The organism is Verrucosispora sp. CNZ293 (assembly GCF_002754655.1).
This window is the reverse complement of record NZ_PEFR01000001.1, coordinates 2,627,304-3,088,676: the sequence shown is the minus strand read 5'-3', so window position 1 is coordinate 3,088,676 and position 461,373 is coordinate 2,627,304. Positions and strand designations below refer to the sequence as shown.

The window sequence follows — 461,373 nt, the reverse complement described above, 5'->3', positions numbered from 1 at the left end:
ACGACTTCGGTGACTGGTGGGAGCACGATCTGCTGGTGGAGGACGCCTTCACCGCCGAGGCGGACGAACGCTATCCGAGCTGCCTGGACGGGGAGCGGGCCTGCCCACCGGAGGACGTCGGCGGCCCGCAGGGTTACCTGGTGCTGCTCGCCGCGCTGGCCGAGCCGGATCATCCGGAGCATCGGACGATGCGGGAATGGGTGGGTGCCGGGTTCGATCCGGCGGCCTTCGACGCCGGTCGGGTCGACACTCTGCTGCGTCGCCTCTGCTGACTGTCGTACCCGGCCCGGAATTGCTTGCAAGCGCGCAATCTATCTGCGGTTTCCGATTGTTTGCCGGGTCAAACGAGCTGCGTGGTAACGATCTGGGATCGCTCCCACTGGACTATTGACACTCCCGACACCTGCCGGCAATCTCATGGGAGCGTTCCCAAGAGGCGTGGATCACATACCCGCGCTCCTGGGCGCCGACGCCGACTGACCGAGTCGGTGCCGGCAGGCGCTGCGGCACCCCCCACCACAGACATAGCAGCCTCACCATCGAAAGAGGGGTCAGGATGAGCCTCACCACGCGGCGTTCCCGCATGGCGGCAGCCACCCTGGCCGCGATCACCGCCATCGGCGGGCTCGCGGCCTGCGGCAATGACGACGACACGCCGGCCGAGGGCGAGAAGCCCGAGAAGCTGGTCGTCGACACCTTCGGCGAAATGGGTTACGACGAGCTCGTCAAGCAGTACGAGCAGCAGACCGGCATCAAGGTCGAGCTGCGCAAGACCGCCCAGCTCGGCGAGTACCGGCCGAAGCTGGTCCGTTACCTCGCCACCGGCAAGGGCGCGGCTGACGTGACCGCCCTGGAAGAGGGCATCCTCAACGAGTTCAAGGCCAACCCGCGCAACTGGGCTGACCTGACTCCGCTGGTGTCGTCCGAGATCGCCGACGACTACCTGCCCTGGAAGTGGGAGCTGGGCAAGGCGCCGGACGGTCGGCTGATCGGTCTGCCGACCGACGTCGGCAGCCTCGCCGTCTGCTACCGCAAGGATCTGTTCGAGGCGGCCGGCCTGCCCACCGAGCGGGACGCTGTCTCGGCTCTCTGGCCGGACTGGAACGGCTTCCACCAGACTGGCCAGAAGTACAAGCAGGCCAGCGGCAAGGCGTTCGTCGACTCGATCACCGCCGTCTCCAACGGCGTGCTGTTCCAGCAGGGCACCGACCTGTTCTACGACAAGGAAAACAACATCATCGCGGACTCCAGCCCCGCGGTGAAGGCCGCCTGGGACACCGCGACCTCGATGGTCGACATCTCCGCCAAGGCGTCCACCTGGTCGCCGGAGTGGTCCGGTGGCTTCAAGCAGGGCACCTTCGCGGCCACCTTCTGCCCGTCCTGGATGCTCGGCATCGTCGCGGACAACTCCGGTGAGGCCAACAAGGGCAAGTGGGACGTGGCGGCCGTGCCCGGTGGCGGCGGCAACTGGGGCGGCTCGTGGCTGTCCGTTCCGGAGCAGAGCAAGTACCCGGAGGAGGCGGCGAAGCTCGCCGAGTTCCTGACCAACGCCACCAGCCAGGTGGAGGCATTCAAGGCCAAGGGCCCGCTGCCCACCAACCTGGAGGCGCTGAAGAACGAGGCCTTCCTCAGCTACACCAACGAGTACTTCAGCAACGCGCCGACCGGCAAGATCTTCGGCGAGAGCGTCGCCAAGATCCAGCCGATCCACCTGGGCCCGAAGCACCAGGCGGTGAAGGAGAACGCGTTCGAGCCGGCGATGCGGGCGTTCGAGAACGGGCAGGCCAGCAAGGATGCGGCCTGGGAGCAGTTCACGAATGACGCGAAGACTCAGGGTGTCTTCTGAGTGATTCCCTTCCGGTGGCGTTCGGGACTACCCGGACGCCACCGGTCGGTCCCCACCGCGCAGCATCCTGCGCGAGGGCCCCCGGGCCTCGCTGGAAAAGGAAATTCGCATGAGCCTGTCGGCCACGACGGCACCGCCGTCGCCAGCAGCACCACCCCCCGACGCCCCCTCCCGACGCCGCCGGGGATACCTCTTCAACCGCCTGGATCTCAAGTACTCCCCGTACCTCTACATCGCGCCGTTCTTCCTGATCTTCGGGGCTTTCGGGTTGTACCCGATGCTGCGCACCGCCTGGATGTCGCTGCACGACTGGGACATGATCGGCGAGCACACCTTCATCGGGTTCGACAACTACACCGAGCTGATCAAGGACGACTACTTCTGGAACGCGCTGGTCAACACGTTCGGCATCTTCGCCCTGTCGACCATCCCGCAGTTGCTGATGGCGCTCTTCCTGGCGAACCTGCTCAACCAGACCCTGCTGCGCGCCAAGACCTTTTTCCGGATGGCCATCTTCGTGCCGAACGTGGTTTCGGTGGCCGCCGTCGCGATCGTCTTCGGCATGCTGTTCCAGCGCGACTTCGGCCTGTTCAACTGGCTGCTCAGCTTCGTCGGGGTGGACCAGATCGACTGGCGCGCGCAGGAGTGGAGTTCGTGGACCGCGATCGCCACGATGGTCAACTGGCGGTGGACCGGCTACAACACCCTGATCCTGCTCGCCGGCATGCAGGCCATCCCGAAGGACCTGTACGAGGCGGCCGCGATCGACGGGGCCAGCCCGTGGCGGCAGTTCTGGCAGATCACCCTGCCGATGCTCAAGCCCACCTTCATCTTCGTGGTCATCCTCTCCACGATCGGCGGCATGCAGCTCTTCACCGAGCCGCTGCTCTTCGGCAACGGCAGCATCATCGGCGGCAACCAGCGGGAGTTCCAGACGCTGGCCATGTACATGTACGAGAAGGGCATCTACAACCTGAGTACCGCAGGTTACGGAGCCGCGGTCGCCTGGGCGATCTTCATGATCATCGTCTTCGTGTCGCTGATCAACTTCGTACTCGTCCGCCGCGCGTCCAAGTGAGGACAGATCGATGACCTCGGCTTCAAAGCGCCTGTGGCGCACCAGTCCACTCACCTACATGGCGCTCGTCCTGGCGGCGCTGCTGTCGATCTACCCCTTCTACTACATGATCGTGATCGGCACCCGCAGCCTGGAGTCGATCAACGACGTGCCACCGCCGATGACCCCCGCCGGCGCGTTCGGTGACAACTTCGGGCGGGTGCTCGACAACGACGCGGCCAACTTCCTCAAGGGCCTGATGAACTCGATCATCGTCTCGTCGGTGGTCACCGTGTCGGTGGTGCTCACCGGCTCGCTCGCCGGCTTCGCCTTCGCGAAGCTGCGCTTCCGCGGTCGCAACGTGCTGCTGCTGGCGATCATCGTCACCATGATGATCCCGACCCAGATGGGCCTCATCCCGCTCTGGAGCATGATGCAGACGCTGGGGTGGTACGACACCCTCTACGCGGTGACCGTGCCGTTCCTGGTCAGCGCCTTCGGTGTGTTCATGATGCGGCAGTACGCCAGCCAGGCGATCTCCGACGAGCTGATCGAGGCCGGTCGGGTCGACGGTGCCAGTACGTTCCGGATCTACTGGAACATCGTGCTGCCGGCGCTGCGGCCGGCGGCCGGCGTGCTCGGTCTGCTCACCTTCATGGAGACCTGGAACTCCTTCCTCTGGCCGTACGCGATCCTCTCTCCGGAGAACCCGACCCTGCAGGTCTCGCTCTCCTTCCTGTCGTACGCCTACTACACGGACTACTCCCAGGTCTTCGCCGCCACGGCGGTCGGCACCATCCCGCTGGTGCTCGTCTTCGTTCTCTTCGGCCGCCAGATCATCGGCGGGATCATGGAAGGTGCAGTCAAGTCGTGAGCAACCCCGCCACCCCGCCCGCTGTCGGCGTCCTCGACGAGCGTCCGCCGCTGACCTTCCCGCCCGGCTTCCTCTGGGGCGCGGCGACCGCCGCGTACCAGATCGAGGGCGCGGCGAACGAGGGCGGCCGGACCGCGTCGATCTGGGACACCTTCAGCCACACCGAGGGCCGGACGGTCGCCGGGCACACCGGCGATGTCGCCTGCGACCACTACCACCGGCTCAGTGACGACGTCCGGCTGATGGCCGAGCTGGGGTTGAAGTCGTACCGCTTCTCGGTCTCCTGGCCCCGGGTGCAGCCGGGCGGGTCGGGCCCGGTGAACCGCGAAGGGCTCGACTTCTACCAGCGGCTGGTCGACGAGCTGATGGCCAACGGGATCGAGCCCTGGCTCACCCTCTACCACTGGGACCTGCCGCAGGAGTTGGAGGACGGCGGCGGCTGGCCGGCCCGGGACACTGCCGCCCGGTTCGCCGACTACGCCCTGCTGATGGCCGACGCGCTCGGTGACCGGGTGAAGTACTGGACGACCCTCAACGAGCCCTGGTGCTCGGCCTTCCTCGGCTACGGCTCCGGGGTGCACGCCCCGGGCCGTTCCGACGGGGCCGACGCGGTCCGTGCCGGACACCACCTGATGCTCGGGCACGGGCTCGCCGTGCAGGCGTTGCGTACGGCGGTGCCGGGAGCGCAGCTCGGGGTGACAGTCAACCTGTATCCGGTCACCCCGGCCAGCGACGCGCCGGGGGACGTCGACGCGGCCCGGCGGATCGACGGGTTGGCCAACCGGTTCTTCCTCGACCCGATCCTGCGCGGCGCGTACCCCGACGACCTGGTCGCCGACCTGGCGAAGGTGACCGACCTCAGCCACGTGCATGACGGCGACCTGGCCACCATCGCCACGCCGCTGGACGTGGTGGGGGTCAACTACTACAGCCGGCACGTGGTGGCCGGGCCGGTCCCCGGTGAGCAGCCGGAAGCCTACTGGCGGGCCCAGGCCTGCTGGCCGGGCAGCGAGGACGTCCGGTTCGTCACCCGCGGCGTGCCGGTGACCGACATGGGGTGGGAGATCGACGCCCCCGGTCTGGTGGAGACGCTGCGTCGGGTGCACGAGGAGTACACGGACCTTCCGCTCTACGTCACCGAGAACGGGTCGGCCTTCGTCGACGAGGTGGTCGACGGTCAGGTCGATGACGTCGACCGGCTGGCCTACTTCGACGCCCACCTGCGCGCCTCGCACGAGGCGATCAGCGCGGGCGTGCCCCTGCGGGGATACTTCGCCTGGTCGCTGATGGATAATTTCGAGTGGGCCTGGGGCTACACGAAGCGGTTCGGCATGATCTACGTCGACTACGACAAGCAGACGCGCATCCCCAAGTCCAGTGCCAGGTGGTACGCGGAGGTGATCCGACGCAACGGTCTGGCCGCACAATAGGGCGACGGCCAGCCAGTAACGGGCGGCCCGGCACCAACGCTGGTGAAGGTGCCGGGGCCGCCTGATGTCGGAGGAGCAGACGATGACAACGCAGCGCACCCGGTCGCTCGGGCGGCCGACGCTCGACGCGGTCGCCGCCCGCGCCGGAGTTGGCCGCGGCACGGTCTCCCGCGTGGTCAACGGCTCTCCGCAGGTGAGTCCGGAGGCCCGGGCCGCCGTGCAGCAGGCCATCGCCGAGCTGGGGTACGTACCGAACCGTGCCGCCCGGGCACTTGTCACCCAACGGACCGACTCGGTGGCCCTGGTGGTCAGCGAGTCCGGTGAGCGGATCTTCGCCGAGCCGTTCTTCGCCGGCATCGTCCGGGGGATCAGCTCAGCCCTGCTGGAGACACCGTTGCAGCTGTGGCTGGCCATGGCCCAGTCGCCGCTGGAGCGGGAACGGGTCGAGCACCACCTGACCAACCAGCACGTCGACGGGGTGCTGCTGCTCTCGCTGCACGACGACGATCCACTGCCCACCCTGCTGGAAGAGCGTGACCTGCCCACCGTGCTCGGCGGGCGGCCCGCGCGGATGTTGCACCCCGAGGCGCAGCCCGTCTCGTTCGTCGACGTGGACAACGCCGGTGGGGCACGGCAGGCCGTCGAGTACCTCGCCGACCGGGGTCGGCGGCGTATCGCCACCATCGCCGGCCCGCAGGACATGGGCGCCGGCCTGGCCCGGTTGTCCGGCTACCGGGACGCGGTCCGCACCGCCGGGTTCGGCGTCGACCCCGACCTGATCGCGTACGGCGACTTCAGCGAGGAGAGCGGGGCGACGGCCATGCGGAAACTGCTGGAGCGCTGCCCCGACCTGGACGCCGTGTTCGTGGCCGCCGACCTGATGGCTTTCGGGGCCATGCGGACGCTGCGTGAGGCCGGCTGCCGGGTACCGCAGGACGTGGCCGTGGTCGGCTTCGGCGACGAGCCGATCGCCCGACAGGCCAACCCGCCGCTGACGTCGGTCTTCCAGCCCGTGGAGGAGATGGGCCGGCAGATGGCCCGGCTACTGGTCGCCCGGATCCGCGGCGACGAGATCCCCGCCCCACACGTCGTCCTGGACACCCAGTTCGTGGAGCGCGCCTCCGCCTGACCCCGCGCCGCCCACGGCCTGCCCGTTACCGAGCTTTGCCTCCGCGTCCAGCACGTCCTTCTCGTCGCGCTGACAGCTCCGTGACGCTCGCGGCCTGGCCCCCGGGCTGAACCGACGTTACTCCCCGTGCATCTGACGCTGGGTGACTAACCACTGCGGCCCCGGGGGCACTTGATGGGATGGGGTTCGGGGCGGGTTCAGGTTCGGGTGCTCCAGCGGCGGAGCTCGCGCTTGGCGAGGCTGTTGCGGTGCACCTCGTCGGGGCCGTCGGCGAGGCGCAGTGTGCGGGCCTGGGCCCAGAGCTGGGCGAGGGGGGTGTCCTGGCTGACTCCGGCCGCCCCGTACGCCTGGATGGCCTTGTCGATGACCCACTCGGCCATCGCGGGGGTGGCGATTTTGATGGCCTGGATCTCGGTGTGCGCACCCTTGTTGCCGACGGTGTCCATCAGCCAGGCCGTCTTGAGCACCAGTAGCCGGGCCTGTTCGATGCGGACCCGGGCCTCGGCGATCCACTCGCGTACCACGCCCTGCTCGGCGAGGGGGCGGCCGAAGGCGACCCGCTCGACGGCCCGGCGGCAGAGCAGTTCCAACGCTCGCTCGGCCGCGCCGATCAGGCGCATGCAGTGGTGGATGCGGCCGGGGCCGAGCCGGGCCTGGGCGATGGCGAAACCGGTGCCCTCGGCGCCGACCAAGTTCTCCGCCGGCACGCGTACGCCCTCGAAGTCGATCTCGGCGTGGCCGCCGTGCGAGGCGTCGCTGTAGCCGAAGACCCGCATGCCCCGACGGACCGTGACCCCGGGGGTGTCGCGGGGGACCAGGATCATGCTCTGCTGGCGGTGCCGGTCGGCACTCGGGTCGGTCTTGCCCATCACGATGAGGATCGCGCAGGCCGGGTCCATCGCGCCGGAGGACCACCACTTGCGGCCGTCGATGACGTAGTGGTCACCGTCGCGGCGGATCGACGTGGCGATGTTCGTCGCGTCGGAGGAGGCCACGTCGGGCTCGGTCATGCAGAACGCGGAGCGGATCTCGCCGGCCAGCAGCGGGGTGAGCCAGCGTTCCTGTTGCGCGGGGGAGCCGAACTCGGCGAGCAGCTCCATGTTGCCGGTGTCCGGTGCGGCGCAGTTCAGCGCCTCCGGGGCGAGGTGCGGGCTGCGCCCGGTCAGCTCGGCCAGCGGGGCGTACTGGAGGTTGGTCAGCCCGGCACCGTGGCGTGGATCGGGCAGGAAGAGGTTCCACAGGCCGCGCCGGCGGGCCTCGGCCTTCAGCTCGGCCAGTACGGCAGGGCGGGCCCACGGGTCACCGGCGGCGGCCACCTGGGCGGCGTGCACCGGCTCGGCCGGGTACACGTGTTGCTCCAGGAAATCGGTCAGCTCCACGCGAAGCTGCTCGGTCCGGGCGTCGTACGCGAAGTCCATCAGGCCTCCTTCACCGCGGTGAGTCCGTGTGCCACAAGCGGGGCGACGAGGCCGCCGATGGTGTCGAAGCCCTCGCCCAGGGTCTGGCCGAGGGTGTGCCGGTAGTGGATGCCCTCACAGATGACTGCGAGTTTGAAGCAGCCCAGCGCGATGTGCCAGTGCAGGGGACCGACGTCGACGTCGCTGCGGCCGGCGTACCTGTCGATCAGCTCGGCGCCGCTGGGGAAGCCGGCGCGCGGGCCGAGGCCGTCGGCGACCGGGTTGCCGTCGGAGACCTCGCTGCCGCCGAGCACGTCCCAGTACGTCAGCAACAGGCCGAGGTCGGTCAGCGGGTCGCCGAGGGTGGCCATCTCCCAGTCCAGCACCGCCGTCACGGTCACCGGTTCCACGGTGGCGAGCAGGTTGTCCAGCCGGAAGTCGCCGTGCACGATCCGGCCCGCGTTGGCACCCTCGGGTGCGGTGGCGGCGAGCCTGTCGCGCAGCTCGTCGATGCCCGGCAGCGGCCGGCTCCGGGAGCGGTCGAGCTGCCCGGACCAGCGACGGACCTGCCGGGCCAGGAAACCCTCCGGACGGCCGAAGTCGGCCAGGCCGACAGCTGCCGGCTCGACCGTGTGCAGCGCCGCCAGGGTGTCCATCATCGCCGTGGCCAACCCGTGCCGCTCCGCGCTGGTGAGCTGGTCGGTCCGGGAGCGGCTGCGGAAGACCTCGCCCGGCACCCGTTCCATCAGGTAGAACGGCGCGCCCAGCACGTCCGGCTCCGGGCAGAGCAGCAGGGCGCCGGGCACCGGGACGTCAGTCGGGGCGAGCGCGGAGATGACCCGGAACTCCCGGGACATGTCGTGCGCGGTGGCCAGCACGTGCCCGAGCGGTGGGCGGCGCAGCACCACCTCCCGGTCGCCGGCCTGCACCAGGTAGGTCAGGTTCGACCTGCCACCGGCGATCAGCTCGGCCCGTAACGGCCCGGTGGCCAGGTCCGGGCGGTGCGCCGCGAGGTACCCACCGAGCCGGTCCAGATCCAGACCGGCGGGCGAGCCGGCGGTCGGTTCGGTCATCCGGACAGTTCATGGCAGCTCCGACGGGTTGTCAAGGTCAGGTTTGACCCTCGGGACATGCCGCCGCAACAGGGACGAAATGGTCAACTGCCAGGCTGGGACCAGCCTGCCGGCCGGTGTGCCGGCCCGCCGAGCGGAGGGGTTTGAAATGTTGCTGCGCGTTCGGGTCACCCTGCCGGACCGTCCAGGCACGCTCGGTCAGGTGGCGCGCACCCTCGGCGTGTCGGGGGCGGACATCGTCCAGGTGGTCGTACTGGAACGCCTCGGCGGGCGGGCGGTCGACGACTTCACGGTGGTGTGGCCGGGCGCCGCGCGGGTGGAGCGGCTGCTGGCCGGCCTGGCGGCGATCCCCGGCGTACGGGTGGACGGGGTCTGGCGGGCGATCGGCGCGCCCACCACCACCGGCCAGGACGCCGAGCTGCTGGCCCAGGTCGCGGCCAACCCGGCCGACGGGCTGGCCACCCTTGTCGACGCGGTACCCGGCCTGCTCGCCGCCGACTGGTCCGTCGCCGCGATGGTGCCGGTCGACTGGGCGTCCCGCACCGGAGGTGGCGGCGCGACAGTGGGGCACGCCAGTTGGCGTACCCCGGTGCCGCCGAAGCTGCCGGAGGTGACCCCGCTGCGCGCCCGGGCGATGACCGCCCCCGACGGCGGCCACTTCGCGGTCGCGCCGTTCGGTCGGGCCGGGCTGGTTCTGGTGGTGTCCCGTGAGCACAGCGAGACCCTCACGCCGGCCGCCTTCCACTCCACCGAGGTGGACCGGCTGGCCCAACTGGTCCGTGCCTGCGCGGTGATCCTCGGCGACCGGCTCGACCTGGTGGCCGCTCCACCGGTCAGCGCCAACCCCTGACCGGGAGCTGTGACGTAGACCGCAGGGCCGGTCGCGGCTGGACATGGTGAGGCAACCGGCAGGCAACAGCCGCGGACGACTGTGGCACGGGAAGGGAGGCAACGATGACGCTGTGGCGGATCCGAGCCACCGTGGACGACCGGCCGGGCTACCTGTCGGTGCTCACGGCGAGCCTCGCGTTGCGTGGAGTCAACATCCTCACCGTGCAGGTGCACACCACCGAGCGCGGTGCCGTCGACGACTTCCTCGTCGACGCGCCGGACACCCTCGACGAGGCGGGACTGCTGGCCGCCGTCGAACGCGGACGGGGTCGGGACTGCTGGGTGGCGCGTAGCGAGGCGCGCGGCCTGGCCGACCAGCCGACCCGGGTGCTCGGGCTGGCGACCCGGCTGGTGCACGACCCGGACGCGACAGGCGAGGTGCTGCGGGCTCTGCTCGGTGCCGACGAGGTGACCTGGCGGGCCGCGGCGGTACCGGCCCGACCGGGAATCGACGGGACGACGATGCTGCTGGCCGACCCGAACGGTGGGTCGTACGCCCTGCGCCGGGTCGCGCCGAGCTTCACCCCGGCCGAGTACGCCCGGGCTCAGGCGTTGCTCGAACTGGGGGCGACGGCGGCCCGCCGTAGCGCCGAGCAGGTCACAGTGGTCCTGCCGGACGGTGCCGAGCTGACCGTGCGCCCGGCCGTGGCCGACGACCTGACGGCCGTGGTCGAGTTGCACGAGGCCTGCTCGGTGCGCAGCCGGCAGCGCCGTTACCTGGGGGCGGGTCTACCCTCCCCGGCCCGACTGCGTCGGCTCCTGGAGCCGGCCCGCGGGCTGACCCTGGTCGCCGCGACGACCGGCTCCGACGGGGCGGCGGAGTCGGTCGTCGCGATGGCGAACCTGCTCGCCGAAGGCGACGAGGCCGAGCTGGCGTTGTTGGTACGCGACGACTGGCAGCGCCGTGGGCTGGGCTCGACCCTGCTGCGTCGGCTGACCCGGCAGGCGGAGTCGGCCGGTTACGCGGCGATGGTGGCGCACGTCCAGGGGGACAACACGCCGATGCTGCGTACGCTGCGCCGGCTGTCCCGGCCGACCACTGTCGAGCGGGACGGCCCTCTGCTGACCCTGACCGTGCCGGTCGCCGCCGAGGCACCGGCACGGGCGAAGAGCGCCGGCTGACGGCTCGAACGACCGACCTCCGGTGCGGAGGCCGGTGAGGTGGGCAGGACTCCCGGTGCGGGGGTCCTGCCCACCGCGTGCTTGCCGACCGTGGGTGGGTCAGATGTTCGGGGGGAGCGCGGTGCGGTCCTGGAAGTTGCCGTAGAGCTGGTCGTCGTCGCCCACCGTGACCGCCTGGACCAGCAGGTCACCGCCGACGAAGGCACCCTTCCAGGAGGCGCCCCGACCACCGAACGGCTCCTGGCGGTCACCCCGGGAACGGGGCTTGTTGATGCCCACCTTGAAGGCTTGCAGGTCGACCGCCAGCTTCGCCGCCTCGTCGGTGTCGTCGCAGGCGAGGGAGGCCACGAGTGCGCCGTTGGAGGCGTTCATCTGGGCCAGCAGCTCGTCGGTGGTGTCCACCACGACGATGGTGTCGACCGGGCCGAACGGCTCGGCGTGCATCAACCGGGACCGGCCGGGCGGGGCGAGCAGCACCGATGGCGCGACATACGCCGAGGTGTCCTGCCCGGGCAGGAACGGCGCGCCGTCGAGCTTGCCCCGGTACAACGGGACGGCACCGCCGCGTACCGCCTCGTCGACCTTGCGGCGCAACTCGTCGGCCTTGGCGGCGCTGATCAACGGACCGAAGTCCAGCTCCGGCAACGGGTCGCCGGCACGCCAGCTGTCCTCGACCGCGAGCGGGTGCCCGAACCTGACCGAGCGGACGACCGGCAGGTACATGTCGAGGAACTCGTCGACCAGGTCCCGCTGGACCACGAACCGGGGGTACGCGGTGCAGCGCTGCTTGCCGTACTCGAAGCCCTTCTTCAGGTGGGCGGCGAGCAGGTCCCACTGGGAGAAGTTCCAGATGCCCCAGGCGTTGAGACCCTCCTGCTCGATGAAGTGGCGCTTGTGGGAGTCGAGCAGCGCGGCGGCCACCTTGCCCCCGTTGGAGCGGCCACCCACGAACGCCACCGCACCGATCTCCGGTGCCCGGACCAGTACCTCGGACAACGCCTCGCCGCTGCCGGAGAGCAGGGTGGCGGGCAGCCCGGCGCGGTGCATCAAAGCGTGCGCCACGGTCAGGCAGACCGCGCCGCCCTGGGACGGCGTCTTGGCGATGACCGCGTTGCCGGCGAGCAACTGCACCAGCTCGGCGTGCACCAGCACGCTCATCGGGTAGTTCCAGGAGGCGATGTTGCTGACCGGGCCGGGCAGCGGGGTACGGCCGTCGGCGAGCATCCGGTCGATCTCGTCGACGTACCAGCGCACCCCGTCGAGCGCGCGGTCCACGTCGGCGCAGGCCAGTCGCCACGGCTTGCCGATCTCCCAGACCAGCAGCAGGGCCAGCAGGTCGCGCTGCCCGGTGAGGGCGTCCAGGGCCTCGGTGACCCGCGACTTGCGTTCGGTCAGCGGGGTGTCGGCCCAGCTGGCGTGGGCCGCCGCGGCGTGGGCGACGGCGTCGTGGGCGGTCGCCGCGTCCAGCCGCGGCACGTTGACGAGCACGCTGTTGTCGACCGGGGTACGCGTCGGCGTCGGCGCTCCACCGGTGCGCCACTCGCCGCTGACCAGGTTCCGCAGTGTGGTGATGCCGCCGGCCGGGCTGTCGAACGCTTCACCGGTGACGGCCACCGCCCGGGCGAGGGTGTCGGGCCAGGAGGTTCCGTCGGCGAGTCGTAGAGCCATCGCGATCTCCTCAGGTGGGCGGGAGCGGCCGTCGACGGGTGCCGCCAGGTGTCGCGTACTGTCGCGCGCGGCCCAGCGCGACGGCAACAGCACGTTCCGTATCGCAGGACATCCGATGACTGTCAGTCCTCAGTGGAGGTTCTGGGCATGCTTCGGCCGACCGCATCCACCTGCGGTTTTCCCGACCAATGATTGAGATCATTCGATGGTGTGATGATTCCCCCTTTGTTACTGGCGAGTACGGTCGCGATCCTCCGGCGGTATCACCGGATACCACGAGAACGGCCGCCGGCGGGATGCCGGCGGCCGTTCTCGGATGGCGTTGTCAGCTGGTGAAGGTGATCCCGTCACGACGGCGTCGCAGTGCGACAAGGGCGACGCCGCCACCGATCAGGCCGACGCCGACCAGGGCCATTGTCGTCGCCGCCGCACCGGTGACCGGCAGATTGCCGTCGTCACCACCACCACCACCGCCACCGCCGGTGCCGTCCGACGGAACCGGCGACTCCGGGGCCGTCGGCGTCGGCGACTGCGGGACGGTGGGCGTCGGAGAGGGTGACTCCGGCGTGGTCGGCGTCGGCGTGGGCGACTCCGGGCTGGTAGGCGTCGGCGTCGGCGACTGCGGGCTGGTGGGCGTGGGGGTCGGCGACTCCGGCGTCGGCTGGCCGGCGCAGGTGTGGCTGAGGTTGAAGCGGTCGCCCTGGCCGCTGATCGTGGCGCTACCGTCCACAAGCGTCCACCCGGCCGGGGTGAACAGGTAGGCGTGGATGACGCGGCCGGCGTTACCGGCGGGGTGGAGCGCGTCGGGGTAGGCGTCGGCGGCGTCCGGCACTGTGACGTTCACCGTGCCGGAGCCGTTGTCGAAGGTCAGCGTCAGGCTCTCGAAGCCGCCCACGGAAGGGCCGCCGGGTAGGACGAAGTGCCAACCGTCGTGGTCGGCGGGGCGGTCGGCGAACCTGGTGTCCGCGCACTGCTGCTGGAAGTCGGCCGCGATGGAACCCCGGTGGGCCGAGTGGAGCGGTACGGTGCTGCTCGCCCAGGCCGGGGTGGCGAGGAAGATGAGGGCCGCGGCAGCGGCGCCAGAAAGGGCCGTGCGCGCCACGTGCCGACGCTGTGGCATGGGAATTCCTCCGGATCTCCGCGTAATGACGGCACATGCTTGCATCCGGACCGCCGTTCCTGATCTCAGGCGAACGGCCTGACCTGGGCGGATCTGAGGCCACGATGCGTCCGCGAGGATGCCTCACGGGCCGTTTCAGCGCGTGTCGGTGTAACGCAGAACGGCTTCCCGACGCCCGGTGTCGCCATCGGGCGGGCTTCCCAACCGCCGGTGCTCGGATTACATTGTCAGCTATCCATGGGAGCGCTCCCGGTCCTGTTGGAGCCACCTCGCCACCACCACCGCCGGCACCCGTCCACACCGACGCGGCCACGCGTCCGGTCGATGCCGTCGGGCACGCATCGACAGGAGCAGTCGTATGCATCAACCTTCCCGGTCGGGCCGCTTCCGCGGTGATCGACCGCTGCCGGATCAACCGTGGCCGCATCGCCGTGCCGACCAGCCCTGGCCCCGCCGGATGCTGGCCGCCGTCAGCGCGCTCGCCGCCGGCCTCGCGCTCGCGGCAGGGGTACCCGCGACCGGTGCCGCCGCCGCACCCACCGACGGGGCCGTGGCCGCCGCCGCGCCGGCCTTCAACTACGCCGAGGCGCTCCAGAAGTCGCTGCTGTTCTACGAGGCGCAGCAGTCAGGTGAGCTGCCGGAGTGGAACCGCGTCTCGTGGCGCGGCGACTCGGCGCTGCGCGACGGCTCGGATGTCGGGCTCGACCTCACCGGCGGCTGGTACGACGCCGGTGACCACGTGAAGTTCGGTTTCCCGATGGCGTTCAGCGCCACCATGCTGGCCTGGGGCGCGGTCGAGTACCGGGCCGGGTACGCCGCGTCGGGGCAGCTCACCCACCTGCTGAACAACCTGCGCTACGTCAACGACTACTTCGTCAAGGCGCACCCGTCGCCGAACGTCCTCTACGGACAGGTCGGCAACGGGGACGCCGACCACAAGTGGTGGGGACCGGCCGAGGTGATGCCGATGGCGCGGCCCGCGTACAAGATCGACGCGAGTTGTGGCGGTGCGGACCTGGCGGGGGAGACCGCCGCCGCGATGGCCGCCTCCTCCATGGTCTTCCGGCCTACCGACGCCGCCTACGCCGACAAGCTGCTGACCCACGCGAAGCAGCTCTACACCTTCGCCGACACGGTGCGGAAGAACTACCACGAGTGCATCACCGACGCGACGAGCTTCTACCGCTCCTGGAGCGGCTACCAGGACGAGCTGGTCTGGGGCGCGATCTGGTTGTACCGGGCCACCGGTGACGCCGCGTACCTGGCCAAGGCGGAGAGCGAGTACGACAAGCTCGGCACCGAGCCGCAGACCACCACCCGCTCCTACAAGTGGACAGTCGCCTGGGACAACAAGCAGTTCGGGGCGTACGTGCTGCTGGCCAACCTGACCGGCAAGCAGAAGTACGTCGACGACGCCAACCGGTGGCTGGACTTCTGGACCGTCGGCGTCAACGGCGAGCGGGTCCGGTACTCGCCGGGCGGGATGGCGGTGCTCGACTCGTGGGGCGCGCTGCGCTACGCCGCGAACACCTCGTTCGCGGCGCTCGTCTACAGCGACAAGATCACCGACGCGACGCGCAAGGCGCGCTACCACGACTTCGCCGTCCGGCAGATCAACTACGCGCTCGGCGACAACCCGCGCAACTCCAGCTACGTGATCGGGTTCGGCGCCAACCCGCCGAAGAACCCCCACCACCGCACCGCGCACGGCTCCTGGTGGGACAGCATGACCGTGCCCACCGAGACCCGGCACACCCTGTACGGGGCGCTTGTCGGCGGGCCGTCCTCGCCGAACGACGCGTACACCGACAACCGGTCGGACTACGTGATGAACGAGGTCGCCACCGACTACAACGCCGGCTTCACCTCCGCGCTGGCCCGGCTGTCGCAGGAGTACGGCGGCACCCCGCTGGCCAACTTCCCGGTCCCCGAGCAGCCCGACATCGACGAGCTGACAGTGGAAACCACTGTGATGCAGAACGAGACCCGGTCCACCGGCATCAAGGCGATCGTCTACAACAAGTCGGCCTTCCCGGCGCGGGCACTCACCGACGCCAAGTTCCGCTACTACTTCCGAGCCCCTGGTCTGGGCCTGGAGCCGATTGTGGTCACGCCCGGCTACACCCAGGGTTGCCCGGCGCCCACGACCGCCAGGAACGTCAGCGGTGATCTCTTTTACGTCGAGGTCGACTGCACCGGACACACCATCGCCCCGCCGGCCAGTCGCAGCACCGGATGGAGGTGCAGTTCAAGATCGGAGTGCGGGAGGGCGTCGCCTGGGATCCGAGCGACGACCCGTCGTTCCAGGCCACCGCCGGCCCGAACCGCAACGTGCCGCTCTACGTCGGTGGCGTGCGGGTGTGGGGCGAGGACCCCGCGTCCAGCAGTGACACCACGCCACCTACCACTCCCGGCACGCCGGTGGCGACCTCGGTCACCTCCCGCTCGGTGAATCTGACCTGGGCAGCGTCCACCGACGCGGGCAGCGGGATCGACGTCTACATCGTCAACACCCACGTGGTCGGCAGCGACACCTACAGCTGGTACCCCTCCAGCACGAACTCGCTGGTGCTCAACGTGTCCCCGGCGCGCACCTACGAGATCACCGTGCAGGCCCGGGACAAGGCCGGCAACACCTCGACCGCGTCGCCGAAGCTGACCGTGACCGTCCCGGCGGTCGATGACGGTGACACAGTGCCGCCCAGCGCGCCGGGTTCGTTGACGGCGTCGGCGATCACCACGACCGGTGCCACGCTGAGTTGGGCCCCGTCGACCGACAACGTGGGTGTGACCGGGTACCGGATCTACCGGGGGCCGGCGCTGGGTGACGTGCTTGTCGCCACGGTCACCGGGACCACGTACGCGGTGACCGGCCTGCAACCCGAGAGCACGTACTCGTTCTACGTGGTCGCGATCGACGCGGCCGGCAACGCCTCGTCGCCGTCGGAACGGGTGACGGTGACCACCTCGGCGCCGCTGCCCACCTCGCCCTGCCGGGTCACCTACGGCAGCAACGACTGGAGCACCGGCTTCACCGCCAACATCACCATCACCAACACCGGCACCACCGCGATCAACGGTTGGACCCTGGCGTTCAGCTTCCCGAACGCCGGGCAGCGGGTCGGTCAGGGCTGGTCGGCCACCTACGCCCAGACCGGCGCGGCGGTGACCGCCACCAACCTGTCGTACAACGGCAACCTGGCAGCGGGCGCGTCGGTAGGCATCGGCTTCAACGGCACCCACACCGGCAGCAACCCGAAGCCCACCGCGTTCACGCTCAACGGCGCCACCTGCACCATCGGCTGAGATTCACCGGCTGCGGCCGGTTGCCAGGCCGGGGGCCCGCCCCCGGCCTGGCGCGGCATCGGGTCTGGTGTGATGCCGTGCCGGTCGCAGTGGCCGGCACACGCCACTGCGGACACTGTCGAGCTGAACCGTCTGCGCTATCACAGGATGCGCCGCGCGGCCCGGTGCCGCCTCGGGTCCGTGGCCCTTCCGAGCACCGGGCCCGGGCCAGCCCGGACGGGCCGACGGTGCGGTGGTTGCGGTGGATCGATGTGGCCGGATGGTTGACTCGTCCGCGCCATCAGCTCGACAGCGTCCAACCACAGGTAGTGCTCCGGCGTCGGGACTAGCGCAGGTCGTCGGCGAGCAGGTCCATCAGTAGGCCGTCGTGCCAGCGGCCGTCCTCGCCACGTTCGTAGCGGCGCATCACCCCGACGGTCCGGAAACCCACCTTCGCGTACGCCCGGATGGCTGCGGTGTTCGCCGCCGCCGGGTCGATGGTGAAGCGGTGGTGGCCGTGGACGTCGATCAGGTGGCGGATCAGGACCCGGATGGCGTCCCCGGCGAGCCCGGCGCCGCGCACCGACGGGTCGAGGAAGATGTCGATGCCGGCGTGCCGGTAGTCCGGGTCGTCCTCGGCGTGCCACTGGATCGCGCCGATCACCCGGCCGTCGTGCTCGATGGCGTACACCCGGAGGCCCTCCTCGGCGAGGTCCTCCTCGACGGCGGCGACCAGGTCGTCGCCGCCCCGCCACCAGCGACGTACCTCGGGCTCGGCGCGGATCCCGGCCAGGGCGGGTACGTCGGCGGCCGTCGCCGGTCGTAGGGTCACCGCCTTGCCGTGCAGCATCCGCTCAACTCCGAAGTTCGCCGTGCTCGACGCAGATCGCCGACCAGCCGACCGGCAGCACCTGCACCTTCATCCGACGCCGGCACCTGGCGCAGTATCGGGGCGGCTCCAGGGCCCGGGCCGCCGCACACTCCTCGTGTACGCCGGCCGCCGCCGCCTCGCCGCACCTGTCGCACCAGGTCTGAGCTGCCACAGCCACCGTCACAAGGTCGCCGACAGCGCCTTGACCGGCATCTTCAGCTCGTCGAGGAGCTTGAGGTCGTCGGTGGCCGGTCGACCGAGAGTGGTCAGGTAGTTGCCGACGATCACGGCGTTGATGCCGCCGAGCAGCCCGTCGCGGGTACCGAGATCTCCCAGGGTGATCTCCCGGCCGCCCGCGTACCGCAGGATGGTGCGTGGCATGGCCAGCCGGAAGGCGGCGATGGCCCGCAGCGCGTCCTTGCCCTCCACCACCGGGCGGTCACCCAGCGGCGTGCCGGGCCGGGGGTTGAGGAAGTTCAGCGGCACCTCGTGCGGATCCAGTTCGGCGAGCTGCGCGGCGAACTCGGCCCGCTGCTCGACCGTCTCGCCGAGCCCGAGGATGCCGCCGCAGCAGACCTCCATGCCGGATTCGCGGACCATCCGCAGGGTCTCCCAGCGCTCCTCCCAGGAGTGGGTGGTGACCACGTTCGGGAAGTACGAGCGGCAGGTCTCCAGGTTGTGGTTGTAGCGGTGCACGCCCATGTCGACAAGCTCGTCTACCTGCTCCTGGCTGAGCATGCCGAGCGAGGCGGCGACCTGGATGTCGAGCTCGGCCTTGATCGCGGCGACACCCTCCCGCATCTGCTTCATCAGCCGGGCGTCCGGACCGCGTACGGCGGCCACGATGCAGAACTCCGTCGCCCCGGTCGCGGCGGTCTGCTTCGCCGCCTGCACCAGCGACGGAATGTCCAGCCAGACCGACCGCACCGGCGAGGTGAACAGGCCGGACTGGGAACAGAAGTGGCAGTCCTCCGGGCAGCCGCCGGTCTTCAGCGACACGATGCCCTCGACCTCCACCTCCGGGCCGCACCAGCGCATCCGCACGTCGTGGGCGAGCTGGAGCAGGGCGGACAGGTGCTCGTCGGGCAGGTTCAGCACGGCGAGGACACCGGCCTCATCGAGACCGACGCCGTTGTGCAGCACCTGGTCCCGGGCCTGGTCGAGGATCTCTGGCATGGCACGTACCCTACAAGGCCCCTTCGCGGGCGGTAAACGAGCGCGGACGGTGGGCCCGGAGCCGCGCCGGCGTGGTGCGGCGAGCCGTGCCACGCCACGCCGGGGCAGGCGCGGCGGGTGGTAACTTCGCCCGGCGGAAGCGCCTGACGGGCGGGAACCGGCGGGGAAGGGACGTGGCGGTGGCGGACTGGCTGGCGGCACTTGACCGCCGCGCCGAGCTGCGGGCGAAGGCGGGGCTGACCCGGCGGCTGCACCCGCGTACCGCCGCCGACCGAGTGGTCGACCTGGCCGGCAACGACTACCTGGGCCTGGCCGCGCATCCCGAGGTGATCGCCGCCGCGGCGCGGTCCCTCGCCGCGTACGGGCTGGGTGCGACGGGATCGAGGCTGGTCCGGGGCTCCACCGACGCCCACCACTCGTTGGAGGAGACGCTCGCCGACTGGCTCGGCACCGACCGGGCGCTCGTCTTCTCCTCCGGGTACCTGGCCAACCTGGGCGCCATCCGCGCGCTGGTGCGTCCCCGTACGCTGCTGATCTCCGACGCGCACAATCACGCCTCACTCATCGACGGCTGCCGGATCTCCGGTGCGGAGACCGTGGTGACCCCGCACGCCGACGTGGCTGCGGTCGCCGCCGCCCTGGCTGCTGCTCCGGGCCGCCCGGCGGTGGTGGTCACCGAGTCGGTCTTCTCCGTGGACGGGGATATCGCTCCGCTGGCACGGCTGCACGCCACCGCCCGCGAACACGGCGCGTTGCTGCTTGTCGACGACGCCCACGCGCTGGGCGTGATCGGCCCGGACGGGGCCGGCGCGGTCGCCGAGGCCGGGCTGACCGGCGCGCCCGACGTGGTGATCACCGCGACCCTGTCCAAGGCGCTCGGCGGGGCCGGTGGCCTGGTGGCGGGCCCGGCCGAGTTCGTCCGGCACCTGGTCGAGACCGCGCGGACCTTCATCTACGACACCGCCCTGCCGCCCGCGGTGGCGGCCGGGGTGCAGGCCGCCGTCGGGTTGGCCCGCTCCGGTGCCGGCCTGCGCGCCGAGCTGGTCGAGCGGTCGGCCCTCGCGGTCGACCGGCTGCGCGCCGCCGGCCTGGACGTCTCCGCTGCCGACGCCGCCGTCGTCTCGGTCACCGCACCGGGCCCGGAGGCGGCGACGACATGGGCCGCCGCCTGCCGGGACCGGGGGGTGGCGGTCGGCTGTTTCCGCCCGCCGTCAACCCCCGACAGCCGGTCGAGGCTGCGCCTGACGATCAGCGCCGGGGTGCCGCGAGCGGACTTCGAGCACGCCCTGGAGGTCATCGTGGAATGTGCGCCATGACGGATCAATGGCGCGGACCGGTGCTGGTCACCGGCACCGACACCGAGGTCGGCAAGACCGTGGTGACCGCGGCGATCACGGCCGCGGCGCAGGCGGCCGGTTTGCGGGTCGGGGTGGTCAAACCCGGCCAGACCGGTACGGCCACCGGCGATCCCGGTGACGTCGAGGTGGTCACCCGGCTGGCCGCCCCGATGACCGGGCGTACGCTGGCCAGCTTCCCGGACCCGCTCGCGCCGCTGGCCGCAGCCCGGGTGGCCGAGCTGCCACCGCTGGAGCTGTACAACGCGGTGGACGCCGTCCGGGAAGAGGCGGACAAGCACGACCTGGTGCTGATCGAGGGGGCCGGCGGGCTGCTCGTACCGATGGGGCTGCGTCCCTCGGGGGAGCCCTGGACGGTCGCCGACCTGGCCGTGTCGCTCGGCGCTCCGGCGGTGGTGGTGGCCCGTGCCGGTCTGGGCACCCTCAACCACACAGCGCTCACCCTGGAGGCCCTGGACCGGCGGGCGGTGCCGGCCGGCGTGGTGATCGGCGCCTGGCCGGCCGAGCCGGAGCTGGTGCACTGGGCAAACCTCAGCGACCTGCTGCCGAATCTGCTCGGCGCGCTGCCGGCCGGCGCCGGGTCGATGGACCCGGGCGTGTTCCGGCGCTCCGCGCCGGGCTGGCTCACCCCGGCCCTGTACGGCGTCCTCGACGACTGGCGCGCCTGGGCCGACGAGACCACCTGAGCCGACCCCGCCGACCTGCTGACTTTCGTCAGTGTCGACCCCGGCCGGGCGTGGGTAGCGTGACCGTCGTGCACAAGAGGTGGCGTGACCTGCTGCTCTGGGCGGTGCTGGCCGCGCCGTTCGGGTACGTCGGTGCCACTCCGCCACACTCCCGTGATGCCGTGGTGTCGCTGCTCATCGGCCTGGGCGGGGCCGGCGTCGCGGTCGCGGTGAGTCGGCGCCTGCCGCTTGTCGCCCTGCTCGTGGTGGTGCTCGGTACGCTGCTCGACGGCAACTTCGTCTTCGCCATCCCGGTGTTCAGCTACCTGGCCGGCCGACGCAGTTCACGTACGCTGCCGGTGGCCGCGGTCTTCGCACTGATCGCGGCCGGCGGCACGGTGCTCAATCTCGGGCTGCTCGGCACCGGCATGGCCACCTGGTTCCTGCTCGCCACGGTGCTGCTCTTCGCAGGCGTTTTTCCCTGGCTGATCGGCAGATACCGGCGGCAACAGGCCGAGCTTGTCGACGCCGGTCGCCGCTACGAGCAGGCCCGCGCGCACGAACGCCAGGGCGAGGCGGAACGGATCCGGTTGCGTGAGCGGGCCCGCATCGCGCGGGAGATGCACGACTCGCTCGGGCACGCGCTGAGCCTGATCGCGCTGCGTGCCGCCGCACTGGAACTCGCCGACGGCCTCGACTCCCGGCACCGCGCCGCCGCCGGTGAGCTGCGGGCCAGTGTGGCCGAGGCGACCGAGCGGCTGCACGGAATCATCGGGGTGCTTCGTGAGGAGAGCGCACCGGTCACCACCCGTCCCGCCGGGGAGGACATCGCCGACCTGGTCGACGGCGCGCGGGAGGCCGGCATGGCGGTGCGGCTGGAACTACGGAGCATGTCGCCGGATCCGCATGAGGCGCCGCCGGCCCTGCCCGAGTTGACGTCGCACGCCGCGTACGGGCTGGTCCGCGAGGCGCTGACGAACGCCGCCCGGTACGCACCCGGAGCCGAGGTGACTGTCAGTCTGGTCCGGCGGGGGGACGGTGTGGTGGTGGAGGTGGTCAACGAGTCACCGCCGGCCGGTCCGCTGCCGGGGCCGCCCGCCACCGGTTCCGGCCTGCTCGCCCTGGCCGAACGGGTCCGGCTCGCCGGTGGCTCGCTCACCGCCGGGGCATGCCCGCAGGGCGGCTTCGCCGTCCGAGCCCGGCTACCCGTATCCACCGCCGCCACCAACGCTGACGCCGCCTTCGCGGCCCGGCCCGACGTGATCGACCTGCCCGACGCGGCTCCGGCCGGCTCGGCTGCTGCCGCCGGCGGCAACCCGGTTGGCGCGGCAGCCCGCCGGCAGGTCCGGCGCAGCCTGCTGGTGGCGCTCGGCGCACCTGTCGGCCTCACGCTGGCACTGTCGCTGATCTACTACCCGGTCGCCACCGTCGGCACGGTGCTGGACCGGAGCACCTTTGAGGAACTGCCGGTGGGTGTCGCCCGGGGCGACCTGATCGGCCTGCCGCCCCGGCAGGTCGACCGGCCCGCCGGGGCCCGGCCGGACTGCGAGTACTACACCGATGGCAATTTCCCGTTGGCCCAACCGACGTGGCGGTTGTGCTTCGTCGACGGGCGGCTGGTCAGCAAGGAGCGGATGAACGAATGACGAGTGTCCCGTTGGCGCCGGTACGGGTGCTGTTGGCCGACGACGAAGTGATGATCCGGGCCGGGGTCCGGGCGATCCTGGCCACCGACCCGGCCATCGAGGTCGTCGCCGAGGCCGGCGACGGCCGGACGGCCGTGGAACTGGTCCGGGCCCACCGACCTCGGCTGGCCCTGTTGGACATCCGGATGCCGAAGCTGGACGGGCTCGCCGCCGCCGCCGAGATCCGCCGGTCGGTGCCGCAGACGGCCACCATCATGCTCACCACGTTCGGCGAGGACGACCATGTGGCGCGGGCACTGGGTCACGGAGCGAGCGGCTTCCTGCTCAAGTCCGGCGACCCGCGGGAACTGATCGCCGGGGTACACGCGGTAGCTGGTGGCGGCGCGTACCTGTCTCCGACGGTGGCCCGCCGGGTGATCGAACTGGGCGGCGACCGGGTCGCCCGTCGACCGCTGGCCGAGGATCGGCTGGCCGGACTGACCACCCGGGAGCGGGAGGTGCTGGCGCTGGTCGGGGCGGGACTGTCGAACGCCGAGATCGCCCGCCGGTTGTATCTGGTCGAGGGCACCGTGAAGACCTACCTGACCAGCATCTTCACTCGGCTTGAGGTGCGTAACCGGGTGCAGGCGGCGATCCTCGCGTACGAGGCGGGGCTGGTCGAACCGGTCGAGTAGGAACCAGCCCCGCCTGACCTCTCACGCGTCGCGTCTGCGCAGCGCCGCTCGGCCGGCCAGCAGTGCCACGGCGGCCCAGCCGGCGAGCAGCAGCAGCCCGACCACCGGTGGGTACGGTTGCCCGTCGCCGGCCAGGAGGTGTCTCCCGGCCTCGCCCGGAAAGGCGTCGGCGATCCGGTGCAGCGCGGTGATGTCCGGCTCGCGCAACGACAACGGCACGATCATCAGTACCGCGAGGAGCACCGTCACGGTCAGCACCGCGCTGCGCAGCACGGCGCCGAGGCCGAGCGCGAAGACACCGATCAACGCCAGGTAGGCCGCCAGGGCGACGACGTCGCGGAGGGTGCCGGCCGCCGGGGCGGCTCCCCATTCACCGAGCACCGGCGAAGCGACGAGTGCGCCGGCCCCGCCGAGCAGCAACCCGAGCCCGAAGGTCACGGCCGCCGTCACGACCGCCTTGGCCAGCAGTACCCGACCCCGCGACGGTGTGCACTGCAAGGTGGTCCGGATCGTCCCGGTGGTGAACTCGCTGGTGATCATCAGCAGGCCGAGGGCCAGCACGGCGTACTGGACCAGTTCCAGCGAATCGATCAGGACGGTCCCCACCGGGACCCCCCCGGCGTCGTCGCTCGGATCGTCGTTCGTGTTGCCGTTGGCGACGTAGATCGCCAGCTGCCCGGCGGTGGCGGCCATCAGCACCACCGCGGCGAGCATCGTCCACCAGGTGCTGCGGACCGTCCAGAGTTTGGTCCACTCCGCGCGGATCGTGGTCATGCCGCCGCACCTCCCGCGCCGGCCGCGAACTCGACGTGGTCGGCGGTCAGGGCCATGAAAGCCCGCTCCAGGGATGCCTCGTGCGTGGCCAACTCGTGCAGCGGCAGCCCGAGTTCGTACGCCAGCTCGCCGACCCGCTCGACGGTGCTGCCGGTGACGGTCAGCTCGCCCGTACCGCCGGACTCGACCACCGCACCGGCGGCGGTCAGCCGGTCGGTGAGGGCCGCCAGCCCGGCCGGTCGCGGGCTGCGGACCCGTACGGCGAGTCCGCTACCGGCGATCACCTGAGCGGTCGGCGCGTCGGCGATCAGCCGGCCCTGGCCGAGCACCACCAACCAGTCCGCGGTCTGCTGCATCTCGCTCATCAGGTGGCTGGAGATCAGCACGGTCCGGCCCTCGGCGGCCAGGGACCGGCTGAGCTGCCGGATCCAGCGCACCCCGTCCGGGTCGAGGCCGTTGACCGGTTCGTCGAACATCAGCACCGGCGGGTCGCCGAGCAGGGCACCGGCGATGCCGAGCCGCTGACCCATGCCGAGGGAGAGCGCGCGAGCCGGCTTCGCCGCCGCCCGGTCGTCAAGCCCGACGGTGGCGAGCACCTCGTCCACCCGGCGTTCGGGTATGCCGTTGCTGGCGGCCATCGCGGACAGGTGGGCCCGGCCGGAGCGGGCGGGATGCAGCGCCCGCGCGTCCAGCAGCGCACCGATCTCGTGCAGTGGCCGGCGCAGCTCGCGGTACGGCCGTCCGCCGATCAGCGCCTGGCCGGCGGTGGGCCGGTCCAGTCCCAGGATCAGCCGCATGGTGGTCGACTTGCCGGCGCCGTTCGGCCCGAGGAAGCCGGTGACCCGGCCGGGAGCGATGTCGACGGTCAGCTCGTCGACAGCAGTGGTCTCCCCGAACCGCTTGGTCAACGCACGTAACGTAATCATGTCCGGACGGTAGGTCCGCGACGGCCCGGCCCACCGTGCCCGAAAGGCACCACCCGGCACTGACTTTCGTCAACTCACGCCCGGTTCAGCGGCGGACGACGAAGGTGTCGGGCATCCGGAAGGTGAGATTGTCGGGACAGTGGGGCGGGCGCACCACGCGTACCCCGGTCAGCAGCGGTGCGGCCTCGCTCACCAGCGTGGTCGCTTCCATCCGGGCGAGTTGGTCGCCGACGCAGCGGTGCGCGCCCGCCCCGAAGGCCAGATGCCGGCGTGAGCCGCGCTGCCCTGGGCGGAACTCGTCAGGCCACTGCACGACCGCCGGATCGCGTCCGGCGCGGGCCAGCCACAGCACCACACTCGTGCCCGCCGGCACCACCGTCCCGCCCAGCGTGGTGTCCACGGCGGCGACCCGTCGCCAGGTGACGATCGGAGGTTCCAGCCGCAACCCCTCCTCGACCACGTCGGCGACGTTCACCGAGCCGTCGCGCAGCCCAGCGAGCACCGCCGGCTCTCCGGTGAGCCGGTGCAGCAGCAGGGTGAGGAACTGTGAGGTGGTTTCCTGCCCGGCGACCAGCAGGAAGAACAGCGCGCCGACGACCACGTCGGGCGGGTGCCCGGCGGTCCGCAGGGCTCCGGCCAGGCCGTCGCCGGTGGCCGCGAACTCCCGCAGCAGTCCGTGGAAGCGCCCCACCTCGGCGGCGAGCGCCTGCTGCCGGTCGGCGTCCAGCGGCGCCCAGAAGAGTTCCAGCGCCGCGCGGGCGAACTCCTTCACCGCAGCGACCGGCGCGTCGGGCAGATCGACCAGCCGGGCCAGGACCAGCAGCGGCAGGTCGGCGGAGAGTCCCGCGTGCAGGTCGACAGGCGCGCCGGTGTCGAGGGTGGCGGTCAGTTCGGTGACCCGCTGGCGGACCAGCGTGGCCAGCCAGTCGCGTTGGGCGGTTACCCGGATCGGGTGCAGCGCCTCGGCGACCAGGGCGCGGATTCCCGGGTGACTGACACCGCCGTTGTTGGCCAGGGTCGGTGGCAGCCGGAACCGGTGGGCGGCGAGCACCCGCAGCGCGGCCACCGGCATCGGGGTGACCGCGTCCAGCGCGTTGTCGGGTCGGAACGTGGCAGGGTCGGCGAGCACCTGGCGGACCAGGGCGTGCCGGGTCACCAGCAGGTGCTCGACGCCCACGTGGTCGGCGACCCGGGCCACGTCGGGCCAGCGGGTGACGCCACCACCGGCCCCGGTGCCTTCGGTCGCCGTCGGGGCCTGCTCCCAGCTGCGGAACAGCACGGCGTCACGCTAGTCGGCCGTCTCCGGGCGGCCGGCGCGCAACCGCCACACCGTGGTGCGCTTCACCTGGACGCTCTCCAGCGCCTCACTGACCGGCACGTCGTAGGAGGCGAGTTCGGCGAAGCGTTCCCGGGGCAGGAAGGCCCGTCCCGGGTCGCCGACCAGCACCGACGCCCCGGCCCGGGTGGCGCGCAGCAGGAACCGCACCACCCGGTTGGCCATCGCCCCGCTGTAGAAGACGTCGCCGGCGAGGATCACCTCCGCGTCACCCGCGTCGCCGTCGAGGATGTCGCCGAGTTCGGCGTCGACGCGTACCCCGTTCGCCTCGGCGTTGAGCGCGACGGCCGCGACGGCCAGCTCGTCGACCTCCACGGCGCGGACGGCGGCGGCACCCGCCCGGGCGGCGGCGATGGCCACCAGGCCGGAGCCGGAGGCCAGGTCGAGTACCCGGCGCCCGGCGACGACCTCCGGATGGTCGGTGACGTAGCGGGCCAGGCCCTGCCCGCCGGCCCAGGCGAAGGCCCAGAACGGTGGCGGCCTGTCGCTGCGGAACTCGCCCTCGGTCAGCTCCCACAGCCCGATCGGCTCATCCGCCTGGTGCAGCCGCACCTCGGGCACGAAGGCGACGGGCGCGAGCCGGGCGTGCAGCCGGACGAAAGCGGCGGAGAGCGTGGACATCAGGTGATTGTGCACCGAGTCACCGCGCCCGGCGTGTCGCGGGTGATCCGTTACCGGTTCAATACCGTACGTGAAAACGGGCATCTCGCTTCACGGTCCGTGCGAACACGCCCGTCTACCGGGTGGCGTCCCGCGCTCCTAGCGTTGCGAATGGAGGCGACCAACGGGAGGACGGATCGTGAAGAGGCTGTGGCGTCACACGCTACGGATCGGGGTGGCACTGGCATGTCTCACCGGGGTGGACCTTGCCATGGCTACGCCGGCGCATGCGGCGTTCGCCACCGAACTCGGCGGCCTGCCGGAGCAGTTCACCGCCGGTGGGCGGGTGGCGACGGTCTCCGCTGTGGTGTCCCGCTCCGACCAGGGTGACTGCATCAAGGTGCGCTGGTCGATGGTGCTGGGTGTGCAGGGGTTGCGACTGGACCAGGTGCGGGTGGACCGGATCGAGGAGACCGGCTCGTTCCCGGTGGAGGTGCGTGCCGAGGGTGATTCGGCCCGGCTGACCGACCGTCAGCTCGACCCGGGCACACTCTGCCCGGGGCGTACCGTGACCGCGCAGTACCGGATCGCGTTCGCCCGGGACGTCGACCGGGGACGGGTGAGTCTCGCCGCCGAGGCGTACGACCGGAACCTGCGGTTGCTGTCCCGCCAGACGGCGACCCGCGAGGTGGTGGGTCGCGGCGTGGAAGCTCGCCCCACCACCGCGGCACCGACCCCGTCGGAGGCACCGACGGTGGATCCGACGGAGGAGCCGGTCGAGGTGCCGACTGTCGATCCGACCGAGGAGGAGAGCGCTCCTGCCGACGACGCGGGATACGCGGGTGGGGCTGTCGATCCGCCGGCCGCCGACGCGGCCGGAAACCAGACAGGTAGCGGGCTCGGCCTGACCGAGGTGGCTTTCCTCCTCGGCGGTCTGCTGCTCTTCCTCGGGGTGGGCCTGCTGCTGCGGCTGCGGCAGCTGACTCGTGAGCCCGAGGCCGCGGTCGAGGCCGGCGGTCCGACGCCCGGAGGCTGGGAACGGCGGTCGGCCCCACGGAGCCGGTGGCGGACGGTGCCCCGCGACGGTGGTTACCTGAGTTGACCTGGGCCACGGTGGGGGCGGACCGGTCCGCCCCCACCGTGGCGCCGCGTCACGGTGCCCAGTCGGGGTCGCGGCCGAACGCGGCGAGGAGCCGGTCCTGTTCATCGGCCCCGGCGGGCAGTGTGACCTCGGGTTGGACGAGCCCGCCACGTCGGTAGTCCTCGACGTGACGGGAGTACCAGCGGGCCGCCTCGGCGACCGCGTCCACGTCCATCGTCGGGTCCGCGCCGATCGCCACCGCCAGGTCCCAGCCGTGTACGAGGTGTTCGGCCAGCAACTGGTGCAGGTACTCCTCGGCCGGGGTGGGGCCGGCCGACAGGTGCACCGCCCGGTCCAGGGCGCCCGGACTGGTGGCGGCGACCTCGGCCTGCGCCGCAGCCTCGCGGGCGGTCCCGATCGGGTCGGCGCCGAGCTGGTCGCCGTCGTAGCGGTCGCCGACCTGGTCCACGGTGCGCCCGGCGAGCAGCGGCACGCTCCAGCGTTCCTCGCTGACCACGTGGTTGACAAGTGTGCGGACGTCCCAGCCGGGGCAGGGGGTGGCGGCCGACCATTGGCCGGGGTGCACCTGTTCCACCCGGTCGGTGAACTCGGCCAGGCTGCGCCGGTAGGTCTTCAGCAGCTCCATGTCGCAGTTGTTCCCGAAGGGGGCGCGGGTAACCCGCCGGATTCGGTGGCGGGGGTAACCCTCGGCGGGCCCGCCGCCGTGCCGGCGGCGGCGCTGCCTACTCCAGCTGGGCTGGGTCAAGTCCCAGTTCGCGGGCGGTCACCAGGCGCACCCACTCGGCGAACTGCCGGCGGGAGATCACCCGGTCGTGCACCGCGAGCTGCACCGCCAGGCCGTCCATCACGGCGCTGATCCGCCAGGCGGCGCCGGCCGGGTCGGTGCAGACGAAAATGCCCTCCCGGACCCCGTCGGAGATCACCGTGGCGAGGTCCTGCCGCCAACGCAGGTCGAGCTTGCGGGAGACCTTCTCCAACTCGGGGGTACGCAGCGACTCCGCCCAGCCGTCGATCCACATGGACCAGGAGGTGGCCCGCCCGGCCGGGGTGTAGAGGCGCAGGATCCGGCGGAGCTTGGTCAGCGGTGGGGCGTTGGAGCGGGTCACCGCGTCGAGCCGGGCCAGATCCTGCTCGACGGCGTACGCGAAGGCCTGGGCGAGCAGCCGTTCCTTCGTGGCAAAGTGGTAGAAGACAAGCGCCTGGCTCACCCCGGCGGCCTGCGCCACGTCCGCGGTGCGGGTGTTCGCCAACCCGCGCTGCCCGATCACGTCACATGCGGTGCGCAGCAGGGCATCCAGGCGGATCTCGGCCGCACGTCTCGTCACGCCCGTCACCGTATCCGATCGAGGCGGATACGGCCGGTCACCAAACCCCTGTTGATCCGCCTTGCGACAGTCGGAAGCCGGACAGTTCCGGACTCGCCGGGACGGGAGCCCGATTTGGCATCCGTTCCGCCGCTCGGCTAGAGTTCTCATCCGTCACCGGGAATGCCCGGGGGCGTGCGGACGTAGCGCAGCTGGTAGCGCATCACCTTGCCAAGGTGAGGGTCGCGGGTTCGAATCCCGTCGTCCGCTCGGAGCTGCCGCCACGCGTGACGGGGGCAACCTCGGTGGGGTGGCCGAGAGGCGAGGCAACGGCCTGCAAAGCCGTGTACGCGGGTTCAAATCCCGTCCCCACCTCGGTAAGAACGGCAAGGGCGATTGGCGCAGTGGGAGCGCGCTTCCTTGACACGGAAGAGGTCACTGGTTCAAACCCAGTATCGCCCACCATAAGAACCAGCAGACAAGGCCCGTTACCGGAGATCCGGTAGCGGGCCTTTCGCGTGTCACCGTACGCCTGTCGCCCGACCCGGGGTTGACGCTGCTTTAGTCAGTGCTGGATAGTCAGTCCTGACTAAAGGAGGTGTGGTGGAGCGACGTCGGAGAGTGCCCAACCCGTTGGCCCTGGCCGTGCTGGCCTGGCTGCTGTGGGAGCCGATGCACCCCTACGAGTTGGGCCGCCGCCTCAAACAGACGGGCAAGGACCGGCACATCCGGTACACCCGCAGCTCGCTCTACATGGTCATCGAGCAACTCGACCGGGCCGGTTTCGTCACCGCGCAGGAGACGGTCCGGGACAGCGCCCGGCCCGAGCGCACGGTCTACGCGATCACCGAAGCGGGCCGACACGAGGTGCACGACTGGCTGCGTTCCCTGCTCGCCCAGCCGCGCGCGGAGTATCCGCACTTCGCCGTGGCGCTGTCACTGCTCAGCCTGCTCCCGCCCGACGAGGCGGTCGAGGTGCTGCGCCGCCGGTCGGCGGCGCTGGCCGGCCGGATCGAGGAGACCCGCACGACCATGGACGAGGCCCGCGCCGACGGCGTCGCGTGGATCTTCCTGGTCGAGGAGCAGTACGCGCTCGCGCTGCTGGAGGCGGAGCGCAGGTTCGTCACCGAGCTGATCGAGTCACTCAAACAGCCGGACTATGCGAAGTCCTGGCAGGAGACCATGGGGGGTCGGGTATGACAGCCGTCCGAACCGCGCTGGTGATCGGCGGCGGGATCGCCGGTCCGGTGACCGCGATGGCGCTGCGTCGCGCCGGCATCGAGGCCACCGTCCACGAGGCGTACCCGGCGGTGACCGAGGGGAGCGGGGTCACCCTGACCCTGGCGCCCAACGGGCTGGCCGCGTTGGACTGTGTCGGTGCGGAACAGGCCGTCGAGGGCGTCGGCCTGCCCATGCGACGGACCGTGGTCACCGACGGTCGCGGGGGCCGCATCGGTGCCTTCCCGCACGTGGCGGTGGAGCCGGTCACCCTCGGGCTGTGGCGCGACGACCTGGCCCGGGTGCTGCGCGAACAGGCCGAGGCCCAGGGCGTGCACTTCGCGTACGACAAGCGGCTCGTCGACGCCGAGCAGAGCGACGACGGGGTGCTCGCCCGATTCGCCGACGGTTCCACCGCCGGCGCCGACCTGCTGGTCGGCGCGGACGGCATCCGCTCCCGGGTGCGTACGCTCATCGACCCGCAGGCACCCGCGCCGCAGGTGCTGCCGCTGCTGAACCTCGGCGGGGCGGCCCGGTACGCGGTGCCCGACGCCGATCCGGAGGCCATGTACTTCGTCTTCGGCACCCGGGCCTTCTTCGGCTACTGGGTGCAGCCCGACGGTCGTACCGCCTGGTTCGCAAACGTCCCGGACCGCCGGCCCACCAGCTACGCCGAGGCGAGCCGCGTTCCGAGGCAGCAGTGGCTGCACCGGCTACGTGAGGCGTTCGCCGACGACGTGCCGGCCCGGCAGGTGCTCGCCCACACCGAACCGGACGACCTGGTGGCGATCGGATCGATCGAGAGCATGCCGTCGGTGCCGCACTGGCACGGCGGTCGGATGGTGCTTGTGGGTGACGCGGTGCACGCGCCGTCACCCAGTTCCGGTCAGGGTGCGTCGCTGGCCGTGGAGAGCGCTGTGCAGTTGGCCCGCTGCCTGCGGGACCACGCCGAACTGCCGGCCGCGTTCGACGCGTACGAGCGGCTGCGTCGCGGGCGGGTGGAGAAGGTCCTCCGGCGGGGCCGGCAGACCACCTCCACCAAGACCGTGGGGCCGGTCGGGAGACGGATGATGCGGCTCATGATGCCGCTGGCGTTGCGGACGTTCCTGAACCCGGAGCGGACCCTCGGCCCGGAGCAGCGCTACCGGATCGACTGGGACGCGCCGGTCACCACGGAACTGGCTGTCGGCTCCGCCTGAGCCGGCGCGTGGCGGTGGCGGCCACCCTCAGGTGACCGCCACCGCCCGCTGCCGGTCACAGTGGCGGTGCGATGTCCCGACGCTCCTCGACCCGGCGGTACTCCACCGGCTCCTCGGTGGTGGTGGCGACCGTCTGCCGACGGCGGCCCCAGACGAGCGTCGTCATGATCAGGCCGAGCACGCCGGCGGCCATCAGGATCCACCCGACCACGTCCAGGTCGAGCCCACCGATGCTGGCGTTGACCGCGAAGGTGAGGATGGCGCCGAGCGCCAACAGAAAGATGCTGGTGCCGATACCCACGACAGCCTCCTTTGTCCGGGGGGTGCGGTGTGCTGTCGAGGAAGGTCTGTACCCGGGGGATGAGCGGCGCAATCACCGGCGTCCCGGGGGGCGGCGCCACAGGCGATCTTGCCGTCGGGTACAGTAGGCCCGTTCCCGGCGCTTGACGGGAGCAGGCGGACGTAGCGCAGCTGGTAGCGCATCACCTTGCCAAGGTGAGGGTCGCGGGTTCGAATCCCGTCGTCCGCTCGCGGTTCGGCCACACCTGCGGGTGTCGCCGGTTCACCACGGGCGATTGGCGCAGTGGGAGCGCGCTTCCTTGACACGGAAGAGGTCACTGGTTCAAACCCAGTATCGCCCACCAGCATTGTGGTACATCGCCGGCAGCGCACACCCGCGCGGGCACCCGAATCAAGCCCGGAAGGTGCGCCGGTAGGTGTCCGGCGGTACGCCCACCGTGCGGTGGAAGTGTCGGCGCAACGTGGTCGCCGTGCCCATGCCGGCGGCCACCGCGATCGTGTCGATGCTGTCATCGGTGCCTTCCAGCAGTTCCTGCGCCCGCCGGATCCGCTGCGTCAGCAGCCACTGCAACGGCGTGGTGCCGGTTGCGGAGCGGAAGTGGCGGGTGAGCTGCCGGGAACTGAGGTTCGCCCGGCGGGCCAGATCCTCGACGGTGAGCGGCTGGTCGAGCCGGTGCATGACCCAGGGGAGCAGCGCGGTCAGCGGATGGCCGTCCTGGGCGGGCACCGGTGTGCTGACGAACTGGGCCTGGCCGCCGGCCCGGTGGGGTGGCACCACCAGGCGACGCGCGACCACGTTGGCGATCGCCGGGCCGTGATCGCGGCGGACCAGGTGCAGGCAGAGGTCCATGGCGGCGGCCTTGCCCGCCGAGGTGAGCACGCGACCGTTGTCGACGTAGAGCACGTCCGGGTCGACAGTCACCCGGGGATAGCGCGCGGCCAGGTCCGTGGTGTGGGCCCAGTGGGTGGTCGCCCGCAGCCCGTCGAGCAGGCCGGCGGCGGCGAGCACGAAGACGCCGGTGCACAGTGAAACCATCCGCGCACCCGACGCGTGGGCGGTGCGTACCGCCGCGACCAGGTCGCCGGGTGGGTCCTCGGTGACGTCTGCCAGGGCGGGCACGATCACCGTGTCGGCCTGCGCCAGCCGGTCGAGGCCGTGGTCCGGCTCCAGCAGAAACCGGCCGACCCGGACCGGGTGTGTGCCGCACACCCGGGCGTCGTACCAGGAGCCGGGCACGGCGTCCGGCGCGGAGCCGAAGACCTCGTAGGCAAGCGCCAGTTCGAAGTGGAGCATGCCGTCGGTGGCGGCGATCGCGACGGAGTGCGGGGCAGCGCTCATGTCGGGAATTGTATGGGTCGTGTCGTTCCAGACACTCGTGCCGCCGGACGAACCCCGACAGAGTGATGCCGGAGATCACTTCGAGCAGGGAGCAGGCATGGGATCGGGTGCAGAGGTGGCGGTGTTCGGCGCGTACGGACACACCGGCCGGTTCGTGGTCGATGAGTTGGGCGAGCGCGGGTACCTGCCGTTACTGGTCGGCCGCGACGAGGAGAAGCTGCGGGCGCTGGCGCGCACCCGACCGGGGCTGGAAGCGCGGCAGGCGTCGGTCGACGACCCGGCCTCCCTCGACCGCGCGTTGCGTGGCGCGACCGCTGTGATCAACTGTGCCGGGCCGTTCGCGTCGACCGCCGCCGCGCTGGTGGCGGCGGCGTTGCGCGCCGGCATCCCGTACGTCGACGTGGCGGCGGAGATCGAGGCGAACCTCGACACCTTCCGGCACTTCGCGGCGCCGGCCCGCGCCGCGGGCATCGTGGTGGTCCCCGCGATGGCCTTCTTCGGCGGACTCGGCGACCTGCTGGTGACCACGGTGATGGACGACTGGCCGGCGGCGGACGAGGTGCACGTCGCCTACGGTCTCAGCAACTGGCGGCCCACCGCCGGAACCCGCGCCTCGGGCTCGGTGTCGGCACAGCGGCGCGGTCACCGCCGGGTTCGCTACACCGGCGGAAAGCTGGAATACCACGACGACGCGCTGCCGACCCTGGAATGGCCCTTCCCGGCACCGCTCGGCCCGCGCCGCGTCATCGGAGACTTCACCATGGCCGACGTCGTCACCGTGCCCAGTCATCTGGCCGTCCCCCGGGTCCGCACCTACATGGCGTCCACGGCGGCGGCGGACCTGTCGGCTGCGGACACTTCGGCTCCGACGGTCGTCGACGGGCGCGGCCGGTCCGGGCAGACCTTCGTCGTCGACGTTCTCGTCCGTGCCGGCGGTACGTCGCGTCGTCTGGCGGCGACCGGTCAGGACATCTACGCGATAAGCGCGCCGCTCGCGGTGGAGGCCGTCGACCGCATCCTCACCGGCCGGACCAGGACCGTCGGTGTCGCGTCGGCGGGTGCGGCCTTCGACGCGCCGGACTTCCTCGCCGCCCTGTCCCCGGACCTGTCGCTGCACGTCCCGCGCGAATCCGCGCCGGCAGACTCCGGGCCGGGTCTGTCCCTGCTGCGGTGAGTGCGCGCCGGACGGGTGCCGTCAGCGCCCGTCCGCGCTGGCCGGCAGGGCGAAACGCCAACCGTCGGTGAGCAGAGCCGGAATGGCCCGGTCGACGGCGTCGACGGTCTGGCTGCGGTCGCCGCCGCCGTCGTGCAGCAGCACCACCGCGCCCGGTGCCACGCCCTCGATCAGGCGTCGCAGCAGCTCGTCGGTGCCGGGTGGCTCCCAGTCCGTCACGGCGAGCCGCCAACCCATCGGTCGCATCCCGAGCGCCGTCGCCACGCTCGGCGTCTGGCCCCAGGCGCCGTACGGCGCCCGGAAGTAGGGAACCCGGGCGTGCGGGACGGCGTGCCGGATGACCGCGTTGGTCTCCAGCAGGTCGGAGGCGATCCGGCCGGCGGTCCAGGAGGCCATGTCGTCGTGGTGCATGCTGTGGTTGCCGAGCGCGTGGCCGTCCGCGGCGATCCGCCGTACCAGGTCGGGGTGCTCGATGACGCGATCGCCCTGCACGAAAAAGACCGCCCGGACATGGTGGGCGGCCAGGATGTCGAGCAGGTGCGGGGTGTGTTCCGGGTGCGGTCCGTCGTCGAAGGTGAGGCACACGGCCCGCTCGGTGCCGATCACCTCGGTGGGCCGTACCGGCGGCGGTCCGGCGCCCGGCCCGGGCGCGGCACGCGGTGGACGCAGGGGCTGCGTGGTGGACGACATCGTTCGGACCTTCCGTTGGGTGGGCCGTGCGGGGCGATTGACGCCCCGCACGGCCCGCTGGTGGTGGATGGCTGGTCCGCCCGCCGTGACGGTCGTCAGCGGCGGGGCTTGGCTGCGATGCGGGGCAGGACGTACGGCGGGCCGGCGAGGATCAGGTCAGACTTGATCTCGTGGTAGGCCAGCTTGGGCTGGTAGTTCTCGTCCATGATGGTGGCCAGACCCTCCGGCGGGTCCTCGAACCACCCCGGCACCCAGGAGTGCTTGTCGCTGAAACCCCAGACGGTGTACGACAGGCAGCTGCGCACGGCCAGGCAGGCCTTCATCAGCACGCTGTGGTTGGCCGCCGACGCCTGCAACCTGGGGTTGATCTCCTCGGAGTTGCCGGCCTGGACAGCCTCGGTCATCTGGCTGCGGACGTCGACCTCGGTGAACGCGGTCGCCACCCCGAGCGAGGTGAACTTCTTCAGCGCCTCGGTCACCTGGAAGGTGCTGAAGTTGCCGTACTGGGTGCCGAGGTGGCCCTGGGCGCCGACACCGTCGATCGGTACGCCCTGGGCGCGCAGCCGCTTGACCATGTCGTAGACGAACTGGGTCTTGTCGTCGGCCGGGTTGCCGGAGCCGAACGCCTCGATGTTGTAGTCGTTGTAGAACAGCAGCGCCTTCGGGTCGGCGGCGCGGGCCCACCGGAACGCGTCAGCGAGGTAGCCGGGGCCGAGGTTCTGCGCCCAGAAGCCCTTGTAGTGCAGGGTCGGCGGGGTGTCCCAGGGGTCGCTCACCGCCTCGTTGACGACGTCCCACTGCCAGATCTTGCCCTTGTAACGCTTGACCACCGTGGTGATGTGCTTGCGCAGCAGGTCGCGCAGCTCCTGCTTGCTGATGGAGCCGTCGGCGACCCCTTCGGTCAGCCACTGCGGCAGCTGGTTGTGCCAGACGAGCACGTGACCCCGTACGCTCTGCCGGTTGCGCTTGGCGAACTCGACGAGCTGGTCGGCCGGGCCCCAGTTGTAGGTGCCGCGGGTGGGTTCGAGGCTCTCCCACTTCATGACGTTCTCGGCGGTGACCGAGACGAACTCGGACGCGGTGATCTCGCGGTACCGCGGGTCGGCGGTGTCGTTGAGGGCGTCCATACTGACAGCGGTGCCGATCTGCAGGCCGTGGCGCATGCCGAGGGCGCCCAGGGTCTGTGCGGTCGGGTCGTACGGTCGACCGGCGGTCGCCGGCACCATGTTCAACGTCGTCACGGTCGCGACGGCGACCGCGCCTACGGTCATCCACCGTCTCAACTTCATCTGCGTTCCTCTCGGTCTTCAATCGACAAATGTCGATCATGAAGTGCAGGTTCCGGGCCGGTGCTGAGCAGGTTGGCAGCGGTGAACGGTGCCGTGGCCGGACCGTCAGATGGTCGCGGAGGGCACCGATATTTTTCCGGATGTCGATCGGTAACTTGGCCGAAACGTTAGGCCCGTCGATGGCCGCAGTCAACCACGAAAACTTCCGGAAGTGGCCCGTGGGCACTGCTGGAACGTCCAGTTTCCAACCGGAAACTTCCGGATCCAGCTCCACTCCCGGGACGCCTGGTCAACCTCCCGACACGCCCGGGAAGCTGGCCGGGCCGGCTCGCTCCCGCGGGTTCCGTGACGGGGTCGAGCCGGCCCGGGGCAAGGGCCCGCCGGCAGCGGGTCGGTCGGCGGACGGCGGCACACCGTCGGCCGACCGGGTCAGTGTTCGAGATAGGTGGCGTGGTCGAAGTCGGCGAAGCGACCGTCACCGCCGATGTCCTGCACCCAGAGGCCGAGCAGGGCGCCGGTGAAGCCCCAGGCCGCCGGCTCGCCGTCGGTGATCCGGGCCGCGTGCTCGTCGGAGAGGATCGTCGCGTCCAGCTCCACCGGCAGTTGCCGCCAGCCGTCCCCCAGGTCGTACGCGAAGCGCAGGGCCGGACCGTCGAAGGTGACCCGCAGGCCCACCCGCAGTCGGCCGCCGGTGTCGACGGTCAGCTGCGGGTACGCGGTGCGGCGACCGCCGTCGCAGCTGAGCAGTTCCAGGACGGACCGGCCATCGTCGGCCCGGGTCAGGTAGAAGTGGTGCCAGTTCTCGGTGTTGTAGTAACCGGTGATGCCCGCCAGGTGCCGGTAGTCGCCCGGGTCGAACTCGACGACGGTCTCCAGCGAGCAGCGGACCGCACCCACGGGCCGCGCCACCAGGCTCGGCGTCTGCTTGCCGACCGGGGACTGGCCACCGTGTACGCGCAGGTGCGACGGGCGGGAACGCATGTCGATCCAGTCGTCCGTCGCCGGCCGGCGCAGCGTCGACCAGCCGGCGCCCAGCCGTGGGCCGTCGAAGTGGTCGGTGGCCGGCTCGTCGGGCCACGGGTGGGCCGGCAGGTCCGGGGCGGGGATCTCGTCGGCCGGAACCCGACCGGAGACGCACGGCCAACCCCCCGGCGACCAGTCGACCTTCTGCAGCGCGGTCTCCCGCCCCAGGACGCAGTTGCCGAGCGGCGTGTACGGCCGGGCCACCAGATGGGCCAGGTACCACTCGCCACGCTGGGTGCGGACCAGACTGCCGTGGCCGGCCTTCTGCAACGTCAGGTCCGGCCGGCCGACCGAGGTGAGCAGCGGTCCGGCCGGGTCCACCTCGTACGGTCCGAACAGGTCCCGCGACCGCGCCACAGTGACCTGGTGTTCCCAGCTGGTGCCGCCCTCGGCGGTGACCAGCCAGTACCAGCCGTCGTGCCGGTAGATGTGCGGTCCCTCGGTCAGCCCGACCTCGGTGCCGGTGAAGATGATCCGGGGTCGGCCGACCAGTTGCCCTCGGGCCGGGTCATACTGCTGAATCTCGATGCCGCCGAAGCGTTCGCGGCCCGGCCGCCAGTCGGCGCTCATCGCCAACAGCCAGGAGGTGCCGTCGTCGTCATGGAACAGCGCGGCGTCGAAGCCGTGCGAGTGCAGCCGCACCGGGTCCGACCACGGTCCCGTGATGGTCGGCGCGGTGGTGAGGAAGTTCTGCACGTCCCAGTACCCGCTGGCGAAGCTGGAGACGTCGCTGTAGACAAGGTGGAACAGTCCGTCGTGGTACGTCAGGTCGGGCGCCCAGATCCCGTTGGAGTCGCCGCAGCCGCGCAGGTCGAGCAGGCGGCGTTCGGTGATGATCCCGCCCAGTTCCCGCCAGTGGACGAGATCCTTCGAGTGGTGCACGCGGACGCCCGGGTACCACTCGAAGGTCGAGGTCGCCAGATAGTAGTCGTCGTCGACCCGGAGGATGGACGGGTCGGGGTGGAAGCCGGTGAGGACGGGGTTGCGGATCGACCGGGCGATAGCCACGTCTGCGATCTCGGTCGACATGTTCGACTCCTTCAGGTCACGATCCCGGTTTTTTCCCGGAAATACTCCGGAAGTGCCAAGATTGCGCTCACGGTATCGGCTTGCGTCGGCTCGCGACACCCCCTTGACCGGCGGCGCAAAGCCGTCGTAACGTGCCGGCCATCACATCGAAAATACCGGTATCGAAGCGAAACTTGCGATCCCGTTTTCATGACCGCCGCTGATCGCGGTGGTGCTCCCTGCGCGCATCACGCCTCCCGAAGGGATGAACCATGACATCGCACCTCTCCCGCCGGTCGTTGCTGGGGCTGGCCGGCGCGGGCGCCGGCGCGCTCCTGCTCGGCGCCTGTGGGGATGGGGACAGCGGCGCTTCCGCGAGCCCGCAGAAGATCAGATGGTGGCACGTCCAGGACGCCGAGCCGATGCTCAGCGTCTGGGCTGATCTGGCACGGCAGTACGAGAACGCGCACAACAACGTCACGGTCGAGGTGCAGCCGCTGGAGGTCGAGGCTTTCAAGACCAAGCTGAACGGCGCGGTCGAGGCGGCGATGCCCCCGGACCTGTTCCAGTCGTGGGGCGGCGGCGCGCTGCAGCAGCAGGTCGAGGCCGGCCTGGTCAAGGACATCACAAGCGAGGTCCAGGGATGGATCGGGCAGTTGCTGCCCGCCTCGTTGCAGCCGTACACGGTGAACGGCAAGATCTACGGAATCCCGTTCGACATCGGCATGGTCGGCTTCTGGTACAACCGGGACCACTTCGCCAAGGCCGGCATCGAGACGCCGCCGAAGACCTGGAGCGAACTGCTGGGGGCGGTAACCAAGCTCAAGGCCGTCAACATCGCCCCGATCGCGCTCGGCGGCAAGGACAAGTGGCCCGGGCACTACTACTGGGCGTACCTGGCGATGCGGATCGGCGGTCTGGAAGCGCTGCAGCGCGCGGCCGAGGACCGCAACTTCAACACTCCGGTCTTCATCGCCGCCGGCGAGCGGCTCCGGGAACTTGTCGACATGGAGCCCTTCCAGAAGGGCTACCTGCGTGCGGAGTACGGCTCCGACACCGGGCAGGCCGCCACGATGGGCAACGAGGACGCCGCCATGGAGCTGATGGGGCAGTGGGCACCGTCGGTGCAGGCGTCCTCCTCGACCAGCAAGCGTGGGCTCGGTGACCGTCTCGCCTTCTTCCCCTTCCCGGCGGTCGAGGATGGCAAGGGCTCGGTCACCGACGCGTTCGGGGGCGGTAACGGCTTCGTGGTCGGCCGCGACGCGCCGGCCGCCACTGTGGACTTCCTGCGGACGCTGCTGCAGGCGCGCAACCAGCGCCGGGCCGCCCAGACCGGTGCGGTGCTGCCCACCAACCAGGCCGCGGCCGGCGGGATCAAGGACCTGAACAACCAGGTCGTGGCGGCCAACCTGGGCATCGCCACCGGCTTCCAGCTCTATCTCGACCAGGCGTACCCGCCGGCGGTGGGTCAGCAGGTCAACGAGAGCGTGGCCCAGCTGATCGCCGGCACGAAGCAGCCGGACCAGATCGTCAAGGACATCACCCGGGTCGCGAAGAAGCAGTAGCGGGCGGCGCTCGGCCCGTGTCGGCGCCGAACGCCAGCTCGTCGGCGCCCCCGCCGGCAGTGCCAAGGGATGAGCGAGAAAGGAAGGGCGCATGGCTGCCAACGACAACCGGACAGTGACCATCGCGGCCATCGCCCGCCTGGCGGGGGTGTCGGTGCCGACGGTGTCCCGGGTGATCAATGGTCGTTCGGATGTGGCTCCGCAGACCCGTGAGCGGGTGGAGGAGTTGCTGACGCGGCATGGTTACCGGCGTCGGCCGCCGAGTATGCGGGCCAGTTCGGGGTTGGTGGACCTGGTCTTCAACGATCTGGACAGCCCGTGGGCGGTGGAGATCATCCGGGGTGTGGAGGATGTGGCGCACGCCGCGGGGGTGGGCACCGTGGTGTCGGCCATCCACCGGCGCTCCTCCTCGGCCAAACAGTGGCTGGACAACATCCGGACCCGGTCGACGGAGGGGGTCATCTTCGTGACCTCCACCCTCGAACCGCCGCAGCAGGCGGAGTTGCGCCGGTTGAACATCCCGGCCGTGATCGTCGATCCGGCCGGGGTGCCGGCTCAGGACGCGCCGACCATCGGCGCCACGAACTGGGCGGGCAGCCTCCGGGCGACGGAGTATCTGATCGGGCTGGGGCACCGGCGGATCGGGTTCATCGCCGGGCCGCCGCAGTTGATGTGCAGCCGGGCCCGGATGGACGGCTACCGGGCGGCCCTGGAAGCCGCCGGGATCCCGATCGACGACCGGTTGATCCAGGCGGGCAACTTCTACCACGAGGCCGGGTTCTCCGGTGGGGTGCGGTTGCTGGGGCTCACCGAGCCGCCGACCGCGATCTTCGCGTCAAGTGACCAGATGGCGTTGGGTGTGTACGAGGCGGTCCGGCAGCGGGGGCTGCGGATGCCTGACGACATCAGCGTGGTGGGCTTCGACGACCTGCCCGAGGTGCGGTGGTGCTCGCCGCCGTTGACCACGGTGCGGCAGCCGCTGGCCGAGATGGGCATGCTGGCGGCCCGGACGGTGTTGCGGCTGGCCCGAGGTGAGAAGGTGGAGAGCCCTCGGGTGGAGCTCGCCACCGAACTTGTCATCCGGGACAGCGCGGCCGCGCCGCAGGCAGATCGCGGGTCGTCGGAGTGAACTGCGCCAACTACCGATAGTCGAGTGAAATTTCCGGCACTAGGGTGTGGGCGGGCGGCTGGTTGCCCGCCCCGGCCGCCCCGGGCACGGTGCGGGCTGTCGCCGTACCGGTTGGTTGGGGAGTGCCGTGGTTGCCAGAGACACCCGGAAGATCACAATTTCCGCGATAGCGGACCTGGCGGGCGTGTCGGTGCCGACGGTGTCCCGGGTGATCAATGGTCGTTCGGATGTGGCTCCGCAGACCCGTGAGCGGGTGGAGGAGTTGCTGACGCGGCATGGTTACCGGCGTCGGCCGCCGAGTATGCGGGCCAGTTCGGGGTTGGTGGACCTGGTCTTCAACGATCTGGACAGCCCGTGGGCGGTGGAGATCATCCGGGGTGTGGAGGATGTGGCGCACGCCGCGGGGGTGGGCACCGTGGTGTCGGCCATCCACCGGCAGACCTCCTCCGCGGAGCAGTGGCTCGACGGCATGCGTCGCCGGGGCACCGAAGGCGTGATCTTCGTGACCTCGATGGTCGAGCCGCCCCTGCAGGCCGAGCTGCGCCGGTTGAGCATCCCGGTGGTGATCGTCGACGCCGACGGACTACCCGCCCGGGAGGCGACGACGATCGGTGCCACCAACTGGGCCGGGGGCCTGCGGGCGACGGAGTATCTGATCGGGCTGGGGCACCGGCGGATCGGGTTCATCGCCGGTCCGCCGCAGTTGATGTGCAGCCGGGCCCGGATGGACGGCTACCGGGCCGCTCTGGAAGCCGCCGGGGTGTCCTTCGACGAGGACCTGGTCTGCCCGGGCGACTTCTACCACGAGGCCGGCTTCAACGGCGGGGTGCGGTTGCTGGGGCTGCCCCAGCCGCCGACCGCGATCTTCGCGTCGAGTGACCAGATGGCGTTGGGCGTGTACGAGGCGGTCCGCCAGGCTGGCCTGCGCGTACCCGACGACATCAGCGTGGTGGGCTTCGACGACCTGCCCGAGGTGCGGTGGTGCTCGCCGCCGTTGACCACGGTGCGGCAGCCGCTGGCCGAGATGGGCATGCTGGCGGCCCGGACGGTGTTGCGGCTGGCCCGAGGCGAGCAGGTGGAGAGCCCCCGGGTGGAACTGGCCACCGAACTCGTCATCCGGGACAGCGCCGCCCCGGCCTGACCAAGGTATCGATATTTTTCCGGAAGTTGTTGACGCCGCATCCGGTGGGGCCGACGATAAGACTCGCCGTCCTTTCACCAAGGAACTGGCTGGTGGTGCCCGCCGTGCCCGCGGCACCGCCCAGCCGTGCCCGGCGGACGCCCACGCCGCCCGCCGGGCACGGCACCTACCCTTCGACCAGCCCGACCACAGGCCGTGACGGCTTCTGCTGTTGGCAGATCCGCTGACGGTGAACGGGCCGTCCCGAAGCCACCGGCACCATGCAGGGTGGGGAACATGAAGCTCCTCATGCTTGGCGGAACGGGATTCGTGGGTGGGGCGGTCGTCGCCGAGGCGGTCCACCGGGGCTGGGCGGTGACCACGTTCAACCGGGGGCGGCACGGGGCGCCCCCGGCTGACGTGCGGCGACTGGTGGGCGACCGCACGACCGCCAACGGGTTGGCCGCGCTCGCCGACGGGGAGTGGGATCTCGTCGTCGACACCTGGGACGGCGCGCCCAGCGCGGCGCAGGCGGCGGCGCGGATGCTGGCCGAGCGGATCGGACGCTACGTCTACGTCTCCAGCGGCTCCGTCTACGCCCAGCCGGTGCCGGCCGGCGTGACCGAGCAGGCTCCGCTTGTCGACGCCGCGCCGGACGTCAACGACGGTGACTACCCGACCCTCAAAGCTTGTGCCGAGCGGGCGCTACGCGCGGTCCTCGGCGATCGGGTGCTGCTCGCCCGGGCCGGTCTGATCCTCGGTCCCGGTGAGGACATCGGCCGACTGCCATGGTGGCTGCGCCGCGTGGCCCGGGGTGGTGACGTGCTCGCGCCCGGCCCCGTCGACCTGCCCGTGCAGTACGTCGACGCCCGCGACCTGGCGATCTTCCTCCTGGACGCCGCGGTCGCCGGCCGGGGTGGGGCGGTGAACGTGGTGAGTCGCCCCGGCCACACCACCATGGGGGAGCTGCTCGGCACCTGCGTCACGGCCACCGGAGCTGACGTCCGGCTACGCTGGGCCGACCCGGAGCAACTGCTCGCCGCAGGCGTGGAACCGTGGAACGATCTGCCGATCTGGGTCCCGTCGGGGCACGACTACCGGTGGATGCAGCAGATGGACGTCACCCGTGCGTACGCTGACGGGCTCAGCTGCCGCCCGGTGGCCGAGACCGTCGCCGACACCTGGGCGTGGTTGCGTCGGGTGGGCTCGGTGCCGGGGCGTGCCGGCCGGCCGGCCCGGGAGCCGGTCGGGCTGCACCCGGCCCGGGAGGCCCACCTGCTCGCGGCCCTGACCACTCACCACACGCCCCAGGTGTCACCCCGCTGACGGCCGGGCACCTCAGGCGAGGTGCACCGGCAGGTCCAGCACCTCGTCCACCGAGCGGCGGGGGGTGGGCTGGCCAGGCTGGCCGTACCCGATCCGCATCACCATCTGCGGCGTGCCGAACCGTCCCAGCGAGAGCCGGAGCTGCTCGCGGGCCGACGGCACCTCGATCGGTTGAGACAGCATCGACACGGACAGCCCGGCGTCGGTGGCGGTCAACAGCACCCGCTGCAACGCCTGGCCCGCGACCACCTGGTCGACAGCGGTGTTGCCGGCGGAGCCGAGCACCGCCACGAGCGGCTCCGGCTCGAAGTCGCGCCCGGGTGCCCGCTGGATGCCGCCGAAGCCGCGCGACGGGAGCAGGTCCTGCGGCTCGGCCTGGGGGCCGCCGGCGGTGGCCGGTACGCCGTCCGGCTCGTGTCCGGGGCGTACCCACGACTCGCGCTCCGCCCGGTAGGCGGGGTCGCGTTCGAGGACCCGGTGTGCGCCGCGCGCGATCTCGGCGAACGCGTTGACGGCGCTCACCCCGATCAGCAGCTCCAGCCAGCAGTGCTCGGCACGCGCCGCCTCAGCCAGCCGCCAGCGGGAGTCGGCCGGGACCGGGTCGGGCCAGAACGGGGCACGGTTGCTGAACCGGCGTGGAATGGCCGCGTAGAGGTTCTGCTCGGTGGGGCTGGGGCGACGCGGCAGGTCCGGTACCAGCCGGGCCAGCACGTCCGGTTCCGACGGGTACGGGCGCAGCCGTACCGTCGCCGGAGCACCGGCCACCGCCAGGGCGAGGCGCAGGTTGAACAGGGCCGCGCCGCCGGCGACGCGGGCACCCCAGCCGCTCGGGTCGGTGGCGGGCAGCCGCCGGGCCGGGTCGACACGTACCTCTATCCCGCCGACGCGCAGCCGGAACCGCCACGGCTGGACATTGTGCAGCGACGGTGCACGGACCGCGTCGGTGGCGGCGGCCCGTAGTTGTTCGACGGTGTAGCCGGTTTCCATAGTCGGGCCCCCTCGCGTTCGCCTGGTACACCCCCCACGGTGCGCCCCACCCACCCCCACCCAGCAGGGCCACACGTCCCAAACTCCCAGGCCCCCCGCCCCACCCCGCCCCCCACCGAAGCGTTGATCATGAAGTTGTTGTCGCGCCACGCCGGACCCAACGACAACAACTTCATGATCAACGGAGGTGGAGGGGTGGGGGAGCGGGGTGGGGGTGGGGTGGGGTGGGGGAGAGGGGACCTTTGGCCCGTGTGGGGGTGGGTGGGAGCGGGTAGAAAGGGGGGATGATCCGGGTGTTCCTGCTTGATGACCATGAGGTTGTCCGTCGTGGTCTCGCCGACCTGCTGCACGCCAGTGGCGACATCGAGGTGGTCGGTGAGTCCGGTTCCGCACCGGAGGCGGCCCGCCGGATTCCGGCGCTGCGGCCCGACGTGGCGATCCTCGACGCCCGGCTGCCCGACGGCAACGGCATCGACGTGTGCCGGGACGTGCGGGCCGTCGACTCGTCGATCAAGGGGCTGATCCTCACCTCGTACGAGGACGACGAGGCGCTGTTCGCGGCGATCATGGCCGGTGCCTCCGGGTACGTGCTCAAGCAGATCCGTGGCACCGACCTCGTCGACGCGGTGCGTCGGGTGGCGGCCGGCCAGTCGCTGCTCGATCCGGCGATCACCACCCGGGTGCTGGACCGCATCCGCAGCGGCGTGGAGCAACCCCGCGAGTTGCAGTCCCTCACCGAGCAGGAGCGGCGCATCCTGGAGTACGTCGCCGAGGGGCTTACCAACCGGGAGATCGCCAGCAAGATGTTCCTGGCCGAGAAGACGGTGAAGAACTACGTTTCCAGCGTGCTGGCCAAACTCGGTCTGGAACGGCGTACCCAGGCCGCGGTGCTGGCCACCCGCCTGCTCGGCAAGACCCACTGACCTAGCCGCCCGCCGGGCCCCGGCCCGCCGACCGGCCGGTCCCGCGCTGCGACCGACCCGTGCGGCTCAGTCCCGCTAAGGGACCGACCCGTGCGGCTCAGTCCCGGAGCGGGACCGACCAGCGCAGTTCGGTGCCGTGTGGTTCGGCTGCGCGTACCTCGAAGGTGCCGGCGTGCCGCTCGGCGCGTTCGCGCAGGTTCACCAGCCCGCCCCGGGCGGCGGCCGGGTCGCAGCCCACCCCGTTGTCGGTGACGATGACGGTGACCCGGGTGGCGTCGACGTGTACCGCCACCGAGACGGCGGTGGCCTCGGCGTGGCGTACCGCGTTGGACAGCGCCTCGCGGAGCACGGCGACGAGTTCGGGGCGGACCTCGTCCGGCACGGCGCTGTCGATCGGCCCGGTCAGCTCCAGCCTGGGGCGGAAGCCCAGCGACTCGGCGGCTGCCTCCACCGCCTCGCGGATCTCGGTGCGCAGCGCCGCGCTCATCGGGGTACGCAGCTCGAAGATGGTCCGGCGGATGTCCTTGATCGTGGTGTCCAGGTCGTCGACCGCGGCGTTGATCCGCTTGGCCACCTCCGGCCGCGAGGTCAGCGGCACCGAGCTCTGCAGTTGCAGGCCGGTGGCGAACAACCGTTGGATCACCACGTCGTGCAGGTCCCGGGCGATCCGCTCGCGGTCCTCCAGGACCACAAGCTGCTCGCGTTCCTCCTGGCCCCGGGCGCGTTCCATGGCCAGTGCGGCCTGACCGGCGAAGCTGCCCAGCAGGGTCACGTCGTCGTCGGTGGCACCGTCGTGGTCGGGGCGGTGCGCGATCACCAGTACCCCGTGCAGGGTGTCGGCGGTGGCCAACGGAGAGATCACCGCCGGCCCGGTGTGCAGCACCGCCGGCCATGGCGCGGCGTGGGCCAGATCCTCCACCGAGTCGTGTCGCCTCTGTGCCACCGGACCGGCGAAGCTGGTGTCGGCGGCCGGCAGCACCGTGCCGACAAGCGCGCGGGCCTGGGTGCCGACGCCGTCGACGACGTCTACCGTGAAGGTGTCCGCCTCCTCGTCGTAGAGCAGCACGAGGGCCAGTTCGGCCTCGGCGACCTCCCGGGCGCGGCGCGCCACCAGGGTCAGTGCGTCGGTGCGGCGTACCTCACCGAGCAGTAGCGAGGTGATCTCGGCGGTGGCGGCGAGCCAACGTTCCCGCCGGTGAGCCAGTGCGTACAACCGGGCGTTCTCGATGGCCACGCCGGCCGCCCCGGCGAGCGCCACGACGATTTCCTCGTCGTCCTCGGTGAACTCGGCACCACCCTGCTTCTCGGCGAGGTAGAGGTTGCCGAAGACCTGGTCGCGGATGCGGACCGGCACGCCGAGGAAGGTGTGCATCGGCGGATGGTGCGGCGGGAAGCCGTACGAGTTCGGATGCTTGGTGATGTCCGGCATCCGCACCGGTTTCGGTTCGTCGATGAGCAGGCCGAGCACCCCTCGGCCGTGCGGCAGGTCACCGATCTTCGCGTGCAGCTCCGGGGAGATGCCGTGGGTGATGAAGTCGTGCAGCATCCGGTCGGGACCGATCACCCCGAGCGCGCCGTAGCGGGCGCCGGCCAGGTCGCAGGCCGCCTGCACGATGCGCCGCAGGGTGCTGCGCAGATCCAGGTCGGTGCCGATGCCGACGACCGCGTCGAGCAGCGCCCGCAGCCGTTCCCGGCTGGTCATCACCTCGCCGACCCGATCCAGCATCTCCTGGAGCAGTTCGTCCAGGCGGACCCGGGACAGCGGGCTGAGGCCGAGCGACGGTGGCTCGTGCCGGGGGTTGGGTGTACCGACGGTCACCCGGCGATGCTAACCGGCGGCTGGCGACGTGGAAACGGGCCGAGGTCGGCGGGGCGCTGGCCGGGCAGCCCGCTAGGCGGCGTCGCCGGAGACCGCCGAGGTGTCCACCACCTGCTCACGGGGCAGTCGCGGGGTGTGCGGTGGGCCGGCGTGGGCCGGGTCGGCGACCCCCAGGCGCAGGACGAGGTACGGGTGGCCGAGCCCGGAGAGCACCTGGCGCAGGGTCTGCCGGGTGGCCGGCACCTCGACCACGCCGCTGAGGGGGACCATCGAGACACCGAGGCGGGTGGCGGTCAGCCAGGCGGCCGAAAGTGCCTCACCGGCGCGTAGCCAGTCGATCGGCTCGTCCTCGTCGCCGTAGAGCACCGCGTAGGACGCCGCCTGGTCGTGTCCCGGCCCGACCGGCAGGGTGCCGGGGCGACCGAAGTCCCGGCCCGGCACGGTGGTCTGTGCGGGCTGCTCCGGCAGCACCTCCGGGGTGAGCCCGGTGCCGCCCGCGCGGCTGGTCCAGTACTCCAGTTCCTCCCGCAGTCGCGAGTCCTCCGACTCGACCGTGGCGGCGCGCGAGGCGGAGGCCGCCAGTTGCAGCATCTGGTCGCGGTCGAGGATCTCCAGCCGGGCACCTTCCTGGCCGGCCGCCGACGCGATGGCGCTCAACGAGTCAGCGGAGATCTGCTCGTCGCTGACCGGCCGCCGGTCGGTGTGCCGCACCTGCATGCACTGCACCGACCGCATCGCGTCCGGGTCGGCACCGGTGGCCCGGGGCGCGGTGAGCCGGGCGAGCAGGTCGGGGTCGCCCGGCTCGGGCATCCGCTGCACGCTCGTCGCCCACCCTTCGGCGGCCAGTGCCAGCCGGGCGTGGTGCAGCGCCGCACCACAGCTGAGGGTCACCAGCTCGCCCTGTGGGTCGGTGGCCGCCAACCTGCTGTCGCGCACCATCCGCAGCTCCAACGCCTCGGGCAGCACCCGCCAGCGCCACGGCTGGCTGTTGTGCACCGACGGCGCGTGACCGGCCATCGCGGCGGCCTCCGCGAGGGCGGTGGTCAGCGGGCGGTGGGTAGCCGGCGTCTGGTGGCTCATCCTCACGACCTTTCGTCTCTGCCCATGGTGCCGCACCTCGGTACGGCTGTGGGCGCGGTCCGGTTCATCGTGCGCCATCGGCCGGCCGCCCGCACGATCCGCAGGTCCCGGTCGGACGGGACCTGTGACCCGCGTTCCGCCTCGGCAGCCCGACCCGGCTGAGACGATCCGCAGGTGGGGGCGGAGCGGTCGGTAGGGGACCGGGGCGCGGGCGAGTGCCTGCCGGAGCGGCCCGCGCGAGCCGAACCCGACCGGTCCGGCCAGCGGCGTCGCAACTGGTGGTTGTGGACCCCGCTGACCGGACTCGGGTTTCTGGTGCTGGCCGGTGCGGCGGCCCGACTGGCCGGATGGCCGGGCGTCGCCGACGCCCTGTGGGCGGGGGCCACCCTCGTCGCGTTGCTGCCGGCCGCCGCGTCGGTGCTGCGGGAACTGGTGCGGCGGCGGTTCGGCGTCGACGTGATCGCCGTGCTGGCGCTGGGCGGGGCGCTTGTGGTCGGGGAGTATCTGGCCGGCGCGGTGGTCGCGGTGATGCTGGGCACCGGGCGGACCCTTGAGGCGTACGCGCAGCGTCGGGCGACCCGCGATCTGCGGGCGCTGCTGGAGCGGGCACCACGCACCGCGCGACGGCGCACGGCCGACGGCGGCGTCGAGGTGGTGCCGGTGGACCGGGTGGCGGTCGGGGACCGGCTGCTTGTCGGCCCCGGTGACGTGGTCGCTGTCGACGGGGTCACCGAGGTCGCCGCGACGCTCGACGAGTCGGTGGTCACCGGGGAGTCCCGGCTCGTCGAGCGGGCGGCGGGGGCGCGGGTGGCCAGCGGTGTGGTCAACGCCGGGGCCGCGTTCGGGCTGCGGGCCGCGGAGAGCGCCGAGCGCAGCACGTACGCCGGGATCGTCCGGCTGGCCGAGGAGGCGACCGCCCGGAAGGCACCGACGGTCCGGCTGGCCGACCGGTACGCCGCCGCCTTCGTGCCGTTCACGCTGGTGCTGGCCGGGCTGGGCTGGGTGCTCTCGGGCGAGTTCCTCCGGGCGGTGGCGGTGCTGGTGGTGGCGACCCCGTGCCCGCTGTTGCTGGCCACGCCGATCGCCATCGTCTCCGGGTTGTCCCGGGTGGCCCGGCGTGGCGTGCTGGTCCGCGACGGCGGGTCGCTGGAGATCCTGGGCCGGGCGCGCACCCTGCTTGTCGACAAGACCGGCACGCTCACCGCCGGCCGACCCCGGGTCGCCGATGTCGTCGCGGCTCCCGGCGTCGACCCCGACGAGGTGCTGCGGTTGGCCGCCTCGGTGGAGCAGTTGTCCTCGCACGTGCTGGCGGCGGCGTTGGTGCGCTCCGCCGGTGAGCGGGGTCTGCGCCTGGTCACTCCGGCGGAGGTGACCGAGGAGCCGGGTCGGGGGGTGGGCGGGCGAGTGGCGGGCCGGCGGATCCGGGTCGGGCAGTTGCCCGGGGAGTTGCCGGGATGGGCCGAACAGGCCGGTCGTCGGGCCGGCGCGGCGGGACACTTGCTGGTCTGGGTGGCCGACGAGGCCGGACCGCTCGGCGCGGTCCTGCTGGAGGATCCGGTACGCCCCGACGCCCGCCGAACCGTCGATCGACTGCGTGCGGCGGGGCTCAGCCGGATCGTGATGGTCACCGGGGACCGGCCGGCGGCTGCCCAGCGGGTCGCCGACGCGGTGGGCGTCGACGACGTGCTGGCCCGGTGCACCCCGCAGGAGAAGGTGAACCGGGTCCGGGCCGAGGCGGAGCGGGCGGTCACCGTCATGGTCGGTGACGGGGTGAACGACGCGCCAGCGTTGGCGGAGGCGCATGTGGGTGTGGCGATGGGGGCCACCGGGGCGACCGCCTCGGCCGACGTGGCCGACGCCGTGCTCAGCGTGGACCGTCTCGATCCGCTGGCCGACGCGGTCGAGGTGGCCCGCTACGCCCGCCGGATCGCGGTGCAGAGCGCCACCGTGGGCATGGGGTTGGCGCTGCTCGCGATGGGTTTCGCGGCAGCGGGCCGGCTGCCGCCCGTGGCGGGTGCGTTCCTTCAGGAGGGAATCGACGTGCTGGTGATCCTCAACGCGTTGCGCGCGCTCCGCGGTGGGCCACGTGGGCCGGCCTGATGTCGGCCGGCCCACGTGTGCGCTCAGCGTTCCCGGACCACCGCCACCGCGCAGTGGGCGTGCTGGAGGAGTTGCTGGCTGACCGACCCGAGCAGCATTCCCCGCAGCCCGCCGCGTCCCCGCGTGCCGACGACGATCAGCTGCGCGTTGCGGCTGGCGTCGATGAGCAGCCCGGCCGGTGCGGCGGCGGCCGTCTCGACGGTCACCTCGACGTCGGGGAAAGTGTCCTGCCAGCGGTGCAGCGCTTCGTCCAACTCGGCGCGATGGTCGGCCAGCGCCGCGTCGCGGGCCTGCTCGCCGAGCAGGCCCCACTGGTCGCGACGAGGCTGCCAGGCCCGCACCACGTGCAGCGGTACCCGCCGTAGTGCGGCCTGTTCGAAGGCGAAACCGAGCGCCAGCAACGAGTGCTCCGAGCCGTCCACGCCTACTGCCACGTGCCCGGTCCGGTCGCCCTCGGTCGGCCGGCGCCGGACCACCACCACCGGGCAGTGCGCGTGCGCGGTGACCGACACGGCTGTCGAACCGGCGAGCAGACCGGCGAAGCCGCCGTGTCCGCGGCTGCCCAGCACCAGCAGGCCGGCCTGCGTCGAAGCCTCCTCCAGGATCAGGGCGGGTGGTCCGTCCAGTACCTCGCCGCGTACGTCCAGGCCGGGGTGGGCGGTGGCGGCGTCCGCCGCCGCCTTGCCGACCAGCTCCTCGACCTGCTGGCGGGCCTGCTCGTCGGGCCACATTCCGGGCGTCACACCCGGCCCGACCCAGCCGGCCACGGTGAGCCACTCGAAGACGTACGCCAGCCGGACCGGCCGGCCGTCACGGCGGGCCTGATCCAGCGCCCACTCCACCGCCGCTGCGGCGTCCGGCGAGCCGTCGTAGCCCACCAGGATCTCCCCGCCGTTCGCCGGCCCGGTGCTCTGCTCGCCCATCACGGGCACCTCCTCACGGGTTGGTCGGGTCGGTCTCGCGGACCCAGCGCCACTCGGCCACCTTCGGGTCGTCCTCGCCGAACCGGCGGGTGTAGTCGCGGGCCGCCTGGCGGGCGTCGGTCATCTCCTGCCGTAGGTGCGCGGCGCGGGCGGCCAGCCCCGGCACCCGGTCGATCACGTCGATCACCAGGTGGAAGCGGTCGAGGTCGTTGAGCATCACCATGTCGAACGGCGTGGTGGTGGTGCCCTCCTCCTTGTATCCGCGTACGTGGAGGTTGTCGTGGTTGGTCCGCCGATAGGTGAGCCGGTGGATGAGCCAGGGGTAGCCGTGGTACGCGAAGATGATCGGCTTGTCGCGGGTGAACAGCGTGTCGAACTCGGAGTCCGGCAGGCCGTGCGGGTGCTCGGCGGCCGGCTGGAGCCGCATCAGGTCGACGACGTTGATCACTCGTACCTTCAGTTCGGGCAGGTGCTGGTGCAGCAGGTCCGCCGCGGCGAGGGTCTCCAGCGTCGGTACGTCGCCGGCACAGGCGAGCACCACGTCCGGCTCGCTGTCCTCGTCGGTGCTGGCCCAGTCCCAGATGCCCACGCCGCGTCGGCAGTGCGCCACGGCCTCGTCCATGGTGAGCCAGTTCGGTGCGGGCTGCTTGCCGGCCACCACCACGTTTATGTAGTGCCGGCTGCGCAGGCAGTGGTCCATCGTGGAGAGCAGCGTGTTGGCGTCCGGCGGCAGGTAGACCCGTACCACCTCGGCCTTCTTGTTCATGATGTGGTCGATGAAGCCCGGGTCCTGGTGGGAGAAGCCGTTGTGGTCCTGCCGCCAGACGTGGCTGGACAGGAGGTAGTTCAGCGAGGCGACCGGCTGCCGCCAGGGAATGCCACGGGTGACCTTCAGCCACTTGGCGTGCTGGTTGACCATCGAGTCGACGATGTGGATGAACGCTTCGTAGCTGGTGAAGATGCCGTGCCGGCCGGTGAGCAGGTACCCCTCCAACCAGCCCTGGCACAGGTGCTCGGAGAGGACCTCCATCACCCGCCCGTCGGGGGAGAGGTGGTCGTCACCCTCGACGGTGCCGGCCACCCAGGCCCGGCCGGTCACCTCGAAGGCGGCCTGGAGCCGGTTGGAGGCGACCTCGTCCGGCCCGAACAGCCGGAACGTCTGCGGGTTGGCGCTGATCACGTCGCGGACCCACTTGCCGAGTTCGCCGGTGGCGCTGGTGACTGTTCCACCGGGTCGGGGTACCTCGACGGCGTAGTCGCGGAAGTCGGGCAGGACCAGATCGCGCAGCACCGAGCCGCCGTTGGTGACCGGGTTGGCGCTCATCCGCCGTGCTCCCTTGGGCGGCAGGTCGGCCAGCTCGGCGACGGGGGCGCCGGTGGCGTCGAACAGCTCCTGGGGACGGTAGCTGCGCAGCCACCGTTCCAACTCGGCCAGGTGTTCCGGGTTGGAACGGACCGCGGAGAGCGGCACCTGGTGGGCGCGGTAGGTGCCCTCGACCCGCTTGCCGTCCACATCGCGCGGCCCGGTCCAACCCTTCGGGGTACGCAGGACGATCATCGGCCAGCGTGGGCGCTCGACAGTCGCGCCGGAGCGGGCGTGGCGCTGGATCTCGGCGATCTCGTCAAGTGCCCGGTCCAGGGTGGCGGCCAAGGCCTGGTGCACCACCGCCGGATCGTCGCCGGCCACCACGTACGGCTGGTAGCCCTGACCCCGCATCAGGTCGAGCAGGTCGGACTCGGGGATGCGGTCCAGCACCGTCGGGTTGGCGATCTTGTATCCGTTGAGGTGCAGGATGGGCAGCACCGCGCCGTCGCGGGCGGGGTTGAGGAACACGTTGGACAGCCAGCTTCCGGCGAGTGGGCCGGTTTCCGCCTCGCCGTCCCCGATCACGCAGGCGACCAGCAGGTCGGGGTTGTCGAAGGCGGCGCCGTAGGCGTGACTGAGCGCGTACCCCAGCTCGCCGCCCTCGTGGATCGAGCCCGGCACCTCCGCCGCGACGTGGCTCGGGATGCCGCCGGGGAAGGAGAACTGGCGGAACAGCCGGGCCATGCCTGCCTCGTCGCGACCGATGTCGTGGTAGAGCTCGCTGTAGGTGCCTTCGAGCCAGGTGTTCGCGACTAGTGCCGGCCCGCCGTGCCCGGGCCCGGTGATGTAGATGGCGCTGAGGTCCCGGGCCACGATGGCCCGGTTCAGGTGGGCGTAGATCAGGTTCAGCCCGGGGGAGGTGCCCCAGTGCCCGAGCAGTCGGGGCTTGACGTGCTCGGGCGCCAGCGGTTCACGCAACAGGGGATTGTCCAGCAGGTAGATCTGCCCGACGGTGAGGTAGTTCGCCGCCCGCCAGTAGGCGTCCAGCCGGCGCAGTTCGTCATCGGTCAGGGGGCTTCGCAGGTCTACAGCGGTGTCCATACTGCTTGAGCCTCTCGCGGGTCGGTGAATCCTGCATCCGCAATCGCGCGGTTTCCTCTGTCAGCTTCGCCGAATCGGCGTTCCTGGATCAGGGCCGTTGGTCCCGCCGGCCCGGGTGTCACGACCCGTCACGGCCCGGTGCGGCGGTCACACCGCGAATCACGATCACCGGGGCCGGGGCGTGGTAGAGCAGCGACTGGCTGACCGCACCGAGCATGCCGCGCAACGGCTCCTCGCCCCGGGCGGCGACCACCACCAGCTGCGCCGAGCGGGCCTGGTCGACGAGCACCTCGTTGGGCTCGCCCCGGATGACGTGGCACTCGACGGCGGTGTCGGGATGGTTGGCCCGGTGGCGGGACACCGTCTCGCTGAGTCGTTCGGTGGCCTCCTCGACGATGCCGTCGGAGTCGACCACCCAGACCGCCAGCAACCGTGCCTGATGCCGGTTGGCGCAGGTGAGCGCCCAGTCCAGGGCGATCTCGCCGGAGGCTGAACCGTCGACCCCGACCAGGACCGGGCCGGCGGGTGGTGGTTCCCGTCGGGCGATCAGCACCGGGCACTCGGCGCGGGCGGCCACCTGCACAGCGGGACTGTCGGCCGGGATGCAGCGATCGCAGTGGGCCATGCCACCGTCGCCGACCACCACCATGAAGGCGGTGTCCGACCTGCGGACGAGGTTCGCCACCGCCGAGCCCTCGGCGATCTCGGCGGTCACCGGCACGTCCGGCTCGTCCTCGTTGACCACACGTGTCGCCTCGGCGAGCAACTGTTCGGCGTCGGCACGGGAACCGGAAACCGCTGGCGCGTCCATGGCGGCCCAGTTGAACGCGTGCAGGAGGTGCAGCCGGCGTCCGTGGGCGGCGGCGACCCGGGCGGCGAGGCGGGCCACCGGCAGGGCGTCCTCCGGACCGACGCCGACGAGCACCGGCGCGTCGCTGGCTGCGGCCACTCGACATCACCCCCGCAGCTGTGCCACCCGGCCTGCGTCTGAGGCTAGTCGCGGTGGTACGCCCCGCGGGCCGGATCGCGGCACGCCCGGGCTGTCGATGGTCCTGGTCGGTCACTGTCGAACTGAACCGGTCTGCGCCCGCACCGCCGTGGGCAGGATGGTGTCAACTCGGGTTGACGAACGCCGGGTGTCAATGTAGGTTGACGCCATGAGTCAGGCGACAGAACTCGCGGCTGCGGCCGGCAGCACCGACCCCCGGGTCGGCCTGCGTGCCGTCCGGGCCCTGCGCCGGCTGCTCGAACGGCTTGAGGTGGTCCAGGTCGACAACGCCCGGCGACAGGGCTGGTCGTGGCAGGAGATCGCCGATGCCCTCGAGGTCAGCCGGCAGGCGGTGCACAAGAAGCACGCCGGGCGACCGGCTGTCGAATCCTCCTGGGAGGCGTGATGTTCGAACGATTCACCGACCGTGCCCGCGCGGTCGTGCGGCAGGCCCGCGAGGAGGCGTGTGCCGAGGGTCAGCGGCCCGTCGGCACCGAGCACCTTCTGCTCGCCATCCTCGCCGATGAGGACGGCCTGGCCGTACGGGTGCTCCGCGACGCGGGCGTCACCGCCGACGACCTGCGCGCGCGGATCCGCCACCACACCCAGACCGGTGGCAGCGGCCTGGGCGAGGCCGACGCGGCGGCGCTACGCGAGATCGGCATCGACCTGTCCGCCATCGTCGCCCGGATCGAGGAGTCGTTCGGCCCGGACGCCCTCCGCGAGGCGATGCCGGCCCCGCGCCGCCGGTGGGGCTGGCGGCGGCCGACCGGCGGCCCGTTCTCCGCCAGCGCGAAAAAGGTGCTGGAGCTGTCCCTGCGCGAGGCGCTTCGGCTGCGTCACCGCCACATCGGCACCGAGCACATCCTGCTCGGCCTGCTGCGCGAGGGCAACGGGCTCGCCGCACTGGCACTCACCGAGTCCGGCGTCGACCTGAACGACGCACGCCACCGCGTCGAGCTCGCCCTGCGCACCACCGCCTAACACTCCCCGCCTGCCCCGCACCCCCGCACCCTTCTTCCGCGATCTTGCAGTTCTGGTCGTTGTTATGCGGCTCTTGTGGCGTATGCACCGACGAAAACTGCAAGATCGCCGGTGAGGGCTGGGTGCGGGGCGGCGGGGTGCCCCGGGGGTGGGTGGGTTAAACGTGGGGGCCGGTGTTGGCGGGGTGAATCGGGGCACAGCGGCGTCGGGTCGCTGAAGCCGGCGCGGTGCTGCACACTGGCGCCGTGGAAGCTGGACGGCAGGAAGGGCCGCTGCGGAGTGCGGTGGTGGTCAACCCGGTGAAGGTGACCGATCTCGACGCGCTGCGGCGGACCGTCGGTGACACGCTCGGCGCGGCCGGGTGGCCGGAACCGCTGTGGTTCGAGACCACCCCCGACGATCCTGGCCGGGGCCAGACCGAGAAGGCCCTCGCCGCCGGGGTCGACGTGGTCTTCGCCTGCGGTGGTGACGGCACGGTGATGGCCTGCGTCGACGCCCTCGTCGGCACCGGGGTGGCGCTGGCCGTGCTGCCCCAGGGCACCGGCAACCTGCTCGCGGCCAACCTGGGCCTCTCCGACGAACTGGCCGCCGGGCTGGCGGTGGCCGTCGAGCGCGGCCGGCGCCTGCTCGACGTCGGTGAGGTGGACGGGCAGCACTTCGCGGTGATGGCCGGCATGGGCTTCGACGCCCAGATGCTCGATGCCACGAGCGAGACGACGAAGCGGCGGATCGGCTGGCCCGCGTACGTGGTGGGGGCCGCGCGACACCTGCGGGACCGGCCGATGCGGGTGTGGATCCGGCTGGACGACCAGCCGCCGCTGCGCCGCCGCGCCCGTTCGGTGCTGATCGCCAACGTCGGCCGCCTCCAGGGCGGGGTCACCCTGCTCACCGAGGCGGAGCCCGACGACGGCTACCTCGACGTCGCCGTGCTCACTCCGCGTACGCTGCGGCACTGGCTCTCGCTCGGTTGGGCGGTGCTGCGCAAGCGTGACCGGGTGCCCCGGATGGAGGTGTACCGCGCCCGCCGAGTGGAGATAACAAGTAACCGGAATCAGCCTCGGGAGTTGGACGGCGACCTGATCGAACCGGGCCGCGAGCTGCGGGTGCAGATTCGGCGGCGGGCGTTGTGGCTGTGCGTACCGCGACCGGAGCAGGCGCCCGACCTGACCGAGGACGTCACGGCCGCCGCCGAGCGGGGTGAACGCCTGGTCGAGGAGGGCCGAGGTGAGCGCGAGGAGTGAGCTTGCGAGCCCCGCGGTCGGGAACGACGGGGCCGCTCGGTGAGCAGCACCAGGATCGTGCCGGAGACCCGGCTGATGTCCGACGAGCAGCTCTGTGCCGATCACGCCTGGCAGACACTGCGCCGGGAGGGCGGCTGGCACCTGTTGCGCGACGCCTTCACCCGGTTCCGTTTCGGCGACGGTTTCAGCCACTCCCGGGCCTTCGCCTTCCAGCTCTGCCTCGCCGTGGTGCCGTTCCTGATCGCCCTCACCGGTCTGATCTCCGAACTGGGCGTGGCCGAGGGCGGGGAGGTGGTCGCCGACACGGTGCTGGCGTTGACTCCCGGCACCAGTGACCAGATGGTCGCCGAACTGCTCGGTGGGGGCGATGAGGCGGGCGCCGAGCGGGTCGAGGAGACCGGCGAGGTGGCGCTGACCCTCGGCCTGCTCACCGGTCTGGTGGCGTTGACAAGCACCATGGCCCAGATCGAGCGGGGCGCCAACCGCATCTACGGTGTCGAACGGGACCGTCCGGCGCTGCGGAAGTACCTGCGGGCGGCGGTGCTCGCGGTGAGCGCCGGTCTTCCGGCGCTCGCCGGGTTCCTCATCCTGGTCGGCGGCGGGCCGATGGGCGACTCGGTGGAACGCCACTACGCCTGGGGTGATGCCGCCAGCACGGTGTGGGACGTGGTGCGGTGGCCGCTCAGCCTCGGCTTGACGGTGCTCGCTGTCGCGGTGCTGTTCCGGCACGCTCCCCGTCGCCGTCAGCCCGGGTTGTCGTGGTTGCTGTTCGGCGCCGGCATCGCCACCGCCCTGTGGTGGCTGGCCAGCCTGCTGCTCGCCGGCTACGTGCGGTTCAGCGAGGACTTCGGGCAGACCTACGGCGCGCTGGCCGGAATCATGGCGCTGCTGCTGTGGGCGAACCTCACCGGCATGGCGCTGTTCGGCGGGCTCTCCTTCGCGGCGCAACTGGAGGCTGTCCGCATCGGTGTGCAGGAGCCGGCCAAGCCCGACCTGTGGGAGCCGGACGCGCAGCGGGTCCCCATCCACGACACCGGCGAGATGACCGCACTCTGACCCACCCGGCCGCCGGCACACCGTCGGGTGTACCCGAGCGGCGTACCGGGTACAGCCGGTCGCCAGAAGCGAAGGAGGCTGCCGTGGGCGCGGTCAGGGACGTACTGCGACGACCCCTCGGGCACTTCACCGAACGTACGCTCGCCGGCTTGGCGCTCGTGCTCGGTGCCGGGGTGGGCTTCGGGTTGCTGCTGGTGCTGGTCCGCGTACGGTGGTCGCCGTTGTACGACGTGGACCACGGTGTCGCCGAGTGGCTCAACGAGCAGGTGGCACCGATCGGGCCGCTGGTGACGGTGCTCAACGCCATCACCGACCTCGGTGGACGGGCGGTGATCATCTGGTTGGTGACAGTCGCCGTGGTCGGGTTGCTGATCCGCCGGCAGGGGCGGCTCGCGGTGTTCCTGATCGCCTCCGGTGTGGGTGCGCTGATTCTCGATCCCTCGCTCAAGACGCTCGTCGACCGGTTGCGTCCCGAGGTGGACGTGCCGATCGGCGCGTACGCGGGACAGAGCTTCCCGAGCGGGCACGCCCTCGGGTCGATGGTGGCCTATGGCGCGTTGCTGCTGGTGTTCCTGCCGGCGATGGCCCCCCGCTGGCGTCGGGTCGCGATGGTCCTGACCGCCACGGTCGTCTTCCTGATCGGGTTCACCCGGGTCGCGCTCGGCGTGCACTTCCTCTCCGATGTGATTGGTGCCTGGCTGCTCGGCGCGGCCTGGCTGGGCGTCACCGGGTACGCCTTCCGGTTGTGGCGGTTGGAGCGGGGCCGGCCCGCGGTGCCGCTGTCCGAGGGGTTGGAGCCGGAGGCCGGGCACGAGGTGGCACTGGCACCGAACGAGGAGAAGTTGCTGCCGCACGCGCGGGCCGGCGTCGCCGAGATCATCGTCGGCTGGGTGCTGGTGTTCGGTGCCCTCTACGCCTTCGGCATGTTCGTCAGCTACCACGCCGACAACACCTTCCTGGCCCGCCTCGACGAGCGGGTGCCGCTCTGGTTCGCGGAGCGTCGGACCGCCTCGCTCGACGAGTTCAGTTGGTGGTGGAGCAAGTTCGGGGACACCCACGCCATCATGCTCATCTCGCTCGTCTTCTGCCCGCTGGTGCTGGCGATCTGGCGGCGCTGGCGGCCGGTGCTCTTCGTGGCGCTCACCATGTTCGGCGAGTTGACCCTCTTCCTGGCCAGCGCGGCGGCGGTGGACCGGCCGCGTCCGCCGGTGGAGAACCTGGACGGCCCGATGCCCACCTCGTCGTTCCCGTCCGGGCACATCGCCGCCACCCTCTGCGTGTGGGTGGCGATCGCCGTCATCGTCTTCGTCCGGACCGACAGGTGGTGGCGGTGGGTCTTCGTGGCGCTCGCCGTGGTGATGCCGGTCGGGGTGGCGGTCTCCCGGATGTACCGGGGCATGCACCATCCGACCGACTTCATGGGCGCGATCCTGCTCACCACGCTGTGGATCGGGCTGTTGTACTGGGTGATCCGCCCCAACGAGGACGTCCGGCAGGGCAACGAACCGGCCATCGAGTCCGAGGACGTGGACACCCTCGACGACGAGTTGGCCCGGGCCGGTCAGCCGGGCTGAGCCGGCCGTGCTGAGGGTGATGACCTGGAACATCCGGACCGGCGGTAGGGACCGCGGTGGTGCGGACCGGCGCGAGCTGGTGGCCCGGGTCATCGCCCGGCAGCGGCCGGACGTGCTCGCCGTTCAGGAACTGGGCGGTCTCGACGTCGACGGCTTCGCCGCCGGCGTCGGGCTCCGGCCGTACCTGGCCCGTTCCTGGCTGGGGCAGCCGGTCGCGCTGCTGGTGCGTCCGCCGTGGCCGGTGCTGGCCGCCGCGCCGGTACGCCGGCCGTTCCACCACGCGGCCCCACGCGTGGTGGTGGGCACCGACGCCGGTCCGCTGACTGTGCTCGGCACCCACCTCGATCCGTACTCAGGAACCCGCCGGCTGGTCGAGGCGGGGTGGGCGGGCGCCGCGCTGCGCCGCAGCCGGGACGGCCTGGCGCTGCTCGCCGGTGACCTCAACACCCTCGACCCGTACGGCGGGCACGCCGACCGGGTGGGCCAGCTGCCGCCCGCGTACCGTCGCCGGCACCTGCGCCGGGACGGGCGGACGGTGGAGACCCGCGCGGTGGCCCGGCTGCTCGCCGCCGGGCTGGTGGATCTCGGGATGAGTGCCGGACCCACGGTGCCGACCTCCCACGGTGGCGCGGAGTTCGCCGACATGCGCTTGGACTACCTGCTCGCCACCCCCGCGTTGGCCACCCGCCTCCGGCACGTAGGAGTGATCCGCGACCCCGACACCGAGCACGCCTCCGACCACTACCCCCTGCTCGCCGAGTTCGCCCTCACCCCGCCCCTGCCACGTTGATCAAGAGGTTCTGGTCTCCGACACGCCGACGTCGGAGACCAGAACCTCTTGGTCAACACTGAAGGGGAGTCACAGGAGCAGGTTGAGCAGGACTGTCAGGACGATCGAGGCGACGATGGAGAAGAGGATCATCAGGAGGCAGCCGACGCCGCCGCCGGCGGGGCGGATCTCCGTGTTACCGATGCGCATCGACTGTCACACCTTTCTGCTCACAGGTCGCGGAGTCGGGGCAGGAGTTCGTCCTGCGCCCAGTCCAGAAACATCGGCTGGCTGTCGCCGCCCACCTGAACCAGGGCCACGTGGGTGAAGCCGGCGTCGACGAACTTCTTGACCGCCGCCACGTGCTTGTCCACGTCGGGGCCGCAGGAGAGGCCGGCCGCCACGTCCTCCTCGCGCACGCTGCGGGTGGCCGCCTCGAAGGAGTCGGTGTCGGGCAGATCGGAGTTGACCTTCCAGCCCAGCCCGAACCAGCGGAACTGGTCGTGGGCGATTTTGCGGCACTCGGCCTCGTCCGGCCCGTAGCAGATGGCCACCTGCCCGTATCGGGGACGTCCGGCCCCGCCGGCCTGCTCGTACATGTCGACCAGGTGCGGCTCCGGATCGGTGGCGATCATGCCGTCGGCGTACTCGGCGGCCAGCGTCGCGGACTGCCGACCGGAGGCGGCCACCGCCATCGGCACGGGCGTGTCGGGCCGGTCCCACACGTAGGCGTCGGGCACGTCGAAGTGGTTGCCGGAGAAGGTCAACGTCTCGCCGTTGAGCAGCGGGCGGATGATCTGCAACGCCTCCTCGAACATCTCGTGCCGCTGCTGTACGTGCGGCCAGCCGCCCACGACATGCTCGTTGAGGTTCTCCCCGGCACCGAGGCCGAGGGTGAACCGGCCGTCGGAGAGCACCCCGAGCGTGGACGCCTTCTGCGCCACCACCGCCGGGTGGTAACGACGGATCGGGCAGGTCACGAAGGACATCAGCTTCGCGCGGGAGGTGGCGTGCGCGACCGCGCCCAAAACCGACCAGGCGTACGGTGAGTGGCCCTGTGACTCCAACCAGGGGTAGTAGTGGTCGGACATGACGAGGTGGTCGAAGCCGGCCGCCTCGGCCCGCACGGCATGGTCGACGAGTTCCTTCGGACCTGCCTGTTCACACATCAGGGTGTAGCCGATGTTGACCATTGACGTCTCCTTCCGGGCCGGGGTGGACCATTCCGGATACCCCGGCCCGGATCGGTCAACCCTGCTCGACGCTTGACGGTGCGCTCGGCGCACGCCTACCGTTGTCTGAACCGGTTCAGAGGCCGGCCTGGTGTGCATCCTGTGGTGGGGATGTCCGCCCCCGTGGCGGCTCGGTGTCTCCTGGGTCGTCACGGGTAGCCGGCTTACTGAACCGGTTGCTTTCGTTATCCCATCGGCATACGCTGATGCCTCGCCGGGTCTGAGCGCGGCTGTCGGGCTGCAGCCGCTCACCTGCCAGTCACCGCACCCCCTGGGCACGGGGGAGAAACTCCTGCGAGGAATGCATGAGAAAACTGTTCGCGGCTGTCGGCGCCGTCCTGCTGGCGACCGTCGCCGCAGTGTTCGCCTTCGGGCCCTCGGCCCACGCCGCCGCCGGCTTCACGGTCAGCAACGGGCGGCTCTACGACGCCAACGGCAACGAGTTCATCATGCGCGGGGTCAATCACGCGCACACCTGGTACCCGAACCAGACCAGTTCCTTCGCCGACGTCAAGGCCCTGGGCGCCAACTCCGTACGGGTCGTGCTCTCCAGTGGCGACAGGTGGACCCGTAACAGCGCCGCCGACGTGTCGAACGTGATCCAGCTCTGCAAGGCCAACCGGTTGATCTGTGTGCTGGAGGTGCACGACACCACCGGGTACGGCGAGCAGAGCGGGGCGATCACCCTGGACCGCGCCGTCAACTACTGGCTCAGCATCGCCAGCGCGTTGAACGGCCAGGAAGCGTACGCGATAGTCAACATCGGCAACGAGCCGTACGGCAACCAGAACTACTCGTCGTGGGCCACCGACACCGCAAACGCGATCCGGAGGCTGCGCACCGGCGGTCTGACGCACACCATCATGGTGGACGCCCCGAACTGGGGTCAGGACTGGTCCTTCACCATGCGGGACAACGCGCCCACCGTGTTCAACGCCGACCCGGCCGGCAACACGGTCTTCTCGATCCACATGTACGGCGTCTTCGACACCGCAGCCGAGGTCAGCGACTACCTGGGTCGTTTCCGCAGCCGGGGCCTGCCGATCGTGGTCGGCGAGTTCGGACACAACCACTCCGACGGCAACCCGGACGAGGACGCCATCCTGTCCTACACCCAGGCCAACGGCATCGGTTGGCTGGGCTGGTCGTGGAGCGGCAACAGCGGCGGCGTCGAGTACCTCGACATGGCCACCAACTTCAACCCGAACCAGCTGACCAGTTGGGGCCAGCGGCTGTTCAACGGCACCAACGGCATCCGGCAGACCTCGCGGCAGGCAAGCGTCTACGACTCGACCCCGCCGACCACTCCGCCGCCGTCGACCCCGCCCCCGTCCACCCCGCCCCCCTCGACTCCGCCGCCCTCGACGCCGCCCCCGTCCACCCCGCCGCCGGGTGCCGGATGCACGGCTACCTACTCGATCGGCGGACAGTGGCAGGGTGGTTTCCAGGGTGAGGTTCGGGTGACCGCCGGCGCCAGCGCCATCAACGGCTGGACGGTGCGCTGGACGTACGCCAACGGCCAGACGGTGACCCAGTCCTGGAACGCCACTGTCACCAGCAGCGGGTCCACGGTGACCGCCCGGAACGTCGACTACAACGGCCGTCTCGGCGCCGGGGCCAGCACCACCTTCGGCTTCCTCGGCAGTTGGAACGGCACCAACTCGGCTCCCACGGTGACCTGCACCGCAGGCTGAACCGGCAGCGACGGTGGCCGGGCCCGCGCGGGCCCGGCCACCACCGCATGTAGGTGAACCGTCCCGGCGGCCTGGCCCGTCCCGGCTGCCCTGGTCCGACCCGGCTGCCCTGGTCCGACCCGGCTGCCCTGGTCCGGCCCGGCTGCCGGCCGGCGGTCTCACGGGTCGCTGGTGCCCGGTGCCCTCCGGTCGAGGTGTAAATGGGGCTCAGTCGGAACTGCCTGGACCACGAGAATTCACCGATTGTGCAGGTGGGCCAATGACGGTGTCCGCCCATTTCACCAGTTCGGTGCATTCGGAGAGGTCGGCATGGTCACAGTCCAGAGCGTGGGAAATAATTGCCAACGATGCTTGTGAGTCGCTTATTCGCCGTCGTAGTACGTTTCGCTGCTGGGCCAACAGCCGGCGCCGTGCCGCCGGATCGTCCAGGTTGGTCAGCAGCGCCCGCAACTGACCGAGGGTGAACCCGGCCTCCTTCCCGAGCAGGATCAGGCTCACCTGGTCCAGGTGTTTTCGCTGGTAATGGCGGCGCCCGTTGGGTTGTCGCCCGGGCGTGAGCAGACCCATCGCCTCCCAGTGCCGGAGGACGTGTGGAGCCAGGCCGAACCTGCCGGCCAGCTCACCGATAGTCATCGGTCGGTCACCAGATCTTGACTTCATGTCAGCATTAACTTGCATCATTGTGATTGGCGTCAAGCCGCGGCGGCCGATTCCCGGAAAAGCGATGCAAGTCTTGACAAGTGGAGGCGTCAGTGCAGTTGTTGCGTCAAGCGGGTCATGCGAGGTTGCGGGCGGTATTGACCATGCTGGTCGTACTCGCCGCGGCAATCGGCGTCAACCTGGCGGCGTCGTCGCCGGCCAGTGCGGCGACCACGACCATCTGCAAGAGCTCCGGAGTGCCGGCGGGCTATGTGATCATCGCCGAGGGCTCGTCCAGCTCCTGCCCGTACGCGTACCCGAACACCTGGACCATCACCACCCCGTCCACCACCGGCAACACCACGGTCTGCAAGGTGTCGAGCATTCCGTCCGGCTACGTCATGATCAGTGAGGGCAGTTCCACCCAGTGCCCGTACTCGTGGCCGAACACGATGACGATCCGCATTCCGTCCACGAGCAGCACGACGGTGATCTGCAAGTCCTCGCCGCTGCCGACCGGATTCGTGATCACCGCTGAGGGCAGTTCCACGCAGTGCCCGTACTCCTGGCCCAACACGTACAGCATCCGGATCCCGGCGGCGTCCGGCACCACCGTCGTCTGCTCGATCTCGCCGGTGCCCGCAGGCTACGTGGTGGTCGGAACCGGCTCGTCCACCCAGTGTCCGTACGCCTGGCCGAACACCAAGTCGATCCGACGCGCCTGACCGGAGCGCGGTGTCGTAGGGCGCACTGAGCCTGGTTCAGACGGCGCACACGGTCCTGAGACACCGCACCGGCGCTACTCGCCGGGCGGCCCGAACCCGGGTCGTCCGGCGAGACGGCGCTAATCCGTACCGCATCGGCTTGTTTTTCAGCCACCTCACAGGCCCGCTCGATAGGGTGCCCTGGTCCGCGTCCGCTCCCACAATGGAGTTCGGGCACCAGACCCCGCAGGAGTACCGATGGTCTTCAAGAAGATGTTGAGCGCGTTGGGCGTGGGCGGTCCCAGTGTGGACACCGTCCTGGCCAACCCGAACACCAGGCCCGGGCTGGCCCTCGACGGTCAGGTCAACCTGCTCGGCGGGGACGCTCCGGCGAACATCGAACAGATCGCCATCGGCCTGGTCACCCGGGTCGAGATCGGTGAGCAGGCCGGCGTGATGGAGTTCCACCGTCAGGTGGTGAGCGGTCCGCTCCAACTCACCCCGAAGCAGGCGCTGTCCATCCCGTTCCAGCTGCCGCTGCCCTGGGAGACCCCGATCACCGCGGTGTACGGCCAGCGTCTGCACGGCATGTCGCTCGGGCTGCGGACCGAGCTGGCGATCGCCCGCGCGGTCGACAAGGGCGACCTGGACGAGATCAACGTGCACCCGCTCCCGGTGCAGGAACGCATCCTGGAAGCCTTCCTCCAACTCGGCTTCCGGTTCAAGAAGGCCGACCTGGAGCGCGGTCTGATCCACGGCGTGCAGCAGACGTTGCCGTTCTACCAGGAGATCGAGTTCTTCGCCGCGCCGCAGTACGCGCAGACCATCAACGAACTCGAACTGACTTTCGTCACCAACCCGCACGGCGTCGACGTGGTGCTGGAGTGCGACAAGCGCGGCGGCTTCCTGACCCCCGGTCACGACGTGTTCGGCCGCTACCAGGTGGCGCACACCGACGCGGAGCGCTCCGACTGGACGCAGGTGGTCGACGGCTGGTTGCAGGAGACGATCGGCCGCTTCGGTGCCATGCGTGCCCAGGCGTTCGGCCCGCAGGGTTACGGCGCGCAGAAGTTCGGCCACCCGCACCAGCGCCGCGGTGGTGTCGGCATGGGTGGCGTGGTGGCCGGCGCCGCGCTGGGAGCCGCCGGTGGCATGCTCGCCGGCCACATGATCGGTAACGCGTTCGAAGGTGCCGAGGAAGAGGTTGCCGATGCCGCCGGTGACTTCGGCGGCGACTTCGGCGGCGGTGACTTCGGCGGCTTCGAGGAGTTCTAGGCACGACGAGACGGTGGCCCTTCGGGAGAGATCCCGAAGGGCCACCGTGCGTACGCGGGCCGGTCACGGCCTCGCCTGCGGGGTCACCGCCCCCGCTTACGCTCCTCACCGGAGCGCTTCGGGCTACCGGCCTTGGCCAGACCACGGCTACCCAGGTAACCGAGGGTCAGCAGGGTGATGAAGAACCACGCCTGACCGGGGTTGTTCAGATTCAGACCGTAGTCGGTCGTGCCGCGCCAGAAGGCGGCGATGACCACAGCGGTGACGGCAGCCGCGTAGATCCAGAACTCAGTGGTCAGGAACGACTGCTTCGTCTCCGTACCCGGCGCCGGCATCTGCTCCCGGTGCCCGTCGTGCATCATCGGCATCTGACGGGTGGGTGCCTCCTGCATGGCCGCGCGGTTCTGCACGTCCTGCGCCGGGCGGTTCATCGGCCTGGTAGATGCAGCCTGCGTGCTCATCTGTCCTCCTCAGGATTGATGAGTCGTAACCTGCGACCCTCGCCCCGCTACCGCGTGTCGGCCACGGCACGGTTCGCGCACTTGGCGGGGGCACCCCGCGTCTACCCCTCGGGTCGGGGGCAGTAACGCCGGCCGGGCCACGATTACCGCCGTTCGCGCGGGCGACGCCTGGTGTGCCGCGTCGCCCGCGCGGCGGCTCACCGCAGGCCGCTGCGCACGGCCACGCTGACAAGCAGATCCGGGTCGTCGGTGATGATGCCGTCGACGCCGAGGTCGATCACCCGCTGCATCACCGCCGCGTCGTTGACGGTGTAGGGGATCACCTTCAGGCCGTACCGGGTCTGCAGGGTGCGTACGTCCGGTCCGTGGAAGTACGTCGGGTCCTGCCGGAGATACCAGTCCGGGTGGCTGACCGAACCCTGCGCCGGATCGTGCACCTGCCAGTTCGCCGACACTGTGGTGGCGCCGGCCGTTCGGGTGAGCTTGCCCAGGTCCCGGTACTTCCACCAGTCCAGTCCGGCGGTCCACGGGCTCTTGACCGACCGGTCGCCGTACACCGCGCGCAACGAGCACTCGTCGGCCAGCCCGGTGCACTCCGCCGGCCCGTACTGCCAGACCAGGGCCACCGTCTCGATGCGTCGATCGAGCTGCCGGGCGTAGGTGATGGTGCGCCAGTCGAAGGACTGGATGGTGACCCGGCTGGTCAGACCGGCTCGCTGCACGGCGGTGACCAGCTTGCGGGTGAAGCTGCGGTACGGCTCGGTGTCGTTCACCAACGGGCTGATCTTCGTCTCGACGTTCAACCGGATGTCGGTCCGGCCGCTCGCCTCGACCAGCGCGAAGACCTCCTCCAGGGTGGGGATCCGGGCCCCCGGCACGGGCACCTGGTCGGGCATGTCGACGGCGGTCCTCGTACCACAGTCGAGGGTCCTGAGCTGCGCGAGAGTCAGCCGGTGCACCAGCTTGCCCACGTAGGGGAACTGCGGGTCGCCGGGTCGCACCGGCGCGGTGTCGAGGCAGTGCGAGCCGTTGACCGTACGGTCGTGCAGCACGACGAGCCTCCCGTCGGCTGTCACGCCGGTGTCCAGTTCCAGGGTGGAGATCGCCGGGTTGGCCAGGGCGTTGGCGAAGGCGGGCAGGGTGTTCTCCGGTCGGGTGGCCCGTCCGCCACGGTGTGCCTGGATGTCGAACGGCGAGGCGTACGCCCGGGGCAGCCGGTAGCCGCGCTGGGTGAGCAGGGTCCGCAGCCGGTCCGGGTAGTCGGTGATGATGCCGTCCACCCCGTCGTCGATCAGCTTGGCCATGGTCGGCACGTCGTTCACCGTCCACGGGATCACCCGGATGCCGTTGCGGTGCGCGTGGGTCACCATCTCCCGGGTCACGTACGGCCGGTAGCCGGGGTCGGTGACTGTGCCGTTCTGCGGGAAGCCGTGCACCGGTGAGAACGCGGTGACGCCCAGGCTGCGGATCGCCCGGATCGGGTCGCCGCCGAAGTCGTCGATGTCCAGCCCTCCCAGCCACGGCGACGCGCCCGGTTGCCCGACCTGGAGGAAGTCGTAGTTGGTGAGCGCCACCAGCGGCAGGCGCGGTTCGACCTGACGCATCCGCCTGAGCGCGCCCCAGTCGAAGCTCTGGATGGTCACCTGCCGCAGCAGGCCGGCGGCCCGGATCTCCTTGGCGGTGACCTGGACGAACTGCTCCCGTGGCGCGGTCTCGCTCGGCGCTCCCGCCTCCACTTTGGTCTCGATGTTGAGCGTCACGTCGTCCGCCCGGTACCGCTTGACCAGGGCGAACACCTCGCTCAGCAGCGGCATCCGGGCGCCGGGCACGGCGAGTTGGCCGGGCCGGTCCGGCAGCGTACGCGAGCCGCAGTCGAGGGTGCGTACCTGCGCCAGGGACAACGTGTTCACGTACTTCCCGACGTACGGGAAGTCGGGGTCACCCGGGACGACCGGGGCGGTGTCGGCGCATTTCGTGGCGCTGACGCGCCGGTCGTGGGTGACCACGGCCCGCCCGTCCTCGGTGATCTGGACGTCCAGTTCGAGGGTGCTCACCCCGAGCTGGAGGGCGTTGCCGAACGACGCGAGGGTGCTCTCCACCCGCAGCCCGAGTCCACCCCGGTGGGCCTGTAGGTCGAAGTCCCGGTCTGGTCGTGGTCGTGCCGCGGCAGGCGCCGCCAGCATTGTCGTCACGATCGTCACGGCCAGGGCCGCGACGGCGGTACGGCGTACGGTGCGCACGCTGTCCTCTCCCTCCTGCGGGGATCTCCCGCCGAATCCGCTGCACAGCATCGGCAGTGGGCACGGCGGGCAGGCGAGCGCAGTGCGACGGCCCGGTGAACCGACGGTGCGGGTTTGCCGCGCCGGTCACCGGGCACGCACCGAGACCGACCCTTCTGCGAGGTGATGGATCGTGCGTGAGGACGAGATGCGACAGGACGCCGCCCGCCGGGCCGAGCAGCGGATCGCCGGCGGCGTGTACGGCGAAGGTGCCCTCGACGAGGTGACAGTGCCGCCGACCGATGTGGAGAGCCAGTTGCAGCGCGAGGACCCGGACGATCCGGCTGACGTGCCGATCGACCCGACAGTGCTGCGCGACGGCGGGCCGACGCGCGGTCAGGGCGCGATCACCACGACCGGCGGCACCGCCGGCCCGGCGAGCGTCCGCCGGGTGGCCCGCCAGCCGGAGCGCCACCGTGGCACTGTCGCCCCGACGACGACAGGCGACGCCACCACCGGCGGAATGACCACCCCGCCCGGCGGCCCCACCAGCGACCAGTCCACCCCCACCACCCACCAGGGCAACTTCGAATAACCCCACCCACCCGCTCGCCCACCCACCCACCCACCCACCTGGTCGATCATGAAGTTGTTGCCTGCCGTCGTCGGCGTGTCGGGCAATAACTTCATGATCAACAGGGCGGTGGGGGTGGGGCGTGGGGTCAGGGGTGGGTGGGGGTGGGGTGAGGGTGGTTAGGCGTTGGGTGGCGCGGGTCAGGGCTACGTAGAGGTCGCTGGGGCCTCGGGGGGACTCGGCGATGATGCGGTCGGGGTCGACCACGATCACCGAGTCGAACTCCAGGCCCTTGGCCTCGGCGACGGTAAGTACCACCACCCGGCTCTCCAGCTCCGGTTGTTCGCCGACGGCCGCCTCGGGCAGGGCCGCTGTCAGCGCGGTACCGAGGTCGTCGACCCGGCCGGTCGGGACGATCACCCCGAGCCGACCGTCGGTCAGCCCCGCCGCCTCGGCCCTGGCGACCGCCACCAGCTCCGCGGCGAGCGTCTCCGCCGGCACCGCGCGCTGCTGCGGCGCGAAACCGCTTGAGCGTACGGCGCGCGGCGGGCGGAGTGCCGGATCGATCTCGGCCAGTACGCCTGCGGCGACGTCCATGATCTCGGCGGGAGTGCGGTAGCTGACGGTCAGCTCGGTCAGCCGCCACCGGTCCGCCACGTACGGCGCCAGCGCCTCCGCCCATGACGGCGTGCCGGCCAGCGCGCCGGTCTGCGCCACGTCACCCACGATCGTCATCGAGCGGCTCGGGCAGCGGCGCATCAGCAGCCGCCAGGCCATCGGCGACAACTCCTGCGCCTCGTCGACGATGACGTGCCCGAACGCCCAACCACGGTCGGCCGCCGCGCGCTGGGCGGTGGTGAGCCGGTCCGCCTCCTCCTGCCGTTCCAGCAGCCGGTCGGCGTCGAGCAGGTCGGTCACGCCGAGGATCTCACCGCCCTCGGCCTCGTCCTCTACATCGATCGAGCGCGAACCCCGGGCGATCTCCAGCACGCCCTCCGCGTACTCGCGTTGCAGGGCACGGATCCGGTCCCGGCGGGCGGCGGCGGCCCGGTCGTCCTCGCCGAGCAGCTCCGCCGCCTCGTCGAGCAGGGGCACGTCCGCAGGTGTCCAGCCGCCCGGCTCGCGGTGCAGCGCGGCCCGCTCCCCGTCGCTGAGCATGGGGGCGGCGGCGTCGATGCGCTCGGGTGCGGCGTACAGGTCGGCGAGCAGCCGTTGCGGCGTGAGCACCGGCCACAGCTCGTCCAGCGTGGCCCGGACCTCCGGCTCCTCGCGCAGCTCGCGGCGGATCTCGGCGCGGTCGGCCTCTTCGAGCAGGTTCTCCCCACCCAGCGGGTCGGCGCCGATGCGTTCGGCGACCTGGTCGGCGAGCGCGTGGATGACCTCGATGTCGAAGACGGCGCGGGCCAGGTTGTGTGGCCGGCCGCTGCGTCGGGCCCGGTCGCGTGCCGCGTGCACGGTGGCCGGATCGAGGACGAGGACCTCCCGCTGCGGCAGCTCGATCTCCAGCGGCTCGTCGGGCACCCGCTGCCGATCGCGTACGGCGTTGGCCAGCACCTCGACCATGGTCAGGCGGCCCTTCAGGGCGGCGGTGGTGGCGGGCTCGGCCCGGTGGGCGCTGACCCCCGGGAAGAGATCGCCCTGGGTGCGCAGCAGCACGCCCGTCTCGGCCAGTGCGGGCAGCACCTGCGAGATGTAGCGCAGAAACGTCACGTTCGGGCCGACCAGCAGCACACCCCGGGTCGACAGCTCCCGCCGGTGGGTGTAGAGCAGGTACGCGGCCCGGTGCAGCGCCACAGCGGTCTTGCCGGTACCCGGCCCACCCTGCACCACGAGCACGCCTGGCAGGTCGGCCCGGATGATCCGGTCCTGCTCGGCCTGGATGGTCTCCACGATGTCGCGCATCCGGCCGGTCCGTCCGGCGTTGAGCGCGGCCAGCAGCGACGCCTCGCCGGTCAGCTCCTCGTGGGCGGTGGGGGAGGCGGTGGCCAGGTCGAGCACCTCGTCGTTGAGGCCGACCACCTTCCGTTGCCGGGTACGCAGGTGCCGACGTCGCCGGATGCCCTGCGGATTGGCGGCGGTGGCGAGGTAGAAGGCGCGGGCGGCCGGGGCACGCCAGTCCATCAGCAGCGGCTCGTAGTCACCCTCGGTGTCGAAGATGCCGATCCGGCCGATGTAGTGGCGCTTGTCCCCGTCGGTGTCCAGCCGGCCGAAGCAGAGGCCGTTCTCCACCGCCGAGAACTGCTCGACCTGGTCGGCGTACATGCGTACCGAGCTGTCCCGCTGTGAGCGGGCCTGCAACGTCCCCCCGGTCGACCGCAGTTGCTCGGTCAACCGCGTCGTCGCCTGGTCACGCAGGTCGTCGAGGCGCTGGTAAAGCATCGAGACGTACTCCTGCTCGCGGCCGATCTCGTCGTCGGACGGCGAACCGCCGGAGTGCCTTGACAATCCGTCTCCCGATTGGCTAGAATCTGCGTTCAGGACGGCTTTTATAAGCCGTTCTTTTTTGTGCCTGAACTGCTAAAGATAGCGCGCGTCGACGGTCAGCGGCGCTCGGTGCAGACCTCACCGGAACGGGCGACGGTGTCGGTGGACCAGGCGACCGCGACCGTGAAGCAGTAGTCGAGGCTGCGGTTGAGGCCGTAGACGACGAAGCTGTCGCTGCCCGCGGGCAGATCCGCGAAGGGACTCTGCGGCTGACCGTTTCGGCCGCCCGAGACGATCACCGGTCCCTCCGCGCCGGCCGGGTACGTCCACCGCAACGTCACACTGTCCCGGTTGTCGCGCAGCGACAGCCCGGTCGGCGCGGCACCGGGGGAGGCGGGCGGCGCGTCGCTGGCCGTGGCGGTGGCTGCCGGAGGTGCCGCGCCGCTCGGGTCACCGCTGGCCGCCGGTGGCGTCGGATCGCCGCCGCCGACCCGGGACACCCCGGCGATGACCGCCGCGGCCCCGAGCAGCACCACGAGGACTCCGGCCGCGACGATCAGCACCAGCCGGTTCGGCTGGGCGGCCGGCTCCGGTACGGCGGTACGGCGTACCGGCACCGGCAGCAGGCGCGACGGTGGTCCGGGGCGTTCCGGCTCGACCCGGCGCAGCCGGTACACCCCGGGAGCCTGCGGCGTGCCGGTCAGCCCGACCACGTTCGGCGGTACGGCGCCGCCCGCCGGGGGCGGCACCTCGGGATAGGGGTTCGGAGCGGGCTGTTCGGCCGCCGGCCCGGCCCACCAGTCCTCGGGCGGTCCGGCCGGGCCGTCGACCGGCTGCCGGGGCGTGGGCACAGGTGACGCGGCAGCGGTCCCCGAAGGACCGTTTGCCGGGTACCCGTGGCTCGGGTGGTAACCCTCCGCCGGGTGCTCCTCCCGGTCGCCGTGTTGTGCCGACCGCCACGGTTGATCGTCCTCCGCCGGCGTGGCCGCCCAGGACGGCTCGTCGTCCGACGTGGTGGCCCACCCCGGCGGCGACCCCGAGGCCGGCGTCGGGTCGTCCGGTGCCCAGGTCGGCGCGGCAGCGGCCCAGGTCGGCTCGTCCGGCGGCGGCTCCGGTGACGCTGCCGCCGGGGCGGGCGGCCAGGTGTCCTCGGGCAGGCGCGGGTGCGGCCAGGTCGGGGTGGGTGGGGTGTCGTCGGTGGACGGGGTACGGGCGGCCGGTACGACCGGCTCCGCCACACTGACCGGCGGGTTGTCGGCGCAGACGTGGGCGGGGTTCGCCGCCGCCCGGGCCAGCGCCGCGACCTGGGCGGCCAGCGGATCGTCCGCGGGGAGGTGCTGGCGGGCCAGTTCCCGGGCCAGGGCCAGGTTGTCCTGCGCCTCGGCGAACTGGCCGCAGTCGCGCTGCATCGAGCCGAGCCGGGCCAGCATCTTGATCCCGCTCGGATGCCCGTCGCCGTAGACCTCGCGGTGCAACTCCCACGCGTCCTGGAGCCGGTCACGGGCGACCTGGCACTGACCCCGGGCGTACTCCACGGTGGCCAGGTCGGCGTGGACGGCGAGGACCCGCAGCGACTCCGGCCCGTCCGACGCGGTCAGCTCGATGATCACTTCCTGGTACAGCCGCGCCGCCCGCGACCAACTGCCCACCCGGTGCAGTACCGCCGCCAGGGTGGCCGCGGCGGCCACCGTACGCGGATCGGAGCGGCCGTACAGGCGGGTGCTGGCGGCGTACGCGTAGGCGGCCCAGCCCCGCGCCGAGTGCGGCTCGCCGAGCGCGACAAGCACCCGCGCGTGCAGGCTGGCCGCGTCGGCCAACTCGGACGTGGCGTTGGTCGGGCTCGGGTCGGCGCCGGTCAGCGCGTCGGCGAGCAGCCGTTGGGCGCCGGCGAGATCGCCGGCGGAGACCAGGTCGTGCGCCTGATCAGTCAGTTCACCGAAGCCGGAGGGCACGCCCCATCGTGCTCATTCGACGACGTTTAGTACAAGACCCGCGCCGGAGTGGTTCGGTCAGGATCCGGTCACGCTCGCCTCAGGCGTTCGGCCAACACCTCGCTGATGCGGCGCAACTGCTCCACCTCCGTCGGGCTGAGGGCGTCGAACAGGTGCTGGCGTACCCCCTCGACGTGGCCGGGCGCGGCGGCGGCGAGTTTCGCGAACCCCTCGTCGGTGAGGTGGGCGATCTGGCCCCGCCGGTCGGTGGGGCAGTCCTCGCGACGCACCCAGCCCGCCGCCTCCAGGCGAGCCACCGCGTGCGAGAGCCGGCTGCGGGAGGAGCCGCTGGACTCGGCCAACTCGCTCATCCGCAGGCGACGCTCGGGCGCCTCGGAGAGCCGCACCATGATCTCGTAGTAGGCGTGCGGTATGCCCGCGTCGCGTTGCAGCTCGCGGTCGAGCGTGTCCATGAGCGCCCGGGAGGCGGTCAGGAACGCCCGCCAGGTGCGCTGTTCGTCCGGGTCCAGCCAGCGGGTCATGACCAGCATCATAGCGCAATAGTTGAACTCTCAACTAAAGCGGGCTACCGTTGGCGCATGGGAATCCATCGCCTCAACCACGCCGTCCTGTACGTCAGTGACCTCGACCGCAGCGTCGCGTTCTACCGCGACGTGCTGGGCTTCCGCCGGGTACCGATGACCCCGGAAGGCTTCCGGGGTGCCGCCTTCCTCCAGGCGCCCGGCTCCACGAACGACCACGACCTCGGCCTGTTCGAGGTCGGTTCGGGCGCCGGTCGGTCGACCGCTGGCCGGGCCACCGTCGGCCTCTACCACCTGGCCTGGGAGGTGGACACCCTCGACGAGCTGGCCACCACCGCCCGGCGGTTGACCGAGGCCGGCGCGCTTGTCGGCACCTCCGACCACGGCACCACGAAGAGCCTCTACGGCCAGGACCCGGACGGGCTGGAGTTCGAAGTGGTCTGGCTGGTCCCCGCCGACCGGCTCGACGACGCCGCCCTCGCCGCCCGGACCAGGATCGGCCGCCTCGACCTGCCCGCCGAGATCCAGCGCTACGGCGGGGACACCCGGGGCGGCGTCGGCATCTCGGTCCCGGTGTGACAGGCGTCGAGGCGGGCTGGCGCGGCCGGGTGCGGTAGAACGGCAGCATGCCGACCGAAGCCGTAGGGCACGCGCCGTTCCTCCGACACCTGGACAGGTGGGTGCCGGCTGCGCTGCGCCGCGCCCGTCGGGCCACCGTCGCCCTCGGGTACGACGGCGTTGACCCCAGCCTGGCCGAGCAGACCGTACGCCTGGCCGGTGAGCACGCCGCGCGGCTGCGCGGCTGCCGGCTCACCGTCCTGGTGCTCGCCGAGGGCACCGAGGCGCTGCCGGCCCGGCTCGGAGCCGCCGAGGCAGGGCTGCCGGCCGAGGTCGCCGTACACCTGATGCCCGGCCCGCCCGCCCGGCTGCCGGTGGCCCTGCGGGCTGCCGGAGCCGCGGGCGCGCCGGTGCTGTCCTACCTGGAGACCGACGACCCGGTGGCGCTGAGCGCCGCCGCGGCCGGCCGGGCCGCCGAGACCCTCGTCGTCGCCGGGGCGGCCACCGGCCTGCGCGTGGCGCTCATCGACGCCGGGTTCGCCCTGGCCACCGAGGTCGAGTTGGTCGACGTCGACCGGCGGATCGGCTTCGGCACCGGATCGGACCGCAGCCTGGAGGAGCTGAAGGAGATCCTGTGGGTCAGCGGGTCGCGGTTCCGCGACCCGGACGGTGCGCCGCTGACCCCCGCCGACCGGGTGGAGTCGGCACCGTTGGGTCGGGCCCTGCTGGCGGAACTGGACCGACGCGGCCCGCGCACCGTCACCGAGCTGCGCCGGTACGCGGTGACCGAGACCGCCTACCGGGCGGTGGACGCGGTGCGGGCGCTGTCCGACCTGCTCGACGCCGGCCGGGTGACCCGGACCCCGCCGGACGGTCGGCTCGGCGGCGACGTGCTCGTCACACCCGCTCGGTCAGGCGCTTGACCACGAGCGAGAAGCCGGTGGCGATCACCCCGATGCTGAACACCATCTGCGCGCAGACCAGCACCCGGGCGAGCTGCCCGTGGGCGTGCACGTCGCCGTAGCCGATCGTGGTGAGCGTGGACAGCGCGAAGTACAACGCGTCGACGCGGGTCTCCAGATTGACGAACTGTGCCGGCGCGACCCTGGCGATCACGTAGTCGGCGAGCGCGAAGGCGAGCAGACCGGCCATCAGCGCGAGGACGAGGTGCGTCATCGGGGGTGCGGCCCGCTCCCGCGTGGCGGCGACGATCTGGCGGCGTACCTGGCCGGTGACCAGCCAGGCCACCACGCCGAGAATCAGCAGCGTGAGCGCGATGCGCAGGCCGAGCCGGGTCGGGTCGGGATCGGACTCCACAGGCACGACGAAGTAGGTCGCGAAGAGCAGTACGCAGGCCAGCGAGGCCCGCCGACGCGTCAACCGATGGTCCGGTTTATGTTCCATGTGGAGATTGTCCGGCCCGCCGATGCGTGGTAGCTACGACCCGCCCGCGTCACCGGTCCCGGAAACAGCGCCGGGGCGCCGGGGATGCCGGCGCCCCGCTGAACGTGGGGATCTCAGGACTTGTCCTGCTTCCAGTGCAGCGGCCCCGGCAGGTCCACGCGGTGTGCCCGGGCCCGCGAGTTCCAGGACCAGCGACCGAGCTTGATGCTCCAGGACGAGAAGCCGTTCTGCGTGAAGTGCAGGATCAGCGGCCCGAACTTCTTGCGCTTACGCAACATCACACCCATTGTGGGCTCCCTTCGAGACTTCCCGAACGGGCAGGAACATGCCCGGAACGTCGATTCGTGAAACCTGATCGCACAATGGGGGACTGTGGACCGGATCGACCGTGGGCGCGGGGTGCCGTGAGCGGCAGGTCGTCCGGACGTCAGCGGGGTTCCCAGGCGTCCGGCAGGGTGGTCAGGCGACGGACGTGGGCGGGCAACCGGCCGTCGACCAGGTCGGCCAGGCTCACCTCGTCGACCACCCGGCGCAGCGCCGCGCGGACCGCGACCCAGAACTGCGGCAGGTGGGCGGCGACCCCTTCGTACTGTGTCTCCTCCGGACGCATCCCGCGTACGCCGGCCAACGGGCCCTCCGCCGCTCGCAGCACCGCGCCGACTGTCACCTCGCGGGGCGGCCGAGCCAGGGCGTAGCCGCCCTCCGCGCCACGCTGGGCCCGGACGATGCCGGCCCGACGCAGGTCGGCGAGGACCGCCTCCAGGAACTTCCGGGGCATGTCCTGCTCCGCGGCGATGGCCTGGGTGGACAGCAGCGACGGGTACGCGGCGGCGAGGCTCAACGCTGCCCGTACCGCATAGTCGCCGCGCGCGGAGATCTGCACCCCGCCATCATGCCCAATGCGTACCGGCCGGGGCCGCACCGGCCACCGCAACCACCCGGCCGGACCGCGGGTCACCGGCGCGACGCTGTCCCGTCCGACGGACGTCGAGGCGCGCCGCGCCGTCACGCCCGACGGACGTGGAGGCGCGCTTCGGCGGGTGGGCGCGGGCGCACCACCGGTGCCGGCGCGGGCCGCTCGCGGGCGGCCCGGAACGCGCCCGGGCTCATGCCGACCTCGCGGGTGAAGAACCGGCCGAAGTTCGTCGGCTCGGAGAAACCGAGCAGCCGGCCGATCCGGGCGATCGGCTCGTCGGTGGCCGCCAGCAACCGGCTGGCCTGGAGCGCGACCCGCTCGTCCACCACCTGCTTGGCGCTGCGGCCGGTGATCGCCAGGCAGGCCCGGGTGAGGGTACGCACCGAGCAGCCCAGCCGGTCGGCATAGTCCTCGACCCGGCGGGTGGCCTGATAACCGCGTTCCACCTCGCGGCACAGCCGCCGGAAGGTCTCCTCCTCCGGGCGCGACGTCCGTCCCGTACCGGACGGCAGCATGCTCAACCGCAGCAGCAGCACGCTCAGTTGATGGCGCAACAGGCTGCGGGCCGCCCGGGTGTCCTGGTGCCGGCTGGCGTCCACGGTCAGCTGGCTGACCTCGTTGATGATCGCGTCCTCGTCCTCGCCGGCGAGCTGGACCCAGTTGGGCACGTGGTCGGCGTCGACGTCGAGCCCGTGCAGCGCCTCCGGATGCCAGCGGACCACGGTGGCGTCCAGCTGGGGCAGGGCACAGCGCAGCACCTGGCCGGGACGGACCCGCAGCAGTGAGCCGGGCCGGCACGGCAGGGCACGGAAATCCACCTCGGCGAGCCCGTGACCACTCGTGGTCAACACGATCAACTCACGGTCCAGCAGCACCGGCCGTCGCCACCCCGAGTCGGGCGCGAGGTCACCGAGCGTGATCGTATCGATCTCGATCGGGCTGGTGGCGGCATCGGGCAGCGCCGTGGCGAGGTGACCGGGAGGGACCATCACCTGCGACGTTAGCCCGAGACCGGTCGGTACGCATCCCTCGCCACCCGGGTATCGCGGGCCGTCGGCACCGATGCGCGGATGCCCGCCGGGGTGGGGTTGTTCCCGATGCGGCAGGACGATTAGGTTACTGATGGGTAGTGACCTGGTCGTCGTGGCGCTCCGAGCGGTCCGTGGCGGCGGCCCCGACACCGGCTGCCCCAGGCCGGACACCGCAAGGGGATGACATGAAGGATCTGTTCTCCGTCGACGGCAAGACCGTCCTGGTCACCGGCGGCTCGCGGGGCATCGGCCTGATGATCGCCCGGGGTTTCGTCGCCGCCGGGGCGCACGTCATCATCTCGTCCCGTAAGGCCGAGGTCTGCGAGGCGGTGGCCAAGGAACTGGCCGCGCACGGCCGCTGCGAGGCGATCCCCGCCGACCTGGGCCGGGACGAGGGCGCGCAGCACCTCGCCGCGGCGGTCCGGGACCGGGTCGACAAGCTGGACGTCCTTGTCAACAACGCCGGAGCCACCTGGGGCGCGCCGCTGGAGAGCTACCCGGAGAGTGCGTTCGACAAGCTGTGGGCGGTGAACGTCAAGGCCGTCTTCCGGCTGACCACCGCGCTACTGCCGGCGCTGCGCGCGGCGGCAGGCCCCGACGACCCGGCGCGCGTGATCAACATCGGCTCCATCGACGGCATCCGGGTGCCGATGATGGAGGTGTACGCCTACTCGGCCACCAAGGCGGCGGTGCACATGCTGACCCGCAGCCTGGCCCACCAACTGGCCGGCGAGCAGATCACCGTGAACGCGATCGCCCCCGGGCCGTTCGAGAGCAAGATGATGGCGTTCGCGCTCGACGATCCCGGTTCCCGCTCCGCCATCGAGGCCCAGGTCCCGCTCGGCCGCATCGGCCGCCCCGAGGACATGGCCGGCACCGCCATCTACCTCGCCTCCCGCGCCGGCGCCTACCTCACCGGCGCAGTGATCCCCGTAGACGGCGGCCTAACCACCCACGGCTGACCCCCCGCCCCCCGCCCCGCGCCTCCCCGCCCGCCCTCATCCCGCGATCATGCAGTTGTGGCACCTGTTTCCTGCCGTTCGGCCACCTTTGTCAGGTGCCACAACTGCATGATCGACGAGGTGGCTGGTGGAGCGGGGAGAGATGGGTGGGGCCGCTCGGACTCGGCAGATCCGCGCGGCCCCGGTTGCTGTCTGTCAGCGACCGGCCAGGAGCCGGTTCACTGCGGTGTCGACGTCGAGGTGCTCGGCCTCCCGGCCGCGCGGAACGACGACGTAGGTCCGCCGCAGGAAGCGCACCAGCACGCTGCGCGGCACCTCGAACAGGGCGTTGCCGTCCGGCGACGACAGCGCCAGCGCGACGAAGTCGCCGCGCGGGGTGGCCCAGGGCCAGACCCGTACGTCCCCGATGCCCGCCGGCTCGTCCAGTCCGGTGACCAGCAGTTCGCGGGCGAAGGACCAGCTCACCGCCTCGCCGCCTGCCGATTCGGCATGGAACAGGACATGGACCGCATACGGGTCAGCAGGGTCGTAGCGCAGACTGGCGCGCACCGGCAAAGCGGTGGCGTCAGGTGCGACGAGCCTTAGCGACGTCTCGACCTCTACGGTCGTCGGTCGGATGACACTCATGAACGTTCTCCCCCCGGCACCGCTGCGGAACGCGCGTGTCCCGCTTTTCCCATACTCAGCCGCTACTCCTGGCTACGCTCCGCCATGCGCTGACTTCACCCAGTGGTGGGAAGGGGGTCGGAAGGGCCTCGTGAATGTGAAAATTCATGTAGGATTTCCGGTTCTGCCCAGTGGGTTCATCCTGCCCGGCATCGGGTTTGTTGAGTCGTCGACTTACTCCGGTAACGTCCAGTCGGCGGTTGCAGTGACGGGCCCGCGCCACACTGGGGCGTGAAATGGCCGCGGACGCGATCCTCAGTGGATGCGGCGACCGAGGCGAGACCCGTCGAACGTCGCGGTCCGCACAGCCGAACAGCGGGGGTACGGGGTGCCGAAGAAGCGGAGAAACCGGCACGGTCGGTCAGTGATCGATCGCAGCCGGATGAGTGATCGCGGCACGGCGACGGGCCGGGTACGCAACGGACGTGGCTATCCAGGGGGAACCAGGGGTAGATCGACCGGAATGGGGCATCGTGGGGAGATGGCCGGGAGCACGAAGCGCGAGGGGGGTGGTGTCGCCGTGTCCGAGCGGCGCTATCCACCACCGTGGCGGCAACGGATATCCACCACCCTCGCACTGATCCGGGCCAACCCCACCGGCCGGATCGCACTTAAGATCATCTTTGGGGTGCTGGGTGCCCTCGTGGTCACCATCGGCATCGCGCTCATCCCGCTGCCCGGCCCCGGCTGGCTGCTGGTGATCGCCGGCCTCGGCATCTGGGCCGTGGAGTTCCACTGGGCCAAACGCCTGCTCGCCTTCACCCGCCGCCACGTCCACGGCTGGACCGCATGGGTGAAGCGACAATCACTGCCCGTACGCCTGGTCATCGGCTCGGTCGGCCTGGTCTTCGTCGCCGCTGTCGCCCTGCTGTCGATCAAGTACAGCCTCGGCATCGACGTGATCGCCCAGGTGCTGCGCTACCTCGCCACGAACTGACCCCGGGTTCGCGGTCCACGCGCCCGATCGGGTAGAGTCATCCGCGCTGAGGGCGATTAGCTCAGCGGGAGAGCGCTTCGTTCACACCGAAGAGGTCACTGGTTCGATCCCAGTATCGCCCACGCAGCTCAGGCCACTTCCCAGCTTCGGGAGGTGGCCTTTCTGCTGCCCGTACAGCAGCGAAGTACAGCAGTTCGTCATCGCGTCAGGGATTCGCCGAGGCGCTTGAGCGCATCTCTCGTTGCCTGCGAGGACACCTGCGTGTAGATCTCCATCGTCACCGAGAAACGGGCGTGCCGGAGGATCTGCATGGCGACTCGCGGGTGGACGTCGAGGTCGGCCAGGAGGGTGGCGCAGGTCCGGCGGGCGTCGTGGACGGTGATCGGCGTGACTCCCGCTTTGTCGCAGCGGGTCTGCCAGGAGCGTTGGAAGTTGCGCGGCTCGATGGGCGTGCCGTAGCGGGTGGTGAGTACGAGTCCGGTCTCGTGCCACGCCTTGCCGGCGGCTGCTCGTGCCTCGTCGCGTTGTTGCTGTCTGAGCTTGAGAGCGGCCAAGCAGATGTCGGGCAAGGGCATGGTGGCGTCGGACGCCTGGGTCTTGGTGTCGCGGTGCAGGAGTTGCCCGCGTACCCGTTGCAGTTGCCGGCCGATGGTCAACTCTCCGGCGTCGAGGTCGACGTCGGCCCAGGTGAGACCGAGGGCTTCGCCTTTGCGCAGGCCGGTGACGAGGACCAAGGCGTACGCCGCGTAGAGCGGATCGGCGTCGGCACGGGCCGATTCGAGGAACCGGCGGGCCTCGTCGCTCGACCAGGACTTGCCCCGTCGGCGGCGGACGGTGGCGAGCGTGACCGGCACGGCCGGATTCTTGGTGATGAGGTCTTCGGCCTGGGCGTGGGTGAGAGCGGCCCGCAGCGCGGCCCGGATGTCGCTGACCGTGCGCGTCGACGGGACCGCCTGGCAGCAATGCCCGATCGCACAGCAGCGTCGCTTCTCCGTGCGGCGGGCGGCGTCCTTGCCCTGGGCGCAGCACTGGCAGGTGCGGGCCACCTGGTTGAGCCAGGTCTGCACGTCGCGTGCCTGGAGCCGGTCGAGCCGTTTGGAGCCGAGGCCGGGGGAGAGGTAACGGCGGACGAACGTCTCGTAGGTGGCGTAGGTCAGCGGCGCCCGATTCGGCTCGATGATCTCGGTCAGCCAGTAGGTGAGGAAGCTGCCGACGGTCGGGACGCTGGTCGCCACCGGTCCGGTCTTGGCCTGCTGATGCAGCTTGATCCACTTGTCGTGCACGGCGTCGCGGGTCCTGCCGTAGACGTACTTGCGGGTCCGCTTGCCGTCCGGCTTGGTGACCCAGACGTACGCGGCGAAGCCGTTGCGGTACGGGAAGATCGAGCCTTCGCCGTTGGCGCGGGCACGTCCGGGCATCAGGCGGCCCCACCCGTGAAAGGTGAGCGAATCCGGGCCATCGTGGACGGCGGAAGGCCGTGCTGGGCCGCTCGGCGGATTCAGAGAGCCGGCACTGTGGCCGGGCGATGGAGAGGCGGCGGGATGTGCCCCGCATCAGCGGCAGGAAGGCCGCTCGGCATCTCGTGGCCGAGTCCAGCGGTTCGGCGGGAAGGCCGCGCTGGCGTGCTGAACGACCGCCAGAGTAGCACCGGGTACCGACACGTCAACCCGTCCTGACCGCGTAGGCCCGAGGCGGGACGGCCGGCTGCCGGCTGGTGTGGGAGGACTTTCTGTACGTCTATCAAGGCGGCCCTTGACGGGCCGCACGCGCCGCCGCCTGGGCGCGCGTCCGTCGCTTCGCTGGCGCTCCGACTCCGGCCACGCAACACGCCCGGCGGCTGGCGCGGAGGGCGGGTAGCCCGATGGGCCGCCGCAACACAACAGCAGCGTTGACCGGGTGGTAGTGGGCCGGCAGCCGGCCGGGCCGCGCGGCCACGAACCCGCGCGGCGCAGGAAGGGCGCGCGCCGGCTCCGCGTGGCAAGCCCCAAGCATGGGGGCGGTTTCCGCCGAGGGCATGCCGGCCGTCCAGGAGCCGGCTTCGCAGGCGCTCAGGGTCAGGTCAAACCACTCACCTGGGAGGGGGAGGGTGGCCGCCGGTGGCCGGCTTCGACCCTGGGGAGCCGGGTCCGTGCCGGGTGAGGTCAGGTCAACTGCGCCACTGTGGCGGTGTCCGCCGGGGGCGCGGTCCGTGACACGAGAGCCCACTCGGCCTGTCCGGTAGCGGTCCGTACGTGCGTCAAGGTCCGATTGACTGCGGGCCCAGAGCGGCCCGCTCTCCCAAAGGCAGGCCGGGGCGTGGGGGATGGCACAGGACGCCTGTCCCTGGCAACCTAATGCAATGACGGTGAATCCCCCGGAGACGCGCCACTGCGCGCCCTCAACTGCCCGCATTGCAAGACTCTGACCTTGGCGCAGATTCGAGGCAGGTCTCTGCTGGACGAGGATACGAGCATCGCTGTCGCTCAGCTTTTGCTGCTCCAATGCGAGGGCTGCAAGACGCATTCTTTGCATCAAGAAGTCGACTTCGGCGACCGCGAGAAATGGGTCGATAAAGTTTGGCCTGAGGAGCGGCGGCCCCTCTCGTTCGCGGTCCCCAGTGAGTTGCGGGCTGAGCATGAAGAGGCGGTGACTTGCCTGCGCGCTGGTGCCAATGCGGCAGCAGTTGTTATGGTCCGGCGGACATTGGAAGGCATCTGCCGCTTAAACGATGCCACCAAGAAAAACCTCGGCGAGGGCCTGCGGGAACTTCAGAATCGCGGGCTAATAGACAGCCGATTGATGGAGTGGGCGGATGAGCTGAGAATCCTCGGAAACCAAGGAGCGCATTTTACGGGTATGAAGGTAAGCCGGGAAGACGCTTCAGATGCCGTCGATTTCGCGGAAGCAATGCTTGACTACATGTATGTCCTGACCGTCAAATTCTCCGACTTCAAGAGACGTCGGTCTGAACGGGAAGCAATGAGCAACTCGAACAGCTAGCGAAGAGTAGCTAGGCCCGTGTTCCGGGCCTAGGCCGCCGAGGTCTGGAGTGGCTCGGAGTCGCTAGAGTGTCGGGTATCAGACAGAAGGGCAGCGGTTGGCTGCACCATCCCCTGACGAGCTGCAAGCATTGACGCTCTCTATCCCTCTCCTCCTAATCGGGAGAACTCTTGCCTCGCGGAGACAGCCGACGTCGCAGCCCTCGAACTTGGGGCTACTGGACCGAGCAGAAGCTTTCTATCCTGGCCGCCTACCTGCCGGCCTTTACAAGAGCCTCGCAGAAGTCACGTCGGACTCTCTATCTAGACCTCTTTGCGGGACAGGACCGAAACCTCAGCCGCACTACTGGCGAGCCGATTAGTGGGTCGCCGAGGGTGGCCCTTGACACAGCGCCGCCCTTCTCCAGGGCGATCTTCTTCGAGTTGCCTAGTCAGGCGGCGGGCTTGGAAGCAGAACTTAGGTCTTCCTATCCCGACCGGGACTTCGCGGTCGTCCCAGGTAACTGCAACGAGACTATAGGAGAAGTGCTGGAAGGGCTTAAGGCAGAGGAGTGGCATTGGGCGCCCACGTTCGTGCTGCTCGACCAGCAGGCGGCCGAGATCGAATGGGCCACGCTGGAAGCGTTGGCCCGCTTCAAGCACCACAGCAGGTCGAAAGCAGAACTTTGGCTCCTGTTCGCGCCATCGATGTTGCCGCGGGGCTTAGCGTCCGTGGACCCAGAAGACGCAGAGTGCTTTGCGAATCGCATCACTGCCATGTTCGGCACCGAGGAATGGTGGGACGCATGCCGGGCCAGGCAAGAGGGGTTTCTCAGCGCAGCAGAGTTTCGCGACGAGCTGCTGAACCTCATGCGCTGGCGCCTAGAGAATCTGCTTGGCTATAAGGCCACCCACTCGTTCCAGATGAAGAATACGAGGGGTGTAGACATCTACGAGATGGTGTTTGCGACTGACCACGACGCGGGCGAGAAGATCATGAGCCACATCTACCGCATGGCCGCTGAGGCGCAGCCACGAATGCGAGCCGAGGCTGTCGCGAAGCTCGAGGCAGAACGGGAGGAGAAGTCGGGAGTCCTGTCGCTGCTACCGCCGATGGCCAAGGTGATCAATTCAGTCCCGTCCTACAAGCACCAGCCGCCTCGACCGCCGTACCAGTTACCGGCCGACGAGTAGCGGTTGTGCTGAAGCGGGCATCTCATCCCAGGTTCGGCCGTCCAGCTCGCGGCCGCCGGCCTTCGGGGTCCTGCCGCCCCACTGCTTGAAGAAGAAGGCTGTCCCGACGGCGGTGCAGCGATCGCGGAGACACCGCACCCAATCAGGATCGACCGGCCGGCAGCCGGGACCGGACTCCCCACCTGCAATCACCCAATCGACGCCCTCAAGGTTGAGGTCGTCCAGCGGGCCAAGGAGTGGCTCTGCTGAGACGAACCGAACGGCGGCCGGCACCTGACGAAGGTGGTCAACGCGCTCCGCCTGGTCTAGGTCCTCGACAGAGACACCCATCCACACGTTGACGGGCCAGCTCAGCCGGGGAGCGAGCTTGGCAAGTCTCGCCGCCCGCTTGGTAAGTACCTGGTAGGTGTGCTGGGGGGTGGCCGCCATGACCTCGAAGACCTGCTCGACGAACTCGAAGGGCACCTTCGCGTGGAACAGATCACTCATTGAGTTGACGAACACAACCCTTGGCTCTCGCCAACGCAGGGGTAGAGCCAGGTCCCTTGGGTGAGTGGCAACGCCGAAGCCGGGGCCGGAGGTGCGCGCATCACCGTCTGTTTGGTACTTAGGCGAGCCCATCGCCTTCAGCCGCTTGGACAGGGTCAGCGCATAGCAGTGATCACAGCCGCGTGAGATGCGATCGCAGCCTGTCGTTGGGTTCCACGTTGCTTCGGTCCACTCGATGGAACTCTTGTCTGCCATTCCACACTCCCCGGCCGGTTGAGTCGATTTTGTCGAACGTGCGTACGGATTGAAAGCGTGTGAACGATCTTTCCATCCGGCCGGCCGACCGGTTGATGCGTACTAGCCGCGTCATTTGACTCGACGCGCACCAGACTCGGCCAGGCCGTCGCCAGGCCGTCAGCGGTCAGACTGTAGTGACGAACGACGACCAGCGGCGACGACTCTTGCCGAGGTCACGTTGGGTGGCCGGTCTGCCGACCGGCTAGAACGACCGTGGCTTACCTGTAGTTGGTGAACTGGTCGGGTGAGTTGCTCTTGACCACGCCGCACCAGCCGATTCATCCTGTCTGGTCCAGGCCAGGAGTGCCGCTCCCGTGGCGTTGCAGCCGATGGTGTAGGCAGTGGTCAAGGCATTGGACAATGCCCTGCTGGCTGCACCAACCATGGTCACACTCCTCTTCTTCGCCTTGCTGTCTGCGCGAGTACGGCTTCTAAGACCGTTCACCAAGTGCTTCAGCAACGGAGCGAGGAAGGTTGTAAGACCAACGACTACAAGCACCAGACCTGCGTCAAGCAGGCCGCCGGACCCAGACCACACAGGATGGATCCGCCGCCAGGGTACCAGGATGAGTCGACAGGCGGCTTTCGAGCAGCCGGCGAAGGTCTGGGGCACGCAGGGGGCACAAGGCAACGTGAAACGTCGGCAACCAGCCATTAGCGGTGTGAGCCGAGGAGCGAGCGTGACCAGCGTGCCGGCCAAGTCGCCGCAGCTCACGGCCGAGGCGGTCTAAGTTCCGCTTCAACGTCTGACCGACTCCGCTGTACCGTCGCGGACCGGCGATCAGTCGTCAACGTCGTACTCGGATTCGTCGACCAGGCCCGTCACGAAGGTCTCGAAGTCGGGGGCGAGGACCGTGATCTGGTAGTTCCACTCCTGGTCGACGTGTACGACGGCGGGCTCACCGGGCGAGCGGTAGTCGAGGGCGACCATGTCGTGACCCGCCGACGGGCAGTCGGCGATGTAGATGCCGATGTCGGGGTAGCCCCATTCCGCTACCCAGAACGTGCTGCCGAAATCGCCGCAAAGGCTGAACCGAGCAGTTCGGCCGATCGCTGCCAGCGTGTATACGCCGACGTGGTCCTCAGCCCAGGAGGTTCGGCTCGGTGCAGGGTGGGCGTCACGGGCCAACGAGCCGCCTTTGTGCCGACGGGCCAGGTCGACGTACGCGGTGGGCAGCTGGTACCCAAGCTGCGCTTCCACCGCCCGCAGAACCTCGTCGGTGAGCGGGTTCTCCAGCGGGCCGGATCCGTCGAAGACAGTTGCGGGATCGAGCACGGGTCGACGGTAGTCGGTTGGCGTCAGTTCCAGGAGCGCCGGTAGCCCTGTTGCTGTCGACAGCAACGATGACAGCAAAAGGGCGAGACGGGGAGGGCCAAGGACGGAAAGTGGTCGTTCAGTACCCGACGTCAGAGACGTGCGCGGACGCGCATGGACGGAGCGCCCAGAACTTACAAGCGAGTGGTCGGGGTGCCTGCCCAGGATGCAGGGGTGGCTGGCGTGTGAGGGTTATGAGCCAGCCTGCGGATCGGTAGCGTTGAGCGTGTCTGCGGCCCGATGGGTCGGTGGTGCGTCCGGCGCTACGCGAGGAGGTTCCGGGTGGATTCCTTGCCGGAGTTGACGTTCGGGCAGCGGTTGAAGGTCTACCGGGAGCGGTCCGGGAAGACTCGGGCGGTGCTTGGTGGGTTGGTGGGCCGTAGCGCCGAGTGGGTAAAGGCGGTCGAGACCGACCGGATCTTGCCGCCGCGCCTGCACATGCTGGATCGGATCGCGCGTGCTCTGAAGGTCGACGTGTCTGCCTTGGCTGTGGAGCTCGGTGATCGGTCTGCGGTGGTCAATGGGCCGGAGCATCCGGCGTTGGCGTCGGTGCGGGATGCGGTGAACCGTGTCGCGTTCGCCGGTGACGCCCCGGCGGAGTCGTTGTCCGGTCTGAGGGAGCGGCTTGCGGTGGCGTGGCGGGCGCGTCATCAGGCGTCGGATCACCGGACGGTGCTGGGCGCGTTGTTGCCGGGGTTGCTGCGGGATACGCAGCGTGCCGTGTTGGTGTACGAGGGCGACGAGCGGCGGCAGGCGCAGGCGCTGTTGGCGGAGACGCTCGGGTTGGCGCAGATGTTCATCGCGTACCAGCCGGCTGCCGAGTTGTTGTGGCGGGTAGCGGATCGGGCGATGGTGGCGGCGCAGGAGTCCGGTGATCCGGAGGCGCTGGCCGGTGCGGGGTGGTTCCTGTGCCAGGTGCATCGGGACGCTGGGGATTGGGACACCGCGATGGCGGTGACGCTGGACGTGCTGTCGGCGCTGGAGTCGCAGGCGGTCACCGGGAGCACAAATCTGCTGGCGCTGTGGGGTGCGCTGAACTTCGAGGCCGCGTACACGGCCGCTCGTGCCGGTGAGGAAGGGCGGGCCTGGCGGTACTGGGATCGTGCCGATCGGGTGGCGCAGCGTCTGCCGCAAGGCTTCTACCAGCCGCAGACGTCGTTTTCCCAGGTCATCATGGGCGCTCATGCGGTGACCGTGGCGGTGGAGTTGCAGAAGTCCGGCGAGGCGGTGCGGCAGGCCCGCCGCCACGATGCGGCGGTGATCCCGTCGAGGCCGCGTCGGGCACGCCATCTGATCGAGGTCGCGCGGGCGCTCTACGGCAAGGACGACACGGAAGCGACAGTGGCGACGCTGCGGCAGGCGTACGAGTCGGCCCCGGAGACGATTCGCTACAACGGGTACGCCCGCCAGATCACCTTGGACCTGCTCGACGGCCCGCGTTCCACCCGGGATGACGCCCGTGATCTCGCGGTCCGAGTCGGACTCGTCTCGTGATCCAGAGGTAGGAACCTTACCCATTCCGCCGCGCAACCGACCGTAGCTTCTCGCTCACGGGATGCGGCGGGCGGTGCGAGTCACGCCCGGTCGCCGCGTCCCCCTCAATCAGAGGGCGAACAGGCTGCCCTCGTGAGCGACGAGGGAGGGTGCGTGCGGCGCGTCTCGTACGACGAGTACCTGTCGGCCACCGCGTTGACCTTCGCCCGACGGCATCGGCCCGTGTGGTCGTGGCAACTGTGGCGGCGTGTCTGTCGCTGTGGAGCCGACCTGCCGTGCCGTGCCCGGCACCGTATCCCGATCAACCGGGGCCACTGGCCGCAGGAGGGCGAGCAGTGACCGGCGGGCCGGAGCGGACGATCCTCGCGGTGCACGTCCGAGGGCTCGACGGTATGTGCGTCGGCTGTCGGGCGTGGTGGTCGCGGCTGTCGCCGTACCCGTGCTGGCAGGTGGATTGGGCGACCAGTCGGCAGGCCCGCGCGAGCGTGGCCCGGTTTCTGGGTGGTGTGCGGTGACCACCCACGGGCCGGTGCTGCCGATCTGGAGCTGCGGCGGCTGCGACCTGCCCTGGCCGTGTCCAACGCGTAGGCGGGAGCTACGTGCGGAGTACGCCGACGCGCCGGTGTCGCTGGCGCTGTACCTCGGTGGCTATCTCGTCCAGGCCGCCGAGGACATGCCCTGGGCACCGGCCGGGGCGCTGCACCGCCGTTTCATCGGCTGGACCCGGCAGCCGGCGGAAGTACAGCAGTGAAGTACAGCAACCGTGCCGACCGGACCCGACCGGAACGGGCGTCACCAGGCCGGATGACCTCGTATCAAGTCCGATCCGGCGGGACTGCCGAGAGTTCACACCGAAGAGGTCACTGGTTCGATCCCAGGATCGCCCACCGATAGTCCCCGACCTGGGGAAATGTGAGCCCGTGATAGGCAGTGCGCGAACCGCCTCGACCAAATGTGCGTTGGGCTGGGGAAAGGCGTCTTGCGGTAAGGGTCTGCGGCCGCGACCAACTCCTCCTCGGTCACCTCGAAGACCGTCCCCGGCGCCGCGTCGGAGTCCACGCCGGCCGTCACCACGATCGGATGATGAGTCTGGCCGCTGACCCGCACCACCTCCGGATAGGGCGAGTCCTGGGACGACCCGTACGGCTGGCCGACACCCTCCCGCTAGACGCGAGCATGGAACGGCTGACCCCGCCGACCGAGCCCGGTGCCGGAACGCTGACCCGCAGCAGCCTCGCGGCCGGCACCCCCGGCGACACCTTCGTCGACTTCGCCGCCGTCCACGTGATCACGACCGCCACCTTGGACGCCTTGGCCCGGCGGCACCCCGGCGGCCGAATGGAGCTGCGACGTTTCCGTCCGAACATCGTGGGTGCGCATGGACGATCCCGCACCCTTCGCGGAGAACACCTGGCAGGACCAGACCATGACCGTCGCCGCCCACGCCGAGATCCGCATCGTCGCATCCACCCCGCGCTGCGCGGTGCCCACCCTCGCGCAAGGCGCCGACCTGCCCGACGACCCAGTTGTGCTACGCACAGCCGCACGGCTCAACCGGGTTCCGGTCTTCGACCTCGGCAAACTGACCTGCGTCGGCGCCTACGGCGCTGTCCAACGCGAGGGTCTACTGCGGATTGGCGACCGCATCATGATCGCCGCCTGACCCCGTCAACGGCAGCACAGCCGCGACATGACTTCCCGTGAACGGCACCTGCGACCCGCCTCCCCTCGCTCGGCAGAATCCACACCCAGTCGTCTTCACCAGCAAGATCCTGGACCGGGTGACGTCGTACCAGTGGAACGCCGGCACGGCGGCGTGGAACAACGTCGGCCGGGTGCAGCTGCGCTAGAGGTGGTCAACCCGCCGGGCATGACCGACCAGGTGTTCATCCTGGACTACGTCCGGCCGGTCGGGCTGATCGGCGTGGATACGAACAAGATCGACATGCCGCCGGTGAACTTCGACTACGTCGACGGGACGCAGCCGGACTACCGGGACGGCCGGGTCGACTACGACGAGACCGACGTCGGTGTGTCGGCGATGCGGATGCCGCGGCTGCTGGTCGTCCGCAACGGCCTCAGCCAAGGACCTTGAGCTTCAGGACCGTTAGGCCAGAAGATCGGCCAGCATCGCGATCAACTGCTCGTCCGTGACCGCATCCACCGGCCTGGCGGCCGGCTCCTGCCCCGAGGTGATCTCGGTCGTCATCTGGCGTCTCTCCCTTAGATCGGGCGATGCTGAGAGCCGTACTCCTGCCGTGCCGGTCACTTGGCGCAGAGCGCGGCGTCGACGAGGGCGGCCCGGTCGGCGGCGACAGATTCGTCCGTGACCGACCCGTTGAGTGAGGTGACCACCAGGGTCGCCGCGCGACCGTCGTCGGTGGCGCCGTTGACTGTCGAGTAACCGGGGATGTCACCGCCGTGGCCCCAGGCCACCCCGCCGCAGCTCAACGGGGTGCGGAAGAGACCGAGCCCGTACCCCACGCCCGATCGCGGATGCACCGCGACGGTGGTCCGTATCTCGGCCAGCTGCGCAGGTTTGAGCAGTTTGCCAGCCAGAAGGGCCAGCAGGAACGTGTTGAGATCGGCCGGAGTGGAGACCAGGTGGCCGGCGGCCCATCCCCAGCTCGGGTCCATCCGGGTGAAGTCGAGCAGTTCGCCGGTGGCTTCATCGAGCTGGTAACCCTTGGGATGCCTGCCGCGGATACCTTCCTCACCGACCCCGGGGGCGTAGGTGTCGCGCAGACCTATCCGCTCGATGACCCGGGTGGTGACCAGCTCGTTGAACGGCCGGCCGGTGACCCGTTGGGCGATCAGGCCAGCCAGCAGGTAATTGGTGTTGCTGTAGGCCCAGTCGCCGGCCGGCCTGCCTTCCCTGGCGTTGGCCATGTCGAGCAGGTCCCGGGGCTCGAAGTAGATGTGCTGGTACGGCGGGATGTCTCGCACACCCTGGAACATCGCCTCGGTGTAGTCGGGCAGGCCGCTGGTGTGCTGCAGCAGTTGGCGGACCGTGATCGCACCTTTGCTCGCACCGGGGCTGCGCACCAGATCCGGCAGGTACGTCTCGACCGACTGGTCGAGATCCACTGTGCCTTCGTCGACGAGCTGCAGCACGACGACGGAGGCGAACATCTTGCTGGAGCTGCCGATGCGTACCCGGCCGTTCGTCGGCACCTTCGTGCCGGTGCGCAGGTCGCCGACGCCGGCCGTGTAGTGCTGGGTCCGGCCGCGACGGTCCCGGACGGCGGCCAGCGCCCCCGGGTGCCGATCGGTACCGACGAGCTTCTCGATGCGTTGCCCGATGGCGTCGGGACGGGTCTCAGCCCAGGCGGTGCCGGCCGGGCCGGCGGCCGTGAGACCGCCCGCCGCGATCACCGCGGTCGTCGCCATGGCGACGACCCGGCGACGCGACCGGGTGGGCCGGCGGAGTCGAGTGGCGTGAGTGGGCATGGCAGGCTCCTTGACTGGGTACGGGTGACGGCCGACCCGCCGCCCGGGCCGGGTGCGCCAGGCGTTCCGGCCCGGGCGGCGGGTCGCCCCGTCAGTGGCGGTTCTGGCGAAGGGATCGGGTCAGTTGACCGGCGACGGCTACCTGCCGGCGCACAGGGCGGCGTCGAACGCGTCCAGGGCCTGGAAGATGCCGTCGGGGACCGGGCTCGATTCGGCGGTGACCACGATGGTCACGGCACGTCCGTCGGCGGTGATGGCGGTACGGCTGGAGTATCCGTCGATGTCGCCGCCGTGCCCCCAGGCCCGGCCGCCGCAGGAGAGGTCGTACCCGGTGCTGCCGAGACCGTAGTTCCACACCAGGTCCGGGAATGCCTCGCCACCGGGGAGCCAGACCTTGCTCTTGCGCATCTCGGCCAGCGTCGCCGGCTTGATCAGCTTCCCGTTCTGCAGCGCCACCAGGAACTTGTTGAGGTCACTCGGCGTGGAGATCATCTGGCCGGCCGCCCAGGCGATGGAGGGGTCCACCTGGGTGATGTCGACCCACTTCATCGTCTCCGGGTCCGGCAGGTGACCCTTGGCGTGCGGCTGGCGGATGGTCTTGTCACCGACACCCGGCCAGTACGTCTCGTGCAGCTTGGCCGGCTTGAGGATCTTGTTGGTGATCACTTCGCTGATCGGGCGACCGGTCACCTTCTGCACCAGCAGACCGGCCACGATGTAGTTGGCGTTGCGGTACTGCACCTGGCCGCCGGGGGTCGGAGCGTGCGCCTCGTGGGTGAACGCCGAGTCGAGCATGTCGCGCGGCTCGTAGTACCTGTTGCCCCACACGGACACGTCCGGCAGGTCATACTCGGGCAGGCCGCTGGTCATTCCCAGCAGGTGCCGGACCGTGATGGTGTGTCCGTCGAAGCCCTTGCCACGGACCAGCCCCGGCAGGTACGTCTCGATCGGCTCGTCCAGCTGCACCTTGCCCTCCTCGACGAGCTGCAGGACGGCGACAGAGGTGTACATCTTGGTGTTGCTCGCCATCCGCACGTAGCCGTCGGTGGGTACCTTCGCCCGGGTACGCGGGTCGTTGACCCCGGCGGTGTAGTTGGTGACGCGACCCTTGCTGTCCCGTACCGAGGCCAGCGCCCCGGGCGCGACGCCGGCCTTGACCAGCGCGTCCAGGCTGCTCTGGATGGTGTCCTTCGTCGGGCGGTGGGCCTGCGCGGCGTCGGCGTACTGGACGCCGATGCCGGCGAACCCGACCAGTGCGACGAGCGCCAGTGCGGCGGCGGTGCGGCGGCCGAAACCGAACTGCTTGCGCGGCGTCACGGTGCCGTTGCTCGAAGTGGTGTCGGTGCCCCTGTCGGAACCGGACCCGCCGGTGTGTTGCGGTGACATGGAATCTCCTGGTGAGCGTTCGGATCGGGCGCCCTGTGCGCCGATCCACGGAGCCGACGACGATTCGTCGACGCCTGCGGTGGACTGGCTGACGGTCACTCCTTGGCGCCGATGCTGCTGACCGGTGGCGTCCGCAGGAGTGCGCTGATGGGTGCGATGGTGGTGACCAGCGCGAGCAGCGTGGTACCGCCGATGATCGAGATCCAGCCGAGCGGCGGGACGTAGGGGACCGGTTGGCCGGTCATCATCCGGACCACCGAGACCAACGTGATGGCGGCGATGGCGCCACCGATGAGCAGTGCCGTGCCGAGCAGGCCGACCTGTTCGGCGTGCACCATCCGCTTGACCTGGCGGGTCGTGACGCCGACCAGGCGTAGCAGGGCCAGTTCGCGGCCCCGGGCCAGCGCCGCCATGATCATGGTGTTGGCGGCGGCGAGCGCGGCGTAGCCGACCATGACGCCGATGACCAGCTTGTTCATCCAGGCGCTGAGCGCCAGGTCGGTGGCGAGTTGGGCGCCGACGGCCCCGGTGTCGATCAGGCCGCTGCCCGGGTACCGCTCGACCAGGGCGGCGAGCCCGGCGACGGCTTCGGCGTCGCCCGGTTCGGTGCGGATCAGGACCTCGTCGTCGAGGTTGGTCGGGGTGTGGCCGTCGACCGTCTCCCGGCTGAGGGTCACGTCCCCGTAGGCGAGCCCGCGTTCGTAGATGGCGACCAGCCGCAACGTCACCGGGGTGCCGTCGCCGAGCCAGATCTCGACCTGGTCGCCGAGCTCCGCCCTTTGCGTGGCTGCCTGCAGGGCCGACAGCGCCACGGTGTCGCCACGCAGGTCGGTGAGGCTGCCCTCGGTGATCGACAGGTCCATGGTCCGGTCGGCTCCGTCGGGGTCGATCGCCTGGGCACCGACGGGTTCGACGCCCCCCAGCACCGGCACGATCACCGAGGTACGCCGGATCCCGGTGGCGGCGACGACGCCGGGCATCTCGCGGACGTCCGCTGCGGCGGTCGCCGGCAGTCCGACCGCCGACGCCAGCGTGTGCTGGGCCAGCATCCCGTCGCGGGTCTGGGCGACAGCCTCCCGATCCAGGTTGTCCTGCAGGAACCAGATCGAGCCGCCGAAGCCGACCGACAGCACCAACGCGGTCAGCACGGTCGCCATGCCGTGCGCGTTCGCCCGCAGGTTGGCCGCCGCCAGGTAGCCACTGTCGCCCCACACGGCGCGCAGCACCGGGCCGAGTGCCTGTGCGGCGTACCGGTTGATCCACGGCGCGAGCAGTGCGGCGGCGAGCACGAAGACGAACAGCATGCCGAGCGCCGCGCCGAGTCCGGCCTGACCACGAAGGGCGGTGGTGAACATGGTCAACGCGACTCCGCCGCCGAGCGCGATCAGACCGGCGAAGAGCCGGACGAGGCTGCTGCGCGCCGGCTCCACGGCGATCTCACCGAGCGCCTCGGTCGGCCGGATCCGCACCGTGCGACGGGCCGCGATCAGCCCCGCCGAGACCGCCACCAGCACGGTCGCCACACTGACCGCCACTGCGGTGAGCAGCCCGCCGTCGAACGGGAAGCCGTGGGGGATGAAGCCTCGGTCCATGAGCTGCCGATGCACCCAGTCGGTCGCCCACAGCCCGGCGGGGACGCCGAGCACCACCGCGACGATTGCCAACTGCGCGACCTCGGCGACGACCAGCAGCCGTACCTGTCCCGGGGTCGCCGCGACGGCGCGCAACAGGGCGAGGTCGCGGCGGCGGTGGCGGACCGCCAGACCGATCGTTCCGGCGACGACGAACATGACGAGCCCGGCGACGTAGCCGCCGAGTACGGAACCGAGTTGGACCAGCATGTCGGCCGCCGCGAGCGCCTCGGACTGTTCGACTCCCGCGCGTTCGTCGCCGGTGTAGACCGTCGCGCCGGATTCGGCGGCCAGCCGGCCGACCTCGGCGGTCACGGCGGCGAGGTCCGCGCCACGGGCCAGGACGATCCCGATCAGTCCGGCCCGGTCCGGGCTGCCACTGAGCGCCGCGGCGTGCTCGTCGGTGAAGAAGAGCGCGGAGGGCCCGTCGCCGGGGGCGGTACGGTCCACGATGCCGCTGATCCGGTACTCGCGCACCGAGCCGGCGGCGAGAACCGCGATCTGGTCGCCGGGCCGCAGTTGGGCGCCGGCCGCCGAGGCGAGCCGGCCGTCGATGGCGACCTCGTCGGTGGTGTCCGGCTGGTTGCCGTCGACGATCCGGTACGGGGTGAGCGCGGCGCTGCTCCAACCGTGCGCGACCGCCCCCTGCGCGGCGTCCTGGATCGGCACGACCGCCTGGATCGAGCGGTCGGCGGCGGCGACCGCCACGCCGGGCAGCTGCCCGATGCGTTCGGCGAGGGTGACCGGCACGCTTCCGCCGGTGGGCAGGTCCACGGTGACCGTGGCCGTCTCACCGAACTCGTTGGTCTCGATGGTCATGTCGCGATCCGCGACCAGGATGTCGGCGGCGCCGTACCGCTGCGGTGCGGGGGTGAAACGCATCCCGGACTCGACCATCACGCCCATCGACATGAGGATCATGACGCCGCAGGTGAGCGCGATGAGGGTGGCGACAGCGCTGCCGATGCGGTGGCGCAGCATCCGGAGGGCGAGCATCAGCATGGCTCAGCTCTCCTGGGTGACGAGCTGGCGGCGGCCGAGCCACGCCAACTGCTCGGCGATCTGCTCCGCACCCGGCTGGGGCATGTCCCGCACGATCCGACCGTCGGCCAGGACCATTACCCGGTCGGCGTACGAGGCCGCCACCGGATCGTGGGTCACCATGATCACCGTCTGCTGCGCGTCGTCCACCACCGACCGCAGCAGGGCCAGCACGTCGGCGGCGGTGTGGGTGTCCAGCGCGCCGGTCGGCTCGTCACAGAAGATCACCTCGGGGCGCATCGCCAGCGCCCGGGCGATCGCCACCCGCTGCTGCTGCCCGCCGGACAACTCGGCCGGGCGGTGGTGCAACCGGTCGCCGAGCCCGACCCGGTCCACCACCTGGCGCAGCCAGGCGGCGTCCGGGCGTGCCCCGGACAGCCGCAGCGGCAGGTGGATGTTTTCCTCGACGGTCAGCGCGCCGATCAGGTTGAAGGCCTGGAAGACGAAGCCGATCCGGCTGCGCCGCAGCTTGGTCAGCTTCGTCTCCGACAGCCGCGACAGATTCTGGCCGCCGATCCACACCTGCCCGGAGGAGGGTCGGTCCAGGCCGGCCGCGGTCTGCAGCAGGGTGCTCTTGCCGGAACCGGACGGCCCCATCACCGCCGTGAACGTGCCGCGGTGGAACTCCGCGTCGACGCCGGCGAGCGCGGTGACGGCCTGCGGTCCGGAACCATACGTACGGGCGAGCTGTATCACGCGGACCGCCGGGTCGGCGGACTGTCCAACGTGGATGGACATCTGGACCAACCTCTCCATGTCGTCAGAGGACGATGACATGGAGAACGCTATGGTCAGACGGGTTGTCGGACGATCTAGCGTACTGGCCAACCGGGGTACAGCAGGCTGTACCAATCGCGCGGCGCTGGCATCATCAACTGCGGCGCTGGGCGTCCTCGAGGTAGCGCAGCACCGCCGTCACCCGCCGGTCGGCGCGGTCGTCCGGGGCGAGACCGAGCTTGGCGAAGATGCTGCGGATGTGCTTGTGCACGGCCCCTTCGGTGACGAACAGCCGCTGCGCGATCGCCCCGTTGCCGAGCCCTTCGGCCATCAGGGCGAGCACGTCGCGTTCCCGGGCGCTGAGCCGGCCCAGGGTGCTGTCGGGACGGCTGCGGGCGAACAGTTGGCCGACCACCTCCGGGTCGATCGCCGTCCCGCCGTCGGCGACCCGGTGCAGCGCGGTGAGGAACTCCTCGACCCGGCCGACCCGCTCCTTCAGCAGGTAGCCGAGCCGGACCGCGCCGCCGGCGAGCAGGTCGGTGGCGAACGTCTGCTCGACGTACGCCGACAGGACCAGCACCGCGAGGTCGGGTCGGCGACGCCGGGCCTCGACGGCGGCCACGATGCCCTCGTCGGTGTGGGTGGGCGGCATCCGAACGTCGACGATCGCGACGTCCGGCCGGAACTCGTCAACGGCGGCCAGGAAGGTCGTCGGTGAGTCGGTGGTGGCGACCACGTCCAGCGATTCGGCCCGCAGCAGCAGCGACAGACCTTCCCGCAGCAGGGCGTCGTCCTCGGCGATCACGATCCGCACGGCAGCTCCACGAGTAGTGTCGTCGGCCCACCTGGTGGGCTGGTCAGAGTGAACCGGCCGTCGTGGCCCTGCACCCGCCGCCGGATGCCGCCGATGCCCGAGCCGTGGCCCTCGTCGGCGCCGCCGTGGCCGTCGTCGACCACGCAGACGTGCAGCCGGTCGGCGCTGCGCCGGACGGTGACCGCCGCCGTGGCGGCACCGCTGTGCCGGGCGACATTCGTCAGCGCCTCCGCGACCACGAAATACGCCGTCGCCTCGACCGACGCGGCGCACCGGCCCGGAACATCGACCTCCACCGTGCACGGCACCCCGCAGCCCGCGGCCAGACCGTCGAGCGCGGCGGCGAGCCCACGGTCGTCGAGCACCGGGGGCAGAATCCCGCGTACGACGGTACGCAGTTCCGCCAGGGCCAGTTCGGCCGAGTCGTGCGCGCGGTCCAGGATCTCCACCGCCCGCGCCGGATCCCGGGCCATCGCCCGCCGCGCGGCACCCAGCAGTACGGTGACCGCGACCAGCCGGTTCTGCGCCCCGTCGTGCAGGGACCGCTCGATGCGCCGCAGCTCGACGGCATGCGCGTCAAGCGCGGCCGCCCGGGTCGCGGTCAACTCGGCGATCCGCAGCGACATGTCGACGTCGCGCGGCGGTGCCAGCAACCGTCGCCCCGGCAGCGCCTGCCACCGGGCCAACGGTGGGTTGAGCGCCACGGTCGCGGCAAGCCAGCCGACCCCGATCAGCCCCACCACCAGCGCGTCGGGGAAACCGTCGATCCGCCAGTCGATGAACCCCGGGCCGCCCGCGTCCGGCGGCAGCATCCAGTAGTAGAGCGGAAACAGCAGGTTCTGCACGGCGGAGATCGGCAGCGACAGCCCGAGCACACCCAGCCCGAACCCGACGGTGCCGTGGATGCCGACAAACGCGCCCTCGCGCCGAGACCATGGGTCGCGCAGGACGTCGCGCAGGCTGGTGGGGACCGTCGGCGGCAGCGGCAGGTCGCGGTCCCATCGCGACAGTCGGGCCCGCTCCCGGTTGGCGGCGAGCCGGACCGCCTTCGCCGCCGACGGGACCATCGCCAGGCCGATGCCGACCACGCTGGCGAGCGCCACCAGGACCAGGAGCAGTACGGCCGCCAGCGCCAGGATCGACGTGCCGAGACCACCGACGAGGTGTTCGATGGCGTCGACGGACATCCGTAGGTGGCGACGCAGGTATCGCCGCGCCGCCCGCCAAAGCTGCGGGCCCAGTTGCTCGGCAGCGGCCGAAGCGCCAGCGGCGTCCCTGCGCGGCATCCCGTACCTCCCGGCAGAGACGATAGCGACGCAAGGCCGGCTCCGACGTGCCGCGGCCCAGAAAGTACAGCCTGCTGTACCAGTCCGGTGGGATGCCGGAAATCTCGTCCGACAAACTCGTCGAACGGCACGAACCCCAGCCAGAGGCCCGCGCGCTAGGACTGCCCAGCATCCACGTTGAATCTTGCAGCTGACGCATGGGTCAGGGTTTACGGTCGCGCTCCACCGACCGAGCAAGGAGCGTTACGTGCCTCCACTGCCTTCCGTCCATCGTCAGGTTCAGTTGCACACCACTCCGGACGGCCTGCCGCGCCCGGAAGACTTCACCATCGTTGAGGTTCCGATGCCACCCCGCGCGTCCGGCGAGGTCCTGGTCCGCAACCGTGCCTTCCTGGTCTCCGCGGCCCTGCTCCGGACCCTCATCGGCGCGGCCGCGGCGGGACTGCCCGGTCCGCGACCCGGCGATCCGTTGCCCGGCGCCGCGATCGGCGAGGTCGTCGCCGCCCCTGACTCCAGCGGCCTGCGTCCGGGCGAGTTGGTCGGGCACGACCTCGGCTGGCGCGAGTACGCGGTCGTCCCGGTCGACCGGTGCCGTCGGCTCGGAGACTCGCTACCGGATCCGCTGGCTCACCTGTCGCAGGGCTGGACCGCGTACGCGGCGCTGACCCGCACCGCCGCCGTTCGTACCGGCGACACGGTCCTCATCACCGGCGCCGCTGGCGCCGTCGGTTCCCTCGCCGGCCAGATCGCCCGTCGTCTCGGCGCGGCCAGAGTCATCGGTACCACCGGCTCACCGGCGAAGGCCCGCGTCCTGACCACCGAACTCGGCTACGACGCGGTCGTCGTACGCGGAGCGGAACCGATCGCCACGCAGCTCGCCAACGCCGCTCCGGACGGCATCGACGTGGCGCTCGACACCGTCGGCGGCGAACAACTTCAGGCGGCGGTGCAAGCCGCCCGGCCCCACGCCCGCATCGTTCTGATCGGCGCGCTGTCGGCGCAACTCGCCGCCAAGGGCGCCGGCACGACCGCGACGCTGGAACTGGACCTCGTGCCCATCGTGCTCAAGCGAATCAGCATGCGCGGGTTCAACGCCGCCGACCACCCCGACGCGCTCGCCGAATGGACGCAGCGGTTCGGCGCCTGGCTACACACCGGCAGCATCCGGTTTCCGCATACCCGCATCCATGGAATCGACCGGGCCGCCCAGGCGTTCCAGGAGATCGTCGAGGGACGGCATGTCGGCGCCGTCCTCGTAGAGCTCTGACAGTCGGGAGGCACGATGCGTATCGGTGACGCCGCGGCGGCAGCGGGAACCACACCGCGGGCCTTACGCTTCTACGAACAGCGAGGACTGCTGCCGCCACCGATACGCACCCGCACCGGGCAACGGACCTACAGCAATACCGACGTGGCCCGAGTGAAGATCATCCGTGAGTTGCTGTCGCTCGGCCTGACCGTTGACGACATCGCCACGCTCAGCGCCCACCTTCATCTGCTCGACGGCGACACTCTGCCCGAACACACCGTGCCCGACCGCATCCGGCTGCCACAGGCGAGTGAAATGTTCCGCCGCCGGTTGGAGGTCATCGACGAGCAAATCACCCGGCTGACCCGACTGCGGCAACTGCTGTCCGTCTGCCACGCTCAGTTGGCCGAGAAAGCGCCCGCGACGGGAGACACCCATTGACCCGCCTCCCTGCGCTTCCTACGTCCGGTCTGTTCATTCAGCGTCGCGGGCATCACGGCACCCTCCTCACCAGGCACAACGCCCGGCGGGTCAGGCCGGAAACACCGTCAGATCCACAGACCCGCGACAGCCCCGCCCGGGGCAGGAACTGTCAATGAGATGTACAACGTGCCGGTAGCACCGGTCCCGCTCGGACGACTGGGACGACTACCCGGTTGTGGCTTCGGCACCGGCGGTGTGCTGCTTGCTTTCTGCGGTGCGCCGGACGACCTGGATACCGGCGGTCGTAGTGATCACGAGTGCCACGGATGCGGCGACCAGCAGCAGGGTGGTCTCGGCCAGGATGGTACGCATGTACTCGCCCCCGTTCGTGGTGGCGTACAGGTATTGCACGGCTGCAATCAGGTTGAGGGGTACGGCAACGATGGCGCTCAGCCGCCACCGCGCCACAGGCGCTGTGGGCGCGATCGGTGGTCCGGTGCGCCGGGTCCGGATGATCCAGTTGGCGACGCCGGCCCAGGCGGCAAGCAGCGTGAGCAGCAGCAGCCAGAACATCGCCGAGGACAGCTTGCCAAGCGGCACGATGGTGTTGAGCAGCTCAACCGAGCCGGACCCGTCGTGGGTCACTACGCCGATCCCGTGCTCGTACGCTGCAAGAGCGACGATGGTGTGAATGACGTCGACGACCGTGAGGGCGACGAGGGCGGTCACGGCGGTGCGGGCAGCGGGCACCTGACGACGATAGCCGAAGTGAAAGGTCGCTAGATCATTGATCTGGTCGCTGATTACACGGAGTGCTCCACGTTTTTGGATCGCAATCGATGGCACTCCATGTTTCCTGGTAGGGGAATATGCGCAGGTTACGGCGGTAAGGAGCTGCTGGATCGGCTGGCCTTGCAGGTGGGAGCAGATCGGGTGCAGGTTGGCGAAGTGGTCACCGCGCCCGAGGTGCTCACCGACCCTGGACAGCCCCGAGGGCTCTGACCTGCGGCGATGCGGGGCCAGCGGCCCGGTGTGACCTCCCAGAGAACACCGAAGTGGTCAGCGTTGCCTGCTCCCCGTCAGGACGACACGCCGGCTGTCGTCCCGGCCCCACTGACGCCATTCACGAGGGCGGTGCTCCATCGATGCACGGCTTTGGGTGCCGTGGTGCTGGCGGCGGTCTGGATTCCGGGAGCTGAGACTCGAATCTCACCGCCAACCTCTGAGCAGGGCTTCCTGCCCGGTGACCTCTTCGGCGGACCCGAAGGCGTCGACCTTCGAAGGTGCAGGTCATCGCCCCGGGATTCACACTCGCTCATAGCCGATGAGCGGATGGTCGCTCCGGCACTCACCGTAGAGGCCGCCCTCGTGGAGCGATTCATGGTGATCTTGCGCCTTCACCCCGAGTTGAGGCGTACGTTTGCGGCCCGACGCACGGATGCCTCTTCAATAGGGTCGTCGCGTAGCGTGAGCAGCCAGCGTCGTGTCTGGTCGGCAAGCGGGGCGTGTTGAACGGCCAACAGCCGGACATCCGTCTCGCAGTCGAGGAGGTAGGACGGCAGCGCGGCTGTCGTCTTGTCGGGATCGAGGAGCAGCAGGCTGCGCAGGTAGCTGCCTCGCTCGTAACTGTGTGGCGATGCCCGGGTCAACCAGCGCAACTGGCGGATCAGGGCTGCCCGCACGTCGGCGTGGGAGGCTGATGGAGAGCTGGCGAGGATCCTGGCCAGGCCCTCGGTGAGCCGGTCGTGGCCGCACCACTCGTCGGTGAGCCGGTCGAGTGCGGCGCGGATCGCCGGGATGTCCTGCTCCTCGCCGTGCTCCGCGAGGAGATGCGCGGCAGCGTCAAACAGCGGGTGCTCGGTGTCGACAGCCCAGCCTCGTGCAGCCGAGAGGACCTGCGGGCCGAGGACCCGGAGCGCACCGAACAGGCCAGCTTGCCGTTCGGCCGCCAACTGCTCGACCGCGTCGAGCAACTCCGGTACAGGCCGTGCATTGCGACGGATCTGGTGCAGTGCGGATACCTTCACGGCACGGCCGGTGTCCGCCGCTCGCAGGAGCGCAACCAGTTCGGCATCACTGGTGGCCGAAAGATCGACCGGGCGATCTCGCGCATCCTGTCGGCTGCGCTGAGCGGTGTTCAGCACAGTGTCGATCCTCGGATCCCGACCCCGCCAACGCAGCCACGGCTCAGAGGTTGGCAGCACCTCGGCCGCATCTTCGGACCTGATACGCCTGGCCGCGGTCTCCCATAGGTCGTCCCACCACTCCGCCGGCCAGCTGGAGGCCAGCGTGGACAGGGCATCGATCCAGCGGATGCCATCGCGAACATATCCGCGCAGCGTCTCGGTTGCCTGCTTGTTCCCTCTGCGGGCGAGCGCCTCCAAGATGCCGACGGCAAGGTTGAACTGGTTGTCATCATCGGTCGGGTCCGCTTGAGGCCAGGCACGGTACGGACCGCAGGCGCGAAGCTGCGTGACCAGTGGGGCCGTGTCGAGGCGCAAATCGTGCAACAGCCGGGCCAGATATGTGTAGCGATCGTCGACCTGCCAGTCCCACCGGGTGTCGCGACCGGTGCAGGTGTAGACCAGGTGTCCGTGACCCGGCTGATCCTGCAGCCAGGCCGCCGCAGCACCCTGGCCGCGCTGCAACGCGCCCAGCCCGGTGCGGTACGGCGCGTAGTGCCACTCGTGCGCGCAGTCGTCGTCTTCACAGCCCATCACGAACAGAATGAGAGCGGCGGACTGCTCCGCTCCACCGAATTTGTTGCGATGAGCAGGGTACGCAGCACAACTCCCAACGTAGGTGCCCAATGACCACGCTCGCGAGAACGGAGCTAGGTGCTCTCGTCACGCGAAAATCGGCGCTACGCTGTTGGTCGAGCCTTGGCTGGGCCGCAGGTCAGTCACTCCACGTCAGGGCAAGTCCAGGTTTGCTGCCCGCGAGTGCACTGAGTCTGGCCGAGGATCGGGCGCTACCCAGCGTGGCGAAGATCGTGGATGCCCTGCGTCCGATCGTGCCGACGAGAGTGCGTTTGCGAACTATGCCGGAGTGAAGGTCTGTCCGGCGTGGACGCTTCTAGAACTGAGAGAACGCCGAGGTCTAGGTCAGGTCCCGGACCAGGTCAGCAGTGGCGACGCCGATCTCACCGTCGTACCTGTCACTGGCTGCGGTTCGCGCAGCCGCCGGATCCGTGCCTGGCCACAGGTGGGTCAGTAGTAGGTGTCTGGCCCCGGCTTCGGCGGCCTGCCGACCTACCTGGCGCGCACTCGACAGGTAGCGCCGGGAGTCCTCCGGCACCTCATCGACGTAGGTGGCCTCGGCCAGCAGCAGGTCGGCGTCGCGCGCCAGCTCCACCACGTCGGGGCTCGGGCCGGTGTCACCGGTGTACGCGAGAACCCGGTCACCCGCAGCCAGCCGTACGCCGGCATTTGGCACCCAGTGCGGCAGTAATCGGGTCTGGGCCCGGAATGGGCCGATGTCGAGGCGGCTGCCGACGGTGATCTCACGCAGAACGTAGGCGGCATCCAGCATCCCGGGGCGGTCCAGCGCTAACACCGCATCCAGCGCGCCGGGCGGCGCGTACACCGGTAGCGGCGCCGGCGGATCATCACGCAGCGCTCGCGCCCGCAGCAGCGGATTCAGGTCGGCGCAATGATCGGGATGTCCGTGGCTGATGAACACCGCGTCGACCTGGTCCGCGGTGATGTGTTCCAGCAGCCGCGGCACGGTCGCATAGCCGAGATCGACGAGCAGCCGGAACCCGTCGTGCTCCACGAGGTAGCCACTGCATGCCTGACCCGCCTCCGGCCACGCACCGCACCCGCCGAGAACCCTTAGCCGCACCCGAAAGACCCTATCGACCGGTTCGCCAACTGTTCCAATCGACTGGCGCGTATCGCTGCCTGAATATCCTCAACTAGCTAGCCGCTAACCGCGCGGAGTGCTGGCGGGTGTCCGCGCGGCGTCCGTCCTGGATTGCTTCAGCTACTCGCGACGGTTGCGTGAAGAGGCTGTCCGACGGTCGGAGCGTCGATGCCCGGCGCACGTGCGGGCCTGACTGAACCGCGGTCCTCGACCGACCTTGACATCCGGTCATGCCGCCTGTGCGGTACACAGGTTCGGGAAAGCAAGCTGCCCCCTGATCTTGGACACTTGAGCCTTGGATCGGCTGGATCGGCTGGATCGGCTGATCGTCTGGCCAGTCTGGCAACGGGCGCTGCGGCGGGCGAGGGCGATGGCCTCGCCCGCTGCCGGTCCCGCTACTGCGGGGCGACGTTCTCGGCCTCCTTGAGCACTGCCAGACTCAGCCATGAGGTGAACTGCTGGTTGATGATCTGGCGTGTTCGCAACGCGTTCAGCACTGCCTGCGGCTGGGTGACCTGCCACACCTTGACGTCGAAGCAAGGCAGACCGTTGTCGTTGAGGTTCTGTTGCGGCAGGAACGGCAGCGCTCGCCAGGCGATGCCAGCGTTGCGCAGCTGGTCGACCTCCATGAAGGTGCCCAGGTTGGCCAGCAGGGTGGGCAACGGAACCGCCCGGCCACCGCCGTAGGTGGTGCGCAGGTTCTGCATTGTGCTTAGCTCGTTGCCACTGAGCGTGACCTCGGCCTGGTTGAGCTCGGCCCACCACAACGCGTCGTACGCGCCGATATATCCCTGGAATAGGGCAGTCGCACCATCGGTGGCCCGCTCTAGGACGAACTCGTGAATGGCGTCGTTCACCACGTTGATCAGTACTGGGCCCGGATAGTCGGCTTGGACCAGTTGGGCCAGCGCGGCAGCACCGTTGGTGCCACATAGCCTGCTCTCCTCGGCCACCAGCTCCACTTGGCCACCCAGGTCCTGGATACGGCCGATGAGGTATTTGGCGGTGGGGCCGCAGGCACCGAAGAAGTTGCGGAACTGGGACCGGCCGAACGTCATGTTGACCGGGTCATACCAGGTCAGCACGCTCTCCGGACGCCGGACCACACGGTAGGCCATCAACTGCTGGGGGTAGGGAGTGCCCGGAACCCAGCCCTTCAACGCGGTGTCCACCTCGCTCCAATTGGAGAACCGCCAACGTTCGGCCACGGTATCTGCGGCCAGCGCGGCGAACCCGGGGCTGCCCAGCCACGCCGCGCCCTGGACCAGCGCCTGATACACCTCGGTCTGCTGTAGGTCGAGCAGGGTGGAGTATTCGATGACCGCCTGGCCCCGGCCGATGCGCACGGTGCCGGCCTTTTCCGCGCCGGACGGGGCAACGTAGCTCAGCGCGACTGCGCTCGGCGCCGCAGCCGATCCTCCGGCCCAGTTCGCTTGCTGCAGCACTGCCAGCGCCTTGACCACCGCATCGGCGTCGACGAACTTCCACAGCTTCGTCGAGCTGCCGAACAGCATGGCCGGTATCCCGGCTGACACAGCCCCCACCGCAGCGGCATGCTGGGGCAGGTTCCTTGCCCGGTAGACGAGCGATCCGACCTGTACCGTCACGGTGTCCCTCCTCCGTCAGCCCTCACAAGGGCCGCCGGGAACACGATGGGCTACCACACCGGGTTGATGCAGTCACCAGGGCGACATGCCACGCCATCAGCGGCTTACCTTGCAGCTACCGCTCGTCAGGGAAGACCAGCCCGGCGGCCACCGGCAACCTCGGGGTCAACGCCCCAGACGATCGCTGAACCCCCGACCCATCGCGCTGCGACGGAACCCGTGATCGATCAGCCCATCCAACAATCGTTCGATCAGGAGGTGCTCCGCGATGCCTCAGGCGTGCCGGGCCGGGGTACCAGGACGACCACTGCGGTTTCGGATGACCGCCGCGCTGCGTAGCCATCGAGGTTCTTGTCGATCTCACGCCAGCGGGCCCACAGCCTTGACCGTTCGTCGCCTGTCGCAGCACGCCCACGCACCGGCCGCGGCCCGTCGATCAGGTCGACGGTCGCGTCCGGGTGCGCCTGCAGATTGAGCCACCAGGCCGGCTCGGGATTTCCCCAGCCGTTCATGGCCAGCGAGACCAGATTCGCGCCGTCCTCGAAGTACCCGAGGATCACGCTGCGCTGCTGGCCGGTGCGACATCCGACGGTGGTCAGGCGCAGCATTCCGTACCGGTTGCCGCGCGGACGCGACAGTCCGACCCGGCCGCCGGAACGCCGGAACACGCCCCGATGAGCCGACCAGAACAGCCGAATGAACCAACGGGGCGGTAGCCACGGCTTCTTTGCAGGGCGCGAGGACTCGGTCACTCCTGCATCGTATTGGCCGCTGTCACGCCCGAACGGCAACCAGCGGCAGGCCGGTAGCGCCGAACGGTCTGCTGACAGCCGGTCTGCCCACCCGATCAAGCAGCGGTCAACGTCCGCTCATGCCGCCGACCGTGCGCGCTGTCTCAGCACACCGGTCACGCTGAGTGCCCGTCAGTCTCGGCGCTGTTGCTTCGGAGACGCGCCGAAGCGACGCGCCAAGACGCCAGCCGACTACCGGAGACCGGGGAGCAGCGTGGGAGCAGGCGGGTGCGCTGAACGGCCCTGAACCGCGCCCAACGGCATCGAATGGCATTCAACTGCACCCACCACGACCTGCGGGTTCTCGTTCTTGCAGGTCAGAGTCGGCGCAGCGTCCCGCTTCACACCGAAGAGGTCACTGGTTCGATCACAGTATCGCCGGCCATCGATAACTGTCTCTTGCCATGCGCTCTACACCGGTGTAGGAAAAGTAGTGCGCTGGTGTGAATGGACTGTCGCGGCTGTCGGGAAGGTTTCGGTGGCCGATCTCGATGGTGAGGCGCGTGCCTTCGACGCGGGAGGCCTTGACGCTCTGAGAGGAGCAGCAACGCGATGGCACACAGCAGTGGCCCCCGAGTGACCAGCCTTGTCGCAGCCGCGGCTTTGGTGGTGTCAGTCATCGCGACCGCCCCGGCGGCTGCCGCGACCGACACGTGGCATTCGAACGACGACGTCTATCACTACTTCAAGGTGCCGCAGTCGCAGGTCAGCAGCATCGTCGGCGGAACGCCGGCAACGCTCGAGCTGGAGGCGAACATCGGCCCGAGCGGCACCTGGTCGGCGCTCGCGCTCGACCCGAGCGGCTCGGACTACACCGCGAACGTCGGTCCGCTCGAGCCCGGGCTGTACTACTACCAGTACACGGCGACCATGCAGGACAGGTCGAAGGTGTCCTTCCGCCAGCCTGGCAGCCCGGTGGCGGTGACGTCGAAGCCGAACTGGAACACCTTCTTCGTGCCGGGTGAGTCGGTCGCGTGGATGGACGACATCGCTGCGGGCGGGACGGTGGAGGAACTGTCCTACCCGAGCGCAGCGGCGGCGGAGGACCGCACCGCCTTGGTGTGGACGCCGCCCGGCTACGACTCCGCCCGGGCCGAGGCGTACCCGGTCCTGTACCTGCTGAGCAGCGAGGGTCAGACCGCTCGTGAGTGGCTGGAACTCGGCCGGGCGAAGCAGATCCTCGACAACCTGGTTGCAGGCGGGGACGCCAAGCCGATGGTGGTCGTAATGGCTGACGCCAATTCCGCCGACCCCCGCGCCGAGTTGCTCAACGCCATCGTCCCCGCAGCACGGGCCGGCTACAACATCTCGTCCCGGCCCAAGAGCCAGGCGCTGGCCGGTGTCGACACGGGTGCCGAGCAGGCGATCAGCATCCTCCGCAGCGATCCCGGCTCATTCGCCTACGTCGGCTCCTTCTCCGGCTCTGTCGACGGCCCGATCACCAGGGCGGAGGCCAAGGCGATCAACAAGGGCACCAAACTGCTCCGGGTGTACGTCGGCAACACGCTCGATCCGTCCTACAACGACAACTACGACCTGCTGGTAAACCTGAAGAAGCCCGGAGTGAAGTTCGAGTTCGACGGCGTCAATCCCGACGACGGCGCCACCTGGGACGCGTGGCGGGAGAACCTGCGAGACTTCGCCGCTCGGCTCTTCGGACAGAAGGGCGTCCGCCATGGCGCCAGCAAGGGACACCGCGCGCTGACCCGGCCGTACGAGCCCCCAGCGGCCGGGTCGATCACGACCCCGCACATCGACCCGCACGGCATCGTCACGTTCGAGACCGGCACTCAGTGGGCTGGCGCCAAGGACGTCACGATCTGGGGCAACTGGGCTCCGAATGGCCAATGGTTCCGGATCCCGATGAACAAGCAGCCCGACGGCCGCTGGCGAATGACGATCGGACCGCTCGACGGCTACCACTACTACCGGTACGTGGTCGACGGCGTCGACATGAAGGACCCGGCCGACACCGTCAACACCCACGTGATGGAGTCGCAGCTTTTCGTGCCGGGTAAGTCCGATGCGATGCTGGCCGATGTCCCCGAGGGCAGGGGCGGCACGGTCTCGCTGATGACCTACGACGGAGGCCAGGGCGCAGAGCGCTACGCGTACGTCTGGACGCCGCCAGGCTACGATGCCGACCGCGAAGCTGCCTACCCCGTGCTGTACCTGTACCACGGCGGGGGCCAGAACTACGGCAGCTGGCTCGAAACCGGGCGGGCCAAGCAGATTCTCGACAACAGCTACCTCAACGGGACAATGGTGCCGATGGTCGTGGTCATGCCCGACCAGAACGGCGTCGACTTCTGGACCGACCTCAGCCAGCACGTGATGCCAACCGCGGCGGAGAAGTACAACATCTCGACTGATCCGGATGAGCAGGCGCTCGCCGGCCTGTCGTGGGGAGGCATGAACACCCTCGGCACCTGGCTCGGCCACCCGGGCGAGTTCGCGTACGTCGGTGTCTTCTCGGGGTTCCTGTTCTCCTACCCCAGCGGCGTCGACGCCGAGGCGGTCAACGAAGGCACCAAGCTGGCACGGCTGTACTCCGGTGACGTCGACTTCACGTACACGTTCACCCAGAACACGATGCAGTGGCTGACCTCCCAGGGCATCGACTACGAGTACGCCGGCACCTGGGTCGGACCGCATGGCTTCGACATCTGGATGGCGAATCTGATCGACTTCGTGCCGCGGATCTTCGCGCCCGAGTACCGGTTCGGCGGGGTGCGGCCACCGCTGGCCGGCGACGGCTCCGACCTCGTCAAAGCCGGACACCCCGTGCCGGTCAAGTTCACCCTGACCGACGCAGACGGCGAGGCGGTCACCGAGGCGCGGCCGCGCCTCTACCTCGTGAAGAAGACCGACGGTGTGGCCGGCAACCGCGTTCCGGCCACACCTGTCCAGAAGCGGGCGGACAACACCGCACGCTACAGCGCCGCAAGAAATCAGTACGTCTTCCACTGGGACACCACCGGGCTCGCCCCGGGTGCCTACGAGTTGCAGATCGACCCGGTCCGCGGCGCCGTTCACGCCATCGCCCTGACCGTCAACTGACCTCGCGTCACGCGGCCGGCGCGCCCGCATCGGGCGGGCCGGCCGCTGCGTCCTGGGGTTGTGAATGGTGCAGTCTTATACGCTGGCCGACGAATCGACGACCGGCGGGGAGGGGCTGTGGCACGCAAGACCAACAGGTCGGCGACGATGCGCGACGTCGCCCGACTCGCCGGGGTGTCGATCAAGACGGTGTCCAATATCCTCAACGGCTATCAGTACGTGCGTCCGGAAACCCGCGAGCGGGTGGACGACGCGATCCGTGAGCTGGGCTACCACGTGAATGTGTCGGCGCGGAACCTGAGCCGAGGCCGGACCGGGGCGATCGCTTTGGTGCTGCCGTCGCTGCGCGTTGTGTACTTCGCCGAACTTGCGGACGCCGTCATGCGAGAGGCATCCAGGCGAGGCCTGACCGTCTTCATCGAGCAGACCAACGCCGAGCGCGACCGCGAGTTGCGGGTACTGGACGGCAGCTACCGGTCACGCTTCGACGGCGTGCTGTACTCCCCGCTCGCGCTGGGCCAGAAAGACCTCCCGCTGTTCGACGTCGACTTCCCCCTCGTGCTCCTGGGTGAGCGGGTGTTCGATGGCGGCCTCGACCACGTCACGATGAGCAACGTCGAGGGAGCACGTGCGGCGACCGAGCACGTGCTGGGCCAGGGTGCGACCACGGTAGTTCCCCTGGGAGTCAAGGACGACCCATCGCCGAGCAGCGGAACGCTGCGGTTCCAGGGCTTCCGGGACGCCCTCCAGTCACGAGGGTTCGACGTCGACCCACGTGCGATCATCGGAGTACCCGACTATTTCCACTCCACCGGCGCCACGACGATCGCTCGCATCCTTGACAGCGGCGTCAAGCCCGACGCGGTTGTGGCGTTCGCCGACACACTCGCGCTGGGTGCGCTCGCCGCCTTTCAGGACCGCGGCCTACGGGTTCCCGAGGACATCCTGCTGATCGGCTTCGACAACATCGACGAAGCGAACTACTCCCGACCTCCGCTGAGCACCATCGACCCCGGACGCGACGTGATCGCACACCAGGCAGTCGCCCTGTTGGAAGAGCGGATCCAGCTCCAGTTCGACGGTGTGCCGCGAGAGGAACAGCCGGCGCCCCGGAGGATGGTCGTCGACTTCGAACTGATCCAGAGGCAGTCGACGCTGCGCTGAGGCCGACCTGGGAAACGTGAGTCCCTGGTTGGCAGTGCGCGAACCAACTCGGCCAGATGCCCAGTGGGGCGGGGGAAAGGCGTACTTGCGGTGCGGGTCGGCGGCCGCGACCAACTCCTCCGGACGACTGCGGATATCTTGGGCAGCGCGGACTGAGGGGGTTGTTGTCGTGGGGGAAGTGGTGTGGCTGGGTCGGTACCCGGTCAAGTCCATGTGTGGCGAGGGCCTTGTCGAGGCGCGCCTGGACGCCTCGGGCGTCGTGGGTGATCGCCGCTGTGCCCTGATCGACGAGGAGACCGGCTTGGTCGCCAGCGCGAAGAACCCTCGTAGGTGGCGCGCCCTGCTCTCGATGGCCGCCCGTCACGAGCCGGATGGCCGGGTGGTCGTCACCGCCCCCGACGGCGAGCAGATCCACACCGGCGCACCCACCGCCAACTCCGCATTGTCGCGAGTCCTGGGACGACCCGTACGGCTGGCCGACACCCTCCCGCAAGACGCGAGCATGGAACGGCTGACCCCGCCGACCGAGCCCGGTGCCGGAACGCTGACCCGCAGCGGCCTCGCGGCCGGCACCCCCGGCAACACCTTCGTCGACTTCGCCGCCGTCCACGTGATCACGACCGCCACCTTGGACGCCTTGGCCCGGCGGCACCCCGGCGGCCGAATGGACCCGCGACGTTTCCGTCCGAACATCGTGGTGCGCATGGACGACCCCGCACCCTTCGCGGAGAACACCTGGCAGGACCAGACCATGACCGTCGCCGCCCACGTCGAGATCCGCATCGTCGCACCCACCCCGCGCTGCGCGGTGCCCACCCTCGCGCAAGGCGCCGACCTGCCCGACGACCCAGTTGTGCTACGCACAGCCGCACGGCTCAACCGGGTATCGGTCTTCGACCTCGGCAAACTGACCTGCGTCGGCGCCTACGGCGCTGTCCAACGCGAGGGTCTACTGCGGATTGGCGACCGCATCATGATCGCTGCTTGACCGGGCCAGACCTGGCAACGCCGGAATCGGTGTCACGATGAGCTTGGTGCCGGACATGCAGTAGACGTGAGCTCTGAGGACCGGTTTCGGCGCATCTACGCCGGCAACTTCCAAGCGCTTCTCGCGTACGCGTCACGTCGTGTTGAGCAGCCGGACGACGCCGCCGACGTGGTCGCGGAGACCTTTCTGGTGGCGTGGCGGCGGAGCGCCCACCTGCCCTGCGACGACGAGATCCGGCTGTGGCTGTACGGGGTGGCCCGCCGAGTGTTGGCGAACCACCACCGCAGCGTGAACCGCCGGGAGCGGTTGGGTGAGCGGCTCCGGCAGTGCCTGACAGCGGTTTACCCACCCGATCCGGGCAGTGAGGTGCCGCAGCGGCTTGCCGTGCGGGCCGCGTTGCGCCGGCTGAACGACACGGACCGGGAGATGTTGCTGCTCACCGTGTGGGAGGGCCTGCAGCCCCGGGAGGCGGCGCAGGTGGTCGGGGTGAGCCCGGCCGCGGCCCGGACCCGCCTGTCGCGAGCGCGGGCCCGGCTGCGCGAACTCGTCGGTGACGACCCTGACGCACCCGGACATGTACTCGATGTCCTGGCCGTACCCGTCCCGAAGGAGGGCAGATGACCGACGACCACCTCGACCGCCTGGTTCGAGACGCCGACCCCTATCGACCTGAGATCATCCAGCGCCTCGATGGGGCGGATCAGCATCTCCTGGAGGAGATCATGTCCACCCCGAAACTCGACTCGGTGCCGACGAGACCGCCGCGCCGTACCCTCGTCCGTCAACTCGCCGGCGCCACGGCCGTTGCGGCGGCCGTGGCCGGCACCATCATCGCCGCCTCGACGCTATGGTCCGCGCAGCCCGACGACGTGTACGCCGGACCGACCGGCCTGCCCGACGCGGGCACGGCGGCGATCAGCGGGTGGGAACTCGACCTGAAGGCTGCGCAGGAGCATCCGCGCCTGCTCATTGATGAGCCGGGCTGGAAAGCGACTAGCGTCTACGGGTTCGCCGAGGAGGAGGGCACCATCGAATTCCGCAACGGCGACCGCAGCCTGCAGATGAACTGGTACCCGGACGAGCAGTACCAGGACTACTACGACGACCGGCTGCAGGTAAGCGAACCGGAGGTGACCACCGTGGCGGGCCGGCCGGCCAGCATCTTCACATACAGCAAGAGCGACATGTCTGCCATGCTCAAGCCGCAGGACGGCACGTTCGTCGAGTTGCGCACGGGGGGCAACTGGACGCGGGCCGCCTTCGACGGGATCCTCACCCACGTGATCAAGGTGGATGCCAAGTCGTTCCTGAAGGCGCTGCCGCCGGAGATCGTCACGCCGGGCGACGTCCGCGAGGAAGCCGCCAAGATTCTCGCCGACATGCCGCCCCCGCCGGGCTTCGACGTGTCGGTACTGGACAACGCCGGGGCCAACGACCCGTACCAGTTCGGCGCCGCAGTGGCCGGCAGGGTCACCTGCGACTGGATCGCCGAGTGGGTCCGGGCTGACTCCGCCGGCGACGAACAGGCGGTCAAGCAGGCCGCAGCCGCGTTGCGCAGCAGCCACCAGTGGAAGGTGCTGCACGACATGAACGACGAGGGGACTACCCCGAGGTCGTCTGGGAGATCGCCGACAAGGTCGCCGACGGTGATGTCCCGAAGTGGTACAAGGACGGCCTGGGCTGCTGACCCATGGACGTGTGCAGGCCGGGAGCTCGTTACCGGAAGGTTCGGTGACGAGCTTCTTGGCTGTCACCCCTCAACCTTCTCCCGCTGCGCCGAGCGCCGCCGGTCAACCGAGTCGGCGCTTCAATCCTTCCTCACAGCGGACACGTCGACGCAGAGGATTCCCTTGTTGCCGTCCTGGTCGGCGATCACGGTGAGCGAGGGCGCGTTGCTGTCATCGACGACGGTCCCGCCCGCGGCGAGGACGGCGGCGATCCGTTGCTCGGCCACCTCGGGCGCCACATAGACCTCGATGTGGAACCGCTGACGTGGGGGCTTGTGCTCGTCGGCGTCCCCGAACCAGAGGTTCGGTACCCGTCCCGTAGCGTCCCTGATTTCGTCGCTGGGAGACCCGCGTCCCTGGGACTCCGCGCTGCCGGTCAGCAGGGCGGCCCACACCGGTGCGATGGTCGCGGAGCGCGCCGTGTCGAGGCCGAGCTCGAAGTCGCTGACCGAGGCCGGGTCGGCGTTGACCTTGTGGTCGGCGGCGATCTCGGTGATCCGGCGCGCGAGGTCGACGTCCTGCTGGGTCACCCATTCGACGACATGCTCGGTGCCCTCGTCGTCGCGGAAGATGGCATCGTCGCTGACCAACTTGAGGTCGACGTACCCAGCACCGATCGACACGCGCGGGTGGTGGCCGAGCGCGTCGCCCGCCTCGCCCACCGCGGCGACGAACCGTACGCCGGTGCCGAAGTCGTCGACCAGGTAGCGGGCATGCAGTCCCTGGGCCAGCTTGCGCCAATCAGTGAGGTTGGCCTCGGCGATCTGTGCACCCCTCAGCATGTCCATGGGGTGGGACTCTATGGCTGATTCAGTCCGCAGCGCTAGCGCGACGAGATGAGGCAAGCACCAGCAACCTCCGCTCTGTGCCGCCGTCGGGCGTCACAGCGCGTGACGGGAGGACGGCGGTGACACGCAACTCAACCCCGCACCTGTACGACCGCCGGCAGGCGACCCGCCGTAACCGCAGTCCTGCGCAACACCGACATCGGCTTCCACCGCGGCAACGGCGAAACCGACACCGCCGGAGCCGCCGACGCGCCGATCGCCACCCCGCGACCACATCCCCACCGTGACCAGCAGTTATCCAACTACGCAATGCTTCCGACGCGCTGGTGTTTGACTGCGAAAAGAATCGGGAGGACGACCAGCATGTGACATCGGCCTTGCCAACAGTGGCCTCCATGGATACGTTGGCCGCGTAGCACCACGGTTTAACACGGGGGAACAGTGGATCAGAGGTTGGAAAAGACGCTGCAGCATGCCCGAAATCGAATAGCTGCGGGCGAGGCAATCGGCGGGTGGATTTCCGGCAGCATTCCTGCTGGGTTGGGAAATCCTCGGTCCGATGTGGACCTGTTCCTGTTGCATACCGGCAGCGATGATCCGCCCGTCGAGCAGATTATCGACGGGGCGGTGCGCATCGACGTGGAGTATCGGCGGCCGAGCGAGATCGACCGACTGCTCGACGGGCTGGCCGGGGTGCCGGGCGATCGGACCGAAGGCCTCGATCGGGTGCCGTCGTTGGCCCGGCTCGATGACGCCGCCCGACTGTTCAACGCACTGCCGGTCGACGACGAACTGGGCCGGGCGTACGTCGAACGGATCCAGGCGGGCGAGGATGCCCTCCGCCGATGCCGCATTCTGCGGGCGACCTCCATCTGCGCCAGCAAGAGCGAAGACGTGCGGGGCGCGCGGGAAGCCGGAGATCGGCGGCAGGAGCTGGAGATATCCGGCCGGTTGCTGCTCGAGTCGGTCGAGGCGTACCTGGCCGGATGCGGCGAGTACTACGTCGGGCACAAGTGGGTCTTCGCGAAGCTACGTCGCACCGCGCACCACGAACCGCTGCTGCGACGGCTGGACGCCCTACTCTTCGACGTCGGGCTGGAGGACGCGGAGACTGTCGACGCGCGGGTGTCCCTGGCGCAGCAGCTACTGGCCGTCGCCTTCACTCTCGGGTGGCAGCGGCCGCAGGCTGCCGAGTGGGCGGCTCATCTGCCGGTCCGGGCAGGAGCAGACGTTCGTCGACTCGACCCGCAGTGGGTGCCGATCCGCTACGGCAGCGTCGTATTGATGGAAGGCCTGGACAAGAACGTCCACGTTCAGTTGACCCCGCAGGGCCTACTGCTCTGGGCACTCGCGGCCGCGATTCCGGCGACTGACCTTTATCCCGTGTTCCTCAAGGCGATGTCGATTTTCTCCGATGAGTTGCCCACGGAGGGCGATGTCGAAGAATACCTTTCCCAGCTTGTTGTGCGCGGGCTCCTCCTGCCTGGCTGACGCGATCTATCGCGGCAATTCCTGATTTCCGGCGCCATTCGGCGTGCGGATGAACCTGCCTAGTAATGGAGAGGAGGAAACATGGGCACGATCGTTGTGGTCGAGGCTGTCAAGGTCGTCACCGCCTGATCTGGCTGTTCCCCGGGGTCCGTTCCAGCAACGGACCCCGGGGACAACCCAACCCGGAGTACACCATGGTCAACAGTCCTGCCCGGCCGGTGGCCAGGACGCTCCCGCCTCAGGCCCGCACCATCATCGCGGGCTTCGGGGTCTCCTACCTCGGCACGGGCCTCATCATGCCCATCAACGTCATCTACCTGAGCGATGTCGCGCACCTCGCAGCAGCGGTCGTGGCGGCGTTCTACCTGTTGCTGCCTGCCTTCGGCTTGCTCGGGGAGTCTTCGGTGGCCGACTGGTGGACCAGGTCGGGGCGCGACAGGTCGGGACGGTGGGCTTCGCGCTTCAGGGGCTCGGCTGGCTGATGGTGCCGATGTCCTCCGGGATCGCGTGGGTGTGTGGGGCCGCCATCGTGGCGGGACTTGGCGCCGGTGCCGCCGCCACGGCGCTGCGGTCGCAGCTGAGCCTGGTCTGCCCACCCCACCTGCGGGGCCGGGCCTTCGCCGTCCGCAACCTCGCGGTGAATATCGGCGCCGCCGTCGGCGCCCTGGCCGTGGCGGCCCTCGCCGCCCGCCACGCGGTTCCCTACACCGCCCTCTACGTTCTCAACGCGCTCTCGTTCTGGGCGTTCGGGCTGGTGATGTGGCGGCTGACCCGACAGCCGGCAGCCGCGTCGCCGTCACCACCGGCACCAGGCGATCGAGTCAACCTGCTGGGTCTGCCGGGACTGGTCGCCGGACTGACCGGGCACCTGTTGGTCTTCGCGGGCGGACTGGCTCTCGTCGAGTCGGTGTTTCCGCTGATCTTGCATGACCTGCTCACCCAGCCCATCGCCGTCGTCGGGGCCGCGATCGCCGCGTCGACCGTCACCGCCGTGCTCGTGCAACTCCCCGTCGAGCGGCTGCTTCGGCCCTCGTCGGCGCGGGTCCGTTTCGCCTGGCACAGCGGCTGCTGGGCGGTAGCCTGGCTGCTGGGGGCCGTCGCCGGCGCCTCAACCGGTGTCGTGCGTACGATCCTCGTCTTCACGATGATGGTCTTCTTCTCGACCGGAGCCTGCATCTACCACGCAGCGTTCCAGCCCCACCTCTCCCTCGTCGTTCCCGACGAGCGCCTCGGTACCGCGAACGGCCTGGTCTCGATCGCGTTCAATGCCGGCACCATCCTCGGCGCCTCAGGCTTCGTGCTGCTCCTCGCGGTGCTCTCCCACCCGTGGCACGCCTTCGCTGTGCTCGGCATGATCGCTGCCGCCTCGGCCATCGCCCTGCAGCGGTTCGCGGCGTCCGGAAGGCCGGCGACGTGAGCGCCGAGGAAGGACACTGCCTCGCCGTCGACATCGGCGGCAGCACCTGGTCGGTGGCCTCCGGGCCAGGGCCGATCCCACTGGTGCTGGGTAGGGGCACCACCACCGACGATCCGGAGGCAACGCTCGCCGCCCTCGCCGCGGCGGTACCGATCCGGTCCAGTCGGAGAAGTCTGGGCTGCGCCTTCGCCGGTGCGGTCGACGGTGACGGCCGAGTGACTGGCTGGCCGAACCGACCCGCCTGGTGCGGCTTTCCCCTCGGCCAGCGGCTGCGCTCCGCTCTCGACGTCACCGAGCTGTATATCGACGACGACGGGTTCGCCGCTGCCAGAGGAGAGGCTCAGCTCGGTGCGGGTCGGCATCACGACGATCTCCTCGTGGTGACCCTCGGCACCGGAATAGGCGGCGCGGTGGTGGTGGATCGGACCGTACGCCGGCCCGTCGACACCGACGGGAGGACACTCGGGCACCTCCGTGCGCTGTCATCGGCGGCCCGGTGCCGCTGCGGACGTACCGGATGCCTGCAGACCGCGCTCGCGACGCTGCCGGCTCCCGGGACCGCGCCGTTGCACTGGCCGGAGGGTCGGCGGGCGTTCGACGTGCTCGCCGACCTGGCGGCGGTCCTCGGGCTGCGGGCCGCCGTCGTGTGCGGCGGGTTGATGATGCGGCGGGACGTACGGACCGCCGTCGTGAGCTGGCTGGACGCGCGGGGTGTGGAGTGCCTGGTGCCCCCGAGGCCCGCGGACTCATCACTGTTGGGTGCCCTGGTCCGGGAGGGTGCCCGATGAAGACCCTGATCGTGTTCGACCTGGACGGGACCGTGGTGGACTCCGAGGCTGCGGCGGCGGCGGCCTTCGCCGAGGCGTTCCGCGAACGCGGCGGGATCGGTGAGCCCCCGGTGGAGTCTTTTCTGGCCATGGCCGGCACGCCGTTCGAGCAGATCTGTCTCGCACTCGGTCTTCCCGTCGGCATGCCCGCCGCCTTCCGCCAGGCGTCCCGCCGCCGTCTGCACCTGGTACGCACCTTTCCGGGTATGGCCGAACTCGTCGAGGCGCTGGTCCGGCGCGGGGTGCTCACCGCCATCCTCACCGGAAAGGACCGTCCCCGAACGGTGGAGACCCTCGGCCGCCTCCACCTGGACCACCTGTTCGCCCAGGTCGTCACGCCGGACGATCCTCCCGCTGGCAAGCCGTCCGGAGACGGCGTGCGCTGGCTGCGCCGGTCGTTGGGCGCGAACCGCGTCGTCATGGTCGGCGACTCCCCGGTGGACATCCGGGCCGGCGCTGCCGGCGGCGCCCGTACTGTGGCCTGTCTCTGGGGCGCGGGCAGCCCGACGGCGTTGGCGGCCGCCGAACCAGACCACATCGTGGCTACTCCCGCCGCGCTCAGCGATTTCCTGCTGGAATTCGTCACGCCCCGGCATTCGCCGGAAGTACCCACGCAGTCGGTGAGGATGATCGCATGAGCGCAGTATGGGCCCAGGTTCCCGGATCGAAGTCACTGACCAACCGTGCCCTCGCCATAGCGGCTATGGCCGATGGAGTGACCGAACTCGACGACCCGCTGGTGAGCGATGACACCACGGCGTTCGCCAACGCGCTGGTGGCCCTCGGCGTGCCGGTCGAACGGCAAGCCCGCCGGTGGATCGTGACCGGTATGGGGGAGGCGCCGCGATTGAGGTCCGGCGGCGTCTGGTGCGAGGACGCCGGCACGGCGGCCCGTTTCCTGCCACCGGTGGCCGCGGCCGGCGGCGGTGCCTTCGACTTCGACGGCACCGATCAACTGCGGGCCCGTCCGCTCCGTCCGCTGATCGACGCGCTGCGCGCACTGGGCGCGACGGTTGAGCCCGCCGGTGACGGCGGGGGACTGCCGTTCCGCCTCGTCTCGGACGGACTCAAGGGCGGCGAACTCGTGCTGGCCAGCCGGACCAGCAGCCAGTACCTCAGCGGACTGCTCATGGCGGGACCGCTGATGGCGAACCCGCTCACGGTGGTCGCGCCGGAGCTGGTCAGCCGGCCGTACATCGACATGACGATCGCCCTGATGGCCCGCTTCGGGGTCCGGGTCACCGAGTCCGGGCCGGACCGCTTCACCGTTCACCCCGGTCGGTACGTCGGCACCCGGTACCACGTGGAGCCCGACGCCTCCACCGCTTCGTACGTCTTCGCGGCGGCTGCCGTCACCGGAGCAGAGGTGTCGGTGGATGGGCTCGGCAGCGCCAGCCTCCAGGGCGACCGTCAGTTCGTCGACGTGCTGTCCCAGGCGGGCGCCGAGGTGACGGTGGAGAGCGACCGGGTGACCGTGCGGGGACCGCGGCAGCTACGCGGGGGGTTCACGGTCGACATGGGTCCGATCTCAGACACCTTCATGACCCTCGCCGCCATCGCGCCACTCGCCGACGCGCCGATTCGCATCACCGGCGTGGGCCACGCCCGGCTCAAGGAGTCCGACCGGATCGACGCGATGGCGCAGAACCTCGCCGCGTGTGGGGTACCGGTGCGGACGGGACCAGACTGGATCGAGATCTCCCCGACGGACCCGTCTCCGGCCCTCATCCACTGCCGGCGGGACCACCGCATCGCCATGTCGTTCTCCGTGCTCGGGCTGCGGGTCCCTGGTCTGGTCCTCGACGATCCGGCTTGTGTGTCGAAGACCTTTCCCGGTTTCCACGCCGAGCTGGCCAGGCTGTTCGGTGGCGATGGGTGAGATGACGAGGTGGCGGCCGTGAGACACCACGTCCTGCTGCTCGGCGCCGGAGCGATCGCGCAGCGGGTGCACCTGCCGTTCCTGGCCGGCGCCGGGGTGGTGCGTCGGCTGTCGGTCTCCGACGTCGATCCGGCGGTTGCCCGGGCCGCTGCGGACCGCTTCGGAGCGCGCGTGCACGTCGGGCCGCTGGAGGAGTGCCCGGCAAACGTGGTGTGGATCTGCACACCTGCCCACACCCACGCCGAACTCGCGCTACGAGCACTGCGCTCCGGCTGCGACGTCGTGGTGGAAAAGCCGTTGGCGCTGCGCGCCTCCGACGCCGAGGCGGTCGCGCGGACAGCCCGGGAAACCGGCCGGCGGGTGTCGGTCTGCCACAGCCCGCGCTACCGGTCAGACGTGGAACTGCTGCTGCACACCGCCCGTGGCGGGCAACTCGGTGAGCTGCGCCACCTGTCACTGCGCTGGTCCCGACGCCGTGGCGTTCCGGCCACGCCGGGAGGCCGCTCGGTCGGCGTGGTCTGGGATCTCGGTAGCCACCTGGTGAATCTGGCCGCGGGCGTCCTCGACCGTCTGCCCGGCGAGGTGCGCGCCACCGCGCACACCCCGGTCAACGACGAGAGGCACACCGCCGGCTGGTACGGCGGGGAACGGACTCGCGTCCCCTTCGACGTCCCCTTCTTCGCGGCCTTCACCGGGTCGGTGGTGCCCCGGACAGGTCCGCTGCTGGATGTCGCCGCGTCGTGGACCGCCCCGACCGGCGTCGACCTGGTGGAGGTGGACGTGGTGGGCAGCCAGGCGCGAGCCACGCTGCGGACGGTGTTCGGATTCAGTCCCGACCGCGGACGGTTCACCGGTCCACCACTGACGCTCACCGACCTGCTCAGCGGCCGGTCCCATCCGCTCGACGTGGATCAACTCGTCGAGCCTGTGGAGTACGTCCGTCAGTTGGAGCGTGCCCTCGACCTCAACATCGACCCCGCGGTCGATCTCGCGCACGCGGTGGAAACCGTGGCCGTCTGCGAGGCGCTCGCCAGTGCCGCGACCGTCGGTGCCGAACCGATCCCCACTTCCCCTAGGACCCCGCAACCGTGAAGAAAGCGATGGCCTTCGAGCCGATCAGGACCAGTCCATATCCCGCCTGGCCCCGCACCGACCCCGCCGTGGAGGACGCGGTGCTGACCGTGGCCCGCAGCGGTCACTGGTGGCAGTCCGGGGGCGGTGCGGCGGAACGCCTGGAGGAAGCCCTCGCGGCCGAATTCGGCGTCGCTGGCGCGGTGGCCGTCGGCAACGGCACCGTCGCCCTCGAACTGGCTCTCGCCGCCCTGGGCGTCAGTGCCGATGACGAGGTGCTCGTCCCGGCCACCACATTTGTCTCGACCGCCTCGGCCGTGCACCGTCTCGGCGCCCGTCCGGTCCCCGTCGACGTGTGCCCGCGGACGCTGACTGTCGACATCGACGCAGCCGGCACGGCGGTCGGCCCACGGACCCGTGCCATGGTGGTGGTTCACCTGGCCGGGCACGCGGCCGACCTGCCCGCCGCACGCCGATTCTGCGACGCCCAGGGGATCGCCCTGGTGGAGGACAGCGCGCAGGCCGTCACGGCGGAGTGGGCAGGCACCCGGGTGGGCACCATCGGGGACCTGGCGACGCTCAGCTTCCAGGCCGCGAAGCTGCTGCCCGGTGGGGATGGCGGAGCGGTGTTGGCCACCCGTGACGGCGCACTGGCGGAGCGGGTGGCCAGGATGGCCAACTGCGGTCGACGCCGAGGTTCAGCGCTTTACGATCATCACCTTCCGGCCACCAACGCCCGGATCAGCGAGTTCAACGCCGCCGTCGTGTTGGCGCACCTGACGCAGTACGAGCACCTGGCGCAGGCCAGGAGGACAGGTGCGCAGCGTCTGCTCTCCGCCATGCCACCCGGGACGGTGCTGGCGCCGGACCCGCGGACGACCTGTCACGACTGGTACATGGTCCTGCTGAACATCCCGGACGACCTGTACGAGCGTGGCCTGACCAACAGGTATCTCGTCGCCTGCCTCGACGAGATGGGCATACCCGCGCAGGTGCTCTATCCGTTCTGGCCGGACCTCCCAGGGTTCGCCATGAGGGAGGACCGACACGCCGAGCGGTGCGTCGTGGCCCGTCGCGTCACCGACCGGGTCGCCTGGCTGCACCACCGGCTGCTCCTCGATCCGGACTTCCCCGAGGACCTCGGCCGCGCCTGGGCGCGGATCGCGGCGGCGCACGCGGACGCCATCCCCGCCGTTTCCGGTAGGGGCGCGTGAACAGATTCCGGATGGAGCACCTGGTCCGCGAGGTCCGCGTGGTGCCGCGCACACCTGAATACCACTGGTACGAGATCGACCTGGACCGGCGGCACGTGCCGACCCCTGCGACCGGAACGTTCGTGATCGGCGCCACCCGCCGATCGGATGCCACGGCAGTCTGCCAGCGGCTCGTCGGTGACGAGGCGGTCACCCATGTGCAGTTCGAAGCCACAGCCCCGGACGCCGCGAGTCAATGTGCGGTCATCCGATCCACCAACCGGGAGCCCATTCCCGCCGTCCACCTCGCCCGGCCACCGGCATCGCCCGACGAGCTCCACACGTGCGCGATGCGGCTGACCGAACTCGGTACCTCAATCATCAAGATTGTCTATCCGTGCCCATCCCAGCGACATCTGCGCGCCGGTCTGGATCTGTTGGAGCGATGGCCGACCGGGCTGCCTGGTCTGTCGTTGACGCCGGACGGCGGACGCCAGGCCCGCGTGGCTGCGGCGCTGGCCGGTTCCCGGCTCGTGTACGCCCCTCGTCAGGCGAGCCGCGAACGGATGTCGGCGAGCTGGTACCGGCGGCTGCTGATCGAGGGCGGATCCGACCCAGGAGTGGCGACGTGGACGACAAGCGACTAGCGCTGGTCATGCTGAAGCCCGACGCGGTACGGCAGCAGCTGACCGGCCCGGTGCTGCGCTGGCTGGCCGCCAGAGGATTCGAGCCGGTCGGGTTCCGGCAGTTCCTGCTCTCCGCCGAGGGCCGGGCCGACCTCTACCGCACGACCCGTGTCGGTGGTCGGCTCGACTGGCAGCTCAATGCCGTCCTGTACACCCTCGGACCGGTGCAGAGTCTCCTGCTGCGCGGCCCGGCCGGCGACCTGCCGGCGGCGAGCCTTGTGTCCGGACGCCTCAAGGGCGACTTCCGGCCGTCCCGCGCGCAGTCAGGCACCATGCGGGCGGATCTTGGTGCGTTGAACCCCATCTTCAACCTGGTGCACTCCGCGGACGATCCGGCGAGCGTTCGGCGGGAGTCCCGCGTCCTCTTCGGTGACGATCCTGTCTTCGATGAGGCTGGGCTGTCGGCCGCCGCCTCTCGGTCACCCGCTCCGTTCCCCTTGTGGAGCATCGTCGCCGACGTGCTGCAACGGTGGGCGGCGGAAGCGGGCGTGGCCGAGGCGGCGCTGGCGCGGATGGACTGGCCGGCGGACTCGGCTGGCCCGCGGCATGACGCGTTGCGGGTGGTGACCCGCACGCTCGAGGAGATCGCGGCCGCGTCGGCGCCGGGCACGGCCCGGTTCCTGACCGGGATCCGCACGGGCGAGACGACGTGGGACGGATGGCGGGCCCGGACCAGGACCGGCGACGACCCATGGCCCTCCTACCTCACGTACACCACCCTGCGCTACCTCGATCTTTGTTTGGAGACCCCGTGACAGACAGCGCCGCAGCACGGCCCACCGACGTCGTCGTGGTGGGTGCCGGAATCCTCGGCCTCATGGTCACCCGGGCGCTCGCCGCCACCGGCCGCACGGTCACCTGTGTCGGGCCTGACCACCGGTTCCCTGGTACGGCCTCATCCGCGGCGGGCGCCATGCTGGGCACCATCGGAGAGGTCACCGGAGACGACATGGCCGCCGTCGACGCCGTCGAACTCGACTTCAGAGCCACCGCGGCGAGGATGTGGCCCGGAATAATCGAGGAGCTGGCCGGCGTCGGCGGGGCGGTTCGGTACGGAACAGGCACCATGATGGTCGCGAATCTCGTGAACGAGAGCGATCGTGCCAACCTGGCCACCGCTTACGCCGCGGCCGTGAAGGTCGGGATCCCGGCCGAGCAGGTCGATCCGCAGGAGGTTCCCGGCCTGCGCCCCGCGCGGGGATACGAGGCGGTCGGCGCCATGTTCCTGCCGACCGAGGGGTGGCTCGACACCGTCGACCTGCTCGACCGGCTGCGTGCCGGTCTCGCAGCCGATCCGCGCGTGACCCTGTTGACCACGCAGGTGGTCGGCCTCACGCCTGGCCCGAACCCGGTCGTACGGCTCTCCGACGGCACCACGGTGAGCGCGGGCGACGTCGTCCTGGCCGCCGGGGTGGGCTGTCGTGATCTGCTCGCCCAACTGGACGGACCTGCGGTGGCCCTGCCCCAGTTGCTACCCGGCAAGGGAATCAGCCTGGAGCTGGCCGAGGCGCCCACCGACTTCCCCTACGTCGTACGGACGCCAAACCGGGACTTCGCCTGCGGTACGCACGTCGTGCCCCGCCCGGACGGTCGGGTGTACCTGGGAGCGACGAATCGGGTCTCGGCGACCCCCGGCGCGGCCGAGGGCGTCACACCCGGTGAGATGCACGCCCTGCTGCACAGCGCGATCCACGAGGTGAACGTGGGTTTTCGGACCTCCCGTATCACCTCCATGACCTACGGGCTGAGGCCGCTGACAAGCGATCACAAGCCGCTCATCGGGGCAACCGGGCATGACGGGGTCCACATCGCCACCGGGACCTACCGCAACGGCATCCTGATGGCGCCGCTGATCGCCGACCTGATCACCGCAGAGCTCAGGGAGCGCCGGCCGGCACCAGACAATCCGTACCATCCGTTGGCGCCCGGGCGCCGAGGCGCCGGCGATGCCAACGCCGCGTTCGTCGAAGGAATACGGCATCTGACCTCGTTCCTGCTGGAGCCCGGCGGACACCTGCCGTACGACCGCCAGCGGGAACTCCGGTCGTTTCTCACCACCCTCGGTGCGATGGCACTTTCCGGCCCGTCGGATCCGCTGCGCGAACGACTGTCGGCGCTGCTCGCGGAACATCCCATCGCCGAGATGGTTCCCCAATTCTTCTACGAGGTCATCGACGATGGACGGCGCTGACCTCCCGGCCACGACCGACGGTGACGGAGTGCTGAACCTGCACGGGGGCCGGTCTCTGCGGCACCTTGCCCGGATGCGGTCGGGCCGGTCGAGCCTTGTCCTCAGCGGCGTCGAGCCACACAGCGGTCGCCGACTCATCGTCAAGATCGCCCGGTCGTCGGCGCACCGGTTGGCGACGGAGGCACAGACCTTGGCCGCCATCTCCACCTGCGGAGTACCGGTGCCCAGGCCTGTCGGACTCGACACCGTCACCCTGGGCAACCGCGACGCGCCATGCCTGGTGCTGACCTGGTGTCCGGGGCATCGGCCGCAGACACTTCCGGCAGTGATCCGATTCGGCACCGCCCTGGCGCGGCTGTCCCGGCACGCCGCCTGTTGCCCGCATCTGCCGAAACTCTCCGCGACCGAGGTCCTCGCGCAACACAACGAGGCGGTGGACGTCCTGGCGGAGGCGCTACCGGCCAGCCTGCGCCGTCGCCTCCGGGCCGTCTCGGTCGGACCGGCCCCCTCCGGGCTTCTCCACGGTGACCCGGGGCCGGACAACTTCCTGAACACACCGGACGGCGGCACGCTCATCGACTTGGAGCGTGCCGCCGTCGGCCCGCTGTCGCTCGACCTGGCCCGCGCGCAGGCCGCGTTCGAGTTGGCCGAGACCTCACCTGAGCCGGCGCTGCTGTCCGCCCTCGGTGTGACCTATCGACGGCTGGTGCCGCTGCCGGTTCGTCCTTCCGACGGTTGGTGGACGATCGCGGCGACGCAGCTGCTGCGCTGGCGATGGGATCAGCGCCATCGCTCGGACGTACCGAACTGGGGATTCGCGGCGAATCGGATCGAGCGACGACTGGCTCAGGAGCAGGCATGCTGATCGAGGTGCTCGGCGTTGACGGCGCCGGAAAGACCACGCTCATCGACGCGGCCCGCCGCCGGCTGCAACAAGATGGCAGCATGCGCGCCTACGAGCGGAGCATACGCAGCGAGTCCCGAAATCTCATCGAGGGGCTTCAACTCGCCGTCCCGGAGGCCGACTTCAGCGCGCGGGACCAGGAGCTGGCCGTCCTGCTCGATGCCGTCCGAGAGGCACACGGCTCGCTGCACGCCTACCGGGGTAGCCCGGTCAGCCACGTGTTCGTCACCGGATATCGCACGGCACTGTTCGCCAGGCTGCGGGCGAGAGGTCTTGACGACGACGCCGGTCTCCGGGCGTTGGTTGGACACATTCCCCGAGCCGACGTCGGAGTGCTTGTGGACGCACCACCGGCCGTCGCGCTCGAACGAATCCGGCGACGGCAGAAAGGTGACCAGGTCCTGTCGTTTCCGGACCCACTCGCTGAGATCGAACGGCGTGCCGCCGCCGCACGTTGGGCCGCCCTACGGGAGGCCTGCCTACGTCTTGACGGCACCCGTCCGGTCGACGCGCTCACGTCGCAACTGCTGGCGGCGGTCTCCGGCCCACGCTGACGAGCGGAGCCGCAGCAGGAACACGCCGCCGGCGAGAATGACCAGGGCGTGAAACGTGGCGACCACCGGAAGGGGGGAGAGGCGTTCCAGCAGCACCGCGCTGGCCAGCATGCCGACACCGAAGCCGAACGTCTCGACGGTGGCGGACAGGCCGAACATCCGCCCCCGCACGGCCTCGGGGGCCGCCTGCAACCGTGAGGTGTACGCCAGTTCGGTGACGCCGTCGGCCAGGCCGGCGGCCAGGGCACACAGCACGAACAGCGGTGCGGGTGCTCCGGTGAACGACGCGGTGAACGCCAGCGACATCACGCACGCCGCGACGGCGAACGCCTGTTCATCCAGGGACCGGCCGGTACGCCGGAGCCAGAGTCCGACAAGCCAGTGCGTCGAGAGCATGCCCATGCCCCAGGCCGTCCAGAACTGGCTGAGCGTCGTCGCGGGGTTGCCGGGATCGGTGCTGCTGGCGAGGATCGGCAGAGCCACGTTGTGCGATGCGGAGCCCCACGCGTCCACGCCGCGCAGCAGCACCATGCCGGCCAGGACCGGCGCGCCGGCCAGCAGTATCCGCAGGCCGCGTAATCCCGCCGGGACGTGCTCGGCGCGTCCGGGCGTCGCGCTCGCTTCGGCGGTCTTCAACGACACCGGCAGGCAGGCCAGGACAATCGCGGACACCAGGAAGCTACCGGCGTTGACGACGAACGCGGCCAGGAAGCCGAAGCCGCCGATCATCGGCCCCGCCGAGGCGAACCCGAGCACCATCGCCACCGACCTGCCGATGATCAGATGGCCGTTTCCGCGCATCCGCTCCGCGGTGCCGACCAGGTCGGGAACGCTCGTCCGGAGCGCTACCGTGAAGACGGTGTTGCCGGCGCCGAGCACCACCGCAACCGGGTACAGCACCAGCACGTGCACGGTGGCGGGCGTGACCAGCAGCAGGACCATCGACAGGGCCTGCGCGAGGTCCGTGACGATCATGACGGTGCGCCGGTCGAGCCGGCTGACCAGCCCGCCGGCCACCGGACCCGCCAGGAAGCCCGCACTCAGCCGGACCGCCATCAGCAGACCCATCTGCAGCGAACTGCCGGTCAGGTGGTAGGCGTACAGGCTCAGGGCCACCAGGTTGACGTAGTTGCCGAAGGTGGAGACCGCGTAGCCGGAGACGAAGAACGCGAAGGATCGCGGCAACCGAGGCCGGCTCACCGATTCCGCTCGCCAGGCTCGACTTCCTCGTGCGGTGCGCCCGCCAACCTGCCGAGCAACGCGACGAAGTCCTTCTCCCAGCCCACGACTGTGGACTTGTCGAAGAGGTCCGTGGCGTACTCGAACGTCGCCCCGATGCGATCACCCTCGGGTACGAGCGCGACGTAGAGTTCGGTCCGGGCCACGCCGGCCACCGCCAGGCTCTCCACCTCGGCCGTCACCCCGGGCAGGTCGAGCCGTACCGGTGGGGCCGTTACGACGGTGAACAGCACCTGCGGAGTCGACACCTGTGCTCCGGCCGCCTGCGCCGCCTCGGCGAGCGCCAGAGCATGGTGGTCGAGAGCCACGAGCGTACGTTCGGTCACGGCGTGGACGAGTTCGTCGAACCGCACGCCGGCGGCGACGGTGACCCTGACCAGCAGTGCCTCCCCGACCGGTCCGACCGTCGCGGCGTGCTCCGGGCGGAGCCGGCTGGCGCTGGAGAGCGGCACGACCATGTCGCGTTGCCCGCACAGGTTTGCCATCCACACCGCGAAAGCTCCGGTGAGCACGGCGGCCGGAGTCCTGCCGATCGTTCTCGCGGCGCTGTGGACCAGACGGACGACCGTCGGGGGAAGCTCGAACCGGTGCAGCGCCCCACGGCCGGAGAGCCGGTCCGAGGGCGGCCGGTCGTACGGCAGGTCGAAACGGAGCGGCGCGCCTGCCAGTTCGTTTCGCCAGAAGGCGACCAGAGCGTCACGACGGTCCCCGTCGAGCTGCGCAAACCGCCACCGCGCGTAGTCCGGATAACCGACCACGGCCGGCAGGTCGGCGGCGGTGCCCCGTACCTCGCGGGCGTAGCTCGCGGACAGCTCCCGCCAGATGACGCCCATCGACCATCCGTCGCAGATCAGATGGTGCAACACCAGTACGAGCACCCAGCGGCGCTCCCCGAGCCGGCCCAGCCGGGCCCGCCACAGCGGCGCCCGGTCCGGACCGAAGACCTCCGCGGCCGTGCCCTGGCACCAATCGCTGACCCCGTCCGGAACGCCGGAGAGGTCGGCGACATCGAGCTGTACCGGCACTTCGGCCAGAACCTCCTGGCACAGCCGGCCGTCCCGGAAGACGAACCGCGTCCGCAGTGCGGGATGCCGGACGACAAGCGCGCGGAGGGCTGCCTCGACGGCGGGCACGTCGAGGTCGCCCGCCAGCCAAACCTGGTGTGCCACGTTGTAGACGGCCGGGCGCGGGTTGGTGTGGTGCAATCGCCACGCCCGCAGCTGGATACTCGTGGCGGGTACGGTGTCCGACACCATCGAGGCGGCGATGCGCCGCGCCAGACCCTGGATGGTCGGCGCCTGGAACAGGTCGGTCACCCGCAGCTCGACGGCGAGCGCGTCACGGATCCGATTGACCAGCTCGACGGCGGTGAGCGAGTGCCCGCCGAGCGAGAAGAACGAGGCGTCGACCGGAACGTCCGCCAACCCCAGCTGGGCGCTCCACAGCCCGTGCAGGGTCCGCTCCAGGTCGCTGGCCGGTGCGTCGCCGCGCAGGTTTCCCCAGTCCGGCTCGGGCAACCGGCCGTGGTCCAGTTTGCCGCTGGCGGTGACCGGCAGTTCGTCCAGCTCGACGAACCACGTCGGAATCAGGTAGCCCGGCAGGGTGGTCGCCAGGTGGTCGGCGATGTGGGCGAGGAACCCTGCGGGTGCGCCGGCGGCGAGCACCACGTAGCCGACCAGGCAGGTCTCTCCGCGCGGGTCCCGGGTCGCCCGTACGGCGGCGTCGCGCACCTCCTCCAGGTCGAACAGGGCTCGCCGCGACTCCTCCGGCTCCACCCGGTAGCCGCGGATCTTGACCTGTTCGTCGATCCGGCCGAGGTAACGCAGGTTGCCGTCGGGAAGCCATCGGCCGAGGTCACGGGTCCGATAGAGCCGATTCGCGGGAGCGGCCGGATCGGGCACGAAGGCCTGTGCCGTCTCGTCCGGGCGGCCGATGTAGGCCCGGGCCAGGCCCGCGCCGCCCAGATAGATCTCGCCCACGGCACCGGCCGGCACCGGAAAGCCTCGATCGTCGAGGAGCCGGACCTCGACGTTGTCCACCGGACGGCCGATCGGCGGCTTCTCATCCGCCTGCGGATCAACCCGGTGGATCGTGGCGATGACGGAGGCCTCGGTCGGTCCGTACTCGTTGTAGAGCGCGCAGTCCGGGTGCGTGGCCAGGAACCGGCGCAGCGCCGGCGTCAAGGTCAGTTCCTCGCCCGCCGAGACCAGCTCGCGCAGGGACGGCATCGCCGGATCGGCTGCCAGCAGATACCGCAGGGGAGTGAACGGCATGAACAACCGTTCGACACAGTGCTGTCGGATCGTCTCCGCCACCGCCCCGGGGTCGTAGCGGGCCTCGTCGGGGATCAGGACGAGTGCGGCACCGGACGCGAGCGTCGTGAAGATTTCCTGCACGCTCACGTCGAAGCCCACGGACGTCCACTGCAGGGTGCGCAGCGCCGGCCGGTGCCGTAGGAACGAGCGGACCAGGTTCGCCGGGCCGCGGTGCGGCACGGCGACTCCCTTGGGCCGGCCCGTCGACCCCGAGGTGTAGATGCAGTACGCGAGGTTGTCCGTGGTCACCTCCGTCGGCGGTCCCTGCTGTTGCCGTGGGTCGGCCCGAGCGACGGGAAGCGCCGGGATGCCGAGGCGGGAGGCGAGCTTCTCGTCGTCGGTGACGAGCAGGACCGGCCCACTGTCGCCGACCATGAAGGCGAGGCGGGAGTCGGGCAGGGCGCGATCCAGTGGCAGGTAGGCCGCTCCCGCCTTGTGCACCGCGAGCAGCGCCACGATCAGGTCGACCCCGCGGGGCAGACACACCGCGACGAACTCGTCGGGCCGTACGCCCCGGTCGCGCAGTTGCCAGGCCATCGCGTTCGCACGGCGATCAAGCTCGCGGTAGGTGATCCGCACATCTCCGTCGAGCAGTGCCACCGCGTCAGGTGTACCCGCCACCTGTCGCTCCACCAACTCGTGCAGACAGCCGGTCTCCTCGGCGCGGTCCTGGCCGGACCACCGGGCGATGGTGGTCCGGTCCGGGTCGGTCGGCGCGGTCAGGATGGGCAGTTCGGCCGCTGGCATCGTGTCCGCCCGACGCAGCACCGTCTCGACGTACTCGAGGAGTCGGCGTACGAATGTCTCGTCGAACAGTTCGCAGTTGTACTCGACGACACATTCGACGTGCTCGGTGTGGTGTGTCAGGTAGAGGGTGAGGTCGAGAGGAGCCCGTTCACTGGGCACGTCGAGCAGCACGGCGTCCACCGCCGGCGGGGCGAACTCGACGCTGGTGGCCGTTTCGTACTCGACAAGGACCTGGAAGAGCGGGTTCCGGCTCGGATACCGTTCCGGGTTCACCGCAGCGATCAGTTCGTCGAAACCGACACCCGCGTGCTCGAACGCTTCGATGCTGGTGTCGCGGATCCGCCTGACGATCCGGTCGAAGGTCGGCGCCCCGGACAGGTCGATGCGCAGCGGCACCGAGTCGATGAACAGACCGATCAGGTCCTCCGTGCCGGGCGGACGATCGGTGAGCACGGTACCCAGCACGACGTCGTCCTGGCCGCTGAACCGGCCCAGCACGGCGGCGATGGCGCCGAGCAGGGTCATGAACGGCGTGACGCGGTGTTGCTGGCTGAACCGTTGGACGGAGGCGGTCAGATCGGCATCGAAGCGGTGTACGAGCGAGGCGCCACGTGCCGTCACGACGGGCGGCCGGGGACGGTCGGTCGGCAGCCGCAGCGTCGGTGCGTCGCGCAGTGCCGACCGCCAGTAGTCCAGATGCTGCCGTCGCTGTTCGGAGGTGGCCAACCGAGCGCGGACGTGGTCCGGGTAACTGATTGGCAGCGCCGGTAACGCCGGTGGCTGCGCCGGCCAGGACCGGTAGTAGGCGGCGAGGTCCCGGACGAAGACGGCGGTGGAGAGGGAGTCGAAGACGATGTGGTGCACGACAAGCACGAGCACGTGGTCGTCCGGACCGAGACGGACCAACCTGACCCGCAGCAGCGGACCTTCGGCCAGCTCGATCGGTTCGGCGCTGAGATCAGCCACGATCTGCCGGACCGCATCCCGGACCGGGGTACCCGGCATGTCCAGCAGCGGGCAGTCAACTCCTACGGACGGCAGGATCAGCGGCCGCGGCTCGCCCCCGATGTCGCGGATCACCGTACGCAGTGGGGCGTGGCGTTCGACCACCTTGCCCAGCGCCCAGCGCAGGGCGGTGACATCCAGCGAGCCGGTCAGCCGGATGGCCTTCGGCTCGTGGTAGGTCGGCCGGCCCGGGTACATCTGGTCCAGGAACCACATCCCGCGCTGAGCCGCCGACAGTGGTGCCCCTGCCCGGTCCGGCTGTCGATGCGGTGCGGTGCGCTGGTGGCGTTTCCGTGCCGCGTCGACGAAATGCAGGCTGCGGTGCAGTTGCTCGCTCGTCACCCCGAAATCGACAAAACATGCGATCTCGTCAACGCCGGCCGCCGCGAGCCGGTCGATGACGGGCGTGGCGCTGTCCACGGTGCCGATCAGCGCCCGCTGCTCGCAGTAGCTGGCGTACGCGCGCTCCAGCAGGAACTGGACGTCCTCCTCCGGGGTGTCCTGGTCGATCTGCAGCCCGAGGCTGTTGGTGACGCCGCCCAGCAACGACAGCGACGATCGCAGGTAGTCGCAGAACGGCTGGAACGCCTCGGACCGGACCCGTCTCAGGTCATCGCCCAGATAGGTGTGCACCAGGACCACCACCCGCCCGCCGTCCGGGTTCAACCCGTGCTCCTGGCGGGTGCGGCGATAGAGCGCGACGTTCTCGGCCAGCTGGTCGATCGACTGCATCATGAGGTTGGTGACCACCCCCAGGCCCAGGCGGGCCGCGCAGCGGTAGGTCTCCGGGTTGGCGACCGCGGCCACGAACATCGGCGGCATCTCCTGCAGCGGCCGCGGGAAGATCCGGACGTCGAGCTGGTCGCCGCTACCGGACCGGGCGGGCACCGAGGCCCCGCGCCAGAGGGCGCGCACCGTTTCCAGGTGCTCGTACATCAGCTCCCGGTGCCGCCCGAAGGCGTCCGGGTTGAGGGCGAAGTCGTTCGCGTGCCACCCGCTGGCGACACAGAGCCCCACTCGGCCGCCGGAGAGGTTGTCGACCACGGACCACTCCTCGGCCACTCGGATCGGGTCGTGCAGCGGCAACACCACCGATCCGGCGTTGATCCTGATTCGGCTGGTTTCCCGGGCGACCGCGGCGGCCAGCACCACCGGATTGGGGAACAGCCCGCCGAACGGGTGGAAATGTCGCTCCGGGAACCACACGCCATGGAACCCGTGCTGGTCGCCGAAGCGGACGGCGTCCAGGACGGTGCCGTACTTGTCCTGCTGCCCCTGGTCCGGGTAGCTGCCGAAGAAGTACAGGCTGAAGTCGCAGCCGGCGCTTCCCGACCTCACCGGGTCGGTGACGGACAGCGCCGCGGGCCGGGGCGGCGCGACAGTGGACAACGGTCCGGGCATAGGTGGGTCGGGCGGTGCCGGTGCCTCCCCCGGCTGGCGGGCCAACAGCGCCAGGTGCTGACGCATGACGCCGGTGACCTGATCGACAAGTTGACCGGCGAGACGGAGCTGCTGCTCGATGACGGAGGCAAGCCCTCCCGCCGGGGGGTCGGCCGCCGGCGGGAGCGTCGTGACGCTACCGGGCGGGGAGAGTGACGGTACGGGAGTCTCCGTCGCCGCCGGTGCACCCGGCTTGGTCTGGTCGGGGTCCGTGGCGGTCATCCGCGAACTCACCACAGTGGCCAACCGCTGCGGCGTGTCCGCCTCCGTGAACAGCTCCCGGGCCGCGAGCGTGACCCCGTACGTCTGCCGTACCTGCTGCACGACCCGCAACATGGCGAGGGAGTCCGCGCCGACTTCCAGGAACGTCCGGTCCGGGGCCACCTCGGCTGGCGTGGTCCCCAGCTGGCGGGCGGTCAGGTCACGGATCGTGGCCAGTACGTCCGGGCGTGCCCCGGTCGGGTGCGCCGGCTCGACGGGGGCGGCCTCCGTCGGGTGGTGATTCGCCGCGGGCACGTCGGCGGCGGCGTCGATCCAGTAGCGCTCGCGTTGGAACGGGTAGCTCGGCAGCGGGATCCGCCCTCCGCCACCGGTGGTCGCCGTCCAGTCCGGGGAGTGACCGTGACGGTACAGCTCGGCGACCGCGTGCTCCATGGCCCGCACCGAGGGCACGCCGCGGCGCTGGGCGCCGACCCAGACGGTGCCGGGAGCGGTGCGCCGGCCCACTCCGCAGAGCACCGCGTCGGGGCCGATCTCGAGGAAGCGGGAACATCCGTCGGTCACCAGCGTGCCCAACGCATCGGCGAACATGACCGGCTGGCGGAGCTGACGGACCAGGTAGTCCACGTCCAGCACGGTTCCGGGTGCCAGCAGCCGACCGGTCACCGTGCTGGCCACGGGGAGGCTCAGCGGCGACAGTTGCACCGCCGAGATGCCCTCGGCGAAGGCGTCGATGATCGGTGCGACGCCGGCGCTGTGGAAGGCCCGGTCCACGGGCAGCCGGCGCCATCCGATGGCCCGCCGGTCGAGCCACCCGGTCGCCTGTCCGACCGACGCCTCCGATCCCGCGAGCACGTACTCCTCGGGACCGTTGACGGCGGCCAGCTCGACAGGCGTCTCGACGAGCAACTCGTCGAGGGTCAGACGGTCGGCGAGTATCCCGATCATGGCACCGGGCGGCATCCGATGCCGCATCAACTCCCCGCGTAGCATCGTGAGACGCATCCCGTCCGCGATGGAGAGCGCACCGGCGGCGCAGAGCGCCGCGTACTCGCCGATGCTGTGTCCGAGCAGGCGCTGCGGCGCTACTCCGAACGTGCGCCACAACTCGGTCAGCGCGACCTGGAACGCGAAGAGCGCGGGCTGTGCGGTCTCGGTGGTCCAGACGGGCTGTTCCTGGCGTCCGCACAGCAGCGCGAGCAGGCTCTCGTCCCGCTGCGCGAGGTACACCCGTTCGCACTCGGCGAGCACTCGGCGGAAGGCGGGGAACGCGTCGTGGAGTTCGCCGGCCATCCCGGCCCGTGCCACGCCCTGCCCGGTGAAGGCGAACGTCAGGGGAGGGGGTCCGTTTGTGGGTGCCTCTCCGGCTGCCGCCGATTCGAGTGCCTCGGCCAACCCGGCCGCGGTGTCGCCGACGACGGCGAGGCGATACCGGTGGTGCGGCCGGCCGAGCGCCGCCGTGGCGACCAGATCCGCGACCGGCAGATCGGGGTACGCCCGCAGATGCGCCCGCATCCGGTCGGTCAACTCGACGAGTGCCTGCGGGTGAGCCGCCGACAGCGGGAGGACGTGGAGGCGGGGCCGGACAGCGTCCCGTACCGGCGGAGTCGGTGCCTCTTCGAGGATGACGTGTGCGTTGGTGCCGCCGACGCCGAGGGCGCTGACCCCGGCCCGGCGCGGTGTGCCGTCGGTCCGCCAGGGGCGAAGCTCGGTACCCAGCACCAACGGGCTGCCGTCGAGTTCGAGTTCCGGGTTGGGTCGGCGCAGATTCGCCAGGGGCACGAGGGTGCGGTGGGAGAGCATGAGGACGGTCTTGATCAGTCCAGCCATGCCGGCGCAGCTGTCGAGATGCCCGATGTTGGGCTTGACGGAGCCGACCGTGCAGAAGCCGATGCGGTCGGTCCGGTTCCGTAGCGCCTGGGCCGCCGCGCGCAGTTCCACCGGATCGCCGAGCGGGGTGCCGGTGCCGTGAGCCTCGAGATACGAGATGCTCTCGGCCGGCACACCCGCCTGGTCGAGCGCCTGTTCGATGACCTTGACCTGCCCGGAAACGCTCGGCGCGGCGAAGCCGATCTTGCTCTGCCCGTCGTTGTTCACCGCTGAGCCGAGGATCACCGCGTGGATCGTGTCACCGTCGGCCAGCGCGCGGTCGAGCCGCTTGAGCAGGATCGCGGCCACCCCGTTACCGCCCACGGTGCCGTCGGCGTCGGCGTCGAACGCGCGGCACTGGCCACTCGGGGACAGGATCGAGCCAGGGTAGGGGCGGTAGCCGACCGTTTGCGGGACGTGGATGGCGGCGGCGCCGGCCAGGGCGAGGTCGACCTCGCCGGTACGCAGCGCCTGAGCGGCCAGATGGACGGTGACAAGCGAGGTCGAGCATGCGGTCTGCACACCGATCGCGGGGCCGGTCAGGCCGAGCCGGTAGGCGACCCGGGTGGCCAGGAAATCCGGTGCGGTGCCGATGGCGCTCTGCATCGCGCCGAGCCCGTCGTGTCGTGCCTCGGTCAGATTGTTGAGCAGGTAGTTCTGATGGGTGTAGAGGTTCATGCCGCTGCCGGCGTAGATCCCGATCCGGTCGCCGCCCGTGGCGCCGGCGTAGCCGCCGTGCTCCAGCGCGTGATAGCAGCACTCGAGGAACAGCCGGTGCGCGGGATCGGTCATCGCCGCCTCGGACGCGCTGATGCCGAAGAATCCGGCGTCGAAGGTGTCGATGGCGGAGAGGGGACCGGTGACCGGCACGACACCGGCATGATCGGCGACGTCCGCCCCGACCACCGATCGCTCCGGGTCGAACCGCCGGACGCTCACCACGCCCTCGGTCAGGTTCGCCCAGAACTGGTCAAGTGTGTCGGCACCGGGAAACCGTGCCGCCATGCCGACGATGGCGATCCGCTGCTCGGCGGGCACCGCACCGCGGGTTCGCGGCCGATGCGTCGGCGCCGGATCGAGCGAACTCAGGTGGCTGGTGAGGGCGGCGATCGAGGGATGTTCCAGCATGGCCAGCTTGCTGAACTCCCGGCCGAGCTCCTGCTGCAACCGGGCGTGCACCCGGATCAGGGTCACCGAGTCGATGCCCAACTCGTAGAAGGGAACCCGTTCGTCGACGTCCGCACCGAACATTTCGTGGAACACCGCGCGTACCGTGTCCGGCACTGCGGCCGGCCCGGCCGCGGCGGCGGGCGGCGCCGGAACGGCCGCGGTGGTGGTGGCCGGCCCCGGGTCGGCGGTGGTGGTGACCGGCACCGGGTCGGCGGCGAGTTCGCCGGCGAGGAGCCGCCCACGGAGCAACGAGCGCTGAATCTTGCCGCTCGGAGTCTTCGGGAACGCCGAGATCGGCACGGCGACCACCTGCGCGGCCATCCCCGACCACGAGAAGAGCGTACGGCGGATCGCCTGGACCGTGTCGCCACGGTCGGTGGAGTCGGTGGAGTCGGTGCCGAGGAACACCACGAGTTGCTCGGTGCCGGTCCGCTCGTCCGGTACGCCGCACGCCGCCACGACTCCGGGCGTCACGCCGGGCACCGTGGACAGCCGCGTCTCGATGTCGTGCGCGTAGAGGTTCTGTCCGTTCAGAATGATCCGGTCATCCCGACGGCCGACGATGACGATCTGGCCCTCCCTACCGAAGGCGAGGTCGCCGGTGTCCAGCCAGCCGCCGGATCGGCCGCCGTCGCCGACAAAGGCGGCCCGGTCGGCTTCCGGATTGCCGAAGTAGCCAGGGGTGACCCGCGGCGAACATACCTGGAGCCACCCGACGCGCCCCTCGGGCAGCACGGCGAGATCCTCGTCGACCACCCGGAACGCGGCTCCGGGCGCGGGTGACCCGACCGCCACGAACGCGACGCAGTCGTCGGGGTCGGCGTCGACGTCGGCCCACTCCAGGTCACCGCCCAAGGAGGACTTGCGGATCCGGTGGACGTTCGAGGCCAGGCCCGGGGGAGCGAAGCTGATCCCGGTCACCGTCTCGGTCATCCCCCAGGCGGCGACGAACGCCTTCGGTCGGAGGCCGAACGGCGCGGTGGCACGCAGGAACTCCGTCATGACCGGGACGGTGATCTGCTCACCACCACTGACCATCGTCGAGATCGATGACAGGTCCCAACCGTCATCCGGCCGGGCTGCCAACGCCTCGTTGACCATCTGGTAGCCAAAGTTGGGTGACCAGGTGTGGTTGACGCCGTACTCGGAGATGAGATCGAGCCAACGCAGCGGTTCGGCGAGGATCAGCTCGGTGGGCGCGTGCACGTTCGTGCAGCCGACGAACACCGTGAGCAGGTGGAAGAGCAGGAACGACGCGCTGTGGTCCAGCGGCAGCCAGTTCAGCGTGGTCTGGCCGGGCCGCATCGGCAGCATGGTGGGGGTTCCCGCAGCGAAATCCAGCAGCCCGCGCAGCGTCAGCTGGATGAGCTTCGGTGTCCCGGTACTGCCGGAGGACATCAGGAGGACCGCGACGTCTGCCGCGTCCGGTTCGTGGAAGTCCGAGGCGGGCGGCTGCCCGGCATGGGCGGTGACGTCGAGGACCACGAACTCGTCGGGAAGCTCGGCGGGCTCGACCTGATCGCAGAGGACGACGGGCTCACCGAGCAGCCCTACCGCGCGTCGCAGCCGGTCGACGGCGGTGGCCCGGGCGGCCGGATCTTCGGGCCGGATCAGCAGGAGGGGACGGAACCCGCCGAGCGCGCAGGCCCAGAACATGGTGAAGAAGTGCAGTGGGTCCGAGCCGTAGAGCACGACGTGATCGCCGGCGGCCAGGCCCTGCCGACGCAGGCCGGTGAGAAGGCGGCGAGCCCGCTCCAACAGCACGGGGTACGCGACGAACTCGGCGCCGCGCAGCGTCGAGACGGCGACCGTGCCCGCCTCGGGAAACCGGTCTGCGGCGCGCCGCAACGCCTGGGACAGCGACGTCGGAAAGCCGTCCGGCAGTTCCAACGCGGGGCCGTCGTAGCGGGCTAGCCTCTGCACGGTTTTCCTTCCCACCGAATCCACGTCAGCCTCCGATCAGCAGCAGCGCAATTCCCGCCACCATCACCGCCGCGGCCACCATGCGGGGCTTGCCGAAGGGTTCCTTGAAGAAGAGCGTGCCGATCGCCGCGCCGGCGACGATGCTGAACTCACGCAGCGCCGCGACAGGAGCGATCGGTGCGCGGGTCTGCGCCCACAACACCAGGCCGTAGGCCACTACCGACAGTGAGCCACCCGCCGTCGCCCGCAGCATCAACGGCCGGACCGGTCCCCGCAGTTCCCGGCGCCAGAACAGGGCGGCATAGAGCGGGATGGCCAGGCCGTCCAGCACCACCAGCCAGGCTATGTAGCCGATCGGCGAGTCCGAGGCCCGGACACCCACCCCATCGACAAGGGTGTAGGCCGCCGTGGCCAAGCCGGTGGCTCCGGCCGCGAGGATCGCCGTCCGGCTCGGTCGGCTGCCCACCCCCTGATGCCCCACAACGCGACGACGGCCAGGCCGCCGCAGGCCAACGCCACGCCGCCGGCCTGCCAGGCGTTAGGCCGCTCGCCGAGGAGCACGGCAGCGAACACGGTCACCACGATGGGGGCGGTGCCACGGGCGATCGGGTAGGTCTGGCCGAAGTCGCCGAGTTGGTAGGACCAGACGAGCAGCAGCTGGTAGACGACGTGGATGCCACCCGAGATCAGCAGGTACGGCAGTGCCTCGGCGGCCGGCGGCTGGGCGACGACGGCGATCACCAGGCCACACGCGGTACGGCAGAGACCGAGCAGGGTGAGACCGAGAATCTCGTTCTTCAGGTCGTGGGCGATGGCGTTCCAGGAAGCGTGCGTGACCGCCGCGACCAGCACCACCGCCACGACGAGTGGGGTCACTCGGCGAGTTCCTTGAGAACCAACCGGCGGACGTCGGGATCGATCATGTCCACGTTGGCGCGGTAGCACCGGGCTGACCGGACCAGTCCGGTCAGCATCTGACGCATCCGGTGCACCTGATCGGCGAACGCCTCGATGTCGCCACCGGCATGCGCGAACACGTCGTCCTTCAGCCCGTACATGGTGACCGCGAAGGCGAACTGGTCGAGGAAGGTCTCGGCGGTCCGCTCGGCGATTCGCTCGAAGCCCTGCCGCCCGTCACGGTCGTAGTTCACGATGACCACGTTGCGGACCGGTGCGCTGTCCACCGGCTCTGCGCCGAACAGCTGCTCGGGCGTCGCCACGTACTCGCCACCGCCTTCGAGATGGGGTACCAACTGCCCGGACGCGATCAGGGCGGCCGACGACGGGTCCTCGCGAACCCGGATTCCCGACGGCACCGCGTAGGCGACTCCGTCGCGGACCAGGGTGTGTGTGTTCGTCAGGAACCGGGCGCCGCCGTGACATGCCTGGGTGAGGAAGACGGTCTTGCCGCCACCGTTGCACCCGACGAGCAGGGTCGCCGCACCGTCGAGCACGATGCCGCCGGCCTTGAGGTGGAGATAGCCGTGATCAAGGGCGTGGTTGGTGAGGATCTGCTTGACGAAGTACGGCCACACCGTGCGTTCCAGCCGGCGGCCGAAGACGTAGGCGTGGTTGCCCTCGGTCATCAGGTACGCCGGCTCGCCGAACACGTGACTGAGGTAGTAGCCGGCGCGGAATCGTTTCGCGCGCAGCGTCCGGTCCGAGCGCGCGGCCAACTCGACCGGGTCGGCCGGGTCACGGTCCAGGTCGATACAGGTGATTTCGTAGTCGGGCACGGTGTCCGGGGCGGCGTAGCGGGAGAAGTACGCGTATGCGCTGAAGTCCTCCAGGTTCGTGGAGATCCGTACGGTCAGCCGGTTCAGATCCACGGTTCGGGTGGTCCGCAGCGGCAGGCGACGCAGATCGATCGACATGTGTCCCTCGTTGGGGTGAGGTGGGTGGGCCTGCCGACAGCAGGCCCACCCGTGGCTTCAGCTGATGCTGCGGACGGCGTCGCTGATGCTGATGATGGACGTGAATGTCTGCCGGGTGAGCAGGGCGTTCGGGAACTCGACGTCGAACTCGTCCTCGAGCGCGACCAGCAGCGATACGCTGCCGATGGAGTCCAGGCCGGACTTCCACAGGTCGCTCTCCGGCCGCAGCTCCGCCTCGGGCAGCGCCGCCTGGACGATGACGGCGACGCGCGCCTCGGTCGCTTCGACCATCACCGGGCTCCGGCCAGCGCCGCGCGAAAACGTGCGACGAGTTCCTGCGGCGTCAACTCGACCCTTCTGCCGGCGCTGCGTCCCCGTGCCGCGCAACGCACGTGCAGCAGCGCCGGGCCGGGCGGGAGCGGGTCGAGCGCGCGCAGCCCGGCCAGGTCGGAGATCGACGTCGCCGAGGCGTAGCCAGCCGCCCTCGCCAGTCCCACCGGATCCCCGACGTGCACCGGACGTTGTCCGCCGGTGCTCTCGTGCAGACCGTTGTCGAGGACGACGTGCAGCAGATCGGGTCGGTGTTCCCCGATCATCGGAAGGATCGACAGGTTCATCGCGAACGAGCCGTCCCCGTCGAAGACCACCACGTGCCGCTCGGGCTCGGCGAGCGCCACGCCGAGCCCGACCGGGGCGGCCATACCCATCGAGCCCACAAGGTAGAAGTTCTCCGGACGGTCCGCGATGTTGTACAGGTCCCGGGTGATGTAGCCGCAGGTCGACACGTAAATGGAGTCGGGCCACCGCCCGACCAGTTCGGTGATGGCCGCGGAGATCTCCAGTGCGGTCACACCGCCTCCTTCACGATCAGTACCGACGTGTGCCTGCCGTCGGCCTGCGCCAGGCAGCGTTGGACGGACTCCTGCGCCGCTGACGGGTCGAAAATGGTGTGCCGCAGGTCGAAGACGTCCAGCAGGTTGGTCAGCTCGCGGCCGATGATGTCGTGCTCGACGGCGTCGTTGCCGTCGTGCCCCCGCCAACTCACGATCAGCGGAACGTGGATGTCGTAGATCAGGTTCAGTGACGTCAGCACGTTCAGCGAGTAACCGAGGCCGGAGTTCTGCATCAGAACGGCCGGGCGGGCACCGGCTGCGGCCAGGCCCGTCGCCACGCCAATCGCCGAGTCCTCCCGCGGCGCCGGTAGGTAGTGGAAGGACGGCAACCCCGGCGGTGGGTCCTCCAGCGTCCGGAACACACCTTTCAGCAGGGAACAGGGCACGCCGATGAAATGGCTGTGCCCGGCCTTCAGGAAGCTCCTCACCAGCGTCTCGGCCGGTGTCACGGTCACCGGGGAAGTTTGGGTCATGGTCATCTGCGTGGGATCTCCCTCATGCGGGCGTGGTGCCGGCTCACGGCCAGGCGCCGAGTTCGGGGGCGACGGCGTCGTCGTCGACGGTCGGAGTGGTGGTGGACGGCCGCCCCGAGATCCAGGCGGCGAGCGTGCGGATGTCGCCGCGCACCGTGACCCCGGCCCCGTCGCCCGACTCCCAGCTGTCGTCGGTGTCCTGCGAGACGATCCGCACGGCGCGGTCCTTCGGCAGTCGCGGCTGCAGGAAGTCGACCACGTGGGCGCTGAGCGCCATGCTCCACTGCTCGGAGCGGTAACCGGTGCCGAGGTCCACGTGGTGCAGTTCGGTCTCGCGCCACCAGGCGAGCTGGGTGCCGAGCAGTGGACCGTTGCGGTACGCGCAGGCCCGTTGCCAGTCGTCCTCGTCAAGGCCGTCCCAGGCCTGCTCCAGCGCCGTCAGCCCCTCGTCAAGCTGCTCGCGCAACCATTCGACAGGTCGACCGTGGTTGGCTTCGATCGACCTGTTGCGGGTCTCCCGGCCACCGTCGTAGACCTCGATCGTCTCGCCCTTGAGGGCGTACCGCGCCTGGCGGGCGAAGGCCCGGGACAGGTCGGCGAGGTGGATCAGGATGTGCCCACGGGTCCAGCCGGGCAGATGAACGGCGAGGCGGGCGTCCGCCTCGGTCATCTGTTCGGCGGCGGCGCGGATTCCGGCGTGTGCGCTGCTGATCTCGCCGAGGCGCTCGGTGATCCCGATGGAGGTGCTGGTGCTCATGCGGTTCCCTTCTCAGTTGCTGGGCTGAACGCTGCCTGCGACCGTCTGGTCCGATTCGCTGTCGGGCGACCGGTCCGACTCGCTTTCCGGCAAGAAGCCACGGATCCAACACAGAATGTCACGGATCACGTGGTGGTCCTTGTTGGGCCGCAGCGCACCGATCTGGTGGTACATCACGCCTTCGCTCGGCGGCCCCAGGAAGGTGATCCGCGATTCGACGGTGCCGTCGGCGCGTACCGGGTGGAACTCCCGCGTCAGGTCGAGCCCGCCCGGTACGAAGTCCGGCTCGTCGATACCGGGGTTGCGCCACTTGCGGACGATGCCGCGCCGCAACAGGTTGGGGTAGATCGGCATCACGTCACGTTCGGCGTCGAACGGGTGGACCCGCGCGTCGATGAGCACGTCGACGAGACGCTCGGCCCCGGTGCGATGGCCGGTGACCCGGAACCGGCCCGATGCCGGGTCGCCCTCCACCGCGGCATCCGGGCCGACCGAGATGTCGACGTACCCGGCTTGAACGAGGGCAGTGACCTTTTCCATCGCCTCGCAGGACGCGCCCTGGCACAGGCGGTTGTGATGTCGGGTGTAGACCCTGAGGAACGCGCGGTGGGACGAGGCACGCAGGCCGCCGAAGTCGACCGCCTCGATGACGACGCTGCGCAGATCGCGCCACGCGGCGTCGGCGGCCGCCTTGGCGGGATTGACCAGGTTGCCCTGAGCCGCCCAGCGAATGTCGCGGTCGAGAAAGTCCAGGAACCGGGCTTGATACTCCTCCGGCGTCGAGTACGAATCGCGAGCTATCGGGTTGATCGTCGTGTCCCAGGTGAAGACGTGGTCCGCCGCCGAGGTGGGGTGCCGCCACGGCGACTCTTCTCCGGCCACCGCGGCCGCGAACTCCGCCGGCCGGTGTGCCAGGGCCAGCAGTTCCGCGGCCCGGTCGGGGCGATATACCACGGAGAGGAACCGTTCGATCACCGGCCGCACCGGTAGGGTGTGGGCGTCATCGATCGCGGCGCTACCGGTGAGCACCGCGTCGACCGCCTGCGCCATCCTGGCGGCAAGGTCGGCCACCGGCAGGATCAGGGCCTGACCGGCGTCGGTACGGTCGGCGAAAGCGTCGGCGTCGGCCAGGAACTTGTCGTAGTCCGGCTCGGCCGCGTTGATGGCGAGCTGGCGGAACTCGTCGCCGTACAGGGTGCTGTAGAAGATGAGCGCCATCTCCAACTGGATCAGGGGAAGCAGGTGCGCCTGGAAGTCGAGCTGACGCTGTTCGATCCCACTGATCACGTTCGGCACGCCTACGGTTTCCCGCAGCCTGGCCACCGCCGGGATGGTGAAGAACCGTCCCTTGTACTCCAGCCGATTGACATCCACCTCCTTCTGGTTGTAGGGCCGGGCGAAGGTGAACAGGCCGGTTCGGCTGAACGCCACCACCTTCTCCGGCTCGGCGCCGCTCGGGCGGTAGACGAACTTGCCGGCGGCGTCGCGCTCGAACGTGCCACCCCGCCCCTCGGTCAGGTACAGGATCACGTCGATGCCGGTCAGTCCCATGCCCATGCAACCGACCACGGTGCCCGGCCCGGAGCGCTCCGCGTCACACGACTGCTCCAGCGGGTAGGCCGAGTGAACCAGGTGACTGCGGTGGTCCTGGGCGAACCGCGCCCAGGCCATCTGTTGCGGATCCAGCTCTGGCCGGTTGGAAGAGTGACCGGTCAGCATGAGCACGTAGTCCGCCGTCATCGGTGGTTCGCCGTCACTGGTCAGGACGGCGAACCCCGGCGACCGTTCGGCCAGGTCGACAACCTCCTGCTGACGCAGGGTGACCGTCACGCCATCGATGGCGCGCAGCATCTCGACGTACCGGTCGAACTGGTCGCGGAGCGCGAGGCCGTGGAGGTACCGCTTCGGCCAGTCCTCGGCCACCAGATTGAACCGCTCGTCGCCGGTCTCGGCGTACTTGGCGCGACACCATTCGAGCAGGGTGGGTCGCTGTTCGGCGGGGAGTAACGGCCCGGCGTCGATCACGCTCTCGTCGGCGGCGAACGCCACCTGGCCGACTATCCGGTTCAGGTAGCTGGTGACCGTCTGCCTGGGGCTGTGCACCTGGCCGGGCCCGAACTCACCGGACAGGTCGAAGATGACGATGTCCAGGGTGACCGGCGTGCGCCGCCGTTGAATCAGGGCAGCCAACCGCTCGAGCACGTACGTGCAGGTCGGTCCTCCGCCTACGATGGCCAGCCGGATCGGCCGGCCCGAACGGTCAGATGTCACGCTGCTCACTGCTCCTCGGGGTGGGAGTACGAATGGCTGAAAGATCAGCGCCGCTCGGTGGTGACCTCGTCGAAGGCCACGAACAGACCGGCGATGTCGGCCTCGGTCAGCTGCCCCATGTTCGCCAGCCGGAAGACGCCTGCGGCGCGGTCCTGCGTGGCGTAGATGACGTAGCCCCGGGACCGCAGGCCGTCGTGCAGTTCCTGATAGGTCATGCCGTTGGCGAGGTGAGCGTTGGTCAGGGAGTTGGCCCGGTGCTCAGGTGGAAGAAGCAGCTGGACACCGCGCTGCGTCAGGCCGTCCCGGATGAGCTGAGCCAGCTCGGCGTAGCGGCGCCCTCGCGAGGCCACGCCTTCGGCCAGCATCAGGTCGAGGGCCACGTCGAACGCGTGCAGCACTCCCAGCGCCGGCGTGAAGGCAAAGGTCTGTGCCTGCACCTGGGCGCGATAGTGGGTGTGCAGGTCGAGGTAGAGGCCGCGGGTCGGCAGGTCGGCCAGCGACGCGAACCCTGCCCGGGACGCGCAGACGAAGCTGATCCCGGGCAGACCCTCCAGACACTTGTTCGCGGTACCGATACACCAGCCGATGTGGTCGGCCGCCATGTCCAGCTGCTCCGAGCCGAGACTGCTGATCGCGTCGACGATCAGCGTCCGGCCGTGCTCGGCGACCAGTTCGCCCACGGCCCGTAGCGGATTCAGCATGCCGGTGCTGGTCTCGTGGTGCACCAGGCCGACGTGGGTGATGGACGGGTCGGCCAGCAGAGCGGCGGCGACCATTTCCAGGTCGATCGGTGTCGCCCAGCCGAATTCCAGCCGCTGACTGGGCAGTCCGTGCGCGGCGGCGATGCGGTGCAGCCGCTCGCCGTAGTGGCCGTTGTCCAGCACCAGCAGTCGGCCGTTCGGCGGAACGACGGAGGCGATCGTCGCCTCCAAGGCGGCGGTGCCCGATCCGGTGAGCAGGACGCTCCGATGGTCGCCGCCGGCACCACACACCTCGGTGACCTTGGCGCTGACCGCAGCCATGAGATCGGCCGCCTCGGGCTCCCGGTGACACAGATCCGGTGCGGCGATGGCCGCGCGCACCTTCTCGTGGACGTTGACAGGTCCCGGGTTGAGCAGAACCAGTCGGCCTTCGGACATTCGTGGACTCTCCTCGGGGTGGCTCAGCCGACGGGCGCGAGTGGGGGCGACTGCCGACGCGCCAGCACGGTGCGTGGCAGCGAGGTCGGCCAGGAACTCAGCGGGGCGAACAGGTACCGCAGGTCAACGGCGTCCGGGTCACCCTTGGTGATGACGCACTCCGCACCCCGGCGGGCCTGCTCGGCCAGGGCCGCGACCTTGCCGGCCATGGCCCCGGTGGCGTCCCACTCGCCGGTGGGCCAGAAGAGCGGTTCGGCGCGGGCCACGTCATCGGGGTCGAGGTGCGGCAGGACCGGACTGTCCAGGGTCGGGCCGGTGAGGATGCCCGGCACGTCGGCCAACGCGGCGACCCGGACCGGGGCGAATTCCACCCCGACGAAGATGCCCGGGACGTGGTCGCTGGACAGGATCCGCAGACCACCGGACGCGGTGACGATGAAGTCACTGGAAAGTACCGGTAGCGCTCCGCTTTCCAGCACCCGACGCACCACTGCGGTGTCGGCCACCACAGTGCCCGCCGGATCTTCCCAGGTCATGGCGGCGACCTGCAACGGCACCGCCCGCACACCACGGGCTCGAAGCGCCGAGGTCCAGGCCCACTTCATCGCGAACGCCGGCTCGGTGAGCCCGACCGCCGAGAACGGGTCGGCCCGCTCGTCGACCCGCACCCCGACCGCGTGGCACAGGCTGCCGCCACCGGTGACCAGGACGACCCGCCCGGGGTAGGCGCGTACGAGGTCGTCGAGGAGGGCGGCGAAGCTGTCGATGGCCTTGGTGTCGGTCGCTCCACCATGGCGCTTGTCGGACAGCAGACTGCCGCCGACCTTGATCACGAGCAGCCGAGGTTCGCCCGGTGCCAACTCAGGCGCGCTCATGCCAGTGGGACGTTCGACTTGGCGCCGGACCTGTGCCGGGCGGAGTCGAACAGCCGGGCCAGGAACGGTTGCTCCCAGCGGGCGTTCTGGCCGTCGAGGGAGCCGTACTCCTCCAGGTAGGACAGATCTGCCGGACGCAGCGCCTCGAGCACGTGCGCCGGAATGGCGGTGGGAAAGAGCTGCGCCGTGAAGTGCAGGGAGTAGTACGTCACCGACTCCGCGCCGTACTCACCGACCCGCTTGCAGAAGGTCTCCCAAGCCTCGGGGGCGGTCTGTTCGGCGACGAGGGCGAGGTCGAGGAACTTGCTCAGTTGCAGATCCTGCTTGTCCTCGATGAAGTGGAGGCTGGTGGCCTCCTTGTAGAGGTGTGCGCACAGGTCCAACATCCGGTCGTCGTCGGCCGGCTGCCAGCTGTCGGTGCCGCAGAGGGTGACCGGGACGGCCCGGGCGAGCAGGGTGGCGGCGTCGGCGGAGATGTTCCACTTCTGCTGGAAGATGTCGTGGCAGATATCGACGTTGAAGTCGGAGACGTCGGGACGGCTGGCCGTCTTGCGGTAGGGCAGCTGGTTACTCAGATTCATCCGCCAGAAGGCCTGCGTCTGCCGGTTGTACGGCTCGATCCGGTCGCCGTCGGCGGCCAGCCGTCCCTGGACGTACCCCAGGTTCACCAGCGCCTCGTGTGCGCGCGGCACGTCGTCGCGGCTGAGCAGGACGTCGAGGTCGGCGATCCGGCGCAGCGCCGGGTCGTGGTACTCGCCCTCGCCGAGGGAGAAACCCTTGCGGACGGCGAACCGCAGCCCGGCGGCGGTGAAGGCGTCGAAGACCTGGGCGAACTCGTCCGCGAGCGCCTGGTTGCGGACCCGGTTACCGAGGTACGCCGTGGTGAAGACCCACGGATACGGGAAGCCGCTCTGCTCGTCGAGCTTGCGGTCCAACCGGTACCGGTGGACGTGCCGACCGACCAGCGGCAGCATCTTGTGCCAGGCAGCAGCGTCGAGAAAGGCCGGCCAGCTCAGGTTACCGTCGGAGGCCAGCTCGCGGATCTCCGTCACCTCGTCGGCGGTCAGCCGAAGCTTGGCCATGGCGAGCAGCAGGCGGGCGTGCGGGGGAAGGTCGGACAGGGTCATCTCGCTCATCGGTCTCTCCGTCAGCTCTCGGTGGCGCGCGACAGCTCGGCACGCAGCGCCCGGTGGTCGGTCTTGCCGTTGGGGGTCAGCGGCAACGCGGCGCGCTCGACGAGATGACGGGGCACCATCGCCTCGGGCAGTGCCGCGGCGAGGTAGGAACGCAGTTCCTCCGCATCGACCGGCCGGGCCGCGACGTAGTGGGCGGCGAGCCCGGCCCGGCCACCGCTGTCGATCAGGGTCACCGCACAGGCCGCGATGGCGTCGTGCCGGCGCAGCACGGCTTCGATCTCGTCAAGTTCCATGCGGACACCGGCCACCTTGACCTGCCGGTCCAGCCGACCGAGGTAGCGCACCACGGCGCCGTCGAAGCTCGCCGCGTCGCCCGTGCGGTACAGGCGCCCGGTCAGCGAGGACGGGTCGAACGGATCGCGGTAGAAGGCAGCCGCGGTGTTCTCCTCGTCGTTGGCGTACCCGAGACCGACCGCCGGTCCACCGACGAACAGCTCACCCGCCTCCTGCGGCTCGGCCGCGCGCCACTGGCCGGTGTCCTCCCGAACCAGCAGGTAGAGGTCGGCGTTGGCGATCGGGGCGCCAACGGGCAGCCGGGGCAGTGTGAGGTCGGCCGTGGTCACCTCGTGGTGCGTCACGTCGTCGGAGCACTCGGTGGGCCCGTAGGCGTTGAGTAGACGCACGTGCGGCAGGGCGCCGAGCAACCGTTCTGCCAACTGCGGCGGCAGCTCCTCGCCGGTGGAGATGAGCCAACGCAGCTGCGGCAGGATGGAGGCCCCCCGTCGCTCCGCTTCCCTGGCGATCCAGCCCGCGACCGTCGGAACGAGTTCCACCACTGTCACCCCGGCGGACTCCAGCCGCGTGGTCAGTCGACGCGGATAGGCGAGATCCTCCGGCCCGACGACCTCGACGGTGCCCCCGCACAACAGCGGTGCCAGCATCTGCCAGATCGAGATGTCGAACACCAGCGGGGCGGTGAAGGCGAGCCGGTCGGCGCCGCTGAGATCCAGGTCGGCGACCTTGGCCCAGAGATGGTTGAGCATCCCCTGGTGCTCGACCGCAGCGCCCTTCGGCCGGCCGGTCGTACCTGAGGTGAAGATGCAGTACCGCACTTCGTTGGCGCGTCCGGTGGCGGATCCCTCGCCGGACCACGCGTCGCCGCCGGGCGGACAGGCATCGCTGACCGGGATGTCCGCCTCGGCGGCAGCCTTGCTCGCCACGGCGGCCCGGCCAGGTACGCCGGCCGCCGCCGCGTAGTCGATCAGCCGTACCGCGCCCGCGCGTCGGAGGACCTCATTGATCCGCTGCTCCGGCCAGTCGCAGTCGATCGGAAGGTAGCAGGCGCCCAGGTGTTCCAGGGCCAGAAAGAGCGCTACGGTCTCGGCCGAGCGGTCACCGGCGACGGCGATCACGTCGCCGGCGCCGTGACCGAGTCCGCGTAGCGTCCGGCAGATGCGTTCCACCCGGTTCAGCAGGTCCCGGTATGTCAGGCACGAGTCACCGTCTCGGACGGCAACGTGTTGCGGGTCCGTGGCTGCCGTCGCCGCGACCCGACTGAGCACGGTCACGTCGAGCGGGCCGACCGGTCGCCGGTTGCGCAGTGACAACTCCACGGCCCGATCGGTCGCACCAGGGCTCAGCGGGAGGTCGGCGTAGTTCTTCGAGATCATCGCGCCGTCCGCTCAGGAGCGCGGTGGCGGTCCAGGTCGTGGAAGAAGTTGTCGACGGTGATCAGGTCGCCGGTGCGTCCGGCTCGGTCGTGAACGTACGCGCCGACCGCCAGATCGAGCACCCCCAGACCGAACGGGGAGAAAATCACGGTGCGGTCGGGCGGTGGCGCGAAGGTGCCGGCGAGGACGTCGTAGAGGGTGGCATGGATGAAGTCCCGCCCTCCGGAGTGTTGCTCGGCCAGGTGCACCGACGTCTGCGCCTTGAGCACGTGGTCCACGTCGTCCACCACGTTGACGGCGCCCAGGATCACCTCGGTGCCGAGGTCGCGGAGCGAGACGTGCAGCACCAGCGGATGGTGGTCGAACCACGACGGGTCGGTGACGTGTGGTTGTGCCGCCGTGGTGGCGAAGACGACGACATCGCTCGCGCGGATCAACTCCTCGGCACTGCCCGCCTGCTGCACCCGCACACCACCGCTGGCGGTGACGTGGTCGGCGAACGCCGTCGCATACTCCGGTTCGAGGTCGTACACCAGCACGTCAGAACCCCAGCCCAGGCTGGTGAGATAGTCGTACTGGTAGCGGGCGATCAGGCCGGTGCCGACGAAGCCCACCCGTCGTGGCGGTCGCCGATTCGCGGACAGTTCCCGCGCGGCCACCGTCGCCGACGCCGCCGTGCGGACCGCGCTGATGATCGACGATTCGAGGCAGGCGAACGGGTAGCCGGTGGTCGGATCATTGAGCACCAGCACGGCCGACGCGCGGGGGATGCCATGCTCCAGGTTGGTCGGGAAGCTTGAGATCCACTTGATGCCGTCGACACCCACTCCGCCTCCGACCGACGCCGGCAGAGCGATGATCCGCGCCGATGGCCGGTCGGGAAAACGCAGGAAATAGGACGGCGGATTCACCGTGTTTCCCCTGCCGTGCAGGAGGTAGGTCTCCGCGACCAGGTCGATGATCTCGTCCCGGCAGCCGTCCAGGGCGCTGTGCACCGCGCCGCCGGTGACCAACGAGAAGGCGGGAATGCCAACCATCAGTGCTCACTTCCGAGAAGTACGCCCGGCACCCGATCGAGGTCGCCGAAGCGATCGCGTACCCAGGTGTCGTCGTAGATAGTGTCGATGTAGCGCTCACCGAGATCCGGGGCGATCGCCACCGTGGTGAGGCGCTGCTCGGGATCGTGTCGACGCAACCAGCCGATCGCCCCGCAGACCACCGTGCCGGTGGACCCGCCGAGCAGCATGCCGTGCAGCGCCAACTGCCGGCAGGTCCGGACGGTGGTCGCCTCGGGGACCCGCACCACGTCGTCCACCAGATTCGGGTTGATCAGTGGCATGTACTCGCTGGCACCCAGGCCCGGAATGTGCCGAGGGCCGGCCGGATGGCCAAAGTTGACCGAGCCGATGCTGTCGACGGCCACGATCTGGACCCCGGGGTGCTGGTCACGAAAGTAGTGGGCGCACCCGGTCAGGGTGCCGCCAGTGCCGGCACCGATGAAGAGTACGTCGAGGTCCGGGAACTGTTTGGCGATCATGGGCGCGGTAGCCTCGTAGTGGGCCAGCCAGTTGGCCGGGTTCTCGTACTGGTTGAGCCAGAAGTGCCCCGGGCGTTCCGCGCACAGTTGTCGAACCCGCTCCTTGCGTGCCGCCAGATAGCTGCCGGAGTGGTCCGGCTGGTCCATCACGATGACCTCGCCGCCGTAGAGCCGGATCAGCTTCATCGTGGTGGGATTGCACTTCGGGTCGGTCACGCAGACGAATGACATCGATCGGGCCGCTGCCACCACGCTCAGTGCCACGCCGAGGTTGCCCGACGACGACTCGACCAACGTGGACCCGGGACCAATGAGCCCCTGCCGCTCCGCGGCGTTCACCATCGACACGGCGGTTCGTAGCTTCACCGAGCCGGCGAAGTTGAGCCCTTCGCACTTGAGATGAAGATTGATCCCCAGCGACGGCTGGAGGTCGACGTACAGGTCCTGGTCGGGAATCTCATCCAGGGCAGAAATTATGGCCACGTCGTTCGCCTCCTCCCGGGCTGTTCTCCGTCGGGCCGGCGCTCAGACATCCACCTTCTGCCAGGCCTCCAGGCGTTGCAGGGCGAACAGTTCCGCGACGGTGGCGATGGAGTCCTCCACCGTGGTGGTGTCGCCCTGCTCGTAGACCGCCCGGTAGGTCGCACGCAGTGAACTGACCGCGGCGCGCAGGCCCTGGTTGGCGTAGATGACCACGGAGATGCCAGCTTGCTTGATGTCCTCGATGTTCCAGTCCGGGTAGGTCGTCGGGACGATGACGACCGGCACCCGGAAGTCCCACCCATCGACGAACTCAACGACCTGGTCGCGGCTCTTGGACTTCGAGTGGATCAGAACGGCGTCCGCGCCGGCATCGGCGTAGATCCGGCAGCGCTCGAGCGCGCTCGCCACGTCCAGGCCGGAGATGAGAGCCTCGGTCCGGGCGATGACGAAGAAGTCGGCATTCGACTGGCAGCGCTTCGCAGTAGTGATCTTGCCGGCGAACTCGCCTGCGCCGAGCAGGGTCTGATGACCGGCGACGAAGCTGTTCATCTTCGGGAAGAGTTTGTCCTCCATGCATACCGCAGTGATCCCGGCCGCCTGGAACTCGTGCACCATGTGCGCGACGTTCATATTTCCGCCGTATCCGGTGTCGCAGTCGGCTACCACCGGGATGCGTAGCACCCGCTGGATGTTGGCGGCCGCCTCCAGATACTCGGTCATGCTCAGGATGCTGGCGTCCGGGACGCCGCGTGCGGCGGAGACCTCGAAGCTGGACGACCACACCGCCTGGAAGCCGGCGTCCTCGGCCAGCAGGCCACTCAGTGCGTGGTGTGCGCCAGCGACGCGCACGATCTCGTGCTCGGCGAGTACTGTGCGGAATGACGGGTACGTACTGCGCTGCAAGGTCGTTTCCTCCGTGGCTGATTACGATCCCAGGATTGATGGGCGGCAACTTGGCGGTCTGGTTCCGGCAGCGCGGAGTCGCGACTCGAAAAGGGAACGCGCCGGGCCGATATCCGGAAATGCCAAAGTGGGACAATCGCCATTGATTGACAATCCAAGCGAGGTGACGGCGGCATGGTAGATGCCCCGCCAGGCATGATGGTGCTCCTGGCGTAGGTTCTTTACGCGCCTTTTCCTCGCCTGCGTGGGCACGCCGACAGGTTGGCTGGGCGCATTCACGCCCAGCCAGATCAACCGATGGGAGATCGCGAGGCGGCCAACTGCTACCCCTCCAAGGGGTGTGGCCTGCTACGTCCCGCTTGTCCGAGCGTGCCGAGCCGGTGCGTCAAGTGCGCAAATTAGCTGGTCACAGCAATTGTCTGGCCACTTCCGCACCTTCCCCCGTTTAATTCCACCGACGACCAGCGTCGATCTCTTGCTCGACAGGCTACCACCCGTCAGCCCGATGTCCGCAAGGTTAAGCACGGGTAACATACGGTGCTGTGTACCAGATATCGGGAAGCCGCAGGTAGCGTCCGCCTTTCTGAGGTCGGACAGCGAATGCAGGGCACCTATCGTCCTCGGATCCCTTCACAAACCCTCGCCAACCAGGGCTACTATCGGCTCGGCCGAGAGTCCTGCCGCAAAGAGGGATCCTCCATCGTCGGCCGAGGCGCTATGGTTCTTCCGAACGATCCACGGGGGTGGAGTTGACGGTCCTCCATGCTGAACCGCGAATGCTGGTCGGCCAACGCCAGGCCCGGTCGGCCCTGGGCGCGACGGTTCCCCACGAAAGCTGCGCGAGCCGCCTGACGACGGCCGGCGGTCGTGGCAACTCCTCTCCAAGCTGGACCACCGTCCACTTCGATGACAAGGGACTGAACAGAGCATGAGCGCAGTTCTCACCCTGCCGCATCCACGCACCCTCGCGGTGCCGGCCGAGGCCTTCCACACCTTCTCCGACCAGGCGCAGGCGGAGATCGTCGAGTACGTTCGAGCCTTCGTGGCGGCTCATCCGCACGGCCGGGTCGACGATGTCGACGTCGACCTCGCCGACTGCCCGACCTTCGTAGCCGAAATCGAAGCCACCCGGTCCATTATCGACTCAGCAATCCACTTTGTAGTTTATGACCGAGTTGCTGGCATCGAGGGTCTTCGTGAGCAGTGCGTCCTGGCCTGGGCCCTGGGCTCGGCACTGGGCCGGCCACTCGTGCAGAACACCGACGGCTGGCGACTGGTTGAGGTTTACGACCGCGGCATCCGCAAGACGGTCGAGGAAGGGGCGCGTTACCACCAGACCCGACAGGGTGCATACATGCACAACGACTGCGTGAACGACCCCGCCCCGATTGACTATCTCGTGCTCTCCTGCGCGCAGGCGGCCTACATCGGCGGTGAGAGCATCCTGGTCGACCTTGACAGCGTGCACGATGTCCTGCGGCGCCATCCGGACGTGCTGGAGGTGCTCACGGAGGACTTCTGGTTCGAGATGAGGGGCATGACCACCGAGACGTCGTTCTTCAAGTCACCGATCATCCGGTATGACGCGGACGGCAAACCGCTGGTGCGATACTTCCGGACCTACATCGAGGTGGCGCACGAAAAGGTCGGTGAGCCGCTGACCCCACGGCAGATCGCGGCACTGGACTTCTTCGACGCGGTCCACGATCAGTCCTCCGTGCAGTACCGGATCCGCCTGGAGCAGGGGCAGACCCTGATCTCCGCGGACGCGCGGTTCCTGCATACCCGCACCGCGTTCGTCGACCGGCACGAGCCTCGGGAGATCGACATGGCCAGGGACCGTCCGGAGGGTGTCAACCGGTACATGTACCGGATGTGGTCGCAGAAGTAGCCGACCGGTTCCACCGGCGTCGAGCCGGAAAGTATCAGGAGTTAGATGTTCCAGCACCAGGTGTCGCGCAACAACGGGTCGGACGGCGGCAACACGGTTGACCGGCACCAGCCCCACGACTTCGTCCCGCCCATCACCAACTGGGCCACGAACCCGCCGGTCGGCCACTGATGGAACACACGTCGCTGCTGAAGCAGCGCGACTTTCGACTGTTCTGGGGCGCGCAGAGCGTCAGCATGTTCGGCATCAACATGGGTCGAACGGCGATTCCGCTGCTGGCAGCGGTGGTACTCGGCGCGACCCCACTGCAGATGGGCCTGTTGCAAGCCGCCCAGACGGTCGCATATCTGGTGGTCGGGCTGCCGGCGGGGGCGCTCATCGACCGGATGCGTCGGCGAAACATCTTGATCGTCAGCGATGCCAGCCGTGCCGGGTTCACGCTTCTGCTCGTCGCCCTCTTCATCTTCAACTGGGTGACCTTTCCCGTCCTGATCGTCCTGGTGCTGGTCATCGGCGTGGCCACGACCTTCTTCGAGATCGCCTATCAGTCGTACATCCCGGCTCTGGTCGGGCGGGAAAAGCTGATGGACGGAAACTCGAAGCTGGAGAGCACGAACTCCGCGTCCCGGATGGTCGGCCCGGCGGTAGGCGGTGTCCTCGTGGAAGTCAGCGCGTCGTTGGCGATGGCGGTCCAGACGATCAGCCACGCGCTGTCGGCGGCGCTGCTGCTGTCGTTGCGCAAGCCCGAGCCGTCTCCGCAGCGGACGGGCGAGCGGCGCATGGCCACGGAGATCAAGGCCGGCCTGCGTCTGGTCGTGGGGCACCCGCTGATCCGCGCGGTGGTCGGCTCGGCCACCACCTACAACCTCTTCTATTCCGCCTCCCTACCCCTGATCACCCTGTTGCTCGTGGACGAGCTCCGGCTGCCCGGCACGACCGCCGGTCTGTTGCTGGCGGTCGGTGGTATCGGCGGCGTTGCCGGCGCTGCCGTCGCCGGGCTGGCCGCGCGCCGGCTCGGGCCGGTACGGGTCACGTGGTTGTCCTATCTGCTGACGGTTCCCACGTTCCTGCTCGCCCCCTTCGCGCAGCAGGGTGCGGGCCTGGCCCTGTTCGCGGTTCCGTGGTTCGTGCTCGGCTTCGGCATCGTGGTGTACAACGTCGGCGCGGTCAGCATCCGTCAGGCGCTCTGCCCCGATCACCTGCTCGGTCGGATGAACGCCAGCGTCCGATTCATGGTCTGGGGCATCATGCCCGCCGGGGCCCTGATCGGCGGCGCGCTGGGTGAGGTGATCGGGGTCCGCGCCGCACTGTTCGTATCCGCTGCCGGCATGCTCGCCGGCGGACTGTGGCTGCTGCTGTCACCGCTGCGCACGATGCGGGTGCTACCGCAGCCGGACCATCCGACGCCATCGCCCTCCGCCGGGCCGGCGCCGGTTTCCGCCGCCACCGCGTCGGCAGCCCCCGGACGTAACCCTTCGGGCGGTCCGGCAGAACCGGCGCCCCGGCAGCGAATCGACGAGTAAGCGTTCTGCTGAGGAGATATCCATGGAGAACCACCCCGTTCGCTACGTCGCCTTCCTCGAGTCACCGTGGACCGGTGCGGGCCAGGACTGCGCGCGCTTCCTGCAATCGCGGGGCGTGACCCCGATCATCCTGTCCAAGGATCCCGAACACCTGCATCCCTCGTTGCTGCACGACTACGCCGAGTTGGGCGTGGAGATCCGGCGGTGCGACACGGATTCCGTCGACGCGATCATCGAGGCATGTAAGCAGCTGGGCGAGGCGGGCGAGATGGTGGGAGTCACCTCGGTCTACGAGTACTACTGCGACACCGGCGCGGAGGTCGCCGCCCGCCTCGGCCTGCCCGGGCCCGATCCGGCCGCGGTGGCCGCCTGCCGGTCGAAGGAGGCGATGCGGCTCGCCATGGCGAGCGTACCGGGGCTGAACCCGGCCTTCGCGGCGTGCGACTCGGTCGAAGCCGCGGTCGCCGCCGCGGAGCGGATCGGCTTCCCCGTGGTGGTCAAGCCGATCGATCTGACCGGTAGCCTGTTCGTGCGCCGGTGTGAAGACGCCGCCGCCGTGACCGCGGCCACCCTCGACGTCCTGCACCTGGGCGAGTATCTCGGCCACCGGGTCGCGCCGCGGGTGGTGGTCGAGGAATGCGTGCCCGGGGCCGAGTTCTCCGCGGAGATCATGCACGGAAAGGTGCTCGGTCTCACCGAGAAGATCTGCAGCCCGCCCCCGCTGTTCCTGGAGATGGGTCACATATTCCCGGCCGAGCTGCCGGCGGATCTGGAGCGGTTGCTGGTGACCAAGGTTGAGCAGGCCGTCCAGGCCGTCGGGGTGACCTGGGGGCCGTCGCACGTCGAGCTGCGACTGACGGCGGACGGTAGGGACGCGCGCATCATCGAGGTCAACGGGCGCATCGCGGGCGACCGGATTCCGGCGGCGGTACGCATCGCCAGCGGGGTCGACATGTGCGAACTACACATGATCGCGCTGCTCGGTGGCGAGCCGGACCTCACCCTCACCTGCGATCGCGTGGCAATCGTTCACTTCCTCATGCTTGCCCCCTCGGGCCGGCTGACCGCCATCGAGGGAATGGCCGAGGCCGAAGCGCTGCCCGGGGTGCACGAGGTGCACCTGCGGCCGGGAGTTCAGGTGGGCATGGACTATCAGGCGAACGGGTCCAACCGTGACCGAGCTGCCTGGATCATCGCCTCGGGCAAGGACCGCACCGAGGCCCTCGCCCGGGCCACCGCCGCCGGTGACCGGCTGAGCTTCGTGTGGACGCCTGCCGAGGCGGTTGCCGCGAAGTGAGTCTCAGCGGCGTCCTCGGCCGGCAGACCGGTACGATCGCCGTCGGTTTCGGCGGCCAGCCGAGGCGGACGGTGGAGCTGACCTGGAGCCAGCAGTACTACCTGGCCGAGCAGAACCACGCCGCGGCCACCGGTCGGAGCCTGGCGATCCAACGGCTGTTTCCGATCCGTCCCGGTCTGCTCGCCGGTGATGTCGCCGCGGCGCTCACGGACCTGTTGCAGCGGTTCGAGGCGTTACGCAGCCATTTCCACGGTTCGGTGCCACCGCGGCAGGTCGTTGCGGGTTCCGGAGTCCTTGCGGTGTCCACCTGGGAGGCGACCGACAGCACCGCCGCAGACCTGGGTGCCACCTTGCTCGCGGAACTCGCCGCAGCCCCCTTCGACCCGTCGCACGAGCTTCCCGTACGCGCCGCGATCATCTCGGAACGGTCCGAGCCCCGATACCTGGCGCTGGCGTTCTCCCACGTCGCGGTGGACGGGTACGCCCTCGTTGCGGTGGGTCAGCGACTCGTCGCGACCTGCGCCCACCTGGATCCGGTGGACCGTCCGCCCAGCACCGGCCAGGGCGGGGGGCATCAACCGCACGAGCAGGTGGAGTTCGAGCGCTCTCCGGCCGGACAGCGGAGCGCCGGGCGGGCGCTCAGGTATGCCGAACAGGTGTTGCGAACCATGCCCGCCGGCGCCGCCGAAGGGCCGACCGGCAGGTACGAGTTCCTGTCCTACCGGTCGGCCGCGCTGGACCGGGCGGTCGGGGCGGTGTGTGGTCGTACTGCGGCCAGCCCTTCGGCCGTGTTGCTCGCCGCCGCGGTGTCCGTCATGGCGGACGAGGCTGGCACCGATTCCGCCTATCTCGCGTTGCTCGCCGCCAACCGGACACGGCCCGGCAGCGCGACGGCGGTCGTGCCCATGTCGCTGCCCGTACCGTGCCTGGTCGACGTGCGTCACCCCGACTTCGACAGCCTGGTGACGGCGGCCGCCGGTACCAGCCTGGGTGCGCTGCGCTACGGCCATTTTCCACCCGCCGGCCTCGCCGAGGTGAAGCATCGGGTCGAGGCGGAGCGTGGGGTACGCCTGGACATCACCCCCACGTTGAACTACCGACCCCGGGCCAGCAAGCTACCGGTCCGCCCGGTCACCGCGGCGGAGTTGTCCGCAGCGGCGTCCGATCGCTCGCTATCCTGGGTGGACAGTTCTCTCTGCTGGGACTCGACTCACTACCTGACTGCCGACGTCAGCGCCGCAGGGATTGAGCTGATGTTGCAGGTCGACACCGGCCGGCGAGGTCGAGCCGAGGCCGAACGATGGTTGCGCACGCTCGAAGAGACGGTCACCGGGGCTGCGCTCTCTCGCGTCCCCTGAATACGAGCACGAGGAGCACCACATGCAACGGGCGATCATTCTCGTTGGCGCCGGGGTCATGGCGGAGGGGTACCTGCGCGCCGCTGAAACCCTCGGGCTCGCCGTCCATGTCGTGGAGGCACCCGAAAGGTACGCCCTCGTGCGGGAGCGGTTTCCCGTTGTGGTGGGCGGGGAGACCGTCGACCCGGAGACCGCCGGCCGCGACGAGGCGTGGGTCGCACCGGCGACGGCCCTGGCGGCACGCGTTCGGCCGGCCGCCGTGCTCGCCTTCGCCGAGGCACACGTGCTGGCGGCCGCGCTGGTGCAGCACCGCTTCGGCCTGCCCGGGCCCGGGCTCGACGCCGCTTCGATCTCCCGGAACAAGGCCCTGCAACGGGCCGAGTTCGATCGGGCCGGACTGCCACAGCCGGAATATCGGTTCACCTCCTCGCTCGGCAGCCTCACGCCGTGGGCACTGGACCGACTTCCGCTTGTGGTGAAACCGTTGTCTGCGCAGGGCAGCGCCGGAGTGGAGCTGGTCGGCACTCCCGCCCAGTGGCGTGATGTCGTCGACCGGCGGGGCGCCGAGGGCAGTCTGCTGGTGGAGCGGTACGCGGACGGCCCCGAGTACAGCGTCGAGATGCTCGTCGATGACGGCGAGGTGGTGTTCACGAATCTCACCGCCAAGGTCACCACGGGTCCGCCGAACTTCGTGGAACTCGTGCACTATGCCGGTCCGGGAGTCGCGAGCCCGCAGCTGACCATCGCCGCGCACCAGCTTGGCCGGCGTGTCGTCGAGACCCTCCGCGTGCGTACCGGCATCGTGCACCTGGAGTTCCGGGATACCGGTGACCGGCTGGCCATCATGGAGGTCGCGGTGCGGACCCCTGGTGACCACATCATGGAGATCGCCTCGCACGCCCATGGAGTGGACCTGTTCGCCGCCTGTGTGGAGTTGGCGCTCGCTCAACGTCCCGCGCTCGCTGACGCGGAGACACCACGGCAGTGTGCCGCCAGCGTGTTCCTCTCCGCCGACCAGGCCGGGCGGCTCGCAGAGCTCGACCTCAGTGCCTGGCGGGAACTGCCCGGGGTGATCCGGTTCGACGCCCGGCTGAAGGCGGGGGCGACCGTGCGCCCCGCCGAGAACTCCGCTGACCGACTCGCCTACGCCGTGCTGCGGGCCGACGACCCCGAGCGGCTGCGAGAGCTGGTCACTACGGTCCAGGGCAGTGCCCGGGTGTCGATCGAACCGGACGGGGCACCCGGGGACCAGGCGGCGCGTACCGGTCCGTCCAGGCACGTGTTGGTGGTGGGCGGACGGTTGGAGAACCTGCGCAAGGCCCGGCAGGCCGGCGTCGGGGTCGTCTGCCTGCAACAGCCGGACCAGTTCAGTACGGAGCATGCCGCTCTGGTGGAGGCGGCGATCCTGGTCGACTACACCGACTGGAAGATGACCGAACCACTTGTGCGGGGAGCATACGAGCGATTCCGATTCGACCGGGCGGTGTCCACCACCGAGGCGGGCGTGGAGCCGGCGGCGCGGATCAACGACGCGCTGGGACTCGGTGGTGTCCCGCACCGGGTGGCCCGACTGCTGCGCGACAAGTTGGCGATGCGCGAGCATCTGCGCACCGAACCGGACCTGACGGTGGCGGCTGCGGAGGTCACCGATCGGACCAGCCTCGAACGGTTCGGTGCCACCCACGGGTACCCCTTCATCGTCAAACCGGTCGACGCGCTCGGCAGCCTCGGCCTGCAGATCGTCCAGGCGCCCGACGGCCTCGACGCCGCCTGGGAACGGATCGAGTCGGCGCGCGGGATGGATCATCAGTTCGCCCGCTTCTTCCCGATCGAGCGGTTCCTGATGGAGCAGTACGTCGACGGGCCGGAGTTCAGCGTGGAGGCGTTCACGTTCGACGGCCGCCACGTCATAGTCGCCGTCACCGAGAAGCTCACGATCGAGGGAAGCTTCATCGAACTGGGGCACGCCATGCCGGCCCGACTCGACGCTGAGACGGAGTCCGCCATCCGGGCGTGCGCGGTGCGGTTCCTCGACCTCGTCGGCGTAACCGATGGGCCGAGCCACACCGAGGTGCGACTCTCCGCGAGCGGACCGAAGATCATCGAGTCGCACAACCGACCCGGCGGGGACCGGATCCGTGACCTGATCGAGGAGGCGTACGGGTTCGACATCGAGCAGTACACGGTGGCGTGGCCCAGCGGCGCTGTGCCGGCACTGACCGCGAGCCTGACGCCAAGACGCTCTGCGGCGACCCGGTTCCTGCCCGCTGAGCCCGGGACGGTCACCGCCGTCGAAGGCGTCAGCGATGCGCGTGCCGTACCCGGAACCGTGGACGTCTCGATCGATGTGTCGGTCGGTGACACCGCTACGGAGCTGCGATCCAGCTGGGACCGCGCTGGCCAGGTCGTCGGAGTCGGCGCCACCACCGACGAGGCCATCGCCGCCTGTACGAAGGCGGTGGAGGCCATCAGGATCGTCACCACTGGTCCGGAGGAGCCTGACTCGGGGAAGGACCGGTCGTGAGTCGATGGGCCGACATGATTCGGGTGACCGATGAGGAGGAGTTGACGGAGATCGTCGGCGAGCCCAGTCCCGTCGTCTTCCGTAAGGCGACCACCAGCCTGCACGAACTCGACAAGGCGTGGTTGCGTCATTCGCCGCTCTGTTTCATCGCCACCTCGGCGACCGGCGGCACCTGCGACGTGTCACCCAAAGGCGACCCGCCAGGCTTCGCCCTGGTGCTGGACGACTCCACCCTCGCCATCGCGGACCGACCGGGCAACCGGCGGGTGGACAGCTGGCGCAACGTCCTGACCAATCCGCACGTTGGACTGATCTTCCTGATCCCGGGCCGGGGTGACTCGTTGCGTATCAATGGACGGGCGCACCTGGTACGGGAAGCGCCCTTCTTCGACCGGATGATCGTTAAAGGTCATCGGCCCCGGCTCGCCCTGGTCGTGGAGATCGAGGAGGTGTATTTCCACTGCGCGAAGGCATTCCTGCGCGGGCGCGTCTGGGAGCCAGAGAGCTGGACGCCGGACGCGGTGCCATCCCGAGCGGTGATCGCCAAAGCGACTGAGCGTCAGGGTGAGTCCTTGGCGAGTCTGGAGCAGCGCTATGGCGCCACGTACCGCGAGCTGCTCTACTGACCGGCACCTCGGCGGCTCAGTTGCGTACGGGCGCTGGGGTGGGGGGCAACGCTCGGTCGCCGAGTTGGCCGCGCCAGGGCGTCAGCACTCCGGCAGACGGGTAGCCCGGTTGATGCGGAGCGTCACGCAACGCGGCGTCATCGGCCAAGGCGAAACTTCGCTGCGGCTTGAGACGGGGTGAAGCCTTCGGCCACCCCAGGCACGTCGATGACGACATCGACACCCTCGTCGGCGAGTTGAGCGGGATCCGTGTGTCGTGCGGCGATGGCGGCGTACCTTCGCACCTCGTGCGCCGGCACGCGCAGCGGTGCGGAGCGCTCCGCGTTACGGCGGATCAAAACCTCTTCGGCGACCGGGAACCGCAATGCCACGACCGGCCGGCCGTGCCGTTGAGCCCAGGCGATCATCCTGCTCCGGGCGTGCGGCAGCACGTGCGTGGCATCGACCACGACCGGCAACGACGCCCGCAGCCGCACCTCGACGCGGCGGTCCATCTCGTCGAACAACACCGGATCATCAGCAACGTCGAACCTGTCGCCGAACAGCTCACAGCGGATCGAGTCGCACGAGACGACACCGTCGGGGTCGATCTGGCCGCTGTCGACCCAGGCACGCGCGAACGCCGACTTCCCGGCCGCGGGCGGACCGACCAACAACACCAGGCCGACCGGCAAACATACGCCCGGCCGCTGGTCGCCCCACCTGCTGTGGTTCATCACGAGCAATTACTACCGCACCACGTCATTCGGTGACGAGCAGTACCCACTTATGCCGGCGTCAGTCGAACAGCCGGTCGAGCGCTTCCTGTTCGAGGTCGCGCCAGCGCTGGGAGTCCTTCAGCGCCTTGGCGATCTCCTTCTCGTCGAGGTGGTGGGCGCTCTCCTCGCGGATACACGCGACGCTGAACGGCCCGCCGACCGACGGCGAGGTCCGTTCCAGCGCCTCCAGCACCCGTACCACGCCCACCACGCCGTATTCGACGGTGCGCGTGGTCATCCGGAAGTGGGACAGCAGGGCGCCGGCCTGCTGGGCCATGGGCGCGCCGGAGCCGATGGCGTGGAAGCCCACGTCCTCGTAGCGGCCGATGAGTCCGTTGGGGTTGATCTCCACGATCCATGGCCCGCCCTGGCTGTAGCCGGCCGCGAGCAGGTACGCCGACACCCCGCCGCCGTCGTCCTCGCCGGGCACGTCCGGTATGTAGTTCTCGTAGTGCTTCTTGAAGACGGGCAGGACGCGCTCCTGCAACTCGCCGCCGATGTCGGGTGCTTCGAGGATGGCGGTGGCCGAGTCTTCAAGGAGAGGGCGCAGGTCGTTGAGGACTCCCCGCGCGCCGCTGCCGCCCCAGGCGGCGCAGGTGCCCAGCGGGTGCAGCTTCTGCGCGGGGAAGCTCAGACCGCGGTCGCCATCGGTGATCTGGGAGTCCGCGCCGATCACCACCCCGTCGCTGCAGACAACGGCGAGTACGACGGTCATGGGGTCCTCCTGGACAGGGGTAAGGGGTAGGGCGCCTGGTACCCGGCATCCCGCCTGCCTACACCCCGGCAGGTGTCGGCCAGTTCGCTGCCCCGTCCGAGCGTCCCCCTGTGTCGCCGGCTTCGCGCCACCACGCCGAGCAGCACGAGGCCGGCCAGCAAGGGCGTCACGAGCAACGCGAGGTGAATCCCGGCCACACCCCGCAGGGTGCCAGAGTCGCCTGCCGACAGTGAGGTGGGTTGCATCGGCTGCCGCCGTTGATCGTCGGCGGGCTACAGGTTGTTGATTCGGGCCAGCAGCTCTGCCTCGGTCAGGTTTTCCAGGACCGCATCCTGCTTGCGGCCCAGGACCGCCAGCAGCTATTACCGGGGCATCGCGAAAAGCACGTGGATGTGTCGATGCGGACGGTGCGTCCGATCAGTCCGTTCCGGTTGACAGAAGACCGGCTCGCGCGACGTCGCGCCCGTTTCATCGTGCTGGACCGGATCATCGGCGCGCTGACCATGGTGCCGGGTGCGGTAGCGATGGCTACCGCTGCGCAGATGCTGCTCGGCGAGTAGCCGTAGGCCCGACAGCAGGGATGCCGCCCTGCCAGATCAGGCGTCGAGGAGAGTTCGTCGTACCAGACATCCTCGTCGTTGGCTGCCAGCAGCACCCTCCCAGCTGGCGGAAGCGCGAGGTACGGCCCGATCGTGGGGGCGTGTTCGTCCAAGTGCTCAGCATGCATGGGTGCGAAGAACTTGTCGTCGTCCTTGGGGATTTCGGCGCCACGCCACACGAATCAGCCGTTGCTGATCCCGGCGATCGGGTGCCGCAGGGCGTTGAGCGCCTCCATCTCGCGTGGACGGGACAGTTGAAGGCGACAGGTCACCGACCACAGTGCATGGTCACCTTGGCAGGATACTCGTTTTACTTGTATATTCGGCGGCATGGGATCGACTTCGCGTCCCGCGCTACGGGAGCCGTCGTACTTCGTCCTCGCGGCTCTGCTCGGTGGCCCGCTCCACGGCTACGCCGTGATCAAGCGGGTGACTGAGCTGTCCGATGAGCGGGTGACACTCGCTGCCGGCTCGCTGTACTCGGTGATCGACAGGCTGCTCGGCGAAGGACTCATCACCGCCGACGGCGAAGAGATCGTCAATGGGCGTGCCCGTCGCTACTACCGGCTCACCGACGAGGGCTACCGGGTGCTCGCGGAGGAAGCCGATCGGCTCGCCCGGGCCGCCCGGGTGGTCATGGACCGCCTGCCGCACCGGGTCTTCCCGCAGGGAAACACCAATCAACCTTCTACCGCGAGGATCAGACCAGCATGAGTTCCGACGTTCTGGAGAAGCGCTACCGGATGCTGCTGCGGGCCTATCCGGCGGGTTACCGCCGCGAACGTGCCGACGAACTTGTCGACACGCTGATCGGCGACGAACCGACCACCCGCCGCTGGCCCAGCCTCCGGGAGGCGACCTCGCTGATCCGGGGCGCCCTACGGGTGCACGGTGGCAGCACCGCGGCCCGGCCCACCGCCGTGCTGCTCTGGCAGGGCATCCACCTGGGCGCCATGGCGGTGCTGGCGCTGGGCGTGCTCATCGGCCTGGACGACCTCGTCGAGGCGTTCCAGTTCGGCGGATTGTCGGACCCCCTGACCGTGCTGCGGAATCAGGGCGTCCACGAGGTCATGGTGATCGCCGCGCTGGTGGCGCTCGTCGCGGGTCGTACCCGCACCGCTGCCATCCTGGTCGTGGTTGCGGCGGTGGTGCCGACCGTCATCTCCCCGTACCTGTTTCTCAACGGCCTGCCGCAGTGGTGGGCACCGGTTGTCGCCACGCCTCTGATCCTGGTGGGCCTGCGGCGTCCGGCGGACGTGCCGCCGACGCCCCGGGCGAATGCCGTGCTGGTCACCGCAGGCATTCTCGCCCTGCATCTGATCCCTGCGGGAGGCTTCCGCAGGGTCGACATGGGCCCGCAGATCGTTGCCGCCACCATGGTGATCGCCGGGGTCGCCGCCTTCCTGTGGGTGGCGTCGGCCGACCAGCGACTGCTGATCGCCGTCGCACCGACCCTCCTGCTGGGCACGCTTCACCAACTGGGAAACGATCTGTCGACGGGGGAATTGCTGTACCGGCCCGACGCCCTGCCGTCCCTGGTCGTCGCGGTTCTCATGGCAGGCGGCGCGGTCGTCTCGACCCGGCTGCGGCAGCGCACCCGCGCCTGACCACTCGACGGGCGGTCCGGTCACCGCCGGACCGCCCAGGCGAGTGTTTGTGGAACGGCTTGCTCACGGCTGCCTTTTCAACAGTTCGAACAGGCTGGAGAAGCTGTCGCGTTGTGGCCGTCGGCGACCCGCCGGAGCCGCGATCCTCCTTCGGGGCGTTCCGCCGGAGTGGTCAGTTGAGTGGTCGCTGCGCCCAGAAGAGGGCGTGTCCGCTGGCACCCTCTGGCACGAAGTCCTCGGAGGTGATGCTGAGTCCCGCCTGTTGCAGCCAGTTCCGATAGGTGGGGGCATCGGCGTGGCTCCACCACATGGTGGCGGGGCCGTCGAGCCAGTTGTCCTCGGTGCCGGTCCAGGCGTTGTGGCCGGTGGTGGCAAGTAGCAAGCCTCCGGGGCGTAGCCAGGAAGCGATTCGGCCGATGAGCCGCGGTTGGTCGGCCATCGGCATGTGGATGAGCGCGTAGAGGCAGACCACGGCGTCGAGCGACATCGGCGGCAGTTCGAGGTGAACAGCGTCAGCGCGGAGGAACGTGCCGGTCGGCACCAGGCGGCGGGCTCGGTCGATCTGCACGTCGCTGATGTCGACCCCGGTGACGTGGTGCCCGGCATCCGCGAGGAAGCGCGCGACCGGCACGCCGCAGCCGCAGCCGAGGTCGAGGACCGAGGCCGCAGCCGGTAGACGCCGATGCAGGTCGGCCAACCAGGGTGCGTACTGGCCGGCGTCGGCGTCGTCGGCGCGGTAGCGGTAGGACAGGGCGTCGTACCCTCGCCGGACCAGGTCACGCTCGTCACTGTTGCCCACAACGTTCACGGTACGAGTCTCGGTGTCGGTGATCCGTGCCAGATCTAGCGGAATGCGGTGACCCAGAGCAGGACGGCGGCGAGGGCGAGCAGTTCGCAGGCCCCCACCGCGAGCAGCGGCATCGCTGCCGTCGGCAGCCGGGCCGACGAGGAGTAGCGGGGCCGTTCCCAACTGTGGTGCGCCGGGTCGCCGCTGATCGTGCCGCCCACGACCAGTGCGAGGATCGCCGCGACAGCTCCGACGTGGAGCGGTACGAAGTCGGGGTAGCTGCCGTGGAGCTTGTCGAACCCCGCCCACACCACCGTGAAGCCGACGACGCCCAGGCCCGCACACGCCAGCATCACGTACCGGGCTGTGGCGCTCGGCGTCGAGATCAGAATGATCAGGCCGGCGAGCAGGAACGGCCCGCCCACGATGGCCCAGCCGGTGAAGGCGAGGCCGACCGCCGAGCAGGTTGACCCGGTACACAACAGATCCAGCAACGCGGCCAGCATCTCGCTGCTGCGGAACACACTCACGATGACAGCGGTGATGAGAACCGCCGAGACGACGATGACTCCCGCCGTGCTCATCTGAGAACCCCTGCGCCCGGACACCCGTGGCCTCCTACTGTCGACACGCTGCCGCGTGGAGTTCAGCTAACGTAGTGCCCGCCGGTAGAGGTTCGGGAGACGAGAGCATGCCTACGCCTACCACGCGACTGGTCAACAGGATCAGCAGGGATTTCCCGACCCCCGGCAGCTCCGACGAGGTGATCCGGCGGCTCACCGCGCTACCGCCTGATGCGTACGGTCGGCAAGACGCGGAACGCGTACAGGCCGCCCTGGTGCTCGCGGCTCGCGGGCAGTGGAGTCGATTCGCCGCTGGGATGGAGCTGCTGCGCGAGGACTGGCGGGACGTTCTCGTCGCGGGTGGTCTCGCCGAGGGTGACTGGCCGGAGCGCCTTGATGCCGAACTCCCGGGTCAGGCTAGTCCACCGGCTGCGGAACGGGCTGGAACGCTACATCTGTCACGTCGGCGACCAGCTCGGTGAAGTCGGTGCCGTACGCGGCCGGCTCGATGATTCGCAGCACCAGCGCGAACGGCCGGTCGGCACCGAACCTGCGGTGGAGTTCGGCGTGGTGCGTGGCCAGGTAGCGGGCACCGGCGAGGTTGCTGCCGGCGGTCAGCCCGCCGAGGAAGAACACCGGCCGTCCACCGACCGGCCCCCAGAACCGGGCGAGCAGGACATAGCTTGTCTCCGGGCTGAAGACGTACTCGGTGCCGCCGACGGTGAACGACAGCCGACGTTTCTCCTCGTCGAAGACCTCGTACGTCACGCCACGGAGGATCGCCCGTACGTGCGTGACGCTGCGCGGGCTCGCGCCGCCGGGGCCGCCGACACAGAACTCGGTCAGCCGGCCGATCTCCCCGGTCGGCTGGTCCTCGCCGACCCGGTCCGCACGGGCGCCGCATTCCCGGGCGATGGTCGCCAGCTCCACGAGCGCGGCGACGTCGCGGCGGTGGACGCTGAACTCGCGGGGCGACGAGGCGTGCCGGGACGCCACGAGCAGGCAGCTCGCTCCGGCGGCGAGGCCGAAGAAGGCGCGGGTCCGGTTCAGCTTGCGCCGACGTAACAGGAACCCCGAGAGCCACACGGCCGTACCGGCGATGACGCTCGCCAGCAGATTGATCAAAAGTTCACCCACGCCTTGATGATGTCCGATGCTGTCCTGCCACGATCAGCGGCGGGGTGGCACGCCCAGCAGGGTCGCGGGTCAGGGCCTGCTTCACAGTGTCCTTCAGCGCCGTGCGGAAGCGGGACAGGGGAGGTTCGGCCTGTCAGGCCACCTCCGGCCGTCGACTACCGCCCCTGACCTGCCTCGGCGATGAGTCGTGACGATGTGGCGGCATCGGTGGCGAACCGGCCGGCCTCGGACAGGGCACTCTGGAGGTGTGCGAGCCGCTCGGGCTCCTCGACGAGCTGAATGCTGCCGTCGAAGCCGTACCCGAAGGCGAGGGTGCCGTGCTCGCCGATCGTCATGATGGCGAACGACGGCGCGGCGACGAATCGGGCGGCGGCGGTGCGGGGAACGATGCGGACCGATGGTGACGCCGACAGCCGCCGTAGTTGTGCGGCCAGGACCGAGGAGCCGCCGACCCGGCGGTACAGCACCGCCTCCTGGATCAGGAAGGTCGTCCGGACGTGTCCGGTGCGACGGGTCAACCATTCCTGACGCTGGATGACGGACGTGGCGACGTCGTCGCTCACAACATGGTTGCCGAGTCGTAGGGGTGCTAGCGCGGCGGCGTACTCGCGGGTCTGCAGGAGGTCGGGAATCCACGTGGCGGCGTAGACGTCGATGGCGGTGGCGGATCGTTCGAAGTGGGCTATCTGCTCGAACACCGTACGGACCGACGATGGCATCTGGAAGATTCGCCGGTCGTGCCGGGAGCGTGCGATGAGCGCGAGTCGCCGTAGTTCGTCGATCTGAGCCTGATCGTCCACGCGGTAGAGGAAGAGCAGCGCACGCATGTCGTTGACGCTGACCCCGATGGCGCCGCTCTCGATCCGGATGACCTTGGACAGGGACCACTCCACCTCATTGGCCACCTGCTCCTGAGTGAGCAGGCGTTGTTCGCGCAGCCGGCGGAGGCGGGTGCGGATCAACCAACGCGCCACCGCGGGCGTTGGTTCCTCCTGGTCGATGGAGCCGTGCTCAGGGTGGTGGCGGTCGGGCATCATGGAAGACATGGTCGACCGTTCCGGCAACCGACGCTCTCGGCGCTTCGACGTGCCGGCGTTGGCGTGTGCCGTGACGATCGTGGTTGGCACGGCGACCGTCGGGCTCGCCACCGCCGACGAGCAGCTGTCGGTGGCCCAGATCTGCTGGCTGGTGGTCGGCGCGGCCCTCGGCACGGTTGGCACGGTGCGTCTGGGCAACCCGGGCACAGTAAAAAAAATCGCCCAACATTGCTAGCTGGCAGATTGCGTAGTAGCCGATTGCGGTGTGGCGGTTCGGGCGAACGGGCCGGTGCCGGTGAAGGCGTATTCCGCGAAGCGGGTACCGATCCGCTGATGGGCCTCCGCGCTCGGGTGCAGGCCGTCCGGTAGCGGAAGCTCGGCGGCGTCGGCCGGGCCGTACAGGGCGGTGCCGTCGAGGTAGTGCAGGTTCTTGTCGGCGGCGCGACGGTCGGCCAGCGAGCGCAACTCGCGTCGGATGACCTGGAGGGTGAGGCGTCCCAGCGTGACATCTCCGGGCGTGCCGGTCGCGGTGAAGCGCACCTGGTCGGTGCCGATCGACTCGGGGTCGATCGCGCCCGGGCCGGGAGTGTCCTCGTGGATGCCGCAGAACAGTGGCGAGATCAGCAGCAGGGGGACGTCCGGGTGGCCGTCGCGGATCGTGTCGAGGAAGCCGTGGACGGCGGGGACGAAGGCACGGAGTCCCATCGCGTCGAGGTTCACCACGTTGATGCCGAGCTTGACGCTTATCTGGTCGGCGGGGGCGTCGCGGATCACGCGGGCCAGGAACGGGTCGACGAGCGCGCTGCCGCCCAGACCGAGGTTGCGCAGCTCGACACCGGCCCGGCGGGCGGCGACCGCGGGCCAGGTCTCGCTGGGGGCGAGGGCGTTCGAGCCGTGACTGATGGAGCTGCCATGGTGTACCCACAGTGGCAGCGCGGCGTGGTCCGGTTCGATCGGGGCGTCGGCCCGCAGGTCGACCAGGTCGATTGTCTCGTTGTGCGGCAACCAGACCTCGATCCGGTGACGGCCGGCGGGCAGCCCGGAAACTGTTGTCGTGTGGGCCGGTCCAGGTTGGAAGACGGTCTGACCGCTGGTGAGGTCGATCTCGATCCGGTCGCCGCCGCCCAGGGTGTCGCGGACGGCGAGCACGCCGTCGGCGTAGACGTCGATGCGGCCTCGCGGTCGCTCGGCGCCCGGGTAGGTGAGCCGGGTCGGGTGGGTCACCAACTCGACGGTGCTGGCCGTCGTCTGGAACACGATGCGGACGCCGGAGGGCTGGCTCTCCACCGTGAGCAGTTGGCCGTCGGGGAACTGCTCCCCCACCCAGGACGGCAGCCGGTGCGGCCGGATGCCGCGCGGGGTGACCTCGACGTCGGCGACGCCACGGAGAAGCTCGGACGGGACGGGCATCAGGGGTTCCCTTCGGTGGGCCAGGAGCGGAACGCGATGTCGAGCGCGCTCAGCGCTCGCTGCCAGGAGATGTCGGCGGCGGGCTCGCGGTGCCCGAAGTTGCCGCTCACCTCAAGTGCCAGGAAGCCGTTGATTGTCGCGCCGAGCAGCCGGGTGGCGTGGACGAGTTCGGTTTCCGGCAACTGGTAGCCGCGGAGCATCGCCAGGGTGAGCGTGACCAGCCGACCAGCCGCATCCGAGTGGACCGTCGAGGCCGCCGCTGGACGTTGCAGGGCGGCCCACCGGCCAGGGAAATGGCGGGCATAGTCGCGATGCGCGTCGGCGAGGGCGGTGAGCGCGTCGCGCTGGGCGCGGCCACCGATGGCGATCGCGATCCGGTCGGCCAGCTCGCCGAGGGCCAGTTCGTGCACGCCGTCGAGCAGCGCGGAGCGGTCGCGGACATGGGAGTAGAGACTCGCGGTCTGCACCCCGAAGTGGCGGGCCAGCGCCGACAGGGTGATTGCGTCGAATCCTTCCCGGTCCGCCAGCTCGGCCGCCGCGGCGACGACTGCCGCCGGGGTCAGGTTGGCTCGTCCCATAACCCCACCCTACACCCTGTAGCCGGGAACCTAATGGCTTTAGGTTGTGGTGGAGCGGGGTCGGTGCGGGCGTACGGCGTTGGCGTCCGTCGCGGCCCGGACGAACTCCTGCACCCGCGTGGTGGTGTTCGCCGCCAGCCAGATCGGCCCGCGCTCGATGGGTGGCGCGTCGTGAATCGGCACGTAGGCGACGTCGGGGCGTGGGTGGTAATGCTCGGTCTGCTCGCCCACCGGCAGCACCCCGCGGCCCATCGCGACGAGGGACAGCATCTCGGAGAACGTGTTGCCGTGCGGGCCCTTGGGGATCGGTCGGCCGGTCGGCGTCTGCTCGGGTGTGCGGTCCCGCTTGAACGCCGCGGACGTGATCGCCGGGTACTGGATGACCGGGTGGTCGGCGAGCGTCTCCAGCGAAACCGACTCCGCGCCGGCCAACGGGTGCGTGGCGGCCACGGCCAGCACGCGCCGCTCCACCATGAGCGCGGGGCCACAGGCCATACCGTCGAACGGGTACGACGCGACGAGCACGTCGATCGACCCGTCCACCAGGCTCGCTCGCGAGGTGGACAGCTGCACCTCACGTACGTCCACCTCGCAGTCGGGGTGCCGGGCGGTGAACAGCCTGACCGCCTTGAGCAGCACCGGCGCGAGATACTCACCGAGAAACGCCACCCGGAGTTTGCCGCTCACGCCGCGGCCGGCCTCGATCGCGCGGCGCAGGGCCGCGTCCATCTGCTCCACCAGCGGGGCCAGGTCGTCCGCCAACTGCTGGCCGATGGGCGTGATGCGGACGACCCGACTGGTGCGCTCGAACAATGGCGCGCCGACGCGCCGCTCCAGCTTCCTGATGACGTGACTGATCCGGCCGGTGGTCACGCCCAGGCGTTCGGCGGTACGGCCGAAGTGCAGCTCGCCGGCGAGCGTCAGGAAGGTCTCGATCTCGTGTCGCTCCAGCATCCCGCCGCTCTTTCGTTGAATCCGGCTCAACGATCGTAGTCCGATCATGGCTTGGTCGGGTTCACGGTCCAGTGAATCGTTGAGGCGTCACCGCAGGCGGGGCAGTGTCCGCCTCACCTGGCGGGCGGTTGGCCGGACGATCGAGGAGAAAGATCATGAAGACGGCAAGCATCAACGACTACCTGACCGGGCTCGACGGTTCGCAGAGGGAGACGGCCGTGGCGCTGCGCCCGGTCATCGACGGGGCGCTGGCGGACGCCACCGGGGTGATGTGGCACGGACACCCGGTGTGGGGCCTCGGCGAGGCTCCGGGGCGGCGACCGATCTGCCTGCTCAAGGCGTACCCCTCGTACCTCACATTCGGGCTGTGGCGTGGCCAGGAGATCAGCGATCGGTCGGATCGGCTGATCCCGGGCGCCCGGCAGATGGCCTCGGTGCGACTCTCCGCAGCCACGGACATCGACGAACCGCTCTTCGTCAACTGGCTGCGTCAGGCGCGTGCCCTGGAGGAGAAGTGAACATTGTGCAGGTCAGGGCCTTCGATCACCTGGTGCTCAACGTCGAGGACGTCGAGCGATCACTCGCCTTCTACTCGACCATGTTCGGTCTGGAGACCATCCGCGCCGACGAGTGGAGGGCCGGGCGGGCCGGCTTCCCCTCCGTCCGGGTCAGCCCGGACACCATCATCGATCTGGTGCAGCGCCGCCGAGGAGAGTCGAACGTCGACCACATCTGCCTGGTGGTCGAGCCGTTGGACTGGCAGGACGTCATCGCGGCCGGGGTGTTCACAGTCCTCGAAGGGCCGGTTCGCCGCTCCGGAGCCAGGGGTGAGGGCATCTCGCTCTACATCCAGGACCCGGACCGCAACACAGTCGAACTCCGCTGGTACCCGGCGGACGCGGCACCGACGACGCTTCCCACCCGGTGATCGACCCGGAGCCGGAATGAGCCCGCTCGACGACGTGATGATCCGTACCGCGCAACGGGTGGACCTGACCCAGCTGGGCGAGCTGGCGGGATCGAGGGACCGCGCCGAGGTGCGGGTCCGGGCCGCCGGGCGGGGCGAGGAGGAGATGCTCGTCGCCGTGGCCGCCGACCACGTCGTGGGGGTGGTGAGCGTCCGGTGGCGGGACGGCTGCGACGCACCCAGCCCATGGCTGTACGGGTTGGCGGTGGTGGCGTCGGCCCGTCGCCGAGGGATCGGAAGGGCGCTTGTCGAGGTCGGCGAAGCGGCAAGTGCCGCCCGCGGCGCCGAGGCGATGAGCCTCGACGTGGACGTCGATGACGAGGCTGCCCTCGCGTTCTACACGAGGTTGGGCTACGTGATCGTCCGACCTCACCAGCATCACTGGCGGGCGATCGACCCACGCACCGACGAGGTGACCGGCGAGGGCACGGCATCGACGTGGATCATGCGCCGCCGGCTTCGGGCAGCCAGCTGAACCCGAACGGTGACCGACTACCCCGCCGAGCCGCGCCGCTGCGCCGCCGATCGCACCTCATCGCCGCTGGTCCGGTCCTCCTGGCTGCCCGAGCCGACCGCGCATGAGCCTGTCGTCCCGCGCCAGGCACGTACGGCGACGGCTGCGCGGGCGAGCATCAGCACCGCGACGAGCAGCAGCGCGGCAGCGAGCAGCGCCGCGACGTCGGGTGCCCACAGGGGGACCTGACCCGGCGTCACACCGAAGAACGACGGTAGGGCGAGCAGACCGGCAGCGAGGAGCAGCAGGACCACCAGCCAGGCGACCAGACCCAGCAGGCGTCGACGGGACCAGGTGCGGACCGGACGCGCCACCCGCCACAGCGAGCCGGCCACCGCCGTGAGCAGCAGCAGGCACAGCAGGCCCAGGCCGGAGAGGAGCGCGACGTAGGACGGCTCGCTCTCGTGGGTCTCGGGAGCGGCTCCGGAGAGGAGGGCAGCGAGGCCCAACGAGGTGTCCAGGAGTTGGCTCTCCTGGAAGCTGCCGTAGACGTTCTGCAACACGACGAGGGCCCTGTCCTGTTCGGGCAGCAGGACGATCCCGGCCTGGTAGCCGGGCGCGGCACCGGAGTGCCAGACCATCGGCTGGTCGCTGCCGAACACCGGCCAGGTGCGCCAGCCGAGCCCGTAGCTCCGGCCGTCGCCGGTGGTCGCCTCCGGCCGGACCAGCGTGGCGCGTTGGTCGGGCGACAGTACGTCGCTGCCGTCCAGGTTCGCCCGAGCGAACGCGATGGCGTCCCGCAGGGAGCCGCCGAGATACCCGTAGCTGACACCGGCGGGGTCGAATCGGCTCCGGAACGCCGTCGGCTCGCCGAACACGTACCGGTGGCCCGGCGGGAGCCGGTCTGCCGCGTCGCCGGCCGCGGTGACCGCGGTGCCCATGCCCATGGGCGTGAGCAGCCGCTCGCTCAGCACGTCGGCGAAGTCGCGCCCGGTGATCTCCTCGACGACGGCGCCGAGCAGCAGGTAGTTGACGCTGGAGTAGAGGTGTTTCTCGCCGACACCGGCGGCCAGGTGGATGTTGCCGAGCGCGTCGACCACGTCGCCTGGGCGACGGTCAGCGTCGTATCGGTCGGTGAGGTCCATCCGCTCCGGGATGCCGCCGGTCTGGCTCAGCAGGTGGCGCAGGGTGATCGTCCGGGCTTCCTCGTCGGCCATGCTGAAGTCCGGCAGGTAGGTCGTCACGCGCGCGTCGAGATCCAGATCGCCGGCCGTCGCCATCGTCACCACCAGGCTCGCGGTCACCGGCTTGGCCACCGATCCCCACAGGAACGGCGTCGCGTCGGTGATCGGTGCGCCGTCGCCGTCCGCGCCGAACGTCGCCTGGTGCTCCACCCCACCGGAGCCCACGACCGCGTACGCGACGCCCGGGATCCCGGCCCGGTCCATCTGCTCGGTGACGAAGGCATCCAGCCGGCCCGGTTCGACGGCACCGCTGCCCGCCGGGGCCGCCGCGACCGCCCCACCTGTGCCGACTACGACGCCGGGCAGCGCGAACAGCAACGCTGCCATCCCCCGTTGCAATACGTTCATATGGCAACCGTAACCATATGGCGGTACGGTTATCAAATGCCCCGCGTTGCCGACCACGACGAGCGACGCGCGCTCATCGCCCGGACGTTCCGGCGTCACCTGGTGGAACATGGTCTTCAGGCCACCACGTTCGCCCGGGTCGCCGCCGCTGCCGGCGTCTCGGTCGGCCTCATCCAGCACTACTTCGGCAGCCGCGACGAACTGCTCCGATTCGTGTACGTCGACGCGCTCGGCCGCCGAGACGACCGGATCGCGGCGCACATCGCCGAGGGCGAGGCCGCCGAGCGGCCGATCCGCGAGATCATCGCGACCGCTGTGGCCGAACTGCTCCCGCTCGACGAGATCCGGGTCGAGGAATTCCATGTCACCCAGAACCTGACGACCCAGGCCCTGCACGATCACGCGATTGCCGAGGTGGCGGCGCGCGCTCAAGCCGACCTGCACCTGCGCGCCTCGATCGCGGTACGCAACGGGAAGCGGTGCGGCGAGGTCGACGGCGGCGTCGACGTCGACACCGCCGCGGCTCGTATCCTCGCCGCCACCTACGGCCTGGCCGCCAGCCTCATCCTGGTCGGGCCCGACGACCCGACCCGTCGCCGGGAACACGTCGACGCTGTCCTCGAACCGGTCCTGGCGAGCACGTTCACCGGTCGCTGCCGCCACTACGCCCGGTCGTGATCCGGCCGGCGTACAAGACGGCGTGGTGCGCCAGCCGCAGGACTCCCAGCGCGACCGCCAGTCCCACCAGGCCGAGGAGCACCGGGCGCAGGGCCAACGACCATGGCCACGCCGGCCCGGACAGCTGGAGGTCCGAGCGCGGGTACTCCAGAATCTTGGCCGTCCACCGCCCGGTGGGCACATCCATGCTGCGGGCCAGTTCCCGCAGGGCCGGGTCGAACGCGAAGCCGGGCCGCTCGTGCAGGTACGTCACGGGTACGTCGGCGCGGTCGACCACGCCGACCACCTCAGCGGGCAGGTCGGCGGCGATGCCCGAGCCCGGGACCAGCAGCCGGTCGACCCGCCCAGGGTCGTCGAGCTGCCTCCGGGGCACGAAGGTCAGGCCGTGTCGGGACCGGATGCGGTCGCCGGCCGCGAGTGCCACCGTCCGGGCGGCCTTGACCTCGGCGTACGGGGCGAACGCCGACGCCAGTTCGAGCTCGCCCACGCCATCGCTGAGCACCACCCCCATTGTCGTCTGACTCGCGCGGAAGCCGACGTTGAGGACGTGCAGGAGTGCGTCGCCAACTGTCACTCGCGACCTCGGCAGGGCGGCGGCGCTGCCGGGGGAGTAGTGCCGCCAACCCACCTCCGCCGCGGCCGTCGCGGCGGCGTCGACACCCGCGATCCGCTCCACCGCCCGCAGCGTGCCATCCACCGAGGACAGCAGGCCGCCGGTGGTGATGACGTCGCCGTCGTCGAGGTAGCGGACCCCGCGCCGCCAGTTGACATCGGGATGGCGTTGCCGCAACTCGTCGAGCCGGTACCAGTGCGTCGTCGCGTCCCGGCCGTCCAACAGACCGGCCTCGGCGAGCAGCCGTGCGCCGGTGCACACCCCCAGCAGCAGCCCGCGCCGGGCGTTGTCGCGCAGCCACCCGGTCACCCGCGCGTCGCCGGACGCCGATGCCGGCATCTCCGGGACCACTGTGACATCCGGCGCGGAACCACCCAGCCGCTGACGCAACTGCGCGAAGCTGAGATCCGGCACCAGATCCAGCCCACCGAGCAGCGGCACGAGGCGGCGTTCCGGTGCGACGGTGTAGACGTTGAACGCGCCACTGGCGGCGAGGACTTCGTACGGGGCGAGCGTGTCGGCGACGTTGGCGCCGTCGTTGCCGACGACTACCACGGCTGTGGGTTTGCCGGGATCGTGGGCCGGCGGGGTGGCCGCCGCGACCGCTGCCGCACCGCCTTCGGGGTGCGCGTACCGGCTCCGCTCGAAGGTGTGCTGACCGACCGCGAAGGCGGACGCCGGGACGGCGAGGAAGGCGAGCAGCACCACAATTCCTCGGGTGCGCCGCCGCCCGACGGGCCCGGCGGCGGGTCGGCGGCGGTGATGCCGGGTGACGTACTCGTCGCGGCGGCGACGCACGACCCCCCGGTTGCCGGGAGGCGTGGGCTGTCCGGTGCTGCGCATGCTGACCTCCGCGACTGCTGACGACCGACGGTACGGCCGGGCACGGCCCCCGCCGCACGTCGTCGAGTCTCGTCCGGCGCGGACCGGGCGGACCAGTGCCGCCGCGCACGAGCTGACCGTGCGATCCGCATGGCCGGCGGGTGCGGTTCGCCCCATCTCCGTTGCGGTGTCGGGCCTCGGTGCTCGAAGGTGTCGGGCCGCCCCCCGGCCGACGAAGACATGAATCCGGGGTTTCCAATTCGTCACGCATTTTGATCGCAGTTTGCGATTGAGTGCCTCCCGAGTTAGCGCTAACACCGGCGTAGCCTGTGACCTCCGCCATGTTGACAATCGACGGACAGGCGTCGATCAGCCTGCCCCGACATTCGCTGGCTCCCCGCTGACCTCGCCATTCACGTGCGCCGTGCGGGAACGCTCCCGGTGCTTGTCGTGCCGGTCGGTCCGGTCGCGTTCCGAACGGTATTGCCAGCGACATTTATTGGTAACCCCGGGCCGTGGCGCATTGGCTACGTTCAGCACCGGCCGATGGAAGGCCAAAAAACGATCTGGGAGAGGGAGCATGCGCAGAAAAATGATCCGGCGATTGCTCGCCGGGGTCACTGTGGGGGTGGTGCTGGCGCCGCTCGCCCCGTCGTCCGCGTCCGCGTCCCCGAGCGGGGACGTGCAGTGGGCGCCGTGTGAGCAGGACGCCAGTGCCCTGTGCGGCACTCTGGAGGTACCTGTCGACTGGGCCGATCCGGACGGTCCGACGTTCGAGTTGGCGCTGGCCAAGCGGCCGGCGACAGACCCGGCGGCGCGTCGGGGGTCGCTCATCGTGAATCCGGGCGGGCCGGGCGGCTCCGGCGTCGACTCGGCGCTGTGGGCACGCTACGGCGACGAATTGCGTCGCCATTTCGACATTGTGGGATTCGACCCACGCGGGGTGGCTCGCAGTTCACCGATCATGTGCACGTTGGACAAGATCAATGAGCTGCCGGTCGGGCCGATCAAAACGTCGAGCGCATTTGCCCAGATGGTGTCCGCGAGCCGAGCGTTGGCCGACGACTGCCGCGCCAACAGTGGGCCGGTATTCGATCACGTGGACACGCTCCAGGTGGTTCGGGACATCGACGCGATACGCGCGGCGGTAGGTGACGCCCAGCTGAATTTCCTCGGAATGTCGTACGGCACGCTGATGGCCCAGCAGTACGCGGAAATGTTCCCGACCCGCGTACGCGCCATTGTGGCCGACAGCGTGATGGATCACAGCCAGGACGCGCGCGGATTCGCCGTCACCCAGGCGGCCACCGGGCAGGACTCGTTCGACGAGTTCGTGGCCGGCTGTGCCCGGTTGCCGCAGTGCGCCCTGTACGGCCGGAACATCCGCCAGTTCTGGCAGCGCCTGCTCGACCGCGCCGCCCGGGGCGAGCTGCCGGACCCGGACGACCACAGCTACAAGATCACCCAGCGGGATCTGGTCAACTTCGTGCTGAACAACCTCAACTACCAGCCGTACTGGCTGGAGATCGCGGCCGAGTTGGAGCGGGTCGACGCGGGACGGCCCTGGGGGACGTCGGCGGCGGCGACGCGGGAGTCGGCCGACGACCCGCCGATCGTCGTGCCCTTCGCATACCAGGCGGTGCTCTGCCAGGACTGGAACCTGAAGACCCGTGACGTCACCCAGTGGCGGTCCATCCTCGCCGACGCCCAGCGTGCCGCGCCGGACCTACCGGACCTGCCCCGGGCGGCGGTCGGCGCGATCTGCCTGGGCTGGCCGACCCCGGCGGACAACCCGCAGCGGCGGATCAACCCGACGAACGAGACGAAGCTGCTGCTCACCAACTCGCTGCACGACCCGGCGACCGGTTACAACTGGGCGCTCGGTGCCGCCGACCAGTTCGGTGACCACGCCGAGCTGCTGACCTACGAGGGCTGGGGGCACATCGTGTACGGCCGGGTGAGCTGCGCGGACGAGGCTATCGAGGCGTACCTGATCGACCAGATCATGCCGGCGGAGGGTACGCGGTGCGCCACGGCACCGCCGCCGGGCACCACGTCGGCCCGTGGCCGGGCGTCGAGTCAGGACTCCGGCCCCGCCGCGCAACCGCTGGTGCCACTGCGGGGTGACCCGGAGCTGCCAACCTGGCTGTTCTGACCGATCGGGACGCGGGTGGCCGGTTCGCCGAGGCGAGCCGGCCACCTCGGTCTGCGCTCCAGCGTCACCACGTGCCGCCGGACCGTCGCAGCCCACGGTTCTCCCACCAGAGCGCGAGCCGCCCCCGCCCCCGGTACGCCGCGATCGTGCCCACCGCCAGGACGATCAGGGCGGTCCAGATCCAGAACCGGCCGCCCACGCCGCGTGGCGGATCGGCCGCGCGGGTCTGACCGGCGCGGATCACGCCGGCGGCGATGTCGAGCGAGACCACCTCCTGCGGCGCGGTGAGCAGCAGGGCCGGCGGCTGACCGTCCGGCGGCAACGCCAGCACCTGGACGGTGCCGATCAGGCCGTACTCCGGGCGGTCGTCGTTGGGGAAGGGCCGGGTGTAGGTCGCCGACCCGGGCGGCTGAGGAAGGTAGGCCACGACCCAGGCCGCGCCGGTCGTCGTCCAGCCGAGGAGGTGCAGGCCGATCACATCGGAGACGCCTGCGGTGCCCGACGCCCCGCCGTCGGTTCCCGTGGCCGGTTCGACCCGGCGCAGCGTCCACCCGGTTTCGTCGCGCCGGGCCACGGTGAGCCACCGCCCGTCCGGCGTCCAGGCGCCCTTGCCGGCCAGTTCGGTGCCGGGCGGGAGTGGGAACGACGCGAGCACGCTGCCGTCCCGGCGCGCGACAGTGACCACACGCCCGGTCTGCCAGGCGAGCCGGTCCCCGCCGGGCGCGAAGGCGACGACCACGCCCGGCACCGTGCCGGACGGTGTCTCGGCCAGCCGGACCGAGCTGCCGCCGTCCAGCCGGATCAGGCTGAGCGACCGCCGGTGATCGCTCCGGTCCGGGTGGGTCGGCACCGAGTCGCGGACCACGAGCGACTCCCCGTCCGGCGACCAGCCGGCCGGTTCGGTGCCGACAGTTCCGGCCACACCGCTGCGCAACTGACGGGTCGCGCCGGTGACCAGGTCGATGATCTCCACTCGGGGATCGTCGCGCTGCGGGTCGTGGGCGATCCACCGCCCCTGCGGGGAGAGCACCACGTCCGTGCCGGCGGTCATCTCCCAGCCGCTGCGGATGATCCGGTACGTGTCGGTGTCGCCGTCCACGACTGTGACGAGACTGCACTCGTCGTCGTACGTCAGGCGTCCGGCCTCCCCGGTGAAGATCACCGAGGCCGGACCGGTCCGCGGCCGGTCCGTGGCGTGCAGGCTCCCGAGGGGCGGCAGACCGATCCGGTCCGGCAATGCCCCCGACTCGACCCGGCCGGCCGGATCCACCGGCGCTGTGCGGGCCGCCGGGACAGCGAGGCCGCCGAGTACCACAAGCACGAGCGCCACCGCCGCGGTCCGACGCCGTCGCGTGCGGCGCGCCGTCGCCAGCGCCCGCTGCTCCACCTGGTACGCCGGAACCCCCGCTGCGGCGTCGTGCAGCACTTCACGCAGTCGTATGGTCATCGCGCGCTCCTCTCCGGGGCCCGGTCGACCAGCTCCGGAGCCACCGCGCGAAGCCGGACCAGCGCGTCGTGCCCGTGCCGTTTCACAGTCCCCACCGAGCAGCCGAGCGCGGCAGCCACTTGCGCCTCGGTCAGGTCCTCGTAGAAGCGCAACACCACCACGGCCCGCTGCCTGGGGGTGAGCTGGCGTAGCGCGGCGGCCAGGGTCATCCGCAGGGTGGCGGCCTCGCTTGGGTCCGGGTGGCTGGCCCGCTCGGGTGCCGGGTCGGCCTCCAGCCGTTCGGTGAACCGGCGTCGCCGCCACCAGGAAACCTGCTGGTGGTACATGGCCCGGCGCACGTACGCCTCCGGGTCACCGTCGCGGATCCGCCGCCAGTGCCGGTAGGTGCGTGCGAGTGCGCTCTGCAGAAGGTCCTCGGCCAACTGGTGGTCGCCGGTGAGCAGGTAGGCGGTCCGGGACAACGCAGGGGAACGGTGCACCACGAACTCGTGGAACGTCTGGCTCATCGCCACCCCCTCGACAGAAGTAAACGCCTCCTGCCGGGTGGATGGTTGAGGGCCGGCGTGCGCGGCGCTACCGCGCACGCCGCTGCCTCACACCGGGAGCGGTAGGCCGCCGAGCGCGCGGCCGGCCTCCCGGGCGGCCTGTAGGGCCTCGGCGTGCATCTGCGCGGCCTGGTCGGTGAACGAGTCGAGGGCGGGGTTGACGCCGACCAGGGTGAACTCGCGTTCGACGACGGTGAGGTCGGCGCCCCAGCAGTCGGCGATGATGCGGCGCAGGTAGGGCGTCGCGTGGTCCCAGCCCTCCCGGGGCGTGCCGCCGCCGTACGCCCCGCCACGAACGGTGGCCAGCACGACCCGCTTGCCCTCCAGGAACGGCTTGCCGAACGCCCGCTGGTCGGTGCTGACCAGGTCGACGTACGCCTTGAAGTGCTGTGAGACGCCGTAGTTGTAGAGCGGCACGGCGAACAGGACGGCCTCGGCGGCGAGCAACTCGTCCACGAGCGTGGCGGCGAGGGCGACGGCCTCCCGCTGCTCGGCGGTGTGCTCCTCCGGCGCGGTCATCCCGGCGGTGACCGCCGCCGCCCAGGCGGTCGCGGGCAGCGGATCGACGCCGATGTGGCGACGTTCGATCAGGTCACCGGTGTGCGCGGCGAGCCACTCCGCTTCGACGATGTCCGCGATCTCACGGCTCGCGGAGCCGTGGGTACGGATGCTGGCGTCCAGCCGGAACAGGGTCACGACAACTCCCATGTGGGTTAGGTTCAAGCTTGAAGCAGACAGTAGCGCGTCGAGGTTCAAGCTTGAACTAAGTGCGAGATGCCTCACCTCTGTCCGTGGGGCCGGCGGCTAGGCTGAGCGGCATGCCGGAGGAACCCCGGTGGTTGAACGAGTGCGAGCGAGAGGCCTGGCTGGCTCTGGCCAGCCTCATGTTCAAGCTGCCCGGCGCGCTCGACGCGCAGCTGCTACGCGACAACAACCTCACGTTGTTCGACTACTTCGTGCTGAGCGGCCTGTCCATGGCGCCCGGGCGGACCCTGCGGCTCAGCGACCTGGCCAGTCAGGTCAGCAGCTCGCTGTCCCGGTTGTCGAACGTCGTCACCCGTCTTGAGCGGCGGGGCCTGCTGCGCCGCGAGCCCGACCCGGACAATCCCCGCTACAACCGGGCAGCGCTCACCGAGGCCGGGTGGGACCTCGTGGTCGCCGCGGCACCCGGGCACGTCGCCGCGGTGCGTCGGTTCGTCATCGACGGGCTCACCGAGGAGCAGGTCACCGCGCTGCGGGAGGTCGCCGGTCGGGTGACACAGCAGGTCAACGACGCGGGGGAGTCCCGGCGCGGCTGCTAGGCCCGGTCGTGGGCGGTCATGGTCTCCTGGCGGCCGGGTTCCTCGCGCAGGATCGCCGCGTGCAGCCAGGTGTCCGGGATGGCGAAGCCGTCCACGAGCGTACGCATCTGCGGGCGCAGCTCCTTGAGCAGTCCGTTCACCACTGCGGTGATCGCCTTCGAGCGGGCCGGGGTGAGCCGGCCGTGCTCCAGCAGCCATCCCTTGTGGGACTCGATGACGCTGAGGGCGTACAGATCGCAGACGCGGGAGAGCAACGCCCGGACCGCCGGGTCGGGGGTGGCCTCGATGCCGGCGACGAACGCCTCAAGGGTGACCCGGTCGATGTGCGCGGCGGCGGCGGTCAGGACGTGGTCCTGGACGTCGTTGAAGATGTCGAAGGGGCGATCCTGCTTGCTGGCCGCGCCGTTGCGCAGCCGGCGGATGGCCCCTTCGAGCAGGTGCTTCTCCCGGTCGTCGAAGATCTTGAGCTGCCAGCCCCGGTCGGTGACGGCGACCTCCTCGTCACGGCCGGGCACGGCACTGATCAGTTGCTGGATCAGCGAGCGGGCGGCGGTGCGTTCGAGCACCATCTCCCGGACCTGCTCGGCGACGAAGGAGGCCCGCCCCCAGCCGTCCAACGAGCCGAACTCGTCCCGGTAGCCGGTGAGCAGGCCCTTGGCGACCAGTTGCAGCAGGACCGTGTTGTCGCCCTCGAAGGTGGTGAACACGTCGGTGTCGGCCCGCAGCCCCGGCAACCGGTTCTCGGCCAGGTAACCGGCACCGCCGCACGCCTCGCGGCACAGCTGGATGGTGCGGCTGGCGTGCCAGGTCTGGGCGGCCTTGAGCCCGGCGGCGCGGGACTCCAGCTCCCGCTGGCGGTGCTCGTCCACCGGGCCGTCGCCGCCCTGCACCTCGTGCACCGCGGCGACCAGTTCGGCCTGGGCGAAATGGAGCGCGTACGTGGTGGCCAGGGCGGGCAGCAGCTTGCGCTGGTGTGCCAGGTAGTCGTTGAGCAGCACCTCCCGGTCGGCGTCGGGGGTGCTGAACTGGCGGCGGGTGTCGCCGTAGCGGACCGCGATGGTCAACGCCGACTTGGCCGCCGCCGACGCGGCACCGCCCACACTGACCCGGCCACGGACCAGGGTGCCGAGCATGGTGAAGAAGCGCCGGGAGTCGTTCTCGATCGGGCTGGCGTACGTGCCGTCCGCCGCCACGTCGCCGTACCGGTCCAGCAGCATGTCCCGGGGCACCGTCACGTGGTCGAAGCTCAGTCGCCCGTTGTCCACGCCGAGCAGGCCCGCCTTGGGCCCGGAGTCGCCGATTGTCACACCGGGCAGCGGGTTGCCCTGCGCGTCACGGATCGGCACCAGCCACGCGTGGACGCCGTGCCGCCGGCCGTTGGTGACCAGCTGCGCGAAGACCACAGCCATCCGACCGTCCCGGGCGGCGTTGCCGATGTAGTCCTTGCGGGCCGCCTGGTGCGGGGTGTGCAGGTCGAAGGTCTGCGTTCCGGGGTCGTACGTGCAGGTGGTGCGGAGCTGCTGGACATCGGAGCCGTGCCCGGTCTCGGTCATCGCGAAGCAGCCCAGGAGCCGGCCGGAGATGATGTCCCGAAGGTAGGCGTCGTGGTGCCGGCGGGTGCCCAGGGCCGCGACCGCGCCGCCGAACAGACCCCACTGCACACCGGCCTTGACCATCAGCGAGAGATCGACCTGCGCCAGCATCTCGGTGGCGATGATCGAGCCGCCGACATCGGACCCGCCACCGTACTGCGTGGGAAACGCGGAGGCGATACCCAACTTGACCGGAAGCTCGCCGAGCAGTCGGGTGACCCGCTCACGCGCCTGGTCGCCGGTCTCGCCGTACACCGGGAGGAAACGCTCGTCGAGGTGCCGGCGATGCGCGTTGCGGACCTCGGCCCACGGTCCGTCCAGCACTTCCTGCAGGCGGGCGAGGTCGACGGGGCCGGGCGCTTCACTGGGCATGGCTACCTCGCATCTACGCTGGTTGGGTACAGCTCGTACCCAACCAAGGTTACCGAGCCGCTACAGTGATCCGGTGGGTAACGCGGCGGTGAAACGGGACACCATCGCCGCCCGTCGTGCCGGTGGCGTACCGCAGGAGCGGGCCCGGCGACGGCAGGCGATCGTGGAAGCCGCGGTCCGGGTCATCGAGGAACACGGCACGGACACCGCCCTGGGCACGGTGGCCGACCGGGCCGGGCTGCCCAGACCGCACGTCTACCGCCACTTCACCGGCAAGGACGACCTCGACCAGGCGGTCGCCCGGCATGCCGCACGCCTGGTGAGCGACTGGATCCGCCCGTCGCTGTCGGCTGCGGGCACCCCGCCGGAGGTGGTGCACGGCGTCATCGGCCGGGTGTTGAGCTGGGCGGTGGCCCACCCCAATCTCTACCGCTTCCGGGCCCGCCTCGGCACCGCGCACGCCGTGCCCGAGATCACCGAAGCCGCCGTCGCCAACCTGCGCGCCGCCGGTCACCAGGCGCACCTGCCCGCGTACGTGGTGGCCAGCGTCGTCGGCATGGTCGACGCCGGCATCCTGTGGTGGTTCGACCACCGGGACGAGGTCGGGCCGGCCCAGCTCAACGACTGGCTCGCCGCCCAGGTGTGGCGGGTCGTCGCCGAGGTCACCACCTGAGCGACTCGGGCAGCGGCCTGGTGTGCAGGATGACCAGCTCGGCGACGGCCCGGGTCAGGGCCACGTAGAGCCGGCTCATGCCCCGGGGTTCGGCGGCGACGATGTCCGCCGGCTCCACCAGCACCACCCGGTCGTACTCCAGTCCCTTGACCTGGCTGACCGGGATCGCCCCGAGCCGGTCGGCGATCGCGTCCGGGGCGATGATCGCGCCGATTTCCCCGGCGACTGCCGCTCGCAGGTCGTCCACCCGGCGGATCGTGAGGGTTCCGCCGGGCCGGAAGGAGCGGGTCGGTGCGACGCCCGGTGGCAGCGCCCGGGCGGCGAAGTCGGCGATGACCTGCGGCACCCGGTAGCCGGTGGGCAGGTCGAGCAGCCGGGCCCCACGTTTGCCCAGCTGCTTCACCAACTCCGGCCAACTCCCGGCGGCCAGCGGATGGGTCGCCTGACCGAGGTCACCCACGATCGTCATCGAGGCGTGGGCGGCTCGACGGGCGATCATCCGGCACTCCATCGGCGACAGGTCCTGCGCCTCGTCGACGATGACGTGCAGGTACACGTCCTCGATCGGGGCGGCGACCTCGGCGACCGGCAGCGGCTCGGCCAGCTCCGGCACGTACCCCTCCTCGCCGTACGGGTCGAAGCCGTCGGCCCAGCCCACCACCGTGTGACCCTCACGCAGGATGATCGCCGCCGCCCAGCGCTGCGCCGGCCAGGCGTTACCGCTGTCCAGGGACTGGCCGGAGACGGCGATCGGGGTGGCGAGTCCGGGCGCGAAGAGCTGCCAGCCGTCGTTGAGGCTCAGACTGAGTACGAAGGTCTCCGCCAGGCGCGGGCCACTGCTCAACTCGGGTACCTGCGGCTGCCTCCCGGTCGGCGTCGGGGCGGCCGGCCGGCCCAGGATCTCGGCGAGTTCGTCGAGCAGCGGCACGTCGTCCACCGACCACTGCCCGTGCTGCGCGGGCAGCACATCCTGCGGGGTGAGCGTCGGCCACCACGCGTTCAGGAAGGGCTCCGGGATCTCCCTGCCGCTGAGCAGTTCCGAGAGCACCTGCGCCGCCTCGGCGCGGGCGCCGTTGGGTTTGACGCCCCGCGCCTCGCACCGTCGACGCACCTCCTGGCGGGCCTTCGCCAGGTCGTCGGCGTCGAGCCTGCCCAACCGCCCCGGCGCGTTCGGCGGAGTGTCCCAGGCCAGTTCGGTGAGCACCCGCACCATCGTCAGGTCGCCCTTGGATCTGGCGACCTCGGCGCGGTCACGACGGGTCGCCACGACTCCGTCGAACAGCTCGCCGATCGCCCGCAGGTGGACGCTGTCCTCACCGAGACCGGGCAGCACCCTGCCGATGTACTCGGTGAACACGGTCGACGGGCCGACCACCAGCACCCGGCCGTCGGCGAACCTGCCCCGGTCGGTGTAGAGCAGATAGGCGGCGCGGTGCAGGGCGACCTGGGTCTTGCCGGTCCCGGGCCCGCCGGTGATGACGGTGACCCCGTGGGCCGGTGCGCGGATCGCCTCGTCCTGCTCACGCTGGATGGTGCTGACGATGTCGCGCATGTGCGGGCCGCGTTCCCGGCTGAGCGAGGCGAGCAGGGCGCCCTCGCCCACCACACCGTCGACGTCGCCGGCCGACAGCACCTCGTCGTCGACCCCGACGACAGTGGGACCGTCGCAGGTGATGATCCGACGGCGTACCACACCCAGTGGCGCACCGGGGGTGGCGCGGTAGAACGGCGCGGCGGCCGGCGCACGCCAGTCGACGACAAGCGGTTCCCGGTCCTCGTCGCGTACGCCCAGCCGGCCGACGCGGTAGGTGTCGCCGTCGTCGAAGTCCAACCGGCCGAAGACCAGGCCCTCCTCCTGACCGTCGAGGTCGGACAGCCTCGCCGCGGCGCGCAGCACCATCGCGTCGCGCTCGACCAGCCCGGTCAGCGGGCCGGCCGAGGCGCGTCCGCGACCCTCCGACTCCAGTTCCCTCGCCTGCGTACGCATGACCTCCAGTCGCTCGTACACCTTGTCGACCACCTGCTGCTCGATGGCGAGCTGCCGCACTGTTTCGGACACACCGCTCCCTGGTCTGCCAGAGGCTGCTGCACGGGACTGGTCGAGAATATGTACCGGCCAGACCCATAAAATCGGCATCCAGGGTGATTCGCACGACTTGACCGATAGATAAGATGAAGGTGGCCTCAGGGGATCAGCCCTGATCACCCCGCCCGGTCCGTTGCTGCAACTGGTCGATCAACTTCGCCGCCTCGGCCTTGGTGATGCCGTCCGGCACGGTCTCGCCCGCCTCGCGGGCCAGGGTCCGCAGGTAAGAATCCTGCGCCGCCGTCGTCGGCTCGTCGCCGGTCACCCACTCGTCCGGGTCCTTCACCGCGGCCTGCGGATCACGCTGCTCGGTCATCTCCCTCTCCTTCCATTCGAACAGGTGTGCCATACCCGGGTCGGCGGCCACCCATTCCTCGCGGCGGTCGTGGGCCGCCGGCGGTGGACCCTCGGTAATCCAGATCGGTTACAGGATCCGTTGATAGATCGATTGCTACCGTTCCTGCGCCGACGCCTGAAGGGGGAGACCGGTGATGGCCCTTTCTCCGGCACCAGCCCTCCGACCGGGCGTCCGGCGGTGGCTGGCACCACGCCGAACAGCCCTGGTGCTGCTGCCGTTGCTGCTGGCCGGCGCGGCCGCCGCCGTGCACCGGACGACCGGCATGTTCTGGGGTGACTTCGCGGTCTACCAGGCGGGCGCCGCTGCGGCGGCGCGCGGCGACGGGCACCTCTACGAGGTCGTCCACCAGGGCACCGACGGCATCGTGCTGGGCTTCACCTACCCACCGTTCGCGGCTCTCCTGCTGCAACCACTCGCCCACGTCGACCTCACCGTCGGCGTCGGGCTGTGGCTGCTGGCCTCGGTCGTCGCGCTGTCGGCAGTGGTCGCAGTGGCGCTGCGCGCCGCAGGTGTGGCCGTCTCCGCCGGCGCCGTGCTGACCGGAACTGTCGCGATGCTGCCGGTGTTCCCGGTGGCCGGTCACCTCCAGGTCGGCCAGGTGGGGCTGTTCCTGATGCTGATCGTGCTGCTGGACCTGCGGCACGGCCCCGGTCGACGCTGGCACGGTCTCGGTGTCGGCGTCGCCGCCGGGGTGAAGCTGACCCCGCTCATCTTCGTGGCGTACCTGGTGTGCACCGGTCGGTGGCGGGCCGCAGGTGTGGCGCTGGCCGGGTTCGGCGCCACCGTCGGGCTCGGCTTCGCCTGGCGGCCGGCGGACTCGGCCCGGTTCTGGGGCGGTGGCCTGCTGGACACCGCCCGGGTCACCGGGGATCCCCGCACCGTGCTGAACCAGTCGCTGCACGGCGCGCTGGCCCGGCTGGCCGACACCGCCGACGTACGGGCCGTCTGGCTGCCGGTGGCGGCGTTGACAGCGGTGACCGGGCTGGTGATCGCGGCGCGCTGCGCCCGTGCCGGCGAGCCACTGCTCGGTGTGATCGCCTGCGCCACCACGGGTCTGCTCGTGTCGCCGGTCTCCTGGCACCACCACTGGGTGTGGTGCGTGCCCGCGCTGGTGCTGCTGGTGGTGCGCGGACGCCGGGCCGGGCACCGGCTCGCGGTGCCGCTCGGCGTGGCGCTCTGGGCCGGGTACGTGGCCAGCGCCGGGTGGACAGTCATCGGTCTGCGCGGCACGGACCTGCACTTCCAGGGCTGGGAGTTGCTGCACACGAACATGTACGTGCTGGTCGGGGTGGCCGCGCTGGGCTGGCTGGCCCGGCGGCCGGGCGGAGCGCCGGCCGCCGTGGCGCCGGTCCGGCCCCGGCCGGTCGCCATCCCCGCCGCGCATCCGGACGGAAGGGACGGTGCCACCGTGAGCCGCGCCGACAGCATCGAGGGCGGGATCCGGTGAGGGTCTCGGTGGTCGTACCCAACTTCAACAAGGAACGGACGCTGCACGACTGCCTGTCGGCCGTGTACGCGCAGACGCCGCCGCCGGCCGAGGTGATCGTCGTGGACGACGCGAGCACCGACCGGTCGCTGCGGATCGCGGCCGGGTTCCCCTGCACCGTGGTCGCCTTCCCGGCCAACCGGGGCGTGTCGGCGGCCCGGAACGCCGGCGCCGCCCGGGCCACCGGTGACGTGTTGTTCTTCGTCGACTCGGACATCGCGTTGGCCCCCGGCGCGTTGGCCGCCGCGGTACGCGCCCTGGAGAGCCACCCCGTCTGTGGCGTGGTGCAGGGCATCTACGACCTGCGCCCGCTCTACGACGACGGGCCGGTCGAGGCGTACAAGACGTTGTTCGAGCACTACTGGCGGCGTCGGGCGACCGGGGTGACCACGAGCACCATGTTCGCCCTCACGGCCGTGCCGAAAGCCGTGTTCGACCTGGTGGGCGGCTTCGACGAACGGCTGCGGGACGCCGAGGACGTGGAGTTCGGCACCCGGCTGCCCCGGCGGTACGAGATCCGGGTCAGTGACCAGATCGTCGGCCGGCACGACGACGTGGACCGGCTGTGGCCGTACCTGTCAGAGCTGTTCCGCCGGGCGGTGACGTACGCCGACGCGGTCGTGGCGGCCCGCTGGCAGCGGCCGGTCGTCGGGACCGACGCCGAGGAGCGGCTGCCGCACCCGGTCGACGTCGGGTCCGTGGTCGGGATGGGGGCGACCGGGCTGGCCGTGGCCGGCCTGCCACTTGTTGTCGTGTCACCCTGGCTGGGGTTGCTGCCGGCGGCGCTGCTCACCGCTGCCGTGGTGGCCGACCGCGAGCTGCTGGCGTTCGCTCTGCGCCACCGGGGCCCGGGGTTCCTGCTCTACGCCACCTGGCTGCGGTCGATGACCCACCTGACCGAGTTCGTCGGGATGGGGCTGGGGGTGTGCGCCGCGCTGCTGCGCCGGCTCCGCGCCGACCGGTCCCGCCCGGCGAGCCTGGTGTCCCGCCGGTGAACGGCCGCTGGTGGCGGCTGGCCAACCACGTGTTCACCGCCGCGTTCGTGGTGGCCCTGACGGTCGGGCTGGTGCTGTTCGTGCGGGCCCAGGACTGGACCCCGGTGGCCACCCTGGCCGGCCAACTGGACCCGCTGCGGGTGACCGCGGCGCTCGCCGCAGCCCTGCTGATCAACGCGGTCGGGCTGCTGCTGGGGCTCGCCTCCTGGCGGGCGCTCTTCGTCGACCTCGGCGCGGCTGTCGACAAGTGGACCGCGTACCGGCTGTTCTTCGTGGGTTTCCTGGCCAAGTTCGTACCGGGCCGCTTCGTCGCCCTGCCGGTGCTGCTGCGGATGGGCAAGGAGATCGAGGTGGGTCCGGTCCGGCTGGCCGGGGTCTTCCTGCTCAGCTGGGCGGTGGTGGCGATGACCGGGATGACCGTCGCGCTCGCGGCCGGGCCGGCGTTGCTGTCCGGGGCCACCGGGTGGCTGCTGGTCGCCACCGTGCCGCTTGTGGTGCTGGTGGCCCGTCCGGACCTGCTGAACCGGGGACTGGCGGCGGCAGCCCGGCTGCTGCGGCGACCGCCACCGCAGGTCACCGCGTCACCCACCGGAATCCGGCGGGCGGTCACCGCGCAGTCGCTGTCCTGGCTGGTCTCCGGGCACCACCTGTGGCTGCTCGCGGTGGTCGCCGGAGCGCCACCGGGCCGGTCGTACCTGATCTGCGTCGCCGGGTTCGCCGCGGCGACGGTCGCCGGCCTGTCGGTGATGATCGCCCCGGACGGCCTCGGGGTGCGCGAGGCGGTGCTCATGCTCGGGCTGGTCACCGTGCTGCCGGTCGCTGTGGCCACGCCTGTGGTGCTGGTCAGTCGGCTGGTCTGCGCGCTCAGTGAGGTGGCGGTCGGTGGGGGAGGGCTGCTGATGGCCCAGTACATGCACCGGCGCCGCCGCGACCCGGTCCAGCGGGTCGCGCCCGTCGGCTGACCACCGTCCCGTTCGACCCGTCGGAGGAGATCATGGGTAAGGCGCCACTGCGGACGATGGCACGACTGGTCGGCGCGCCGGTACGGGCGCTGGTGCGGCGCAGCCCCCGGCTGACCGCCGCGCTCTGGGACACCCAGTACGCGCTGGGCTTCTGGGGCTACCTGGACGAAACAGGTGGTGGTGAGGTGCCGCTGTCGCTCATCGAGACCTGGGCGCCGAACCCGACGATCCTGGACCTGGGCTGCGGTACCAGTGCCAACCTGCCGCTGGCCGAGGGCCGGCACCGGCACTACCACGGGGTGGACATCAGCCGGCGGGCGATCGAGGCGGCCCGGTCACTCGATCGGCCGCACGCCTCGTTCGAGGTGGCCGACATCCGGACGTACGACACCACGCGGCGGTTCGACGCGATCCTGCTGCGGGAGGTCATCTACTACCTGTCCGTGCCGGAGGCGACGCTACTGCTACGCCGGCTGCCCGGGCTGCTCACCGACCGGGGTCGGATCCTCGTGCAGATCTACGACGTGCAGCGCTCGCAGCAGTTCGTGGAGGTGATCCGCGAGTGCCCGCTCGACGTGGCCACCCGGTTGCCCACGGACTCCGACGGCGGCGCGGCGGGGGCCTTCTTCGTCCTCACCCCCGCCGCCGCACCGAAGCCCTGACCCAGCCGCCGCGTCGAAGCCCGGAACCCTGCCGCCGCGCGGCGCGCCGGTCAGACCGGGACCCGCCGCTCCCACCACGGGCGTACCGTCACGGGTTCGCTGCGCAGCAGCCGGCGGTGCAGATCCTGGAGCCGGTGCCCCGGCTCCACGCCGAGCCGGTCGGCGAGGGTGGCCCGGGCGTCCTGGAAGGCGGTGAGCGCCTCGGCGCGTCGGGAGGTCTGCCCGAGCGCGACGAGCAGCAGCTCCCAGAGCCGTTCCCGCATCGGATGCTCGACAAGCATCCAGCGCAACTCGGCCACCACGTCCTCCACGTCACCCAGGAGCAGTCGCAGGCCGGTCACCTCTTCCAGCACGTCTTGCCGCAGCTCGGTCAACCGGATCCGTTCGGCCTCGGCCAGCGGGCCGGTCGCCTCGTGCAGGGCCTGACCGGACCAGTGCGCCAGGCCACGTTGGAAGAGGTAGAGCGCCTGGGACAGCTCGGCCCGGGAGCGGGCCGCCCGAGCCCCCCGGACGTCCCGTTCGAACCGGACGATGTCCACCGCGTCCGACGGTACGTCCAGGGTGTACCCGGGACGGGTGGAGCGCAGCACCCGGGCGAGTGCCGGGCGACGGCCCGGCGGTTCCAGCACCCGGCGTAGCCGGCCGATGTAGGTGTGCACCATGTTCTCCACCGAGTCGGGTCGGCGGCCCACCCAGATGGCGTCGACGATCTGGGCCACGGACAGCACCATGCCGCTGCGCATCGCCAGCACCGCCAGGACCTCGCGTTGTCGTGGGGTGCCCAGATACAGGCGGGTGTCCGCCCGACGGGCCTGGATCGGGCCGAGCAGCAGTATGGACAGGTCATCGTGCGACATCAGAGTTTCTCCCCCACCCAATCGAGCCGGGTGTCACGACCCGGCTCCGGCGCTTTGTGCGGTGTCGACGGCTCGGGCATTCCCCACCTACCGGTCCTCCGCGACGGTGACGAAGCGGAGCCCTCGGCCGATCAGCCTCGGGATGACAGCGGTCAGGGCGGCGAGGGTTTGTGACCGGTCGCCGCCGCCGTCGTGGCAGAGGATGATCTGCCCGGGACGGGTCCGGGACAGGGTCCGGGTGATCCGTTCGACGCCCGGACTGCGCCAGTCGCTGGGGTTGACCGTCCAGTCGACAGGGGTGAGGCCACTGTCGACTGTGGTCCGGAGGACGGCGGGTGACCAGTTGCCGCCGGGGGCGCGGAACAGCCGGGGGGTGATCCCGGTGGCGTCCTCGATCTCCCGCTGGGTCCGGTCGATCTCCGCCCGCAGCATCGGGCGGGGCAGGGCGGCGAACGGTTGGGGGTGCGTCATGGAGTGGTTGCCGATCAGGTGACCGGCGGCCAGCACCCGCCGGGCCAGCTCGGGGTGCTCGCGTACCCGGTCGCCGATGAGGAAGAACGTGGCCCGTACGCCGTGGGCGTCGAGCAGGTCGAGCATCGGCGGGGTCCACGTCGGGTGCGGGCCGTCGTCGATGGTCAGCGCGATGCCGTCGCCGGGGTTGCCGAACGCCGGCCAGCGGTGGCCGCCGAGTGTCGGACGGCGGCGAAGCAGTTGGCCGCCCCGGTAGGCGAACAGCAGGTAGTGCAGTGCCTGCGCGCAGAGGTGGGAGGGGAGCCGGGTGACCGGTCCGCGGCCGGCGTTCATCGGGACGTTTTCGCGGCGGTCACCCGGGTCGGCCCGAAGTCGCGGTCGGTGAGGTGACGCAACCCGCCCACCACCGCGCCGGTGACGACCGCCAGTTGGACCGTCAGGTGGACCGCGAAGAAGAAGACGGTGAAGGCGGGCCCCCGCTGGCGCAGGACGAAGCGCAGCAGGCTCGGCTCGGCGACGGTGAACAGCGCGAAACACAGCAGGGTCGCCAGCGGCCAGCCGCCGGTGAGCGGGGCCAGCAGCGCCGAGGCCGGCACCAGGGTGGCGGTGAGCAGGCCGACCGGGCTGTTCGCCCGGATGCCGGCCGGGCCGCGTTCGGCCAGGGCCACCGGGATCAGCAGCTGCGACCGGCGGAACTGCTTGCGCAGCAACGCGCCGAGCCGGCTGTCGTCGTCGTGGCGGCAGACGACCGTGTCGGTGAGGACGATGCCGTACCGGTCGCCCATCCGGTCGCCCAACTCGACGTCCTCGGAAGCGCGCAGATTTTCGTCGAACATGCCGACGCTTGTGAACACCTCGCGCCGGATGAGGCAGATCGCGAAGAGAGTCGTGCGTACCCGACCGACGTGACGCAGCCGCCAGTGGTGCCCGTGCAGCAGCCGGTACGCCTCGACGGGGCCGTCGTCGATAAGGGGTTCGAGCGCGTAGATGCCGTGCACGCAGGCGACGTCCGGCTGCTCGCGCAGGATGGTGAGGGCGTTGGCCAGCGCGTCCGGCTCGGGAGCGCAGTCGGAGTCCAGGAAGAACAGCAGCTCGCCGGTGCTGGCCTGGATGCCGCGGTTGCGGGCGGCGGCCGGCCCGCCGTTGCGGTCGGTGACCAGCAGCCGGCACGGGAAGCGTCGGGCGATCGCCCTGGTGTCGTCGGTACTGGCGTCGTCGACGACGATCACCTCGGTCACCGGATGGCGTTGCCGACGAATCGCCTCGAGACAGGCACCCAGGGTCTTCGAGCTGTTGTGGGTGGGGATGATCACCGAGACCGTCGGCGGCATGTTCAACACCTTCGGGACGTAGGGCAATGCACCAAGGAAATTGACGAAGAAAATTCTCTGTGCAGCGACCAAGTTATCGACCGTCCCGTCCTGCCGCAAGGGTTGCCTTGCGTAGTCAAGGTTGCATCCAGCATCGGTCCAGGAAAGATCTCGGGGCAATGGATAGCGTCCCGACATGCCCAATCTGGTCAGCGTCCAGGAATGCGAACGTCTCACCATTCGGGAGGTGCACGACCTCTATCGGCGGTACGTGAACGCAAGCCAGGTCAATCTGATGACTTCGTTCGGGTTCGGCCGAGAATTGGTCGACCGGGCCGAGGGCGCCTACCTGACATTACGTGACGGTCGCCGGATCCTCGATCTGACCGGCGGGGTGGGGGTGCTCAACCACGGCCACAACCATCCACGGATCATCGAGGCCCGCCGCCGGTTCGCCGAGCGGCAGCGGATGGAGGTCCACAAGACGTACTTTTCACCCTATCTTGCGGCGCTCGGCCACAACCTCGCGCAGCTGCTGCCCGGCGACCTCTCCATGTCCTTCCTGCCCAACTCGGGGGCGGAGGCGGTGGAGGGTGCGGTGAAGCTCGCCTACAAATACCACGGTGGTCGGCGCGGGACCATCCTGCGAGCGGACTGCGGTTTCCACGGAAAGCTGCTCGCTTCGGGCGGACTCACCGGACAACCGCACTTCAACTTTCCGACGATTCCGGGAATCGTCCCTTTCGCCTACGGCGATCTAAATTCCGTCCGGTCGGCCATTGACGACAATCCGGACGATGTCTATGCGCTCATCGTCGAGCCGTTCAGCGCCTCCACCATTCAGTGGTGTGACGAATCTTTCCTGCGCGGGGTGCGAGAACTGTGTGACCAGCACGACATCGTGTTGATCTTCGATGAGATCTACACCGGTTGGGGCAAGACGGGCAGCCTCTTCTACTTCATGCGCCACCCGGGCCTGATACCGGACGTGCTGACCACGAGTAAATCCTTCGGTGGCGGCAAGTCGTCCATTTCGGCCTTCGTCGCCCGGAAGCCGGTGTTTCGCAGGGCGTACGACAATCTGACCGACGCCCTGCTCCAGAGCACCAGCACCACGTACTACGGGATGGGGGAGGAGTGCGTCACCGCCATCGAGGCGATAAACGTGGTGGTGGAGGACGACTACCCGGCGCGCGCCCGCGAGCTGGAACGCGTCCTCGAACCGGCGTTGAACCGGCTGGCGAAGGAGTACCCGGACGCCGTCGGCCGGGTGGCCGGCGCCGGGGCGCTCTGGGGGGTCCAGATCGAGGGCGGCCCGAAGGTACTTGACCTGGTGTCCCGACTGGCCCCGGGCGGGGTGGCCCGGGATCCCCGGTTCAAGGCGAAGCTGGTGAACTCCGCCGTGGTCAACGCCCTCTACCGCGACCACGACATCTTCACCTACTACGCCCTCAACGGCCGCAACCCGCTGATCATCGGGCCGTCCCTGGTCACGGACCCCGCCGACGCGCAACGCGGCGTCGACGCCCTCGCCGAGGTGCTCGACCAGGGGCTGACCCGGCTGGTCTCCCGTTTCGTCGCGCAGAAAATGGGCTCGCTGTGGTGATCACGGTTACCGGCGCCGCCGGCATGCTCGGGTCCCGCCTGGTCGAGCGGCTCACCGCCGACGGCCACCAGGTACGCGGGGTGGACATCCGGGACGAGGCCACCGTCACCGACGTCGGTGACATCCGCGACGCGCGGCTGTTGGACCGCGCGTTCACCGACAGCCGCGTGGTCATCCACTGTGCGGCAGCGCTGCCCAGCTACCCGCCCGACCAGATCCGGTCGGTGATCGTCGACGGCACGCGCAGCGTGTTCTCCGCCGCGCGGCGGGCCCGCGTCGCGCGGGTGCTGCACGTGTCGTCCACGGCCGTGTACGGGCTGCCCAAGCAGGTGCCCACCCCCGAGGAACACCCCCGCACCCCGGTGGACACCTACAGCGCGGCCAAGGCGGCGGCGGAGGAGATCGCCGAGGAACACCGCGCCGGCGGGCTGCCGGTGGCGGTGCTGCGGCCCAAGACCTTCCTCGGCCCCGGCCGGATGGGTCTGTTCGCGATGCTCTTCGAATGGGCCGAGGAGGGGCGCAACTTCCCGGTGCTGGGCCGCGGCGACGTCCGGATCCAGATGTTCGCCGTCGACGACCTGGTCGACGCGGTGGTCACCGTCCTCAACGCGCCCGACGAGGTCGCCAACGACACCTACAACCTCGGTGCCGACCGCTTCGGCACCCTCCGCGAGGACTTCCAGGCCGTCCTGGACGCCGCCGGTCACGGCCGGCGGGTGGTCTCCCTGCCCGCCCGGCCCGCGCTGGCCGCCCTCAGCCTGCTCGAACGCAGCAGACTGTCCCCGGTCTACGGCCGGCTGCTGCACAAACTGATGGCCGACTCGTACGTGAGCACGGAGAAGGCCCGACGTCTACTGGGCTTCCAACCCAAGCTGTCCAACCAGGACGCCATCCTGCGCACGTACGAGTGGTGGCGCGCCGAACAGCACCGGGCCCGGCCAGCCCGCCAGGGGCGGACCAGCCGCGACCCCTGGCGGCAGGGTGCCCTGTCCGCCGCCAAGATCTTCTTCTGACAGGGGCCCCGCGATGACGTCCGTCGAAACCGTGGTGGAGCCGGTCGCCCCGGTGGTCACCCGGCGCACCACCCGCCTGCCCGCGCCGCTGCGACATCTGGTGGCCCTGGCCCGGCCCGGTCACGCCGTGAAGAACCTGCTCGCGGTGCCGCTCGCGCTGGCCGACACCCCGGTGTGGACGGTCGCGACGCTGTGGCGCTGCCTGTGGGCGGTCATGGCGTTCACCGTGGCCTCCTCGGTGGTCTACGTGGTCAACGACATCGCCGACCGGCACCGGGACCGGGACCACCCGGTCAAGCGGAACCGTCCGGTCGCCGCCGGCCACGTCCCGGTCCCGGTGGCCTGGGCGTACGCGGCCGTGCTGGGTGCCGCCCTGGTCGGGCTGACCGCCAGCGGTCCGGCCATGAGCTGGTGGCCGCTGCTCACCTACCTGGCGTTGAGCATCGCCTACAGCAGGTGGCTCAAGCACGTGCCGCTGCTGGACGTCTGCGTGGTCTCCGCCGGCTTCGTGCTGCGGGTGTCGCAGGGGTACGCGGCGACCGGCGCGGAGGTCTCCAGCCTGCTGCTGACCGCCGTGTTCACCGGGTGCCTGGTGCTCATCCTCGGCAAGCGGCGGCACGAACTGGCTGCCCTGGGGACACCCCACCGGCCCGCGCTTGACGGATACAACCTGCTGCTCGCCGACCACCTGCTCGGCCTCACCGCCTCGCTCGCCGGCACCACCTTCCTGTTGTACCTGCACCTCGACGCGCCGGTCGACGCCTACCCGCCGGTCGCGCTGGCCATCGTCGTACCGCTGGGCCTGCTCGCCGCGTTCCGTTATCTCCAGGCGGTCCTGGTGCTGCGCGGCGGTGGCGACCCGATCCGGATCCTGCTCCGGGACCGGACCATCGTCGTGTGCGCCGCGCTGGCCGGCGCCACGCTCGCCCTGGCCCAGATCATCGCCCGTTACCCCGACCTGCTGACCTGGACGGACAGTTGATGAAGCAACCCCTGGTGTCGGTCATCGTGCCGAACTACAACTACGCCCGCGCGCTGCACCTCTGCCTGGACTCGCTGCGCGCACAGACCTATCCCCACCTGGAGATCATCGTGGTGGACGACTGCAGCACCGACGATTCGGTAGCGGTAGCCGAGGCGCACGGGGCGCGGGTGACGCGTACCCCGTACAACGGTGGGCCGGCGGCGGCGCGCAACCTCGGCGCGGCGGTCGCGACGGGGGAGATCCTGTTCTTCATCGACTCGGACGTGGCCGCCCGGCCCGACGCGGTGGCCAACGCCGTCGAACTGCTCGGCGCCGACCCGACGATCGGGGCGGTCTGCGGCAACTACGACCCGGTGCCGTTGATCCGGGACAGCCTGCTGGAGGAGTACCGCTGCCTGCAACAGTCCTACTGGTTGATCGCCGACGAGGGCCAGATCATGACGCTCTACACCGCGCTGCTGGCCATTCCGGCACGGGTCTTCGCCGAGGTGGGCCCGTTCAACCCGGGGCTGCGGGAGACCGAGAACGCGGACTACGGGATGCGGCTCGCCCAGCGCTACCGGATCCTGCTCTCGCCACGGGTACGCGGCGTGCACGACCACGACCACGAACTCGGCGTGCTGGTGCGCAAGGTGTTCACCCGCACCGCGCTGCACATCCCGCTGTACGCCCGCAAGCCGGAGTTTCCCGGCGGGCTGCGCAGCGGTCCCCGCGCCTGGGTGAGCATCGCCGCCCCGCTGGCGGTGCTCACCGCCGTGCTGCCGCTGCTGTTCGGTCCGGCCCTGCTGCTGGTGCCGGTCGCCGCGCTCGTCGCGTTCGTCGTCGGTGACCTACCGATGTACCGGTTCGTGCGGGCCGAACGCGGGGCCCTCTTTCTGGTCTACTTCATCGCGATGCACTTCTTCCTGAACCTGGTCATCGCCGTCGCCGCGGCGTGCGGCGTGGCCGCCTGGTTGACCTCGGCCCGGTTCCGCCGGCTCTACGACCGTCCGGAGGTCGCCACCCGATGAACGAGCGTCCGCTGGTCTCGATAATCGTGCCGAACTACAACTACGCCGAGTCGCTGGACCTGTGCCTGCGGTCCATCCTCGACCAGACCTACCCGAACATCGAACTGCTGATGGTCGACGACTGCAGCACCGACCAGTCCGTCGCGGTGGCCGCCGCCCTCGGGGTCAACGTGGTGAGCACCGGCGTCAACGGTGGCTGCGGTACCGCCCGCAACGTGGGCGCCGCGCACACCCGGGGCGACCTGATCTGCTACGTCGACTCCGACCTGGCCCTGGCGCCGGACGCGGTGGCCACCGCGGTGCGGATCCTGACCGAGGACTCGACGATCGGCGCGGTCTGCGGCATCCAGGACGCCGAACCGTTGCTCCACGACACGGTGGTCTCGCGCTACCGGGGCCTGCAGTACCACTACTGGTCGGTCAGCTCGGAAGGCGACGTGTCCTTCCTCTTCCCCGCGATGTGCGTCATCCGTCGCAGCGTCTACGACGAGGTCGGGCCGTTCAACCCGGCCCTGCGGCAGACCGAGGAGGTCGACTACGGCTACCGGTTGACCCGTCGACACCGGATGCTGCTCACTTCCGACGTGCGCGGCCGGCACGACCACGACCACGAACTGGTCGGGCTGCTCCGCAAGCTGTTCCACCGGGGGCGGCTGCGCATCCCGCTGTACGCCCGGGCCCGGCGGTTCGGCAAGGGCTTCGAGACCGCCTCCCGGGCCTGGGGCAGCCTCGCCGCCTTCGCCTCGCTGCCCGCGCTGGCCGTACCGCTGGTGCTGGGCCCCTGGGGCGCCGTGGTCCCGGCCGGCCTGCTCGTCACGTCGCTGGCCTGTGACGCCGGGATGTACCGCTTCGTGCTGCGCCGTCGTGGGCTGCTCGCCCTGCTCGGCTTCGCCGCGCTGCACTTCCTGGTCAACGTCACGATCACCGCCGGAGTGGCGAGCGGCGCGGCGCAGTGGTTGCTGTCGCGGCCCTTCCGGCAGCTGTACGACGCCTCGTTCCCGATGGACAGCACCCCCCGGTGGGAGTCGGCGTGACGACCGCCGCGCCGGTGGCCGCGACCGGCACCGAACCGGACGCGCCCACCCGCGCGGCGCCCCGGCGCCTGCCGGCGGCACTGCTGGTCACCGCGGCGGCGCTCTGGCTCGCGTTCACCGCCGTGCACCTGGCGGTCAGCGGGCGGTGGTGGCTGTGGCTCGCGGTGGATGCCGTGCCACCGCTGGCCTTCGTCGTCGTACCGGTGACCCTGGGCGTCGGCGCGGCGGTGCTGCGTCGGCGGTGGCGGACGGTGGCGCTGCTCGCCGCCGCCGCGCTGCTGCTCGGCGCGGGTCAGTCCGGCGTCAACATCCATCGCTGGCACGGCGGTGACGGCGCCGCACCGGCCGACGCGGTACGCGTCTTCGTGTGGAACACCGACTACTGGGACGAGGGCGGGCAGACCGAGGCGCTGTACCGGGTGCTACGGGACGCCGACGCAGACGTCTACCTGTTGCAGGAGTACTGGTACGCGCGGACCGCCGGGCCGACGGAGGCGGCACTGGACCGGCTGCGGGCCGAGTTCCCGGGCTTTCACGTGGTGGCCGTCGGTGAACTGGTAACCGTCTCGCGGCTGCCGGTGCTCCGGCAGACGCCGTTGGCGGCGGACGGCCTGCCACCGGCGGTCGCCGAGGCCGGTGACCAGTGGCGGTACAAGACCCTGCGTACCGATCTGGACGTCGGCGGTGGTCGGGTGCTGTCGATGTACAACCTGCATCTGCCGGTGCAGCTCTCACCCGACCACGGCCTGTTCGACAGGGACTTCTACCGGGTGCTGCGGGAGCAGCACGCGCAGCGCGAGCCGCAGTGGCGTGCCCTGGCCGCGGACGTGACAGCCAACCCGCACCCGGTGCTGCTCGCCGGTGACCTGAACACCAGCCCCGCCATGGGGGACCGGCGCAAGCTGCCCGAGGGCCTGCGGGACGCCAGCTACGCGATGCCGTCGCTGTACCCGGCGAGCTGGGCCGACAGTCCCGGCTGGCCGCAGTGGTGGCGGCTGGACTGGGCGTTCGTCTCACCTGGCGTGCGGGTGCACTCCTACCGTTTCGACACCGGGCACGGCGTGTCCGACCACCGTCCGCAGGAACTTGTGGTGTCCCTGTCCGACCGCTGACCGGCCGGGCAGGGACCGGCACCCGCAGTGGCGGGGACGGCCTGTCTATCCGGCCGTGGCGCCCGCGCCCGTGACGTTCAGCGCGAGCGAGTAGACCGAGGTCGTGGCGGTCACGAACAGCACGTTGCGCTTGCGGCCACCGAAGGTCAGGTTCGAGCAGATCTCCGGCAGTCGGAGCTTGCCGAGCAGCGTGCCCGCCTGGTCGAAGCAGTGGATGCCGTCGTGGGCGGCGACCCACAGCCGGCCCTCCCGGTCGAGTCGGATCCCGTCGAACGACCCGGCGTCGCAGTCGGCGAGCACGCCACGGTCACGTAGCGCCCAGTCCGGTCCGACGTCGAAGTGGCGGAGATGACGACGACGGGTGTCGACGATGAACAGACGGCGCTCGTCCGCCGAGAAGGCGAGGCCGTTGGGTCGCAGGAAGTCGTCGGCGACCCGTTCCACCCGGCCGTCCGGGGAGCAGCGGTAGACGTGGCAGCCGTCCAGTTCCGGATCCGCCCGTTGTCCCTCGTAGTCACTGTCGATGCCGTAGCTCGGGTCGGTGAACCACACCGAGCCGTCGCTGGTCTCGACCACGTCGTTCGGACTGTTGAACCGCTTGCCCTGCCAACGGTCCGCCACCACGGTCAGCGACCCGTCGGGCTCGGTCCGGGTGACCCGACGATTGCCGTGCTCGCACGTCACGACGCGGCCGAGGCGGTCGACGGTGCGGCCGTTCGGGTAACCGGCGGGCGTCTGGAAGACGTCGCACCGGCCGGTGACCTCGTCCCACCGCACCACCCGGTCGTTCGGAATGTCGCTGAACAGCAGGCAGCGCCATGCGGCGGAGTACGCCGGCCCCTCCAGCCAGCGCCCGCCGTCGAACAGTCGCTGCACCACATGGTCGCCGCTGACCGCCTGGAACCGCTCGTCCAGCACGTCCCACCGGGTGGGTATCCGCTCCACAGCCGTCATCGGTCCCCCTCGTCGCGCGCGGCGAGCCTCGCGAAGGCCGTTGCCTCCTGGTCGAGGAGCCGCCGGGTCCGCTTGCCGTAGAGCAGCCGGACCAGCCGGGCAGCGGGGCCGTCCCAGTCGATGCTCAGCCGCAGCCGGGTGGCGGAGCCGTCCGGCCGCACCTCGTGGCGCGCCGTGGTGCGGACCCCCGCCGTACGGGCCACCCAGGTGAAGCCGGCCCCGGGTCGCCAGTCGGTGACCTCGTACGTCGCGGCTGCCAGCCCTGGCTGACGGATCCGGAAGCGGCTACCGACCGTGACCGGACCGGCGTCGTCGATTCGTCTGATCTCTTCGATGGTGGGCAGTAGCTCGGCCCAGCTGTCGACGTCGCTCACCGTGCGCCACACGGCGGCGGGTTCGGCGTCCACGTGCTGTTCGACGGCAATCGTCATGTACCGGATGGTACGGCGGAGTGCGGCGCGGCACCCACCAGGGTCGTGGCGGCGGTGGCGACCCGAGGGATGTGCTCCGCCCGGGTCGCCACCGCCGTGGTCAGCCGTTGTCGATGAGGCTCGCGATCTCGTTGTAGATGAGATGTGCTTTCGCGCCCTGGTTGGACGGACATCCGCCGAGGTGGTGCAGGGCGATCACCCGGTGGCTGCTGTTGAGCACCGGCGAGCCGGAGTTCCCGCCGGAGGTGTCGCAGCTGTAGCTGATGTTCCAGGTGTTGTAGTTGGCGTTCCGTACGGTGCAGCGCGCGCCGTTCTGGGTGTTCTCGAAGATCGACAAACGCTTCGGGCTGCCGTCGCCGTGTCCCGGGATGTACATCTGCGTCCCGGTGGTGGTGGCGGACGTCGCCAGGTAGAGCGTGCCGAATCCCTGGATGGCGGCGAAGTTGTTCACCGAGAACAGGGCGTAGTCGAGCTGGCTGGAGCCGCCACTGCTCACCCGGTAGAGCGTGGCGCCACTCACCTTGGTGCCGGCCCCGGGGTTCGCCCCGCCGCAGGTGGCGCACTGGTAGTTGAACTGCATCTCGCTGCCGCTGACCGCGGCCTGCGTCGAGAAGCAGTGTTTGTTCGTCAACATGCGGTTGGTGTTGCCGACCCGCCAGGTGGTGCACATGCCGCCGCCGCTGATCAGCAGCCGTGCCACGGCGTTGCCGCGGGCGTACTCGGTGGGGTGGCTGCTCTGGTAGCAGACCACGTCGCGGCGGGCGTCGGTGCTGCAGACCGACTGCGTGGAGAAGTTGTGCTGGGTGATCTCCGTGCGGTCGTAGCCGCGCCAGAACCTGTCGATGGTCGCGGCGCTGCCTCGGGAGGAGCGGTTGCTGTGCAGCGTCACCACAGCCGTGTCACCCTCCACCGACATCGCCCAGAAGCCGGGGCGCCCGTCGGTGGTGTAGTCCGCGCCGGTCGCCCGGTTCAGGTGGCGGTCGTAGCGGTAGCTCTCCCGGCCGTCCGGGCTGGACACGGTGACGTACTCGCCGGGGGCCAGCCGCAGCGAGCTGAAGTGCACCTTGACGTACGTGGCGCCGGGGTGCCGGATGATCTGGGTCCGGCCGTCGCGGGCGTACGACAACGAGCCGTCGACGGTGCGCAGCTCGCCGACGGTCGTCACACCCTCGGCCGAGAACTGGTCCGACTCGGGTGCCCGGTCGGAGAGTGGTGCGATCGGCTGTACCGGGTACGCCTCGGCGGGTGCCGACAGCAGGTTCAGCCCGAGTGTGCAGGCGGCGAGAGTGACGGCCACCGTGCGTAGGCGACGCAGGGCATGTTTCATCGTGGCTCCTCCCAGGAAGCGGAACCTGAACGATTCCTAAGTCTTCATACCGGAAGGCGCTCATTACATGCAAGACCATCGATGTAAAGACGGTCCGTTGACGCGGTGCCGATCCGGGGTACCTGTCGGGCATGTTCGACGGATTCACCGATGAGCGGATCGACGTGGGGGAGGTGGATCTCCGCGTCCGGCACGCCGGGCGCGGGCCGGCCGTCCTGCTCGTGCACGGGCATCCGCGTACCGGATCGACCTGGCACCGGGTCGCTCCCCGGCTGGTGGATCGCGGGTTCACGGTGGTCTGCCCCGACATGCGTGGCTACGGACAGTCCGGCAAGGCGCGGATTCTGCCGGACCACTCCCAGCAGTCCAAACGCGTGGTGGCCGCGGACATGGTCCGGCTCATGCAGGCACTGGGTCACGCGACGTTCGCCGCGGTCGGCCACGACCGTGGCTGCTACGTGGCGTTACGCCTGGCGCTGGACCATCCCGACACCGTCAGTCGGCTGGTGGTCATCGACGGGGTGCCCATCAGCGAAGCCCTCGCCAGGTGCGACGCGACCTTCGCCCGGAACTGGTACCACTGGTTCTTCTTCGCCCAGCCGGACAAGCCGGAGCGGGCCATCGGTGCCGATCCCGACGCCTGGTACGGCGACAAGGCGCGGCCGGACCGCATGGGAGTCGAGAACCACCGGGAGTTCCGGCAGGCCATCCACGATCCGGCGACCGTGCGGGCGATGCTGGAGGACTACCGCGCCGGCCTCGGTGTCGACCGGGTGCACGAGGAGGCCGACCGGCGGGCCGGTCGTACCGTGCGCTGCCCGACCCTGCTGCTCTGGTCGACCCGCGACGACCTGGAGGATCTGTACGGCGATCCACTCGCCGTGTGGCGTCCCTGGACCGACGATCTGCGCGGCCACCCGATCGAGTCCGGCCACCACGTCGCCGAGGAGAACCCCGACGACCTGACCGCCGCGCTGTGCCGCTTTCTCGCCTGACCGCTCACGGCCACCTCGCGTCCGGTCCTCGGCGCGGCACCCGATCGGGGCTGGTGCGGGAGCACCGGCATGGGTCACTCTGACTGTCACGCTTGAGCCATCGATCGACATCACCACCTCACCTGGTGCCGAGACCGTCCGGCAGTCCCGTCGGACGTGCCCGAGACCCATCGGGCACCCGCATCCCTGGATGTGAAGGAGCGCCATGAAACCGTCCCTCCGGGTCCTCGTGGGGGTGGCAGTCCTCGCCGCCCCGCTGGCCCTGATCGCACCCGCGCAGGCGGCAAACACCCTCAGCATGCGCGGCGCGGACGTCTCCTCGCTGCAACGCAGCCTCGACCTCGGTGCCCGCTACTACAACGCCTCCGGCGCGCCGGCCGACCCCTACGACATCCTCGCCGCGAAGGGCGTCAACTACCTGCGGCTGCGCATCTGGAACAACCCGGCCAGCGGCTACAACAACAAGGCCAAGGTGCTTCAGCAGGCCAGGGTGATCAAGGCCAAGGGCTTCAAGCTGCTTCTCGACTTCCACTACTCGGACACCTGGGCCGATCCGGGCAAGCAGTACCCGCCGGCGGCCTGGGCCAACCACTCGCTGAGCCAGTTGCAGGCCGACGTCTTCAACTACACGTACGACGTGTGCACCGCGCTGAAGGCGCAGGGCACCACGCCGGACGCGGTGCAGATCGGCAACGAGATCAACGTGGGCATGCTGTGGCCCGCCGGGCAGGTGGTCAACAACGACTTCGCCCCGTTGGCGAGCCTGCTCAAGCAGGGGTACCGGGCCACCAAGGCGTGCCACGGTGGTACCCAGGTGTGGATCCACACGGCCAACGCGGACAGCAACGCCAACGCCCGCTGGTTCTACGACGGGATCAGGGCGCAGGGCGTCACCTGGGACGTCACCGCGTTGTCCTATTACTGCATGTGGCACGGGTCGCTTGCCAACCTGTACAACGTGGTCGCCGACGTGCGGTCCCGCTACGGCCGGCCGGTGGTGATCGCCGAGACGGCGTACCCGTTCACCACCGCCGACGCCGACCACCAGCCGAACGTGATCTCCGGTACCGCGCGCTGCGACAACATCCCGGCCACCTGGTCCGGGCAGGCGCAGCAGTTCAGCTGGGTGCAGAACACCGCGCGCAACGCCGGCGCGGTAGGCGTCTTCTACTGGGAACCGACCTGGCACGCCGTACCCGGCAACGGTTGGGATCCGGCGGACATCAACGGAACCGGTAACGGCTGGGACAACATGGCCGTCTTCGACTGGTCCGGGCGGGTCAACCCGCACCTGTACTGGACTCCGTGACCGAGTTCCGGGCCCGGGAGTCGCCACCGGGCCCGGTGGGCGGGTGTGGGTTCCAGGGCCTGGCCGGTCCGTGCCCGGACCTTCGTGGGGTCGGGAACCGATAGACCTCTGTCGTTTGACGTATGACGTCGTTAACGCTAACTTCGCTGTCACGAGCGGGTCTTGTGGCTGCCGGGAGCCCAATTCACCGCCGTGGTCCCGCGCCGGCCAGTCTCGACCGTGGGCTCGTCGACCTGCTGTCCGGCGGCTCCGGGGACCGGATCTCTCCGCACCACACCACAGTGCCGACGCCACCACCTGACGCCGGCACATACGCAGGGCATCCACGCGCTGCGCGTGGGTGACCCCGATCGAAGGAGTGGACCATGAAGTCCATCGGTGAGGCTCGTCCCGCCTCTCCACCGAGACGCGGTTGGCGGTCGGGGCTGGCCGCGGCGGCCGCCGCGGTGCTGGCGGCGAGCGCGCTCGTGGTGGTGAACGCGGCGCCGGCAGCGGCGGCGACAGTGGACACCAACGCCTGGTACGTCCTGGTCAACCGCAACAGCGGCAAGGCGCTCGACGTGTACGGCCTGGCCACCAACGACGGCGCGCGGATCAGCCAGTGGACCCGCAACAACGGCGGGAACCAGCAGTGGCAGTTCGTGGACTCCGGCGGCGGCTACTACCGGCTGAAGTCCCGGCACTCGGGCAAGGTCCTCGACGTGCACAACTTCTCGACCGCCGACGGCGCGGCGATCGTCCAGTGGTCCGACCACAACGGCACCAACCAGCAGTTCCGGTTGGCCGACTCGGACGGTGGCCACGTGCGGCTGATCAGCCGGCACAGCGGCAAGGTCGTCGAGGTGCAGGGCGCTTCCACTGCGGACGGCGCGAACATCGTGCAGTACGCCGACTGGAACGGCACCAACCAGCAGTGGCAGCTCGCCCGGGTCGACGGCGGCGGTGACCCGCCACCGACCGGTGGCAGCGGGTGCGGCAAGGCCCCGACGCTCAACAGCGGTACGCACACCATCCAGAGCAACGGCAAGAGCCGCCAGTTCATCCTGCGGATGCCGGCGAACTACAACAACAACAATCCCTACCGGCTGATCTTCGCGTTCCACTGGCGCGGCGGCACCATGCAGGAGATCTCCTCCGGCGGCACCAGCGGGAGCGCCTGGTCCTACTACGGCCAGCAGGAGCAGTCGAACAACAGCGCCATCCTGGTCGCGCCGCAGGGTCTCGGCAACGGCTGGGGCAACGCCGGCGGCGAGGACGTCACATTCGTCGACGACATGATCCGTCGGATCGAGAGCGACCTGTGCGTCAACCCGAGGCAACGCTTCGCCCTCGGCTTCAGCTGGGGCGGCGGCATGAGCTACGCCCTCGCGTGCGCGCGGGCCACTGTCTTCCGGGCGGTCGCCGTGATCGCGGGCGCGCAGATCAGCGGTTGCAGCGGCGGTACGCAGCCGATCGCGTACTTCGGGTTGCACGGCATCTCGGACAACGTCCTCAGCATCGGCCAGGGTCGAGGGCTGCGCGACACCTTCGTCCGGAACAACGGCTGCAACGCGCAGAACCCGCCCGAGCCCGGTGCGGGCAGCCGTACGCACATCACCACTGCCTACTCCGGTTGCCGGGCCGGATACCCGGTGCAGTGGGCGGCCTTCGACAACGGGCACATGCCGGGCCCGGTGGACGGGACGTACGCCGAGAGTGGCATTACCACCTGGACCAAGGGTGAGATCTGGCGCTTCTTCGCCCAGTTCTCCTGACCGGGCCGAGCGCAGCGGCGGGTCCCGGTCCCCTGGCGGCAGTGGGAGCCAGGGGGTCGGGCCCGTCGGCCTCTCCGCGCTCGGGTCAGCGCTGCAGGCGGTCCGGCTTGCCCGGGCCGCTGCGCCGCACCAGCCAGGCCTCGGTGATGTGGGTGTGCATCGCCTCTGCGGCCCCCTCCGGGTCGTGGGCGGCGATCATCTCGTAGACGCGTCGGTGTCCACGGTTGGAGGCGACGCAGAGCGACCGCTCGGTGCGGCCGGTGTACCGCGCCGTGTTCACGACCTGACTCTCCAGCGCCTGCACGACACCACGAGCGATGCGGTTTCCGGACGCCTGCATGACGGTGTCGTGGAAGGCGCGGTCGAGTTCGTGGTAGGCCACGGTGTCGCCGACGAGCTCGTCCATCCGATCGACAAGGGCGCGCAGACGGTCCACGGTCTGCTCATCGGCGACCCGGGCGGCGACGTGCGCCATGTCGGACTCCAGCAGCCGCCGGGTCACCACCACGTCGTCGAGGATGGCGAGGCTGTCGTCCTCGGCGATGGTGGCCCCGAGGACGAGTTCGTCGAGCATGTCCCACATCGACTGCGGGGTCACCATGGTGCCGGCTCCCTGGCGGACCTGTACCAGCCCTTTTTCCTGGAGGATCTTCACCGCTTCCCGGACCACCGTCCGGCTGACCGAGAAGGTCTCGCACAGGACCGGTTCGGGGGGCAACGCCGTGCCGGACGGGTGCACCCCCCGGACGATGCGCTCCACCAGCTCGGCGGTGACGGCCGTGGCGAGGTTTGTGGGGCGGCGCGGCCAGGCCGGGGCGGCCAGCTTGTCCAGGGCCGTCTCCTGCGATGGCGTCATGTCCCCCTCCGATTGGCTCGTCGTGCCACGACGTACAGGTCAGTGTACGACCGAGTGTTGACGTCAGACGTCATACGAGTTACGTTCTTGATCACGTTGGCTGCGGCAGGCCGTCAGCCACTCCCCTCAGAGGTGAACAACTATGAAACAACGAGCATTGTGGTCGGCCGTCCTCGTTGTGGGACTGGCGACGGCAGGCTGTGGTAGTGCCAGCGACACCGGCTCCTCTTCCTCCGGCGGCTCGACTGACAAGCTGGTGGTGTGGGACTGGAAGTCCGGTGAGCCGTCCGCCGGACCATACATCGAGAAGGCCAAGGCCGACTTCGCCAAGAAGCACCCGGACGTGACGCTGGAGTTCGTCGCGCAGCCGTTCGACCAGTACTACACTCTGCTCGGCGCGGCCATCCAGTCCGGCAAGGGCCCGGACGTGATGCTGTTCAACGGCGGCGGCCAGATCCGCGACCGGGTCGACGCGCTGGTGCCGCTCGACGAGTACGTGGCCGAGGACAAGCAGCGGCTCGCCGGTTGGGACGCCTTCGCCAAGGACGGCAAGACCTACGCCGGCCCGGTGACGTTGCAGGGCCACCCCATCTACTACAACAAGGCGCTGTACGAGAAGGCCGGACTCGATCCGGCGAGCCCCGCCACGACCTGGGACAAGTTCCTCGCCGACTGCGCCGCCATCGCCAAGGCGGGGGCCAAGTGCTTCGCCCTCGGTAACAAGGAGGGCGCCGGAATCCAGTTCTGGATGTCGGCCCTGGGCTCCGCCATTCTCACCGCCCAGGAGTACGACGACTGGATCGCGGGCAAGCGCGACTGGAACTCGCCGAACGTGAAGCGGATCTTCCAGCTCTGGAAGGAGGCCGGCGACGCCGGGCTGAACAACGAGGGGGCCAACTCGACAGCGATGTTCAACGACGCCTTCGCGCTCTTCCAGTCCGCCAAGGCCGCGCACGTCATCGGCCTGATGTCCGACGTGGGGCACTGGAAGGACTTCAACGAGTTCCTCACGCCCGACAAGCTCGGTGTGATGAGCGCTCCGGTCGTCACCGCCGGCACCACGCCGAGTCTGGCCTACGACGGCGGCATCGGCTACGCGGTGGCGAAGTGGACCAAGGATCCCAAGGTCGCCGCCGACCTGGTGCGATCGCTGACCTCAGCCGATGCGCTCAACGCCTTCTACGCCGACGCCGGCGCGATCGCGTCGGACACCACGATCGACGTGTCACAGGCCGGCCCGGCCGCCGCCACGATCGTCTCCCAGCTCAAGGACGGCAAGCCCGCGCTGCACGTGGCGCTCTCCTCGAAGACCCTGGATCTGATGGGACGAATCGCCCAGCAGCTGCTCAGCGGCTCGATCAGCGTCGACGAGGCGGTGAAGCAGCTGGGCGCTTCCGACCAGGCGGGCTGACTTCGTGCCGATCGGAAACGCACAGCCGTCGGTCCGTCCGGTTTCCGCCGGACGGACCGACGGGGCGCCGGCCGGGTCTGCGGGCCGCCGCCGTGGTAGCGGGTCACGGCCCGTCCGCCGCGGCTCGCGCGCCGAGCGCTTCGCCCCCTACGTCCTGGTCGCACCCGCGATCCTGATCATCGTGGTGCTGCGGCTGTACCCGTTGCTGCTCGGCGTCAACTTCTCCTTCACCGGGGACGGAGAGCGCAACGGTACGACCGTCGGTCTCGACAACTACCTCGAACTCCTCGACGACCCGCTGTTCCGGACCGCACTGAGCAACGTCGGGCTGCTGGTGCTGCTGCTTCCGGTCGCGGTGGCGATTCCCGGGCTGCTCGCGACCTTCATCTACCTGCGGGTGCCCGGACATCGCTTCTACCGCAGCGTCTACTTCTTCCCGGCGGTGCTCTCACCGGTCATCGTCGGGGCGATCTTCAATCTGCTGCTCGCCTTCGACGGCCCGGTGAACGCCGGGCTGGAGGCGGCCGGCATCAGCCCGATCGACTGGCTCGGGAAACCCGGCGTCGCGATGTTCGTGGTGGTCGCCGTACACATCTGGGCGACCTTCGGCATGGCGCTCGTGGTGTTCCTGGCCGGATTCGCCACCCTGGACGCGGCACTGCTGGACGCGGCCCGGGTGGACGGCGCGTCGCTGCCCCAGGTCATCCGACACGTGATCATTCCCGGCCTGTCCCGCACCATCGCCTTCGTCGCCGTGACCACCATGGTCGGGATGCTGACCTCGATGTTCGGCCTGCTCTACGTGATGACCAGCGGCGGACCGGAGGGGTCCACATACCTTCCGGAGTACTACATCTGGATCCAGCAGGGCCAGATGAACAGGCCCGCCCTCGCCTCGGCCGCGTCGACGGTGCTCTTCGTGATCATGCTCGTCGTGGGGCTGCTCCAGGTGAAGCTGCTCCGGCGGGCGGGAGGGGAGGACTGATGTACCGCGTACGGCTGAGCCGGTGGCTGCTGGCCATCCCGATGTCGCTGCTCGCGCTGGCGACGATCTACCCGCTGCTGTTCACCGCCAACGTGGCGATGAAGACCCGCCGCGACTACATCCTCGACCGGTTCTCCCTGACCGACGCCCTGCGCTGGGACAACATCAGCACGGCCTGGAACAGCGTGGGCATGGACCGGTACTTCGTCAACTCCCTGATCGTGGTGACGTCGTCGGTCGTCCTGCTGCTGTTGCTCGGGTCGATGGCCGGCTTCGCCCTGAGCCAGCTGCGCTTCCGTGGTTCCTCGGCGCTCTTCCTGGGCTGCCTCGCCGGGCTCTTCGTACCGTTCCAGGTGATCATGGTGCCGCTCGCCCGGATCATGGCCGACACCGCCCTCATCGACACGTACCCCGGTCTGATCCTGGTTTTCGTGGCCCAGTTTCTGCCCTTCACCGTCTTCCTGATGACGAGTTACTACAAGACCATCCCGCGGGAGGTCATCGACGCGGCCCGGATCGACGGCAACAGTGTGTACGGCGTGTACCGCCGGATCATGCTGCCGTTGGGCACCCCGGCCCTGCTGTCTGTCGGCATCCTCAACGCGCTGTTCTGCTGGAACGACGTGCTGATGTCGCTGGTGATGATGCCGTCGGCCGATCATCGCACGCTCATGGTCGGCGTGACCTCGCTGCGCGGGCAGTACTCCGACGACATCCCGACCTTCGCCTCTGGGGTGCTGATCGCCGCAATACCGGTCCTGGTGGTCTACCTCTTCCTCCAGCGCCAGATCGCCGACGGCGTCGCCGCCGGCTCCACGAAGGGCTGAAATGCGCATCACCGGATATCGGACGCTCACCACGATCCAGGAATGGGGGCGCCCAGTCGGCGACGCCAACGGCGTCATCGCCAACGGCAACGTCCCGGTGCCGATCGTCGTCGTGGAGACCGACGAGGGGCTCTCGGGCGTCGGCATCGGCCCGCAGGTCGAGATCGAGCGGATCTTCGCGGCCATCGACGGGGAGGACCCCCGCGCGGTGACCACGCTGTACGACCGCATGTTGCGACACACCTTCAAGGCCGGTCACGCGGGCCCGGTGTTCGGCACCATCGGTGCGCTCGACACCGCACTCTGGGACATCAAGGCGCAGGCCGCCGGTCAGCCGCTGTGGCGGTTGCTGGGCGGACGTGACCGACGGGTTCCGGCGTACGCCTCCGGCCTAGACATCGGCCTGACCGACGACGAACTCGTCGCGGCGTACACCCGCTATGCCGCGCACGGGCTGCGGGCGGCGAAACTCAAGGGCGGGCTCGACATCGAGCAGGACCGACACCGGCTGCACCTGGTCCGGGAGGTGCTGGCCGAGGCCGGTCACGGACTCCGGCCCGGCCTGATGCTTGACGTCAACGAGGCGTGGACCCGCAAGCAGGCCGTCCGGCACGTGTGCGAACTCGAACGCACCCTCGACCTCATCTGGATCGAGGAGCCGGTTCGGCGCTGGGACGCCGAAGGGCTCGCCGCCGTCGGCCGGGGCGTGCGCGCCTCCGTCGCCACCGGGGAGAACCTCACCGGTCTTGAGCAGTTCCGTCCGCTGATCGGCGCCGGCGCGGTCGACGTCGTCCAGACGTCAGCGGTGTGGGGAGTCACCCACTTCCTCCGGGTGTCCGCCCTGGCGCACGCCTACGACCTGCCGGTCAGCCCGATCGGCAACAGCCCGATCGGGCTGCTGCACGCGGCCACCTCGGTGCCGAACCACCTGACCAGCGAGTTGCAGAACCTCTTGTCACCTGTCGGTGTCTCCGTCGACCTGCATGTCGAGGACGGTGCCTTCGTCCTGGGCGACTCGCCCGGACTCGGCCTGACGCTCGACGAACAGCGGATCGGGGCGGTGGACGGGCACTCGGAGGCACCGGCGGTCGACGGACCGAACGTCCGGCCGGAGCAGGCCGGGCGGCGGCTGCTGGCCGCGACGGACGAGGTGGTACCCGCCGCCGGCTTCCCGCTGGCGCGGGTTGCAACACCGGCACACAACAGCAACCAGGTGTCGCCGAGCGGACGTCACTGAGCGGACCGACGGCTGGTCGCGGCACGCGGCTGGCGGTTGTTGATACGGAGGATCGATGAAGGCAGTGGTCTACCGGGGGGCACGGCACCTCGGAGTCGAGGAACGTGAGCCGGCGGCACCCGGGCGCGACGAGGTGCGGATCTCGGTGGCCTACACCGGGATCTGCGGCACCGACCTGCACATCTACCACGGGGACATGGACTCCCGGGTCGGTGCTGACGCGATCATCGGGCACGAGATGTCCGGGCGGATAGCGGCGCTGGGCGAGGACGTCACGGGCTGGTCCGTCGGCCAGCCGGTGACGGTGCTGCCGACCAGATGGTGCGGCAGGTGTGCCGCCTGCCAGCGCGGCAACTCGCACATCTGCCACGCCATGAACTTCCTCGGCATCGACTCGCCGGGTGCGATGCAGTCGTCCTGGAACGTGCCGGCGGAACTGGTCCTGCCGCTGCCCGAGGAGTTGCCGCTCGACCACGGAGCCCTCGTCGAGCCGGTGGCCGTCGCCGTGCACGACGTGCGTCGCGGGCAGGTGACCTCCGGCGATCACGTGGTCGTGGTCGGTGGCGGGCCGATCGGGGTGCTCATCGGCACCGTCGCCCAGGGTCGCGGCGCGCGGGTCCTGCTCGTCGAGCCGGACCCGGCGCGGCGAGCCGTGGCCGGCGAGGTCGGCATCGAGACCGTCGACCCGGGCGCTGTCGACGTGGCGGCGTTCGTGGCCGACCGCACCGACGGTGCGGGCGCGGACGTCGCCTTCGAGGTCTCCGGCGCCTCGGCGGGCGTCGGCACGGCGGTCGAGGTGCTGGCCGCCAGGGGACGACTGGTGATGGTGGCGATCCATCCCCGGCCGCGAGAGGTTGATCTGCACCGGTTCTTCTGGCGCGAGTTGGAACTGCTCGGCGCCCGCCTCTACCAACGGGACGACATGGTGGAGGCGATCCGGCTGGTCGCCTCCGGCGCGATCCCGGCCCGGCAGTTGATCTCCCGGGTCGAGCCGCCCGAGGCGGCGACCGAGGCGTTCACCGCGCTGGAGGGTGGCGGTGTGATGAAGGTGCTGCTCGACTGGCGGGAGGGCGACAGGTGACGAAGCTGTTCGACCTGTCCAGACGGACCGCTGTGGTGACCGGGGCCCGGCGCGGCATCGGCCTGGCCATGGCCGAGGCGCTGGCCGTGGCCGGTGCCGACATCGTCGGCGTCTCCGCGAACCTCGAACCGGAGGAGAGCGAGGTGGGACGCCGGGTACGCGCCGCCGGCCGGCAGTTCACCGCGCTGCGCGCCGACCTCGCCGACCGGGCCGCCGTCCGCCGGCTGGCCCGTGATCTGATCGCGCTCGGGCCGATCGACATCCTGGTCAACAACGGCGGCACCATCGCCCGCGCCCCGGCCGTGGAGCACCCCGACGAGATCTGGGACCACGTGATCGAGGTGAACCTGAACAGCCAGTTCGTGCTGAGTCGGGAGATCGGTCGGACGATGGTCGAGCGTGGCCAAGGGAAGATCATCTTCACCGCGTCCCTGCTCAGCTTCCAGGGTGGCATCACGGTGCCCGGGTACGCCGCGTCGAAGTCGGGCGTGGCCGGGCTCACCAAGGCACTGGCGAACGAGTGGGCGGCCCACGGGGTGAACGTGAACGCCATCGCTCCCGGCTACATCGCCACCGACAACACCCGGGCGCTGCGTGAGAACCCCGACCGCGACCAAGCGATCCTCGCCCGGATCCCGGCCGGTAGGTGGGGTGTCGCCGGTGACCTCGGCGGCGCCACCGTGTTCCTGGCCTCGGCGGCCTCCGACTACGTCAACGGGATAGTGCTGCCGGTCGACGGGGGATGGCTGGGCCGATGACCGACGCACCGTCCGGGGCGGCAGGGATCGTCGACGCCCACCACCACCTGTGGGTCCGCGCACGGCACCCGCAGCCGTGGATCGACCCGGTGACCATGGCGGCCATCGACGCCGACTTCGAACTCGTCGACCTGGCCCCGCTGGCCCGGGCGGTGGGCGTCACCGCCACCGTCGTCGTGCAGTCCATCGCCTCGGTGCGGGAGACAGCGGACCTGCTGCGGGTCGCCGCCGCCGACGCCCTGGTCAGCGGTGTCGTCGGCTGGGTGGACCTGACCGCCGACGACATCGCCGACCGCCTCGACCGGCTGCGCGCTGGCCCCGGCGGGCAGTACCTGGTCGGCATCCGTCATCTCGTGCAGAGCGAGACCGACCCGGCCTACCTGGACCGCCCGGACGTCCGCCGGGGCATCGCCGCGGTGGGCGCCGCCGGCCTGGTCTTCGACCTGCTGGTCCGGCAACACCAACTGCCGATGGCCGCTCGGCTGGCGCATCACCTGCCGGAGGTACGGTTCGTCCTCGACCATCTCGGCAAGCCCGCGCTGGGCTCCCCGGAATTCCACGACTGGCGGCGGGGCCTACGGGCACTCGCCGAAGCGCCGAACACGACGGCGAAGGTGTCCGGCCTGACGACCGAGGTACCCGGGTCACCCTGGACGGTGGCGGATCTCCGACCCGCCGTCGACCACGCCCTGGCCGTGTTCGGACCGCAGCGGCTGATGTTCGGCTCGGACTGGCCGGTGAGCCTGCTGGCCACCTCGTACCCACGCTGGGTCGAGGCGGTCACGGAGCTGCTGGCGGAGCTCGACCCGACCGACCGCGCGGCGGTCTGGGCGGACACCGCCCGGCGTCACTACCGACTGGAGGCTTCGTGAGGACACACGTACTGCCGCGCCGTCCGGCGATCCGCCTCACCGAGCTGGGTCTCGGTGCGGCCCAGGGCGGCAACCTGTACCGGGGCACCACGGACGAGGAGTTCGCCGCCGCCGTGGACACCGCCTGGGCGGCGGGCGTGCGCTACTTCGACACCGCCCCGCACTACGGCCTCGGGCTGTCCGAACGTCGCCTGGGCAGCGCGCTACGGCACCGACCACGCGACGAGTACGTGGTGTCGACGAAGGTCGGACGACTGCTGGTGCCGTCGCCGCAGGACGCGCACCTGCGCGACCCTGAGGGATTCGACGTGCCCGCGGACCACCGCCGGGTGTGGGACTTCAGCCGGGACGGGGTACGCCGTTGCATCGAGGCCAGTCTGGAGCGCGCCGGCCTCGACCGGATCGACATCGCCTACCTGCACGACCCTGACGATCACTGGGAGCAGGCTGCCGAGGAGGCGGTGCCCGCCCTTGTCGAGTTGCGCGACCAGGGCGTCGTGGGTGCGATCGGGGCCGGCATGAACCAGTCGGCGATGCTCGCCCGGTTCGTCCGGGAGACCGACGTGGACGTGATGATGTGCGCCGGCCGGTACACCCTGCTCGAACAGGGCGCGGCCGACGACCTGCTGCCGCTCGCGGAGAGTCGCGGAGTGGGTGTGGTGATCGCGGGCGTCTACAACTCGGGACTGCTGTCGCGGGACCGCCCGCCGGCCGACGCGTTCTACAACTACCAGCAGGCCCCGCCGGAGCTGATCGAGCGGGCGCGACGGATGGCCGAGGTCTGCGACGCACACGGGGTCACCCTGCCGCAGGCGGCGCTGGCCTTCGTCCGCCGACACCCGGCCGTGGTCTCGACTGTGGTAGGTGTCCGTAACGGGACGCAGATGGCGGAGACGGTAGGTCGCTCGGAGGCGGTGGTACCCGACGAACTCTGGGAGTCGCTGGCCACCGCCGGGCTGCTCGCCTCGCTCTGAGGTCTGGTCGACGTCCCTGGCCCGCCCCGGCGGACCAGGGACGTCGCCGCTCTATTGCTCGGCATCCGACCCGCGTGGAGCCGGTGTGCCGGCGGACGGATCGGGCACGGCCTCGTGAGACGGGTCCGAGGCCGTGCCCTGGCGCAGTGGCTCCGCACGCCTCCGGGTCGGGACCGGCTCCGCTTACCGGAGTCCGGTCCCGACCGGAGACGTCACTTACCATCGTGATGCTCAGTGACCATCAGGCCAGACTGAACCGCCACTGCTGGTTGGTGCCGCTGTGGCAGGTCCACTGCAACAGGCGGGCGCCGTCGGTGGTGGCACCCCCGTTGACATCGAGGCAGAGCCCGCTCAGCACACTCTTCACCGTGTAGACCCCGCTGGTGCCGGTGGCCGTCGCGGTGAACTTCTGCTGGTTGCTGTTGTTGCAGGTGGCCTGCTGGAGGAAGGCACCGGCGCTTGTGGAGCCGCCGGTGATCTCCGCGCACTTGGCGCTGTGGACGGCCCGGAGGTAGACGGCGCCGCCGCCGGCGTCAACCGCCTGCCACTTCTGGTTGTTACCACCGGTGGCCGCCCACTGGTGGATCTGTGCCCCGTCGGCGGTGGACACGCCGCTGACGTCCATCAGCTTGTTGCTGTGTTGCGCGGTGATCGTCCACGTCCGGCCGGCGATCCCACTGCCACCTGGGTCACCGACCCCCACTCCAGGGCCGCCGAAGGTGTGCGAATCAAGGTCGAACCAGTTGTTGCCGCTGCCCTTGAAGACCAGGTACAGGGTGTGGGTACCGGCGAGGGCGGAGACGTTCACCGGTGGCGTGGACTGGTAGTTGTCCCAACCGCCGGTGCTCGGCACCGGTGTGGTGGCCAGCAGCGTGCCGGTCGGCGAGCCGGCCCGCAGCTCGATCGATCCGCCGCCGGAGGGCGACGACAGCCGGTAGCTCACGGTGTTGATGCCGGACAGGCTCATCGGGGTGAAGGCGATCCAGTCGTTGTTGGAGATGTCCCCGATCCGCTTGCCGCTCTGGGCGCCGGCCTGGTCGATGACCCGGATGCCGGACTGGCTGCTGTAGTACTCGGCCTGCTTGTGCTTGGGCTGGAGGATCACCTGGGCACGGCCGGTGAGTGGGGCGGCGCCGCCCGCGCCACCGTTGTCGGTGTAGCGCGCGTTGAGCACGTAGAACAGGTTGGCGCCGTCCGGGTGACCACCGAGCAGGTCGGTGGGGATGGTCCCTGAACAGCCGGCGTAGTCCGTGGTCTCGTGCGCGTGGTCGTCGTGCCCGAGCGCGGGGTTCAGGAAGACCTTGCTGCAGTCGATCGCGGCGCCGCCCGGGTCGGTGACGGTGATCTGGTACGAGACCCGGTCGCCGAAGGTGAGCATGCCACCGTTCGCGGGGGTGGTGATGGTGACCACCGGAGCGGTGTTGCCGACGGTGATCTGGACGTTTGCGAAGCCGGTCTTGCCCGAGCTGTCGGTCACCCTCAACTGGGCGGTGTAGTTGCCGTTGCTGGTGTAGACCTTCGACGGGTTGGCCGCCGTCGAGGTGGTGCCGTCACCGAACGTCCACTGGTAGCTGATCGTGTCACCGGGATCGGGGTCCATCGACCCCGCGCTGGAGAACTGTACGGTCAGCGGGGCGTTGCCGCTGGTGGGCGTGCCGGTGGCCCGGGCGATCGGGGACCGGCCGCCCTGGACGTAGTCGATCCGGTAGAGGCCGGAGTCGCTGTTGCCGCCACCGAAGTTGGTGCCCCACTCCAGCAGGTAGAGCGAGCCGTCCGGACCGAATTCAAGGTCCATCGGCTTGTTGAACCGGCTGGTGGGCAGGAACGGGTTGGTGCGGGTGACCGCCGTGGCCGAGTCGAAGTGCACTTCCTTGATGTAGCTGCGCGACCACTCGTAGAAGAAGTGGACACCGTCGTAGTACGGCGGGAACTTCGTCGCCGACGGGTTCGCCGGGTCATAGCGGTAGACCGGTCCGCCCATCGGTCCGGAGCCGCCGGAGCCGAGTTCGGGGAAGTTCTGCGAGGTGCCGTAGCCGTACCACATGTTGGGTGCGACGACCGGCCGGAGGCTGGTCAGGCCGGTGTTGTTCGGCGAGTTGTTGACCGGCGCGGCGCAGTTGAACTTGGCGCCGACCACGCCGGTGTCCGGGTTGTACGGCGCGTACGGCTGGTTGTCGCCGTGGCAGAACGGCCAGCCGTAGTTGCCCGGCGCCTTGATCACGTTGAGTTCGACGAGACCCTCGGGGCCCCGGTTGGTGGTCGGCGGGTTCCGGTCCGGTCCGTAGTCGGCCAGGTAGACCCAGCCGTTGGCCGGGTCGATCGAGAAGCGGAACGGGTTGCGGAAGCCCATCGCGTAGATCTCCGGCCGGGTCTGCGCCGTACCCTGCGGGTAGAGGTTGCCCGACGGGATGGTGTAGCCGCCGCTGGCGGAGGGCCGGATCCGCAGCAGCTTGCCACGCAGGTCGTTGGTGTTGCCGGCGGTACGTGCCGCGTCGAGCATGTGCTTGCCCGAGCGCCAGTCCAGCGGTGCGTAGCCCTGCCAGTTGGGGTCGAGGTTCGGCGCGACGTCGTCGCCGGTGCCGATGTAGAGGTTGCCGTCCGGCCCGAAGGCGATGTACCCGCCGGTGTGGCCGGGCTCCGGGTACGTCCGGTCCCGGTACGCCGGGATGTCGATGATGGTGACCCCGCTGGACATGTTCAACGTGTCGCCGGTGAGCGTGTAGCGGGAGACCCGGTTGACGTCGGTGGAGCTGCTGGCTGGCGAGTGGTACAGGTAGACGTACCCGTTGGTGCTGAAGTTCGGGTCGAGCGCCAGCCCGGTGAGCCCGTCCTCGCCGCCGGTGTAGACGCTGAGCGTGCCGGCGGTGACGGTGCTGCTGGTGCTCGGCTTGAAGATCTTGACCTGGCCACCCCGCTGGACGTAGAGCACCCGGCCGTCGGGTGCCACGGCCAGCGCCATCGGGTCGACGGTGTTGCTGTCGAGGGTCCGCTTCTCGAAGTTGCCCCAGACGGTGCCGCCACAGTCACCCGGCTCGTTGCCGGCGGCCCACTTCACCCCGCCGAGGACGTGATTGCGGAAGTGGGTCTCGCTGTAGGACGCGATCGCGTGGCCCATGGCGGTGGCCCAGACCCGACCGCCGCCGGTGTTACGGCACCAGGAGATCGGGTGATCGGGGCCCATCGCCCGGGAGCCCGGGTTGTAGGTGCGCTCGTCGGCTGTCACCAGGACGTGCACCTCGCCGCGCGGGTTCTTGTCGAAGTTGTACCACTCCTCGCTGCGGTTCCAGCGATCCGGCAGGCTGGCCGTCGACGGGTGCTTCTTGTCGGCGACGATGGCGGTGCCGGGCAGCACGCCGGGGGAGTGCTCCGGCATGTGCGCGCCCGCGTTGATGGTCTGGTCCCACCACGGGTACTCGGCTTCGATTCCCATGTCGGTGGCGTTGTGGATGGCCACGATGCCCTTGCCGCTGGCGAGGTAGCCCTCCACCGCCTGGCGTTGGCTGGCCGAGGTCCACACCATGCCGGAGGTCTGGAACATGATCAGGACATCGAAGGTGGCCAGGTTCGCTGCGGTGAAGACGCTGGAGTCCTCACTGTGCACCAGTTCGAAATTGTCGGACGCGGCCTGCTGCTGGAACATCGAGACCCCGGCGGGGATCGAGTCGTGCCGGTAGCCGGTGGTCTTGGTGAACAACAGGGCGCGGAAGGCCGGAGCCGCTGATGCCGGCTGGACCAGCGCGAGCGCCAGTAACAGACCGGTGATCAGTCCGATGATGGCTGTCTTACGACGCATGCCGTCTCCTCGTCGGGGCGGGGGCAACAGGGGGTGCGACCACGAGTCCGGTCACCTCCGACGGCGCGTCGGGTGGTGCCTGGTGTGGCGCGACGGGTGCGTGTGCGGCGTTCGTCGCGCCGGTGCGGCTCTACTGAATGTCACGCAGAGTCACATTTGGCTGGGTTCCGGCCCGGTGGTGGCGGAGAGCCTAAATAGTGTCGATATGGACATGTATTGATGTTAACGACAACATAGCTGGGACGGATCGGTGGTGCACGCGCTCCCCAGTGGACCTGACCTGGCATCGTTGCCTGTCGCCAGCCCGGCCGGGAGTCCGGGAAGATCGGGGATTGCGTACCTATCCCCGAGCATCTATCTTCATACGTGTGATGTTTCGGTTGTGTCAAGCGAAAGTTTGAGCACGAGAACAGGAAGCATCGCGTTCGACAACTAAAGCCAGGTGATCGGCCTGTCGTAAGTGGACTCTGAGGTGGCGCACCCAATGCCCTTGGCGATTACTATCCGTAAGGATTCTTGAATGTCAGATCGACAGGTGCCGCTGCTCGCCCTGCGCGGCATCAGCAAGTCCTTCTTCGGGGTGCGCGTCCTGGACGGTGTCGATCTCGATGTCGCCCCAGGCGAGGTGCACGCCGTGGTGGGGGAGAACGGTGCCGGCAAGTCCACCCTCATGAAGATCGTCTCGGGCGGGTACGCCCCGGACGGCGGCACCGTCGAGTTCACCGGCCAACCACGGGTCTTCGGCGGTCCGCGTGACGCGCAGCGGGCCGGCATCGGCATCATCCACCAGGAGTTCAATCTCCTGCCGGAGCGCACCGTCGCGGAGAACGTGTACCTGGGCCATGAGCCGAAGCGACGCGGTCTGGTCGACAGGCGACAGATGCTCAGCCGCACCCGGGATCTGTTGGCCACCATCGGGGAGACGGCACTGCCCGCCGATGCGGTGGTGGGCCGCCTCGGCGTCGCCCAGCAACAGGTGGTGGAGATCGCCAAGGCGCTCGCCCTCGACGCGCGCCTGCTCATCATGGACGAGCCCACCGCCGCGCTGGCCGACCACGAGGTCGAACTGCTCTACGGCCTGGTGCGACGGCTCCAGCAGCAGGGCATCGGCCTGCTGTACGTCTCGCACCGGCTGACCGAGGTCTTCGACCTGTCCGACCGGATCACGGTTCTCAAGGACGGCCGCCGGGTGCGGACGATGCCGACCGCCGAGGCCACCGCGGAGGATCTGGTACGCCAGATGGTGGGGCGGGAGCTGTCCAGCTACTATCCCGACCGGGCCGCTGCCGAGGACGTCGGTGCGGTCCGGCTCTCCGTACGTGGTGGTGGGAACCGGAAGTTACGCGACATCGACCTGGACCTGCGCGCGGGCGAGGTGCTGGGGATCGGTGGCCTGCAGGGCTCCGGCCGGTCGGCACTGGCCCGCGCGTTGTTCGGGGTGGAGCCGTTCACCACAGGCGTGGTCACGATCGACGGTACGCCGACCCGGCTGCGCTCGCCGCGTGCGGCGACGCGGGCCGGCGTCGCGTACGTCAGCGAGGACCGCAAGGGCGAGGGCATCGCCGCCCGACAGTCGGTGCTCGACAACGCGCTGCTCGCCAGCCGGGCGGTCTTCCCGGCCCGCTCGGGACACGCGGCGCGTACCGTGCGGGTCCGCGAGTTGCTCGCTGCCGTCGAGGTCCGGTCCGCCGGTGACGATCAGGAGATCCGCTTCCTGTCCGGCGGTAACCAGCAGAAGGTGGTGCTGGCCAGGTGGCTCGCCCTCGACCCGCTGATCCTGCTCTTCGACGAGCCCACCCGGGGCATCGACGTGGGCGCGAAGTCGGCGATCCACGACCTCGTCCGCCGGCTCGCCCGGGCGGGTGCGGCCGTCCTGATGATCTCGTCCGAGCTGCCGGAACTGCTCGGCATGAGTGACCGGATGCTCGTCATGCGCGACGGCCGCGTCGCGGGTGAGCTGCCCGCCGGCGCCACCGAAGAGGACGTCGTCGCCCTGGCGGTCGGCACGGTACGGGAGGCGGCGTGAGCGAGCGTAGCGAGCGAACCATCTGGCTCAGCAGCGTGGCGTCTCGCGCCGCCGGGGAGCGAAGCGAGGCGGTGGCGTGAGCGAGCGTAGCGAGCGAACCATCGGGTTCAGCAGCGCTCTGTCGCTGCGGCCGACTCGACGGCCGGTGCCGGGCGTGTTCGTGGCGCTGGGCATCACGCTGGCGATCGGCTGGCTGGTCGTCATGCTCGACGGCGGTCAGTTGTTCAACCAGTCGACGACGGTGAGCCTGCTGCACGTCGCCGCCGGGTTGGGTCTCGTGGCCGTCGGCCAGACCCTGGTCATCCTGGGCGGGTCGCTCGACCTGTCGGTCGCCTACGTGATCAGCCTGAGCACCCTCGTCGCGGCCGAGACGATGAACGGCAGCGACGGCGCGCTGCTGCCGGCGGTCGGCCTGGCGCTCACCGTCAGCGCCGCTGTCGGGCTGCTCAACGGGCTGCTGGTCACCAAGCTGCGGATCAACGCCTTCATCGCCACCCTCGGCGTCGGGCTGCTGCTCAAGGGATACCTCGACAACGGCTACGACGGTCCGGCCGGCAGCACCTCACCAGGGCTCGTGCAGACCCTCGGGTATCAGCGCATCGGTCCGGTCCCGCTGTCGTTCCTGCTGCTGGTGGCGGTGACCGCGGCGTGCTGGTTCGCGCTGAACCGGACCCGGTTCGGTCATCACCTGGTCGCCGTGGGCGGTGATCCGGAGGTCGCCCGGCTCTCCGGTGTCCGCAACGACCGGGTCCTGGTCGTCGCGCACGTGCTCTGCTCACTCTGCGCCGGGCTCGCCGGGATCTACCTGGCCAGTCGGCTCGGCTCGGGTGCTCCTCGGGTGGGTACCGAAGGTCTCTACGACCTGGAGTCGATAGCCGCTGTGGTCATCGGTGGCACCGCTCTCGCCGGTGGCCGTGGCGGCGTCATCGGCACCCTCGGTGGCGTCCTGCTGCTCGCCAGCATCGACGCCATCTTCAACCAGCTCGAAGTGGACGCCTTCTTCAAGCAGGTGATCCGGGGAGCCATCATCATCGCCGCCGTGGCCGTCTACGCCCGCCGGGCCATGCGAAAGGCGGACGTCTGACATGCAGCTCCTTCAGCGTCGTCCGCTGCCGCCACAGTTGACCCGGGTACGCCGCGGCGGCCTCCTGCCCCTGCTCGCGATACTCGCGGTGCTGCTCGTCCTGGTCACCGTCCGGCAGCCGGACTTTCTGGCTCCGGCGTCCCTGATGTCCTTCCTCGGCCGCTCGGCACCGATCATCCTGCTCGCCGCCGGTCAGTATTTCGTGATCGTCTCCGGTGAGTTCGACCTGTCGGTCGGCTCGTTGGTCACCGCGCAGGTGGTGGTCGCCGCGCGGCTCATCGACAGCGATCCGTCGCGGACCTGGCCGGTGGTGCTGGTGATGCTCGCCGGCGGGGTGCTGGTCGGGCTGGTCAACGGGCTGATCACGACGCGCCTGCGGGTGCCCTCGTTCATCACCACCCTCGGCATGTTCCTGATCCTGGTGGGGGCGGTATACCTCTGGTCGAACGGCGCGCCCAAGGGCGGGCTGTCCGAGGAGTTCCGCCGGTTCGGCCGGCGGGCCTTCGAGGACGTGCCGGTGCTCGACCGCATCCCGTACGCCCTGCTGGTCCTGCTGGTCCTCGCGACGCTCGCGGTGCTGTTGATGCGCTCCGACTTCGGCCGGGTCCTGGTCGCGGTGGGGGACAACCCGCGCACGGCGGAGTTGAGCGGCGCCCGGGTGCGCCGTACCCGGACCATCGCCTTCATGCTCAGCGGCCTCGCCGCCGCGATCGCGGCGATCCTGATCGGTGGCTACAGCGGGGTGTCCTTCCAGGCCGGTGCCGGCCTGGAGTTCGGCGCCATCACCGCTGTCGTGCTCGGCGGTGTCGCGCTGGGCGGCGGCCGTGGCTCGGTGGTCGGCGCGATGCTCGGCGCGCTGACCCTGGAACTTCTCTTCACGCTCATGAACTTCTACGGCGTTTCCGGTGCACTCAGACCGACCGTCCAGGGCGCCATCATCCTGTTCGCCGTGGCGGTCTCAACCCGGCGTTTTACGTCGAGATAAGGGGAACTCCTCAATGAAACGACGCATGGCGGCCACGGCCGCGCTCCTCCTGGTGTCACTCGCCGGCTGTGCCACCGACGAGCCCGCTGCGACCCCGTCGGACGCCTCCTCCGCGCCGCCCGCCGGGGCCGGCACGGGCGAGCAGTCGAAGTTCTTCGTGCAGGCCGACTACGACAACGAACTCGCGCTGCTCGACGCCGCACCGACCGGACCGGCCGACAAGCCGTGGGAGCAGGTGCTGAACCCGAAGATGGTGGACACCGCCAAGTTCAAGAAGGCCGGTCCCCACAAGATCTGCTTCTCGAACGCGGCGCTGAACAACCCGTGGCGACAGGTCGGCTACAAGACCATGCAGGCCGAGGTGGAGGCGCAGGGCGACCGGATCAAGGAGTTCGTCCACGTCGACGCCGAGGGCAAGGACCAGAAGCAGATCGCTGACATCAACGACCTGCTCGGAAAGAGCTGCGACGCACTCATCGTCTCGCCGAACACCACCGCCACGCTCACCCCGGCCGTGGAGGCGGCCTGCAAGGCCGGCCTGCCGGTCGTCGTCTTCGACCGTGGCGTCGACACCGACTGCCCGGTGACCTTCATCAACCCGATCGGCGGGTACGGGTTCGGTCACGTCGGGGCGGAGTTCGTCAGCCAGAAGATGAAGCCCGGCGGCAAGGTCCTCGCGCTGCGCATCCTGCCCGGCGTCGACGTGCTGGAGACCCGGTGGTCCGCCGCGAAGGTCGCGTTCGACAAGGCGCAGGTCGACGTGGTGGGGGTCGAGTTCACCGACGGCGACCCGGCGAAGACCAAGAAGATCGTGAACGACTACATCCAGCGGCACGGCACCATCGACGGCGTCTGGATGGACGCGGGCGCGGTGGCCGTCGCGGCGGTGGAGGCGTTCCAGGACGCTGGTCAGCCGGTGCCGCCGATCAACGGTGAGGACCAGCTCGACTTCCTGAAGATGTGGAAGGACGAGGGACTCACCGCGATCGCGCCCACGTATCCGACCTACCAGTGGCGTACGCCGATCATCGCGGCGCTGCGGATCCTCGACGGCCAGCAGGTCTCCGCCCCGTGGAAGCTGCCCCAGCCGACGATCACCCAGGAGAACCTGGACAGCTACCTCGACCCGAACATGCCGCCGTTGCACTACGCGATGTGCGGCTGCACCGACCTGCCGGGTTACCCGCAGCGCTGGAAGTAGGCGTCCGGTGCGTGCCGTCGGTGTCAATCCCTGGGTCTGGGCCTCGCCGGTCACCGGCGAGGCCCTGGCCGAGCTGATCCCTCGGATCGCGGCGCTCGGGTTCGACGCGGTCGAACTGCCTGTCGAGCAGCCGGGCGACTGGGATCCGTACCAGGTCCGGGACCTGCTCGCGAGGTACGGACTGGCCGCGGCGGGCGTCTGCGCGGTCACCCCGCCCGGACGGGAACTCGTGAACGCGGCACCCGCCGTGGTGGAGGCCACGGTGGCGTACCTGGACAGCTGTGTGGACAGTGCGGCGATCATCGGCGCGCCGTGTGTCGGTGGTCCGGTCTACGCGTCGGTGGGCCGGACCTGGCGGATGACCCCGGCGGAACGCGTCGCCTGTTACGCGGAGTTCCGCCGGGCGCTGGCACCGGTCGCCGACCGGGCCGGCGAGCGGGGTGTGTCCATCGGGGTGGAGGCGCTCAACCGCTACGAGACGAGTGTCGTCAACACGCTCGAACAGACCGTGGAGATGATCGACGGTCTGCCGTCGAACGTCGGGCTCATGATCGACACGTACCACATGAACATCGAGGAGGCGAACCCGTACGCGGCGCTGGCCGCAGCGGGTCCACACATCAAGCATGTCCAGGTCAGCGGCACCAACCGGGGAGCGCCTGGGGCGGACCACCTGGACTGGCCCCGGATCCTCGCCGCGCTTGCCGCGACCGGCTACTGGGGCGCGATCTGTATCGAGTCGTTCACCCCGGACAACGCGACGATCGCCACCGCCGCCTCGATCTGGCGTCCGCTGGCGCCGTCACCGGACCGGCTGGCGGGGGACGGCCTGACCTACCTCCGGAGCATCCTCGGCTGAGCTGTGCCGCCCTCGCGGCGACTCCCGTTCGACGGGGTCGCCGCGAGGGCGGCCTACGTTCACCCGGGCGTGATCTCAATCGATCCTTGCGCAGACATCATTCGTATGATGAACTGCCGTCCACATGCCACCCACCACACCGCACCACCCGCCCAGGTAAGGAGACCCCCGTGTCCGTACCTCCATCGCCCGCCGCACCCCGACGGGTGCTTGCCGCGGCCGCGACGGTGGCGCTGACCGCAGCGGCCACCGTGGCCGCCGTGACAGCCTTCGCCGCCCCGGCCCTGGCCGCGACCACCACGCTCTACGCGTCCCCCTCGGGTGGTGGCAGCAGCTGCACCGCCGCCCAGCCGTGTTCGTTGACCGGCGCGCAGTCGGTCGTCCGCTCCATGAACACCTCGATGTCGGGAGACATCGTCGTGCAACTGGCCAACGGTGTGTACCGGCTGTCGTCGCCGCTACGGTTCACCGCCGCCGACTCCGGCACCAACGGCTACCGGGTGATCTGGCAGGCGGCACCGTCGGCCCGTCCCGTGATCAGCGGCGCGCGGGCGGTCACCGGCTGGACGCAGGTGGACGCCGGCCGCAACATCTGGCGGGCCAACGTCGGCGCCGGGACCGACACCCGCCAGCTCTACGTCAACGGTGCGCTCGCCACCCGGGCCCGTACCCAGGTCAACCGCGCGGACTTCACCGCGGACAGCACCGGGATGCGGTTCACTAGCAGCGCCCTGAGTTACCTCAACAACCTGGCCAACCAGAGCCGCATCCAGATGGAGAGCGTCAACTCGTTCACCGACAGGTACGTCTCGGTGCAGAGCATCAGCGGAAACCTCATCCGGATGCAGCAGCCCGGCTGGAGCAACAACAACTTCGGGTACGACACGTTCACCAGCCCACACCGGGCCGGACCGCTCTATCTGGCCAACGCCTACGAGTTCCTGGACACGCCGGGGGAGTGGTATCTCGACCCGGGCACCGGCGCACTGTCCTACATCCCGCTCGCCGGACAGAACATGAGCAGCGTCAGCGTGGAACTGCCGACGCAGCAGTCCCTGGTCAACCTCGGCGGGACCTACGCCTCGCCGGCACACCACATCTCGTTCACCGGGATCACCTTCACCGGCACGACCTGGCTCGGTGCCAGCAGCAACCAGGGCTACGTGGACCAGCAGACCGGCGCGTACATCTACGGCAACTGGAACTGGCCCAGCTTCACCTCCTGCCACAACGGTTGTCCGCAGTTCGAGGCCACCCGGCCGAACTGGCAGCAGATGCCCGCCGCGGTGCAGATCTCCGCCGCCAACAACATCACCTTGAGCGACTCCCAGTTCGTCAACCTGGGCCAGACGGCCATCGGCATCGGCAACGACGCCAACGCCCACGCCAGCGGGGTCGGTCTGGGCACCAGCAACATCACCGTCACCCGTTCCGAGATCGCCCGCAACGCGGCAGGTGGCATCGTCGTCGGTGGCGTACGCGCCGACGCCCACCACCCGAGTGACCAGCGCATGGTGAACCGGGACATCACCATCAGCAACAACCGCCTGCACGACCTGGGCATCGAGTACCGGGGCATCGTCTCGGTGCTCACCACCTACGTCACCAACTCCACGGTCTCGTACAACGAGGTCTACAACATGCCGTACACCGGCATGTCCATCGGGTACGGCTGGGGCGCCAACGACGCCGGCGGCAGCGAGCACTACGCCGGCCGTGGCCTGTACAACTACCAACCGCGCTACACGACGGCCACCACCGCGTCCAACAACCGGCTGATCGGCAACTACGTGCACGACGTGATGCAGCAGATGAACGACGGTGGCTGCATCTACACGCTGTCGGCGAACCCCGGCGGGTTGATCAGCGACAACTACTGCCTGCGGACCAACGGCTACTTCGGGCTCTACTTCGACGAGGGCTCGCGCTACTACACCGCCCGCAACAACGTCTTCTCGTCCACCGGCACCTGGGCCACCGCCAACTACTGGTACGCCGAGAACATGGGCAACTTCACAGTCACCAACAACTGGTCGACGAACGGCAGCAGCAACGTGACGAACGGAGACCGGGGCAACGTCGTCTCCGGCAACGTCACGGTGACCAACGGCAACTGGCCCTCGGGTGCCCAGGCGGTGATGGCCGGGGCCGGCCCGCAGGGCGGCACCAGCAACCCGCAGGGCGTGCAGATCGTCGGTACCCAGTCCGGCCGGTGCGTGGACGTCGACGGCGCGAGCACGGCCAACGGCGCCCAGGCGAAGCTCTGGGACTGCCACGGCGGAACGAACCAGCGTTGGACCTACACCGCCAGCAAGCAACTGATGGTGTACGGAAACAAGTGCCTCGACGCCTCCGGGCAGGGCACCAGCAACGGCACGCTGGCGATCATCTGGGACTGCAACGGCCAGGTCAACCAGCAGTGGAACGTCAACGCCAACGGCACCATCACCGGTGCCCAGTCAGGGCTGTGCCTGGACGCCAGCGGGTACGGCACCACAAACGGCACGGTGGTCCACCTGTGGGCCTGCCACGGCGGCACGAACCAGCAGTGGACCCTGCGCAACTGACGGGTGAGTGGGGTCGGTACGCCGACCCCACCCCTGCCACGCCGCGCGGTCCGGCGTCGACACACGTCGTCGCGATCAGGACGCCTGCCGTCGCAGGTGTTCGGCGAAGGCGGCCTGGCTGCCGAGCATCAGCTTGATCGCGTTGCGGTAGGCGACCGACCCCCACAGGTGCAGTTCCTGGTCGTCGATGTCGCCGAAGATCTGCGCGAGGGCCTTGCGTTGACGGCGGTCGAGGACCTTCTGCGGTCGAGCGAGCAGATCGCCCTCGCGGCGCAGCGCGTCGAGGTAGGCGGCGACGGCCGAGGTGTACGCGGGGCCGCCGATCTCCTCAAGCATGCCGAACTCGAAGACGTGCAACGCCGCCTCGGATTCCCAGTCCCGGGGCTGCTGGACCTGCCGGGTCAGCATCGTGTGCCGAGCCTCGAACAGCAGCAGGATCCCTCGACCGAGCCGACTCAGCGGCCGGCGGCTCGTCGGCAGGCGCAACGTGCGTACCGGTTGGCCGGCGGCGATGTCGACAGCACCGGCGAAGCTGGGCATCCGCTCACTGCCGGGCACCGGGTCGGGCACCAGGCACACCCGGTCGGCGTACGTCAGGGGTGTCCTACCGGACAGCGCGCGCACCGTCGTCGCGTACCGCTCGGCGAAGGGGCGGTCGTCGGCCGGCGCGTCGGGAGCCAGGGCGTAGACCACCCCCGGAACACCGGCGGCGGGGACGCCCAGCACCGCGGAACCGCGCAGGAAACCCCAGGCCGTCTCGGCGTACCGGCTGCGGCGGGCCACCTCGCCGGCGGTGTCCCGCCAGTCGCGGGCTAGCCGCAGCCGCTCCCGCACGTCGATCGGCCCGGTCATCTCGCGCAGCGCCCTGGGCAGCACGGCCACCGGGTCGACGTCGAGCGGATCGCTGACCACCGACGGAACGATCGCCGCGTGTTCCGCACAGTCCGCGCCGGTGTGCGGATTGCCGGCCGCGCCGTGGCAGTCACCCAGCCAGGTGACCTCACGACTGGCGGCCTGCCGGGCGAACGCCGGAGCCGGCAGCATGCCGGCGCGCAGGACCGTCTCGTACTGCACCCGGGAACGGGCCGTCCGCAGCATGTCGAGCGGCAGGACCGGGGCCAGTTCCACCACCGCCTCGATGATCACGCAGTGCGGGCAGGCGGGTCCGTCCGCTTCGACGACGCGGTACTCCCGCAGATGGTCGACACCGGGCTGCTCCCACTGCACGCCGATGCCGCCGCCCTCGCGCAGCATCAGGTACAGGTGGGTGGTGGCGTCCCGTTCCCGGGTGACGGCCACCGTCTCGTCGAGGAACCGCCGCCGGCTGATCTGCTGCACCGGGTCACTGTATCGACACGCGTCGCGATCACGGACCAGCGTGACCCGGCAAACCGGTGTCGGATACGGGATCGGTTGACTATCGTCCGCTTCGACATCCGTCGACGGACAGGAGTTGAGATGCGCCTCGACATGGTCACGGCCCCCGCTCCGGCGCGAGAGCCCACCGTGCGCTGACCCTCGCGCACCGTCGGTCCACCGACGGTGGCGGTGCTCCTCGTTGCGGAGCGGTCCCTGACGGCCGTTTCCCTTTTCAGCTCGAGGAGCGATTTTGCGTGCCCTGGTATCCGCGCGTCTTGGTGCGGACTTTGCCAAACTCTGGACCGCCTCGGCGGTGTCCAACATCGGTGACGGCGTCACCATGGCGGCCGGTCCGCTGCTGGTCGCCTCGATCACCGACAACCCGGCGCTGATCGCCGGTGCCGTCTTCGTACAACAGCTGCCCTGGCTGCTGTTCGCCCTGCTCAGCGGGGCCTACGCGGACCGGCTCGACAGGCGTCGTCTGGTGGTGGCGGTGAACCTGGTGCGGGCCGTTGCGCTCGCCACGCTTACCGTCACCATCGCCACCGGGACCGTCACGGTGGCCGTCTTCTACGCGGTGCTGTTCCTGCTCGGCACCGGGGAGACGCTCGCCGACACCGCGATGGGTGCGCTGCTGCCGTCGGTGGTCGCACCCGACCGGCTGCCGAGCGCGAACGCGCGGCTCTACGCGACCTTCACGATCGGCAACCAGTTCGTGGCCAAACCCCTCGGCGCCTGGCTGTTCGTCATCGCCGCGGCGGCACCGTTCGGCCTCAACGCACTCACGTTCGCCGTCGCCGCGGCGCTGCTGGCCGGAATCCGGCCGACCCCGGTGCCGACACCGGAGGCCACCGCGCATCCGCCGATTTTCCGCTCGATCGCCGAGGGGGTGCGGTGGCTGTGGCGGCATCGGCTGCTGCGGACCCTGGCCCTGAGCATGGGGTTGGGCAACGTCGCCTTCTGCGCCGCGTTCGCGGTGTTCGTGCTCTACTGCCGGCAGCGGCTGGGCGTCTCCGACGTCGGCTACGGCTTCCTGCTCACCGCGTTCGCGGTGGGAGGGCTGGCCGGCACGGCGGTGGCGACCCGACTCGTCCGGACGTTCGGACGAACCGTGGTGCTGCGGGCCGGGCTGGTCATCGAGATGGTCACGCACCTGGTCCTGGCCACCACGACGGCGGTCTGGGTCGTGGTGATCGTGCTTGTCGTCTTCAGCGCCCACGGCATGGTCTGGGGAGTCACCGTCGCATCGCTGCGGCAACGGCTCGTGCCGAACCGGCTGCTCGGCCGGGTCGGCAGCGCCTACGCGGTGCTGGATCTGGGTGGGGCGGCGGTCGGGTCCCTTCTCGGCGGCCTGATCGCCAGCACCTGGGGCATCACGACACCGTTCTGGATCGCCGCGGCGGCGATGGGGGTCGTCACGCTCGCCGCCTGGCGACCGCTGGCGCAGCGTCCGAACCGGTCGGAGGCTATCGAAGAGAGCTGATTACCGTACCATCGGGCTGTTCTTCCCTGGGCGGGTGCGGAGGAGACCGCATGGACGATGTGACCCTCCGAGCCCTGCGGCTACTGGAGGAGGCGCAGGCCGGTGGCGCGTCCCAGGTCCTGGCGGAGGCGGTCGCGGCGCTGCGGGAACCGACTGGGGAACTGCGCGACGGTCCGGCGGCGATGCATTTCGCCCGCGTCGTGGCGCTGACCCGACTCGGTGACCTACGTGCCGCGATCGCCGCCGCCGATCTGATGCTCGTCGCCGCGGAGCGGGAGAACAGCGCCGGGTGGCGCTCCTGCGCGTTGTCACTGCGCGCCGACCGTCGGCTTCGCCTCGGCGACCAGGACATCGCCGAGTACGACATCGAGGCCGTCCTGCGGGATCTCGTCCGCGCGGAGACGGCCCTGCTGGCCGGCGAACCCGATCCGGTGATCGAGGGCAACGCCCGTACCGGGCTCGCGATCGGTTACGCCAAGCTGCGGCTCTACGAACTGGCGGTGCCCCAGTTCCAGGCGGCGTACGAGACGACCTGCCGACCCGGGTACCCGGACAACGGCAACCGGGCGATGTGGCTGTGCAACCTGGCCGAACTCAACCTGATGTGGGCCCTGGAGCTGTACCAGGTGGGTCAGGTCGCCGAGGCGGAGAAGCACACCACAGTGGCCGAGGAGCACGCGGTGCGGGCGATGACGGAAGCCTCCGGACCCAAGGCGGAGGTGTGGCGGCTCTCCGCGTCGCTGTTCGCGGCATGCGCCCGCGCCGACCGCCAGGACCCGGCCGGTGCGGCGGAGGACATCCCCCGGGTACTGGCGTCGCTGCAGGAGCACGGCGTCGGACAGGGACACCAGGAGCAACTGCTGTGCCGGCCGTTCCACGCGGTCGCGCTCAGTCGGTCGGGGCGACCGGGCGAGGCGCTGCGCGTGATCGAGGAGGCGGTCACCGGCCTGTCCCCCGACAACGACTGGTTGATCACCGCGGCGCTGCACCGTACGCACGCGGTGCTGCTCGCCAAGAACGGCGCGCGTGACGCGGTGCCGGGCCTCACCTACGGCGACGCGCTCGCCGAACTGCTCTGGCGTCAGCGACACCGCTGGCTGCACGCGGCGGTGACCATGCAGTCGTACGACGTGCTGCGGTGGCAGCACGAGCGGGCCGAACGGGCCGCGCGGATCGATCCGCTCACCGGGGTGGCCAACCGGCGTGGTCTGGACAACTTCCTGGAGCGCCTGGCCACTCCCACGGCGGCCGGGACCGATCCGGTGGCGGTGCTGATCGTGGACGTGGACCGGTTCAAGGACATCAACGACTCGTTGGGGCACGCCACCGGCGACGACGTGCTGCGGGCGGTGGCGCAGGTGATCGCGGCAAGTGTCCGCCGCGACGATTTCGTCGCCCGGCTGGGCGGTGACGAATTCGTCGCGATCCTGCCGGGAGCGGATCTCGGCGCCGCCGAGCAGGTCGCCCAGCGGACCGTCGACGCGGTGGCCGGGATGCCGGCGTGGCAGGTGGCGGTGAGCGTCGGGGTGGCCGGCGGTTCCGCGTACACCCTCGGCGAGACCCTGGCGCACGCGGACGGTGCGATGTACGCGGCGAAGCGGGCGGGTGGCAACCGGGCGAGCAGCCGCCAGCCCGGGATCTGACCTGGAGCGACACATGGACATCGAGCCCGTCGACGCCGCGCCGGTCAGGGGATTCAGGCGCGCGATGCTTCGGCAGCGCTGGGAGGATCTGATCTTCCTGCACTGGCCGGTCGAGCCGGAGCGGGTGGCACCGCTGCTGCCCGCCGGCACCCGCCCCGACACGCTCGACGGAGTGACCTACGTGGGTCTGATCGGTTTCCGGATGGTGGGGCTGGGGCTGGGATTCGGGCCGGGCGTGCCGTACTTCGGCAGCTTCTGGGAGACAAACGTCCGGTTGTACTCGGTGGACGGCGCCGGTCGGCGGGCGGTGGTCTTCCGTTCACTCGACGCGTCCCGACTGGTGCCGGTGCTTGTCGCGCGGGCGACCCTGCGGCTGCCGTACCTGTGGTCGGCCATGAAGTTGGAGCGTGACGGCGACCGACTCACCTACCGGTGCCGGCGTCGCTGGCCGGGCCCGACCGGCGCGACGAGCCGGATCGAGGTCCGAGTCGGTGCGCCGATCGTCGAGCCGACGCCGCTGGACCACTTCGTCACCGCGCGCTGGGGCCTGCACACCCGGGCGTACGGACGTACCCGACACCTGCCGAACTGGCATCCCCGCTGGCCGCTGCACCACGCGGAACTGCTCGCCCTGGACGACGAGCTGGTGACCGCTGCCGGGCTGCCGGCGCCGCAGGGACCGCCGACAAGCGTGCTCTACTCACCAGGCGTGCCTGTCGTCTTCGGCCCGCCCCGGTCAGCAGGTTCCACCCGGGAGACCCGCTGACCGTAGGCCGGTCCGAATACTGAGCGACGATATCGAGCAGGCCCGTCCTCAGAGGTAGCTGAACAGCGGGGGGAAGAGCAGGACCACGATCCAGGCCCAACCGGCGTACACCGGGAGGTAGCCGGTCTGCCAGCGTTCCAACGCCGCGAACGGGGTGCGTCGGCGGACGAAGCCCAGCATCAACCACGCCGACCAGGCGAGGTTGGCCAGCAGGATGACGTTCTCGCCGAGCGCCGCAGCCTTGTTCGGCGTGGTGCCGTACTCGGTGATCCGCTCGGTGATCGCCCAGAGCACCAGCACGTCGATGATGAGCGCGCTGACCACGAGGGCGAGCTGCAACCTGTCGAACAGGCCGGGCGGGGCCAGCGGGTCGCGGGCCGAGATCGAGTAGAGCAGCAGGCCCAGCACCACGACCAGCAGCAGGTCGAACAGGATCAGGGCCTCCCGTTCGACGTTGATGCCGGTGGTGGTCCAGACCAGGGCGACCAGGAAGGCCAGCAACGCGGCGGTGAACAGCGGCGTGAACAGTCGGGTGAGTACCGGGGCGATGTTCTCCACGACGCTCTGCTTGGCCTCGACGAGCCAGCCGGCCACGACCACGGCGGCCACCACGCCGCACGGCAGCAGCCAGTTGGCGATGAAGCCCTCCGGGTCGATCCCGATGGCCTGGAAGGTCCCGACCGTGAAGGCGGTCAGCACGCCGCCGCCGAGAGCGATGAGGACGAAGTAGACGAAGCATTCGCCGGTGAATCTGATGAAGTCCATGCGCCGCCGCGACGAGCGCAGGTCGTCGGAGACATAGGCGAGGCCGACCACGAACCACAGGGCGATGGGCAGGTGGATGGTGGTCAGCACCAGCGACTGGGAGTCCTCCGCGAGGGAGTAGACGTTCGCGGCGACCGCGCCGAGCGCGAACAGCGCCACCATCACCCCGATCAGCGCTCTCCCGGCCCGGCGTCGCCAGGCCAGGTACCCGGCCAGCCAGGGCAGTGTGAACAGCGCGAAGTTGGGCGCGTAGAAGTCGCCGTCCTGTTGGAAACCCAGGCCGAACAACTCCGGTAGCTTGATCGACACAGCCGCGCCGACCGCACAGATGATCATCGCGATCAGGTCGCGCCGGGATCGGGTGCCGGTCTCCGGATCGTCGGTGCCGCCGGTCAGCACCAGTTGCTTCCACAGCCGCTCCGAGTGTTCCCGGGCGAACTCGCGGGACAACTCGTCCAGGCCGCCGAGCCGTTTGACCGCGACCAGGAACGCCTCGTCGGGGCGCAGGCCGGCGGCGATCAGTTCGTCGACCGAGCCGCGCAGGTGGTCCTCCAGCTCCTCGGCGTCGGACTGCTGCAACTCCGGGCGACGTCGGACGTAGTGTCGCCACTGGGCGAACTGGTCCGCCAAACCTTCCTGGCCGGGCGACGCGGTCGCGCCGTCCGGGCCGCCGGGCGCGGTCGTGCCCTCGGGATCGCCGGACGCGGTCATGCCAGACCTCCGAGCGGGATCGTCGCTGAACGCCGCACGTCGCCGGGATCGACCCAGATCGCCTTGAGGGCGCTCACCACGGTGTCCCACTGACGTCGCTGTTCGGCGAGTTCCGCGAGGCCGCTGTCGGTGATCCGGTAGTACTTGCGTCGCCGCTCGCCGGGGACCGACTGCCAGCTCGACTGCACGTGACCGAGCCGTTCGAGCCGGTGCAGCAAGGGGTAGAGCAGCCCCTCGGTCCAGTCCAGCTCGCCGTCGGACAGCTCGTTGATCCGTCTGAGGATCGCGTACCCGTAGCTCTCCCCGTCGGCCAGGATGCCCAGCACCATCGGCGTCGCCGAGGCGGCGACGAGATCCTTGGTGACTTTCATGATCCTCCCACCACCAATACCTAGAACTATGAGGCATAGTAGTTCTAGGTATTGGGAGGGCGCAAGAAAATGCCCGCCGGCAATGCCGGCGGGCTCTCCAAAGCGCTGTTCAGGGTGGCGGCGGGGTGTCCCCGGCGGGGTCGCCGCTCAGCGACCGCCGCCACGCCCGCCGGGCCGGGCCCGGGCGGAGAAGGCCGCCGCGCCGGATCGGGCGGTGCCGGAGCGCGCCGAGGTGGCCGGAGCGGACCGCCCTGAACTGGCCGGAGCGGACCGGCCCGAGGCGACCGGGGCGGACCGGGCGGAGGTGGCCTGAGCGGGCTTGCCGCCACGCCGACCCCGGCCGGTGGGGGCGGGTGACGCATCCCGGCGGGCGGCCGGTGGCCGAGCGGCCGGCGCGACCACGAGCGTCCGCTCCCCGGGGGCGAGTTCATGCAACAGCGCGTCCCCCGGACGCAGTCGGGTGGTGGTCGCCGCGATGCCGGCCTTGCGGGTCAGTTCCCGCACCTCGGGCGCCTGCGTGTCGGTCATCAGCGTGACGACGGTCCCGGCCGCGCCGGCCCGGGCGGTACGCCCCGAGCGGTGCAGGTACGCCTTGTGCTCCACCGGCGGATCGGCGTGCACGACGAGGGCCACGTCGTCGACGTGGATGCCCCGGGCCGCGATGTCGGTGGCCACAAGCGTCCGCACCGTACCGTCGGAGAACGCCTTGAGGTTCCTGGTCCGCGCCCCCTGGGCCAGGTTGCCGTGCAGCTCCACCGCGGCCACCCCCGCCGCGACCAGCCGGCGGGTGAGGGTCTTGGCGCCTCGCTTGGTGCGGGTGAACACCACGGTCCGCCCGGGCGCGGCGGTCAGGTCGACAAGCACCGCGAACCGGTCATCGGCGTGCACGTGCAGCACATGGTGCGTCATCGCGGCGACCGGCGACTTGGTCGAGTCGACGCTGTGCACCACCGGATCGGTGAGGAACCGCCGGACCAGCACGTCGACGCCGGAATCCAGGGTGGCGGAGAAGAGCAGCCGTTGCCCGCCGCGCGGGGTCAGGTCCAGCAGCCGGCGTACGGTCGGCAGGAACCCGAGGTCGGCCATGTGGTCGGCCTCGTCGAGCACGCTGATCTCGACGGCGTCCAGGTGGGCGTGTCCGGCCTGCACGTGGTCGGCGAGCCGGCCCGGGCAGGCGACCAGGATGTCGACCCCGGCGCGCAGCGCGGTGATCTGCGGCCGGGCGGCGACGCCGCCGAAGACGGTCATGGTGCGCAGCGACAGTGCCTGCGCCAGCGGTGCCATCACGCTGTCGATCTGGGTGGCCAGCTCCCGGGTGGGCGCGAGGATGAGCGCCCGCGGGCGTCCGGGCCGGCGCGGCGTAGCGGTGGCGGCCAGTCGGGTGAGCACGGCCAGGACGAAGGCGTATGTCTTGCCCGAACCGGTGCGGCCTCGACCGAGCACGTCCCGGCCGGCCAGCGCGTCGGGCAGTGTGGCGGCCTGGATCGGGAACGGCCGGTCCACCCCGGCCGCGGCCAGCACCCGGGTGAGTGCCTCGGGCACGCCCAGGTCGGCGAAGGTCGGGAGGGCGGGCGGGGTGTTCTGTTGCAGTGGGCGGCGTGCCGCCATGAAGGCTCCGAACGTCGAAGGGGACGTCCCACCCGGCGCTGCGGTGCCGGCCGTGGCCTGGCGCGTCGAAGGCGCGGGGCCCGGGACATCGAATCGGACCCGCGGTCAAGCGGGTCGCGGTGTCAGCCTACCCGACCGGCGGTGAGTAGGTTGCCGCGGCGAGGTTCAGGAGGGTGCCACGACCCGCCAGCGGCTCTGGCCGCCCATCCAGGCGCCGGCCAGGATCTCCGCCGACTTGCGGCCGGGGCATGGGTAGATCTTCGAGCGGCCGGTGCCGCCGCCGGCCCGGGCCTCGACCTCCCACGACTCGCCGTCGGTGCGGATGTAGACGTCGCGACGTCCGCGCGGGGTGTGGTCGCCGTTCCACCAGTGACGCTCAACTCTCACCTGCTGACCGTATAGCACCAGGTCCGCCAGGGAAACGTTGATGATCTTGACAGATGTCACCGACACGCAGGGTGTTTGCCGCCTCGACCCGGCGTGGCTGTTTCCGGCTCGTCGGGGGTGACCCGGGCCACCCGGAGCCGGTGTCGGAGGGCGGAGTTGGTGGGTCTCGACAAAATCCGTTGTCCGGAGGTGGCAGTTCCCACGTCTTCCTTACCCGCCGGTAGCCACGAAGGTTGGTGGAACGGGACCCCCTTGTCCGAGGGAGAGTCCCCTTCTGCCACTGACGAATCTTCCGGAGGCCTGCTCGGTGTTCAGCCGCATCGCCATCGTCAACCGGGGAGAAGCCGCCATGCGGCTGATCCACGCTGTTCGCGAGCTCAACGCCGAGACCGACGCTCCGCCGATCGAGACCGTCGCGCTCTACACCGAGGCTGAGCGCTCGGCCACCTTCGTGCGGGAGGCCGACCACAGCTACTGCCTGGGTCCCGCCTCGGCGCGACCGTACCTGGACCACCGGGTGCTCGAACGGGCACTGCACGAGACCGGTGCCGACGCCGCCTGGGTCGGCTGGGGCTTCGTGGCCGAGGATCCGGCCTTCGCCGAGCTGTGCGAGAAGAACGGCGTCACCTTCATCGGCCCCAGCCCGGAGGCGATGCGCAAGCTCGGCGACAAGATCGGCGCGAAGCTGATCGCCGAGGAGGTGGGCGTCCCGGTGGCGCCGTGGAGTCGCGGCGCGGTGGAGAGCCTCGATGCGGCCAAACGTGCCGCGGCCGAGATCGGTTACCCGCTGATGCTGAAGGCGACAGCGGGCGGCGGCGGCCGGGGGATCCGGGTGGTGCGCAGCGACACCGAGCTCGCCGAGGCGTACGAGCGCACCAGCCTGGAGGCCCAACGCGCCTTCGGCAGCGGGGTGGTCTTCCTGGAACGGCTGGTCACCGGTGCCCGGCACGTCGAGGTGCAGGTGATCGCCGACGGCCAGGGGGCCGCCTGGGCGCTCGGCGTACGGGACTGCTCGGTGCAGCGGCGCAACCAGAAGGTGATCGAGGAGTCCGCCTCGCCGGTGCTCTCCGCCGAGCAGACCCGCGAGCTGAAGGAGGCGGCCGAGCGGCTCGCGCTGGCCGTGGACTACCGGGGCGCGGGCACGGTCGAGTTCCTCTACCACCCCGGTGACCGGATGTTCGCCTTCCTGGAGGTCAACACCCGGTTGCAGGTGGAACACCCGATCACCGAGGCCACCACCGATTTCGACCTGGTCAAGGCCCAGATCCAGGTGGCCGCCGGTGGCCGGCTCGGCGACCGGATCCCGGCGGAGGCGGGGCATGCCGTCGAAGCCCGGCTCAACGCCGAGGACCCCGACCGGGACTTCGCCCCGTCGCCGGGCCGGATCGTGCGGCTGGTGCTGCCCAGCGGCCCTGGCGTGCGGGTGGACACCGGAGTCAGCGAGGGCGACGTGATCCCCGCCGATTTCGACTCGATGATCGCGAAGATCATCGCGTACGGCCGCAACCGTGACGAGGCGCTGAGCCGGCTGCGTCGTGCCGTCACCGAGACCACCGTGATCATCGAGGGCGGTGCGAGCAACAAGAGCTTCCTGCTCGACCTGCTGGAGCAGCCCGAGGTGATCGACGGCAGCGCCGACACGGGCTGGATCGACCGGGTCCGCGCCCAGGGCCGGCTGGTTTCCACCCGGCACTCCGGCGTCGCGCTGGCCGCCGCTGCCATCGAGGCGTACGAGGACGAGGCGCACGTCGAGCGGCAGCGACTGCTCTCCACCGCGCACGGTGGCCGCCCCCAGGTCCAGCACGTCAGCGGCCGACCGATCGACCTGAAACTGCGCGGCGCGACCTACCGGATCTCCGTCGCGCAGACCGGACCCCACCGGTTCCGGGTCGGCGTCGGTGACACCTCCACCGTCGACGTCGAGCTGGAGCGCTTCGACGAGCACAGCGGACGGATCCTGGTCAACGGCCGGCGGTTCCGGCTGGTCACCGACACCCACGGTCCCATCCACCTGGTCGAGGTGGACGGCGTCACGCACCGGGTCAGCCGGGACGAGGGCGGGGTGTTGCGCTCCCTGTCACCCGCGCTTGTCGTCGCGACCCCGCTCGCGGTGGGCGACGAGGTCGAGGCCGGCGCACCGGTGCTCGTGCTGGAGAGCATGAAGATGGAGACGGTGCTGCGCGCTCCGTTCGCGGCGAAGGTGCGCGAGTGCCTGGTCTCCGTCGGCAGTCAGGTGGAGACCGGCGCGCCGCTGCTGCGCCTGGAGCCGCTTGGTGACGGCGCGGCGAGCGAGCCCGCCGAGTCCGCGGCCGTGGACCTGGAGCTGCCGCCCGAGCCGACCGACAGGTCCGCCGGGGATCGGGTGGCGCGGGGCATCGCCGAGCTGCGCAGCCTGTTGCTCGGCTACGACCTGGACCCGCGCGACGAACGCCGGGCCCTCGCCGCCTACCTGGCCGCCCGGGCCGAGCTGCCACACCGGCCGCTGGAGGAGGAGGTCGAGCTGCTTCAGGTCTTCGCCGACCTGTCCGAGCTCAGCCGCAACCGTCCGGCCGGTGAGGAGACCAGGGCCGACACCCGGGTGCACAGCCCGCGCGAGTACTTCCACACCTACCTCCAGTGCCTGGACGTCGAGCGGGCCGCGCTGCCGGAGACGTTCCGCCAGCGCCTCGCCCGGGTGCTCGCCCACTACGGCGTCAACGACTTCGAACGCACGCCGGAGCTGGAGGAGGCGGTCTTCCGGATCTTCCTCGCGCAACAGCGGGCGGCGGCCGACGTCAAGGTGGTCGTCACCTTCCTGCAACGGTGGCTGACCGAGCCGCCGCCGGCCGAGAGCCTGCGTGAGCTGGTCGGCCAGGCGTTGGAGCACCTGATCTTCGCTACCCAGCGCCGTTTCCCGGTGGTCGGCGACCTCGCCCGTAGCGTGGTGTTCCGCTGGGCGGCGCAGCCGATGCTGCGACGCAAGCGGGCCGAGGTGTACGCCGATGTCCGCGGCAACCTGCGCTACCTCGACCGCAACCCGGACGCGGCCGACCGCGCCGAGCGGATCACCACGATGGTCGCCTCACCCGAGCCGCTGGTGCGGCTGCTCGCCCAGCGCATCGGCCGGCCGGGCGCCGACCACGGTCCGATGCTCGAGGTGCTCAGCCGCCGCTACTACGGCAACCGTGGCGCGAGCGAAGCCCGAGCCGTCGAGGTGGCCGGGCAGCCGTTCTTCACGGCCGGCTACGACCGCGACGACGAACGCTTCCGCCTGGTCGCCGCAGCCACGGACTTCGACGGACTGCCGGCGACCCTGACGAAGGTCGCCGCGCTTGTCGCCGGCGACGCGGCCGGCTCGACGGCTCCCGGCCGCGAACCAGCGCCGACGGTCGCCGACGTGTACCTGACCTGGGCCGAGCAGCCCGACGTGGAGGCGATGGCAACCACCCTGCGGGAGGTGCTCGACCAGGCCGGCCTGCTGGACGTGCTCCAACGGGCGACGATCTCGGTGGCCGGGCGCAACGGCGCCGAGATGCACCACCACTTCACCTTCCGGTCCGACCTCGGTGAGGACCGGGTGATCCGGGGCCTGCACCCGCTGATCGCCCAGCGTCTGCAACTGCCCCGGCTGCGCAACTTCGACCTGACCCGGCTCCCCTCGGCGGACGAGGAGGTGTACCTCTTCCACTGCGTCGCGCCGGACAACCCGGCCGACGAGCGGCTCGCCGCGATGGCCCAGGTACGCGACCTCACCCCGCTGCGCGACACCGACGGGCGGATCCTGGCGCTGCCGGCGGTCGAGGGCGCGCTCGACGCCTGCCTCGACGCGATCCGCAAGGTGCAGGCGCAGCGCCCGGCGAAGAAGCGGTTCGACACCAACCGGATCACCCTCTTCGTCTGGCCCCCCAACGAGCTGAGCATCGAGGAGCTGAACACCGTCGCCCAGCGGGTGCTGCCGATCACGGCGGACGCCGGGCTGGAGGAGGTGCTCTTCCTCGGCCGCCAGCGGGACGAGGACACCGGCGAGCTGATCGACATCGCGGTGCAGATCTCCTACGACGAGGGCATGCGGATCTCGGTCACCGAGCCGACGGCGGAGCTGATCCAACCGCTCGACGACTACCGGCAGAAGGTGCTGTCGGCCCGGCGGCGGGGCACCACCTACCCGTACGAGCTGACCGAGATGCTGGCCGGCCGCGACGGCAGCTTCGTCGAGTACGACCTGGCCGACTCCGGTGAGCTGGTCCCGGTGCAACGGCCCAAGGGGCACAACCGGGCGGGCATCGTGGTCGGCGTGGCGAGCACGCCCACCGAGCGCTACCCGGAGGGCGTCACCCGGGTGGTGCTGCTCGGCGACCCGACCAGGGCGCTGGGCGCGTTGGCCCAGCCGGAGTGTGCCCGGGTGATCGCCGCGCTCGACCTGGCCGAGCGGATGCGCCTCCCGGTCGACTGGTTCGCGCTGTCGGCCGGCGCGCGGATCTCGATGAGTTCGGGCACCGAGAACATGGACTGGGTGGCCGCCGCGCTCAAGCGGATCGTGGAGTTCACCCAGGCCGGCGGTGAGATCAACATCGTCGTCGCGGGAATCACCGTGGGTGCCCAGCCGTACTGGAACGCCGAGGCCACGATGCTCATGCACACCAGGGGCATCCTGGTGATGACGCCGGATTCGGCGATGGTGCTGACCGGCAAGCAGTCGCTGGACTTCTCCGGTGGGGTGTCCGCCGAGGACAACTTCGGCATCGGCGGCTACGACCGGGTGATGGGGCCCAACGGCCAAGCCCAGTACTGGGCGCCGGACCTGCGCGGTGCCCACCAGGTCCTGATGGCGTACCACGACCACGCCTACGTGGCACCGGGCGAGACCCGGCCACGCCGGGCGGTCACCACCGACCCGGTCGACCGGGACATCTCCGACTACCCGCACGCGGTACCGGACAGTGACTTCACCACCGTCGGCGAGATCTTCTCCCGGGAGCGCAACCCTGACCGCAAGAAGGCGTTCGACATCCGTACGCTGATGCGGGCCCTGGCCGACCAGGACCACGCGGTCCTGGAACGCTGGGCGGGCATGGCCGACGCCGAGACGGCTGTCGTGCAGGACGTCCACCTCGGCGGCATCCCGGTGTGCCTGCTCGGCATCGAGTCCCGCTCGGTGCCGCGGCGCGGCTTCCCGCCCACCGACGGGCCGGACACCTACACCGCCGGCACCCTCTTCCCGCGCTCGTCCAAGAAGGCCGCCCGAGCGATAAACGCGGCAAGTGGGAACCGCCCGCTGGTGGTGCTGGCGAACCTCTCCGGCTTCGACGGCTCGCCGGAATCGATGCGGCAGTTGCAGCTGGAGTACGGCGCGGAGATCGGCCGGGCGATCGTCAACTTCGACGGACCTATCGTCTTCTGCGTGATCTCGCGGTACCACGGTGGCGCGTTCGTGGTCTTCTCCAAGGCGCTCAACCCGAACATGACGGTCCTCGCGGTGGAGGGTTCGTTCGCCTCCGTCATCGGCGGCGCACCGGCCGCGGCCGTGGTGTTCGCCGGTGACGTCAACGCCCGTACGGCGAAGGATCCCCGGGTGGCCGACCTGGAGGCCCGCGTCGCGGCGGCGACCGGCGGGCAGCGGGCGGCGTTCGTGACGCAGCTGATGGACGTGCGAGCGTCGGTGCGGGCGGAGAAGCTGGCCGAGGTGGCCGCCGAGTTCGACGGCGTGCACAGCATCCAACGCGCGGTCGAGGTCGGCTCGGTGGACGCCATCGTCCGACCCGAGGAGTTGCGCCCGCAGCTCATCGCCGCCGTCGAACGCGGGCTGGAGAAGGCGGCCCGGCCGTCCTGACCGGTCGGGGACGCCGACGGCGGGACACCGTCCCGCCGTCGGCGTGCCACGATGGGGCGTGCCCGAGGACCGGAAGCCGCCCATCGCGTTCGAGACGACCTGCACCGTCGCGGCCCCACCGGAGGTGGTGTACGCACACCTGGCCGATCCACGCAGCTACATCGGACTGTCGCCGCTGATCGTGGCGGTCGACGACGTGCGGCACGGTCACGACGCCGAGGGCCGCCCGGTCGCCGACTATGTCGCCGTCGAGCGGTTCCGGCTGGTCGGTCCGTTGCGGTGGGACAACCGCATCCGGGTGCGCATGGTCGCGACGCCACCGTACGGCCCACTGGTCAGCGAGGTGCGCAGCCCGGGCTGGGTGTCCCTGCGCGCGGTGGTCGAGCTGACTACGGTACCGGAGGGCACCCGGGTCGACGAACGGGTCACCGCCCACGCACCGGCACCGCTGCGGCGCTTCGTGGCCGGCCAGGCCCGTCAGGTCGCGGCCTACCGGGCGGCCGAGCTGACCCGGCGCATGGCGGCATAGCCGCACCCGGCCCACTGCCGGCGCGCCCCCGAACCCGATGGGGTCGGGGGCGGCTCGTCACCAGGCCCAGACCGTCGGTTCAGCGAACTCGTAGCGGTCGGCGGTGAGGTGTGGGGTGGCAACGGTGAGCAACGGCTGGTTCGCACTGTCGAGGACCCGCACCCCGGCGATCGTGCGACTGTCGACCTCGAAGACCCCGATCCCGCCGGTGAGCGGCCCCTCGGTCACCGTGGATCCCCCCGCGTCGATCAGCTCGGCGCGCGTCGCCGACTCCGGCCCGGCCACCAGCACGCCGGCAGTCTGGCCCGGCAACGACACTGCGACAAGGTCGGCGCTACCGAAGCCGGTGCGGTCAAAGGTCAGAACCGCTGACTCCGGGCCGGCAAGCGCGCGGGCGTCGGCCTTGAGTAGTGCGGCGCAGCCACCATCGGCCGAGCAGGACCTGACCAGGACGGCTTCCGGCGCGTCGGCACCCCTGGCGGGCAACCGACCGGTCCAGAGCACCTGGGGCGTCGAGCCGGTAAGTCCGTCGCCGTGGAGCATGTCCCGCAGTTCGCGGACGGCGGAGACGCTGAGGTCGGGGCGCGGGTCCGGAGGAACCGGCACGTTCGTCCGTAGGGCGATCCGGCCCGGACCCGCGTACCGCACGATCCCGTCGCAGGTGAACTGCCACCGTCCGCCCGGCATACCGGCCTGCACCACGTAACCGTCGTTGGTCTCCGGCTGCCAGGACCTGATGACGGATCCGTCCGGCTGGAGCCGACCGTCGTGTGAGGTCTCCACACGGCAACCGGCTGGTGCCAGGCCGACCGCGAGACCGTCGGGCTGGTCCCCGTCAACTCGGGAGTACCGTCCGAAAAAGAGGTACGGACTCAACTCCTGTGGCTCGTCCGGCGTCCCGGTCTTGCCGAGCAACTCCGGCACGGAAGCACCTTCCGGGCCGGTGGCCTGGCGAATCAGTGCGTGCGAGTCGTCCAGGTAGGCCACCACCACCACGCGGGCACCCGGCGCGTCGTGGGCGAACAGCACCCGCACCTCGTCCAACGACGGGTCGACGAGGAGTTCGGCGCGGGCGGCCCGGTACTCCCGTTCGATGGTGGCGACAAGCGCCGTGTCGCCGGCCAGACTGCCCCGGGTGGGCGAATCGAGCAGCCGCCGCACCATCGGATCGTCGATCGGACTCGCCGGCTGGTACGCCGCCGTGGCCAGCGTGGACTCGTCGGTCCTCAGCAGGTCCACCAGACCCACAGGCGGTATGGTCACCGCGGCCAGCACCAGGGCGGCCACGCCCGTCACCGCCGTCTGTCGCCGCCGGCGTCGCCGCACGCGACGGAGCAACCGTTGGTACGGGTCGGGTTGCGGCACCACCGGTTCGGCGAGCCGGGCCAGTGCCTGCCTGATCTCATCGGCCATCGCTCGGGTCTCTCCTTCTGGACGCGTCCGGCACCGCGGCCAACGAACCCGCTCCGACGTCCCGTGGCGGTGCCTGTCGTTCCGGCGTCATCGGTCGTTCCGGCGTCATCGGTCGTTCCGGCGTCATCGGTCGGAGCGGTGCCGCCGGCAGTGCCGCCCGCAGCCGGGCGAGTGCCCGCGAGGACTGGCTCTTCACCGTGCCGACCGAGCATCCGAGCGCGTCGGCGATCTGTGACTCGGTGAGGTCCTCCCAGTAGCGCAGCACCAGCACCGCGCGCATCCGGGGCGGCAGGCCATGCAGCGCGGCGAGCATCTCGTCGCGGGCCACGACATCGTCGGCCAGGTCCCGGCCCGGCTCGGTCGGGGCCTGCCAGGAGCCGGTGACACCGGCGAGGAACTCCCGGGAACCGAAGCGCCGCCACAGTCGGGTCCGCTCGTTGACCATGATCCGGCGCACGTACGCCATCGGTTCGTCCACCTGCCGCCACCGGCCCATCGCCCGCATCAGCGCGATCTGCACCAGATCCTCGGCCGCGTGCCGGGAACCGGTAAGCAGGTACGCGGTCCGGATCAGGTCCGCGTACCGGACCTCGACGAACTCGCGGAAACCGTCATCGGTCACCTGCGCCCTCCAGCCCCGTCTGGGCATCGTTCATGACAGGAAGACCCCGGCCCGCCAGGAAAGGTTGTGCGGTGCCGACGAGGAGTGGGATTTTGCACTACCAGTGCATCTTGTCTCGATGGCCTTCGCTGCCTAGCGTCTCAGCATGACTGCCTCCTGGACGTTCGCTGTGGCCCGTGCCGAGCTGAGTCGTACCACCCTGGTGGAGAGCGCCCTGCCCGAGTTGTCCGGCGGCGAGGCGTTGTTGCGGGTGGACCGCGTCGGACTGACCGCCAACAACGTCACCTACGCGGTGCTCGGCGAGTCGATGCGGTACTGGGAGTTCTTCCCGCCCGACCGGCACGGACTGGGCGGACGGTGGGGGCTGCCACCGTTGTGGGGCTTCGCCGAGGTGGTCGCCTCGACAGTCGCCGGGGTCGAGGTGGGGCAGCGGGTGTACGGCTATCTCCCGCCCGCGGGTCACCTGGTGGTGCGCCCGTCCCGGGTGGACGGCTCCGGGTTCCGGGACGCCAGCGCCCACCGGGCCGAGCTGCCGTCGCCGTACAACGGGTACCGCTCGACGGTGGGTGACCCGGCGTACCGGGCCGACCAGGAGGACCTGTTGGTGCTGTTCCGGCCACTCTTCTTCACCTCCTTCATGTTGGCCGACCAGATCGTCGACAACGACTGCTACGGCGCGACCTCCCTGGTGTTCTCGTCGGCGTCCAGCAAGACCGCGTACGCCGCCGCCGTCGAGCTGCGCGGGCGCGGCCCGCGCCTGGTCGGGCTCACCTCGTCCGGCAACCTCGGGTTCACCCGGTCGCTCGGCTGCTACGACGAGGTGCTGCCGTACGACGGGATCGCCGCCCTCGACCCGGTGCCGACCGCGTACCTCGACCTGTCCGGTGCGCCCGCGACCCGGGCCGCCCTGCGGCGGCACCTCGGCGACCGGCTGGTCCGCGACATCGCTGTCGGCCTGACCAACCAGATCCCGAACGCCGACGCCGCCGGGGAGGTCTTCTTCGCCCCGGTGCAGATGCGCAAACGCCGCCTCGACTGGGGCCGTGACGGGCTCGACCGGCGGTTCGCCGACGCCTGGCGGAGCTTCGCGGAGGTGGCCGGCGAATGGCTCGACGTCCAGCTCGGCACCGGCCCGGGCGCGCTGGAGCACGCCTGGCTCGACGTCCTCGCGGGCCGTACACCACCCCGGGTGGGGCGGGTCGTCCAGTTCTGAGCGCGGGGAGCGGGTACCCCGGCCGCATGGAGGATTGCGAGTGCGTTACCAGGTAGTAACGATGTCGTGTCATGGACTCCGCCCTGACCCTGATCGGACTACCCGTCGCCCTCGGCATCATCATGCTCGGTCTGGGTCTCGGCCTGACCACCGGCGACTTCCGACGGGTGGCCCGACACCCGAAGGCCGCCGTCATCGCGCTGGTGTGCCAGGTGCTGCTGCTGCCGGCGCTCTGCTTCGGCCTGGTCCTCGGCTTCGACCTGCCACCCGAACTGGGCGTCGGGATGATGCTGCTGGCCGCCTCTCCGGGCGGCACCACCGCCAACCTCTACAGCCACCTCTTCGGCGGGCACGTGGCCCTGAACATCACCCTGACCGCGATCAACTCGGTGCTTGCCGTGTTCACCCTGCCGATCGTGGTCAACCTCTCGGCGGCGTACCTCCTCGGCGACGCGAGGAGCATCGGGCTCCAGTTCGACAAGGTGCTCCAGGTGTTCGCGATCGTGCTGGTCCCGGTGGCCCTCGGGATGCTGATCCGGGCACGGTCGGCCCGGGTGGCCGAGCGGTTGGACCGCCCGGTCCGGGTGCTGTCCGTGGTGGTGCTGGTCGCGGTGATCGCCGGTGCCGTACTCGTGAGCGGGACAACCTCGCCGACTACTTCGTCTCCGTCGGCTTGGCCGTGCTGGCGTTCAACCTGCTCAGCCTCGGCATCGGGTACGGGGTGCCCCGGCTGGCCGGGGTCGAGCGCAGCGCCGCCAAGGCGGCCGGGTTCGAGATCGGCATCCACAACAGCACCCTGGCCATCACCATCGCGCTCAGCCCGGCGTTGCTCGACAACGCGCAGATGGCGATTCCCGGTGCCGTCTACGGCATCGTCATGTTCTTCACGGCTGCCGCCTTCGGGTACCTGGTCAACCGGGTGGGCAGCCGACGCGACCCGGCGCCGGACGGTGCCGTGCGGACCTGAGCCGGCTGGATCGACACCTCGTGCGGGTGCTCTGAGGGGCGGGCGGATCGCCGTTTGCGTTCCCTCTCTGTGCAACGATCGTTGGGCGTCATGCCGACCGCCCGGCTCCGTCGACCTGCCCGAGCATCGGCCACTGGCAGGCAGGTGGAGAGGGCCCACCTCGTACCCCTTTGGAGAGCACGATGTCCCTCTCTCCGGCTCGGGTCTTCGCCGCGCTGAACGCGGTGCGACCGCCCGACCAGGCGTCCCCCGTGATCGACAAGGCGGTGGTGATCGGCGGCAGCATCGCCGGGATGCTTGCCGCCCGGGTGCTGTCCGACCACGCCGAGAGCGTGGTGGTCATGGACCGCGACGACCTGCACACGACAGGTGGACGGCCGGGGGTGCCACAGGGGACCCAGCTGCACGCTCTGCTGCCCGGCGGCTTCCTCCAGCTGGAACAGCTGTTCCCCGGCTTCCGGGAACAGGCCCTGGCGCAGGGGGCGATCGAGGCCCCGCCCGCGGCCCGGCGCAACTACCTCGACGGCCGGCTGAAGGTCGTCGTACCGGACGACGCCGACAGCCTCGCCGGCAGTCGGCCGCTGCTGGAGTCGTTGATCCGTCAGCAGGTACTTCGACTGCCGAACGTCAAGACCCTCACCGCGCGGGCCACCGGGCTGGTGTTCGACGGCCCGGTGACCACAGGCGTCCGATACGACGTCGGCGGTTCGCCAGGTGTCGAGCACGCCGACCTGGTGGTGGATGCCATGGGGCGGTCCAGCCGGCTGTCCGACTGGCTGGCGGAGGCCGGATGGGAACGACCGGCGCTGCGGCGGATGACGGTGAACCTCAACTACGCGACAGCCCTGTTCCGGCGCGACGAGGCGAATCCCGAGCACGCGGTGGTGCTGGCGCTGCACAGTCCGACGAGGTCCGTGGACGTCGCCGGTGCCGCGTTCTTCGCGATCGAGGACGGCCGGTGGATGGCCATGATGGCCGGTTACGGGGAGAACCGTCCCGGCCGTACCGCCGAGGACTTCGTCCGCCGGCTGCGCGAGCAGTTCCCACCGGAGTTCGCAGTTGTCGCCGACAGCGAGATCCTCGGCGACGTGCAGACCTACCGGCACGCCGACAGCCGGCGGCGGGACTTCCACGCGATGACCCGGTTGCCGGCCGGGTTGGTGAGCGTCGGTGACGCGGTCGCCTCGTTCAACCCGGTGTACGGGCAGGGCATCACCGCCGCCGCCCTGCACGCGGCCTGCCTGGCGAGCTACCTGCGGTCCGGCCCGGACCTCGCCCTGCCGGCCCGCCACTTCTTCGCCCTCCAGAAGATCGTGGTCGACGCGGCCTGGTCGATATCGACCTCGGCCGACCTGGCGTTGCCGCACGTGGACGGCCCCTACCCACGTGGCTACCGGCTCTCCAGCTGGGTGAGCCGGCAGATCGTCACCGCGACCGTCACCGACGTGGTCACCGCCCGCCGGTTCAACGACGTCGTCTCGATGCGGAAGCACCCGGGTTCACTGGCCTCACCGAAGGTGATCCTCGGCGCGCTGCGCGCCAACCGGCGCGCCCGCTGACCGGCCTCCCGTCACCCCGGCGCGAGTACCCCGCGTACGCCGCCGCTGTCGACGCGGAGACCGAGAGCAAAAGAGGATCCGGACGGCCCACGTCTTTCTCCTGCCCGCCATCGCGGCGGAGGTCACCCCACCCCACCCCCACCCCCCACCCCCCAAACCCCCGCGATCTTGCACTTCCTGTCTGCCCAGAAGCGGTGAAAAGGCGCATTTAGGCGACCGAAAGTGCAAGATCGCGTGGGTTGGGGGAGGGGTGACGATTGCATTTATAGCAATGTCAGCATATGTTTTGGGGGGTGGGAGGAGGTTGGGGTGGGGGCTGGGCACGATCACGGGGGTCAGGCGATGCGCGCGGGGGAGAAGTACCGCGGGCGGTTGTGGGTGGCCTTCGCCCTGTTGGCGGTCTTCATGGTGGTGGAGGCGGTCGGGGCCTGGGTGAGCGGTTCCCTGGCCCTGCTGTCGGACGCCGGGCACATGTTCACCGACGTGCTGGGCATCGGCATGGCGCTCGCCGCGATCACCGCCGCGAGCCGGGCCTCCCGGGACGGTCAACGCACCTTCGGCCTGTACCGGATGGAGGTCCTGGCGGCACTGGCCAACGCGGTGCTGCTCTCCGGGGTGGCCCTCTATGTGCTGGTGGAGGCGCTCCGGCGGCTCGATGAACCGCCGGAGGTGCTGGTCGGCCCGATGCTTGTGGTGGCGGTCGGCGGGCTGGTCGCCAACGTGGTCGCCTTCCTGCTGCTGCGCGCCGGGTCGACGGAGAGCCTGAACGTGCGCGGCGCCTACCTGGAGGTTCTCGGTGACCTGCTCGCCTCGGTCGGCGTGCTGATCGCGGCCGGGGTGATCGCGCTGACCGGCTGGTGGTACGCGGACCCGATCGTCGCGGTCGGGGTGGGCCTGTTCATCCTGCCCCGCACCTACCGTCTCGGCCGCGCCGCGCTGCGGGTCCTGGTGCAGGCCGCGCCGCCACACGTCGACGTCGGCGAGGTGCGCGACGGGCTGCGGGCGCTCGACGGGGTCGCCGACGTGCACGACCTGCACGTGTGGACCCTGACCTCGGGCATGGAGGTGACCTCGGCACACCTCACCCTGGACGCCGGAGCCGACCTGGCCCGGGTGCTGGCCGCCGCCCGCGAGATGCTGCACGACCGCTTCCGCATCGAGCACGCCACGTTGCAGGTCGAGCCGCGCGACGCCGAAGGCGTCTGCGGCGGCGCCCACTGGTGAGTCGGTCAGCGCAGCTGGACCACGTTGCCGGTGACCAACCGCCCGCGCTCCCCGGCGAGAAAGGCGATCACCTCGGCGACCTCCTCGGGCTCGGCCACCCGGAGCAGGTGCGGGTCGTCGTCGACGGCGGCGCGTACCTCCGCGCTGACCCAGCCGGTGTCGGTGACCGGCGGGTGCACGGCGTTGGCGGTGATGCCGAACGGCGCGAGTTCGTGTGCCGCGGCCATCGTGTAGTTGACAAGCGCCGCCTTGGCGGCACCGTAGGAGACCTCCTCGGGGAACCCGTCGCTGCCACCCGACGTGAGGCTGATGACGCGACCCCAGCCGCGCCGCGCGGCCACGTTGCGGCGGGCGAACTCGGCGATCAGCAGCGCACCCGCGCGGGCGTCCACGGCGAACTGGGCGTCGAAGGACTCGGCGCTCACCGGCCGCAACGTGCGACCGTGCCGGTCGGCGGCGGCGGGCTTGAAGGTGTCCGCCAGCCAGCCGCTGGCGTTGTTCACCAGGATGTCCACAGTGCCGAGTTCGCGTTCGGCGACGTCGAACAGTCGGGCCGGGACGGCCGGGTCCGCCAGGTCCGCCTCGACCGGCACCACCCGGCCGCCGACGGCGCGGACCCGATCGACCACCCCGGTCGCGTCGGCTGCCCGGTTGCGCCGGTACGCGTCGGGGATGCCCGGGTCCGGCGGATCGTCCAACCGTAGGTAGCTGACCAGCACCGCGGCGCCCAGCCGGGCCAGCGCGACGGCGGTGGCCGCCCCGATGCCGTGGTTGGCCCCGGTGATGAGAGCCACCCGACCGGTCAGGTCCTGGGCAGCTGCTGTGGGGAACACGTGGTGGACTCTCCGCTCGACACGTCGGACCAGCTTTGTCGGAGGGCGACCCTACCGGAGGAGGCGAGCGTGACGCCCGGCAGTTTCCGGGCCGACAGCGGTGGTGAACTGCCGGCCCGAACCGGGATCACGGCGCGGGTACGACCTCCTGGCCCAACGGCCAGATCGCTGCCGGGACGAGCTTGAAGTTGGCCACGCCGAACGGGATCCCGATGATGGTCAGGCAGAGGCTGACACCGGCGACGATGTGCGAGAGCGCCAGCCACCAGCCGGCCAGCAGCACCCAGATGATGTTGGCGAGACCCGACGCCACCCCGACGCCGGGCTTGGGCACCAGGGTCCGGCCGAAGGGCCACAGCGAGTACGACGCCAGCCGCAGCGACGCGACGCCGAACGGGATGGTGATGACGAGCACGAAGCAGATCAGGGCGGCGATGCCGTAACCGATCGCCAGCACCAGACCACCGCCGAAGATGAGCCAGAGCACGTTCAGCAGGAATCGGATCATGAACCCATGATGACCGCCGTGCGCCACCGGCCACCCGGAGGGCGGCCGGTGGCGCGGGCGGGTCAGCCGGCGACCCCGGTGACGTTGCTGCCGGATCTGGTGACGCGGTAGGTCACCTGAGCACCGCTCCAGAAGTGGAAGGTGAGGGTGACAGGTGCGCCGTCGCGTACCTCGCCGAAGAAGGTGTCGGTCAGCGCGATCCGGTTACCCGGGTAGTCGGGAGTGAACGCCACGTCGAACTCCTTGTACGACGTCCAGTCGTGCGGTCCGGCGTTGCTGCCGTCGGCGTACCTCGCCTCCATGGTGGCGAGCTGGTCGCCGCGGAACTGGGTCGGGATGGCGAAGGCGGTGGTGGACCCGGTGGCGTTGGACAGGACCGGAGCGTCGTAGGTGATCACGTCGATCCGCCAGGGCACGCCGGCCGAGAAGCGGGCCTGGAGGCTGGCGTTGACCCCGTACGCCCGGTTGCCGACCAGCCGGGTCAGCGCGCTCGCGGTGATGGTGAGCTGGTTACCGGAGACCGTGTAGTCGGTGCCCTGGGCCAGGTTCGTGCTGCCGTGGCGCAACCCGGAGAAGGTGGTGCCGTTGAGGTTCAGGGTGAGCGACTTGGCGGTGATCGAGCCGGTACGCGGCACGTACACCTGGTCGGCGGACGCGGTGCCGGACCGGGTCGTCCAGCTCGACCTGATCTGCGCCCACAGCTCCGGGTCCTTCCACCGGAAGGCGACCCGGTCGAAGTGCTGGCCGTTGTCCCACAGCTGGGTGGTGAGCTGCCGCTGCCGCGCGTAGTGGCCGAGGAACTCGAAGAACTTCAGCTTCTCGCCCTGCTGGATGGTGCCGGTGTGCCTGTCGAAGCCGAGCAGCCCGTACTCACCGATGACGACCGGGATGTTGCGGGTGACGAAGGCGTTGTAGACCCGGTCGAACGAGTCGGTCAGGTCCTGCTGGGTGGTGGCGTCGAAGCGGGTGCCGCCGGCGACGTTCACGCTGAACGGCCAGTAGCCGTAGAAGTGCACGGTGGCGATCAGGTTGCGGTCGTTGAGCTGGCTGATCGTCGTGGTCAGCTCGTTGATCCGGGCCTGCTCGGAGGAGGTGTGCAGGGTCGGCAGCACCAGCATCCGGGTGGCGTTGATGCCGCCGGAGGCGCGCACGATCCGGTGGAAGTTGACGTTCAGCTCGTGGAGCAACTGGGCGTTCTGGGCGTCGCCGGAGCTGTTGGCGAACTGCGGCTCGTTGACGCTCTCGAAGTGCAGCCTCGGTGAGTGGTCCCGGAACGCGGCGGCGATCTGGGTCCACAGCGCGTTGTAGCGGTTGAGCACCGTGGTCCGGTTCGTCGGCATCTCGTGGATCCACTGCCACGAGTCGTGGTGCAGGTTGATCATCACGTAGAAGCCGTCGTCCAGGGCCCAGCCCACGACCTCCTTGACGCGGTTCAGCCAGGCCGCGTCGATCGTGTACGACGGCGCCGGTCCGTGGTGGTTGCTCCAGGTCACGGGGATCCGGATGCTGTTGAAGCCCTGAGCCCGGATGGCGTCGAGCTGGGCCTCGGTGACGCGCGGGTTGCCCCACGCGGTCTCGTCGGCGCCGACCGCGTCGAAGGTGTTACCGAGGTTCCACCCGGGCTGCATCGCGGCCACGTAGGCCATCGGGTCGCCGGCCGGCGGCGGGCTGGTCGGCGGAGGCGTGGTCGGTGGGGGAGTGCTCGATGGCGGGGTGCTGGTCGGTGGCGGCGTGGTGCCGACGCTGCCGGTGCAGGTGACGCCGTTGAGGGCGAACGTGGTCGGCGCGGTGTTGCTGCCGGACCACGACCCGTTGAAACCGAAGGACGCGGTCTGGTTGGTGCCCAGCGCGGCGTTGTAACTGACGTTACTGGCGGTGACGTCGTTGCCGGACGAGGTGACGGTGGCGTTCCAGGCCTGGGTGACCCGCTGCCCCGAGGGGAACGTCCAGTTCAGTCGCCAGCCGTTGAGGGGGTCGCCGAGATTTGTCACGTCGACGTTCGCGGTGAACCCGCCCGGCCACTGGCTGGGGGCGCTGTACGCCACCCGACATCCGGCCGCCGCGTGGGCGGTGCCGGCGTTGATCAGGCCGGCGCCGGCGAGTAGTGCGGCGATGCCGCTGGCGACCAGGCCGAATCGCCAACGTGTCCTGCGGAGTGTGCCCTTCAGCGCAGCCATGACGCTCCTCGCGTGGTGATGGTGTCAACGGGTGGCTGGCCGGGCGTCGCCGGGCCACCGGAACATCCGGCCGGCTCGCACCATAAGTTGGGATCATCAACTTTGTCAATCGACGTAACGCGATATGAATGCCTTCTGGCCAGGTGGGGGCGGTGCTGTCGTGGGGAAGTCGATCGCCCCGGCGTACCGAACCGGTAGGTGGACCGGCGGGCGGACCGGTAGCCAGGTCGACAGGCGCCGGTGGCCCGGCGCAATCGGCACCGGCACCCCGGGGGCGTGAATGAGCGGGGCCCGGCGGGGTAGTCGGCGTCGTGGCGGCGGGGGAGGTCAACGCGGGCTGGGCGCGTCGTGCCGTCGGCCGGGTCGAGGCCGGGGTCGCCGGGACGGTGGGCAGCCTCAGCCGGCGGATCGGCTGGCAGGAGCGACGCCGGAGCCTGGAGCTGTACGCCATCCTCGCCGTACAGGCCGGGGTGTCCGCCGCGCTGGCCTGGACGCTTGCGCACGAACTGCTGGGCCATCCGTCGCCGGTGTTCGCGCCCAGCGCCGCCGTCGGCACGATCGCCGCCGCGATCGGCCGGCGGACCCGACGCACCGTGGAACTGCTTGTCGGCGTGCTGGCCGGACTCCTGGTGGGCGACGCCCTGATCATGATCATTGGCACCGGGCCGTGGCAGATCGGCACCGTGGTCACGCTCGCCATCCTGCTCGCGCTGACCATAAGCCGGGGTGGAGCGGTCGTCACCCAGGCCGGCGGTACGGCGGTGCTGATCGCCACCCTCTCGCCGATCCAGCGAGGACTGGAGGTGCCGCGGATCGTCGACGCGGTCATCGGCGCGATCTCCGCCGTGGCGGTGGTGGCCCTGCTACCGGTCAACCCGGTACGCATCATCCAGCGGGCCGCGCGGCCACTCTTCGCCGCCCTGATCGAACACCTGCACAACGCTGCGGACGGGATGTCCACGGGCGACGCCGCGGTGGTGGCCCGGGCCCGGGACGGGCTGTTCGGCCTCGGCCCTCAACTGGCGCTGCTCAACGACGCGGTTTCCGGTGCCCAGGAGGCGGTCGCGGTCTCGCCGGCACGTTGGCACCGGCGGGGCGAGTTCGAGCACTACCAACGCGGTACCCGCTACCTCGACCTGGCGATCGGTGGTGGCCAGGAGATGCTACGCCGGGCGGCCACCGCGGTCCATGACGGCGAACCGGTGCCGGCCGGACTGGCGGCGGCGGTGCACTACTTCGGGGACGCTCTGGCTCTGTTGCAGGTCGAGGCGGAAAGTGGGCAGCACACGAAGCGGTCCGAGCAGTTGGTCCTCAAGGCGGTCGACCGGGCCGCCGAGGCGTACGACGAGGGGGTCGGTTTCTCCGGCAGCGTGGTGGTGGCCCAGATTCGTACCGTTGCCACAGACCTGCTGCGCAGCCTCGGCTGCCACGAGGAGGAGGCCGTCGCCGTGATCCGGCGACGCTTCGAGCAGCAGCGCCACGAGGCGGAGCAGCCACCCGGCGAACGGAAGGCGGCGTGACCGGCCCGGCCGGCTCAGAGCCGGCCGGCCACCGTCCGCGCCAGCTCGGTCAGCGGCTTGTGGTATTTGGTCGGGTCGTCCAGCCGGACCAGTCGGATGGCCACCCAGACCCCGGCGGCGTGGACGAAGACCGCACCATCCTCCAGGTACGCCTCGTCCCCGATCCCGGACAACGTCTCGAACTCGTGGTCGAGATCGCGGTCGACGTCGAGGATCTTCTTGGCCCCGTCGCCCACGTAGATCTCCACCTGCGCCACCGGACCTGACACCGGCCCGGTGTACCTGCAGGTGTCGCGGACCGGTACCGGATCCTCCAGCGGGGTGTCCGCCAGCTTCTCGGCGTCCGCCTTGGTCACCAGCGCGCAGGCGTCGACAGGCGGTGCCTCGGCCGACGGCTCGGTCGCCTCGGTCGGTGGCGCGGGCTCCGCCACCTCGGTCGGTGGCGGGGGCGCGGCGGCGGGTTCGGCGGTGCCGCCGCAGGCGGTCAGCACGGCGACGGCGGCGGCCGTCGCGGCGAGCCTCAGATACCTCACGGTCGTCTCCTCGGGGCGGGTTATCACCGGGGCAGAGCGTCGAGCAGTCGGCGCAGCGCCTGCTCGTAGCCGTCGGGCTGGGCGCCGAGGCGCTCGAAGCTGCTCAGCGTCACGGTGAAGCTGCCGGCGTCGCCGACCAGCACCGCCTCGGCGCCGATGTCCTTCACTGCCAGGTAGCCCTTGCCGCCGCCGTCGAGGTCCGTCACCGTCTGGTAGGTCTGCTCGGCCTGCTGACGCTGGTAGTCGTAGGTTGTCTCGCCGGCCAACTGGGAGGCGGTCGTCACGGACAGCGTCGCCACCCCCTTGCCGTCACCGAAGTTGCACGTGCCGCTGTCGACCATGGACTGGCCGACCAGGTCGGAGATCTGGGTCGCGGTGAACGGGCAGGCCGGGGTCTCGGTGCCGGCACCGCCGGCGGGCAGGTCGAGGTCGGCCTCGGCGTCTGCGCCGGGGCCCGCCTCGGGTGGCGCGGGTTCGCTGCTGTCGCAGCCGGTCAGCGCGAGCGTGGCCGCGAGCATTACGGGCAGGATCAGTCGACGCACGGGTTCGGTCCCTTCTGACACCCGGCTTCAACCGGGCCGGGCTGCTCGACCAGGTCGGTCTGGTGCCGGTGGACGAGCGCGGCTTTCCTGACGCGGCCGGGCTGCCGGCGGCGGGCCGGACCCGGTCCACCCCGAAGCCGGTACGCCGGGGTGACGTCTCGACGCTACGGCCGCACGGCCGTGGAGGAATCCGGCGTTTCCCTAGCCTTTGACCGCGCCGGCCGGCGCGACAGCCGTCGTCGACCGGTGTACCCGTGCGTCGGATCCACCGACCCGCGCCAGCGCGGCACCCAGTTCCGCCCGGCGGGAGATGCCCAGCTTGCGGTAGACCCGGGACAGGTTCGTCTCGACGGTCTTCGGGCTGACGAACAGCTCGTCGGCGATCGCCCGACTGGTCCGTCCCTGCGCGGCGAGCCGGGCGACCCGCTCCTCGGTGGCGGTGAGATCGGACGGCGCGGGCGGGCGTCCGCCGAGCCGGGCGGCCTCGGCCCGGGCCCGCCCGGCGAACACCGTCGCGCCCAGGGCGTCGAACTCGACAGCAGCGGCGGCCAGCGCCTCCCTGGCCGGACGCTTACGCCGGGACCGACGGTGCACCACGCCCTCGACCAGCAGACATCTGGCCCGATCCAGGGGCAGAACCTCCGGCGGCACGGCGGCGCGGGCGGCAGCGAGGTCGGCCAGGGCTGCGGACGGGTCGACGCCGCTGGCGCTGTTCACCAGGGCGCGGCTGCGCGCCAGGCCGAGCAGCGTCCAGGGTCGCGGCAGCCGGCGGTGCCGCTCCGCCAACCGGGCCAGGGCGGCACGCGCCGTGACCAGGTCACCGGCGCCCACACAGGCTTCGACCCAGTCGGTCTCGAAGCGCTGTGCCAGCGGCTCGGCCAGACCCATCCGGTCGACGGTCGCGGCGAGCCGGCCGTACCCGGCGGCGGCGTCGGCCATCCGGCCGGCGCAGAGCGCGACGAACGCGCCCAGTTGCAGGTGGATACGGCGGCACCAGTCGTCGTCGAGCTGCTCGCCCAGCCGCAGTCCCGCCTCGGCCACCCGCTGCGCCGCGTCGAGCCGGCCGCGTAGCGCGTCGAGCAGCCCGGACAGCCAGATCTCCGCGGTCGCCTCGGTGCCGAGCAGCTCACCGAGCTCGCGGGCCGCCGCGATGTGTCGCTCGGCAGCCGGCCACCGCCCCGCGAGCAGCTCGGTCTCGCCGAGGTGCTTGAGCAGGTCGTACTGCGAGGGTTCGTCGCCCCGGATCGCCGCCTGGTCCAGCAGCCTGCCCAGCCACCGCCGGGCCCGGGCCGGATCGTCGATCGACTTCCACCAGATCGCCGGAATGGTGCCGGCGAGCCACGACGGCTCCGGACCCTCCATCTCCAGGGCGCGGTCGAGCAGCTCGATGCGGGGCGGTTCGCCGGCGCGTACCTCGTTGAAGAACAGGTTCAGCAGCGCCGCGGCGAGCAGCGTGCGGTCTCCACCGGGACCGGTGAGCAGGGCGATGGCCGCCTCGGCGTGGGCCCGCGCCGGATCCGGCAGGTCGACGAAGAGCGCCAGGTGGGCGTGGATCCGGCCGGCCAACGACGAATCCGGGCGGGTCGCCGCCAGCGCCCGACCGGCTGCCTCGACAGCGGTGCCGCCGGACTCGTCGGCACTCCAGGCGACCACGGCGCGCAGCAGCAGCGCCTCCGCGCGGACGTCGCCGCCGAAAGCGGCGGCCACCGCCTCGGCGGCGGTGCGCGCCCCGGGGTGGTCCCCGCAACCGAACCGGCAGCGCGCGGCGGCCAACAGCCGCTGTCCACGACTCGCCTCGTCGTCGGCGGGAGTGAGCCGCGCCGACGACTCGTACAGGTTAGCGGCGGCCTCCGGCGCGCCCCGCGCGTGCTGTCGGGCGGCAGCCGCGGCGAGGGCGTCGGCGACCACCGGGTCCGGCGCGGTGGTGCACAGCGCCAGGTGCCGGACCCGCTCGTCCGGATCGGCCACCACCTCGGCCAGCCGGCGGTGCAGGCCGCGCCGGACGCCGGGCGGGATGCCGGCGCGGACCGCGGCGGCGTAGACCGGATGGCTGAACTCCACTCGCACCGCGCCGACCACGAGCAGGCCGGCCTCCTCCGCGGCGTCGAACGCGGTGGCCGCGACGCCCGCCGCGGCCAGGTCCCGCAGCAGGGGTACGCCGAGCAACGCCGCCAGTCGTACGGCGTCCCGGCAGCGGGCGGGCAACGCGGCGAGCACCTCACCGAGAAGTTGGTGCATGGACGAGGCCACCGGCAGATCCTGCGCCGGTTCCGGTGGCTGCGGTAGGCGCTGCACCGCGCGGGTCACCTCGATGGCGACGAGCGGGTTTCCGGCCGCCTCCCGGGCGATCCGGGCGAGCAGCGAGCGACTCAGGGTGGCACCGACCCGCTCCCGCAGCAGGTGGTGCAGGGCACCCACGCCCAGCGGAGCCAGCGGCAGCCGGGTCAGCCGGGCGGGACCGGAGTCCAGCCCCAGTGGCGCGATCCGCGGCATCGACGTGGTGTCGGTGCGGCAGCTGACCAACGTGGACAACCCGGGCCCGACCCGGCGCAGGGCGAACCGCAGCGCCCGTTCACTCGGCCGGTCCAGCCACGGCGAGTCGTCGACGGCGACGAGCACCGGCCGGCCGGCGGCGAGCGCGTTCTCCAGCAGCGAGCGGGTGGCGGCACCGACGACCCGTTCGTCGACTGTCTCCTCGCTGTCCCGGGTGAGCAGCACCACCTCGGCCGCGACGCGCTGCGGGCGCGGCAGCTCCGCCACCAGGTCCGCGAGGGGGCGGAGCAGGTCGGCGAGGGCGGCGAAGGGCAGGTCGGTCTCGCATTCGGTGGGCGCGCAGGTCAGCACCGTCCAGCCGGCCCGCGTCGCCTCGGTCACCAGTTCCCGGAGCAACGTCGTCTTGCCGATGCCGGCCGGGCCTTCCAGCAGCACCGAGCCCGGCTGGCGCAGGGCGCGCCAGGCCTGATCGAACACCCCGTCCCGGCCGACGAGCGTACGCCGCATCTGACGATTCTGGCACCGATGGGGGCGCGGCGGCCATCGTGCGGACGGTGATCCGCAAGCGGCGGTCGGTCAGAGCGGCGGTCAGGCGTGCAGGGTGCGGCTGGGTGGGAAGCCGTAGGTGGCGTGGTAGCGCGCGGTGAACCGGCTGTGGCTGAGAAAACCCCAGCGCGAGGCGATCGACGAGACCGTTTCCTGCCTCGGGTCGGCCTGCATGAGGTCGCGGTGGGCGCGGTCGAGCCGGACCCGGCGAAGGTGCGCCATCGGGGTGGTGTCGAGGTGCCGGCGGAACGCCAGTTGCAGGGTCCGCAGCGAGACCTGGGCCGCGGCGGCGATGTCGGCGGCACCGATGTCGCGGTCGGCGTACTCCTCGATGAACGCTGTCGCCCGGCGCAGCGTCGCCGTGGTCGCGGCGCGCCGGTCGGTGGTGGACGGCCAGCCGGCCGTGGTGTTGGGGAAGACCGCCAGGGCCGACGCGGCGAGCAGTCGGGCGGCATTGGCGATGACCAGGGGTTCGCGGTACGCGTACGGGTTGTCCAGCACGACGTGGTTGAGATAGCTCGTGGTGTGCCGCCACAGCCCGGCCAGGGCCGGGGATGCGGGGGTCAGTCCGGTGAACCTGACCGGGCCAGCCCGGTCGGCGGACATCGCGCCGGTCACCCGGGCCAGGACGGCAGGACTGAGCAGGCAGGCGGTGACCCGGCCCGGCAGCCAGCGCAGCGAGCAGGACAGGTCGGGCAGGGTGACCAGGAAGACGTCGCCCGGCCCGAACCGGCCGTACGCGTCGGCGCAGGAGCGGTCGACGCGTCCGTTGACGACCTCACAGACCATCAGCGCGGCGGCCGGCTCGACATCGATATCGAGCCGGGTGGACTGGTCCACCGTCTCCAACCAGAAGGAGCCCGCATCCACCCGGTGGTGGCGGAACCGGTACCGGACGCCGGGGGCCGTGCGGATCGCGACCTTGGCGCGATAGGCGGTCGCCAGGAAGTCGTGGATCGTCTCCGGGTCGCAACTGTCGAACCGGTGCCTGGTCGGAACCTTCGTCTTCAATACGTCTCCATCGACCTGGACGGAGGGCGCTTCGGTACGCCGGATCGGCGCCCGGCGAGACGCGGTGGATCCGGCGGAGCGGTAGGACATGCGGAGCCAGGATTCCCATTGATGGTATCCACAAAGGAAGGACTCCCACGAAGTTTTCTTCGCGCATCCGTCGCGCCGGCCGGATCTCGCTCGTTGTCGATGTCAGGGGGTTCGTTTTCGGGCTAATCGGCCCGCTTCGACGTACGCGCGCCGCGCTAGCCGACGACCCTCCGTGGCCGTGATCATGCGAAGGGTGTCGAACGAGGGGTAGCTGATCGACCAACGGGTGAAGGGGTGGGGTGTTGGAGACCAAGGATCCGACTGACATCGTCCGACTGGCGACGGCTGAGGCACTCCGGCGGGTCGCCGGTGAGGTGGACCTGACTGGCATCGTGGAATCCCACATGATCGATCTGGGTGGTGCCCTGCGGGACGTACTGCGCTGCGCGCTGGTGGCGCAGCGGGTGGCGGCGCCGACGCGACTGATCACGCTCTGCCGCGACCTGGCCGTCGGGCCCGACGCCTTCGACCTGCTGGGCCACCACCTGCTGGGTGCCCTGGTCGGCTATCGACCGGGGCCGGACGCACTGGTCCGGGCGGGCGGGGCGCTCGGACTGGCGCGGCGGGAACTGTTCACCCATCGGTCGCCCGCGCCGGGCGATCCACACCCGACTCCCGCCCGGGTCGGCCGACGTAACAGCGCCGCCGTCCGATACCGCTCGGCCAAGCCCCCGGAGCACCTGCCCTCGCCACCGAACTGGACCTGCACCGGCTGCGGGCAGGAGTGGCCGTGCCCGGTCAAGCAGAGTCAACTGCTCGCGGAGTTCGGCGGGGCCCGCGCCGCGCTCGCGGTCTACCTGGGCTCCTGCCTGCTCGCCGCGGCCCGGGACCTACCAGGTCTGCCGCTGGCCCGGGCGCGTAACCGCTTCCTCGGCTGGCTGCCCCGCCGGCCCTTCTGAGCGCGTGTTCGGCGAGGTCGCCCGGCAGGGCTCGGCCACTCACCCGCGCAGCGGAACCGCCCGCCGGTCAGTCGACCGGCGGGCGGTGTCAGCCGCGTTCGATGAGAGTGCGGCCGGCTGTGCCGCGCCGCTCGGCTCGCCCGGACGAGCCGCACGAACCGTGGCCCAGCTCGGGGTGCCCGATCAGTTGGCCGCCGGCTCGGGTGCCCGGTCGGCGTCGTTCGAGGTGGGTGCCGTCGGCTCGGCCTGATCGGACTGCCGGTCCGCGGCCTGGCCGGCGAACCAGTCGATGCCGCCCGGACCTCCGGCCGCGACCGCCGCCGCCGCGCGCGCCACCGGATCCACCACGGGGCGTACGCCGTTCTCCGGGCTGCCACCAGCGCCGCCCGAGCCCGGCTGAGCCGGCCTGCCGGTCATCGCTCCGTTGCGGTCCCGACTCCCCGGATCGCTGGCGTCGGTGGCCGTGCGCGCCGTCTCCGACCCGGCTCGTTCGGTGTCGACCTCCGCAGCGGCGGTCACCCCCTCGGCCTGATCGCCGGCCGTCGAGGTAACCTCGCCACCGCCCGCCGCGGCCGGGTCGCCACCGGTCCGGGTGCTTGCGGCGCGGGCGGCCACCATCGGGTACTCGGCGGTCTCGCCGCCACCCGCCGCGGCTGCCATCACCGCCGCGGCCGCCAAATCGGCGACCCGCTTGGCCTCGCGCTGCACCCGTGCCCGGGTCTCCTTGGCGTGCCGCTCGGCGGCCTCGGCCGCCCGGCGCACCTCGTCCAGCCGCTGGCTCTCCGCCACGAGTTCGCGGCTGGTCTCCTCCAACAACTGGCGTAGGCGGGTCAGCTCGGCCTCGGTGGCGTCCTTGGTGCGGCGGGCCTCGTTCAGCTGCTGCTCGGCGTCGTCCAGCTGCTCGTGCAGCTGAGCCAGCGCTTGACCCTGCTCCCCGACCTCCAGTTGGACGGCGTGCAGCTGCTCCTCGGCTGCCGCGGCCTGCTCGTCGCTGAGTTCGCGTACCTCGGCCGCCTGCTCGTCGGCGCGCTTGCGGATCTCCGCGGAGTACTGCTGGGCGTCGGCGATCATCGAGCTGACCCGCTGCTCCGCGGCGCTCCGCTGCGCGGCCAGCTCACGCTCGGCGGCGGCTCGCTGCTCGGCCAGGTCCTCCTCGGCCGCGGCCCGCCGCTCGGCCATCTCCTCCTCGACAGTGGCTCGCCACTGGGCCAGTTCCTGCTGGCTCTTCGACCGGGCCGCCTGGATCTCCTGGTGGATCTGGGTACGCGCCGAACTGGTGAGCGCCTCCGCCGCCGAGCGGGCCTGTTCGATCTGCTGACGGCACTGCTCGCCGATCCGCTGCGCCTCCTGTTGGGCGCGCTCGTGCGCGGCCTCCCCGTCGGCGCGCAGCTTGTCGGCCCGCTCTCGGGTCTCGGCCAGCTCCGCGTCGGCCGTCGCCCGCAACTCCTCGTACGTCTTCTCGTGCTCGGCCCGCCGGCCAGCCAGCTCCTCTTCGAGGTCGGCCAACGCCTTGACCGTGCGTTCCCGCGCGTTGGCCAGCGTCTTCTCCGCCTCCGCCTGGAGTTTCGTGGCCCGCTGCGTGTGCGTCTCGATGATCGCCGCGGCCTGCTTCTCGGCCAGGTCCAGGATCTGGCCGACCATCGGGCCCACGTCCTGGAAGGTGGCCTTGTCCACTTGCGCCGGTCGTTGCCGCAGCTCGGCCATCTCGCTCTGGATCGCGTGGAGCTTCCCGGTCAGCTCCCGCACGTGCGCGGTGGCCCGGTCCCGTTCCGCCGAGACCGCGGCGAGCCGGCTGTCCACCTGCTCGACGTAGCGCTCGACCTGCCGTTTCTCGTACCCACGCAGAGTGACCTCGAAGTTCGGCCGCGAGGCCAGGTCGTCGCGGACTGCGAACGGCTCCTCGCCGATGGACATGCCCCATCCTCCAGAGGATCGAAGAGCGCCACGCCGGCGGGCCGGCGGCGGATGACGCGCAACGTTACCGCTGCTCCGGCCACGCTGTCCTCCCACCCCGGTACGGTTTTCCGGCCGCCTGACGGCTGGCCCGGCATCGGCGTCCCGCCCGATCGCGCGAGGAAGCCGTCGCGATCCGCGTCAGCGGCTTGGCCAGCGACGCGGCTGAGGTATCGACACCTTCACAAGCGTCGCGGCGCCGGATGGGGGGATGAAAGTGAAATGGGCCCGCGTCTTGACAGGTACTTAGGTTAGGTTAACCTAACCGCATGTTGACTGGACTGACGTTGGGCGCCGCTGAGCAGAGCCTACGCGGTGTTGACCTGTGCCTGGGCTACCACGGCACGACTGTGGTGCACGACGCGGCTATCACCCTGCGTCCCGGCGCGGTCACCGCTCTCGTCGGACCCAACGGCAGCGGCAAGTCCACCCTGTTGCGGGCGTTGGCCCGGCTGCACCCGATCGACAGCGGCAGCGTTCTCTTCGCCGACGGCATCGCCGCCGCGGGTCTGCCCGCCAAGGAGTACGCCCGCCGGGTCACCCTGCTCGCCCAGAGCCGGCCGATCCCCAACGGTGTCACCGTCCGCGACGTGGTCGGCTACGGCCGCCACCCCTACCGGGGCCGGTGGCGTGCGGAGGACCCGGACGGCCCGACCGCGATCGCCCGCGCCATGGAGGTGACAGGCGTCAGCACGATGGCCGGTCGGCCGGTCGACGAACTCTCCGGTGGCGAACTGCAACGGGTGTGGCTGGCCACCTGTCTGGCCCAGGACACCCCGGTGCTGCTGCTCGACGAGCCCACCACCTTCCTCGACCTGCGGTACCAGGTCGGGATCCTCGATCTGATGCGTGACCTCGCCGACGACCACGGCGTCGCGGTCGGCGTCGTACTGCACGACCTGAACCAGGCCGCCGCGGTGGCCGACCAGGTGGTCCTGCTGCACGGCGGCCGGGTCCGCGCCACCGGCACCCCGGCGGAGGTCTTCACCGAGCACGACCTGAGCGAGACCTACGGCATCCGGATCGAGGTCAGCACCGACCCGTTCAGCGGGCTGGTGACGACTCGTCCCGTGGGCCGACACCTGGCCCGAATCCCGGTCTGAGCACAGACCGGTCACGACACCCACCCGAGAAAGAACATCATGTCCCGTACCCGTGTAACCGCCCTGGTGGCCGCCGCCACCGCGGTGCTGCTGGCCGCCTGCGGCACCACCGAGAACACCGCCGAGCCCACCGCTCCCACGTCCGCCGCCAGCGGCCCGGTCACCGTCACCGACAGCCGGGGCAAGGAGATCAAGCTCGACGCCCCCGCGACGAAGGTGGTCGGCCTCGAATGGGGCGAGGTCGAGATGCTTGTCAGCCTCGGCGTCATGCCGGTCGGCGTCGCCGACCCCAAGGGGTACGCGACCTGGGTGAGCGCCGCCAAGCTCGACGCGGGCGTCAAGGACGTGGGTACCCGCGGTGAGCCGAGCATCGACTCCATCGTGGCGCTGCAACCCGATCTCGTGGTCATGGAGGACGACCGGGGCGCCAACGTGATCGCCCAGTTGGAGAAGTACGTCCCGGTGATCGTCACCAAGGGCAGCGACGCCTCGGACAACCTCGGCCGGATGCGTGCCGACCTGAACATGATCGCCGCCGCGGTCGGCAAGACCGCCGAGGCGGAGAAGCTGCTCGCCGACTTCGACGCCGCCATCGCGGACGGCAAGAAGAAGATCGCCGACGCCGGTGCCGCCGGCAAGCCGTTCGCCATCGCCGACGGCTGGAAGGAAGGCAGCACGGTAAGCATCCGGATGTTCGGTGAGGGCGCGCTCGTCTCTCAGATCGGCATCCAGCTCGGCCTCACCAACGCCTGGACCGGCGAGACCGACCCGGCCTGGGGCCTGGGCCAGACCGACGTCGAGGGCATGACCGTCCTCAAGAGCCCGGACCTGCACTTCTTCTACAACGCCTCGGACGGTGCCGACGTCTTCGCCGACGGCCTGAACAGCAACGCCATCTGGAAGTCGCTGCCCTTCGTCAAGCAGGGCAACCTGCACCGGATGCCCGACGGGATCTGGACCTTCGGCGGGCCGCTCTCCGGTAAGCAGTACATCGACCAGCTCGTCAACACCTACGCGGTGTGACCATGCTGTCCGCGCCCTCACGTCCGGAGCCGGCTGTCCAGCCGGCTCCGGCCGGGCGCCCCTCGGTTCCGCGCGTCGTCGGGATCTTCGTCATCGCCACCGCGCTGCTGCTGGTGGTCGTGGCGGTGCACCTCACCCAGGGCACCTCCGCCGTGGGCGCGCTCGACCTGCTCCGTCTGCTGACCGGCGGGGACGACGAGACCGCCCGGGTGCTCGTCGCCTCCCGGGTGCCCCGGCTGCTCGCCGGGCTGACGATCGGTGTCGCCCTCGGCTTCGCGGGCGCGGCCCTACAGTCGATCGCCCGCAACCCGCTCGCCTCACCGGACACCCTCGCCGTCAACGCCGGTGCCCACCTGGCCATCGTCTCGGTCGCCGCGTTCGGCATCGCGCTGCCCGCGCTGCCCGCCGGTGGCCTGGCCTTCTGCGGTGGCCTCGCCGCCGCCGCCCTGGTGATGGCGATGTCCTCCGGCGGCCAGGCCGGCACCACCCGGCTGATCCTCGCCGGCTCGGCCACCGCGCTGGCGCTCAGCTCGGTGACCATGCTGCTGCTCCTGCTCTTCGAGCAGGCCACCATCGGCCTGTTCGCCTGGGGCAACGGCTCCCTGGTACAGAGCGACCTCGACGCGCTCACCCAACTCGCCCCGGTGATCGTGGCCGCCGGCGCGGCGCTGATGCTGCTCGGCCATCGCCTCGACATCCTCGCCCTCGGCGACGACACCGCAACGGTGCTCGGCATCGACGTACGCCGGACCCGGCTGATCGTCACAGTGCTGGCCGTGCTGTTGTCCGCCGCGGCGGTCACCCTCACCGGCCCGGTCGGCTTCGTCGGCCTCTGTGCGCCGGTGATCGTCCGGCTGCTCGGTCCGCTGGTGCCCGGCGTCCATCGGCACCGGATCCTGCTGCCGCTGTCCGGCATGGCCGGCGTCGTCATCGTCCTCGGCTCCGATGTGCTGCTGCGGGCCCTGATGGGCGGTCAGGCCGGCGTGGACATCCCCACCGGCGTGGTGACGACGCTGTTCGGCGCGGGAATCCTGATCTGGTTGGCCCGCCGGCACCGCGACGCCGGCCCCACCCGCCGGCCACCCGGTGGCCACGCGGCGGTGCGCTCCGCGAGCTTCCACCGCACCGTGTTGACCGTCGCCGCCACGGTCACCGTCGGGGCGGTGCTGCTCGGCATGCTCGCCGGGGACACCTGGTTGCTGCTCGGCGACATCGTCAACTGGATCAACGGCAGCACCGGGCCGGCGTACACCTTCGTGCTGGACCAGCGGTGGCCGCGTGTCGCCGCGGCGATGCTGGCCGGCGCGGCCCTGGCGGTCGCCGGCACCACAGTGCAGGCGGTCTGTCGCAATCCACTCGCCGAGCCCGGCATCCTCGGCATCACCGCAGGTGCCGGTCTCGGCGCGGTCTCACTGCTCACCTTCGTGCCGTTGGCCGGTGTCTGGGCCGTCTCCGGAGTCGCCGGTCTCGGCGCCATGCTGGCCTTCGCCCTGGTGTACGGCGCGGCCTGGCGGGGCGGCCTCAGCTCCGACCGGCTGGTCCTGATCGGTTTCGGCGCCTGGCAGGGCGGCATGGCGATGATCACCTTCATGATCGTCGCCTTCGATCCGTGGAACACCGGCAAGGCCCTCACCTGGCTCTCCGGCTCCACCTACGGCCGCAGCGCCACCCAGGTGCTGCCGGTGGCGATAGCCCTGCTGGTGCTCACCCCGGTGGTGCTGGCCGCCCGGCGCGAGCTGGACCTGATGACGCTCGACGACGACACGCCACGGGTGCTCGGCGTCCGGCTGGAACGGACCCGCCTGGTCGCCCTCGGCGCGGCGGCCCTGCTCACCTCCACGGCGGTCTCCGCCGTCGGCGTGATCGGCTTCGTCGGCCTGGTCGCCCCGCACGCGGCCCGGGCCCTCGTCGGTGGCCGGCACACCCGGGTGCTCCCGGTCGCCGCGCTGCTCGGCGCGGCCCTGGTCAGTCTCGCCGACACTCTCGGCCGCACCGTGATCGCGCCGGCTCAGATCCCCGCCGGACTGGTCACCGCCATGATCGGCACTCCCTACTTCGTCTGGCTGCTGTGGCGTTCACGCGCCGCCGCCCCATCCCGGTAAGCCCACCGACCCCGACCGGAGAGGCATCATGACCCACACCCTGCCCGTCGCGCCGTGGCGGCTGTTCGCTGTCGAGGTCCGCGCGGTACGTCGGCTCAGCCCGTCCTTCGTCCGGGTCACCTTCACCGGTCCGGACCTGGACCGCTTCGCCGACAACGGCTACGACCAGCGGATCAAACTGGCGTTGCCGCTGCCCGGCCAGGTCGGGGTGCACCTGCCGCAGGGGCCGGACTGGTACTCGCGGTGGCGGGCCCTGCCGGATCACGAACGCAACCCGATCCGGACGTACACGGTGCGCGCGGCCCGGCCGTACCTGAGCGAGGTCGACGTCGACCTGGTGCTGCACGGCGACGGCGGACCGGCGACCCGGTGGGCCCGCCGGGTCAGCCCCGGCGACGAGATCGCCATCGTCGGCCCCGACTCGGCGTACGGCGGTGACCACGGCGGGGTCGAGTTCCGGCCCCCGTCGACCGGGTGCCTGCTGTTGGCCGGTGACGAGACGGCGGTACCGGCGATCAGCGGCATCTGCGAGCGGCTGCCGCTGGACGCGCGTGGCCGGGTGCTGCTGGAGGTGCCCGAGGCCGGCGACGCGCTGCCGCTGATCACGCCGCCCGGTGTCGAGGTGACCTGGCTGCCCCGGGGTGCCGGTGGGTACGGCAGCCGGCTGGTCACCGCCGTCGCCAAGGCCGCCGGCGACCTGCTCGCCGGTGTGGCGGGCGCGCCGGTGGCTCCGGCCGGCCAACTGGTCGACGAGGTGGACGTGGACCAGGAGATCCTCTGGGAGGTGCCCGACGCGCTCCCGACGGCCCCCCTCTACGCCTGGCTGGCCGGAGAGGCCGGTGTCATCCGTACCCTGCGCCGGCACCTGGTCACCGAACGCGGCCTCGACCGCCGCGCAGTCGCCTTCATGGGCTACTGGCGCCACGGCCGCCCCGACCCCTCCTGACCCCCACCCCACCCTTCGCGGGGGAAAGAGCGGGGAGGGGCGGGGGGAGAGGGGTTTAGGGGAGGGGGTGGGAGATGTTGCGGGCGTGGTCGGTCAGGGCGGCGGAGACTACCGTGGCCTCCAGGGGGAGCACCTCCAGGCAGCGGCGTACGGCGGCGGACATCAGCGCGTTCGGCACTCGCATGGACAGCGTGCAGTGCGGCACCCAGCGGCCCGGACGGTAGTGCTCCACGAGCGTCACCCCGCCGGCGACGAGCAGGTCGTACACCCGCCTGTGGTGGGCCAGCAGCTCCGGGGTGGGTACCGGACCCAACCAGAGCACCCGACCGACGAACTGGCCGGCGTGCTGGAACGACAACCGCAGCGGCGCCGCCACGGTGGTGCCGGCCAGCGCCGCCGTGACCTGCTCCGGGTCGAAGCGCGGCGCGACCGCGAGTGAGACGTGCGGCCGGTGCCGCTGCTCCAGCAGGGAGCGCATGCTCTGCACCCCCTCGGCCTCCAGGGCCTCCCACAACACCCGGATCCGCCGGGTGGCGACGGTGTCCAGGTACAGCTCCAGCGCGGCGACCACATGATCATTCTAGTGAGGGTGTCCAGGAACGTCGGCGGTGTGGCGGTGCGGGCCGGGGGCGGCTCACGGCACGATGACGGCCCGACCCTCGAGCGTGCCGTCCCGCATCATCCGGTACGCGCTCATCGCGTCGTCCAGACTGAACGTGGTGGTCTTCGGTCGTATCAGGCCCCGCGCACCCAGGTCGAGCACCTCAAGCAGCTCCGGACGGCTGCCCCAGTAGGTGGTCTGGATGCTCACCTCGTACGGCACGGAGAAGAAGCCGACCGACAGCGTGCCACCGCCGAGCCCCACGACTGTCAGGTCACCCACGGTCCGGGCGGCGGCGACCCCCAGCGTCAGCGTGGCGTCGGCGCCGACGAAGTCGAGCACCACGTCGGCGCCCCGGCCGCCGGTGACCCTGCGGATCTCCTCGGCGGTGCCCTCGCCCGAGCGCATCGTCAGGTCGGCGCCGCAGTCCTCGGCTAGCCGCAGCGCCTCCTCCCGAGTGTCCACCGCGACCACCCGGGCGGCGGTGGTCGCCTTGAGGATCTGCACGCCGACGTGCCCGAGCCCGCCGACGCCGATCACGACCGCGGTGCTGCCGGGTGGCAACTTCGGCCAGGACCGGCGAATCGCGTGGTACGGCGTGAGCCCGGCGTCGGTCAGGGGCGCGGCATCGACCGGATCGAGTCCTTCGGGCAGCGGCAGCACGTGTCGGGCATCCGGCACCAGCTCGTACTCGGCCATCCCGCCGTCCAGGCCCAGGCCACCACCGCCGCCCGGCACCGGGGCGGCGGCCGGGTTCTCGCAGTAGTTGTCGACGCCGACCCGGCAGCGGGCGCAGCTACCGCAGCCCCAGGGACCGTAGACCGCCACCGGCTGGCCCACCTCCAGCCCGGTCACCCCGGAGCCGAGGCGGTGCACCCAGCCCGCGTTCTCGTGCCCGAGCGTGAACGGCGGATTCCAGGGCAGGCCGCCGGCCTCGAAATCGTGCATCAGGTGCAGGTCGGAGTGGCAGGCACCGGCCGCCCCGATCCGCACCACCACCTGGCCCGGCCCGGGTGTCGGTTCGTCGACCTCGACCAGCTCCGGCTCCGTTTTCCAAGCGGGCAGTCGCAGTGCACGCATCCCCGTCTCCCGTCGTCGGTGGCGCCTGCCCCAGGCTCCCCGGCGGACACCGGCCCAAACCACAGCCGCCGGCCGTCCTCCGCGTGCAGCGTCCCCGAGGCGTGACGGAACCCGCCATGGCGGCGGCCCAGGCCGGTCAGCCGGCGCGGTCCGTCGACGCCCGGCGAGCACGGTTCAGGCTGGTGCCACCGGGTCGCGCCGGTCCGCCGCCGTGGAGCCGGGCGGTGCCGCAGGCACCGGGTCGGGCTGTGCCACCGACACCGGGTCGCGCCGTCCCGCCGCCCCCGAGTCGGGTTCGGCCAGCACGGGTACGGGCGCGGGCCGGAGCCGGGTCAGCGTCCGGTCGGCGCCGACGAGCAGCAGGCCGAGCAGCCAGAACGCCACGGCCAGGCAGGCGGAGACGATGCCCACCCCGGGATAGCCGAGCTCACCCGCGTCCAGGAACGGGTACGGGTAGCGGTGCACCACCAGCCCGCGTACCAGGGCGAAGGCCAGATAGCCCAGCGGAAACGCCAACCACCACAGCGCGTGCCGCAGCCGCAGCCGTCCGTGCCGGCAGAGCAGCGCCCAGTCGGCGACGGCGAGCAACGGCACCACCGTGTGCAGGAACTGGTTACCGAACGCCTCACCGAGGGCCCGGTCCGGTTGCGGCATGGCGAACGGGCTGGCCGGGTTGGCCAGCACGAGGTGATAGACCACGGCGGTGATGGTGATGTAGAGGGTCACCGCGCCGGTGACCGCAGCCGGTGGGTCGGGCCGGCCCCGGCCGGCCTGCCAGAGGGCGTACCCGGCGACCAGGCCCACCGCGAGATTGCTCTGGATGGTGAAGTACGGCAGCAGCCCGGTCACCGTGGCCGGGCCGAGCGCGGTGAGCACCACACCGGCCAGCACACTGATCACGATCGCCAGGCGGAGCACCACCGCCGCGGATCGACGCCGCAGAGTCATCGCGGCACGTTACCAACGGACCGCCCCGCAGGTCACCGCCGCAGCGGTTGCCGAGCGGCCCGTCGCGCGGTCCACTGAACTACATGGGTGTCATAAAGGTGGGCACGTCCTCCTGGGCAGACCGGACGCTCGTGCGCTCCGGCTGGTACCCCCGTCAGGTGAACAACCCGGCCGGCCGGCTGCGTCACTACGCCGACCGGTTCGGGCTGGTCGAGGTGGACACGTCGTACTACGCGGTGCCGGCGCCGGAGACCGCGCAGGGCTGGGTCGACGCCACCCCCGAAGGATTCACCTTCAACGTCAAGGCGTTCAGCCTGTTCACCGGCCACCCGACCCCGGTGGCCACGCTGCCCGCCGACCTCCGCCCGACCGGCGGCCCCGCCCGGATCCGGCGGCGCGACCTGCCGACGGCCGCGTACGACGAGCTGTGGAGCCGGTTCCGGGCGGCGCTGACGCCGATCGCGGCGGCCGACCGGCTCGGTGCGGTGCTGTTGCAGTTCCCGCCGTGGCTGGCCCGGGGCGAGGCGGCCCGGCGACGGATCGCGGAGCTGGCGTCGCGGTGCCGGCCGTGGCGGGTCGCCGTCGAGCTGCGGCACGCCTCCTGGTTCGAGGGGACGGCGGCGCTGGAAACTCTCGCCTTCCTCCGTGACGAAGGGCTGACCTTCTGCTGCGTGGACATGCCGCAGGGGCATCCGGACTCGGTTCCGCCGATCCCGGTGGCGACTGCCGATCTGGCGATGATCCGGTTCCATGGCCACAGCAGCGGCTGGACCAGCGGCGACAAGGAGGACCGGTTCCGGTACGCCTATGGCGACGAGGAACTGGGCCGCTGGTCGGAGCTGCTTGTCGAACTCGCCGACCAGGCCGACGAGCTGCACGTGCTGTTCAACAACTGTTGCGCCGGTCAGGCTCAACGCGACGCGGAACGGCTGGCCGGCCTGCTCGGGGCAGCCGCCCGGCGGGCCGTACCGTCCTGACCGGACGCCCCGACGCTCAGCCGCGCCCGGTGCCCTCCGGGTGCATCCCGGTCGCCTCCTCCAGCGCGTTGTCCGGCAGGTCGCCACCGGCCTCGTCGTCGGGGAAGCTGCGTCGCGACGGCGCCGGGTCCGGCGGCGCCCCGGGCCCGGCCACCGGCACACGGGTCGGCTCCACCGAGCCGAACCCGTGCCGCCCGGCGGGCCGGTCCGTCGGGTCACCGGCGAGCGGACCGGCCGCGCGACGCTCGCCGCGCCGCCCCTCGGGCACCGCGGTCTCCTCGCTGCCCTCGCCCATCGGGGAGTCCTCGCCGGCACCCCACGGCGGATCCGCGTCGAAGCCGTCGGTGGTCCCCCAGGGCGCGACACCCTCGGGTCCCCGGTCCTGCCTGTCCCGGTCGGTCATGGCCACCTCGCTGATCGGTGCGCGGTCGTCGGTCCACCCGGGACCAACGTCGGCACATGGGTGCGCTGGCGGTCGTGCACCTTCGCCGCCGTCAGCGTCCGGACATCGTCATCTGCCGGATCGCCTTGGCCGCCGCCATCCCGCCGGTGCCCTTCCCCATCATCTTCGACGCGTGCCCCAGGCCTCCGGCGCGGCCGAGCATGCCGCGCAGGACCTGCCCGGGTTTCTGCTGCTCACCCATGTATGCGGTGACCACGATCAGGGCGCCGGTCAGCGCAGGGATGGCCCACTGCAGCATCTTCAACTGGCGCTGGCAGGACGCCACATTCGCCGGTGTCTGCTGGTTCGGTTCGGTGACACCCTCGACCGACGGCCGGCCGGCCTTGTCCAGTCGCTTGCCGAGCAGCCGGCTGTACCCGGTCACCGCCAGCGCGCCGACGGTCAGCGCGGTCTTCACCGTGCTGGCTCGACCGACCCCGGCCTGGGCGGCCATCCGTGGGCTCTCCGTCACCAGTTCACCGACCGCGCCGGCGAGGTGGGCGCCGATCGCCGCCGCGTTGACCGGCGTCCACCGATTCCAACCGGTCGACGCCATCGAGAGTCGTTGGGTCGAGTCGCCGATCCGGGCCGCGGCACCGTTGACGCCGAAGGCACCCATCAGGGAGCCGCCGAACCAGGCCGCCAGGCCCAGGTCGTGCATCGAGCGTAGTGCGGTGTGGTTGTCAGACATCTGGTCCCCTTCCACCGTGTCGGGCGCAGCGGCTTACCCGCCTCGGGCCGGGCTAATCGCCGCCCACGCCCCCAGGTGGGTCAGCGGCGGGCGAGCCGGGTCTCCGACTCGACCCGGGTCAGCTTCTCCGGGTTGCGGACGTAGTAGAGGCCCCCGATGCCGGCCTTCCCGACCCGGACCGCCATCACGCCGTCGAGTTCACCGTTCAGGTGCACGACGAGGGCCGGGCCGCCGTTGAGCAGCGTGGCGGCTGCGGTCAGCTGGCCCGGCACCTTGCGGAGACCACCGAGGATCATGCGGGCCACCCTGTCCGCGCCGACGACCGGGCGCGGCACGGCCTGCCGCACCCCACCGCCGTCGGCGACCAGGACGACCTCGGGGGCGAGCACGTCGAGGAGGGCCTGGAGATCGCCGGTCTCCACCGCCCGCCGGAACGACTCCAACGCCGCCCGGGTCTCGCCGGGGGAGACCACCTCGCGGGGACGGCGGGCGCTGACGTGCTGCCGGGCCCGGTGCGCGATCTGGCGTACGGCCGCCGGGCTGCGGCCGACCGCTGCCGCGATCTCGTCGTAGCTGACGTCGAACGCGTCGCGCAGCACGAACACGGCACGTTCGGTAGGCGAGAGCGTCTCAAGCACGAGCATCAGCGCCATCGAGACGCTCTCGGCCAGTTCGACGTCCTCGGCCACGTCCGGCGCGGTGAGCAGGGGCTCGGGCAACCACGAACCCACGTACGCCTCCTTGCGGCGGCGCAACGTGCGCAGCCGGTTGAGCGCCTGCCGGGTGGTGATCCGGACCAGGTAGGCACGGTTGTCCCGGACCCGTCCCAGGTCGACGTCGGCCCATCGCAGCCAGGTCTCCTGGAGTACGTCCTCGGCGTCGGCTGCCGAGCCGAGCATCTCGTACGCGACGGTGAACAGCAGGTTGCGGTGGGCGACGAAGGCTTCGGTCGCCGGGTCGGTGGCGGGGTCACGCATTGTCGCGGCCTCTTTCGTGCGGGGTCGGTGCCGGTCCACGGCACGGCCTGACCGTGCCGTGGACCGGCGGACTAGACCGTTCGCTCCACTGTGGTCGGTGCCTCGCCACGCCCGGCAAGTAGCTGCCGGCGCCTGCCATCCTTGAACGGCCAGCGGTACGAGCCGGGTTCGCGTGCCTCGTGCGCCAACTCCTTCAGCATGGACCTGATGGCGTACTCCTTGAGCGTGGCGGCGAGCCGGCCGCCGAGGTAGAACCGGTTCGCGGTGTCGTCCCTGCCGGCGATCTGCGCGGTGGCGGCCCGACGGCCCAGCCCGATGCACTGGCCGAAGAACCCGATGTTGATCGGCTCGGGTTGGTCACCGGCGATCCGGCGGAGCACCGTGTCGGCGGCGTGCGCGCCGAGCGGACGGGCGGACTGGCAGCTCATCCGCAACGGCCGGCCCGACGGCGCGACCGCGTCACCGGCCGCGACGACGTGTACGTCGTCGACGCTTGTCAGCGTCTCGTCGGTGAGCAGGCGACCCAGCGCGTCGGTGCTCAGCCCGCTGCGCGCGGCCAGGTCCGGCACGCCGAACCCGGCGGCCCAGATGGTCACCGTGCTGGCCAGCTCGCGGCCGTCGCCGAGCCGCACCGCGTCCGGTGTCACCGCCGTCACCGTCGTGCCTTGGCCGTCGAGCACTGTCACCCCGAGTGCGGCCAGTCGTCTGGCGACCGACCGTCGACCCCGGGGATGCAGGTACGGTCCGAGCACACCGCCGCAGACCAGGGTCACCGCACGGCCCGTCTCCGCCAACTCGGCGGCGGTCTCGATGCCTGTCGCGCCGGCACCGACCACCGTCACCGTGGCCGTCGGCGGCGCGGCGGCGATGGCCGCCGCCAGTCGCTGTGCCTCCTCCAGGGTGGCGACCGGGTAGGCGTGCCGCGCCGCCCCGGGTACTCCCGGGTCGCCGCTGCCACTGCCCACCGCGTAGATCAGATAGTCGTAGTCGATGGTCCCGCCGGATTCGGTGGTGATCCGCCGCCCCACCGCGTCGATCCCGGTGGCGGCGTCGATCACGAGTCGGACGCGGTCGGCCAGGATGTCCCGGTAGTCGGCGACCGCCTCGGCGGATCCGCCGGCCACCTGGTGCAGGCGTAGCCGTTGGACGAAGTGCCGTCGTGGGTTGACGAGCGTCACCCGCACGTCGGCGCGCCGGGTCAGCCGGTTGGCGGCCATGACACCGGCGTACCCGCCGCCGATGACGACCACGTTCGTGTGCTGGGTCATGGTGTCTCCTTCGCGTCAGGGTTCGGCCTCAAGACACCGCAGGACCGAGCGCTGTGATGTCGCGTGAGGCAGGTCACGTCGCCTGCGTGGAGGTGGACCGCGGGGGAACGTCGGCCCTCGGGCGCATTGACCGGCCCCACTACGCTCGCCGTATGTCACATCCGGCACCGGAAACGGGCTCCGACCGCGGGTTGGTGTGGGCCTCCGAAGAGGTGATCGACCGCATCGCGCAGGAGGTCAGCCCACAGCCGAGTCTGTCGAACAGGATCGCGCTGGCGGTGCCGACCGCCTTCGTCCTCGCGTGGCCACCGGCCTTCCTCGGGCTCGCGGTGACCACCCTGGTCGCGCCGTCGGTGACCGACGACGCCGGTGTCTGGCGGGTGGCGTTCTGGGCCCTGCAGTTCGCCGGACTGACCGCGCTCGCGGCGGCGGTCAGCGCGGCGCTGCGGCGATCCGCCGAGCCCGAGGTGGACTCCTCACCCCGGCGGATCGCGCTGCGGATCGCGGGTCATGCGCTGGTCACCGTGGGGTGCGCCGGGCTGGTGCTGGCCCTGGCCGGGCTCTCCGCCGGCCAGATCGCCACGCTGGCGGCCGTGCTGGTGGTGGTGCTGCACCTGCTGCCGATGACCGTGGCCCGGCTGCTGTTCCGGCTCCGTCGGCGCGGCGCGGCAGGCCCGGCGGCCTGACCGGGTCAGCGTACGGGCAGGCTGGTGGCGAAGTCGGCCACCCGCGCGGCCAGCGGTCCGGCGGCCCGGACCCAGGTGAAATGGTCCAGGGCGGTGCCCGGAGCGCCGTAGCGCTCGCGCTCGACGGGTGCCGCGGTCAGCTTCGCGCAGAGGCGGTCCAGCGTCGGGTGCGGGGTGTACTGGTCACCGTCGACGCTTATCGCCAGCACGGGCGTGCGGATCTGCCGCACCGCCGCCTCGGCGTCCACCCCGTCCACCTCGGGAAAGCGTCCGGTGCGGGCGGTGTGCGCCCAGTCGCGGATCACCCCGCGCGCCTGCCGGCCACCGAAACCCCACCCGGGCCAGACCCCGAGCACCCGGGCCGTGGCGGCGATGCCCTGGGACACCGGCAGCAACCCGTACCTCCGGGTACCGGTGAAGTCACGCCAGTAGGGGATGCCGACCGCGATGAGGGCCAGCCCGTCCACCTCGTGCCCGCCGTGCAGGGCCAGGTGCAGCACGGCGGCCTGGCCGCCGAGGGAGTGACCCAGCACCACCGTCCGCCGGCCGTCCAGCCGGGGCTTGAGCGCCGCCCGTACCGCCCCGATGTCGGCGGCCAGTTCCGCGTAGCCGTACCGGCAGGCGCGGCTGGGCGGAGGAGTGCTCTCGCCGGTGCCGCGCAGGTCCGCCACGACCACGGCGAGCCCGGCGGCGCGCAGCGCGGCGGCGAACGGCCGGTAGTAGCGGGCCCGGACCCCCATCGCCGGCGCGATCAGCACCACCGGGGCGTCGGCCACCCCCTCGGGTTCCGGGTAGACCTGGACGCCGAGGCGGGCGCCGTCGACCTGGACGAACTCCTGCTGGTACTCCACCGTCGCGCTCACCAGGCCATGTTACCGGCCGGTAGGTAGTGGTCGGGTGCCGCCCCGGCGGTCGCCGGCCCACCGGGGCGGCACGGGCTCAGGCCGGCTCGCCGCGCAGCATGCCGGGACCGAACACCTCGTAGGCGATCCGCTCCACCGGCACCCCCCGGCGCAGCAGGCCGCCCCGGACCGTGTTCATGAACGGCAACGGTCCACACAGGTGCACGTGGGCGTCGGGGGAGAGGGGGATCAGCTCCGGATCGACCCGACCGCCGCTCACCGCGGCGTCGAGGACGGGCGGCGGGGCGTCGTCGGTGTCCTCGTACCACAGGGTGGTGTGCAGGTTGGGCAGCGCGGCACGCAGTCGCGGCAGGTCACCGCGCAGGGCGTGGGTCGTGCCGGCCCGATCCGCGTGCACCAGCACCACCGGCCGGCGGGGCGCGGCGACCGCCAGATGCTCCAGCGCGGCCATCGCCGGGGTCAGTCCGATGCCGGCGCTCACCAGCAGCAGCGGCCCGTCTCCGGCGACCGCGCTGACCTCACCGAAGGGCGGGCTGAGCCGCAGTGTGTCACCGACGGCCACCCGCTCGTGCAGGAAGGAGGAGACCAGGCCGTCGGGGGCGCCGTCGATTCCGCGTAGCCGCTTGACGGCGATCCGCCAGTCGGCCGCGCCCGGGCAGCCGCTGAGGCTGTACTGCCGGATCTGCTGGCCGCGCCCACCGTCGAGGTCGACGGCGACCGAGGTGTACTGGCCGGGGACGAATGTGGGGGCCGCAGCGCCGTCGGCGGGCGCGAGGGTGAACGACACCACCTCGCTGGTCTCCTGCCGGCGGGCCGTCACGCGCCACGACCGCCACACCGACTCGCCCTCGGCCAGCCCGGCGGACGCGTACAGCCGGGCCTCCCGGGCGACCAGCTCGCAGGCGAGCAGCCAGTAGACCTCGTCCCAGGCGGCGGCGACGGACGGGGTCGCCGCATCGCCGAGCACCTCACCGACGGCGGCGAGCAGGTGCCGGCCCACGATCGTGTACTGGGCCGGGGTGATGCCCAGCGACGCGTGCTTGTGGGCGATCCGGTCCAGGACCGGCGCCCAGGGCACGGCGCTGGCACCCGTCAGGTGCTCGGCGTACGCGACCACGGCGGCGGCCAACGCGGCCTGCTGCGCGCCGCTCGCCTGGTTGCCCCGGTTGAACAGGTCGAGCAGCTCCGGATGGGCCTCGAACATCCGCTGGTAGAACCGCCGCGTGATGGCCTCGCCGTGCGCGCGTACGGCGGGCAGGGTCGCCGTCACCACCGTTGCTGAGGACTGGGTGAGCACGATTGTTCTCCTTTGGATCGACCGCTCGGGCATCACCACGAAACAGGAATCCTCAATACCTGTTTCAGGGTCGAAAGTCCCGGATCGCCGGTCGGGCTTGTCACACCGGCATCCCGGCCGACCGCGTCACCGGTCCGTCACTAGGGTCGAAACGTGAAGCTCAACAGGTCCACCGACATGGCACTGCGGATCGCCATGCAGGTCGCGGCCACGGACGGCCGGATGACTGTGGACGAGTTGGCCGACCGGCTGGCGCTGCCCCGCAACCACGTGGCCAAGGTGGTGCAGCGGCTCCAGCGCCTCGGCGTGCTGGTGACCATCCGGGGTCGCTCCGGCGGTGTGGCGTTCGCCGCCGACGCCGCGGCGTACACCGTCGGGCAGGTGGTCCGGGCGTTCGAGGGCGAGGGCGAGGTGGTCGACTGCGAGGCACCGGCCTGCCCACTGCGGGCGGTCTGCCGGCTGCGGGCGGAGCTGCGCCGGGCGCAGGAGTCCTTCCTCGCCGTCCTCGACGGGGTGCGCCTCGGCGAACTGGTCGACGGGCCGGCCGGGCCGGTGCTGCTCGCCCTCGGCCGGACACCGGCACCGCCAGCAACGCCGGATGCCGCCCGGACCTCGGCGGTCCGGGCGGCATCCGAGCCGGTCAGGAAACGCTGATCGTGCCGTTCGAGGCGCGTACGCAGGCGACCGAGCGGGCCGTGGCGGTGGCCGCGCCGGAGAGGCACTGGCCCAGCACCTGGTGCCCGGCGGCGTTCGGGTGCCACGACTCCTGGCAGGTCTGGAAGTAGCTCACGCAGGTGTTGGCGATCCGCTGGATGGCGATCTTGTCCTTGCCGGAGAGGCTTGTCACGAAGGTCCCGTTCGGCGGGCTGTCCATCAGCCGGATCGGGGTGGCCAGGGTGCCGGTCGGGCTGTTCGTGTTCTCGCAGAGCCGGGCGCCGTCGAAGGCCCGCTGCACGTTGAGGTAGACCAGGTCGGCGCCGGCGAACTCGGCGGCCAGGGTGTCCCGGGCGGAGCGCACGATGGTCCCGAGGCCCTGCGAGAACCGGTGACCGGGCGCGAGACTCGCCCGGTGGATCGGGCAGCCGGCCGCGTACCGCTCGGCGCCCAGCGCACGGAACTTGTCCCGGGTGTCGTCCCGGCTGTCCTCCGAGTGGTACGTCGGGGCCAGGTCCAGCGGCAGCGGGTTGGTGTAGTCCTGCAACACCACCCGGTGCTGGCCGTCGGCGTCAACCTCCCGCAGGGTGGTCAGGATCTGGCGTACCGCCGAGGTGGTCTCCGCCGTCGCGGCGGTGAGCTGCGCGGCGGTGGCCAGGTCGGCGTCCGTGCAGGGTTTCTGCTCCACCGGCCCACCCAGGTACGCCCAGAACTCCCACCAGCCGGTCCAGGCGTCGGCGATGAACCGGTTGGCGCACTTCTCGGCGACCCCGCCGAAGGTGAACGAGCTGTTGTTCGAGCCGAGCCCGATCAGCACCAGGTCGATGTCGTGGGTCTGCGCGACCGCGCGGAGCTGATCGAGCTGGGCGGCGACCTGCCGGCCGTTCGTCCGGGCCGACGAGGCGGCGGCGATGTCGTGCGGCTGGCCGCCGGAGCAGGCCAGATTGAACCGGCTCTGGATGCCGGGCAGCGTCGCCTGGTGCAGCGAGGCGTTGGCCGAGCGGTGGCAGAAGAAGGCGTCGTTGTTGGGGGCTGTCCACCCCGGGAAGCCCCGCGCGACGCCTGTCGCGTCGACCACCGGCTGGTAGGCGCCGGCGCCTTCGCCGCTGATGAAGCTGTCACCGAGGGCCACCGCCGCGGTGGGTGGCGCGGCCGAGGCGGCGGGGGCCGCGACGGCGGTGGAGAGGGTCGCTGCGGCGACGGCCAGGGCCATCGCGGCGGCGGTACGACGCAACGCGGACATCGGCATCCCCATCCGTTCATGGAAATATGAAAGATCTTCTGGTGCGGTGATGAGATCACGCACGTGTGACGAACGTCAACAGTGGGAAACATCTGTGACAGGCGGGTCCGCCGGGGGCGGCGAGGCTCCCGTGACCGGCCGTTCGGGCCGGCCCAGACCAGCGCCGACGGGCATAAGGCCGGCGACCGTGGCGTTGACCGCAGCAGGTCCGCCAGCAGCGGCCCTCGGCGTGCCGGGCGGGTGTCCGGACAGGTTGTCGGGGCGTGCGGCTACGCTCGCTGCGGCGTGTCCGCGCCGGGCCGACCGCCGACGGCGCGGGGGAACACATCGCCGAGACCGGGGAGTACGACCAGTTGACCGCAGAGCCTGACACCCTGTATGGGGCCGACGACCTCACCCACCTCGAGGGGCTGGACGCCGTCCGCAAGCGGCCCGGCATGTACATCGGCTCCACCGACAGCCGTGGCGTGGGTCACCTCGTCAACGAGATCCTGGACAACTCGACCGACGAGGGCGTCGCCGGCCACGCCACAAGCGTCGAGGTCATCCTGCACGCCGACGGCTCGGTGCAGGTCGACGACAACGGCCGGGGCATCCCCACCGACGTGCACGCCCGCTCCGGCATCTCCGGGGTCGAACTGGTGCTCACCCGCCTGCACGCCGGAGGCAAGTTCGGCGGCTCCGGCTACAAGACCTCCGGCGGCCTGCACGGCGTGGGCGCCTCGGCGGTGAACGCCCTGTCCCGCCGCTTCGACGTCACCGTGCGCCGGGCCGGCAAGGTGCACACCATGTCGTTCCGGCACGGCGTGCCGGGCATCTTCGACGGCGACGGCCCCGACGCGCCGTTCACCCCCGGCCCCGGCCTCCAGGTCGTCGGCGCGGTGAAGCGCGGCCAGCGCACCGGCACCTCGATCCGCTACTGGCACGACCCGCGCTACTTCGAGACCGGCGCGGCGCTCGACCACGACGCCGTCCGGGCCAAGCTGCGCCACACCGCGTTCCTGGTTCCCGGCGTCGGCTACACGCTGCGCGACCGCACTGCGGAAGAGCCCACCGAGGAGCGCTTCCACTATCCCAACGGCCTCACCGACATGGTGGAGTTCCTCGCTCCGGCCGGCGACCGGCCGGTCTCCGGCACTCTCCTGGTCACCGGCGAGGGGACGTACCGGGAGAACGCCGCGGACGCCAACGGCGTCATGCAGTCGAACGTGCAGCGCCGGGCCGAGGTCGAGATCGCCTTCCGCTGGGGCACCGGCTACGAACGCACTGTCGAGTGCTTCACCAACACCATCCGCAACGCCCACGGTGGCACCCACCGCAAGGGCTTCGAGCGGGCGCTGGCGCGTACCCTCGCCGACGCCGTGCGCAACACCCGGGGCCTGCTCAAGGCCAAGGAGGACGCGCCCACGCTGGACGACGTCCTGGAGGGCATGACGGCTGTGGTGCACGTCCGGGTGCCCGAGCCGCAGTTCACCTCGCAGACCAAGGACGAGCTCTCCACCGCCGGCATCACAAAGGTCGTGCAGGGCCTGGTGGAGCAGCACGTCAAGTCCTGGCTGGACGACCGCAAGACGCGCACCGAGGCGCGCACGGTCCTCCAGAAGATCGTCGACGCGTCCCGGGTACGCCTCACCCAGAAGCAGCAGAAGGACGCCGCCCGCCGCAAGACCGCCCTCGAAGGCGCGGCCATGCCCGCCAAGCTCGTCGACTGTCGCGCCTCGGGCATCGACAGGAGTGAATTGTTCATTGTGGAAGGGGACAGCGCCCTCGGGACAGGTCGACTTGCCCGTTCTGCGGAGTATCAGGCACTTCTTCCGATCCGGGGCAAGATCCTCAACGTGCAGAAGGCCAACCTTCAGCAGGTGCTCGACAACGCCGAGTGCGCGGCGATCGTGCAGGTGCTCGGTGCCGGCTCCGGGCGCACCTTCGACCTGTCCGCGCTGCGCTACGGCCGGGTGCTGATCATGGCCGACGCCGATGTCGACGGCGCGCACATCCGGACGCTGCTGATCACCCTCTTCGCCAGGTACATGCGGCCGTTGATCGAGACGGGCCGGCTCTATGCCGCGATGCCGCCGCTGCACAAGATCACGACCAGGGGGCGCAATCCGGAGACGGTCTACACCTACACGCAGGCGGAGATGGAAACGACGGTGCGCAGGCTGGAGAAGGCCGGCAAGCAGATCGTCACTCCCATCCCGCGCTTCAAGGGTCTCGGCGAGATGGACGCCGACGAGCTGTGGGAGACCACGATGAATCCGGCCACCCGCGCGGTACGCCGGATCACCCTGGACGACGTCGACGCCGCCGAGCGGATCCTCGAACTGCTGATGGGGGAGAAGGTCGAGCCGCGCCGCAAATGGCTCATCGACTCCGCCGACCTGGTCGACCGTGACGCCATCGACGCCTGACCATCGCGTCTCTCGGAAGGAAAGCTGAGCCATGGCACGCCGCAAGGAGACGACTGTCGACCATTCCGCGTTCGACCGGGCCGGCGCGCGGATCATCGACAACCCGCTGACCACCGAGGTGTCCGACTCCTACCTGGAGTACGCCTTCTCGGTCATCCACTCCCGGGCACTGCCCGACGCCCGCGACGGCCTCAAGCCGGTGCACCGCCGCATCCTCTGGTCGATGTACGAGCAGGGCCACCGCCCGGACCGGGCGCACGTGAAGTCCGCCCGGATCGTCGGCGACGCGATGGGCAAGTACCACCCGCACGGCGACACCGCGATCTACGACGCGATGGTGCGGCTGGCGCAGGACTTCTCGCTGAACGTGCCACTCATCGACGGGCATGGAAACTTCGGGTCTCCGGACGATGGACCGGCAGCGGCGAGATACACCGAGGCCCGGATGTCGCGGGAGGCGATGCTGCTCGTCGGTGAGCTGGGCGAGGACACCGTCGACGTGGAGCCCAACTACGACGGCTCACTGACCCAGCCCACAGTGCTGCCGGCGGCCTTCCCGAACCTGCTCGTCAACGGCGCCGCCGGGATCGCGGTCGGGATGGCGACGAACATGATCCCGCACAACCTGGGCGAGGTCGTCGCCGCCGCTCGCTGGCTGATCCGGCACCCGAACGCCACCCTCGACAAGCTGATGGAGTTCGTGCCCGGTCCCGACCTGCCCACCGGCGGCATGCTGCTCGGCCTCGACGAGGTGCGCCGGGCGTACGAGACCGGCCGTGGTGTGGTGCGGATGCGCGGCAAGGTGGAGATCGGGCCGCTGGAAGGCAGCCGGGGTCGGCAGGCAATCACGGTTGTCGAGTTGCCGTACGGCATCGGCGCGGAGAAGGTCATCGCGGCCATCACCAACGAGGTGACCAAGACCAAGCGGCTCACCGGGATCGCCGACGTCAAGGACCTCACCGACCGCGAGAGCGGCACCCGGCTGGTCATCGAGTGCAAGGTCGGCGTGAACCCGCAGGCGCTGCTCGCCGACCTCTACCGGTTGACCCCGCTGGAGCAGTCCTTCGGCGTCAACAACCTGGTGCTTGTCGACGGGCAGCCGCGCACCCTGGGGCTCAAGGAGCTGCTTGAGGTGTTCCTGGCCCACCGCTACGAGGTGGTGACCCGGCGCAGCGCGTACCGCAAGCGTAAGCGGGAGGAGCGGCTGCACCTGGTCGACGGCCTGCTGATCGCCCTGCTCGACATCGACAAGGTGGTGAAGCTGATCCGGGGCAGCGAGGACGCCCAGGCGGCCCGGGCTGGCCTGATGCGGCAGTTCAAGCTCTCCGAGATCCAGGCGAACTACATCCTCGACACCCCGCTGCGCCGGTTGACCAAGTACGACCGGCTGGAGCTGGAGGCCGAGCAGCAGAAGCTGCGTGGCGAGATCGCCGAGTTGTCGACCATCCTGGATGACGAGAACGTGCTGAAGAAGGTCGTCTCGGACGAGCTGGCCGCCGTGGTCAAGCAGTTCGCCGCTCCCCGGCGGACGACGCTCGTCGACGGTGACCTCAAGGAGGTGCTTGCCGCCTCGGTGCCGGCGGGCCCGTTGGAGGTGGCCGACGACCCGTGTCAGGTGATCCTGTCGGCGACCGGGTTGGTGGCGCGCACCGCGGCCGAGTCGGAGGAGGCCGCCGAGGGGCGCCGTCGGCACGGCCGGGTCAAGCACGACGCGGTACGCGCCGTGGTGCACTCCACGGCGCGGGGTCGGGTACTGCTCGTGACAAGTGCCGGCCGGGCCTTCAAGGTGGACGTGCTGCCGCTGCCGGTGCTGCCGGAGCAGGCCGGCACCGTGTCGTTGCGGGGCGGGATGTCGGCCGCCGAGCTGGTGCCGCTGGAGCCGGGGGAGACGGTTGTCGGCCTGGCGCCGCTGGGCGCCTCCGCCGAGGGCTCGCCGGGCCTGGCGCTCGGCACCCGGCAGGGCGTGGTGAAGGTGTGCGCCCCGGACTGGCCGGTGCGATCCGACGAGTTCGAGGTGATCGGGCTGCGCGACGGCGACGAGGTGGTCGGGGCGACCTGGCTGGTCGACGGGGACGAGACCCTCGCCTTCCTGACCAGCGCGGCCTCGCTGCTGCGGTTCCCCGCCGGCACGATCCGCGCGCAGGGCCTCAAGGGCGGCGGGATGGCCGGCATCGCGCTGCCGTCCGGGGCGCGGGTGGTGTACTTCGGCGCGGTCCGCACCGACGATCCGGCGCACGGTGAGCCGATGGTGGTCACGTCGACAGGCGCGACGGTCAAGGTGACGCCGCTGTCGGCGTACCCGGCGAAGGGGCGGGCGACCGGCGGGGTGCGTGCCCATCGGTTCCTCAAGGGTGAGACCGACGTGGTGGTCGGTTGGGTCGGCCCCCGGCCGGTCGGCTCGACGGCGAACGGTGAGGCGGTGGAGCTGCCGGCGGCTGATCCACGTCGCGATGGTTCCGGCTTCGCCGTCATGCTCGGCCCGGCCGTGGTGGGTCACCAGATCGACCGCCAGTAGGTAGCTGCCCGCTGACAGCGGTGCGCCGGACGCGACCCGTCCGGCGCGCCGCGATCCATCGACACCCGTCATTGACGTATGACGTATGACGACGATACGTTGGGGCTTGCTCGCTTGCGGCCCGACGTGTCGACACCACCATCCACCACGTCGGTGCCGGCGACAACGCGTGTCCTTCCCGATCGCGCGTGGTCCTAGTCGAAGGAGTGGATCAATGACTGGTGAGGTTCGTTCCGCCTCTCCGCCCAGGCGTCGGACATGGTCGGTCGTGGCCGCGCTCGGCGCGGCGGTCCTGGTTGCCGGCAGCCTGGTCGCGGTGAACGCGGCACCCGCGGCGGCGGCCACAGTGGACACCAATGCCTGGTACGTCCTGGTCAACCGCAACAGCGGCAAGGCGCTCGACGTGTACGGCCTGGCCACCAACGACGGCGCGCGGATCAGCCAGTGGACCCGCAACAACGGGGCCAATCAGCAGTGGCAGTTCGTGGACTCCGGTGGCGGCTACTACCGGTTGAAGTCGCGGCATTCCGGCAAGGTCCTGGACGTGTCGAACGCGTCGACAGCCGACGGCGCGGCCATCGTGCAGTGGTCGGACCACAACGGCAGCAACCAGCAGTTCCGGTTGGCCGACTCGGACGGTGGCCACGTGCGGCTGATCAGCCGGCACAGCGGCAAGGTCGTCGAGGTGCAGGGCGCTTCCACTGCGGACGGCGCGAACATCGTGCAGTACGCCGACTGGAACGGGACCAACCAGCAGTGGCAACTGGCCCGGGTCGGCGGCGGCGGTGACCCCACGTCGCCACCACCGACCGGTGAGCCGGGCGCCGGGTGCGGCAGGACTCCGACGCTTGGCAGCGGTTCGCACACGATCCAGAGCAGCGGCAAGAGCCGAAGCTTCATCCTCAGGCTGCCCGCCAACTACAACAGCAACACCCGGTACCGGTTGATGTTCGCGTTCCACTGGTTGGGGGGCACCTCCGGCGACGTCGCCTACGGCGGCGCCGACGGGGCCGCCTGGGCCTACTACGGGCAGCAGGAACAGTCGAACAACAGCGCGATCCTGGTCGCGCCGCAGGGCATCGGCAACGGCTGGGCCAACTCCGGTGGCGAGGACGTCACGTTCGTCGACGACATGCTCCGGCGGATCGAGAGTGACCTCTGCGTCAACACGGCGCAGCGCTTCGCGCTCGGGTTCAGCTACGGCGGCGCGATGAGCTACGCCCTCGCCTGTGCCCGTCCGACCGTCTTCCGGGCGGTCGCGGTCTACGGAGCTCCCCGGGAGCTCAGCGGGTGCAGCGGCGGTACGCAGCCGGTGGCGTACTTCGGCATTCACGGCATCTCGGACAACATCACGAGCGGGCGGTCGCTGCGCGACAGGTTCGTCCGCAACAACGGCTGCACCCCGCAGAACCCGCCGGAGCCGGCGGCGGGCAGCCGGACGCACATCACCACCGCCTACTCGGGCTGCCGCGCCGGCTACCCGGTGCAGTGGGGCGCGTTCGACGGTGGTCACACCCCTGGCCCGGTCGACGGCGGCGGCGACAGCGGCGCCAGGACGTGGACCAAGGGCGAGGTGTGGCGGTTCTTCGCACAGTTCTAAGCCGCAGCCGCAGCCGTGGGTGAGGGCGAGCCCGTTCCCGTCGATCCGGCGGGAACGGGCCGTCCTGTGTCCGGGACGCCGGGCGTGCGGGTGGGTGTGTTCAGGCGACGCCGACCGGGCGGAACTGGACGCTGACCCGGGGGCCGACGGGGCGGGCGGTCTTGGGTATGGCGTGCTCCCAGGTGCGTTGACAGGAGCCGCCCATCACCACCAGGTCGCCGTGGCCCAGCGGGAACCGCAGGCTGGTGCCGCCGCCACGGGGCCGCAGCAGCAGTTGGCGGGGCGAGCCGAAGGAGACGATGGCGACAAGGGTGTCGGTGTGCGCGGAGCGGCCCTGGGTGTCGCCGTGCCAGGCGACGCTGTCCCGGCCGTCGCGGTAGAGGCACATGCCGGCGGTGACGAAGGGCTCGCCCAACTCCTCGGCGTAGTGATGGGTCAGCGCCGCGCGGGCGGCGGTCAGCACCGGGTGCGGCAGCGGCCGGCCGGCACCGTACCAGCAGAGCAGCCGGGGCACGTCGACCTCGGTGTCGTACATGGTGCGCCGTTCGGCCCGCCACGGCACCTCGCGCAGCAGTACGTCGAGCACCTGGTCGGAACCGTGCACCCAGCCGGGCAGGTGGTCGATCCAGGCGCCCCGGCTCAGCGGGTGCCGACGCGGTCGCCCGGTCAGTGGGCCGAGGGTGGGTGCCGCCTCGGTGACCTCCAGCATCGACGGCTGGTACGCGGTCTGCGACATGCCCGGAGCCTAGCAGGAATTTAGTACACCAGTGCTATCTGGGTCGGCGAGCTGTGGAGTCATGTCGACGGGAGCGTGCGGGTGACCTGGCTGGCCCGGCGCAACCGGCCGTCGGCGGCCAGCTCCCCGAACATGAAGATCTCAGTGGTGATGATCCCGCCCTTGCGTAGCTCCGCGACGAGCCGGTATCGGGCCGCCACCTGGTCGCCGTCTGCGTCTCTACGGTGCCCGCGGGCCCTGACCGGCGACGACGCGCGTGGACCGTCGGCACGCCCGGCTGAACCCAGCCGGCTGGTTCACCACCACTGCCTCGGCGTGCCGTGGGGCAACGCCCTACTTTTCGATGGCCGGGCGGGCTGCGGAAGCCGGAACGGCCTCCGCAGCCCGCTGCTCAGCGGAAGATCAGTTCCGGTACAGGCAGAAGGAGTAGAGGGTGCGACCGGTGGTCGTGCTGTCACCCCTGGGCTCGAACCACAGCGTGCCCTTGCCCTTGGGGCGATAGCCCACGGCGACGTCCTTCGTGACCTTCTTGCCCGAGGTGCCGAGCAGCGTGGTGTAGGTGCTGGTGCCGCCCTGGGACATCCGAACCCGGATCGACTTGACCGTGCCGGAGATCTTGTACGTGGCCTTCACCCGTGCATTTCCCCCCGGCCATCCGGAGTAGCTGAACCCGAGTCCACCCCCGACCGAGTCACCCGCCGAGGCACTCCAGGAGCGTACGCAGGTCGCTGCCTCCGCCTTCGTCGCCATCGGGGCCACCAGTGCGGCAGACGTCAGGAGGGCGAGCGCCGGCATCAGCAGGGCCGCTCTTCGTACGGAAAGAATCACATGTGCTCCTTTGTGGCTACACGATGGAGGGTGGGTCGGATCGCAGAGCCGCCGAGAAACGGTCAACAGGCGGTCATCCACCTGGGCGCTGGTCACTGTAGTCAGGGGCTTGCCGGCGACAGGTGGCCGGGCCGGCCCCGGTGCCGCGTGGGCGGAGCAGTGGTGGGCGGGCGAGCCGAAGGAGACGTTGGCGTCGGTGGCGAAGCCTTGCGCGCACCTCGCCAACTGTTCTATAACTCTAGGCAAGAGTTATAGAACAGTTGGAGGTTGTCATGAAAGTTCTGGCACTAGGTGCCCCGACCGCCGCGCCGGTGGCCGGTCGGTTCGGCCGGCACGGTGGCCGCTTCGTACCCGAGCCGCTGATACCCGCGTGCGAGGAGGTCGAGGCGGCGTTCACCGAGGCGTGGGCGGATCCGGGCTTCCGGGGTGATCTCGCCCGGCTGCTGTCGACGTACGCCGGCCGGCCGACACCGCTGACCCCGGCGTCGCGACTCTCGGCCGAACTCGGCGTGACGGTGCTGCTCAAGCGGGAGGACCTCACGCACACCGGCTCGCACAAGATCAACAACGTGCTCGGCCAGGCGTTGCTGGCCCGGCGGATGGGCAAGCGGCGGCTGATCGCCGAGACCGGCGCGGGAATGCACGGCGTCGCCACCGCCACCGCCGGTGCCCTGCTGGGCCTGCCGGTGACGGTCTTCATGGGCGAGCGTGACGTCGAGCGGCAGGCGCACAACGTGTTCCGGATGCGGCTGCTCGGCGCGCAGGTCGTGCCGGTGCGATCGGGCAGCCGGACCCTCAAGGACGCCACGAGCGAGGCGATGCGCCACTGGGTCGGCGTCACCGAGGACGCCTACTACTGCGTGGGCTCGGTGATCGGGCCGCACCCGTACCCGTGGATGGTGCGCGACCTACAGGCGGTCATCGGGCAGGAGGCCCGACACCAGTGCGCCGAGCAGCTGTCCACCGGCACGCCGGAACATGTGGTCGCCTGCGTCGGCGGTGGCTCCAACGCCGCCGGCACCTTCGCCGGCTTCGTCGACACACCGGCGCGGCTGGTGGGGGTCGAGGCGGCGGGCGGCGCCGGCGCGGCCCTCGGTGAGATCGGCGTGCTGCACGGATTCCAGTCGCTGTTCCTCCAGGACGAGCAGGGCCAGATCCGCGAGGCGCACTCCGTCGCGGCCGGCCTGGACTACCCGGGAGTCGGGCCGGAGCACGCCCACCTGCGCGACCTCGGCCGGGCCGAGTACGTCACCGTCTCCGACGAGGAGGCGCTGGCGGCGGCGGTCCGGCTGGCCCGCGCCGAGGGCATCGTCCCGGCGATCGAGTCGGCGCACGCGCTCGCCTGGGTCGTCCGGGCGGCCGGAACCGCCGAGCTGCCCACCGGCAGCAGTGTGCTCGTCACCCTCTCCGGGCGCGGCGACAAGGACATCCCGACGCTCATGACCCACCTGACTGACGAGGAGACCCGGTGACCACTCTGGAGACCCGGCTGCGGCTGCGCCGCGACGGTGGACGCAAGCTGCTCATGCCCTACCTCACCGGGGGCGTCACCCCGGACTGGACCGACCACCTGCGCGCCCTGGCCGACGCCGGAGCGGACGCGATCGAGGTCGGCATCCCCTTCTCCGACCCCACCCTCGACGGCGTCACCATCCAGGAGGCGTCCCACGCCGCGCTCGCCCGGGGCGCCACCACCGCCGGCATCCTCGCCGACCTGTCCAGGAGCCGGATCGGGGTGCCGGTCGTCGTCAGCACGTACGCCAATCTCGCCCTGCGGTGCGGTGCGGACCGGTTCTGCCGGGCCCTCGCCGAGGCGGGCGTGCAGGGCCTGATCGTGCCCGACCTGCCGCTCGAGGAGGCCGGTTCGACGGGCGCGGCGGCGCGGGCCGCGAACGTCGATCTCGCGTTGCTGGCCTCGCCCGCCACCCCACCACGGCGGCTGCGGGAGATCGCCGAGCGCAGTCGCGGCTTCATCTACGCGGTCTCCCTGATGGGAATCACCGGCGAACGGCAGCACCTCGCCACCTCGGCCGCCGGGTTGGCGCGGCGCCTGCGGGGCGTCACGGACCGGCCCGTATTCTTGGGATTCGGCATCTCGACACCGGAGCAGGCGGCTGCCGCGGGGCGGGACGCCGATGGTGTCATCGTCGGCGCGGCGCTGATGCGGCGTCTGCTCGACGGCGCGGACCCGGCGGCGACCGCCGGATTCGTCAGGTCGCTGCGGGCGGCGCTGGACGGTGTACCGGCAGCGGCATCGGCGGACGCCGGAGGTTAGGGGGCGGGGCGGCGGCATGGCTACCGGGCAGGACGCGTCCACGGCGCGGTACCGCACCATCGCCGCGGACCTCGCCGCCAAGATCCGAGCCGGGGACTACCGGCCCGGCGAGGCGCTGCCCTCCCAGCGTGATCTCAGCGCCGCCTACGGCGTCACCCTGATGACGCTGCGGCAGGCGTTACGGCAGCTCAGCGACGAGGGGCTGATCGAGCAGCAGCCGGGCCGGGGCACCTTCGTCGCCCCGCCCCACCTGGCCTACCGGCTCGGCTCGCTGCGCAGCTTCGCCGACGACCTGCGGGACCAGGGCCACGAGGTGCGGACCACAGTCGTCGCCCGCGCGGTGCGCCGGCTGCCCACGCGGATCGCCGGGGCGCTGCGAGCCAGCCCGGCCGACTCGGGGCTGCGGCTGGAACGGATCCGGGCGTTCGCCGGACGCCGCGCCGTGCACCAGGTCTCCTGGGTACGCGCAGCACACGCCGACGGGCTGCGCGAGGTCGACTTCACCGCGACCTCCCTGTACGAGGCGCTCGCGGCCCGGGAAGTCTCGGTGGCCCGGGCGACCGAGACGATCCGGCCCGGCATCCTCGACCCGGCGCTGGCGGCGCACCTCGACGACGCGCCGGGTGCTGCCGTGCTGATCAGCGACCGGACCACCTACACCCTTGACGGCACCGCCGTGATCGCCGACCGGGCGACGATCCTCGGCAGCATGATGGAGATCAACACTGACCGGGCCGCGCGTGGCCTGTCACTGCACTGGGGAGCCAGCCGCGACGTGTCGTAGCGCGTCCAGTACCGCGTCGACCACCCGTTCCCGCCCTCGCCCGTCCACGGCGGCCCAGGCCCGGGCGGACAGCGCCGCCCGGCGTGACCCGTCGTCAAGCAGTCCCGCCAGGGTACGCGCGGCGGCGCGCGCCGCCGCAGCGTCGCCGGCCAGCGCGGGCAGCTCGCCGAGCCCGGTGGCCAGACCCGCCGCCACCACCCGGTGGTACGACTCGCGCTGGTTGTCCACCACGCAGACAAGCGCCGACGGCGCACCGAGGCAGCACAGTTCCCAGGTGGAGGTGCCGGCCGCGCTGACCACGAGATCCGCCGCGGCGATCAGGGCGGGCAGCGTACCGGTGGGCGGCACCGGCAGCAGCGACTGCCCCGGCCCCGGCGTCAGCCGAGCCATCCGCTCGCCCAGTTCGGGCCGGCCGACGACGACCGTGAGTTCCATCGGCCGGCCGGTGGAGAGGAGCACCTCGGTCAGCAGCGGCGCCGCGCCGACCGCGTCGGTACCGCCGAAGAAGGCCAGCACCGAGGGGGGCCGCACCGCCACCGCCGGGCGGGGGGCCGCCGGCCGGGCAGCCAGCACACCCGCGCGCAGCAGGGCGTACCCGCTGCCGGCGAGCAGCCGGCCCGCCGGCACCGCCAGGTCGGTGGCGAAGTTCTGGTCCAGGTAGAGGTCGGCGTCCTGCCCCCGGGTGTCCCCGTCGACGATGGCCAGGGTCAGCACCCCGGCGGCCCGCAGCGCGCCGGCTCCGGCCGGATCCAGTTCGTACGAGTCGAGCACCACCACGTCGAGGTGGTGCCGGCGGGCCGTGGCGACCAGCTCGTCCGGGGTGTCCGGGCCGGGGTGCAGCGGGATGCCCCGGGCGGTGAGCTGGTCGGCCGCCCAACCGACGCCGTCGACGGTGCCGAAGACCTCGACCGTGGCGCCCCGAGCCTGGAACTCCTCACCGAGGGCGAGACAACGGACCAGGTGCCCGACACCGCGCGACGGCCCGGCGTCGCAGCGCAGTCCGACGCGTACCGTGCTCAGCGCTCCTCCAACCGCTTCTGCCGGACGTCGGCGTTGAGCGCGCGCAGCGCCGGCTGCCCGTCCAACCAGTCGGCGAGCTTGGCCAGCGGCACGCTGACGTCACCGAAGTGGTCGGCCACCGCGCGGACCAGCTCCCAGTCGCGCGTGGTGTCCAAGGTGAGGCGTAGCTGCGAACGGTCCGGGGTGAGGGTCACCCCGAGCACCCGGAACACCTCCGGATGCGCGTACGCGTACGAGGTCACGTGCACCCGGTGGTGCTCGGTGGCGAGCCGGTCGACGGTCCGCAGCGCGTCCGCCCGGATGATCTCGACGTCCAGACCCCTGGGGAGGGTGCGGGCGATGGACGTGCTGGCGTAGTCCAGCCCGGGCACGGCGCGGTACACCGAGGCGACCAGGCTGACGATCTCCGGGTCCAGCAGCGGACAGTCGGCGGTGAACCGCATGACCGCGTCGGCGGGATGGGCGTCGAGGGCGCCGACGAAGCGGGTCAGCACGTCGTCCACCGGGCCCCGGTGCCAGGCGACGCCGAGCCGGTCGCACTCGGCGACGACCGCGTCGTCGCTGCTGTCGCTGCTTGTCGCGACCACCAGGTCGGCGAGCACGTCGCTGTCCTGGGCGGCCCGGACCACCCGGCCGAGCACGCTGCGTCCGGCCAGCGGGCGCAGCACCTTGCCGGGCAGTCGGGACGAGCCCATCCGCGCCTGCACGATGCCGACGATCCGGTCGGTCACTTCTGTCCTCCCTGCTTCGAGGCGATGGCGGCACGGGCCCGGCGTTTGGCGGCGCGGGCGCCGCGCCTGGCCATCCGGGCCGGGGTGATGGCCAGCCGCCCGACCTTGTAACTCAGCGAACCGCTCAGCAATTTGATCTTTGCTTCGGCCCGGCGGAGCGCGCGTTCCCGCGAGGTGAGCAGGTTCTCGGTCCACGCGAGCAGCGCCGTCAGCCGGGTGTTCTCCTCCCGCTGGCGCAGCCACGCCTCGCGGAGCTGCTGGTAGCTGTGCGGGCCCGGCGGCGGGTCGGTAGGGGTGGCCGCCGTCTCCGTCCGCATCGCGGCCTCGACGACGGCCCGGTCGAGGTCGCGTCCGGCCACCCCGGCGAGCACCACGGTGAGCCCCGGCACGTCGAGTGTGGAGGTCCACGGGTGGGCGTACCCGCCGGTCAGCAGGTCGGCGGCGAAGCGTCCCAGGACCCGGGCCAGTACCACGTCGACAGGTGACGGTGCGTCGGCCCGCCAGCCCCGGTCGAGCACCCCCAGCGGTCACCGTCGACGACCAGGTTGTCCACCCCGGCCAGGGCCACCGCACCGGCGAGTCGTCCCTGCTCGGCCTGGCCGTCGAGCCAGTCGGCGTAGCCACGCAGCAGCCGGCGCAGCAGCGCCGTGTCGCGGCGCAGACATCCGTCGAGCAGCAGGCTGCGCAACAGACGCCCGTCGGGCACCGGGCCGTCCGGGGCAGCCGGATCGCGGTGGGCCAGCTCCCGGCCGGCGTACGGTGCGTCGGCCGGGGCGCTGGGCACGGCGATGCCGGTACGGTGCCAGTGCCAGCCCTGCGGCCCGTGGAGTACCTCGACGACGGTGCCGCCCGCCGCCGGGTCAGCGACGAACGCCACCGGCAGCGGGGCGGGCCCGCCGAGCCCGGGTGCCGGGTTCTCCGGCCGGTCGACGCGCGGCAGCGGGTGGGCCGCGTCGCCGGTGCCGTCGGGCTCGTCGTCGGGATCCGTCGGATCGGCGGCCGGCCGTCGGGCCAGCACCAGCCAGGACGGGGCCAGGTCGGCGGCGCGGCCGGCATGCAGGGCGTCCACCGCCAGCCGGGCCGGATCGGCAAGCACGAACCGGCCGGCGTACCCGTCGGTGCAGGCGGCGTGCAGCACCGCGTCCAACAGTCCGCTCGTGGTGCGCCGGGCCAGCTCCTCGACGGTCACCAGCGCGGTGGTCAGGTCGGTCCGGGGGTAGCCGGCATAGCAGGTGCCGGCCCGCATCCCGGCGGCGGCCATCCGTTCGCGCACCTGATCCAGGTTGGCCGGGCGGGCGGCGTCGAGCACCCCGCCGACCGTCCACTCGGCATCGTCCCGACCGGCGTACCAGCTTCCGGTGGCGACCAGGCGGTGCAGGCCGATCGGGTTGTCCAGGCGCAGCAGCAGGTCACCGCCGGGACGCACGGCCCCCACCAGGCGGGCCAGCAGACCGTCCCAGCCGAGCCGCTCACCCTCGACGGACTCGACAGCGTCCAGCCCGGCACCGGCGATCACCACGTCGTACTCCTCGCCGGCGGGCAGGCCGTGCGGGCCGGCCACCAGCACCCGGTCCACCCGGCCGGCCACCACCGCCGCGTCCGGGTAGCCGCGCAGCAGGCAGGTGAGTCGAGCGTGGGCCAGCGCGTCGAGCAGCGCCGGTCCGTGCGGTCCGGCCAGCAGCACCCGGGCCCCGGCCGGCACCAGACGGGCGGCCAGCGCCGCGAGGGGGCCGTCGCCGGCCTCGTCCGTCCGGTCGGACCAGGCGAGCATCTCCCCGCCGGGCAGCGTCACCGCTGACGCCGTCTCGGTTGTCACGTCGTCTCCTCCTGCGGGTACGCCCACCCCAGCAGCTCCCGCAGCGCGGCGGGCGGGTGACGGTGGTCGGTGCCCAGTTCGGCGTGGGCGATCTCGACGGCGGTCGGCAGGTGCACCTGTTCGCCGTGCAGCTGCGGCCACTGCCGGCGGATCCGGGCGGTGCCGCCGAAGGTCGGGTCCTCGTCGGCCAGCACCATCGGGTCGCCGTACACGGCCGGCTCGCAGCCGGCCGCGATGCCGTAGAAGATGGCGCTTGTCAGCCGGTTCGACGCGACCCGACGGTGCCGGCGCAACTCGGCGAGCTGGTGGTCCAGGAACTGCGGGTCGGTGTCGGACCACCAGTGGCCCCGGTAGCCGTGGCAGATGACCCGGAAGCCGGCGTTCTCGTAGAGCCGGCGTACCCGCCGCATCCGGTGCTCGTGCCAGTACAGACAGACGGTGACCGGGCCGGGCTCGGTGTCCCGGATACGGGCGATCAGTTCCTTGTGGTCACCCTTGACGTGCTGGCCCTCCCAGCCGTGGAACGGGTACCAGATGGTGCCCTCCCGGGGCGGCTGGGTTTCCTCCGCCGGCCGCATGGCGAGCAGGTAGACGAAGGGTGCCCCGATCACCGTGACGTTGCGTCGCCCGACCGACCAGGCCCGCCGCCGGGTCTGCTCCGACCAGAGCAGGCTCGGCGTGCGCTCGGCGTACGGGTGGCCGGGGGCCAGACCGTCGCCGATGTTCCAGCCGTGCTGGACGTACCCGTTGATCCGGGGCGGGTGGCCGTCGCCCAGCCCCGCGTAGCGGGCCAGCACGTGGGCGTGACCGTAGAAATGGTTCGCGTGGTGCATCGGGGATTCCCTCAGGCGGCCGGCCGGAGCGAGACGCCGCGCAGGGCCGCGGCCAACGCGTCGATGACGCGGTCCTGGTCGGCGTCGCGCAGTCCAGGGTAGAGCGGCAGCGACAACTGCTGGGCGTAGAAGGCTTCCGACACGGGGCAGCTGCCCCGCCGGTAGCCGAGGTCGGCGAAGGCCGGGTGCCAGTGCGCCGGGATGTAGTTGACCTGGACGCCGATGCCGGCCGCGCGCATCCGCTCGTAGATCTCGCGACGGCGGCCGTCGAGCACCCGGATCGGGTACAGGTGCCAGGCCGGTGCCGCCCACTGCCGCCGACCGGGCACGAGCACACCGGGCAGGTCCGCGAGGGCCGCGTCGTAACGGGCCACCAGTTCGGCGCGGCGGGCGAGGAAGTCACCGAGCCGGCGCAACTGGCTGCGGCCCAGCGCGCACAACACGTCCGGCAGCCGGTAGTTCAGGCCGAACTCGTGCACCTCCTGGTGCCAGCCGCCCTCGTCCGGCCAGCGCAGCTCGTCGGGTTCCCGGACCAGCCCGATGTTGCGGAACCGGCGGGCCCGCTTGAGCAACGCCGGGTCGGTGGTGGCGACGGCGCCGCCCTCGGCGGTGGTCAGATTCTTCGTCGGGAAGAACGAGAACGTGGTCAGGTCGGCGAGTGATCCCACCGGCCGGCCCCGGTAGGTGGCACCTATCGAGTGGGCCGCGTCGGCGAGCAGCAGCGCGTCGCTGCCGTGGAGCGCGGCGCGCAGCGCGTCGTAGTCGGCCGGGTGGCCGGCGTAGTCGACAGCGGCGACGACCTTCGTCCGCTCGGTGGTCGCGTCGGCCACCGCCGCCGGGTCCAGGGTGAACGTCTCCTCCGCCACGTCGGCGAAGACGACCCGCGCGCCGAGGGCGACCGCGCTGCTGGCGGTGGCCACGAACGTCATCGGCGGCACGATCACCTCGTCGCCGGGGCCGACACCGGCCGCCGCGTACGCCACGTGCAGCGCGGCGGTGCCGTTGGAGACCGTCGCCACCCCGGCCCCACCGGCCCACACCGAGATGTCCGCCTCGAAGGCGGCGACCTCCGGGCCGGTGGTGAGCCAGTCGCTGCGCAGGGCGGCGACCACCGCGGCCACGTCGTCGTCGGTGACCGACTGCCGCCCGTAGGGGAGAAAGGACGTCATGCCGCGATGCCGAGCATCTCACGCAGCTGGGGCACGGTGAGCCACTCGTCGTTGGAGTCCGACTGGTACGCGAAGCCGTCCGCCACCGGCGCACAGTCGACCGGCGGCTGGTAGCCCCAGGTGGCGATGGTCGGCTGCACGATGAACCGGTCCTTGGCGATCAGCGTCCGACGGCTGTCGTCCGGAGCGATCATCTCCTCGTGCAGCTTCTCGCCGGGACGGATGCCGATCTCGTGGGTGGTGGCCTCCGGGGCGACCGCCTCGACCAGGTCCAGGATGCGCATGCTGGGGATGCGGGGGACGAACAGCTCGCCGCCCTGCATCTGGTCGAACGAGTCGATGACGAACTGCACGGCCTGGTCCAATGTGATCCAGAAGCGGGTCATCCGCTTGTCCGTGATCGGCAGGCTCTTACCTTCGGCGGCGAGCCGGCGGAACAGCGGCACCACCGAGCCACGGCTGCCGACCACGTTGCCGTAGCGCACCACCGCGAAGCGGGTCGGATGCTGCGCCGCGTAGTGGTTGGCGGAGATGAACAGCTTGTCGCCGACCAGCTTGGTCGCGCCGTACAGGTTGATCGGGCTGGACGCCTTGTCGGTGGAGAGGGCCACCACCTTCTGCACGCCCGCCTCGATCGCCGCGTCCACCACGTGCTGCGAGCCGGTGATGTTGGTGGCGATGAACTCCGACGGGTTGTACTCCGCGGTGTCGACCTGCTTGAGGGCGGCGGCGTGGACGACGTGGTCGACGCCGTGCATGGCCCGGGTCAGCCGGTGCCGGTCCCGGATGTCGCCGATGAACCAGCGCAGCCGGGGGTCATCGCCGAGCTGCTGGCGCAGCTCGTACTGCTTGAGCTCGTCGCGGGAGAAAACCACCACCCGGGCCGGATCGGTCTCGGCGAGTAGGTGCCGCAGGAAGGTCCTGCCGAAGGAACCCGTTCCCCCGGTGACGAGGATGGACGATCCGTTCAGCTCGCTCAACTGGTGCTCCCGTGTGTGTCGGATTCGCGGTCGGCCTCGGCCGGCCGGGTGGGAACGCTAAACGCGGCGGGTTAACGGGCCCGAGCCCTGCGGTTAACCACGCGCCGTGCGGCGGTGAATGGCGAGCACCCGGTTGGCGAACACCTGCCGTCGTCGCGGCGTGCCCGCCGACCTGCGTCGACCAGGTCGTTAGGGTCTCGACCCGACCGGGCACCGGGGCGCGTCCCGACCATGGCTGCCCGGACGCGTCAGGGGAGGGACGATGACCATCGAGGCCGAGGCGACCCGCGCCGACGACACCGGCGGGTCGGCCGACCCACGTGGATCGGCGTCGCCCGACCGTCGGCGGCTGTTGCTGCTTCTGCTGCTGGTCGGCGGCTGGGTGCTCGGGACCGCGTGGCGGATCTGGTTGGCCCGCCACGCGAGCATGCCGTTCGCCCACACCGACGAGGACAGCTACCTCAACACCGCCCGTGCCCTGGTCGGCGGTCCGGGCGGCTTCAGCAGTGAGAACGAGACACTGCGCCGGATCGGCTATCCGCTGCTGATCGCACCGGCCTTCCTCCTCGACCGGGACTTCCTCGACACCTACCTGCTCGTACGGGTGATCAACGCGGCGTTGAACGCGACGGTGCTGCCGTTGGCGTACCTGCTCGGTCGTCGGCTGCTGGGACTGCGGCCCGGCCCGGCCCTGGCGGCGGCGGCCGGCGCGGCGACGCTGCCGGCGGTGGCCTTCCACGCCACGGTGGCGATGACCGACGCGGTACTCGGGCCTTTGCTGCTGGCCTGGTTGCTCGCCGTGCACCGGCTGGTCGAGCGGCCCGGTCCGGCCAGCGCGGCGGTCTGCGGTGCCCTCGCGGGCGCGACGCACCTGGTGCACTCGCGTGGAGTGGTGATCGTCGCCGGATCCGCGTTGCTGGTCTTGGCGCTTGTGGTCCGCCGTCGGCTGGGCCCGGCCGGGCTGCTGGCGGCGGTGCTGCCGGTGCTGGCCGCCGCGCTCGGCAACGAGGTGGGTGTGCGGCTGCTCGGCGATACGGTGCACCTGCTCGGTGAACCGGCCGGTGGCAACGTCGTGCGGGCGGTCACCTCGGTGCGGGGACTGTCGCAGGTGCTGGCGTCCGTCGGCACGCAGCTCTGGTACCTGATGGTCGTCACCTTCGGGCTGGCCGGGCTGGCCGGTGCCGAAGCGGTGGTCCGGCTGTGCCGTCGGAGTGGTGACGCCGCCGGGTGGACGTTCGGCGTGGCCCTGCTCAGCACCGTCGGGGTCGCCGTCGGTGCGGAGGTCGTCCTGGCCGGTGTGCCGGACCGGGTGCCGGACGCCATCTACGCCCGGTACGTGCAGATGTTCGCCCCGTTCTGGCTGCTCGTCGGCATCGGGATGCTGTTCGGCACGGCGTACCGTCCGCTGCTGCGTCGGGCCGGGGTGACGGTGCTGCTGCTGGCCGCCGGCGGGGTCCTGATCCACGTTCGGCTGGCGCAGGCGGCGGCCCAGGACGCGCCGCTGCGCTGGGGCGGGTTCAGTGCGCCGGACCTGATGGCCCTGACCGGCGGGTGGCGACAGCTGCGGCCGCTGGTCGGGTCCGCGATCGGGGTCGCCGCCTGCCTGCTGCTCGGGCTCATGCTGGCGACCCGGCGTCGACGTGCGCGCACGACCCTGCTGGCGATCGTCCTCACGGCACTGATCGTGGTCAACGTGGCGACCATGCAGGTGATCGCGCAGCGGCTGATCCGTCCGCTGGCGGCGGCGGGTACGCCCGTGCCCAGCGTGACCGAGCTGGGGATCCGGCCGCCGGAGCGGGTAGCCGCCTCCACCGGCGTGCCCTACCAGGTCCGGTTCAACCTCAGTCACCAGGTCACCTGGACGGAGGTGCCGTGGTTCGGTGACCGGCCGCCAGCCGACGTGGCTGTCGTCTTCGCGCGCTGGGCGCCCGGTGAACCCGACGACTGGGACGGCGCCCGGCACGGCTTCGTCCGGCTGGGCGGCGACCCAAAGCGGAAGTGGGCCGGCTGGCGGCGGCAGTGACAACGGCATTCTCGAAGCGACGAAAACCCTACCTGTCGACTACGTGAACAATGCGTGGACGAAATACCAAGAATCAGCGAACGCGACGGTTGGCGCGCTCCAGGGAAATGGGGATGACGGTGATTTCCCGGCCGTCGTGAATTTCCTGGCGACCGGGCCCCTCGACAAAGCGGAGCCGACGGTTCATCTGACGCACCACGGTGTTGTGGGCCAGCACCTCACCGTCGAGCCGGTCCAGGTCCAGCACGTCGAAGGCGTGGTCGACCGCCTCCCGCATCACCTCCAGCCAGGCGGGCAGCGTCTCACCCCGCTCGGCCAGCCCCTCAGCGTCCAGGTAGAAGCCCCATCCGCCGGTACGCGGGCCGGACAACCGCAGGTCGAAGTAGGTGACCGCGCCGCTGGGCACCCCGTCGCGCAGGTAGGTCAACACCCGACGGGTGGGGTCCTGGCGCACCGCCGACCACCACCGTCGGTGCTCCTCGGCGGTGATGACGTGACTGGTCTTGCTGACCTGTCGGTTGATTTCCTGATTACGCCAGGACAACATCAGGTTAACGTCGTCCCCGGTGGCGTCACGCAACACGTACCGCTCGCTTTCCGCTCCGTTTACCTGGTCACCGGGCACCCTAATCACGATTCACCTGGCTGTACACTCCGCCGCATGAAGGAATTGAGTCGGGCGCAGATCCGCGACCTCATGGGCGAGGTTCTCAAGAACCAGGGCAAGGCGTTGCCCGCCGACGACGCCGCCGATCTGCGCGAGGTTGGTTTCCGGTCGCTGGACTTCTCCGAGTTGGCGCTGCGCGTCGAGGACGCCACGGGGGAGGAGCTGAACTTCGACGCACCCGGGCTGCGCCGGATCGCCACGGTCAGCGACGTGCTGGACTTCCTCGTCGAGTTGCAACGGCAGTGAGCGTCGAGACCGCCCCGCAGGCCCCCGCCCACCCGGCGGGGGCGGACAACCGGATCGTCGTCGACGGTGCCGTGCTGACCTGGCGTGACCTGCCGGAGCTGACCCTGCCGGAGCCCGCCGCCGCGCTCGCCCACTCGGCCCGGTACGCGCTCGCGGCCGCCCGGCACCATGCCGTGCACGGCACCGAACTGCTGCTCAGCACGGCCAGCCGGGTCGACGCGACGATGCGCGAGGAACTGCGTGCCGCCGGGTTCGCGGTGACCGAGCTGGGCGCCCGGACGGTCGAGGACGCGGCGGTACCCGGTGCGCGGGCCGCCGAGCCCGGTCGACTGTGGCTGCTGACCTCCGGCTCCACCGGTCGTCCCAAGCGGGTGGGGCACACCCTCGAATCCCTGACCACCGTCCGGGGCGAGCAGCCCGCGCGGACCTGGCTGTGCCCGTACGCCCCCGGCACCTACGCCTGGTGGCAGGTGGTGACGCTGTCGCTGACCCAGCCGGGGCAGCACCTGGTGGTGGTGGAGCCGGATCAACTCGACGACTGGCCGGCGTTGGCGGCCGAGCACGGTGTGGACGCCGCCTCCGGTACGCCCACCTTCTGGCGGCGCGCCCTGCACCGCGATCCGGCCGGGCTGGCCCGGGTGCCGCTGCGTCAGCTGACCCTCGGTGGCGAACCTGTCGACCAGACGATCCTGGACCGGCTGCGGGAGGTGTTCCCGACCGCCCGGATCTCCTGGATCTACGCCTCCTCCGAGGTCGGCGCGGCCATCGTGGTGCACGACGGGCGGGCCGGGTTCCCGGTCCAGTGGCTGGACCGGGCGGCCCCGGGTCGTCCCACGATCGGGGTGCGCGACGGGGAACTGGTGATCACCTCGCCGTACCACGGCGCCGGGCTGGACGGTCCGGTCCGCACCGGCGACCGGGCGCAGCTCGTCGATGACCGGGTGCTGATCACCGGCCGACTCGACGCGGACGAGATAAACGTCGGCGGCAGCAAGGTCTCCGCCGGTGTGGTCCGCGACGTGCTGACCGCGCACCCGCAGGTGGCCTGGGCGCGGGTGACCGGCCGGCGTGCCCCGCTGCTCGGCCACATGGTCGTCGCCGAGGTGGTACCCACCGGGAGCGCCACCGCGCCGGCCGAGGCGACGCTGGTCCGCTGGTGCGCCGACCAGTTGCCCGAGTACGCGGTACCGCGCCGGATCCGCCTGCTCACCGAGATTCCCGTCAAGGAGACCCTGAAGAGCGATGTCTGACCCCACCATCCCCGCCCAGCCCGTGCCGCCCAGCTCCGTGGTGCTCGTCTCCGGCGGCTCCCGCGGCCTCGGCCTGGCCATCGTCACCGACCTGCTCGACGCGGGCCTGAAGGTGGCCGCCTTCGCCCGCACCGTCACCCCCGAGCTGGCCAAGCTCGCCGAGGCTCATCCGGAACGGGCGCACGTCGGCTCGGTCGACGTCACCGACCTCGCCGCCGCGCAGGCGTTCGTCCGGGCGGCCGAGGAGCGGCTCGGCCCGATCGACGGCGTGGTGAACAACGCGGCCGTCGGGCAGGACTCGCTGCACGTGCACACCGCCACCGCCGACATCGCCCGGATCATCGAGACCAACCTGACCGCGCCGTTGCAGCTCACCCGGCTGGCCGTGCGGCGGATGCTGGCCCAGGGCCGGCGCGGGCGGATCGTCAACATCACCTCGATCTGCGCGCAGCGTGGCTTCCCGGGTCTGGTGGCGTACTCCGCCACGAAGGGCGGGATGGACGCGGCGACCCGCTCGCTCGCCCGGGAACTGGGTGGGCGGGTCCTTGTCAACGCGGTCGCCCCGGGCTTCTTCGCCTCCGAGATGTCGGCGGTGCTCGGCCAGACCCAGTTGGACCAGATCGTGCGTCGCACGCCTACCGGTCAGCTGACCGAGCCGGACGAGGTGGTGCCGGTGGTGCGGCTGCTGCTGCGTGACCAGACGAACATCAACGGCCAGGTCATCGTGGTCGACGGTGCCGCCTCGATCTGACCCGTCGGACCCGTTGTCCCGCACCCTCGACGGTGCGGGACAACGGGTGCCCACCCTGCTCGCCGCCGCCCGACGACACCTGCGGGTGGCCCCGGTGGCCGAGTCGGGCGGCGCCGTCACCCGCAGCCACCTCGACGACGGACGCTGTGTCGGCTGGTACGCCCCGCCGGTGCCCGGCTGGCGGGTGGCCATCGACGCCGAGCGCGCCGACGCTCCGCTACCCGCCGCGCTGGTCCGCCGGTTCGGGGCCACCGACTTCTGGGGCCGGTGGACCCGCGTCGAGTGTCTGGCCAAACTCGCCGACGTACCGGTGGCGACCTGGTGGCATCGGCACGGCCTGGAGGTGCCGCCCGGCACCGCCTGGCTGTGGCGCACGCTGCCGCTGGCCGACCTGGTGGTCACCGTCGCCTTCACCCCGACCGACCGCGTCGGCCGGCAGATCGGTGGCCGGGAGTTGCGCACTTTCCCCGAAGTTGCGGTGTCCGGCGCCGGCTGAGACCGCAGCATCAGCGAAGTTGTGCGGGCTCCGGCGTCTCCGACCCGGCGCTGGTGCTGCGCAGGCTCCAGGCGATCGACACCGCGATCGTCGCCACGATGACGCCCAGGGTCACCGGGATGGGCAGCTTGCCGACCGGGGTCTCGGACAGGATCAGTTTGACCCCGGCGAAGGCCAGCAGGACGGCCAGGCCGTAGTGCAGGTGCACGAAGCGGCGCAGCAGCCCGGCGAGGCAGAAGTACAGGCTGCGCAGCCCGAGGATCGCGAACGCGTTGGCGGTCCAGACGATGAACGTGCTGGTGGTGATGGCCAGGATGGCCGCCACCGAGTCGATCGCGAAGATCAGGTCGGTGGTCTCGACCGCGATCAGGACCACGAACAGCAGGGTGGCGACCCGCTTGCCGTCGACCCGGACGAAGAACCGGTCGCCGTGGTAGGCCGGATCGGTCGGCAGGATCCGGCGCACCAGGCGCACCACCAGGTTGCGGTCCGGATCGGTCTGCTCGCCGTGCCGGAACGCCATCTTGTAGGCCGTGTAGACGAGGAACGCGCCGAACAGGTACGCGGTCCAGAAGAACCTGTCCAGCAGTTCCGCGCCGACGAAGATGAACACAAACCGGAACACCAGCGCGCCGATGACGCCCCAGAACAGGACCTTGTGCTGGTACGCGGCGGGGACCGCGAAGTACGTGAAGATCAGCGCGAAGACGAAGACGTTGTCGATGGACAGCGCCTTCTCCATCAGGTAGCCGGCGAAGTAGGTGCCGGCCACGTCACCGCCCTGCCACACCCACAGGAGTACGCCGAACAGCAGGCCGGCGGCGATCCAGATGCCGGACCAGGTGGCGGCCTCGCGGAATCCGATGACGTGGTTGTCGCGGTGCAGGAACAGGTCGACGGCGAGCATCACGGCGATGGCCAGCATCAGCAGGGCCCAGACCCACCAGGAGACAGACACCGGTAAGACCTCTCGTCCGGCCGGGCCACGGCGGGCCCGGCACTGCTGGACGAAGGTCTCCCCGGCCACCGGCGTGGTGACCGCGTAACCGGGGCCCGGATGGCCGGGCCCGTACTGACGGCGACGCGCGTTACGTCGGGTACTCCCCCTCGAACTGCGTACCAGTATTCACGAAGCAGGCTTCGTGTGTCAAGGTTGCGCCCGCTCATCCCGATGGGTGACCCCGATCGGCGGCCCGTCGCGGGTGACCCCGAGTACCGACCAGCCACGCAGCGCTGCGAAGAACGGCAAAGACCGGGAGAGCAGCTCGTCGACCAATCCGTCGCCGCCCGGCGGCTGGTCGAACCGCGGCCCCAACTCGTCGATCAGTCGAGCGTGTAGCCGTCGTAGCACCTCATCGGGATCGGCGTCGTCTGCTGCCGGCTCGCTGCGTGGGGGCAGCAGATGGCGGCCCAGGTAACGACTGGCGATGGTGTCCTGGAGCCGCAGCAGGGCGTACGCCAGTTCCTCCGCCCGGGATCGGAGGCCGCGCCATGGTTCGCACCTGGCGGCCAGCAGCGCCGCGAGGGTGACTGCGGCCATCTGCTCCAGAGCGGGCTCGATGTCGTAGTCCCGGCGACGGGGCCGGTAGGTGAGGGCGACCAGTGGATACCGACGAACGGTGTCGTCGACCTCCCGCAGGCTCGTTGCCCAGGCCTCACACCGCTCTCGGGCCACGTCGACCCCCTCGTCGGTCAGGCTTCGGGCGAGTAGGGCCACTCCGTCGGTGCTGCGCACCTGGTCGTAGATGGTCAGCGCGAACCGGTTGCGGACGGTCAGCCCGGTGATCAGCTCGATGAGATAGGTGGCCAGCGCGGCGAAGAAGCCGAAGCCGAGGGCGGCGGCGGTCACGGCGAACAGCTTCTGCGCCCCGGTGTCCGGGGTGATGTCGCCGAAGCCGAGTACGGTCAGCAGCCCGGTGGCGTAGTAGAGGGCGTCGACGAAACCTGTTGGTCCGTAACCCGCGACCCGGTGGTAGCCGTCCAGGTACGGCCAGACGACGAGTGCGACCCCGAGCACCAGCGGCCCGAGCCAGGCGAGGAATGTGCCGGTGACCAGGATTGGTCCGGCCCAGACCAGCGGGGTGCGGCGAGGCGTACGACGTCGGCCGGCAGTCAGCGAGGAGGCCCGCCAGACCAGCCGCCGGACGGTACGGGCGACAGGCCCCTCCGCGTCCGGATGGAGCACGGTGAGCCATACGTCGACCACCACCACGCCGATCAATGCCAGACCCACCGTTACCGCTACCAAGGTCATACGCAGAGGTATACCCGCGTCGCGCTCCTGCCGGACGTACCCCTGGTTGATAGTTCAATTGGCCTGCCCGGAGATGTATCAACAGCGCGGACGGGACAACCGCGTAGAGCGGTCGGCAGGTCAACTGGTCAGATCAGGTCCCAGGTCAGCGCGGTGCCGCGTGCCACGTCGGCGGTGAAGCGGCGACCCAGCACCCGGTCGATCTCCACCGGGGGGAGCCCGCCGGCCGGCCGGATCGAGCGGACGTTGTGCACTGTCACCTCGTCGCCGGCGCGCACGTTCGCCACCACGTACAGCGACCGCCGGAAGCGCAGGCCCTCCTGCTCGGCCGGAGTCGGCCCGACCGCCGTGCCGCCCAGCGCCGCATACGCCCGCTCCGACTCGATCACCAGGGCGGCCAGTTCGGTGGGGTTGAGGGAGAAGTCGGAGTCCACGCCGCCGTCGGCGCGGTCCAGCGTGACGTGCTTCTCGATGAAGCAGGCGCCGAGAGCCACCGAGGCGACGGGTACGCCGATGCCCGGGGTGTGGTCGGACAGACCCACCGGGACGCCGAAGGCGTCGGCCAACACGGGGATGCGGCGCAGGTTGCTGTCCGCGGGCGGTGCCGGGTAGGAGGCGGTGCAGGCCAACAGGATGATCCCGCCCGCGCCGCCGTCGCGGGCGGTGCGTACCGCGGCGTCGATCTCGGCGAGGGTGGCCATCCCGGTCGAGATGACCATCGGTTTGCCGGTCGCCGCGACCAGCCGGATCAGCGGCAGGTCGACAAGCTCCGACGAAGCGATCTTGTACGCCGGCGCGTCGAGGTCCTCCAACAGTTCCACAGCGGAGGCGTCGAACGGGGAGGAGAAGACGGTGAGCCCCTGGGCGCGGGCCCGCTCGAAGATCGGCCGGTGCCACTCGTACGGTGTGTGCGCCTTCTCGTAGAGCCGGTACAGGTTCTGCCCGCCCCACAGCTCGTGCCCGCCGGAGATGCGGAAGTCCGGGGTGTCCACGTCGATGGTGATGGTGTCCGGCCGGTACGTCTGGAGCTTCAGCGCGTGCGCGCCACTGGCCGCGACCGCATCCACGATGGACAGTGCGCGGTCCAGGTCTCCGTTGTGGTTGCCGGACATCTCGGCCACCACGAAGGGGCGCTCTCCGGTGCCGACCAGGTGCGACCCGATCTTGAACGTCATTCCGATCCGTTTCCGTGCGTGCTTACCAATGTGTTGTCTCGTGTCGGGCTTTGCGGTGCCGTCGCCGCCCCGCCCGTGGGGTCCCCGGTGGTGCTGCCGCGCACCCGGCCGGCGAGCCGGTGCGCCCGCCGAAGCGCCGCGTACGCCAGGTAGCTGTCGCGGCCGACGAGTCGGTGCTTGAGCCCCGACACCCCGCCCGGCCGGGGGTAGCCGCCGCTGGGCAGGTACGTGCGGTAGTGCGCGGCGACCCGGCGGAAGAAGTCCCGGCGCAGGTGCGGATGCAGCCGATCGTCGTTGCCCACCACCACCAGGAAGTGGTTCACCATCAGGTCGAACAGTTCGGCGTGCCAGCGCCCGTCGGGATGCCGTTGGCGCAGCCAGGCGAAGAGGCGGTCGTACTGCTCGAAGGAGTCGAAGTGTCGACCGCTGCGGGTCGAGGTGATCGCCCCCTGACGGCCCTGGCGGTACAGGTAGCAGACCCGGTCCAGCACGCTTATCCGCTCCGCGCCGATCAACAGTGGGTGGCTGAACGGAATGTCCTCGTACCAGCCGGGGTGGAAGCGCAGGCCCAGCTCGGCCATGAACTCCCGGCGTACCACCTTGTTCCAGGCGGTGTGCTGGACCCGCAGCAGGTGCGGTCGGTCGGCCAGCCGCACCACGCCCGGGGTGCCGCGCAGCAGCCGGCTGCTGGCGTCGACCTCCTCGCGTCCGCAGTCGTGCACCCGCAGGTGGTCGACCATCATCACGTCGGGGCGGTCACTGCGCAGCCGGTCCAGCACGGCCCGGATCGTCCCGGCCGGCAGCCGGTCGTCGCTGTCGACGAACCACACGTACCGGCCGGTGGCCACGTCCAGGCCGGCGTTGCGGGCCGGCCCGAGGCCGACGTTGCGGTCCAGGTGCAGCACGCGCAGCCCGGGATGCTCGGCGGCGTACCCGCGCAGCAGGTCACCGCACCGGTCCGGTGAGGCGTCGTCGACGGCGACGACCTCCACAGCCGTCGCCTCGTCGGCCGGAATGTCGGCGTGGATGGAGTCCAGGCACTGGCGTAGGTACGCCTCGACGCCGTAAACCGGTACGACGATGCTCAGCAGCGGCGTTGGCGTCGGCGGTGTGACCACCCGGAAACCTTCGGCCACCCGGGTTGACGCACCTGGAACCTGACGTGGCCGGGCGCGGTGGAGTTTTTGAACAGCCGATGAGTGCCAGGTTAACGACGGTGCGGCGCGATCCTGCTGCTCAGTAGTTGATGAAGCCGTAGAGCGCCAGGTGGTTCGACCTGGTGCCGGAGACCGTGTGGTCGATGCTGGACTGCCGCACGTCACCCCGGATGAACAGGTAGTCGATCTTGCTGGAGTTCATCGTCGGCTTTGCACCGTAACCGGTCATGCCGAATCCGCTCAGGGTGTTCGCGGCGATGCCCGTGCGGTTCGCGTCGATACCGACGATACGGATCGTCGAGGCGTTCATCAGGCTTGTCGCGTCGGCACCGATGTGGATGCCGCTGCTCGCGATGCCGGTGTGGCCGGCACCACCGCAGGCGTTCTGCCGGTTCTGCTCCGGAAGGTGCATGGTGGCCGCGAAGACCGTGGTGCCGGTCGCCTTGATGGTGAACCGGGCGGCGATGGCGCTGGTCCGCTTCCACTTGTGCTCGTTGGTGGCGCCGTCGTCGTTGCTCGGCGGCTTGTACAAGGTGCATCCCGCGCCGTTGTTGTAGGCCGTGCCCGGCTTCAGCCAGCCGGCGCTCCAGTACTTCGAGATGTCGCCCGACGACAGACTCAGCGTCCGGGTGTTCCAGATGATGGCGTTTGTCTGCTTCTTCTTGAGGTCGCCCAGAGACTGGTCGCTGCACTTGTGCGTACTGCCCCAGGGCTCCGGGTCGGTCCAGACCACGATCGAGCCGTACGTGCCGGCGGGGTAACCGAACTTGGCCGCCAGTTGGTTCGCGTACGCCTCGGCCTGGCCGGTGCCGCGTAGCTGCTGCACGATGAGGATGTCGGGCGCGACCACCCCGGCGGTGCCCGTCTGGCCGTTGTCGTCGACGAGTATCGAGGTGAGGTGATCCGGCCCGGAGATGCGCGTGCACGTCCCGTCGGAGTTGTTCACCACGAGGTTCTCGATGTTGTTGTTGTAGACGCGCAGAACCCCGGCCGCGGCGACTGTCGAATCGACGTCTGCCTCTCCGGCCGCAGCCGAGGCGGAACCCGGGACGGCGAGCAGCGCTACCGCGAGGGCGACGGTTGCGGAACGTGGTCGATGCTTCAGACGCAAGGCGTATTCCTTCGACGAAGGTACGGCGTACCTGTGGGTGGTGTCAGCGGATGCGCACTTTACATCGACTTCAATGGCTGGCCGGGCCCGTCGGGCTGAACTGGGCAAATGCCGCAGCAGTGGTCGCCGGAGTGCGGCAGAGGCAGCGGGTTCTGCGCCGGCTGTCCGGGGTAGGGTGCCCGACGGGCCGCACCAGGCCGGTTACGCGAAAGATCGCATCCGGCTGCCGTCCGGGCGGCCGGGAGGAGATGGGCGTGCGTGTGACGTGGTCGGGAACCGGGAGTCGGGCATGACGAGCACCACCCTCGCGGCGTCGGCGACCACCCCGACCGGGCGGAGGGACGCCGACCGCCTGCCGTCGCTTACCGGACTGCGGTGGATCGCCGCGTTGCTGGTCTTCGGCTTCCACGCCGGCACGATGCGGATCATCGCCGAGCCGGGCCCGCAGGCGGTGGTCGGCGACATCTTCACCCTCGGCCTGTCCGGGGTGCAGTTCTTCTTCATCCTCAGCGGTTTCGTGCTGGTCTGGTCGGCCCGGCCGGGTGACTCCCGGCGGCGGTTCTGGCGACGCCGGTTGGCCAAGATCTACCCGAACCACCTGGTGCTCTGGGCGTTGGCCCTGCTGGCGATGCTGTGGTTCGCGGACCCGATCAACCCGGTGGCCGCGCTGGAGAACCTCTTCCTGGTGCAGGCCTGGGATCCCCGGCCCGGCTACTTCTACAGTGTCAACAACGTGAGCTGGTCGCTCTCCTGCGAGCTGTTCTTCTACCTGTGCCTGCCGCTGGCGCTGCCGGCGGTACGCAAGGCCCGGCCATGGATGCTGTGGGCCGTGGTGATCGCGGTGCCGCTGCTGGTCGTGGCGCTCTGGCCCGGTCAGACACTGGTGCCGGAGCAGAGCCGCTGGTGGTTCGCCCAGGTCTTTCCGCTGGTCCGGTCGCTGGAGTTCTGGCTGGGGGTGGCCGCAGCCGAACTCATGCTGCGCGGGCGCTGGCGGGGCCCACGGCTGCCCCTGGCCAGCCTGATCTTCGTCGCGACCTGGGTGGCTGCCTCCCAGTGGATCCGGGCCGAATTCTGGTCGGCGCTGCTGTCGGTGGCGTACGTCCTGGTCATCGCCGCGGCGGCGGACGCCGACGTGCACGGACGGCGCTCGCCGCTGCGCTCACGCCCGATGGTCTGGCTCGGCGAGGTCTCCTTCGCCTTCTACCTGGTGCACGTGTTCGTGATCATGACGATCCTGCGGCTGACCGGCGACTGGGGCACCGGCCTGCCCGGCTGGTGGGGCCCGCTCGCGGTGATCGGGTTTCTGCTGCTCACCCTGGGGCTGGCCGCTCTGTTGCACCGGTACGTGGAACAGCCGATGATGCGCCGCCTGGCCCCGTCCCGACCGCCGCGACCCGGACCGCCGGGTGGTGGAGCGCCGTCCACGACGCCGCACGGTGCGGCACGGGCCACGGAATCGGGTGCGGCGGCGCGATCCGAGACCCCGGTGGACGGGCTGCCGCGCCAGCGGGTGACAGGTGGCGGCGCGAATTCCGCGACGGGAGCGGAGCGCCGATCCATCCACTGAGGACGGTCAACTGGAGGCTGCCTGACCTGCGTGAATCGATGTGCGTGCGCGACGCGCCGGGCGGTGCGACACGCCCGATGACCGGTGCGGCCCGGCGGCTGTGGCGGTAGCGTAGGGAGGTGCTTCCCGTCGCGCCGGCCCGTCCTCTGTGGTGGTTGGCGCGCTGGGCCGCGCGGCTGCTGACCGGGCTCGCGGTCGCCGCCGCCTTCACCCTCGGCGCCTGGGACCTGCCCGGCCACCCGGCCATCGACCGCCTCACCGCTACGGTGCCACCGGTCGAGACCTCCGTACCACCGGCATCCGCCGGCTGGCACCAGGCCGCACCCCTCGACGTGGTTGGCCTGGTGATGCCGACCGCGCAGGGTGCCGACGATCCCGCCGACCAGGCCGAAGTGTCCGCGATGCAGCCGGCGGCCTCCGGTCGGCCCGGGCTGACGGCGCTCGGCAGCGTCGCTGCGGGCGGCCCGCGGTGGACTGCCGCCCAGGTCGGGGGCGTCCGGGCCGCCCGCGCCCCACCGCGCGCCTGATTCCGGCGACGCCGTACGCCTTGCCCCTGGCGGCCGTCCCGGGCGCGTGCGCACCGTTCGGTGCCGCCCCCGTGCCGAGCACCTGCCAGCCCGTTGCCGCCCGCCGCGCCGTCGGTGCCGGCCAGAACGAGCGGCACCGCCCATCCCAACCCGCGACCGCGCGCAACGCCATCCGCGATCCGCTGCCGGTACGGCCACCGGTGCCGTACCGATCTCCCCGAGGTGCCGACATGGAGAAGACAGTTCTCTACCAGTTCCTGATCGAGGTGCCCCGCGCCGCCGCCATCTGGTCGGTGCTGCTGGTGCTCGCGTTTGGCGTACTCACCGTGCTTGTCGCCCGCCCCGAGCCGGCCGGGCCGGCGGAGAAACCCGCCGACGAGGACGCGCTCCGCGCCGCAAGCGAGCAGGCCGACCTGAGTCGGTACGCGGGAGAGGTGGCGGTCGCGGCAGCCGGCGCCGGGCAGAACGCCGAGCGACGGCGTACGGCATGGCGGCTGGCCCAGGCGGAACTGGACCGCGCCTGGGCCGCGTACGACCAGGCAGAGGCCGTCGCCCGGCGGCTGGCCGGCGTCGCCGGACTGCCGACCCCGTGCACCCCCCGGACCCCTGCCGAGTACGCGGCCCGGGAGCGCTGGCTCCGCCGGGCGGCGATGGCGGCCCACTGGCGGGGTGACCTGACCGCACGGCAGCTCAGCGACGTGCTGGCGCGTCGGTCCGGCTGGGATCCCCGGCGTCACCCGGCCGAGCAGGAGGTGGTTCTCGCCCGGGTGGTACGCGACAACCGCCAGGCCGCCTACCTGTCGGCCGCCGAGCGGGAGCGTGACCTGTGGCGGGCGGCGGAACTGGCAGGCGAGGCGGCCCGCGCCCTCTCCGCCGAGGCGTACGCGGCAGCCGAGCGACTCCGACCGGACCTGCGGGCCGTCCCCGGGCGGATCGCCGTCGGGCGGCCCGGCACGGTGCTGCGCTGGCGGCCAGCGAGGCTGGGTTGAAATTCCGTGAGCTGGGTCACAACGGCCGGAAATTCGGTCACTGTTCGTAGTTGAGACGATTACCCAGCAAATTCCGTCGACATTGGTGGCGAGGCGTCCGGTTGTCACCCGAAGGTGCCCGGAATGCCGTCGGTCCCATTGAGCGACGACAGTTCTCAGGTACCCGAAAATCGCCGCACTGGATCATGTTTAAGCAGCTCAGGGCGGGTTGGCTTCGAGGTGACCGACCAGTAGTGTCAGCCCGTCCGGTGCGGTAACCGATCGCAGGAAGCGACGCCGTACCGACCCGCTCAATCGTGATCTCACGAACCGGGGACCCACTGCACCACTGGGGTGAATCCGCGAGCCTCGGCCCGCGGTAGGGCGTCTTCCCGCCCGAATCCGTCAGCTAACCCGGTCGGCGGTGACGGAAGGAGTTCCAGCCCTCGTGCGGTTCGACGTGATCCCCCTGTTCCCCCGCCTCCACGGCACCGCGGTGCCCGTCCTCGCCGGCCCGACCGCCGCGAGCTGACCCCGGTCATCGCACCGCCCGGGTTGTCCGGGCGTACCCCTGAACGGCCTGTCCCGCTCACCGGGTGGTCGTCGGTGTCCTGACGCCGACCTGACCGCCGGAGCCGGTGTGCCGTTCCCCCCTCAGCCCGTGGAGGAATCCGTGAAGCACGCCCTCTCCCGCCGGCTCCGCCGGCTGGTCACCGAACGTCCTTACCAGATCGTTGCCGGCTCGGCCGTCGCGCTCGTCCTGGCCACCGGCACCGGCGCCGCGCTCGCCGGCACCGGGAACACCCCGGCCCCCACGCAGGCCACCACCGCCGCAGCCGACCTACGCGACGACGCCGTGGTGGCGCCGAGCCCGGAAGCGGTCGCGCCGTCGACCGCCGCGCCCAGCAGTGCCGCGCCCAGCAGTGCCGCGCCCAGCAGTGCCGCACCGGCCAGCCCGGCACCGGCCCGCGCCGCCGCCGCGACGTCGCCGAAGCCCAGCTCGGCCACTCCGGACCCGGACCTGACAACCAAGAAGGCGGCACCGAAGCCGCCCGCGTCGAAGGTCCTCGGGTACGACCACCAGGCCCAGATCAACGGCTACTACTGCGGTCCCGCCGCGGTACGCAACGCGCTCAGCGCCGCCGGTGTCACGCGTAGCCAGGACGCCCTGGCCAGCCAGCTCGGCACCACCTTCGCCGGCACCAACTCGGCCGAGGACACCACCCGCGTCCTCAACGCCGTCGTCAAGGGCGACCCGTACGAGACCACGATGATCCGTGGCGGTGCGGCCACCCCGGCCCAGATGGACCAGCTCCAGGCGGACGTCGTCGCCGCCGTCACCGACGGACGGGGCGTCGTGGTGAACGTCGCCGGCACCGTCACCGACACCGACGGTCGCTGGCACTCCTTCCCCGGCGGGCACTACATCGCGGTGGTCGGCTACCAGGACTCCGGCCGGCTGGTGAAGATCGCCGACTCGGCCGACGCCTCGTACCCGTCGTACTGGCTCAGCACCATCGATCTCGCCAACTGGGCCGCCACCCGCGGCTACTCGGCCTGATCACGCCGGTCCCACGGCGAACGGAAGCCCTCGGCCTTGCTGGCCGAGGGCTTCCGTGTCGGGTACGTCAGGCGGCGGGTCGTGCTGTGTCGTCAGGTCGACGTGGCTCGGGGTTCGTCAGGCGTGCGGGGCGTGCTGCTTCGCCAGGCCGACGAAGCTCGCCCAGGCCGCCGGGGTGAAGGCCAGCGTGCCGCCGTCGCGATCCTTGGTGTCGCGGACCAGCACGATGCCCGTCAGGTTGTCGGCGACCTCCACACAGTCGCCGCCGCCAGCGCCGCTGCGGGTGGACTTGCGCCACGTCGCACCGTTCAGATCCACGGCTTCACCACATCCTTCATCAGCTCGATCGACTGGCGGCCGGACAGTGCCTCGTTGCGCACCGCCTCCCACCGGGACAGCAGGGTGCTCAGGTCGTCGTCCTTGTCGGCGAGAACGCCGCCAAGTTGAGTTTCGAGATTAGCCACCCAGCCGCCGTCCGCGCCCCTCGCCAGGGTGAAGGGACCGGTCAGTCCGATGTGCATGGCGACGCCGGTGGGCACCAGGTGGACGCTGATGTTGGGCCGCGTGGCCAGCTCCATGAGGTGATGCACCTGCTCGACAAGCACGTCCTTGAGCTCCTCGTCGACCCGCCGCAGCACCGCCTCGTCGACCACCGCGACGAGTTGCGGCGGGTCGTCCTGCTCCAGCACCGCCTGCCGGGCCATCCGGTTGGCCAGCCGCCGCTCCACCCCCGCCTCGGTCAGGGCGGCGTCGGTCCGGATCACCGCGCGGGCGTACCGCTCGGTCTGGAGCAGGCCCGGCACCAGCGTCGGCTGGTAGCAGCGGAGCTGCCGGGCGTTGCGCTCGGCCTCCAGGTAGGGCAGGAACCACGAGGGTTGGCGCAGCACCTCCGCCGTGCGCAGCAACTCCTCGAACATGCCCCCGGTCTGAAGCACCTCGTCGGCCCGCTTCGCGTACGGCCGGTCGAGGGACGGGTGCCCACCTCCACAGCGGACACCAGCGACGCCGAGTAGTTCGTCCGCCGACCGAACTCCTCCTGGTTCATGCCGGCCGCGGCTCGCAGCCGGCGGAGCTGCGTACGGATCAACTCGTGCAGGTCGGAAGGCTGCTCGCGTTCCATGTCCCCTCCACCGGGTCTACGAAGATCGCCAAGGGGCCGCCAGGGGCCGGTGCGGGGCACCCGGAACCCACCGTGGCCGGCGTCGATTCCTTCCGACAGTAGTGGTGTCCTCACCAGACTGTCACGCAGCGGGGCCGCTCCCATCCAGACAGGGACGGGGCGGTTCCGTCCCGGGGCCGCCCGTGCGCCTTCCCCCGTGTTCGGGCGGCCCCTTCCGATCGCTGACTGGGAGGTCGATGTGCGTACCCGGGTCGTCCGCCACCTGTGCCCGACGGCGCTGCTGCCGGTGTCCTCACCGGGGCGGCAGTGTCGGGCCACCGGGGGCCGGTGGTGACCGTGGGCCGGTCGGGTGCGATCACCACCCGGCTCTTCGCTCCCGAGCGGGGTCCGCGTCCGCTGCGTCCCTCCGCCTGTGGCGACGAGGTACCGCACACTCCGTTGCGGCCGATCTGGTGCTGCCGCGCCGACGGGCAGCCCTGGCCCTGCGGTCAGGCCCGGCTGCTGCTGCGGGTCGAGTACGACGGGAACCTGCCCGGGCTGTCGATCTACCTCGCCGGCCTGATGTACGAGGCGATGCGCGACCTCTACCGCCTCGACCCGCACGACGGCCCGACACCCACCACCCTCTTCACCCGCTTCATAGCCTGGACCCGCCGCCCCACCTAGCACCCCGCCGCCGCCCAGCACGAGAACCCGAGATCTTGGAAAGTTTCCGTTTTTCGCGACCGGAAACTTTCCAAGATCTCGGAGGACCAGGGTGGGGGTCGGGGGATGCGACGATCACCTGCGACATTGACCGCGACGTCTGACACCTGGGCGAGGGGACATCATGGGGGAGCAGGAGCCTTACGCGGGGCTGGCCGCGACGTTCGACACGGCCGCGGAGCTGTACGAGCAGGCCCGACCGGGTTATCCGGAGCGGCTGTTCGCCGACCTGGCCGCGACGACGAGCCTGCTGACCGGGCCGGCCAGGGTGCTGGAGATCGGTACCGGCACCGGCCAGGCCACCCGTGGTCTGCTGGCGCGCGGCTGGCAGGTGGTGAGCCTGGAACCGGGACCGGAACTGGCCACTGTGGCGCGTCGCGTACTCGCCGGCCGGGGTGACGTACGCGTCGTGGTGTCGCCGTTCGAGCGGTGGGAGGCGGGCGACCTGGCGCCGTTCGACCTCGTCTTCGCCGCGACGTCGTGGCACTGGCTGGACCCGGCTGTCGCCTACCGCCGGGCCGCCGAACTGCTGCGCCCCGGTGGGCACCTTGCGATCGTCGCCACCGAGCACGTGTCACCACCGAACGGCGACGACTTCTTCCGGCAGGTCGAGCGGATCTACGACGAGGTCGGCATGGGCGACGGGCAGGGTGGCCCGAAGCCACCCGAGGCGATCGTGGCCCCCGACGTGGCGGCGATGACGGGCAGCGGGTTCTTCGACCAACCGACGGTGCACCGTTACGTCTGGAGCCGCGACTACACCGCCGAGGAGTACCTGAGCCTGCTCTCCACCTACTCCGGTCATATCGCCGCCTCGCCCTGGCAGCGGCGGACGCTGTTCGACGGGATCCGGGAGATGATCGCCGCACGCCCGGCCGGCACGGTACGCAAGCACTACCTGAACACCCTCCAGATCGCCGCCCGCCTCGACTGACGGCCCCCGCGCCCCAGTTCCCTTCTGGCAGCATGGCGACGTGCTGATCTACAAGATCCTGCTGCCGGGCGAATGGGCCGAGTTCCAGGCCGCGGGCCGGTTCGACGGTTCACCGTTCGATCGGGACAGCGGCTTCATCCACTGCTCGTCGCGATCCCAACTGCCCGCCACGGCGGCGCGGGTCTTCGGCGACCAGCCGCATCTTGTCGTCGTCGCGCTCGACACGTCTCTGCTCGGTGAGGTGCTGCGGTGGGAGGACGCCCCGAACGGCGGCCCGTTCCCGCACGTCTACGCGGCACTGCCGGTGGCAGCGGTTCGTGGGGTCCACGAGGTCGCCGGTGCGGCCCGGGTGGACGAAGAGGTACCGGCGGGCGGGGCAGGTCGTCCACCGCGCCCGCCGGGTGGCTCGACGTCGTGGTGAGGCCGGATCAGGGCATCAGCACCGTTCCCATTTGAGGTTGAACAGGGTGTCGACGTCGCCCTCGGTCGTGGTCATCGACATGCTTGCGGTCGAGTTGGCGGTGCCGGCGTCCACTCTCAGCTCGGTGTTGACGTTGAGGACCCGTTGCTGTCCGCAGGGCGTGTAGACAAGCACGGGGGCGATGTCCGAGGTGCCCCAGAAGCCGTTGTAGGGCCCGGTGAAGGTGGCATCCGTGCGGCTGGTCTCGGACGAACCCTGCCAGTAGTAGCTCGTACGCTGGCGACCTGTCGCGCCGGTGGGGATCCGGGCCCGGCCCCGGTAGTCGGCGGCGGCGACGGCGATGGTCCAGCCCGCCGGTACGGTGACGAGCACGCCGAGCTGGCAGTTCTTGCGGCTGTCGGTGACGTCCACGCCCCGGCCGGCCGAGGCGACGAAATCGTGGTAGCGGATGCGGAAGCCGGTGTTGTCGGGATGGGCCACCACCCGGGCGGTGCCGGGTGCGCAGCCGGAGCCGTTGGCGGCCACCACCTCGACGGTGATCTCGCTCTCCGGGGCAGTTGTGGACTCGGCGGGGGCGGCGTGGGCCGGTGCGGACAGGGACAGCGCGAGAACCGTGCCGAGTACGGCGAAGATTCCGTTTCTCGCGCCGACGAGGTTCTTTGTCATTCCGTTCCTCTCGGATGCAGTAGATGGTCACCGAATTCAACGCGTGTTTCTTCGCCGAACGGCCCGTCGGGCGCCCGTCCGTTAGCCCAATGGCTGAGGTTGCGGCGAGCACTTGGGCGGCGTTCTGCGAGAGGATGCTAGCGATGCTGAACGAGGCCCGCAAGCATCAGCAGTCGTCTATGTGATCGATTGCCGGCAACCTCTTGATCGGAATTGCCGCGAGCTGAGATCAACCTCTATAAGTATTGCTGCGTAACGGGTGTGCGCCTGATCAAGGTGTCTTCCGGATCAGCTTCGGAAGCGATCTCCATCCTGTGGGACGCCGCGAAGCGACCACGCGAAGCCGAATAACATTCGGCTCGCGATCGATTCTTGGGAAAGCGAGATTACGTTGACATCGATCTATGTCTGTACGTAGCTTGTTCCGCATGTGGCGTCGTTTCCTGTATCGGAGGAGGATTCATGCGTAAACTGCTGACGCGTGGCAGCGTGGTACTTGCGCTACTCGCTTCATCGTTGATCGTGGGGGCACCGGCGTCCGCTAGGGGAATCATGGATGACCCGCCCACCGACAAGGTCGTCATCGACCTGGTGGCCATGGCCGGGTCCGGGTGCCGACCGGGCACCGCCGATGTCGCGGTCTCCCCGGACAACACCGCCTTCACCACCATCTACAGCGACTACCTGGTGCAGGCGGGTCCGGGCATCCCGGTCACCGATGGTCGCCGGAACTGCCAGCTCAACGTCCTGGTCCACGCCCCGGCCGGCTACACCTTCGCGATCGTCAAGGTGGACTACCGCGGGTACGGTCTGCTCAACCGGGGCGCCATCGCCTCGGCCCGGGCGAACTACTACTTCCAGGGCATGACGCAGAGCACCTTCAGCAACCACCCGATCGCCGCGCCGCTCGACGACAACTGGATGGTGAGCGACGAGGTGCCGATCGCCTCCGTGGTCTGGCACCCCTGCGGCGAGCTGCGCAACCTGAACATCAACACCGAGTTGCGCCTCAGCCGGGGAAGCTCGTCGGGGACCAACTTCCTCACGATGGACTCGACCGACGGCAGCATCCAGACGATGTACCACCTCGCCTGGCAGCCCTGCCCGTGACCTGACCACGGCGGACGGCTCAGCAGGGTGGTCGGCGTCGCCGGCCACCCTCACCGGTGCCCGGGGGTGGCAGGCGCGCCGCACCCGATGATCCGGCGGACCGCGCCGACCGGGTGATCCGGCGGGGCGCGACGCACCCGTGCACTCAGGTGGCGGAGGTGAAGGGCGCGGCGACCGCGGTGCGTTGCGCCGGTGCGGTCCAGGCCGGGTCCAGTTCGCGTCGGGCGGCGGCCAGGAAGACCTCGGCGTACGAGTCGGCGGGGAAGTCGCCCAGGTAGCGGCTGCGGGTGGCCCAGCGGGCCTCGGCGAGCGGGTCGGTGTCGAGCAGCCGGGTCAGCACGTCGTCCAGGTCGGCCATGTCGCGGCGCAGCACGTAGCCGGCGGCGGCCAGCGGGAACCGCTCGACGAACCGGTCGCCGTCGGTGCCCATGTCGGTCACCGCGTACGGCTTGCCCGAGTAGAGCCAGTCGGAGACCACGCCGGAGACGTCGGAGACCAGCGCGTCCGCGCGGTTGACCGAGTCGGTCAGGGTGAGCCGGCTCGCCGCGACACCGTAGAGGTGCCCCCGGCCGGTGCGGGCCCGGTCGGCGGCGAGCAGGTCGTGCAGCCGGGCCAGTTGCCGGGCCGAGGCCGGGTTCTGCGCGGTGTAGGGGTGGGCCCGGAGGATGACGGTGGCTCCCCGGTCCAGCAGCCGCCGCAGCAGCGGCTCCGCCACCGGCAGCGAACAGTAGTCGGCGTCGGCGTTGTGCCCGGTCCAGGTGGGGGTGTAGAGCACCGTCGGGTTCGTCAGGCCCCGCGCGGGCCGCGAAGATACCTCGATCGCCTCGACCTGAGGGCGGCCGACCACCACGAACTTCTCGGCGGGGATGTCGATGCCGGCTCGCGCGTACCGCTCGATGGCCGCCTCACCGGCGACGAAGATCCGGTCGAAGATCGCCGAGACCGGGTTGGCGCTGGGGGCCTTGTCGCTGTCACCGTGATGCAACTGCACGTGGGTGAGCTGCGTGAACCTGATGCAGTGGCTGTTCTTCGCACCGTGGTTGACGTAGAACGCCACCCGCAGGCTCGGCACCAGCACCTCGTCCATGCTCCGGGTGGTGGGGCAGTAGACCACAGGTGCGGTGGTGGCCGCCGCGACGGGGGCGAGGAACTCCGGCTCCCGCACCATCACCACGAACGGCCTACCGATCCGTTCCAGGTACGGCAGCCACATGGTGACCTGGTACTCGGAGCCGGGCGGGGCGGAGAAGTGCAGGACGAACTCGGGCTGGTGCCGGCGCAGCGCCCGGGCCACCGCCGACCCGCCCGGGGACGGCCGGAATCGCCGCCTGGCCAGGTCGAGGGCGACGGCTGCGGCGGTGGCACCCACAAGCAGCGTCGCCGCCAGGGCCACCGCCGCCGGAAGCCCCGCCAGGGCAGCCAGGGCCAGGAGTGCGACAAGCGCCGCCACGGCGTCGCCGAGAACCGCCGTGACCTGTGGCACCCAGGCGCGTACCGGCAGGTTGGCGGCGCGAATCTCCAGGTACCCGGCCTGACGCAGCGGACCGCTGACCAGCACCAGGCCCAGCAGCACCAGGGCGGTCGCGGCCAGGGCCGGGTCGAATCCGGCGTCGAGTTGGCGGGCGTAGCCGACAAGCACCCCGCCCGCGATCAGCGTGGTCTCCGCGACGTTGTCGGCGCCGGGTCGCACCCGGCGCTCCCAGATCGTGGCGGCAAGCGCCACCACGGCCAGGCAGAGCCCCCAGGCGGTCGCGCCGGTGAGCGCGACCACCAGGAACGCCAGGACCGCCCCGCCGGTGGCCAGGCCGCGTGCGGTCAACTTCCGGACCAGGTCACCACGCATCTCGGTGTCGCTTTCGCGGTCGTGTGGGTCGGACGCTCAGCCGACGGGAGCGGCGCTGGCCGACCGGTCGGTCTGGGCGGGTACGGCGACGGGTGCCTCACCCGGCGGCCGTCGGACGTCGATCACCTGGCCGGTGAGATCCGAGATCAGCACGTCAAGCGACGACTGTGCGACGGTCTCGGCGGCGAGCAGCGTGTGCTCAGGTTCCGCGCCGAAGGCCTTCGTCCGCATCGGGGTGGCGGTCCGCTCCGGGTTGATCACGTTGACCCGTACGCCGAACTCCGCCCACTCGTCCGCGAGTGCCTGGGTGAGGTTGACCAGGGCGGCCTTGGTGGCCGAGTAGAGCGCGTAGTCGGCCCGACCCCGGGTGTACGAGCTGGAGGTGTAGAGCAGCAGCTGGCCCTTTGTCTGCTGCAGGTAGGGCAGTGCCTGCCGGGCGACGGTGACCGGGCCGACGAAGTTGACCTGGAGCACCCGGTCGATGGTTTCCTGGTCCATCTCGGCGAGCGCGCCCTTCTCCAGGATCCCGGCGGTGACCACGACGTGGTCGATCCGGCCGGTGGCCTCGAAGGCGGTCCGCAGCGCGGCCTCGACGTCCGCCGGGCGCTCTACGTGGGTGCCGGTGCTGGAACGGCTGAACGGAAAGACCTGGGCGCCGTGGCTGCGAGCCAGCTCCGCCAGGTCGTGGCCGATGCCGTAGCTGCCGCCGAAGACGACGATCGTGCGGCCGGAGACCTCCTCGCTGTAGGCCCGGTGGTCGGTCAGCCGGGGCACCTTGGCGGCGGCCAGCTGGAACAGCTTGTCGGCCAGGTGCACGTCGACCGGGTGGGTGACCTTGATGTTCTCGTCCGAGCCGTCGATCACCTTGATCGGGGTCTCCGGGAGGTAACGCAGCACCACACCGCAGTCGTCGGTGGCGGCGAAGTTGGGGTCACCCTCGGCCCGGCGGTACGCCTCGCGGATGGTGCCGGAGCGGAACGCCTGCGGGGTCTGCCCCCGGCGCAGCGTGGCCCGCACCGGGATGTCGGTGATGCACTCGTTCTCGTCGACCTGGATGATCGTGTCGGCTGACGGGATGGCCACGTCGACGGCCGAGTAGGTCCACAGCGCGTTCACGCACTCCCGGACGATCCGACCGCTGAGCAGCGGGCGCACCGCGTCGTGGAAGAGGATGTTGCAGTCGCCCTCACCGACCGCGTCCAGCGCGACGCGGGTGGTGTCGTTGCGGGTGTCGCCGCCCTCGATCACCTTGGTGACCTTGCGGAAGCCGGCCTTGTCGACGATCTTCTGCGCCTCGGCGACGTGCCCGGTGGCCATCAACACGATGATCTCGTCGATCTCGGGCGCGGCCTCGAAGACGGCAAGCGTGTGCTCGATGATCGGCTTACCGGCGATCTTGAGCAACTGCTTGGGAATGCCCAGACCCAGCCGGGTGCCCGTGCCGCCGGCCAGCACCACCGCCACCGTCCGTGAGGGTCGCCACGGCGCTCGGTTCTCCGACGTGGTACCCGGATCGGTGGTCTGGTCCTGCGTCATTGCCGGTCCTCGCTCTCGGGGTGCATGACTGTGGTGGGTGGGTGAACGGAAGGTTCCGCCGACGCGGCGACGGAGTGAACCATAACGCGCGGGCCGCGTCGTCCCAACGGGACGACGCGGCCCAAGATCCTGGGCACGCTCGGCAGCATCGCCGCTCGTTCACCCAGACTCTACTTGCCGTTCGTAAATGCCTCGTAAGCCGCCAGTACGTCGCGAGTCGGGCCGTCCATCCGGATCTCGCCGGATTCCAGCCAGATGGTCCGTTCGCAGGTGTCCCGTACGGAGGAGAGCTGGTGGCTGACCAGGAACACCGTGCCGGCGCTCTCCCGCAGCTCCCGTACCCGCTGTTCGCTGCGCTTACGGAACGCCTTGTCGCCGGTGGCGAGGGCCTCGTCGATGAGCAGCACGTCGTGCTGCTTCGCGGCGGCGATGGAGAAGCGCAGCCGGGCCGACATGCCGGAGGAGTAGGTGCGCATCGGCAGCGAGGCGAAGTCACCCCGCTGGTTGATGCCGGAGAACTCGATGATCTCCGGGAGCTTGCGCCGCACCTCGGCCGGTGACATGCCCATGGCCAGACAGCCGAGCGTGACGTTGCGCTCGCCCGGCAGGTCGTTGAGCAGGGCGGCGTTCACGCCCAGCAGCGAGGGCTGGCCCTGGGTGTAGACGGCCCCCCGCTCCACCGGCAGCAGGCCGGCGATGGCCCGCAGCAGGGTCGACTTGCCGGAGCCGTTGGTGCCGATCAGTCCGATGGCCTCACCCCGGTACGCGGTGAACGAGACCCCGCGCACCGCGTGCACCTCCCGGACGTTCGGTGTGGAGGTGCGGGTGACCAGCCGCTTGAAGGCGGCCACCGGGCTGGTGTTGCCGGCGGAACCCCGGTACACCCGGTAGACGACGTGCGCGTCGTCCACCACCACCGTGGGGATCCGCTCCTGGATTCGGGGGAGGGTCACCGTCACATCATTGGACATTTCAAGGTTAACCACGGCCGTACTCCTGTTCGCCGCGCCAGAAGTAGAAGTAGCCGCCGAGCCCCGCGACGGCCGCCCAGCCGAGCGCGATCAGCCAGGTCAGCGGCAGCGAGTCGTTGAGCAGGTGAGTGTTCTCCAGCAGCGAGATGCGGGCCAGCTCGATGTAGACAAGCATCGGGTTGAACTGCACGATGCTGGTTGCCCAGCCGGGCAGGTTCTCGGCGAACAGGGTGACGCTGTAGAGCACCCCGGAGCCGTACATCCAGGCCCGCAGGACGAACGGCATGACCTGCTTCAGGTCGGTGGCCTTGGCGCCCAGCCGGGCCATCGCCATGGTCAACCCGGCGTTGAAGATCGTCTGGAGCAGCACCGCCGGCACCAGCATCAGCCACATCAGGGTGATCGGCTCACCGGTGACGACCACGATGACCATCAGCACCACCAGCGAGCCGAGCAACTGCTGGAGCTGGGTGGCGGTGATGGCCAGCGGCAGGGAGGCCCGGGGGAAGTGCAGGGCGCGGATCAGGCCGAGGTTGCCGCTTATCGCCTGGGTGCCCTGCTGCACGCTGACCTGGGTGAAGTTGAAGATGAACAACCCGGTGGTCAGGTAGGCGATGAAGTTGTCCATCCCCCGGGTCTGTTCAAGCACCACACCGAAGATCAGGAAGTAGACCGCGGCGTTGCTCAGCGGGGTGAGCACCTGCCACAGCTGCCCGAGCCGGGCGTTGCTGAACGAGGCGGTCAGCTTCGCGTGGGAGTACGCGGAGATGAAGTGCCGGTAGCGCCACAGTTGGCCGCTGTAGGCGCCGATCGGGGGCCGCTCGCCGGCCACCCGCAGCCCGTGTCGGGCGGCCAGCTGCGCTGGGGTGAGGCCGGAGTCGGGGTCGGCCAGCAGGTTGGCCATGGGGATTGGCGCTCCGATCTGTCGTGCCGGCGTTATGTCTCGCGATGAGTGAATCTAGCGTGGGTCAGTGCGGGAGCGCCGCCCCCGGTCGCTGGCTGGACAGTAGTCCGAATAACGTCGGGACGCAACCGTAGCGTCGTTGCGCTACGCTGTCCCGGTGACAGTCGAGAAGAGTCCCAGGTGACGACCGAGAAGCGGCGCACACCGGCCGGTGCGGCGGTGCTCCGGGGTGAGATCACCTCGGCCATCCGTCGTGCCCTCATGCAGGAACTCGCCGCGGTCGGGTACGGCCGGCTCTCCATCGAGGCGGTGGCCCGCCGGGCCGGGGTCAGCAAGACCGCGATCTACCGCCGCTGGAACTCGAAGCTCGACCTGGTGCTGGACGTGGTCTCGGCCGTCGCGAGCCGGAAGCTGCCGATGCTGGACACCGGCACCCTCGACGGTGACGTCCGGCTGCTGCTGCTGGTCGTGAGCGGGGCGCTGGGCCACCCGGTGGCGTCGCAGATCATCCCCGACCTGCTCGCCGAGGCGGCGCGTAACCCGCAGATCGCCGGGACCTTGCAGAGCGCGTTGAAGGACTACCAGGACCGGATCGGCACGATCGTGATCGGGCGGGCGGTCGATCGTGGGGAGCTGCCCAGCGGTGCCGACCCGCGGACCGCGGCCGACCTGATCGTCGGGCCGATCTACTGGCGGATGGCCATCGCCCGGTTGCCGCTCGACCCACCCGAGCTGGACCGGATGGCGCGGGCCGCCGTGGCTGCCCTCCGGGTTGCCTGCGCCGTGCCGGAGGACGATCTGGCCTGAGCTGCGCGGCGTCCGGTACACCGAATCGTGAACGTCGGCCGGACGCCCCGTGAACGGCTTTCTCGTCTTCCGTGTCCAACGGACTAGTATCGCACCCCGAACTTGCGAACAGTCCGGCAACGGGAGGGATCTTCTTCATGACTGGGCAGCGCCCGGCCTTCATACCGCCAGCCCGCCCGATCATCGGCGAAGCCGAGATCGAGGCGGCTGTCAGGGTGTTGCGCAGCGGCAAGGTGGTACAGGGACCCGAGGTTGCCGCGTTCGAGCAGGAGTTCGGCGAACTCGTCGCCGGCCGACACTGCGTCGCCGTCAACTCCGGCACCTCAGCCCTCCAGTTGACCCTGCTGGCGCTCGGCGTCGGCCCGGGCGACGAGGTCATCGTGCCGTCGTTCTCCTTCGCGGCCAGCGCCAACGCGGTGCGGCTGGTCGGCGCCGAGCCGATCTTCGTGGACATCGAGCCGGGCAGCTTCTGTCTCGACCCGGAGGCGGTCGCCGCCGCGGTCACCACGCGGACCGTCGCCGTCATGCCCGTCCACCTGTACGGCCACCCCGCCGCGATGGACAAGATCATGGCGGTCGCGCAGCGGCACAGCCTGGCCGTCGTCGAGGACGCCGCCCAGGCCCACGGTGCCAGCCTGCACGGCACCCCGGTCGGGGCGTTCGGCGCCGCCGGTTGCTTCAGCTTCTATCCCACCAAGAACATGCACTCCCTGGAGGGAGGCATGATCAGCACCGCGGACGCCGGGCTCGCCCGTACCCTGCGGCTGCTGCGCAACCAGGGCATGGAGCAGCGGTACGCGAACGAGATCGTCGGGGCCAACATGCGGATGACCGACGTGGCCGCGGCCATCGGCCGGGTGCAGTTGACCCAGCTCGGCGAGTGGACCGAGCAGCGCCGGGCCAACGCCAAGTACCTCGACTCCAACATCACCGGCATGGTCACCCCGCCGGTGGCGGACGCCGCCCGGCACGTGTACCACCAGTACACCGTCCGGGTCCGGGGCAACCGGGACGCCGCCCAGGCGCGCCTGGACGAGCTGGGCGTCGGCAACGCCGTCTACTACCCGACCCCGATCCACCGGCTCAAGCCGTACCTGGACAAGGACGGCCAGCCCGGCCCCTGGGAGCTGCCGGAGACCGAGCGGGCCGCCGCCGAGGTGATCTCGCTGCCGGTGCACCCCTCGCTGAGCCCCGACGACCTCGAGCGGATCGCCGAGGCCGCCAACCTCGCCGGTGGTGCCCGATGAACGCGCGGCAGGGGGGCAAGCTGCGCGCGGGCCTGATCGGTCTCGGCGCGATGGGCCGCAACCACGCCCGGGTGCTCTCCGGTCTGGACGGGGTCGAGCTGGTCGGGATCGTCGACCCGGCCGGTGACCAGAGCGGCCTGCTCCGGGCACCGGTGCTGCCCGATCTCGGGGAGCTGCTGGCCCTCGGCATCGACTACGCGGTGATCGCCTGCCCGACCGCACTGCACGAGCAGGTCGGGCTCGAACTCGCCGCACACGGGGTGCCCGCGCTGATCGAGAAGCCGATCGCGCAGTCCGTCGAGGCGGCCACCCGCCTCGTCGAGGCGTTCGAAAGCCGTGGGCTGGTGGCCGGGGTCGGCCACATCGAGCGGTACAACCCCGCCCTGCAGAACCTGCGGAACCGCCTGGAGGCGGGCGAGCTGGGCGAGGTCTACCAGGTGGTGACCCGGCGACAGGGCCCGTTCCCACACCGGATCGCCGATGTCGGCGTGGTGATGGACCTGGCCACCCACGACATCGACCTGACCAGCTGGGTGACCGGCCAGGAATACGTCTCGGTGTCGGCCCGGACGGTCTCCCGCAGCGGCCGACTGCACGAGGACATGGTCGCGGTCGTCGGCCAGCTCACCGGCGGCACGATGGTCAACCACCTGGTCAACTGGCTCAGCCCGCTCAAGGAGCGGTCCACGGTCATCACCGGTGACCGGGGCTGCTTCGTCGCCGACACGCTCACCGCCGACCTGACCTTCTACGCCAACGGTGCCATCGACACCGAGTGGGAGGCGCTGCGGGCCTTCCGCGGCGTCGCCGAGGGCGACATGGTCCGCTACGCCATCCCGAAGCGCGAACCGCTGCTTGTCGAGCACGAGCGCTTCCGGGACGCGGTCGAGGGCAAGGAGAGCGACATCGTCACCCTCCGGCAGGGGCTGCGCACGGTGCGGGTCGCCGCGGGGCTGCTGGCGTCGGCCACCGACGGCACCGTGGTCACGGTGGCACCCGACCACGACGAGACCGCCGCCGCCCGCTAGCGCGGTGGTTGGCGGCCCGGTGAACGTTCCCGGCCGGTCCGACCGACGACACCGGGGCCGCTCCGCCGCGTGCGGAACGGCCCCGGATCGGTTGTCCGGTGCGTCAGTGCGTACCCGCCGGCGGCTCCAGCACCAACCTGTCGAAGTCCTTGTGCGTGACGGACCAGTCCCAGGTGCCGAGCACGTGCGAGGCCGCCGCCCGGCCTGCCTCGCGCCAGGTCTCCTCGGACGCGGTGACGTCCAGGATCCGCTGCGCCGCCTCCGCCGGAGTGGCGACCACCCAGTCACCGGGGAAGAGGGTGCGGGCACCGTGCGGCCGGCCGGCGAAGTACGGCCAGTCCCGTACCACAGGCACGGCACCGCTGGCGGCGCCCTCGACCAGCCCGCAGTGGAAGCTCTCCCGTACCGACGTGCTGAGGATGACCCCGACGTCGGTCAGGGCCCCCGGCACATCCTCGGTCCGGCCGGTGCGTACCACGGCACCGGTGGGCTCCAACTCCGCCAGATCCGCGGCCAGTTCCGCCGCGTACCGCTCCACCCCCGGGCCGAGCGAGGTGCGCAACTCGTCACCGATCAGCTTCAACCGGTACCGGTCGTCGCGGCGGCGCAGCTCGCGTAGCACCTCCAACGCCCAGCGCGGATCCTTGGCCACCGCGCTGAGCCCGACCAGGCCCAGCGTGAAGCGGGCGTCCGGGGACGGCTTCGGCAGCACGTACCGGTACAGGTCCATGGCGTTGGCGATCACATGGGTCCGCGGCCCCTCCGGCGCGCGTAGCCGGGGCACCGCTGCCAGCGTCAGGTCGCGCAGGTGTTCGGAGACGAACACGAGGTCGTCCACTCGGGACCAGTCGGTCAGGTGCGGCCACCAGGTGAACGCCTCGAAGCTGTGCAACCGGATGATCACCCGGGCCGACCCCGGGTCGATCATGGTGAGCATCGCGGCGGCCAGGTTGCACCAGTCGACGAAGATGGTGTCCGCCCAGGCGACGTCGGCACCCCACGCCTCCTGGACCTTCCGGGCGTGCTCGGAGCTGCCGGCGAGCCGGTGCCGCGTCAGACGCATCCGCCCGTTGCCGAGCACCGGGCGGATCGACTCCTCCACCAGGTTCAACCGGCGGACCTCCACCCCGGGCGTCGCCTCGTAGCGATCGAGGATCGGCCCGATGAAGTTGTCGTTGATCCCGGTGAAGAAGAGCATCCGATGTGGGCGGTCGGCGGGTGGGAACTCCGCCGTCGTACGCCGGCCCTGCGGGGTCTCCAGGGCCTTGCCGACCTCGCTCTTCAGCAGCGGTGCGAGGAAGCCCGCCGGATCCGCGGCCAGCGGTGAGGTGAGCCCGTCGAAGTGCAGGTTCCGGTGGAACAGCAGGTCGAAGGCGCGTACCACATGCTCCGCGGCCTGGCCCGACCTGCGCTTCTTCAGGTGACCCTCGGCCATCTGGAGCTGCCCCTTGACCACCGTCTTCAGGTGCTCGGGCAGGGTGCCCTGTTTGAGCTCCGCCTCGACCAGCGGGCTGAGCACCTGACCCTTCGCCGCGACGCTGCGCATCCGGCGCTGGGCGGCGAGCGCCAGCCGGTTCGCGCTGTCCCGGTGGCCGGCCCGGCGCATGCTGCGGTTCACCCGCCGGGCGGCCATGCTCCGCAGGCGTTCCGGCACACCGGGAGCGGTGACCGCCTGATGCCAGAACCAGCGCACCGGGGCGAGCTTCATGGCCCTCTTGCCGGTGCTCAGGTCGAACACCCGCTTCGCCAGGTCGATGGTCTGACTGCGGGTGGCACTTGTCAGCGCCGTGGGCGAGGGACCGATGGTGCTCAGCCGGTGCCGTCGGTACCGTGCCGGGTCGGCCGACCGCTTCTGCACCGCCTGCACCGCCGGAGCGATGCCGTGGACCGCGTCGGCCCGCCGGTGCCGCTGCGCCAGCTGCCAGACCGTGTGCAGCGCCTTGGCGTCCAGGGCGACCAGCACGTCGGCCCGCTTCGCGTGCCGCCGGATCCACGGATCACGCTGGGCACGCAGCCACGGCCGCCGGGCCGGGTTGGCCCGCTTGACCATCCGGCCGAACCGCGGCCCCAACTGCTCCGTCGTGGGTAGCTGGTGCACCTCGGCCAGCTCGGTCACCGCCGGGATCTTCACCGGGTCGAAGGTGGTGGCGATGCGTACGGTGACGCCCAGCGCCCGGAACTGCGCCAGTGCGTCGGTGAGCACCGCCACCCGGGCGGGTACGGCGCCCAGCACTACCAGGACCTCGATCATGACCCACCTTCTCGGGCAAGGGCGCGGGTGTCGGCAGCGGCATCGGGCGCGGCGTCGGCGGGCCCGCCGGCGCCGAGCACCAACTCGGTGACCTCCCGGACGGCGGGGATGAGCTGCTCCTCGCGGGCGTACTGTCGGGCCTCGACCCGCGCCTTCTCCCGTTCGGCCACGTCGGCGTTGCGGGCCATGTCGGCGGCCCGCCGGAACGCACCGGCCAGGTCGTCCGGCTCAAGCCCGACCGCCCCGGTCCAGAGCGGGTACGCGGACAGCAGGGTGGAGGCGTCGTGCTCCGCCTCGTGGGCGGAGACCACCGGCAGCCCGGTGGCCATGTACTCGTAGACCTTGCCGGAGGTCATGTACTTGCCGCCGGTCACCATCAGCACGACGGCGTCCCATCGGGTGTAGAAATCCACCACCTCGGCCTTGGGCACCGAGCCGCCGACCACCACTCCGTCGGCGGCGGCCGCCCTGAGCAGCTCGGCGTGGCGGTTGTCGCCCCGCGCCCACCCCGAGCCGATGTGACCCCTCACCTCGAACGTGGCGTCGGTCAGTGCCGGGTCCTCCGCGCGGGCCTTCCGCCACCCCTGCAGCACCGCGTCGAGCAGCGGCACCGGCAGATTCAGCGCACCGAGGTAGCCGAAGTTCAGCGGGCGGTCGGCCGGGGCGGGAATCGACTCGGCCGGAATGCTGGCCGCGTCGTAGCCGTTGCGCACGATCCGCATCTTGTGAGCCAGGTCCGGATAGCGTTCCCGGTACCAGCGGGAGATCGGCTCGTTGACGTTCCAGATCGTCACGGCGTGGGTGAGCAGCTTGGTCTCCCACCGACCGGAGACCGAGTCCCGGGTGAACGCCTCCCCGCCGTTGATCACGTCGACGGACCATCCGTCCCGGAAGTCCACCACGTAGGGAACCCGGTGGGTCTCCCACAGCTTCCAGGTGGCGGCCAGGTTCACGTACGGGACGCAGGTGGTCACCAGCAGCTCCGCCGGCCGTTCGCGGTGGAGCTGCAGCACCGCCTCCTCCAGCGCGGGCCGCCAACCGCCGAACACCGGCTCGGGGAAGACCTTCAGGTGCTGGTCGCGCAGCTCGGTCAGGTAGTCGTTGTGGGCCAGGGCCCGTCGCTCGCTGTAGGCCCGGACGTCCGTCTCCAGGTCCTCCCGGAACAGCGGCAGCTTCACCACCCGGACGCGAGGATCCACCCCGGCGACCAGGGTGTGGTCGAGGCCGTAATCGCGCTCCCACGCCTCGTCCGCGATGGTGACGACCGTGACGTCCCAGCCCTCGGCGGCGAACTGGTTGGCCGTCGCCCGCATCCGATAGGTGGAGCTCTTGGCCGCCGGTGGGAAACCGATCGCGAGGTAGATCATGTGCGGCCGGGATCCGGGCCGGCGCGTCCGGGAACGCTTCCACGAGTCCCAGAGGGTTCGCCGCTTGTTCATTTGTTCCGTTCCTGGGGAGGTGGGAAGGTCCCGCCCTGGCACCCGGAGGGCCCCTCATCGCTACCCGGTCGGGTGGCGGCAGCCGCAGGACGTCTGCGGAGCGGGACCATGCCGGGAGGGACCTTTCGCCAGAGGTACGCCGTACCTCGTCGGTAGGCGGGACGCGGTTTCTGCGGCGCGACGCCGGGCAGGGCCGTCGCGGACAGGGTGCTGACCCTACAATAACGCCGGTTCGAGCGTCCGTCGTCTCGGCCGCCGTCCGATCCGTCCGGTGGCCGTCCCGGTCGCCGTGGGAGGTTGCGCCCCATCATGACCACTCCCGAAACCCGCGACCGCGAGCCCGTCGCCACCGGGAGCGCCGAGCCGGCGGAGAGCGACACTTCCGCCCCGCCGCCGAGCGCCGAGCCGGTGGCCGGCACTGGACGCAGCACCGCCCGGCGTTGGCCGGTCGACGTGGCGGTCGCCCTGGTCCTCCTCGCCGGCGCGGGCTGGGTCACCGGCCGCGGGTGGCTCGACCCCGACGGCCGGCTGCTCGGCAGCCGCCCCGACGACCAGGGCTTCAACGAGTGGATGCTGGCGTACGCGGCACACGCGGTCAGCCACCTGGAGAACCCGTTCTTCACCACGCTGCAGAACGCTCCGGACGGGGTGAACCTGGTCGCCAACGTCGGGTTGCAGCTGCCCGGGCTGGTGCTCAGCCCGGTCACCCTGCTCTTCGGCGCGCCGGTCGCCTACCTGCTGTTCATCACCCTGAATCTGGCCGGCACCGGCTACGCCTGGTACCACGTGCTCTCCCGACACCTCGTCGACTCCCGGGCGGCGGCCTTCCTGGGCGGCCTGTTCTGCGCGTTCGCCCCGGCACTGGTCTCACACAGCAACGGCCATCCGCACATCACGGCGCAGTGGCTGGTGCCGTTCATCGTCTGGCGGCTGGTCGCGCTCTCCCGGGGCGGGCACGTGGTCCGCGACGGTCTGCTGCTGGGCGCGTTGGTGACCGCGCAGTTCTTCGTCGGACTGGAGATCCTCTTCCTCACCGCGCTCGGCTGCCTGATGCTGGTCCTGGCGTACCTCGCCGTCCGGCCGCGGGACGCGGTGCGACGCGGGCGCGCACTGCTGCCGGGCCTGGGGATCACCGCCGTACTGGTGGCGGTCGTGGCCGCGTACCCGCTCTGGATGTACTTCGCCGGCCCGCAACACCGCAGCGGCCATCCCGGCACCGCCGACATGTACGCGCTGAAGCTCGGCTCCTTCGCCCGGTTCGCCACCGAGTCGGTCGCCGGTGGCCCGACCAGCGCTGTGGGCTGGGCACCGAACACCACGGAACAGGCCAGCTTCTACGGCTGGCCCGTGCTGTTGCTGGCTCTCGGCGCGTGGTGCTGGCTGCGACGTGAGGCCGCCGTGGTGGTGCTCGGGGCCGTCGGACTGGTGTCGGCGCTGCTGTCGATCGGCACCACCTGGACCGTCGGCACCCGCCGCACCGACGTGCCGGCACCGTTCGCGCTCGTGCAGCACCTGCCGGCATTCGACTCGGTGGTGGTGGCCCGATTCGCCCTGATCACCACCGTGGTGCTCGGCGTGCTGCTGGCGATGACCGCCGAACGGCTCGCCGACCGCCGGGGCCGACCGTTCGGCCGGCTCGCCCGCGCCGCCGGTGCGGTGGCCGTCGCCGTCGCGCTGGTGCCGATCCTGCCGACGCCGCTGCCGGCTCGTGACCGGCCCCCGGTGCCGGACTTCGTCACCAGTGGCGCATGGCGTGATCACGTGGCGCCGGGCCGCACCCTGGTGCCGGTGCCGGTGGCCCGGATGACCTCGGTGTACTGGGGTTCGGCCGCGCTTGCCGGTTTCGCCGTGCCGGAAGGCTACTTTCTCGGACCGGTCTCCGCGACCGACACCACCGGCCGCTGGGGAGTGGAGCCCCAGCCCACCGCGGCTCTGCTCACCGCCGTGTCGAAGGGCGGCCGGGACACCACGGTCGGCCCGACGGAGATCACCCAGGCGCGCGCCGACGTCCGTTACTGGAAGGCCGACGCGGTGGTGCTGCCCGACCGGGGCGCTCGGCGTCACGATGCGCTGAAGACCGTGCTCGACGCTCTGTACGGCCCGGGACAGCGGATCGACGACGTCTGGCTGTGGGACGTGCGTCCGTTCACCCGATGAGCGCCGCGCCCCGGCCACCGGTCAGGGCGACCACGGCCAGATCAGCAGCAGGTAGCCGCCGAAGTAGGTGGAGAAGGCGACCACCGCCACGAGCACGGTGGTCGCCCGCGCCCAGCCGGCTCGGGCCAGCGCCACGGCTGCCGGCAGCAGCAGCGGGAAGGCCGGCAACAGGAACCGGGCCTTGGACTGGTAGTAGCCGGCGGTGCCCAGTGTGGTGGCCAGGAGCAGCCCGCTGTAGAGCAGGAGTTGCCACGGCTGCCGGTCGAGCAGGCTCAGTACGAAGAACATCAGCGCCAGCAGGGCAACCAGGCTCACCACGAACAGTTGCGGCGGGGCCGTCTGCGCCAGCGCCTCGCGGCCCTGGCGCACCGTGTAGACACCGAAGTCGAAGGTGCTGCCCCAGCCGGCGGACTGGATGTGGAACCAGCCGTCCGGGCGTCCGACCTCGCTGCCCACCCAGGCCAGGTAACCGAGCCAGCCGGCGGGGGCGAGCAGCGCGGTCACCCAGGGGCGCCAGCCGTCCCGGCGTCGGATGATCGCCACCAGCGCGGCCAGCCCCACCACCGGTATCAACGAGGAGGCGGTCGGGCGGGTCAGGCCGGCGAAGAGGCAGAGCAGGCCGGCGGTGATCCAGTGGCCGCGCAGCAGGGCGTAGAGCGTCCAGGCGGCGAGGGCGGTGAACAGGGTCTCGCTGTACGCCATCGATTCGACCACGGCATGCGGCACGGCCGCCCACAGCGCGGCGAGTAGTACGCCGCTGCGTCGGTCGTGCAGATACGCGCCGATCGCGAACAGCCCCCAGGCGGCGGCCAGGCCGGCCAACCAGGCCACGACCAGCGCCGCGTCGCGGGTGCTGAGCGGCGAGATCCGGTCCAGCGAGGCGGTCAGTCCGGGGTAGAGCGGGAAGAAGGCCATGTTGGACTGCGCCTTGTCGTACCCGTCGTAGCCGTGCTGGGCGATCGCGAGATACCAGATCCCGTCCGACTTCGCCAGGGACCCGCTGGGCGAGACGCCGACGCGGTCGGCCCAGACGGCGAGGACCACCACGCCGACCAGGCGGATCAGCGCGTAGGTGGCGAGCCCGGGCAGGGCGTACCGGGCTGCGTCACGGAGGCGTCGGGCCCGGCCGGGTCGCGCCGGCGCGGCACCGGCCGCCGGTTGCTGCTGCCGCTCCGCCGTCACCACGCCCGGTCAACCCGTCCGACCGGAACCGCGCGGCGCTCGCCCGCCGCGTCCGACCCTGGGGTCCGTCGGGCCGCAGGGTGAGGTGTGCAAGGGTGCAATGGAGCCCCGTCCGTGCCGAAAGGGGACGACCCGACAGCTCGTTCGCGATGCGGCCAGGCGGCGCGACACCGAAGCGAAAACGGCAATCGGTCATCGAACAGCATGCAGGTTAGCAATCGGCGCGGCAGGTCGCGGAGCACCTACGGGACGGCGTTTCGGGGCCGGGGCCCTGCCGTACACTCGCTCGGGTTCGCGGGCGGCGGCACCGGCGACGACGGAAACGGACAACGATGGGATCTGACGACCTCGGTGGGGGTGGCCTGGTGAACGCGCCGGACGTGACGGTCGTCATCGCCGTCTACAACACCATGCCCTACCTGACCACCTGTCTGGACTCGCTGATCGGGCAGAGCATCGGCCTGGAGCGGCTTGAGGTGGTCGCGGTGGACGACGGCTCGACCGACGGCAGCGGTGAGGAACTGGACCGGTACGCCAAGCGGTACCCCGGCACCGTCACCGTGCTGCACCAGCCCAACTCGGGTGGTCCCGCGGGGCCGAGCAACCGGGCGCTGGACGTGGCGCAGGGACGCTACGTCTTCTTCATCGGTTCGGACGACTACCTGGGCCCGGAGGCGTTGGAACGGCTGGTGGACGCCGCCGACCGGTGGGGTTCGGACGTGGTGCTCGGCCGGATGGTCGGCACCAACAACCGCTACGTGCACCAGGCCATCTACGCCAGCACCGAGGAACAGGTCGACCTGTTCGACAGCGCACTGCCCTGGTCGATGTCGAACACCAAGCTGTTCCGGCGGGATCTGATCGAGCGGTACGGCCTGCGGTTCCGCGAGGACCTGCGGATGGGCAGCGACCAGCCCTTCACCCTGGAGGCCTGCGTACGCGCCGGGCGCATCTCGGTCCTCGCCGACTACGTCTACTACTACGCCGTCAAACGGGACAACGCGCAGAACATCACCTACGCGAGTCGGTTCGAGGAGCGGCTGCGCTGCGCCGAGGAGCTGATCAATTTCGTGGCCGGGCTGATCGAGCCCGGACCCCGCCGCGACGCCGTCCTGGTGCGGCACTTCAGCTGGGAGCTGGCCAAGCTGCTGCGGGCCGACTTCCTCGACCTCGACCCGGCGGTTCAGGAGCGTAGCCACCAGCGGATCCGCCGGCTGGCCGAGAACTTCCTGACCGACGCCATCCGGGATCAGCTCGCCCCCGACGTACGTCTGCGCCTGCTGGTCGCCCGGCACGGGAGCCTGGCGCAGCTACGCGAGTTGATCCGTCAGCAGAGCGAGAAACTGCTGCCCGCGTTGACGGTCGACGGCGACCGCTGCTTTGCCGGCTACGTCGGCTTCCGTGACCCGGAACTGGACTTTCCGGACGACTGGTACGACGTCACCGACCGGGCCGCCAAACTGGCGGTGAAGACCACCGTGACCGAGCTGGCCTGGGGCCGCGACGCCGTAGGTGGGTTGACCCTCGTGATCACGGCGCACAATGCCTGGGCGCGCCTGGCCGATCTCACCGGGGACGCGGTGCGGGTCACCGTCGGTGACCAGCTGGCCGTCGTCTCGTTGCGCCCGGACGAGGCCGGTACCCTGCTACGTGCGGAGTTCCCGGTGAAACAGCTGCTCGCGGCGGGTGCCGAACGGTGGAAGGCCGGAGCCAAGCTCACCGTGCTGGGCGGGCGCGCCACGGTGCCGCTGCGGGCCAAGCGTCAGCTCACCGCACCGCGCCAGGCGTTGTGGCGCGGGTTCCGGTTGCACCGCGTCACCGCCAACACGGACCGCAAGCATCAGGTGCTCCTGACGATCAAGCGCGTCAGGTACCGCCAGGTCGCCGCCACCCGTCTGGCCCGTCTGCGGCCTTCGAGAGGAAAGTAGTCCCCATGAACATCTGCGTCGTCGCCCTCGGGAAGATCGGCCTGCCGCTGGCCGTGCAGTTCGCCTCGAAGGGGCACCGGGTGGTCGGCGCCGACGTCTCCGAGCGGGTCGTCGGGCTGGTCAACGACGGGGCCGTGCCGTTCCCGGGCGAGACGGACCTGGACGTCAAGCTGAAGGAGGTGGTGGCCGCCGGCCTGCTGTCGGCGACCACCGACACCACTGCCGCGGTGGCCGCGTCCGAGGCGGTCGTGGTGGTCGTGCCACTCTTCGTCGACGCCGACGGCGTGCCGGACTTCGGCTGGATGGACGACGCCACCCGGGCGATCGCCGCCGGCCTGAAGCCGGGCACCCTCGTCAGCTACGAGACCACCCTGCCGGTCGGCACCACCCGGGGCCGGTGGGCGCCCATGCTGGAGACCGGCTCCGGGCTCACCGCCGGCGCGGACTTCCACCTGGTCTTCAGCCCGGAGCGGGTGCTCACCGGTCGGGTCTTCGCCGACCTGCGCCGGTACCCGAAGCTGGTCGGCGGCATCGACGAGGCGTCCGGTGAGCACGGTGTGCGCTTCTACGAAGCGGTGCTGGACTTTGACGAGCGGCCCGACCTGAACCGCCCGAACGGCGTCTGGGACCTGGGTTCGGCCGAGGCGTCCGAGCTGGCCAAGCTGGCCGAGACGACGTACCGGGACGTCAACATCGGCCTGGCGAACCAGTTCGCCCGGTTCGCCGACACGGTGGGCGTCGACGTCATCAAGGTGATCGAGGCGTGCAACACCCAGCCGTACAGCCACATCCACTCGCCGGGGATCGCCGTCGGCGGGCACTGCATTCCGGTCTATCCCCGGATGTACCTGTGGAACGACCCGGCGGCCACCGTGGTGCGCTCGGCCCGGGAGGCCAACGTCGCCATGCCGGAGTACGCGGTCGACCTGCTGGCCGCCGCGTACGGCGACCTGACCGACGTCGGTGTGCTGGTGCTCGGCGCCGCCTACCGGGGCGGCGTCAAGGAGACCGCCTTCTCCGGTGTCTTCCCGACGGTGGAGGCGCTGCGCCGTCGGGGCGCGAAGCCGTACGTCTCCGACCCCATGTACACGAACGAGGAGCTGGTGGCGCTCGGCCTGCCGGGCTACGCCGGTGAGTCGATAAGCGCCGCCGTCATCCAGGCCGACCACGCCGAATACCGGGCCCTCGGCTCCGCCGACCTGCCCGACGTGACGGTGCTTGTCGACGGGCGACGGGTCACCGAACCAGCCCGTTGGACGGGTGTCCGACGGGTGGTCATCGGAGGCTGAACGAGCCGCACCCGGGGCCCGGCAGGTACGCACTCGGGCCCCGGTCGTAACCGGGTCAGTGATCCCGTCGGGGTGGGTTGTCCAGGTCCCGCGAGACGACCTCGCCCCGCTCGTCGACCCAGCCCTTCGGCCGGGCCGGGTTGCCCGCCACCAGTTGGTACGGTGCCACGTCCCGGGTGACCACCGAACCGGCGGCGATCATCGCGTACTCGCCGACCTCGATGCCGCAGACCAGGGTGGCGTTCGCCCCGATCGAGGCGCCCCGGCGCACCACGGTGGGGGTGATCTTCCAGTCCGGGTTCTGGGCACGGGGGCGGAAGTCATTTGTGAAGACCGCGCACGGGCCGACGAACACCTCGTCCTCCAGGAGCACCCCCTGGTAGACGGAGACATTGTTCTGGATCTTCACGAGGTCGCCGATCGTGACGCCCGCGTCGACGTAGACGTTACGACCGATGACGCAGCCGGCGCCCACCCGGGCCGACGACCGGATGTGGGCCAGATGCCACACCTTGGTCCCGTCGCCGACCTCGGCCCCCTGCTCGACGTCGGCGGTGGGATGGACGAAGACGGAGGGGGAGCTCGTGTCAGTCAACCTTCAGATCCCATCGAAATTCGCACGGTCTGGCGGAACTCGGCGCAGCATACCGGGCCGTGTGATGACCGGGTACGGAACCGACTCCGATTACGCTCCTTGCCGATCCGCCAGCACCGTCGGCCGAGCGTGCGCTCCGTACGCCCCGCGCCGGACCCGCCCGTACGACGACGACAAGGACGCCCCGTGTCGATGACCGACCAGGCCACCGCCTCCTCGGCGGCGATCGACGGACCGACCGATCCCGCTCCGGCCCGGTGGCGGTCCGCCGCCGGTCGGGTCGGGGCGGTCATCGCCTGGCTGCCCGCAGCACTCACCGACGGCGCCGTCCTGGTGTTCGCGCTCTGGACACTGCTGTACCACGCCGCGCTCCCGCTCGGCATCGCCCCGTCGTGGACGTTCCGGGTCTGGTTGGCGGCCGGCCTGGCGCTGGCCCTGCTCGTCGCGCTGACCCGATGGCGCCGCCGACGCGGCGCGCCGGACGCCCCGGGTGGCACGTCGGACCCGGCTGGCGGCCCGCCGGACGCCACCGGCAGTCCGGCGGAGGTGGTGGGCGATTCGCTGGACGCTGCCGGCGGTTCGCCGGATCCGGCGGGCACGGGTCCGGCGTCCGCCGCCGATCGGGCGGGGGCAGGCACCGGCCGGGCAGCGGTCGTCCGGCGCGGACTGACGGCACTGGTGCTGATCTTCGGCACCGTCGCGGCGGTCACCGCCGGACTGGCCGGTACGCCGGCCGGCGCCGACCTGTCCTGGTGGGTGCCTGCCTCGGCCGGGATCGTGGCGGCCACGGGTCTGGTGCTGCTGACCCGGGGGACCTGGCGGGACGCTCCGGTGACCCGGCCGCCGGCGCCGACCGCCTGGCAGTCGGCGTACGCGTTCCTGATCGCCGGTGGTGCCGCCGCTGCCTCGCTCGTCCTGGCCCGCAACACCCCCGACGACATCTACTACGTGGGTCGGTCGGTCTGGGTCGCGGAACGCGACAACGTTCCGCTCAACGACTTCCTGTTCAGCGAGAACGTCCTGCCGGCGATGGCGTCCCAGCCGCCGATCGCCAGCATCGAGGTGCTGGCCGGCGCGCTCGCCCGGTTCCTCGGCATCTCCGCCGCCTCGGCGACCTGGTACCTGCTGCTGCCGATCATGGCCGTGCTCGCCGTGCTGGCGCTCTGGCGGCTGGTGCAGCGCTGGGCGCCTCGGCGTCCGGTGCTCGCCTTCACCGTCGCCATCGCCTTCCTCGCGCTGGTCTGCGGCCCGGACGCCGCCCTGGGCAACTTCCATCTGCCCCGGCTCTACCAGGGCAAGGGCATGTTCGTCTCCGCGGTCGTGCCGTTGATGTGGCTCTATCTCACCCGCTGGTTCGACGACCGGTCCCGGCGAGGGCTGCTGCTGATCGCCGCGCTGTCGATCACCGCGACCGGGCTCACCACCACGGCGGCGATCGTCCTGCCGCTACTGGTGGGTGGGGCGGCGCTGATGATGCTGCTGGTGGGCCGCTGGAAGTCGGCGCTCGCCGTCGGTGCGGCCGCACTGACCTATCCGATCGGGGCGGTGGTGATCAGCCAGCTGCTCCTCGGTTCGGCAAACGAGTCGGCCGCCGACGTCAACTTCTACGACGCCGCGCACACCTACCGGCGGACGTTCGAGGTCGGCATCGTCGGCGTGATCGGCGGACTCGCGCTGTGGTGCGGCCCGCTGCTGGCCCGCCGTCGCAGCCCGGCGCTGCTGGCGGCCGGCGGCACGGTCACGCTGAGCGTGCTGCTGGTGCCCGGGGTGCTGGAGTGGCTCAGCGCGCTCACCGGCATCTCCGTGGTGCTGTGGCGGGTGTCGTGGCTGCTCGCCCTGCCGGCGCTGATCGGTCTGCTGTGCACAGTCTGGCTGCCGACCCGGCTGCCTGCCGTGCGGGCGCTGGCCGGGGCGGTGCTGGCCGCCGCGATGGTGGGCTCGTTCGCCGTCTACGCGGTGCCGATGTGGGACGAGCGCAGCGGGGTGCTGGTGCACGACGGGCCGACCTGGAAGATCCGCACGAAACAGCTGGCCATCGCGAGGTTCGTCGTGGGCCTCGACCGACCGGACGGTCTGGTGCTGGCCCCGGAGAGCGTCATGCGGGCCATCCCGTTGCTGACCACCGAGGCGCGGGTGGTCCTGCCGCGTGACTTCTTCCTGATCGAGTACGACATCAACTCGCAGTTCTCCCAGGACCGGTTGTTGCTGACCCGGTTCGCCAACGGTGGCCCGGCCGCCCAGCGGCCCTCCGCCGAGGAGGTGGGCGCTGCCCTGGAGCGGCTCGACGTGGGCACCATCTGCGTCTACAGCCAGAACCGTTACGCCCGGCAGACCGGTGAACGGTTCGGCTACACCACGTACGCCAGGCGGAAGGCCGATCCTCCGGTGCACCCGAACGCCGTCACCTGCCTGCGTCGCGGGTAGACACCCGGGCGTCACGGCGTCGATGTCTCGCGTTAAGGTCGCAGCTGCGCTGGCGCCGGGACGTGGCGTTCGGTGCCGCCGGGCTGCTGGCCGGCCGTCGATCTCGGTAGGGAGAGCCATCCCTTGTTCGGCATGTTGACCGTGCGCGTCGGTGTGGCGGCGCGCGGAGCCCTGCTGGTGGGCGCGTACCTGCTCCTGCTCGTCACCGGCGCGTTCGGCCAGGTCGCCGGGTTCGCGGTTGCCGCCCTGGCGGCGGTGCTCGGCGAGGTCGCCGTACAGCGGCGGTCACCGGCCACCGCGACCCTGATGGAGAAGGCCGGCCTCGGCCTGGGCTACCGGCAGCTGGCCCGCGACGTGTCGGTCGTGCTGCTGGTCGTCGCCCAGGTGGCGCCGGCCGGCGGCGCACTGACCCTGCTGCTCCTGCTGCCCGCCCTGGTGTGGGTGATCGCCGTCTTCGCCGGAGCGTTCGAGCGCATCATCGACCGGCGTAGTCCCGGCGGTTCGATGGTGCGCAACATCGACCTGGGTCGGCTCGGCGGCGGTCCGCAGCTGCCCCGGTGGGCCGGCGCCCTCAGCGGTGACCGGCTGCCCTGGGTGAACGTGTTGCTCGTGCCGGCGGCGGTGGCCGCGGCGGTCGCCGACACGGTGACACCCGTCCACCTGGCCGGCGTGCTCGCCGTCGGGTTGGCCGCGGTGGTGGGCGCCACGGTCGCGTCGATCTGGCTGCGGGGCCGGGGCACCGGGCACGGCGCCCGGCTGTCGGCGGTGCAGCGGTGGCTCGACAGCCACCGCCCGGAGGTCGCGCTGTACTTCGCCGGTCCAGGTAAGGACATCTACCAGGCGAACATGTGGCTCGCCCCGGTCGAGGCGCTGAACCGGCCGACGGTGGTCTTCCTGCGGAACCGGGAGGCCCTGGCGGAGCTGGCCGACACCCGGCTGCCGGTGGTCTGCGTCCCACCCGGCGCGGATTTCATGAATCTCGGCAAGACCAGCGTCCAGGTGGCGCTGTATCCCGCCAACGCCGGGGAGAACATCCACATGCTGCGGGAGCCCGGTGTGCGGCACGTCTTCGTCGGGCACGGCGACAGCGACAAGGCCGCCAGCGTCAACCCCTTCTGCAAGGTCTACGACGAGGTCTGGGTCGCCGGCCCGGCCGGCCGGGAGCGCCTCGCCCGCGCCGGGACCGGCGTACGCGACGTGAACGTGGTGGAGATCGGTCGGCCGCAACTGGCCGGCCTGCGTCCCGCCGGTGGGTCTGCCGAACGTCCCTTCACCGTGCTCTACGCACCCACCTGGGAGGGTTGGCTCGCCGACGACCCCTTCCACACCTCGGTGCTGCTGATGGGGGAGCGGATCGTCGCCGGGCTGCTGGCGATCCGGCCGGAGGTCCGGCTGATCTACAAGCCGCACCCGCTGACCGGCAGCCGGTCGGGGCGGGTGCGGGCAGCACACGAGCGGATCGTGCAGCTCGTCCGGGCCGCCGGTGGCGACGTCGACGCGAGCGACCTGGACGGTCCGGCGCACCGGGTCGTCAGTGGGCGGGTGCCTGCGCTGTTCGACTGTTTCGACCAGACCGACCTGCTGGTCAGCGACGTGTCCAGCGTGGTGTCCGACTTCGTGCAGAGCCAACGGCCGTACGTGGTGACCAACCCCGCCGGGCTGCCCGAGGACGAATTCCGTCGTACCTTCCCGACCTCCCGGGCGGCGTACCTGCTGGCCGCCGACTGCGGGGAACTGGGCAAGATCGTGGCGGTGACCCGGGTGGGCGACGACCCGATGACCGAGGCCCGCCGGGAGCTGAAGACCTACCTGCTCGGTCCGGCCGACGCCAACCCGATGGACCGGTTCGCCGAGGAGGTCGGCCGGCTCTGCCGCTGACGCCGACACGCAACGCGCCCGGGACGGAACCTCGTCCCGGGCGCGTTGCGGTGGAACCGGTTTTGTCCGGTACCGGCCCGGCCCGCCGCCCCGGCGGGCATGCTCGAAGGGCAGGCCGCCGGTGAGGGGATGGGCATGGAGAGCTACCACGAGGACTGGACCGACAGCCAGCGCGCGCTCTACGACGAGTGCTACCGCGCCGGCGCCGACTGGGCCGACGACCCCGAAACGCCGTCCGAGGACGTGCAACACGTGATCAACCTGGCGGAGGCCGACGACGACACCCTCGCCGACGCCGAGATCGACTTCGCCCCGCTTGTCGACGCGGTCACCGAGGCCACCGGCGAGGTCGTCGCCACCGTGCCGGCCAGCCACGACGATCCCGCATTCAAGGGATTCGTGGACGGCGTGCGCGACGGCACCTCCGACGAGACCTTCGGCCTCTGACCGGCTGAGCCGCCCCGACGGCCCCCCGGGCCTGTGCACCAGGCCGCTCGTCTGCCACCATCTGGCGCAGGTAGTGGAGCAACCGAACGGGGAGGCCGGGTGCGCATCCTGCTGGTCGAGGACGACCGACGGGTGGCCGCCGCGCTCTCGTCGGCGCTGACCCGACGCGGGTACGAGGTGGAGCACGCCGCCACCGTCGCCGCCGCGCTCTCCGCCGCCCCCTGTGACCTGGTGCTGCTCGACCTCACCCTGCCCGACGGGGACGGCACCGACCTGTGCCGACAGTTGCGGCGGCGCAGCAGCCAACTCGGCATCATCGCCGTGACCGCCCGGGGCGAGGAGCGGGACCGGGTGCTCGGCCTGCGGCTCGGCGCGGACGACTACGTGGTCAAGCCCTTCTCGATGGTGGAACTCCAGGCCCGCATCGAGGCGGTGCTGCGGCGGGCCTCGCACGCCGCGCCGGAGCGCAACCTGATCGAGGTCGGCCCGGTGTACATCGACGTGGCCGCCCGGACCGTCGCGGTGGCCGGGCGGGCGGTGGCGCTGACCCGCAAGGAGTTCGACGTGCTGCTCTCCCTGGCCCGGCAACCCGGCGTCGCGGTGCCCCGCGACCGGATCCTGCTCGACGCCTGGGGCACCACGTTCACCGATCGGCACACCGTCGAGGTGCACGTCGGTTCGCTGCGCGGCAAGCTCGGTGACCCCCGCCTGGTGGAGACCGTCCGCGGCGTCGGGTACCGGCTCCGGGGCGAGTGAGGAGCCCACAGTGCGACGGCGGCTGGTGATCAGCTATCTGCTGCTGATGGTGCTTGTGGTGGTGGCGCTGGGTACGCCGCTGGCGGTGACGCTGACCACCCGGGAGACCGACCGGGTCCGCGCCGACCGGCTCGCCGACGCCACCCGCTTCGCCTCGCTGGCCGGGCCGGCGTTGCGCGACGGCACGCCCGGCCCCCTCGATCACGAGCTGGGCAGCTACGACGAGCTGTACGGCATCGGTGCCGCGGTGGTGGACCGGGACCGGCGGGAGGTGGTGGCCTCGGTGAGCTGGCGACCGGCCCCGGGCACCCGCGAGGCGCTCGACGTCGCGCTCTCCGGGCAGCAGGCCAGCGGACCCGACTCGGTCTGGCCGTGGGTGGACGGGCCGATCGTGGTGGCGGTGCCGATCAACGACGGTGGCGAGGTGCTCGGCGCGGTGGTCACCGCCACCCCGGCCGACGGGGTCCGGCGTACCGTCGCCACCTGGTGGATCCTGGTCGCCGCGCTGGGTCTGCTCGCCGTGCTGGCCTGCGTGCTCACCGCGTTCGGGCTGGCCGGCTGGGTGCTGCGTCCGGTCACCGAGCTGGACGCGGTCACCCACGAGATCGCCGAGGGCGATCGTGGCGCCCGGGTGCAGCACCGGCTGGGGCCGCCGGAGCTGCGGCGCCTGGCGAAGAGCTTCAACCACATGGCCGACGTCGTCTCCGACGTGATGGACCGGCAGCGCGCCTTCGTCGCGCACGCCAGCCACCAGCTCCGCAATCCGCTGACCGCGCTGCGGCTACGGGTGGAGGAACTGGGGCCGAGCGTCACCGACGAGCAGGGCCGGGCCGAGCACCGGTTGGCGTTGGAGGAGACCGACCGGCTGGCGCTGCTCCTGGACGCGTTGCTCACCCTCGCCCGGGCGGAACGCCGCGAGAACCAGCGGGTCACCGTCGACGCGACGGCCGCGGCCGTGTCCCGGGTCGCCGCCTGGGAGCCGCTGGCCCGGCACCGGTCGGTCACGCTGCGGTTGGCGGCCGACCCCGGGCCGGTGTACGCCAGTACCGTGCCGACCGCCATCGACCAGGCGTTGGACGCCCTGATCGACAACGCGGTGAAGTTCAGCGGTGCGGGCGGCGAGGTGACGGTGACCGTCGAGGCCCGCGACGGCGGGACGACCCTTGAGGTACGCGACACCGGCCCGGGGATGACCCGCAGCCAGCTCGGCCGGGCCACCGAACGGTTCTGGCGGGCGCCGGAGGTGCAGAACGTCGACGGGGCCGGACTGGGGCTGACCATCGCGGCCGTGCTCGTCGACGCCTCCGACGGTCGGCTCACCATGCACCCGAACTCGCCGCGCGGCCTGGTCGCCGCGCTGTGGTTCCCGCAGCCGGCGGAGCCCGCCGACCCGGCTGATCCGAGCGCGCCGGCCGATCCGGGCGCGCCGGCCGATCCGGGCGACCCGACCGGCCCGGGCACGCCGGCCGGCAAACCGGCACCCACCGATCCGGCATCGTCCGCGCCCGCGCCGGCCTGAGCACAGCAGTGCGCGCCGGGGCAGCCGAGGTTTGCTTCAATCCGTAGTATGAGTGCTATCTTTCAACACATATATCGTACGGAGGTAGTGGTCCATGGCTGTCACTGCCGGGGCGGACACCCCGACCAGTACCGCACCGCCAACCGACCGGGGCGTCAACCTCGACGTGCACGACCTGCGGATGCGGTACGGCTCAACCGACGTGCTCACCGGCGTGTCGTTCACCGCGCGGCAGGGTGAGGTGCTGGCCCTGCTGGGCCCGAACGGTGCCGGCAAGACGACCACGATCGAGATCCTGGAGGGCTTCCGGATGCGCTCCGACGGCCGGGTCACCGTGCTCGGCACCGACCCGGCGCGCGGCGACGAGCGGTGGCGGTCCCGACTCGGCGTGGTGCTCCAGTCCTGGCGCGACCACAGCCGATGGCGGGTGCGGGAGTTGCTGGTGCACCTCGGTTCCTTCTACGCCCCCTACTCGACCGACCGGATCAGCCGGCCGTGGGACATCGACGAGCTGATCCAGGTGGTCGGGCTGACCGAGCACGCGGACAAGAAGGTCGGTCAGCTCTCCGGCGGTCAGCGCCGCCGGGTCGACGTGGCGATCGGCATCGTCGGCCGGCCGGAGGTGCTCTTCCTCGACGAGCCGACCGCCGGCTTCGACCCGGCCGCCCGCCGCGAGTTCCATGACCTCGTGCACCGGCTCACCGACATCGACGACACCACCATCCTGCTCACCACCCACGACCTGGACGAGGCGGAGAAGCTGGCCGACCGGATCCTCATCCTGGCCGGTGGCCGGATCATCGCCAGCGGCTCCGCCGACGAACTGTCCCGTCGCATCTCCGCCGACGCCGAGGTGCGCTGGAGTCAGGGCGGGACCCGGTTCGTGCACTCCACAGGCGACGCGACGGGGTTCGTCCGGGAGCTGTTCGCCCAGCACGGCGAGGACATCGCCGACCTTGAGGTGCGCCGGGCCAGCCTGGAGGACACCTACATGACGTTGGTACGCGATCATGAGTCCGGGCGCGCCGACGGCGCGACCCGCGCGTTCGAGGAGGTGGGTCGATGAGCCCGCTGGTGGTGGCCGCCCGGGCCGGTCTGTCCCGAGGCCGGATCGAGCTACGGCAGAGCTTCACCCACTCGGAGACCCTCTGGGGGTACCTCTTCCCGACGATCGTCCTGCTGGTGGTGATGTTCTTCCTGCGGGGCGCCAAGGTACCGGGCACCGAGTTCTCGCTCGGCGCGCAGACGCTGCCCAGCACGCTCGGCATGACAGTGGCGTTCGGCGGGCTGGTCAACATGGCGTCGATCCTCACCGTGGAGCGGGAGGACGGCACCCTGCTGCGGGCCAAGGCCACCCCGAACGGCATGGTCGGCTACCTCATCAGCAAGATCACCCTGGTGTCGGGGATGACCCTGGTCAGCGTCGCCCTGCTGCTCGTACCGGGTCTCTTCCTCTTCGACGCCCTCGCCCTCGACAGTGTCGCGGCCTGGCTGACCCTGGCCTGGGTGATGCTGATCGGGATGGTGGCGACCATGCCGGTCGGCGCGGTCCTCGGATCGTTGCTGTCCAACCCCCGGAACATGGGGCTGATCATGCTGCCGATGATGGGACTCATCGCGACCTCTGGCATCTTCTACCCGATCACCGCCCTGCCCGGTTGGTTGCAGGCGGTCGCACAGGTCTTCCCGATCTACTGGCTCGGTCTGGGCATGCGCTCGGCGCTGCTGCCCGACGCCCTGGCCGCCGTCGAGATCGGCGAGTCGTGGCGGCACCTGGAAACGTTCCTGGCGCTCGGTGGCTGGGCGATCGCCGGGCTGGTGCTGGCACCGATGGTGCTGCGCCGGATGGCTCGCCGGGAGTCCGGGTCGAGCGTGGCGGCCCGCCGCGAGAAGGCCATGCAGCGGGTCACGTGAGGATGGGTCGTCGACATGAATGAGGTCGTCCACAACCGCATCGCCATGCTCCGGGCGGAGCGGGGGATCTCCCGCCGTCAACTGGCCGAGGCATTGGGCGTCCACTACCAGACCATCGGCTACCTGGAGCGCGGCGAGTTCAGCCCGAGCCTGCACCTGGCGCTGCGCATCGCCCGGCACTTCGAGGTGCCGGTGGAGGTGGTCTTCTCCACCGAGGCGTTCCCCCGGCTGGGCGACCCCACGCCCCCCGCCGCGCGGTCCGCCTGACAAGCCCGGTCAGGGCTTGCTGGCGCGGTAGTAGTCGACGGCGCCCGGGTGCAGGGGCAACGGCGAGGTGGCGATGGCCGAGCGGGGGCTCATCCGGCCGGCGGCCGGGTGGGCGGCGGCCAGTTCGGAGCGGCGCTCCATCAGCAGCCGGGTCACCTCGCGCACCAGCGACTCCGGCAGGCTCGCCCGCACCACCAGGTAGTTCGGGTTGGCCACAGTGGTGACCGGGTCGACGCCGTACACCGAGCGGGGGATGTCCCGGGGCACGTACACCTCGGGGTTGCCCCGGCGCAGCGGCGCGGTCCACTGGCCGAGATCGATGATCCGGGCCGGGGTGTCCTCGGTGAACTGGGCGACGGCACGTACCGGCAGGCCACCGGAGAAGAAGAAGGCGTCGATCCGCCCGGCGCGCAGCGCGGCCACCGAGTCATCCAGGCCGAGCTGCTCCTGCCGCACCTGGGCGCCGTCGAGGCTGGCGGCGGTCAACAGTCGGTCCACCGTGATCTTGGTCCCCGAGCCGGGCGCACCCACCGAGACCCGCTTACCGCGCAGGTCGGGAAGCGTCCGTACCGGGCTGTCGGCGGTGGTGACCAGGTGCAGCAGGTCGTCGTAGACCCGGGCGACCGCCACCACCGGCGGGTTCGGACCCGGATCGGCCCGCAGCACATCAGCCTGGGTGAAGCCGAGTTCGGCCTCTCCGGCGTTGAGCAGTCGCACGTTCTCCGCGGAGGCCGCGGTGACCAGCACCTCCGCCCGCACCTCGGGCAGTTCCCGGTTGAGGATGGCGGCCAGCGACTCACCGAAGGCGTGGTAGACGGCGGTGGGGCTGCCGGTGGCGATGCGGATGACCACCGGCTCACCCGGATCGTCGCGGCAGCCGCCGAGGCCGGGCAGGGCCAGCAGCACGGCCAGCGCCAGCGCCACGCGGGCGCCGCGCCGCCGGGCTCGGGCGAGATACCGGGTACGGCTCACGGGCAGCACTGTGCGCCGCCGGACCCCTGCGGCGCAACCCCGGGAGGACGGCGGAACGTGGTGCGGCCCAGGTTCGGCCGCCGGTCAGGCCACCGGGCGCTGCACCGCCTCCTCCGCCGCGTACCGCAGGATCCGGTCCCGGTCACGACCGTGGGCCACGCTGACCAGGAAGCACCCGGTGTTCGGCCGCAGCAGCGCCGGTACGTCGAGCAGCGCGGCGCCCCGCACCAGCACCGCGCCGAGTTCCCGGTCGGTGATCCGCACCCCGAGGATGTGCCGACGGACATGCCGGCCACCGGCCAGCAACGCGGCCCGCCAGGCGGCGGCGGCCAACCGGGTACGCCACAGCCGCCGCGCCGTCGAGGCACCCGGCACCGGGCCGCCGAGCAGCTCCCGCCGGCCCCGCCGCCAGCCGTTCTCCACGATCGCCGCGTACGTCGTGCGGTGTTCGCGCCCGACGTGCAGCCGGTGCAGCTCGTACCGGCGGCGCAGCCCACCGACGGCCACCTCGTGCCGTACCGGGATGTCGAGGCGATCGAGCAGCTGCCGGGTCCGCCGCGCCGCCTCCTCCCGGTTGAACTCGATGACCGCCGGGTGGACCGGCTGCTGCCCGGCCTGTCGGTACCCGGCGGCGGCCGGCGGTGGCATACAGCGCAGCAGGCAGGCGGTCTCGAACGCGTCGGCCAGGGTCGTCCAGTCCAGTGGCGGCACCGCCGACGGTGGCCGGGGCGACGGCGGCGTGCCGGTGGCCGGCGAAGCCGATGACGGACGGGACCGGTCGAGCAGGATCGGTTCGGCAGTCACCGGAGGGCCTCCTCGTCGCGTCGGGTCCTCTTACGGTGACCCGGGACACCCCCCGGTGGTACCGATCCGGTCCAGCCTTGAGGAAATCTTGCGTCTGGTTACAGCTCCGAAACGATCACGTCGACCTGGCGGGGTCGGCCGGCACCCGTGGCCTGCTCACCGACCGTGTACTTCAGGTCCCGCAACGCCGTCACCAGAGCGCCTGCGGTACGCGGGCGGGCACCGGCGAGCAGCAGGTCCCGGACCAGCCGACCCTTCGTGGCCTTGTTGAAGTGGCTGACCACCGAGCGCACCGGCACCCCGTCGACCTCCCGCTCGTGCAGCACCCGCACCGTGACGGTGCGCTCGGCCAGCTCGCCGCGGGGCGTCCAGACCGCCGCGTACGCCCCGGAGCGCAGGTCCAGCACCGGGCCGCGACCGGCCGCCTCGGTCAGCGCGGCCCCCAGTTCCCGCCGCCACAGCCCCGGCAGGGCACCGACGCCGGGCAGCCGCGCCCCGATCGGGCAGCGGTACGGCGGGATCCGGTCGGTCAGCCGTACCGCTCCCCACAACCCGGAGCTGACAAGCACCTGCCGTCCGGCCGCCCGCTGCGCCGTCGCCGGGAGGTTGGCCAGGTCGAGGGCCTCGTAGAGCACGCCCGTGTAGATCCGGGCGGCGGGCGCGGTGGCGGCCTGCCGCAGCCGGGCGTTACGGCGCAGCTCGCCGTGCTGCCCGGGGCCGAGACCGAGCGCGGTGAGCGCCGTCTCCGGCGGTTCGCCGCCGAGGGCGACAAGCGCGGACAGCACCTGCTCCCGCACCGGGTTCAGCTCCGGCAGGGAGAGTCGGTTCAGGTCCAGTCGGCGGCCCGAGCCGACCTCGGCCTTGCCCTCCGAGGGCGGCAGCAGGATGAGCATGGGTGACTCTAACGCCACGGCCGCAGCGGCTCCGACGGGTGGTACACCCGGAAACCACCGACCTCGGCGAGCAGCGCCGGACCGGCCCGGTCGCCGAGCAACTCCCGCAACCGGCGGTCCGCCGGGGCGTCGGCCGCCAGCACGTACCCGGGCCGCTGCGCCCGCGCCAGCCGCCACCAGTACGCCGGGTACCGGTTCTGCCCGGGGTGCAGGCTGCCGTCGACCACCCCGCAGACCACCTCCTCGGCGGTGTTGAAGACCAGCCGGTTGCACGTCCAGTACTCGCCGTACACCTCACGCAGGCCGGCCGCGCGTACCGTGTCGGCCAGCTCCCGGGCCTGTCGTTCCTCGGTACGCCCCGGAGCCGCGCCGCTGGTGGCGAAGAGCACCGTCACCACCAGCGAGCCGGCGGCGAGGGCACCCAGCACGGCGGTGGCCGCCGCACCCGCCACCCGGCCCACCACGCCTGCCGTACCCCGTCGGGCGGTGAGCGCCGCCACCCACAACGGCCAGAGCACCGCCGGTAGCGACAGTTGCAGCACCGACAGGTAGCGGGCGTTGCCCAGCGGATCGGTCGCGGCAAGCGGACTGCGCACGTACGCCAGCAGGGTCAGCGCCGCCCCGGCGAGCAGCGTGAGGTGCACGACCGGCCCGGCCCGGTCGTGACGTCCACTCGCCCTGCGGTACGCGAGCCCGGCGAGTGCCGCCGCCACCACCAGCAGCACCGGGTAGAGCAGCCCGAACCACGCCTGCCAGCGGGCACAGCCGTCGACCGGACAGAGCCCGGCGGCCAACGGCACGCCCTCCAGCAGCCCCCCACCGACCCGCTGCGACCACGGCGGAACCGGCCCGTCCTCGCCGCTGACGCCACGCAGCACCGACAGGGAGTCCTGCCCCGGCGGGGCCACCAGGTTGTCCCGGATCATCGGCGCGAGCCCGACGGCGAAACCGACGACGAGCAGCAGACCCGCCCGGCCGAGCAGTTCCCGGCGCAGCGTCCACACCAACGCCAGACCGGCCACCGCCAGGTACGGCGTGATCAGCCAGTCCGACCACAGCGCCACCCCGGCGAGCAACCCGAACCCGCCCACCGCCAGTCCCCGGTGACCGACCGCGCCTCGGGCCAGCGCCACCACCACCAGCAGCATCGCCAGCACCGCCACCTTGACCTCCGGCCGCCCGCCGACAGCTGTCACCTGGTCCCGGACGACCCGCTCGGAGCCGAGCGCGAGCAGCCCGACGATCACTGTGGCGAACCACGGCGAGCCGATCCGCCGGGTCAACCTGTGGATCAGCCAGAGGAACAGCGCGTAGAGCGCGAGCACCGGCAGCCGCAGCGCCGGCCAGCTCGGCCCGGTCACCGCGAGCAGCGGTGCGGCCAGGTACGACTCCAGCGTCCCCATGTACCGCTGGCCGTAGAGGAAGATCGGCTGCTCGCGTCCCTGCGCGATGTGCAGCGCGGCCAGCCCGAAGGTGGCCTCGTCGCTGTTGGAGACGGGCACGGTGGTCAGCACCAGCACCAGCCGGTAACCGACGCCGACCAACCCGAACAGCAGTGCGACGAGCGCCGGCCGGTCGAGCCGTGGCCACCACCGCCCGCGCTGCCGCTCTGGTTCCGCCCCTGCTCGTGGCACGACCTCGCCCCCGTCGCCGTCCCGACCGGAGTGTGTCACGGCGGCGACGCCTGGCGTGGCGGTTCGGCTCAGCTCGCGTGGCCGAGGTGGCTGGTCTGTGGCAGGGTTGCTTGCGTGCCACCCACTCCCGCAGGCCAGCTGGCCGTACCGAACCTGCACCGGGCCGCGCGGATCGAGGACGCCGTACACGCCCTGGTGGAACGCCGGCTGCGGCGCACCGGCTGGCGGACCAACATCATCGCGTACACCGGCTACGGCGGGCCCGGATGGGTGCGGGTGATGTGCCGGGTGCTGCTGGGACGCCCCGACACCCGCCAGCGGGGCCGGCTGGAGAAGGTCCGGGGCTGGCGCAGCTTCACCACCCTGCCGGCCAAGCACGTCACAGTGACGATCGAGACCGGCGGGGTGGTCCGCCAGGCGCAGGCCGACCGCAGCGGCTTCATCGACACGGTGGTCGAGGCCGGCCTGCCACCCGGCTGGGGCACGGTGCGGCTGAGCATGCCCGACGCCGAGCCGGTCGAAGCACCGGTACGCATCCTCGATCCCGAGGTGCGGTTCGGCATCATCTCCGACATCGACGACACGGTGATGGTGACCGCGCTGCCCCGGCCGCTGCTCGCCGCGTGGAACACGTTCGTCCTCGACGAGCACGCCCGGGCGGCGGTCCCCGGCATGGCGGTGCTCTACGAGCGGCTGGTCACCGCCCACCCCGGTGCGCCGGTGTTCTACCTGTCCACCGGCGCGTGGAACGTCGCGCCGACCCTGACCCGGTTCCTGTCCCGGCATCTCTACCCGGCCGGGGCGCTGCTGCTTACCGACTGGGGGCCGACGCAGGACCGCTGGTTCCGCAGCGGCCGGGAACACAAACGGGCCACCCTGGCCCGGCTGGCCAAGGAGTTCCCGGACGTACGCTGGCTGCTCGTCGGCGACGACGGCCAGCACGACCAGGAGATCTACCGCGAGTTCGCGGTCGCCCACCCGGACAACGTCGCGGCGGTGGCGATCCGGCGGCTGTCGCCCGCCCAGGCGGTGCTCGCCGGTAGCCTGCCGGTCCCACACGACCACCCCAGCGAGGGGCCGGTGGGGCAGAAGTGGCTCTCCGCCCCCGACGGCGCCGGCCTGTGGACCCTGCTGCGCGGCGCCGGCCTGGTCTGAGCCAACCCCCGGGTTCGCCGGCTCGGTCTGCCGACCGGGCCGGCGGGGAGCTGCTCGGCAGGCGGGCGGAGCCGGTCACCCGGCCCAGCCCACCCACCGTCCGTGAGCGTCAGCCGCCCGGTGTGAGCGTGACCTCGCCGGTGCAGCCGGCCAGGGTGCGACGGTCTTCGAGCAGGTCGATCACCGCCTGCCGGTTGGCGATCCGCGCCTCGGACTGCGCGTCCGGGTTGCGCCGCTGGCCGTCGATGAAGGCGAGGTTGTTGCGGACCGCGCCGTCGAGGCCGTCGCAGTTCTCCGCCGCGCCGCCGTTGAGTGCCGCGTTCGGGTCCGCGTCGGGCACCTCCACCTCGCCGGTGCAGCCGGCCGCCGCGCGTCGCTGCTCCAACTGGTCGATGACCGCCTGCCGGTTGGCGATCCGAGCCTCCGACAGCTCGTCCGGGAAGACCAGTTGGTCGGCGATGAACGCGAGGTTGCTGCCCACGGCCGCGTCCAGGCCGTCACAGTTCTCACTCGCCTGACTGGTCCCGGTCGCCACCGCGAAGGCCACCGCCAGGGTCACCCCGACCGCCGCGAACCCCGCCATCCTCCGCTGTCCCGGCGAGGGCTCGCTCCCACGGTTTCGGGCCGTACCCCTGCTGCTCGCCATCGATCCTCCGCCTCGTCGTCCCACCTGGAACCGGGGGTACGGACGCGAGGGCGCGGGCAGTTCACCATTCGATGATCTTCTTGCCCGTCTGACGGGTTGTTGTATTCCGCGTGAGCGTCCTGTCACTCAGACATGAACATGTCTGAGTGACAGGAGAGCTTCGAGGACATCCGGTCCTGGTGCCGGCCGCGCTCAGGCGGGGCGGAGCCAGAGGGCGCCCAGCGGGGGCACGCGGAGCGCCACCGAGGCGGGTTGGCCGTGCCAGGGGACGTTCTCGGCGTGCACGGTGCCCAGGTTGCCCACGCCGGAGCCGCCGTAGTGCTGGGCGTCGGTGTTGAGCACCTCCGCCCAGGCGCCGGCCGCCGGCAGACCGATCCGGTAGTCCTCGACCGGCAGCGCCGAGAAGTTGGCCACGCAGACCAGTGTCGCCCCGTCGGGCGCGATCCGGACGAACGAGATGGTGTTGTTGGCGACGTCGTCACCGGCGAGCCAGCGGAACCCGGCGGGGGAGGTGTCCTGCGCCCACAGCGCCGGGGTGTCCCGGTAGACCCGGTTCAGGTCGCCCACCAGGCGTTGCACGCCGGCCCGCGCTGGATCGTGCAGCAGATACCAGTCGAGGCCGCGTTCCTCGCTCCACTCCCGGTCGTCGGCCAGCTCGCAACCCATGAACAGCAACTGCTTGCCCGGGTGCGCCCACATGTACGCCAGCAGCACCCGCACGTTCGCCAGCCGCTGCCAGGTGTCACCGGGCATCTTGCCGGCCAGGGAACCCTTGCCGTGCACCACCTCGTCGTGGCTGATCGGCAGCACGTAGTTCTCGCTCCAGGCGTACGCCAGGGAGAAGGTCAGCTGATGGTGGTGGTGCTGCCGGTAGATCGGGTCCTTCGAGGTGTAGAGCAGCGTGTCGTGCATCCAGCCCATGTTCCACTTGAACCCGTAGCCGAGCCCGCCGTCGCTCGTCGCCCGGGTCACCCCCGGCCAGGCGGTGGACTCCTCGGCGATCATCACCACCCCGGCGTGGTGCTTGTAGACGGTCGCGTTGACCTCCTGCATGAACGCGATGGCTTCCAGATTTTCCCGGCCGCCGTGCACGTTCGGCGTCCACTGCCCGTCCTGCCGCGAGTAGTCCAGATAGAGCATCGAGGCGACCGCGTCCACCCGCAGCCCGTCGACGTGGAACTCGTCCAGCCAGTAGAGCGCGTTGGCGACCAGGAAGTTGCGCACCTCCCGGCGACCGAAGTCGAAGACGTAGGTGCCCCAGTCGGGATGCTCACCCCGGCGCGGATCGGGGTGCTCGTAGAGCGGGGTGCCGTCGAACCGGGCGAGTGCCCACTCGTCCTTCGGGAAGTGCGCCGGCACCCAGTCCAGGATCACCCCGATGCCGGCGGCGTGCAGCCGGTCCACCAGGTACCGGAAGTCGTCGGGGTCGCCGAACCGGGCCGTCGGGGCGAAGTAGCCGGTGACCTGGTAGCCCCACGAGCCGCCGAACGGGTGCTCCATCACCGGCAGGAACTCCACGTGGGTGAAACCCAGCTCCACCACGTACGCGGTCAACTGCTCGGCCAACTCCCGATAGCCCAGGCCGGGCCGCCACGAGCCGAGGTGCACCTCGTACACGCTCATCGGCTCCTGGTGCGGCTGCCGCCGTGACCGCCGGTCCAGCCACTGGGCGTCGGACCACTCGTACGTCGACAGGTGCACCACCGACGCGGTGGCCGGTGGCACCTCCGCGTACGCGGCGAGCGGGTCGGCCTTGTCCCGCCAGTATCCGTCCGCGCCCAGCACGCGGTACTTGTACCGGGTGCCGGCGGTGGCGCCCGGCACGAAGATCTCCCACACGCCTGTCGAACCGAGCGAGCGCATCGGCCAGCCGTCGTCGGGCGCCCAGCCGGTGACGTCGCCGACCAGCCGCACACCCCGGGCGTTCGGCGCCCACACCGCGAACGCCACCCCGCCGTCGACGACGCGGGCGCCCAGCGCCTCCCACAGCCGCTCGTGCCGGCCCTCACTGATCAGGTGCAGGTCCAGCTCGCCGAGGGTCGGCGGGAAACGGTACGGGTCGTCGTGGCGCACCCCGTCGACGTCGAGCCGGTAGTCGAGCACCTCACCGGGGACGGTGGCCTCGAAGACCCCGACGTCGTGCACCCGCTTCATCGGGTGTCGCTCCTCGCCGACCAGCACGCTGACGTCACCCGCGCCCCGGCGCAGGGTGCGGATCACCGTACGCCCGTCGGCCGGGTGCGCGCCGAGCACGGCGTGCGGGTCGTGGATCTCCCCGGAGATCAGCTGGTCCATCGGGTGTCGTCCTTCTGGGCGGGAGCGGTAGGTGCGGTGCCGCCCGACAGGTCGGCGGGTACGTCCTCAACGGTCAGGGTGACCGGCTCGGCGCCACCCTGAGCCGGCGAACCGGCCTCCGCCGGCCCCGGCGCACCCGGGCCGGCCGACGCCCCACCGGCCGCCACGTCGGTCGGACGGCTCAGGGTGAGCACGTGCGCGGGTTGCAGGTACGGGTCGAGCCGTACGGCGTTGCGCTGCCCCCAGTCGTAGCGGGCACCGGTCAGCTCGTCGTGCACGGTGAATCTGTCGTGCCAGTCCAGGCCCAGCGCCGGCATGTCCAGGGTGGTGTTGCCCCACTGCACGGTGTGCGAGTCGAACGAGCAGATCACCAGCACGGTGTTGCCGGTTTCCGGATCGTGTTTGGACCAGCACAGCAGGGCCGGGTTGTCGATGTCGTGGAAGACCAGGTTGCGCAGCCGGCGCAGGGCCGGGTTCTCCCGGCGTACCCGGTTCAGGGTGGTGATGAACGGCGCCAGCGAGCGGCCCCGCGCCTCCGCTCCGGACCAGTCCCGTGGGCGCAGCTCGTACTTCTCGTTGTCGAGGTACTCCTCCGCCCCCGGGCGGGCCACGTGCTCGAACAGCTCGTAGCCGGCGTACATGCCCCACGACGGGGAGAGCAGCGCCGCCAGGACCGCCCGGATCTTGAACATCGGCGGTCCGCCGTGCTGCAACGAGGGGTGCAGGATGTCCGGCGTGTTGGGCCAGAAGTTCGGCCGCATGTAGTCGGCCGCCGCCACCAGCTCCGTGCAGTACTCCCGCATCTCGGCCGCCGAGGTCCGCCAGGTGAAGTACGTGTACGACTGGGTGAAGCCCACCTTGGCCAGCCCGTGCATCATCGCCGGCCGGGTGAACGCCTCGGCGAGGAAGAGCACGTCCGGGTCGACCCGCTTGACCTCCCAGATCAGCCAGTGCCAGAAGTCGACGGGCTTGGTGTGCGGGTTGTCCACCCGGAAGATCTTCACGCCCTCGCCGACCCAGTGCCGCACCACCCGCAGCACCTCGGCGCGGATACCCTCCGGGTCGTTGTCGAAGTTCAGCGGGTAGATGTCCTGGTACTTCTTCGGCGGGTTCTCCGCGTACGCGATGCTGCCGTCGGCCCGGGTGGTGAACCACTCCGGGTGCTCGGTCACCCACGGGTGGTCCGGCGCGCACTGCAACGCCAGGTCCATCGCCACCTCCAGGCCGTGTTCGGCGGCGGCGGCGACGAAGTCCCGGAAGTCCTCAGGCGTACCCAGATCGGGGTGGATGGCGTCGTGCCCGCCCTCGGCCGCGCCGATCGCCCACGGCGAACCCACGTCGTCCGGCCCGGCGACCAGGCTGTTGTTCGGGCCCTTGCGGTTGGCCCGACCGATCGGGTGGATCGGCGGCAGGTAGAGCACGTCGAAACCCATCGCGGCCACGCCCGGCAGCCGTTCGGTGGCGGTGACGAAGGTGCCGGAGCGGGCCGGCGTGTCGACAGTCGCCGGGACCGCCCCCTCGGAGCGGGGGAAGAACTCGTACCAGGCGGAGAAGAGGGCCCGCTCGCGGTCCACCCAGAGGCGGTACTCGTCGCCGGTGGTGACCAGCTCACGCACCGGATGCTCCCAGAGCAGGTCGGCCAACTCCAGCGCCGGACTCACCCGCTGCGGCAACTGCCGCTTGGCGTCGCCCAGCGCCTGCGCGGCCTTCTTCAGACGGGCCCGCTCGGCTTTCGGCACCAGTTTCGTGGCCGCGCTCAGCACGCGTACGCCCTCGGCCAGGTCGTTTGCCAGCTCAGCCGGCCCCTGGCCGGCGGCGATCTTCTTCGTGACGGCGTTGTGCCAGGTCAGGTAGGGGTCGCTGAACGCCTCCACGGTGAACATCCACTCGCCGACCGCGTCCGGCACGATCGTGGCGTGCCACCGGTCCTGGCCCGGCTCACCCGGACGCATCCGGGTGAACGGGCGGGCCAACCCGTCGGGGCCGAGCCACACCACGTTGCAGCCGAGCGCGTCGTGCCCCTCGCGGTAGGCGCGCGCCGACACCGGCACCACCTCGCCGACCACCGCACGGGCCGGGTAGCGACCGCAGGAGACGACGGGGGAGACGTCTTCGATCGGGAACCGTCCGCTCACCGCCCCAACCTACTGCCCGAGATCGCTTCGCGCTCGGCTGACAACCGACGGGAACCTGGAACCCGGTCTCTCGCCGGAGGGCCGGTGGTGCGCCTCGATCCATGGCAGTGAAAGTGGATGACACGCCGAGGTGAGGACACCAGAACTGCCACAGATCGGGGCGGGTAGCGTGCCGGCATGATCGAACTGGTCGAGCGGCACACGGTCCTGGCCGTCGTGGTCGGGTCGCGGGCGTACGGGCTGCACGGCCCGGACTCCGACCACGACCGGCGCGGCGTGTACGTGGCACCGACCCGCGCCTTCTGGCGGCTGGAGAAGCCACCCACCCACCTCGACGGGCCGGCGGCGGAGCAGTTCTCCTGGGAGTTCGAACGCTTCTGCGAGCTGGCGCTACAGGCCAATCCCACGGTGCTGGAGGTGCTCTGGTCCCCGCTGGTCGAGACGCTCACCGAGGACGGGCGACAGTTGCTGGCCACCCGACGGGCGTTCCTGTCGCGGCGGGTGGCCCAGACCTACGGCGGCTATGCCCGGGATCAACTCGACCGGGTGGCGGCTCGCCGTGGGCGTACCGGCGAGGCGAACCACAAACAGACCATGCACATGATCCGACTGCTGATCGCCGGGGTGCACGTGCTGCGCACCGGAGAGATCCTGGTGGACGTACGGCACCTGCGTGACCGGCTGCTCGCGGTGCGCCGAGGCGAGCTGACCTGGGAGTCGGTCACCGGTTGGGCCGAGGACCTGCAAGCGGAACTCGCCGACGCAGCCGAGACCACCACGCTGCCGGAACAACCCGACCGGGACGCCGTGGACCGGCTGCTCACGGCGGTACGGGAGAGGAACCTGTCGTGACAGTCGACGTGCCGGCGTGGGCCGCCGAGTCCGCCCGGGAGCTACCCCGCCCACTGCTCACGCCTCGGGCTGTTCTCGACTAGGTAGGATCTGGCCTCCGCGATGGACCTGCGAGGGCGAGGCCGGTATGAGTTATGCGGCACTGATCCGGCCGGTGATCGACCGGGTGTACGTGGGACTGCGCAGCGCGGGATGGGACCGGCTGCGGGCCGTCTACGACCAGCGCGGCCTTCGACCCGGGTTCGAGTGCAGCTTCTACTTCGGCCTGCTGGCCCGCCCGATGCCTGGGGACAGCTTCGCGGCGGCCACGACGTACTCCGGCTCCGACATGACCGGCGAACTCGAACAGGGCGTCGCCGTCGTCGACGCCGACGGCGCATGGCGGCTGACCGATCGGGGCCGGGAGGTGGCGCTGGCCGTACAGCGCACCATGGGTGACTTCGCCGAGGAGTTCTGGGACCGGAAGCCGATCGAGACGATGCCGGGCCTGGCGGTCGTTCCCCACCTGGCCGACCTAGTCGGTCGCCTCCTGGAAGCGGGCCAGGCCACCGGTGGGCCGGCCTTCCGCGCGATGGCCCCGGTGTACGAGCCGACCGATGCCACTGCGGCGGTACGCCTGACCACCCGACTCGGGGCGCTGCGGCACCACCGGGCCGACGCGCACCGGGCAGCCTGGGCCGCTGCCGGACTCACCCTGACGCAGCTTCGGGCGCTGGCCCCCGACGATCCTCGACGACAGGCCGTCGAGGATGCGACAAACCGGCTGGACGAGCCCATCTACCAGACCCTGTCTCCCGCCGAGCGGAACGAGCTACTCGCCGGCCTCGGAGCACTCCCCGGCTGACCTCACCCGCGACGGGGCCCGCTACCGGACGTACTTCCCGAAGCTGGAGTTGATCAGCCCGGCGGGTTGATCGCACTACTTCAGCAGGGAGCGGTACAGGTCGAGGGTGTGGGCGGCGATGGCGTCCCAGGAGAAGTGTTCGACGGCGCGGTGTCGGCCGGCGCGGCCGAGCATGGCGGCGCGCTCGGGCGCGGCCAGCAACTCGTTCAGGCGGGCCGCCAGGTCGGCCTCGAAGCGTGCCGGATCCACAGGCGTGCCGTCGAGGCCGGCCTGCTCGATCGGGACCAGCAGGCCGGTCTCGCCGTCGGCGACCACCTCGGGGATGCCGCCGGTGGCGGTGGCCACCACCGCCGTCTCGCAGGCCATGGCCTCCAGGTTGACGATGCCCATCGGCTCGTACACCGACGGGCAGACGAAGATGGTGGCGTGGGTGAGCACCTGGATCACCTCGGACTTGGGCAGCATCTCGGCCACCCAGACCACCCCGGATCGGCTGGCCCGCAGCTCGGCGACCAGGCCCTCCACCTCGGCGGCGATCTCCGGGGTGTCCGGTGCCCCGGCCAGCAGCACCAACTGGGTGTCCGCCGGCAGCTCGCGGGCGGCCCGCAGCAGGTGCGGCAGACCCTTCTGCCGGGTGATCCGCCCGACGTAGACCACGCTGGGCAGGGCCGGGTCGATGCCGAGGCGCGCCAGCACGTCCGTGCCCGGATCCGGGGCGTACTGCGCGGTGTCGATGCCGTTGTAGATCACGTGCACCCGGTCCGGATCGACCGACGGGTACGCGGCCAGCACGTCCCGACGCATGCCCGCGCTTACCGCCACGATCGCGTCGGCCGACTCGTACGCGGTGCGCTCACACCACGAGGAGAGCGCGTAGCCGCCGCCGAGTTGGTCGGCCTTCCACGGCCGCAGCGGCTCCAGGCTGTGCGCGGTCGCCACGTGCGGCACCCCGTACAGCAGCTTCGCGGTGTGCCCGGCCAGGTTGGCGTACCAGGTGTGGCTGTGCACCACGTCGGCGCCGGCACACCCGGCGGCCATCTCCAGGTCCACACCCATGGTCCGCAGCGCGGCGTTCGTCCCGGCCAGGGCCGGCGGGTCGGCGTACGCCCGAACACCCGGCTCGGTACGCGGCGCGCCGAAGCAGTGCACCCGCACGTCGGTGAGCCGGCGCAGCTCCCGGGCCAGGTACTCGACGTGCACCCCCGCGCCGCCGTAGACCTCCGGCGGGTACTCCCGGGTCAGCAGGTCCACGCGCAGCCGTGCGGAGTCCGTCATGCCCGGCACCCTAGTGCAGAATCCGACGCCGCACCCGGCTGCGGAACTGTGCCCGTACGAGTGGTGAACCGGCACCGGTATGGATAGCGTCTGCTCATGGCTGCCAAGGTGCTCGCGATCGTCCTGGCCGGCGGAGAGGGCAAGCGCCTGATGCCGCTGACCACGGACCGGGCCAAGCCGGCCGTCCCGTTCGGCGGGATGTACCGCATGGTCGACTTCGTCCTCTCCAACCTGGCCAACGCCGGCTATCTGAAGATCGTCGTGTTGACCCAGTACAAATCCCACTCCCTCGACCGGCACATCACCAAGACCTGGCGGATGTCGACGCTGCTCGGCAACTACGTCACCCCGGTGCCCGCGCAGCAGCGCCGTGGCCCCTGGTGGTTCGCCGGCTCGGCCGACGCGATCTACCAGAGCTTCAACCTGATCTACGACGAGCAGCCCGACTACGTGATCGTCTTCGGCGCCGACCACATCTACCGGATGGACCCCCGGCAGATGGTGGAGGACCACATCGCCTCCGGTGCCGGGGTGACGGTCGCCGGCATCCGGCAACCGCTGTCGACGGCCGACCAGTTCGGCGTCATCGAGGTCGGCGAGGACGGCCGACGGATCCGGGCCTTCCGGGAGAAGCCCACCGACGCCGTCGGCCTGCCCGACGCGCCCGACGAGATCTACGCCTCGATGGGCAACTACGTCTTCACCACCCGGGCGCTCATCGACGCGGTCGAACGCGACGCCGACGACAAGACCAGCAAACACGACATGGGCGGCAGCATCATCCCGATGCTCGTCGAACGCGGCGAGGCGAACGTCTACGACTTCCGCGACAACGAGGTGCCCGGCAGCACCGACCGGGACCGCGGCTACTGGCGCGACGTCGGGACCCTCGACTCGTTCTACGACGCCCACATGGACCTGATCAACGTCCACCCGGTGTTCAACCTCTACAACTTCGACTGGCCGATCTACACCGAGCAGCCGCCGTACCCGCCGGCCAAGTTCGTGCACCAGTGGGGGGAGCGGGTCGGCCGGGCGGTCGCCTCAATGGTCTCGCCCGGCGCGGTGATCTCCGGCTCGCTGGTCGAGAACTCGATCGTCTCGCCCAAGGTGAAGGTCCACTCCTGGGCGCACGTGGACGGCTCGGTCCTGATGGAAGGCGTCGAGATCGGCCGGCACGCGGTAATCCGTCGGGCCATCCTCGACAAGAACGTCCAGGTGCCCGAGGGCGCCGAGATCGGCGTGGACCTGGAACGGGACCGGCAGCGCTACACCGTCTCCGACAACGGCATCGTGGTCATCGGCAAGGGACAGAAGGTGGAACCGTGAGTAGTCATCCCCGTGCCGGCCAGCCGGCTGAGCCCGCCGACCTGGTCGACGTACCACGGTTGGTGACCGCCTACTACGCCGAGCACCCCGACCCGGCCGACCCGGCGCAGCAGGTCTCCTTCGGCACCTCCGGGCACCGCGGGTCGAGCCTGCGCAACGCCTTCAACTCCGACCACATCCTCGCCGTCACCCAGGCGCTCTGCGACTACCGCCGGGAACAGGGCCTGGACGGGCCGCTCTTCCTCGGCCGGGACACCCACGCGCTGTCCACCCCGGCGGCCGTCGACGCCCTGGAGGTGCTCGCCGCCAACGACGTCACAGTGCTGCTGGACAGCCGCGACGGCTACACCCCCACCCCGGCGGTGTCACACGCCATTCTCACCCACAACCGGGGTCGTACCAGCGGCCTCGCCGACGGCATCGTGATCACCCCGTCGCACAACCCGCCCGACGACGGCGGATTCAAGTACAACCCCACCCACGGCGGGCCCGCCGACTCCGACGTCACGAAATGGATCCAGGACCGCGCGAACGCGATCCTCGCCGCCGGGCTCAAGGAGGTGCGCCGCATCCCGTACGCCCGGGCCCGCGCCGCCGACACCACCGACACGTACGACTTCCTCGCCGCGTACGTCGACGACCTGCCGGCGGTGCTCGACCTCGACGCGATCCGCGCCGCCGGGGTCCGCATCGGCGCCGACCCGCTCGGCGGCGCGAGCGTCGACTACTGGGGCGAGATCGCCGAGCGGCACCGGCTCGACCTGACAGTGGTCAACCCGACGGTCGACCCGACCTGGCGGTTCATGACCCTGGACGGGGACGGCAAGATCCGGATGGACTGCTCCTCGCCGAACGCGATGGCCTCGCTGATCGCCATGCGCGCCGACTACCAGGTGGCCACCGGCAACGACGCCGACGCCGACCGGCACGGCATCGTCACCCCCGACGCCGGGCTGATGAACCCCAACCACTACCTGGCCGTCGCCATCGCCCACCTGTTCCGTACCCGCGAGCGGTGGGGCCCGGACGCGGCGGTCGGCAAGACACTCGTCTCCTCCTCGATGATCGACCGGGTCGCCGCGGACCTCGGCCGCCCGCTGCTGGAGGTGCCGGTCGGCTTCAAGTGGTTCGTGCCCGGCCTGCTCGACGGCGCGGTCGGCTTCGGCGGCGAGGAGAGCGCCGGCGCGTCCTTCCTGCGCCGCGACGGCGGCACCTGGACCACCGACAAGGACGGCATCCTGCTCTGCCTGCTCGCCGCCGAGATCATCGGCAGCACCGGGCGGACCCCGAGCGAGCACTGGGCCGAACTTGCCGACCGCTTCGGCGCACCCGCCTACGCCCGCATCGACGCACCCGCCACCCGGGAGCAGAAGGCCGTGCTCGGCAAGCTCTCCCCGGAGCAGGTACGCGCCACCGAACTGGCCGGCGAACCCATCACCGCCACGCTCACCACCGCCCCCGGCAACGGCGCCCCGATCGGCGGCCTCAAGGTCACCACCGAGTCGGGCTGGTTCGCCGCCCGACCGTCCGGCACCGAGGACGTCTACAAGATCTACGCCGAGTCCTTCCAGGGCCCGGAGCACCTGACCCGCATCCAGCGGGAAGCCCAGGAACTCGTCACCGACGTCCTCGACAGGTCCTGACCGAGCCGCCCGGCAGCCCACCCGTGGCCCTGCGGGCGGGTCGGCAGGGTGACTGATGTGGTCTGCTGACGCTGTCGAGCTGAGTCGCCTGCGCTGTCACCGGGCCCGCACGTCGCGGCCAACCGGCCGTCCCCCCGAGCGAGGGCGGCCGGCAGCCTGGCCGGTGTGGCGGGGATGAGTCGTCTGCGCTCTCAGGTCGACAGTGCCGAAAGGGAGGACTGTCGGCGGGATGGTCAGGTGAGGGGTCCGTCAGCGGGCGAGGTCCGGCTGCGCCGCCAGCTCACCAGGGACGGCCCGCCGACCACGCCAACGTTGATCCGCGCCTGCTTCCGATGGTGGCGCGGATTCAACGCGGTGGCGCCTCGCGGCGACCGAGTTGGCGGCGCAGGTTCTCCGGAAGCAGCTCGCGGAGCTGTTCCGGCAGCAGCGGCAGGTCGAGCAGGCTCAGCTTGAGCTGGCTACGTTCCTGGTAGCGGGCCGGGTCGAGGCGGACCACCAGCCCCGCGTCGGGGCGGTAGCCGACGTCCACCGCGCCGGAGGTCGACCCGTCCCGGATGACCTGGCCGTCCACCTCGATCGCGACCGGCGCGGACCCGGGACGCAGCTCCAGCCGGACCCGTTCGTCGGGGGAGAGCACCACCGATCGGGAGATGCCGGACATCGGCGCGCTCGGGGTGACCACCACGGCGCGCGTCGCGGGAGAGATCAGTGGCCCGCCGGCGGCGTAGCTGTAGGCGGTCGACCCGCTGGGGGTGCTCACCACAAGCGCGTCACAGCGGTAGTAGCCGTACTGCTGCCCGTCGATCGCCAGGGTCGCGGTGACGAAACCCTGCCCGGGGCGGCGGATCAGCGCGATGTCGTTGAACGCGACCACGTCGTCGCCGCACACGTCGCAGGCCAGGCAGCTGTGCGACTCGACCGTGTATTCGCCGGCCAGCAGCCGGTCCAGCGCCGCCGGCAGCTCCGGCGGTTCCACCTCCACCAGAAACCCCAACTTGCCCAGGTGTATGCCGAGCACCGGCTTCGGATCGGTTACGGCCGCCCGCAGGGCGCCCAGCATCGTGCCGTCCCCGCCGATGCTGACCAGCACGTCCGCTCCGGCGGTGAGCTGATCCTCCGGTACCGGGCGGACCGACTCGGGCACCCGCTGTCGGTCCTGCTCGCGTACCGACAGGGCCACCTCGTGCCGCGCGGCCCACGCGGCGATGGTGTCCACCACCGGGGCCACGTCCCGGGTGGGGTGCAGCACCAGCCCGAGCCGGATCCGGTTCATACCCCCAGCTCACCACAGACCGGGCAGGCTTCATGCCGGTACGCGGCAAGGCGCGCCGGCGGTGTCCCGACCGCCGGCGCGCCTTGGACCGCCGCTACCGCCGCGGTCGGCCCGTCAGATGGTTCAGCGACCGGGCGACCAGCTCGTCCCGGGCCGCCGGAGCCAACCCCTCCAGCCCGAAGCCGAGGTAGACGGTGTCCCGGGTGACCACCGCCGAACCTTCCTCGAACGCCTGCTGGCTGCGCGACCAGTCGTTGGCCGCCGGAGCGGACCCGGCTGGCGGGCCGGCCACCGTCCAGCCACCGAGGTCCGTCTCGAACGACGTCTCGGCGACGGTGGCCCCGTCGACCACGACCCGGGTGTCGTCGACGAACAGGCCGAGACCCTGGGTGGCCCAGTCGCTGGCGTAGGTGATGGAGACCTCCACCTGCCGGTCCGCGTACCCGGACAGGTCGGCCACGAACTCCTTCCAGCCGTTCGAGGTGCCGGTCGCCGCGTGCCACTGGCCGGTGCTGCCGGTCGGTGAACAGTCCGCGCCCTGGTAGTGGGCGAGGAACGGGTGCAGCTGGGCCACCCAGCCGGAGGCGCAGCTCTCCCCGGTCTCCTGGGTGGTCAGGCCCCCGGCGTCCGGCAGCGTGGTCCAGTTGTCGGTGCCCACCTCCCGTGCCTCGACGAACATGAAGTCCCAGTTCGTCTCGATGTCGAACGAGGTGAAGAAGCGCAGTTCAGCGCTGCTCGCCCCGGTCAGGTCCACCGTCCGGGTCAACCGCTTGTACGCCTCGTCGGACTGCCCGCTGAACAGGTACCAGTCGCCCGTACGCGGATCGAACGGTGCGCCACCCGGGCGCCCCCAGCCCACCGGAGCGGAGCTGGTGAACTGCGGGAACTGCGTCGGCGGCAGGAAACTCGACGTGGTCAGGAACGACCCGGTGTGGTCCTGGTTGCCCGCCGAGCCCTTGGCGTTGAGCGTCCCGGCGAAGCCGGCGAACGCACCGGCATCACCCTGGACCGGGTACGGCTGCCCGTCTGGTGAGGTGCCACCGTCGCTCACATAGTTGTACGCACCCAGCCAGTACTGCTGGAAGTCGTTGAGCATGGGCAGGCAGTTCGGGTCGGCGGCGTCGGTGCACTCCGGCGGGGCATCCGGCAGGTAACCGTACGAACCGTTGGCCGCCTGGGCGTAGAGCGCGTACTTGCCGCTGACCAGCAGCTTGCCGCCCTCGTTGAGGTAGTCCCGGACGGACAGCTCGATGTCCACCGCCGCCTTCGCCACCGTGCCCGGCACCTGGCCCGGTTCGCGCAGGATGATGTCGTCGCCGGTCTCCCACACCACCGCCCGGTAGTGCGACAGCACGCCCAGATGGTGCGGGGCGGTACGCCCCATCGCGTCGAAGTCGTACACGTCGCTGCTGCGCCCGGCCGCCTTCAACGAGGCGGAGATCTCGTCGGCGTACTTCGCGGTGGTGGTGTCCTGGACCGGGCTCAGCCCGGTGACGTCCTCCACGGCCAGCACCAGCACGTCCCCACCGATGTCGTGATGCACCCGGTAGGTGAAGCGCTCGCTGCTGACCTTGCCCCGGCCCGGCCTGGACGCGGTGAACCAGACCTGCACCCGGTCGCCCGGCCGGGCGCCGGTGACCTTGCCGCGCAGCTCGGCGTAGTAGTCGTCGTGGGTGTCGCCGTAACGTTCACCCCCGCGCCACTCGCGGACCATTGTGGACTTCGCCCGGCCCCCGTTGATCGTCCAGTTCAGCTTGACGTTCTTCAGCGACCGGCGGGTGATCGCGGCGACCTGCTGGGTCCGGCCGTACGACACGTCGAAGGCGTCGACCACGAAGTCCGGGGTGCTGCGGCCGACCACCGAGACCGGATCGTCCGGCTGGTGCGCCGACTTCGCCACCGACAGCGCGAACGGAATGTTCTTGGCCACCTCGGCGGCGATCAGCTTCTCGTCGTCAGGGAAGGTGAAGATGCTGACGCAGTCCTCCGGCCGCCACTGGTCGTCCGGGTCCGACTCGGCCGCCGCCTGACAGGTGGACATCTCCGGAGTGAAGCCCAGCGTGCCGTAGCGCACCGTGGCGTGGCTGTCCGTGTCGCCGTTCGTGGTGTAGAGCTCGGCGGAGATGTCCGGGTCGTAGCCGGGTACCGCGGGATTGGCGTCGTCGCCGGCCAGCGCCTCGTAGATCACATCGTCCGGGGTCGGCGTGGCCACCTGCCAGCCGACGCCGTACAGCAGCAACTGCGCGGCCGAGTGGTAGTTGACGAAGAACTTGAACTTGAGCCGCTTGAACAACCCGTCGAGCGCCTTCGTCTCCGGCTCCGAGTTGGGGCCGGGTCCGCGATAGGTGTCGCTGCCCGGGTCCGGCGAGGAACCCTCGTTGTCGTAGCCCCACTTGTAGCTGAAGTTGCGGTTCAGGTCGACGCCGTCGACCCCGGTGATCTGGCCGTCGCCGTTGTTGTCGCGCAGGTTCTTGCGCCACAGCCGGTTGCCGGGGGTGAAGGTGTGGTCGTAGCCGTCCGGGTTGAGCACCGGGATGAACCACAACTCGGTGGTGTCCACCAGTCGGGTGATCTCCCGATCCGAGCTGTAACCGGTGAGCACGTGGTGCATCAACCGGCGGGTCATCTCCGGCGTGATCCACTCCCGCGCGTGCTGGGTGCCGCCATAGAGCACCGCCGGCCGCTTGCCGTCCTTCATGTTCTTCGCGTTCTTGGTGACCTTGATGGCGAGGATCGGCTTGCCCTGGGCCGACCGACCGATGGTCTGCACCTTCGTCAGCTTCGGATAGCGGGCCGCCGTCGCGGTGATCTCGTCGCGGATGCCACCGGGCTCGCTGTAGGACCGGAAAGCCCGCCAGCCCGCCGCGCCCTGCTCCCGCAGCACCTGCGAGGCGTCCTTGCCGCGTACCTTCTTGACCTTGAGATCGACGCCCTTACGGGCCAACCGGTCGGCCTCGCCCCGGCTGAGCACCGTTTCGATCTCCGTCTTGCCGGACTGGTCGGGCGTCGCGCCGTGCCCGAGGTCGACACCGGCCTCCCGCAACTGGTGCAACTGCGCGGAATCGACAGTGCCGACGTACACCTCCAAGCTGTCTCGACCGTCGCGGCCGCCCGGATCGGACGGTGGCCGTGCGCTCGCCGGTGCGGTCAGCACCAGCGCACCGACCAGAGTGAACACGCCGGCGATGGCCAGCGGTGTGCGCCTCATCCTGCCTCCTGTTGTGAAGGACCTGTGAGCGGAAGCCTGCTGTCGGTGCACATCGATGTCAATGCCCGGCCTTTGGCGGCGGGCTTTCCTACCCGGGATCCATATCGGGACCAAGTTCGACCGAGGCCGCTTCGGTTGTTCAGAAGCGTCGTCCAACTGAATTCATGATGGTGATCGATGCTGAACTCGGTTATCGGAGCAGCTCGGTGAGGACGTCGGCGATTCGTTCGCCGGCGGCGCCGTCCCACAGCGGCGGAGTGCGCCGTGAGGCGGGCGGGCCAGCGGCGATCGTGTTCGCTACCGTGTCGGCCAGGGCGGCCTGGGTGACCAGGCGGTTGGTGCCGTGGGTGATGGTGATCGGCCGCTCGGTGTTGGGTCGAAGCGTCAGGCAGGGAATCCCGAGCATTGTCGTCTCCTCCTGCACACCGCCGGAGTCGGTGACGACAGCGACGGCACCGCGTACCAACCCGAGAAACTCGAGATAGCCAAGTGGTTCGACAACGCGTAGGGCACGGTGCGAGAGCAACCCTGCGTCCTCGAGGTGGCGTCGGCCGCGTGGATGCAGTGGCAGGATGACCGGGATCTGGTCGGCGACGGCGTGCATCGCCTTCACTAGTCCGATCACGTCCGCCGCATCGTCGACGTTGGCAGGCCGGTGCAGCGTCGCCACCAGGTAGTTCTCGGGAAGCGCCAGTGCCGTGCGGATTCCGGTGACGTCGAAACGGTCGAGGTTGGCCAGCAACGTGTCGATCATCGGATTGCCGACCAGGTGGATCTTCTCTGCGGCGATACCCTCGTTGCCCAGATGCGCCACCGCGTCGTGGCTTGTGGCGAAAAGCAGGTCCGACACGTGGTCGACGACGATCCGGTTGATCTCCTCGGGCATGCTCCGGTCGAAGCTGCGCAGGCCAGCCTCCACATGAGCAACTGGTATACCCAACTTCGCCGACACGAGGGCTGCGGCAAGTGCAGAATTCACGTCGCCGTAGACAACGGTGACTGCCGGTGCTGTTTCCGTCATGATTGTTTCCAGCCCGGTCATGGCATCTGCGGTCTGCCGAGCGTGGCTTCCTGAGCCCACACCGAGGTTGATGTCCGGCTCGGGCAGGCCGAGTTGTCGGAAGAAGACCTCGGACATCCGCTCGTCATAGTGCTGTCCGGTGTGTACCAGGCGTTGGTTGACACCTCGCTGGTCAAGCGCTCGGATTACCGGTGCTGCTTTCGGGAAGTTCGGGCGTGCGCCGGTTACATGCAGGACGGCAGCGGCTGACATGAGGCTCCTTGTTGATTCGTCGTCGATCGACGAGGCGCGCCAATCGTGCAAGTTGACGAGTTTAATGCACCGTGCCTCGATAGAATCGCGATTGACGGGTGCGGCGCGGTTGTGCGACCCCGACGGATTGCACCGCGTACGCGATTCTTTTTCTACTTCCTAAGGCAGGCGCGCCCCGTGAAGCAGATTGTTCAGTCCGTGTCCGGCGGCGAAGTCAGGGTCGTCGAGGTCCCGCAGCCCGAGCCTGGCCCCACCGAGGTGCTCGTCGCCACCCGCCGATCCCTTCTCTCGGCGGGAACCGAACGCGCCGTGCGGGAACTCGCCTCGGCGGGCCTGCTGCGCAAGGCCCGGGCGCGCCCGGATCTGGTCCGGCAGGTCATCAACAGAGCACGCACCACGGGAGTCCGCTCGACCGTGGCGGCAGTGCGCAGCCGGCTCGACGAGGACATGCCGCTCGGGTACAGCGCAGCCGGTGTCGTGGTCGCTGCTGGCATGGCGACCGATGGCATCCGGCCGGGTATGCGGGTGGCGACCGCCTCGGCGGGGCACGCCGAGTACCAGGCTGTGCCGGGTCTACTCGCGGTACCCGTTCCGGAAGACGTGTCGGATCAGGCGGCCGCGTTCGGCGCGGTTGCGGCGATCGCGTTGCAGGGGCTGCGACAGGCCGAGGTGGGTTTGGGTGGCTCGATCGCGGTGGTCGGCCTGGGGCTGGTCGGGCAGCTGACGGTCCGCCTGGCACTCGCCTCTGGGCTGAACGTCATCGGTATCGACCTGCGCGAGTGGACTGCCGAGTTGGCCCAGGGTGCTGGGGCGGTCGGGCTGGTCGAGGCTGGTGAGGCCACGACCGAGCGCGTCATGGAGTTGACCCGCGGCCGTGGCGTCGACGCGATCCTGGTCACGGCGGCGACACCGTCCTCGACGCCGATCGCGCGGAGCACCGAGATCGCCCGTGACCGCGCCCGGCTGGTCGTGGTCGGCGATGTCGGCCTGGAGCTTGACCGCCGGCAGTTCTACGAGCGCGAGCTCGACCTGCGGTTCGCCCGTAGCTACGGGCCCGGCCGCTACGACCGGGCTTACGAGGAATGGGGCATCGACTACCCGGTCGGCCATGTGCGTTGGACAGCTCGGCGCAACGTCGAGGCGTATCTCGATCTGGTGGCCGGGGGTCGTATCGCGGTGGACGACCTGATCACGCATGTCTTCGCGGTCGAGCAGGCGACGGAGGCGTACGAGGTGCTGGCCGCCGAACCGCGCTCGCTCGCGGTGCAGCTCAGTTACGCAGCGCCGGCGAAATCATGCCGCCAGGCGATCGCGATCCGTCCGCGCCACGGCTCGTCGCGATTCCGGGCAGGGTTGATCGGAGCCGGGAACTACGCCAAGGCAACCTTCCTGCCGGCACTGAAAGCGGCGGGCTGGGGGGACGACCTGGCCGCCATCACCACTGCCAAGGGACTCACGGCGCGTCATGCTGCCGAACGCAACGGCATCGCCCTCGTGCTACCGACGGCCGAGGAACTGGTGAACTGTGCCGATGTCGACGTGGTGTTCATCCTGAGCCGCCACGATTCCCACGCCCGCCTGGTTGCGCAGGCACTGGATGCCGGCAAGCACGTGTTCGTGGAGAAACCGCTGGCGCTCACCCAGGACGAACTCGACGAGGTCACGGCCGCCTACCACCGCAACTCAGGCCATCTGTTCGTCGGCTTCAACCGCAGGCAGGCACCGATGGTGGTGCGGTCCAAGCAGGTGCTGGCGACCGGTTCCGGGCCACTGACCGTCTCCTACCGAATCAACGCCGGGCCGCTGCCCGACTCGCACTGGTACCACGATCGGCTTCAGGGCGGTCGCATCCGTGGCGAGGTGTGTCACTTCATCGACCTCGCCTCGTGGCTCGTGGGCGCACAACCCGACGTTGTTCACGCGTACGGGAGCGGCCGCGGCGAGCCGGGACTGGAGGAGGACGTGAGCGTACTGCTCGGATACCGTGACGGGTCCACGGCAACCATCACGTACTGCACCCGGGGTAACCAACGAACCCCCAAGGAGCGTGTGGAGGTCCTCGGTCGCGGCCACACGATCGTTATCGATGACTTTCGCACTCTGGAAGTCGACGGCCGGGTGATGCGACGGGTACCTGCCGGCAAGGGACATCACGAGCAGCTCGTCCGGGTACGCGCGGCGATCGCGGGCAACGGTTCTGACGAGCCTGATCTCGCAGCGTCGATCGGCACGACGAAGGCCGCGCTGTCGGTGGTGGCCGCCCTGGCTGGCGTACGGCTGAACTCGTCGAACCTGCCGATCCAGGCCGAAGCCGTTACCAGCGTGAGCGCCGGATCCAGCTTGTAGATGTGGTGCCACGGGCGGTGCCGCAGGCGGACCTGAGTGGTGGTGCTCAGGCTCCCGCCTGCGGCGGCCACGATCTCATGCATCCGGCGGGACGGAAGTCAGGGCGTGACGTCGACCAGCGGAGCGAGCAGGTGCTCGAGCGCATGGGACATCGCGGCGCGCGACTGGTTCTCGCGAATCCAGCGCCGGCCGGCCGCGCCCATCTTCGCCAGGTCGTCCGGGTTCGCCCGCACCATCTGGGCGAGTCCGTGAGCGAGTTGGTTCGGCGGGGTCATGTACCCGGCGTCGGCACCCATGACGAGGTCGCCGACGGTTCCCGGGCTGTTGGTGAGTATCGGCAGCCCGGCGGCCAGGTAGTCGAATACCTTGTTGGGGCTGACCCCGCCCCGGAAAAGTTCGACGTCGGCGAGCACGTGCACCCCGATGTCCGCAGCGTGGAGAAGGTCCGGGACCTCGATCTTCGGTACGGGATCGAGGAATCGGACGTTGCGAACGCCGTCGGCCGCCGCCTGTAGACGTGGCTTCTCGACACCTGACCCCACCAGTACTACGTCGATCTCCGGCACCGCTCGGGCCGCATCCAGAAGCAGGTCGAGGCCGTTGGCCGGGCCGTGTGCGCCCGCGTAGACAGCGGTGCGACGAGTGAATCCGTACCGCCGCCGCAGTGTGTCCCGGTCGGCGCTGGGCATGAAGTCGTCCGGGTCTGCTGCGTTGGGGATGAACGCAATCTTCTCTGCGGGCACACCCTTGCCCTCAATTGCTGCCCGTACCCCGGGAGCCATGATCACTACACGGTCGGCGTGACCGTACAGGAATCGTTCCAGCCGCTCCAGAGCCCGATACGCCACGGACCTTTTCGAGAGTGTTCCCATGTCGACGAGTACTTGGGGCCACAGATCCCGGATCTCCAGGACGAATGGCTTGCGCCGAAGTGTCGCTACGAGCCAGCCGGAGAGTCCGGCGAGCAGATGCGGCGAGGACGCGTACACCACATCAGGCCGAGGCTGCCGCAGGCCGGCGATTGTGGCCGTCACCGCGTAGCTGGCCCAATTCAGCACCCGGCCAAGTCCGTTGCCCCGATACGGGGTCACGGCGACCGGATGGAAACCCGGCTCCGCCCGCTGCGGCGCCCCGGTGACCAGGTTGCGGCGGCTCGCGATGATTACGTAAGTGAATCCGGACAGCCGGCTGAACAACTCGACGTGCCTGGTGCCACCCGGATAGCCCGGCGGCACGGCGAAGTGGTTGAGGACGAGCACTCTGCGGATTGTCATCGGAGTGCCCGTACACGATGGGTTTTCCGCGAGGCGAGTTCGGTAACGGCGAGTTCGGCGCCGGCCCGGCTCCAGGTCACCTCGAATCGGAAACCGTCGAGTGTGTTTGACTCGGGCGGGGGCCCAGGTATTGTGCCGAGCCCCCAGACAGCGGTGTCATCTCGGCTTTCGGCAATGATCCATGTCGCCGGCTCCCAGTGTCCATACGTGCGGCTGTGCCACCCGGCGAAGGGCGCTGCCTGACCTCGTATCGTGGTGTAGCCGTCCAGCCCGAAAAGGCTGACCTTGCATTCGCCGTTGACGAGCGTGTCCGCCTCCACCCTCGTCTCTGGATGCAGCGGGATCGTCAACGACCAGGACTCGGCCGCCGGCCGGTCGGCGAACTCAACCACCGCCAGGTACTGGTCAGTCAGCATCACGGCGCGCCCCACCCGCACCGGGCGCTCGCCGCGGTCGTACGCGTCGTGCCAGCCGAAGACAATGGTGTGGTCCGGTAGGACGAGCTGTGCTCCGAGGTACCCACGGCCGGTGTTGAGCCAGCGGAACGCGCGGTGCGGCTCGAGCTGGTCCCGCCCGTCCGGTCGGCGCACCGAGTGGGCGGCGCAGGTGCGTAGCCCATTGCGTACCTCCAGCGGACCGTTGTAGGTACCCGTGCCCGGGTCTGCGACCAGCCACCGGCCGCTGTGTTTGATCCAGACCGACGTCAGGTCGGCGTGACCATGTGAGGGACCGCCGTCGACCTTGAACCAAGCTCGCCACGGCCCTCGCTCGATCAGCGCGATGCCTCCCGAGGTCGTTGAGGCGGATCGGGCATAGCTGACGGGCTTCGGCTCGTCCGGGGCGAACTGCGGCGCTGGCGGGAGGGCATACCAGGCCAGTTCGTCGAAGCGGGCGTACCAGCTGGTTGGTAGCCGCGCGCCGCATAGCGCGAGACCGAGTGCGGTCGAGCCGGCCACGTCGAGCGCGTCGCCGGAGGAGGCGAGCACACGCCCCTCGTCCCAGTCGCCGTACTGAGGCATGTCGCCGTCGAACACGCCGAGCCGAGCTAGGTGCATGCTGGCCGCGTGAAGGTCACGGTGTACGGCGGCCGGGGCCTCACCGAGTAGCACTCTCACAATGAGCATCTCGAGGACGAATCGGTGGTACGAGAGTGAATCTTCAATCATCCGGCCGTCGGGCGCGATGTGCCGGCGTTGCTGGGCCGTGAACATCCATTCGCCGGTCCGCGCCCACCATCGGGCACCCGGAGCGGCGGGAAACATGCGCGACAGCAGGATCAGGCCGAGGGCGTCGCCGAGCATGTGGTTGTTGCGCATACTGCTCAATGTGTAGGGCAGTTCGAGCATCAGATGCCGAGCGCTGGCCAGCAGCATCCGCTCCATCGCGATCACCACGTCGCTGGGAAGCCGCTCGCCGACCAGCGTCAGGATCTGGTTCCAACCGATGGCGCGCAGTGCGAGTTCCAGACTGGAGTACCAGTTCACTCCTTGCTCTGGCGTGGACTGCTCGCACCAGGACCGCAGCAGAACGGCGAGTCCGTCCAACCACGGTCCAGCCGGTTCGATTCGAGCCGCACGCGCCAGGACGACCAGGTCGCGGTGCCGTGCCGCCTCCCAGACGTACTTCACATCTGACAGACGCATCTCGGACCTAATGTCGATCCGCCACCACGGATCGCCGGTCGGCCACTGCCGCCCGGTCAGCGGATCAGTGGACCAGGGTGCCGACAAGCCCGTCTGCACCCGGAGGCCGAAGACGCGCGGCCCTTCGCTCACCACGGTAGTGGCATCCTTCAGGCACCGCCACGCGACCTCGTCGTCGATGGGCCGCAGTTTGGTCAGCGGCACCCGTGTGGCCGGGAAGTGCCGGTCAGTCTCGCCACGGAACAGGAAGGCGTGGAACCCGCTGCGCTTGGATGCCTCGTATGCCACGCGTACTGGCGTCGAGATCCCCAGTGCACGCATATCCGCAGCGATCACGCGTAGGGCGGGCCTCATTGGCACCTACCCCTGATGCTTGGCGACTGCATCGGACACATGATCAAGTTGCGTGTCATTCGGTTGGCATAGCCCTTCGGCTTGGACGGATCAGTTGCGTCATCGTATGAACGTCGCCGCCCGCACAACGGTTACGTTCCGATCGCCGCTGCGCTCTGCCGATAGCGCGCGTCTCCAGCGCCTTCGTCAGTCGAGAAAGCCAGCCGTGACCTCGTCCGATGCCGGCTCGTTAACGGTTAGCTGACCCTCGCCCCGCGTGCGGGGCGAGGCTCAATGGTGAAGCGTACTCAGATTGGTGCATATGAGCTTACTGCGCAATCTCGGTTTCAGGGTCCCGGTCGACTTCCATCTGATACGAATCTGTATAGGCGTTGCCGCATGCAGTAAATCTGGAGGTGTCGCGAGTGGACTCAATCGTTCCCGTCCAGGGGCACGCGTGTGAGCGTGGGCCCTTGTGACCGCCTTCGAAGCGGTTGCGGGTGCCCGGCGGTCGCCTGTTGGCGGTAGCGTCGCGCCTATCCCAAGCGCCTCACGTCCGCTTCAGGGGCAAGCCCGGCCAGCGGCGTCGGTCCCTGGTAGGCCGGGCTCGAAGGCGATGATGTGGCTACCGATGCTGCTAGCGCTGGCCTGGCTGCTCGGCACGTTCAGCGCCTTCTGGCTGACAGGCCTGGCGAGCCGCGTCGAGAACCCGTTTCAGCTTTCCGTCTTCGTATTCGCCGCGACCGGACTGTTCGTCGTCGGGTACGCGGCGCAGATCTCACGGCGGCCGCCCGCGCCGGTCACGGTTTCTCACTCGCTCGATCGCAGAAGGCTGGTACGCCAACTGATCCTGGTCAGTGCGGCTTACTACACCGCGTTAAGCCTGACGAGATTGGTCGAGTTCGGTGCCACGGGCCCGCAGAGCTTGTGGGCGAGCATTCGGTCGCCGGCCACCGGCTATTTGAACAAGTTCGACGTTTCACTGCAGAGCGCTGGCCAGGCGAGTTCCTGGTTGCAGCTCCTGCTTCTGTTCGGCGTCCTCAGTACGGCCCTCGTGCCGTTGCTGGTGGTCCACTGGGCCGGGCTCTCGAAAGGGTTGCGAATCGCTGGCGTGGTCGGGATATCCCTGCACATCGCGTTCTACATGTTCATCGGGACGCTCAAGGGCCTTGGTGACGTCGTCATCATGCTTGCTGCGGGAAGCCTAATCGCCTTCGCGGCGACGCGACGGCGATCGCGAGCCACCTCCCGCCGGCGTCGAGTGATGATTCTCGTCGCTGGGGCGGTCATCCTCTTCCTCGCCTACATGATCCACAGTCACGGAACGCGCGCGACTGAGTTCGGTACGGCAAACGCTCTGGTGCAGGTGAATCCTACTGTCGAACGCATGGTGGGGCCGGCGATGGCCGAAGGCATTGCCGACGTGGTTGGTTATCCCACCCATGGCTATCTCGGGCTCTCCTACAACCTGCAAGTTCCATTCGAGTGGTCGAGGGGTCTCGGTAGTTCCCCGACTGCCGCGAGCTTCGCCGAGACGGCCGTCGGAGCGGACCTGTCGGAGAGTCCTCCATACCCTGACCGGACGGAGTCTCAGGAGGGTTGGCCAGCGCGAATGTACTGGGCCACCATCTATCCGTGGCTCGCCTCGGACCTCACGTTTCCGGGTGCGGCGTTGTTCATGGGCCTAGTCGGCTGGTTGTTGGCCGGCACTTGGCGTGCCGCCGTGTCGTCTCGGCGAGTGCTGCCGACACTTATCTTCGCGCAGCTGTGCATCCTCATCGTCTATGTGCCCGCGAACAATCAGCTAGGGATGGCACCGGAGTCCACCATCGGCATGGCCACGTTGCTCACGATGTACGTGGCGCAGTCGCTCTTCGGCGCCCGAGATCAGGGCCTTCATCAGCGACAGCATTGAGCCTCAGGCGATGTACGTAGCATCCAACACAGGAAAGTCCTTTACGTGGCAAACTCGGCGATCCCATCAGATATGTGGACACAAGCACGATCCACCGCGCCCAGCTCATCCAGGTTCGGACCACCACGATCACAAACGCCGCCCAAGTCGCATATCGACCGCTCCTTCCGCGGCGACATCGAGGGCATGCGAGCCGTTGCTGTGCTACTCGTGCTCCTCGGCCATGCCGGGCTGCCGCTCTTGCCTGGCGGGTTTGCTGGAGTGGATGTGTTCTTTGTGATTTCGGGCTTCCTCATCACGGGGTTGTTGCTTGAGCAACTCGACCGTGACGGGCGAATCTCACTCGCAGAGTTCTATGCGCGGCGAGCGAAACGTCTGCTACCTGCCGCCGCGACAGTCCTCCTCGCGACGTTACTGCTGACATACTTCGTTCTACCGCGTGGTCGCTGGTCCATGACCGCCTGGGACGTGATCGCCAGCGCGTGCTACGCGATGAACTGGCGCATGGCCGCACAGTCCGTCGACTACCTTGCCGCCAACTCGGCACCTAGCATCGCCCAGCACTTCTGGTCCCTCGCCGTGGAAGAGCAGTTCTACCTGGTCTGGCCGTTGCTGCTAATCGTGCTCGGGCTCCTGGCCCGCCGGCGGGGACGACGAGGTAGTCGGGCCCTCTATCTGGCCGGACTGGCGTTAATTGCAGTCCCCTCGTTCGGGTGGGCGCTGTACACCACTCCGACTGACCCATCCTCGTATTACGCGACCACGACCCGCATGTGGGAGCTCGCGCTCGGCGGTGCCGTCGCCGTCGCTGCGGGTTGGTTGAGCCGAACTCCACGTCCTGCAGCGGCCATCTTTTCCTGGCTCGGACTGATCGCCGTCGGTGTATCCGCTGTGCTGATCGACTCCGTGGCTGGCTTCCCGGGCTATTCCGCGCTCGGCCCCACCGTCGGCACAGCCGCGGTGATCGCCTTCGGCGTGGCAGCCGGCCGCGCTGGTCCCGGAGTCTTGCTGGACAGGCGACCGCTGCGCTACATCGGCGCAGTCTCTTATTCGCTGTACCTGTGGCACTGGCCGCTGCTGATCGCTGCCCAAGCCCATTTTGGTGACCTCAGCGTCGGTATGGCGCTGGTGGTTGTTGCCGCCTCAGCGATTCCTGCTGTGCTCACCTACCACTTCATCGAGAATCCGGTCCGCCGGTCGCGTGATCTCGCCGAATGGCCGTTCAAAGCACTTCGAGTCGGTGCCTTCTGCACCGGCATCGCTGTCCTTGCCGGGCTGGCATTTCATCTCATCATCCCGCCGACGACAGGACCGGCGCCGGCGGCGGTGATGGGTCAGGCACCCGGAGCCACTGGGCCAGCCACCCCGGTGGGCCCTCCGGGCGCTGCGGCTCTCGGTTCGTCGCCCCGCGATAGCCAGGCCGGCATTCCGGTTGACGAGGTCGAGTCGATCACTCCCGATCCTGTGTCGGCAAAGCGGGACGCGCCGTGGCTACAAGGCAGCTGCCATGTGGAACTCACGTCCTCAACTCCAAACGGATGCGTCTACGGGAGTCCGGACGCGGAGATCAACCTTGTGCTCGTCGGTGACTCGCACGCAGACCACTGGGTTCCCGCCATGCGAGGGATGGTAGAGAATAACGGCTGGCGACTAACTGTCCATTCGAAGTCCGGCTGTCCCTTTCTTGCCGCCGAGGTATCCCTGAACGACCGGCCCTACGCGGCCTGCACCAAGTGGAACAAGGACCTCCGGGCAGAGTTGCTCGGACCGAACCGTCCGGACCTTCTGATAACAACCCACGCCGAGTACCCGCTCGTGGATGAACCAGCCGCAGACCGTCGGTCTGCCAGGGTGCGCGAGTTGCGCGAGACATGGGCAGAGATGATCGAGGGGGGTGTTCAGGTCGTTGTCCTACGCGACACTCCGCTGCATCTGGAGGACATCGCGGAGTGTGTGTCCGAGAACGTGGATCGCCTGACCAGGTGCGCCACGCCCCGCGACGAAGCGGAGAATCGCGGCGGTGGTCCTGTTCAGGAGGAGGCGGCCCGGGGCTCAACCGGCGTCCGTATGATCAGCTTGAACGACTGGATCTGCCCAGCGGAACGCTGCGCTCCCGTCATCGGGGGCATCCTTGTCTTCCGCGATGCCCATCACCTGACCGCCACGTACTCGGCGTCTTTGGCGGTCAGGCTGACGGCCGCGATGAAACCAATCATCGCTGGTCTGAACCCCGCACCCCGTTAGCTTGATCTTCAACCACTGGGTTCCGCCGAGATGTTGGCATCCCGTGAATACGGTGCCTACAGGCTGCTGACCGATGGCCCTGGATGATGCTCGTGGCCTACCTCACGCCGCCGGCGTCCAATCGCCACCATGACGAACACCAAAGGACAAGCAAGTCCTAAGCGGAGCTGCCAGGTGGGTAGGGCCCATTGGCCGAGCTCAAGGCGCCACCGGCGACCGCAACCTCGCTGCCGCGCACGCTCGCTGACGCACGGACTCAGCCCCATTGCCGGAAGAAGCTACCGATCGGCTCGGCCCAGGCCCGGTAGTCGAACGATTCGAGCGCGCGACTCCGCGCGGCCTGTCGCATGAGGCTCCGCTGGGCACCGTCCAGGCGTACTGCCACGCGGAGCGCCTCGATGACCCCGTCCAAGGTGTGATCACGGCAGACCAACCCCTCGAGGCCGTGGTGCAGGTACCTTGCCATGTCGCTGGTCAGGTTTGCGATCACCGGCGTCCCACTGGCCAGGCTCTCACAGAACTTCGTCGAGAAACCTGCGTCGGCGGCCCGTTCCGGCCGTCGGACGAGAACCGTGAAGTCAGCCTCCTGTAGTACGGTCGCCACCTTCGACTGCGGCAGCCGGCCCAGGCACCGCACTCCGGCGGGCAACGGCCGACCGTCGCCTATTTGGCCCACCTCGTCCAGGGATGGCCCGTAGATTCGCAGCTCTATCTGAGCGCCCTCGCGTTCGACACGTCCCACCGCCTCGACGACGGTGCTTAGGAGGTCCTTTCTGTTGCCGTGCGGGTTCCCGGCGTAAGCGAGCACCAGGGGAACGGAGTCCCCTATTGAATTCCTGGCGTCCAGGGAGAGGCTCTTCACGTCCAGGGTCGGTGGTACCCGCAGCAGAGGCTTGCCGGCTGAGCGGTAGTGCCCCTCCAGGAAGGAGCTGATCACGATGATGCCGTCACAGCGAGGGTAGTAGTAGTGGAGGGCCAGCTTCATGCTCGCGTGCAGCGGGCCGAGGAAGCCGCCACGGACATGGTGCCCGTTGAACCAATCGACGACATCGACGATCAGCGGCACTTTGTTGCGATGACACCATCGTTGAAGGTGGAACATGTATTGTGCTTGGCCGCCGTGTACCAGCACATGGCTGGGCCTGGTCGGTTGGGCGTCCAACCACTGGGCGGTGCGCCAGCCCCATCGCAGCAAGGTCTGCACCGAGCTACGGACGGCCCCGGCCGCAGGCGCTGGCCTCTCCGCCAGGCCAACGTAGGAAACTGATCCTGAACCGTCGATGCCGGACAGTGTGATCGCTGTGCGTGGCTCGGGACCACCACCGGCGACGACCACGGTGTGACCGGCGGCAGCCAGGGAAGCAACCAGGCCGTAAACCCGTCGCGAACCCGCCTCGCCCCACGGGAAAAGAAACGGGCCCACGCAGGCGATCCATTTTGAAGGACGCTTCATGCGATTACCTTTGCTTGTCGACTGGTAGATGGGCGGCGCGCGTCGATGCGATGTCGGAGGTGACGACGGTGGCTGCCACAGCCGAGCGCAGGGTGGTGGCGAAACGTGCAGTTACGTTTTCCCTGGCGTGTTCCCGCCGAGCGAACGCGAGCCCGTTGCGGGCGAGTTGGCCTCGGAGGTTGGTGTCGCGACAGAGACCCATCAGCGCGCCGGCAAGGGCTGCGGCATCGTTTTTTCCTACCACAACGCCAGCGTTCGCTTCCCGAATGTGGTTCATCGACGCGACCTCGGTGGGACCGTAGCCGAGGATCGGACGACCCGTGGCCAGGTATTGTGGGATCTTGGTCGACACGGAATAGCGGGTGTAGCGCCGAACTTCCTCGTCAAAGGATTCCACGTGGACGAGGATGGTCGCGGACCGCAAGGCGGCGGGGACTTCGTGGCTGGCTAACGGAGCGCCCAACCGAATGTGTTTGATGTGCGTCAGGTATTTTCCGTATCGGGCGAGGTCTGCGGCGGGGGAGTGGACCGTGAGTCGTACAGGCATTCTGCCTTCAGTCACAACATCCAACGCCTCACCGATGTCACGCAGTGACTTCCAGCGGTTGAGGTGCAGCGCGCCCACATACACTAATTCGAGCAGCTCCTCCGGTGGGGTGACCCCGTCACGTGGTGAAGGAAAAAAGGCATCGTCGACGCAGTTCGTAAAGACGCTGAATGGAATACCGTAGCGCCGGGAGTACTCCTGCGCCATCGGCCTACTGATGACTATGCCGAGCGGAGCGAGGCCGATGAGTCGTTCGGTTTCCTGCCGGACGGCCCGTCGGGCCACTCCGAGGAGTTCTCCGTTGGTGTACAGGGTCGCCGGCCAGTCGTCCGTGAAGTAGGGCACGAGCGGGACACCGCAGGTGCGGGCGATCGCGCTGGCGATCCTCATGTGCTTGGAACTGCCGGACACGGAGTATACAAGTTCCGGGCCAAACTCACGGGCCCATCGGGTCAGCGCCGGCGTGATCCGCAGGGGACTCAGGTCGTCGATCGCCTTCATGTTGGCGTAGATCTTGGCAAGTGTGGGACGGAGTTCCGTCCCTGCGCGTAGGGCGCTGACGGCCTTGGTCTGCTGCGGAGAACTGCTGCCATTCCACCCCAGCAAACGCATGGAATGGTACTGGATGGGCAGGTAACGTTCGCGCGGCGGGAGATGGAAGTAGCGTTCGCACACGTCTCTGGAGGGTGTGATGTTGGCGGTGTATATCTGCCCGAGGCGATCCTTGGGCCAGCCGGCGAATAGATTCGACAGGGTCATCGCGGTTCCGGTGCCGTAGTGGAAGGGAGTGTGACCGACCACCAGCACTCGCGGAATTTCTTCCTTGAACAAGCTCAAAGCGGGTGCCTCTCTTGTGTGGTTCGGGCTCCCAGCGTCTTCCGGTAGCCATAGATCGCCGCTGGGACAACGGTCAGCAGGTAGGCCATGACTGCGGCGTAGGGCGCTGCAGCAATACCGAACAAATGAACGACGTATAACTTTCCAAGTGTCGATACTGGTAGATAGATTAGATATCCACAAAGCTGTGGACGCACGATTCCGGCCGCGTTCTGTACCATGAAGCGCGGTGAGACTGCGGCCAGTGTGAGCCACCAGAGGGCGAGGCCCAGCATGAGCGGCCTGCTTCCTACCGGAACCGGAAGCCACGCGTCGAACAGCCGGTCACCGACGAGCACCAGCAGGGCGGCCGGCAGCAGGACGACCAGTACGGAAGCGCCAGTCATGCGCCGGACCGTGCGGCGTATCCAAGCGATGTCCCCGCGTGCGAGAGCTTCGCCGTGCATCGGCCATACCGGTTGGTTCATCAACATCACCAACGCGCCCAGTTGGGCGAAGATTCTCGCTGGGACCGCGTAGGCGGTGACACTCGCCAAGCCCAGGAGGTGAGCGATGATCAAAGGGTCGGCGTTGTCCGCCAGCGCGATCAAGAGTGTCACCAAGAGGAACAGTCCGCCGAGACCGAGCAGGTCGCGTATGCCGCGTCTGTTGGCGAGTCGCGGATGAGGTGTCAGCTCGGGTAGGCGGCGGCCGAAGGTCCAGATCGTATTGAGGATGTTGACCAGTAGTGGGCCGGTAGCGATGCTGGCGATGACCACGATCGGCGGCATTTCGCCCCAGACCGCGCCGAGCGCGAGTGGCAGCGAAGCTGCGGCACCGGTGGCCTGCCAAACGTTACTCGCTGCCACCTGCTGATAGGCGTACTGAACTCGGGCGACCAGGGACAGCGGGACGTTCAAGAGAAACGCGGTCAGGCAGACCAAGGCAACGAGTTGGGCCTCGTCCGCTGCCGCACCTCTGGCATTGAAGAACAGTGGCCACGGGATGAGGTCGGCGAGCAGCCAAAGTAGACAGCAGGCGGTCAGGGCCACGGCCGACACGGACAGGTACGCACTGGAGATATAGCGGCGTGCGCCTTCGACATCTCCGTTGGTTCTGCACGGAGCGAGCCGTGTCATCAGCCCGAGGCCGATCCCGAGGTCCGCGAACGCGACCATTCCGGTGACGGCGAGGACTGCCGTCCAGAGGCCGTAGAGATCGGCACCGAAGTACGCCAGGGTCACGGGGAGGAGGACGAGGGGCACCAGGGCGCTGACCACCCGGCTCAGGGCGGCGGTGGCGATCCAGGACAGCAAGCGACGGCCACGACTGGGGCCAGAAGAGGTGGGAGCGGACGGTTCGGGTCGCTCCACGATGTGAACGGCTTGTCCGGAGGGGAGCGGCGCCGCGTCCTGCTGCTTGAACTGGCTGTCAGGAGCGCGCAAGTCTTGGTCCTATCGATCTGCGACGAACGCCGGACCAATACGGCCGGGCGGCGCGAGCGCCGCGTTACGGTCCTTAGGTGAGGTCTCTCCCGACATAACTGCCGACGGGGGGAATTGGGTGCGGTTGACTCAGGTGAGCTGGTTTAGGCATTACGGCTTTGCCGCTTGGCCCACCAGCGCGAACAGCCTTCACCTCTGGTCTCGCGGCGGGTCACTTTATCAAGGTTTGATGCCACCTGGCGGGTTATTGCGGCCATAGCTAGTGATGTTCGAGCCTTTGTCTGAATCATCTCCCTCGAAGTCGTTTGGGCGTTTCTCTGGTGCTCGTGAGTCGTTGCCCGTCTTGTGGGCGTCGGACAGGGGCACCGGGTGCGCCATCAGGTGAACGCCGTCGCCACTTCAACAGTGACGATGAGGAGCAGCGTTGACTTCTTTGGGTTCGGGGCGCCGAGTGTTGATTACCGGTGGCACCGGTTCGTTCGGCCAGACGATGGTTCGCCGACTGCTCGACCGGGACGTCGGTGAGGTTCGGGTGCTGAGCCGGGACGAGGCGAAACAGGACGCGATGCGACGCGTGCTCGGAGACGACCGGGTGCGCTACTACGTCGGCGACGTGCGGGACTACGACACGGTGTTGCGCGCAACCCGTGGTGTCGACTTCGTGTTCCACGCCGCCGCACTCAAGCAGGTGCCGTCATGCGAGTTCTTCCCGCTGGAGGCCGTTCGCACCAACGTACTGGGCAGCGCGAACGTCGTCGAGGCGGCCGAACGCAACGGGGTGCGTTCGGTGGTCATGCTCGGCACCGACAAGGCCGTCTACCCGGTGAACGCGATGGGCATGTCCAAGGCGTTGATGGAGAAGGTGGCACAAGCCCACTCGAGGAACAACCCCGGCAGCCCGACCACTATCTCCAGTGTCCGGTACGGCAATGTGATGTTTTCTCGTGGCTCGGTCATTCCACTGTTCATCGAACAGATCAAGGCCGGCCGGGCGCCGACGGTCACCAACACGTCGATGACCCGGTTCCTGATGACCCTGCAGGACTCCGTCGACCTGGTGGAGCATGCCTTCCAGAACGCACGTCCAGGCGACATCTTCATCCGCAAGGCGAGCGCCTGCACAATTGGCGATCTGGCGGTCGCGCTCTGCCAACTCTTCGACGTGCCGGCGAAACTGGATCCCATCGGGGTACGGCACGGCGAAAAGTTGCACGAGACCCTTGCCAGCCGCGAGGAACTGGCCCGAGCAGAGGACTTCGGGGCTTTCTTCCGGGTGCCCGTTGATGACCGGGACCTCAACTATGCCCTCTACGTCACCGAAGGTGAGCTCGGTACCGCGCCTGACGACGACTTCAACTCCGCCAACGCCCCGCAACTCGCCGTGCCGCAGATCATCGACCTGCTACTCACCCTGCCTGAGGTGCGAGCGGAGCTGGCCCAGCGAGATCCGGTGCTCGCGTGCTGAGCCTCGCTATCACTGGCGCCGACGGCTTCCTCGGCTGGCACACCCGGGTCCTTGCCCGAGCGCTCGGCTGGCCCGAGCCCGTCCTCCTTACCCGGGCCGATCTGGTCGATCCTGTGGTGCTGGCAGCGAAGGTAGCCGGGGTAGATCGGGTACTGCACCTGGCAGGGGTGAATCGTGGCGACCCGGTCGAGGTGGCTGCCGGCAACGTGGAACTGGCTGCCGCCCTCGCCAGAGGGCTGAACCTTTGTCAGTTGCCGCCCCGGACCGTCGTCTTCGCGAATTCGGTGCAGGCGGGCAACGGCACCCCCTATGGGGACGCCAAGGCGGTCGCTGCGGAGACTCTCGCCGCCACCGGCCTCGACTTCGTCGATGTCCGGCTGGCCAACCTGTACGGCGAACACGGGCGGCCCTTCTACAACTCGGTCACGGCTACGTTCTGCCGGATGCTCGCCGAGGGAGGTTGTCCGGAGGTGCACGAGGACCGCGAGTTGCACCTGGTGAACGTCACCGATGCGGCGGCCTGTCTGCTCGGGGTGCCTGCGGGAGGCAGTTGGGATCCCGAGATGCCTCAGCTGCGACTCGGCGTGCGCGAGCTCGCTGATCGCCTGGCCGCTTACGCCGCGCTCTACCGCAATGGGGAGATACCTCCGTTGCCAGACCGGCACGCGGTCAGGCTGTTCAACGCCTACCGGTCGCACTGCTTCCCAGCGCGCTACCCACTTCCACTGCCACGGCATGCCGACTCGCGCGGCGAGTTGACCGAGGTGGTGAAGTCACACGGCGGACAAGGGCAGACCTTCTGCTCCACCTCACACCCGAAGGTCACCCGCGGAGAGCACTTCCACCTGGCCAAAGTGGAACGTTTCGTGGTTCTGCGCGGCAGCGCCGAGATCAGCCTCCGCCGCGTCGGTCACGGCGACGTTGTCCGGTTCGCGGTCGATGGCCGTACCCCGGTGGTGGTCGACATGCCGACGATGTGGGTCCACAAGATCACCAATACTGGGCCCGGGGAGTTGATGACTCTCTTCTGGGTCAACGAGGTGTTTGATCCGGAGCAGCCCGACACGTACGCCGAGCCGGTCGAGAGCGGCCGGCGGGAACCGGTCGAGGCGCTGGCGTGACCGGCGGTGTGCCGGTCGTGCTGATTGCGGAAACGGAGTAACCGATGACCAAGGTGATGACCGTGGTCGGCACCCGACCAGAGATCATCCGCCTGTCCCGGGTGCTGGCGAGGCTGGATCGTACGGTCGATCATGTGTTGGTCCACACTGGGCAGAACTGGGACAGCACCCTTTCGGACGTCTTCTTCAGCGAGTTGCGGCTACGACCGCCGGACCATTTTCTGCGGGTGGACACGTCCTCACTGGGCCGGGTGCTGGGCGGCGTCCTGGTCGGGATCGAGGAGATGATCACTGAGGTGCGGCCGGATGCGCTACTTGTGCTCGGCGACACCAACAGCTGCATCGCCGCGCTGATGGCCCGGAGGATGCGGGTGCCGGTCTACCACATGGAGGCCGGCAATCGCTGCTTCGACCTGAATGTGCCGGAGGAGACGAACCGACGGCTGGTCGACCACGTCGCCGATTTCAACCTCGTCTACACCGAGCATGCCCGACGCAACCTGCTCAGTGAGGGCCTGCATCCGCGCCGCATCCTGCACACTGGCTCGCCGATGCGTGAGGTGCTCGATCACTACCAGCCAGAGATCGACAGTTCGCAGATCCTCAACCAGCTTGACCTGGTGCCGCGCCAGTACGTGATGGTGAGTGCGCACCGCGAGGAGAACGTCGACCAGCCGGCTCGGCTGCTGCGGCTACTCGACTGCCTCGCCGCCGTCCGGGACCGATGGGGCTACCCGGTACTGGTCTCCACCCATCCGCGTACCCGTAAGCGGCTTGAGGCCCTGGCGCCCGACGCTACGGTGCTGGACGGCATCGCATTTCACGAACCGTTCGGTCTGATCGACTACGTACACCTTCAGTCCCGCGCGTTCTGCACTCTCTCGGACAGCGGGACGATAAGCGAGGAGTCGGCAATCCTCGGCTTCCCGGCGGTCACTCTGCGGGAGTCGATTGAGCGTCCTGAGGCGCTGGATGCCGGCGGCATCATCATGACCGGACTGGACCCGGCGGGCGTGGTCGAGGCCGTGGAAGTCACCGTTGCGCAGGTCGCCGCCGACGGGGTTCCCTGCCCGGCCGACTACCGGGTGTCGGACACCTCCCGACGCGTGGTGGACTTCATCTTGTCCACCGTGCGACGGCACCACGAGTGGGCCGGCATCCGCCGCTAGAAACCGTTTCACAAGACTGGGGCCGGCGACCGAATGGTCGCCGGCCCCTCCACATGCCGGACAGAGGTACCGGATCAGCGGGGCGCGGGTAGCCCGACAACACCATCCTGGACGGGGCCGGCAGCCGATTGGCCACTGAGACGGGCGAGTTCGGCGATGACCTTCGCCGGGTCGTCGAACGGGTCGAGGCCGCTGACCTCCAGCGGATCGAGCGGAGGCACCGCGACGTGCGACACCAGCGGGTGCAGCGGACGGGCGTCGGTCTCGCCGGTGCCGAGCAGGTCCTCGTGCAGTTTCTCGCCCGGACGCAGCCCGGTGTAGACGATCGGCACGTCACTGCCGGCCTGCTCGGCCATCTGCCGGGCCAGGTCGGCGATGCGTACCGGCTCACCCATGTCGAGCACCAGCGCTTCGCCGTCGCGGCCGATCTCGGCGGCCTGGAGCACCAGGTGCACTGCCTCCTGCATGGTCATCAGGTACCGGGTCACCTCGGGGTGGGTGACGGTGAGCGGGTTGCCCGCCTCGATCTGTCGCTGGAAGGCGGTGACCACCGAACCGCGGCTGCTCAGTACGTTGCCGAAGCGGACGCTGAGGAAGGTGCCGGGAAATCGTGAGGCGGCGTGCGCGGTCAGTCGCTCGGTGATCCGCTTGGAGTAGCCCAGGACGCTTATCGGATCGGCGGCCTTGTCGGTGGAGATGTTGACGAATTTCGCCACATCCTGGCAGGCATCCAGCACCGACAAGGTGCCCCACACGTTGGTTTTCACCGCCTCGCCGGGGTGCCGTTCGAGCAGGGTGAGGTGTTTGAGCGCGGCGGCGTGGAAGATGATCTCCGGACGGCGATCCCGTAGGATCCGCCGGATCGCCTCGTCGTCGCGCAGGTCGGCCAGGATCAGCTCGGGTCCGTCCAGCATCGCCCGACCGTCGAGCGACATCTGGAGGGCGTGCAGCGCCGATTCGTCGCGGTCGAGCATCATCAGATCGCCCGGGTCGGCCTTCATCACCTGCCGGCACAGTTCGGAGCCGATCGAGCCGCCGGCGCCGGTGACCAGGATCCGTCGGCCGGTGAGGCCGTTGGTCCGCACCGCCATCTCGGCGACCACCTGCCGGCGGCCGAGCAGGTCGCTGATCCGTACGTCGCGTACGTCGGTCACGGTGATCCGGTGGTCGACCAGGTCGCGTACCGGCGGAAGCACCTTGAACGCCGCGCCGGTGGTCAGGGTGGCCTCCCGGATCTGCCGGATGAGCGCGGCGTCGGCGTTGGCGACCGAGAAGATCACGGTGGTGGCGCCGGAGCGGCGTACCGCCTCGGCGACGTCACCGCGCCCACCGAGTACCCGGATGCCGTCGACGCAGAGGTTGCGCTTGTCCGGGTCGTCGTCCAGGGCCCCTACGGGCCGGTAGCGGCTGCGCGGGTCGGTGAGCAGCGCGCGGAGCAGTCCCTGGCCGGCGTCGCCCATCCCGAACAGCAGCACCGGGGACGACGAGCGGGCGTCCGGACGCAGGGCCAGGTCGCGCTGGTGCCGGTAGGCGAACCGGACGGCGAGCATGAACAGCAGGGCGAGCGCGCCGCCGACAAGCGGGGCGCTCGCCGGCACCGGCCGTTCCGGCGCCGGCAGTACGCCGAGCAGCACGATCGCGATGGTGGTGAGGGCGGTTCCGGCCAGCCCTCGAACCTCCTGGAGGCTGCCGAGCGGGTGGCGTCCCGAGCGCACCCGACGTGCCCCGGCCACCGCCACGTGCAGCCCGGCGGCGATCAGTCCACATCCGGCGGCGCGGGTCAGTTGGGTGGTGGTCAGCGCGAACTCGTAGCGGGTCCAGGCGGCAGCGACGAATCCACCCACCCAGGCCGTGGCGTCGGCGGCAAGGAACGCCAGGGTGCGCCACCGGATCCTGCTCCGGCGCGCCGTCGCGTCCGGGTGCCGGCTGGTCTGTGTGTCCCGCATCTGCGGCTCCTGTGCTGTCGACCACTTCCGCCCGGGGCGAGCGGAAGGAGCAATACGCTCCTGTCCTTGTTACATGCCGTATGAGTGTTTTGTTGGCTTTTCGGCGATTGATGGCGGATTGCTGCGGACCTGGTGACCGGCCGGATCATCGGTTCCGGTGACCGGGCCGGATCAGCGGGCCGGTACGCCCTTGACCACGACGCCGGCGGGCACGTCACGAACCACGCAGGCACCCGCGCCGACGGTGCTGTCCCGACCCACCCGCAGCCCCTGCAACACGGCGGCGGTGGTGCCGACGAGTACGCCCTCCGCCAGCCGGCACTCCCCGGAGATAGCGGCCAGCGGGTTCACCGAGACGTGGTCGCCCAATTCGCAGTCGTGCCCGACGGTGCAGTTCTGGTTGAGATGCACGTGCCGTCCGAGAGTCACGTTCGTGGTGACCCGAGCCCCGGCGAAGGCGACCAGAGCGGGGCCGTGCCGCAGGTCGGAGCCGAGCGTGGCGTCGGGGTGCACGAGACTTGCCGCCGGTACCCCGTACCTGTCGATCCGTTCGGCGACCGTCCGTCGGACCCGCGGGTCACCGATGCCGATGACGTGCTGGGTCTCGGCGGGGGCCTCGGAGAACCAGGCCACCCCACCGAGGTACGGCACGTCGAGCCGCTGCACCCGCTTGAGGTTCACCTCGTTCGGACGGTCGTCGACGAAGCCCAGCACCTGCCACCGGGGCAGCAGAGCTGCGGCGTTCACGGCACGGGCGATGGTCAGGACCTCCCGACCGTGCCCGCCGCAGCCGACGATGACCAGGGGTACCGTCACGCCGTCGGGACTCCGGTCCGCGCCGCCAGGAACTCGTCGATCGCCGAGAGTACGGCGGTGACCTGCGCTTCGGTGAGGGCGCTGCCGCTGGGCAGAGTCAACCCCTCGGCGTAGAGACGCTCGGCGGCTCCGGTGAGCCGGCTCTGCGCATCGGCGTACGCCGGTTGCAGGTGCATCGGCTTCCACACCGGACGGGTCTCGATGTTCCGGGCGGCCAGGTGGGCGGCGAGGTCCGCCGCGGTCCACCCGGAACGTCGCGGGTCCACGCGAACGCTGGTCAGCCAGCAGTTCGAGCCGGTGTCCTCGGCACCAATCAGTTCGGCTCCCGACACCGGGGCGAAGAGCTTGGCGTACCGGTCGCGCAGTCGCCGCCGGCGGTCGATCATCCCGTCCAGCCGAACAAGCTGCGCCCGTCCCAGCGCCGCGAGCAGGTTGCTCAGCCGGTAGTTGTACCCGGTCTCCCGGTGCTCATAGTGCGGCACCGGCTCGCGTGCCTGGGTGGATAGGTGCCGGGCCCGGTCGAGCAACGCCAGGTCGTCGCCGACGAGCATGCCGCCACCGGAGGTGGTCATGATCTTGTTTCCGTTGAAGGAGAGGGCGCCGACCCGGCCGAAGGAGCCAGCTGGTCGGCCGAGATGTGTGGCACCTAGTGCTTCTGCCGCGTCCTCGACCACCGGTACGTCGGCGGCGGCGCAGATGGGCAGCAGGGCGGTGTAGTCGGCGCAACTGCCGAACATGTCGACCGGGATCACCGCACCGATCCGCTCGCCACGCGAGCGGAGTTCCAGCAGCAGGTCGGCGACCAGGGCAACGTCGATGTTCCCCGTCCGCGGGTCGCAGTCGACGAAGATCGGTCGGGCCCCGGTGTAGCGGACCGCGTTGGCGGTGGCGACGAAGGTCAGCGTAGGTACCAGCACCGCGTCTCCCGGGCCGACACCCAACCCGAGCAACGCCAGGTGCAGCGCGGCGGTGCCCGAGCTGACCGCCACCGCGCCCCGCGTTCCCACCCGGGCGGCGATCTCCTGTTCGAATGCGTCGAGATCCGGACCGGCCGGCGCCACCCAGCCGGAGCGTAGCGCCGCGACCAGGTACGACTCCTCCAACGGCCCGATGTCCGGTGAGGACAGGAGAATGGCGCCGGTCATCGTCGGCTCCCGAGAAACTCCGGCATGGTGGCGTTGCCGTCTGCCGAGATGCCGTCCCGGCGCAGCACGGTACGGACGGTGGCCACCAGGATCGACAGGTCGAGACGAAGGTTGCGGCTCGTCACGTACTCCACGTCGAGCGAGAACTTGGCGTCCCAGTCGAGGCTGTTGCGCCCGCGTACCTGGGCGAGCCCGGTGATGCCCGGGCGCACCTCGTGCCGCCGCGCCTGGGTGGGGGAGTACCTGCTCAGGTACTCCGGCAGCAGCGGCCGGGGGCCGACGATGCTCATGTCCCCCCGTAGCACGCACCAGAGCGTCGGAAGTTCGTCCAGGCTGGTGGCCCGCAGCCAGCGGCCGAGCGGCGTGAGCCGGTCGGCGTCGGTCAGCAGCCCCCGGGCCGAATCAGGTGCCCGCATGGTGCGAAATTTGATCAACTCGAACGGTCGGTCGTCCCGCCCGATGCGGCACTGCCGAAACAACACCGGTCGACCCAGCCGCACCGCCACCGCCGCCGCGACCGCGGCCATCAGCGGCGCGGTCAACAGCAGCAGTGCGGTCGCGACCACCACGTCGAACAGCCGCTTGACCGGATCGTCCGGCCGTGCGGGCCGGGGCGGGCGCGTCGGCGCGGTCACCGAGGATACGGGCACCGTTCTGACCTCCGTACGTCAACCGGTCGTAGCAGACAAACGGGTTGTATCAGACTCATCGCTCGTGGCATCGGAAAATAGCGACAGTCGACACGGATCCCGACACGTCAACCCGCCGGGACGCGCAAAAGACACGCGTCCCGGCGCGCCGCGTCACCTCGGGTGTGTCGCGTAGCCGCTGGTCAGAGGTCTGCGTCGACCGCGTCGAGTCGGCGCTGCAACATGATTCGCAGCGGTAGCGACTCGCCGTCCCGGGCGCCCTCGCCGACGATCAGCGGGGCCGGGTCGGGCTGCGGATCCGCGCCGAGGAGTCGGGCGCGCAGCGAGCGCGGCACGGTCAGCAGGTGAAAGCGGCCGTCCACGTCGACCGCCCGGCTGCGCGCCCGATCGATGTACCAGCCGTGCAGGTTGGTCCGGTAGCGGGCGCGACCGTCATGCGACCGCGCGACTAGTCGAGTGGTGGCCAGGCCGCGCCGCCGCGCCTCGGCGACGAACGCGCTGACCAGCGCCGCCGCCTCCGCCTGCTCGGCCTCCCGGCGGCGCTGCGCGGCCGCCGCGTGCGCCAGCACCGCCTGCCGTCGCGTCTCTCGCCAGTCCGGGCCGCCGTCGCTCACCACGACCCGACGGTACGCCACCCGCCACCGCCCTCCGCGTTCCCGGCTCTGCTGTGACGTGTATGGCTTCGGCGGCGGGCCCTCGGTGGGCGGCTGAGGCGCTTGCTCTGCGTCACCAGACGCATCGTCTCGGGCGGCGGGTGTATGCGGGTTGAGGCCCTACGGCCGTTGGCGAGGGATGCTCGCTCTAGAGCAGGCCGGCGCGGCGAAGCGCGTCGGCCATCGCGCCATCGGCGGGTGCGGAGGAACTGCCCCGGCCCTGGCGCACCTGTCCGCCACGCCCCTGTCCGCCCTGCTCACCACGGCCGTGACCACCTCGGCCCTGCCCGTCGCGACCCTGACCACCCCGACCGCCCTGCCCGTCGCGACCCTGGCCACCCCGACCACCCTGCCCGTCACGGCGCTGGCCGCGCTGCCCGTCGCGGCCCTGACCGGCCGCGCCGTCCCGGCCGCCACCACGTCCGGCGCCGGGCTCGGACTCGTCGTCCAGGCGCAGGGTCAGCGAGATGCGCTTGCGCGGTACGTCGACGTCCAGCACCTTGACCTTCACCACGTCGCCGGACTTGACCACGTCGCGCGGGTCCTTCACGAAGGTGCGGGACATCGCCGACACGTGCACCAGGCCGTCCTGGTGCACGCCGACATCCACGAACGCGCCGAACGCGGCCACATTGGTGACCACACCCTCCAGCACCATTCCCGGCGTCAGGTCGCTGATCTTCTCGACGCCCTCGACGAAGGTCGCCGTCTTGAACTCCGGCCGTGGGTCGCGGCCCGGCTTCTCCAGTTCGGCGATGATGTCGGTGACGGTGGGCAGGCCGAACGTGTCGTCGACGAAGTCGGTCGCGCGCAGTCCCCGCAGGATGGCGCTCTTGCCGATGACCGTCCGCAGGTCCTGGCCGGTGCTGGCCAGGATCCGGCGCACCACCGGGTACGCCTCGGGGTGCACGCTTGACGAGTCCAGCGGGTCGTCGCCGCCGGGGATGCGCAGGAAGCCGGCGCACTGTTCGAACGCCTTGGGGCCGAGTCGGGCCACCTTCTTCAGCTCGGCCCGGGTGCGGAAGGGACCGTTGGCGTCGCGGTGCAGCACGATGTTCTCGGCCAGCCCGGCGCCGATGCCGGAGACCCGGGTCAGCAGCGGCGCGGAGGCGGTGTTGACGTCCACGCCGACGCCGTTGACGCAGTCCTCCACCACCGCGTCCAGCGACCGGGAGAGCTTCACCTCGGACAGGTCGTGCTGGTACTGCCCGACCCCGATGGAACGTGGGTCGATCTTCACCAGTTCGGCGAGCGGGTCCTGCAAGCGGCGGGCGATGGAGACCGCGCCGCGCAGCGACACGTCCAGGCCGGGCAGTTCCTGGGCGGCGTACGCGGAGGCCGAGTAGACCGACGCGCCGGCCTCGGAGACCACCACCTTCGTCAGCTTCAGCTCCGGGTGCCGCTTGATCAGGTCACCGGCCAGCTTGTCGGTCTCCCGGCTGGCGGTGCCGTTGCCGATGGCGACCAGCTCGACCCCGTGCGCGGCGGCGAGCGTGGCCAGGGTGTGCAGCGAGGCGTCCCACTGCCGGCGCGGTTCGTGCGGGTAGATGGTGTCGGTGGCGACCACCTTGCCGGTGGCGTCCACCACCGCCACCTTCACCCCGGTCCGCAGGCCCGGGTCCAGCCCCATGGTGGGCCGGGCGCCGGCCGGCGCGGCCAGCAGCAGGTCCCGCAGGTTCGTGGCGAAGACCCGGACGGCCTCCTCCTCGGCCGCCTGCCACAGCCGCATCCGCAGGTCCGCGCCGAGGTGGATGAGGATGCGGGTACGCCACGCCCAGCGCACCGTGTCGGCCAGCCACCGGTCGGCGGGCCGCCCCTTGTCACTGACCCCGAACCGGCCGGCGATGGCGGCCTCGTAGCGGGTCGGCCCGGTCACCGCCGCGTCGACGTCGCCCTCGGCCTCCGGGTCCATGGTCAGGTCGAGTACGCCCTCCTTCTCGCCCCGGAACATGGCCAGGATGCGGTGCGAGGGCAGCTTCGGGTACGGCTCGGCGAAGTCGAAGTAGTCGGCGAACTTCGCTCCGGCGCTCTCCTGTCCCTCGCGTACCCGGGACACCAGCCGGCCGCGCGACCACATCTGCTCGCGCAGCGTGCCGATCAGGTCGGCGTCCTCGGCGAACCGCTCGATCAGGATGGCCCGCGCGCCGTCCAGCGCGGCGGCGGCGTCGGCCACGCCCTTGTCGGCGTCGACGTACGCCGCCGCCACCGAGCGGGGATCCTGGGTCGGGTCGCCGAGCAGCGTGTCCGCCAGTGGCTCCAGCCCGGCCTCGCGGGCGATCTGCGCCCGGGTCCGCCGCTTCGGCTTGTACGGCAGGTAGATGTCCTCCAGGCGGGACTTCGAGTCGGCCGCCATGATCTGCGCTTCCAGGGCCTCGTCGAGCTTGCCCTGGGAGCGGATGGACTCCAGCACCGCCGCGCGCCGCTCGTCCAACTCGCGCAGGTACCGCAGGCGCTCCTCCAGGGTGCGCAGCTGGGTGTCGTCGAGCAGGCCGGTGGCCTCCTTCCGGTAGCGCGCGATGAACGGCACGGTGGCACCACCGTCGAGCAGCTCCACGGCCGCGCGTACCTGGCGCTCGGCGACGCCGAGTTCCTCGGCGATCCGCTGATGAACAGAGAGGGTCACGATGTCGCTCCGCCTTCGGGTGTGGGTTCCGTGGTGCATTCTGCCGGGCTACCGTGGCGATCATGGAACCACCTGTGGAGCCCCGGGCGCGCCGACTCTTCGGCGGCAGCGCGCGGGCCCTCGGCGACCTGGCGAGCAGCCCGTTCCGGGCCGACCGGGACCGCATCGTCGGCTCGCCGTTCTTCACCCGGCTCGGCGGCGTCACCCAGGTGGTCAGCCCGGGCGGGTCGGGGCTGCTTGTGCACAACCGGCTCACCCACAGTCTCAAGGTCGCCCAGGTGGCCCGGGCGATAGCCGAGCGGCTCACCGCCGACGGACACCAGCGCGACCTGGTGGAGAAGCTGGGCGGCTGCGACCCGGACGTGGTGGAGGCCGCCGCGCTCGCCCACGACCTCGGCCACCCACCCTTCGGGCACCTGGGGGAGCGGGTGCTGGACCGGCTGGCCCGGCACCGCCTCGGCCTGACCGACGGGTTCGAGGGCAATGCCCAGTCGTACCGGATCGTCACCTCGACCGAGATCCGGGGCGCGGCGACCACCGGCCTGGACCTGACCGCGGCGGTGCGGGCGGCGATGTTGAAGTACCCGTGGACCCGGCTCGATCACCCCGACCCGCATCCCCGCCTGATGGACCCGCCGCCGCGCGGCGCGACCCCGCCGCCGGACGACCCGGACAGCGGCTCGGCGAAGTTCGGGGCGTACCGCACGGAGCTGGACGACCTGCGGCAGGCCCGGGCACCGTTCGCCGGCCGGATCGCCGACTGGCAGCAGACCGTCGAGGCGTCGGTGATGGACACCGCAGACGACATCGCGTACGCCATCCACGACGTGGAGGACTTCTACCGGGTCGGCGTGCTCCAGCAGGGCGCGGTGGCCGCCGAGCTGATGGCCTGGCAGCGCGAGGGCGGCCATCTGCGGGCGATCACCGACCCGGCGCTGGCCACCTCGGCCCGTCGGCCCGGCTCGTCGATCGAGCGGCTGCGTCGCCAACTGCACCACAAGGACGCCTGGATCGCCGACGACGAGGCGTTCGCCGCCGCCGTCGAGCATGTCCGGGAGGAACTGGTCGAGGGGCTGCTCGCGCTGCCGTTCGACGGTTCGATCGAGGCGGAGCAGTACGTGGCCCGCTTCTCCGCCCGGTGGACCACCCGCTTCGTGGACGCGATCACCGTCGTCGAGCAGCCCGCCGTACGCTCCGGGCACGTGCTGCTGGCCCCGGCCCAGTGGCACGAGGTGCAGGTGCTCAAGTTCGTCCACCACCGGTTCGTGCTGGCCCGTCCCGACCTGGCGTTGCACCAGCGTGGTCAGGCCCGGCTGCTCGACACCCTGGTCGAGGCGCTGCGGGAGTGGCTGCTCGACCCGGAGGAGGAGTCCAGACTGCCCCGGCGGCTGCACGACCTGGTGGAGCTGGCCGAGGCGGAGCTGCATCCGCGTACCCCGGACCGGATCGGCAGGGCGCGCGGTCGGGCCATCGTGGACTTCGTCGCGCAGCTCACCGACAGTCAGGCGGTGGCGATGCTGGACGCGCTCTCCGGCCGCTCCGGCGCCCTGTGGACCGACGCGTTCGTCCTCTGAGACGGCCGGCTCGGGCCCGGCGGGTCACCGCCCGGTCAGGCGATGGCCTGCCACCAGCCGTCGACGGGTGGCGGGTCGTCGACCACCACCCGCTCGCCGGGGCGCGGCACGGCCAGCCGCACGTCGCGGGCCTTCGCCTCGGCCCAGAGCCGGTCCACCGGCTCGGACCAGTCGTGCAGGGCGAGGTTGAAGGTGGCCCAGTGCACCGGCAGGAACAGCCCGCCGCGCAGGTCCAGGTGGGCGGCGACCGCCTCCTCCGGGAACATGTGGATGCCCGGCCAGGCCCGGTCGTACGCGCCGATCTGCATGAGCGTCACGTCGAACGGTCCGTGTGCGGCGCCGATCTCGGCGTACCCGCCGAAGTAGCCGGAGTCTCCGGTGTAGTAGACGCGGCGCTGCTGACCGGCCACCACCCAGGAGCTCCACAGTGTGACGTTGCGACGCAGGCCCCGGCCGGAGAAGTGCTGGGCGGCGGTGCAGGTGATCTCCAACCCGGACACCCGGTGGGTCTGCGACCAGTCCAGCTCGATGATCCGCTCCGCCGGTACGCCCCAGCGGTCGAGGTGGGCGCCGACCCCGAGCGGCACCAGGAAGGGTGCCGACTGCCGGGCGGTCAGCTCCCGCACCGTACCCATGTCGAGATGGTCGTAGTGGTCGTGCGAGATGAGGATCGCGTCGATGCGGGGCAGTTCGTCGAGGCGTACCGGCGGTTCGTGCAGCCGGCGCGGGCCGACCGCCGTGGAGGGGGAGCACCTGTCGCTCCACACCGGGTCCAGCAGCACCCGTCGACCCTCGATCTCGATCAGGGCGGAGGCGTGGCCGTACCAGATGATGTTGAGTTCGCGGGCCGGGTCGATGCCGGTCTCGGCGGCCGGCCGCAGCAGTGGCACGGGTGCGGCGGGCCGACGTTTCTGCTTGCCGAAGAGCAGCTCACGGAAGAGGTTGCGGTCCGAGACGGGCACCATCGTGCGGGTGTCGGCCCGATTGTGGAAAAGGCCGTCCCGGAACTGTGGTGACCGGGCCGCCCGTTCGGCGCGGACGCCGGCGAGTCGACCGCCGAGCGCGGCCGGCACGTTCCGCGCCGCCCAGGCCGCACCGGCGAGTCCGGCCAACGCGGCCAGGCCCGCCACCGACGTGATCCGCCGACCGGTGGTACGTCCGTTCGGCTCGTTCGGCGCCCGCATGGTCCCCCCTCGGTTGATGCCGAGTCCACGTTAGCCGCCTCCGGCCGCTCTCAACCGCCGTTGCTGGGGCGGTACGAGTGTCTGCGGTGGGCGACGCCGGCGCCATCGAAACCGGCGGTGAGATCCATGACCCGTCGTCCCCACCGGGCCCGGGCCTGCACGGCGGGGTGGGTGGCGCCGAAGTCGTCCGCGCCGGCCTGCCCGTCGGCGAAAAGGGCGTACGTGACAAGTGGCGCGCCGGCAGTGTCGAAGATCACTCCAGCTTCGTGCCGGGCGTCGACGAACCAGCCGGCCTTGGTGGCGATCCGGGCCCGTTCGGCGGAGGACATCTCCCGGCGTACCCCGTCGGTGAACGCCACAGGCGAGCGCAGCAGCCGCAGCACGAGGTCGGTCGAGGTGGGGGAGAGCAGGGTGCCGCCGACGAGCGCGCGCAGCAGGTCGTGGGTCTCCCGTGGCGTGCTGGTGCCCAGGAAGAAGCGGTTCGGGTTGGCCACCGGCTGCACCTGCGTGTTCGGGAAGCCCTTCGCGACGAGGATCTGGTTGACCTCGGCGGCCGGGCAGACCAGACCGCAGAGCCGTACCGCCGTGTCGTCGGAGACGGTCAGCAGGTTCGCCAGGACGTGGCCGACAGTGACCAGGCTGGGGTAGGCGCCGTCCAGGCTGAAGATGCCGTCGCCGCCGGTCACCACGATCGCCTGGGTCACCTCGACCTGATGGTCGAGGGTGAGCAGCCCCCTGTCGACCTTGTCCAGCACCGCGACCGCCACGGCGATCTTGTTGACGCTGTACGCCTCGATCCGCAGATCCGCCGACTCGTCCACCGCGACCAACGGTCCGTCCGGGCCGGCCAGGCTGACGTACGCCTGCCAGTTGCCGCCGGCCCGCGTGCTCTCCCGCCGGAAGACGGCGGCGATGCGGGCGGCGAGCCGTTCGCGGTCGCGCGGGCCGTCCCCCGTCGTCGTCTCCCCGGCGGGGTCAGCGGCGGCGGGCACCGCGCTGCCGAACACGGTGCCGGCCGTCGCCACGGTGCCCAGGCCGAGCGCGGTCCTGCGGTCCATCCGGATGGTCACTCGTCTCTCCCGTCGGTCCCCTGGTGTGTCCAGGACACACCCTAGGCCGAAGGATCGACGTAGGTGATCCCGTCGATGGGCTCACGGGGCGAGGACGACCTTCACGCAGCCGTCCTGCTTCTTCTGGAACATCTCGTACGCCTGCGGCGCCTGCTCCAGCGGCAGCCGGTGGGTACGCAGGTCGGCGACGCCGAGCGGGTCGTCGTCGGTGAGCAGCGGGATGATCTCGTCGGTCCAGCGGCGGACGTGGCACTGGCCCATCCGCACCTGGACGCCCCGGTCGAACATCTCCATCAGCGGCAACGGGTCGACCTCGCCGCCGTACACGCCGGAGATGGAGACGGTGCCGCCGCGCCGGACACCCTTGAGCGCGGCCTTGAGCGCGACCAGCCGGTCCACCCCCACCTTGTCGATCATCGGCTGGGCGAGCTTGTCCGGCAGCAGGCCGGCGGCGGCCTGAGCCATCTTGCCCAGCGGCGCGCCGTGCGACTCCATGCCCACCGCGTCGATCACCGCGTCCGGCCCCCGGCCGTCCACCAGGTCGATCAACGTGCCGGGCACGTCGTCGAGCTGGGAGATGTCGAGCACCTCCACACCGTGCCGGCGGGCCATCTCCAGCCGCTCCGGCACCAGGTCGAGGCCGATCACCCGGTCCGCGCCGAGGTGCCGGCCGATGCGGGCGCAGAACTGGCCCACCGGCCCCAGCCCGAAGACCGCCAGGGTGCCGCCGCGCGGGGTGTCGGCGTACTTCACCGCCTGCCACGCGGTCGGCAGGATGTCGGAAAGGTAGAGCCAGCGCTCGTCCGGCCCCTCGTCCGGCACCGTGATCGGACCGAACTCGGCGTGCGGGACGCGGAGGAACTGGGCCTGCCCGCCGGGCACCGCGCCGTAGAGGGAGGTGTAGCCGAACAGGGCGGCGCCCTTGCCCTCGGCGGTGACCTGGGTGGTCTCGCACTGGGCGTAGAGCTGTCGCTGGCACATCCAGCAGGAGCCGCAGGCGATGTTGAACGGCACCACCACCCGGTCGCCGGGCTTGAGTCGGGTCACCCCGGGCCCGACCTCCTCGACGATGCCCATCGGTTCGTGGCCGAGGATGTCACCCGGCTTGAGATACGGCCCCAGGACTTCGTACAGGTGCAGGTCGGAGCCGCAGATGGCGGTGGAGGTGATCCGTACGATCGCGTCGGTCGGGTCCTCGATCCTCGGGTCGGGCACCTCCTCCACCCGTACGTCCCGCTTCCCCTGCCATGTCAGTGCCCGCATGTCGCCTCCTCCTCGCCGCCGTCCCTAGCTGAACTGCTACCCGTCACGGACCGGTTGAATCGGCAGCGCCGCCGTCTCCTGGGTTGCGGCCGGCCGGGTGGCGAGGCCCGGAGCGAGGGTGGTTCGGCGGAGTGAGGGTGGCCTGTGGAGCAGGGGCGGCTCGGCGGAGGGATGGGGTGGTGGATCCTGTCGAGCTGAGGGCGTGGATGGATCGCGGGCGTACCCGAAACGCGGATCGCATGGCGCGGACCGGCGTCGGAGCGGGAAGCGGGCCTGGAACGGGACCGGCCGCCGTACCGGGGATCGGTACGGCGGCCGGTCCGTGGGCCGGTCGCGGCGGGTCAGGTGCCGGGGGTGTCGGCGTGGCGGGTGGTGGCGGCCAGGTAGTCGCGGTTGAGGCGGCCGATTGTGGTCAGCGGGATGCCCTTCGGGCAGACCACCGTGCACTCGCCGGCGTTGGTGCAGCCGCCGAAGCCGGCCTCGTCGTGCGCGTCGACCATGCCGATCACCCGGGTGTAGCGCTCCGGCTGGCCCTGCGGCAGCAGCGAGAGCTGGGTGACCTTGGCGGCGGTGAACAGCATGCCGGAGCCGTTCGGGCAGGCCGCCACGCAGGCGCCGCAGCCGATGCAGGCGGCGGACTCGAAGGCGGCGTCCGCGTCGGCCTTGGCCACCGGTACGGAGTGCGCCTCCGGTGCGCTGCCGGTGGGCGCGGTGACGTACCCGCCGGCAGCGATGATCTTGTCGAAGGCGTTGCGGTTGACCACCAGGTCCTTGATGACCGGGAAGGCCCGCGCGCGCCACGGCTCGATGTCGATGGTGTCGCCGTCGGAGAACTGCCGCATGTGCAGCTGGCAGGCGGTGGTGCCGCGCTGCGGACCGTGCGCGTCGCCGTTGATCATGAGGCCGCACATGCCGCAGATGCCCTCGCGGCAGTCGTGGTCGAAGGCGATCGGCTCGTCGCCGGCGAGGATGAGGCGCTCGTTGAGCACGTCGAGCATTTCCAGGAACGACATGTCCGGGGAGACGTCGTCGACCTGGTACGTCACCATCCGACCCTTGTCCTGGGGGCCGGACTGGCGCCAGATGCGCAGGGTCAGGTTCACTTGTAGCTCCGCTGCGTGGGGTGGACGTATTCGAAGTTCAGGTCTTCCTTGTGCAGCACCGAGGGCTCACCCGTGGCGGTGAACTCCCAGGCCGCGACATAGGCGAAACGCTCGTCGTCGCGCTGGGCCTCGCCCTCGGGAGTCTGGTGCTCGGCGCGGAAGTGGCCGCCGCAGGACTCCTCCCGGTGCAGGGCGTCGATGCACATCAGCTCGGCCAGCTCGAAGAAGTCGGCGACCCGGCCGGCCTTCTCCAGCGACTGGTTGAGCCCTTCGCCGTTGCCCGGCACCCGGACCCGCTGCCAGAACTCGTCGCGCAGGGCGCGGATCTCGTCGATGGCCTTGCGCAGCCCCGCCTCGGAGCGCTCCATGCCGCAGTGCTCCCACATGATCTGGCCCAGCTCGCGGTGGAACGAGTCCACAGTGCGGTCGCCGTCGATCGCGAGCAGTCGCTGGATGCGGTCCTCCACGTCGCGACGTGCCTCGACGGCCGCCGGGTGGGTCGCGTCGACCTTTTCGAACGGGCCGGCGGCGAGGTAGTTGGCGACCGTGTTGGGCAGCACGAAGTATCCGTCGGCCAGGCCCTGCATCAGCGCCGATGCGCCGAGCCGGTTCGCGCCGTGGTCGGAGAAGTTGGCCTCACCGATGACGAACAGGCCGGGGATCGTCGACTGGAGGTCGTAGTCGACCCAGAGCCCGCCCATCGTGTAGTGCACGGCGGGGTAGATCCGCATCGGGACCTCGTACGGGTCCTCGCCGGTGATCCGCTCGTACATCTCGAAGAGGTTGCCGTACTTGGCCTCGATGGCCTTGCGGCCCAGCCGGTCGATGGCGTCGGCGAAGTCGAGGTAGACGCCGAGCTTCGTCGGGCCCACGCCCCGGCCCTCGTCGCAGACGTTCTTCGCGGCGCGGGAGGCGATGTCCCGGGGCACCAGGTTGCCGAAGGACGGGTAGATGCGCTCCAGGTAGTAGTCGCGCTCGTCCTCGGGGATGTCGCGGGGGTCACGGTCGTCGCCCTTGGCCTTCGGCACCCAGACCCGGCCGTCGTTGCGCAGCGACTCGCTCATCAGGGTCAGCTTCGACTGGTGGTCGCCGGAGACCGGGATGCAGGTCGGGTGGATCTGGGTGTAGCAGGGGTTGGCGAAGTACGCGCCCTTGCGGTGCGCCCGCCAGGTCGCGGTGACGTTGCAGCCCTTGGCGTTCGTGGAGAGGTAGAAGACGTTGCCGTAGCCGCCGGAGGCGAGCACCACCGCGTCGGCGAACTCCGTGGTGATCTCGCCGGTGACCATGTCCCGGACCACGATGCCCCGGGCCTTGCCGTCGACGACGATCAGCTCCAGCATCTCGTGCCGGGCGTACATCTCCACGTTGCCCAGGCCGATCTGCCGCTCCAACGCCTGGTACGCGCCGAGCAGCAACTGCTGGCCGGTCTGGCCCCGGGCGTAGAAGGTGCGCTGCACCTGCGCGCCGCCGAAGGACCGGGTGTCGAGCAGGCCGCCGTACTCGCGGGCGAACGGGACACCCTGGGCGACGCACTGGTCGATGATGTTCACCGAGACCTCGGCCAGCCGGTGCACGTTCGACTCGCGGGAGCGGAAGTCACCGCCCTTGACGGTGTCGTAGAAGAGCCGGTGCACCGAGTCGCCGTCGTTGCGGTAGTTCTTGGCGGCGTTGATGCCGCCCTGCGCGGCGATCGAGTGCGCCCGGCGCGGGCTGTCCTGGTAGCAGTACGACTTGACCCGGTAGCCCTGCTCGGCGAGCGTCGCGGCGGCGGAGCCGCCGGCCAGGCCGGTGCCGACCACGATGACAGTCATCTTGCGGCGGTTGGCCGGGTTGACCAGCTTCGCCTCGAAGCGGCGACGTTCCCAGCGGGTCTCGATCGGCCCGTCGGGGGCCCTGGTGTCGGCGATCGGGTCGCCCTCGGTGAACAGATCCATGGTCAGGACACCAATCCGGTGAGTACGGCGAACGGGACCACGAGATAGCCGGCGCAGAGCACGACGGCGAAGACCAACGCCACCGCCCGGGCCCGCTGCTCGCCACGCGGGGTCTGCTGGCCGAGGCTGCGCAGCGCGCTGAACACGCCGTGCCGCAGGTGGAAGCCGAGCGCGACGATCGCCAGGGTGTAGAAGAGCGTGACGTACCAGCGCTCCGGGGCGAAGTCGGCGACCACGTTCGCGTACGGCCGGGACGGGTCGCCCACCGGGTTCAGCGTGCCGGTGGTCAGGTCGAGGATGTGGTAGACCACGAAGAGCAGGATGATCACACCGCCCCAGCGCATGGTCCGGGCCGCGTAGCTGCCCCGGACCTTCTTGCGGTGGGCGTAGCGCACCGGACGGGCGGCCCGGGCGCGCATCGCCAGGACCGTTGCGGCCCAGATGTGCAGCAGCACCGCCGCCAGCAGGCCGACCCGCTGGATCCACAGGAATCCGGCGCTGGGCAGCAGCGGGACGCCGAGGTCGCGCAGCCAGTGCGCGTAGTGGTCGAACGACGACGCGCCCGAGAAGATCTTCAGGTTGCCCAGCATGTGGGCGATGAGGAACAGCACCAGCAGGATGCCCGTCACCGCCATGACGGCCTTGAGGCCGACATTGGATCGGATGGGCGACCGGGTTCTCGTCGTGACTACCACTCGACCGACGCTAGGAGCACTTTGATCAGTCGTCCAATGCATCGACACCGCAGTCTTGATAGCCATAAGCTATGTAGATGCAGCTCCATCAGCTGAGGTACTTCGTCGCGGTGGCCGAAGTACGACATTTCACCCAGGCGGCCGACATCGTGGGCATCACCCAACCTTCGTTGAGTAAGCAAATTCACGCCCTGGAGGACACCCTCGGCGCACCTCTCTTCGAGCGGGTAAGAGGCAACATCACGCTCACCGCGGCGGGGGAGGTGCTGCTGCCGTTGGCCACGCGGATCCTGGCCGACGTCGAGACCGCCACCCGGGAGGTGCAGGAACTGGTCGGCCTGCGACGCGGCCGGGTACGCCTCGGCGCCACCCCCAGCCTCGCCACCTCGCTCGCCCCGCCGGTGCTCCGCCGCTTCCGCGACGCCCACCCCACGGTCGACCTCCGGGTCGAGGAGGGCGGCTCGCAGGACCTCGTCCGGGACCTGCTCCGCGGCGACCTCGACCTGGCGTTGATCATCATGCCCGCGCAGGGTGCCGACCCGGGGCTGCGCGTCGACCCGATCCTCACCGAGAGCCTGGTGGTCGCCTCGGTGGAGCCGGTGCCGGCCGCCAACCCCGGTGCCGACCTGCGCATCACCGACCTGCGCGACCAGCCCCTGGTGATGTTCCGCGAGGGCTACGACCTGCGCGACGCCACCCTCCAGGCCTGCCGGGACGCCGGCTTCGAGCCGACCCTGTCGGTCGACGGCGGTGAGATGGACGCCGTGCTCAGCTTCGTCGAGGCCGGGCTGGGCATCGCCCTGGTCCCCGGCATCGTGGTGGCCCGCCGCCCCGGCATCCGAGTCACCCGGCTCGCCCCACCCGGCGTACGTCGCACCATCGCCGTGGCCCGCCGCCGCGACGTCGTACCCACCCACGCCGGCCGCGAACTACGCCGCATCCTCCTCGACTACGTGCACACCGCCACCACCACCGCCCAACTCCCACCCGGCGTCGAACCCCTCCCCTGACCCCCTGCTCGCCCCGTCCCCACCCCCACCCGCCCTCGCGATCTTGCACTTTCCGTCGCGACAGAGCGTGACAAAGGGTGCGAACCAGCGACCAAAACTGCAAGATCGCGAGGGCGAGGGCGAGGGCGAGGGCGAGGGCGAGGGCGAGGGCGGGGGCGGGGGCGAGGGCGAGGGGGTGGGGGTGGGGGTTAGGGGGTTTCGGCGTTGTCCATGGCGCGGTAGATGCGTTGCTCGGAGACGGGGTAGGGGGTGCCGAGGGCCTGGGCGAAGATGCTGACCCGTAGCTCCTCGATCATCCAGCGGATCTGGCGCACCGCCTCCGACGAGCGTTTCGCCGGGGGGAGCGCGGCCAGCAGTTCGTCGTACTCCCGCTGCACCACCGCGACGCGGTCCTGCTGCTGCTTGTCCCGCGCCGGGTTGCTCGGCAGCCGGTCCAGCCGACGCTCGATCGCGGTCAGGTAGCGCAGCAGGTCGGGCAGCCGGGCGTACCCGGCCTCGGTGATGAAGCCGGCGTGCACCAACCCGGTGAGCTGGTTGCGGATGTCGGCCAGGGCGGCCACCACGGCCAGGTTCCTGGTCGCGCCGAGGCGCTGCTGCACCGCGTACGCGGTGGCGAGCACCGCCCGGACCCGGTCCATCACCGCCACCACGGTGTCCACCAGCTCGGCCCGGACCTTCTCGCGCAGCGCGGTGAAGCCCGCTTCGTCCCAGGCCGGCCCGCCCGCCTCGATGACCAGCTTGTCGATCGCCGCGCCGGCCGCGTCCTCGATCAACGCCTGCACCCCGCCGTGCGGGTTGCGGGACAACGCCAGCTTCGCCTCGTTCGTCAGCCGCCCCTGAAGGAACTTCGCCGGTGACGGCACGGTCAGCCGCAGCAGCCGCCGGGTACCCGCCCAGTGGGCGGCCTCCTGCTCGGCCGGTGAGTCGAACACCTTCACGCCGACCGTGGCGCCCTCGTCCACAAGCGCCGGGTAGGCGGTCACCGCGTACCCGGCCCGTACCTGCTCGATGGTGCGCGGCAGGGTGCCGATCTCCCAGCCGGTCAGCCCGGTGCGGGCCACCTCCGGCGCGGCGGCGGCCACCACCTGGCGTACCTTCGCCTTGAGCTGACGTTGCAGGGCCGGCAGGTCCTTGCCCTCGGCGACCGGTTTGTCGTCGTCGCCGAGCACCCGGAAGGTGACCCGCAGGTGCGGCGGCAGCCTGCTCAGATCCCAGGCGTCCCTCGGCACGCTCACCCCGGTCATCCGCCGTAGCTGCCGGGTCAACGCGTCCAGCAGCGGCTCCTCACCCGGCGTGATCGCGGCCAGCGCGGCGCGGGCGTAGTCGGGAACCGGTACGAAGTTGCGCCGGACCGGCTTCGGCAGCGACCGGATCAGCGCCACCACCAGTTCCTCGCGCAGCCCCGGCACCTGCCAGTCGAAGCTCTCGGCGGGCATCTGGTTGAGCAACGGCAGCGGGATGTCCACGGTCACCCCGTCGGTCGGGGTACCCGGGTCGAACGTGTACGTCAGCGGCAGCGCCACTCCCTCGGCCCGCCACTCGTCGGGGTAGTCGGCCTCGTCCAGCCCGCCCCGGCCCGCGTTGACAAGCAGCTCCCGGGTGAAGGTGAGCAGCTCGGGCCGCTCCCGCCGGGTCGTCTTCCACCAGCTGTCGAAGTGCCGCCCGGATACCACCTCGGCCGGGATCCGCTCGTCGTAGAACTGGAAGATGGTCTCGTCGTCGACCAGGATGTCGCGCCGCCGGGCGCGGTTCTCCAACTCCTCCACCTCGGTCAGCAGCCGCTGGTTGTCCCGCCAGAACTGGTGGTGGGTGGACCAGTCGCCCTCGACGAGTGCGTGCCGGATGAACAGCTCCCGGCTCAACGTCGGGTCGATCCGACCGAAGTTGACCTTCCGGGAGGTGACGAGCGGGACGCCGAAGAGGGTGACCTTCTCGTACGCCATCACCGCCGCCTGCTTCTTCTCCCAGTGCGGCTCGCTGTAGCTGCGCTTGACCAGGTGCTGGGCGAGCGGCTCGACCCACTCCGGTTCGATCCGCCCGTTCACCCGCCCCCACAGCCGGGAGGTCTCCACCAGCTCGGCGGCCATCACCCAGCGAGGCGGTTTGCGGAACAGCGCCGAGCCCGGGAACAGGGCGAACTTCGCCCCGCGCGCACCCAGGTACTCGTGCTTCTGCGCGTCCTTGAGGCCGATGTGCGACAGCAGGCCGGGCAGCAGCGACTGATGCACCGTCGGTGTGTCGATCTCCTCCGGCAGGTCCGCGCCGGCCTGACGCCGTCCGCCGCCGCCGTCGGGCGCAGCGTCCGCGCCGCCCCGCCGGCCGCGTCCCCGGCCATCCCCCTCGGGCGTACGCAGGACCTGCCGCAACTGGCTGACGATGTCCTGCCACTCGCGGACCCGCAGGTAGTTGAGGTACTCGGCCCGACACATCCGCCGAAACGCGCTGGACGAGAGCGCCCGCTGCTGCTCCCGCAGGTACCGCCACAGATTGAGGTACGCGACGAAGTCGGACTCGGCGTCGGCGAACCGGGCGTGCGCCTGGTCGGCCTGGGCCTGCTTGTCCGCCGGCCGTTCGCGCGGATCCTGGATCGACAGGGCCGCGGCGATCACCATCACCTCGGTGGCACAGCCGTTGCGTTCGCCTTCCAGCACCATCCGGGCCAGCCGGGGGTCGACCGGCAGCTGGGCCAGCCGCCGGCCGAGGGTGGTGAGCCGTTTCGTCGGCTCGGTCTCGGCCGGGTCGATGGCACCCAGCTCGTGCAGCAGGTTCACGCCGTCGGTGACGTTGCGGCGGTCCGGCGGGTCGATGAACGGGAACGCGGCGATGTCGCCCAGGCCGATGGCGGTCATCTGGAGGATGACCGAGGCCAGGTTGGTCCGCAGGATCTCCGGGTCGGTGAACTCGGGGCGGGAGTCGAAGTCCTGCTCGTCGTAGAGTCGGATGCAGATGCCGTCCGAGGTACGCCCGCAGCGACCCTTGCGCTGGTTGGCGCTGGCCTGGGAGACCGGCTCGATCGGCAGCCGCTGCACCTTCAGCCGCTGCGAGTAGCGGGAGATCCGGGCGGTGCCGGGATCCACCACGTACTTGATGCCGGGCACGGTCAGCGAGGTCTCCGCGACGTTCGTGGCCAGCACCACCCGGCGGCCAGCGTGCGGGGCGAAGACCCGGTGCTGCTCGGCGACGCTGAGCCGGGCGTACAGCGGCAGAATCTCGGTGCCGAGCAGCGACCGCTTGTTCTGCACCAGCTTGCCCAGCGCCTCGGCGGTGTCCCGGATCTCCCGCTCGCCGCTGAGGAAGACCAGGATGTCGCCCGGCCCCTCGGCGGCCAACTCCTCGACGGCGTCCCCGATCGCCTGGATCTGATCGCGGACGTTCTCCTCGTCGGCGTCCTCCTCGTCGCCGTCGGCGACCTCGACGAGCGGCCGGTAGCGCACCTCCACCGGATAGGTCCGGCCGGAGACCTCCACCACCGGCGCCGGCTCGCCGTCGGGCTGCTCGGCGGTCGGTGGCCCGGCGAAGTGCCGGGCGAACCTGTCGGTCTCGATGGTCGCCGAGGTGATGACCACCTTGAGGTCGGGACGGCGGGGCAGGAGCTGCCTGAGGTACCCGAGAATGAAGTCGATGTTGAGGCTGCGCTCGTGCGCCTCGTCGATGATCAACGTGTCGTACTGGCGCAGCATCCGGTCGGTCTGTAACTCGGCCAGCAGGATGCCGTCGGTCATCAGCTTGACCAGGCTGTTCTCGCCCACCTGATCGGTGAAGCGCACCTTGTAGCCGACCACGTCACCGAGTTCGGTCCCCAACTCCTCGGCGATCCGGTCGGCCACCGTACGCGCGGCCAGCCGCCGGGGCTGGGTGTGGCCGATCAGCCCGTGCACCCCGCGCCCCAGCTCCAGGCAGATCTTCGGTAACTGGGTGGTCTTTCCCGAGCCGGTCTCACCCGCCACGATCACCACCTGGTGGTCGCGGATCGCCGCGGCGATGTCATCCTTGCGCTCGCTGACCGGCAGACTGGCCGGGTAGACGATCTTCGGGACCGCCGCTTTCCGCCGCTCCAGCCGGACCTCCGCCGCGGCCGTCTCGGCGACAATCTCCGCCAGCACCGATTCGCGTCGCCTCGGGTCGCGTAGCTTCCGCAGCCCGTCGAGCCGACGGCGCAGGTGACGCTGGTCGCGGAACATCAGCGGGGACAGGCGACGCTGCAACTCCCGAACGGGATCGGTCGCGGCGGGTGAGGCTGGATTCTGCATGTCGTGGCCAAGGATAGGCAGCCGCTGCCCGGTCCGCCTCCTGGTTACCCGGGCCCCGCTCCGGGCCTGCTCCGGTCGGGCTGGGCTGGCCGGGTTGGGGCTGGTCGTGATGTGGCCTCCGGGCCTGGTCGGGCGCGCGGTGGTGGGTGGCCCGAGGCTGGCCGCGCTGTGGTGGCACCAGCGGGGCGGAGGTCTATCGTTGGGCGCCGAGCTGGGAGCGGAACGCGGGGACGCCGATGATGATGCGGGACACTGACCGGGCACTGGTGCAGGCTGCCAGCGCGGTGGCGAAACTGCGTTGCCGCAGCGCAGCCCACACTCTCGCGACGGCGGCCCGGACCGCTGACGGCCGGGTGACCTCCGCCGTCAATGTGGTGCACGCGGTCGGCGGAGCGTGCCCTGAGACGATCGCGGTCGGCACCGCCGCCACGCAGGGCGTGGGTGAGCTGGAGACGGTCGTCACGGTCGGCGACCGGGGCCGGTCGATCGTCACCCCCTGCGCCGCCTGCAGCCACCTACTGCTCGACCATTTCCCCGCGTTACGCGTCATCGTCGGTCCGCCCGAGAACCCAAAGGTGCTGCCCCTCGCCGACCTGCCACAGCCAGGCGAATCATGATCCGAGCAACTTCCCGGATGTTGCTGCCTCCGCCGATACCTGAGGCAGCAACACGCCCGAAGTTGCTCGGATCTTGAGGGCGGAGGGAGGGTCAGCGTGCGCGGTGGGCCAGGGCGTGGCGGAGCTCGGTGAGGAAGCCGTCGATGTCGTCGCGCATGCGCTTCGCGGTGACGTGCAGGACGATCCAGTCCTCGCCGAGGATCCGGTTGAGACGTCGCCGGTCACGGTGGAACTGTTCAGGGTCGTCATGCCAGAGCCCGTCGTACTCGACGGCCACCCGCAACTCCGGCCAGGCCAGGTCGACCCGGGCGACGAACCTGCCCCGGCGTGTTACCACGAACTGGGTCACCGGCCTGGGCAGCCCGGCCAACATGATGCGTACCCGTAGCCGGGACTCGGGGATGGACTCCGCCCCGGCGTCGGCGAGCTCGACCACCCGTAGCAACCGCCGCCAGCCGCGAAGGCCGACCCGGCGGCGGGCGAATGCCGCGACCTCGTCGAGGAGCACCACGCCTCGGGCGGCGAGCTGGTCCACGGTCGCCACCGCCTCCTCGATCGGGCACCACTGCGCAAGATCCCAGCAGGTGCGCTGAGGGCTGGTCACCGGGACGTTGTCGTGCAGCATGATCTCGTCGCGGCCCAGCTCGGCTGTGTGCACCACGAGACCTGAGACCGGGCCGAACCGTTGACCTGTCGGGACGAGCACATCGACAGGATCGTCGGTGTCGACGCCTCGGGCGCCGAACAGTGCCGCGGCGCTACGGCCTGCCACCGCGGCACCTCCGGGAAGCAGCAGTCGTGCCGCCGCCCGGCAACGCGTGCGGTGCGACATCGCCAGGTGGGAGTCGGCGTAGACATCCCGAAAGAGTTGCCGCCAGGCTTTGCTGCGCAGCTCGGTGCGGGTGAGCAAGCCGCGGGCGACGATCTCGGATCCTCGGAAGATGCGCCCCCGCAACTGTGGGGGCCGCCTCGGTGGCACGGGCATGGCCCCACCTTGGACGAGAGGGGACGGACGTCGCTGCCCCTGTGGATAACTTCGGAACGCGGCGGGCGGGCCGGGGCGACGTGACCGCGCGGCGCGGTGGGCGGACCGGTGGTGGAGGGCCGCACCTGGGCCCGAGCCGGGGTGGCTGGGCCCAGGTGCTGGCCGGGTGTCAGGGCCCGGAGCGGCCGGGTCGGAAGGTCGAGAGGTCTGGATGGGACAGTCCCGCCTCGCCCACCGGACATCCGGCCACGGCCGGTGGTCGCTAAGCGGCGGCGGACCAGATGGCGCGGAAGGCGGCGGCCTCGCCGGCGAGCCAACGTTCGATTTCGTCGGCCTTGGCGCCGTCGGGCATCCGGTGGGTGATGCCCCGGCGTACGTCGACAAGGACCGGCTCGGCGTGCGGCAGGACGGCGTCCATGTGGCGGGCGGTCAGGTGCAGGGCGGCCAGCAGCGCTTCCTCGCTGGGCGGGGCCTCGTCGAAGTGCAGGCGGACCGCCTCGGCGCGGCCGTCGGCGTACCGGATGCCGAAGTGGGGGTTGATCTTGATGGGTAGGTCGCCGAGCATGGCCAGTGCGTCGCGGGTCTGGGCGAGGTCGACGCTGGCGGGCTCGCCGAGCGAGTGCAGCCACGCCGTCGCGCCGGGCACGAGCGCCTGGTAGAGCGGGCGCCAGCGGGGCTTGACCACGTCGACCACCTGCGCCAGGTGGGTGCCGCCGGTGTGGAAGGCGATGTCGGCCTTGAGCGCCTTGACGAACTGGCCGTGCGGGTTGAACCCGGAACGGCTGGCCCGCTGTCGACGCAGGCCGCCGACGAAGCTGGCCTTGGTCGGGCCGGTGCGGTCGACGTACCGGGTGAAACCGAGGAGGGTTGCGTACGGCGTGAGGGGGGCGGAGATGGGCGCGGTCACGAGCATCCTCCCAGGTCAGGAACTCGATTAGTACATACATTCTAATCGACGACCCTGACATCGCCCAGGGTACGAAAGGGGCCGCCCGGGCATCCCGGACGGCCCCCGTAGGAAAATTTTCAGAGCTGCCCGACGTCGGTGATCCGCACGACGGCGGCGCCCGCCTCGTCGGAGGCGGCCAGGTCCACCTCGGCGCTTATGCCCCAGTCGTGGTCACCCTCCGGGTCGTCCAGAATCTGCCGCACCGTCCAACGTTCCCGACCCTGCTCGATCATCAGCAGCGCCGGGCCGCGGGCGTCCGGTCCGGTCCCGATCCCGTCGTACGACTCGAAGTAGGGCTCCAGCGCGTCGGCCCAGGCGTCGGCGTGCCAGCCCGATTCCGCGTCCAATTCGCCAAGCGCGTCCCACTGCCGTAGCGCGGCCAGCTCGACCCGCCGGAACAGGGCGTTGCGCACCAGCACCCGGAACGCCCGCAGGTTGCGGGTCACCGCCGCCGGCCGGTCGTCCAGCGCGGCGGCGACCTCGGGCAGGTCGGTCGGGTTGCGCAGCCGTTCCCACTCGTCGATGAGGCTGGAGTCGACCTGGCGGACCAGCTCGCCGAGCCATTCGATCAGGTCGACGAGTTCCTCGGTCTTGGCCTCCTCCGGCACCGTCTGCCGCAGCGTCTTGTACGCGTCGGCGAGGTAGCGCAGCACCAGACCCTCCGAGCGGGTCAGCCCGTAGAACTGCACGAACTCGGTGAAGGTCATCGCCCGCTCGTACATGTCCCGCACCACGGACTTGGGGGAGAGCTGGTGGTCGGCCACCCAGGGGTGTCCCCGCCGGTACATCTCGTAGGCGTTCTCCAGCAGTTCGGCGAGCGGCTTGGGCCAGGTCACCTCGTCGAGCAGTTCGAGGCGGGCCTCGTACTCGATGCCCTCGGCCTTCATCGCGGCGACCGCCTCGCCACGGGCCTTGAACTGCTGCGCGGAGAGCACCTGGCGTGGGTCGTCGAGGATCGACTCGATCACCGACAGCACATCCAGGGCGTACGACGGAGATTCGCTGTCCAGCAGTTCGATGGTGGCCAGCGCGAGCGGTGACAGCGGCTGGTTGAGCGCGAAGTCGAGTTGCAGGTCGACGGTGAGCCGGACCCGCCGCCCGGTCTCGTCCGGCTCGGGCAGTTCCTCGACCACCCCGCCGGCCCGCAACGCCCGGTAGATGGCGATGGCCCGGCGGATGTGCCGACGCTGGGCCGCCGCGTCCTCGTGGTTGTCGGTCAGCAGGTGCCGCATGGCCGCGAACGCGTCGCCGGGGCGGCCGATGACGTTGAGCAGCATCGAGTGGCTGACCTGGAAGCTGGAGGTCAGCGGTTCCGGTTCGGCCTCCACCAGGCGGTCGAATGTGGGTTTGCCCCAGCCGATCGAACCCTCCGGCGGCTTCTTGCGCACCACCTTGCGCCGCTTCTTCGGGTCGTCACCGGCCTTGGCGAGGGCCTTCTCGTTGTCGATGACGTGTTCGGGGGCCTGCACCACGACCCGGCCGAGGGTGTCGAACCCGGCCCGTCCGGCCCGTCCGGCGATCTGGTGGAACTCGCGGGCCTTGAGCAGCCGGGTGCGTACCCCGTCGTACTTGGACAGGCCGGTGAACAGCACGGTGCGGATCGGCACGTTGATGCCGACGCCGAGGGTGTCGGTACCGCAGATGACCTTGAGCAGTCCGGCCTGGGCGAGGGTCTCCACCAGCCGGCGGTACTTGGGCAGCATCCCGGCGTGGTGCACGCCGATGCCGTGCCGGACCAGTCGGGACAGGGTCTTGCCGAAGCCGGAGGTGAACCGGAACCCGCCGATCGCCGCCGCGATCATGTCCTTCTCGGCCCGGGTGCAGACGTTGACGCTCATCAGCGCCTGGGCGCGTTCCAGGGCGGCGGCCTGGGTGAAGTGCACCACGTACACCGGGGCCTGCTTGGTCTCCAGCAGTTCTTCGAGGGTCTCGTGCAGCGGTGTCATCGCGTACGAGAAGAGCAGCGGGACCGGCCGCTCGGCCGTGCGCACGACGGCTGTCGCCCGGCCGGTACGCCGGCTCAGGTCGTCGACGAACCGGGTGGTGTCGCCGAGCGTCGCCGACATCAGCACGAACTGCGCCTGCGGCAGCTCGATCAACGGCACCTGCCAGGCCCAGCCCCGGTCCGGCTCGGCGTAGAAGTGGAACTCGTCCATGATCACCTGACCGACGTCGGCCCGGCTGCCCTCGCGCAGCGCCAGGTTGGCCAGGATCTCCGCGGTGCAGCAGATGATCGGGGCGTCGGCGTTGACGCTGGCGTCGCCGGTGAGCATGCCGACGTTCTCGGCGCCGAAGACCTCGCACAGCGCGAAGAACTTCTCCGACACCAGCGCCTTGATCGGCGCGGTGTAGAAGGTCGTCCGGCTGTCGGCCAGGGCGGCGAAGTGCGCGGCGATGGCGACCAGACTCTTACCCGAGCCGGTCGGCGTATTCATGATCACGTTGGCCCCGGAGACGATCTCGATGACCGCCTCCTCCTGGTGGGGGTAGAGGTCCAGGCCGCGCTCGGACGCCCAACTGGCGAACGCGTCGTAGAGGGTGTCGGGGTCGGCGGTCTTCGGCAGCGCGGCGGTGAGTGTCATGGCCGGTCCATGGTGCCTGGGTCACGCGCCGGGACGCCAACCGGGGAGGGCCGGGCAGCGGTCATGGACGCCAGCCGGGCAGGGCCGGGCGGTTGGCGCGCGCCGGTCGGCCGGCGACGTGCCACCTCAGCGGCGGCGGTAGACCAGGTCGGCGACCGGGCGGCCGGCCCGCAGCGCCCGCCGTTCGAACCGGGTCACCGGCCGGTACGCCGGCCGGGGAGCGTACCCGTCGTACGCGTTGACCAGGCCCGGGTCGGCGTCCAGGGTGGCCCGCATCGACTCGGCGTACTCCGCCCAGTCGGTGGCGCAGTGCAGCGTGCCGCCGACCGCCAACCGGGCACGCAACCGGGCGACGTGCGTCGGCTGGATCAGTCGCCGCTTGTGGTGACGGGACTTCGGCCACGGGTCCGGGAAGAAGATGTGTACCGCGTCCAGCGAGGCGGGCGGCAGCAGATCGAGCAGCTCCATCGCGTCGCCCTCGACGATCCGGACATTGCCCAGGTCACGAAGGTGGATCAGGTCCAGCAGGTTCGCGATTCCCGGGGTGTGCACCTCGACCGCCAGATAATCTCGATCCGGGTCGGCGGCGGCCATCTCGGCGGTCGCGTCGCCCATGCCGGAACCGATCTCGACCACCAGCGGGGCCCGGCGGCCGAAGAGGCCGACGGGGTCGAACGGGTCGGCGTCGGCGACGCGCAGGCCGTACCTCGGCCAGAGCTGCTCCAACGCCGCCACCTGCCGGCCACTCATCCGGCCGCGCCGTGGGTGGTAGGTGCGGATCGCCCGCGCCAGGTACGGCGCGGCGGCGGGAGTCGGGTCGGTGGAGGTCACCACCAACCGAGCCTACGCGAGCGCCGCGCCGGACCGGATGTGATGTACGCCCGGTGGTGAGAACATCATCGGTGGAAGCAGTACCGGGTGTCCGGCAGCGCCCGGCTACCGCACCGGCGCACCGGGAGGGGGCATCGTGTCAGCAGCGACCCAGACTCGTCAGGCCCTGTCCGCTGCTCCGCTGCGTACCCTCGTGGCCTTCGCGCCGCTGCTCGCTGTCGCCCTGGCCACCCCGCTGCTGACGGCGGCGCCGGCCCTGGCGGCACCCCCGCCGGTCAGCGCGGCACCCCCGCCGGCCGGGGCGGAGTCGGTGGCTTCCGCGCTGACCGCCGTCGCGCCGGTCGTCGCCGGGCAACCCGGCGGTGGGCAGCCAGGTCCGCCGCAGGGCGCGCCGCAGCCGGGCCCGACCGTGTTCGTCGAGGTCTCGCCGAGCATTGTCGAACCGGGCCACCTGGTCGGCCTCCGGGCCAGCTGCCACGACAACTCGGTGGGGGCGATCGTCGTCTCGGACGCGTTCGGCCGGGTCGCCGTGCAGCCCCAGCGCGGCCTGCTCACCGGGACAGCAATGGTGAAGGACCGGGTGCTCCCCGGCAACTACCGGGTCAAGCTGGAGTGCCGGGGCGGTGAGACCGCCTCCACCATGATCCAGGTCGTACGTCACATGAAGCCCAGCCGGGGCCCGGCGACCGGCTTCGGCGGTAGCGCCGGTGCCGTCACCTCCAACCTGCTGCTCCCTGGCGGGCTGGCGTTGACCGTCACCGGGATGGTCCTCTGGGTCACCGCGACGCGCCGTCGCGGTACCCGACGGTGAGCCGTCATGTCCGCCGCCCACGCACCCCGCCCCACCGGCTCGGCCGGTACGCCTGGACGCACCGGCGTCGGCCGGGCCACCCCGCGAACCGGTGCCGGCCTACCGGCCCGCCCCGCCGGTAGCCCGCCCCGCCCCAGCTATCGACCAGACCTGTTCGTACCCTCGGCCGGCCCGCCACCGGTCCCCGGCGACCGTTCGGAATCCGGCACCATGCCCCGAAACGGCGACCGCTCGGGCCCCGGTCACCTGTCGCGTGACGGTGACCGGTCGGTGGGCCCCGACTCGGTGCGGAGTCCGCGCGGCCGGGTTGCCGGGCCGGGCATCGGTTCGCGCCGTGCTCGCGCCTCGGCGCCGTTCGCCGATCGACGCCGTGCCCCCCGGAGCGCGGCCGGGCCTCGCGCGGCGCGCTCCGGGCGCAGCCCGTGGTCGCTGCCGCTCGCGGTGGTGCTCGTGCTGGCCGGCGTCTTCGCCACCGGCGCCGGGCTGGGGCACACCGTCGGAGGACCGCTGGACTGGGCAACCACAGGTGGTGAAGGGGGCTCCAGCGGAGCGTCGACGGTACCCGTCGGGCGCACCGCCGCGCGGCCGGTGAGCCTGTCCATCCCGTCGATAGAGGTCTCGGCACCGGTGAAACCGGTAGGCGACGCACCGGACGGCTCGATCGCCGTGCCGCCGCTGAGTCGGCACGAGGAAACCGGGTGGTACGACCGTGGGCCCGCGCCGGGTGACCCGGGTCCGGCGGTCATCGTCGGGCACGTCGACACCAAGAGCGGCCCGTCGGTCTTCTACGACCTGGGCAGGCTGAAGGTGGGAGACACCGTCGAGGTGGCCCGGGAGGACGACTCGGTGGCCGTGTTCACCGTCAACTCGGTGGAACACTTCCCGAAGGAACGGCTGCCCGCCGACCGGGTCTACGGCCACGAGGGCCCGCCCGGCCTGCGGCTGATCACCTGCGGCGGCGAGTGGCTCGGCGGGGGCACCGGCTACGCCGACAACGTCATCGCCTTCGCCACCCTCACCACCACCCGGCCCGCCTGACGTACCCGCCGCCCCTGCTCCGCGCCGGCAGCGGTGAACGGGCGGTCGGTCAGGGGACCTGTTGCACGACCTCGAACTCCAGGAGGGTGGCGCCGGAGGCGACCGGGGGCCGCCGCTCGGCACCGGGCGGGGCGGCGTGGGCGGCGCGGGCGGGGCCGGCGGCCCAGTCCTGGTACGCCTGTTCGGTCTCCCACCGGGTGTAGACGAAGTAGCGGTTCTCACCGGCCACCGGGCGCAGAAGTTCGAAGCCGAGGAAACCGGGGGAGTTCTCCACCGCGCGGGCCCGGGCGGCGAAGCGCTTCTCCAACTCCTCGCCGGCACCGGGTGGGACGTCGATCGCGTTGATCTTCACGACTGCCATGGCCTCACCCTAGTACGGCGACCACCGCCGAGAATCGTGGCCGCGGTACCGAGGTCACCGGTCCCGGCAGCGCCGTCACCCGCGAGGTGACGGCGCTGCTCGACGCGTCGGTGTCACGGGAGCGGGCCGGACTGCATGGTCATCGAGACCGTGCTGTTCGCGACCACCTTCGTCCCACCCACCGGCGACTGGCTCGCCACCCACGCCGTCGGACTTGTCGACCCGGTGAACACGGGCACCAGGCCGGCGGCCCGTACGGCCTGGTCGGCCTGCTGGCGCAGCAGCTCGCGGACGTGCGGGACGGTCTTGTCCAGCGGCAGCTCCACGGTGAGGGCGACACTGCACGAGGAGGTGGCGTTGAAAGTGGACAGGCCGACGAGGTGGCCGCCGGCGTAGAAGCCCTGCTCCGGAGGGAGGTTCAGCGGCGGCGGGACGAGGTTGTTGGGGATACGGCCGGGCAAATCGGGCCACAGTTCCGGCGGCAGGTACCTGGCGAAGAACATGACGAGCAGGTCGTCGGTGGCGATGCCGACGTGCGGGCAGGGCCCGCTGCTCGTCCGGCAGGGCACATTCTGGTTGTACGGGAAGTAGTCGTAGTGGTCGGCCCCACCGTAGATGGCCCGGTGCCGGGGTTTGGCGATGGCGTTCCAGGTGGGGGCGTCGAGGGTGGCATGGGGGTCGTCGACTCCCCAGGTCAGCAGGCGGGGCATGGTGCCCTGGTGGATGGGCTTGGTGCCGTAGCCGGGCTGCCAGTCGTTCCACACCCCGCTGAGCGAGGCGACGGCGGCGACCTGGCTGCGGGTGGCGAGGATGCCGGTGTGCAGCGCGCCGTAGGAATGGCCGGCGAGTCCGGTCTTCGCGGCGGGAAGCAGCACGGTCTTGTCGGGCCAGCCCTGCCGCATCCAGGTCACGGTACTGGCGAGCGCCTGCTGCGTGTCGGGGCTCTGCGCCGGGTGCACGTGGATGTCAGGCAGTTCGGGTACGGCGACGATGTAACCGGAACGGGCCAGCGCCGCCGGGGTGCGCATCCAGCGCTGGTAGTGGTTGTTGTCCTGCTCGCAGTAGCCGTGGGCGAACACGATCAACGGGTACTTGCCGCAGCCGCTGAGCAACTGCGCCGTGTTCGGGGTGGGGTCGATGCTCGGATGGAACACCCGCACCCGGGTGGGTGCGCCGTCGGTCGGCCCGTACTCGCGCCAGCCCCAGAAGACGGGGGCAAGGGCGCTGGGCTGCCAGCCGATGGCGCAACTGGACGGTGGGGTGAGGGCGGCGGGTCGGATCTCGTCGGTCACGGGGTGCTCCTCGCCGTGCGGACGTTCTGTCAGCGGCATCTCACGCACCGCTCCACCCCAGCGTATTGTCGCAGTTCAGGGCGTGTCGCCTGGGTTCCGCAGTTCTGCCGTCGATCCGACAGGCGACAGTGGCCGGGCGCGACGTGGATCTCAGAAGGACTCGACGGCGGGGATCAGGTCGGCGTCGACCACGACGGGGGCGTGGTCGGAGGGGCCCTTGCCCTTGCGGGCCTCCCGGTCCACGTACGCCGACCGGACGGCGCGGGCCAGCGGGGCCGAGGCGTACACCAGATCGATGCGCATGCCCTTGTTCTGGTGGAACATGCCGGCCCGGTAGTCCCAGTAGGTGAACGGGTGCGGGCCCTTCATCGGGGTGGGCACCACGTCGCTGAGGCCGAGATCGCGCAGCGCCGCCAGGGCGGCCCGTTCGGGCGGGGTGACGTGGGTGGAGTTGACGAACAACGCCGCATCCCACACGTCGTCGTCGGTGGGGGCCACGTTGAAGTCACCGCAGACGGCCAGCGGCGCGCGGTTCGTCAGTTCGGTGTCCAACGCGTCCCGCAGCGCCGCCAGCCAGGCCAGCTTGTACGCGTAGTGCGGATCGTCGGGCGTGCGGCCGTTCGGCACGTACACCGACCAGACCCGCAGCCCGCCGCAGGTGGCCGAGATCGCCCGGGCCTCCGGGTCGGGGAAGCCGGGCTCCCCGGGGAACCCGACGGTGACGTCGGCCAGACCGACCCGGGACAGGATGGCGACCCCGTTCCAGCGGCCGTCGCTGTGACTGGCCACCGTGTACCCCAGCTCACCGACCTCGGTCGCCGGGAAGGCGCCGTCGGGGCACTTGGTCTCCTGGAGGCAGACCACGTCCGGCGCGGTGCCGGCCAGCCAGTCGAGCAGCCGGGGCAGCCGGGCCTTCACCGAGTTCACGTTCCACGTCGCCAGGCGCATGATGCCAGCCTGCCCCATCGCGGCCGGCTCCGCGCGCATCGGCACTCGCGGTTCGGTGCCGCGGCAGCCGGCAGACCCGCCGGCAGACCCGCGTCGACACCACTGCGCCGCCCAATCGTGCGGCCCTGATGGCCTCGGTCACCGGGAACGCCGCCGGGCGGCCCCGGTGCGTCAGGTGCGGCCGACGGCCTCGGCGAGCACCCGACCGTTCGCGGGATCGACCTGGAGGCGTGGTGGCAGGAACGCCTGCACCGGACGCCAGTGACCGGACCAGGGCGATGCTCCAGCGGACACGGGCTCCGCTCAGCTCCCCGGGGTGTCGTTGTTCGGGCGGGTCTGTTCGGCGAGGAACCGCTCCAACTCGGCGCCGAGTTCCTCCGCCGTGGGCAGGGGGCCGTTCTCCGCGGCGAGCAGGTTCTTCTCACCCCGACCCCGGGCGTACGCGTCGTACTGCTCCTCAAGCGCTTGGACCAGGGTGGTGGCCTCGTCGCTCTGGGCGACCTGCCTGTCGATCTCCACCCGCACCACCTCGGCGGCCGAGCGCAGCCCGTCCCGGGGCAACAGCAGCCCGGTGCTGCGGGACACCGACGCCAGCAGCACCTCGGCGGCGGCCGGGTACTCGGCCTGCGCCACGTAGTGCGGCACGTGCGCGGCGAAGCCGAGCGCGTCCCGGCCGGCCTCGCCGAGGCGGAACTCCAGCAGGTGGCCCACGCTGCCGGGAACCTGGACCCGTTGCAGCCACGGTTCGTAGCCGGCGATCAGGTCACGCCGGGTGGCGTGCGCGGTCACGCCTGTCGGCCGGGTGTGCGGCACCGCCATCGGGATCGCGTTGAGCCCGACGGTGAGCCGTACGTCCAGCCGGGCGGCGAGCCCGGCGACGGCGGCGGTGAACCGTTCCCACTGAAGGTCGGGCTCCGGCCCGGTGAGCAGCAGGAACGGGGTCTCGTCGTCGTCGTGGAGCAGGTGCAGCTCCAGCTCCGGGTCGTCGTAGCTCTCCCAGTGGTCCTCGACGAAGGTCATCACCGGACGGCGGGAGCGGTAGTCGAAGAGCTGGTCCAGGTCGAACCGGGCGATCGGGCGGGACTCCAACGATGTGAGCAGCTGCTCACGGGCGAGCCGGCTCGCGTTACCGGCGTCGACGAAACCGGTGAGCGCCTGGATCAGGACCGGTTGACCGAGGTCGGGCAGATCGTCGGTGAGTTCGTAGAGCTCGTGTGGGTCGAGCACCGGTGCGGCCTCCCTGCAAGTGCGTAACGGGTCACCGGAATGACAGTGACCCGATCGCCAGAACGTACCTGCCATCCTCGTGCATTCCTGTTGCGCCGGTCCGCCCGGCCCGGCGTCGTCGGCTGATCGGCCGACGGTACGCCGTTGCCACGGCGGGGTACACATGGATGGGCCCCACCGAGAGGAGAGGTGATGAGCGATCCCGTGCCCGCCGAGGGCCAGCCCGTCACCCCGGCCCCGCCCGCGCCGGGCGGCCGGGTTGCCGAGGCACCGCCGGCCACGCTCTGGGACCGGATGCGCCAGGACCCGCAGTACGCTCCCGAACATCTGGCCCTGGAGGCGGTGCGCCGGCTCGGACCGGAGGCCGCGCAGTGGGCGCAGCGGATCCGCGCCGCCCAGCCCGGGATCAGCGCCGAGGTCCTGGCCGAGCAGGCGGTACGTCGGTTCGTCAACCAGGCCCGGCTCTCCGGTGCGGTCTCCGGTGCGGCCGGACTGCCCGGCGCGGTGATCGACGTGGGTGTGCTGGCCTGGACCCAGTCCCGCATGGTCCTGCACGTCGCCGCCGCGTACGGCGTCGACCCGACGCATGCCGACCGGGCGACCGATCTGCTCGTGCTGCAGAAGGTGCACAAGGTCGCGGCGAGTGCCCGGGTGGCGCTCGGCGTGGCGGCCGGGCGGGAACGGGCGGGCGCGCTGTTCGGCGGCGGTGGGCAGGCCCCGCTCGGTCGGGTGATGCTGCACCTCGGGGTACGCCTCGCCCAGATGGCCGGGGTACGCGCGGCGAAACGGATGTTCGCCAAGGTGGTCCCCGGGGCGGCGATCATCCTCGGCACCTGGGCCAACTCCTCGGCCACCAAGAAGCTGGCCGACCGCTCCCGGGCGCTCTACCGCCAGCAGAGCGGCCCGCACATCCCGTCGCCACGTCGTCCCGATGAGCCCGGTGATCAGTCGGCGTAGCCGGAGGAGCGCCAGGTCACCTCGGCGAGCCGGGACTGACCGGCGGTGTTGGGGTGGAAGTAGTCGAGCGCGTTGACCAGATCAAGATCGAACCGGACCCGGTGCGCGGCGCCGCCGTCGTAGCGGCATCGGGAGCCGTACGCCCGGCAGGCGGCCTTCAACTGCCCGTTGTACGCGGAGATCCGTTCCCGGAAGGCCGCGCGGCGGCTCCGATCCGCGGGCGCGGTGGACGTCGCGTCAGCGAGCAGGGCCGGACAGACACCCCGTCGCCAGGCGCGTACCGCCCGGGGCTCGTCATGGCCGACCTCCCAGAGCCGGTACAGGTTGGGGATGCTGACGACCAGGACCCGGGCCTTCGGACGCCCCTCGCGCAGCACCCGCAGCCCCCTGTCGATCTCGGCGCGGAACTCGGCCACCGGGGTCATCGCGTCGATCGTGGCGCGGCAGGCGTCGTTGGCGCCGACGAGCACCGTCACGTAGTCGGCGCGGTCGCGTACCGCGGCCTCCGCCTGCCCGGCCAGCGCCCCGGCCCGGGCCCCGGGCCGGGCGTGGTTGTGCGCCTTGCCGCGCAGCGCCGGGTTGCGGTCGAGCAGGCGACGGTAGTGGCTCTCCACCCGCAGGCCGTCCCCCGTCGACCAGGAGTTGCGCTGGCATGAGCTGAGCAGCAGGCACGACCCGAAGCCGGTGGTGATCGAGTCGCCGAGGGCGGCGACGACCCGGGGGGAGCCGGGCTGGCCCGTGCCGCCCGACGGTCGGGGGGCCGCGTCGCCGCCCGCCTCGCAGGCCAACGCGACGAGGGCGAGCAGGCAGACGGCGGCGGTGGTCCAGCGTCCAGGCATGACTTCCCCAGCCTCACAGCGCAGAGCGACGGCACGGTGACTCTACGCGCGTAGGCCGTGCTGGTCGCTCGTTGCTGTCGGGGATGCGGCAGTGCTCTGTCGTACGCCTGGCCGCCGTGCTATGCGGCCCGGCCGCTGCGCTACCGGTGCCAGGGTGCCCGCTGGCCGTGCAGCCACCAGTGCAGGCCCCGGGTGATCCGGGGCAGCACCAGGTAGGTCATCAGCGGGGTCAGGGTGAGCGTCATGAGAAGTACCCGCGCCGCGGTCGGCAGGCCCGGCAGGAACTGACCGGTCAGCAGCGTGGCGGTCAGGCTGAGCGGGAAGAACGCCAGCCAGATGGTCACCGCCTGCTTCCAGCGTGGCGGCGACGGCGGCACTGTCGGTTCGGCGTCGAGCGGTTCGATGTCCGCCGCGCGCGGCGGGTCGAACCAACCCTCGATGCCGGTCCGTCGCTCGACGTGGGTGTGCTCGACGATGCCCTGCGCCGAGGTCAGCCACCAGTGTCGCTGCGGCGACTCCTCCCAGCGGCGCAGGGTGTCCGGGTCGGCGAACCGGTACAGCATGTGCCAGTCGCCCGATCCGGGGGCGCGGCGCACCCAACCCGCCCCCAGGAAACCCGGGAACGCCTCGGCCAGCGCCGTGCCGGCCCGCATCCACGCCACCATCTCGTCGGTGCGGGCGGGGTCGGCGCGTCGGGCGACGGCGACGGTCACCGGCTCGGCATGGCTCACGGTCATGGGTCCATGTTCCCCGCCGGTGCCCGGATCGGCCGGGTCCGGCCGGGCCGGTGTAACGCAACGCACGGCCGGAGCCGATGGGGTCGGGCGGCTTTGGCCGTCGGCTTCTGTCACAGGCGGCTGCTCGACTGGGCGCATGACGAACCAGGACATGATTCTCGTGCTCGGCGCCACCGGTACGACCGGTCGGCGCGTCGTCCGCCGGTTGCGGGGCGCCGGTCACCCGGTCCGATCCGCCTCCCGCACCGGAGAGTCGCGCTTCGACTGGACCGATCCGAGTTCCTGGCGGGCGTCCCTCGCCGGGGTCACCGCGATGTATCTGATGGCGCCACACGACCGGCCGGTCGAGTCCGATTTCGTCCGGCTGGCGGTGGAGCACGGGGTGGGCCCGGTGGTGCTGCTCTCCAGCCGGGCGATCGAGGCGATGGGTGACGAGCGACTGATGGCCGCGGAGGAGACGGTACGGGCCTGCGGCGCGCAGTGGACGATCCTGCGCCCCGACTGGTTCGACCAGAACTTCGACGAGGGATTCTTCCGGGAGGCCGTGCTCGCCGGGGAGATCGCCGTGCCGGTTGGCGACGCCCGTCAGTGCTTCGTCGACGCCGATGACATCGCAGACGTAGCGGTCGCCGCCCTCACCGGTGCCGGACACTCCGGCCGGACGTATGAGATCACCGGCCCGGACGCGCTCTCCTTCGGCGAGGCCGCGGAGATCCTCACCGAAACGGTAGGCCGCCCGGTGCGTCATCTCGGTACGGCCGACGACTACCGGGCGGCGATGCTCGCGCTGGGTGTACCGGCCGAGCAGGTGGCGGGCGAGATCGCCGCGTTCGGGGCACTGCGCGACCTGGGCGACGGCCAGCCGACCGGGACGGTCCGGCAGGTCACCGGCCACGACCCGAGGAGCTTTGCCGCGTACGCCGCGGAGGCAGTGGCCCGTGGCGCCTGGCGTTCCTGATCGTCCGGTACCGGAACCCCGGGCGACGGTTAGCTCCGGCGGCGCGGGGTAGGTGGAGGTGATGACGAGATCACAGCCTCGGCGTGCCCGTGGCACGGTCGGTCACGCGAACAGCGCACTGAACCTGCGACTGGCGCTGGCCAGCTTCGGGCTCGTCACCATGACCGTTTTCGCGGTGCTTGCGTTCCGTGCCGACGTGGCCTGGTTGGGCGTCGTCTGCGCCGTGTTCGCGGTGGTCGCCGTCGTCGACCTGATCGTCATCCAACGTCGTCGCGCCGCCCGCCGTCGGGAGGAGCCCGGCGTGCGGCACTCGCTCTTCGAGTGACGGGAGTAACCCTGATGACCATCGCCACCACCAATCCGGTGACCGGCCAGGTGCTCAAGACGTACGAGGCGATGTCGGACGAGCAGATCGACGGCGCGATCGAGCGGACCGACCTGGCGTACCGGCAGCTGCGCGACACCACGATCGAGCAGCGCGGGCGGTGGCTGATCGCGGCGGCCGACCTGCTGGAGGCGGAACGGGACGAGATCGCCCGGCTGATGACCACCGAGATGGGCAAGACGCTCGCCGCAGCCAGGGCCGAGGTCACCAAGTGCGCCACCGCCTGCCGCTTCTACGCCGGCCGGGCTGCCGAATTCCTCGCCGACGAGCCGGCCGACGCCGAGGCGGTCTCGGCGACCCGGGCGTTCGTCCGCTACCAGCCGATCGGGCCGGTGCTGGCGGTGATGCCGTGGAACTTCCCCCTCTGGCAGGTGATGCGCTTCGCCGCGCCGGCCCTGATGGCCGGCAACACCGGCCTGCTCAAGCACGCCTCGAACGTGCCGCAGACCGCGCTGCTGCTGGAGGACCTGTTCCGGCGGGCCGGCTTCCCCGAGGGCGCGTTCACCACCCTGCTTGTCGGCTCCGACGCGGTGGACCGGATCCTCAGCGATCCCCGGGTACGCGCCGCCACGCTGACCGGCAGCGAGGTCGCCGGCCGGTCGATCGCGCAGATCGCCGGCCGGGAGCTGAAGAAGACGGTGCTGGAACTGGGCGGCAGCGACCCGTTCGTGGTGATGCCCTCCGCCGACGTGGAGCTTGCCGCGCAGGTTGCCACCACCGCCCGCTGCCAGAACAACGGCCAGTCCTGCATCGCGGCCAAGCGCTTCATCGTGCACACCGACGTCTACGACGCCTTCGCCGAGGCGTTCGCGCATCGGATGTCGGCGCTGCGGGTGGGTGACCCGATGGACGACGGCACCGACGTCGGCCCGCTGGCCTCCGAGCGGGGCCGCGACGAGGTCGACGCGCAGGTCCGGGATGCGGTCGACAAGGGCGCCACGGTGCTCTGCGGTGGTGAGAAGCCGGCCGGGGCGGGCTGGTTCTACCCACCGACGGTGGTGACGGATCTGAACCCGGGCATGCGGATGTGGGCCGAGGAGGTGTTCGGGCCGGTTGCCGGGTTGTACCGGGCCTCGTCGTACGAGGAGGCGGTCGAGCTAGCCAACGGCACCAGCTTCGGGCTCGGCTCGAACGCCTGGACCCGCGACCCGCAGGAGCAGCAGCGGTTCGCCACCGACCTGGAGGCCGGTGCGGTGTTCATCAACGGGATGACGACGTCCTACCCCGAACTGCCCTTCGGCGGGGTGAAGAACTCCGGCTACGGCCGGGAACTCTCTGCCCAGGGCATGCACGAGTTCTGCAACGTCAAGACGGTCTGGGTGGGGGAGGGCGTGGCCACCGCCGGTGCCGGTGCCCACTCCGAGTAACCGCTGCTTACAACGCTGGCCGGCTGGGTAGTGAAGGGCGGCATGACGGCGATCGCGTTTCACGCTTCCCACGAGCAGATCCACCCGCGTGAGCTGCTGGAGGCGGTGGTCCACGCCGAGCAGGTCGGCTTCGACGCCGCCATGTGCTCGGACCACTTCGCCCCCTGGAGCGAGCGTCAGGGCCACTCCGGATTCGCCTGGTCCTGGCTCGGCTCGGCGTTGCAGGCCACAGGTCTGTCGTTCGGGGTGGTCAACGCGCCCGGGCAGCGCTACCACCCGGCGATCATCGCGCAGGCGATCGGCACCCTCGCCGCCATGTACCCGGGCCGCTTCTGGGCGGCGCTGGGCTCCGGTGAGGCGGCGAACGAGCACATCACCGGCGACGCGTGGCCGCGCAAGGACATCCGCAACGCCCGGCTGCGGGAGTGCGTCGACGTCATCCGCGCCCTGCTGGCCGGCGAGGAGGTCAGCCACGACGGCCTGGTCCGGGTAGACCGGGCGAAGCTGTGGAGCCGCCCGGAGCAGCCGCCGGCGCTTGTCGGCGCCGCGGTCAGCGTCGCCACCGCCCGCTGGTGCGCCGAGTGGGCGGACGGCCTGATCACGGTCAACGCGCCGACCGACCACCTGCGCCGCATGATCGACGCCTACCGGGATGCGGGCGGACGTGGACCGTTGCACCTACAGGTGCACCTGAGCTGGGCACCCGCCCAGGCCGAGGCCGAGGCGATCGCCTACGACCAGTGGCGCAGCAATGTCTTCGCCCCGCCGGTCTGCTGGGATCTGGCCACCCCGGAGCACTTCGACGTGGTCTCCGCCGAGGTGCCGATGGCCCGACTCGCGGAGGTGGTCAACATCTCCGCCGACCTGGGCCGGCACGTCGGCTGGCTGGAGGAGTACGTCGACCTCGGCTTCGACCAGATCGCGCTGCACCACGTTGGCCAGGACCAACGCCCCTTCCTCGACACCTTCGGCGACCAGGTCCTACCCAAACTCCGCGCCTGACCCACCCCCCACCGACCCCGGCCTGGCCGTGTCGATCATGAGGTTAGCGGCACGTTGATCGACAACTGCCGCTAACCTCATGATCAACTCAAGGGGGTGGGAGGGGGCGGGTTAGGAGTTGGCCGGGCCAGGGGGAACGGTTGGGGCGTTCGACTGTGAAGGGGGCGGTGGGGGTGAAGCCCTGGCGTTCGTACCAGCGCACCAGTGCGCCGTCGTCGCCCGCGTAGCAGTCCACCCGCAGTAGCCCGACCCCGCGGTCCCGGGCCAGGTCGGCGGCGTGCGCCAGCAGCCGCCCACCGATTCCCCGTCCGGCGTACGCCCGGTCGGTGACCAGCAGGTTGACATACAGCTCCGGCTCGGTCGCGGGGGGCACGTACTCGGTGGCGGCCCCGACGACCAGCGCGCCGACCGGGCGTTCTCCTGCCTGAGCCAGCCACAGCCCGCCGCCGGTGGCCCACGCGTCGGCCTGGGCGATCCGGCGGGGATCTGTCGAGGCGGGCTCGATGCCCCACTGTCCGGTCCGCCCTCGCGCCACCAGCCAGGCGGTCGCGTCGTCGAGCAGCCGCAGCACCACCCCCGCGTCCGCCGGCTCGCCCTGACGCAACACCACCTCGTCGAGATCACCCACGTCCCTATCCTGCCGCACGGCGCCGTTCCCGCCCTTCGTGCCAGACGACCAAGAAGTTCTGGTCCGGATCCATGTGGATCCGGACCAGAACTTCTTGATCACTTCATCGGGGTGGGGGCCGGGTGGGGCGCCGGTCGCCGACGGCACCCCACCCGGGGATCAGGACACGGTGCAGGCCGCGCCGTTGACCGTGACCAGGTTGGGAGCGGGGTTGGCGCCACCGCCGGTAGTGGCGTTGAAGCCGAACATCACCGAACCACCCGGGTTGATCCGCGAGTTGTACGACTCGCTCTTCGCGGTCACCGTGGCTCCGGACTGCGTCACGTTGGCCATCCACGCGTCGCGCACCTTGGCGTCACCGGTGAAGGCGAACCGGGCGGTCCAGCCGTTCACCGCGGCGGTGCCGGTGTTGCGGATGTTCACCTGGGCGGTGAAGCCGGTACCGCCCTGCCACGAGCCGTAGTTGGTGTACGACACCGAGCAGGTGGGTGCCGGCACCGCGCCGGAATCGCCCTGGTCGGCCAGGAACGAGGAGATCCAGGCCAGCGCCGAGTTCCAGTTGATCGCCACCTCGTTCGTGGAGTACGAGGCGATGTCGTCGACGAAGCAGAACATCGGGGCGCAGCCCTCGAGCAACTGCTCCACGAACGGGTCCTGGAGGGCGGCGTTCGGTCCGCCGGCGATCGAGCCGGCGGGCGGCTTCGGCATGCTCGGGTTGAGCTGGAAGCCGAAGATCCGGCTGTGCTGGTTTTCCGCCGCGTGCTCGCCCCACCCGGTGACGTACGAGATGTTCAGCGCGTTGCGGCCGAGGATGTAGTCCATCGTCTGCACCGCGCCGTCGCGGTACTTCGCCGCTCCGGTCAGGTCGAACGCGGTGGCCAGCACGACGGCGTTGTTGATGATGGCGCCGTTGCCGCCCCAGAAGTAGCTGTTCGGGTCGCCGGGCATGGGCAGCCCGTACGCCTGCCGGCCGATCTCGGCGAGGTACCTGTCGGCGGCGGCGGTGACCGAGGCACGGATCCGGGTCAGCTCGGCCGCCGGCAGCCCGCTCGGCACGGTCGCCAGGTCGAGGCGGCCCAGCGCGGCCACGCTCTGCCAGCCGAAGCCACGGGGGTCGAAGACGTCACCGGTGTGGTGCGGCGAGGCGGTCAGGTCGGTCAGGTAGGTGCGTTCGCCGGTGGTCAGGTACAGCTCGGCGGCCGCCCAGTAGAACTCGTCGGTCACGTTCGTGTCGTCGTACGGGCCACCGCCGTTGCCGGTCGACGGAGCGTACCGGGCGGGGTTGGCCTTGGCCGCCGCGTACGCGGTCTTCGCCGCCTTGCCGCAGCGCTGCGCGAACTCCTTGTCGTACGGAGCGAACAGCCGGGCGCACTGGGCGGCCGTGGCGGCCAGGTTCAGAGTGGCGGCGGTGGACGGCGGGTGCAGCTCGCGCGGCTCCGGGTCGTCCTCGGGCTGCATCGGCAGGCCGGTCCAGTTCCGGTCGTGAATCTTGTGGTGGGCCATTCCGGCCAGCGGCTTGCCGGCCGGCACCTGCATCCGCAGCAGGAACTCCAGCTCCCAGCGGGCCTCGTCGAGGATGTCCGGTACCCCGTTGTCGCGCTCGGGCAGCCGCAGCGTGCCGTCACCGAGGTCGGCGCCGAATCCGCCGGTGGCGGCGTTCTTGGTCCGCTCGAAGCTGTTCAGCAGCTGGTAGGTGGCGATGCCGCCGTTGACCACGTACTTGCCGTGGTCGCCCGCGTCGTACCAGCCGCCGCGCACGTCGAGGCGGTAGTCGCAGGCTCCGGCGGCACAGGGCACGTCGGTGTCACCCTGGTTCGGGGCGACGCCCAGGTGTCCGGCGGGGCGGGCGTACTCCTCGCCGACCAGGTCACCGTCGATCTCAATGCCGCTGCGCTGGATGTAGAAGAACTGCAACGCGTCCGACCGCAGCTGGTCGTAGAGCGTGCCGGAGATGTCGAACGGGTGGCTGACCTCGCCGTCGACGGCCAGCGTCAGCCCCTGCCCCGGCGTGCGGTACGAGGAGAAGTCCACCGAGTGCACGTTCTGCGCGGACGCCTGGTCGACGCCGCGGGGAGTGGTGGTGCCGCTGGCCAGCACGGCTCCCGAGGCGGAGTGCAGCTGCCACGGCAGTGCCTCGGTGGCCTCGGTGACCACTGTGGCGTTCTTCGGCCCGCCCGGCAGGTAACCGACCTGGTTCACCCGGACCCGGGGACCGGTGTCCGGCACGTACGGCTCGGGTGGGTTGCCGCCGCGCAGCGAGATGTTGTCCAGGCAGACGGTCCGCGCCTCGGCGCTACCGCCGATCTGGAAGATCAGCTGGGCGCGCTCGTCGTCGGTCGGGGCGACGAAGGTGCGCTCGACGCGCTGCTGGGTCGACGTCGCGGCGGCGGTGACCGAGTAGTAGCCGGTGTAGGGCTCGCTGCCGAGTTGCAGCACGGCGGCCACCGGGCCACCGGGGCTGGAGGTGACGTCGAAGCCGAGGGTGTACTCGGCGCCGGCGATGAGTGGAAGCGCGTCGTGGCCGATGCCGGCGTCCCAGGGGTTGGCCAGGCCGGCGGAGACGGTGGCGCAGAGCTGGCCGTCCACCACGCCAAGGGAGTTGGTGCCGTAGGAGAACCAGGGCGATGAGCCCTCGCTGAAGTCACCGTTGCGGATCTGTTCAGGTGCGTCGGCGGGTGGGTCGGCGAATGCGGTGCCGGCGCTAACACCGACCAGCGCCACAGCGGTCGCTGCGGCGAGCACCGCGAGACGACGTCGGGATGGCGTCACGGGGGAGTCCTTCCGACGAGCGGGACGGAACTGGCGAAGTGGGGGTACGAAGCTGGGAGCGCTCCCAGGTATCGGGCATGTTTCCAGGGCGCGCAGGACATGTCAATCGATCGCATCCGATGAGAATTCACGTTCACCGTCAGTGAGATTCACCGCGCCACGCCGGCTGGTCCTGATCTCCTAGAGACAACCGCGCCCTACTCCTGGCAGGCTGCGTGCCATGACCCTGAAGCTGCGTTCCGCCGGGACGAGCGACCGTGGGCTGATCCGCAGCGGAAACCAGGACGCGTTGCACTGCGGCACCTGGCTGGTCGCCGTCGCCGACGGCATGGGCGGCATGGCCGCCGGGGATCTGGCCAGCGCCATCGCCATCGGGGCAGTGGCGCCGCTGGACGTGGAGACGCCGGAGGACGTGCTGGTAGCCGCACTGCAGAACGGCATCCGGCTGGCCACCGAGCGGATCCGCCAGGCGGTCGCCGAGGATCCCCAACGGCAGGGGATGGGCACCACGCTCACCGCGCTGCTGTTCGCGCGTACCGGCAGCTGCCTGGCGCTGGCCCACGTCGGTGACTCCCGGGCCTACCTGTTCCGGGACGGGGTGCTCAAACAGATCACCCGGGACGACACCTTCGTGCAGATGCTCGTCGACCAGGGGCTGATCACTCCCGACCAGGCGGTCAGCCACCCCCGCCGGGCCGTGGTGACTCAGGCGTTGCAGGGCGACGAGGTCTCCCCGACGTACGCGACGATGGTGCCCCGGGCCGGCGACCGCTGGCTGCTGTGCAGCGACGGGTTGTCCAACGTCGTCCGCGCCGACACCCTGGCCGAGGTGCTGGCCAGCCAGCCGGAACGAGACGCCTGCGGGCGCACACTCATCGATCTGGCGTTGCAGGCCGGCGGGCCGGACAACATCACAGTCGTCATCGCCGACGTGGTCGACGAGCCGTGAGCATTCAGGAGCGCCGCCCGACCCGCCGGGTCGGCGTGGCCGTGGTGGGGTCCTCCGGCCAGGGGTGCCGCGGATAGCGTCCGCGCAGCTCGGCGCGGACCTGGCGGTAGCCGGAGCGCCAGAACGAGGCGAGATCGGCGGTGACCGCCACCGGCCGTCCCGCTGGGGAGAGCAGGTGCAGCAGCACCGGCACCCGCCCGCCACCGACCCGGGGTGCCTCCGGCCAACCGAAGGTCTCCTGAAGCCGGACCGCCAGGACCGGCGCGGTCGGGTCGGCGTAGTCGACCCGGATCCGCGAACCGCTCGGCACCGTGATCCGCTCCGGCGCCAGCTCGTCCAGCCGGCCGGCCAGTGGCCAGGGCAGCAGCCGGCGTAGCGCACCGGCCACGTCGACCCGGGCCAGGTCGGCCCGGCGTCGGGCGTTTGCCAGTTCCGGCCCCAGCCAGAGCTGCGCGCCGGCCAGCAGCGCCTCGTCGGAGACGTCGGGCCAGTCGTCACCGAGCGCGCACCGGCAGAACGCCAGCCGCTCCCGCAGCGCTCTGGCTCCCGGCGTCCAGGTCAGCAGATCGAGGCCGGTGTCGCGCAGCCCGGTCAGCAGGGCAGCGGCCACCTCGTCCCGGTCGGGTCGAGCCAGCGCTCGGTCGGTCAGCCCGATGGCACCCAACCGGAGCACCTCCCGGGCCACCACGTCCCCACCCGACCACCCGATCTCCCGCTGGGTGCGGAGCAACGGGCCGGCCACCTCGCGCGCGGTCGCCTCGTCGATGACGGCGGCGAGCCGGATCCGGGCGGCCGGTGCGCCCGGAGCACGGTCGGCCACCGCGATGGCCAACCATTCGACGCCCACCAGCCCCGACCCGGGCGTCAGCTCCGCCGCGGTCCCGCCGCTCATCAGGTACGCCGAACCGCCCGCCCGGCGCGCCCGGGCCAGCCGTTCCGGGTACGCCAACCCGACCAGCAGCCCGGCGGCGAGGTCATCGGGCAACCACGGCCGCTGATCGCCCACCGACCGCTGCCCACCCGGCCCGCCCGGCGGTGTCCGTCCGCCCGGTGTTGTCCGCTCGTGCGGTGCTGTGGGCCCGGGCGCCGTTGTTCGTCCCGCCGTCATCTCGCGTCCGTCCGGCACCGGGCCCGGCTCCGACCGCCCGTCCGGTTCTCCCGGCCTGCCAGGGATCTGCGGCCGGTCGGGCAGGGCGGCGCGCAGCCGGCGTACCTCCGCTCGCCAGCGGGCGGTGGCGCCCGGGTCGGTGCCGGCACGCAACCGACGCCAGGCGGCAGCGAGATCGTCGCCGGACCCGACAACCGTCGACTCGGCGAGCAACGCCACCACCTGCGCGGCGCGGTCGGCACCCACCCGGTCGGCCCCGTCGAGCAGGGCGCGGGCGAGCCGGGGATGCGCTCCGGCGGCGACGACGGCCCGGCCCCGCTCGGTGATCCGCCCGTCCGCGTCGATCGCACCGAGTGCGCTCAGGGTCTCGGACGCCACAGCCATCGCCGCCGCCGGAGGCGGATCGGGAAGCGCCAGCCCGGCTCCGCCGGGTGCGCCCCAGGCGGCGAGTTCCAGGGCGAAGCCGGTCAGGTCAGCGGTGGCGATCTCCGGTTCCGGCTGCGCGGGCAGCCGCTCGTGCACTGCCGGCGACCAGCACCGGTACACCTGGCCGGCCGCCTCCCGACCGGCCCGGCCGGCTCGCTGCGTCGCCGCCGCGCGGGACACGGCCACGGTGACCAGCGCGCCCAGCCCCCGGGCCAGGTCCAGTCGAGCGACCCGGGACAGGCCCGCGTCCACCACCGTCCGCACGCCCGGCACGGTCAGGCTGCTCTCCGCCACCGCCGTGGCCAGCACGACCCGCCGCCGTTCTCCCGCCCGCAGCGCGGCGTCCTGTTCGGCGCCGCTCTGGCGGCCGTGCAGGCGTAGCACGTCGACGCTGTCGCGCAGGTCGACCAGCCGGCCGGCGACGGCGGCGATCTCACCCACGCCGGGCAGGAACACCAGCAGGTCACCGTCCTGCTCGCGCAGCGCCCGCCGGACGGTGGCCGCGACGTGGTCGAGTAGCACCCGATCCACCGGCCCCGCGCCGGGCGGTGGCGCGGGTCGGGTCGGCGGTGCCCAGATACGGGTCACCGGATGCAGCGCCGACGACGCCCGAACCACAGGCGCCGGCGCCGTACCGCCGATCAGCGCGGCGAAACGGTCCGCCTCCGGGGTCGCCGACATGGCCAGCAGCCACAACTCGGGACGCAACGCGGCCCGGGACTCCACACTGAAGGCGAGCGCCAGATCGGCGTCGAGCTGACGCTCATGGATCTCGTCGAGCAGCACCGCGTCGACGCCGGCCAGCTCCGGGTCGTGGTGCAACCGGCGGACCAGCAGACCGGTGGTCACCACCTCCACCCGGGTACGGGGTCCGGCCCGCCGCTCACCCCGAACCGCGTAGCCGATCCGACCACCGACCGTCTCGCCGAGCAGGGCCGCCATCCGTCGGGCGGCTGCCCGGGCGGCCACCCGACGCGGCTGGGCGACGATCACCCGCCCGGTCACCGCCTCGGCCACGGCGAGCGGGGCGAGGGTGGTCTTACCGGTGCCCGGCGGGGCGACCAGGACCGCGCTGCCCGCCGAGCGCAGCGCCGCCACAAGCGCCGGCAGCACCGGCCGGACCGGCAGGTCGATCGCCACCTCGGAGAGCACGACCCAGTCTCGCACCGCCCCCACTAAGCCCCGTGCCCCTGTCCCCCTGCCGCTGCCGGCCGTGCCGCTGGCCGCCGTGCGCTGGTGCCGGTGTGCTGGTCCCGGGTGCTGGCCCATGGGCTGGTCCGTGCGCTTGACCGGTGCGCTGCCTCCTGGTGCGCTCGGCCGTCGCTGGCCGGGAGTGCGTGGGTTGAAGCAGAGCAAAGGGCGGAGGGAAGGATGTGGGTGGCGCGGTGTCGTGATCGCGGACAGTAACCTGCTGTGCGCGGATCTGTCGGTGGCAGATGGTGACGGCGCGGGTGTACTGGAGGTCATGCCGGGAGAACCGGTCGATCCCGACGACGCACGAACGTGACGGGGGCGGCCCGGCGGCGGTCACGGGCCGCCCGGTCGACAGCAGTGCGGGGCGGGAACTGGTGGGCGGTGCGGGTGGGAGCGGTGCGGGGTGGGTCAGCGACTGTGGACGCTGGCGACGAAGATGCGCCAGGCCGACGGCGGGAAGGTCAGCACGGGGCCGCGACGGTCCTTGCTGTCCCGTACCGCGACTCCACCGTCGACGGTGGCCACCTCGACGCAGTTGCCATTGCCCACACTGCGCGTGCTGGTGCGCCACTCCGCCCGGGACAGGTCGAGCGCGGTCATCGCGATCCCTTCGTCGATACCGACAGTGACCGCGATGCAGCGGTCACGTAAAGTAGCGAGAAGCTTCCTTCAGGCGGATCAGGGACGCCGCTGGATCGAGTGCCAGACTGCACAGCCTCTCGTGCACAAGGCTATACGAGCGCACTTGCGCGGCCTCCTCCAGTGCCAGGCCAGTGGAGAGATTTTCCAGGTAGACGACGGCCGCGTCGGCCGCGTCGGCGAAGGTGAGGATCACGTACGGCGAGTTCATCGCCGGATGCCCGCCAGCGTCGAAGGGAAGTACCTGGATGGTGACGTTGGGTAGTTGAGCGATGGTCTCCAGGTGGGTCGTCTGCCCCGCCATGACGCTGCGATCGCTGACAGGGCGTAGTAATACTGCCTCGTTCAGCACCACCGACAGGTCCACCGGATCGTCGCCGCGCAGCACATCCTGCCGGCGTAGCCGGGCAGCCACCTTGCGGTCCAGATCGTCCTCGCCGGCGGTGAGCCGGTACACCTCACGGGCGTACGCCTCGGTCTGCAACAGGCCGGGCACCGCCTCGGCTTCGTACGTGCGCAGGGTGGCGGCCTCGGCCTCCAGTCCGACGTAGAACTCGAACCAGTCCGGCAGCACGTCGCTGTAGTGCTGCCACCAGCCACGTTGCTGGGCGCCCCGGGCGATCTCGATGAGCGCCTCGGCGTCGTTCCCGGTGACCTGGTACAGCGCGAGCGCGGCTCGGACATCGCGGGGCTTGATGCCGATCTGCGCGTTCTCGATGCGCGACAGGTTGCTCTTGGACATGTCCAGCTGCCGGGCGGCGACATCCAGGGTCATCCCGGCACGTTCCCGCAACTGGCGTAGTTCGCGGGCGATACGGCGGCGTCGGACGGTGGGGCTCGCGGTCACCCTCCGAGTCTGTCACGGGAAAAGGCGCAGGTCGCACCACCACGGAGTGCAACTGCCGAAAACGGGAGTTGCGTTGCAGTTGCGCTCGGTGCATCCTTTCCCGGTTAGCGATCACTGTGGACGGCCGGCTCGGGAGGACGTGTGCTCACCGCCGACGAGTTCTTTCTGATCGCGCACAACGACACCCGGGGCAAGGCGAAGCTGCACCCGGCGGCGACCAGCCTCGGGCTGGCCGGGGGGCTCCTCGGCGAGCTGATCCTCTATGGACACATCACGGTCACCGCCGGCCAGGTCGGCGTGATCGACCGTCGACCTCCGGCTGACGCGTTGGCGCACACCGTGTTGGACCAGTTGGTCGGCGAGGCACAGCACCAGTCGGTGCGGACCTGGCTCAGTTTCCTCGCCCAGACCTCGGTGACCTCGGTCGGGGAACGGCTGTCCCGGGCCGGCGTGCTGCGGCGGCAGGAGAGTCGGCGGCTGCTCCGGACCAGTGTCACCTACCAGCCGATCGACCTCAACGTGGTGGCCTGGCCGGCCACCCGGCTGCGGGCGCTGCTGGAGCGGGCCGAGCCGCCGAGCGTGCCCGACGCGACGCTGCTCGGGCTGGTCGCCGCCGCCGGACTGACCCGAGAGGTGCTGTGGAGCGCTGGTCCGCGCGCACACCACCGACTCAATCTGATCATCCCGGCTCTGCCGGCCCCGCTGAAGGAACTCGTGGCGCACACCGAGGCCGCCGTCGGTGCGGCGGTGCTGCGCGGCGCCCCCTGACCCGGTACACCCCCTTCCCCTCAGACCGGAGCAGTACATGTCCTCGACAGCGACAACCGAACGACCGAGCAACGTCTCCGAGGCGCTGGCCCGTGGCCGGCTCGGCGTACCCTCGGTGATCTTCTTCGTCCTCTCCGCGGCGGCCCCGCTGACCGTGGTCGCCGGTGTGGTCACCACCGGCTACGGGGTCATCGGAGTGCTCGGCATTCCGCTGGCCTTCCTGGCGGTGGCCGCCGTCCTCGCGGTGTTCTCCGTCGGCTACGTGGCGATGGCCCGTCGGATGGCCAACGCCGGTGCCTTCTACGCGTACGTGGCCCGTGGGCTGGGACGCCCGGCCGGGGTGGGTACGGCCTGGGTGGCCCTGATCGCCTACAACGCCCTTCAGGTCGGGCTCTACGGCACCATCGGCGCGGCAGCGGCACCGGTGCTGGACCGGCTGTTCGGGATCACCCCGCAGTGGTGGATCGTGGCGCTTGTGGCCTGGGCGCTGGTGGCGATGCTGGGCCTGCTCCGGGTGGACATCAACGGCATGGTGCTGGCGGCGCTGCTCTGCGCCGAGATCGCCATCATCGTGGTGTTCGACCTCGGCCAGTTGGGCAACCCGGCCGCCGGTGGCATGAGCTTCGCCGCGTTCTCGCCGGAGAACTTCTTCGTGCCGGGGCTCGGCGCGGTGCTGGTGCTGGCGATCCTCGGCTTCGTCGGTTTCGAGGCGGCGGTGGTGTTCAGCGAGGAGAGCAAGGATCCCCGGCGTACGGTGCCGATGGCCACCTACCTGTCCGTGGCGATCATCGCGGTGGTCTACGCGCTCTCCTCGTGGAGCATGACGGTGGCGGTCGGACCGGACCGGATCGTCGAGGAGGCCGGCACCCAGAGCGTCGAACTGATCTTCAACCTGGCCGGGGCGCACCTGGGTGACACCGTCCTGACCATCGGGCAGGCGCTCTTCCTGACCTCGGTGCTGGCCGCGATGATCTCGTTCCACAACACCACCGCGCGCTACACCTTCGCGCTGGGCCGGGAGCGGGTGCTGCCAGCGGTGTTCGGACGGACCTCACCGACCACCGGCGCACCCCGGGCCGCCTCGCTGGCGCAGAGCGCGCTCGGCCTGCTGGTGATCATCCTGTACGCGGTGAACGGCTGGGACCCGGTCCTGCAGCTGTTCTTCTGGCTGGGCACCAGCGGTGGTTTCGGCGTGCTGTTGATGATCGCCACCACCGCGGTCGCGATCATCGCGTACTTTGCCCGCAGCGGTGAGCAGGAGACGCTGTGGCGGCGGGTGATCGCGCCCGGCATCGCCGCGATCGCGCTGATCGCGATCATCGTCCTGGCGGTGCAGAACTTCGCCAACCTGCTCGGGGTCGAGCCCGACTCGCCGCTGCGCTGGGCGATTCCGCTGGCCTACCCGGTGGCGGCGCTGCTGGGCGGGCTGTGGGGTCTGTCGCTGCGGCGACGGCGTCCCGACACGTACGCCCGGATCGGCCTGGGCGCGGAGAGCGCGGCGGCCGTCGTGACCCCCTCGCCGGCCACCGAGCCGGCGCCCACGGCGGAGGCGCGGCGGTGACCCGGCCGGCAATCGGTCAGCTCGGCGAGGGCGACGCCCGCTGGGTCGCCGCGCGGATCGCCGAGGCGTTCATGGTGCTGGACCAGCCCCGCTGGCTGGTGCCGGACGAAGCCAAGCGGGAGGCGGTGCTGGCCGGGAACTTCGAGATCATCGTCGACCACGCCCTCCGGCACGGTCTGGTGTTCGGCACCGAGGATCGGACCGGGGTGGCGGTCTGGCTGCCGTCGGTCGGCGAACCGCTGCCACCGCCGGAGGACTACGACGCCCGGCTGGCCTCGGCGTGCGGGGAGTGGACCCCGAACTTCGTGCACCTTGACGAATTGTTCGCGGCCAACCATCCGCATGCCGATCATCACCATCTGGCGTTGCTGGCGGTGCGTCCGGACCGCCAGGGCCAGGGTGTCGGCACGGCGCTGCTGCGCCACCACCACGCCTGGCTGGACGCCAACGGCATGCCGGCGTACCTGGAGGCGAGCAGCGAGACCAGCCGCGACCTGTACGCGCGGCACGGCTACCGGGTCGCCGAGCCGTTCCGGCTGCCCGACGGCACGCCGTTCTGGCCCATGTGGCGGGAACCCGTCGCCGGCTGAGCCGCCCCGCACACGATGGTGGCCGGGCCCGTCGGGCCCGGCCACCAACACCACCCCTCAGCGGGTCTAGTACGTGCCGTCGAGCTGCCCCCGCAGCTTCGTCAGGGCCCGGGCCAGCAGCCGGGACACGTGCATCTGCGAGACGCCGATCTGATCGGCGATCTGCGACTGCGTCAGGTTGCCGTAGAACCGCAGCGTGAGAATCTTCTGCTCCCGCTCGTCGAGCGTGGCCAGCGCGGGGCCCAGCGCCACCCGCAGCTCGGCCAGCTCGAACTCGCTGTCCTCACCGCCGAGCATGTCGCCCAGCTCGGTCGCGCGGTCACCGTCACCGGTCGGGGTGGACAGCGACACCGCGTTGTACGCGCGGGCGCCCTCCAGACCCTCCAGCACCTCTTCCTCGGTGAGCTTGAGGTGGGCGGCGATGTCGGCGACCGTCGGGGAGCGGCCCAGGGTCTGCAGCAGCGAGCTGTTGGCGTCCGAGATGGCCAGCCGCAGCTCCTGCAACCGCCGGGGTACCCGGATGTCCCACGTCCGGTCGCGGAAGTGCCGCTTCAGCTCGCCGATGATGGTGGGGATCGCGTAGCCGGCGAAGTCGACCCCACGGGAGGGGTCGAACTTGTCGATGGCCTTGATGAGGCCGACGGCGGCGGTCTGCGCGAGATCGTCCGTGGGTTCGCCCCGACCGCTGTAGCGGTGGGCGAGGTGGTTGGCCAGCGGCAACCAGGCCTCGATTGCCCGGTCGCGCAGCGCGGCCCGGGACGGGTGCCCGGCCGGCAGCGCGGCCATGGCGTTCAGCAGCTCGGCGGCGCTGTCGGTGAGCGAGCGCGGGTCGAGCTTCGGGGCGGTGGTTGCCGAGGTGGTCGCCGATTCGGTGATCGTTGACGCGGTCATGGTGGTCCTCCCTGCACCTCGTCCGCGGATATAGACGTGACGCTTTGGTTAGTTGTGTTAGTACGTTCGGGAGTCACCTTAGCCCGATCGTCTCCCAGAAATCTAGCCGAACGGACGATGTACTTACGTTATTTCTTGGCAGGAAAACGACAAAACGGGTCAGTGTGGCGCGCCGATGGCAGGGAGATCGTCACGGACGCGCCGGCAGGATGACCGATCGGGCCAGTCCCGAATGCCCGAACGACCCTCGCCCTCAGGCTGTGCGAGGGCGGCAGGACGCCGAACGGATGACGTCCACCGCAGAGGGCAAGCGGAGTGTCACCAATCCGTCCTTGTCCCGTGAACGGGACTGGGCCTAGCGTCGCGGGTACATCCCTGATCCGGAGGTGCCGTGCTCGATCCTGCCGTTCCCCACCTCGTCGTGAACTGCCGGACGCTGTACTTCAGCTGGCTGCCGGCGGATCCGGACGCGGTGGCGGCGCTCGTTCCCCCGGGGCTGCGACCCCACCCGGACCGGGAAGTCTTCATGAACCAGTACGTGGTGGAGGACGCGAGCCAGACCTCCGGCTTCGGCTCGTACACGTTGACCTATCTCGGCGTCACGCTCGTCGGCATGGACGCGCCGGACGGGGTGACCCCGGGCGGCTGGTGGACCGACTACGTCACGTGCAGCGAGCGGGTACGCGGCTACGCCCTGGCCCGGGGCGCGCCGGCCGTGCCCGGCCGCACCAGCATCACCGCGCACGGCGACACGATCGTCACCGAGACCAGCATCGCGGGCGACCCGGTGATCCGGGCCCAGGTGCGGGTCGGCGACACCGGGCATGCGGTGCACAACGGCCACCACCGTTACCTGACCGAGCTGCACGGTCAACTGATCAGCAGCATCTACCCGGTGGTGGCCGAACCGTCCAGCTCGTTCGAGATCGAGTCGGTCGAGTTCCTCGACCCGAACCACCCGGTGTACGCGTTGCGCCCGGAGAACCCGCTCACCATCGCCTGGGGCTACTACTCACCGCGCTCCTCGTTCGCGTACCCGGGCGGGCTGACCGTGCTGGGCGAGGTGGAGCCGGGTTACCAGGTGCCGGACCGGCGGGCGCGCAGCGGTCTGCCGTCCGGATCGTAGACCAGGCGGTACACGGGCAGCGCCCAGGCCCGGACCCACCAGGGCAGTCGCCGGGTGCGGTGTGGTCGCAGCCGGCCGGGCGGGCGTGGGCCCACCTGCCCGCCGTCGTGCCAGCGCTGCAACGCCTCGGCCGCGGCGGTGATCGCGGCGACCGCGTCGTCCGGGTCGATCAGGTCGGCGTCGTCGCCGCCGTCCGGATCACGGTCCAGGTGCTCGCGGAGCAGGCGCAGGCGTAGCTCCCGGGCGAACCGTCGTGCCCCGTCGCCCTGACCGGCCGGATCGAGCGGGTGGCGGTCGTCGGGGGTGTCGTCAAGTACCGCGCAGGACAGCTCGCTGTCGTGGGTCCAGGACCGCCGGTTGAAGTTGTCGCTGCCGACACAGGCCCACACGTCGTCGACCACGCATGCCTTGGCGTGCACGTAGACCGGCGTGCCGGTCTGGTTCTCCACGTCGAAGACGTGCACCCGCCCGGCGGCGGCCCGCTCGCACAGGGCCAGCGCCTGCTCGCGACCGACGGTGTTCGGCGGCAGGGCCAGCCGGCCGTCCACGTCGGGATGACGGGGTACCACCGCGACCAGGTGCAGCTCCGGATTGTCACGCAGCGCTGCGGCGAAGAGGTCGGCCACCTCGGTGGACCAGAGGTACTGGTCCTCCAGGTAGATCAGCTGGCGGGCCCGACGTACCGCCTTGGTGTAGCCCCGGGCCACCGTGCGCTCGCCGTCCGGGGCGAACGAGTACCGGGGCCGGACCGCCGGATAGGTGCGCAACACCTGAACGTGGTGCGGTCCGCAGACCGGCGGATCGGCAGGTTGCTCCGGCAGCGACCCGGGCGCGAGGTCGCTGCCGCGGAGCCGGTCGCGCAGATAGGCCAGCGGGTTCTCCGAGTCCAGCGGCATCGGGTCGGTCCACCGCTCGCGGAACGTGGTGTCCAGCGCGCCCACCACCGGCCCACGCAGCGCGAGCTGCACGTCGTGCCAGGGCGGATGGTCACCGTAGGCGGCGGCCATCCGTACCGCCTGCGGGTCGCCGTGGTGCGTGTCGTCGTCGCGACGGCTGTGGCACAGGTCGATGCCGCCGACGAAGGCGATGTCCCGGTCGGGGGCCGCCGGGCGGCGCAGCACCACGAGCTTCTGGTGGTGCGATCCGCCTCGCCGGACCCGCTGGTCGAGCAGCACCTCACCGCCGGCGGCGGAAACCGCCTCGCTGAGGTTGCGGTTCTCCTCGTGGCTGTAGGACAACACGTCCAGGTGTGAGCGCCAGATCAGCCCCTTGACCACCACGCCGCGCTGAGCGGCGCGGGCGAACAGCTGGGCGACGGTCGGCCCGTCCGGGCGTAGCCGCTCGTCCGGGTCACCCCGCCAGTCGGCGAAGAAGAGGTGGTCGCCGGCGCCCAGCTCCTCGACCTCGGTGACCAGACGGTCGAAGTACGCGGCACCATGAATCAGCGGCTCGGCGAGGTTTCCACTTGTCCAGACGGGTAACTCAGAGACCGGGTTGGCGCGTTCCGGTGCGGTGAGGAACCAGTCCTGCAGCGGCACGCTCCCGCCCTCGGAGAGGTCGTTCACGTCCTCACGATACGAACCCGGGGTCGGGCTCGCACGCCGGTGAGCTTTCGGCTGACGGAGACCGACCCCCACCCCGAGCAGCGAGGGAGCCGCAGCATGTCCGGCGAGCCGACGAACTCCGCGACCGAAGACCGCGAGCAGGCGGTTGAGGGGGAGCGGGGGGCGCTGTTGACCGTACTGGTGATGGTCCTGCTCGGCCTGGCCGGCATCTTCGCCGTCTCCTGAGCCGGGCGGGCGGCCCCGGGAACCCGGAGCCGCCCTGCGCCCAGTGGTCGATCAGGGGCGCTCGCCCTGGCCGCCGGTGTGCGGCAACCGCTCCGCCGGGACCACACCGAGCCGCCCGGCCTGGAAGTCCTCGAACGCCTGGATCAGCTCGTCGCGGGTGTTCATCACGAACGGCCCGTAGTGTGCCACCGGCTCCCGGATCGGCAGACCGCCCATGATGTAGAGGTCCAGCGTCGGGGTGCGGCTGTCCTGGCGGGCGTTGGCCTTGAACCGCAACGCGTCGCCCGGCCCGTGCACGGCCAGCTGACCGGTGCGTACGCCGCGCCCGTTGGCACCGACAGTGCCTCGACCGCCGAGCACGTACACCAGCGCGTTGAAGTCGGGCCGCCAGGGCAGGTCTACCTGCGCCCCGGGCTCGACCGTCACGTGGGTGACGGTGATCGGGGTGTACGTGGAACCGGGCCCCTGGTGGCCGGCGATCTCACCGGTGATCACCCGGATCAGCGCGCCACCGTCCGGGGTGGTGAGCAGCGCCGCCTGGTTGCCCCGGATGTCCTGGTACTTCGGTGCGCTCATCTTGGCGTCCCGGGGCAGGTTCACCCACAGCTGGGTGCCGTGGAACAACCCGCCGCTGACCACCAGATGCTCCGGCGGGGCCTCGATGTGCAGCAGGCCGCTACCGGCGGTCATCCACTGGGTGTCACCGTTGGTGATGGTGCCGCCGCCGCCGTGGCTGTCCTGGTGGTCGAAGATCCCGTCGATGATGTAGGTGACGGTCTCGAAGCCCCGGTGCGGGTGCCAGGAGGTGCCTTTCGGCTCGCCGGGGGCGTAGTCCACCTCGCCCATCTGGTCGAGCATGATGAACGGGTCCAACTCGTTCATCGGCACCCCGGCGAATGCCTTGCGCACCGGGAAACCCTCGCCCTCGAACCCGCTGGGCGCGGTGGTGAGCCGGCGGACCGGCCGGAACGCGGTGGACTCGTCCAGCCGGGGCAGCCGGGGCAGGACGAGGACGTTGTCGACGGTGATGGCGGGCATCGGAGCTCCTTCAGGTGTCGCCGGGGGTGGCGTCGTTGCCGTCGGCCCCTCGCAGCCGTCGGCCGAGCCGAGTGAAGATCCTGTCCAGCACGGCGACCTCGGCGTCGTCGAGGTCGTCCATGAGATGGGTACGCACGGATCGCAGGTGGTGTGGTGCGGCCTCCCGCAGCGCGAGCAGCCCGGCAGCGGTGAGCACCGCCTCGCTGCCCCGCCCGTCCTGCGGGCAGGGTTGTCGCGCGACCAGGCCCCGCCGCTGCATGGAGGAGACCTGATAGGTCAGCCGGCTGGGCGAGAAGACCAGGCGGTCGGCCAGCTCACCCATCCGCAGTCGCTGCCCGGGCACCTCGGAGAGCAGCACCAGCACGTGGTAGTCGGCGAAGCTGAGCCCGCTGGCGGCCCGCAGGTCGTCCTCCAGGCGGGTGAACAACCGCTGGCTGGCCTCGATGTACGTCCGCCAGGCGGCTCGACGGTCGCGGTCCAGGCTCTCGGTCACGTCGCAACGGTAGCGCCTACTCAAAATTTGAACAAAGAGCCCCTGTGGTGCTCCCGGTGGAGCGCAGGGGAGGGCTTCGACGTCGGTGGTGAAGCTTTGAAGGATATCGACCGGACCGGCTCCGGGAGGTGTCCGGTGGGTGCCCGGCACCGGCGGTGTGAGACTCTGCCGCCGTGGAACTGACCGCTCCCGGCCTGCTGCTGCGTCCCTGGCGGGACACGGACGCCCCCGCCGTCCTGGACGCCTGGCGTGATCCGGCGATCGCCCAGTGGAACCCGCAGGGCGACTCGTTCGACCTCGACGCCGCGCTGCGCTGGCTACGGTGGCGGGCCGACTGGTCCGGCGGCGGGCACGTGTCGTTGGCGGCGGTCGACCCGGCCGATCCGGAGACCCTGCTCGGTTCGGTCTCGCTGCACCGCATTCATGCCGGCGACGCCTCGATCGGTTACTGGACCGTGCCCGCCGCCCGTGGCCGAGGGGTCGCCACGGCGGCCGTCGTACTGCTCAGCGGATGGGCCTTCGCCCACCTCGAGGTGGAGCGGATCGAGCTCTGCCACGCGGTGGCCAACCCGGCGTCCTGCCGGGTTGCCGAGCGCGCCGGCTTTCCGGCCGAGGGCACCTTGCGGCAGTCGCACCGCTACGGCGACGGTCGTCGCTACGACGAGCACCTGCACGCCCGCCTCGCCTCCGACTGACCGGCATCGCGGTGGCGGGCGGCCCCGCGTCCGGCGGGACCGCCCGAGGCGTACGCGGGGTCAGCCCGCTGTCTGTGGCGCGCGCCCACCCAGGTTCAGCCGGGCGAGCACCTGGCGGGCCTGGTCGGCCACGTCGGCCTCCACGGTGACCGCGTACTGGTTGGCCCGCAGCGAGCTGGCGGAGGTGAAGTCCCGCTGCCCGCCCGTCATCGCGTGCGCGACGGCACCGAAGACGGCACCCCAGAGCGCACCGATGACCAGACCGGCGAGGATCACCGCCACCCAGTTCCCGACGGTGAAGATGCCGAACAACAGGCCGATGAACAGACCGAACCAGGCACCCGTACCGGCTCCGACGAGCGCCGCGCGGGCCGTGGTCAGCCGGCCCAGCACCGTCTCCACCAGGGTCAGGTCGGTGCCGACGATGGCTGTGCGCTCCACCGGGAACCTGTTGTCGGCGAGGTGGTCCACCACCCGCTGGGCGGCCGGATAGTCCGGGAACGCGCCGATCGTCACGGTCGGCGGCCCGGTCTGCGGCCCGTGGCCGTCGCCACTGGGAGCCGCCGGACGACCGCCGGGGCCCGACGGGAGGGTGCCGCCGCCGGTCACACCCGGCTGCCAGGCCGAGGGGTTCGACTGTGTGGTCATCTGTCTCCTCCTTCGTCATCAGCCGCCTTCCCGCGCCGGCGCGGCGGTAACACCGTGGCGACGTGCGGCTCGCCGGCCCCGTGCCGCCGCTGGCACGCGACGCGGGGGACCGGGCCAGGCTGGACAGGGGCGGGCCCCCGGCCACCACAGGTACGGGTGGTGGCCGGGGGCCCCGGGACGGGTCAGGTGATCAGGCGCAGGCGGTCCCGTTCAGGCTGTAACCGCTCGGTGCGGACAGGCTGCTGCCGGTGTAGGTGCCCTGGAAACCGACGCTGAGCGTGCCGCCGCTGGACAGGTTGCCGTTCCAGGGGGCGTTGCGGACGGTGATCTGGTTGCCGGACTGGCTCCACTCACCGTTCCAGCCATTGCTCAGCCGTACCCCGGAGGCGACGTTGAAGGTGAGGTTCCAGCCGTTCAGCGCCGAGCCACGGTTGGTGACCCGGATCTCGGCGGTAAACCCACCGGTCCACGTGTTCGGGGTGAACGTCACCGAGCAGCCGCCGCCGGGCGGGTTGGTGGTCGGCGGGGCGGTCGTCGGCGGTGCGGTGGTCGGCGGTGCGGTGGTGGGCGGTGCGGTGGTGGGCGGTGCGGTGGTCGGCGGCGCCGTGGTCGGCACCGGGCCGGCCGCGATGGCCAGGTCGTACGCCCGCTGCGGCACGAACTGACCCGCTGCCGCGATGCAGCCGTCGGCCTCGCCCGGCAGCTTCACCCAGAGGAACGCGTCGATGGCGGAGTCACCGGTGTTCGTGGTGCTCGGGGTGCCGATCGCGCGTCCCGGCGGGTCGCACCACTCGGAGCCGGCCGGACCGTTGCCGTTGCGGCTGGTGTCGACGACCGCCTTCAGCCGGGAGTTGCCGGTGGCCGCGATGATCTGCTTGGCGTACGAGACCTCGTCGGCGGTGCGCCGGTAGTTCGACACGTTCACCGAGATGCCGTCGGCGCTGTTGGCGATGTCGGCGGCGTTCAGCCGGGCGGCGGCCTCACCGGCGGAGAGCCAGCCGCCGTGGCCGATGTCGAAGTAGACCTTCGCCGCCGACGAACCCCGCTTGAGCGCCTTGCCGGCGTACGCCATCGAGGCCCGCACCTCGGCCTGCTGGCTCTCGTTCATGCAGCTGCTCATGATGGGGAGCACGTCGGGCTCCAGGATGATGCTGGCCGGGCGGCCGCCGAGGCCCGCGGCGACCTGGTCCACCCACTGCCGGTAGGCCGAGTGGTTCGGCGCTCCGCCCGCGCTGTGGTTGCTGCAGTCACGGTTGGGGATGTTGTAGACCACCAGAATCGGGATCTTGCCGGCGGCGGCTGCCGCGCCGACGAAGGAGTCCACCTCGGCGCGTACGGTCGAGGTGTTCGTGGTGGTGTACCAGCGGGGCTGGGGGACGCTGGCGATCCGGTCCCGGATCACGGCGGTCTTGGAGTCGTTCGGGTTGGCCGCCACCCAGCGGGCGGCGCTGGTCTGCGGGTCGACGTAGAAGGCGGAGTCGGCGGCCGCGGCGGGCGCGGGGCGCAGCGCGCCCAGGCCGACGCTGCCGGCCACGGTCAGTGCCGTCGCCACGACGCCGACCAGAGCGAACGTGCTTCGGGTTCTCATGGTCTGCTCCTCGTACCCATCGAAGAAAGTGCGTGGAAGCGCTCCCACATGTCCGACAAGGTAACGGGCCGATTGCCGGCTTGTGAAGACCTTCCGGAAGTATCCAGTGAAGTGCGGGGCCACGACGTCGCCCGGTGGCGGCCGGCCACTCTACGATCATGGGATGCGTACTGACCGTTCCGGCGTGGTGGTGATCGGTGCCGGCATCGCCGGTGTGGCCTGCGCCCGGGAGCTGTCCGACGCCGGCATTCCGGTCCAGGTCCGGGAGCGGGGACGGGTGGTGGGTGGCCGGATGGCCAGCCGGCGCTTCGACGGCCGCCCCGCCGACCTCGGCGCGGCCTACTTCACGGTGAGCGATCCCGAATTCGCCGAGGTGGTACGCGGCTGGCAGACCGCCGGCCTGGCCCGGGAGTGGACCGACACCTTCGTCGCGTACGACGGTGGGGGGCGCCGCGAGGTTCGCGGGCCGATGCGGTGGGCGGCACCGCGCGGACTGCGCTCGCTTGTCGAACATCTCGCCCGGGACCTGCCGGTGGTGGTGAACCGGCTGGTGCTCGGGGTCGGGCCGGGACCGACTGTGGACGGCGAGGAACACGCGGCGGTGGTGGTGGCGACGCCCGGCCCACAGGCCGCGTTGCTGCTCGACCCGGAACTCGTCGCCGCCACCGAGGCCGTGGGACGGCAACGATGGTCGCCGACACTGGCGGCGATGCTGCGGTTCCCCACCCGGCGGTGGACCGACTTCCGGGGCGCGTTCGTCAACGACCACTCACTGCTCACCCTGGTCTGCGACGACGGCGACCGACGCGGCGACGGTGCCGCTGTCCTGGTCGCGCACACCACCGACACGTTCGCGGCCGGGCACCTGGCCCAACCCACCGCGGCCGGGCCGGAGATCGAGGCGGCCGTGCGCGACCTGCTCGCCCTGGCCGAACCGGCGGAGCAGGTGCAGGTGCACCGGTGGACGTACGCCAGACCGGCCGACGGAGACGGCCCGGACACCGGCTTCCATCTCGACGACGACGGCATCGGGTTGGCCGGTGACGCGTTCGGCGACCCCCGGGTGCAGACCGCCTGGCGCTCCGGTCGCGACCTGGGCCGGGCCCTGGCCCGCCGACTGACCTGACCGACCCGGGTGGTCGTTGCCGCCCGGTCCGCCGCTCAGGCCACCACGGTGGTGGCCCGGACATCCGGGGTGGGTGTCCTGGTGCGCTGACCAGATGCGTCCAGCAGCCGCATGACCGGGGTCGCCGCGATGCCGTGCGTCACCACGGAGACGATCACCACCAGGGCGGTGGTGGCCCACACCAGCTCCGCCTGGGGAAAGTCGGCTTTCGTGGTGGCGTAGGCCAGGTAGTAGAAGGAGCCGATGCCCCGGATGCCGAAGGCGGCGATCACCAGGTGCTCCGCTGGCCGTCCCGGCGCGCCGCGCAGTGCCAGCCAGCCGATGAGCGGTCGGACCAGGAACACCAGGGCCAGGCCGACAAGTGCGGCGGGCCAGGTCAGCTCAGAAAGCAGACCACCGATCACCGCACCGCCCAGCAACAGCAGCATCAGCACGGTGAGCAGCCGTTCCACCTGCTCGGCGAAGTCGTGCAGGACCGCGTGGTACTCGTGGCTCCGCTCCGCCGCCCGAATGGCGCGGGCTGCCACGAAGACCGCCAGGAAGCCGTAGCCGCCGGCCACCTCCACCAGCCCGTATGCCAGGAAGGTGGCGGCCAGCGCCAGGAATCCCTCCGCGTGCCGGGCCAGGCGCAACTCGCTGGGCGCCCGGAAGAAGAGTTTCCCGAGCAGCCAGCCGATCACGAGCCCACCGATCACCCCCGCCCCGACCTTGTACAGCAGGTCGAGCGTGATCCAGCGGACCAGCCAGTCGCCGGGAGCGAGGCCGGTACCCGCGATCGCGATCGCCGCGTAGACGAACGGGAACGCCAGACCGTCGTTCAGCCCCGCCTCCGAGGTGAGCGCGAACCGAACCTCGTCCTCGGCATCCGAATCGGCGTTGGGCTCGCCGACCTGGACGTCACTGGCGAGTACCGGATCGGTGGGTGCCAGTGCCGCGGCGAGCAGCAACGCGCTGGCCGGTACCAGGCCCGCCCACCACCAGCCGAGCAGTGCGACGGCGGCGATGCACAGCGGCATGGCCACGACCAGCAGCCGCCACGTCGAGGACCAGCGCTGCCAGCTCAACGGACGGTCGATCTTCAGGCCGGCGCCCATCAACGCGACGATCACGCAGATCTCGGTCAGGTGGGTGGCGAGCCCCCGCTGGGCCAGGGGATCGGGCACGGGCAGGCCGATGGGCAACGCGTAGATCAGCATTCCGAGACCGAGGAACGCCAACGGCATCGACAGCGGTCGCCGCTCCAGCAACCTCGGCAGGATGCCGGCGAGCAGGGCAGCCACACCCACCACCGCGAATGCCACGTCGAACGTGTCCACCGGACCACCCCTCGCCCCGCCGCCCCTGAAGGACAGGTGGCGCAGAACGTGCCCCCACCGGGGTTCCGGTAATCCGGGAATTTCTCGGCAGCATGACGACGTGCCGCTTCCTGGTATCCGACGGCCCGCCGGTGGGCCTCGGGCGGGTGCTCAGGTGGACGGAAGCAGGATCTCGAACCAGACCGTCGAGCCGCGGACCGTGGGGTCGGTGCCCCACGCGTCGCTCAGCTCCTCGATCAGACCCAACCCGCGCCCCCGGCTGCTCAGCGTCTCCGTGCGGGCCCGGGTCACCGTGCCCCGGGAGCCCGAGTCGGCCACCGACACGAGCAGGCGCTCCGGACTGAGATCAACCTCCACCCGCGCCGCCGTACCCGCGTGCAGCAACGCGTTGGTGGTCAGCTCGCTCGTGCACAGCACCGCCGCGCCGATCACCGACTCGGCTACCTCCCACTCGGTGAGCTGGGCGGTCATCCAGTGCCGTACCCGGCTCGGCGCGGTCGGCTCGGCGGGTACCTCCATCCGCGCCGACCGGCTCGGACGCAACGCGTACTCGACGGCGAGCACCGCCACGTCGTCCTCGGTCGCGCCGGGCACGGCGGCGGAGGCCACCCCGCACAACGACCTCGGGTCGCCACTGGGCGCACCGGCCACCGACTCCGCGAGGCGGGCCAGGCCGTCCGACAGCCCGCGCCGGCGTCGCTCCACCACACCGTCGCTGAACAGCAGCAGCGTGTCGCCGGGGGAGAAGGCGACGGTACGCGTCGCGGCCCGGTATCCGACCCCCAACGGGGCGCCGGAGGGCACGTCGACGTACTCGGCCCTGGGCTCACCGGACGGAGCACAGCGACGCACCAGCGGCGCCGGATGCCCGGCGCTGGCCAGGGTCAGCTCCTCCCGGCCGACGTCGATGACGCCGAACGCCACGGTGACGAACAGCTCGTACGTGCCGGCCTCGGCGCCGAGGCTGCCCACCAGGCGGTCGAGCCCGGTGAGCACCTGGTCGGGGCGGGGGTCGTTGAGCGCCAGCGCGCGCAGCGCGGCGCGTACCTGCCCCATCCGGGCGGCGGCCTGCACGTCGTGGCCGGCGACGTCGCCGAGGACCACCCCCAGCTCGCCGGTGGGTAGCACGAACGCGTCGTAGAAGTCGCCGCCCGCGGCGTTTCCGTCGACGCCCGGGTCGTACCGGGCGGCGATCCGCAGCCGGGGCAGGACCGGCAGGTTCTCCGGCAGCATGCTGCGTTGCAGCAGTTGGGCGGTGCCGTGCTGGGTCTCGAACCGGCGGGCCCGCTCGGTCGCCTGCCCGACCAGCTCGGCGCAGGCGGCCAGCAGCGCCCGCTCCGCCGCCGACCACGGATGCGCCGAGCGGTAGCCGACCGTCAGCGCTCCCCGTACCACCGAGGCCCGCAGCGGTACCGCCGCCAGGGCCCGGATCTTCTGGTCGTGCCGGTCGACAGCGATCTCGTGCAACGGCTCGCCGTCGTCGGTGAAGCTGGCCTGTCCGGTACGGGCGCTGACCACCGCCGGGGCCGACCAGCCGGCCGGGCCGCGCCGCCACAACGGGGGCAGCCGCTCGTCCGCCTCGTCCACCAACTCGCCCCGGACCCGCCGGACCATCCGCCACCCGGCGCCACCACCACCACCGTCGTCGACGGCGAAGGAGACCCGGTCGGCGTCGAACGAGGTGATCGCGTAGCGCAGGGCGACCCGGGCCACGTCGTCCAGGGTGAGGGTGCCGGAGAGGGCGGCGGCGAAGTCGCTGAGGCCCTGCAACTGACGGGTCGCCGGGCTGGTCTCGGCCACCACGGACAGGACGCCGACGACCCGGCCCTGGCTGTCGCGTACGGGGGAGCAGGCCCGGGTGTAGACGGGCTGGTCGAGTGCGGCCGAGGCACGGTGCAGCGGGAGCGGGATCTCCTTGTCCAGCAGGGGGGTGCCGGTGCGGTAGGCGTGCTCGATCACGTCGCCGACCCCGGGACGCTGCCACACCTCGGCGAAGACCTCGGCGGCCGGCCGCGTCACGGCGTGGGGATGCCGGTCGCCGATCAGTTCGGCGTACGCCTCGTTGTAGAGCAGCAGCAACTCGGCGCCGAGGTGCAGGGCCATCGGGGCCGGTGAGCCGAGCACCACCTCGGCGGTCGCCCGGACGGCGGGGTCCCACGACTCGTACGGGCCGAGCGCTGTGGCACCCCAACGGGGGTCGTCGGCGACGGCCGCCGTGCCCGGCACCGCCGTGCCCGGCAGCGGGCCTGCTGGCGTGGGTACTCGCCCGACCGTTCCTGGCATGAACGCAGCCTAGTCCGCCCGCTCGACAGGCGTTCCCGATCATCGGCCGGGCGCGTCGGCTCGGGACATCAGGGCAGGTCAGAGCCGGTCCGATGCGATCTGTCCAGAAAAAGGGGCGGATCGGAGCGGCGTGCTGGCCGGGGGAAGGGGTAAGCGCGCGGGGCAATCCATGCGACAGGAGGGACGTCATGCCGGAAACCCTCGCGGCCAGGCAGGTCAACATCGGTGACGCCGCGGCCGACATGTGGAGGTCGGTGCTGCTGTTCGTGCCCCGGGCCATCGCGTTCATCGCGATCCTCGTGGTCGGATGGCTCATCGCCAGAGCCGTGCTCAAGATCGTGGATACGGTCCTGGAACGGGTGGGGTTCGACCGGGCGGTCGAACGGGGCGGTATCAAGCGTGCGCTGGAGCGGACGCGGTACGACGCCAGTGACATCCTGGCGAGGCTGGCGTACTACGCCGTGCTGCTGTTCACGCTTCAGTTCGCCTTCGGCGTCTGGGGACCGAACGCGATAAGCGACCTGATCGCGGGCGTGGTGGCGTGGCTGCCACGGGCCTTCGTGGCGATCGTCATCGTGGTGGTGGCGGCCGCGATCGCCAACGCGGTGCGGGACCTCGTCACCGGGGCGCTCGGCGGGCTGTCGTACGGCCGGTTCCTGGCCGACGTGACGGCGATCTTCATCATCGCGCTGGGCGTGATCGCGGCGCTCAACCAGGTGGGCATCGCCACCACCGTCACCCAGCCGGTGCTGATCGCGGTGCTCGCCACGGTGGCCGGCATCCTGATCGTCGGCGTCGGTGGTGGTCTGGTGCGGCCGATGCAGAACCGCTGGGAAGGCTGGCTCACCAGAGCGGCCGAGGAGTCGCGGGCGATCCGCGAGCAGCGGCAGGGTGCCGAGGCCGGTCGCGGCGACATGCAGCGGCAGATGGCCGACCGGACAGGTGCCGCCCAACCGGCCTCCCGGGGATCGGAGTCCTCGATGGCCGGGGGACGGGGTACCTACCAGTCCGGCAACGCCGGCGACGAGACCCAGCAGTTCCGTCCGTGACGGTCGGTCTCGTCGGCAGTCGTACCAAGACGGGTGTCCGCCGCAGGGCGGGCACCCGTCGCCCTCACAGCGGCGGCGGCTGCGGGGCCGGCGTGTCCAGCGCGCCGGTCAGCGCGCAGACCGCGAGCAGGCGCAGCATGACCCAGTCCGCCTCCGCCCAGTCGACCGGGGCGTCGGCCGGCCGCCAGCCGTACTCCTCTGCGGCGGCGCACATTCCGTCGGCGTAGCCGGCGAGGGCCGCGGCGGTCAACGGCCGCCGGTCCCCGTGCAGGCTGTCACGCACCGCGGCGGCGTGCTGGTCGACGGCGGCGAGCAGCCCCGGCCGGCCGGTGGCGGCGGCAAGCCCGTCGAGGCCCACCGCGTTGGCGAGCGTGACGAGGCTGGACCGCGCCCAGTCGACGGCGGTGGGGGAGGTGACCCGGTTCGACGACACGCGCATGGGGAACGAATGTAGCCAACCCGCGGCGCCGTGACCTCGGCCGCTCGGTCGGTCACGGCCTCCCCGGCGGTGCCCGCCAGCTGTCCGGGGGGATCGAGTCGGACGCGGCGGGCGGCGGAAACCGGACGCCGTGACACGGCCGGCACCAGGAGGTACGGATGGACTCCCGCGACGAACCCGACGAGCGGCACCGGCGACCGCCCGGAGTGAGCGACGACACGGTGGCCGCCCTCGGCAAGCTCAGTGAGGCCCTGGAGTGCGTGGAACGCGCCCGTGGGCACCTCTACTCGCTGCACCAGCTCATCGGGCACGCCGACCTGATGCTCGACGACGCGGTACGGAAGTTCCGCGACGCCGGCCACCCTGAGATCGCCCACCGCATCGCCGACGAGCTGGTGGGCCGCAACGTCATCGCGGGTCGGTGGACGTTCCAGATCGTCGAGGACTTCGACGACGGCTACCACGCGCTGTTCCGCGACGTGGAGCGGTCGGCACGCGAGCAGCTGGTCGGCGGTCGACGGCACCTCTACGAGGCGGAGATGAAGGAGCGCCGCCGGACGCACGGGCGGTCAGGCCACGAGGCGCGTCCGGCCGGCGAACCGTGATGCCTCGGCTCAGCCGAGGACGTCGAGCAGCCCCTACTCGGAGGAGCGCACGTCCGCCGGGCGACGACGCGCGGCGTCGTCGGCGATGATCACGGTCGCCACCATCAGCGCGACGCAGAGGCTGAACAGCCATGAGCTGTCATCGACCAGCCGGGCGGAAACGGGCGCCTGCACGGCGGCGAGGAGGAAGCCGAGCCATGCCAGGCGGCGCTGACGCGTGGAGAGGAAGCCGGAGCCCTGATGCATTCCGAAAGTCTTGCGCGCGACGCGGCCATTGCCGTCAGCCGAACGGCCGATTCTGGCTGAGCTGTCCGAATTCACCGTCCGTTCGGCGGACCCGTCCGGGCTGGCCGGCGTGGCGTTCCGGGTACGTGGCGAAGCGGCGGCACGAGCCGGAAACGTACCCGGGAACGGTGTCAGAGGGTGTCCGGGCCGGTGCGTCCGGTGGTGGAGGGACGGTAGGCGCGGTCCGGGTCGGTGGGTTCACGGCCCGTGCCGGGCACCTCGCCGCCCCGGTCCGCCGCTTCGGGGCCGTGCCCGAAGGCGGCTTCCTCCCCGGCGTCGTTGCCCGTCACGTCGTCGGCCTGCCCGTCGAGCGTGGACCTGGCGACGGCCCGGTCCAGTTCCTCAAGCGGAAGTCGTTCCTCGTTACGCCATGCCCTGTCGTCGGTCATGCCTTCGCGGTACCCCGGCCCGGTCGTCGCAAACGACACCTCCCCCGGCGGCGGGTGACCGTCCGGTGGTGGCGGGCGCGACCCGGACGGGACGCGACGACGGCCGCCGGGGTCCACCCGGCGGCCGTCGAGGATCTCATCGCGGGATCAGGGTTGCGGACGGTCGACCTGCCCGCGCCACGCACCCGTCTCCTGGCCGCGTCGCTCGATGAAGGTCTTGAACCGTTGCAGGTCACCCTTTGCCCGGCGGTCGACCACGCCCAACTTGTCGCCGGCCTTCTCGATCACCCCGTGCGGGTCGAACTCCAACTGGAGGCTGACCCGGCTGTTGTTCTCGTCCAGCCGGTGGAAGGTGACCACCCCGGCGTGCTCGGTGCCGCCGGTCGAGCGCCAGGCCACCCGCTCGTCGGGCAGCTGCTCGGTGATCTCGGCGTCGAACTCGCGCTTGACCCCGGCAATCTCGACGGTCCAGTGGGTCATCGTGTCGGAGAGTTGGCGGATCTCCTGCACACCCTCCATGAACTGCGGAAACTCCTCGAACTGAGTCCACTGGTCGTACGCCGTCCGGACCGGGACGGCCACGTCGACATGCTGCGTCACGCCACTCATGGTTATCCTCTCCTGCGCTCGGTGAGGTTGCGGACCGGTCCGGTCCACCTACCAGCGCGTCGTCTCGTTGGTATGGCCGAGGGCCGCCCACACCTCGGACACCGTCTGGTACCGGGTGTCCTCGGGCAGACGCTCCAACGCGGCCACCACGTCGTCGGGGGCCTCGTTCGCACGGGCGTTGGCGAGCAGTGCGGCCCGGTCGCCGGGCAGGGCGGTCATCGTGATGAACCGTCCCAGCCGGCTACGTGCCTCGACGTCCTCGGAGGTCATGCCCTGGGGAGAGCCGCTGCGCAGTTCGCCGGCCGGCGCCGTGGTGGGCTCCGGCTGGTCCTCGCCCGCAGGCTCCGGGACGCGGAACTCGTCGACCCGCGAGCCGCCGGTCCCCGGCCCCTGTACGAGGCCGCTGACCTCCTGGCTCATCTGGTCGTCGACCCTCGGTGAGTGCTTGCTGCTGCCGCGATCCATGTCTTCTGCGCTACCCGGGGGACGGGTGGTAAACCGGCAACCGGTCACGTGTCGGCCGGAGACCGGGGTGGCAGGACCGGGTCGTCGGCGTCCTCCCGGCCGGACTGGAGCCTCCGTCCCCGCTGGAGTTCGGCGTTGATCTGGACACCGAGCATGAGCGCGGAATTGGACAGGTAGAGCCAGACCAGGAACGCGATCACCGCACCGAGGCTGCCGTACGTGGTGTCGTAGGAGCCGAAGTTCGCCACGTACAGCCCGAAGCCGAAGGAGCCGAGCGCCCAGGCGGCCAGGGCCACCATGCCGCCCGGGGTGAGCCAGCGGAACCGTGGCTGGCGTACGTTCGGCGCGACCCAGAACAACAGGGACATCAACAGCATCGCGATCAACGCGAGCGCCGGCCACTTGGCCACGGCCCACGCGGTACGCGCCGCACCACCGGCCCCGACCAGGTCACCGACCGCGTCGGCGACCGGGCCACTGAGGATCAGACCGGCGGCCACGGTGGCCAGCAGCACCAACGACAGGGCGGCCAGCCCGATCTGCATCGGACGCAGCTTCCAGACGGGTCGTCCCTCGACCACGCCGTATATCGCGTTCGAGGCCCGGGTGAACGAGGCGATGAAGTTCGAGGCCGACCAGAGCGCGCCGAGCAGACCGAAGCTGAGCAACACCCCGGCGGAGCTGTTCTGGCTCACCACCTCGCGGACCACACCGACGAAGCTCTCGTTCGCCACCACCGAGCCGGCACCCACGTCCCGGGCCAGGTCGAGCACCGTGTCGACGGTGCGTTCCCCGTCGGAGACCAGACCGACCAGGGCCACCACCACGACTGTGGCGGGGAACAGCGCCAGCACCCCGTAGTAGGTGAGGGCGGCGGCCCAGTCCGTGCAGTTGTCGCTCAGGTAGTTGCGTCCGGCCCGCACCAGCACGCCGCGCCAGGTCTGCCAGCGAAGCTGGCGGAACCCGGGTAGTCGCGGCACCTGCGGGTCGGCCGACGGGGCGTCGGGATTCGTCGTCGTCATCACCGCTCCTGGGACACGGCGGGCGCCTGCGGCTCGTCGATGGCCCCGGCGGTACCCGGCCCCGTCCGGCGGCAAACGCCGCGGCGTTTGCCGCCGCCGTGCGGGGGTACGCCAATCCGAATCACCCGAAAACGGAGGAGGATCGAGATGCCCGGGCGCGAGGTACTGCCCAGCACGCTGCGGCGCTCCCCGGAAAAGGCCCAGCGCACCTGGGAGAAGACGCACGATTCCGCGGTCGAGACCTACGGCGAGGGCGAGCGGGCGCACCGCACCGCGTTCGCCGCCGTCAAGCATGAGTTCGAGAAGGTCGGCGACCACTGGGAGCCGAAGGGTCGCAAGGGCCCCAGCGACGAGCAGGCCGCCGGTGGTGGCCCGACCCGGCGGGCACCGACCGCCGGAGGGGTGGACGCGAACGCCCCCAAGGAGCACCTCCTGGGGGTGGCCCGCGAACTGGACGTGCCGGGCCGGTCGAGCATGACCAAGCCGGAGCTGGTCAAGGCCATCCAGAAGGCCAACGACCGGGAGACCCGCAAGGCGCGCGGCGGCTGACCACGTCGCCGTTGCCTGGGGTCCGGCCGGCGTAACCGCCGCGCCGGGCCCCACGGCTCGCCTGGCGCTGCCGGTCGCGGTGGCCGCCGGGTCGGCAGCGGTTCACCAGTGGCCGCCGCCGGGTGCCTGGATGTGCACCGCCTTGGTGACGGTGAACTCGTCGAGCAGTTCCGGGCCGTAGCCGAAGCCCTGGCCGCTGCTCCGGCGCGGGTGCGCGGCGCCGGCCGGCGCGCCGCCGAAGACCGAGTTCACCTTGACGGTGCCGACCGGCAGCTCACGCCAGGCCCGCTGGGCGTGGCTCATCGACCCGGTCAGCACCGTCGCGGCCAACCCGTACGGCGAGTCGGCCGCGCACTTCAACGCCTCGGAGAACGAGTCGACCACCACCACGGCGGCGACCGGGCCGAACGTCTCCTCACGGATCAACGTCAGGTCGTGCCGACAGTTGTCGACAACCGTCGCGGGATAGAAGGCCCCCGGCCCCTCCGGCAGGGTGCCGCCGGTGCGCAGTCGGGCACCGTCGGCCACCGCCGCGATCACCTGCCCGTGCACGTGGTCGCGATGCCGTCGGTCGACGAGCGGGCCGAGCTGGGTGTCCGGGTCCCGTCCCGGTCCGACGCGCAGCGCGGCGGCCCGCTCGACAAGCGCCGCCACCACGTCCTCGGCGACGTCGCGGTGGGCGTAGATCCGCTCCACCGCGACACAGATCTGGCCCGCGTTGGCGAAGGCGCCCAGGGCGGCCTCGGCGGCGGCCCAGGTCGGGTCGACGTCGGCGTCGATGATCAGCGGGTCGCTGCCACCGTTCTCCAGCAGCACCTTGGCGCCGGTGCCGGCCGCCGCCGTGGCGATGGCCCGGCCGGTGGCGCTGGCGCCCACATGGGCCACCAGGTCCACCTCGGCGGCGGCGAGCGCCGCGCCGGTCTTGGGGTCGCCGCTGAGCAGCGACAGCACCCCGGCCGGCAGGGCGCTGTCGAACGCGCGGGCCAGCAGCCACCCGGTCGCCGGGGTGCGCTCGCTGGGCTTGTGCAGCACCACGTTGCCGGTGACCAGGGCGGCGCCGACCAGTCCGCAGGACACCGCGACCGGGTCGTTCCACGGCGTGATGACGGCTGCCACGCCACGCGGCTGCGGCGTCATGAAGTCGATGGCGGCCGGGTCGCCGTGCAGCGTACGGCCGCCCCGGGCGGGCGCGAGCTCGGCGTACTGGCGCAGGGTGGCCACGCCCGTGTCGACGCCGCCCCGGGCGTCCGCGAGAGGCTTGCCCATCTCCGCGGTCGTCGCCTCGGCCAGCTCGTCGGCGACCTCGGCGACCGCGTCGGCGATCCGGTGCAGTGCCGCGGCCCGCTCCGCCGGGGCCGTCGCGGCCCACTCCGGCGCGATTCCCCGTGCCGCCGCCACCGCCTTGTCGACCTCGTCGGCCGTGGCGATCGGCGCGCTGGTCACCGGCCGGCCGTCAGCCGGATCGTGCACCAGCAACTCGCCGGCCTCCCCGCCGGCACCCCAGACTCCACCGATGAGCTGCGTGACCGTGTACATGGCGCGCTGCATGCCCGGGCCGAGCCGTGACAAACGTTTCGCCGGGACGACTCGGGGTAGCGTCCCCGGATGACTTCGCCAGGTTCCCTCGGCGCCGAACGGGCCGACGCCATCGTCATCGGCGCCGGACACAACGGCCTGGTCGCCGCAAACCTGCTGGCAGACGCGGGTTGGGACGTGCTGGTGCTGGAGGCGACCGAGGTACCCGGCGGGGCGGTGCGCTCGGCCGAGGTGACCGCCCCCGGCTACCTCAGTGACCTCTTCAGCTCGTTCTACCCGCTCGGCTTCGCCTCACCGGTGCTGCGTGGGCTCGACCTGACCCGGTACGGGCTCACCTGGCGGCACGCCCCCGACGTGCTGGCCCACCTGTTCCCCGACGACCGGGCCGCGGTGCTCAACCGCGACCCCATGGTCACGGCGGCGTCGCTGGAGACGTTCGCCCCCGGCGACGGCGAACGCTGGCTGACCGCGTACGAGGAGTGGCAGCAGGTCGCCGACCCGATGATGCAGCTGATCACCACTCCGTTCCCGCCGGTACGCGGCGGTCTCGGCCTGCTGCGCCGGCTGCGGGTCGGTGGCTCCCTGCGACTGGCCCGGCGGCTGGTGCTGCCGGTGAGCCGGCTCGGTGAGGAACTGTTCGCAGGTGCCGGCGGGTCGGCGTTGCTGGCCGGTTGCGCCCTGCACACCGATCTGTCCACGGAGGAGGCCGGCTCCGGCGTCTACGGCTGGCTGCTGGCCATGCTCGGGCAGCAGGTCGGCTGGCCGGTCCCGGACGGTGGCGCGCAGAAGATCACCGACGCGCTGGTGGCCCGGTTGGCCGAGCGGGGCGGTCGGATCCACTACGGCGCCCGGGTGGAGCGGGTGCTTGTCGCCCGGGGCCGGGCGATGGGCGTACGCACGGTCGGCGGCACCAACTGGCAGGCCCGGCGCGCCGTGCTCGCCGACGTGCCCGCGCCCGCGCTGTACCTGGACCTGGTCGGTGCCGCAGTGCTGCCGCCGCGCCTGGTGGCCGACCTCGAACACTTCCGTTGGGACGGCTCGACGCTGAAGGTGGACTGGGCGCTGTCCGCCCCGGTGCCCTGGACCAACCGTCGCCTGTCCAGCGTCGGCACGGTGCACCTGGGGGCGGACCTCAACGGGCTCACCGGCTACGCCGCCACGCTGGCCCTGGGCGAGCTGCCACCGGATCCGTTCCTGCTGGTGGGGCAGATGTCGGTGGCGGATCCGAGCCACTCGCCGCCGGGCACCGAGTCGCTCTGGTCGTACACCCACCTGCCGTTTCGTCGGCACTGGCGGGCCGACGACATCATGGCCCACGTCGAGCGGATGGAGGCGGTGCTGGAGGCCGCCGCGCCCGGTTTCCGCAGCCTGGTGGTGGGCCGGCAGGTGGCCGGCCCGGCCGAGCTGGAGGAGGCCAACCCGAGCCTGGTCGGTGGCGCGCTGGGTGGCGGCACCGCCGCCCCCTACCAGCAGTTGTTCCTGCGGCCGGTGCCGGGCCTCGGCCGCGCCGAC

The 461,373-nt window shown here is 70.7% G+C and carries 388 protein-coding genes, 6 tRNA genes, 10 pseudogenes and 1 riboswitch (2 of these 405 running past the window's edge); of the genes and pseudogenes, 198 read left to right on the top strand and 206 right to left on the bottom strand.

Features of this window, described 5'->3' with window-relative positions:
* The 6 genes from CLT74_RS13965 to CLT74_RS13940 form a co-directional block, all read left to right on the top strand.
* A protein-coding gene (locus CLT74_RS13965; protein ID WP_099846930.1) for a plasmid pRiA4b ORF-3 family protein crosses the window boundary here: on the top strand, window positions 1-272 show its final stretch. 274 nt of this gene lie to the left of the window's left edge; the window shows 272 of its 546 coding nt (coding positions 275-546); its start codon lies off the left edge, out of view; its stop codon occupies window positions 270-272.
* 284 nt (window positions 273-556) lie between these two features.
* A complete protein-coding gene (locus CLT74_RS13960) occupies window positions 557-1,846 on the top strand; it encodes an extracellular solute-binding protein (RefSeq protein WP_099846929.1) in 1,290 nt (429 codons plus the stop codon).
* A gap of 109 nt (window positions 1,847-1,955) precedes the next feature.
* A complete protein-coding gene (locus tag CLT74_RS13955) occupies window positions 1,956-2,924 on the top strand; it encodes a carbohydrate ABC transporter permease (protein WP_099846928.1) in 969 nt (322 codons plus the stop codon).
* Between the two features lie 10 nt (window positions 2,925-2,934).
* On the top strand, window positions 2,935-3,777 hold the full coding sequence (locus CLT74_RS13950; protein WP_099846927.1) for a carbohydrate ABC transporter permease: 843 nt from the start codon (window positions 2,935-2,937) through the stop codon (window positions 3,775-3,777).
* Entirely contained in the window at window positions 3,774-5,207 is a 1,434-nt protein-coding gene (locus tag CLT74_RS13945; RefSeq protein ID WP_099846926.1) for a GH1 family beta-glucosidase, read from the top strand. The genes CLT74_RS13950 and CLT74_RS13945 overlap by 4 nt, the downstream gene beginning before the upstream one ends.
* 82 nt (window positions 5,208-5,289) lie before the next feature.
* On the top strand, window positions 5,290-6,336 hold the full coding sequence (locus CLT74_RS13940) for a LacI family DNA-binding transcriptional regulator (RefSeq protein ID WP_099851969.1): 1,047 nt from the start codon (window positions 5,290-5,292) through the stop codon (window positions 6,334-6,336).
* Window positions 6,337-6,533: 197 nt separating this feature from the next.
* Here the strand turns inward: CLT74_RS13940 and CLT74_RS13935 are convergent, their stop codons facing one another.
* Both CLT74_RS13935 and CLT74_RS13930 read right to left on the bottom strand, forming a co-directional pair.
* Window positions 6,534-7,754 carry an acyl-CoA dehydrogenase family protein gene (locus CLT74_RS13935; RefSeq protein ID WP_099846925.1) on the bottom strand — a complete coding sequence of 407 codons (1,221 nt, stop codon included), beginning with the start codon at window positions 7,752-7,754 and terminating at the stop codon, window positions 6,534-6,536.
* Window positions 7,754-8,806, bottom strand: coding sequence for a phosphotransferase family protein (locus CLT74_RS13930; RefSeq protein ID WP_099846924.1), 1,053 nt, complete (start codon window positions 8,804-8,806; stop codon window positions 7,754-7,756). The genes CLT74_RS13935 and CLT74_RS13930 overlap by 1 nt, the downstream gene beginning before the upstream one ends.
* A 148-nt stretch (window positions 8,807-8,954) precedes the next feature.
* On the opposite strand from CLT74_RS13930, the gene CLT74_RS13925 reads away from it, so the two are divergent.
* Window positions 8,955-9,656 carry an amino acid-binding protein gene (locus CLT74_RS13925; RefSeq protein WP_099851966.1) on the top strand — a complete coding sequence of 234 codons (702 nt, stop codon included), beginning with the start codon at window positions 8,955-8,957 and terminating at the stop codon, window positions 9,654-9,656.
* Window positions 9,657-9,760: 104 nt separating this feature from the next.
* Complete coding sequence (locus tag CLT74_RS13920) at window positions 9,761-10,819, top strand: GNAT family N-acetyltransferase (protein WP_099846923.1); 1,059 nt, start codon at window positions 9,761-9,763, stop codon at window positions 10,817-10,819.
* A gap of 99 nt (window positions 10,820-10,918) precedes the next feature.
* Here CLT74_RS13920 and CLT74_RS13915 read toward each other — a convergent pair whose 3' ends face one another.
* Together CLT74_RS13915 and CLT74_RS13910 are read right to left on the bottom strand one after the other, a co-directional pair.
* Window positions 10,919-12,487, bottom strand: coding sequence for an aldehyde dehydrogenase family protein (locus CLT74_RS13915; RefSeq protein ID WP_099851964.1), 1,569 nt, complete (start codon window positions 12,485-12,487; stop codon window positions 10,919-10,921).
* Between the two features lie 325 nt (window positions 12,488-12,812).
* Complete coding sequence (locus CLT74_RS13910; protein WP_486582303.1) at window positions 12,813-13,589, bottom strand: LPXTG cell wall anchor domain-containing protein; 777 nt, start codon at window positions 13,587-13,589, stop codon at window positions 12,813-12,815.
* Window positions 13,590-14,064: 475 nt separating this feature from the next.
* Between CLT74_RS13910 and CLT74_RS13905 the strand changes: the two are divergent.
* Window positions 14,065-16,913, top strand: a pseudogene (locus CLT74_RS13905) (glycoside hydrolase family 9 protein).
* Window positions 16,914-17,238: 325 nt separating this feature from the next.
* On the opposite strand, the gene CLT74_RS13900 reads toward CLT74_RS13905, so the two are convergent.
* Genes CLT74_RS13900 through bioB form a run of 3 tightly spaced genes read right to left on the bottom strand, consistent with a single transcriptional unit; the run spans window position 17,239 to window position 18,939 of the window.
* Window positions 17,239-17,742 carry a GNAT family N-acetyltransferase gene (locus CLT74_RS13900; protein WP_099846921.1) on the bottom strand — a complete coding sequence of 168 codons (504 nt, stop codon included), beginning with the start codon at window positions 17,740-17,742 and terminating at the stop codon, window positions 17,239-17,241.
* Between the two features lie 4 nt (window positions 17,743-17,746).
* Window positions 17,747-17,947, bottom strand: coding sequence for a biotin synthase auxiliary protein BsaP (gene bsaP / locus CLT74_RS13895; RefSeq protein ID WP_099846920.1), 201 nt, complete (start codon window positions 17,945-17,947; stop codon window positions 17,747-17,749).
* A complete protein-coding gene (bioB, locus tag CLT74_RS13890; RefSeq protein WP_099846919.1) occupies window positions 17,944-18,939 on the bottom strand; it encodes a biotin synthase BioB in 996 nt (331 codons plus the stop codon). Before bioB ends, bsaP begins: the two co-directional genes overlap by 4 nt.
* 179 nt (window positions 18,940-19,118) lie before the next feature.
* On the opposite strand from bioB, the gene CLT74_RS13885 reads away from it, so the two are divergent.
* The 4 genes from CLT74_RS13885 (at window position 19,119) to CLT74_RS13870 (ending at window position 23,279) form a co-directional block, all read left to right on the top strand.
* Entirely contained in the window at window positions 19,119-20,255 is a 1,137-nt protein-coding gene (locus tag CLT74_RS13885; protein ID WP_099851961.1) for an 8-amino-7-oxononanoate synthase, read from the top strand.
* Window positions 20,243-20,980, top strand: a complete 738-nt coding sequence (bioD, locus tag CLT74_RS13880) for a dethiobiotin synthase (protein ID WP_099846918.1) — start codon at window positions 20,243-20,245, stop codon at window positions 20,978-20,980. Before CLT74_RS13885 ends, bioD begins: the two co-directional genes overlap by 13 nt.
* Before the next feature lie 68 nt (window positions 20,981-21,048).
* Complete coding sequence (locus CLT74_RS13875) at window positions 21,049-22,605, top strand: sensor histidine kinase (protein WP_486582302.1); 1,557 nt, start codon at window positions 21,049-21,051, stop codon at window positions 22,603-22,605.
* On the top strand, window positions 22,602-23,279 hold the full coding sequence (locus CLT74_RS13870) for a response regulator transcription factor (RefSeq protein ID WP_099846916.1): 678 nt from the start codon (window positions 22,602-22,604) through the stop codon (window positions 23,277-23,279). The genes CLT74_RS13875 and CLT74_RS13870 overlap by 4 nt, the downstream gene beginning before the upstream one ends.
* A gap of 21 nt (window positions 23,280-23,300) precedes the next feature.
* Here CLT74_RS13870 and CLT74_RS13865 read toward each other — a convergent pair whose 3' ends face one another.
* From CLT74_RS13865 to CLT74_RS13850, 4 genes are all read right to left on the bottom strand, one after another.
* Window positions 23,301-24,053, bottom strand: coding sequence for an ABC transporter permease subunit (locus tag CLT74_RS13865; RefSeq protein ID WP_143697161.1), 753 nt, complete (start codon window positions 24,051-24,053; stop codon window positions 23,301-23,303).
* Entirely contained in the window at window positions 24,050-24,979 is a 930-nt protein-coding gene (locus tag CLT74_RS13860; RefSeq protein ID WP_099846915.1) for an ATP-binding cassette domain-containing protein, read from the bottom strand. Before CLT74_RS13860 ends, CLT74_RS13865 begins: the two co-directional genes overlap by 4 nt.
* 85 nt (window positions 24,980-25,064) lie before the next feature.
* A complete protein-coding gene (locus CLT74_RS13855; RefSeq protein WP_199172186.1) occupies window positions 25,065-26,258 on the bottom strand; it encodes a cytochrome P450 in 1,194 nt (397 codons plus the stop codon).
* Between the two features lie 9 nt (window positions 26,259-26,267).
* Window positions 26,268-26,936, bottom strand: coding sequence for a 50S ribosomal protein L11 methyltransferase (locus CLT74_RS13850; protein ID WP_099846914.1), 669 nt, complete (start codon window positions 26,934-26,936; stop codon window positions 26,268-26,270).
* A 250-nt stretch (window positions 26,937-27,186) separates the two neighbouring features.
* Between CLT74_RS13850 and CLT74_RS13845 the strand changes: the two genes are divergently transcribed.
* Window positions 27,187-28,017 (top strand): hypothetical protein, encoded by an 831-nt coding sequence (locus CLT74_RS13845; protein ID WP_486582301.1) that lies wholly within the window; start codon window positions 27,187-27,189, stop codon window positions 28,015-28,017.
* 49 nt (window positions 28,018-28,066) lie between these two features.
* On the opposite strand, the gene CLT74_RS13840 is transcribed toward CLT74_RS13845, so the two are convergent.
* Window positions 28,067-28,642, bottom strand: a complete 576-nt coding sequence (locus CLT74_RS13840; protein WP_099846913.1) for a TIGR03086 family metal-binding protein — start codon at window positions 28,640-28,642, stop codon at window positions 28,067-28,069.
* A 97-nt stretch (window positions 28,643-28,739) separates the two neighbouring features.
* Window positions 28,740-29,342, bottom strand: coding sequence for a TetR/AcrR family transcriptional regulator (locus CLT74_RS13835; RefSeq protein ID WP_099846912.1), 603 nt, complete (start codon window positions 29,340-29,342; stop codon window positions 28,740-28,742).
* 176 nt (window positions 29,343-29,518) lie between these two features.
* Here CLT74_RS13835 and CLT74_RS13830 point away from each other — a divergent pair.
* The 5 genes from CLT74_RS13830 to CLT74_RS13810 all read left to right on the top strand — a co-directional run bounded on the left by CLT74_RS13830 (window position 29,519) and on the right by CLT74_RS13810 (window position 31,738).
* A tRNA-Gly gene (locus tag CLT74_RS13830) sits at window positions 29,519-29,591 on the top strand.
* Window positions 29,592-29,625: 34 nt separating this feature from the next.
* Window positions 29,626-29,696 (top strand) — tRNA-Cys (locus CLT74_RS13825).
* A gap of 15 nt (window positions 29,697-29,711) precedes the next feature.
* Window positions 29,712-29,786, top strand: a tRNA-Val gene (locus CLT74_RS13820).
* A 138-nt stretch (window positions 29,787-29,924) separates the two neighbouring features.
* Window positions 29,925-30,521 (top strand): PadR family transcriptional regulator, encoded by a 597-nt coding sequence (locus CLT74_RS13815; protein ID WP_099851955.1) that lies wholly within the window; start codon window positions 29,925-29,927, stop codon window positions 30,519-30,521.
* Entirely contained in the window at window positions 30,518-31,738 is a 1,221-nt protein-coding gene (locus tag CLT74_RS13810; RefSeq protein WP_099846911.1) for an FAD-dependent monooxygenase, read from the top strand. Before CLT74_RS13815 ends, CLT74_RS13810 begins: the two co-directional genes overlap by 4 nt.
* 55 nt (window positions 31,739-31,793) lie before the next feature.
* Here the strand turns inward: CLT74_RS13810 and CLT74_RS13805 are convergent, their stop codons facing one another.
* Window positions 31,794-32,039 carry a DUF6458 family protein gene (locus CLT74_RS13805; protein ID WP_099846910.1) on the bottom strand — a complete coding sequence of 82 codons (246 nt, stop codon included), beginning with the start codon at window positions 32,037-32,039 and terminating at the stop codon, window positions 31,794-31,796.
* A 155-nt stretch (window positions 32,040-32,194) separates the two neighbouring features.
* Here CLT74_RS13805 and CLT74_RS13800 point away from each other — a divergent pair.
* Window positions 32,195-32,267: transfer RNA gene (locus tag CLT74_RS13800), tRNA-Gly, on the top strand.
* 40 nt (window positions 32,268-32,307) lie between these two features.
* Window positions 32,308-32,382: transfer RNA gene (locus tag CLT74_RS13795), tRNA-Val, on the top strand.
* A 47-nt stretch (window positions 32,383-32,429) separates the two neighbouring features.
* Here the strand turns inward: CLT74_RS13795 and CLT74_RS13790 are convergent.
* Window positions 32,430-33,377, bottom strand: a complete 948-nt coding sequence (locus CLT74_RS13790; RefSeq protein ID WP_099846909.1) for a helix-turn-helix domain-containing protein — start codon at window positions 33,375-33,377, stop codon at window positions 32,430-32,432.
* A gap of 97 nt (window positions 33,378-33,474) precedes the next feature.
* Here CLT74_RS13790 and CLT74_RS13785 point away from each other — a divergent pair, with 97 nt between their 5' ends.
* The gene (locus tag CLT74_RS13785; protein ID WP_099846908.1) at window positions 33,475-34,551 is read left to right on the top strand and encodes a saccharopine dehydrogenase NADP-binding domain-containing protein; all 1,077 of its coding nucleotides are present in this window, start codon (window positions 33,475-33,477) and stop codon (window positions 34,549-34,551) included.
* 21 nt (window positions 34,552-34,572) lie between these two features.
* Here CLT74_RS13785 and CLT74_RS13780 read toward each other — a convergent pair whose 3' ends face one another.
* From CLT74_RS13780 to CLT74_RS13770, 3 genes are all read right to left on the bottom strand, one after another.
* Window positions 34,573-35,241: a polysaccharide deacetylase family protein gene (locus CLT74_RS13780; protein WP_099846907.1), complete on the bottom strand. Its 669-nt coding sequence runs from the start codon at window positions 35,239-35,241 to the stop codon at window positions 34,573-34,575.
* A gap of 95 nt (window positions 35,242-35,336) precedes the next feature.
* Window positions 35,337-36,530, bottom strand: a complete 1,194-nt coding sequence (locus CLT74_RS13775; protein WP_099846906.1) for a glycoside hydrolase family 10 protein — start codon at window positions 36,528-36,530, stop codon at window positions 35,337-35,339.
* A gap of 429 nt (window positions 36,531-36,959) precedes the next feature.
* The gene (locus tag CLT74_RS13770) at window positions 36,960-38,582 is read right to left on the bottom strand and encodes a glycoside hydrolase family 43 protein (RefSeq protein WP_099846905.1); all 1,623 of its coding nucleotides are present in this window, start codon (window positions 38,580-38,582) and stop codon (window positions 36,960-36,962) included.
* Between the two features lie 251 nt (window positions 38,583-38,833).
* On the opposite strand from CLT74_RS13770, the gene CLT74_RS13765 reads away from it, so the two are divergent.
* From CLT74_RS13765 to CLT74_RS13750, 4 genes are all read left to right on the top strand, one after another.
* Window positions 38,834-40,126, top strand: a complete 1,293-nt coding sequence (locus CLT74_RS13765) for an extracellular solute-binding protein (protein ID WP_099846904.1) — start codon at window positions 38,834-38,836, stop codon at window positions 40,124-40,126.
* A gap of 91 nt (window positions 40,127-40,217) precedes the next feature.
* A complete protein-coding gene (locus CLT74_RS13760; RefSeq protein WP_099846903.1) occupies window positions 40,218-41,255 on the top strand; it encodes a LacI family DNA-binding transcriptional regulator in 1,038 nt (345 codons plus the stop codon).
* A gap of 127 nt (window positions 41,256-41,382) precedes the next feature.
* A complete protein-coding gene (locus CLT74_RS13755; protein WP_099846902.1) occupies window positions 41,383-42,396 on the top strand; it encodes a LacI family DNA-binding transcriptional regulator in 1,014 nt (337 codons plus the stop codon).
* A gap of 276 nt (window positions 42,397-42,672) precedes the next feature.
* Complete coding sequence (locus CLT74_RS13750) at window positions 42,673-43,701, top strand: NAD-dependent epimerase/dehydratase family protein (RefSeq protein WP_099846901.1); 1,029 nt, start codon at window positions 42,673-42,675, stop codon at window positions 43,699-43,701.
* 12 nt (window positions 43,702-43,713) lie between these two features.
* On the opposite strand, the gene CLT74_RS13745 is transcribed toward CLT74_RS13750, so the two are convergent.
* A complete protein-coding gene (locus tag CLT74_RS13745; protein ID WP_099846900.1) occupies window positions 43,714-44,688 on the bottom strand; it encodes an Acg family FMN-binding oxidoreductase in 975 nt (324 codons plus the stop codon).
* Between the two features lie 284 nt (window positions 44,689-44,972).
* Between CLT74_RS13745 and CLT74_RS13740 the strand changes: the two genes are divergently transcribed.
* Entirely contained in the window at window positions 44,973-45,611 is a 639-nt protein-coding gene (locus CLT74_RS13740) for a response regulator (RefSeq protein WP_099846899.1), read from the top strand.
* Window positions 45,612-45,708: 97 nt separating this feature from the next.
* Here the strand turns inward: CLT74_RS13740 and CLT74_RS13735 are convergent, their stop codons facing one another.
* The gene (locus CLT74_RS13735) at window positions 45,709-47,337 is read right to left on the bottom strand and encodes a GAF domain-containing sensor histidine kinase (RefSeq protein WP_486582727.1); all 1,629 of its coding nucleotides are present in this window, start codon (window positions 47,335-47,337) and stop codon (window positions 45,709-45,711) included.
* Between the two features lie 165 nt (window positions 47,338-47,502).
* Window positions 47,503-48,510, bottom strand: a complete 1,008-nt coding sequence (locus CLT74_RS13730; RefSeq protein WP_099851950.1) for an Acg family FMN-binding oxidoreductase — start codon at window positions 48,508-48,510, stop codon at window positions 47,503-47,505.
* 174 nt (window positions 48,511-48,684) lie between these two features.
* On the opposite strand from CLT74_RS13730, the gene CLT74_RS13725 reads away from it, so the two are divergent.
* Window positions 48,685-50,610 carry a heavy metal translocating P-type ATPase gene (locus CLT74_RS13725; RefSeq protein ID WP_099846898.1) on the top strand — a complete coding sequence of 642 codons (1,926 nt, stop codon included), beginning with the start codon at window positions 48,685-48,687 and terminating at the stop codon, window positions 50,608-50,610.
* 23 nt (window positions 50,611-50,633) lie between these two features.
* On the opposite strand, the gene CLT74_RS13720 is transcribed toward CLT74_RS13725, so the two are convergent.
* From CLT74_RS13720 to CLT74_RS13710, 3 genes are all read right to left on the bottom strand, one after another.
* Window positions 50,634-51,533, bottom strand: coding sequence for a universal stress protein (locus CLT74_RS13720; RefSeq protein WP_099846897.1), 900 nt, complete (start codon window positions 51,531-51,533; stop codon window positions 50,634-50,636).
* Window positions 51,534-51,546: 13 nt separating this feature from the next.
* A complete protein-coding gene (locus CLT74_RS13715) occupies window positions 51,547-53,940 on the bottom strand; it encodes a phosphoketolase family protein (protein WP_099846896.1) in 2,394 nt (797 codons plus the stop codon).
* Window positions 53,941-54,058: 118 nt separating this feature from the next.
* Window positions 54,059-54,889 (bottom strand): universal stress protein, encoded by an 831-nt coding sequence (locus CLT74_RS13710; RefSeq protein WP_099846895.1) that lies wholly within the window; start codon window positions 54,887-54,889, stop codon window positions 54,059-54,061.
* Window positions 54,890-55,097: 208 nt separating this feature from the next.
* On the opposite strand from CLT74_RS13710, the gene CLT74_RS13705 reads away from it, so the two are divergent.
* The 6 genes from CLT74_RS13705 to CLT74_RS13680 all read left to right on the top strand — a co-directional run bounded on the left by CLT74_RS13705 (window position 55,098) and on the right by CLT74_RS13680 (window position 60,573).
* Window positions 55,098-55,334 carry an HTH domain-containing protein gene (locus CLT74_RS13705; protein WP_013732409.1) on the top strand — a complete coding sequence of 79 codons (237 nt, stop codon included), beginning with the start codon at window positions 55,098-55,100 and terminating at the stop codon, window positions 55,332-55,334.
* Window positions 55,334-55,912, top strand: coding sequence for a Clp protease N-terminal domain-containing protein (locus CLT74_RS13700; protein WP_099846894.1), 579 nt, complete (start codon window positions 55,334-55,336; stop codon window positions 55,910-55,912). The genes CLT74_RS13705 and CLT74_RS13700 overlap by 1 nt, the downstream gene beginning before the upstream one ends.
* Before the next feature lie 245 nt (window positions 55,913-56,157).
* Window positions 56,158-57,153, top strand: coding sequence for a diacylglycerol/lipid kinase family protein (locus CLT74_RS13695; RefSeq protein ID WP_486582300.1), 996 nt, complete (start codon window positions 56,158-56,160; stop codon window positions 57,151-57,153).
* Between the two features lie 39 nt (window positions 57,154-57,192).
* The gene (locus CLT74_RS13690) at window positions 57,193-58,209 is read left to right on the top strand and encodes a YihY/virulence factor BrkB family protein (RefSeq protein ID WP_099846892.1); all 1,017 of its coding nucleotides are present in this window, start codon (window positions 57,193-57,195) and stop codon (window positions 58,207-58,209) included.
* 83 nt (window positions 58,210-58,292) lie between these two features.
* On the top strand, window positions 58,293-59,783 hold the full coding sequence (locus tag CLT74_RS13685) for a phosphatase PAP2 family protein (protein ID WP_099846891.1): 1,491 nt from the start codon (window positions 58,293-58,295) through the stop codon (window positions 59,781-59,783).
* A gap of 7 nt (window positions 59,784-59,790) precedes the next feature.
* Window positions 59,791-60,573, top strand: a complete 783-nt coding sequence (locus CLT74_RS13680; RefSeq protein WP_099846890.1) for an endonuclease/exonuclease/phosphatase family protein — start codon at window positions 59,791-59,793, stop codon at window positions 60,571-60,573.
* 209 nt (window positions 60,574-60,782) lie between these two features.
* On the opposite strand, the gene CLT74_RS13675 is transcribed toward CLT74_RS13680, so the two are convergent.
* Window positions 60,783-61,745 (bottom strand): TIGR03557 family F420-dependent LLM class oxidoreductase, encoded by a 963-nt coding sequence (locus tag CLT74_RS13675; RefSeq protein WP_099846889.1) that lies wholly within the window; start codon window positions 61,743-61,745, stop codon window positions 60,783-60,785.
* 344 nt (window positions 61,746-62,089) lie between these two features.
* Here CLT74_RS13675 and CLT74_RS13670 point away from each other — a divergent pair, with 344 nt between their 5' ends.
* On the top strand, window positions 62,090-63,478 hold the full coding sequence (locus CLT74_RS13670) for a cellulase family glycosylhydrolase (RefSeq protein WP_099846888.1): 1,389 nt from the start codon (window positions 62,090-62,092) through the stop codon (window positions 63,476-63,478).
* A gap of 207 nt (window positions 63,479-63,685) precedes the next feature.
* On the opposite strand, the gene CLT74_RS13665 is transcribed toward CLT74_RS13670, so the two are convergent.
* Window positions 63,686-64,111: a MerR family transcriptional regulator gene (locus CLT74_RS13665; protein WP_158240266.1), complete on the bottom strand. Its 426-nt coding sequence runs from the start codon at window positions 64,109-64,111 to the stop codon at window positions 63,686-63,688.
* A 170-nt stretch (window positions 64,112-64,281) separates the two neighbouring features.
* Here CLT74_RS13665 and CLT74_RS13660 point away from each other — a divergent pair, with 170 nt between their 5' ends.
* Both CLT74_RS13660 and CLT74_RS13655 read left to right on the top strand, forming a co-directional pair.
* Complete coding sequence (locus CLT74_RS13660; protein WP_099846886.1) at window positions 64,282-64,842, top strand: hypothetical protein; 561 nt, start codon at window positions 64,282-64,284, stop codon at window positions 64,840-64,842.
* A gap of 237 nt (window positions 64,843-65,079) precedes the next feature.
* The gene (locus CLT74_RS13655) at window positions 65,080-66,096 is read left to right on the top strand and encodes a sporulation protein (protein ID WP_099846885.1); all 1,017 of its coding nucleotides are present in this window, start codon (window positions 65,080-65,082) and stop codon (window positions 66,094-66,096) included.
* Window positions 66,097-66,179: 83 nt separating this feature from the next.
* Here the strand turns inward: CLT74_RS13655 and CLT74_RS13650 are convergent, their stop codons facing one another.
* Window positions 66,180-66,557, bottom strand: a complete 378-nt coding sequence (locus CLT74_RS13650) for a hypothetical protein (RefSeq protein ID WP_099846884.1) — start codon at window positions 66,555-66,557, stop codon at window positions 66,180-66,182.
* Between the two features lie 197 nt (window positions 66,558-66,754).
* Window positions 66,755-68,656 (bottom strand): glycerophosphodiester phosphodiesterase family protein, encoded by a 1,902-nt coding sequence (locus CLT74_RS31355; protein ID WP_158240265.1) that lies wholly within the window; start codon window positions 68,654-68,656, stop codon window positions 66,755-66,757.
* A 313-nt stretch (window positions 68,657-68,969) separates the two neighbouring features.
* On the opposite strand from CLT74_RS31355, the gene CLT74_RS13635 reads away from it, so the two are divergent.
* Entirely contained in the window at window positions 68,970-69,371 is a 402-nt protein-coding gene (locus CLT74_RS13635) for a hypothetical protein (protein WP_099846882.1), read from the top strand.
* A gap of 144 nt (window positions 69,372-69,515) precedes the next feature.
* Here CLT74_RS13635 and CLT74_RS13630 read toward each other — a convergent pair.
* The 3 genes and pseudogenes from CLT74_RS13630 to CLT74_RS13620 form a co-directional block, all read right to left on the bottom strand.
* A pseudogene (locus CLT74_RS13630) lies at window positions 69,516-71,729 on the bottom strand (HelD family protein); the annotation flags it as partial.
* Between the two features lie 161 nt (window positions 71,730-71,890).
* On the bottom strand, window positions 71,891-73,726 hold the full coding sequence (locus CLT74_RS13625; RefSeq protein ID WP_099846880.1) for a tetratricopeptide repeat protein: 1,836 nt from the start codon (window positions 73,724-73,726) through the stop codon (window positions 71,891-71,893).
* 68 nt (window positions 73,727-73,794) lie between these two features.
* On the bottom strand, window positions 73,795-74,256 hold the full coding sequence (locus tag CLT74_RS13620) for a MarR family transcriptional regulator (protein ID WP_099851947.1): 462 nt from the start codon (window positions 74,254-74,256) through the stop codon (window positions 73,795-73,797).
* Window positions 74,257-74,304: 48 nt separating this feature from the next.
* On the opposite strand from CLT74_RS13620, the gene CLT74_RS13615 reads away from it, so the two are divergent.
* Window positions 74,305-74,826: a VOC family protein gene (locus CLT74_RS13615; protein ID WP_099846879.1), complete on the top strand. Its 522-nt coding sequence runs from the start codon at window positions 74,305-74,307 to the stop codon at window positions 74,824-74,826.
* Window positions 74,827-74,873: 47 nt separating this feature from the next.
* On the top strand, window positions 74,874-75,728 hold the full coding sequence (locus CLT74_RS13610) for a hypothetical protein (protein ID WP_099846877.1): 855 nt from the start codon (window positions 74,874-74,876) through the stop codon (window positions 75,726-75,728).
* Here CLT74_RS13610 and CLT74_RS13605 read toward each other — a convergent pair.
* The 4 genes from CLT74_RS13605 to CLT74_RS13590 all read right to left on the bottom strand — a co-directional run bounded on the left by CLT74_RS13605 (window position 75,703) and on the right by CLT74_RS13590 (window position 78,114).
* Window positions 75,703-76,209, bottom strand: coding sequence for a potassium channel family protein (locus CLT74_RS13605; RefSeq protein ID WP_099846876.1), 507 nt, complete (start codon window positions 76,207-76,209; stop codon window positions 75,703-75,705). The genes CLT74_RS13610 and CLT74_RS13605 overlap by 26 nt on opposite strands.
* 113 nt (window positions 76,210-76,322) lie before the next feature.
* Window positions 76,323-76,496, bottom strand: a complete 174-nt coding sequence (locus CLT74_RS13600; RefSeq protein ID WP_099846875.1) for a DUF4236 domain-containing protein — start codon at window positions 76,494-76,496, stop codon at window positions 76,323-76,325.
* Window positions 76,497-76,636: 140 nt separating this feature from the next.
* Complete coding sequence (locus CLT74_RS13595; protein WP_099851944.1) at window positions 76,637-77,092, bottom strand: Rrf2 family transcriptional regulator; 456 nt, start codon at window positions 77,090-77,092, stop codon at window positions 76,637-76,639.
* A gap of 122 nt (window positions 77,093-77,214) precedes the next feature.
* Window positions 77,215-78,114 carry a helix-turn-helix domain-containing protein gene (locus CLT74_RS13590; protein WP_099846873.1) on the bottom strand — a complete coding sequence of 300 codons (900 nt, stop codon included), beginning with the start codon at window positions 78,112-78,114 and terminating at the stop codon, window positions 77,215-77,217.
* 227 nt (window positions 78,115-78,341) lie between these two features.
* Between CLT74_RS13590 and CLT74_RS13585 the strand changes: the two genes are divergently transcribed.
* Window positions 78,342-79,118, top strand: a complete 777-nt coding sequence (locus tag CLT74_RS13585) for a glucose 1-dehydrogenase (RefSeq protein WP_099846871.1) — start codon at window positions 78,342-78,344, stop codon at window positions 79,116-79,118.
* 195 nt (window positions 79,119-79,313) lie between these two features.
* Here CLT74_RS13585 and CLT74_RS13580 read toward each other — a convergent pair whose 3' ends face one another.
* Window positions 79,314-79,745 (bottom strand): SsgA family sporulation/cell division regulator, encoded by a 432-nt coding sequence (locus CLT74_RS13580; protein ID WP_007457244.1) that lies wholly within the window; start codon window positions 79,743-79,745, stop codon window positions 79,314-79,316.
* Window positions 79,746-80,046: 301 nt separating this feature from the next.
* Here CLT74_RS13580 and CLT74_RS13575 point away from each other — a divergent pair, with 301 nt between their 5' ends.
* Together CLT74_RS13575 and CLT74_RS13570 are read left to right on the top strand one after the other, a co-directional pair.
* Complete coding sequence (locus tag CLT74_RS13575; RefSeq protein ID WP_099846870.1) at window positions 80,047-80,721, top strand: TIGR02611 family protein; 675 nt, start codon at window positions 80,047-80,049, stop codon at window positions 80,719-80,721.
* A gap of 50 nt (window positions 80,722-80,771) precedes the next feature.
* A tRNA-Val gene (locus CLT74_RS13570) sits at window positions 80,772-80,843 on the top strand.
* Between the two features lie 75 nt (window positions 80,844-80,918).
* Here the strand turns inward: CLT74_RS13570 and CLT74_RS13565 are convergent.
* The gene (locus CLT74_RS13565; protein WP_099846868.1) at window positions 80,919-82,139 is read right to left on the bottom strand and encodes a site-specific integrase; all 1,221 of its coding nucleotides are present in this window, start codon (window positions 82,137-82,139) and stop codon (window positions 80,919-80,921) included.
* Between the two features lie 988 nt (window positions 82,140-83,127).
* On the opposite strand from CLT74_RS13565, the gene CLT74_RS13560 reads away from it, so the two are divergent.
* Both CLT74_RS13560 and tcmP read left to right on the top strand, forming a co-directional pair.
* Window positions 83,128-83,700, top strand: coding sequence for a DUF4145 domain-containing protein (locus CLT74_RS13560; RefSeq protein ID WP_158240264.1), 573 nt, complete (start codon window positions 83,128-83,130; stop codon window positions 83,698-83,700).
* Between the two features lie 170 nt (window positions 83,701-83,870).
* Window positions 83,871-84,872, top strand: a complete 1,002-nt coding sequence (gene tcmP / locus CLT74_RS13555) for a three-Cys-motif partner protein TcmP (RefSeq protein ID WP_099846864.1) — start codon at window positions 83,871-83,873, stop codon at window positions 84,870-84,872.
* Here tcmP and CLT74_RS13550 read toward each other — a convergent pair.
* Complete coding sequence (locus CLT74_RS13550) at window positions 84,855-85,616, bottom strand: phage Gp37/Gp68 family protein (RefSeq protein WP_099846863.1); 762 nt, start codon at window positions 85,614-85,616, stop codon at window positions 84,855-84,857. The two genes, tcmP and CLT74_RS13550, sit on opposite strands and share 18 nt — an antisense overlap.
* An 823-nt stretch (window positions 85,617-86,439) precedes the next feature.
* Window positions 86,440-86,967, bottom strand: a complete 528-nt coding sequence (locus CLT74_RS13545) for an SMI1/KNR4 family protein (protein ID WP_099851942.1) — start codon at window positions 86,965-86,967, stop codon at window positions 86,440-86,442.
* Window positions 86,968-87,255: 288 nt separating this feature from the next.
* Here CLT74_RS13545 and CLT74_RS13540 point away from each other — a divergent pair, with 288 nt between their 5' ends.
* The 6 genes from CLT74_RS13540 to CLT74_RS13520 all read left to right on the top strand — a co-directional run bounded on the left by CLT74_RS13540 (window position 87,256) and on the right by CLT74_RS13520 (window position 90,562).
* Window positions 87,256-88,467, top strand: coding sequence for a helix-turn-helix domain-containing protein (locus CLT74_RS13540; RefSeq protein WP_099846861.1), 1,212 nt, complete (start codon window positions 87,256-87,258; stop codon window positions 88,465-88,467).
* A gap of 149 nt (window positions 88,468-88,616) precedes the next feature.
* Entirely contained in the window at window positions 88,617-88,982 is a 366-nt protein-coding gene (locus tag CLT74_RS31350) for a hypothetical protein (protein WP_099846859.1), read from the top strand.
* A complete protein-coding gene (locus CLT74_RS13530; protein ID WP_099846858.1) occupies window positions 88,979-89,218 on the top strand; it encodes a hypothetical protein in 240 nt (79 codons plus the stop codon). Before CLT74_RS31350 ends, CLT74_RS13530 begins: the two co-directional genes overlap by 4 nt.
* 627 nt (window positions 89,219-89,845) lie before the next feature.
* A complete protein-coding gene (locus tag CLT74_RS13525; RefSeq protein WP_099846857.1) occupies window positions 89,846-90,130 on the top strand; it encodes an MOSC domain-containing protein in 285 nt (94 codons plus the stop codon).
* 37 nt (window positions 90,131-90,167) lie between these two features.
* The gene (locus CLT74_RS30470) at window positions 90,168-90,317 is read left to right on the top strand and encodes a hypothetical protein (RefSeq protein ID WP_158240262.1); all 150 of its coding nucleotides are present in this window, start codon (window positions 90,168-90,170) and stop codon (window positions 90,315-90,317) included.
* A gap of 20 nt (window positions 90,318-90,337) precedes the next feature.
* Entirely contained in the window at window positions 90,338-90,562 is a 225-nt protein-coding gene (locus CLT74_RS13520) for a hypothetical protein (protein ID WP_143697158.1), read from the top strand.
* A gap of 170 nt (window positions 90,563-90,732) precedes the next feature.
* Here the strand turns inward: CLT74_RS13520 and CLT74_RS13515 are convergent, their stop codons facing one another.
* The 6 genes from CLT74_RS13515 to CLT74_RS13490 form a co-directional block, all read right to left on the bottom strand.
* On the bottom strand, window positions 90,733-91,917 hold the full coding sequence (locus CLT74_RS13515) for a serine hydrolase domain-containing protein (protein ID WP_199172185.1): 1,185 nt from the start codon (window positions 91,915-91,917) through the stop codon (window positions 90,733-90,735).
* 138 nt (window positions 91,918-92,055) lie between these two features.
* Entirely contained in the window at window positions 92,056-93,303 is a 1,248-nt protein-coding gene (locus tag CLT74_RS13510) for a serine hydrolase domain-containing protein (protein WP_099846853.1), read from the bottom strand.
* A 95-nt stretch (window positions 93,304-93,398) separates the two neighbouring features.
* On the bottom strand, window positions 93,399-95,936 hold the full coding sequence (locus CLT74_RS13505) for an FtsX-like permease family protein (RefSeq protein WP_099846851.1): 2,538 nt from the start codon (window positions 95,934-95,936) through the stop codon (window positions 93,399-93,401).
* A gap of 3 nt (window positions 95,937-95,939) precedes the next feature.
* A complete protein-coding gene (locus tag CLT74_RS13500; RefSeq protein ID WP_099846849.1) occupies window positions 95,940-96,713 on the bottom strand; it encodes an ABC transporter ATP-binding protein in 774 nt (257 codons plus the stop codon).
* A gap of 133 nt (window positions 96,714-96,846) precedes the next feature.
* Window positions 96,847-97,506 (bottom strand): response regulator transcription factor, encoded by a 660-nt coding sequence (locus tag CLT74_RS13495; RefSeq protein WP_099846847.1) that lies wholly within the window; start codon window positions 97,504-97,506, stop codon window positions 96,847-96,849.
* A complete protein-coding gene (locus CLT74_RS13490) occupies window positions 97,494-98,792 on the bottom strand; it encodes a sensor domain-containing protein (protein ID WP_099846846.1) in 1,299 nt (432 codons plus the stop codon). The genes CLT74_RS13495 and CLT74_RS13490 overlap by 13 nt, the downstream gene beginning before the upstream one ends.
* 247 nt (window positions 98,793-99,039) lie before the next feature.
* Between CLT74_RS13490 and CLT74_RS13485 the strand changes: the two genes are divergently transcribed.
* Window positions 99,040-100,059 (top strand): MDR family NADP-dependent oxidoreductase, encoded by a 1,020-nt coding sequence (locus CLT74_RS13485; RefSeq protein ID WP_099846844.1) that lies wholly within the window; start codon window positions 99,040-99,042, stop codon window positions 100,057-100,059.
* Window positions 100,060-100,074: 15 nt separating this feature from the next.
* Window positions 100,075-100,482, top strand: a complete 408-nt coding sequence (locus tag CLT74_RS13480) for a MerR family transcriptional regulator (protein ID WP_099846842.1) — start codon at window positions 100,075-100,077, stop codon at window positions 100,480-100,482.
* Between the two features lie 207 nt (window positions 100,483-100,689).
* On the opposite strand, the gene CLT74_RS13470 is transcribed toward CLT74_RS13480, so the two are convergent.
* The 5 genes from CLT74_RS13470 to CLT74_RS13450 all read right to left on the bottom strand — a co-directional run bounded on the left by CLT74_RS13470 (window position 100,690) and on the right by CLT74_RS13450 (window position 106,726).
* The gene (locus CLT74_RS13470) at window positions 100,690-101,310 is read right to left on the bottom strand and encodes a hypothetical protein (protein WP_199172184.1); all 621 of its coding nucleotides are present in this window, start codon (window positions 101,308-101,310) and stop codon (window positions 100,690-100,692) included.
* A gap of 551 nt (window positions 101,311-101,861) precedes the next feature.
* Window positions 101,862-103,181: a hypothetical protein gene (locus CLT74_RS13465; protein ID WP_099846841.1), complete on the bottom strand. Its 1,320-nt coding sequence runs from the start codon at window positions 103,179-103,181 to the stop codon at window positions 101,862-101,864.
* 382 nt (window positions 103,182-103,563) lie between these two features.
* Complete coding sequence (locus tag CLT74_RS13460) at window positions 103,564-104,307, bottom strand: MBL fold metallo-hydrolase (protein WP_099846840.1); 744 nt, start codon at window positions 104,305-104,307, stop codon at window positions 103,564-103,566.
* A gap of 416 nt (window positions 104,308-104,723) precedes the next feature.
* Entirely contained in the window at window positions 104,724-105,935 is a 1,212-nt protein-coding gene (locus tag CLT74_RS13455; protein WP_143697157.1) for a hypothetical protein, read from the bottom strand.
* A gap of 251 nt (window positions 105,936-106,186) precedes the next feature.
* Entirely contained in the window at window positions 106,187-106,726 is a 540-nt protein-coding gene (locus CLT74_RS13450) for a nitroreductase/quinone reductase family protein (RefSeq protein WP_486582299.1), read from the bottom strand.
* 552 nt (window positions 106,727-107,278) lie between these two features.
* On the opposite strand from CLT74_RS13450, the gene CLT74_RS13445 reads away from it, so the two are divergent.
* The 4 genes from CLT74_RS13445 to CLT74_RS13430 all read left to right on the top strand — a co-directional run bounded on the left by CLT74_RS13445 (window position 107,279) and on the right by CLT74_RS13430 (window position 112,559).
* On the top strand, window positions 107,279-109,786 hold the full coding sequence (locus tag CLT74_RS13445) for an alpha/beta hydrolase-fold protein (protein ID WP_099846837.1): 2,508 nt from the start codon (window positions 107,279-107,281) through the stop codon (window positions 109,784-109,786).
* 117 nt (window positions 109,787-109,903) lie between these two features.
* Complete coding sequence (locus CLT74_RS13440; RefSeq protein ID WP_199172183.1) at window positions 109,904-110,950, top strand: LacI family DNA-binding transcriptional regulator; 1,047 nt, start codon at window positions 109,904-109,906, stop codon at window positions 110,948-110,950.
* Window positions 110,951-111,119: 169 nt separating this feature from the next.
* Window positions 111,120-111,938: an MOSC domain-containing protein gene (locus CLT74_RS13435; RefSeq protein ID WP_143697156.1), complete on the top strand. Its 819-nt coding sequence runs from the start codon at window positions 111,120-111,122 to the stop codon at window positions 111,936-111,938.
* 66 nt (window positions 111,939-112,004) lie between these two features.
* A complete protein-coding gene (locus CLT74_RS13430) occupies window positions 112,005-112,559 on the top strand; it encodes an RNA polymerase sigma factor (protein ID WP_099846835.1) in 555 nt (184 codons plus the stop codon).
* A 1,186-nt stretch (window positions 112,560-113,745) separates the two neighbouring features.
* Here the strand turns inward: CLT74_RS13430 and CLT74_RS13420 are convergent.
* Window positions 113,746-114,510, bottom strand: a complete 765-nt coding sequence (locus CLT74_RS13420) for a VOC family protein (RefSeq protein ID WP_199172182.1) — start codon at window positions 114,508-114,510, stop codon at window positions 113,746-113,748.
* 396 nt (window positions 114,511-114,906) lie between these two features.
* Between CLT74_RS13420 and CLT74_RS13415 the strand changes: the two genes are divergently transcribed.
* The 13 genes from CLT74_RS13415 (at window position 114,907) to CLT74_RS13360 (ending at window position 126,666) form a co-directional block, all read left to right on the top strand.
* Entirely contained in the window at window positions 114,907-115,944 is a 1,038-nt protein-coding gene (locus tag CLT74_RS13415; protein ID WP_143697155.1) for a hypothetical protein, read from the top strand.
* 194 nt (window positions 115,945-116,138) lie between these two features.
* Window positions 116,139-116,426, top strand: a complete 288-nt coding sequence (locus CLT74_RS30465; RefSeq protein WP_158240261.1) for a hypothetical protein — start codon at window positions 116,139-116,141, stop codon at window positions 116,424-116,426.
* Entirely contained in the window at window positions 116,393-117,361 is a 969-nt protein-coding gene (locus CLT74_RS13410; protein ID WP_486582298.1) for an MFS transporter, read from the top strand. The genes CLT74_RS30465 and CLT74_RS13410 overlap by 34 nt, the downstream gene beginning before the upstream one ends.
* Window positions 117,358-118,149 (top strand): ROK family protein, encoded by a 792-nt coding sequence (locus CLT74_RS13405; protein ID WP_158240259.1) that lies wholly within the window; start codon window positions 117,358-117,360, stop codon window positions 118,147-118,149. The genes CLT74_RS13410 and CLT74_RS13405 overlap by 4 nt, the downstream gene beginning before the upstream one ends.
* Window positions 118,146-118,826, top strand: a complete 681-nt coding sequence (locus CLT74_RS13400) for an HAD family hydrolase (protein ID WP_158240258.1) — start codon at window positions 118,146-118,148, stop codon at window positions 118,824-118,826. The genes CLT74_RS13405 and CLT74_RS13400 overlap by 4 nt, the downstream gene beginning before the upstream one ends.
* A complete protein-coding gene (aroA, locus tag CLT74_RS13395; protein ID WP_099846828.1) occupies window positions 118,823-120,067 on the top strand; it encodes a 3-phosphoshikimate 1-carboxyvinyltransferase in 1,245 nt (414 codons plus the stop codon). The genes CLT74_RS13400 and aroA overlap by 4 nt, the downstream gene beginning before the upstream one ends.
* Window positions 120,068-120,085: 18 nt before the next feature.
* Window positions 120,086-121,159, top strand: coding sequence for a Gfo/Idh/MocA family protein (locus CLT74_RS13390; protein WP_158240257.1), 1,074 nt, complete (start codon window positions 120,086-120,088; stop codon window positions 121,157-121,159).
* Window positions 121,156-122,352, top strand: coding sequence for an aminotransferase class I/II-fold pyridoxal phosphate-dependent enzyme (locus CLT74_RS13385; protein ID WP_099846826.1), 1,197 nt, complete (start codon window positions 121,156-121,158; stop codon window positions 122,350-122,352). The genes CLT74_RS13390 and CLT74_RS13385 overlap by 4 nt, the downstream gene beginning before the upstream one ends.
* Window positions 122,349-122,978, top strand: coding sequence for a hypothetical protein (locus tag CLT74_RS13380; RefSeq protein WP_143697154.1), 630 nt, complete (start codon window positions 122,349-122,351; stop codon window positions 122,976-122,978). The genes CLT74_RS13385 and CLT74_RS13380 overlap by 4 nt, the downstream gene beginning before the upstream one ends.
* Window positions 122,960-123,772 carry a nucleoside-diphosphate kinase gene (locus tag CLT74_RS13375; protein WP_099846824.1) on the top strand — a complete coding sequence of 271 codons (813 nt, stop codon included), beginning with the start codon at window positions 122,960-122,962 and terminating at the stop codon, window positions 123,770-123,772. The genes CLT74_RS13380 and CLT74_RS13375 overlap by 19 nt, the downstream gene beginning before the upstream one ends.
* The gene (locus tag CLT74_RS13370; protein ID WP_158240255.1) at window positions 123,769-125,208 is read left to right on the top strand and encodes an FAD-dependent oxidoreductase; all 1,440 of its coding nucleotides are present in this window, start codon (window positions 123,769-123,771) and stop codon (window positions 125,206-125,208) included. Before CLT74_RS13375 ends, CLT74_RS13370 begins: the two co-directional genes overlap by 4 nt.
* On the top strand, window positions 125,195-126,073 hold the full coding sequence (locus CLT74_RS13365) for a phosphotransferase (protein WP_099846822.1): 879 nt from the start codon (window positions 125,195-125,197) through the stop codon (window positions 126,071-126,073). The genes CLT74_RS13370 and CLT74_RS13365 overlap by 14 nt, the downstream gene beginning before the upstream one ends.
* Window positions 126,067-126,666 carry a hypothetical protein gene (locus tag CLT74_RS13360; protein WP_158240254.1) on the top strand — a complete coding sequence of 200 codons (600 nt, stop codon included), beginning with the start codon at window positions 126,067-126,069 and terminating at the stop codon, window positions 126,664-126,666. Before CLT74_RS13365 ends, CLT74_RS13360 begins: the two co-directional genes overlap by 7 nt.
* On the opposite strand, the gene CLT74_RS13355 is transcribed toward CLT74_RS13360, so the two are convergent.
* The 17 genes from CLT74_RS13355 to CLT74_RS13280 all read right to left on the bottom strand — a co-directional run bounded on the left by CLT74_RS13355 (window position 126,592) and on the right by CLT74_RS13280 (window position 152,604).
* Window positions 126,592-127,851: an MFS transporter gene (locus tag CLT74_RS13355; protein ID WP_099846820.1), complete on the bottom strand. Its 1,260-nt coding sequence runs from the start codon at window positions 127,849-127,851 to the stop codon at window positions 126,592-126,594. The genes CLT74_RS13360 and CLT74_RS13355 overlap by 75 nt on opposite strands.
* 11 nt (window positions 127,852-127,862) lie before the next feature.
* Window positions 127,863-138,593, bottom strand: a complete 10,731-nt coding sequence (locus tag CLT74_RS13350) for a non-ribosomal peptide synthetase/type I polyketide synthase (RefSeq protein WP_158240253.1) — start codon at window positions 138,591-138,593, stop codon at window positions 127,863-127,865.
* A gap of 25 nt (window positions 138,594-138,618) precedes the next feature.
* Window positions 138,619-138,975 carry an EamA family transporter gene (locus CLT74_RS30800; protein WP_486582297.1) on the bottom strand — a complete coding sequence of 119 codons (357 nt, stop codon included), beginning with the start codon at window positions 138,973-138,975 and terminating at the stop codon, window positions 138,619-138,621.
* On the bottom strand, window positions 138,936-139,469 hold the full coding sequence (locus tag CLT74_RS30795) for an EamA family transporter (protein WP_199172180.1): 534 nt from the start codon (window positions 139,467-139,469) through the stop codon (window positions 138,936-138,938). The genes CLT74_RS30800 and CLT74_RS30795 overlap by 40 nt, the downstream gene beginning before the upstream one ends.
* A complete protein-coding gene (locus CLT74_RS13340; protein ID WP_099846818.1) occupies window positions 139,466-140,467 on the bottom strand; it encodes a FomB family phosphonate monophosphate kinase in 1,002 nt (333 codons plus the stop codon). Before CLT74_RS13340 ends, CLT74_RS30795 begins: the two co-directional genes overlap by 4 nt.
* Before the next feature lie 57 nt (window positions 140,468-140,524).
* Complete coding sequence (locus tag CLT74_RS13335) at window positions 140,525-140,758, bottom strand: phosphopantetheine-binding protein (RefSeq protein WP_143697153.1); 234 nt, start codon at window positions 140,756-140,758, stop codon at window positions 140,525-140,527.
* Window positions 140,758-141,318, bottom strand: a complete 561-nt coding sequence (locus CLT74_RS13330) for a thiamine pyrophosphate-dependent enzyme (RefSeq protein WP_199172179.1) — start codon at window positions 141,316-141,318, stop codon at window positions 140,758-140,760. Before CLT74_RS13330 ends, CLT74_RS13335 begins: the two co-directional genes overlap by 1 nt.
* Window positions 141,315-141,815 carry a thiamine pyrophosphate-binding protein gene (locus CLT74_RS13325; RefSeq protein ID WP_199172178.1) on the bottom strand — a complete coding sequence of 167 codons (501 nt, stop codon included), beginning with the start codon at window positions 141,813-141,815 and terminating at the stop codon, window positions 141,315-141,317. Before CLT74_RS13325 ends, CLT74_RS13330 begins: the two co-directional genes overlap by 4 nt.
* Window positions 141,816-141,876: 61 nt before the next feature.
* On the bottom strand, window positions 141,877-142,590 hold the full coding sequence (locus CLT74_RS13320; RefSeq protein ID WP_099846815.1) for a maleylpyruvate isomerase family mycothiol-dependent enzyme: 714 nt from the start codon (window positions 142,588-142,590) through the stop codon (window positions 141,877-141,879).
* A gap of 12 nt (window positions 142,591-142,602) precedes the next feature.
* Complete coding sequence (locus CLT74_RS13315; protein ID WP_099851936.1) at window positions 142,603-144,861, bottom strand: FAD/NAD(P)-binding protein; 2,259 nt, start codon at window positions 144,859-144,861, stop codon at window positions 142,603-142,605.
* A 44-nt stretch (window positions 144,862-144,905) separates the two neighbouring features.
* The gene (locus tag CLT74_RS13310; RefSeq protein ID WP_099846814.1) at window positions 144,906-146,000 is read right to left on the bottom strand and encodes an aminotransferase class V-fold PLP-dependent enzyme; all 1,095 of its coding nucleotides are present in this window, start codon (window positions 145,998-146,000) and stop codon (window positions 144,906-144,908) included.
* Between the two features lie 23 nt (window positions 146,001-146,023).
* A complete protein-coding gene (locus tag CLT74_RS13305) occupies window positions 146,024-146,875 on the bottom strand; it encodes an amino acid kinase family protein (protein WP_099846813.1) in 852 nt (283 codons plus the stop codon).
* On the bottom strand, window positions 146,872-148,011 hold the full coding sequence (locus tag CLT74_RS13300) for a nucleotidyltransferase domain-containing protein (RefSeq protein ID WP_099846812.1): 1,140 nt from the start codon (window positions 148,009-148,011) through the stop codon (window positions 146,872-146,874). The genes CLT74_RS13305 and CLT74_RS13300 overlap by 4 nt, the downstream gene beginning before the upstream one ends.
* Window positions 148,012-148,022: 11 nt before the next feature.
* On the bottom strand, window positions 148,023-149,681 hold the full coding sequence (locus tag CLT74_RS13295) for an amino acid adenylation domain-containing protein (RefSeq protein WP_099846811.1): 1,659 nt from the start codon (window positions 149,679-149,681) through the stop codon (window positions 148,023-148,025).
* Window positions 149,678-150,718, bottom strand: coding sequence for a 2,3-diaminopropionate biosynthesis protein SbnB (gene sbnB, locus CLT74_RS13290; RefSeq protein ID WP_099846810.1), 1,041 nt, complete (start codon window positions 150,716-150,718; stop codon window positions 149,678-149,680). The genes CLT74_RS13295 and sbnB overlap by 4 nt, the downstream gene beginning before the upstream one ends.
* Window positions 150,718-151,701 carry a 2,3-diaminopropionate biosynthesis protein SbnA gene (sbnA, locus tag CLT74_RS13285; RefSeq protein ID WP_099846809.1) on the bottom strand — a complete coding sequence of 328 codons (984 nt, stop codon included), beginning with the start codon at window positions 151,699-151,701 and terminating at the stop codon, window positions 150,718-150,720. The genes sbnB and sbnA overlap by 1 nt, the downstream gene beginning before the upstream one ends.
* A gap of 42 nt (window positions 151,702-151,743) precedes the next feature.
* The gene (locus tag CLT74_RS13280; protein ID WP_099846808.1) at window positions 151,744-152,604 is read right to left on the bottom strand and encodes an isocitrate lyase/phosphoenolpyruvate mutase family protein; all 861 of its coding nucleotides are present in this window, start codon (window positions 152,602-152,604) and stop codon (window positions 151,744-151,746) included.
* Window positions 152,605-153,532: 928 nt separating this feature from the next.
* Between CLT74_RS13280 and CLT74_RS13275 the strand changes: the two genes are divergently transcribed.
* Genes CLT74_RS13275 through CLT74_RS13250 form a run of 7 tightly spaced genes read left to right on the top strand, consistent with a single transcriptional unit; the run spans window position 153,533 to window position 161,823 of the window.
* Window positions 153,533-154,495: a TauD/TfdA family dioxygenase gene (locus tag CLT74_RS13275; RefSeq protein WP_099846807.1), complete on the top strand. Its 963-nt coding sequence runs from the start codon at window positions 153,533-153,535 to the stop codon at window positions 154,493-154,495.
* A 45-nt stretch (window positions 154,496-154,540) separates the two neighbouring features.
* Window positions 154,541-154,666: a hypothetical protein gene (locus CLT74_RS31345; RefSeq protein WP_486582296.1), complete on the top strand. Its 126-nt coding sequence runs from the start codon at window positions 154,541-154,543 to the stop codon at window positions 154,664-154,666.
* Window positions 154,666-156,018: an MFS transporter gene (locus CLT74_RS13270; protein WP_099846806.1), complete on the top strand. Its 1,353-nt coding sequence runs from the start codon at window positions 154,666-154,668 to the stop codon at window positions 156,016-156,018. The genes CLT74_RS31345 and CLT74_RS13270 overlap by 1 nt, the downstream gene beginning before the upstream one ends.
* A 22-nt stretch (window positions 156,019-156,040) precedes the next feature.
* A complete protein-coding gene (locus CLT74_RS13265) occupies window positions 156,041-157,315 on the top strand; it encodes an ATP-grasp domain-containing protein (RefSeq protein WP_099846805.1) in 1,275 nt (424 codons plus the stop codon).
* Entirely contained in the window at window positions 157,312-158,673 is a 1,362-nt protein-coding gene (locus tag CLT74_RS13260) for a condensation domain-containing protein (RefSeq protein WP_099846804.1), read from the top strand. Before CLT74_RS13265 ends, CLT74_RS13260 begins: the two co-directional genes overlap by 4 nt.
* A 22-nt stretch (window positions 158,674-158,695) precedes the next feature.
* Window positions 158,696-161,197: an ATP-grasp domain-containing protein gene (locus CLT74_RS13255; protein WP_143697151.1), complete on the top strand. Its 2,502-nt coding sequence runs from the start codon at window positions 158,696-158,698 to the stop codon at window positions 161,195-161,197.
* Between the two features lie 14 nt (window positions 161,198-161,211).
* A complete protein-coding gene (locus tag CLT74_RS13250; protein WP_099846802.1) occupies window positions 161,212-161,823 on the top strand; it encodes a pyridoxamine 5'-phosphate oxidase family protein in 612 nt (203 codons plus the stop codon).
* Window positions 161,824-161,960: 137 nt separating this feature from the next.
* Here CLT74_RS13250 and CLT74_RS13245 read toward each other — a convergent pair whose 3' ends face one another.
* Both CLT74_RS13245 and CLT74_RS13240 read right to left on the bottom strand, forming a co-directional pair.
* Window positions 161,961-162,539, bottom strand: coding sequence for an ATP-binding protein (locus tag CLT74_RS13245; protein ID WP_099846801.1), 579 nt, complete (start codon window positions 162,537-162,539; stop codon window positions 161,961-161,963).
* Window positions 162,540-162,600: 61 nt separating this feature from the next.
* A complete protein-coding gene (locus tag CLT74_RS13240) occupies window positions 162,601-163,296 on the bottom strand; it encodes a proteasome protein (protein WP_099846800.1) in 696 nt (231 codons plus the stop codon).
* Between the two features lie 239 nt (window positions 163,297-163,535).
* Between CLT74_RS13240 and CLT74_RS13235 the strand changes: the two genes are divergently transcribed.
* Window positions 163,536-163,856, top strand: coding sequence for a hypothetical protein (locus CLT74_RS13235; protein ID WP_143697150.1), 321 nt, complete (start codon window positions 163,536-163,538; stop codon window positions 163,854-163,856).
* A 68-nt stretch (window positions 163,857-163,924) separates the two neighbouring features.
* Here CLT74_RS13235 and CLT74_RS31340 read toward each other — a convergent pair.
* Window positions 163,925-164,074: pseudogene (locus CLT74_RS31340) on the bottom strand (immunity protein Imm33 domain-containing protein); the annotation flags it as partial.
* Between the two features lie 151 nt (window positions 164,075-164,225).
* Between CLT74_RS31340 and CLT74_RS13230 the strand changes: the two are divergent.
* Entirely contained in the window at window positions 164,226-164,609 is a 384-nt protein-coding gene (locus CLT74_RS13230) for a helix-turn-helix transcriptional regulator (protein WP_099846798.1), read from the top strand.
* Window positions 164,606-165,502, top strand: a complete 897-nt coding sequence (locus CLT74_RS13225) for a hypothetical protein (protein ID WP_099846797.1) — start codon at window positions 164,606-164,608, stop codon at window positions 165,500-165,502. Before CLT74_RS13230 ends, CLT74_RS13225 begins: the two co-directional genes overlap by 4 nt.
* Before the next feature lie 172 nt (window positions 165,503-165,674).
* On the opposite strand, the gene CLT74_RS13220 is transcribed toward CLT74_RS13225, so the two are convergent.
* From CLT74_RS13220 to CLT74_RS13200, 4 genes are all read right to left on the bottom strand, one after another.
* Entirely contained in the window at window positions 165,675-166,301 is a 627-nt protein-coding gene (locus tag CLT74_RS13220) for a class I SAM-dependent methyltransferase (RefSeq protein ID WP_099846796.1), read from the bottom strand.
* 44 nt (window positions 166,302-166,345) lie between these two features.
* Window positions 166,346-166,873 (bottom strand): hypothetical protein, encoded by a 528-nt coding sequence (locus CLT74_RS13215; protein ID WP_099846795.1) that lies wholly within the window; start codon window positions 166,871-166,873, stop codon window positions 166,346-166,348.
* Window positions 166,874-167,269: 396 nt separating this feature from the next.
* On the bottom strand, window positions 167,270-167,989 hold the full coding sequence (locus CLT74_RS13205; protein ID WP_099846793.1) for a hypothetical protein: 720 nt from the start codon (window positions 167,987-167,989) through the stop codon (window positions 167,270-167,272).
* Window positions 167,990-168,144: 155 nt separating this feature from the next.
* Window positions 168,145-169,026: a Scr1 family TA system antitoxin-like transcriptional regulator gene (locus tag CLT74_RS13200; RefSeq protein WP_158240252.1), complete on the bottom strand. Its 882-nt coding sequence runs from the start codon at window positions 169,024-169,026 to the stop codon at window positions 168,145-168,147.
* Between the two features lie 7 nt (window positions 169,027-169,033).
* Between CLT74_RS13200 and CLT74_RS13195 the strand changes: the two genes are divergently transcribed.
* Window positions 169,034-169,261: a hypothetical protein gene (locus CLT74_RS13195; protein ID WP_099846791.1), complete on the top strand. Its 228-nt coding sequence runs from the start codon at window positions 169,034-169,036 to the stop codon at window positions 169,259-169,261.
* On the opposite strand, the gene CLT74_RS13190 is transcribed toward CLT74_RS13195, so the two are convergent.
* The 3 genes from CLT74_RS13190 to CLT74_RS13180 are packed head-to-tail and all read right to left on the bottom strand — an operon-like array spanning window position 169,258 to window position 171,968.
* Window positions 169,258-170,436 (bottom strand): GDSL-type esterase/lipase family protein, encoded by a 1,179-nt coding sequence (locus CLT74_RS13190; protein ID WP_099846790.1) that lies wholly within the window; start codon window positions 170,434-170,436, stop codon window positions 169,258-169,260. The two genes, CLT74_RS13195 and CLT74_RS13190, sit on opposite strands and share 4 nt — an antisense overlap.
* Window positions 170,436-171,014, bottom strand: a complete 579-nt coding sequence (locus CLT74_RS13185) for a TetR/AcrR family transcriptional regulator (protein ID WP_099846789.1) — start codon at window positions 171,012-171,014, stop codon at window positions 170,436-170,438. Before CLT74_RS13185 ends, CLT74_RS13190 begins: the two co-directional genes overlap by 1 nt.
* A 39-nt stretch (window positions 171,015-171,053) precedes the next feature.
* On the bottom strand, window positions 171,054-171,968 hold the full coding sequence (locus CLT74_RS13180) for a LysR family transcriptional regulator (protein ID WP_099846788.1): 915 nt from the start codon (window positions 171,966-171,968) through the stop codon (window positions 171,054-171,056).
* 155 nt (window positions 171,969-172,123) lie between these two features.
* Between CLT74_RS13180 and CLT74_RS31335 the strand changes: the two genes are divergently transcribed.
* Genes CLT74_RS31335 through CLT74_RS13170 form a run of 3 tightly spaced genes read left to right on the top strand, consistent with a single transcriptional unit; the run spans window position 172,124 to window position 173,410 of the window.
* Complete coding sequence (locus tag CLT74_RS31335; protein WP_486582295.1) at window positions 172,124-172,486, top strand: DUF1801 domain-containing protein; 363 nt, start codon at window positions 172,124-172,126, stop codon at window positions 172,484-172,486.
* A complete protein-coding gene (locus CLT74_RS31330) occupies window positions 172,483-172,896 on the top strand; it encodes a VOC family protein (protein WP_486582294.1) in 414 nt (137 codons plus the stop codon). The genes CLT74_RS31335 and CLT74_RS31330 overlap by 4 nt, the downstream gene beginning before the upstream one ends.
* Window positions 172,897-172,912: 16 nt before the next feature.
* Window positions 172,913-173,410: a GNAT family N-acetyltransferase gene (locus tag CLT74_RS13170; RefSeq protein WP_099846786.1), complete on the top strand. Its 498-nt coding sequence runs from the start codon at window positions 172,913-172,915 to the stop codon at window positions 173,408-173,410.
* A gap of 17 nt (window positions 173,411-173,427) precedes the next feature.
* Here the strand turns inward: CLT74_RS13170 and CLT74_RS13165 are convergent, their stop codons facing one another.
* A complete protein-coding gene (locus CLT74_RS13165; protein ID WP_158240251.1) occupies window positions 173,428-174,981 on the bottom strand; it encodes a serine hydrolase domain-containing protein in 1,554 nt (517 codons plus the stop codon).
* Between the two features lie 36 nt (window positions 174,982-175,017).
* Here CLT74_RS13165 and CLT74_RS13160 point away from each other — a divergent pair, with 36 nt between their 5' ends.
* A complete protein-coding gene (locus tag CLT74_RS13160; protein ID WP_099846784.1) occupies window positions 175,018-175,659 on the top strand; it encodes a TetR family transcriptional regulator C-terminal domain-containing protein in 642 nt (213 codons plus the stop codon).
* Here the strand turns inward: CLT74_RS13160 and CLT74_RS13155 are convergent.
* Window positions 175,625-177,115: a DJ-1/PfpI family protein gene (locus CLT74_RS13155; RefSeq protein ID WP_158240250.1), complete on the bottom strand. Its 1,491-nt coding sequence runs from the start codon at window positions 177,113-177,115 to the stop codon at window positions 175,625-175,627. The genes CLT74_RS13160 and CLT74_RS13155 overlap by 35 nt on opposite strands.
* Window positions 177,116-177,686: 571 nt before the next feature.
* On the opposite strand from CLT74_RS13155, the gene CLT74_RS13150 reads away from it, so the two are divergent.
* Complete coding sequence (locus CLT74_RS13150) at window positions 177,687-179,249, top strand: alpha/beta hydrolase (RefSeq protein ID WP_158240249.1); 1,563 nt, start codon at window positions 177,687-177,689, stop codon at window positions 179,247-179,249.
* A 64-nt stretch (window positions 179,250-179,313) separates the two neighbouring features.
* Here the strand turns inward: CLT74_RS13150 and CLT74_RS13145 are convergent, their stop codons facing one another.
* The 3 genes from CLT74_RS13145 to CLT74_RS13135 form a co-directional block, all read right to left on the bottom strand.
* A complete protein-coding gene (locus CLT74_RS13145; protein WP_099846781.1) occupies window positions 179,314-180,696 on the bottom strand; it encodes a hypothetical protein in 1,383 nt (460 codons plus the stop codon).
* Window positions 180,693-181,202 carry a SigE family RNA polymerase sigma factor gene (locus CLT74_RS13140; protein ID WP_099846780.1) on the bottom strand — a complete coding sequence of 170 codons (510 nt, stop codon included), beginning with the start codon at window positions 181,200-181,202 and terminating at the stop codon, window positions 180,693-180,695. The genes CLT74_RS13145 and CLT74_RS13140 overlap by 4 nt, the downstream gene beginning before the upstream one ends.
* Window positions 181,203-181,289: 87 nt before the next feature.
* Window positions 181,290-181,949, bottom strand: a complete 660-nt coding sequence (locus CLT74_RS13135; protein WP_486582293.1) for an FMN-dependent NADH-azoreductase — start codon at window positions 181,947-181,949, stop codon at window positions 181,290-181,292.
* A 110-nt stretch (window positions 181,950-182,059) separates the two neighbouring features.
* Here CLT74_RS13135 and CLT74_RS13130 point away from each other — a divergent pair, with 110 nt between their 5' ends.
* Window positions 182,060-182,542: a MarR family winged helix-turn-helix transcriptional regulator gene (locus CLT74_RS13130; protein ID WP_099846778.1), complete on the top strand. Its 483-nt coding sequence runs from the start codon at window positions 182,060-182,062 to the stop codon at window positions 182,540-182,542.
* On the opposite strand, the gene CLT74_RS13125 is transcribed toward CLT74_RS13130, so the two are convergent.
* Entirely contained in the window at window positions 182,539-184,506 is a 1,968-nt protein-coding gene (locus CLT74_RS13125; protein WP_099846777.1) for an acyl-CoA dehydrogenase family protein, read from the bottom strand. The two genes, CLT74_RS13130 and CLT74_RS13125, sit on opposite strands and share 4 nt — an antisense overlap.
* Window positions 184,507-184,579: 73 nt before the next feature.
* On the opposite strand from CLT74_RS13125, the gene CLT74_RS13120 reads away from it, so the two are divergent.
* Window positions 184,580-185,179 (top strand): TetR/AcrR family transcriptional regulator, encoded by a 600-nt coding sequence (locus tag CLT74_RS13120; protein ID WP_158240248.1) that lies wholly within the window; start codon window positions 184,580-184,582, stop codon window positions 185,177-185,179.
* On the opposite strand, the gene CLT74_RS13115 is transcribed toward CLT74_RS13120, so the two are convergent.
* Window positions 185,169-187,238: a HelD family protein gene (locus CLT74_RS13115; protein WP_486582292.1), complete on the bottom strand. Its 2,070-nt coding sequence runs from the start codon at window positions 187,236-187,238 to the stop codon at window positions 185,169-185,171. The genes CLT74_RS13120 and CLT74_RS13115 overlap by 11 nt on opposite strands.
* Window positions 187,239-187,371: 133 nt before the next feature.
* Window positions 187,372-187,581, bottom strand: a complete 210-nt coding sequence (locus CLT74_RS13110; RefSeq protein ID WP_099851935.1) for a DUF3072 domain-containing protein — start codon at window positions 187,579-187,581, stop codon at window positions 187,372-187,374.
* 175 nt (window positions 187,582-187,756) lie between these two features.
* On the opposite strand from CLT74_RS13110, the gene CLT74_RS13105 reads away from it, so the two are divergent.
* The 3 genes and pseudogenes from CLT74_RS13105 (at window position 187,757) to CLT74_RS13095 (ending at window position 191,728) form a co-directional block, all read left to right on the top strand.
* Complete coding sequence (locus tag CLT74_RS13105) at window positions 187,757-189,070, top strand: glycosyltransferase 87 family protein (RefSeq protein WP_099846774.1); 1,314 nt, start codon at window positions 187,757-187,759, stop codon at window positions 189,068-189,070.
* Window positions 189,071-189,072: 2 nt separating this feature from the next.
* Window positions 189,073-191,066 (top strand): annotated as a pseudogene (locus CLT74_RS13100) (glycosyltransferase); the annotation flags it as partial.
* Window positions 191,067-191,098: 32 nt separating this feature from the next.
* Window positions 191,099-191,728 (top strand): class I SAM-dependent methyltransferase, encoded by a 630-nt coding sequence (locus tag CLT74_RS13095; protein ID WP_099846773.1) that lies wholly within the window; start codon window positions 191,099-191,101, stop codon window positions 191,726-191,728.
* Between the two features lie 50 nt (window positions 191,729-191,778).
* Here CLT74_RS13095 and CLT74_RS13090 read toward each other — a convergent pair whose 3' ends face one another.
* From CLT74_RS13090 to CLT74_RS13080, 3 genes are all read right to left on the bottom strand, one after another.
* Window positions 191,779-192,585, bottom strand: coding sequence for an AfsR/SARP family transcriptional regulator (locus tag CLT74_RS13090; RefSeq protein ID WP_099846772.1), 807 nt, complete (start codon window positions 192,583-192,585; stop codon window positions 191,779-191,781).
* Window positions 192,586-192,672: 87 nt separating this feature from the next.
* Window positions 192,673-193,389, bottom strand: a complete 717-nt coding sequence (locus CLT74_RS13085; protein ID WP_099846771.1) for a polysaccharide deacetylase family protein — start codon at window positions 193,387-193,389, stop codon at window positions 192,673-192,675.
* Entirely contained in the window at window positions 193,386-194,396 is a 1,011-nt protein-coding gene (locus CLT74_RS13080) for a glycosyltransferase family 2 protein (RefSeq protein WP_099846770.1), read from the bottom strand. The genes CLT74_RS13085 and CLT74_RS13080 overlap by 4 nt, the downstream gene beginning before the upstream one ends.
* A 265-nt stretch (window positions 194,397-194,661) precedes the next feature.
* Between CLT74_RS13080 and CLT74_RS13075 the strand changes: the two genes are divergently transcribed.
* The 6 genes from CLT74_RS13075 to CLT74_RS13050 are packed head-to-tail and all read left to right on the top strand — an operon-like array spanning window position 194,662 to window position 201,126.
* The gene (locus CLT74_RS13075; RefSeq protein WP_486582726.1) at window positions 194,662-195,972 is read left to right on the top strand and encodes an aspartate aminotransferase family protein; all 1,311 of its coding nucleotides are present in this window, start codon (window positions 194,662-194,664) and stop codon (window positions 195,970-195,972) included.
* Window positions 195,966-196,985 (top strand): NAD-dependent epimerase/dehydratase family protein, encoded by a 1,020-nt coding sequence (locus CLT74_RS13070; RefSeq protein WP_099846768.1) that lies wholly within the window; start codon window positions 195,966-195,968, stop codon window positions 196,983-196,985. The genes CLT74_RS13075 and CLT74_RS13070 overlap by 7 nt, the downstream gene beginning before the upstream one ends.
* Before the next feature lie 13 nt (window positions 196,986-196,998).
* Window positions 196,999-197,967 carry a UbiA prenyltransferase family protein gene (locus CLT74_RS13065; RefSeq protein ID WP_099846767.1) on the top strand — a complete coding sequence of 323 codons (969 nt, stop codon included), beginning with the start codon at window positions 196,999-197,001 and terminating at the stop codon, window positions 197,965-197,967.
* Window positions 197,967-198,980 carry a glycosyltransferase family 2 protein gene (locus tag CLT74_RS13060; RefSeq protein WP_099846766.1) on the top strand — a complete coding sequence of 338 codons (1,014 nt, stop codon included), beginning with the start codon at window positions 197,967-197,969 and terminating at the stop codon, window positions 198,978-198,980. The genes CLT74_RS13065 and CLT74_RS13060 overlap by 1 nt, the downstream gene beginning before the upstream one ends.
* On the top strand, window positions 198,977-200,014 hold the full coding sequence (locus CLT74_RS13055; protein WP_099846765.1) for a glycosyltransferase family A protein: 1,038 nt from the start codon (window positions 198,977-198,979) through the stop codon (window positions 200,012-200,014). The genes CLT74_RS13060 and CLT74_RS13055 overlap by 4 nt, the downstream gene beginning before the upstream one ends.
* A complete protein-coding gene (locus tag CLT74_RS13050; RefSeq protein WP_158240247.1) occupies window positions 200,011-201,126 on the top strand; it encodes an endonuclease/exonuclease/phosphatase family protein in 1,116 nt (371 codons plus the stop codon). Before CLT74_RS13055 ends, CLT74_RS13050 begins: the two co-directional genes overlap by 4 nt.
* 45 nt (window positions 201,127-201,171) lie before the next feature.
* On the opposite strand, the gene CLT74_RS13045 is transcribed toward CLT74_RS13050, so the two are convergent.
* The 3 genes from CLT74_RS13045 to CLT74_RS13035 all read right to left on the bottom strand — a co-directional run bounded on the left by CLT74_RS13045 (window position 201,172) and on the right by CLT74_RS13035 (window position 203,838).
* The gene (locus tag CLT74_RS13045) at window positions 201,172-202,080 is read right to left on the bottom strand and encodes an SMP-30/gluconolactonase/LRE family protein (protein ID WP_199172177.1); all 909 of its coding nucleotides are present in this window, start codon (window positions 202,078-202,080) and stop codon (window positions 201,172-201,174) included.
* Complete coding sequence (locus tag CLT74_RS13040; RefSeq protein ID WP_099846762.1) at window positions 202,077-202,511, bottom strand: SRPBCC family protein; 435 nt, start codon at window positions 202,509-202,511, stop codon at window positions 202,077-202,079. Before CLT74_RS13040 ends, CLT74_RS13045 begins: the two co-directional genes overlap by 4 nt.
* Window positions 202,512-202,611: 100 nt before the next feature.
* A complete protein-coding gene (locus CLT74_RS13035) occupies window positions 202,612-203,838 on the bottom strand; it encodes a S1 family peptidase (RefSeq protein WP_099846761.1) in 1,227 nt (408 codons plus the stop codon).
* A gap of 131 nt (window positions 203,839-203,969) precedes the next feature.
* On the opposite strand from CLT74_RS13035, the gene CLT74_RS13030 reads away from it, so the two are divergent.
* The 3 genes from CLT74_RS13030 to CLT74_RS13020 all read left to right on the top strand — a co-directional run bounded on the left by CLT74_RS13030 (window position 203,970) and on the right by CLT74_RS13020 (window position 207,896).
* Window positions 203,970-204,833: an alpha/beta fold hydrolase gene (locus CLT74_RS13030; protein ID WP_099846760.1), complete on the top strand. Its 864-nt coding sequence runs from the start codon at window positions 203,970-203,972 to the stop codon at window positions 204,831-204,833.
* A gap of 205 nt (window positions 204,834-205,038) precedes the next feature.
* Window positions 205,039-206,142, top strand: a complete 1,104-nt coding sequence (locus tag CLT74_RS13025; protein ID WP_099846759.1) for a glycosyl hydrolase 53 family protein — start codon at window positions 205,039-205,041, stop codon at window positions 206,140-206,142.
* 365 nt (window positions 206,143-206,507) lie between these two features.
* A complete protein-coding gene (locus CLT74_RS13020) occupies window positions 206,508-207,896 on the top strand; it encodes an RICIN domain-containing protein (protein WP_099846758.1) in 1,389 nt (462 codons plus the stop codon).
* Between the two features lie 85 nt (window positions 207,897-207,981).
* Here the strand turns inward: CLT74_RS13020 and CLT74_RS13015 are convergent, their stop codons facing one another.
* A complete protein-coding gene (locus CLT74_RS13015) occupies window positions 207,982-208,752 on the bottom strand; it encodes a FadR/GntR family transcriptional regulator (RefSeq protein WP_099846757.1) in 771 nt (256 codons plus the stop codon).
* Between the two features lie 142 nt (window positions 208,753-208,894).
* Here CLT74_RS13015 and CLT74_RS13010 point away from each other — a divergent pair, with 142 nt between their 5' ends.
* The 8 genes from CLT74_RS13010 (at window position 208,895) to CLT74_RS12975 (ending at window position 216,897) form a co-directional block, all read left to right on the top strand.
* Entirely contained in the window at window positions 208,895-210,163 is a 1,269-nt protein-coding gene (locus tag CLT74_RS13010; protein WP_099846756.1) for an extracellular solute-binding protein, read from the top strand.
* A gap of 181 nt (window positions 210,164-210,344) precedes the next feature.
* On the top strand, window positions 210,345-211,148 hold the full coding sequence (locus tag CLT74_RS13005) for a carbohydrate ABC transporter permease (RefSeq protein ID WP_486582291.1): 804 nt from the start codon (window positions 210,345-210,347) through the stop codon (window positions 211,146-211,148).
* Window positions 211,148-211,975 (top strand): carbohydrate ABC transporter permease, encoded by an 828-nt coding sequence (locus CLT74_RS13000; protein ID WP_099846754.1) that lies wholly within the window; start codon window positions 211,148-211,150, stop codon window positions 211,973-211,975. Before CLT74_RS13005 ends, CLT74_RS13000 begins: the two co-directional genes overlap by 1 nt.
* Window position 211,976: 1 nt before the next feature.
* Complete coding sequence (locus tag CLT74_RS12995) at window positions 211,977-213,212, top strand: mandelate racemase/muconate lactonizing enzyme family protein (protein ID WP_099846753.1); 1,236 nt, start codon at window positions 211,977-211,979, stop codon at window positions 213,210-213,212.
* 55 nt (window positions 213,213-213,267) lie between these two features.
* Window positions 213,268-214,293 (top strand): alcohol dehydrogenase catalytic domain-containing protein, encoded by a 1,026-nt coding sequence (locus CLT74_RS12990; RefSeq protein WP_099846752.1) that lies wholly within the window; start codon window positions 213,268-213,270, stop codon window positions 214,291-214,293.
* Window positions 214,290-215,051: an SDR family NAD(P)-dependent oxidoreductase gene (locus tag CLT74_RS12985; RefSeq protein WP_099846751.1), complete on the top strand. Its 762-nt coding sequence runs from the start codon at window positions 214,290-214,292 to the stop codon at window positions 215,049-215,051. Before CLT74_RS12990 ends, CLT74_RS12985 begins: the two co-directional genes overlap by 4 nt.
* A complete protein-coding gene (locus tag CLT74_RS12980) occupies window positions 215,048-215,923 on the top strand; it encodes an amidohydrolase family protein (protein WP_099846750.1) in 876 nt (291 codons plus the stop codon). Before CLT74_RS12985 ends, CLT74_RS12980 begins: the two co-directional genes overlap by 4 nt.
* Window positions 215,920-216,897 carry an aldo/keto reductase gene (locus tag CLT74_RS12975; protein ID WP_099846749.1) on the top strand — a complete coding sequence of 326 codons (978 nt, stop codon included), beginning with the start codon at window positions 215,920-215,922 and terminating at the stop codon, window positions 216,895-216,897. Before CLT74_RS12980 ends, CLT74_RS12975 begins: the two co-directional genes overlap by 4 nt.
* Window positions 216,898-217,138: 241 nt before the next feature.
* On the opposite strand, the gene CLT74_RS12970 is transcribed toward CLT74_RS12975, so the two are convergent.
* Window positions 217,139-220,690: a ThuA domain-containing protein gene (locus CLT74_RS12970; protein ID WP_099846748.1), complete on the bottom strand. Its 3,552-nt coding sequence runs from the start codon at window positions 220,688-220,690 to the stop codon at window positions 217,139-217,141.
* A gap of 520 nt (window positions 220,691-221,210) precedes the next feature.
* Here CLT74_RS12970 and CLT74_RS12965 point away from each other — a divergent pair.
* From CLT74_RS12965 to CLT74_RS12940, 6 genes are all read left to right on the top strand, one after another.
* Entirely contained in the window at window positions 221,211-222,716 is a 1,506-nt protein-coding gene (locus tag CLT74_RS12965) for a sugar ABC transporter ATP-binding protein (RefSeq protein WP_099846747.1), read from the top strand.
* A gap of 76 nt (window positions 222,717-222,792) precedes the next feature.
* A complete protein-coding gene (locus CLT74_RS12960; protein ID WP_486582290.1) occupies window positions 222,793-223,800 on the top strand; it encodes an ABC transporter permease in 1,008 nt (335 codons plus the stop codon).
* A 1-nt stretch (window position 223,801) separates the two neighbouring features.
* Window positions 223,802-224,785 carry an ABC transporter permease gene (locus CLT74_RS12955; protein WP_099846746.1) on the top strand — a complete coding sequence of 328 codons (984 nt, stop codon included), beginning with the start codon at window positions 223,802-223,804 and terminating at the stop codon, window positions 224,783-224,785.
* Window positions 224,786-224,798: 13 nt separating this feature from the next.
* Window positions 224,799-225,986, top strand: a complete 1,188-nt coding sequence (locus CLT74_RS12950; protein WP_486582289.1) for a substrate-binding domain-containing protein — start codon at window positions 224,799-224,801, stop codon at window positions 225,984-225,986.
* Window positions 225,987-225,993: 7 nt separating this feature from the next.
* Window positions 225,994-226,845, top strand: a complete 852-nt coding sequence (locus CLT74_RS12945) for a sugar phosphate isomerase/epimerase family protein (RefSeq protein WP_099846744.1) — start codon at window positions 225,994-225,996, stop codon at window positions 226,843-226,845.
* 170 nt (window positions 226,846-227,015) lie between these two features.
* On the top strand, window positions 227,016-229,412 hold the full coding sequence (locus CLT74_RS12940) for an RICIN domain-containing protein (protein ID WP_099846743.1): 2,397 nt from the start codon (window positions 227,016-227,018) through the stop codon (window positions 229,410-229,412).
* A 75-nt stretch (window positions 229,413-229,487) separates the two neighbouring features.
* On the opposite strand, the gene CLT74_RS12935 is transcribed toward CLT74_RS12940, so the two are convergent.
* Window positions 229,488-230,750, bottom strand: coding sequence for a hypothetical protein (locus CLT74_RS12935; RefSeq protein ID WP_099846742.1), 1,263 nt, complete (start codon window positions 230,748-230,750; stop codon window positions 229,488-229,490).
* Window positions 230,751-231,021: 271 nt separating this feature from the next.
* Between CLT74_RS12935 and CLT74_RS12930 the strand changes: the two genes are divergently transcribed.
* From CLT74_RS12930 to CLT74_RS12920, 3 genes are read left to right on the top strand one after another with little or no spacing between them, the layout of a single operon-like run.
* Entirely contained in the window at window positions 231,022-232,254 is a 1,233-nt protein-coding gene (locus CLT74_RS12930) for an MFS transporter (RefSeq protein WP_099846741.1), read from the top strand.
* A gap of 50 nt (window positions 232,255-232,304) precedes the next feature.
* Window positions 232,305-233,897, top strand: a complete 1,593-nt coding sequence (locus CLT74_RS12925; RefSeq protein WP_099846740.1) for a GGDEF domain-containing protein — start codon at window positions 232,305-232,307, stop codon at window positions 233,895-233,897.
* 13 nt (window positions 233,898-233,910) lie between these two features.
* The gene (locus tag CLT74_RS12920) at window positions 233,911-234,663 is read left to right on the top strand and encodes a YqjF family protein (protein WP_099846739.1); all 753 of its coding nucleotides are present in this window, start codon (window positions 233,911-233,913) and stop codon (window positions 234,661-234,663) included.
* Between the two features lie 48 nt (window positions 234,664-234,711).
* Here the strand turns inward: CLT74_RS12920 and CLT74_RS12915 are convergent, their stop codons facing one another.
* The 4 genes from CLT74_RS12915 to CLT74_RS12900 all read right to left on the bottom strand — a co-directional run bounded on the left by CLT74_RS12915 (window position 234,712) and on the right by CLT74_RS12900 (window position 238,505).
* Entirely contained in the window at window positions 234,712-236,139 is a 1,428-nt protein-coding gene (locus CLT74_RS12915) for a permease prefix domain 1-containing protein (RefSeq protein ID WP_486582288.1), read from the bottom strand.
* The gene (locus CLT74_RS12910) at window positions 236,136-236,510 is read right to left on the bottom strand and encodes a helix-turn-helix transcriptional regulator (protein WP_099846738.1); all 375 of its coding nucleotides are present in this window, start codon (window positions 236,508-236,510) and stop codon (window positions 236,136-236,138) included. The genes CLT74_RS12915 and CLT74_RS12910 overlap by 4 nt, the downstream gene beginning before the upstream one ends.
* A gap of 147 nt (window positions 236,511-236,657) precedes the next feature.
* The gene (locus tag CLT74_RS12905; protein ID WP_099846737.1) at window positions 236,658-238,118 is read right to left on the bottom strand and encodes a DEAD/DEAH box helicase; all 1,461 of its coding nucleotides are present in this window, start codon (window positions 238,116-238,118) and stop codon (window positions 236,658-236,660) included.
* 165 nt (window positions 238,119-238,283) lie between these two features.
* Window positions 238,284-238,505: a hypothetical protein gene (locus CLT74_RS12900; RefSeq protein ID WP_099851929.1), complete on the bottom strand. Its 222-nt coding sequence runs from the start codon at window positions 238,503-238,505 to the stop codon at window positions 238,284-238,286.
* Window positions 238,506-238,812: 307 nt separating this feature from the next.
* Between CLT74_RS12900 and CLT74_RS12895 the strand changes: the two genes are divergently transcribed.
* Entirely contained in the window at window positions 238,813-244,314 is a 5,502-nt protein-coding gene (locus CLT74_RS12895; RefSeq protein ID WP_099846736.1) for an ATP-binding protein, read from the top strand.
* Between the two features lie 58 nt (window positions 244,315-244,372).
* The gene (locus CLT74_RS12890; RefSeq protein WP_486582287.1) at window positions 244,373-244,843 is read left to right on the top strand and encodes an SRPBCC family protein; all 471 of its coding nucleotides are present in this window, start codon (window positions 244,373-244,375) and stop codon (window positions 244,841-244,843) included.
* 57 nt (window positions 244,844-244,900) lie between these two features.
* On the opposite strand, the gene CLT74_RS12885 is transcribed toward CLT74_RS12890, so the two are convergent.
* Both CLT74_RS12885 and CLT74_RS12880 read right to left on the bottom strand, forming a co-directional pair.
* Window positions 244,901-246,256, bottom strand: coding sequence for a hypothetical protein (locus CLT74_RS12885; protein ID WP_099846735.1), 1,356 nt, complete (start codon window positions 246,254-246,256; stop codon window positions 244,901-244,903).
* Window positions 246,246-246,878, bottom strand: coding sequence for a SigE family RNA polymerase sigma factor (locus CLT74_RS12880; RefSeq protein WP_486582286.1), 633 nt, complete (start codon window positions 246,876-246,878; stop codon window positions 246,246-246,248). The genes CLT74_RS12885 and CLT74_RS12880 overlap by 11 nt, the downstream gene beginning before the upstream one ends.
* A gap of 145 nt (window positions 246,879-247,023) precedes the next feature.
* Between CLT74_RS12880 and CLT74_RS12875 the strand changes: the two genes are divergently transcribed.
* The 4 genes and pseudogenes from CLT74_RS12875 (at window position 247,024) to CLT74_RS12860 (ending at window position 251,841) form a co-directional block, all read left to right on the top strand.
* Window positions 247,024-248,091 carry a DUF2855 family protein gene (locus CLT74_RS12875; RefSeq protein WP_099846733.1) on the top strand — a complete coding sequence of 356 codons (1,068 nt, stop codon included), beginning with the start codon at window positions 247,024-247,026 and terminating at the stop codon, window positions 248,089-248,091.
* 71 nt (window positions 248,092-248,162) lie between these two features.
* A pseudogene (locus CLT74_RS12870) lies at window positions 248,163-249,058 on the top strand (bile acid:sodium symporter family protein).
* Window positions 249,059-249,240: 182 nt separating this feature from the next.
* On the top strand, window positions 249,241-250,617 hold the full coding sequence (locus CLT74_RS12865; RefSeq protein ID WP_099846732.1) for an FAD-dependent oxidoreductase: 1,377 nt from the start codon (window positions 249,241-249,243) through the stop codon (window positions 250,615-250,617).
* A 309-nt stretch (window positions 250,618-250,926) separates the two neighbouring features.
* Window positions 250,927-251,841, top strand: coding sequence for a cation diffusion facilitator family transporter (locus CLT74_RS12860; protein WP_099846731.1), 915 nt, complete (start codon window positions 250,927-250,929; stop codon window positions 251,839-251,841).
* 5 nt (window positions 251,842-251,846) lie between these two features.
* Here the strand turns inward: CLT74_RS12860 and CLT74_RS12855 are convergent, their stop codons facing one another.
* The 3 genes from CLT74_RS12855 to CLT74_RS12845 all read right to left on the bottom strand — a co-directional run bounded on the left by CLT74_RS12855 (window position 251,847) and on the right by CLT74_RS12845 (window position 255,359).
* Window positions 251,847-252,674 carry an SDR family oxidoreductase gene (locus CLT74_RS12855; RefSeq protein ID WP_199172176.1) on the bottom strand — a complete coding sequence of 276 codons (828 nt, stop codon included), beginning with the start codon at window positions 252,672-252,674 and terminating at the stop codon, window positions 251,847-251,849.
* A 127-nt stretch (window positions 252,675-252,801) separates the two neighbouring features.
* Window positions 252,802-253,182: a YccF domain-containing protein gene (locus CLT74_RS12850; RefSeq protein WP_099851924.1), complete on the bottom strand. Its 381-nt coding sequence runs from the start codon at window positions 253,180-253,182 to the stop codon at window positions 252,802-252,804.
* A gap of 62 nt (window positions 253,183-253,244) precedes the next feature.
* Complete coding sequence (locus CLT74_RS12845; protein WP_099846730.1) at window positions 253,245-255,359, bottom strand: cellulase family glycosylhydrolase; 2,115 nt, start codon at window positions 255,357-255,359, stop codon at window positions 253,245-253,247.
* A gap of 311 nt (window positions 255,360-255,670) precedes the next feature.
* Between CLT74_RS12845 and CLT74_RS12840 the strand changes: the two genes are divergently transcribed.
* Window positions 255,671-256,879 carry an FUSC family protein gene (locus CLT74_RS12840; protein ID WP_099846729.1) on the top strand — a complete coding sequence of 403 codons (1,209 nt, stop codon included), beginning with the start codon at window positions 255,671-255,673 and terminating at the stop codon, window positions 256,877-256,879.
* Between the two features lie 14 nt (window positions 256,880-256,893).
* Here CLT74_RS12840 and CLT74_RS12835 read toward each other — a convergent pair whose 3' ends face one another.
* From CLT74_RS12835 to CLT74_RS12820, 4 genes are all read right to left on the bottom strand, one after another.
* Window positions 256,894-257,412, bottom strand: coding sequence for a DUF3558 domain-containing protein (locus tag CLT74_RS12835; protein WP_099851921.1), 519 nt, complete (start codon window positions 257,410-257,412; stop codon window positions 256,894-256,896).
* Between the two features lie 23 nt (window positions 257,413-257,435).
* Window positions 257,436-257,954 carry a hypothetical protein gene (locus tag CLT74_RS12830; protein ID WP_486582285.1) on the bottom strand — a complete coding sequence of 173 codons (519 nt, stop codon included), beginning with the start codon at window positions 257,952-257,954 and terminating at the stop codon, window positions 257,436-257,438.
* A 201-nt stretch (window positions 257,955-258,155) separates the two neighbouring features.
* On the bottom strand, window positions 258,156-260,954 hold the full coding sequence (locus tag CLT74_RS12825; protein WP_099846727.1) for a helix-turn-helix transcriptional regulator: 2,799 nt from the start codon (window positions 260,952-260,954) through the stop codon (window positions 258,156-258,158).
* A gap of 81 nt (window positions 260,955-261,035) precedes the next feature.
* Window positions 261,036-262,004 (bottom strand): helix-turn-helix transcriptional regulator, encoded by a 969-nt coding sequence (locus tag CLT74_RS12820; protein ID WP_158240246.1) that lies wholly within the window; start codon window positions 262,002-262,004, stop codon window positions 261,036-261,038.
* Between the two features lie 329 nt (window positions 262,005-262,333).
* On the opposite strand from CLT74_RS12820, the gene CLT74_RS31325 reads away from it, so the two are divergent.
* Window positions 262,334-262,993, top strand: coding sequence for a hypothetical protein (locus CLT74_RS31325; protein WP_486582284.1), 660 nt, complete (start codon window positions 262,334-262,336; stop codon window positions 262,991-262,993).
* A gap of 183 nt (window positions 262,994-263,176) precedes the next feature.
* Here CLT74_RS31325 and CLT74_RS12810 read toward each other — a convergent pair whose 3' ends face one another.
* A complete protein-coding gene (locus tag CLT74_RS12810; protein WP_199172175.1) occupies window positions 263,177-264,907 on the bottom strand; it encodes a hypothetical protein in 1,731 nt (576 codons plus the stop codon).
* Window positions 264,908-265,215: 308 nt separating this feature from the next.
* Here CLT74_RS12810 and CLT74_RS12805 point away from each other — a divergent pair, with 308 nt between their 5' ends.
* From CLT74_RS12805 to CLT74_RS12790, 4 genes are read left to right on the top strand one after another with little or no spacing between them, the layout of a single operon-like run.
* A complete protein-coding gene (locus tag CLT74_RS12805) occupies window positions 265,216-266,049 on the top strand; it encodes an ABC transporter ATP-binding protein (protein WP_099846725.1) in 834 nt (277 codons plus the stop codon).
* 39 nt (window positions 266,050-266,088) lie between these two features.
* A complete protein-coding gene (locus CLT74_RS12800) occupies window positions 266,089-267,072 on the top strand; it encodes an iron-siderophore ABC transporter substrate-binding protein (RefSeq protein ID WP_099846724.1) in 984 nt (327 codons plus the stop codon).
* A 5-nt stretch (window positions 267,073-267,077) separates the two neighbouring features.
* Entirely contained in the window at window positions 267,078-269,174 is a 2,097-nt protein-coding gene (locus tag CLT74_RS12795) for an iron ABC transporter permease (protein ID WP_099851915.1), read from the top strand.
* Window positions 269,175-269,202: 28 nt separating this feature from the next.
* Window positions 269,203-270,120, top strand: a complete 918-nt coding sequence (locus CLT74_RS12790; protein ID WP_099846723.1) for a siderophore-interacting protein — start codon at window positions 269,203-269,205, stop codon at window positions 270,118-270,120.
* Window positions 270,121-270,175: 55 nt separating this feature from the next.
* On the opposite strand, the gene CLT74_RS12785 is transcribed toward CLT74_RS12790, so the two are convergent.
* The 3 genes from CLT74_RS12785 to CLT74_RS12775 form a co-directional block, all read right to left on the bottom strand.
* Entirely contained in the window at window positions 270,176-270,691 is a 516-nt protein-coding gene (locus CLT74_RS12785) for a 2'-5' RNA ligase family protein (RefSeq protein WP_099846722.1), read from the bottom strand.
* A gap of 63 nt (window positions 270,692-270,754) precedes the next feature.
* A complete protein-coding gene (locus CLT74_RS12780; RefSeq protein WP_099846721.1) occupies window positions 270,755-271,801 on the bottom strand; it encodes an NAD(P)-dependent alcohol dehydrogenase in 1,047 nt (348 codons plus the stop codon).
* Window positions 271,802-271,975: 174 nt separating this feature from the next.
* Entirely contained in the window at window positions 271,976-272,749 is a 774-nt protein-coding gene (locus CLT74_RS12775; RefSeq protein WP_099846720.1) for a Pr6Pr family membrane protein, read from the bottom strand.
* Window positions 272,750-272,832: 83 nt separating this feature from the next.
* Here CLT74_RS12775 and CLT74_RS12770 point away from each other — a divergent pair, with 83 nt between their 5' ends.
* Entirely contained in the window at window positions 272,833-273,726 is an 894-nt protein-coding gene (locus CLT74_RS12770) for a DUF72 domain-containing protein (protein ID WP_099846719.1), read from the top strand.
* Window positions 273,727-273,742: 16 nt separating this feature from the next.
* Here CLT74_RS12770 and CLT74_RS12765 read toward each other — a convergent pair whose 3' ends face one another.
* From CLT74_RS12765 to CLT74_RS12750, 4 genes are all read right to left on the bottom strand, one after another.
* Complete coding sequence (locus CLT74_RS12765) at window positions 273,743-274,129, bottom strand: hypothetical protein (protein WP_099846718.1); 387 nt, start codon at window positions 274,127-274,129, stop codon at window positions 273,743-273,745.
* Between the two features lie 91 nt (window positions 274,130-274,220).
* On the bottom strand, window positions 274,221-274,859 hold the full coding sequence (locus CLT74_RS12760) for a hypothetical protein (RefSeq protein WP_099846717.1): 639 nt from the start codon (window positions 274,857-274,859) through the stop codon (window positions 274,221-274,223).
* 80 nt (window positions 274,860-274,939) lie between these two features.
* Complete coding sequence (locus CLT74_RS12755; protein ID WP_099846716.1) at window positions 274,940-275,836, bottom strand: RNA polymerase sigma-70 factor; 897 nt, start codon at window positions 275,834-275,836, stop codon at window positions 274,940-274,942.
* A gap of 71 nt (window positions 275,837-275,907) precedes the next feature.
* Window positions 275,908-277,104, bottom strand: coding sequence for an FAD-dependent oxidoreductase (locus tag CLT74_RS12750; RefSeq protein ID WP_099846715.1), 1,197 nt, complete (start codon window positions 277,102-277,104; stop codon window positions 275,908-275,910).
* A 152-nt stretch (window positions 277,105-277,256) separates the two neighbouring features.
* Here CLT74_RS12750 and CLT74_RS12745 point away from each other — a divergent pair, with 152 nt between their 5' ends.
* On the top strand, window positions 277,257-277,790 hold the full coding sequence (locus CLT74_RS12745) for a hypothetical protein (protein WP_099846714.1): 534 nt from the start codon (window positions 277,257-277,259) through the stop codon (window positions 277,788-277,790).
* Window positions 277,791-277,795: 5 nt separating this feature from the next.
* Here CLT74_RS12745 and CLT74_RS12740 read toward each other — a convergent pair whose 3' ends face one another.
* Both CLT74_RS12740 and CLT74_RS12735 read right to left on the bottom strand, forming a co-directional pair.
* A complete protein-coding gene (locus CLT74_RS12740) occupies window positions 277,796-278,641 on the bottom strand; it encodes an alpha/beta fold hydrolase (RefSeq protein ID WP_199172376.1) in 846 nt (281 codons plus the stop codon).
* Window positions 278,642-278,729: 88 nt separating this feature from the next.
* Window positions 278,730-279,983: a globin domain-containing protein gene (locus CLT74_RS12735; protein ID WP_099851913.1), complete on the bottom strand. Its 1,254-nt coding sequence runs from the start codon at window positions 279,981-279,983 to the stop codon at window positions 278,730-278,732.
* A gap of 120 nt (window positions 279,984-280,103) precedes the next feature.
* On the opposite strand from CLT74_RS12735, the gene CLT74_RS12730 reads away from it, so the two are divergent.
* A complete protein-coding gene (locus tag CLT74_RS12730) occupies window positions 280,104-280,604 on the top strand; it encodes an Rrf2 family transcriptional regulator (protein ID WP_099846712.1) in 501 nt (166 codons plus the stop codon).
* Here CLT74_RS12730 and CLT74_RS12725 read toward each other — a convergent pair.
* A complete protein-coding gene (locus CLT74_RS12725) occupies window positions 280,591-281,847 on the bottom strand; it encodes a hypothetical protein (protein WP_099851909.1) in 1,257 nt (418 codons plus the stop codon). The genes CLT74_RS12730 and CLT74_RS12725 overlap by 14 nt on opposite strands.
* A gap of 353 nt (window positions 281,848-282,200) precedes the next feature.
* Between CLT74_RS12725 and CLT74_RS12720 the strand changes: the two genes are divergently transcribed.
* From CLT74_RS12720 to CLT74_RS12710, 3 genes are all read left to right on the top strand, one after another.
* On the top strand, window positions 282,201-284,258 hold the full coding sequence (locus CLT74_RS12720) for a DNA topoisomerase IV subunit B (protein WP_099851907.1): 2,058 nt from the start codon (window positions 282,201-282,203) through the stop codon (window positions 284,256-284,258).
* Window positions 284,259-284,289: 31 nt separating this feature from the next.
* Window positions 284,290-286,773 carry a DNA topoisomerase IV subunit A gene (locus CLT74_RS12715; protein WP_099846711.1) on the top strand — a complete coding sequence of 828 codons (2,484 nt, stop codon included), beginning with the start codon at window positions 284,290-284,292 and terminating at the stop codon, window positions 286,771-286,773.
* 214 nt (window positions 286,774-286,987) lie between these two features.
* On the top strand, window positions 286,988-288,373 hold the full coding sequence (locus CLT74_RS12710; protein WP_199172174.1) for an RICIN domain-containing protein: 1,386 nt from the start codon (window positions 286,988-286,990) through the stop codon (window positions 288,371-288,373).
* 100 nt (window positions 288,374-288,473) lie between these two features.
* Here CLT74_RS12710 and CLT74_RS12705 read toward each other — a convergent pair whose 3' ends face one another.
* The 3 genes from CLT74_RS12705 to CLT74_RS12700 all read right to left on the bottom strand — a co-directional run bounded on the left by CLT74_RS12705 (window position 288,474) and on the right by CLT74_RS12700 (window position 289,859).
* On the bottom strand, window positions 288,474-289,109 hold the full coding sequence (locus CLT74_RS12705; RefSeq protein WP_099846709.1) for an alpha-ketoglutarate-dependent dioxygenase AlkB: 636 nt from the start codon (window positions 289,107-289,109) through the stop codon (window positions 288,474-288,476).
* 59 nt (window positions 289,110-289,168) lie between these two features.
* Window positions 289,169-289,309, bottom strand: a complete 141-nt coding sequence (locus CLT74_RS30460) for a hypothetical protein (protein WP_158240245.1) — start codon at window positions 289,307-289,309, stop codon at window positions 289,169-289,171.
* A gap of 202 nt (window positions 289,310-289,511) precedes the next feature.
* On the bottom strand, window positions 289,512-289,859 hold the full coding sequence (locus CLT74_RS12700) for a hypothetical protein (protein ID WP_143697146.1): 348 nt from the start codon (window positions 289,857-289,859) through the stop codon (window positions 289,512-289,514).
* A 350-nt stretch (window positions 289,860-290,209) separates the two neighbouring features.
* On the opposite strand from CLT74_RS12700, the gene trpB reads away from it, so the two are divergent.
* Genes trpB through CLT74_RS12685 form a run of 3 tightly spaced genes read left to right on the top strand, consistent with a single transcriptional unit; the run spans window position 290,210 to window position 292,996 of the window.
* Window positions 290,210-291,409, top strand: a complete 1,200-nt coding sequence (trpB, locus tag CLT74_RS12695) for a tryptophan synthase subunit beta (protein ID WP_099846707.1) — start codon at window positions 290,210-290,212, stop codon at window positions 291,407-291,409.
* Window positions 291,406-292,212 carry a tryptophan synthase subunit alpha gene (gene trpA / locus CLT74_RS12690; RefSeq protein WP_486582283.1) on the top strand — a complete coding sequence of 269 codons (807 nt, stop codon included), beginning with the start codon at window positions 291,406-291,408 and terminating at the stop codon, window positions 292,210-292,212. Before trpB ends, trpA begins: the two co-directional genes overlap by 4 nt.
* A 16-nt stretch (window positions 292,213-292,228) precedes the next feature.
* Window positions 292,229-292,996, top strand: a complete 768-nt coding sequence (locus CLT74_RS12685; protein WP_099846706.1) for a GntR family transcriptional regulator — start codon at window positions 292,229-292,231, stop codon at window positions 292,994-292,996.
* Here the strand turns inward: CLT74_RS12685 and CLT74_RS12680 are convergent.
* The 6 genes and pseudogenes from CLT74_RS12680 to pseB all read right to left on the bottom strand — a co-directional run bounded on the left by CLT74_RS12680 (window position 292,961) and on the right by pseB (window position 299,545).
* Complete coding sequence (locus tag CLT74_RS12680) at window positions 292,961-294,016, bottom strand: spore coat protein (RefSeq protein WP_099846705.1); 1,056 nt, start codon at window positions 294,014-294,016, stop codon at window positions 292,961-292,963. The two genes, CLT74_RS12685 and CLT74_RS12680, sit on opposite strands and share 36 nt — an antisense overlap.
* Entirely contained in the window at window positions 294,013-294,747 is a 735-nt protein-coding gene (locus tag CLT74_RS12675; RefSeq protein ID WP_099846704.1) for a glycosyltransferase family protein, read from the bottom strand. The genes CLT74_RS12680 and CLT74_RS12675 overlap by 4 nt, the downstream gene beginning before the upstream one ends.
* Window positions 294,744-296,563: pseudogene (locus tag CLT74_RS12670) on the bottom strand (class I SAM-dependent methyltransferase). The gene CLT74_RS12675 and the pseudogene CLT74_RS12670 overlap by 4 nt, the downstream one beginning before the upstream one ends.
* Window positions 296,560-297,396, bottom strand: coding sequence for a hypothetical protein (locus CLT74_RS12665; RefSeq protein WP_099846703.1), 837 nt, complete (start codon window positions 297,394-297,396; stop codon window positions 296,560-296,562). The pseudogene CLT74_RS12670 and the gene CLT74_RS12665 overlap by 4 nt, the downstream one beginning before the upstream one ends.
* Before the next feature lie 11 nt (window positions 297,397-297,407).
* A complete protein-coding gene (locus tag CLT74_RS12660; protein WP_099846702.1) occupies window positions 297,408-298,565 on the bottom strand; it encodes a DegT/DnrJ/EryC1/StrS aminotransferase family protein in 1,158 nt (385 codons plus the stop codon).
* Complete coding sequence (gene pseB, locus CLT74_RS12655; protein ID WP_099846701.1) at window positions 298,562-299,545, bottom strand: UDP-N-acetylglucosamine 4,6-dehydratase (inverting); 984 nt, start codon at window positions 299,543-299,545, stop codon at window positions 298,562-298,564. The genes CLT74_RS12660 and pseB overlap by 4 nt, the downstream gene beginning before the upstream one ends.
* A 262-nt stretch (window positions 299,546-299,807) precedes the next feature.
* Here pseB and CLT74_RS12650 point away from each other — a divergent pair, with 262 nt between their 5' ends.
* The gene (locus CLT74_RS12650) at window positions 299,808-301,568 is read left to right on the top strand and encodes a glycosyltransferase family 39 protein (protein ID WP_099846700.1); all 1,761 of its coding nucleotides are present in this window, start codon (window positions 299,808-299,810) and stop codon (window positions 301,566-301,568) included.
* A gap of 73 nt (window positions 301,569-301,641) precedes the next feature.
* On the opposite strand, the gene CLT74_RS12645 is transcribed toward CLT74_RS12650, so the two are convergent.
* Window positions 301,642-302,115 (bottom strand): GNAT family N-acetyltransferase, encoded by a 474-nt coding sequence (locus CLT74_RS12645; RefSeq protein ID WP_486582282.1) that lies wholly within the window; start codon window positions 302,113-302,115, stop codon window positions 301,642-301,644.
* Between the two features lie 114 nt (window positions 302,116-302,229).
* Between CLT74_RS12645 and CLT74_RS12640 the strand changes: the two genes are divergently transcribed.
* Genes CLT74_RS12640 through CLT74_RS12625 form a run of 4 tightly spaced genes read left to right on the top strand, consistent with a single transcriptional unit; the run spans window position 302,230 to window position 304,978 of the window.
* Complete coding sequence (locus tag CLT74_RS12640; protein WP_099846699.1) at window positions 302,230-302,481, top strand: acyl carrier protein; 252 nt, start codon at window positions 302,230-302,232, stop codon at window positions 302,479-302,481.
* Complete coding sequence (locus CLT74_RS12635) at window positions 302,478-303,731, top strand: AMP-binding protein (RefSeq protein WP_099846698.1); 1,254 nt, start codon at window positions 302,478-302,480, stop codon at window positions 303,729-303,731. The genes CLT74_RS12640 and CLT74_RS12635 overlap by 4 nt, the downstream gene beginning before the upstream one ends.
* Window positions 303,724-304,482, top strand: coding sequence for an SDR family NAD(P)-dependent oxidoreductase (locus tag CLT74_RS12630; RefSeq protein WP_099846697.1), 759 nt, complete (start codon window positions 303,724-303,726; stop codon window positions 304,480-304,482). Before CLT74_RS12635 ends, CLT74_RS12630 begins: the two co-directional genes overlap by 8 nt.
* Complete coding sequence (locus CLT74_RS12625) at window positions 304,466-304,978, top strand: hypothetical protein (protein ID WP_486582281.1); 513 nt, start codon at window positions 304,466-304,468, stop codon at window positions 304,976-304,978. Before CLT74_RS12630 ends, CLT74_RS12625 begins: the two co-directional genes overlap by 17 nt.
* 10 nt (window positions 304,979-304,988) lie before the next feature.
* On the opposite strand, the gene CLT74_RS12620 is transcribed toward CLT74_RS12625, so the two are convergent.
* The 5 genes from CLT74_RS12620 to CLT74_RS12600 all read right to left on the bottom strand — a co-directional run bounded on the left by CLT74_RS12620 (window position 304,989) and on the right by CLT74_RS12600 (window position 310,675).
* Window positions 304,989-305,936, bottom strand: a complete 948-nt coding sequence (locus CLT74_RS12620) for a TerC family protein (RefSeq protein ID WP_099851898.1) — start codon at window positions 305,934-305,936, stop codon at window positions 304,989-304,991.
* Between the two features lie 189 nt (window positions 305,937-306,125).
* Window positions 306,126-307,232: a potassium channel family protein gene (locus CLT74_RS12615; RefSeq protein WP_099846696.1), complete on the bottom strand. Its 1,107-nt coding sequence runs from the start codon at window positions 307,230-307,232 to the stop codon at window positions 306,126-306,128.
* A gap of 128 nt (window positions 307,233-307,360) precedes the next feature.
* Window positions 307,361-308,413 carry a pseudaminic acid synthase gene (pseI, locus tag CLT74_RS12610; protein WP_199172373.1) on the bottom strand — a complete coding sequence of 351 codons (1,053 nt, stop codon included), beginning with the start codon at window positions 308,411-308,413 and terminating at the stop codon, window positions 307,361-307,363.
* Window positions 308,404-309,525 (bottom strand): glycosyltransferase, encoded by a 1,122-nt coding sequence (locus CLT74_RS12605; RefSeq protein ID WP_099851896.1) that lies wholly within the window; start codon window positions 309,523-309,525, stop codon window positions 308,404-308,406. The genes pseI and CLT74_RS12605 overlap by 10 nt, the downstream gene beginning before the upstream one ends.
* A gap of 118 nt (window positions 309,526-309,643) precedes the next feature.
* Complete coding sequence (locus CLT74_RS12600) at window positions 309,644-310,675, bottom strand: hypothetical protein (RefSeq protein ID WP_199172173.1); 1,032 nt, start codon at window positions 310,673-310,675, stop codon at window positions 309,644-309,646.
* A gap of 289 nt (window positions 310,676-310,964) precedes the next feature.
* On the opposite strand from CLT74_RS12600, the gene CLT74_RS12595 reads away from it, so the two are divergent.
* From CLT74_RS12595 to CLT74_RS12580, 4 genes are all read left to right on the top strand, one after another.
* Window positions 310,965-312,242 (top strand): acyltransferase family protein, encoded by a 1,278-nt coding sequence (locus CLT74_RS12595; protein ID WP_099851893.1) that lies wholly within the window; start codon window positions 310,965-310,967, stop codon window positions 312,240-312,242.
* Window positions 312,243-312,361: 119 nt separating this feature from the next.
* Complete coding sequence (locus CLT74_RS12590) at window positions 312,362-312,769, top strand: hypothetical protein (RefSeq protein ID WP_099846694.1); 408 nt, start codon at window positions 312,362-312,364, stop codon at window positions 312,767-312,769.
* Between the two features lie 230 nt (window positions 312,770-312,999).
* Window positions 313,000-313,758 carry a hypothetical protein gene (locus CLT74_RS12585; protein ID WP_099851890.1) on the top strand — a complete coding sequence of 253 codons (759 nt, stop codon included), beginning with the start codon at window positions 313,000-313,002 and terminating at the stop codon, window positions 313,756-313,758.
* 277 nt (window positions 313,759-314,035) lie between these two features.
* A riboswitch (cyclic di-AMP (ydaO/yuaA leader) is annotated at window positions 314,036-314,176 on the top strand.
* A 222-nt stretch (window positions 314,177-314,398) separates the two neighbouring features.
* Window positions 314,399-315,298: a C39 family peptidase gene (locus CLT74_RS12580; RefSeq protein WP_099846693.1), complete on the top strand. Its 900-nt coding sequence runs from the start codon at window positions 314,399-314,401 to the stop codon at window positions 315,296-315,298.
* Between the two features lie 117 nt (window positions 315,299-315,415).
* On the opposite strand, the gene CLT74_RS12575 is transcribed toward CLT74_RS12580, so the two are convergent.
* Complete coding sequence (locus CLT74_RS12575) at window positions 315,416-315,610, bottom strand: DUF397 domain-containing protein (RefSeq protein ID WP_099851887.1); 195 nt, start codon at window positions 315,608-315,610, stop codon at window positions 315,416-315,418.
* Window positions 315,607-316,418 (bottom strand): annotated as a pseudogene (locus CLT74_RS12570) (helix-turn-helix domain-containing protein). The gene CLT74_RS12575 and the pseudogene CLT74_RS12570 overlap by 4 nt, the downstream one beginning before the upstream one ends.
* Window positions 316,419-316,754: 336 nt before the next feature.
* Here CLT74_RS12570 and CLT74_RS12565 point away from each other — a divergent pair.
* The 3 genes from CLT74_RS12565 (at window position 316,755) to CLT74_RS12555 (ending at window position 318,478) form a co-directional block, all read left to right on the top strand.
* Window positions 316,755-317,084 carry a hypothetical protein gene (locus tag CLT74_RS12565; RefSeq protein WP_486582280.1) on the top strand — a complete coding sequence of 110 codons (330 nt, stop codon included), beginning with the start codon at window positions 316,755-316,757 and terminating at the stop codon, window positions 317,082-317,084.
* Between the two features lie 163 nt (window positions 317,085-317,247).
* Window positions 317,248-318,057 carry a class I SAM-dependent methyltransferase gene (locus CLT74_RS12560; RefSeq protein WP_099846692.1) on the top strand — a complete coding sequence of 270 codons (810 nt, stop codon included), beginning with the start codon at window positions 317,248-317,250 and terminating at the stop codon, window positions 318,055-318,057.
* 40 nt (window positions 318,058-318,097) lie between these two features.
* Complete coding sequence (locus CLT74_RS12555) at window positions 318,098-318,478, top strand: DUF952 domain-containing protein (protein ID WP_099846691.1); 381 nt, start codon at window positions 318,098-318,100, stop codon at window positions 318,476-318,478.
* A gap of 15 nt (window positions 318,479-318,493) precedes the next feature.
* Here CLT74_RS12555 and CLT74_RS12550 read toward each other — a convergent pair whose 3' ends face one another.
* Window positions 318,494-319,144 carry a DUF4360 domain-containing protein gene (locus CLT74_RS12550; protein WP_099846690.1) on the bottom strand — a complete coding sequence of 217 codons (651 nt, stop codon included), beginning with the start codon at window positions 319,142-319,144 and terminating at the stop codon, window positions 318,494-318,496.
* Window positions 319,145-319,606: 462 nt separating this feature from the next.
* Between CLT74_RS12550 and CLT74_RS12545 the strand changes: the two genes are divergently transcribed.
* Complete coding sequence (locus tag CLT74_RS12545) at window positions 319,607-320,254, top strand: DUF4360 domain-containing protein (RefSeq protein ID WP_099846689.1); 648 nt, start codon at window positions 319,607-319,609, stop codon at window positions 320,252-320,254.
* 145 nt (window positions 320,255-320,399) lie between these two features.
* On the opposite strand, the gene CLT74_RS12540 is transcribed toward CLT74_RS12545, so the two are convergent.
* The 4 genes from CLT74_RS12540 to CLT74_RS12525 all read right to left on the bottom strand — a co-directional run bounded on the left by CLT74_RS12540 (window position 320,400) and on the right by CLT74_RS12525 (window position 325,508).
* Window positions 320,400-322,097 carry a CDP-glycerol glycerophosphotransferase family protein gene (locus tag CLT74_RS12540; protein ID WP_099846688.1) on the bottom strand — a complete coding sequence of 566 codons (1,698 nt, stop codon included), beginning with the start codon at window positions 322,095-322,097 and terminating at the stop codon, window positions 320,400-320,402.
* A gap of 36 nt (window positions 322,098-322,133) precedes the next feature.
* Window positions 322,134-323,633, bottom strand: coding sequence for a bifunctional cytidylyltransferase/SDR family oxidoreductase (locus tag CLT74_RS12535; RefSeq protein ID WP_099846687.1), 1,500 nt, complete (start codon window positions 323,631-323,633; stop codon window positions 322,134-322,136).
* A 170-nt stretch (window positions 323,634-323,803) separates the two neighbouring features.
* A complete protein-coding gene (locus CLT74_RS12530) occupies window positions 323,804-324,604 on the bottom strand; it encodes an ABC transporter ATP-binding protein (protein WP_099846686.1) in 801 nt (266 codons plus the stop codon).
* A 7-nt stretch (window positions 324,605-324,611) separates the two neighbouring features.
* Window positions 324,612-325,508 carry an ABC transporter permease gene (locus CLT74_RS12525; protein ID WP_099846685.1) on the bottom strand — a complete coding sequence of 299 codons (897 nt, stop codon included), beginning with the start codon at window positions 325,506-325,508 and terminating at the stop codon, window positions 324,612-324,614.
* A gap of 180 nt (window positions 325,509-325,688) precedes the next feature.
* Here CLT74_RS12525 and CLT74_RS12520 point away from each other — a divergent pair, with 180 nt between their 5' ends.
* The 3 genes from CLT74_RS12520 to CLT74_RS12510 all read left to right on the top strand — a co-directional run bounded on the left by CLT74_RS12520 (window position 325,689) and on the right by CLT74_RS12510 (window position 328,590).
* Complete coding sequence (locus CLT74_RS12520) at window positions 325,689-326,315, top strand: TetR/AcrR family transcriptional regulator (RefSeq protein ID WP_099846684.1); 627 nt, start codon at window positions 325,689-325,691, stop codon at window positions 326,313-326,315.
* Window positions 326,316-326,452: 137 nt separating this feature from the next.
* The gene (locus tag CLT74_RS12515) at window positions 326,453-327,562 is read left to right on the top strand and encodes a DegT/DnrJ/EryC1/StrS aminotransferase family protein (protein ID WP_099846683.1); all 1,110 of its coding nucleotides are present in this window, start codon (window positions 326,453-326,455) and stop codon (window positions 327,560-327,562) included.
* Window positions 327,559-328,590, top strand: coding sequence for a Gfo/Idh/MocA family protein (locus CLT74_RS12510; RefSeq protein WP_099846682.1), 1,032 nt, complete (start codon window positions 327,559-327,561; stop codon window positions 328,588-328,590). Before CLT74_RS12515 ends, CLT74_RS12510 begins: the two co-directional genes overlap by 4 nt.
* 103 nt (window positions 328,591-328,693) lie before the next feature.
* Here CLT74_RS12510 and CLT74_RS12505 read toward each other — a convergent pair whose 3' ends face one another.
* On the bottom strand, window positions 328,694-330,841 hold the full coding sequence (locus CLT74_RS12505) for a glycosyltransferase family 1 protein (protein ID WP_099846681.1): 2,148 nt from the start codon (window positions 330,839-330,841) through the stop codon (window positions 328,694-328,696).
* Window positions 330,838-332,280 (bottom strand): glycosyltransferase, encoded by a 1,443-nt coding sequence (locus CLT74_RS12500; protein ID WP_099846680.1) that lies wholly within the window; start codon window positions 332,278-332,280, stop codon window positions 330,838-330,840. Before CLT74_RS12500 ends, CLT74_RS12505 begins: the two co-directional genes overlap by 4 nt.
* A 309-nt stretch (window positions 332,281-332,589) precedes the next feature.
* On the opposite strand from CLT74_RS12500, the gene CLT74_RS12495 reads away from it, so the two are divergent.
* Entirely contained in the window at window positions 332,590-334,437 is a 1,848-nt protein-coding gene (locus CLT74_RS12495) for a DUF6311 domain-containing protein (RefSeq protein ID WP_099846679.1), read from the top strand.
* A gap of 21 nt (window positions 334,438-334,458) precedes the next feature.
* Here CLT74_RS12495 and CLT74_RS12490 read toward each other — a convergent pair whose 3' ends face one another.
* Window positions 334,459-335,622, bottom strand: a complete 1,164-nt coding sequence (locus tag CLT74_RS12490; RefSeq protein WP_486582279.1) for a hypothetical protein — start codon at window positions 335,620-335,622, stop codon at window positions 334,459-334,461.
* A 362-nt stretch (window positions 335,623-335,984) separates the two neighbouring features.
* On the opposite strand from CLT74_RS12490, the gene CLT74_RS12485 reads away from it, so the two are divergent.
* Both CLT74_RS12485 and CLT74_RS12480 read left to right on the top strand, forming a co-directional pair.
* Window positions 335,985-337,547, top strand: a complete 1,563-nt coding sequence (locus CLT74_RS12485; RefSeq protein WP_099851879.1) for a glycosyltransferase — start codon at window positions 335,985-335,987, stop codon at window positions 337,545-337,547.
* 5 nt (window positions 337,548-337,552) lie between these two features.
* A complete protein-coding gene (locus CLT74_RS12480) occupies window positions 337,553-338,836 on the top strand; it encodes a nucleotide sugar dehydrogenase (RefSeq protein ID WP_099846678.1) in 1,284 nt (427 codons plus the stop codon).
* A 55-nt stretch (window positions 338,837-338,891) separates the two neighbouring features.
* Here the strand turns inward: CLT74_RS12480 and CLT74_RS12475 are convergent, their stop codons facing one another.
* On the bottom strand, window positions 338,892-339,431 hold the full coding sequence (locus CLT74_RS12475; RefSeq protein WP_099846677.1) for an acyltransferase: 540 nt from the start codon (window positions 339,429-339,431) through the stop codon (window positions 338,892-338,894).
* Window positions 339,432-339,623: 192 nt separating this feature from the next.
* Between CLT74_RS12475 and CLT74_RS12470 the strand changes: the two genes are divergently transcribed.
* From CLT74_RS12470 to CLT74_RS12435, 8 genes and pseudogenes are all read left to right on the top strand, one after another.
* Window positions 339,624-341,855, top strand: a complete 2,232-nt coding sequence (locus tag CLT74_RS12470; protein WP_486582725.1) for a DUF6077 domain-containing protein — start codon at window positions 339,624-339,626, stop codon at window positions 341,853-341,855.
* Between the two features lie 123 nt (window positions 341,856-341,978).
* A complete protein-coding gene (locus CLT74_RS12465; protein ID WP_486582278.1) occupies window positions 341,979-343,733 on the top strand; it encodes a CDP-glycerol glycerophosphotransferase family protein in 1,755 nt (584 codons plus the stop codon).
* A gap of 135 nt (window positions 343,734-343,868) precedes the next feature.
* Complete coding sequence (locus CLT74_RS12460; RefSeq protein ID WP_099851876.1) at window positions 343,869-344,180, top strand: hypothetical protein; 312 nt, start codon at window positions 343,869-343,871, stop codon at window positions 344,178-344,180.
* Between the two features lie 99 nt (window positions 344,181-344,279).
* The gene (locus CLT74_RS12455; protein ID WP_099846674.1) at window positions 344,280-344,936 is read left to right on the top strand and encodes a response regulator transcription factor; all 657 of its coding nucleotides are present in this window, start codon (window positions 344,280-344,282) and stop codon (window positions 344,934-344,936) included.
* Between the two features lie 10 nt (window positions 344,937-344,946).
* Window positions 344,947-346,392: pseudogene (locus CLT74_RS12450) on the top strand (sensor histidine kinase); the annotation flags it as partial.
* A gap of 157 nt (window positions 346,393-346,549) precedes the next feature.
* Complete coding sequence (locus tag CLT74_RS12445; protein ID WP_099846673.1) at window positions 346,550-347,521, top strand: ABC transporter ATP-binding protein; 972 nt, start codon at window positions 346,550-346,552, stop codon at window positions 347,519-347,521.
* The gene (locus tag CLT74_RS12440) at window positions 347,518-348,369 is read left to right on the top strand and encodes an ABC transporter permease (RefSeq protein WP_099846672.1); all 852 of its coding nucleotides are present in this window, start codon (window positions 347,518-347,520) and stop codon (window positions 348,367-348,369) included. Before CLT74_RS12445 ends, CLT74_RS12440 begins: the two co-directional genes overlap by 4 nt.
* A gap of 15 nt (window positions 348,370-348,384) precedes the next feature.
* Window positions 348,385-348,636, top strand: a complete 252-nt coding sequence (locus CLT74_RS12435) for a helix-turn-helix transcriptional regulator (protein WP_099846671.1) — start codon at window positions 348,385-348,387, stop codon at window positions 348,634-348,636.
* A 9-nt stretch (window positions 348,637-348,645) separates the two neighbouring features.
* Here the strand turns inward: CLT74_RS12435 and CLT74_RS12430 are convergent, their stop codons facing one another.
* The 4 genes from CLT74_RS12430 to CLT74_RS12415 form a co-directional block, all read right to left on the bottom strand.
* Entirely contained in the window at window positions 348,646-349,617 is a 972-nt protein-coding gene (locus CLT74_RS12430) for a TAXI family TRAP transporter solute-binding subunit (RefSeq protein WP_099846670.1), read from the bottom strand.
* Between the two features lie 75 nt (window positions 349,618-349,692).
* The gene (locus CLT74_RS12425) at window positions 349,693-350,394 is read right to left on the bottom strand and encodes a hypothetical protein (RefSeq protein ID WP_486582724.1); all 702 of its coding nucleotides are present in this window, start codon (window positions 350,392-350,394) and stop codon (window positions 349,693-349,695) included.
* Between the two features lie 116 nt (window positions 350,395-350,510).
* Window positions 350,511-351,305, bottom strand: coding sequence for a peroxide stress protein YaaA (gene yaaA / locus CLT74_RS12420; protein WP_099846669.1), 795 nt, complete (start codon window positions 351,303-351,305; stop codon window positions 350,511-350,513).
* An 8-nt stretch (window positions 351,306-351,313) separates the two neighbouring features.
* The gene (locus CLT74_RS12415) at window positions 351,314-352,939 is read right to left on the bottom strand and encodes an ArnT family glycosyltransferase (protein WP_486582277.1); all 1,626 of its coding nucleotides are present in this window, start codon (window positions 352,937-352,939) and stop codon (window positions 351,314-351,316) included.
* 114 nt (window positions 352,940-353,053) lie between these two features.
* Here CLT74_RS12415 and CLT74_RS12410 point away from each other — a divergent pair, with 114 nt between their 5' ends.
* The gene (locus CLT74_RS12410) at window positions 353,054-354,094 is read left to right on the top strand and encodes a phosphatase domain-containing protein (RefSeq protein WP_099846667.1); all 1,041 of its coding nucleotides are present in this window, start codon (window positions 353,054-353,056) and stop codon (window positions 354,092-354,094) included.
* Window positions 354,095-354,203: 109 nt separating this feature from the next.
* Here the strand turns inward: CLT74_RS12410 and CLT74_RS30225 are convergent, their stop codons facing one another.
* The 3 genes from CLT74_RS30225 to CLT74_RS12395 all read right to left on the bottom strand — a co-directional run bounded on the left by CLT74_RS30225 (window position 354,204) and on the right by CLT74_RS12395 (window position 359,170).
* Complete coding sequence (locus CLT74_RS30225) at window positions 354,204-354,677, bottom strand: hypothetical protein (protein WP_143697145.1); 474 nt, start codon at window positions 354,675-354,677, stop codon at window positions 354,204-354,206.
* Window positions 354,678-354,932: 255 nt separating this feature from the next.
* Window positions 354,933-357,035, bottom strand: a complete 2,103-nt coding sequence (glgB, locus tag CLT74_RS12400; RefSeq protein WP_099846666.1) for a 1,4-alpha-glucan branching protein GlgB — start codon at window positions 357,033-357,035, stop codon at window positions 354,933-354,935.
* On the bottom strand, window positions 357,023-359,170 hold the full coding sequence (locus CLT74_RS12395) for an alpha-1,4-glucan--maltose-1-phosphate maltosyltransferase (protein WP_099846665.1): 2,148 nt from the start codon (window positions 359,168-359,170) through the stop codon (window positions 357,023-357,025). Before CLT74_RS12395 ends, glgB begins: the two co-directional genes overlap by 13 nt.
* Before the next feature lie 177 nt (window positions 359,171-359,347).
* Between CLT74_RS12395 and CLT74_RS12390 the strand changes: the two genes are divergently transcribed.
* Both CLT74_RS12390 and CLT74_RS12385 read left to right on the top strand, forming a co-directional pair.
* Window positions 359,348-360,022, top strand: a complete 675-nt coding sequence (locus tag CLT74_RS12390; protein WP_099846664.1) for a DNA polymerase beta superfamily protein — start codon at window positions 359,348-359,350, stop codon at window positions 360,020-360,022.
* 127 nt (window positions 360,023-360,149) lie between these two features.
* Window positions 360,150-360,866: a hypothetical protein gene (locus CLT74_RS12385; RefSeq protein ID WP_099846663.1), complete on the top strand. Its 717-nt coding sequence runs from the start codon at window positions 360,150-360,152 to the stop codon at window positions 360,864-360,866.
* Window positions 360,867-360,941: 75 nt separating this feature from the next.
* Here the strand turns inward: CLT74_RS12385 and glgA are convergent, their stop codons facing one another.
* Window positions 360,942-362,141, bottom strand: a complete 1,200-nt coding sequence (glgA, locus tag CLT74_RS12380; RefSeq protein WP_099846662.1) for a glycogen synthase — start codon at window positions 362,139-362,141, stop codon at window positions 360,942-360,944.
* Between the two features lie 96 nt (window positions 362,142-362,237).
* Between glgA and glgC the strand changes: the two genes are divergently transcribed.
* Together glgC and pgm are read left to right on the top strand one after the other, a co-directional pair.
* On the top strand, window positions 362,238-363,470 hold the full coding sequence (gene glgC, locus CLT74_RS12375; protein WP_099846661.1) for a glucose-1-phosphate adenylyltransferase: 1,233 nt from the start codon (window positions 362,238-362,240) through the stop codon (window positions 363,468-363,470).
* On the top strand, window positions 363,467-365,113 hold the full coding sequence (gene pgm / locus CLT74_RS12370) for a phosphoglucomutase (alpha-D-glucose-1,6-bisphosphate-dependent) (RefSeq protein ID WP_099846660.1): 1,647 nt from the start codon (window positions 363,467-363,469) through the stop codon (window positions 365,111-365,113). The genes glgC and pgm overlap by 4 nt, the downstream gene beginning before the upstream one ends.
* 346 nt (window positions 365,114-365,459) lie before the next feature.
* On the opposite strand, the gene CLT74_RS12365 is transcribed toward pgm, so the two are convergent.
* The 3 genes from CLT74_RS12365 to wecB (CLT74_RS12355) form a co-directional block, all read right to left on the bottom strand.
* A complete protein-coding gene (locus tag CLT74_RS12365) occupies window positions 365,460-366,386 on the bottom strand; it encodes an NAD(+)/NADH kinase (RefSeq protein WP_099846659.1) in 927 nt (308 codons plus the stop codon).
* Between the two features lie 94 nt (window positions 366,387-366,480).
* Window positions 366,481-369,594, bottom strand: coding sequence for a M14 family metallopeptidase (locus CLT74_RS12360; RefSeq protein ID WP_099846658.1), 3,114 nt, complete (start codon window positions 369,592-369,594; stop codon window positions 366,481-366,483).
* Window positions 369,595-369,784: 190 nt separating this feature from the next.
* Window positions 369,785-370,918, bottom strand: coding sequence for a non-hydrolyzing UDP-N-acetylglucosamine 2-epimerase (gene wecB / locus CLT74_RS12355; RefSeq protein ID WP_486582276.1), 1,134 nt, complete (start codon window positions 370,916-370,918; stop codon window positions 369,785-369,787).
* Between wecB (CLT74_RS12355) and CLT74_RS12350 the strand changes: the two genes are divergently transcribed.
* Complete coding sequence (locus tag CLT74_RS12350) at window positions 370,913-373,213, top strand: bi-domain-containing oxidoreductase (RefSeq protein WP_143697144.1); 2,301 nt, start codon at window positions 370,913-370,915, stop codon at window positions 373,211-373,213. The genes wecB (CLT74_RS12355) and CLT74_RS12350 overlap by 6 nt on opposite strands.
* Window positions 373,214-373,311: 98 nt before the next feature.
* Here the strand turns inward: CLT74_RS12350 and CLT74_RS12345 are convergent, their stop codons facing one another.
* Entirely contained in the window at window positions 373,312-374,409 is a 1,098-nt protein-coding gene (locus CLT74_RS12345) for a glycosyltransferase family 4 protein (protein ID WP_486582275.1), read from the bottom strand.
* A 74-nt stretch (window positions 374,410-374,483) separates the two neighbouring features.
* Window positions 374,484-376,466 (bottom strand): heparinase II/III domain-containing protein, encoded by a 1,983-nt coding sequence (locus CLT74_RS12340; RefSeq protein WP_158240244.1) that lies wholly within the window; start codon window positions 376,464-376,466, stop codon window positions 374,484-374,486.
* A gap of 628 nt (window positions 376,467-377,094) precedes the next feature.
* Here CLT74_RS12340 and CLT74_RS12335 point away from each other — a divergent pair.
* Together CLT74_RS12335 and CLT74_RS12330 are read left to right on the top strand one after the other, a co-directional pair.
* The gene (locus CLT74_RS12335; RefSeq protein ID WP_143697143.1) at window positions 377,095-378,378 is read left to right on the top strand and encodes a hypothetical protein; all 1,284 of its coding nucleotides are present in this window, start codon (window positions 377,095-377,097) and stop codon (window positions 378,376-378,378) included.
* 45 nt (window positions 378,379-378,423) lie between these two features.
* The gene (locus CLT74_RS12330) at window positions 378,424-380,622 is read left to right on the top strand and encodes an acyltransferase family protein (RefSeq protein ID WP_486582274.1); all 2,199 of its coding nucleotides are present in this window, start codon (window positions 378,424-378,426) and stop codon (window positions 380,620-380,622) included.
* 256 nt (window positions 380,623-380,878) lie between these two features.
* Here the strand turns inward: CLT74_RS12330 and CLT74_RS12325 are convergent, their stop codons facing one another.
* Genes CLT74_RS12325 through CLT74_RS12315 form a run of 3 tightly spaced genes read right to left on the bottom strand, consistent with a single transcriptional unit; the run spans window position 380,879 to window position 384,883 of the window.
* A complete protein-coding gene (locus CLT74_RS12325) occupies window positions 380,879-382,075 on the bottom strand; it encodes a glycosyltransferase family 4 protein (RefSeq protein WP_099846651.1) in 1,197 nt (398 codons plus the stop codon).
* A gap of 4 nt (window positions 382,076-382,079) precedes the next feature.
* Window positions 382,080-383,459 carry a glycosyltransferase family protein gene (locus tag CLT74_RS12320; RefSeq protein WP_486582273.1) on the bottom strand — a complete coding sequence of 460 codons (1,380 nt, stop codon included), beginning with the start codon at window positions 383,457-383,459 and terminating at the stop codon, window positions 382,080-382,082.
* On the bottom strand, window positions 383,456-384,883 hold the full coding sequence (locus CLT74_RS12315; protein WP_099846650.1) for an oligosaccharide flippase family protein: 1,428 nt from the start codon (window positions 384,881-384,883) through the stop codon (window positions 383,456-383,458). Before CLT74_RS12315 ends, CLT74_RS12320 begins: the two co-directional genes overlap by 4 nt.
* Before the next feature lie 451 nt (window positions 384,884-385,334).
* Between CLT74_RS12315 and CLT74_RS12310 the strand changes: the two genes are divergently transcribed.
* From CLT74_RS12310 to wecB (CLT74_RS12300), 3 genes are read left to right on the top strand one after another with little or no spacing between them, the layout of a single operon-like run.
* Window positions 385,335-386,348: a polysaccharide biosynthesis protein gene (locus CLT74_RS12310; RefSeq protein ID WP_486582272.1), complete on the top strand. Its 1,014-nt coding sequence runs from the start codon at window positions 385,335-385,337 to the stop codon at window positions 386,346-386,348.
* Entirely contained in the window at window positions 386,342-387,469 is a 1,128-nt protein-coding gene (locus CLT74_RS12305; RefSeq protein ID WP_099846648.1) for a polysaccharide biosynthesis C-terminal domain-containing protein, read from the top strand. Before CLT74_RS12310 ends, CLT74_RS12305 begins: the two co-directional genes overlap by 7 nt.
* 44 nt (window positions 387,470-387,513) lie before the next feature.
* Entirely contained in the window at window positions 387,514-388,638 is a 1,125-nt protein-coding gene (wecB, locus tag CLT74_RS12300; RefSeq protein WP_099846647.1) for a non-hydrolyzing UDP-N-acetylglucosamine 2-epimerase, read from the top strand.
* A gap of 74 nt (window positions 388,639-388,712) precedes the next feature.
* Here wecB (CLT74_RS12300) and CLT74_RS12295 read toward each other — a convergent pair whose 3' ends face one another.
* From CLT74_RS12295 to CLT74_RS12270, 6 genes are all read right to left on the bottom strand, one after another.
* A complete protein-coding gene (locus tag CLT74_RS12295; protein ID WP_099846646.1) occupies window positions 388,713-390,584 on the bottom strand; it encodes a nucleoside-diphosphate sugar epimerase/dehydratase in 1,872 nt (623 codons plus the stop codon).
* 171 nt (window positions 390,585-390,755) lie between these two features.
* On the bottom strand, window positions 390,756-391,400 hold the full coding sequence (locus tag CLT74_RS12290; RefSeq protein ID WP_099846645.1) for an acetyltransferase: 645 nt from the start codon (window positions 391,398-391,400) through the stop codon (window positions 390,756-390,758).
* Entirely contained in the window at window positions 391,397-392,545 is a 1,149-nt protein-coding gene (locus tag CLT74_RS12285; protein WP_099846644.1) for an aminotransferase class I/II-fold pyridoxal phosphate-dependent enzyme, read from the bottom strand. Before CLT74_RS12285 ends, CLT74_RS12290 begins: the two co-directional genes overlap by 4 nt.
* A complete protein-coding gene (locus CLT74_RS12280; protein ID WP_486582271.1) occupies window positions 392,542-393,195 on the bottom strand; it encodes a sugar transferase in 654 nt (217 codons plus the stop codon). The genes CLT74_RS12285 and CLT74_RS12280 overlap by 4 nt, the downstream gene beginning before the upstream one ends.
* Window positions 393,196-393,377: 182 nt before the next feature.
* Complete coding sequence (locus tag CLT74_RS12275) at window positions 393,378-393,812, bottom strand: hypothetical protein (protein WP_099851867.1); 435 nt, start codon at window positions 393,810-393,812, stop codon at window positions 393,378-393,380.
* Window positions 393,813-393,996: 184 nt separating this feature from the next.
* Window positions 393,997-396,471, bottom strand: coding sequence for a Tex family protein (locus CLT74_RS12270; protein WP_099846642.1), 2,475 nt, complete (start codon window positions 396,469-396,471; stop codon window positions 393,997-393,999).
* Between the two features lie 62 nt (window positions 396,472-396,533).
* Here CLT74_RS12270 and CLT74_RS12265 point away from each other — a divergent pair, with 62 nt between their 5' ends.
* A complete protein-coding gene (locus CLT74_RS12265) occupies window positions 396,534-398,045 on the top strand; it encodes a dGTP triphosphohydrolase (protein WP_099846641.1) in 1,512 nt (503 codons plus the stop codon).
* 35 nt (window positions 398,046-398,080) lie between these two features.
* Here CLT74_RS12265 and CLT74_RS12260 read toward each other — a convergent pair whose 3' ends face one another.
* The 6 genes from CLT74_RS12260 to CLT74_RS12235 form a co-directional block, all read right to left on the bottom strand.
* Window positions 398,081-399,229 carry an MBL fold metallo-hydrolase gene (locus tag CLT74_RS12260; protein WP_099846640.1) on the bottom strand — a complete coding sequence of 383 codons (1,149 nt, stop codon included), beginning with the start codon at window positions 399,227-399,229 and terminating at the stop codon, window positions 398,081-398,083.
* A gap of 50 nt (window positions 399,230-399,279) precedes the next feature.
* Window positions 399,280-400,299 (bottom strand): serine hydrolase, encoded by a 1,020-nt coding sequence (locus tag CLT74_RS12255; protein ID WP_486582270.1) that lies wholly within the window; start codon window positions 400,297-400,299, stop codon window positions 399,280-399,282.
* A gap of 81 nt (window positions 400,300-400,380) precedes the next feature.
* Window positions 400,381-401,562 (bottom strand): zinc-dependent alcohol dehydrogenase, encoded by a 1,182-nt coding sequence (locus CLT74_RS12250; RefSeq protein ID WP_099846639.1) that lies wholly within the window; start codon window positions 401,560-401,562, stop codon window positions 400,381-400,383.
* A 341-nt stretch (window positions 401,563-401,903) separates the two neighbouring features.
* The gene (locus CLT74_RS12245; protein WP_099846638.1) at window positions 401,904-402,665 is read right to left on the bottom strand and encodes a succinate dehydrogenase/fumarate reductase iron-sulfur subunit; all 762 of its coding nucleotides are present in this window, start codon (window positions 402,663-402,665) and stop codon (window positions 401,904-401,906) included.
* The gene (locus CLT74_RS12240; RefSeq protein WP_099846637.1) at window positions 402,662-404,599 is read right to left on the bottom strand and encodes a fumarate reductase/succinate dehydrogenase flavoprotein subunit; all 1,938 of its coding nucleotides are present in this window, start codon (window positions 404,597-404,599) and stop codon (window positions 402,662-402,664) included. The genes CLT74_RS12245 and CLT74_RS12240 overlap by 4 nt, the downstream gene beginning before the upstream one ends.
* A 2-nt stretch (window positions 404,600-404,601) precedes the next feature.
* Window positions 404,602-405,294 (bottom strand): succinate dehydrogenase cytochrome b subunit, encoded by a 693-nt coding sequence (locus CLT74_RS12235; RefSeq protein ID WP_486582269.1) that lies wholly within the window; start codon window positions 405,292-405,294, stop codon window positions 404,602-404,604.
* A 77-nt stretch (window positions 405,295-405,371) separates the two neighbouring features.
* Between CLT74_RS12235 and CLT74_RS12230 the strand changes: the two genes are divergently transcribed.
* The gene (locus CLT74_RS12230) at window positions 405,372-406,304 is read left to right on the top strand and encodes a LysR family transcriptional regulator (protein WP_099846636.1); all 933 of its coding nucleotides are present in this window, start codon (window positions 405,372-405,374) and stop codon (window positions 406,302-406,304) included.
* Between the two features lie 188 nt (window positions 406,305-406,492).
* On the opposite strand, the gene hrpA is transcribed toward CLT74_RS12230, so the two are convergent.
* Window positions 406,493-410,554: an ATP-dependent RNA helicase HrpA gene (gene hrpA / locus CLT74_RS12220; protein ID WP_099846634.1), complete on the bottom strand. Its 4,062-nt coding sequence runs from the start codon at window positions 410,552-410,554 to the stop codon at window positions 406,493-406,495.
* 236 nt (window positions 410,555-410,790) lie between these two features.
* Between hrpA and CLT74_RS12215 the strand changes: the two genes are divergently transcribed.
* Entirely contained in the window at window positions 410,791-411,171 is a 381-nt protein-coding gene (locus tag CLT74_RS12215; protein ID WP_099846633.1) for a hypothetical protein, read from the top strand.
* Window positions 411,172-411,262: 91 nt separating this feature from the next.
* Here the strand turns inward: CLT74_RS12215 and CLT74_RS12210 are convergent, their stop codons facing one another.
* The 4 genes from CLT74_RS12210 to trmB form a co-directional block, all read right to left on the bottom strand.
* Entirely contained in the window at window positions 411,263-412,156 is an 894-nt protein-coding gene (locus CLT74_RS12210) for a hypothetical protein (protein WP_099846632.1), read from the bottom strand.
* A 262-nt stretch (window positions 412,157-412,418) separates the two neighbouring features.
* Window positions 412,419-413,063: a hypothetical protein gene (locus CLT74_RS12205; RefSeq protein ID WP_099851857.1), complete on the bottom strand. Its 645-nt coding sequence runs from the start codon at window positions 413,061-413,063 to the stop codon at window positions 412,419-412,421.
* Between the two features lie 119 nt (window positions 413,064-413,182).
* Window positions 413,183-415,687, bottom strand: a complete 2,505-nt coding sequence (locus CLT74_RS12200; protein ID WP_099846631.1) for a DEAD/DEAH box helicase — start codon at window positions 415,685-415,687, stop codon at window positions 413,183-413,185.
* Window positions 415,688-415,813: 126 nt separating this feature from the next.
* Complete coding sequence (trmB, locus tag CLT74_RS12195) at window positions 415,814-416,518, bottom strand: tRNA (guanosine(46)-N7)-methyltransferase TrmB (protein ID WP_099846630.1); 705 nt, start codon at window positions 416,516-416,518, stop codon at window positions 415,814-415,816.
* 181 nt (window positions 416,519-416,699) lie between these two features.
* Between trmB and CLT74_RS12190 the strand changes: the two genes are divergently transcribed.
* Together CLT74_RS12190 and CLT74_RS12185 are read left to right on the top strand one after the other, a co-directional pair.
* Window positions 416,700-417,329 (top strand): hypothetical protein, encoded by a 630-nt coding sequence (locus CLT74_RS12190; RefSeq protein WP_486582723.1) that lies wholly within the window; start codon window positions 416,700-416,702, stop codon window positions 417,327-417,329.
* A gap of 321 nt (window positions 417,330-417,650) precedes the next feature.
* Window positions 417,651-418,367 carry a class F sortase gene (locus CLT74_RS12185; protein WP_486582722.1) on the top strand — a complete coding sequence of 239 codons (717 nt, stop codon included), beginning with the start codon at window positions 417,651-417,653 and terminating at the stop codon, window positions 418,365-418,367.
* A gap of 49 nt (window positions 418,368-418,416) precedes the next feature.
* Here the strand turns inward: CLT74_RS12185 and CLT74_RS12180 are convergent, their stop codons facing one another.
* The 5 genes from CLT74_RS12180 to CLT74_RS12165 all read right to left on the bottom strand — a co-directional run bounded on the left by CLT74_RS12180 (window position 418,417) and on the right by CLT74_RS12165 (window position 422,195).
* Window positions 418,417-418,728 carry an antibiotic biosynthesis monooxygenase family protein gene (locus tag CLT74_RS12180; RefSeq protein ID WP_099846627.1) on the bottom strand — a complete coding sequence of 104 codons (312 nt, stop codon included), beginning with the start codon at window positions 418,726-418,728 and terminating at the stop codon, window positions 418,417-418,419.
* Between the two features lie 113 nt (window positions 418,729-418,841).
* Window positions 418,842-420,020 (bottom strand): PASTA domain-containing protein, encoded by a 1,179-nt coding sequence (locus tag CLT74_RS12175; RefSeq protein ID WP_158240243.1) that lies wholly within the window; start codon window positions 420,018-420,020, stop codon window positions 418,842-418,844.
* Between the two features lie 150 nt (window positions 420,021-420,170).
* Window positions 420,171-420,968, bottom strand: coding sequence for an exodeoxyribonuclease III (locus CLT74_RS12170; RefSeq protein ID WP_099851855.1), 798 nt, complete (start codon window positions 420,966-420,968; stop codon window positions 420,171-420,173).
* A gap of 171 nt (window positions 420,969-421,139) precedes the next feature.
* On the bottom strand, window positions 421,140-421,262 hold the full coding sequence (locus CLT74_RS31320; RefSeq protein ID WP_486582268.1) for a hypothetical protein: 123 nt from the start codon (window positions 421,260-421,262) through the stop codon (window positions 421,140-421,142).
* A 9-nt stretch (window positions 421,263-421,271) separates the two neighbouring features.
* Window positions 421,272-422,195 (bottom strand): PAC2 family protein, encoded by a 924-nt coding sequence (locus CLT74_RS12165; protein WP_099846625.1) that lies wholly within the window; start codon window positions 422,193-422,195, stop codon window positions 421,272-421,274.
* 192 nt (window positions 422,196-422,387) lie between these two features.
* Here CLT74_RS12165 and CLT74_RS12160 point away from each other — a divergent pair, with 192 nt between their 5' ends.
* Entirely contained in the window at window positions 422,388-423,152 is a 765-nt protein-coding gene (locus tag CLT74_RS12160) for an EcsC family protein (protein ID WP_099846624.1), read from the top strand.
* Here the strand turns inward: CLT74_RS12160 and CLT74_RS12155 are convergent.
* Both CLT74_RS12155 and CLT74_RS12150 read right to left on the bottom strand, forming a co-directional pair.
* Window positions 423,140-423,991, bottom strand: a complete 852-nt coding sequence (locus CLT74_RS12155) for a GDSL-type esterase/lipase family protein (protein WP_099846623.1) — start codon at window positions 423,989-423,991, stop codon at window positions 423,140-423,142. The two genes, CLT74_RS12160 and CLT74_RS12155, sit on opposite strands and share 13 nt — an antisense overlap.
* Window positions 423,992-424,131: 140 nt before the next feature.
* Complete coding sequence (locus CLT74_RS12150; RefSeq protein WP_099846622.1) at window positions 424,132-424,728, bottom strand: antibiotic biosynthesis monooxygenase; 597 nt, start codon at window positions 424,726-424,728, stop codon at window positions 424,132-424,134.
* 136 nt (window positions 424,729-424,864) lie between these two features.
* Here CLT74_RS12150 and CLT74_RS12145 point away from each other — a divergent pair, with 136 nt between their 5' ends.
* The 4 genes from CLT74_RS12145 (at window position 424,865) to CLT74_RS12130 (ending at window position 428,440) form a co-directional block, all read left to right on the top strand.
* Complete coding sequence (locus tag CLT74_RS12145) at window positions 424,865-425,686, top strand: NAD(P)H-binding protein (RefSeq protein WP_099846621.1); 822 nt, start codon at window positions 424,865-424,867, stop codon at window positions 425,684-425,686.
* A 61-nt stretch (window positions 425,687-425,747) separates the two neighbouring features.
* Window positions 425,748-426,011 (top strand): DUF6343 family protein, encoded by a 264-nt coding sequence (locus CLT74_RS12140; RefSeq protein ID WP_099851852.1) that lies wholly within the window; start codon window positions 425,748-425,750, stop codon window positions 426,009-426,011.
* A 14-nt stretch (window positions 426,012-426,025) separates the two neighbouring features.
* The gene (locus tag CLT74_RS12135; RefSeq protein WP_099846620.1) at window positions 426,026-427,438 is read left to right on the top strand and encodes an NADP-dependent succinic semialdehyde dehydrogenase; all 1,413 of its coding nucleotides are present in this window, start codon (window positions 426,026-426,028) and stop codon (window positions 427,436-427,438) included.
* Window positions 427,439-427,480: 42 nt separating this feature from the next.
* The gene (locus tag CLT74_RS12130; RefSeq protein WP_099846619.1) at window positions 427,481-428,440 is read left to right on the top strand and encodes a TIGR03885 family FMN-dependent LLM class oxidoreductase; all 960 of its coding nucleotides are present in this window, start codon (window positions 427,481-427,483) and stop codon (window positions 428,438-428,440) included.
* Between the two features lie 88 nt (window positions 428,441-428,528).
* Here the strand turns inward: CLT74_RS12130 and CLT74_RS12125 are convergent, their stop codons facing one another.
* Together CLT74_RS12125 and CLT74_RS12120 are read right to left on the bottom strand one after the other, a co-directional pair.
* Window positions 428,529-429,068: a GNAT family N-acetyltransferase gene (locus tag CLT74_RS12125; RefSeq protein ID WP_199172171.1), complete on the bottom strand. Its 540-nt coding sequence runs from the start codon at window positions 429,066-429,068 to the stop codon at window positions 428,529-428,531.
* 159 nt (window positions 429,069-429,227) lie between these two features.
* A complete protein-coding gene (locus CLT74_RS12120) occupies window positions 429,228-431,837 on the bottom strand; it encodes a glycoside hydrolase family 9 protein (protein ID WP_099846618.1) in 2,610 nt (869 codons plus the stop codon).
* Window positions 431,838-432,057: 220 nt separating this feature from the next.
* On the opposite strand from CLT74_RS12120, the gene CLT74_RS12115 reads away from it, so the two are divergent.
* Window positions 432,058-432,786, top strand: a complete 729-nt coding sequence (locus CLT74_RS12115; protein ID WP_099846617.1) for a protein phosphatase 2C domain-containing protein — start codon at window positions 432,058-432,060, stop codon at window positions 432,784-432,786.
* Window positions 432,787-432,790: 4 nt separating this feature from the next.
* Here the strand turns inward: CLT74_RS12115 and CLT74_RS31315 are convergent.
* From CLT74_RS31315 to CLT74_RS12100, 4 genes and pseudogenes are all read right to left on the bottom strand, one after another.
* Window positions 432,791-433,831 (bottom strand): annotated as a pseudogene (locus CLT74_RS31315) (ATP-dependent helicase C-terminal domain-containing protein); the annotation flags it as partial.
* A gap of 132 nt (window positions 433,832-433,963) precedes the next feature.
* Window positions 433,964-435,472 (bottom strand): annotated as a pseudogene (locus tag CLT74_RS31310) (helicase-related protein); the annotation flags it as partial.
* A 450-nt stretch (window positions 435,473-435,922) separates the two neighbouring features.
* Window positions 435,923-436,114 (bottom strand): DUF397 domain-containing protein, encoded by a 192-nt coding sequence (locus CLT74_RS12105; RefSeq protein ID WP_099846615.1) that lies wholly within the window; start codon window positions 436,112-436,114, stop codon window positions 435,923-435,925.
* A gap of 43 nt (window positions 436,115-436,157) precedes the next feature.
* Window positions 436,158-437,000 carry a Scr1 family TA system antitoxin-like transcriptional regulator gene (locus CLT74_RS12100; protein ID WP_099846614.1) on the bottom strand — a complete coding sequence of 281 codons (843 nt, stop codon included), beginning with the start codon at window positions 436,998-437,000 and terminating at the stop codon, window positions 436,158-436,160.
* A gap of 141 nt (window positions 437,001-437,141) precedes the next feature.
* On the opposite strand from CLT74_RS12100, the gene CLT74_RS12095 reads away from it, so the two are divergent.
* Genes CLT74_RS12095 through CLT74_RS12085 form a run of 3 tightly spaced genes read left to right on the top strand, consistent with a single transcriptional unit; the run spans window position 437,142 to window position 439,919 of the window.
* Entirely contained in the window at window positions 437,142-437,768 is a 627-nt protein-coding gene (locus tag CLT74_RS12095) for a GOLPH3/VPS74 family protein (protein WP_099846613.1), read from the top strand.
* 37 nt (window positions 437,769-437,805) lie between these two features.
* The gene (locus CLT74_RS12090) at window positions 437,806-439,329 is read left to right on the top strand and encodes an APC family permease (protein WP_099846612.1); all 1,524 of its coding nucleotides are present in this window, start codon (window positions 437,806-437,808) and stop codon (window positions 439,327-439,329) included.
* Entirely contained in the window at window positions 439,326-439,919 is a 594-nt protein-coding gene (locus CLT74_RS12085) for a GNAT family N-acetyltransferase (protein ID WP_486582267.1), read from the top strand. The genes CLT74_RS12090 and CLT74_RS12085 overlap by 4 nt, the downstream gene beginning before the upstream one ends.
* Window positions 439,920-439,985: 66 nt before the next feature.
* On the opposite strand, the gene CLT74_RS12080 is transcribed toward CLT74_RS12085, so the two are convergent.
* The gene (locus CLT74_RS12080) at window positions 439,986-440,810 is read right to left on the bottom strand and encodes a SigB/SigF/SigG family RNA polymerase sigma factor (RefSeq protein ID WP_099846611.1); all 825 of its coding nucleotides are present in this window, start codon (window positions 440,808-440,810) and stop codon (window positions 439,986-439,988) included.
* 391 nt (window positions 440,811-441,201) lie between these two features.
* On the opposite strand from CLT74_RS12080, the gene CLT74_RS12075 reads away from it, so the two are divergent.
* Complete coding sequence (locus CLT74_RS12075; protein ID WP_099846610.1) at window positions 441,202-441,936, top strand: acetoacetate decarboxylase family protein; 735 nt, start codon at window positions 441,202-441,204, stop codon at window positions 441,934-441,936.
* Here the strand turns inward: CLT74_RS12075 and CLT74_RS12070 are convergent.
* Window positions 441,885-443,474: a phospholipase D-like domain-containing protein gene (locus CLT74_RS12070; protein WP_099851844.1), complete on the bottom strand. Its 1,590-nt coding sequence runs from the start codon at window positions 443,472-443,474 to the stop codon at window positions 441,885-441,887. The two genes, CLT74_RS12075 and CLT74_RS12070, sit on opposite strands and share 52 nt — an antisense overlap.
* 123 nt (window positions 443,475-443,597) lie before the next feature.
* On the opposite strand from CLT74_RS12070, the gene CLT74_RS31305 reads away from it, so the two are divergent.
* Window positions 443,598-443,726, top strand: a complete 129-nt coding sequence (locus CLT74_RS31305) for a hypothetical protein (RefSeq protein ID WP_486582266.1) — start codon at window positions 443,598-443,600, stop codon at window positions 443,724-443,726.
* 51 nt (window positions 443,727-443,777) lie between these two features.
* On the opposite strand, the gene CLT74_RS12060 is transcribed toward CLT74_RS31305, so the two are convergent.
* Entirely contained in the window at window positions 443,778-444,764 is a 987-nt protein-coding gene (locus CLT74_RS12060; RefSeq protein ID WP_099846608.1) for a pirin family protein, read from the bottom strand.
* Window positions 444,765-444,774: 10 nt separating this feature from the next.
* Window positions 444,775-445,257 carry a MarR family transcriptional regulator gene (locus CLT74_RS12055; RefSeq protein WP_099846607.1) on the bottom strand — a complete coding sequence of 161 codons (483 nt, stop codon included), beginning with the start codon at window positions 445,255-445,257 and terminating at the stop codon, window positions 444,775-444,777.
* Between the two features lie 173 nt (window positions 445,258-445,430).
* On the opposite strand from CLT74_RS12055, the gene CLT74_RS12050 reads away from it, so the two are divergent.
* On the top strand, window positions 445,431-445,952 hold the full coding sequence (locus tag CLT74_RS12050) for a GNAT family N-acetyltransferase (RefSeq protein WP_099846606.1): 522 nt from the start codon (window positions 445,431-445,433) through the stop codon (window positions 445,950-445,952).
* Window positions 445,953-446,012: 60 nt separating this feature from the next.
* On the opposite strand, the gene CLT74_RS12045 is transcribed toward CLT74_RS12050, so the two are convergent.
* Window positions 446,013-446,600, bottom strand: coding sequence for a general stress protein (locus CLT74_RS12045; protein ID WP_099846605.1), 588 nt, complete (start codon window positions 446,598-446,600; stop codon window positions 446,013-446,015).
* 190 nt (window positions 446,601-446,790) lie between these two features.
* Entirely contained in the window at window positions 446,791-448,188 is a 1,398-nt protein-coding gene (locus tag CLT74_RS12040) for a glycoside hydrolase family 6 protein (protein ID WP_099846604.1), read from the bottom strand.
* Window positions 448,189-448,372: 184 nt separating this feature from the next.
* Between CLT74_RS12040 and CLT74_RS12035 the strand changes: the two genes are divergently transcribed.
* Window positions 448,373-449,314: an FAD-dependent oxidoreductase gene (locus CLT74_RS12035; protein WP_099851842.1), complete on the top strand. Its 942-nt coding sequence runs from the start codon at window positions 448,373-448,375 to the stop codon at window positions 449,312-449,314.
* A 35-nt stretch (window positions 449,315-449,349) separates the two neighbouring features.
* On the opposite strand, the gene CLT74_RS12030 is transcribed toward CLT74_RS12035, so the two are convergent.
* Window positions 449,350-450,630, bottom strand: coding sequence for a cation:proton antiporter domain-containing protein (locus tag CLT74_RS12030; RefSeq protein ID WP_099846603.1), 1,281 nt, complete (start codon window positions 450,628-450,630; stop codon window positions 449,350-449,352).
* Between the two features lie 150 nt (window positions 450,631-450,780).
* Entirely contained in the window at window positions 450,781-452,913 is a 2,133-nt protein-coding gene (locus CLT74_RS12025) for a SpoIIE family protein phosphatase (protein WP_099846602.1), read from the bottom strand.
* A 188-nt stretch (window positions 452,914-453,101) separates the two neighbouring features.
* Between CLT74_RS12025 and CLT74_RS12020 the strand changes: the two genes are divergently transcribed.
* On the top strand, window positions 453,102-453,962 hold the full coding sequence (locus tag CLT74_RS12020; RefSeq protein ID WP_099846601.1) for a mechanosensitive ion channel family protein: 861 nt from the start codon (window positions 453,102-453,104) through the stop codon (window positions 453,960-453,962).
* A gap of 64 nt (window positions 453,963-454,026) precedes the next feature.
* Here the strand turns inward: CLT74_RS12020 and CLT74_RS12015 are convergent, their stop codons facing one another.
* On the bottom strand, window positions 454,027-454,401 hold the full coding sequence (locus CLT74_RS12015; protein WP_099846600.1) for a DUF6401 family natural product biosynthesis protein: 375 nt from the start codon (window positions 454,399-454,401) through the stop codon (window positions 454,027-454,029).
* A 158-nt stretch (window positions 454,402-454,559) separates the two neighbouring features.
* Between CLT74_RS12015 and CLT74_RS12010 the strand changes: the two genes are divergently transcribed.
* Window positions 454,560-455,006 carry a hypothetical protein gene (locus CLT74_RS12010; RefSeq protein WP_099846599.1) on the top strand — a complete coding sequence of 149 codons (447 nt, stop codon included), beginning with the start codon at window positions 454,560-454,562 and terminating at the stop codon, window positions 455,004-455,006.
* Between the two features lie 33 nt (window positions 455,007-455,039).
* Here CLT74_RS12010 and CLT74_RS12005 read toward each other — a convergent pair whose 3' ends face one another.
* The 5 genes from CLT74_RS12005 to CLT74_RS11985 all read right to left on the bottom strand — a co-directional run bounded on the left by CLT74_RS12005 (window position 455,040) and on the right by CLT74_RS11985 (window position 457,776).
* A complete protein-coding gene (locus tag CLT74_RS12005; RefSeq protein WP_486582265.1) occupies window positions 455,040-455,327 on the bottom strand; it encodes a hypothetical protein in 288 nt (95 codons plus the stop codon).
* A 95-nt stretch (window positions 455,328-455,422) separates the two neighbouring features.
* On the bottom strand, window positions 455,423-455,680 hold the full coding sequence (locus CLT74_RS12000) for a hypothetical protein (protein ID WP_099846597.1): 258 nt from the start codon (window positions 455,678-455,680) through the stop codon (window positions 455,423-455,425).
* A 147-nt stretch (window positions 455,681-455,827) separates the two neighbouring features.
* Window positions 455,828-456,289 (bottom strand): SRPBCC family protein, encoded by a 462-nt coding sequence (locus CLT74_RS11995; protein ID WP_099846596.1) that lies wholly within the window; start codon window positions 456,287-456,289, stop codon window positions 455,828-455,830.
* 48 nt (window positions 456,290-456,337) lie between these two features.
* Window positions 456,338-456,754, bottom strand: a complete 417-nt coding sequence (locus tag CLT74_RS11990; RefSeq protein ID WP_099846595.1) for a DUF2795 domain-containing protein — start codon at window positions 456,752-456,754, stop codon at window positions 456,338-456,340.
* Window positions 456,755-456,798: 44 nt separating this feature from the next.
* Window positions 456,799-457,776, bottom strand: coding sequence for a YihY/virulence factor BrkB family protein (locus tag CLT74_RS11985; protein ID WP_099851839.1), 978 nt, complete (start codon window positions 457,774-457,776; stop codon window positions 456,799-456,801).
* Window positions 457,777-457,923: 147 nt separating this feature from the next.
* Between CLT74_RS11985 and CLT74_RS11980 the strand changes: the two genes are divergently transcribed.
* A complete protein-coding gene (locus tag CLT74_RS11980) occupies window positions 457,924-458,325 on the top strand; it encodes a ChaB family protein (protein WP_099846594.1) in 402 nt (133 codons plus the stop codon).
* Between the two features lie 102 nt (window positions 458,326-458,427).
* On the opposite strand, the gene CLT74_RS11975 is transcribed toward CLT74_RS11980, so the two are convergent.
* Window positions 458,428-459,861 carry an aldehyde dehydrogenase family protein gene (locus tag CLT74_RS11975; protein WP_099851836.1) on the bottom strand — a complete coding sequence of 478 codons (1,434 nt, stop codon included), beginning with the start codon at window positions 459,859-459,861 and terminating at the stop codon, window positions 458,428-458,430.
* Between the two features lie 69 nt (window positions 459,862-459,930).
* Between CLT74_RS11975 and CLT74_RS11970 the strand changes: the two genes are divergently transcribed.
* On the top strand, window positions 459,931-461,373 hold the 5' portion of the coding sequence (locus CLT74_RS11970) for a phytoene desaturase family protein (protein WP_099846593.1). It continues 171 nt past the right edge of the window; 1,443 of the gene's 1,614 nt are visible here — the first part of the coding sequence; its start codon is at window positions 459,931-459,933; the stop codon falls past the right edge of the window.

What these genes read in the sequence shown, in the direction of transcription:
- CLT74_RS12525 (WP_099846685.1), bottom strand. Translation starts at nt 325,508, where the DNA reads ATGGCCAACCTGCTGGCCGACCCCGACTCCGGCCTCACCCCAGCGCAG.
- CLT74_RS12660 (WP_099846702.1), bottom strand. Translation starts at nt 298,565, where the DNA reads ATGACGTCCTTTCTCCCCTACGGGCGGCAGTCGGTCACCGACGACGAC.
- sbnB (WP_099846810.1), bottom strand. Translation starts at nt 150,718, where the DNA reads ATGGTTGGCATTCCCGCCTTCTCGTTGGTCACCGGCGGCGCGGTGCAC.
- CLT74_RS13600 (WP_099846875.1), bottom strand. Translation starts at nt 76,496, where the DNA reads ATGGGTGTGATGTTGCGTAAGCGCAAGAAGTTCGGGCCGCTGATCCTG.
- CLT74_RS13300 (WP_099846812.1), bottom strand. Translation starts at nt 148,011, where the DNA reads ATGAGCGAGATGACCCTGTCCGACCTTCCCCCGCACGCCCGCCTGCTG.
- CLT74_RS12630 (WP_099846697.1), top strand. Translation starts at nt 303,724, where the DNA reads ATGTCTGACCCCACCATCCCCGCCCAGCCCGTGCCGCCCAGCTCCGTG.
- CLT74_RS12810 (WP_199172175.1), bottom strand. Translation starts at nt 264,907, where the DNA reads ATGTCCATCGGCGAGGAGCCGTTCGCAGTCCGCGACGACCTGGCCTCG.
- CLT74_RS12805 (WP_099846725.1), top strand. Translation starts at nt 265,216, where the DNA reads ATGTTGACTGGACTGACGTTGGGCGCCGCTGAGCAGAGCCTACGCGGT.
- CLT74_RS12545 (WP_099846689.1), top strand. Translation starts at nt 319,607, where the DNA reads ATGCGTAAACTGCTGACGCGTGGCAGCGTGGTACTTGCGCTACTCGCT.
- CLT74_RS13465 (WP_099846841.1), bottom strand. Translation starts at nt 103,181, where the DNA reads ATGGGCTGTGAAGACGACGACTGCGCGCACGAGTGGCACTACGCGCCG.
- CLT74_RS12180 (WP_099846627.1), bottom strand. Translation starts at nt 418,728, where the DNA reads ATGGCAGTCGTGAAGATCAACGCGATCGACGTCCCACCCGGTGCCGGC.
- CLT74_RS12060 (WP_099846608.1), bottom strand. Translation starts at nt 444,764, where the DNA reads ATGCCCGCCATCACCGTCGACAACGTCCTCGTCCTGCCCCGGCTGCCC.
- CLT74_RS12130 (WP_099846619.1), top strand. Translation starts at nt 427,481, where the DNA reads ATGACGGCGATCGCGTTTCACGCTTCCCACGAGCAGATCCACCCGCGT.
- CLT74_RS13055 (WP_099846765.1), top strand. Translation starts at nt 198,977, where the DNA reads ATGAACGAGCGTCCGCTGGTCTCGATAATCGTGCCGAACTACAACTAC.
- CLT74_RS13615 (WP_099846879.1), top strand. Translation starts at nt 74,305, where the DNA reads ATGGGAATCCATCGCCTCAACCACGCCGTCCTGTACGTCAGTGACCTC.
- CLT74_RS12135 (WP_099846620.1), top strand. Translation starts at nt 426,026, where the DNA reads ATGACCATCGCCACCACCAATCCGGTGACCGGCCAGGTGCTCAAGACG.
- CLT74_RS11990 (WP_099846595.1), bottom strand. Translation starts at nt 456,754, where the DNA reads ATGGATCGCGGCAGCAGCAAGCACTCACCGAGGGTCGACGACCAGATG.
- CLT74_RS13265 (WP_099846805.1), top strand. Translation starts at nt 156,041, where the DNA reads ATGGAGAACCACCCCGTTCGCTACGTCGCCTTCCTCGAGTCACCGTGG.
- glgC (WP_099846661.1), top strand. Translation starts at nt 362,238, where the DNA reads ATGGCTGCCAAGGTGCTCGCGATCGTCCTGGCCGGCGGAGAGGGCAAG.
- CLT74_RS13730 (WP_099851950.1), bottom strand. Translation starts at nt 48,510, where the DNA reads ATGAGCCACCAGACGCCGGCTACCCACCGCCCGCTGACCACCGCCCTC.
- CLT74_RS12640 (WP_099846699.1), top strand. Translation starts at nt 302,230, where the DNA reads ATGAAGGAATTGAGTCGGGCGCAGATCCGCGACCTCATGGGCGAGGTT.
- CLT74_RS13790 (WP_099846909.1), bottom strand. Translation starts at nt 33,377, where the DNA reads ATGAGCGCTGCCCCGCACTCCGTCGCGATCGCCGCCACCGACGGCATG.
- CLT74_RS13185 (WP_099846789.1), bottom strand. Translation starts at nt 171,014, where the DNA reads ATGGGACGAGCCAACCTGACCCCGGCGGCAGTCGTCGCCGCGGCGGCC.
- CLT74_RS12015 (WP_099846600.1), bottom strand. Translation starts at nt 454,401, where the DNA reads ATGCGCGTGTCGTCGAACCGGGTCACCTCCCCCACCGCCGTCGACTGG.
- CLT74_RS13215 (WP_099846795.1), bottom strand. Translation starts at nt 166,873, where the DNA reads ATGAGCACGGCGGGAGTCATCGTCGTCTCGGCGGTTCTCATCACCGCT.
- CLT74_RS12445 (WP_099846673.1), top strand. Translation starts at nt 346,550, where the DNA reads ATGGCTGTCACTGCCGGGGCGGACACCCCGACCAGTACCGCACCGCCA.
- CLT74_RS12495 (WP_099846679.1), top strand. Translation starts at nt 332,590, where the DNA reads ATGACCACTCCCGAAACCCGCGACCGCGAGCCCGTCGCCACCGGGAGC.
- CLT74_RS12200 (WP_099846631.1), bottom strand. Translation starts at nt 415,687, where the DNA reads ATGACACTCACCGCCGCGCTGCCGAAGACCGCCGACCCCGACACCCTC.
- CLT74_RS12500 (WP_099846680.1), bottom strand. Translation starts at nt 332,280, where the DNA reads ATGAACAAGCGGCGAACCCTCTGGGACTCGTGGAAGCGTTCCCGGACG.
- CLT74_RS31335 (WP_486582295.1), top strand. Translation starts at nt 172,124, where the DNA reads ATGAAGACGGCAAGCATCAACGACTACCTGACCGGGCTCGACGGTTCG.
- CLT74_RS11985 (WP_099851839.1), bottom strand. Translation starts at nt 457,776, where the DNA reads ATGACGACGACGAATCCCGACGCCCCGTCGGCCGACCCGCAGGTGCCG.
- CLT74_RS12080 (WP_099846611.1), bottom strand. Translation starts at nt 440,810, where the DNA reads ATGACCGCGTCAACGATCACCGAATCGGCGACCACCTCGGCAACCACC.
- CLT74_RS13935 (WP_099846925.1), bottom strand. Translation starts at nt 7,754, where the DNA reads ATGGACTTCGCGTACGACGCCCGGACCGAGCAGCTTCGCGTGGAGCTG.
- CLT74_RS13715 (WP_099846896.1), bottom strand. Translation starts at nt 53,940, where the DNA reads ATGGACACCGCTGTAGACCTGCGAAGCCCCCTGACCGATGACGAACTG.
- glgB (WP_099846666.1), bottom strand. Translation starts at nt 357,035, where the DNA reads ATGGACCAGCTGATCTCCGGGGAGATCCACGACCCGCACGCCGTGCTC.
- CLT74_RS13150 (WP_158240249.1), top strand. Translation starts at nt 177,687, where the DNA reads ATGATCCGGCGATTGCTCGCCGGGGTCACTGTGGGGGTGGTGCTGGCG.
- wecB (WP_099846647.1), top strand. Translation starts at nt 387,514, where the DNA reads ATGACCAAGGTGATGACCGTGGTCGGCACCCGACCAGAGATCATCCGC.
- CLT74_RS13950 (WP_099846927.1), top strand. Translation starts at nt 2,935, where the DNA reads ATGACCTCGGCTTCAAAGCGCCTGTGGCGCACCAGTCCACTCACCTAC.
- CLT74_RS12140 (WP_099851852.1), top strand. Translation starts at nt 425,748, where the DNA reads ATGACGAGATCACAGCCTCGGCGTGCCCGTGGCACGGTCGGTCACGCG.
- CLT74_RS13665 (WP_158240266.1), bottom strand. Translation starts at nt 64,111, where the DNA reads ATGACTATCGGTGAGCTGGCCGGCAGGTTCGGCCTGGCTCCACACGTC.
- CLT74_RS12010 (WP_099846599.1), top strand. Translation starts at nt 454,560, where the DNA reads ATGGACTCCCGCGACGAACCCGACGAGCGGCACCGGCGACCGCCCGGA.
- CLT74_RS13785 (WP_099846908.1), top strand. Translation starts at nt 33,475, where the DNA reads ATGGGATCGGGTGCAGAGGTGGCGGTGTTCGGCGCGTACGGACACACC.
- CLT74_RS12285 (WP_099846644.1), bottom strand. Translation starts at nt 392,545, where the DNA reads ATGACCGGCGCCATTCTCCTGTCCTCACCGGACATCGGGCCGTTGGAG.
- CLT74_RS12920 (WP_099846739.1), top strand. Translation starts at nt 233,911, where the DNA reads ATGGACATCGAGCCCGTCGACGCCGCGCCGGTCAGGGGATTCAGGCGC.
- CLT74_RS11995 (WP_099846596.1), bottom strand. Translation starts at nt 456,289, where the DNA reads ATGAGTGGCGTGACGCAGCATGTCGACGTGGCCGTCCCGGTCCGGACG.
- CLT74_RS12910 (WP_099846738.1), bottom strand. Translation starts at nt 236,510, where the DNA reads ATGAAAGTCACCAAGGATCTCGTCGCCGCCTCGGCGACGCCGATGGTG.
- CLT74_RS12540 (WP_099846688.1), bottom strand. Translation starts at nt 322,097, where the DNA reads ATGCGTGGTGACCTGGTCCGGAAGTTGACCGCACGCGGCCTGGCCACC.
- CLT74_RS13505 (WP_099846851.1), bottom strand. Translation starts at nt 95,936, where the DNA reads ATGCTGATGCTCGCCCTCCGGATGCTGCGCCACCGCATCGGCAGCGCT.
- CLT74_RS12865 (WP_099846732.1), top strand. Translation starts at nt 249,241, where the DNA reads ATGTCCCTCTCTCCGGCTCGGGTCTTCGCCGCGCTGAACGCGGTGCGA.
- CLT74_RS12965 (WP_099846747.1), top strand. Translation starts at nt 221,211, where the DNA reads ATGTCAGATCGACAGGTGCCGCTGCTCGCCCTGCGCGGCATCAGCAAG.
- CLT74_RS13445 (WP_099846837.1), top strand. Translation starts at nt 107,279, where the DNA reads ATGGCACACAGCAGTGGCCCCCGAGTGACCAGCCTTGTCGCAGCCGCG.
- CLT74_RS13010 (WP_099846756.1), top strand. Translation starts at nt 208,895, where the DNA reads ATGAAACAACGAGCATTGTGGTCGGCCGTCCTCGTTGTGGGACTGGCG.
- CLT74_RS13735 (WP_486582727.1), bottom strand. Translation starts at nt 47,337, where the DNA reads ATGCTGGATCGGGTCGGCGAGGTGATGACCAGCCGGGAACGGCTGCGG.
- CLT74_RS31345 (WP_486582296.1), top strand. Translation starts at nt 154,541, where the DNA reads ATGTTCCAGCACCAGGTGTCGCGCAACAACGGGTCGGACGGCGGCAAC.
- CLT74_RS12115 (WP_099846617.1), top strand. Translation starts at nt 432,058, where the DNA reads ATGACCCTGAAGCTGCGTTCCGCCGGGACGAGCGACCGTGGGCTGATC.
- CLT74_RS12645 (WP_486582282.1), bottom strand. Translation starts at nt 302,115, where the DNA reads ATGTTGTCCTGGCGTAATCAGGAAATCAACCGACAGGTCAGCAAGACC.
- CLT74_RS13240 (WP_099846800.1), bottom strand. Translation starts at nt 163,296, where the DNA reads ATGACCGTCGTACTCGCCGTTGTCTGCAGCGACGGGGTGGTGATCGGC.
- CLT74_RS13040 (WP_099846762.1), bottom strand. Translation starts at nt 202,511, where the DNA reads ATGACGATTGCCGTCGAACAGCACGTGGACGCCGAACCCGCCGCCGTG.
- CLT74_RS13320 (WP_099846815.1), bottom strand. Translation starts at nt 142,590, where the DNA reads ATGAGCACCAGCACCTCCATCGGGATCACCGAGCGCCTCGGCGAGATC.
- CLT74_RS13030 (WP_099846760.1), top strand. Translation starts at nt 203,970, where the DNA reads ATGTTCGACGGATTCACCGATGAGCGGATCGACGTGGGGGAGGTGGAT.
- CLT74_RS12045 (WP_099846605.1), bottom strand. Translation starts at nt 446,600, where the DNA reads ATGACCACACAGTCGAACCCCTCGGCCTGGCAGCCGGGTGTGACCGGC.
- CLT74_RS12770 (WP_099846719.1), top strand. Translation starts at nt 272,833, where the DNA reads ATGGGTGTCATAAAGGTGGGCACGTCCTCCTGGGCAGACCGGACGCTC.
- CLT74_RS13155 (WP_158240250.1), bottom strand. Translation starts at nt 177,115, where the DNA reads ATGCGCAGCACCGGACAGCCCACGCCTCCCGGCAACCGGGGGGTCGTG.
- glgA (WP_099846662.1), bottom strand. Translation starts at nt 362,141, where the DNA reads ATGACGGACTCCGCACGGCTGCGCGTGGACCTGCTGACCCGGGAGTAC.
- CLT74_RS13110 (WP_099851935.1), bottom strand. Translation starts at nt 187,581, where the DNA reads ATGACCGAGCAGCGTGATCCGCAGGCCGCGGTGAAGGACCCGGACGAG.
- CLT74_RS13700 (WP_099846894.1), top strand. Translation starts at nt 55,334, where the DNA reads ATGTTCGAACGATTCACCGACCGTGCCCGCGCGGTCGTGCGGCAGGCC.
- aroA (WP_099846828.1), top strand. Translation starts at nt 118,823, where the DNA reads ATGAGCGCAGTATGGGCCCAGGTTCCCGGATCGAAGTCACTGACCAAC.
- CLT74_RS13490 (WP_099846846.1), bottom strand. Translation starts at nt 98,792, where the DNA reads ATGCCGCGCAGGGACGCCGCTGGCGCTTCGGCCGCTGCCGAGCAACTG.
- CLT74_RS12040 (WP_099846604.1), bottom strand. Translation starts at nt 448,188, where the DNA reads ATGAGAACCCGAAGCACGTTCGCTCTGGTCGGCGTCGTGGCGACGGCA.
- CLT74_RS13245 (WP_099846801.1), bottom strand. Translation starts at nt 162,539, where the DNA reads ATGAACCACAGCAGGTGGGGCGACCAGCGGCCGGGCGTATGTTTGCCG.
- CLT74_RS13620 (WP_099851947.1), bottom strand. Translation starts at nt 74,256, where the DNA reads ATGCTGGTCATGACCCGCTGGCTGGACCCGGACGAACAGCGCACCTGG.
- CLT74_RS12700 (WP_143697146.1), bottom strand. Translation starts at nt 289,859, where the DNA reads ATGGCGACGAAGGCGGAGGCAGCGACCTGCGTACGCTCCTGGAGTGCC.
- CLT74_RS12875 (WP_099846733.1), top strand. Translation starts at nt 247,024, where the DNA reads ATGACTGCCTCCTGGACGTTCGCTGTGGCCCGTGCCGAGCTGAGTCGT.
- CLT74_RS12650 (WP_099846700.1), top strand. Translation starts at nt 299,808, where the DNA reads ATGACCATCGAGGCCGAGGCGACCCGCGCCGACGACACCGGCGGGTCG.
- CLT74_RS11975 (WP_099851836.1), bottom strand. Translation starts at nt 459,861, where the DNA reads ATGTACACGGTCACGCAGCTCATCGGTGGAGTCTGGGGTGCCGGCGGG.
- CLT74_RS12160 (WP_099846624.1), top strand. Translation starts at nt 422,388, where the DNA reads ATGAGCGATCCCGTGCCCGCCGAGGGCCAGCCCGTCACCCCGGCCCCG.
- CLT74_RS13310 (WP_099846814.1), bottom strand. Translation starts at nt 146,000, where the DNA reads ATGTCCGAAGGCCGACTGGTTCTGCTCAACCCGGGACCTGTCAACGTC.
- CLT74_RS13125 (WP_099846777.1), bottom strand. Translation starts at nt 184,506, where the DNA reads ATGCCCAGTGAAGCGCCCGGCCCCGTCGACCTCGCCCGCCTGCAGGAA.
- CLT74_RS12850 (WP_099851924.1), bottom strand. Translation starts at nt 253,182, where the DNA reads ATGATCCGATTCCTGCTGAACGTGCTCTGGCTCATCTTCGGCGGTGGT.
- CLT74_RS12955 (WP_099846746.1), top strand. Translation starts at nt 223,802, where the DNA reads ATGCAGCTCCTTCAGCGTCGTCCGCTGCCGCCACAGTTGACCCGGGTA.
- CLT74_RS13750 (WP_099846901.1), top strand. Translation starts at nt 42,673, where the DNA reads ATGAAGCTCCTCATGCTTGGCGGAACGGGATTCGTGGGTGGGGCGGTC.
- CLT74_RS12000 (WP_099846597.1), bottom strand. Translation starts at nt 455,680, where the DNA reads ATGACCGACGACAGGGCATGGCGTAACGAGGAACGACTTCCGCTTGAG.
- CLT74_RS12825 (WP_099846727.1), bottom strand. Translation starts at nt 260,954, where the DNA reads ATGCGGCGTACGCTCGTCGGCCGGGACGGGGTGTTCGATCAGGCCTGG.
- CLT74_RS13225 (WP_099846797.1), top strand. Translation starts at nt 164,606, where the DNA reads ATGAGTTCCGACGTTCTGGAGAAGCGCTACCGGATGCTGCTGCGGGCC.
- CLT74_RS13130 (WP_099846778.1), top strand. Translation starts at nt 182,060, where the DNA reads ATGCCGGAGGAACCCCGGTGGTTGAACGAGTGCGAGCGAGAGGCCTGG.
- CLT74_RS13590 (WP_099846873.1), bottom strand. Translation starts at nt 78,114, where the DNA reads ATGGTCCCTCCCGGTCACCTCGCCACGGCGCTGCCCGATGCCGCCACC.
- CLT74_RS13145 (WP_099846781.1), bottom strand. Translation starts at nt 180,696, where the DNA reads ATGACCATACGACTGCGTGAAGTGCTGCACGACGCCGCAGCGGGGGTT.
- CLT74_RS13925 (WP_099851966.1), top strand. Translation starts at nt 8,955, where the DNA reads ATGTTGCTGCGCGTTCGGGTCACCCTGCCGGACCGTCCAGGCACGCTC.
- CLT74_RS12550 (WP_099846690.1), bottom strand. Translation starts at nt 319,144, where the DNA reads ATGACAAAGAACCTCGTCGGCGCGAGAAACGGAATCTTCGCCGTACTC.
- CLT74_RS12145 (WP_099846621.1), top strand. Translation starts at nt 424,865, where the DNA reads ATGACGAACCAGGACATGATTCTCGTGCTCGGCGCCACCGGTACGACC.
- CLT74_RS12585 (WP_099851890.1), top strand. Translation starts at nt 313,000, where the DNA reads ATGGAGAAGACAGTTCTCTACCAGTTCCTGATCGAGGTGCCCCGCGCC.
- CLT74_RS12800 (WP_099846724.1), top strand. Translation starts at nt 266,089, where the DNA reads ATGTCCCGTACCCGTGTAACCGCCCTGGTGGCCGCCGCCACCGCGGTG.
- CLT74_RS31305 (WP_486582266.1), top strand. Translation starts at nt 443,598, where the DNA reads ATGTCCGGCGAGCCGACGAACTCCGCGACCGAAGACCGCGAGCAGGCG.
- CLT74_RS13170 (WP_099846786.1), top strand. Translation starts at nt 172,913, where the DNA reads ATGAGCCCGCTCGACGACGTGATGATCCGTACCGCGCAACGGGTGGAC.
- CLT74_RS13810 (WP_099846911.1), top strand. Translation starts at nt 30,518, where the DNA reads ATGACAGCCGTCCGAACCGCGCTGGTGATCGGCGGCGGGATCGCCGGT.
- CLT74_RS13760 (WP_099846903.1), top strand. Translation starts at nt 40,218, where the DNA reads ATGGCTGCCAACGACAACCGGACAGTGACCATCGCGGCCATCGCCCGC.
- CLT74_RS13340 (WP_099846818.1), bottom strand. Translation starts at nt 140,467, where the DNA reads ATGTCGATCGATCTGCGTCGCCTGCCGCTGCGGACCACCCGAACCGTG.
- CLT74_RS12250 (WP_099846639.1), bottom strand. Translation starts at nt 401,562, where the DNA reads ATGCGGGCACTGACATGGCAGGGGAAGCGGGACGTACGGGTGGAGGAG.
- CLT74_RS13165 (WP_158240251.1), bottom strand. Translation starts at nt 174,981, where the DNA reads ATGAACGTATTGCAACGGGGGATGGCAGCGTTGCTGTTCGCGCTGCCC.
- CLT74_RS12470 (WP_486582725.1), top strand. Translation starts at nt 339,624, where the DNA reads ATGACCGACCAGGCCACCGCCTCCTCGGCGGCGATCGACGGACCGACC.
- CLT74_RS13015 (WP_099846757.1), bottom strand. Translation starts at nt 208,752, where the DNA reads ATGACGCCATCGCAGGAGACGGCCCTGGACAAGCTGGCCGCCCCGGCC.
- CLT74_RS12760 (WP_099846717.1), bottom strand. Translation starts at nt 274,859, where the DNA reads ATGTCTGACAACCACACCGCACTACGCTCGATGCACGACCTGGGCCTG.
- CLT74_RS13705 (WP_013732409.1), top strand. Translation starts at nt 55,098, where the DNA reads ATGAGTCAGGCGACAGAACTCGCGGCTGCGGCCGGCAGCACCGACCCC.
- CLT74_RS13780 (WP_099846907.1), bottom strand. Translation starts at nt 35,241, where the DNA reads ATGTCGTCCACCACGCAGCCCCTGCGTCCACCGCGTGCCGCGCCCGGG.
- CLT74_RS13105 (WP_099846774.1), top strand. Translation starts at nt 187,757, where the DNA reads ATGGCCCTTTCTCCGGCACCAGCCCTCCGACCGGGCGTCCGGCGGTGG.
- CLT74_RS13140 (WP_099846780.1), bottom strand. Translation starts at nt 181,202, where the DNA reads ATGAGCCAGACGTTCCACGAGTTCGTGGTGCACCGTTCCCCTGCGTTG.
- CLT74_RS13660 (WP_099846886.1), top strand. Translation starts at nt 64,282, where the DNA reads ATGCTGGTCGTACTCGCCGCGGCAATCGGCGTCAACCTGGCGGCGTCG.
- CLT74_RS12480 (WP_099846678.1), top strand. Translation starts at nt 337,553, where the DNA reads ATGAACATCTGCGTCGTCGCCCTCGGGAAGATCGGCCTGCCGCTGGCC.
- CLT74_RS13575 (WP_099846870.1), top strand. Translation starts at nt 80,047, where the DNA reads ATGCGGCGACCGAGGCGAGACCCGTCGAACGTCGCGGTCCGCACAGCC.
- CLT74_RS13515 (WP_199172185.1), bottom strand. Translation starts at nt 91,917, where the DNA reads ATGCCCACTCACGCCACTCGACTCCGCCGGCCCACCCGGTCGCGTCGC.
- CLT74_RS13900 (WP_099846921.1), bottom strand. Translation starts at nt 17,742, where the DNA reads ATGCTGCACGGCAAGGCGGTGACCCTACGACCGGCGACGGCCGCCGAC.
- CLT74_RS12325 (WP_099846651.1), bottom strand. Translation starts at nt 382,075, where the DNA reads ATGAAGCGTCCTTCAAAATGGATCGCCTGCGTGGGCCCGTTTCTTTTC.
- CLT74_RS12510 (WP_099846682.1), top strand. Translation starts at nt 327,559, where the DNA reads ATGAACGCGCGGCAGGGGGGCAAGCTGCGCGCGGGCCTGATCGGTCTC.
- CLT74_RS13745 (WP_099846900.1), bottom strand. Translation starts at nt 44,688, where the DNA reads ATGGAAACCGGCTACACCGTCGAACAACTACGGGCCGCCGCCACCGAC.
- CLT74_RS13675 (WP_099846889.1), bottom strand. Translation starts at nt 61,745, where the DNA reads ATGGTCAACATCGGCTACACCCTGATGTGTGAACAGGCAGGTCCGAAG.
- CLT74_RS12665 (WP_099846703.1), bottom strand. Translation starts at nt 297,396, where the DNA reads ATGCACCACGCGAACCATTTCTACGGTCACGCCCACGTGCTGGCCCGC.
- CLT74_RS13190 (WP_099846790.1), bottom strand. Translation starts at nt 170,436, where the DNA reads ATGCCCGTCCCGTCCGAGCTTCTCCGTGGCGTCGCCGACGTCGAGGTC.
- CLT74_RS13135 (WP_486582293.1), bottom strand. Translation starts at nt 181,949, where the DNA reads ATGGGAGTTGTCGTGACCCTGTTCCGGCTGGACGCCAGCATCCGTACC.
- CLT74_RS12980 (WP_099846750.1), top strand. Translation starts at nt 215,048, where the DNA reads ATGACCGACGCACCGTCCGGGGCGGCAGGGATCGTCGACGCCCACCAC.
- CLT74_RS13065 (WP_099846767.1), top strand. Translation starts at nt 196,999, where the DNA reads ATGACGTCCGTCGAAACCGTGGTGGAGCCGGTCGCCCCGGTGGTCACC.
- CLT74_RS12560 (WP_099846692.1), top strand. Translation starts at nt 317,248, where the DNA reads ATGGGGGAGCAGGAGCCTTACGCGGGGCTGGCCGCGACGTTCGACACG.
- CLT74_RS13085 (WP_099846771.1), bottom strand. Translation starts at nt 193,389, where the DNA reads ATGAACGCCGGCCGCGGACCGGTCACCCGGCTCCCCTCCCACCTCTGC.
- CLT74_RS12685 (WP_099846706.1), top strand. Translation starts at nt 292,229, where the DNA reads ATGGCTACCGGGCAGGACGCGTCCACGGCGCGGTACCGCACCATCGCC.
- CLT74_RS12845 (WP_099846730.1), bottom strand. Translation starts at nt 255,359, where the DNA reads ATGGCTGCGCTGAAGGGCACACTCCGCAGGACACGTTGGCGATTCGGC.
- CLT74_RS12750 (WP_099846715.1), bottom strand. Translation starts at nt 277,104, where the DNA reads ATGACCCAGCACACGAACGTGGTCGTCATCGGCGGCGGGTACGCCGGT.
- CLT74_RS13915 (WP_099851964.1), bottom strand. Translation starts at nt 12,487, where the DNA reads ATGGCTCTACGACTCGCCGACGGAACCTCCTGGCCCGACACCCTCGCC.
- CLT74_RS13670 (WP_099846888.1), top strand. Translation starts at nt 62,090, where the DNA reads ATGAGAAAACTGTTCGCGGCTGTCGGCGCCGTCCTGCTGGCGACCGTC.
- CLT74_RS12105 (WP_099846615.1), bottom strand. Translation starts at nt 436,114, where the DNA reads ATGACCGCGCTCGACCTGTCCCGGGCGGAGTGGCGCACCAGCACGCGC.
- CLT74_RS13860 (WP_099846915.1), bottom strand. Translation starts at nt 24,979, where the DNA reads ATGATTACGTTACGTGCGTTGACCAAGCGGTTCGGGGAGACCACTGCT.
- CLT74_RS13075 (WP_486582726.1), top strand. Translation starts at nt 194,662, where the DNA reads ATGACTTCGTTCGGGTTCGGCCGAGAATTGGTCGACCGGGCCGAGGGC.
- CLT74_RS12925 (WP_099846740.1), top strand. Translation starts at nt 232,305, where the DNA reads ATGGACGATGTGACCCTCCGAGCCCTGCGGCTACTGGAGGAGGCGCAG.
- CLT74_RS12360 (WP_099846658.1), bottom strand. Translation starts at nt 369,594, where the DNA reads ATGAGGCGCACACCGCTGGCCATCGCCGGCGTGTTCACTCTGGTCGGT.
- CLT74_RS13770 (WP_099846905.1), bottom strand. Translation starts at nt 38,582, where the DNA reads ATGTCGACCGAGATCGCAGACGTGGCTATCGCCCGGTCGATCCGCAAC.
- CLT74_RS12950 (WP_486582289.1), top strand. Translation starts at nt 224,799, where the DNA reads ATGAAACGACGCATGGCGGCCACGGCCGCGCTCCTCCTGGTGTCACTC.
- CLT74_RS13865 (WP_143697161.1), bottom strand. Translation starts at nt 24,053, where the DNA reads ATGACCACGATCCGCGCGGAGTGGACCAAACTCTGGACGGTCCGCAGC.
- CLT74_RS13655 (WP_099846885.1), top strand. Translation starts at nt 65,080, where the DNA reads ATGGTCTTCAAGAAGATGTTGAGCGCGTTGGGCGTGGGCGGTCCCAGT.
- CLT74_RS12265 (WP_099846641.1), top strand. Translation starts at nt 396,534, where the DNA reads ATGGAACCACCTGTGGAGCCCCGGGCGCGCCGACTCTTCGGCGGCAGC.
- CLT74_RS13335 (WP_143697153.1), bottom strand. Translation starts at nt 140,758, where the DNA reads ATGGTCGAAGCGACCGAGGCGCGCGTCGCCGTCATCGTCCAGGCGGCG.
- CLT74_RS12215 (WP_099846633.1), top strand. Translation starts at nt 410,791, where the DNA reads ATGATGATGCGGGACACTGACCGGGCACTGGTGCAGGCTGCCAGCGCG.
- CLT74_RS12595 (WP_099851893.1), top strand. Translation starts at nt 310,965, where the DNA reads ATGACGAGCACCACCCTCGCGGCGTCGGCGACCACCCCGACCGGGCGG.
- CLT74_RS13510 (WP_099846853.1), bottom strand. Translation starts at nt 93,303, where the DNA reads ATGTCACCGCAACACACCGGCGGGTCCGGTTCCGACAGGGGCACCGAC.
- CLT74_RS13400 (WP_158240258.1), top strand. Translation starts at nt 118,146, where the DNA reads ATGAAGACCCTGATCGTGTTCGACCTGGACGGGACCGTGGTGGACTCC.
- CLT74_RS13500 (WP_099846849.1), bottom strand. Translation starts at nt 96,713, where the DNA reads ATGTCCATCCACGTTGGACAGTCCGCCGACCCGGCGGTCCGCGTGATA.
- CLT74_RS12970 (WP_099846748.1), bottom strand. Translation starts at nt 220,690, where the DNA reads ATGCGTCGTAAGACAGCCATCATCGGACTGATCACCGGTCTGTTACTG.
- CLT74_RS13650 (WP_099846884.1), bottom strand. Translation starts at nt 66,557, where the DNA reads ATGAGCACGCAGGCTGCATCTACCAGGCCGATGAACCGCCCGGCGCAG.
- CLT74_RS30225 (WP_143697145.1), bottom strand. Translation starts at nt 354,677, where the DNA reads ATGGCGGGGTTCGCGGCGGTCGGGGTGACCCTGGCGGTGGCCTTCGCG.
- CLT74_RS13565 (WP_099846868.1), bottom strand. Translation starts at nt 82,139, where the DNA reads ATGCCCGGACGTGCCCGCGCCAACGGCGAAGGCTCGATCTTCCCGTAC.
- CLT74_RS12335 (WP_143697143.1), top strand. Translation starts at nt 377,095, where the DNA reads ATGCTGCTAGCGCTGGCCTGGCTGCTCGGCACGTTCAGCGCCTTCTGG.
- CLT74_RS12535 (WP_099846687.1), bottom strand. Translation starts at nt 323,633, where the DNA reads ATGACGCAGGACCAGACCACCGATCCGGGTACCACGTCGGAGAACCGA.
- CLT74_RS13550 (WP_099846863.1), bottom strand. Translation starts at nt 85,616, where the DNA reads ATGGCAGACAAGAGTTCCATCGAGTGGACCGAAGCAACGTGGAACCCA.
- CLT74_RS12090 (WP_099846612.1), top strand. Translation starts at nt 437,806, where the DNA reads ATGTCCTCGACAGCGACAACCGAACGACCGAGCAACGTCTCCGAGGCG.
- CLT74_RS13930 (WP_099846924.1), bottom strand. Translation starts at nt 8,806, where the DNA reads ATGACCGAACCGACCGCCGGCTCGCCCGCCGGTCTGGATCTGGACCGG.
- CLT74_RS13250 (WP_099846802.1), top strand. Translation starts at nt 161,212, where the DNA reads ATGATTCGGGTGACCGATGAGGAGGAGTTGACGGAGATCGTCGGCGAG.
- CLT74_RS12170 (WP_099851855.1), bottom strand. Translation starts at nt 420,968, where the DNA reads ATGCGCCTGGCGACGTGGAACGTGAACTCGGTGAAGGCCCGGCTGCCC.
- CLT74_RS12995 (WP_099846753.1), top strand. Translation starts at nt 211,977, where the DNA reads ATGCGCATCACCGGATATCGGACGCTCACCACGATCCAGGAATGGGGG.
- CLT74_RS12365 (WP_099846659.1), bottom strand. Translation starts at nt 366,386, where the DNA reads ATGAACCGGATCCGGCTCGGGCTGGTGCTGCACCCCACCCGGGACGTG.
- CLT74_RS12025 (WP_099846602.1), bottom strand. Translation starts at nt 452,913, where the DNA reads ATGCCAGGAACGGTCGGGCGAGTACCCACGCCAGCAGGCCCGCTGCCG.
- CLT74_RS13765 (WP_099846904.1), top strand. Translation starts at nt 38,834, where the DNA reads ATGACATCGCACCTCTCCCGCCGGTCGTTGCTGGGGCTGGCCGGCGCG.
- CLT74_RS12710 (WP_199172174.1), top strand. Translation starts at nt 286,988, where the DNA reads ATGACTGGTGAGGTTCGTTCCGCCTCTCCGCCCAGGCGTCGGACATGG.
- CLT74_RS12790 (WP_099846723.1), top strand. Translation starts at nt 269,203, where the DNA reads ATGACCCACACCCTGCCCGTCGCGCCGTGGCGGCTGTTCGCTGTCGAG.
- CLT74_RS13095 (WP_099846773.1), top strand. Translation starts at nt 191,099, where the DNA reads ATGGGTAAGGCGCCACTGCGGACGATGGCACGACTGGTCGGCGCGCCG.
- CLT74_RS13480 (WP_099846842.1), top strand. Translation starts at nt 100,075, where the DNA reads ATGCGTATCGGTGACGCCGCGGCGGCAGCGGGAACCACACCGCGGGCC.
- bioD (WP_099846918.1), top strand. Translation starts at nt 20,243, where the DNA reads ATGTGCGCCATGACGGATCAATGGCGCGGACCGGTGCTGGTCACCGGC.
- CLT74_RS12755 (WP_099846716.1), bottom strand. Translation starts at nt 275,836, where the DNA reads ATGCGTGACCCCGCCACCGACCCGGCGACCGAAGCCTTCGTCGCCCAC.
- CLT74_RS13360 (WP_158240254.1), top strand. Translation starts at nt 126,067, where the DNA reads ATGCTGATCGAGGTGCTCGGCGTTGACGGCGCCGGAAAGACCACGCTC.
- CLT74_RS13720 (WP_099846897.1), bottom strand. Translation starts at nt 51,533, where the DNA reads ATGGGCGAGCAGAGCACCGGGCCGGCGAACGGCGGGGAGATCCTGGTG.
- CLT74_RS12460 (WP_099851876.1), top strand. Translation starts at nt 343,869, where the DNA reads ATGGAGAGCTACCACGAGGACTGGACCGACAGCCAGCGCGCGCTCTAC.
- CLT74_RS13230 (WP_099846798.1), top strand. Translation starts at nt 164,226, where the DNA reads ATGGGATCGACTTCGCGTCCCGCGCTACGGGAGCCGTCGTACTTCGTC.
- CLT74_RS13200 (WP_158240252.1), bottom strand. Translation starts at nt 169,026, where the DNA reads ATGATGCCCGACCGCCACCACCCTGAGCACGGCTCCATCGACCAGGAG.
- CLT74_RS13035 (WP_099846761.1), bottom strand. Translation starts at nt 203,838, where the DNA reads ATGAAACATGCCCTGCGTCGCCTACGCACGGTGGCCGTCACTCTCGCC.
- CLT74_RS12385 (WP_099846663.1), top strand. Translation starts at nt 360,150, where the DNA reads ATGAGTTATGCGGCACTGATCCGGCCGGTGATCGACCGGGTGTACGTG.
- CLT74_RS13295 (WP_099846811.1), bottom strand. Translation starts at nt 149,681, where the DNA reads ATGATCTCGAAGAACTACGCCGACCTCCCGCTGAGCCCTGGTGCGACC.
- CLT74_RS13850 (WP_099846914.1), bottom strand. Translation starts at nt 26,936, where the DNA reads ATGTCCACGCTCTCCGCCGCTTTCGTCCGGCTGCACGCCCGGCTCGCG.
- trpB (WP_099846707.1), top strand. Translation starts at nt 290,210, where the DNA reads ATGAAAGTTCTGGCACTAGGTGCCCCGACCGCCGCGCCGGTGGCCGGT.
- CLT74_RS12765 (WP_099846718.1), bottom strand. Translation starts at nt 274,129, where the DNA reads ATGACCGACCGGGACAGGCAGGACCGGGGACCCGAGGGTGTCGCGCCC.
- CLT74_RS13255 (WP_143697151.1), top strand. Translation starts at nt 158,696, where the DNA reads ATGCAACGGGCGATCATTCTCGTTGGCGCCGGGGTCATGGCGGAGGGG.
- CLT74_RS12440 (WP_099846672.1), top strand. Translation starts at nt 347,518, where the DNA reads ATGAGCCCGCTGGTGGTGGCCGCCCGGGCCGGTCTGTCCCGAGGCCGG.
- CLT74_RS13180 (WP_099846788.1), bottom strand. Translation starts at nt 171,968, where the DNA reads ATGCTGGAGCGACACGAGATCGAGACCTTCCTGACGCTCGCCGGCGAG.
- CLT74_RS13520 (WP_143697158.1), top strand. Translation starts at nt 90,338, where the DNA reads ATGACCGACCAGGTGTTCATCCTGGACTACGTCCGGCCGGTCGGGCTG.
- CLT74_RS12505 (WP_099846681.1), bottom strand. Translation starts at nt 330,841, where the DNA reads ATGATCGAGGTCCTGGTAGTGCTGGGCGCCGTACCCGCCCGGGTGGCG.
- CLT74_RS12530 (WP_099846686.1), bottom strand. Translation starts at nt 324,604, where the DNA reads ATGTCCAATGATGTGACGGTGACCCTCCCCCGAATCCAGGAGCGGATC.
- CLT74_RS11980 (WP_099846594.1), top strand. Translation starts at nt 457,924, where the DNA reads ATGCCCGGGCGCGAGGTACTGCCCAGCACGCTGCGGCGCTCCCCGGAA.
- CLT74_RS12615 (WP_099846696.1), bottom strand. Translation starts at nt 307,232, where the DNA reads ATGACCTTGGTAGCGGTAACGGTGGGTCTGGCATTGATCGGCGTGGTG.
- CLT74_RS12715 (WP_099846711.1), top strand. Translation starts at nt 284,290, where the DNA reads ATGGCACGCCGCAAGGAGACGACTGTCGACCATTCCGCGTTCGACCGG.
- CLT74_RS30465 (WP_158240261.1), top strand. Translation starts at nt 116,139, where the DNA reads ATGGTCAACAGTCCTGCCCGGCCGGTGGCCAGGACGCTCCCGCCTCAG.
- CLT74_RS12735 (WP_099851913.1), bottom strand. Translation starts at nt 279,983, where the DNA reads ATGCCCGAGCGGTCGATCCAAAGGAGAACAATCGTGCTCACCCAGTCC.
- CLT74_RS13580 (WP_007457244.1), bottom strand. Translation starts at nt 79,745, where the DNA reads ATGAGTGTCATCCGACCGACGACCGTAGAGGTCGAGACGTCGCTAAGG.
- CLT74_RS13960 (WP_099846929.1), top strand. Translation starts at nt 557, where the DNA reads ATGAGCCTCACCACGCGGCGTTCCCGCATGGCGGCAGCCACCCTGGCC.
- CLT74_RS13025 (WP_099846759.1), top strand. Translation starts at nt 205,039, where the DNA reads ATGAAACCGTCCCTCCGGGTCCTCGTGGGGGTGGCAGTCCTCGCCGCC.
- CLT74_RS12210 (WP_099846632.1), bottom strand. Translation starts at nt 412,156, where the DNA reads ATGCCCGTGCCACCGAGGCGGCCCCCACAGTTGCGGGGGCGCATCTTC.
- CLT74_RS13605 (WP_099846876.1), bottom strand. Translation starts at nt 76,209, where the DNA reads ATGGAACATAAACCGGACCATCGGTTGACGCGTCGGCGGGCCTCGCTG.
- CLT74_RS13955 (WP_099846928.1), top strand. Translation starts at nt 1,956, where the DNA reads ATGAGCCTGTCGGCCACGACGGCACCGCCGTCGCCAGCAGCACCACCC.
- CLT74_RS13870 (WP_099846916.1), top strand. Translation starts at nt 22,602, where the DNA reads ATGACGAGTGTCCCGTTGGCGCCGGTACGGGTGCTGTTGGCCGACGAC.
- CLT74_RS12240 (WP_099846637.1), bottom strand. Translation starts at nt 404,599, where the DNA reads ATGGATCTGTTCACCGAGGGCGACCCGATCGCCGACACCAGGGCCCCC.
- CLT74_RS12990 (WP_099846752.1), top strand. Translation starts at nt 213,268, where the DNA reads ATGAAGGCAGTGGTCTACCGGGGGGCACGGCACCTCGGAGTCGAGGAA.
- CLT74_RS13525 (WP_099846857.1), top strand. Translation starts at nt 89,846, where the DNA reads ATGGACGATCCCGCACCCTTCGCGGAGAACACCTGGCAGGACCAGACC.
- CLT74_RS13845 (WP_486582301.1), top strand. Translation starts at nt 27,187, where the DNA reads ATGGCTACGCCGGCGCATGCGGCGTTCGCCACCGAACTCGGCGGCCTG.
- CLT74_RS13045 (WP_199172177.1), bottom strand. Translation starts at nt 202,080, where the DNA reads ATGACGGCTGTGGAGCGGATACCCACCCGGTGGGACGTGCTGGACGAG.
- CLT74_RS12775 (WP_099846720.1), bottom strand. Translation starts at nt 272,749, where the DNA reads ATGACTCTGCGGCGTCGATCCGCGGCGGTGGTGCTCCGCCTGGCGATC.
- CLT74_RS13740 (WP_099846899.1), top strand. Translation starts at nt 44,973, where the DNA reads ATGATCCGGGTGTTCCTGCTTGATGACCATGAGGTTGTCCGTCGTGGT.
- CLT74_RS13365 (WP_099846822.1), top strand. Translation starts at nt 125,195, where the DNA reads ATGGACGGCGCTGACCTCCCGGCCACGACCGACGGTGACGGAGTGCTG.
- CLT74_RS13160 (WP_099846784.1), top strand. Translation starts at nt 175,018, where the DNA reads ATGCCCCGCGTTGCCGACCACGACGAGCGACGCGCGCTCATCGCCCGG.
- CLT74_RS13275 (WP_099846807.1), top strand. Translation starts at nt 153,533, where the DNA reads ATGAGCGCAGTTCTCACCCTGCCGCATCCACGCACCCTCGCGGTGCCG.
- bioB (WP_099846919.1), bottom strand. Translation starts at nt 18,939, where the DNA reads ATGCCAGAGATCCTCGACCAGGCCCGGGACCAGGTGCTGCACAACGGC.
- CLT74_RS12905 (WP_099846737.1), bottom strand. Translation starts at nt 238,118, where the DNA reads ATGGCGGCACGCCGCCCACTGCAACAGAACACCCCGCCCGCCCTCCCG.
- CLT74_RS12885 (WP_099846735.1), bottom strand. Translation starts at nt 246,256, where the DNA reads ATGGCCGATGAGATCAGGCAGGCACTGGCCCGGCTCGCCGAACCGGTG.
- CLT74_RS12515 (WP_099846683.1), top strand. Translation starts at nt 326,453, where the DNA reads ATGACTGGGCAGCGCCCGGCCTTCATACCGCCAGCCCGCCCGATCATC.
- CLT74_RS12915 (WP_486582288.1), bottom strand. Translation starts at nt 236,139, where the DNA reads ATGACCGCGTCCGGCGATCCCGAGGGCACGACCGCGCCCGGCGGCCCG.
- CLT74_RS13610 (WP_099846877.1), top strand. Translation starts at nt 74,874, where the DNA reads ATGCCGACCGAAGCCGTAGGGCACGCGCCGTTCCTCCGACACCTGGAC.
- CLT74_RS12295 (WP_099846646.1), bottom strand. Translation starts at nt 390,584, where the DNA reads ATGCGGGACACACAGACCAGCCGGCACCCGGACGCGACGGCGCGCCGG.
- CLT74_RS12435 (WP_099846671.1), top strand. Translation starts at nt 348,385, where the DNA reads ATGAATGAGGTCGTCCACAACCGCATCGCCATGCTCCGGGCGGAGCGG.
- CLT74_RS13090 (WP_099846772.1), bottom strand. Translation starts at nt 192,585, where the DNA reads ATGTCGCACGATGACCTGTCCATACTGCTGCTCGGCCCGATCCAGGCC.
- CLT74_RS13020 (WP_099846758.1), top strand. Translation starts at nt 206,508, where the DNA reads ATGAAGTCCATCGGTGAGGCTCGTCCCGCCTCTCCACCGAGACGCGGT.
- CLT74_RS13940 (WP_099851969.1), top strand. Translation starts at nt 5,290, where the DNA reads ATGACAACGCAGCGCACCCGGTCGCTCGGGCGGCCGACGCTCGACGCG.
- CLT74_RS12150 (WP_099846622.1), bottom strand. Translation starts at nt 424,728, where the DNA reads ATGACCGTGAGCCATGCCGAGCCGGTGACCGTCGCCGTCGCCCGACGC.
- CLT74_RS13270 (WP_099846806.1), top strand. Translation starts at nt 154,666, where the DNA reads ATGGAACACACGTCGCTGCTGAAGCAGCGCGACTTTCGACTGTTCTGG.
- CLT74_RS12260 (WP_099846640.1), bottom strand. Translation starts at nt 399,229, where the DNA reads ATGCGGGCGCCGAACGAGCCGAACGGACGTACCACCGGTCGGCGGATC.
- CLT74_RS13840 (WP_099846913.1), bottom strand. Translation starts at nt 28,642, where the DNA reads ATGGAGCTGCTGAAGACCTACCGGCGCAGCCTGGCCGAGTTCACCGAC.
- yaaA (WP_099846669.1), bottom strand. Translation starts at nt 351,305, where the DNA reads ATGCTCATCCTGCTGCCGCCCTCGGAGGGCAAGGCCGAGGTCGGCTCG.
- CLT74_RS13060 (WP_099846766.1), top strand. Translation starts at nt 197,967, where the DNA reads ATGAAGCAACCCCTGGTGTCGGTCATCGTGCCGAACTACAACTACGCC.
- CLT74_RS12390 (WP_099846664.1), top strand. Translation starts at nt 359,348, where the DNA reads ATGATCGAACTGGTCGAGCGGCACACGGTCCTGGCCGTCGTGGTCGGG.
- CLT74_RS13195 (WP_099846791.1), top strand. Translation starts at nt 169,034, where the DNA reads ATGGTCGACCGTTCCGGCAACCGACGCTCTCGGCGCTTCGACGTGCCG.
- CLT74_RS12230 (WP_099846636.1), top strand. Translation starts at nt 405,372, where the DNA reads ATGCAGCTCCATCAGCTGAGGTACTTCGTCGCGGTGGCCGAAGTACGA.
- CLT74_RS12725 (WP_099851909.1), bottom strand. Translation starts at nt 281,847, where the DNA reads ATGTCCGCGTTGCGTCGTACCGCCGCCGCGATGGCCCTGGCCGTCGCC.
- CLT74_RS12745 (WP_099846714.1), top strand. Translation starts at nt 277,257, where the DNA reads ATGTCACATCCGGCACCGGAAACGGGCTCCGACCGCGGGTTGGTGTGG.
- CLT74_RS13305 (WP_099846813.1), bottom strand. Translation starts at nt 146,875, where the DNA reads ATGAGCGCGCCTGAGTTGGCACCGGGCGAACCTCGGCTGCTCGTGATC.
- CLT74_RS13775 (WP_099846906.1), bottom strand. Translation starts at nt 36,530, where the DNA reads ATGAAGTTGAGACGGTGGATGACCGTAGGCGCGGTCGCCGTCGCGACC.
- CLT74_RS12780 (WP_099846721.1), bottom strand. Translation starts at nt 271,801, where the DNA reads ATGCGTGCACTGCGACTGCCCGCTTGGAAAACGGAGCCGGAGCTGGTC.
- hrpA (WP_099846634.1), bottom strand. Translation starts at nt 410,554, where the DNA reads ATGCAGAATCCAGCCTCACCCGCCGCGACCGATCCCGTTCGGGAGTTG.
- CLT74_RS12020 (WP_099846601.1), top strand. Translation starts at nt 453,102, where the DNA reads ATGCCGGAAACCCTCGCGGCCAGGCAGGTCAACATCGGTGACGCCGCG.
- CLT74_RS13000 (WP_099846754.1), top strand. Translation starts at nt 211,148, where the DNA reads ATGTACCGCGTACGGCTGAGCCGGTGGCTGCTGGCCATCCCGATGTCG.
- CLT74_RS12705 (WP_099846709.1), bottom strand. Translation starts at nt 289,109, where the DNA reads ATGTCGCAGACCGCGTACCAGCCGTCGATGCTGGAGGTCACCGAGGCG.
- CLT74_RS12155 (WP_099846623.1), bottom strand. Translation starts at nt 423,991, where the DNA reads ATGCCTGGACGCTGGACCACCGCCGCCGTCTGCCTGCTCGCCCTCGTC.
- CLT74_RS13585 (WP_099846871.1), top strand. Translation starts at nt 78,342, where the DNA reads ATGAAGGATCTGTTCTCCGTCGACGGCAAGACCGTCCTGGTCACCGGC.
- CLT74_RS13920 (WP_099846923.1), top strand. Translation starts at nt 9,761, where the DNA reads ATGACGCTGTGGCGGATCCGAGCCACCGTGGACGACCGGCCGGGCTAC.